The organism is Devosia sp. RR2S18, assembly GCF_030177755.1.
Lineage (GTDB): Bacteria > Pseudomonadota > Alphaproteobacteria > Rhizobiales > Devosiaceae > Devosia > Devosia rhizosphaerae.
In genome coordinates, this window is the sequence record NZ_CP126539.1 from 1,254,039 (window position 1) to 1,702,771 (window position 448,733).

General features: G+C 60.9%; 450 protein-coding genes, 3 tRNA genes, 2 other RNA genes and 6 pseudogenes (2 of these 461 cut by a window edge). 245 read left to right on the plus strand and 216 right to left on the minus strand.

Going from position 1 to position 448,733, the window contains the following annotated elements; translation table 11 throughout:
* Both ypfJ and QOV41_RS06085 read left to right on the plus strand, forming a co-directional pair.
* Positions 1 to 19 carry the 3' portion of a KPN_02809 family neutral zinc metallopeptidase gene (gene ypfJ, locus QOV41_RS06080; protein ID WP_284580210.1) on the plus strand. 917 nt of this gene lie to the left of the window's left edge, so 19 of the gene's 936 nt are visible here — the last part of the coding sequence; its start codon lies beyond the left edge, outside the window; the stop codon is at positions 17 to 19.
* A complete protein-coding gene (locus QOV41_RS06085) occupies positions 19 to 522 on the plus strand; it encodes a cupin domain-containing protein (protein ID WP_284580212.1) in 504 nt (167 codons plus the stop codon). Before ypfJ ends, QOV41_RS06085 begins: the two co-directional genes overlap by 1 nt.
* Here QOV41_RS06085 and QOV41_RS06090 read toward each other — a convergent pair whose 3' ends face one another.
* Genes QOV41_RS06090 through carA form a run of 3 tightly spaced genes read right to left on the minus strand, consistent with a single transcriptional unit; the run spans position 523 to position 2,755 of the window.
* Positions 523 to 828 carry an AzlD family protein gene (locus QOV41_RS06090; protein WP_284580214.1) on the minus strand — a complete coding sequence of 102 codons (306 nt, stop codon included), beginning with the start codon at positions 826 to 828 and terminating at the stop codon, positions 523 to 525. It abuts the gene before it with no gap.
* A complete protein-coding gene (locus tag QOV41_RS06095; RefSeq protein WP_284580215.1) occupies positions 825 to 1,544 on the minus strand; it encodes an AzlC family ABC transporter permease in 720 nt (239 codons plus the stop codon). The genes QOV41_RS06090 and QOV41_RS06095 overlap by 4 nt, the downstream gene beginning before the upstream one ends.
* Before the next feature lie 5 nt (positions 1,545 to 1,549).
* Positions 1,550 to 2,755: a glutamine-hydrolyzing carbamoyl-phosphate synthase small subunit gene (carA, locus tag QOV41_RS06100; protein WP_284580216.1), complete on the minus strand. Its 1,206-nt coding sequence runs from the start codon at positions 2,753 to 2,755 to the stop codon at positions 1,550 to 1,552.
* Between the two features lie 134 nt (positions 2,756 to 2,889).
* On the opposite strand from carA, the gene QOV41_RS06105 reads away from it, so the two are divergent.
* Complete coding sequence (locus QOV41_RS06105) at positions 2,890 to 3,339, plus strand: GatB/YqeY domain-containing protein (protein ID WP_284580218.1); 450 nt, start codon at positions 2,890 to 2,892, stop codon at positions 3,337 to 3,339.
* 21 nt (positions 3,340 to 3,360) lie between these two features.
* Here the strand turns inward: QOV41_RS06105 and QOV41_RS06110 are convergent, their stop codons facing one another.
* Positions 3,361 to 4,542, minus strand: coding sequence for an MFS transporter (locus tag QOV41_RS06110; RefSeq protein ID WP_284580220.1), 1,182 nt, complete (start codon positions 4,540 to 4,542; stop codon positions 3,361 to 3,363).
* A gap of 171 nt (positions 4,543 to 4,713) precedes the next feature.
* Here QOV41_RS06110 and QOV41_RS06115 point away from each other — a divergent pair, with 171 nt between their 5' ends.
* Positions 4,714 to 5,277, plus strand: coding sequence for an HdeD family acid-resistance protein (locus QOV41_RS06115; protein WP_284580221.1), 564 nt, complete (start codon positions 4,714 to 4,716; stop codon positions 5,275 to 5,277).
* Here QOV41_RS06115 and QOV41_RS06120 read toward each other — a convergent pair.
* Positions 5,274 to 5,405 carry a hypothetical protein gene (locus QOV41_RS06120; protein WP_284580223.1) on the minus strand — a complete coding sequence of 44 codons (132 nt, stop codon included), beginning with the start codon at positions 5,403 to 5,405 and terminating at the stop codon, positions 5,274 to 5,276. The two genes, QOV41_RS06115 and QOV41_RS06120, sit on opposite strands and share 4 nt — an antisense overlap.
* A gap of 78 nt (positions 5,406 to 5,483) precedes the next feature.
* On the opposite strand from QOV41_RS06120, the gene dnaG reads away from it, so the two are divergent.
* From dnaG to QOV41_RS06145, 5 genes are all read left to right on the plus strand, one after another.
* Complete coding sequence (gene dnaG / locus QOV41_RS06125; protein ID WP_284580224.1) at positions 5,484 to 7,418, plus strand: DNA primase; 1,935 nt, start codon at positions 5,484 to 5,486, stop codon at positions 7,416 to 7,418.
* 188 nt (positions 7,419 to 7,606) lie between these two features.
* Complete coding sequence (rpoD, locus tag QOV41_RS06130) at positions 7,607 to 9,664, plus strand: RNA polymerase sigma factor RpoD (RefSeq protein ID WP_284580225.1); 2,058 nt, start codon at positions 7,607 to 7,609, stop codon at positions 9,662 to 9,664.
* 10 nt (positions 9,665 to 9,674) lie between these two features.
* Positions 9,675 to 9,962: a DUF2442 domain-containing protein gene (locus QOV41_RS06135; protein WP_284580227.1), complete on the plus strand. Its 288-nt coding sequence runs from the start codon at positions 9,675 to 9,677 to the stop codon at positions 9,960 to 9,962.
* Between the two features lie 22 nt (positions 9,963 to 9,984).
* Positions 9,985 to 10,275, plus strand: coding sequence for an HlyU family transcriptional regulator (locus tag QOV41_RS06140; RefSeq protein WP_284580229.1), 291 nt, complete (start codon positions 9,985 to 9,987; stop codon positions 10,273 to 10,275).
* Positions 10,276 to 10,360: 85 nt separating this feature from the next.
* On the plus strand, positions 10,361 to 10,582 hold the full coding sequence (locus tag QOV41_RS06145; protein ID WP_284580231.1) for a hypothetical protein: 222 nt from the start codon (positions 10,361 to 10,363) through the stop codon (positions 10,580 to 10,582).
* On the opposite strand, the gene QOV41_RS06150 is transcribed toward QOV41_RS06145, so the two are convergent.
* The 4 genes from QOV41_RS06150 to QOV41_RS06165 form a co-directional block, all read right to left on the minus strand.
* Positions 10,563 to 11,618 (minus strand): LLM class flavin-dependent oxidoreductase, encoded by a 1,056-nt coding sequence (locus tag QOV41_RS06150; protein ID WP_284580234.1) that lies wholly within the window; start codon positions 11,616 to 11,618, stop codon positions 10,563 to 10,565. The two genes, QOV41_RS06145 and QOV41_RS06150, sit on opposite strands and share 20 nt — an antisense overlap.
* Before the next feature lie 87 nt (positions 11,619 to 11,705).
* Positions 11,706 to 12,389, minus strand: coding sequence for a tellurite resistance TerB family protein (locus QOV41_RS06155; protein WP_284580236.1), 684 nt, complete (start codon positions 12,387 to 12,389; stop codon positions 11,706 to 11,708).
* A gap of 144 nt (positions 12,390 to 12,533) precedes the next feature.
* Positions 12,534 to 12,881 carry a hypothetical protein gene (locus QOV41_RS06160; RefSeq protein ID WP_284580237.1) on the minus strand — a complete coding sequence of 116 codons (348 nt, stop codon included), beginning with the start codon at positions 12,879 to 12,881 and terminating at the stop codon, positions 12,534 to 12,536.
* Positions 12,882 to 13,101: 220 nt separating this feature from the next.
* On the minus strand, positions 13,102 to 15,567 hold the full coding sequence (locus tag QOV41_RS06165) for an OmpA family protein (RefSeq protein ID WP_284580238.1): 2,466 nt from the start codon (positions 15,565 to 15,567) through the stop codon (positions 13,102 to 13,104).
* A gap of 244 nt (positions 15,568 to 15,811) precedes the next feature.
* Here QOV41_RS06165 and QOV41_RS06170 point away from each other — a divergent pair, with 244 nt between their 5' ends.
* Positions 15,812 to 16,234: a secondary thiamine-phosphate synthase enzyme YjbQ gene (locus QOV41_RS06170; RefSeq protein ID WP_284580239.1), complete on the plus strand. Its 423-nt coding sequence runs from the start codon at positions 15,812 to 15,814 to the stop codon at positions 16,232 to 16,234.
* Positions 16,231 to 17,064 carry a sulfite exporter TauE/SafE family protein gene (locus QOV41_RS06175; protein ID WP_284580240.1) on the plus strand — a complete coding sequence of 278 codons (834 nt, stop codon included), beginning with the start codon at positions 16,231 to 16,233 and terminating at the stop codon, positions 17,062 to 17,064. The genes QOV41_RS06170 and QOV41_RS06175 overlap by 4 nt, the downstream gene beginning before the upstream one ends.
* A gap of 104 nt (positions 17,065 to 17,168) precedes the next feature.
* On the opposite strand, the gene QOV41_RS06180 is transcribed toward QOV41_RS06175, so the two are convergent.
* Positions 17,169 to 17,885, minus strand: a complete 717-nt coding sequence (locus tag QOV41_RS06180; RefSeq protein WP_284580241.1) for an SIMPL domain-containing protein — start codon at positions 17,883 to 17,885, stop codon at positions 17,169 to 17,171.
* A gap of 181 nt (positions 17,886 to 18,066) precedes the next feature.
* Between QOV41_RS06180 and QOV41_RS06185 the strand changes: the two genes are divergently transcribed.
* From QOV41_RS06185 to QOV41_RS06195, 3 genes are all read left to right on the plus strand, one after another.
* The gene (locus QOV41_RS06185; RefSeq protein WP_284580243.1) at positions 18,067 to 19,218 is read left to right on the plus strand and encodes a fumarylacetoacetate hydrolase family protein; all 1,152 of its coding nucleotides are present in this window, start codon (positions 18,067 to 18,069) and stop codon (positions 19,216 to 19,218) included.
* A gap of 20 nt (positions 19,219 to 19,238) precedes the next feature.
* The gene (locus tag QOV41_RS06190) at positions 19,239 to 20,678 is read left to right on the plus strand and encodes an aldehyde dehydrogenase family protein (RefSeq protein ID WP_284580245.1); all 1,440 of its coding nucleotides are present in this window, start codon (positions 19,239 to 19,241) and stop codon (positions 20,676 to 20,678) included.
* Positions 20,679 to 20,790: 112 nt separating this feature from the next.
* Positions 20,791 to 22,416 (plus strand): MFS transporter, encoded by a 1,626-nt coding sequence (locus QOV41_RS06195; RefSeq protein ID WP_284580247.1) that lies wholly within the window; start codon positions 20,791 to 20,793, stop codon positions 22,414 to 22,416.
* On the opposite strand, the gene phoB is transcribed toward QOV41_RS06195, so the two are convergent.
* From phoB to QOV41_RS06235, 8 genes are all read right to left on the minus strand, one after another.
* The gene (gene phoB / locus QOV41_RS06200; protein ID WP_284580248.1) at positions 22,413 to 23,114 is read right to left on the minus strand and encodes a phosphate regulon transcriptional regulator PhoB; all 702 of its coding nucleotides are present in this window, start codon (positions 23,112 to 23,114) and stop codon (positions 22,413 to 22,415) included. The two genes, QOV41_RS06195 and phoB, sit on opposite strands and share 4 nt — an antisense overlap.
* 3 nt (positions 23,115 to 23,117) lie before the next feature.
* Positions 23,118 to 23,828: a phosphate signaling complex protein PhoU gene (phoU, locus tag QOV41_RS06205; RefSeq protein WP_284580250.1), complete on the minus strand. Its 711-nt coding sequence runs from the start codon at positions 23,826 to 23,828 to the stop codon at positions 23,118 to 23,120.
* A gap of 25 nt (positions 23,829 to 23,853) precedes the next feature.
* The gene (pstB, locus tag QOV41_RS06210; RefSeq protein ID WP_284581197.1) at positions 23,854 to 24,660 is read right to left on the minus strand and encodes a phosphate ABC transporter ATP-binding protein PstB; all 807 of its coding nucleotides are present in this window, start codon (positions 24,658 to 24,660) and stop codon (positions 23,854 to 23,856) included.
* A gap of 48 nt (positions 24,661 to 24,708) precedes the next feature.
* Positions 24,709 to 26,070 carry a phosphate ABC transporter permease PstA gene (pstA, locus tag QOV41_RS06215; RefSeq protein WP_284580252.1) on the minus strand — a complete coding sequence of 454 codons (1,362 nt, stop codon included), beginning with the start codon at positions 26,068 to 26,070 and terminating at the stop codon, positions 24,709 to 24,711.
* 2 nt (positions 26,071 to 26,072) lie between these two features.
* The gene (pstC, locus tag QOV41_RS06220) at positions 26,073 to 27,449 is read right to left on the minus strand and encodes a phosphate ABC transporter permease subunit PstC (RefSeq protein WP_284580253.1); all 1,377 of its coding nucleotides are present in this window, start codon (positions 27,447 to 27,449) and stop codon (positions 26,073 to 26,075) included.
* Between the two features lie 108 nt (positions 27,450 to 27,557).
* Positions 27,558 to 28,589 carry a PstS family phosphate ABC transporter substrate-binding protein gene (locus QOV41_RS06225; RefSeq protein WP_284580254.1) on the minus strand — a complete coding sequence of 344 codons (1,032 nt, stop codon included), beginning with the start codon at positions 28,587 to 28,589 and terminating at the stop codon, positions 27,558 to 27,560.
* Between the two features lie 229 nt (positions 28,590 to 28,818).
* Entirely contained in the window at positions 28,819 to 29,574 is a 756-nt protein-coding gene (locus QOV41_RS06230; RefSeq protein WP_284580255.1) for an IclR family transcriptional regulator domain-containing protein, read from the minus strand.
* A 25-nt stretch (positions 29,575 to 29,599) separates the two neighbouring features.
* The gene (locus tag QOV41_RS06235) at positions 29,600 to 31,045 is read right to left on the minus strand and encodes an NAD-dependent succinate-semialdehyde dehydrogenase (RefSeq protein WP_284580256.1); all 1,446 of its coding nucleotides are present in this window, start codon (positions 31,043 to 31,045) and stop codon (positions 29,600 to 29,602) included.
* A 144-nt stretch (positions 31,046 to 31,189) separates the two neighbouring features.
* Between QOV41_RS06235 and QOV41_RS06240 the strand changes: the two genes are divergently transcribed.
* Positions 31,190 to 31,265, plus strand: a tRNA-Ile gene (locus tag QOV41_RS06240).
* Positions 31,266 to 31,764: 499 nt separating this feature from the next.
* Positions 31,765 to 31,935: a hypothetical protein gene (locus QOV41_RS06245; protein ID WP_284580257.1), complete on the plus strand. Its 171-nt coding sequence runs from the start codon at positions 31,765 to 31,767 to the stop codon at positions 31,933 to 31,935.
* A gap of 65 nt (positions 31,936 to 32,000) precedes the next feature.
* On the opposite strand, the gene QOV41_RS06250 is transcribed toward QOV41_RS06245, so the two are convergent.
* Positions 32,001 to 32,288, minus strand: coding sequence for a hypothetical protein (locus QOV41_RS06250; RefSeq protein ID WP_284580259.1), 288 nt, complete (start codon positions 32,286 to 32,288; stop codon positions 32,001 to 32,003).
* 57 nt (positions 32,289 to 32,345) lie between these two features.
* On the opposite strand from QOV41_RS06250, the gene QOV41_RS06255 reads away from it, so the two are divergent.
* Entirely contained in the window at positions 32,346 to 33,206 is an 861-nt protein-coding gene (locus QOV41_RS06255) for an ATP-dependent DNA ligase (protein WP_284581198.1), read from the plus strand.
* 99 nt (positions 33,207 to 33,305) lie between these two features.
* On the opposite strand, the gene QOV41_RS06260 is transcribed toward QOV41_RS06255, so the two are convergent.
* Both QOV41_RS06260 and QOV41_RS06265 read right to left on the minus strand, forming a co-directional pair.
* On the minus strand, positions 33,306 to 34,124 hold the full coding sequence (locus tag QOV41_RS06260; RefSeq protein ID WP_284580260.1) for a metallophosphoesterase: 819 nt from the start codon (positions 34,122 to 34,124) through the stop codon (positions 33,306 to 33,308).
* Between the two features lie 373 nt (positions 34,125 to 34,497).
* Positions 34,498 to 34,878 (minus strand): MarR family transcriptional regulator, encoded by a 381-nt coding sequence (locus QOV41_RS06265; RefSeq protein ID WP_284580262.1) that lies wholly within the window; start codon positions 34,876 to 34,878, stop codon positions 34,498 to 34,500.
* A 169-nt stretch (positions 34,879 to 35,047) separates the two neighbouring features.
* Here QOV41_RS06265 and QOV41_RS06270 point away from each other — a divergent pair, with 169 nt between their 5' ends.
* The gene (locus tag QOV41_RS06270; protein ID WP_284580264.1) at positions 35,048 to 35,578 is read left to right on the plus strand and encodes a hypothetical protein; all 531 of its coding nucleotides are present in this window, start codon (positions 35,048 to 35,050) and stop codon (positions 35,576 to 35,578) included.
* Between the two features lie 221 nt (positions 35,579 to 35,799).
* On the opposite strand, the gene QOV41_RS06275 is transcribed toward QOV41_RS06270, so the two are convergent.
* Entirely contained in the window at positions 35,800 to 36,879 is a 1,080-nt protein-coding gene (locus QOV41_RS06275) for an IS5 family transposase (RefSeq protein WP_284577058.1), read from the minus strand.
* On the opposite strand from QOV41_RS06275, the gene QOV41_RS06280 reads away from it, so the two are divergent.
* Both QOV41_RS06280 and QOV41_RS06285 read left to right on the plus strand, forming a co-directional pair.
* The gene (locus QOV41_RS06280; RefSeq protein WP_284580265.1) at positions 36,878 to 37,684 is read left to right on the plus strand and encodes a hypothetical protein; all 807 of its coding nucleotides are present in this window, start codon (positions 36,878 to 36,880) and stop codon (positions 37,682 to 37,684) included. The two genes, QOV41_RS06275 and QOV41_RS06280, sit on opposite strands and share 2 nt — an antisense overlap.
* Before the next feature lie 247 nt (positions 37,685 to 37,931).
* Entirely contained in the window at positions 37,932 to 38,303 is a 372-nt protein-coding gene (locus QOV41_RS06285; RefSeq protein WP_284580267.1) for a hypothetical protein, read from the plus strand.
* Between the two features lie 513 nt (positions 38,304 to 38,816).
* On the opposite strand, the gene QOV41_RS06290 is transcribed toward QOV41_RS06285, so the two are convergent.
* Positions 38,817 to 39,071, minus strand: coding sequence for a hypothetical protein (locus QOV41_RS06290; protein ID WP_284580268.1), 255 nt, complete (start codon positions 39,069 to 39,071; stop codon positions 38,817 to 38,819).
* 274 nt (positions 39,072 to 39,345) lie between these two features.
* Between QOV41_RS06290 and QOV41_RS06295 the strand changes: the two genes are divergently transcribed.
* Positions 39,346 to 40,332 (plus strand): 3'-5' exonuclease, encoded by a 987-nt coding sequence (locus tag QOV41_RS06295; RefSeq protein WP_284580269.1) that lies wholly within the window; start codon positions 39,346 to 39,348, stop codon positions 40,330 to 40,332.
* Between the two features lie 86 nt (positions 40,333 to 40,418).
* On the opposite strand, the gene QOV41_RS06300 is transcribed toward QOV41_RS06295, so the two are convergent.
* On the minus strand, positions 40,419 to 41,432 hold the full coding sequence (locus tag QOV41_RS06300) for a LacI family DNA-binding transcriptional regulator (RefSeq protein ID WP_284580270.1): 1,014 nt from the start codon (positions 41,430 to 41,432) through the stop codon (positions 40,419 to 40,421).
* Positions 41,433 to 41,628: 196 nt separating this feature from the next.
* Here QOV41_RS06300 and QOV41_RS06305 point away from each other — a divergent pair, with 196 nt between their 5' ends.
* From QOV41_RS06305 to QOV41_RS06325, 5 genes are all read left to right on the plus strand, one after another.
* Positions 41,629 to 43,938 (plus strand): alpha-L-rhamnosidase, encoded by a 2,310-nt coding sequence (locus tag QOV41_RS06305; protein ID WP_284580272.1) that lies wholly within the window; start codon positions 41,629 to 41,631, stop codon positions 43,936 to 43,938.
* Positions 43,939 to 43,997: 59 nt separating this feature from the next.
* Positions 43,998 to 45,287: an ABC transporter substrate-binding protein gene (locus QOV41_RS06310; protein WP_284580273.1), complete on the plus strand. Its 1,290-nt coding sequence runs from the start codon at positions 43,998 to 44,000 to the stop codon at positions 45,285 to 45,287.
* A gap of 82 nt (positions 45,288 to 45,369) precedes the next feature.
* Entirely contained in the window at positions 45,370 to 46,269 is a 900-nt protein-coding gene (locus QOV41_RS06315) for a carbohydrate ABC transporter permease (protein WP_415926770.1), read from the plus strand.
* Entirely contained in the window at positions 46,266 to 47,093 is an 828-nt protein-coding gene (locus QOV41_RS06320; protein ID WP_284580277.1) for a carbohydrate ABC transporter permease, read from the plus strand. The genes QOV41_RS06315 and QOV41_RS06320 overlap by 4 nt, the downstream gene beginning before the upstream one ends.
* A gap of 4 nt (positions 47,094 to 47,097) precedes the next feature.
* A complete protein-coding gene (locus QOV41_RS06325; protein WP_284580278.1) occupies positions 47,098 to 48,171 on the plus strand; it encodes an ABC transporter ATP-binding protein in 1,074 nt (357 codons plus the stop codon).
* Between the two features lie 394 nt (positions 48,172 to 48,565).
* Here QOV41_RS06325 and QOV41_RS06330 read toward each other — a convergent pair whose 3' ends face one another.
* The 5 genes from QOV41_RS06330 to QOV41_RS06350 are packed head-to-tail and all read right to left on the minus strand — an operon-like array spanning position 48,566 to position 53,745.
* Entirely contained in the window at positions 48,566 to 49,471 is a 906-nt protein-coding gene (locus tag QOV41_RS06330; RefSeq protein ID WP_284580280.1) for a nucleoside hydrolase, read from the minus strand.
* Positions 49,472 to 49,473: 2 nt separating this feature from the next.
* On the minus strand, positions 49,474 to 50,457 hold the full coding sequence (locus tag QOV41_RS06335) for a sugar phosphate isomerase/epimerase family protein (protein WP_284580281.1): 984 nt from the start codon (positions 50,455 to 50,457) through the stop codon (positions 49,474 to 49,476).
* Positions 50,457 to 51,956, minus strand: coding sequence for an FGGY family carbohydrate kinase (locus QOV41_RS06340; RefSeq protein ID WP_284580282.1), 1,500 nt, complete (start codon positions 51,954 to 51,956; stop codon positions 50,457 to 50,459). Before QOV41_RS06340 ends, QOV41_RS06335 begins: the two co-directional genes overlap by 1 nt.
* Positions 51,953 to 52,906 (minus strand): transketolase family protein, encoded by a 954-nt coding sequence (locus QOV41_RS06345; protein WP_284580283.1) that lies wholly within the window; start codon positions 52,904 to 52,906, stop codon positions 51,953 to 51,955. Before QOV41_RS06345 ends, QOV41_RS06340 begins: the two co-directional genes overlap by 4 nt.
* The gene (locus QOV41_RS06350) at positions 52,906 to 53,745 is read right to left on the minus strand and encodes a transketolase (protein WP_350150772.1); all 840 of its coding nucleotides are present in this window, start codon (positions 53,743 to 53,745) and stop codon (positions 52,906 to 52,908) included. Before QOV41_RS06350 ends, QOV41_RS06345 begins: the two co-directional genes overlap by 1 nt.
* Positions 53,746 to 53,989: 244 nt before the next feature.
* On the opposite strand from QOV41_RS06350, the gene QOV41_RS06355 reads away from it, so the two are divergent.
* From QOV41_RS06355 to QOV41_RS06375, 5 genes are all read left to right on the plus strand, one after another.
* A complete protein-coding gene (locus QOV41_RS06355) occupies positions 53,990 to 54,619 on the plus strand; it encodes a DUF2291 family protein (RefSeq protein ID WP_284580284.1) in 630 nt (209 codons plus the stop codon).
* Positions 54,616 to 56,148, plus strand: coding sequence for a sugar ABC transporter ATP-binding protein (locus QOV41_RS06360; protein ID WP_284580285.1), 1,533 nt, complete (start codon positions 54,616 to 54,618; stop codon positions 56,146 to 56,148). Before QOV41_RS06355 ends, QOV41_RS06360 begins: the two co-directional genes overlap by 4 nt.
* Positions 56,149 to 56,159: 11 nt before the next feature.
* Positions 56,160 to 57,212 carry an ABC transporter permease gene (locus QOV41_RS06365; protein ID WP_284580286.1) on the plus strand — a complete coding sequence of 351 codons (1,053 nt, stop codon included), beginning with the start codon at positions 56,160 to 56,162 and terminating at the stop codon, positions 57,210 to 57,212.
* 30 nt (positions 57,213 to 57,242) lie between these two features.
* A complete protein-coding gene (locus QOV41_RS06370) occupies positions 57,243 to 58,082 on the plus strand; it encodes a DeoR/GlpR family DNA-binding transcription regulator (RefSeq protein ID WP_284580287.1) in 840 nt (279 codons plus the stop codon).
* Positions 58,083 to 58,387: 305 nt separating this feature from the next.
* Positions 58,388 to 59,338, plus strand: coding sequence for a D-ribose ABC transporter substrate-binding protein (locus QOV41_RS06375; protein WP_284580288.1), 951 nt, complete (start codon positions 58,388 to 58,390; stop codon positions 59,336 to 59,338).
* Positions 59,339 to 59,455: 117 nt separating this feature from the next.
* Here QOV41_RS06375 and QOV41_RS06380 read toward each other — a convergent pair whose 3' ends face one another.
* On the minus strand, positions 59,456 to 60,652 hold the full coding sequence (locus QOV41_RS06380) for an ROK family transcriptional regulator (protein ID WP_284581201.1): 1,197 nt from the start codon (positions 60,650 to 60,652) through the stop codon (positions 59,456 to 59,458).
* 175 nt (positions 60,653 to 60,827) lie between these two features.
* Here QOV41_RS06380 and QOV41_RS06385 point away from each other — a divergent pair, with 175 nt between their 5' ends.
* The 5 genes from QOV41_RS06385 to QOV41_RS06405 all read left to right on the plus strand — a co-directional run bounded on the left by QOV41_RS06385 (position 60,828) and on the right by QOV41_RS06405 (position 66,566).
* Complete coding sequence (locus QOV41_RS06385) at positions 60,828 to 62,081, plus strand: ABC transporter substrate-binding protein (RefSeq protein ID WP_284580289.1); 1,254 nt, start codon at positions 60,828 to 60,830, stop codon at positions 62,079 to 62,081.
* 102 nt (positions 62,082 to 62,183) lie between these two features.
* Positions 62,184 to 63,080, plus strand: coding sequence for a carbohydrate ABC transporter permease (locus QOV41_RS06390; RefSeq protein ID WP_284580291.1), 897 nt, complete (start codon positions 62,184 to 62,186; stop codon positions 63,078 to 63,080).
* An 8-nt stretch (positions 63,081 to 63,088) separates the two neighbouring features.
* On the plus strand, positions 63,089 to 63,961 hold the full coding sequence (locus QOV41_RS06395) for a carbohydrate ABC transporter permease (RefSeq protein WP_284580292.1): 873 nt from the start codon (positions 63,089 to 63,091) through the stop codon (positions 63,959 to 63,961).
* A 25-nt stretch (positions 63,962 to 63,986) separates the two neighbouring features.
* Positions 63,987 to 65,501, plus strand: coding sequence for a DUF5060 domain-containing protein (locus tag QOV41_RS06400; protein WP_284580293.1), 1,515 nt, complete (start codon positions 63,987 to 63,989; stop codon positions 65,499 to 65,501).
* A gap of 12 nt (positions 65,502 to 65,513) precedes the next feature.
* Positions 65,514 to 66,566, plus strand: a complete 1,053-nt coding sequence (locus QOV41_RS06405) for an ABC transporter ATP-binding protein (protein ID WP_284580294.1) — start codon at positions 65,514 to 65,516, stop codon at positions 66,564 to 66,566.
* A 631-nt stretch (positions 66,567 to 67,197) separates the two neighbouring features.
* On the opposite strand, the gene QOV41_RS06410 is transcribed toward QOV41_RS06405, so the two are convergent.
* The 5 genes from QOV41_RS06410 to QOV41_RS06430 all read right to left on the minus strand — a co-directional run bounded on the left by QOV41_RS06410 (position 67,198) and on the right by QOV41_RS06430 (position 73,019).
* Positions 67,198 to 67,671, minus strand: coding sequence for a zinc-binding dehydrogenase (locus QOV41_RS06410; protein WP_284580295.1), 474 nt, complete (start codon positions 67,669 to 67,671; stop codon positions 67,198 to 67,200).
* A gap of 330 nt (positions 67,672 to 68,001) precedes the next feature.
* Positions 68,002 to 68,652 carry a fumarylacetoacetate hydrolase family protein gene (locus tag QOV41_RS06415; protein ID WP_284580296.1) on the minus strand — a complete coding sequence of 217 codons (651 nt, stop codon included), beginning with the start codon at positions 68,650 to 68,652 and terminating at the stop codon, positions 68,002 to 68,004.
* Between the two features lie 86 nt (positions 68,653 to 68,738).
* Positions 68,739 to 71,399, minus strand: coding sequence for an alpha-L-rhamnosidase (locus QOV41_RS06420; RefSeq protein WP_284580297.1), 2,661 nt, complete (start codon positions 71,397 to 71,399; stop codon positions 68,739 to 68,741).
* A 13-nt stretch (positions 71,400 to 71,412) separates the two neighbouring features.
* Complete coding sequence (locus QOV41_RS06425; RefSeq protein ID WP_284580298.1) at positions 71,413 to 72,093, minus strand: GntR family transcriptional regulator; 681 nt, start codon at positions 72,091 to 72,093, stop codon at positions 71,413 to 71,415.
* Positions 72,094 to 72,119: 26 nt separating this feature from the next.
* Positions 72,120 to 73,019 (minus strand): dihydrodipicolinate synthase family protein, encoded by a 900-nt coding sequence (locus tag QOV41_RS06430; protein ID WP_284580299.1) that lies wholly within the window; start codon positions 73,017 to 73,019, stop codon positions 72,120 to 72,122.
* A gap of 163 nt (positions 73,020 to 73,182) precedes the next feature.
* Between QOV41_RS06430 and QOV41_RS06435 the strand changes: the two genes are divergently transcribed.
* From QOV41_RS06435 to QOV41_RS06455, 5 genes are all read left to right on the plus strand, one after another.
* Positions 73,183 to 74,175 (plus strand): sialic acid TRAP transporter substrate-binding protein SiaP, encoded by a 993-nt coding sequence (locus QOV41_RS06435; protein ID WP_284580300.1) that lies wholly within the window; start codon positions 73,183 to 73,185, stop codon positions 74,173 to 74,175.
* A gap of 3 nt (positions 74,176 to 74,178) precedes the next feature.
* The gene (locus QOV41_RS06440) at positions 74,179 to 74,688 is read left to right on the plus strand and encodes a TRAP transporter small permease (protein WP_284580301.1); all 510 of its coding nucleotides are present in this window, start codon (positions 74,179 to 74,181) and stop codon (positions 74,686 to 74,688) included.
* A 17-nt stretch (positions 74,689 to 74,705) separates the two neighbouring features.
* Entirely contained in the window at positions 74,706 to 76,007 is a 1,302-nt protein-coding gene (locus tag QOV41_RS06445) for a TRAP transporter large permease (protein WP_284580302.1), read from the plus strand.
* Between the two features lie 254 nt (positions 76,008 to 76,261).
* Positions 76,262 to 76,531 carry a DUF2312 domain-containing protein gene (locus QOV41_RS06450; RefSeq protein WP_284580303.1) on the plus strand — a complete coding sequence of 90 codons (270 nt, stop codon included), beginning with the start codon at positions 76,262 to 76,264 and terminating at the stop codon, positions 76,529 to 76,531.
* A gap of 420 nt (positions 76,532 to 76,951) precedes the next feature.
* Positions 76,952 to 77,695, plus strand: a complete 744-nt coding sequence (locus QOV41_RS06455) for a DUF4336 domain-containing protein (RefSeq protein WP_284580304.1) — start codon at positions 76,952 to 76,954, stop codon at positions 77,693 to 77,695.
* A gap of 494 nt (positions 77,696 to 78,189) precedes the next feature.
* On the opposite strand, the gene QOV41_RS06460 is transcribed toward QOV41_RS06455, so the two are convergent.
* Positions 78,190 to 78,828, minus strand: coding sequence for a hypothetical protein (locus QOV41_RS06460; RefSeq protein ID WP_284580305.1), 639 nt, complete (start codon positions 78,826 to 78,828; stop codon positions 78,190 to 78,192).
* A 296-nt stretch (positions 78,829 to 79,124) separates the two neighbouring features.
* On the opposite strand from QOV41_RS06460, the pseudogene QOV41_RS06465 reads away from it, so the two are divergent.
* From QOV41_RS06465 to QOV41_RS06495, 7 genes and pseudogenes are all read left to right on the plus strand, one after another.
* A pseudogene (locus tag QOV41_RS06465) lies at positions 79,125 to 79,664 on the plus strand (MFS transporter); the annotation flags it as partial.
* A 250-nt stretch (positions 79,665 to 79,914) separates the two neighbouring features.
* A complete protein-coding gene (gene gdhA, locus QOV41_RS06470) occupies positions 79,915 to 81,270 on the plus strand; it encodes an NADP-specific glutamate dehydrogenase (RefSeq protein ID WP_284580306.1) in 1,356 nt (451 codons plus the stop codon).
* A 141-nt stretch (positions 81,271 to 81,411) separates the two neighbouring features.
* Positions 81,412 to 82,563 carry an HPP family protein gene (locus QOV41_RS06475; RefSeq protein WP_284580307.1) on the plus strand — a complete coding sequence of 384 codons (1,152 nt, stop codon included), beginning with the start codon at positions 81,412 to 81,414 and terminating at the stop codon, positions 82,561 to 82,563.
* Between the two features lie 332 nt (positions 82,564 to 82,895).
* Positions 82,896 to 83,243, plus strand: a complete 348-nt coding sequence (locus QOV41_RS06480; RefSeq protein WP_284580308.1) for a hypothetical protein — start codon at positions 82,896 to 82,898, stop codon at positions 83,241 to 83,243.
* Positions 83,244 to 83,336: 93 nt separating this feature from the next.
* Positions 83,337 to 85,082 carry a sensor histidine kinase gene (locus QOV41_RS06485; protein ID WP_284580309.1) on the plus strand — a complete coding sequence of 582 codons (1,746 nt, stop codon included), beginning with the start codon at positions 83,337 to 83,339 and terminating at the stop codon, positions 85,080 to 85,082.
* Positions 85,083 to 85,301: 219 nt separating this feature from the next.
* Positions 85,302 to 86,288, plus strand: coding sequence for a sensor histidine kinase (locus QOV41_RS06490; protein WP_284580310.1), 987 nt, complete (start codon positions 85,302 to 85,304; stop codon positions 86,286 to 86,288).
* Between the two features lie 7 nt (positions 86,289 to 86,295).
* On the plus strand, positions 86,296 to 86,673 hold the full coding sequence (locus QOV41_RS06495; protein WP_284580311.1) for a response regulator: 378 nt from the start codon (positions 86,296 to 86,298) through the stop codon (positions 86,671 to 86,673).
* A 241-nt stretch (positions 86,674 to 86,914) separates the two neighbouring features.
* Here QOV41_RS06495 and QOV41_RS06500 read toward each other — a convergent pair whose 3' ends face one another.
* Entirely contained in the window at positions 86,915 to 87,577 is a 663-nt protein-coding gene (locus tag QOV41_RS06500; protein ID WP_284580312.1) for an ArsR/SmtB family transcription factor, read from the minus strand.
* 47 nt (positions 87,578 to 87,624) lie between these two features.
* Here QOV41_RS06500 and QOV41_RS06505 point away from each other — a divergent pair, with 47 nt between their 5' ends.
* On the plus strand, positions 87,625 to 88,818 hold the full coding sequence (locus QOV41_RS06505; protein WP_284580313.1) for an MFS transporter: 1,194 nt from the start codon (positions 87,625 to 87,627) through the stop codon (positions 88,816 to 88,818).
* Between the two features lie 73 nt (positions 88,819 to 88,891).
* On the opposite strand, the gene QOV41_RS06510 is transcribed toward QOV41_RS06505, so the two are convergent.
* The 3 genes from QOV41_RS06510 to QOV41_RS06520 form a co-directional block, all read right to left on the minus strand.
* The gene (locus QOV41_RS06510; protein WP_284580314.1) at positions 88,892 to 89,422 is read right to left on the minus strand and encodes an AAA family ATPase; all 531 of its coding nucleotides are present in this window, start codon (positions 89,420 to 89,422) and stop codon (positions 88,892 to 88,894) included.
* A gap of 224 nt (positions 89,423 to 89,646) precedes the next feature.
* Positions 89,647 to 90,336 carry a class I SAM-dependent methyltransferase gene (locus QOV41_RS06515; RefSeq protein ID WP_284580315.1) on the minus strand — a complete coding sequence of 230 codons (690 nt, stop codon included), beginning with the start codon at positions 90,334 to 90,336 and terminating at the stop codon, positions 89,647 to 89,649.
* The gene (locus QOV41_RS06520; RefSeq protein ID WP_284580316.1) at positions 90,336 to 91,241 is read right to left on the minus strand and encodes an NAD(P)/FAD-dependent oxidoreductase; all 906 of its coding nucleotides are present in this window, start codon (positions 91,239 to 91,241) and stop codon (positions 90,336 to 90,338) included. The genes QOV41_RS06515 and QOV41_RS06520 overlap by 1 nt, the downstream gene beginning before the upstream one ends.
* 129 nt (positions 91,242 to 91,370) lie before the next feature.
* Between QOV41_RS06520 and QOV41_RS06525 the strand changes: the two genes are divergently transcribed.
* On the plus strand, positions 91,371 to 91,829 hold the full coding sequence (locus tag QOV41_RS06525) for an Rrf2 family transcriptional regulator (protein ID WP_284580317.1): 459 nt from the start codon (positions 91,371 to 91,373) through the stop codon (positions 91,827 to 91,829).
* Between the two features lie 191 nt (positions 91,830 to 92,020).
* Here the strand turns inward: QOV41_RS06525 and QOV41_RS06530 are convergent, their stop codons facing one another.
* Complete coding sequence (locus QOV41_RS06530; protein WP_284580318.1) at positions 92,021 to 92,446, minus strand: VOC family protein; 426 nt, start codon at positions 92,444 to 92,446, stop codon at positions 92,021 to 92,023.
* 299 nt (positions 92,447 to 92,745) lie between these two features.
* Between QOV41_RS06530 and QOV41_RS06535 the strand changes: the two genes are divergently transcribed.
* From QOV41_RS06535 to QOV41_RS06550, 4 genes are all read left to right on the plus strand, one after another.
* Positions 92,746 to 93,378, plus strand: a complete 633-nt coding sequence (locus QOV41_RS06535) for a tyrosine-type recombinase/integrase (protein WP_284580319.1) — start codon at positions 92,746 to 92,748, stop codon at positions 93,376 to 93,378.
* A gap of 208 nt (positions 93,379 to 93,586) precedes the next feature.
* On the plus strand, positions 93,587 to 94,087 hold the full coding sequence (locus QOV41_RS06540) for a cupin domain-containing protein (RefSeq protein ID WP_284580320.1): 501 nt from the start codon (positions 93,587 to 93,589) through the stop codon (positions 94,085 to 94,087).
* 85 nt (positions 94,088 to 94,172) lie between these two features.
* On the plus strand, positions 94,173 to 95,207 hold the full coding sequence (locus tag QOV41_RS06545; RefSeq protein WP_284580321.1) for a LuxR C-terminal-related transcriptional regulator: 1,035 nt from the start codon (positions 94,173 to 94,175) through the stop codon (positions 95,205 to 95,207).
* A gap of 59 nt (positions 95,208 to 95,266) precedes the next feature.
* Positions 95,267 to 95,467: a hypothetical protein gene (locus QOV41_RS06550; RefSeq protein ID WP_284580322.1), complete on the plus strand. Its 201-nt coding sequence runs from the start codon at positions 95,267 to 95,269 to the stop codon at positions 95,465 to 95,467.
* Positions 95,468 to 95,606: 139 nt separating this feature from the next.
* On the opposite strand, the gene QOV41_RS06555 is transcribed toward QOV41_RS06550, so the two are convergent.
* From QOV41_RS06555 to QOV41_RS06570, 4 genes are all read right to left on the minus strand, one after another.
* Positions 95,607 to 96,917 (minus strand): GH1 family beta-glucosidase, encoded by a 1,311-nt coding sequence (locus tag QOV41_RS06555; RefSeq protein WP_284580323.1) that lies wholly within the window; start codon positions 96,915 to 96,917, stop codon positions 95,607 to 95,609.
* Positions 96,918 to 97,000: 83 nt separating this feature from the next.
* Positions 97,001 to 97,906 carry a 5-dehydro-4-deoxyglucarate dehydratase gene (kdgD, locus tag QOV41_RS06560; protein ID WP_284580325.1) on the minus strand — a complete coding sequence of 302 codons (906 nt, stop codon included), beginning with the start codon at positions 97,904 to 97,906 and terminating at the stop codon, positions 97,001 to 97,003.
* A gap of 23 nt (positions 97,907 to 97,929) precedes the next feature.
* Entirely contained in the window at positions 97,930 to 98,904 is a 975-nt protein-coding gene (locus QOV41_RS06565; RefSeq protein ID WP_284580326.1) for a mannonate dehydratase, read from the minus strand.
* 60 nt (positions 98,905 to 98,964) lie between these two features.
* Positions 98,965 to 99,666, minus strand: coding sequence for a FadR/GntR family transcriptional regulator (locus QOV41_RS06570; protein WP_284580327.1), 702 nt, complete (start codon positions 99,664 to 99,666; stop codon positions 98,965 to 98,967).
* Positions 99,667 to 99,792: 126 nt separating this feature from the next.
* On the opposite strand from QOV41_RS06570, the gene QOV41_RS06575 reads away from it, so the two are divergent.
* From QOV41_RS06575 to QOV41_RS06595, 5 genes are read left to right on the plus strand one after another with little or no spacing between them, the layout of a single operon-like run.
* Positions 99,793 to 101,394, plus strand: coding sequence for an ABC transporter substrate-binding protein (locus tag QOV41_RS06575; protein WP_284580328.1), 1,602 nt, complete (start codon positions 99,793 to 99,795; stop codon positions 101,392 to 101,394).
* Between the two features lie 15 nt (positions 101,395 to 101,409).
* On the plus strand, positions 101,410 to 102,438 hold the full coding sequence (locus tag QOV41_RS06580) for an ABC transporter permease (RefSeq protein ID WP_284580329.1): 1,029 nt from the start codon (positions 101,410 to 101,412) through the stop codon (positions 102,436 to 102,438).
* Positions 102,435 to 103,337: an ABC transporter permease gene (locus tag QOV41_RS06585; protein ID WP_284580330.1), complete on the plus strand. Its 903-nt coding sequence runs from the start codon at positions 102,435 to 102,437 to the stop codon at positions 103,335 to 103,337. The genes QOV41_RS06580 and QOV41_RS06585 overlap by 4 nt, the downstream gene beginning before the upstream one ends.
* The gene (locus QOV41_RS06590) at positions 103,324 to 104,166 is read left to right on the plus strand and encodes an ABC transporter ATP-binding protein (RefSeq protein WP_284580331.1); all 843 of its coding nucleotides are present in this window, start codon (positions 103,324 to 103,326) and stop codon (positions 104,164 to 104,166) included. Before QOV41_RS06585 ends, QOV41_RS06590 begins: the two co-directional genes overlap by 14 nt.
* The gene (locus QOV41_RS06595) at positions 104,163 to 104,900 is read left to right on the plus strand and encodes an ABC transporter ATP-binding protein (RefSeq protein ID WP_284580332.1); all 738 of its coding nucleotides are present in this window, start codon (positions 104,163 to 104,165) and stop codon (positions 104,898 to 104,900) included. Before QOV41_RS06590 ends, QOV41_RS06595 begins: the two co-directional genes overlap by 4 nt.
* A gap of 348 nt (positions 104,901 to 105,248) precedes the next feature.
* Here the strand turns inward: QOV41_RS06595 and QOV41_RS06600 are convergent, their stop codons facing one another.
* Genes QOV41_RS06600 through dgoD form a run of 4 tightly spaced genes read right to left on the minus strand, consistent with a single transcriptional unit; the run spans position 105,249 to position 108,714 of the window.
* Positions 105,249 to 105,980 (minus strand): SDR family oxidoreductase, encoded by a 732-nt coding sequence (locus tag QOV41_RS06600; RefSeq protein ID WP_284580333.1) that lies wholly within the window; start codon positions 105,978 to 105,980, stop codon positions 105,249 to 105,251.
* Between the two features lie 11 nt (positions 105,981 to 105,991).
* Positions 105,992 to 106,729 carry a FadR/GntR family transcriptional regulator gene (locus QOV41_RS06605; protein ID WP_284580334.1) on the minus strand — a complete coding sequence of 246 codons (738 nt, stop codon included), beginning with the start codon at positions 106,727 to 106,729 and terminating at the stop codon, positions 105,992 to 105,994.
* Between the two features lie 49 nt (positions 106,730 to 106,778).
* The gene (locus QOV41_RS06610) at positions 106,779 to 107,540 is read right to left on the minus strand and encodes an SDR family oxidoreductase (protein ID WP_415926749.1); all 762 of its coding nucleotides are present in this window, start codon (positions 107,538 to 107,540) and stop codon (positions 106,779 to 106,781) included.
* Between the two features lies 1 nt (position 107,541).
* Positions 107,542 to 108,714 carry a galactonate dehydratase gene (gene dgoD / locus QOV41_RS06615; protein WP_284580335.1) on the minus strand — a complete coding sequence of 391 codons (1,173 nt, stop codon included), beginning with the start codon at positions 108,712 to 108,714 and terminating at the stop codon, positions 107,542 to 107,544.
* Positions 108,715 to 108,842: 128 nt separating this feature from the next.
* On the opposite strand from dgoD, the gene QOV41_RS06620 reads away from it, so the two are divergent.
* The 7 genes from QOV41_RS06620 to QOV41_RS06650 all read left to right on the plus strand — a co-directional run bounded on the left by QOV41_RS06620 (position 108,843) and on the right by QOV41_RS06650 (position 116,742).
* On the plus strand, positions 108,843 to 109,763 hold the full coding sequence (locus QOV41_RS06620; protein ID WP_284580336.1) for a carbohydrate ABC transporter permease: 921 nt from the start codon (positions 108,843 to 108,845) through the stop codon (positions 109,761 to 109,763).
* The gene (locus QOV41_RS06625; RefSeq protein ID WP_284580337.1) at positions 109,760 to 110,602 is read left to right on the plus strand and encodes a carbohydrate ABC transporter permease; all 843 of its coding nucleotides are present in this window, start codon (positions 109,760 to 109,762) and stop codon (positions 110,600 to 110,602) included. Before QOV41_RS06620 ends, QOV41_RS06625 begins: the two co-directional genes overlap by 4 nt.
* A gap of 45 nt (positions 110,603 to 110,647) precedes the next feature.
* The gene (locus tag QOV41_RS06630) at positions 110,648 to 111,934 is read left to right on the plus strand and encodes an ABC transporter substrate-binding protein (protein WP_284580338.1); all 1,287 of its coding nucleotides are present in this window, start codon (positions 110,648 to 110,650) and stop codon (positions 111,932 to 111,934) included.
* 60 nt (positions 111,935 to 111,994) lie between these two features.
* Positions 111,995 to 114,700 (plus strand): sugar-binding domain-containing protein, encoded by a 2,706-nt coding sequence (locus tag QOV41_RS06635; protein ID WP_284580339.1) that lies wholly within the window; start codon positions 111,995 to 111,997, stop codon positions 114,698 to 114,700.
* Positions 114,697 to 115,755: an ABC transporter ATP-binding protein gene (locus tag QOV41_RS06640; protein WP_284580340.1), complete on the plus strand. Its 1,059-nt coding sequence runs from the start codon at positions 114,697 to 114,699 to the stop codon at positions 115,753 to 115,755. Before QOV41_RS06635 ends, QOV41_RS06640 begins: the two co-directional genes overlap by 4 nt.
* Positions 115,752 to 115,964 carry a hypothetical protein gene (locus QOV41_RS06645; RefSeq protein WP_284580341.1) on the plus strand — a complete coding sequence of 71 codons (213 nt, stop codon included), beginning with the start codon at positions 115,752 to 115,754 and terminating at the stop codon, positions 115,962 to 115,964. The genes QOV41_RS06640 and QOV41_RS06645 overlap by 4 nt, the downstream gene beginning before the upstream one ends.
* Before the next feature lie 70 nt (positions 115,965 to 116,034).
* Positions 116,035 to 116,742: a L,D-transpeptidase gene (locus QOV41_RS06650; protein ID WP_284580344.1), complete on the plus strand. Its 708-nt coding sequence runs from the start codon at positions 116,035 to 116,037 to the stop codon at positions 116,740 to 116,742.
* A 285-nt stretch (positions 116,743 to 117,027) separates the two neighbouring features.
* On the opposite strand, the gene QOV41_RS06655 is transcribed toward QOV41_RS06650, so the two are convergent.
* Genes QOV41_RS06655 through araD form a run of 3 tightly spaced genes read right to left on the minus strand, consistent with a single transcriptional unit; the run spans position 117,028 to position 120,434 of the window.
* Complete coding sequence (locus QOV41_RS06655; RefSeq protein ID WP_284580345.1) at positions 117,028 to 117,738, minus strand: ribonuclease activity regulator RraA; 711 nt, start codon at positions 117,736 to 117,738, stop codon at positions 117,028 to 117,030.
* Between the two features lie 45 nt (positions 117,739 to 117,783).
* Positions 117,784 to 118,680 (minus strand): dihydrodipicolinate synthase family protein, encoded by an 897-nt coding sequence (locus tag QOV41_RS06660; RefSeq protein WP_284580346.1) that lies wholly within the window; start codon positions 118,678 to 118,680, stop codon positions 117,784 to 117,786.
* Positions 118,681 to 118,691: 11 nt separating this feature from the next.
* Positions 118,692 to 120,434 (minus strand): L-arabinonate dehydratase, encoded by a 1,743-nt coding sequence (araD, locus tag QOV41_RS06665; RefSeq protein WP_284580347.1) that lies wholly within the window; start codon positions 120,432 to 120,434, stop codon positions 118,692 to 118,694.
* A 255-nt stretch (positions 120,435 to 120,689) separates the two neighbouring features.
* Between araD and QOV41_RS06670 the strand changes: the two genes are divergently transcribed.
* The 4 genes from QOV41_RS06670 (at position 120,690) to QOV41_RS06685 (ending at position 124,833) form a co-directional block, all read left to right on the plus strand.
* Positions 120,690 to 121,736, plus strand: a complete 1,047-nt coding sequence (locus tag QOV41_RS06670) for a type 2 periplasmic-binding domain-containing protein (protein ID WP_284580348.1) — start codon at positions 120,690 to 120,692, stop codon at positions 121,734 to 121,736.
* Between the two features lie 83 nt (positions 121,737 to 121,819).
* Complete coding sequence (locus QOV41_RS06675; protein ID WP_284580350.1) at positions 121,820 to 122,239, plus strand: tripartite tricarboxylate transporter TctB family protein; 420 nt, start codon at positions 121,820 to 121,822, stop codon at positions 122,237 to 122,239.
* 18 nt (positions 122,240 to 122,257) lie between these two features.
* Positions 122,258 to 123,757: a tripartite tricarboxylate transporter permease gene (locus tag QOV41_RS06680; RefSeq protein WP_284580351.1), complete on the plus strand. Its 1,500-nt coding sequence runs from the start codon at positions 122,258 to 122,260 to the stop codon at positions 123,755 to 123,757.
* Between the two features lie 26 nt (positions 123,758 to 123,783).
* Positions 123,784 to 124,833: a LacI family DNA-binding transcriptional regulator gene (locus QOV41_RS06685; protein WP_284580353.1), complete on the plus strand. Its 1,050-nt coding sequence runs from the start codon at positions 123,784 to 123,786 to the stop codon at positions 124,831 to 124,833.
* 176 nt (positions 124,834 to 125,009) lie between these two features.
* On the opposite strand, the gene QOV41_RS06690 is transcribed toward QOV41_RS06685, so the two are convergent.
* From QOV41_RS06690 to QOV41_RS06705, 4 genes are all read right to left on the minus strand, one after another.
* Positions 125,010 to 125,207: a hypothetical protein gene (locus tag QOV41_RS06690; protein WP_284580355.1), complete on the minus strand. Its 198-nt coding sequence runs from the start codon at positions 125,205 to 125,207 to the stop codon at positions 125,010 to 125,012.
* Between the two features lie 329 nt (positions 125,208 to 125,536).
* Positions 125,537 to 126,046: a MerR family transcriptional regulator gene (locus QOV41_RS06695; protein WP_284580356.1), complete on the minus strand. Its 510-nt coding sequence runs from the start codon at positions 126,044 to 126,046 to the stop codon at positions 125,537 to 125,539.
* A gap of 60 nt (positions 126,047 to 126,106) precedes the next feature.
* Positions 126,107 to 127,054, minus strand: coding sequence for a hypothetical protein (locus QOV41_RS06700; RefSeq protein WP_284580358.1), 948 nt, complete (start codon positions 127,052 to 127,054; stop codon positions 126,107 to 126,109).
* Between the two features lie 84 nt (positions 127,055 to 127,138).
* Positions 127,139 to 127,387, minus strand: a complete 249-nt coding sequence (locus QOV41_RS06705) for a hypothetical protein (RefSeq protein ID WP_284580359.1) — start codon at positions 127,385 to 127,387, stop codon at positions 127,139 to 127,141.
* A 139-nt stretch (positions 127,388 to 127,526) separates the two neighbouring features.
* Between QOV41_RS06705 and QOV41_RS06710 the strand changes: the two genes are divergently transcribed.
* Together QOV41_RS06710 and QOV41_RS06715 are read left to right on the plus strand one after the other, a co-directional pair.
* The gene (locus QOV41_RS06710; protein WP_284580361.1) at positions 127,527 to 127,970 is read left to right on the plus strand and encodes a GNAT family N-acetyltransferase; all 444 of its coding nucleotides are present in this window, start codon (positions 127,527 to 127,529) and stop codon (positions 127,968 to 127,970) included.
* Positions 127,967 to 128,371 (plus strand): VOC family protein, encoded by a 405-nt coding sequence (locus QOV41_RS06715; RefSeq protein ID WP_284580362.1) that lies wholly within the window; start codon positions 127,967 to 127,969, stop codon positions 128,369 to 128,371. Before QOV41_RS06710 ends, QOV41_RS06715 begins: the two co-directional genes overlap by 4 nt.
* Positions 128,372 to 128,376: 5 nt before the next feature.
* Here QOV41_RS06715 and QOV41_RS06720 read toward each other — a convergent pair whose 3' ends face one another.
* On the minus strand, positions 128,377 to 129,120 hold the full coding sequence (locus tag QOV41_RS06720; RefSeq protein ID WP_284580363.1) for a class I SAM-dependent methyltransferase: 744 nt from the start codon (positions 129,118 to 129,120) through the stop codon (positions 128,377 to 128,379).
* Between the two features lie 556 nt (positions 129,121 to 129,676).
* The gene (locus tag QOV41_RS06725; RefSeq protein WP_284580364.1) at positions 129,677 to 130,081 is read right to left on the minus strand and encodes a MerR family transcriptional regulator; all 405 of its coding nucleotides are present in this window, start codon (positions 130,079 to 130,081) and stop codon (positions 129,677 to 129,679) included.
* Positions 130,082 to 130,128: 47 nt separating this feature from the next.
* On the opposite strand from QOV41_RS06725, the gene QOV41_RS06730 reads away from it, so the two are divergent.
* Positions 130,129 to 130,914, plus strand: a complete 786-nt coding sequence (locus tag QOV41_RS06730; RefSeq protein ID WP_284580365.1) for a glutaredoxin — start codon at positions 130,129 to 130,131, stop codon at positions 130,912 to 130,914.
* A 51-nt stretch (positions 130,915 to 130,965) separates the two neighbouring features.
* Here QOV41_RS06730 and QOV41_RS06735 read toward each other — a convergent pair whose 3' ends face one another.
* Positions 130,966 to 131,442 (minus strand): DUF411 domain-containing protein, encoded by a 477-nt coding sequence (locus QOV41_RS06735; RefSeq protein WP_284580366.1) that lies wholly within the window; start codon positions 131,440 to 131,442, stop codon positions 130,966 to 130,968.
* Between the two features lie 234 nt (positions 131,443 to 131,676).
* Here QOV41_RS06735 and QOV41_RS06740 point away from each other — a divergent pair, with 234 nt between their 5' ends.
* Genes QOV41_RS06740 through QOV41_RS06750 form a run of 3 tightly spaced genes read left to right on the plus strand, consistent with a single transcriptional unit; the run spans position 131,677 to position 132,852 of the window.
* Positions 131,677 to 132,126 carry a DUF305 domain-containing protein gene (locus QOV41_RS06740; protein WP_284581205.1) on the plus strand — a complete coding sequence of 150 codons (450 nt, stop codon included), beginning with the start codon at positions 131,677 to 131,679 and terminating at the stop codon, positions 132,124 to 132,126.
* Positions 132,126 to 132,623: a hypothetical protein gene (locus tag QOV41_RS06745; RefSeq protein ID WP_284580368.1), complete on the plus strand. Its 498-nt coding sequence runs from the start codon at positions 132,126 to 132,128 to the stop codon at positions 132,621 to 132,623. Before QOV41_RS06740 ends, QOV41_RS06745 begins: the two co-directional genes overlap by 1 nt.
* 19 nt (positions 132,624 to 132,642) lie before the next feature.
* Positions 132,643 to 132,852, plus strand: coding sequence for a heavy-metal-associated domain-containing protein (locus QOV41_RS06750; protein WP_284580369.1), 210 nt, complete (start codon positions 132,643 to 132,645; stop codon positions 132,850 to 132,852).
* Here the strand turns inward: QOV41_RS06750 and QOV41_RS06755 are convergent.
* Together QOV41_RS06755 and QOV41_RS06760 are read right to left on the minus strand one after the other, a co-directional pair.
* Positions 132,822 to 133,388 (minus strand): DUF305 domain-containing protein, encoded by a 567-nt coding sequence (locus QOV41_RS06755; protein ID WP_350150815.1) that lies wholly within the window; start codon positions 133,386 to 133,388, stop codon positions 132,822 to 132,824. The genes QOV41_RS06750 and QOV41_RS06755 overlap by 31 nt on opposite strands.
* Positions 133,298 to 135,430: a heavy metal translocating P-type ATPase gene (locus tag QOV41_RS06760; protein ID WP_284580371.1), complete on the minus strand. Its 2,133-nt coding sequence runs from the start codon at positions 135,428 to 135,430 to the stop codon at positions 133,298 to 133,300. Before QOV41_RS06760 ends, QOV41_RS06755 begins: the two co-directional genes overlap by 91 nt.
* Before the next feature lie 68 nt (positions 135,431 to 135,498).
* Between QOV41_RS06760 and QOV41_RS06765 the strand changes: the two genes are divergently transcribed.
* Positions 135,499 to 135,915: a MerR family transcriptional regulator gene (locus tag QOV41_RS06765; RefSeq protein WP_284580373.1), complete on the plus strand. Its 417-nt coding sequence runs from the start codon at positions 135,499 to 135,501 to the stop codon at positions 135,913 to 135,915.
* 504 nt (positions 135,916 to 136,419) lie between these two features.
* Here QOV41_RS06765 and QOV41_RS06770 read toward each other — a convergent pair.
* Positions 136,420 to 136,821 (minus strand): annotated as a pseudogene (locus tag QOV41_RS06770) (oxidoreductase); the annotation flags it as partial.
* Between the two features lie 105 nt (positions 136,822 to 136,926).
* Between QOV41_RS06770 and QOV41_RS06775 the strand changes: the two are divergent.
* A complete protein-coding gene (locus QOV41_RS06775; RefSeq protein WP_284580374.1) occupies positions 136,927 to 137,835 on the plus strand; it encodes a LysR family transcriptional regulator in 909 nt (302 codons plus the stop codon).
* Between the two features lie 52 nt (positions 137,836 to 137,887).
* On the opposite strand, the gene QOV41_RS06780 is transcribed toward QOV41_RS06775, so the two are convergent.
* From QOV41_RS06780 to QOV41_RS06815, 8 genes are all read right to left on the minus strand, one after another.
* Entirely contained in the window at positions 137,888 to 138,217 is a 330-nt protein-coding gene (locus QOV41_RS06780) for a hypothetical protein (RefSeq protein ID WP_284580375.1), read from the minus strand.
* Positions 138,214 to 138,390, minus strand: coding sequence for a hypothetical protein (locus QOV41_RS06785; RefSeq protein WP_284580377.1), 177 nt, complete (start codon positions 138,388 to 138,390; stop codon positions 138,214 to 138,216). The genes QOV41_RS06780 and QOV41_RS06785 overlap by 4 nt, the downstream gene beginning before the upstream one ends.
* 1,068 nt (positions 138,391 to 139,458) lie before the next feature.
* Positions 139,459 to 140,049: a DUF3618 domain-containing protein gene (locus tag QOV41_RS06790; protein WP_284580378.1), complete on the minus strand. Its 591-nt coding sequence runs from the start codon at positions 140,047 to 140,049 to the stop codon at positions 139,459 to 139,461.
* A complete protein-coding gene (locus tag QOV41_RS06795) occupies positions 140,046 to 140,513 on the minus strand; it encodes a phage holin family protein (RefSeq protein WP_284580379.1) in 468 nt (155 codons plus the stop codon). The genes QOV41_RS06790 and QOV41_RS06795 overlap by 4 nt, the downstream gene beginning before the upstream one ends.
* Positions 140,514 to 140,595: 82 nt before the next feature.
* Positions 140,596 to 141,273 carry a phosphatase PAP2 family protein gene (locus QOV41_RS06800; RefSeq protein WP_284580381.1) on the minus strand — a complete coding sequence of 226 codons (678 nt, stop codon included), beginning with the start codon at positions 141,271 to 141,273 and terminating at the stop codon, positions 140,596 to 140,598.
* 54 nt (positions 141,274 to 141,327) lie between these two features.
* Positions 141,328 to 141,600 (minus strand): hypothetical protein, encoded by a 273-nt coding sequence (locus QOV41_RS06805; RefSeq protein WP_284580382.1) that lies wholly within the window; start codon positions 141,598 to 141,600, stop codon positions 141,328 to 141,330.
* A 117-nt stretch (positions 141,601 to 141,717) separates the two neighbouring features.
* Positions 141,718 to 142,329 carry a LysE family translocator gene (locus QOV41_RS06810; RefSeq protein ID WP_284580383.1) on the minus strand — a complete coding sequence of 204 codons (612 nt, stop codon included), beginning with the start codon at positions 142,327 to 142,329 and terminating at the stop codon, positions 141,718 to 141,720.
* A gap of 75 nt (positions 142,330 to 142,404) precedes the next feature.
* Complete coding sequence (locus QOV41_RS06815) at positions 142,405 to 143,346, minus strand: nucleoside hydrolase (protein WP_284580384.1); 942 nt, start codon at positions 143,344 to 143,346, stop codon at positions 142,405 to 142,407.
* 194 nt (positions 143,347 to 143,540) lie between these two features.
* Here QOV41_RS06815 and QOV41_RS06820 point away from each other — a divergent pair, with 194 nt between their 5' ends.
* The 8 genes from QOV41_RS06820 (at position 143,541) to QOV41_RS06855 (ending at position 157,377) form a co-directional block, all read left to right on the plus strand.
* Positions 143,541 to 145,361 carry a monovalent cation:proton antiporter-2 (CPA2) family protein gene (locus tag QOV41_RS06820; protein ID WP_284581207.1) on the plus strand — a complete coding sequence of 607 codons (1,821 nt, stop codon included), beginning with the start codon at positions 143,541 to 143,543 and terminating at the stop codon, positions 145,359 to 145,361.
* A gap of 99 nt (positions 145,362 to 145,460) precedes the next feature.
* Entirely contained in the window at positions 145,461 to 147,932 is a 2,472-nt protein-coding gene (locus tag QOV41_RS06825) for a glycogen/starch/alpha-glucan phosphorylase (RefSeq protein WP_284580385.1), read from the plus strand.
* 96 nt (positions 147,933 to 148,028) lie between these two features.
* Complete coding sequence (glgB, locus tag QOV41_RS06830; RefSeq protein WP_284580387.1) at positions 148,029 to 150,224, plus strand: 1,4-alpha-glucan branching protein GlgB; 2,196 nt, start codon at positions 148,029 to 148,031, stop codon at positions 150,222 to 150,224.
* 52 nt (positions 150,225 to 150,276) lie between these two features.
* Complete coding sequence (gene glgC, locus QOV41_RS06835) at positions 150,277 to 151,548, plus strand: glucose-1-phosphate adenylyltransferase (RefSeq protein WP_284580389.1); 1,272 nt, start codon at positions 150,277 to 150,279, stop codon at positions 151,546 to 151,548.
* Positions 151,548 to 153,008: a glycogen synthase GlgA gene (glgA, locus tag QOV41_RS06840; protein ID WP_284581209.1), complete on the plus strand. Its 1,461-nt coding sequence runs from the start codon at positions 151,548 to 151,550 to the stop codon at positions 153,006 to 153,008. The genes glgC and glgA overlap by 1 nt, the downstream gene beginning before the upstream one ends.
* Complete coding sequence (locus tag QOV41_RS06845) at positions 152,989 to 154,623, plus strand: alpha-D-glucose phosphate-specific phosphoglucomutase (protein WP_284580390.1); 1,635 nt, start codon at positions 152,989 to 152,991, stop codon at positions 154,621 to 154,623. The genes glgA and QOV41_RS06845 overlap by 20 nt, the downstream gene beginning before the upstream one ends.
* Positions 154,610 to 156,649: a glycogen debranching protein GlgX gene (gene glgX, locus QOV41_RS06850; protein WP_284580391.1), complete on the plus strand. Its 2,040-nt coding sequence runs from the start codon at positions 154,610 to 154,612 to the stop codon at positions 156,647 to 156,649. Before QOV41_RS06845 ends, glgX begins: the two co-directional genes overlap by 14 nt.
* Positions 156,646 to 157,377 carry a metallophosphoesterase gene (locus tag QOV41_RS06855; RefSeq protein ID WP_284580393.1) on the plus strand — a complete coding sequence of 244 codons (732 nt, stop codon included), beginning with the start codon at positions 156,646 to 156,648 and terminating at the stop codon, positions 157,375 to 157,377. The genes glgX and QOV41_RS06855 overlap by 4 nt, the downstream gene beginning before the upstream one ends.
* Before the next feature lie 28 nt (positions 157,378 to 157,405).
* Here the strand turns inward: QOV41_RS06855 and ureG are convergent, their stop codons facing one another.
* From ureG to ald, 17 genes are all read right to left on the minus strand, one after another.
* On the minus strand, positions 157,406 to 158,038 hold the full coding sequence (gene ureG / locus QOV41_RS06860; protein WP_284580394.1) for an urease accessory protein UreG: 633 nt from the start codon (positions 158,036 to 158,038) through the stop codon (positions 157,406 to 157,408).
* Positions 158,035 to 158,466, minus strand: coding sequence for a DUF3995 domain-containing protein (locus tag QOV41_RS06865; RefSeq protein WP_284580395.1), 432 nt, complete (start codon positions 158,464 to 158,466; stop codon positions 158,035 to 158,037). Before QOV41_RS06865 ends, ureG begins: the two co-directional genes overlap by 4 nt.
* Positions 158,463 to 159,125, minus strand: a complete 663-nt coding sequence (locus QOV41_RS06870) for an urease accessory protein UreF (protein ID WP_284580396.1) — start codon at positions 159,123 to 159,125, stop codon at positions 158,463 to 158,465. The genes QOV41_RS06865 and QOV41_RS06870 overlap by 4 nt, the downstream gene beginning before the upstream one ends.
* Positions 159,122 to 159,586 (minus strand): urease accessory protein UreE, encoded by a 465-nt coding sequence (locus QOV41_RS06875; protein ID WP_284580397.1) that lies wholly within the window; start codon positions 159,584 to 159,586, stop codon positions 159,122 to 159,124. Before QOV41_RS06875 ends, QOV41_RS06870 begins: the two co-directional genes overlap by 4 nt.
* 80 nt (positions 159,587 to 159,666) lie before the next feature.
* The gene (locus QOV41_RS06880; RefSeq protein WP_284580398.1) at positions 159,667 to 160,053 is read right to left on the minus strand and encodes an MliC family protein; all 387 of its coding nucleotides are present in this window, start codon (positions 160,051 to 160,053) and stop codon (positions 159,667 to 159,669) included.
* Positions 160,054 to 160,123: 70 nt separating this feature from the next.
* Positions 160,124 to 161,215 (minus strand): tetratricopeptide repeat protein, encoded by a 1,092-nt coding sequence (locus QOV41_RS06885; RefSeq protein WP_284581210.1) that lies wholly within the window; start codon positions 161,213 to 161,215, stop codon positions 160,124 to 160,126.
* 70 nt (positions 161,216 to 161,285) lie between these two features.
* Positions 161,286 to 162,995 (minus strand): urease subunit alpha, encoded by a 1,710-nt coding sequence (gene ureC, locus QOV41_RS06890; RefSeq protein WP_284580399.1) that lies wholly within the window; start codon positions 162,993 to 162,995, stop codon positions 161,286 to 161,288.
* 12 nt (positions 162,996 to 163,007) lie between these two features.
* A complete protein-coding gene (locus QOV41_RS06895; protein ID WP_284580400.1) occupies positions 163,008 to 163,409 on the minus strand; it encodes a hypothetical protein in 402 nt (133 codons plus the stop codon).
* 45 nt (positions 163,410 to 163,454) lie between these two features.
* Positions 163,455 to 163,760: an urease subunit beta gene (locus tag QOV41_RS06900; protein WP_284580401.1), complete on the minus strand. Its 306-nt coding sequence runs from the start codon at positions 163,758 to 163,760 to the stop codon at positions 163,455 to 163,457.
* 12 nt (positions 163,761 to 163,772) lie between these two features.
* Positions 163,773 to 164,075, minus strand: a complete 303-nt coding sequence (locus QOV41_RS06905; protein WP_284580402.1) for an urease subunit gamma — start codon at positions 164,073 to 164,075, stop codon at positions 163,773 to 163,775.
* Positions 164,076 to 164,085: 10 nt separating this feature from the next.
* Positions 164,086 to 164,889 carry an urease accessory protein UreD gene (locus QOV41_RS06910; protein ID WP_284580403.1) on the minus strand — a complete coding sequence of 268 codons (804 nt, stop codon included), beginning with the start codon at positions 164,887 to 164,889 and terminating at the stop codon, positions 164,086 to 164,088.
* Between the two features lie 50 nt (positions 164,890 to 164,939).
* A complete protein-coding gene (gene urtE / locus QOV41_RS06915; RefSeq protein ID WP_284580404.1) occupies positions 164,940 to 165,641 on the minus strand; it encodes an urea ABC transporter ATP-binding subunit UrtE in 702 nt (233 codons plus the stop codon).
* 1 nt (position 165,642) lies between these two features.
* On the minus strand, positions 165,643 to 166,392 hold the full coding sequence (gene urtD / locus QOV41_RS06920; RefSeq protein ID WP_284580405.1) for an urea ABC transporter ATP-binding protein UrtD: 750 nt from the start codon (positions 166,390 to 166,392) through the stop codon (positions 165,643 to 165,645).
* A 3-nt stretch (positions 166,393 to 166,395) separates the two neighbouring features.
* Entirely contained in the window at positions 166,396 to 167,610 is a 1,215-nt protein-coding gene (gene urtC / locus QOV41_RS06925; protein ID WP_284580406.1) for an urea ABC transporter permease subunit UrtC, read from the minus strand.
* Positions 167,611 to 167,635: 25 nt separating this feature from the next.
* Positions 167,636 to 169,243 carry an urea ABC transporter permease subunit UrtB gene (gene urtB, locus QOV41_RS06930; protein WP_284580408.1) on the minus strand — a complete coding sequence of 536 codons (1,608 nt, stop codon included), beginning with the start codon at positions 169,241 to 169,243 and terminating at the stop codon, positions 167,636 to 167,638.
* 63 nt (positions 169,244 to 169,306) lie between these two features.
* Positions 169,307 to 170,614, minus strand: a complete 1,308-nt coding sequence (gene urtA, locus QOV41_RS06935) for an urea ABC transporter substrate-binding protein (protein ID WP_284580409.1) — start codon at positions 170,612 to 170,614, stop codon at positions 169,307 to 169,309.
* 490 nt (positions 170,615 to 171,104) lie between these two features.
* Positions 171,105 to 172,223, minus strand: coding sequence for an alanine dehydrogenase (gene ald / locus QOV41_RS06940; RefSeq protein ID WP_284580410.1), 1,119 nt, complete (start codon positions 172,221 to 172,223; stop codon positions 171,105 to 171,107).
* 121 nt (positions 172,224 to 172,344) lie between these two features.
* Here ald and QOV41_RS06945 point away from each other — a divergent pair, with 121 nt between their 5' ends.
* Complete coding sequence (locus QOV41_RS06945) at positions 172,345 to 172,809, plus strand: Lrp/AsnC family transcriptional regulator (RefSeq protein ID WP_284580412.1); 465 nt, start codon at positions 172,345 to 172,347, stop codon at positions 172,807 to 172,809.
* Positions 172,810 to 172,847: 38 nt separating this feature from the next.
* On the opposite strand, the gene QOV41_RS06950 is transcribed toward QOV41_RS06945, so the two are convergent.
* The 3 genes from QOV41_RS06950 to QOV41_RS06960 all read right to left on the minus strand — a co-directional run bounded on the left by QOV41_RS06950 (position 172,848) and on the right by QOV41_RS06960 (position 176,143).
* Complete coding sequence (locus QOV41_RS06950; RefSeq protein ID WP_284580413.1) at positions 172,848 to 173,423, minus strand: superoxide dismutase family protein; 576 nt, start codon at positions 173,421 to 173,423, stop codon at positions 172,848 to 172,850.
* Between the two features lie 129 nt (positions 173,424 to 173,552).
* Positions 173,553 to 175,184, minus strand: a complete 1,632-nt coding sequence (locus QOV41_RS06955; protein ID WP_284580414.1) for an alpha-amylase family protein — start codon at positions 175,182 to 175,184, stop codon at positions 173,553 to 173,555.
* 59 nt (positions 175,185 to 175,243) lie between these two features.
* Positions 175,244 to 176,143: a TolB family protein gene (locus QOV41_RS06960; protein WP_284580415.1), complete on the minus strand. Its 900-nt coding sequence runs from the start codon at positions 176,141 to 176,143 to the stop codon at positions 175,244 to 175,246.
* 135 nt (positions 176,144 to 176,278) lie between these two features.
* Here QOV41_RS06960 and ettA point away from each other — a divergent pair, with 135 nt between their 5' ends.
* The 3 genes from ettA (at position 176,279) to QOV41_RS06975 (ending at position 179,171) form a co-directional block, all read left to right on the plus strand.
* Positions 176,279 to 177,934, plus strand: a complete 1,656-nt coding sequence (gene ettA, locus QOV41_RS06965) for an energy-dependent translational throttle protein EttA (RefSeq protein ID WP_284580416.1) — start codon at positions 176,279 to 176,281, stop codon at positions 177,932 to 177,934.
* Positions 177,935 to 178,014: 80 nt separating this feature from the next.
* Positions 178,015 to 178,314 (plus strand): hypothetical protein, encoded by a 300-nt coding sequence (locus tag QOV41_RS06970; RefSeq protein WP_284580417.1) that lies wholly within the window; start codon positions 178,015 to 178,017, stop codon positions 178,312 to 178,314.
* Positions 178,311 to 179,171, plus strand: a complete 861-nt coding sequence (locus QOV41_RS06975) for an alpha/beta fold hydrolase (protein ID WP_284580418.1) — start codon at positions 178,311 to 178,313, stop codon at positions 179,169 to 179,171. The genes QOV41_RS06970 and QOV41_RS06975 overlap by 4 nt, the downstream gene beginning before the upstream one ends.
* Positions 179,172 to 179,258: 87 nt before the next feature.
* Here QOV41_RS06975 and QOV41_RS06980 read toward each other — a convergent pair whose 3' ends face one another.
* Complete coding sequence (locus QOV41_RS06980) at positions 179,259 to 179,702, minus strand: host attachment protein (RefSeq protein ID WP_284580419.1); 444 nt, start codon at positions 179,700 to 179,702, stop codon at positions 179,259 to 179,261.
* 193 nt (positions 179,703 to 179,895) lie between these two features.
* Between QOV41_RS06980 and rarD the strand changes: the two genes are divergently transcribed.
* A complete protein-coding gene (gene rarD / locus QOV41_RS06985) occupies positions 179,896 to 180,843 on the plus strand; it encodes an EamA family transporter RarD (protein ID WP_284580420.1) in 948 nt (315 codons plus the stop codon).
* Here rarD and QOV41_RS06990 read toward each other — a convergent pair.
* On the minus strand, positions 180,840 to 181,745 hold the full coding sequence (locus QOV41_RS06990; protein ID WP_284580421.1) for a hydrogen peroxide-inducible genes activator: 906 nt from the start codon (positions 181,743 to 181,745) through the stop codon (positions 180,840 to 180,842). The two genes, rarD and QOV41_RS06990, sit on opposite strands and share 4 nt — an antisense overlap.
* 133 nt (positions 181,746 to 181,878) lie before the next feature.
* Between QOV41_RS06990 and QOV41_RS06995 the strand changes: the two genes are divergently transcribed.
* The 7 genes from QOV41_RS06995 to rnpB all read left to right on the plus strand — a co-directional run bounded on the left by QOV41_RS06995 (position 181,879) and on the right by rnpB (position 188,938).
* Positions 181,879 to 183,396, plus strand: coding sequence for a catalase (locus QOV41_RS06995; protein WP_284580422.1), 1,518 nt, complete (start codon positions 181,879 to 181,881; stop codon positions 183,394 to 183,396).
* A gap of 165 nt (positions 183,397 to 183,561) precedes the next feature.
* Positions 183,562 to 184,692: a DUF2336 domain-containing protein gene (locus tag QOV41_RS07000; protein WP_284580423.1), complete on the plus strand. Its 1,131-nt coding sequence runs from the start codon at positions 183,562 to 183,564 to the stop codon at positions 184,690 to 184,692.
* Between the two features lie 70 nt (positions 184,693 to 184,762).
* Positions 184,763 to 185,710 (plus strand): metalloregulator ArsR/SmtB family transcription factor, encoded by a 948-nt coding sequence (locus QOV41_RS07005; protein ID WP_284580424.1) that lies wholly within the window; start codon positions 184,763 to 184,765, stop codon positions 185,708 to 185,710.
* An 11-nt stretch (positions 185,711 to 185,721) separates the two neighbouring features.
* Positions 185,722 to 186,630 carry a methylenetetrahydrofolate reductase [NAD(P)H] gene (gene metF / locus QOV41_RS07010; RefSeq protein ID WP_284580425.1) on the plus strand — a complete coding sequence of 303 codons (909 nt, stop codon included), beginning with the start codon at positions 185,722 to 185,724 and terminating at the stop codon, positions 186,628 to 186,630.
* Positions 186,631 to 186,815: 185 nt separating this feature from the next.
* Positions 186,816 to 187,655 carry a hypothetical protein gene (locus QOV41_RS07015; RefSeq protein WP_284580426.1) on the plus strand — a complete coding sequence of 280 codons (840 nt, stop codon included), beginning with the start codon at positions 186,816 to 186,818 and terminating at the stop codon, positions 187,653 to 187,655.
* A gap of 113 nt (positions 187,656 to 187,768) precedes the next feature.
* On the plus strand, positions 187,769 to 188,515 hold the full coding sequence (locus QOV41_RS07020) for a DnaJ family molecular chaperone (RefSeq protein WP_284580427.1): 747 nt from the start codon (positions 187,769 to 187,771) through the stop codon (positions 188,513 to 188,515).
* Positions 188,516 to 188,548: 33 nt separating this feature from the next.
* An RNA gene (gene rnpB / locus QOV41_RS07025) (RNase P RNA component class A) lies at positions 188,549 to 188,938 on the plus strand.
* A gap of 36 nt (positions 188,939 to 188,974) precedes the next feature.
* On the opposite strand, the gene QOV41_RS07030 is transcribed toward rnpB, so the two are convergent.
* The 3 genes from QOV41_RS07030 to QOV41_RS07040 are packed head-to-tail and all read right to left on the minus strand — an operon-like array spanning position 188,975 to position 191,955.
* On the minus strand, positions 188,975 to 190,015 hold the full coding sequence (locus QOV41_RS07030) for a histidine kinase dimerization/phosphoacceptor domain -containing protein (protein ID WP_284580429.1): 1,041 nt from the start codon (positions 190,013 to 190,015) through the stop codon (positions 188,975 to 188,977).
* 3 nt (positions 190,016 to 190,018) lie between these two features.
* Entirely contained in the window at positions 190,019 to 190,465 is a 447-nt protein-coding gene (locus QOV41_RS07035; protein WP_284580430.1) for a response regulator, read from the minus strand.
* A complete protein-coding gene (locus tag QOV41_RS07040; protein WP_284580432.1) occupies positions 190,462 to 191,955 on the minus strand; it encodes a sensor histidine kinase in 1,494 nt (497 codons plus the stop codon). The genes QOV41_RS07035 and QOV41_RS07040 overlap by 4 nt, the downstream gene beginning before the upstream one ends.
* A 209-nt stretch (positions 191,956 to 192,164) precedes the next feature.
* On the opposite strand from QOV41_RS07040, the gene rsmH reads away from it, so the two are divergent.
* The 12 genes from rsmH to ftsA all read left to right on the plus strand — a co-directional run bounded on the left by rsmH (position 192,165) and on the right by ftsA (position 206,157).
* Positions 192,165 to 193,166 (plus strand): 16S rRNA (cytosine(1402)-N(4))-methyltransferase RsmH, encoded by a 1,002-nt coding sequence (gene rsmH / locus QOV41_RS07045; RefSeq protein ID WP_284580434.1) that lies wholly within the window; start codon positions 192,165 to 192,167, stop codon positions 193,164 to 193,166.
* Positions 193,163 to 193,546, plus strand: a complete 384-nt coding sequence (gene ftsL, locus QOV41_RS07050; RefSeq protein WP_284580435.1) for a cell division protein FtsL — start codon at positions 193,163 to 193,165, stop codon at positions 193,544 to 193,546. The genes rsmH and ftsL overlap by 4 nt, the downstream gene beginning before the upstream one ends.
* The gene (locus QOV41_RS07055; protein WP_284580436.1) at positions 193,546 to 195,255 is read left to right on the plus strand and encodes a peptidoglycan D,D-transpeptidase FtsI family protein; all 1,710 of its coding nucleotides are present in this window, start codon (positions 193,546 to 193,548) and stop codon (positions 195,253 to 195,255) included. Before ftsL ends, QOV41_RS07055 begins: the two co-directional genes overlap by 1 nt.
* A 19-nt stretch (positions 195,256 to 195,274) precedes the next feature.
* Positions 195,275 to 196,720, plus strand: a complete 1,446-nt coding sequence (locus tag QOV41_RS07060; RefSeq protein WP_284580438.1) for a UDP-N-acetylmuramoyl-L-alanyl-D-glutamate--2,6-diaminopimelate ligase — start codon at positions 195,275 to 195,277, stop codon at positions 196,718 to 196,720.
* Positions 196,720 to 198,114: a UDP-N-acetylmuramoyl-tripeptide--D-alanyl-D-alanine ligase gene (locus QOV41_RS07065; RefSeq protein WP_284580439.1), complete on the plus strand. Its 1,395-nt coding sequence runs from the start codon at positions 196,720 to 196,722 to the stop codon at positions 198,112 to 198,114. Before QOV41_RS07060 ends, QOV41_RS07065 begins: the two co-directional genes overlap by 1 nt.
* 27 nt (positions 198,115 to 198,141) lie before the next feature.
* Positions 198,142 to 199,227 (plus strand): phospho-N-acetylmuramoyl-pentapeptide-transferase, encoded by a 1,086-nt coding sequence (gene mraY / locus QOV41_RS07070; protein ID WP_284580440.1) that lies wholly within the window; start codon positions 198,142 to 198,144, stop codon positions 199,225 to 199,227.
* 93 nt (positions 199,228 to 199,320) lie between these two features.
* Positions 199,321 to 200,484 carry an FtsW/RodA/SpoVE family cell cycle protein gene (locus QOV41_RS07075; RefSeq protein WP_284581211.1) on the plus strand — a complete coding sequence of 388 codons (1,164 nt, stop codon included), beginning with the start codon at positions 199,321 to 199,323 and terminating at the stop codon, positions 200,482 to 200,484.
* Positions 200,481 to 201,596 (plus strand): undecaprenyldiphospho-muramoylpentapeptide beta-N-acetylglucosaminyltransferase, encoded by a 1,116-nt coding sequence (gene murG / locus QOV41_RS07080; protein WP_284580442.1) that lies wholly within the window; start codon positions 200,481 to 200,483, stop codon positions 201,594 to 201,596. Before QOV41_RS07075 ends, murG begins: the two co-directional genes overlap by 4 nt.
* Positions 201,593 to 203,011 (plus strand): UDP-N-acetylmuramate--L-alanine ligase, encoded by a 1,419-nt coding sequence (gene murC / locus QOV41_RS07085; protein WP_284580444.1) that lies wholly within the window; start codon positions 201,593 to 201,595, stop codon positions 203,009 to 203,011. Before murG ends, murC begins: the two co-directional genes overlap by 4 nt.
* Positions 203,012 to 203,051: 40 nt before the next feature.
* Entirely contained in the window at positions 203,052 to 203,972 is a 921-nt protein-coding gene (locus QOV41_RS07090; RefSeq protein WP_284580445.1) for a D-alanine--D-alanine ligase, read from the plus strand.
* Positions 203,960 to 204,847: a cell division protein FtsQ/DivIB gene (locus QOV41_RS07095; protein ID WP_284580447.1), complete on the plus strand. Its 888-nt coding sequence runs from the start codon at positions 203,960 to 203,962 to the stop codon at positions 204,845 to 204,847. Before QOV41_RS07090 ends, QOV41_RS07095 begins: the two co-directional genes overlap by 13 nt.
* Positions 204,844 to 206,157: a cell division protein FtsA gene (gene ftsA, locus QOV41_RS07100; protein ID WP_284580449.1), complete on the plus strand. Its 1,314-nt coding sequence runs from the start codon at positions 204,844 to 204,846 to the stop codon at positions 206,155 to 206,157. The genes QOV41_RS07095 and ftsA overlap by 4 nt, the downstream gene beginning before the upstream one ends.
* Here the strand turns inward: ftsA and QOV41_RS07105 are convergent.
* Together QOV41_RS07105 and QOV41_RS07110 are read right to left on the minus strand one after the other, a co-directional pair.
* Entirely contained in the window at positions 206,154 to 206,969 is an 816-nt protein-coding gene (locus QOV41_RS07105) for a hypothetical protein (protein ID WP_284580450.1), read from the minus strand. The two genes, ftsA and QOV41_RS07105, sit on opposite strands and share 4 nt — an antisense overlap.
* A 50-nt stretch (positions 206,970 to 207,019) precedes the next feature.
* Complete coding sequence (locus QOV41_RS07110) at positions 207,020 to 207,487, minus strand: VOC family protein (protein WP_284580452.1); 468 nt, start codon at positions 207,485 to 207,487, stop codon at positions 207,020 to 207,022.
* A 208-nt stretch (positions 207,488 to 207,695) separates the two neighbouring features.
* Here QOV41_RS07110 and ftsZ point away from each other — a divergent pair, with 208 nt between their 5' ends.
* From ftsZ to QOV41_RS07145, 7 genes are all read left to right on the plus strand, one after another.
* Entirely contained in the window at positions 207,696 to 209,369 is a 1,674-nt protein-coding gene (gene ftsZ, locus QOV41_RS07115) for a cell division protein FtsZ (RefSeq protein WP_284580453.1), read from the plus strand.
* Positions 209,370 to 209,477: 108 nt separating this feature from the next.
* Positions 209,478 to 210,434 carry a UDP-3-O-acyl-N-acetylglucosamine deacetylase gene (gene lpxC, locus QOV41_RS07120; RefSeq protein ID WP_284580454.1) on the plus strand — a complete coding sequence of 319 codons (957 nt, stop codon included), beginning with the start codon at positions 209,478 to 209,480 and terminating at the stop codon, positions 210,432 to 210,434.
* Positions 210,435 to 210,518: 84 nt separating this feature from the next.
* Positions 210,519 to 211,364: an outer membrane protein assembly factor BamD gene (locus QOV41_RS07125; protein WP_284580455.1), complete on the plus strand. Its 846-nt coding sequence runs from the start codon at positions 210,519 to 210,521 to the stop codon at positions 211,362 to 211,364.
* A 99-nt stretch (positions 211,365 to 211,463) separates the two neighbouring features.
* Positions 211,464 to 213,134, plus strand: a complete 1,671-nt coding sequence (gene recN, locus QOV41_RS07130) for a DNA repair protein RecN (RefSeq protein ID WP_284580456.1) — start codon at positions 211,464 to 211,466, stop codon at positions 213,132 to 213,134.
* Between the two features lie 147 nt (positions 213,135 to 213,281).
* On the plus strand, positions 213,282 to 215,459 hold the full coding sequence (ligA, locus tag QOV41_RS07135) for an NAD-dependent DNA ligase LigA (protein ID WP_415926750.1): 2,178 nt from the start codon (positions 213,282 to 213,284) through the stop codon (positions 215,457 to 215,459).
* A 21-nt stretch (positions 215,460 to 215,480) separates the two neighbouring features.
* On the plus strand, positions 215,481 to 216,761 hold the full coding sequence (locus QOV41_RS07140) for a hypothetical protein (RefSeq protein WP_284580457.1): 1,281 nt from the start codon (positions 215,481 to 215,483) through the stop codon (positions 216,759 to 216,761).
* Entirely contained in the window at positions 216,761 to 217,261 is a 501-nt protein-coding gene (locus QOV41_RS07145; RefSeq protein ID WP_284580458.1) for a hypothetical protein, read from the plus strand. The genes QOV41_RS07140 and QOV41_RS07145 overlap by 1 nt, the downstream gene beginning before the upstream one ends.
* A 6-nt stretch (positions 217,262 to 217,267) precedes the next feature.
* On the opposite strand, the gene QOV41_RS07150 is transcribed toward QOV41_RS07145, so the two are convergent.
* Positions 217,268 to 219,085, minus strand: coding sequence for an aminopeptidase P family protein (locus QOV41_RS07150; RefSeq protein WP_284580460.1), 1,818 nt, complete (start codon positions 219,083 to 219,085; stop codon positions 217,268 to 217,270).
* Positions 219,086 to 219,196: 111 nt separating this feature from the next.
* On the opposite strand from QOV41_RS07150, the gene QOV41_RS07155 reads away from it, so the two are divergent.
* Together QOV41_RS07155 and QOV41_RS07160 are read left to right on the plus strand one after the other, a co-directional pair.
* Entirely contained in the window at positions 219,197 to 219,331 is a 135-nt protein-coding gene (locus tag QOV41_RS07155) for a hypothetical protein (RefSeq protein WP_284580461.1), read from the plus strand.
* A gap of 120 nt (positions 219,332 to 219,451) precedes the next feature.
* On the plus strand, positions 219,452 to 219,583 hold the full coding sequence (locus QOV41_RS07160; protein WP_284580462.1) for a hypothetical protein: 132 nt from the start codon (positions 219,452 to 219,454) through the stop codon (positions 219,581 to 219,583).
* A 120-nt stretch (positions 219,584 to 219,703) separates the two neighbouring features.
* Here the strand turns inward: QOV41_RS07160 and QOV41_RS07165 are convergent, their stop codons facing one another.
* Positions 219,704 to 220,573 carry a 50S ribosomal protein L11 methyltransferase gene (locus tag QOV41_RS07165; RefSeq protein ID WP_284580463.1) on the minus strand — a complete coding sequence of 290 codons (870 nt, stop codon included), beginning with the start codon at positions 220,571 to 220,573 and terminating at the stop codon, positions 219,704 to 219,706.
* A 117-nt stretch (positions 220,574 to 220,690) separates the two neighbouring features.
* Here QOV41_RS07165 and QOV41_RS07170 point away from each other — a divergent pair, with 117 nt between their 5' ends.
* Complete coding sequence (locus QOV41_RS07170) at positions 220,691 to 220,981, plus strand: putative quinol monooxygenase (RefSeq protein WP_284580464.1); 291 nt, start codon at positions 220,691 to 220,693, stop codon at positions 220,979 to 220,981.
* Here QOV41_RS07170 and QOV41_RS07175 read toward each other — a convergent pair.
* The gene (locus QOV41_RS07175; RefSeq protein ID WP_284580465.1) at positions 220,978 to 221,295 is read right to left on the minus strand and encodes a heavy metal-binding domain-containing protein; all 318 of its coding nucleotides are present in this window, start codon (positions 221,293 to 221,295) and stop codon (positions 220,978 to 220,980) included. The two genes, QOV41_RS07170 and QOV41_RS07175, sit on opposite strands and share 4 nt — an antisense overlap.
* 63 nt (positions 221,296 to 221,358) lie before the next feature.
* Complete coding sequence (locus QOV41_RS07180) at positions 221,359 to 223,698, minus strand: ATP-dependent helicase (protein ID WP_284580466.1); 2,340 nt, start codon at positions 223,696 to 223,698, stop codon at positions 221,359 to 221,361.
* Positions 223,699 to 223,917: 219 nt separating this feature from the next.
* Between QOV41_RS07180 and QOV41_RS07185 the strand changes: the two genes are divergently transcribed.
* The gene (locus QOV41_RS07185) at positions 223,918 to 227,619 is read left to right on the plus strand and encodes an AsmA family protein (RefSeq protein WP_284580467.1); all 3,702 of its coding nucleotides are present in this window, start codon (positions 223,918 to 223,920) and stop codon (positions 227,617 to 227,619) included.
* On the opposite strand, the gene QOV41_RS07190 is transcribed toward QOV41_RS07185, so the two are convergent.
* The 3 genes from QOV41_RS07190 to ssrA all read right to left on the minus strand — a co-directional run bounded on the left by QOV41_RS07190 (position 227,616) and on the right by ssrA (position 228,790).
* The gene (locus QOV41_RS07190) at positions 227,616 to 227,837 is read right to left on the minus strand and encodes a ribbon-helix-helix domain-containing protein (protein WP_284580468.1); all 222 of its coding nucleotides are present in this window, start codon (positions 227,835 to 227,837) and stop codon (positions 227,616 to 227,618) included. The genes QOV41_RS07185 and QOV41_RS07190 overlap by 4 nt on opposite strands.
* Positions 227,838 to 227,846: 9 nt before the next feature.
* Positions 227,847 to 228,332 carry an SspB family protein gene (locus tag QOV41_RS07195; RefSeq protein ID WP_284580469.1) on the minus strand — a complete coding sequence of 162 codons (486 nt, stop codon included), beginning with the start codon at positions 228,330 to 228,332 and terminating at the stop codon, positions 227,847 to 227,849.
* 104 nt (positions 228,333 to 228,436) lie between these two features.
* Positions 228,437 to 228,790, minus strand: a transfer-messenger RNA (tmRNA) gene (gene ssrA / locus QOV41_RS07200).
* A gap of 116 nt (positions 228,791 to 228,906) precedes the next feature.
* Here ssrA and QOV41_RS07205 point away from each other — a divergent pair.
* A complete protein-coding gene (locus tag QOV41_RS07205; protein WP_284580470.1) occupies positions 228,907 to 229,335 on the plus strand; it encodes a VOC family protein in 429 nt (142 codons plus the stop codon).
* Between the two features lie 7 nt (positions 229,336 to 229,342).
* Here QOV41_RS07205 and QOV41_RS07210 read toward each other — a convergent pair whose 3' ends face one another.
* Positions 229,343 to 229,594 (minus strand): YdeI/OmpD-associated family protein, encoded by a 252-nt coding sequence (locus QOV41_RS07210; RefSeq protein WP_284580471.1) that lies wholly within the window; start codon positions 229,592 to 229,594, stop codon positions 229,343 to 229,345.
* 154 nt (positions 229,595 to 229,748) lie between these two features.
* On the opposite strand from QOV41_RS07210, the gene QOV41_RS07215 reads away from it, so the two are divergent.
* From QOV41_RS07215 to hflC, 7 genes are all read left to right on the plus strand, one after another.
* A complete protein-coding gene (locus QOV41_RS07215; protein ID WP_284580472.1) occupies positions 229,749 to 230,543 on the plus strand; it encodes a thymidylate synthase in 795 nt (264 codons plus the stop codon).
* Between the two features lie 26 nt (positions 230,544 to 230,569).
* The gene (locus QOV41_RS07220) at positions 230,570 to 230,875 is read left to right on the plus strand and encodes a nucleoside triphosphate pyrophosphohydrolase family protein (protein WP_284580474.1); all 306 of its coding nucleotides are present in this window, start codon (positions 230,570 to 230,572) and stop codon (positions 230,873 to 230,875) included.
* A 70-nt stretch (positions 230,876 to 230,945) separates the two neighbouring features.
* Entirely contained in the window at positions 230,946 to 231,950 is a 1,005-nt protein-coding gene (locus QOV41_RS07225; RefSeq protein ID WP_284580475.1) for a DUF4424 domain-containing protein, read from the plus strand.
* Entirely contained in the window at positions 231,947 to 232,426 is a 480-nt protein-coding gene (locus tag QOV41_RS07230) for a GNAT family N-acetyltransferase (RefSeq protein WP_284580478.1), read from the plus strand. The genes QOV41_RS07225 and QOV41_RS07230 overlap by 4 nt, the downstream gene beginning before the upstream one ends.
* Positions 232,426 to 232,947 (plus strand): dihydrofolate reductase, encoded by a 522-nt coding sequence (locus tag QOV41_RS07235; protein ID WP_284580480.1) that lies wholly within the window; start codon positions 232,426 to 232,428, stop codon positions 232,945 to 232,947. Before QOV41_RS07230 ends, QOV41_RS07235 begins: the two co-directional genes overlap by 1 nt.
* Before the next feature lie 63 nt (positions 232,948 to 233,010).
* Positions 233,011 to 234,129: an FtsH protease activity modulator HflK gene (gene hflK, locus QOV41_RS07240; protein ID WP_284580481.1), complete on the plus strand. Its 1,119-nt coding sequence runs from the start codon at positions 233,011 to 233,013 to the stop codon at positions 234,127 to 234,129.
* 3 nt (positions 234,130 to 234,132) lie between these two features.
* Positions 234,133 to 235,269, plus strand: a complete 1,137-nt coding sequence (gene hflC, locus QOV41_RS07245; RefSeq protein ID WP_284580483.1) for a protease modulator HflC — start codon at positions 234,133 to 234,135, stop codon at positions 235,267 to 235,269.
* A gap of 40 nt (positions 235,270 to 235,309) precedes the next feature.
* Here hflC and serB read toward each other — a convergent pair whose 3' ends face one another.
* Positions 235,310 to 236,182, minus strand: coding sequence for a phosphoserine phosphatase SerB (gene serB / locus QOV41_RS07250; RefSeq protein WP_284580484.1), 873 nt, complete (start codon positions 236,180 to 236,182; stop codon positions 235,310 to 235,312).
* Between the two features lie 21 nt (positions 236,183 to 236,203).
* On the opposite strand from serB, the gene miaA reads away from it, so the two are divergent.
* Positions 236,204 to 237,079, plus strand: coding sequence for a tRNA (adenosine(37)-N6)-dimethylallyltransferase MiaA (miaA, locus tag QOV41_RS07255; protein ID WP_415926751.1), 876 nt, complete (start codon positions 236,204 to 236,206; stop codon positions 237,077 to 237,079).
* Here the strand turns inward: miaA and QOV41_RS07260 are convergent.
* Complete coding sequence (locus QOV41_RS07260; protein WP_284580487.1) at positions 237,076 to 238,491, minus strand: MATE family efflux transporter; 1,416 nt, start codon at positions 238,489 to 238,491, stop codon at positions 237,076 to 237,078. The two genes, miaA and QOV41_RS07260, sit on opposite strands and share 4 nt — an antisense overlap.
* 64 nt (positions 238,492 to 238,555) lie before the next feature.
* Here QOV41_RS07260 and QOV41_RS07265 point away from each other — a divergent pair, with 64 nt between their 5' ends.
* From QOV41_RS07265 to QOV41_RS07280, 4 genes are all read left to right on the plus strand, one after another.
* Positions 238,556 to 238,930 carry a DUF423 domain-containing protein gene (locus tag QOV41_RS07265; protein ID WP_284580488.1) on the plus strand — a complete coding sequence of 125 codons (375 nt, stop codon included), beginning with the start codon at positions 238,556 to 238,558 and terminating at the stop codon, positions 238,928 to 238,930.
* Between the two features lie 93 nt (positions 238,931 to 239,023).
* Positions 239,024 to 239,296, plus strand: a complete 273-nt coding sequence (locus QOV41_RS07270; RefSeq protein WP_284580489.1) for a YMGG-like glycine zipper-containing protein — start codon at positions 239,024 to 239,026, stop codon at positions 239,294 to 239,296.
* 294 nt (positions 239,297 to 239,590) lie between these two features.
* The gene (locus tag QOV41_RS07275) at positions 239,591 to 239,806 is read left to right on the plus strand and encodes a cold-shock protein (RefSeq protein WP_284580490.1); all 216 of its coding nucleotides are present in this window, start codon (positions 239,591 to 239,593) and stop codon (positions 239,804 to 239,806) included.
* Positions 239,807 to 239,902: 96 nt separating this feature from the next.
* Positions 239,903 to 240,358: an NUDIX hydrolase gene (locus QOV41_RS07280; RefSeq protein ID WP_284580492.1), complete on the plus strand. Its 456-nt coding sequence runs from the start codon at positions 239,903 to 239,905 to the stop codon at positions 240,356 to 240,358.
* On the opposite strand, the gene QOV41_RS07285 is transcribed toward QOV41_RS07280, so the two are convergent.
* Entirely contained in the window at positions 240,328 to 241,890 is a 1,563-nt protein-coding gene (locus tag QOV41_RS07285; RefSeq protein WP_350150865.1) for an inorganic phosphate transporter, read from the minus strand. The two genes, QOV41_RS07280 and QOV41_RS07285, sit on opposite strands and share 31 nt — an antisense overlap.
* A gap of 344 nt (positions 241,891 to 242,234) precedes the next feature.
* Here QOV41_RS07285 and QOV41_RS07290 point away from each other — a divergent pair, with 344 nt between their 5' ends.
* The 3 genes from QOV41_RS07290 to QOV41_RS07300 all read left to right on the plus strand — a co-directional run bounded on the left by QOV41_RS07290 (position 242,235) and on the right by QOV41_RS07300 (position 245,419).
* On the plus strand, positions 242,235 to 244,004 hold the full coding sequence (locus QOV41_RS07290; RefSeq protein WP_284580493.1) for an acetolactate synthase 3 large subunit: 1,770 nt from the start codon (positions 242,235 to 242,237) through the stop codon (positions 244,002 to 244,004).
* A 21-nt stretch (positions 244,005 to 244,025) separates the two neighbouring features.
* The gene (ilvN, locus tag QOV41_RS07295; RefSeq protein WP_284580494.1) at positions 244,026 to 244,580 is read left to right on the plus strand and encodes an acetolactate synthase small subunit; all 555 of its coding nucleotides are present in this window, start codon (positions 244,026 to 244,028) and stop codon (positions 244,578 to 244,580) included.
* A 95-nt stretch (positions 244,581 to 244,675) separates the two neighbouring features.
* The gene (locus QOV41_RS07300) at positions 244,676 to 245,419 is read left to right on the plus strand and encodes a pyridoxine 5'-phosphate synthase (protein WP_284580495.1); all 744 of its coding nucleotides are present in this window, start codon (positions 244,676 to 244,678) and stop codon (positions 245,417 to 245,419) included.
* Between the two features lie 28 nt (positions 245,420 to 245,447).
* On the opposite strand, the gene QOV41_RS07305 is transcribed toward QOV41_RS07300, so the two are convergent.
* On the minus strand, positions 245,448 to 245,774 hold the full coding sequence (locus QOV41_RS07305; RefSeq protein ID WP_284580496.1) for a hypothetical protein: 327 nt from the start codon (positions 245,772 to 245,774) through the stop codon (positions 245,448 to 245,450).
* Positions 245,775 to 246,099: 325 nt separating this feature from the next.
* On the opposite strand from QOV41_RS07305, the gene QOV41_RS07310 reads away from it, so the two are divergent.
* Both QOV41_RS07310 and QOV41_RS07315 read left to right on the plus strand, forming a co-directional pair.
* Entirely contained in the window at positions 246,100 to 246,714 is a 615-nt protein-coding gene (locus tag QOV41_RS07310) for an NADPH-dependent FMN reductase (protein WP_284580497.1), read from the plus strand.
* 144 nt (positions 246,715 to 246,858) lie between these two features.
* Positions 246,859 to 248,790 carry a potassium transporter Kup gene (locus QOV41_RS07315; protein ID WP_284580499.1) on the plus strand — a complete coding sequence of 644 codons (1,932 nt, stop codon included), beginning with the start codon at positions 246,859 to 246,861 and terminating at the stop codon, positions 248,788 to 248,790.
* Between the two features lie 15 nt (positions 248,791 to 248,805).
* On the opposite strand, the gene QOV41_RS07320 is transcribed toward QOV41_RS07315, so the two are convergent.
* A complete protein-coding gene (locus tag QOV41_RS07320) occupies positions 248,806 to 249,219 on the minus strand; it encodes a hypothetical protein (protein ID WP_284580500.1) in 414 nt (137 codons plus the stop codon).
* 94 nt (positions 249,220 to 249,313) lie between these two features.
* Positions 249,314 to 250,444 carry an NADH:flavin oxidoreductase/NADH oxidase gene (locus QOV41_RS07325; protein ID WP_284580501.1) on the minus strand — a complete coding sequence of 377 codons (1,131 nt, stop codon included), beginning with the start codon at positions 250,442 to 250,444 and terminating at the stop codon, positions 249,314 to 249,316.
* A gap of 201 nt (positions 250,445 to 250,645) precedes the next feature.
* Between QOV41_RS07325 and QOV41_RS07330 the strand changes: the two genes are divergently transcribed.
* The 7 genes from QOV41_RS07330 (at position 250,646) to QOV41_RS07360 (ending at position 256,767) form a co-directional block, all read left to right on the plus strand.
* On the plus strand, positions 250,646 to 251,293 hold the full coding sequence (locus QOV41_RS07330) for a TetR/AcrR family transcriptional regulator (protein ID WP_284580502.1): 648 nt from the start codon (positions 250,646 to 250,648) through the stop codon (positions 251,291 to 251,293).
* Between the two features lie 28 nt (positions 251,294 to 251,321).
* Complete coding sequence (gene ilvC / locus QOV41_RS07335) at positions 251,322 to 252,341, plus strand: ketol-acid reductoisomerase (RefSeq protein ID WP_284580503.1); 1,020 nt, start codon at positions 251,322 to 251,324, stop codon at positions 252,339 to 252,341.
* Between the two features lie 120 nt (positions 252,342 to 252,461).
* On the plus strand, positions 252,462 to 252,953 hold the full coding sequence (locus QOV41_RS07340; protein WP_284580504.1) for a heme-degrading domain-containing protein: 492 nt from the start codon (positions 252,462 to 252,464) through the stop codon (positions 252,951 to 252,953).
* 6 nt (positions 252,954 to 252,959) lie between these two features.
* Entirely contained in the window at positions 252,960 to 253,853 is an 894-nt protein-coding gene (locus QOV41_RS07345) for a PhzF family phenazine biosynthesis protein (RefSeq protein WP_284580505.1), read from the plus strand.
* Between the two features lie 79 nt (positions 253,854 to 253,932).
* Complete coding sequence (locus QOV41_RS07350) at positions 253,933 to 254,058, plus strand: hypothetical protein (protein ID WP_284580506.1); 126 nt, start codon at positions 253,933 to 253,935, stop codon at positions 254,056 to 254,058.
* 111 nt (positions 254,059 to 254,169) lie between these two features.
* The gene (locus QOV41_RS07355; RefSeq protein ID WP_284580507.1) at positions 254,170 to 255,729 is read left to right on the plus strand and encodes a 2-isopropylmalate synthase; all 1,560 of its coding nucleotides are present in this window, start codon (positions 254,170 to 254,172) and stop codon (positions 255,727 to 255,729) included.
* 87 nt (positions 255,730 to 255,816) lie between these two features.
* Positions 255,817 to 256,767, plus strand: a complete 951-nt coding sequence (locus QOV41_RS07360) for an endonuclease/exonuclease/phosphatase family protein (protein WP_284580508.1) — start codon at positions 255,817 to 255,819, stop codon at positions 256,765 to 256,767.
* On the opposite strand, the gene QOV41_RS07365 is transcribed toward QOV41_RS07360, so the two are convergent.
* Entirely contained in the window at positions 256,764 to 257,867 is a 1,104-nt protein-coding gene (locus tag QOV41_RS07365) for a pyridoxal phosphate-dependent aminotransferase (protein ID WP_284580509.1), read from the minus strand. The two genes, QOV41_RS07360 and QOV41_RS07365, sit on opposite strands and share 4 nt — an antisense overlap.
* A gap of 213 nt (positions 257,868 to 258,080) precedes the next feature.
* Between QOV41_RS07365 and QOV41_RS07370 the strand changes: the two genes are divergently transcribed.
* From QOV41_RS07370 to QOV41_RS07400, 7 genes and pseudogenes are all read left to right on the plus strand, one after another.
* Positions 258,081 to 258,156: transfer RNA gene (locus QOV41_RS07370), tRNA-Lys, on the plus strand.
* 451 nt (positions 258,157 to 258,607) lie between these two features.
* Positions 258,608 to 259,627 (plus strand): DUF4214 domain-containing protein, encoded by a 1,020-nt coding sequence (locus tag QOV41_RS07375; RefSeq protein ID WP_284580510.1) that lies wholly within the window; start codon positions 258,608 to 258,610, stop codon positions 259,625 to 259,627.
* 167 nt (positions 259,628 to 259,794) lie between these two features.
* Positions 259,795 to 259,935, plus strand: coding sequence for a hypothetical protein (locus QOV41_RS07380; protein ID WP_284581435.1), 141 nt, complete (start codon positions 259,795 to 259,797; stop codon positions 259,933 to 259,935).
* A gap of 34 nt (positions 259,936 to 259,969) precedes the next feature.
* Positions 259,970 to 260,155 (plus strand): annotated as a pseudogene (locus tag QOV41_RS07385) (transposase); the annotation flags it as partial.
* A gap of 56 nt (positions 260,156 to 260,211) precedes the next feature.
* Complete coding sequence (locus QOV41_RS07390; RefSeq protein WP_284580511.1) at positions 260,212 to 261,594, plus strand: DUF4214 domain-containing protein; 1,383 nt, start codon at positions 260,212 to 260,214, stop codon at positions 261,592 to 261,594.
* A 155-nt stretch (positions 261,595 to 261,749) separates the two neighbouring features.
* Positions 261,750 to 262,055, plus strand: a complete 306-nt coding sequence (locus tag QOV41_RS07395; protein WP_284580512.1) for a thermonuclease family protein — start codon at positions 261,750 to 261,752, stop codon at positions 262,053 to 262,055.
* A 213-nt stretch (positions 262,056 to 262,268) separates the two neighbouring features.
* Positions 262,269 to 263,027, plus strand: coding sequence for a hypothetical protein (locus tag QOV41_RS07400; protein WP_284580513.1), 759 nt, complete (start codon positions 262,269 to 262,271; stop codon positions 263,025 to 263,027).
* A gap of 384 nt (positions 263,028 to 263,411) precedes the next feature.
* Here the strand turns inward: QOV41_RS07400 and QOV41_RS07405 are convergent, their stop codons facing one another.
* On the minus strand, positions 263,412 to 263,777 hold the full coding sequence (locus tag QOV41_RS07405) for a hypothetical protein (RefSeq protein ID WP_284580514.1): 366 nt from the start codon (positions 263,775 to 263,777) through the stop codon (positions 263,412 to 263,414).
* A gap of 333 nt (positions 263,778 to 264,110) precedes the next feature.
* Here QOV41_RS07405 and istA point away from each other — a divergent pair, with 333 nt between their 5' ends.
* The 3 genes from istA (at position 264,111) to QOV41_RS07420 (ending at position 267,962) form a co-directional block, all read left to right on the plus strand.
* Positions 264,111 to 265,394, plus strand: coding sequence for an IS21 family transposase (gene istA / locus QOV41_RS07410; protein WP_415926752.1), 1,284 nt, complete (start codon positions 264,111 to 264,113; stop codon positions 265,392 to 265,394).
* Entirely contained in the window at positions 265,394 to 266,212 is an 819-nt protein-coding gene (istB, locus tag QOV41_RS07415) for an IS21-like element helper ATPase IstB (protein ID WP_284581215.1), read from the plus strand. The genes istA and istB overlap by 1 nt, the downstream gene beginning before the upstream one ends.
* Before the next feature lie 502 nt (positions 266,213 to 266,714).
* Positions 266,715 to 267,962 carry a DUF4214 domain-containing protein gene (locus tag QOV41_RS07420; RefSeq protein WP_284580515.1) on the plus strand — a complete coding sequence of 416 codons (1,248 nt, stop codon included), beginning with the start codon at positions 266,715 to 266,717 and terminating at the stop codon, positions 267,960 to 267,962.
* Between the two features lie 92 nt (positions 267,963 to 268,054).
* Here QOV41_RS07420 and QOV41_RS07425 read toward each other — a convergent pair.
* Positions 268,055 to 268,597, minus strand: a pseudogene (locus QOV41_RS07425) (IS66 family transposase); the annotation flags it as partial.
* 69 nt (positions 268,598 to 268,666) lie between these two features.
* Between QOV41_RS07425 and QOV41_RS07430 the strand changes: the two are divergent.
* Positions 268,667 to 269,689, plus strand: coding sequence for an IS110 family RNA-guided transposase (locus QOV41_RS07430; RefSeq protein WP_284577211.1), 1,023 nt, complete (start codon positions 268,667 to 268,669; stop codon positions 269,687 to 269,689).
* Positions 269,690 to 269,965: 276 nt separating this feature from the next.
* Here the strand turns inward: QOV41_RS07430 and tnpC are convergent.
* The 3 genes and pseudogenes from tnpC to QOV41_RS07445 form a co-directional block, all read right to left on the minus strand.
* Positions 269,966 to 271,006 (minus strand): annotated as a pseudogene (gene tnpC, locus QOV41_RS07435) (IS66 family transposase); the annotation flags it as partial.
* Positions 271,007 to 271,078: 72 nt separating this feature from the next.
* Positions 271,079 to 271,423: an IS66 family insertion sequence element accessory protein TnpB gene (gene tnpB, locus QOV41_RS07440; protein ID WP_284580516.1), complete on the minus strand. Its 345-nt coding sequence runs from the start codon at positions 271,421 to 271,423 to the stop codon at positions 271,079 to 271,081.
* Positions 271,420 to 271,800 (minus strand): transposase, encoded by a 381-nt coding sequence (locus QOV41_RS07445; RefSeq protein WP_415926753.1) that lies wholly within the window; start codon positions 271,798 to 271,800, stop codon positions 271,420 to 271,422. The genes tnpB and QOV41_RS07445 overlap by 4 nt, the downstream gene beginning before the upstream one ends.
* Before the next feature lie 155 nt (positions 271,801 to 271,955).
* On the opposite strand from QOV41_RS07445, the gene QOV41_RS07450 reads away from it, so the two are divergent.
* Positions 271,956 to 272,171 (plus strand): hypothetical protein, encoded by a 216-nt coding sequence (locus QOV41_RS07450; protein ID WP_284580517.1) that lies wholly within the window; start codon positions 271,956 to 271,958, stop codon positions 272,169 to 272,171.
* A 416-nt stretch (positions 272,172 to 272,587) separates the two neighbouring features.
* Here QOV41_RS07450 and QOV41_RS07455 read toward each other — a convergent pair whose 3' ends face one another.
* The 3 genes from QOV41_RS07455 to QOV41_RS07465 form a co-directional block, all read right to left on the minus strand.
* Positions 272,588 to 274,156: a calcium-binding protein gene (locus tag QOV41_RS07455; protein ID WP_350151127.1), complete on the minus strand. Its 1,569-nt coding sequence runs from the start codon at positions 274,154 to 274,156 to the stop codon at positions 272,588 to 272,590.
* Positions 274,153 to 275,291 (minus strand): IS3 family transposase gene (locus QOV41_RS07460; RefSeq protein ID WP_284580518.1). Its coding sequence is split into 2 segments (ribosomal slippage): positions 274,153 to 275,030 and positions 275,030 to 275,291, totalling 1,140 coding nucleotides; the frame shifts between segments, so codons are not numbered across the junction. The genes QOV41_RS07455 and QOV41_RS07460 overlap by 4 nt, the downstream gene beginning before the upstream one ends.
* Before the next feature lie 33 nt (positions 275,292 to 275,324).
* Complete coding sequence (locus QOV41_RS07465; RefSeq protein WP_284580519.1) at positions 275,325 to 276,002, minus strand: DUF4214 domain-containing protein; 678 nt, start codon at positions 276,000 to 276,002, stop codon at positions 275,325 to 275,327.
* Between the two features lie 623 nt (positions 276,003 to 276,625).
* Between QOV41_RS07465 and QOV41_RS07470 the strand changes: the two genes are divergently transcribed.
* A complete protein-coding gene (locus QOV41_RS07470; protein WP_284580521.1) occupies positions 276,626 to 276,802 on the plus strand; it encodes a hypothetical protein in 177 nt (58 codons plus the stop codon).
* A gap of 745 nt (positions 276,803 to 277,547) precedes the next feature.
* On the opposite strand, the gene QOV41_RS07475 is transcribed toward QOV41_RS07470, so the two are convergent.
* The 4 genes from QOV41_RS07475 to QOV41_RS07490 form a co-directional block, all read right to left on the minus strand.
* Positions 277,548 to 277,673, minus strand: coding sequence for a hypothetical protein (locus tag QOV41_RS07475; RefSeq protein ID WP_284580522.1), 126 nt, complete (start codon positions 277,671 to 277,673; stop codon positions 277,548 to 277,550).
* Positions 277,670 to 278,560 carry a hypothetical protein gene (locus tag QOV41_RS07480; RefSeq protein WP_284580524.1) on the minus strand — a complete coding sequence of 297 codons (891 nt, stop codon included), beginning with the start codon at positions 278,558 to 278,560 and terminating at the stop codon, positions 277,670 to 277,672. The genes QOV41_RS07475 and QOV41_RS07480 overlap by 4 nt, the downstream gene beginning before the upstream one ends.
* A 14-nt stretch (positions 278,561 to 278,574) precedes the next feature.
* On the minus strand, positions 278,575 to 279,198 hold the full coding sequence (locus tag QOV41_RS07485) for a hypothetical protein (protein WP_284580526.1): 624 nt from the start codon (positions 279,196 to 279,198) through the stop codon (positions 278,575 to 278,577).
* A 270-nt stretch (positions 279,199 to 279,468) separates the two neighbouring features.
* Positions 279,469 to 279,828 carry a hypothetical protein gene (locus QOV41_RS07490; RefSeq protein WP_284580527.1) on the minus strand — a complete coding sequence of 120 codons (360 nt, stop codon included), beginning with the start codon at positions 279,826 to 279,828 and terminating at the stop codon, positions 279,469 to 279,471.
* Between the two features lie 108 nt (positions 279,829 to 279,936).
* Here QOV41_RS07490 and QOV41_RS07495 point away from each other — a divergent pair, with 108 nt between their 5' ends.
* A complete protein-coding gene (locus QOV41_RS07495; RefSeq protein WP_284580528.1) occupies positions 279,937 to 280,179 on the plus strand; it encodes a helix-turn-helix domain-containing protein in 243 nt (80 codons plus the stop codon).
* A gap of 393 nt (positions 280,180 to 280,572) precedes the next feature.
* On the opposite strand, the gene QOV41_RS07500 is transcribed toward QOV41_RS07495, so the two are convergent.
* Complete coding sequence (locus tag QOV41_RS07500) at positions 280,573 to 281,754, minus strand: COG3904 family protein (RefSeq protein WP_284580529.1); 1,182 nt, start codon at positions 281,752 to 281,754, stop codon at positions 280,573 to 280,575.
* Positions 281,755 to 282,187: 433 nt separating this feature from the next.
* Here QOV41_RS07500 and QOV41_RS07505 point away from each other — a divergent pair, with 433 nt between their 5' ends.
* From QOV41_RS07505 to QOV41_RS07540, 8 genes are all read left to right on the plus strand, one after another.
* The gene (locus tag QOV41_RS07505) at positions 282,188 to 282,460 is read left to right on the plus strand and encodes a hypothetical protein (protein ID WP_284580530.1); all 273 of its coding nucleotides are present in this window, start codon (positions 282,188 to 282,190) and stop codon (positions 282,458 to 282,460) included.
* Between the two features lie 254 nt (positions 282,461 to 282,714).
* Positions 282,715 to 283,608, plus strand: a complete 894-nt coding sequence (locus QOV41_RS07510) for an Abi family protein (RefSeq protein WP_284580532.1) — start codon at positions 282,715 to 282,717, stop codon at positions 283,606 to 283,608.
* A gap of 301 nt (positions 283,609 to 283,909) precedes the next feature.
* Positions 283,910 to 284,071: a hypothetical protein gene (locus tag QOV41_RS07515; RefSeq protein WP_284580533.1), complete on the plus strand. Its 162-nt coding sequence runs from the start codon at positions 283,910 to 283,912 to the stop codon at positions 284,069 to 284,071.
* A gap of 12 nt (positions 284,072 to 284,083) precedes the next feature.
* Complete coding sequence (locus QOV41_RS07520; protein WP_284580535.1) at positions 284,084 to 284,575, plus strand: NUDIX domain-containing protein; 492 nt, start codon at positions 284,084 to 284,086, stop codon at positions 284,573 to 284,575.
* A 74-nt stretch (positions 284,576 to 284,649) separates the two neighbouring features.
* The gene (locus QOV41_RS07525; RefSeq protein ID WP_284580537.1) at positions 284,650 to 285,078 is read left to right on the plus strand and encodes a thermonuclease family protein; all 429 of its coding nucleotides are present in this window, start codon (positions 284,650 to 284,652) and stop codon (positions 285,076 to 285,078) included.
* Complete coding sequence (locus tag QOV41_RS07530; RefSeq protein WP_284580538.1) at positions 285,069 to 285,464, plus strand: MAPEG family protein; 396 nt, start codon at positions 285,069 to 285,071, stop codon at positions 285,462 to 285,464. Before QOV41_RS07525 ends, QOV41_RS07530 begins: the two co-directional genes overlap by 10 nt.
* Positions 285,465 to 285,867: 403 nt before the next feature.
* The gene (locus tag QOV41_RS07535) at positions 285,868 to 286,551 is read left to right on the plus strand and encodes an SOS response-associated peptidase (RefSeq protein ID WP_284580539.1); all 684 of its coding nucleotides are present in this window, start codon (positions 285,868 to 285,870) and stop codon (positions 286,549 to 286,551) included.
* A gap of 270 nt (positions 286,552 to 286,821) precedes the next feature.
* On the plus strand, positions 286,822 to 287,208 hold the full coding sequence (locus tag QOV41_RS07540; protein WP_284580540.1) for a response regulator: 387 nt from the start codon (positions 286,822 to 286,824) through the stop codon (positions 287,206 to 287,208).
* A 67-nt stretch (positions 287,209 to 287,275) separates the two neighbouring features.
* Here QOV41_RS07540 and QOV41_RS07545 read toward each other — a convergent pair whose 3' ends face one another.
* The 24 genes from QOV41_RS07545 to QOV41_RS07660 all read right to left on the minus strand — a co-directional run bounded on the left by QOV41_RS07545 (position 287,276) and on the right by QOV41_RS07660 (position 304,883).
* Positions 287,276 to 287,635 (minus strand): hypothetical protein, encoded by a 360-nt coding sequence (locus QOV41_RS07545; RefSeq protein ID WP_284580541.1) that lies wholly within the window; start codon positions 287,633 to 287,635, stop codon positions 287,276 to 287,278.
* Positions 287,636 to 287,695: 60 nt separating this feature from the next.
* On the minus strand, positions 287,696 to 288,895 hold the full coding sequence (locus QOV41_RS07550) for an MFS transporter (protein ID WP_284580542.1): 1,200 nt from the start codon (positions 288,893 to 288,895) through the stop codon (positions 287,696 to 287,698).
* 160 nt (positions 288,896 to 289,055) lie between these two features.
* Positions 289,056 to 289,532 carry a YccF domain-containing protein gene (locus tag QOV41_RS07555; RefSeq protein ID WP_284580543.1) on the minus strand — a complete coding sequence of 159 codons (477 nt, stop codon included), beginning with the start codon at positions 289,530 to 289,532 and terminating at the stop codon, positions 289,056 to 289,058.
* A 129-nt stretch (positions 289,533 to 289,661) separates the two neighbouring features.
* Positions 289,662 to 290,003, minus strand: coding sequence for a hypothetical protein (locus QOV41_RS07560; RefSeq protein WP_284580544.1), 342 nt, complete (start codon positions 290,001 to 290,003; stop codon positions 289,662 to 289,664).
* Positions 290,004 to 290,021: 18 nt separating this feature from the next.
* Positions 290,022 to 290,393: a hypothetical protein gene (locus QOV41_RS07565; RefSeq protein ID WP_284580546.1), complete on the minus strand. Its 372-nt coding sequence runs from the start codon at positions 290,391 to 290,393 to the stop codon at positions 290,022 to 290,024.
* Between the two features lie 63 nt (positions 290,394 to 290,456).
* On the minus strand, positions 290,457 to 290,843 hold the full coding sequence (locus tag QOV41_RS07570) for a hypothetical protein (protein ID WP_284580547.1): 387 nt from the start codon (positions 290,841 to 290,843) through the stop codon (positions 290,457 to 290,459).
* A 69-nt stretch (positions 290,844 to 290,912) separates the two neighbouring features.
* Positions 290,913 to 293,225, minus strand: a complete 2,313-nt coding sequence (locus tag QOV41_RS07575) for a transglycosylase SLT domain-containing protein (protein ID WP_284580548.1) — start codon at positions 293,223 to 293,225, stop codon at positions 290,913 to 290,915.
* A gap of 29 nt (positions 293,226 to 293,254) precedes the next feature.
* Positions 293,255 to 297,436 carry a hypothetical protein gene (locus QOV41_RS07580; RefSeq protein WP_284580549.1) on the minus strand — a complete coding sequence of 1,394 codons (4,182 nt, stop codon included), beginning with the start codon at positions 297,434 to 297,436 and terminating at the stop codon, positions 293,255 to 293,257.
* A 3-nt stretch (positions 297,437 to 297,439) separates the two neighbouring features.
* The gene (locus QOV41_RS07585; RefSeq protein WP_284580550.1) at positions 297,440 to 298,735 is read right to left on the minus strand and encodes a hypothetical protein; all 1,296 of its coding nucleotides are present in this window, start codon (positions 298,733 to 298,735) and stop codon (positions 297,440 to 297,442) included.
* Positions 298,736 to 298,784: 49 nt separating this feature from the next.
* Positions 298,785 to 299,030, minus strand: a complete 246-nt coding sequence (locus QOV41_RS07590) for a hypothetical protein (protein WP_284580551.1) — start codon at positions 299,028 to 299,030, stop codon at positions 298,785 to 298,787.
* A 178-nt stretch (positions 299,031 to 299,208) separates the two neighbouring features.
* Positions 299,209 to 299,490 (minus strand): hypothetical protein, encoded by a 282-nt coding sequence (locus QOV41_RS07595; protein WP_284580552.1) that lies wholly within the window; start codon positions 299,488 to 299,490, stop codon positions 299,209 to 299,211.
* Entirely contained in the window at positions 299,487 to 299,903 is a 417-nt protein-coding gene (locus QOV41_RS07600; RefSeq protein ID WP_284580553.1) for a hypothetical protein, read from the minus strand. The genes QOV41_RS07595 and QOV41_RS07600 overlap by 4 nt, the downstream gene beginning before the upstream one ends.
* Positions 299,904 to 300,042: 139 nt before the next feature.
* Positions 300,043 to 300,264, minus strand: a complete 222-nt coding sequence (locus QOV41_RS07605; RefSeq protein ID WP_284580554.1) for a hypothetical protein — start codon at positions 300,262 to 300,264, stop codon at positions 300,043 to 300,045.
* A complete protein-coding gene (locus QOV41_RS07610; RefSeq protein WP_284580556.1) occupies positions 300,251 to 300,550 on the minus strand; it encodes a hypothetical protein in 300 nt (99 codons plus the stop codon). The genes QOV41_RS07605 and QOV41_RS07610 overlap by 14 nt, the downstream gene beginning before the upstream one ends.
* Positions 300,547 to 300,984: a DUF5681 domain-containing protein gene (locus tag QOV41_RS07615; RefSeq protein ID WP_284580557.1), complete on the minus strand. Its 438-nt coding sequence runs from the start codon at positions 300,982 to 300,984 to the stop codon at positions 300,547 to 300,549. Before QOV41_RS07615 ends, QOV41_RS07610 begins: the two co-directional genes overlap by 4 nt.
* A 673-nt stretch (positions 300,985 to 301,657) precedes the next feature.
* Entirely contained in the window at positions 301,658 to 301,996 is a 339-nt protein-coding gene (locus tag QOV41_RS07620; protein ID WP_284580558.1) for a helix-turn-helix domain-containing protein, read from the minus strand.
* Positions 301,993 to 302,322, minus strand: a complete 330-nt coding sequence (locus QOV41_RS07625) for a type II toxin-antitoxin system RelE/ParE family toxin (RefSeq protein WP_415926754.1) — start codon at positions 302,320 to 302,322, stop codon at positions 301,993 to 301,995. Before QOV41_RS07625 ends, QOV41_RS07620 begins: the two co-directional genes overlap by 4 nt.
* Positions 302,323 to 302,599: 277 nt before the next feature.
* Positions 302,600 to 302,776: a hypothetical protein gene (locus tag QOV41_RS07630; protein ID WP_284580560.1), complete on the minus strand. Its 177-nt coding sequence runs from the start codon at positions 302,774 to 302,776 to the stop codon at positions 302,600 to 302,602.
* Complete coding sequence (locus QOV41_RS07635) at positions 302,773 to 303,189, minus strand: DUF6074 family protein (protein ID WP_284580561.1); 417 nt, start codon at positions 303,187 to 303,189, stop codon at positions 302,773 to 302,775. The genes QOV41_RS07630 and QOV41_RS07635 overlap by 4 nt, the downstream gene beginning before the upstream one ends.
* Positions 303,186 to 303,917 carry a hypothetical protein gene (locus QOV41_RS07640; protein ID WP_284580562.1) on the minus strand — a complete coding sequence of 244 codons (732 nt, stop codon included), beginning with the start codon at positions 303,915 to 303,917 and terminating at the stop codon, positions 303,186 to 303,188. The genes QOV41_RS07635 and QOV41_RS07640 overlap by 4 nt, the downstream gene beginning before the upstream one ends.
* Complete coding sequence (locus QOV41_RS07645) at positions 303,917 to 304,117, minus strand: hypothetical protein (RefSeq protein ID WP_284580564.1); 201 nt, start codon at positions 304,115 to 304,117, stop codon at positions 303,917 to 303,919. Before QOV41_RS07645 ends, QOV41_RS07640 begins: the two co-directional genes overlap by 1 nt.
* Positions 304,114 to 304,320, minus strand: a complete 207-nt coding sequence (locus QOV41_RS07650; RefSeq protein WP_284580565.1) for a helix-turn-helix transcriptional regulator — start codon at positions 304,318 to 304,320, stop codon at positions 304,114 to 304,116. Before QOV41_RS07650 ends, QOV41_RS07645 begins: the two co-directional genes overlap by 4 nt.
* Complete coding sequence (locus tag QOV41_RS07655; RefSeq protein WP_284580566.1) at positions 304,317 to 304,622, minus strand: hypothetical protein; 306 nt, start codon at positions 304,620 to 304,622, stop codon at positions 304,317 to 304,319. Before QOV41_RS07655 ends, QOV41_RS07650 begins: the two co-directional genes overlap by 4 nt.
* A 96-nt stretch (positions 304,623 to 304,718) precedes the next feature.
* Positions 304,719 to 304,883 (minus strand): ribbon-helix-helix domain-containing protein, encoded by a 165-nt coding sequence (locus tag QOV41_RS07660; RefSeq protein ID WP_284580567.1) that lies wholly within the window; start codon positions 304,881 to 304,883, stop codon positions 304,719 to 304,721.
* Between the two features lie 93 nt (positions 304,884 to 304,976).
* On the opposite strand from QOV41_RS07660, the gene QOV41_RS07665 reads away from it, so the two are divergent.
* Positions 304,977 to 305,471, plus strand: coding sequence for an Arc family DNA-binding protein (locus QOV41_RS07665; protein WP_284580568.1), 495 nt, complete (start codon positions 304,977 to 304,979; stop codon positions 305,469 to 305,471).
* 54 nt (positions 305,472 to 305,525) lie between these two features.
* On the opposite strand, the gene QOV41_RS07670 is transcribed toward QOV41_RS07665, so the two are convergent.
* Positions 305,526 to 306,788 (minus strand): tyrosine-type recombinase/integrase, encoded by a 1,263-nt coding sequence (locus QOV41_RS07670; protein ID WP_284580569.1) that lies wholly within the window; start codon positions 306,786 to 306,788, stop codon positions 305,526 to 305,528.
* Between the two features lie 281 nt (positions 306,789 to 307,069).
* Here QOV41_RS07670 and QOV41_RS07675 point away from each other — a divergent pair, with 281 nt between their 5' ends.
* Entirely contained in the window at positions 307,070 to 308,503 is a 1,434-nt protein-coding gene (locus QOV41_RS07675; RefSeq protein WP_284580570.1) for a mechanosensitive ion channel family protein, read from the plus strand.
* Between the two features lie 3 nt (positions 308,504 to 308,506).
* Here the strand turns inward: QOV41_RS07675 and QOV41_RS07680 are convergent, their stop codons facing one another.
* On the minus strand, positions 308,507 to 309,496 hold the full coding sequence (locus QOV41_RS07680; protein ID WP_284580571.1) for a L,D-transpeptidase family protein: 990 nt from the start codon (positions 309,494 to 309,496) through the stop codon (positions 308,507 to 308,509).
* A gap of 217 nt (positions 309,497 to 309,713) precedes the next feature.
* On the opposite strand from QOV41_RS07680, the gene QOV41_RS07685 reads away from it, so the two are divergent.
* From QOV41_RS07685 to QOV41_RS07695, 3 genes are all read left to right on the plus strand, one after another.
* Positions 309,714 to 310,412 carry a YjbE family putative metal transport protein gene (locus tag QOV41_RS07685; RefSeq protein ID WP_284580573.1) on the plus strand — a complete coding sequence of 233 codons (699 nt, stop codon included), beginning with the start codon at positions 309,714 to 309,716 and terminating at the stop codon, positions 310,410 to 310,412.
* Between the two features lie 112 nt (positions 310,413 to 310,524).
* The gene (locus QOV41_RS07690; RefSeq protein WP_284580575.1) at positions 310,525 to 311,706 is read left to right on the plus strand and encodes a lipid II:glycine glycyltransferase FemX; all 1,182 of its coding nucleotides are present in this window, start codon (positions 310,525 to 310,527) and stop codon (positions 311,704 to 311,706) included.
* The gene (locus tag QOV41_RS07695; protein ID WP_284580576.1) at positions 311,703 to 313,031 is read left to right on the plus strand and encodes a lipopolysaccharide biosynthesis protein; all 1,329 of its coding nucleotides are present in this window, start codon (positions 311,703 to 311,705) and stop codon (positions 313,029 to 313,031) included. Before QOV41_RS07690 ends, QOV41_RS07695 begins: the two co-directional genes overlap by 4 nt.
* 3 nt (positions 313,032 to 313,034) lie before the next feature.
* On the opposite strand, the gene QOV41_RS07700 is transcribed toward QOV41_RS07695, so the two are convergent.
* Complete coding sequence (locus QOV41_RS07700) at positions 313,035 to 313,649, minus strand: GNAT family N-acetyltransferase (protein ID WP_284580577.1); 615 nt, start codon at positions 313,647 to 313,649, stop codon at positions 313,035 to 313,037.
* Between the two features lie 175 nt (positions 313,650 to 313,824).
* Here QOV41_RS07700 and acs point away from each other — a divergent pair, with 175 nt between their 5' ends.
* From acs to QOV41_RS07720, 4 genes are all read left to right on the plus strand, one after another.
* Positions 313,825 to 315,774, plus strand: coding sequence for an acetate--CoA ligase (acs, locus tag QOV41_RS07705; protein WP_284580578.1), 1,950 nt, complete (start codon positions 313,825 to 313,827; stop codon positions 315,772 to 315,774).
* A 215-nt stretch (positions 315,775 to 315,989) separates the two neighbouring features.
* Entirely contained in the window at positions 315,990 to 317,081 is a 1,092-nt protein-coding gene (locus QOV41_RS07710; RefSeq protein ID WP_284580579.1) for a glycoside hydrolase family 3 N-terminal domain-containing protein, read from the plus strand.
* Positions 317,082 to 317,172: 91 nt separating this feature from the next.
* Complete coding sequence (locus QOV41_RS07715) at positions 317,173 to 317,967, plus strand: UDP-2,3-diacylglucosamine diphosphatase (RefSeq protein ID WP_284580581.1); 795 nt, start codon at positions 317,173 to 317,175, stop codon at positions 317,965 to 317,967.
* 109 nt (positions 317,968 to 318,076) lie between these two features.
* Entirely contained in the window at positions 318,077 to 319,255 is a 1,179-nt protein-coding gene (locus tag QOV41_RS07720; RefSeq protein ID WP_284580582.1) for an MFS transporter, read from the plus strand.
* A 197-nt stretch (positions 319,256 to 319,452) separates the two neighbouring features.
* Here the strand turns inward: QOV41_RS07720 and QOV41_RS07725 are convergent, their stop codons facing one another.
* The gene (locus QOV41_RS07725) at positions 319,453 to 325,968 is read right to left on the minus strand and encodes an apolipoprotein A-IV repeat region-like domain-containing protein (protein WP_284580584.1); all 6,516 of its coding nucleotides are present in this window, start codon (positions 325,966 to 325,968) and stop codon (positions 319,453 to 319,455) included.
* A 378-nt stretch (positions 325,969 to 326,346) separates the two neighbouring features.
* Between QOV41_RS07725 and QOV41_RS07730 the strand changes: the two genes are divergently transcribed.
* The 12 genes from QOV41_RS07730 to QOV41_RS07785 all read left to right on the plus strand — a co-directional run bounded on the left by QOV41_RS07730 (position 326,347) and on the right by QOV41_RS07785 (position 337,973).
* Positions 326,347 to 326,739: an Hpt domain-containing protein gene (locus QOV41_RS07730; protein WP_284580585.1), complete on the plus strand. Its 393-nt coding sequence runs from the start codon at positions 326,347 to 326,349 to the stop codon at positions 326,737 to 326,739.
* Between the two features lie 119 nt (positions 326,740 to 326,858).
* Positions 326,859 to 328,457 carry a peptide chain release factor 3 gene (locus tag QOV41_RS07735; RefSeq protein WP_284581220.1) on the plus strand — a complete coding sequence of 533 codons (1,599 nt, stop codon included), beginning with the start codon at positions 326,859 to 326,861 and terminating at the stop codon, positions 328,455 to 328,457.
* Positions 328,454 to 329,629 (plus strand): class I SAM-dependent methyltransferase, encoded by a 1,176-nt coding sequence (locus QOV41_RS07740; protein ID WP_284580586.1) that lies wholly within the window; start codon positions 328,454 to 328,456, stop codon positions 329,627 to 329,629. The genes QOV41_RS07735 and QOV41_RS07740 overlap by 4 nt, the downstream gene beginning before the upstream one ends.
* Before the next feature lie 140 nt (positions 329,630 to 329,769).
* Positions 329,770 to 330,090 carry a 2Fe-2S iron-sulfur cluster-binding protein gene (locus tag QOV41_RS07745; RefSeq protein WP_284580587.1) on the plus strand — a complete coding sequence of 107 codons (321 nt, stop codon included), beginning with the start codon at positions 329,770 to 329,772 and terminating at the stop codon, positions 330,088 to 330,090.
* 188 nt (positions 330,091 to 330,278) lie between these two features.
* The gene (gene cysG / locus QOV41_RS07750) at positions 330,279 to 331,673 is read left to right on the plus strand and encodes a siroheme synthase CysG (RefSeq protein WP_284580589.1); all 1,395 of its coding nucleotides are present in this window, start codon (positions 330,279 to 330,281) and stop codon (positions 331,671 to 331,673) included.
* A 2-nt stretch (positions 331,674 to 331,675) separates the two neighbouring features.
* Complete coding sequence (locus QOV41_RS07755) at positions 331,676 to 331,999, plus strand: DUF2849 domain-containing protein (RefSeq protein ID WP_284580590.1); 324 nt, start codon at positions 331,676 to 331,678, stop codon at positions 331,997 to 331,999.
* A complete protein-coding gene (locus QOV41_RS07760; RefSeq protein WP_284581221.1) occupies positions 331,986 to 333,641 on the plus strand; it encodes a nitrite/sulfite reductase in 1,656 nt (551 codons plus the stop codon). Before QOV41_RS07755 ends, QOV41_RS07760 begins: the two co-directional genes overlap by 14 nt.
* Complete coding sequence (locus tag QOV41_RS07765) at positions 333,628 to 334,902, plus strand: phosphoadenylyl-sulfate reductase (RefSeq protein WP_284580592.1); 1,275 nt, start codon at positions 333,628 to 333,630, stop codon at positions 334,900 to 334,902. Before QOV41_RS07760 ends, QOV41_RS07765 begins: the two co-directional genes overlap by 14 nt.
* A 150-nt stretch (positions 334,903 to 335,052) precedes the next feature.
* Positions 335,053 to 336,078, plus strand: a complete 1,026-nt coding sequence (locus QOV41_RS07770; protein WP_284580593.1) for an NAD(P)/FAD-dependent oxidoreductase — start codon at positions 335,053 to 335,055, stop codon at positions 336,076 to 336,078.
* 64 nt (positions 336,079 to 336,142) lie between these two features.
* Entirely contained in the window at positions 336,143 to 336,463 is a 321-nt protein-coding gene (locus QOV41_RS07775) for a 2Fe-2S iron-sulfur cluster-binding protein (protein ID WP_284580594.1), read from the plus strand.
* A gap of 87 nt (positions 336,464 to 336,550) precedes the next feature.
* The gene (locus QOV41_RS07780; protein WP_284580596.1) at positions 336,551 to 337,312 is read left to right on the plus strand and encodes an EAL domain-containing protein; all 762 of its coding nucleotides are present in this window, start codon (positions 336,551 to 336,553) and stop codon (positions 337,310 to 337,312) included.
* Between the two features lie 106 nt (positions 337,313 to 337,418).
* Positions 337,419 to 337,973 carry a DUF2269 family protein gene (locus QOV41_RS07785; RefSeq protein WP_284580597.1) on the plus strand — a complete coding sequence of 185 codons (555 nt, stop codon included), beginning with the start codon at positions 337,419 to 337,421 and terminating at the stop codon, positions 337,971 to 337,973.
* On the opposite strand, the gene QOV41_RS07790 is transcribed toward QOV41_RS07785, so the two are convergent.
* Positions 337,974 to 338,990: a YcjF family protein gene (locus QOV41_RS07790; protein WP_284580598.1), complete on the minus strand. Its 1,017-nt coding sequence runs from the start codon at positions 338,988 to 338,990 to the stop codon at positions 337,974 to 337,976. It lies immediately after the preceding gene.
* Positions 338,987 to 340,438, minus strand: a complete 1,452-nt coding sequence (locus QOV41_RS07795) for a YcjX family GTP-binding protein (protein ID WP_284580599.1) — start codon at positions 340,436 to 340,438, stop codon at positions 338,987 to 338,989. Before QOV41_RS07795 ends, QOV41_RS07790 begins: the two co-directional genes overlap by 4 nt.
* Positions 340,439 to 340,610: 172 nt before the next feature.
* On the opposite strand from QOV41_RS07795, the gene QOV41_RS07800 reads away from it, so the two are divergent.
* Both QOV41_RS07800 and QOV41_RS07805 read left to right on the plus strand, forming a co-directional pair.
* Complete coding sequence (locus tag QOV41_RS07800) at positions 340,611 to 342,593, plus strand: PhoX family protein (RefSeq protein WP_284580600.1); 1,983 nt, start codon at positions 340,611 to 340,613, stop codon at positions 342,591 to 342,593.
* A gap of 68 nt (positions 342,594 to 342,661) precedes the next feature.
* The gene (locus tag QOV41_RS07805; protein WP_284580602.1) at positions 342,662 to 343,066 is read left to right on the plus strand and encodes a hypothetical protein; all 405 of its coding nucleotides are present in this window, start codon (positions 342,662 to 342,664) and stop codon (positions 343,064 to 343,066) included.
* 55 nt (positions 343,067 to 343,121) lie between these two features.
* On the opposite strand, the gene QOV41_RS07810 is transcribed toward QOV41_RS07805, so the two are convergent.
* Together QOV41_RS07810 and QOV41_RS07815 are read right to left on the minus strand one after the other, a co-directional pair.
* Positions 343,122 to 344,039 carry a homoserine O-succinyltransferase gene (locus QOV41_RS07810; RefSeq protein ID WP_284580603.1) on the minus strand — a complete coding sequence of 306 codons (918 nt, stop codon included), beginning with the start codon at positions 344,037 to 344,039 and terminating at the stop codon, positions 343,122 to 343,124.
* A 67-nt stretch (positions 344,040 to 344,106) separates the two neighbouring features.
* Positions 344,107 to 344,973 (minus strand): ATPase, encoded by an 867-nt coding sequence (locus QOV41_RS07815; protein ID WP_284580605.1) that lies wholly within the window; start codon positions 344,971 to 344,973, stop codon positions 344,107 to 344,109.
* A gap of 252 nt (positions 344,974 to 345,225) precedes the next feature.
* Here QOV41_RS07815 and flgK point away from each other — a divergent pair, with 252 nt between their 5' ends.
* On the plus strand, positions 345,226 to 347,052 hold the full coding sequence (gene flgK, locus QOV41_RS07820) for a flagellar hook-associated protein FlgK (RefSeq protein WP_284580606.1): 1,827 nt from the start codon (positions 345,226 to 345,228) through the stop codon (positions 347,050 to 347,052).
* A 12-nt stretch (positions 347,053 to 347,064) separates the two neighbouring features.
* The gene (locus tag QOV41_RS07825) at positions 347,065 to 349,125 is read left to right on the plus strand and encodes a hypothetical protein (RefSeq protein ID WP_284580607.1); all 2,061 of its coding nucleotides are present in this window, start codon (positions 347,065 to 347,067) and stop codon (positions 349,123 to 349,125) included.
* 85 nt (positions 349,126 to 349,210) lie between these two features.
* Here QOV41_RS07825 and flaF read toward each other — a convergent pair whose 3' ends face one another.
* The 8 genes from flaF to QOV41_RS07865 all read right to left on the minus strand — a co-directional run bounded on the left by flaF (position 349,211) and on the right by QOV41_RS07865 (position 356,598).
* Positions 349,211 to 349,582 carry a flagellar biosynthesis regulator FlaF gene (gene flaF, locus QOV41_RS07830; protein ID WP_284580608.1) on the minus strand — a complete coding sequence of 124 codons (372 nt, stop codon included), beginning with the start codon at positions 349,580 to 349,582 and terminating at the stop codon, positions 349,211 to 349,213.
* Positions 349,533 to 349,958 carry a flagellar biosynthesis repressor FlbT gene (flbT, locus tag QOV41_RS07835; RefSeq protein WP_284580609.1) on the minus strand — a complete coding sequence of 142 codons (426 nt, stop codon included), beginning with the start codon at positions 349,956 to 349,958 and terminating at the stop codon, positions 349,533 to 349,535. Before flbT ends, flaF begins: the two co-directional genes overlap by 50 nt.
* Positions 349,959 to 350,066: 108 nt before the next feature.
* Positions 350,067 to 351,965, minus strand: coding sequence for a flagellin N-terminal helical domain-containing protein (locus QOV41_RS07840; RefSeq protein WP_284580610.1), 1,899 nt, complete (start codon positions 351,963 to 351,965; stop codon positions 350,067 to 350,069).
* A 177-nt stretch (positions 351,966 to 352,142) separates the two neighbouring features.
* Positions 352,143 to 354,041 (minus strand): flagellin N-terminal helical domain-containing protein, encoded by a 1,899-nt coding sequence (locus tag QOV41_RS07845; RefSeq protein ID WP_284580612.1) that lies wholly within the window; start codon positions 354,039 to 354,041, stop codon positions 352,143 to 352,145.
* Positions 354,042 to 354,243: 202 nt separating this feature from the next.
* A complete protein-coding gene (locus QOV41_RS07850) occupies positions 354,244 to 354,582 on the minus strand; it encodes a hypothetical protein (protein ID WP_284580613.1) in 339 nt (112 codons plus the stop codon).
* Positions 354,583 to 354,683: 101 nt separating this feature from the next.
* Positions 354,684 to 355,151, minus strand: coding sequence for a hypothetical protein (locus QOV41_RS07855; RefSeq protein WP_284580614.1), 468 nt, complete (start codon positions 355,149 to 355,151; stop codon positions 354,684 to 354,686).
* Positions 355,148 to 355,474, minus strand: a complete 327-nt coding sequence (locus tag QOV41_RS07860) for a rod-binding protein (RefSeq protein WP_284580616.1) — start codon at positions 355,472 to 355,474, stop codon at positions 355,148 to 355,150. The genes QOV41_RS07855 and QOV41_RS07860 overlap by 4 nt, the downstream gene beginning before the upstream one ends.
* The gene (locus QOV41_RS07865; RefSeq protein ID WP_284580617.1) at positions 355,474 to 356,598 is read right to left on the minus strand and encodes a flagellar basal body P-ring protein FlgI; all 1,125 of its coding nucleotides are present in this window, start codon (positions 356,596 to 356,598) and stop codon (positions 355,474 to 355,476) included. Before QOV41_RS07865 ends, QOV41_RS07860 begins: the two co-directional genes overlap by 1 nt.
* A 248-nt stretch (positions 356,599 to 356,846) precedes the next feature.
* Here QOV41_RS07865 and QOV41_RS07870 point away from each other — a divergent pair, with 248 nt between their 5' ends.
* Together QOV41_RS07870 and dksA are read left to right on the plus strand one after the other, a co-directional pair.
* Positions 356,847 to 357,260, plus strand: coding sequence for a flagellar assembly protein FliX (locus QOV41_RS07870; RefSeq protein WP_284580619.1), 414 nt, complete (start codon positions 356,847 to 356,849; stop codon positions 357,258 to 357,260).
* 151 nt (positions 357,261 to 357,411) lie between these two features.
* Positions 357,412 to 357,828: an RNA polymerase-binding protein DksA gene (dksA, locus tag QOV41_RS07875; protein WP_284580620.1), complete on the plus strand. Its 417-nt coding sequence runs from the start codon at positions 357,412 to 357,414 to the stop codon at positions 357,826 to 357,828.
* A gap of 39 nt (positions 357,829 to 357,867) precedes the next feature.
* Here the strand turns inward: dksA and QOV41_RS07880 are convergent, their stop codons facing one another.
* The 7 genes from QOV41_RS07880 to flgF form a co-directional block, all read right to left on the minus strand.
* Entirely contained in the window at positions 357,868 to 360,474 is a 2,607-nt protein-coding gene (locus tag QOV41_RS07880; protein ID WP_284580621.1) for a GAF domain-containing hybrid sensor histidine kinase/response regulator, read from the minus strand.
* A 67-nt stretch (positions 360,475 to 360,541) separates the two neighbouring features.
* On the minus strand, positions 360,542 to 362,038 hold the full coding sequence (locus tag QOV41_RS07885; protein ID WP_284580623.1) for a carboxypeptidase M32: 1,497 nt from the start codon (positions 362,036 to 362,038) through the stop codon (positions 360,542 to 360,544).
* Between the two features lie 62 nt (positions 362,039 to 362,100).
* A complete protein-coding gene (locus QOV41_RS07890; protein WP_284580624.1) occupies positions 362,101 to 362,271 on the minus strand; it encodes a hypothetical protein in 171 nt (56 codons plus the stop codon).
* 185 nt (positions 362,272 to 362,456) lie between these two features.
* Complete coding sequence (gene flgH / locus QOV41_RS07895; protein ID WP_284580626.1) at positions 362,457 to 363,194, minus strand: flagellar basal body L-ring protein FlgH; 738 nt, start codon at positions 363,192 to 363,194, stop codon at positions 362,457 to 362,459.
* 21 nt (positions 363,195 to 363,215) lie between these two features.
* A complete protein-coding gene (gene flgA, locus QOV41_RS07900) occupies positions 363,216 to 364,160 on the minus strand; it encodes a flagellar basal body P-ring formation chaperone FlgA (protein ID WP_284580627.1) in 945 nt (314 codons plus the stop codon).
* 13 nt (positions 364,161 to 364,173) lie between these two features.
* Positions 364,174 to 364,959 carry a flagellar basal-body rod protein FlgG gene (gene flgG / locus QOV41_RS07905; RefSeq protein ID WP_284580629.1) on the minus strand — a complete coding sequence of 262 codons (786 nt, stop codon included), beginning with the start codon at positions 364,957 to 364,959 and terminating at the stop codon, positions 364,174 to 364,176.
* Positions 364,960 to 364,973: 14 nt separating this feature from the next.
* A complete protein-coding gene (flgF, locus tag QOV41_RS07910; RefSeq protein ID WP_284581222.1) occupies positions 364,974 to 365,711 on the minus strand; it encodes a flagellar basal-body rod protein FlgF in 738 nt (245 codons plus the stop codon).
* A gap of 285 nt (positions 365,712 to 365,996) precedes the next feature.
* Between flgF and QOV41_RS07915 the strand changes: the two genes are divergently transcribed.
* The 5 genes from QOV41_RS07915 to QOV41_RS07935 all read left to right on the plus strand — a co-directional run bounded on the left by QOV41_RS07915 (position 365,997) and on the right by QOV41_RS07935 (position 372,663).
* The gene (locus tag QOV41_RS07915; RefSeq protein ID WP_284580631.1) at positions 365,997 to 366,497 is read left to right on the plus strand and encodes a flagellar basal body-associated FliL family protein; all 501 of its coding nucleotides are present in this window, start codon (positions 365,997 to 365,999) and stop codon (positions 366,495 to 366,497) included.
* Positions 366,497 to 367,684 (plus strand): flagellar motor switch protein FliM, encoded by a 1,188-nt coding sequence (fliM, locus tag QOV41_RS07920; protein ID WP_284580633.1) that lies wholly within the window; start codon positions 366,497 to 366,499, stop codon positions 367,682 to 367,684. The genes QOV41_RS07915 and fliM overlap by 1 nt, the downstream gene beginning before the upstream one ends.
* Positions 367,681 to 368,112: a DUF6468 domain-containing protein gene (locus QOV41_RS07925; RefSeq protein ID WP_284580635.1), complete on the plus strand. Its 432-nt coding sequence runs from the start codon at positions 367,681 to 367,683 to the stop codon at positions 368,110 to 368,112. Before fliM ends, QOV41_RS07925 begins: the two co-directional genes overlap by 4 nt.
* Positions 368,109 to 369,179 (plus strand): MotE family protein, encoded by a 1,071-nt coding sequence (locus tag QOV41_RS07930; RefSeq protein ID WP_284580637.1) that lies wholly within the window; start codon positions 368,109 to 368,111, stop codon positions 369,177 to 369,179. The genes QOV41_RS07925 and QOV41_RS07930 overlap by 4 nt, the downstream gene beginning before the upstream one ends.
* Positions 369,180 to 369,324: 145 nt before the next feature.
* Positions 369,325 to 372,663 (plus strand): tetratricopeptide repeat protein, encoded by a 3,339-nt coding sequence (locus tag QOV41_RS07935; RefSeq protein WP_284580638.1) that lies wholly within the window; start codon positions 369,325 to 369,327, stop codon positions 372,661 to 372,663.
* Here the strand turns inward: QOV41_RS07935 and fliP are convergent.
* Together fliP and QOV41_RS07945 are read right to left on the minus strand one after the other, a co-directional pair.
* Positions 372,660 to 373,364 carry a flagellar type III secretion system pore protein FliP gene (gene fliP / locus QOV41_RS07940; RefSeq protein WP_284580640.1) on the minus strand — a complete coding sequence of 235 codons (705 nt, stop codon included), beginning with the start codon at positions 373,362 to 373,364 and terminating at the stop codon, positions 372,660 to 372,662. The genes QOV41_RS07935 and fliP overlap by 4 nt on opposite strands.
* Before the next feature lie 64 nt (positions 373,365 to 373,428).
* Complete coding sequence (locus tag QOV41_RS07945) at positions 373,429 to 374,040, minus strand: flagellar biosynthetic protein FliO (protein ID WP_284580641.1); 612 nt, start codon at positions 374,038 to 374,040, stop codon at positions 373,429 to 373,431.
* 173 nt (positions 374,041 to 374,213) lie between these two features.
* Between QOV41_RS07945 and flgB the strand changes: the two genes are divergently transcribed.
* The 9 genes and pseudogenes from flgB to QOV41_RS19850 all read left to right on the plus strand — a co-directional run bounded on the left by flgB (position 374,214) and on the right by QOV41_RS19850 (position 381,050).
* Positions 374,214 to 374,621 (plus strand): flagellar basal body rod protein FlgB, encoded by a 408-nt coding sequence (gene flgB / locus QOV41_RS07950; RefSeq protein ID WP_284580643.1) that lies wholly within the window; start codon positions 374,214 to 374,216, stop codon positions 374,619 to 374,621.
* A 12-nt stretch (positions 374,622 to 374,633) separates the two neighbouring features.
* A complete protein-coding gene (gene flgC / locus QOV41_RS07955) occupies positions 374,634 to 375,044 on the plus strand; it encodes a flagellar basal body rod protein FlgC (protein ID WP_284580645.1) in 411 nt (136 codons plus the stop codon).
* A gap of 11 nt (positions 375,045 to 375,055) precedes the next feature.
* The gene (locus tag QOV41_RS07960; RefSeq protein ID WP_284580646.1) at positions 375,056 to 375,388 is read left to right on the plus strand and encodes a flagellar hook-basal body complex protein FliE; all 333 of its coding nucleotides are present in this window, start codon (positions 375,056 to 375,058) and stop codon (positions 375,386 to 375,388) included.
* Positions 375,389 to 375,453: 65 nt separating this feature from the next.
* Positions 375,454 to 375,720, plus strand: coding sequence for a flagellar biosynthesis protein FliQ (gene fliQ / locus QOV41_RS07965; protein ID WP_284580649.1), 267 nt, complete (start codon positions 375,454 to 375,456; stop codon positions 375,718 to 375,720).
* A 1-nt stretch (position 375,721) separates the two neighbouring features.
* Positions 375,722 to 376,489, plus strand: coding sequence for a flagellar biosynthetic protein FliR (gene fliR / locus QOV41_RS07970; RefSeq protein WP_284580650.1), 768 nt, complete (start codon positions 375,722 to 375,724; stop codon positions 376,487 to 376,489).
* A gap of 1 nt (position 376,490) precedes the next feature.
* Positions 376,491 to 377,573, plus strand: a complete 1,083-nt coding sequence (gene flhB, locus QOV41_RS07975; protein WP_284580652.1) for a flagellar biosynthesis protein FlhB — start codon at positions 376,491 to 376,493, stop codon at positions 377,571 to 377,573.
* A 522-nt stretch (positions 377,574 to 378,095) separates the two neighbouring features.
* On the plus strand, positions 378,096 to 380,663 hold the full coding sequence (cckA, locus tag QOV41_RS07980) for a cell cycle histidine kinase CckA (RefSeq protein WP_284580654.1): 2,568 nt from the start codon (positions 378,096 to 378,098) through the stop codon (positions 380,661 to 380,663).
* A 5-nt stretch (positions 380,664 to 380,668) separates the two neighbouring features.
* A pseudogene (locus QOV41_RS19845) lies at positions 380,669 to 380,842 on the plus strand (DUF2237 family protein); the annotation flags it as partial.
* Between the two features lie 76 nt (positions 380,843 to 380,918).
* Positions 380,919 to 381,050, plus strand: coding sequence for a DUF2237 family protein (locus QOV41_RS19850; protein ID WP_415926755.1), 132 nt, complete (start codon positions 380,919 to 380,921; stop codon positions 381,048 to 381,050).
* On the opposite strand, the gene QOV41_RS07990 is transcribed toward QOV41_RS19850, so the two are convergent.
* Together QOV41_RS07990 and araD1 are read right to left on the minus strand one after the other, a co-directional pair.
* Positions 381,047 to 382,066 (minus strand): aldo/keto reductase, encoded by a 1,020-nt coding sequence (locus QOV41_RS07990; RefSeq protein ID WP_284580657.1) that lies wholly within the window; start codon positions 382,064 to 382,066, stop codon positions 381,047 to 381,049. The genes QOV41_RS19850 and QOV41_RS07990 overlap by 4 nt on opposite strands.
* A gap of 56 nt (positions 382,067 to 382,122) precedes the next feature.
* Entirely contained in the window at positions 382,123 to 383,118 is a 996-nt protein-coding gene (gene araD1, locus QOV41_RS07995; protein WP_284580659.1) for an AraD1 family protein, read from the minus strand.
* A gap of 262 nt (positions 383,119 to 383,380) precedes the next feature.
* Between araD1 and recA the strand changes: the two genes are divergently transcribed.
* On the plus strand, positions 383,381 to 384,451 hold the full coding sequence (gene recA / locus QOV41_RS08000; RefSeq protein WP_284581223.1) for a recombinase RecA: 1,071 nt from the start codon (positions 383,381 to 383,383) through the stop codon (positions 384,449 to 384,451).
* A 177-nt stretch (positions 384,452 to 384,628) separates the two neighbouring features.
* Positions 384,629 to 387,268, plus strand: a complete 2,640-nt coding sequence (gene alaS / locus QOV41_RS08005) for an alanine--tRNA ligase (protein WP_284580661.1) — start codon at positions 384,629 to 384,631, stop codon at positions 387,266 to 387,268.
* A gap of 47 nt (positions 387,269 to 387,315) precedes the next feature.
* Here alaS and QOV41_RS08010 read toward each other — a convergent pair whose 3' ends face one another.
* From QOV41_RS08010 to QOV41_RS19725, 5 genes are all read right to left on the minus strand, one after another.
* Positions 387,316 to 388,200 (minus strand): DMT family transporter, encoded by an 885-nt coding sequence (locus QOV41_RS08010; protein ID WP_284580663.1) that lies wholly within the window; start codon positions 388,198 to 388,200, stop codon positions 387,316 to 387,318.
* Positions 388,201 to 388,378: 178 nt separating this feature from the next.
* The gene (locus QOV41_RS08015; protein ID WP_284580665.1) at positions 388,379 to 389,500 is read right to left on the minus strand and encodes an OmpP1/FadL family transporter; all 1,122 of its coding nucleotides are present in this window, start codon (positions 389,498 to 389,500) and stop codon (positions 388,379 to 388,381) included.
* Positions 389,501 to 389,754: 254 nt separating this feature from the next.
* Positions 389,755 to 390,966, minus strand: coding sequence for an NADP-dependent isocitrate dehydrogenase (locus QOV41_RS08020; RefSeq protein WP_284580667.1), 1,212 nt, complete (start codon positions 390,964 to 390,966; stop codon positions 389,755 to 389,757).
* Between the two features lie 130 nt (positions 390,967 to 391,096).
* Positions 391,097 to 391,432: a TfoX/Sxy family protein gene (locus QOV41_RS08025; protein WP_284580668.1), complete on the minus strand. Its 336-nt coding sequence runs from the start codon at positions 391,430 to 391,432 to the stop codon at positions 391,097 to 391,099.
* On the minus strand, positions 391,429 to 391,875 hold the full coding sequence (locus tag QOV41_RS19725) for a GFA family protein (protein ID WP_350150934.1): 447 nt from the start codon (positions 391,873 to 391,875) through the stop codon (positions 391,429 to 391,431). Before QOV41_RS19725 ends, QOV41_RS08025 begins: the two co-directional genes overlap by 4 nt.
* 94 nt (positions 391,876 to 391,969) lie before the next feature.
* Here QOV41_RS19725 and QOV41_RS08030 point away from each other — a divergent pair, with 94 nt between their 5' ends.
* The 5 genes from QOV41_RS08030 to rpsD all read left to right on the plus strand — a co-directional run bounded on the left by QOV41_RS08030 (position 391,970) and on the right by rpsD (position 396,246).
* Positions 391,970 to 392,554 carry a GNAT family N-acetyltransferase gene (locus QOV41_RS08030; protein ID WP_284580669.1) on the plus strand — a complete coding sequence of 195 codons (585 nt, stop codon included), beginning with the start codon at positions 391,970 to 391,972 and terminating at the stop codon, positions 392,552 to 392,554.
* Between the two features lie 117 nt (positions 392,555 to 392,671).
* Positions 392,672 to 393,268 carry a GNAT family N-acetyltransferase gene (locus tag QOV41_RS08035; RefSeq protein WP_284580670.1) on the plus strand — a complete coding sequence of 199 codons (597 nt, stop codon included), beginning with the start codon at positions 392,672 to 392,674 and terminating at the stop codon, positions 393,266 to 393,268.
* A 58-nt stretch (positions 393,269 to 393,326) separates the two neighbouring features.
* Positions 393,327 to 394,133 carry an RNA methyltransferase gene (locus tag QOV41_RS08040; RefSeq protein WP_284580672.1) on the plus strand — a complete coding sequence of 269 codons (807 nt, stop codon included), beginning with the start codon at positions 393,327 to 393,329 and terminating at the stop codon, positions 394,131 to 394,133.
* Between the two features lie 72 nt (positions 394,134 to 394,205).
* The gene (locus QOV41_RS08045; RefSeq protein ID WP_284580674.1) at positions 394,206 to 395,495 is read left to right on the plus strand and encodes an MFS transporter; all 1,290 of its coding nucleotides are present in this window, start codon (positions 394,206 to 394,208) and stop codon (positions 395,493 to 395,495) included.
* A gap of 133 nt (positions 395,496 to 395,628) precedes the next feature.
* Positions 395,629 to 396,246, plus strand: coding sequence for a 30S ribosomal protein S4 (gene rpsD / locus QOV41_RS08050; RefSeq protein ID WP_284580676.1), 618 nt, complete (start codon positions 395,629 to 395,631; stop codon positions 396,244 to 396,246).
* Positions 396,247 to 396,301: 55 nt separating this feature from the next.
* Here rpsD and sbmA read toward each other — a convergent pair whose 3' ends face one another.
* The gene (gene sbmA, locus QOV41_RS08055) at positions 396,302 to 397,594 is read right to left on the minus strand and encodes a peptide antibiotic transporter SbmA (RefSeq protein WP_284580678.1); all 1,293 of its coding nucleotides are present in this window, start codon (positions 397,592 to 397,594) and stop codon (positions 396,302 to 396,304) included.
* A gap of 160 nt (positions 397,595 to 397,754) precedes the next feature.
* Between sbmA and ttcA the strand changes: the two genes are divergently transcribed.
* Positions 397,755 to 398,615, plus strand: coding sequence for a tRNA 2-thiocytidine(32) synthetase TtcA (ttcA, locus tag QOV41_RS08060; RefSeq protein ID WP_284580679.1), 861 nt, complete (start codon positions 397,755 to 397,757; stop codon positions 398,613 to 398,615).
* A gap of 11 nt (positions 398,616 to 398,626) precedes the next feature.
* Positions 398,627 to 399,430, plus strand: a complete 804-nt coding sequence (locus tag QOV41_RS08065) for an inositol monophosphatase (protein WP_284581225.1) — start codon at positions 398,627 to 398,629, stop codon at positions 399,428 to 399,430.
* Here the strand turns inward: QOV41_RS08065 and QOV41_RS08070 are convergent.
* The 3 genes from QOV41_RS08070 to QOV41_RS08080 form a co-directional block, all read right to left on the minus strand.
* Entirely contained in the window at positions 399,427 to 400,623 is a 1,197-nt protein-coding gene (locus QOV41_RS08070; RefSeq protein ID WP_284580680.1) for a pyridoxal-phosphate-dependent aminotransferase family protein, read from the minus strand. The two genes, QOV41_RS08065 and QOV41_RS08070, sit on opposite strands and share 4 nt — an antisense overlap.
* Positions 400,624 to 401,123: 500 nt before the next feature.
* Entirely contained in the window at positions 401,124 to 402,377 is a 1,254-nt protein-coding gene (locus QOV41_RS08075) for a multidrug effflux MFS transporter (protein ID WP_284580681.1), read from the minus strand.
* A gap of 128 nt (positions 402,378 to 402,505) precedes the next feature.
* Positions 402,506 to 403,723 carry an MFS transporter gene (locus QOV41_RS08080; protein WP_284580682.1) on the minus strand — a complete coding sequence of 406 codons (1,218 nt, stop codon included), beginning with the start codon at positions 403,721 to 403,723 and terminating at the stop codon, positions 402,506 to 402,508.
* Between the two features lie 151 nt (positions 403,724 to 403,874).
* On the opposite strand from QOV41_RS08080, the gene QOV41_RS08085 reads away from it, so the two are divergent.
* Entirely contained in the window at positions 403,875 to 404,162 is a 288-nt protein-coding gene (locus QOV41_RS08085) for a Dabb family protein (protein WP_284580683.1), read from the plus strand.
* 44 nt (positions 404,163 to 404,206) lie between these two features.
* On the opposite strand, the gene grxD is transcribed toward QOV41_RS08085, so the two are convergent.
* From grxD to purC, 11 genes are all read right to left on the minus strand, one after another.
* Positions 404,207 to 404,542, minus strand: coding sequence for a Grx4 family monothiol glutaredoxin (gene grxD, locus QOV41_RS08090; RefSeq protein ID WP_284580684.1), 336 nt, complete (start codon positions 404,540 to 404,542; stop codon positions 404,207 to 404,209).
* 86 nt (positions 404,543 to 404,628) lie between these two features.
* The gene (locus QOV41_RS08095) at positions 404,629 to 405,267 is read right to left on the minus strand and encodes an HAD-IA family hydrolase (RefSeq protein WP_284580685.1); all 639 of its coding nucleotides are present in this window, start codon (positions 405,265 to 405,267) and stop codon (positions 404,629 to 404,631) included.
* The gene (locus QOV41_RS08100; protein ID WP_284580686.1) at positions 405,264 to 405,587 is read right to left on the minus strand and encodes a DUF6665 family protein; all 324 of its coding nucleotides are present in this window, start codon (positions 405,585 to 405,587) and stop codon (positions 405,264 to 405,266) included. The genes QOV41_RS08095 and QOV41_RS08100 overlap by 4 nt, the downstream gene beginning before the upstream one ends.
* A gap of 3 nt (positions 405,588 to 405,590) precedes the next feature.
* Positions 405,591 to 405,824: a BolA family protein gene (locus QOV41_RS08105; RefSeq protein WP_284580687.1), complete on the minus strand. Its 234-nt coding sequence runs from the start codon at positions 405,822 to 405,824 to the stop codon at positions 405,591 to 405,593.
* A gap of 76 nt (positions 405,825 to 405,900) precedes the next feature.
* Positions 405,901 to 406,497, minus strand: coding sequence for a hypothetical protein (locus QOV41_RS08110; protein WP_284580688.1), 597 nt, complete (start codon positions 406,495 to 406,497; stop codon positions 405,901 to 405,903).
* 77 nt (positions 406,498 to 406,574) lie between these two features.
* Positions 406,575 to 408,809, minus strand: a complete 2,235-nt coding sequence (purL, locus tag QOV41_RS08115; protein WP_284580689.1) for a phosphoribosylformylglycinamidine synthase subunit PurL — start codon at positions 408,807 to 408,809, stop codon at positions 406,575 to 406,577.
* Entirely contained in the window at positions 408,806 to 409,441 is a 636-nt protein-coding gene (locus QOV41_RS08120; RefSeq protein WP_284580690.1) for a Pr6Pr family membrane protein, read from the minus strand. Before QOV41_RS08120 ends, purL begins: the two co-directional genes overlap by 4 nt.
* Entirely contained in the window at positions 409,441 to 410,109 is a 669-nt protein-coding gene (gene purQ / locus QOV41_RS08125; RefSeq protein WP_284580691.1) for a phosphoribosylformylglycinamidine synthase subunit PurQ, read from the minus strand. Before purQ ends, QOV41_RS08120 begins: the two co-directional genes overlap by 1 nt.
* Before the next feature lie 118 nt (positions 410,110 to 410,227).
* Positions 410,228 to 411,304: an acyltransferase family protein gene (locus QOV41_RS08130; RefSeq protein ID WP_284580692.1), complete on the minus strand. Its 1,077-nt coding sequence runs from the start codon at positions 411,302 to 411,304 to the stop codon at positions 410,228 to 410,230.
* Positions 411,305 to 411,573: 269 nt separating this feature from the next.
* Complete coding sequence (gene purS / locus QOV41_RS08135) at positions 411,574 to 411,816, minus strand: phosphoribosylformylglycinamidine synthase subunit PurS (protein WP_284580694.1); 243 nt, start codon at positions 411,814 to 411,816, stop codon at positions 411,574 to 411,576.
* Between the two features lie 15 nt (positions 411,817 to 411,831).
* Positions 411,832 to 412,596: a phosphoribosylaminoimidazolesuccinocarboxamide synthase gene (gene purC, locus QOV41_RS08140; protein WP_284580696.1), complete on the minus strand. Its 765-nt coding sequence runs from the start codon at positions 412,594 to 412,596 to the stop codon at positions 411,832 to 411,834.
* 238 nt (positions 412,597 to 412,834) lie between these two features.
* Between purC and QOV41_RS08145 the strand changes: the two genes are divergently transcribed.
* Positions 412,835 to 413,158 carry a DUF1476 domain-containing protein gene (locus QOV41_RS08145; protein WP_284580698.1) on the plus strand — a complete coding sequence of 108 codons (324 nt, stop codon included), beginning with the start codon at positions 412,835 to 412,837 and terminating at the stop codon, positions 413,156 to 413,158.
* 60 nt (positions 413,159 to 413,218) lie between these two features.
* Here QOV41_RS08145 and QOV41_RS08150 read toward each other — a convergent pair whose 3' ends face one another.
* The 3 genes from QOV41_RS08150 to rpe form a co-directional block, all read right to left on the minus strand.
* Entirely contained in the window at positions 413,219 to 413,776 is a 558-nt protein-coding gene (locus QOV41_RS08150) for an RBBP9/YdeN family alpha/beta hydrolase (protein ID WP_284580699.1), read from the minus strand.
* Complete coding sequence (gene purB, locus QOV41_RS08155) at positions 413,773 to 415,110, minus strand: adenylosuccinate lyase (protein WP_284580701.1); 1,338 nt, start codon at positions 415,108 to 415,110, stop codon at positions 413,773 to 413,775. Before purB ends, QOV41_RS08150 begins: the two co-directional genes overlap by 4 nt.
* Positions 415,111 to 415,204: 94 nt before the next feature.
* Positions 415,205 to 415,885: a ribulose-phosphate 3-epimerase gene (gene rpe, locus QOV41_RS08160; protein ID WP_284580703.1), complete on the minus strand. Its 681-nt coding sequence runs from the start codon at positions 415,883 to 415,885 to the stop codon at positions 415,205 to 415,207.
* Positions 415,886 to 416,367: 482 nt separating this feature from the next.
* On the opposite strand from rpe, the gene QOV41_RS08165 reads away from it, so the two are divergent.
* Both QOV41_RS08165 and QOV41_RS08170 read left to right on the plus strand, forming a co-directional pair.
* The gene (locus QOV41_RS08165) at positions 416,368 to 417,102 is read left to right on the plus strand and encodes a cytochrome c biogenesis CcdA family protein (RefSeq protein ID WP_284580704.1); all 735 of its coding nucleotides are present in this window, start codon (positions 416,368 to 416,370) and stop codon (positions 417,100 to 417,102) included.
* A 125-nt stretch (positions 417,103 to 417,227) separates the two neighbouring features.
* Positions 417,228 to 418,460, plus strand: a complete 1,233-nt coding sequence (locus QOV41_RS08170) for a GNAT family N-acetyltransferase (RefSeq protein ID WP_284580705.1) — start codon at positions 417,228 to 417,230, stop codon at positions 418,458 to 418,460.
* On the opposite strand, the gene radC is transcribed toward QOV41_RS08170, so the two are convergent.
* Both radC and map read right to left on the minus strand, forming a co-directional pair.
* Entirely contained in the window at positions 418,452 to 419,189 is a 738-nt protein-coding gene (radC, locus tag QOV41_RS08175; RefSeq protein ID WP_284580707.1) for a RadC family protein, read from the minus strand. The two genes, QOV41_RS08170 and radC, sit on opposite strands and share 9 nt — an antisense overlap.
* Complete coding sequence (gene map / locus QOV41_RS08180; RefSeq protein WP_284580708.1) at positions 419,189 to 420,025, minus strand: type I methionyl aminopeptidase; 837 nt, start codon at positions 420,023 to 420,025, stop codon at positions 419,189 to 419,191. The genes radC and map overlap by 1 nt, the downstream gene beginning before the upstream one ends.
* A 125-nt stretch (positions 420,026 to 420,150) precedes the next feature.
* Between map and QOV41_RS08185 the strand changes: the two genes are divergently transcribed.
* From QOV41_RS08185 to QOV41_RS08205, 5 genes are all read left to right on the plus strand, one after another.
* Positions 420,151 to 420,918, plus strand: a complete 768-nt coding sequence (locus QOV41_RS08185; RefSeq protein ID WP_284580710.1) for a competence/damage-inducible protein A — start codon at positions 420,151 to 420,153, stop codon at positions 420,916 to 420,918.
* 86 nt (positions 420,919 to 421,004) lie between these two features.
* Complete coding sequence (gene gpt / locus QOV41_RS08190) at positions 421,005 to 421,502, plus strand: xanthine phosphoribosyltransferase (RefSeq protein WP_284580712.1); 498 nt, start codon at positions 421,005 to 421,007, stop codon at positions 421,500 to 421,502.
* Between the two features lie 24 nt (positions 421,503 to 421,526).
* Positions 421,527 to 421,612, plus strand: a tRNA-Leu gene (locus QOV41_RS08195).
* Between the two features lie 17 nt (positions 421,613 to 421,629).
* A complete protein-coding gene (locus QOV41_RS08200) occupies positions 421,630 to 422,004 on the plus strand; it encodes a RidA family protein (RefSeq protein ID WP_284580713.1) in 375 nt (124 codons plus the stop codon).
* Positions 422,004 to 422,288 carry an ASCH domain-containing protein gene (locus QOV41_RS08205; RefSeq protein WP_284580715.1) on the plus strand — a complete coding sequence of 95 codons (285 nt, stop codon included), beginning with the start codon at positions 422,004 to 422,006 and terminating at the stop codon, positions 422,286 to 422,288. The genes QOV41_RS08200 and QOV41_RS08205 overlap by 1 nt, the downstream gene beginning before the upstream one ends.
* Here QOV41_RS08205 and QOV41_RS08210 read toward each other — a convergent pair.
* Positions 422,285 to 422,956, minus strand: coding sequence for an RluA family pseudouridine synthase (locus QOV41_RS08210; protein WP_284580717.1), 672 nt, complete (start codon positions 422,954 to 422,956; stop codon positions 422,285 to 422,287). The two genes, QOV41_RS08205 and QOV41_RS08210, sit on opposite strands and share 4 nt — an antisense overlap.
* A 119-nt stretch (positions 422,957 to 423,075) precedes the next feature.
* Between QOV41_RS08210 and QOV41_RS08215 the strand changes: the two genes are divergently transcribed.
* The 5 genes from QOV41_RS08215 (at position 423,076) to QOV41_RS08235 (ending at position 426,266) form a co-directional block, all read left to right on the plus strand.
* Complete coding sequence (locus tag QOV41_RS08215) at positions 423,076 to 423,258, plus strand: CsbD family protein (protein ID WP_284580718.1); 183 nt, start codon at positions 423,076 to 423,078, stop codon at positions 423,256 to 423,258.
* A 99-nt stretch (positions 423,259 to 423,357) separates the two neighbouring features.
* Positions 423,358 to 423,894 carry a methylated-DNA--[protein]-cysteine S-methyltransferase gene (locus tag QOV41_RS08220; RefSeq protein WP_284580720.1) on the plus strand — a complete coding sequence of 179 codons (537 nt, stop codon included), beginning with the start codon at positions 423,358 to 423,360 and terminating at the stop codon, positions 423,892 to 423,894.
* Between the two features lie 9 nt (positions 423,895 to 423,903).
* The gene (locus QOV41_RS08225; RefSeq protein WP_284580722.1) at positions 423,904 to 424,809 is read left to right on the plus strand and encodes a CHAD domain-containing protein; all 906 of its coding nucleotides are present in this window, start codon (positions 423,904 to 423,906) and stop codon (positions 424,807 to 424,809) included.
* A 3-nt stretch (positions 424,810 to 424,812) separates the two neighbouring features.
* Positions 424,813 to 425,283, plus strand: a complete 471-nt coding sequence (locus QOV41_RS08230) for a CYTH domain-containing protein (RefSeq protein ID WP_284580723.1) — start codon at positions 424,813 to 424,815, stop codon at positions 425,281 to 425,283.
* A 74-nt stretch (positions 425,284 to 425,357) separates the two neighbouring features.
* Positions 425,358 to 426,266: a DMT family transporter gene (locus QOV41_RS08235; RefSeq protein WP_284580725.1), complete on the plus strand. Its 909-nt coding sequence runs from the start codon at positions 425,358 to 425,360 to the stop codon at positions 426,264 to 426,266.
* On the opposite strand, the gene QOV41_RS08240 is transcribed toward QOV41_RS08235, so the two are convergent.
* A complete protein-coding gene (locus QOV41_RS08240; RefSeq protein ID WP_284580726.1) occupies positions 426,250 to 426,810 on the minus strand; it encodes a gluconokinase in 561 nt (186 codons plus the stop codon). The two genes, QOV41_RS08235 and QOV41_RS08240, sit on opposite strands and share 17 nt — an antisense overlap.
* Positions 426,779 to 427,543 (minus strand): SDR family oxidoreductase, encoded by a 765-nt coding sequence (locus QOV41_RS08245; protein WP_284580727.1) that lies wholly within the window; start codon positions 427,541 to 427,543, stop codon positions 426,779 to 426,781. The genes QOV41_RS08240 and QOV41_RS08245 overlap by 32 nt, the downstream gene beginning before the upstream one ends.
* A 198-nt stretch (positions 427,544 to 427,741) precedes the next feature.
* On the opposite strand from QOV41_RS08245, the gene gndA reads away from it, so the two are divergent.
* Positions 427,742 to 429,187 (plus strand): NADP-dependent phosphogluconate dehydrogenase, encoded by a 1,446-nt coding sequence (gene gndA / locus QOV41_RS08250; protein ID WP_284580728.1) that lies wholly within the window; start codon positions 427,742 to 427,744, stop codon positions 429,185 to 429,187.
* Positions 429,188 to 429,238: 51 nt separating this feature from the next.
* On the opposite strand, the gene QOV41_RS08255 is transcribed toward gndA, so the two are convergent.
* The 4 genes from QOV41_RS08255 to QOV41_RS08270 all read right to left on the minus strand — a co-directional run bounded on the left by QOV41_RS08255 (position 429,239) and on the right by QOV41_RS08270 (position 432,633).
* A complete protein-coding gene (locus tag QOV41_RS08255) occupies positions 429,239 to 429,721 on the minus strand; it encodes a GNAT family N-acetyltransferase (protein ID WP_284580729.1) in 483 nt (160 codons plus the stop codon).
* Positions 429,699 to 431,042, minus strand: coding sequence for a TCR/Tet family MFS transporter (locus tag QOV41_RS08260; protein WP_284580731.1), 1,344 nt, complete (start codon positions 431,040 to 431,042; stop codon positions 429,699 to 429,701). The genes QOV41_RS08255 and QOV41_RS08260 overlap by 23 nt, the downstream gene beginning before the upstream one ends.
* A gap of 142 nt (positions 431,043 to 431,184) precedes the next feature.
* Positions 431,185 to 432,384 carry an FAD-dependent monooxygenase gene (locus QOV41_RS08265; RefSeq protein ID WP_284580732.1) on the minus strand — a complete coding sequence of 400 codons (1,200 nt, stop codon included), beginning with the start codon at positions 432,382 to 432,384 and terminating at the stop codon, positions 431,185 to 431,187.
* Between the two features lie 9 nt (positions 432,385 to 432,393).
* Positions 432,394 to 432,633 carry a zinc-finger domain-containing protein gene (locus tag QOV41_RS08270; RefSeq protein WP_284580733.1) on the minus strand — a complete coding sequence of 80 codons (240 nt, stop codon included), beginning with the start codon at positions 432,631 to 432,633 and terminating at the stop codon, positions 432,394 to 432,396.
* A 144-nt stretch (positions 432,634 to 432,777) separates the two neighbouring features.
* Here QOV41_RS08270 and QOV41_RS08275 point away from each other — a divergent pair, with 144 nt between their 5' ends.
* From QOV41_RS08275 to QOV41_RS08285, 3 genes are all read left to right on the plus strand, one after another.
* Positions 432,778 to 433,548: an alpha/beta fold hydrolase gene (locus tag QOV41_RS08275; protein ID WP_284580734.1), complete on the plus strand. Its 771-nt coding sequence runs from the start codon at positions 432,778 to 432,780 to the stop codon at positions 433,546 to 433,548.
* A 79-nt stretch (positions 433,549 to 433,627) separates the two neighbouring features.
* Entirely contained in the window at positions 433,628 to 434,455 is an 828-nt protein-coding gene (gene cysE / locus QOV41_RS08280) for a serine O-acetyltransferase (RefSeq protein ID WP_284580736.1), read from the plus strand.
* 125 nt (positions 434,456 to 434,580) lie between these two features.
* Positions 434,581 to 434,799, plus strand: coding sequence for a DUF3126 family protein (locus QOV41_RS08285; protein WP_284580737.1), 219 nt, complete (start codon positions 434,581 to 434,583; stop codon positions 434,797 to 434,799).
* A 9-nt stretch (positions 434,800 to 434,808) separates the two neighbouring features.
* On the opposite strand, the gene QOV41_RS08290 is transcribed toward QOV41_RS08285, so the two are convergent.
* On the minus strand, positions 434,809 to 435,492 hold the full coding sequence (locus tag QOV41_RS08290) for a hypothetical protein (RefSeq protein WP_284580738.1): 684 nt from the start codon (positions 435,490 to 435,492) through the stop codon (positions 434,809 to 434,811).
* A gap of 107 nt (positions 435,493 to 435,599) precedes the next feature.
* Between QOV41_RS08290 and QOV41_RS08295 the strand changes: the two genes are divergently transcribed.
* Entirely contained in the window at positions 435,600 to 435,920 is a 321-nt protein-coding gene (locus QOV41_RS08295) for a DUF6949 family protein (protein ID WP_284580739.1), read from the plus strand.
* Between the two features lie 111 nt (positions 435,921 to 436,031).
* Here QOV41_RS08295 and QOV41_RS08300 read toward each other — a convergent pair whose 3' ends face one another.
* The 3 genes from QOV41_RS08300 to QOV41_RS08310 all read right to left on the minus strand — a co-directional run bounded on the left by QOV41_RS08300 (position 436,032) and on the right by QOV41_RS08310 (position 438,227).
* Positions 436,032 to 436,655 carry a transglutaminase-like cysteine peptidase gene (locus QOV41_RS08300; RefSeq protein ID WP_284580740.1) on the minus strand — a complete coding sequence of 208 codons (624 nt, stop codon included), beginning with the start codon at positions 436,653 to 436,655 and terminating at the stop codon, positions 436,032 to 436,034.
* Positions 436,656 to 436,812: 157 nt separating this feature from the next.
* Entirely contained in the window at positions 436,813 to 437,445 is a 633-nt protein-coding gene (locus tag QOV41_RS08305; RefSeq protein ID WP_284581227.1) for a PilZ domain-containing protein, read from the minus strand.
* Between the two features lie 125 nt (positions 437,446 to 437,570).
* A complete protein-coding gene (locus QOV41_RS08310; RefSeq protein ID WP_284580741.1) occupies positions 437,571 to 438,227 on the minus strand; it encodes a PAS domain-containing protein in 657 nt (218 codons plus the stop codon).
* Positions 438,228 to 438,405: 178 nt separating this feature from the next.
* On the opposite strand from QOV41_RS08310, the gene QOV41_RS08315 reads away from it, so the two are divergent.
* Entirely contained in the window at positions 438,406 to 439,158 is a 753-nt protein-coding gene (locus QOV41_RS08315; protein ID WP_284580743.1) for a rhomboid family intramembrane serine protease, read from the plus strand.
* Here QOV41_RS08315 and hisI read toward each other — a convergent pair.
* A complete protein-coding gene (gene hisI / locus QOV41_RS08320; RefSeq protein ID WP_284580745.1) occupies positions 439,152 to 439,598 on the minus strand; it encodes a phosphoribosyl-AMP cyclohydrolase in 447 nt (148 codons plus the stop codon). The genes QOV41_RS08315 and hisI overlap by 7 nt on opposite strands.
* A gap of 171 nt (positions 439,599 to 439,769) precedes the next feature.
* Here hisI and QOV41_RS08325 point away from each other — a divergent pair, with 171 nt between their 5' ends.
* On the plus strand, positions 439,770 to 440,843 hold the full coding sequence (locus QOV41_RS08325) for a hypothetical protein (protein ID WP_284580746.1): 1,074 nt from the start codon (positions 439,770 to 439,772) through the stop codon (positions 440,841 to 440,843).
* On the opposite strand, the gene folE is transcribed toward QOV41_RS08325, so the two are convergent.
* Complete coding sequence (gene folE, locus QOV41_RS08330; RefSeq protein WP_284580748.1) at positions 440,840 to 441,463, minus strand: GTP cyclohydrolase I FolE; 624 nt, start codon at positions 441,461 to 441,463, stop codon at positions 440,840 to 440,842. The genes QOV41_RS08325 and folE overlap by 4 nt on opposite strands.
* Positions 441,464 to 441,604: 141 nt before the next feature.
* On the opposite strand from folE, the gene QOV41_RS08335 reads away from it, so the two are divergent.
* The 6 genes from QOV41_RS08335 to QOV41_RS08360 all read left to right on the plus strand — a co-directional run bounded on the left by QOV41_RS08335 (position 441,605) and on the right by QOV41_RS08360 (position 446,689).
* Positions 441,605 to 442,060: an iron-sulfur cluster assembly scaffold protein gene (locus QOV41_RS08335; RefSeq protein ID WP_284581228.1), complete on the plus strand. Its 456-nt coding sequence runs from the start codon at positions 441,605 to 441,607 to the stop codon at positions 442,058 to 442,060.
* Entirely contained in the window at positions 442,060 to 442,371 is a 312-nt protein-coding gene (yidD, locus tag QOV41_RS08340; RefSeq protein WP_284580749.1) for a membrane protein insertion efficiency factor YidD, read from the plus strand. Before QOV41_RS08335 ends, yidD begins: the two co-directional genes overlap by 1 nt.
* A gap of 71 nt (positions 442,372 to 442,442) precedes the next feature.
* Positions 442,443 to 444,425 (plus strand): threonine--tRNA ligase, encoded by a 1,983-nt coding sequence (gene thrS, locus QOV41_RS08345; RefSeq protein WP_284580750.1) that lies wholly within the window; start codon positions 442,443 to 442,445, stop codon positions 444,423 to 444,425.
* Entirely contained in the window at positions 444,425 to 444,655 is a 231-nt protein-coding gene (locus QOV41_RS08350; protein WP_284580751.1) for a hypothetical protein, read from the plus strand. The genes thrS and QOV41_RS08350 overlap by 1 nt, the downstream gene beginning before the upstream one ends.
* 171 nt (positions 444,656 to 444,826) lie before the next feature.
* A complete protein-coding gene (gene arfB / locus QOV41_RS08355; protein WP_284580753.1) occupies positions 444,827 to 445,258 on the plus strand; it encodes an alternative ribosome rescue aminoacyl-tRNA hydrolase ArfB in 432 nt (143 codons plus the stop codon).
* A gap of 27 nt (positions 445,259 to 445,285) precedes the next feature.
* A complete protein-coding gene (locus tag QOV41_RS08360) occupies positions 445,286 to 446,689 on the plus strand; it encodes a phosphohexomutase domain-containing protein (RefSeq protein ID WP_284580755.1) in 1,404 nt (467 codons plus the stop codon).
* Positions 446,690 to 446,753: 64 nt separating this feature from the next.
* Here QOV41_RS08360 and QOV41_RS08365 read toward each other — a convergent pair whose 3' ends face one another.
* Together QOV41_RS08365 and QOV41_RS08370 are read right to left on the minus strand one after the other, a co-directional pair.
* On the minus strand, positions 446,754 to 448,547 hold the full coding sequence (locus QOV41_RS08365) for a hypothetical protein (RefSeq protein ID WP_284580756.1): 1,794 nt from the start codon (positions 448,545 to 448,547) through the stop codon (positions 446,754 to 446,756).
* Between the two features lie 90 nt (positions 448,548 to 448,637).
* A protein-coding gene (locus tag QOV41_RS08370; protein ID WP_284580758.1) for a hypothetical protein crosses the window boundary here: on the minus strand, positions 448,638 to 448,733 show its 3' end. It continues 882 nt past the right edge of the window; only the last 96 of its 978 coding nucleotides appear in the window; its start codon lies beyond the right edge, outside the window; the stop codon is at positions 448,638 to 448,640.

Here is a 448,733-nt window from a genome sequence, read left to right on the forward strand (position 1 = left end):
CTTTTCGGGGAGTATCTAATGGCGGCCAAGCAGATCGAAACATTGGTGCTCAGCGATGATGGGGTCTTTCCCAACAGCCCATTGCCAGTCCTTGTCTATCGCGGAGCGACTGGTGGAGACGGGCCCAAGTCCTTCGAGGAGCTGTTCCGGAAGAACAGCTGGCCGCCGCAATGGCGGGGGTCGGTCTTCAACTATCATCACTATCATTCCAACAGCCATGAATGCCTGGGCGTAGCGGCAGGTCACGCCGTGCTGCGGCTGGGTGGCCCGAGCGGCGCGGATGTACGGTTGGAAGCTGGCGATGCAGTCGTCATTCCGGCGGGTGTCGCGCATCAGCGTGCCCTCGCCAGTTCCGACTTCATGGTGGTCGGCGCCTATCCACCAGGGGAAGAGGAGTGGAATACGCTGCGGGGCAATCCGGGGGAGCGTCCCAAGGCCGATGAGACCATCAGCAAGGTGCCTGTCCCCGAAACCGATCCGGTCGAAGGCTCCGAGGGAGCGCTGCTCCAGAAGTGGCGCTAACTAGAGCCCCAGGAGGTGGCGTGAGCCCATCGCGGCGGCCCAGCCGGCGGCCAACATGACGAGGCCGGGATAGCGCAGGCTGACGATCAGTGCCGTCAGCATCGCCAGCTTGATATCAAGCCCGCCATTGAAGAAGGCTGGCGCAAACAGCGTCGTCAGCACGGCAGCCGGAACGGCATTCAGCGCCGCCTCGAGCCGCGGCGGGATGGTGCGCATGCGGGTGATGAGCACATAGCCGCCCACCCGCGTCAGGTAAGTGGCCGCTGCCGCAGCAAGGATTAGCCAGACAGTGCCCATATCGTTCATTGGACCGGCGACCCTTCGGCGCGGATTTCGGCAGGCGGCGTGGGCAAGGGCAGCAGGGCGGCGAGCAGTACGCCGGCAGCGGCGCCAATGCTGACATGCCAGGGCGAGCCGACGAAGTGATAAGCGGCGACGGATGCCGCGATGGAGACGATAACCACCGGAAAGAAGTTGCGCCGCTTCCGGAAGCCGACCACTAGGCCCAGAAAATAGATGGGCAGGAGCACGTCAATCGCCCACACCCGCGGATCGCCGATCATGCTGCCGAACCAGGCACCGACGACGCTGAAAATCACCCAGGGGACGTAGATGATCGCCGCAAAAGACAGGTACCAGGTGAAGGTCACCGGCCGCCCGGCCTCGCCCCGCTTGATGACCTCGGCAAATTGCGGATCGATCAGCAGGTAGAAGGCGATGGCCTTTTGCACCGGCGAGAACTGAGTGATGAAGCGGGTGATGGCCGCACCATAGAGGATGTGCCGGAAGTTAACGGCAAAAATCGAGAGCACGACCAGCCAAGGGGCGACGTGCTGTCCGAAAAGCTCGATGCCCACGAGCTGACTGGCGCCGGCATAGACAAAAGCGCTCATCATTGCGGCATCGAGGACCGACAGGCCGTTGTCAACTGCGACCGTCCCAAACAACACGGCAAAAGGCGCAGAAGAAAGGGCGATGATTAAACCGCCCTTAAAGCCTTCTAGTACTTCGCTCCGGCGCATCGCCGCTAGGCGGCCGGCGCCTTGTGCTCGGGCTGCTGGGGCAGGCCCTTTTGTTCGCGCACATGGTTGAGGAAGCGGGTGAAGAGATAGTGGCTATCGCGCGGGCCGGGGCTCGCCTCGGGATGGTACTGCACCGAGAAGATCGGCTTGCCCTCAACGCTCAGTCCGGCATTGGAATTATCGAACAGCGAAACATGCGTCTGGGTGATGCCCGGCGGCAGGCTGTCGGTGTCCACGGCGAAGCCATGGTTCATCGAGGTGATCTCTACCTTGCCGGTGGTGAGGTCCTTCACCGGATGGTTGGCGCCGTGGTGGCCCTGATGCATCTTGGAGGTCTTGCCGCCAAGAGCGAGGCCAAGCAATTGGTGGCCCAGGCAGATGCCGAACACCGGCTTGCCGGTCTCCATCAGCTTCTGGATAGTCGGCACGGCATATTTGCCGGTCGCCGCCGGGTCGCCAGGACCGTTGGAGAGGAAGATGCCATCGGGATTGTGAGCGAGGACATCTTCGGCCGTGGCGGTTGCCGGCACCACCGTCACCTTGGCGCCCTGATCGGAAAGGCAGCGCAGGATGTTGCGCTTGGCACCGTAGTCGATGGCGACGATGTGGAAGTCGGGATTGGCGAGCTGACCATAGCCTTCGTCCCATTTCCAGCCGGTCTGGTCCCAATGGTAGGTCTGGGCGGTCGTCACTTCCTGAGCGAGATCGAGACCCACGAGCCCTGGGAACGCGTTCAGTTCGGCTGTAATCGAGCCTTCGTCGAACATGCCGGTGGGCTCATGGGCAATGACGCCATTGGGCATGCCGTGCTCGCGGATGCGGGCGGTCAGCGCACGGGTGTCGACGCCAGCGATGCCGATGATGTTGCGCTTTTTCAGCCAAGCATCGAGCTTCTCGGCTGCCCGGTAATTGGATGGGTTGGTGATGTCGGCCTTGAGCACCACGCCGCGCACGCCGGAAAGAGCGGCCATGTTGACCGTCTCGATGTCCTCATCGTTAGTGCCGACATTGCCGATATGGGGGAAAGTGAAGGTAATGATCTGGCCGGCATAGGAGGGATCGGTCAGCACCTCCTGGTAGCCCGTCATGGCGGTGTTGAAGCAGACTTCGCCCGCCGCATGTCCGACAGCGCCGATACCGCGGCCCTCGAGGCGCGTACCGTCAGCTAGGATCAGAAGGGCGGTCGCGGGGGATTGCTGCCAGCCGGTCACGGTGGGCCTCCAAGGGTTCGGTCGATGTGGTTGAGGGCTTTCCTTAGAAGCCCCGGCGCGGGCGCGCAAGTAGCGTTCACACCGCTTTGTGCCTATATGGGCTGCGAATAATGCAGAACAACAGGGGCAGTTCCATGCGCGAACAGATCAGCGAAGGACTAAAGCAGGCACTCAAGGCGCGCGATCAGCGCCGCACCGCGACGCTGCGCTCGATCAACTCGGCCATCAAAGATCGCGACATCGCCATTCGGCAGGAGAATCGCGGTCCGGCAACTAACGACGAGATCCTCGCCATCGTGCAGAAGATGGTCAAGCAGCGCGAGGAGAGCTTCGCGATCTACGCCCAGGCGGGCCGGGCGGACTTGGCGACGGTCGAAAAGGAAGAGATCGATATCCTCAATGAGTTCCTGCCCAAGGCGCTGAGCGAAGAGGAAGTCAACGCCGCTATCCAGGCAGCGATCACCTCCAGTGGCGCCGAAGGGCCCAAGGATATGGGCAAGGTGATTGCTCAACTCAAAGCCGATTATCCCGGGCGCATCGACTTCGGCAAAGCCAGCGGCAAGGTCCGCGCGGCACTAAGCTGACAGGCAGGCTAGGCGCTTTCCTCAGGCGGCGGCCGGCACCGGTGGTGCCGTGCCGCTGCGCTGCTCGAGCACATAAGACAGAACGGCGATCGCAAATGCGCCGACAAGTGCCACGGCCCCAAGTAGCGGCAGGTTGCGATAGCCGAAGCCGCTATCGAGCAGGGTCGCGCCCAATATCGCGCCGGCGGCGATGCCGATATTGAAACCGGTAGGGATGAGGGCCGAAGCCAAGTTCGGCGCATCGGCTGCCCACGCCAGCACTCGTGACTGAAGCGGTGAGCCAAAGGCGAAATTGACTCCGCCCCAGACAACGACCGCGACGGCCATGACCATCGGGTAGGGGCTGGCGAAATAGAGCGCGACAAAGGAAATCGCCTGCGCGCAGAGGATCACCATCAGCGACGGCATGAGTTTCCAATCGGCAAGCCGACCGCCAATGAACACGCCGATGGTGGAGCCCACGCCATAGAGCAGCAGCACCCAGGGCAGCGCTGCAGGATCAAGTTGGGTCACCTCCAGGAGGAGCGGGGCGATGTAGGTGAAAAGGCTGTATTGCCCGATCATCACCAGGATGGCGATGAACAGCGAGGTGACGATTTGTTGGCGTCCGAGCGCCTTGAACTCGCGCAGGAAGCTGCCGGCGGTCGCCGAAGCGCCGGCCTTGGCGGGCAGGAACAGTGCGATGGCAATCGTGGCGACCAGACCAAGGGCACCCACTGCCCAGAACGTGGCGCGCCAGCCAAAGGCATTGCCGATGGCAGTTCCCGCAGGCACCCCCAGAATGTTGGAGACAGTGAGGCCCGAGAGGATCAGTGCCACGGCAAAGCCGCGCTTGTCCTTGGGCACGAGGGTAACCGCCACAATGGCAGCAATGCCGAAATAGGTGCCGTGAACCACCGAGACGAGCACGCGTGCCGCCATCAGCAGCCCGAAATCAGGCGCGATGGCGCACAATACCTGGCCAAAGGTGAAGACGCCGCCCAGCAGCAGGATCAGCGCCTTGCGTGAGAGCTTCTTGGTGGCAACGGCAAGCAGCGGCCCGCCGATAGCGATGCCGATGGCATAGCCGGTGACGAGGTAACCGGCAACAGGGATAGAGACATCGAGGCCGGCTGCGACGTCGGGCAAGACGCCGGCGATGACGAATTCGGCTGTGCCGAATGCGAAAGCGGCCAGGAACAGCGACAGGAGGGGCAGGGGCATAGATTTACCGCAACAAGAAGCGGCCTCACGTGAGGGCGTGTCAAAGCACAGCCTCGCTAACGCTGCAATTCAGAAAAGTGCTGCGTCACTTTAGCTTAGCTATAGTGGCGTGCTTGGCTTTGCCGCCTTTTGGAGTACCCTTGGCGCAGAACTGCGAGTCTGGAGGGCAAGATGACGGTAAGTTCTGAAACGCGGCAGCGCTTTGCAGTGGCTACGGCGTTACGTGGCTTGTTGATGCTGTTGGCGGGGCTCTATGCGATCATCTGGCCGACCGACGCGCTGACGGTACTGGTGCTGGCTGGCGCCATCCTCTTGATCATCGACGGTGCGCTCGGGCTTTGGAGCCTGACCTTTGGCGGCGGCAAGAGCGGCAATTACTGGTTCGACGTGGTCAGCAATGCCTTGTCGCTTGTTCTGGGCATCGTGATCCTGATCAGCCCGCTCCTGGCGACGGTATTCACGGTCAGCTTTCTCGTCGCCATGGTCGGCATTGCCGCCTTGCTCGTCGGCGTCATGCAGATCGTGGTGATCACGCGTGAGCGTGAACTATATGCCCGTATTTGGCCCGTGGTGCTTTCGGGCCTCTCCTATGTGCTGCTGGGCCTCTTGCTGCTGTTCTTCCCCCTCTTGAGTGCGGCGGTGGCCATGATCATCGGGGGCGTCCTGCTGGTTATCTTCTCGTTTGGATTGTTTGGCTGGGCGTGGCGGCTCTACCAGCGCAGCAAGGTTGCCTAGCGCTCCGCTTCGATGGCCGGCGAGGCCCGATGGGAAGGCTGAGGAATGGCGTCTGCAAGCAGCCAGAGCACGATGCCGACCAGGATGGCGGGGACAATCGTCAGCGCCAGCAATGTTCGCAGACTCATCTTGTGGCGCAAATTGGGACCCCTGTGGATAAGTGCGTGGCGGGTGACACTGCCACCACGAGCGCTTAGTTAAGCCCTATGCGCTTTTCCGATCAATTCCTCGAGGAGATCCGTCAACGCCTGCCGATTACGCAGGTGGTGGGCGAGCACGTCCTGTGGGACAAGCGCAAGAGCCAACCGGGCAAGGGCGACATGTGGGCGTGCTGCCCCTTTCACAATGAGAAAAGCCCAAGCTTTCATGCCGACGACCGGCGCGGCATCTATCATTGTTTTGGGTGCGGAGTTTCGGGTGACCACTTCCGCTTCCTGACCGAGAAGGCGGGGATGAGCTTCCCCGAGGCAGTGGAAAAGCTCGCCGCCATGGCGGGCGTTCCCATGCCGGCGCGGGACGAGCGGGCCGAGCGGCGCGAGGCGGTTCATCGGTCCCTCACCGATGTCATGGAGCTTGCGACCAAGTATTTCGAGGCCGCGCTGGCGCACAACATTGGGGCGCGGGCGCGCGGCTATTTGTTCGAGCGAGGCGTCTCGGCGCAAAGCCAGACGCGCTTTCGTATTGGCTTTGCGCCGGACAGCCGGAACGGGCTGAAGGAGCACTTAGCGGCGAATGGCGTCTCCGCCCAGGAGATGATCGACACTGGGCTGGTGGCGACCCGCGAAGGCGATCCACTGCCCTATGATCGTTTTCGCAATCGCGTCATGTTTCCCATCACGGATTTCCGCGGCCGAGTGATAGCCTTTGGTGGCCGGGCCCTGTCGGCAGACGTGCCGGCGAAATACCTCAACTCGCCCGAGACCGAGCTCTTCAAGAAGCGACACACGCTCTACAATGGACAGTCGGCGCGGCAGGCCGCACGGGACGGCAAGACAATCATCGTGGTCGAGGGCTATCTCGACGTGATCGCTGCGGTTGCCGCCGGCTTCGAGGGCGCAGTGGCGCCACTTGGCACGGCGATGACCGAAGAGCACCTCCAACTGCTCTGGCGCATGAGCGATATGCCGGTGCTGTGTTTCGACGGCGATAAGGCGGGCCTGAAGGCAGCTGAGCGCTCCGCGGATCTAGTGCTGCCGCATCTCAAGCCGGGCCAGACCGTCAAGATTGCCACCTTGCCGGAGGGGCAGGATCCCGACGATCTGATCAAGGAGCAGGGGCGGGGGGCTTTTGCCGATGTGATCGACCGAGCTCGGAGCCTGTCTGATGTGATCTGGAGCATGGAGACCGGCGGCCTCGTGCCCGAAACTCCTGAAGCCCGAGCGGCCCTACAGGCGAGGTTGCGGGAGCGTGCTAACTCCATCCAGGATGCCAATGTGCGCTTTCACTACGCCCAGGCATTCGAGGAAAAACTCCGCGCGTTCCTTGCCCCGGTGCGGCAGAGCCGTTTCGAGCCGCGCGGCGGCCAGCCGCGCTATGGGCAGAGCGGCGCCTATGGCTACCCCAGCCGGGGGACGCCGCGGCTCGTGGTGTCGGACACCTTGCGCAATTCGCGCCTGCTCAAGCCCAGTGCGATCGCCGATGCCACTCCGCGTGAAGCTGCGATTATTCTCAGCCTCGTCAATCATCCACCATTGGTCGATGACAAGTTCGAGCTCTTGGCTGCCATCGACTTCGACACCGTAAGTGCGCAGAAGGTCCTCAGCGATATTCTCGCGATTGTCGTGCGGCACCATGATATCTCCGCCGATGATCTGAAGGCCGCGCTGGGTGCGCGTGGGCATGGCGCGGCGCTCGACCGCATGAGCCAGACTCTGGTGCGTCAGGGCGTCTGGCAGATCGGCACGGAGATCGCGCTGGTGGACGCCGAAACCGGATTGAGTCACGCGCTGGCCTTGCATAACAAGAAAGTTCAGCTAAATAGGGAGTTGAAGTCAGCCGAAGCCGCGCTGGGCGAAGACCCGAGCGAAGAAACCTTTGAAAGGCTGCGAGACATCAAGAACCAGATTACCACTGTCGATGGCACAGAGGCATTGATCGAAGGATTTGGTTCGTTATCGGGACGCGCGACCCGCAGTTTTTAGGGGGACCTAAAGACCGGCGAGTACGCGCGATTTTGCGTATGCTGACGGGCATTACGTAGTCCGAAGCGAACTGCCAGCGTGCTGGGGCGTTAACGCCTTGGTTACCGCGCCTTTACCTTGCTTTGAGGTGTCACCACTTAAAGCGCTTACCGGAGCCCCCGCGCCCACGGGATCCGACGGAGTACCATATGGCCACCAAGGCAGCACCCAAGACCACCAAGGACACCGAGAAGCCGGAATCCGGCGCCCCCGAGGCGGCGAATGACAGCCCGCTGCTCGACCTTTCCGATGCCGCGGTCAAAAAGCTCATCAAAGTCGCCAAGAAGCGCGGCTATGTGACCTATGAAGAGCTGAACGCGGTGATGCCCTCCGAGGAGGTTTCTTCCGAGCAGATCGAAGACTTCATGTCCATGTTCTCCGACATGGGCATCAATGTGGTCGACGAGGACGAGGTCGAAGAGACCGAGGTCGAAAAAGACGAAGAGGAAACCGGCAGCGAAGTTGCTCCGGCAACCGGCACGGCGGTCGCCAACACGTCCAACGCGAAGTCCGGCTCGGACCGCACCGACGACCCGGTGCGCATGTATCTGCGTGAAATGGGGTCGGTTGAGCTGTTGAGCCGCGAGGGCGAAATCGCCATCGCCAAGCGCATTGAGGCCGGTCGCGAGACCATGATCGAAGGCCTCTGCGAATCGCCGCTGACCTTCCAGGCCATCATCATCTGGCGCGACCAGCTCGCCGAGGGCGAGATCCTGCTGCGCGACATCATTGATCTCGAAGCGACCTATGCCGGGCCCGACGCCAAGCAGGCGGCGCCCGACATGTCGGCTGTGCACGTCAAGCCCGAGCCGAGCGCGGTCGAGAAGCCCAAGCCCGCCGCTGCGCCGAAGAAGGCGTCTTCGGGCGAGGACGACGACTATGTGCCCGAGGAGCCGCAGGCCCCGCAGGACCCCGTCGATGACGACGACGACGAGTTCGAGAACGCGTTGTCGCTTTCGGCCATGGAGGCCGAGCTCAAGCCACAGGTAGTGGAAACGTTCGATCGCATCGCTCATGCCTATGGGCAAATGCGCGAGATGCAGGACCGCCACGCCGAGGATCGCTCTGCTGCCATTCCTGATGGCGACAAGAAGAAGCTCGAAGCCCTGCGCGCCGAGGTGATCGCCGACGTCAAGTCGCTGTCGCTCAACAATGGCCGCATCGAGAACCTCGTCGAGCAGCTCTACGACATCAACAAGCGCCTGGTGAAGCTTGAGGGGCGCCTGCTGCGCCTCGCCGAGAGCTATGGGGTCAAGCGCGAGCAGTTCCTCCAGAGCTATTATGGCAAGGAAGTGGATCCTGCTTGGGAAGCCGCACTCGAGAGCATGGACGGCAAGGGCTGGGCTGAGTTCGCCCGCCGCGAAGTCGATACCATCCGCGAAATCCGTGGCGACGTGGCGACGCTCGCGACCGAAGCTGGCCTTAATATCTCCGAATACCGCCGCATCGTGCACAAGGTGCAAAAGGGCGAGCGCGAGGCTGCCATTGCCAAGAAGGAAATGGTGGAAGCCAACCTTCGCCTGGTGATCTCCATCGCCAAGAAATACACCAATCGCGGTCTGCAGTTCCTGGATCTGATCCAGGAAGGCAATATCGGCCTGATGAAGGCGGTGGATAAGTTCGAGTATCGTCGGGGCTATAAGTTCTCGACCTACGCGACGTGGTGGATCAGGCAGGCGATCACCCGCTCGATCGCCGACCAGGCCCGCACCATCCGAATTCCGGTGCATATGATCGAGACGATCAACAAGATCGTCCGCACCAGCCGGCAGATGCTGCACGAAATTGGTCGCGAGCCCACGCCCGAGGAACTCAGCGAAAAGCTGCAGATGCCTTTGGACAAGGTCCGCAAGGTGCTCAAGATTGCCAAAGAGCCCATCAGCCTTGAAACGCCGATTGGCGACGAGGAGGATAGTAATCTCGGCGATTTCATCCAGGACGTGAATGCGATCCAGCCGATCGATGCGGCTATCCAGTCGAATCTGCGTGAGACCACGACACGGGTTTTGGCGTCGCTCACCCCGCGTGAAGAACGCGTGCTGCGCATGCGCTTCGGCATCGGCATGAACACCGACCACACGCTTGAGGAAGTCGGCCAGCAGTTCTCGGTAACGCGCGAGCGTATCCGTCAGATTGAGGCCAAGGCGCTGCGGAAGCTGAAGCACCCGAGTCGGTCGCGGAAGCTACGGAGCTTTCTCGATAACTAGGAGCGGCCCCGTGGTCGCTCCGCGTCTCAAGGTCACAACCATCCGAGCAGTCGTGCCGTTCAAGCTGATCGTCACTTTCTCGGATGGAAGCTATGGCACTTTCGACGCCGCTCCTATGATCGGGGAGCGCGGTGAAGGCACCGAACCGTTGCGCGAGCGGCGCTTCTTTGGGCGGGTGGAATTGGCTAACGGTGTGCCGACCTGGCCTAATCATTTTGACGTCTCGCCGCTCTGGCTGCGCGAAGAGATGGAAAAGTGCGGCGAACTCACGGTTCCGCGGGCAACGCGGCCACGGTAAGGCAAAAAAAGGGGACTGAGCCATGTCGTTCTGGAAAAAGCTGTTTGGCGGTGGCGAGCAGGAAACGGCGCCCGCGGGCGACAAGGTTCTTGGCGAGGAAGGTTACAAGGGGTTCCAGATCAAGGCCATCGAGATGAAGGCTGGCAGCGAGCTGCAACTGGCCGGTATCATCGAAAAGGACATCGGCGGTGAACTCAAGACCTATCGCTTTGTCCGCGCCGATCGGATGAGTTCGCGCGATGACCTCGTCACGCTGGCGCTTGCCAAAGGCCGGCAGATCATCGACGAGCAGGGCGAGCAAATCTTCAGCTAGCGCCGTCTATCACATCAAAAATTGCGCCGGCTCCGGTGAAGGCTTCCTTCGCCGGATGCTGGCTGCTGCACAGGAGATATCTCACATGGCCAGAAAACCAACCCCCCGTTCCGAATTCGTCATGTTCGACGTCATCTATGAAGATGGCAGCCAGCGATCGAACCGCAAGGTGGATGCGAGCCTGCTTGGAGGACTGGACGGCGACGAGCCGGCTCGTGCCGCCATCGAGGAGCAGGACCGTGCTATCTCCGAGAAGTCGGGCGTGCCTCCGCTCCAGATCAAGACCATCAAACGCTCGGCGAAGTAGTCCCGAGCGCCTTATCGATGGCCGGCTTCACCACGGTGCCGTAAAGCTCGATAGCCTTCATGATCTTGTCGTGGGGCAGGGTGCCGACGCTGAGCTGCAGCCCGAACCGGTCATGTTTGAACCATTCGTGCTGCATCAGGATCTTGTCGATGATCTCCTGCGGCGAGCCCATGAAATAGGCGCCCTCTGGGGTCGCGCCGGCGTCGAACTGGGCCTGCGTGGTTGGGGGCCAGCCACGCTCCTTGCCAATGCGGCTCATGGCGTTGCTGTGGGCCGGGAAAGCGATGTCGCGTGCATCCTGGCTATCCGCAGCGATAAAGCCATGCGAACTGATGCCGACCGGCCGCGACCCAGCGCCGTGGCCGACCTTCTCCAACGTCTCCCGGTAAAAGTTCACCAAGGGTGCGAATTGCCTTGGCTGTCCGCCGATAATGGCAATCATCAGCGGCAGGCCATAATAGGCAGCGCGCGCCACCGAGTTGGGTGTACCGCCCACCGCGATCCACAGCGGGATGGGCTGCTGAACCGGTTGGGGATAGATGGCCAAACCCGGTATGGGCTTGGTGTGGGCACTGCCGGGCCAATTGATCTTGCCACCTTCACGGATGTTCAGCAGTAGCTCTAGCTTCTCCTCGAACAGCGCGTCGTAGTCGTTGAGATCGTAGCCAAATAGCGGAAAGCTCTCGATGAACGAGCCGCGCCCGGCCATGATCTCGGCGCGGCCATTGCTGATGAGATCGATGGTGGCAAACTGTTGCCAGACGCGGACCGGGTCTTCTGAGCTCAGGACTGTGACCGCGGTGGAGAGGCGGATGGACTTGGTGCGAGCCGCTGCCGCCGCCAGGATGGTGGTGGGTGCACTGGCAATGTAGTCTGGCCGGTGGTGCTCACCGAGCCCGTAGAAGGCGAGCCCCAGCTGGTCAGCGAGCTCGATCTCCTCGAGCAGGTCACGAACGCGTTCAGCCGGACTTTGCAGCCCGCCGCCGTTGAGCGGATCGGGCGTGTTCTCTGCAAAGGAATAGAGTCCCAGTTCCATCGGCGAGCCTTTCGATGTTGCGCCAGCCAAACTCGCAAGCGAGAAGGGCTGGCTCAAGAGCGCACACAGATGTAACCGGCTCCCTCGCTAGATGTTATTGGGCGAAGGGGTGTAGGCGAACGGCGCTGGATGTGCGGGCGTTTCGTCCGGCGCCCGTTCTCCGGCGGCTTTGTGGATTTCTTCCACCAGGCCGCGGTCCAGCCGGAGTTTGCTGGCAAGAGCGTCGAGATAGGCTCGTTCCGCCGCCGTGTCGGCGGTAATGGCGACTAGCGACGCGGCGTAGATTTCCGCTGCATGTTCGGAAGTGTCGGCGCGTCCGGCGACTGCATTGATATCCAGCGGGCTCGACAATTCGTCGAACACCCAGGCCTTCTCTTCAGCTGAAAGGCTCATCGTCTCGAGCTTGCCGAAAATCGCTTCCTTCTCATCGGCATCGATGCGGCCATCGGCCTTGGCAGCGGCGATCATTGCCCGCACCAGGGATTTGCCAAGCTCTTCCCGTTCGCGCTCGTTGGTGGCTGGTGGGATGAACGCGCCTTCAGAGGGCTTGGAGCCACTGCCCTGGTTCTGCTGATGGGCCTCCCACGCCTTGTAGGCGAGGCCGCCAAGCGTAGCTAGAGCGCCCATCTTGGCGGCACTGCCAGCCAGCTTGCCGAGGCCACCCTTGCTGAGCAGCATCCCTGCAGCCAACCCGGCGGCGCCGGACATCGCTGTACGCTGCGTATCTTTGTCGGTCTGAAGGGCTTTGACGATCTGGTCGATGTTGAACATGGGGCTCCCCGAATTTTTCTATTCCTCACATGGGAAGCCAAGAGGGCAGCGCCAAGTGCTGTTGGCAAACATGATGAGACCCCGGCGGGGGCAGCCGGGGTCTCGCTGATGCTTCAGAGGGAGTGCTGATGCATCGGGAGGATATTACTGAGCGACCGGAGCCACCACTGGTTCGGTGGGTTCGACGGCGACTACGGCTGCGTCGTCACTGGCTGGCTCGACGGGAACGACAACAGCGTCGACGTCAGTTGCTGGCGCGGCTTCGGTCATCGGAGCGGCGTCCATGGCGGGAGCCGTTTCTTCGATAACCGGGACGCCACCTGCGACGCCGGTTGCCGGGCCAGAGTTAGCGGAGAACACCAGATAGCCGATGGCGAGCAAAGCCAACACGACGATGATGCCGACGAACCATCCGGTTCCATTGCTTTCGCGCGTATAGACAGTGCGTTCTGTATCGGTGTTGTAAGCAGTATCGCGTTCAGGGGTAGCCATGATTTAAGTCCTCTGTTTCTACCGTGTTGGCTACAAAACGAGCCTTGTTTTGTTTCGTTCCCACTTTTGTGATCACGTTCGATTTGTGAACGGCTGCTGAATGTGGCGAATCCGTGGCGATATACTTGTGCAGTTACTTTACTGACCTATGTGCAGCTGCTCAGAAAGAAAGAGGCCGGGCTTTTGCCCGGCCTCTCCTCATCACGGGTTGTGGCGCTGATTAGTTGCTCGCCATCGTTACCAAGGGGGTGATCCGGCGGATGGTAACCCGGCGGTTTTCACGCTGCGCATCCTCGGTGCGGATCTTGAGGTAACGCTCACCATAACCCTGGGTGGCCAGGTTTTCCGGTGGGACGTCATAGAAGTCGGTGAGGATACGCGCAACGGTCGCCGCCCGCAGATCGGAAAGCCGCAGGTTGGAGATATCGGAGCCAACCGCGTCCGTGTGACCTTCGATAAGGAAGGTTTCGGCTGGGTTCTGCTCGAGCACCTCGAGCATGGCGCTCGCAACCTTGGAGAGGGCACCGACCTGATCCCGGCTGATTGTCGCACTACCGGTATCGAAAGTTAGACCACCAACTTCCAGGCGACGAACGGTATCGCGAATACGCGCGGAACGCTTCACTTCGTCGATGGAGTAGAGACGCTCTACCTGCTCAACAGGAGGCTGACGGAAGAAGGTCTCGACCTGCTCTTCATTGGCACTCTCGACGTCCAGCACGTACTCGCTGACCGGAATGGTCAGGCGGAGCGGAGGCAGATTAGCGCCCGGATCCCGCCATTCGAGCACTTCCTCGTAGTAGCTGTCGTCGAAGTAGGCGAGGACGTATTCCCGACCATCGGGCGTGATACGCGAGCGACGCAGGACGTCGCCATTGCGATTGGTCACGGTGACGATCTGCGTGCCATCAGGGCGAGTGATGGTTTCGCGGACGCGGCCATCGTTGAGGCGGTCATAGAAGATCTCGTCTTCTTCCTCATTGTAGAAGCGGGACGTGTCCTGACCGAGCGTGTTGACGTAGAGCTGGTCACCAAACTGCACCACCACCTGCGTCAGCGCATCACCGAACAACTGCCGGTTGTCCTCAAGGGTAACGTTGTTCTGGGTGACATTGTTCTGCTGGCCGATATTGTTGGTGGTGTTGTTCGTCACATTGTTGGTCGTGTTGTTGGTGACATTGTTCACCACGGTGCTTTCAACGATGGTGACGGTCGAAGGCACTTGTGTCTCGGACGCAATGAAGAGCTGTGCTTCCTCCGGCGCGAGGCGTTCGCCCTGCTCTTCGGTCACCGGGACCATCGCGTCCTGGGTGACGAACTGGGCCTGGGCGGCCGCATCGCTTTCGGGAGCTGCTGTTGCCTCAGCTGGAGCAGCTTCGGGTGCGGGCTCAGTCGCGGTCGCAGCTTCTGGTGCGCTGGTCTCCGTGGTTTCAGCAGGTGCTGTTTCCGCATCCTTGGCACTATCGAGCACTGGAGCCACTTGCTCCTGCTCTACGCCCTCAGGCAGCTGCTCGACGACTTCGGTCGGAGTGGCTTCAGTTTCGGTGGTTGCCGGTTCCGCAGTATCTTCAGCAGGCGCATCCTCGGCTGGCGCGGCCGCTTCAGGCGCTGCTTCGGTTGGCGTTGCGGCTGCCGGGTCGGTCAAGTCGACACCGGGCACGTTGGGAAGCTCTAGGCCATAGAAATCGAGACAGGCCTGAACGTCCGGATAGCCAGCCTCAGCACAAAGTCGGCCGAGTTCGCCATAGGCAGCATCAAGTCGAGCTTCGGCATCGGCGGTGTCGCCGCCCGCCATCATGTCGGCCAGAGCCGCATTATACGCCTCGACCTGAGCCTCAAGGCCCGCAAGGACCTCCGGATCACCGGCAGCGGTCATCTCGACCTCAGCATCGGGCGTGATTGTCGCCTCGGGCTGGTCTGCGGCAGGTACTTCCTCGGTAGATGCAGGTGCTTCCTCGGTGGTGGCAGGTGCCTCTTCCGCTGTGGCAGGTGTTTCCTCGGTGGTCGTGGGCGCTGCTTCGATGCTCGAAGCGTCCGTTGGCTCCGAAGCAGTCTCTTCAGGTGCAGCTTCCATCGACTGCGTCTGCTCAGGCTCTTCCATTACAGGATCGGCAACAGGAGCGTCCTGCTCACCAGCCTCGGGCGCCCCGGATGTTGTTTCCGGCTCCGCTTGCGGTGCCATCTCTGCTTCGGATGGGGTGACCTCGGTCTCAGCAGTCGGCTGTTCAGAAGCGGGCTCTTCCTCGATTTCGCTCTCGGCAGTGGGCGCTTCTGGTTCTTCAGCGGCCGGTTCCTCGGTTGCAGCGGGTTCTTCAGCAGAAGGTTCCTCAGCGGAAGCTGCGGCTTCCGGAGCCTGTTCGGCAGGCTCGGCTGCTTCGGCCGGAGCTGGCTCTTCCACTGCTGCTGGTTCTTCCGTAACTGGAGCGGCTTCTGCTGCCGGGGCAGGCTCGGTGCCCGCCTGCAGCGCTGCTATACACTCCTCGACGCTGGCGTAACCGGCAACGATGCACTCCTCGGCCAAGGCGGTCCGAGCGCTCTCAAGGGCCGCAGCATCGCCAGCAGCTTCGGCCTCGGTGTAGGCCAGGAAGGCTACGGTGAGGGTATCTTCCTGCGCGATTGCCGCTGCCGGAGCCAAGGCCAGAAGGCCGATGCTGGTGCCGGTCAGGAGCCAGGTTCTGAAACTCATAGTTTTTTCCTTCGTGTCGAATTGGCACTTGAGCCAAGCATCGGCACACCAGCCTGAACGCAAACTGAACGTTTGCAGCAGCCTTATGCGATGCTGTTTTCCCCGCAAGTGCCGCAACGTCTGGGTTTGCGCGAGGTTCCACCCGCGTCATGCTGGTGCCCAGCGTGGCGGAAATACGGCGAACCGAACGGTTCACCAAGGGCGCGGCTAGTGGGCCGGCGAGTTGACGTGCTAGTCCACACGCATGCAGCAAGCACTCGACACCCTCACCATCGAGACACACGGCCAAGGCCTTGTGGAGTTTACGCGAGCGGTCCGCCGCTTTGTGGATGACAGCGGCATTACGACCGGTCTCTTGACCGTCTATGTCCGGCACACCTCCTGTTCCCTGTTGATCCAGGAAAACGCTGACGACGACGTCAAAACCGATCTGCTCGGCTTTTTCAGCCGGCTGGTCCCCGAAGGGTTGGACTGGATCGTCCATACGACGGAGGGGCCGGACGACATGCCGGCTCACATCAAGTCCGCGCTGACGCAGACCTCGATCGGCATACCCATTGCCGAAGGACGGCCGGTGTTCGGGACCTGGCAGGGGATCTATCTCTTCGAGCACCGCCGGCGGCCTCACCGGCGGGAAGTGGTGCTCCATCTCATCGGAGAGGCATGATGGCTTGGGCAGAAATGGTCGGCTACTGGCCCTTCGTGCTCGGCCTGATGGTGACTGGTGTGGCCTCGGGCATCGCCGCGGGGCTCCTGGGCATTGGTGGGGGCGCCATCATCGTCCCGGCACTGTCCAATGCGCTGCTGCTGATGGGCTATGACGCCGACGTGGTGCAGCACGTGGCGGTCGGCACCTCGCTCGCCATCATCATCCCCACCGGCATCGTGAGTGCGCGCGCCCATCAGAAGCGCGGCGCACTGGACGGGCGGGCGTTGCGGCTCTGGGTGCCGTTCATCGTCCTCGGGACCTTCGTGGGGGGTCTCATGGCCGGGTTGTTCTCGGGCGACGTACTGCGCATCGTGTTTGCGGCCATGGCGTTCCTGATTGCAGCAAACATCGTCTTCGGCCTGCAGACCAAAGTCATGGGCCATTTGAATGGCTCGTCGCTAACGCACCGCCTCTCGGCGCTGGTCGTCGGCTATATCTCTTCACTGATGGGCATTGGTGGGGGATCGCTCACTGTGCCGACTCTGGTCGCCTTTGGCGCCACGATGCATGCCGCAGTCGGCACCTCGGCGGCGATCGGAGTGGCGATTGCCGTCTCCGGCACGCTCGGCTTCATCATTTCGGGTTGGGGCGCGAGCGAGCTGCCGCCGCTGAGCCTCGGCTACATCAATCTTGTGGCGCTGGTGCTGGTGGCAGTGCTTGCGGCGGTCTTCGCGCCGTTCGGCGCTGCGCTCGCCCACCGGCTCGATCAGAAGACGCTGAAATATGTCTTCGCGGCCTTCCTGGTCCTGGTCGGCCTCAACATGCTTTGGCGCGTGCTGGCGGGATAAAGGCGGTGAGGACAAGGTGACTACGGTGAAATGCCCCCACCGCCCGAGCCCCCTCGGGAGGAGGAGGTCGAGTGCTCGGCGGCCATCCGGGACCGCCGAGAAGGCTAGTTGGCTGTGTCAGCCAGATCCCATTCCACGGTCACATTGATCGTGAAGGTCAACTCGCCGGCTTCAACGGGGACCGGGGAGCTCGCGGCCATTTCGGCTCGGGCATACATAGGATAGGGCTGCGGCTGATCCTGTCCTTGGGTCTCGGAAATCGAGACGATCTCTTCAAGCGAACTGCCGGCCGCATCGGCGTAAATTTCGGCCTTGGCGCGGGCATTGTCGAAGGCCGACTTGCGGGCTTCATCAAGCAGTTCGGAAGGATCGGCCACCGAGAAGCTGATACCATTGATGGTGTTGGCGCCCACATCGACAGATTTGTCCAAGATAGTGCCGAGGGCCTCAAGGTCGCGGACCGTGACCGTCACGGTGTTGCTGACCTGATAGCCCTCGATCTTGGGGGGCTTGGTATAGCCGCTCTCGTCGCGCTCATCGGTATAGACATAGTTCGGGTTCACCGAAAAGCCCGAGGTCTGAATATCCCGAGCTTGGATCCCGTCGGCCTTGAGCGTCTCGAGCAGTTCAGTCATCGCCGCCGTATTGGCGTCGAGCGCCTCGCGGGCGGTAGCGCCCTGCGTCGTGACGCCGGAGGTGATGAAAGCCATATCCGGGGCGGCGGCAACTTCGCCGCGACCTTCGACGGATACGGTCCCCGCGTAAGCGGGTGCGGCGAGGGCGAGAACGGCGAGGGGGACAAGGGCAGGGAGGTGACGCATGAGAACTCTCCAAGTTGAGGGGGGAGCATTCCCCACCTAATGCGTCAGTATTGCGGCGCTGATGAACTGAATTTGAACGGGCTTGTGGGCAAACGGTCATGTCCAAAAGTATGACTTATGAGGGTTGCGCCGGGCCCTGCGGGTGCGGTACTCAGACAGGCATCACCCACAAGAGGCGCTCATGAGCCACAAGCATTTCCCGGACGGCGTCCTGCTCGGCCGTGCTCGTCTAGCGGGGCAGAACCACCCTGCCATTATTACCATTCGTGACGGTCAGGTACTCGATATCACCGCCAAGGGCATGGCGACCGTGCGGGACATCGCCGAGAGCGCTGACCCGATCGGCTATGTCCGCGCGGCGAGTGGCAAGGATTTGGGGAGCGCCCAGGCGCTGCTGGACAACAGCCTACCCACCGGCCGTGATGCAGCCAAACCCAGCCTCTTGTCGCCCATCGACTTGCAGGCGGTGAAAGCCTCGGGCGTCACCTTCGTCGTGTCGCTGCTTGAGCGCGTCATCGAAGAGCAGGCACGTGGCGACAAGGCGCGTGCCGAGGCATTGCGGGTCGAAATTCTCGCCCTGATCGGCACCGACCTTAGCCAATTGGTACCCGGCTCCGATACGGCCGCCCAGGTCAAGGCGGCGCTGGTGGAGCGAGGCGTGTGGAGCCAATATCTCGAAGTGGGGATCGGGCCTGACGCGGAGATTTTCACGAAGGGCCAGCCCATGAGTTCGGTGGGTTATGGCGCCGACGTGGGGCTGCACCCGATCTCGAGCTGGAACAATCCCGAGCCCGAAGTCGCCCTGGTGGTCACCAGCACGGGCAACATCATCGGCGCGACGCTGGGCAACGACGTCAATTTGCGCGATGTGGAGGGCCGCTCGGCGCTGCTCCTGGGCAAGGCCAAGGACAACAACGCGTCTGCCTCGCTGGGGCCGTTCATTCGCCTCTTCGACGACGAGTTCACGCTCGATACCGTCAAGCAGGCCGAGATCGCCTTACGGGTGGAAGGCGAGGACGGCTTCGTGCTCGACGGCCATTCGTCCATGAGCCAGATCTCCCGCACCCCGGAATCGCTGGTTGCCGCGACGATCGGCGAACATCACCAATATCCCGACGGGCTGGTGCTTTATCTCGGCACCATGTTCGCTCCAGTGAAGGATCGCGGCGGCGCCGGCATGGGTTTTACCCACAAGATCGGCGACACGGTCTCGATTTCGACCCCCTCGCTGGGGACACTGACCAATCGCGTCGACCTATCCACTCATTGCCCACCCTGGACCTACGGCGCCAGCCACTTGCTGCGCGACCTCGCCCGGGCGGACCTCCTCTAGCTTTCTGAAAGGCACAATAAATGGCTGAACTACACAAGAACCTGATCGACGGGGAATGGGTCGGCGCCGAGGGCGTGGAGAACATCAACCCCTCCAATACCTCCGAAGTTGTGGGCGTCTATGCCCGCGCATCGGCTGAGGAAACCAAACAGGCGATTGCGGCAGCCAAGGCGGCATTCCCCGCCTGGTCGCGCTCGGGCTTGCTGGAACGCCATGCGATCCTGCGCAAGGCGGCCGATGAAATCCTCGCCCGCAAGCAAGAGCTGGGTGAACTGCTGAGCCGTGAAGAGGGCAAGACACTGGTTGAAGGCATCGGCGAGGTCACTCGCGCCGGTCAGATCTTCGACTTCTTTGCCGGCGAAGTGCTGCGCCTCACGGGAGAAGTGGTGCCGTCGGTCCGCCCCGGCGTCGGTGTCGAGATCACGCGCGAGCCGATTGGTGTCATCGGCCTCATCACACCCTGGAACTTCCCGATCGCTATTCCAAGCTGGAAGATTGCCCCCGCCCTGGCCTATGGCAACACCGTCGTCATCAAACCGGCGGACCTCGTGCCCGGCTCGACCTGGGCCATCGTCGACATCCTGGTGCGGGCAGGCCTGCCCAAGGGCGTCCTGAACCTCGTCATGGGCAAGGGCTCGGTGGTCGGCCAGACCATGCTCGACAGCAAGAACGTCCATGCCGTCAGCTTCACCGGCTCGGTTGGTACCGGCAAGCGCGTTGCGGCTGCGTCGGTTGAAGTCGGCCGCCGGTTCCAGCTGGAAATGGGCGGCAAGAACCCCACCATCGTGCTCGACGATGCCGATCTCAAAGTTGCCGTCGAGACCGTGGCACAGTCCGCCTTCTTCTCGACCGGCCAGCGCTGCACCGCCTCTTCGCGTGTCATCGTCACCGAAGGTATCCACGACCGCTTCGTGGAAGCCCTCGCTGAGCGCACGCGTAATCTGCGGGTGGGCAATGCGCTGGACAAGGACACCGAGATCGGTCCGGTGGTCGATCCTGGCCAGCTCAAGCAGGACACCGACTACATCGAGATCGGCAAGAACGAGGGCGCCAAGATTGCCGCTGGCGGCGAACGCGTCCAGAAGGACACGGAGGGCTACTTCCTGCAGCCGACGCTGTTTGTCGAGGCGACCAACAATATGCGCATCAGCCGCGAAGAGATCTTCGGGCCGGTCGCTAGCGTCATTCGGGTCAAGGATTATGAAGAGGCACTCGCCACCGCAAACGACACCGAGTTCGGTCTATCCGCTGGCATCGTGACCACCTCGCTTAAATACGCCACGCACTTCAAGCGCAATGCCGAGGCAGGCATGGTGATGGTCAACGTGCCAACCGCTGGCGTGGACTTTCACGTGCCGTTCGGGGGCCGCAAAGGCTCGAGCTATGGTCCGCGCGAGCAGGGCAAGTACGCCGCCGAGTTCTACACTCAGGTCAAGACGGCCTACACCGCGGCTGGCTAAGACGAAAAAGACTGCGCCGGCCTCGTGCCGGCGCAGTTGCATTGGCGCCCTGCCGAGAGCAGATTGGTGCCATTCGCCCGCGCGATTGCGGGCAGACGACTGAGGTTCACGAATGCCCGAGCGAGTGTCTGTGCTGGCCCCTTTCCGGCACGAGACCTTTCGCCTGCTCTGGATCGCCACCTTAGCGTCCAATCTCGGCGGTCTTGTGCAGGCGGTCGGCGCCGGGTGGATGATGACCACCCTCACGGACTCCCACAATATGGTCGCCCTGGTGCAGGCCTCGACCACCCTGCCCATCATGGTGTTCTCCATCGCAGCGGGCGCGCTGGCCGACAATTTCGACCGGCGCATAGTGATGATCATTGCCCAATCGGCAATGGCGATCATTTCCGTGGTGCTGGCGGTGCTGGGTTTCCTTGGGCTGATGACCCCCTGGCTCTTGCTAGGGTTCACCTTTCTGATTGGCTGCGGCACAGCGTTGTTCAACCCGTCTTGGCAGGCTTCCATGGGCGATATCGTGCCGCGCGACGACCTGCCCGGCGCGGTGACGCTCAACGCCATGGGCTTCAACATGATGCGCAGCGTGGGGCCAGCAGTTGGCGGCATCATCGTTGCCTTTGCCGGCGCGGCTGCGGCCTTCGCGGTCAATGCGGTTTCCTACCTCCCGCTGATCGCCGCGCTGTTCCGGTGGCAGCCGCAAGCGATCGCCAACAAGTTGCCGCGGGAGAGGTTCGGCAGCGCCATGTGGGCCGGGGTGCGCTATGCCTCGCTCTCGCCCAATCTGATGACAGTTATGCTGCGTGGTTTCCTGTTCGGCCTTGCCGCTATCGCGGTGCTGGCGCTCCTGCCTTCGGTGGCAAGCGAATATCTCGGCGGCGGCGCCCTGGGCTATGGCGCGTTGTTGGGGTGCTTTGGCGTTGGTGCCATCGGAGGCGCCTTCCTCAACGGAAGGGTGCGCGAGCGCTACAGCAATGAGATCATCGTGCGCATTGCCTGCGTGGTGTTCGCGGTCTCCTGTGTCGGCCTGGGCTTCAGCCGCGAAATCGTGCTGAGCTGTCTCATTCTCTTGCCAGCGGGCGCGGGCTGGGTGCTGGCGCTGTCACTGTTCAACGTCTCCGTTCAGCTCTCAACGCCCCGTTGGGTTGTGGGGCGGGCGCTATCGCTCTACCAAACGGCTACTTTCGGCGGCATGGCACTGGGCAGCTGGCTCTGGGGCAGTGTCGCCGATCTGTCCGCACCGAGCTGGTCACTCGCCTTGGCGGGGGTGACGCTCCTTGCCTGTGCTCTGGTGGGTCTCAAGCTGCCGCTGCCGCAGTTCAGCTCACGCGACCTCAGCCCGCTCAATGCCTTCAACGAACCGGTGCTCAAGCTCGAGATGCGGCCGCGGAGTGGGCCGGTGATGGTGATGGTGGACTATCAGATCGTCCAGGAAGACATTCCCGCTTTCCTCCGGCTAATGAGTGAGCGCCGCCGTATCCGCATCCGCGATGGTGCGCGGCAATGGGCGCTGCTGCGGGACCTCGAACGCCCAGAGATCTGGGTGGAGAGCTATCACGTGCCCACCTGGGTGGACTATGTGCGCCACAATCTGCGGCGTACCAAGGCCGATGCCGAGAACCTGCAGAGCTTGCGGGCGCTGCACCGGGGCGAGGGACCGCCCCATGTCCACCGCATGATCGAGCGGCAGACCGTGCCGCAGGTCGACGACATGCCGCTCCGGGAGAGCCCCGAGCACTAGGCCACTTGGGCGAAGCGCTCGTCGAAAGCGTAGCCCGCGCCGCGAACGGTCCGGATCGGGTCGATCTCGCGGCCGCGATTGATGGCACGACGGAGACGACCGATATGGACATCCACTGTCCGCTCATCGACATAGACGTCATTGCCCCAGACACCATCGAGCAATTGCTCGCGCGAATAGACCCGGCCGGGATGGCGCATGAGATATTCGAGTAGTCGATACTCGGTGGGACCAAGATGGACGTCGCGATTGCCGCGGCGGACGCGGTGGGTGGTGCGATCGAGTTCGAGATCGCCGACCTTGAGCGAAGCGGTCACCAGATTGGGGTTCGCCCGTCGCAGAAGTGCATGGATTCGGGCCATCAGTTCGGGAACAGAAAACGGCTTTACGACGTAGTCGTCCGCACCTGTGGCAAGGCCCCGCACCCGTTCTTCTTCCTCGCCGCGTGCGGTCAGCATGATGATCGGCACCCGCGCGGTCTCGTCGCGCGCCCGCAAGCGCCGGCACAGTTCGATGCCGGAGATCTCGGGCAGCATCCAGTCAAGCAGGATCAGATCGGGCAGCTTTTGCTGGATCTGGACCTGGGCCTCGTCACCGGTTTCAGCAGTCAGGACCCGAAAGCCTTCGGCCTCAAGATTATAGCGCAAGAGAATGGCGATATCGCCTTCGTCTTCGACGACGAGAATTGTAGCCGACATGGCTTAAACCTTGATCTGCTTGCGCTCGAGCTCTTCGACATTGCTCCCGAGCTGCTTGCCGGTCTGCAGATAGTAGGCGCGCTCCGCAATGTTGGTGGCGTGGTCGCCGATGCGTTCCAGGCTCTTGGCGCAAAACAGCAAATGCGTGCAGGAGGTGATGTTGCGCGGATCTTCCATCATGTAGGTGAGCAGCTCACGGAACAACGAGGTGTGCATCGCATCGACCTCGTCATCGCGGTTGCAGACCTCGACGGCAGCGGCGGCGTCCCGATTGGAATAGGCGTCCAGCGCCTGCTTTAGCTGCCGCATTACCAATGCCGTCATGTTGCGGACGCCATTGTAGAAAGTTGGCTGCAGGTTGAGCCCATCGAGTTTCAGGGAGCGCCGGGCCAATTGCTTGGCCATGTCACCAATGCGCTCGAGGTCCCCCGCGACATGGATGGAGGTAATGATGGCGCGTAGATCGCTCGCCATCGGCTGACGACGAGCAATCATCGAAACCGCCATTTCGTCGATCCGGCGCTCCATGTCGTCGATGCGCTGATCGGCGATGATGGTCAAATCGGCGAGCTCGCGATCAAGCTTGAGCAGGGCCTTGGTGCCATTCTCGATGGAAACTTCCACTTCACCGCCCATTTCGGCGATGGCTTGAGCGAGCGCATTGAGTTCGTCGCTATAGGACTGAACGATATGGTCGGCGCCGGTATTTGGCATTGGTTTTCCTCCTCGATGCGCCCGGTCAGCCGATCCGGCCCATGATGTAGTCTTGTGTTTGCTTGTGCACCGGGTTGGTGAAGATCTCTTCGGTGACGCCTTCTTCGATCAGCTTGCCCAAGTGGAAGAAAGCGGTCTTCTGCGAGACGCGGGCGGCCTGCTGCATGGAGTGTGTCACGATCACGATCGTGAAGTTCTCGCGCAGTTCATCGATGAGTTCCTCGATGATTGCGGTTGCGATAGGGTCGAGAGCCGAGCAGGGTTCATCCATCAGGATTACTTCAGGGCCAACTGCGATCGCGCGCGCAATGCAGAGGCGCTGCTGCTGACCGCCGGACAGACCTGTACCCGGCTCGTATAGGCGGTCCTTCACCTCTTCGAAGAGACCCGCCTTGCGGAGTGAGGAGACAACGATCTCGTCCAAATCGGCTTTGGAACGCGCAATGCCGTGGATCTTAGGACCGTAGGCTACGTTCTCGTAAATCGACTTGGGGAATGGGTTCGGCTTCTGGAACACCATGCCGATACGGGCGCGCAGTTCCACCACATCGAGATCCGTGTCGTAGATGTCTTCGCCATCAAGCCTGATCTGGCCTCCAACCTTGGCGCCCTCGATGGTGTCGTTCATGCGGTTGATGCAGCGCAGAAAGGTTGACTTGCCGCAGCCCGACGGCCCGATGAAGGAGGTAACTGCCCGATCGGGAATGTCGATCGAAATGCCGTGCAGAGCCTGCTTGTCGCCGTAGTGCACCGTCACGTCGCGCGCTTCGATGCGCGTTGGCGCGTTTGCAAGGTCTACGATCGCGCGTCCTGCCTCGGTGTCGCTTGTCATCTTGAGCCTACCAGTAAGCATGTCCATTTGTCAGACCTCCTAGCCCGATCAGGCACGACGCTCCAGCCGTGTCCGGAGGAAAATAGCGATGGCATTGAGCAGCAGCATCAGCCCGAGAAGCACGATGATGGCGGCGGAAGTCCTCGCTTCGAAAAAGTTTCGGTTCTCGTTGCCCTGCCACAAATAGATCTGCACGGGCAGCGCGGTAGCCGAATCCAGGGGGGTGGCTGGAATGTTCGCGATAAAGGCGCTCATGCCGATCAGCAGCAGCGGTGCCGTTTCTCCCAGCGCCTGTGCAACGCCGATAATGGTCGCGGTCAGGATGCCCGGAAACGTTAGTGGCAGAACGTGATGGAAGACCGTCTGGTTCTTGGAGGCGCCCAGGCCAAGTGCCGCCTGGCGCAAGGAGGGCGGTACGGCGCGCAGGGAAGATCGCGTGGCGATGATGATGGTGGGCAGGGTCATCAAAGTCAGCACCAAGCCGCCAACCAGCGGTGCGGAGCGGGGCAAGCCAAGATAATTGATGAACACTGCTGCGCCGAGCAGGCCGAAGACGATGGAAGGCACTGCTGCAAGATTGTTGATGTTAATCTCGATGAGGTCGGTCCAGCGGTTCTTGGGCGCAAACTCCTCCAAGTAGATCGCGCTCGCCACGCCGATCGGCACGGCCAGCACAATCACCACGATCATCATGTAAAGCGAGCCCATGAAGGCACCGGCCAGACCTGCAGTGGCGGGGGCGGAACGGCTGTCAACATTGGTGAAGATATGCCAGGCGAAGTCGAAGGTGATGATGCCTTCGGCCACAAAGCGATCAGCGAGCTGCCTTGTCTCGGCAGAAAGCTGCTGACGTGCATCGGCTAATTCGCGGTTGATAGTCCCTTTGAGCCAGTTATCTGTATTGGCAGAAGCCAAGATCGAGACCGGCAGAGTCTGTCCCAACACGTCAGGATTGGCAAAATACATGTCGCGCAACTGGAAGCGAGCAGCCGTCGTCACGAGTTCAAGTAGATCGCGGGTCTCGATATCGGCATCGGGCGCGCTGGTTCGTACGGCTCGCTCGACGATGGCGTTCCAGTTCGACAGGGTAACGTTACGTTGCCACTGAGCCATCGCTTGCTGGTACTCAGCAGGGGACGCGCTGTCCTGCGGCTGCGGCTGAGGCCCACCTTCGATCAGTTCGGGGTCAAAATAGGCTTCGACATGAAGAGTGGACTGCCAGAACGAGGGAAGCCCTTTGGACAGGATCATCCCGAACAGGATCGCCACGAAGCCCAGTGCGGCGACAATGGAGAGAATGCCGGCCCAGCGAAAGATCGTCTCGCTGCGATGGCGCCTTCCCAGGCTCTTGCGCACACGCTCGCGCCGGGCCTTGCTGGTATCATTGGTGGAAAGCAATGCGTCAGTCATGGCTATTCGTATTGCTCCCTGAATTTACGGACGATGTAGAGGGCCATGATATTGAGCAGCAAAGTCATGACAAACAAAGTTAGCCCGAGTGCAAAAGCAACCAGCGTCTGGGGGCTGGTGAAGGCTGCGTCGCCCGTCAGCTGATTGACGATGCTCACGGTCACAGTTGAGGTCGGCTCAGCAGGATTGAAGCGCAGGACTGGGCTGTTGCCGGCCGCCAGCACCACAATCATGGTTTCTCCGATGGCGCGGCTCACCGCGAGCAGGATCGCGCCGACGACGCCGGGAAGGGCGGCGGGCAGCAGCACCTTGCGTATGGTTTCGGACTTGGTGGCGCCCAGGCCCAAGGAACCATCGCGCATCGCGCGGGGCACCTGGGCGATGATGTCATCGCTGAGCGAAGAAATGAACGGGATGATCATGATGCCCATGACAATGCCAGCAGTCAGGGCGCTCGTGGCGCGGATGTCGAGACCGATTACATCGCCAGCAGCGGCAAGAAAGGGGCCGACCGAAACCAGCGCGAAGAAGCCGTAGACGATGGTGGGAATACCTGCCAGCACCTCAATAACCGGCTTAACCACGCTGCGCACGCGCTTGTCCGCGTATTGCGAGAGATAGATCGCCGACATAAGGCCAATTGGAACAGCCACCAGCATGGCGATGATGCTGATCATCACCGTGCCCCAAAGGAGCGGCAGGAGGCCATATTCGCCGGCGGAGCCAGAGCCAGTGCTCTGAAAGCGCGGGTTCCAGACCGTTCCGAAGAAGAAATTTTGGGGGGCGATGAAGGTAAAGAACCGGAACGCATCAGCGAGCAGCGACAGAACGATACCTATTGTGGTCAGGATAGCGACGGTCGAGCAGAGGATCAGTGCAATGCGGATTGCCAGTTCCACCTCGGTGCGCGCACGCAGGCGGAGCCCGATGCGGCGCTGCGCCAGGAAAAGACCCGCTGCACCCAGGGCCGCCGCGGCAGCAACAACAACCAAAGAGGTGACCAGTTGGAATGACTCGTATGCCCTGGCCGCTCCCATTTCCTCGGGGGACGGAGTTCCGACCACGCCGAATCCGTTGGCGAGAGCGTGCACGCGATTGACCGCAGCTTGCACCTGGACCTCGGTTAATTGCGCGGTTTCGAGTGGCAGTTGCGCCAGAATAAATCCACTTGAGACGTAGTCGCTGAAAAGCGCCCACAAACTCAGGAGGAGAATAGCGGGAAGTAGCGCAAACAGAGCGGCTAGGACGCCGTGATAGATTGGGCGGGAGTGGAGGCGGTCGCCCTTGCCGCTGGCGAGCTTGCGGCTACGCGACCAGCCGACCTGATAGGAAACTGTCAGAAGGACCAGAAGAAGTGCGGCGACTACGAGAGCGTTCACGGCGTCCTGGTCTCCTGGAGAGCCGAGGTCATCTGACCGGCCCCTGACTAATTCGAAAGGAAAGGACCCCGGCAGTGCCGGGATCCTCTATGTTCGTAGGGCGCCGGATTACTCAGGCTGGTACTGCGTGCCGTTGTTGAAGGCGTCGAGCTGCTCAGTCAGGAACTCGCTGGAAGCAGGAACCAGGCCAGCGCTTTCCAGAGCACCGCCGGCACCAGCCATCTGCTCGGACAGGAAGAAGGCTACGTAGTCTTCAATGCCGGGGATCACGCCGATATGCGCGCCCTTGACGTAGAACTGCAGCGGACGGGAGATCGGGTAATCACCCGAAGCAATGGTCTCTAGGGTCGGCTCAACACCGTCAACCGTGGCAACCTTGAGAGTGTCGCGGTTCTGGTCGTAGAAGGACAGGCCGAACACACCAATGGCTTCTGGGTTCGACTGCAGGCGAGCGAGAGTCTCAGTGTAGTCGCCAGCGATCTCGACAACCACGTCCTGACGCGGGGTCAGGCAAGCGGCTTCCATGGCATCTTCGTCCATTTCGGGCAGGCCAGCGGCCTCGCAACCGAGTTCCAGAACGCGCTCGTCGAAGACTTCGCGGGTGCCGTGGTTGGTGCCGGGGATGGCAACAAAGATGTCCTGGTCAGGCAGGGAGGAGTCGATTTCGGACCAGTTGGTGTAGGGATTGTCGACCAGTTCGCCATCGACGGGAACCTGAGCGGCAATTGCCTTATAGAGGTGCACGGGCTCAAGTGCGAAGTCGCCCTGGTCGATGCCAGTTGCAAAGACGATGCCGTCGTAACCGAACACCACTTCACGGACGTCTTCAACGCCGGCAGCTTGGCAGCTTTCGAGTTCGCTCGCGCTCATCTTGCTCGAGGAGTTGGCGATGTCGAGGGTAGCCTCACCAACGCCTTCACACAGCTGACGCTTGCCGCCACCCGAGCCGCCGCCGGCTACGTTTGGAGTGTTGTAGTCGGGGAAAGCATTGCTGAATTCTTCGGCAACGATCGAAGCGAACGGGAGAACGGTAGACGAGCCAGCGATTTGGATGGTGTCGCGCGACTGGGCGGAAGCGCCCGTGGTGCCAACGGCGACGAGTGCGATGACGGCAGCACTGGTGTAAAGTGCAGACTTCATGAGGTTTCCCTTTCGGAATTCAGTTCAACGTGGCTGGTTCAACCGGCAGTTCATCCCCCGGCGCCGCCCTGTGACGCGGCCGACCATAGGGGGCTGTGGCGACACATTTATTGCACTTTGATGACTGCTATGTGACAGGCTAAGTCACGGTATTTGAACTGAATTTCTTTAATATTGCTGTGGAAAGGTGATTTCTTGGATCGGTGTCATGCGCTGCCTGGAATTTTCTCTATCTCAGTAGCGGTCTAAGTTCAGACTGGATTTTTCGCATCAAGGGCAGGAAAGTCGCGATCATATGCGATGTCGAGGCCCGTGCCGATTGGGCGCCGATGTTGATGGCCGCGACGACCTCTCCCTTCGCATTGTGTAGCGGCACCGCAATGGAGTTGAGACCGAGTTCGAGCTCCTCGTCGATCACGGCAAAGCCTTGCGCGGCAACTACGGCCAGTTCGGTTGAAATGGCTGGAAGGTCCGCCTTAGTCTTTGGTGTGTAGGCGATCAGCTGCGAGCGATCGAGAATGTCGCGTGCGGCAGACTGGGGGAGGCTGGCAAGAAGGATGCGGCCCATGGACGTGCAATAGGCCGGCATGCGTGCGCCAGCGCCCAGATTGATGGACATTACCCGGCGATGGGAAGCGCGGGCGACATACAGAATCTCGGTGCCGTCGAGGACTGCGGCCGACGAGCTTTCATTGGTTTGCGCTGACAGCTGATCCAGGAAAGGCTGGAGCAGACGTGGCAATGGGGTGGCGGCCAGATAGGAATGGCCCAGGTTCAGCACTCTGGGCGTCAGCCGGAAGAACTTACCGTCATAGCTGGCGTAGCCCAGGCTGGTGAGCGTGAGCAGGCACCGGCGAGCTGTCGCCCGTTCCAAGCCCGTCCGGTTGGCCACATCGGTGATCGAGAGGCTGGCATGGTCCTCATCGAAGCACTCGATGACTGCGAGCCCTTTCACGAGGCCATTGATGATGTCGCCTGGCCGCATGGATTAGCGCCTGAGCCTCGATGCGTCAGAGACCGCCAAGGCTGACATACTTGATCTCGAGATAGTCCTCGATGCCATATCTGGAGCCTTCACGGCCCACCCCCGATTCCTTAAAGCCGCCGAATGGCGCCACCTCGGTGGTGACCAGCCCATCGTTGACGCCGACAATGCCATAGTCGAGGGCTTCCGAGACACGGAAGGCACGCGCCAGGTCCTGCGTGTAGAAGTAGCAGGCAAGCCCATATTCGGTGTTGTTCGCGGCGGCGATCGCCTCGTCTTCGGTGTCGAACCGGAAAATCGGGGCGACTGGACCGAAGATCTCCTCGCGCGCCAGGCGCATACGTGTACTAGCCTCGGCGATAATGGTGGGGGCGTAGAAGTTCTCGCCGGCGGTGTGGCGTTCGCCCCCCCGTACAATCCTGCCGCCATGCTCCCGCGCATCGCCGACAAGGTCCTCCACCTTGGCCAAGGCGCTGCTGTCGATCAAAGGACCGATCTGAGTTCCCTCCTCGCTGCCATTGCCGACCCGCAGCGCCGCAACGGCGGCGTCGAACTCTTCGAGGAAACTATCGTAAATTCCCGCCTGGACGTAGAAACGGTTGGTGCAGACACAGGTCTGTCCGGCATTGCGGAACTTGGCGGCGACGGCGCCGCTAACGGCGCGCTCGAGGTCAGCATCATCGAAGATCAGGAAAGGCGCATTGCCGCCCAACTCCATTGACATCTTTTTGACCGTCTCCGCGCCTTGGCGCAGCAACAGCTTGCCAACAGCCGTCGAGCCCGTGAACGAGATTTTGGCCACTTTCGAGCTGCTGGTCAGTTCGCCGCCGATTTGCTTGGCGTCGCCAGTGACGATGTTGAGAACACCCTTGGGGATGCCTGCGGCCTCGGCCAGAACACCATAGGCAAGAGCGGAGTAGGGGGTCTGGGCGGCCGGCTTGGCCACGATGGTACAGCCCGCCGCCAGTGCCGGTCCAATCTTGCGGGCGAGCATGGAAGAGGGGAAGTTCCACGGCGTGATTGCACCCACCACACCCACGGGTTGCTTGGTGACGAGGAGTCGACGATCGGGCCAAGGAGAGGGAATGATGTCCCCGTAGACACGCCGGGCTTCTTCGGCGAACCAAAGGATGTAGGCGGCGCTCATGCCGACTTCGCCCTTGGCCTCGGCCAGCGGCTTGCCCTGCTCGCGCGTCAGCAGCAGTGCCAATTCGTCCTGATGGGCAAGGATCAGATCGTGCAAACGGCGCAAGAGGTTCGCCCGTTCAGCCGCCGTTTTGGCGCGCCAGGCTGGAAAAGCCGCCGAAGCTGCGTCTATGGCGCGACGAGCGTCGGCAGCGCCGCCGTTCGGAGCCGTTCCAATGATCTCTCCGGTGGCCGGGTTGGTCACCTCGAAGCTTGCACCCGAGGCGGCGGGGACCCACTCCCCATTGATGAAGTTAGCGGAGCGAAGCAGGTCGAGCTTGGTCATCTTGTCCTCAGCTGGTGATATCGCTGGCGAGGCACTTTACCCCAGCGCACGGGGTGAGAGTCAAACGAGCCGGATACGCATTCTGCTGGTTGTCGAGTTCTTCCCTCTTGCCTGCAGGCGCCACCCTGCTATGACGCGACGAGCGGGCCTATAGCTCAATGGTTAGAGCCGACCGCTCATAACGGTCTGGTTCCAGGTTCGAGTCCTGGTGGGCCCACCAGCTTTATCAAGGGGTTAGCCTTTATCGGCTGACCCCTTTTGATTTACGTCCCGGTTTATGTCCCGGAGATAGATGTGATCGGGACCATGGATTGACGCAGTGTTCCCGTTTCGTTCATGCTTGGGCATGGGCCAGAATCCCCGATCCGGACTGAACTACCGCACGCGGCTGCTATCTCGCCAGCGATCTACTCGAGTGCGGCTATCATCCTGACCTGTTCGTCGAGGAGCTCTTCGGCCCTCGGTGCCCGAATTGCGGTAGCCCGAACTTCTTCCGTGTCCGGGAACGATACGCCAACTCCGATGATGTTGGCACACGTTGATTAGACGACCTGCAGGGGAGCGTCGTATCCAGCTCTGGAAGGACGAGTTCTATGGGCCGCTGCCACCGCCGGATTGACCGCTGTCGCGACTCGCATTACCAGTCATAATTATCGGAGTTAGAATTCCGACCGGACAACCCGCCCTCGCCGGCGGGTTTTGTCGTTTCTGGAGACTGGATGACCGAACTCGCAGCCTGGCTGCAGGTGGTCATCGGCCTCGCCACCCTCTTCATTGCTATCCTTCAGCCGTCCCGCACCCGTCGCCGTATGCGCCGGGTCACGACGCGTTGGAAAGGATTTGGGATGGAGTGGAGCCGGCGGGTCGAAGACACCGACGACCAGGCCTAATCGCCCTTCCACTGCCCCCTATCTGAACATGGCATGGAGAGCGATGGATGACGCACGCCTATACATTATCGCTGCAGCTCACCCCATTCTCCCCGCCACAGCTGGCTGCTCTCGATGTCGATGGCGATGGCGCGGTAGCCGTATGCCTCGGCATAGCTGTCAGCCAGCTTGATAGCGGTATCGATCTCGTGTGGACCATCAAAGCCGGGCGGCAACTCCTCCCACTTGGGTAACTTGATTTCGCCCGTGGTGACGCCGGCATCATCAGTGCGCACGACAAGGACAATCGACCGCGGATCGGGTTCGTCGACGTTCAGCAGGTACAGCGGCCGTAAGTGATTCAAAGGACTCATCGATTTTCCGTGATCCGACTCGCAACGTAAGGATTGCGAGGCCATTTCGTGAGTCTCATGAATCACTTAGCGCACAAAGTTACGATGCAGCCGACGTTGACGGATCAGCCTCCGGTCGGCGACGGCTGGCTGCATGAAATCAAATACGACGGTTACCGGACCCAACTCAGCGTCTGGTCCGGACACGCGCTGGCATACAGCCGCAATGGCCACAACTGGAGCGATCGCTACAAGCCGATCTGTGAAACCGCCAAAGGATTGCCGGTTCTCTCCGCGCTGATCGATGGTGAAGTCTGCGTCCAAGACGACAAAGGTGTCACAGACTTCTCTGCCCTCCCGAGGGCCATCTCGGAGCGGCCTGGCGACCTGGTGTTCTTCGCATTCGATTTGCTCCACCTCGATGGCGTCAATTTAGACGACAGGCCGCTGGAGGAACGACGGGCCAAGTTGCGGTGGCTCCTCGATCAGCTGCCAGACAGCCGGTTGGTGATGTCGGATGAGTTCACCGGTGATGGCAAAAGCTTCTTCGAGCTCGCCGACCGGCATGGATTGGAAGGCATCGTCAGCAAACGGAAAGGCAGCCGGTATCGATCAGGCAGCTCTCGGGATTGGCTGAAGATCAAGTGTTGGAAAAGCGATACCTTCGACATCATTGGCATTGAGCGGGATAAGGAGGGCGTCCCACATGCGCTGGTGGCAGATGCCTCAGGCTATCGTGGCTCGGCATACCTGACATTGCCTGGCGGTGCGCGGGAGCTGTTCTGGCGATGGACCGAGCAGCATGCTGCCGAGCAAGGCCCGTTCAAGAAGCGTGGCGCACAGTGGCTGCAACAGGGCTTGCGAGCGCAGGTTCGGTTCCTCAAGGGATCGGACAAGCTGCGGCATGCGGTGGTTCAGAGCATCCAAGTCGAGGGCTGAACTAACCTATCGTCCGCACTATCGTTTGGGTGAATCGCCGGAATTTCCGGTAATTCAGTTGAACCTAACCCTCCTTAACTTCCAGTTTGATGTCGGTTTTCAGAACCTCGGTTTGGGGCTGTATTCACTGACCTCGATCACCATGTCCCTCTTCCAATGGGCGTAGTTTTCGGTCCGGTAGCCATGCGGATTGCAAATGACCTTCGTGTTGCCGACGCTGTAGTCGAAAGAGTCGTGAGTATGCCCATGGAGCCACAGCTTCGGCTGGTGCCGCTCGATCAACTCCGAAAGGTTCGAGACGAAAGCGGCCGTACACAAGTCGTACTGCCATTCCGTCGCAATGCTGTCGGGATGGGGTGCGTGGTGGCTGACAACAACAGTCGGCAGCTCGGACCTTTCGAGTTCCTCGTCGAGCCACTGCACGCTCTGAGCATGCTGCAGCATGGCGTCTTTCGGCGTCCAGGTCTTGCCGTTGGGCTTATGGATAAACCTGAAATCGCTGACGGAATTCTGGGCAGCCGCCATGGCACAGGCCATTCCAACATCGTCATCCCCGCAGAGCACACGGAAATCGCTCCAGAGCGTGGTGCCGAGGAAACGGATGCCATCGATGGTGATACCCATATCATCCAAAACATGGACCTTATTGCTGGTCCTTGCGGCAGCCTGTCCGGCAAGAGCCCGATTGCTCTGGATCGAGTGTGATCGGCTGTAGAACTCATGATTACCGGGCACATACAGGCACGGCATGTACTGGCCGATATGGAAATCGAGCCACTCGACGCCAAAGCCCGGGTCTTGCTCGATTAAATCGCCGGCGCACACGCAGACATCGGCGTCCGGAATGCCTCGAAAAAAGTGCGAGAACGTGCTCTTGTCGCGGGTCATGTGCAGGTCTGAGAAAAGCCAAATCTTCATAGTGTGTCCCCTTCGTCAGCAAGTGTCGCTGACGGGGATGCAAGGGACCAGCCGCGTAATGAATTCTCATCAAAATTGGAAATGATGAGAATGTGTTACGGGGCCTGTGATGGTTTCTCCACGTTTTCGATTTTGTGGAGTATCCGTTACAGCGGGTCGCCAACGACCTCATATCGGCGCGAGCCCGGGTTGATCCGGCGCAGGCCGAGCTTCTTGAGCACCGGTGGTGGGCAGGGCCGGCTGCCGTTGAGGAAGCTGTCAACGACGGGCACCCTGCTAGGAGTGAGCCGGCGCAGGTTCAGCATCGCTGGCAAGCAGAGAACCCCGCCATTAGCCGTGGGTGCACGCCCGGTGTACAGATCCTCCCACGGCTTTAGTCTGGAAGATCGCTACTTAAGGCCTCGGAAATGTCGGTCAATAGACTGAGTCCGTTGAGCGACAGCGACAGCTTTCGGCTTCGGCGATCCTGATCGTCCCCGACCTTTCTCACGAGACGCATGCCAGGTTGATTGGGTAAGCCGTCTGACAGTTGCGCACATTGCCGGAAAATGGTGGGTGAGGGTAAATTCAACTGCGTCCCCAGTTCGGTCGCCGTTATTCCACCCCCCCCCTTGTGCTGCGCGATAGCTAGAAAAGTCGCCAGACCTCCCAACGTCATGTTCGGGAAGCGGCTTCGCACCAGTTCCAACACGTAGACGAACCTCTGAAATTCGGTGTCGGGCGCTCCGGAGGCCAAGAAGATTTCGCGCTGCATACTCATAAGTTAACCTTTCGATAACCATGGCGGGAGGGACTCTCTTGCGTTTTCAGAACTATCACACAATAGTCATTTTCATGATAATAAACCTCGGGCTTGCATTCGATCGGATGCGCGGTGCGCTTGGCACCACTCACTGCCCGATGTCCACCGAAGGATAAGGAATATGAAGCAGTTCTTTGAAGGCAACGAGGGGACAATCTTCGGCTCTTACATTGGAGGAGAGTTCAAATTGGCAGAGGTAGTGATCTTCCCGGCCGATGAAGATAGCGGGGAACCGCCGACCATCTCTTTCCTACTAACCATTCCGGGAGGAAGCGAAACAGTATCTGAGACAATCGTAGACGGCGAACTGCCTAACTGCGATGGTTGCTGGGCGGATAACCTCCAGCAATTGAAGCTAGACGGAGAAGAAAACTCCGACCTTCTTTATAGTGTCAATGAGGCTTTGAGGCCTTTGGTAGCTGGTACTGCTCTAGATCGAGAGCTTCTCCTGTGGGAGGCGGAGCGGCTACGCTGTTCTGTTGAGTATCAGGGTAACTTGATTTTTGACCAACCTTGGTTGTTGAAAAGCGACTTATTTTCCACCAGTTGCGGATCACTGCACCAAGTCCAGTATGAACTGAAGTTGCTAGCCAAGGCGCAACTAAAGCGCCGGTCTAAGTTGAAGAAGAAGGCGAATAGTAAGGCTCTTTGATAAACTCGACACATCCCGCGCGCATTATTCAAGCGCTTTGCAAGTAATTGTCGTTGTTGTTTTTGCGTATTTTTATGTTGGAGTAAATAGGTGGAGACCCGCAAAAACTGCTTTGGTGAGCCCCAGCTTTTCCATGAGTGCTGGCTGAGTTCAGTGTCGGGCTAGGGCTTCGGCCCTGGGTGGCGACCCATGGAGGCGTTTTCGAGGTGCTTCGGGCGGACTCATGCCTTGGCAACGCACCTTTCGTGGAAGATCAGGCGGTCGAAGTTGTAGGCGAGATTGGCCAAGGTGAGTTTGGCTTCGGCTCTGGTGATGCCGATGGTGCGGATGAACAGGCCGAACCGGTTTTTCTGATGGGCAAAGACATGCTCGACCTTGGCACGGATCGCAGACTTGGCCGCGTTGGCTCTGGCGGTCGCGATCGGCATCGATTTGCCCTTGGGCTTGCGCCGATGGATGCGGCTGGTCAGCATGCGGTCGGCGAGCCAAGCCTCGTTGCTCTGTGAGCGGTAGGCGCTGTCGGCCCAGACTTCGCTGCCAGTGTTTTGTCGGTCGATGACCTGGCGCAGCATGCGTCCATCGGGATGATTGGCCGAGGTCACGGCAGCGGCCCGGATGAAGCCATAGCGCCGGTCGATGCTGATATGGCTTTTGTATCCGAACACCGGCAGCGCGATCATGGGCAACGGCGTGCCATCTGGCCGATACCGCACCCTGCCGCCAATCTTGAGCGTCCAGCGCGCATCGGTATCCTTCTGCGCCGCCTTGGCCGGCTCGTCAGGCCATATCTCCTGTGCCGTCTTGCCAGCCTTGATGGCGTCCCGCTCGCCATCGGTGTTGCGCTGCTTGGGCGCAGGCACCAGGGAGGCGTCGACGATCTGCCCCGACATAGGGATGTAGCCCTTCTTGTGCAGTTGCCAGTCGAACGCCTTCATCACCCGCTTGAGCGTGCCGGTCTCGGTCATCCGGTTGCGGAAATGGCGAATGGTGTTCTCATCGGGGGTGCGGTCACCGAGCGAGAACCCCAGGAACCGCATCCAGCTGAGCCGATCCCGGATCATGAACTCCATGCGGGCATCGGATAAGTTGTGCTGGGCTTGCAGGATCAGTATCTTGAACATGGCTACCGGATCGAACGGAGGGCGGCCACCCTTGCTGCCATCGCCATAACCCAGCCCTTCGACCAGCCAAGACCGGAAGTACTCAAAGTCTACCGTCTGCTCCAACACCTCGAGCGGATCGCCATGCTGACTCAGCGCCTCAAGATGATCGTTGAGACTGAACAGCGAGTGTGGGTCCATGATGCAGCTCCATGATCGGGCGACATCAGTGAATCACGATAGCATCGATGCTGCGAGAGTTTTTGCGGGTCTCCAGGTGCGTTTCATCCCTCCTGATCTTGTAATGCTAGACCTGACCCCCGCCTACAACGGTGTAGGCCGTCTCGCGGCTCTGGCCGAGTACCAGCGCTGCCTCGGCAATAGTGCTGATGTGTTTGATGCAAGTTGGTACGATCGCAGTCTAGATTGGATCTTCGACGGTGATCCCGTTGTCGGTGCTGAACTCGCGGTGCTACGCTTCCTCGCTAGAGTTGGGGCGCAAGATCCGAGCTTCCCTGGTGGCATCCTAGCTTGGGGGGTTGATGAAGGCCTGGTGTCAGCTGAGAGGTACGGCGGTGAACTCATCTGGCGGAGGTTGCGCAGTGAAGTAACCTACGTACGTGGCTGGCCGAAAGCACTCGACGTCCGCATAGATGCGCCCAGCGGAGGTGTACTCTCAAGAGCCGCACTCGCGTCGCGTGAAGCCAAGCTACGCATTACAGAAGCTAGGAAGATTAAGAAAACGGCTCTCACCGCAATCCAACAAGAGCTTGTCGGCATCGACGGCAGCAAGCCCCTGCCTGTTGCCTTAGCAGACGATTTGCCATCGCTGAAAACTATCGATGCACTCCGTAGCCAAGTTGTCTTCTTAGACGTCCTACCTGCCTGGCGGGTCGTGGAGATCTATTGGCACATTCATTCACTCTGGCGGGTGGAGGAGGAGGGCCGGCGAAGGACACGCATGGAAGCCCGTTTATCCGGCAGCTGCCCGCACTGCGGCCTGTGACTCTGTTCACTTGAGCCGGGTGCTGTCTCGTTCAGGTATTTGGCTAATGTACCGGCATCTAAGGTTAAATCTCTCACCTGCACGAGTTCTGTAGCTGTTGGCTTGTTTGCACTAACAGTTGAGGGGCTTCTTTCTCCCCTACTGCGGGAGGGTTCCTGAGCCCCCTGGCTCGGGCGCGACACATGCACCGCGTGTGGTGCAAAGCAAACCGGCTTGTGGTCCCTAAATCTCAATGGAAGGAGCCGAAATGGCTGACCTGAGTAAAGGTACCCTGTACCTACGACTGGTGCTCGATACGACGCATAGCCGAATCTATCATGAAACGCTAAGTGGCGACGAACTCTCAGCGGAGGAAGGTGCTCTAGACGAGGCACTTCGCCTTGCAATCGTGGAACACTTCAGAGCACTGCTGTCCACATTGACCGTGGACCTCATGTGCCTCGACTACGAGGTAGTTGACGAGTACTATACTGATTTGTTGGCGACCGATTACGAGCTGCGAATTTCGTCTGCGCAGGAGGACGATGCAGCGGCTATCGCTGATTTGCGCAAAGAATTCGTTGCGAAAGCAGAAGCTTTTCTTGCCGATCTTCCAGACCTATTAAGTAGGTTGCCGTAGAGCAAAGGGGCGCCGTATGGCGCCCCCTATTTGTATTTGCGAGAGGCCACTCCTTACGGTCATCGAAGCGCAAAGCCACTGCGGTCGATAGTCCCTCATCCCGTTCAGAACGGACCCACTCTGGGCGGATGCACTTCGCCCGCCCTGCCTGTGCCGACCGGCGCATGAAGGCAAGATCGAGACGACAGCCCTATCCCAAGGTGGCAATTGGTTAAGTGGGGGAGCGACAGCAAAAGGGCCATTCGTGGCTTGGGAGATGGATGCAGGCAACATCTGCGCTGATCTCCAGAAGGTCGGTGACCTTCTTGACGTCTAGGACGGTCATCGGCCAGGGGCTAACAGCAGCTATTCGCCCCGTAGCCGTAAACGGTCTCTCCGGAAACGGCGCCAAGCCAGTCATAACAAACAAAAGAGATGCCGCGGGTGGGGCTAGGAGTCACTACGGGATGGAAAGCTCATGGAAACGGACCCAATGCATGCGCCCGTGACCCTCAAGGAAACAGCCCTGCGAGCCTACCGAACTGCTTCCCACTTCCAAACCGGTCTACTCCTGCCGGTTTCGTCCGGAGCCCAGATGTCCGCCGGCCTATTCGGATCCCCGAACGCTTCGATCAGCTTGACCGTGGAGCTGATCGCTTCTTGCTTGGTCGCCATGGGACCAAAAGGTTTGCCTTCGCAGTCTACCCACCATGCGCCATCTATCGAGACCACGAGATAGTGGCAGATCGAGGTTCTTTCTGAGGTTGGGTTCGGGTCGATGAAGTTCATGCGAGCACCCGGTGGAGGTCCAGACCCGAACCATGACAGTTCGTGGCAGCGGATCAACTCACGAGTGCGGCGTGCCCGGTTTCGACGACTGTTCTGAGGTACTGGAGCAACAGTCCAGCGTGTCGGGTGGCAACGGCCACTCGCTCAACTACCTTTACAAGCCGCGAGATTTTCTCGATGGGGCTCCAGCCCAACTTCATGCCGACTTCTTGAAAGCGGTGCTCACGTGGTAAGAGCAGGCCGACATAAGAAGCCTGGGAAATGAAAGGGCAACATGAAGATGGCTCCTGCCCAATTCGACCTCTTTGATGAGGCTCCCGGCTACAGGCAGTCACCTCGTCCAAAGCCAAAGAATCGACCAGCACCCGCACTGCTCGACGACCCCTGGGATGCCGAGGCGGCAGCGAAACGGCTGGAAGATACCGGAGACTACCGGGTGCTGCGAAGACTGGTTCACCGCCCGATCATTCCGCGTGCCAGCAGCATGTTCCCGAACTTGGCTGTTCTGGTCGACACCGAAACGACAGGTCTTCAGCATGCAACGCATGAAGTGATCGAAATTGGCGCCGTCGCCTTCACCTATGACGACGACGGAAACTTGGGTGATGTTGTGGGTGTGTACGGCGGGTTGCGTGAGCCTTCACAACCGATCCCGTCAGAGATTACTCGATTGACGGGGATCACCGATGCGATGGTCGCCGGACAAGAAATCGATCTGCCGGCTCTCGAGGCGATTATCGAACCAGCTGATCTGGTCATTGCCCACAATGCCAGCTTCGACCGTCCGTTCTGCGGAAAACTCTCTCCATCCTTCATTCTGAAGGGCTGGGCCTGTTCGGTGTCTGAAATCCGCTGGGCAGACCGCGGCTTCGAAGGCAACAAGCTCGGCTACCTGGTCGGACAATCAGGACATTTTCACGAGGGGCACCGGGCGGTCGATGATTGCCATGCTCTTCTGGAGGTGCTTGCCCGTCCCACGGTGAACGGAACAACACCATTGGCGGAGCTCATTCGGTCCAGTGCCTGCTGTCGAGTGCGGATCTTCGCCGAGAACTCACCCTTCGACATGAAGGATCATCTCAAGGCAAAGGGGTATCGCTGGTCAGATGGAAGCGACGGCAGGCCGAAGGCGTGGTGGATCGAGACAGAAGAAGCGCTTCATGAGGAAGAGCTCGCCTATCTGCGCCGCGAAATCTACCAATGGGAAGATGCCGAGCCACTGTGCATCCGACTGACGGCGCAGGACCGATTTCGGGCATGAGCAAGCCGATCGCCGTCTATAAGCTCACCCCCGCCCGCAGGGCGCTGTCAAAGAGCGGTCAGTGGCATAGCCTATAATAGTCTGACCTAGGCGCGTCGCGAACTGGCGCGAGCGACGATCCGAGGGGTGACTACAAAATGTTCGGCGTGTGCGCGTCCCTCGATTCGCTCGATCAGAAGCCGCGCAGCCTGAAGGCCCAGCAGCTCACCGGATTGGTCGACGCTGGTCAGCCGGTTCTGCGCGAAGTCACAGTACATGGTGTTGTCATAACCGACGATGGCGATGTCTTCGGGAATGGAGAGGCCAAGTTCAGTGGCGACGCTGATCGCCTCGATGGCGATGAGGTCGGTCCAGCAGAAGAGCGCATCAGGACGGTCGGGGCATTCAAGGATTTTCCGAATGCAGGCCTGGACCTCGCGCAAAGTTTGCGAAGATCGAATAATTTGTATCGCCATACCGAGGCCTTGTTCCATCATCTCGATGCGGTAGCCCAGCTCTCGTTGCCGAATAATGGTGGACGGCTCCCGGTTGAGACTAACCATCGCTATGTTGCGGTAACCACTGCTCGCCAGGTGCCGCACGACAAGCTTCGCGCCGAGCTGGTCATCGTTGTTGACGGTGTCGAGCAGGCGGGCGGTTGGCTCAAAATGACCGACCAACACCAGTGGTATGCGCATGGCAAGCTCATCGAGTCGTGCCGACTCTTCGTTGGGGCCAATCAGGATGAAGCCGTCCATCTGCCGGTCGATCATGGCCTCGACGAGATCGTTGGCATGCACGGAGACGCCCTGCATGGCCTGGTACTGTGTGCGCGCAAGGGCGGAGGAGACACCGTCAAAAATGTCGGCGAAAAACGGGTTTCGCATATCCGGGAACAGAATGCCGAGCGTGTAGGTGCGGCCGCGCAGGCCGCGGGCGGACGCGAGGGGACGGTAGCTGAGCTTCTCCATTGAAGCGCGAACTTTCTGGCGCAACGTCTCGCTGACGCCATATGCGTCCCGCATCACCTTTGAGACAGCGGCGACGGAAACACCGGCGTCTTGCGCCACATGACGTATGGTCACGCGACCAGGCCTCTTTGGCAACTTCATCTCGGTCATTCGGTGACGTCTCCATGCGCTCCTTTCGCTTAACTGTGATCAAACCCTATTGCAATTCAGCTCAAGATGTAGAACGCTAGCCGTAGAACATTTTACAACTGCTCCAATGTGGGCGTTATAAGGGAAGGGTTCAGGCGTGTACGACGCAGCACTTGGGCATGTTTCGGCAGCGAATGCATTCGGCTGGGCAGCTCAAATGGTTCGTCCCTTGGCGGACAACGGCGTCGGCACGCCGGCTAGCTTCTTGCGCAAGACTTTTTCGGTAGCGTCGATCGGCGGTTCCGAAACGCTGCGGATCAGTGCGCTAGGCCTCTACATCTGCTTCATCAACGGCAAGCGCGTCGGCAATGACATCCTGACGCCAGGCTGGACCAGCTACGACAAGCGCCTGAGTTTCCAGACCTATTCGGTCTCCGAGTTCTTGGCAGCCGGTGAGAACACGATCGAGATCTGGCTGGCAGATGGCTGGTATCGCTCCCAATTGATGTGGGGCAAGTTCCCGATTTTCAACACCTATGGTGACCAGGTTGCCGCGCTTGCCGAAATGCGCAGCAGTGCAGACGGTGCCGTCCTCGTTGCCACTGACGACAGCTGGGAAAGCGGCGAATTGCCAGTGCGGAAGTCCGGCATCTACTTTGGTGAAATCTTCGACGCCCGCGTTGGTGTAGAGGCTAGCGGCGGCAGCGAAGCCATCGCCTTCGAATTCGGCAGGCTCGTTGCGTCGGAAACCAAGCCGGTGCGTGAACTCGCGGCCTTGCAGCCGGTTAAGCAATGGAACGATGCCGCAGGTCGCACCGTCTACGACTTCGCGCAGAATGTGGGCGGCTATGTCGCCTATTCGGTGCGCGGCGATGCCGGGGCCAAAGTCACCGTCGAGCATGCCGAGGTGCTCGACAAGGACGGCAATTTCTACAACGTCAACTTTCGCACCGCCGAAGCAAGGACCGAATACACTCTTGCGGGGCAGGGGGACGAGCAATTCCGCCCGCACTTCACCTTCCACGGTTTCCGCTATGCCCGCATCACCGTCGAGGGGAATGCAGAGGTCAGCCAAGTGGTGTCGGTGCCGATCAGCTCGGTGACCGAGCTCAAGGCGGGCTTCACCTCGGGCAACACGCTGGTCGACCGGCTGTTTCTCAACACGGTCTGGTCGCAGCGAGGCAACTTCATCGACGTGCCGACGGACTGTCCGCAACGTGACGAGCGCCTCGGCTGGACCGGCGACGCTCAGGTTTTTGCCAGCACCGCTATGTATTTGGCTGAGTCTCAGGGGTTCTTCCACAAGTGGATGCGCGACCTGATGGCCGACCAGCGCGATGACGGCGCAGTGCCGCACGTCGTGCCCGATCCCACAAGGCTGCAGCCCGAGCACTATCCCGGTTTTTACGGGTCGACCGGTTGGGGCGACGCGGTTTGGGTCGTGCCGTGGCAGCTTTATCTGCACTATGGCGACGTGGCATTCCTCAACGAAGCGCTGCCCAACATGATCAGGTGGGTCGACTTCGTCTGGTCGATCAGTGACGGTCCGGTGGTGCAGCCGCCGCGTGACTGGGGCGCCCGCGGGTTCTCCTTTGGCGACTGGCTGCAGCCGAGTGGGCCGAGCGCGAAGCCGCTGCCCACCATCAGCGATGAAGCTTCGGCGACGATCTACCTCTACATTGCGGCTAGCCATGTAGCGCGGATCGCACGCATTGCGGGCCAGGATGATGAAGCGCAGCGTTTGGAAGCCGCGGCCGCCGAAGTGCGTGAGGCCTTCCAGCGCGAATTCATCACTGCATCGGGGCGCGTTGGGGGCGACGACCAGACATCTTATGCACTGGCCTTCCTCCATGACCTGATCCCGGCTGAAAAACAGGACGCTGCGAAGGGTTATTTCAAGAACGCCATCGCTCGCTCTGCCGGCCGCATCGGCACCGGTTTCATCGGCACCCCGGCCCTCCTGCCGGCGCTGGTGAAGATCGGCGAATGGGGCCTGGTGGCTGATGTGTTCCTCCAGGAAGAGGTTCCCGGCTGGCTCTACCAGGTCAAGATGGGGGCAACCACCATCTGGGAACGCTGGGACGCGATCCAGTCCGATGGCAGCATCTATAATCCGCAGATGAATTCCTACAACCACTATGCCTATGGTGCGGTATGCCAGTGGCTGCTCGAGGGGGTCGCAGGCTTCCGGCCCGATCCCGAAGCGCCCGGCTTCGAGCACATCATCTTCGAGCCCACCATCATCGATGGACTTTCGCCAGTCCAGGCGCATCATGACAGCCCCAAGGGGCTGATCCGTGCCGGCTGGAGGGTCGAGGGTGACCAGGTGCACTACGAGATCGTGGTGCCGGAGGGTACGCGCGGCACGCTGCGTCTCGCCGACGTGTATCGCAACGCCACACTCGACGGCTCGGACGTGGCCGATGGCGCTGCGCTCGCCCCGGGCAAGCACGCCATCACGTTCTCCTACGCGCCGACCAAGCGGCAGGATCGTGCCAAATCACAGGTCAATGCCACAACGCCTTAGGCAGCGATCGAACAGTTTCAGCAATGGTCCGGAACTCGGACCGAAAGGGAGGTAGACGAATGACCAAGACAAAGACTTCTGCCCTGATGGGCGCCAGCGTGCTGGGCATGCTGCTGACGGCGAGCGCCGTTCAGGCCCAGCAATCGGGCAATCTGTCGATCCTGACCGACAACGGTCCACAATCCGTTGCGATCATGGAAGCCTGGGCCGAGGCCTACAAGGCCAAGAACCCGGACGTCACCATCGACATCGAAGTGCGTCCCGGCGGCGGCGATGGCGACAACATCGTCAAAACGCGCCTGGCCACTGGCGCCATGGCCGACGTTTTCTCCTATAATTCCGGCTCGCTGTTCCAGGCGATCAACCCGACGCAGAACCTGATGCCCCTGACCGATGAACCTTTCCAAGACAACGTCCAGGAGAGCTTCAAGACCGTGGTGTCTGCTGGCGGCGAAGTTTACGGTGCTCCGTTCGCACCGGCCATGGGCGGCGGCATCCTCTACAACAAGCCTATCTATGAGGAGCTTGGTCTCGAAATCCCGACCACCTGGGACGAGTTCATGGCCAACAACGAAGCCATCAAGGAAGCTGGTCATGTCGCGGTAATCCAGACCTACGGCGACACCTGGACCAGCCAGCTCTTCGTGCTTTCCGATTTCTTCAACGTGCTGGCAGAAGAGCCTGACTTCGCCGAGAAGTTCACGGCCAACGAAGCCAAGTTCGCCACCAGTCCGGCAGCGATGCGTGGCTTTGAGCGACTGCAGGCAGTTGCTGAAGCCGGTTACTTCAATGCCGATGCGGGGGCCGCTACCTATGCTGACGGTGTGCGTATGGTTGCCATGGGCGAAGGCGCCCACTATCCCATGCTGACCTTTGCAATCGGGGCCATTGCGGAAACCGCACCAGATTATCTCGACGACGTCGGTTTCTTTGCGCAGCCCGGTGACAACGCCGAGAGCAACGGCCTGACCACCTGGCTCCCGGACTCTGTCTACATTCCCCAGAACGCGGCAAACCCGGAATTGGCAAAGGACTTCGTTGCGTTCCTGGCCAGCCCTGAAGGCTGTGAAGTGCGCAACGAGGCGGTTGGTGCCACCGGCCCCTATATGGTGGCAGGTTGTGAACTTCCGGCCGATGTGCCGCCCGCCGTTTCCGACATGCTGCCCTACTTCGAGGAAGGCGGCCAGAACGCGCCGGCCCTTGAGTTCCTCTCGCCCATCAAGGGTCCTGCACTCGAGCAGATCCTGGTGGAAGTGGGCACCGGCAGCCGTGACGCGGCAAGCGCTGCTGCTCTCTACGACGAAGACGTGCGCAAGCAGGCACAGCAGCTCGGCATTGCTGCCTGGTAAGCGCTTGTAACCGGCGGCCCGGAGTGGAAATCCATCCGGGCCGCCAAGCATTCCGAGGGACGAGGCAATGACTGTTTCCAGCATGGCAAACGTCAGCGGCGCACAGGACCGGGCCGGAAGGGCGCGCAAGCGCTCGGCTTATCCGGGCTGGTTCTATCTGCCCGCCGCCATCATCTATGCTGCGCTGTTCCTCGCTCCCACCTTTGCCTCGCTGTACTTCAGTCTGACGCGCTGGACGCTGTTCGACAGTGTGTTCATCGGCTTTGACAATTTCGCGCAGTTCTTTCGCGAGCCGTTCCTGGTGCAGGGCCTTCTCAACACGCTGACTTATGCGCTGATCTCGTCCGGGCTCAAGGTCGTTCTCGGCATGGCACTGGCGATCATGCTGACTAGCCAGATCGTGGCGCGCGGCTATCTGCGCTCGGTGATCTTTTTCCCGGTGCTGGTCTCGACCGTCGGTGTCGGCATCACCTTCACCGTGCTGATGCACCCCACCCAGGGCATGATCAACGAAACGCTGGCGATGCTGGGGATTGCCGGGCCCGGATGGCTGGTCGATCCGAAACTGGCGCTGATCTCGGTCGCGCTGGTGGACGTCTGGAAGGGTGTCGGTCTTGCCACTGTGATCTATATCGCCGGTGTCGTGGCCATCCCAAAGGACTACTACGAGGCTGCGCGCATCGATGGCGCGACCAAGTGGCAGAACTTCCTCTACGTCACGCTGCCGCTGATGCGGCCGGCGACGGCGACGGTGATCACCCTCTCCTTTATCGGCGGACTGCGCACCTTCGACCTCATCTGGGCCATGACCAAGGGCGGCCCCGGCTTTGCCTCCGACACGATCGCATCGGTGATCTACAAGCAGTACCAGGCCGGCTTTTACGGGCTCTCGACGGCGGGCAATGTGGTGCTCTTCATCCTCATCGCCGTCCTGGTCGTGCCGCTGACCATGTTGCTCAACCGCAAGCAGGGACACGAATGAAGCAGCGGGCTCCCCTCATCGGCGGCATCGCCGCGATCGCCGCGACCTTCGTGGTTTTCGTGATCCCGTTCCTGTTCATCGTGCTGATGGCATTCAAGGACCGCCCACAATCGGCGCTGCGCGACTTTTCCTGGCCCACCGGCTTCCATCTCTGGGACAATGTCGTCGAGGTGATCCAGACGCGCAACTGGATGATGATTACCGCCTTCATCAATTCCACCATCATCACCGTAGTTAGCGTCACCCTCCTCGTGATCCTGGCCGCCATGGTTGGCTTCATCCTGGCGCGGCGCAAGACGCGCTGGAACCCGCTGATCGAGTTCCTGATCCTGGCTGGCCTCATGGTGCCTCCAGCGGTGGTACCGACCATCTGGGTGCTGCAGGGGCTCAAGCTGTTCGGCACGCTGCACGGCATGATCCTGATCGAAGTAGCCTACAATCTGCCCTTTTCGATCATCTTGTACCGCGCCTTTATCGCCACCATACCCAAGGACATGGACGAGGCGGCGGTCATTGACGGTGCTCGGCCTCTCGACGTGTTTTTCCGCATCATCCTGCCCATGCTCTGGCCGGTGACGGTGACCAATATCGTGGTGCAATCGGTGGGCATCTTCAACGATTTCACCAACCCCCTCTATTACCTGCCGGGCAATGCCAATGCGACGGTGCAGCTGACGCTGTTCAACTTCCAGAGCCAGTTCAGCACCGCTTACAACCTCCTGTTCACCAATATCCTGCTGATCACCATCCCGCCGCTCATCGTCTTCCTGTTCTTCAACCGGCAGATCGTGGCGGGCATGACCGCGGGCGCCGTCAAGGGATAACGCAATGGCCGGACTTGAACTGAAATCGCTGCGCAAGAACTATGGAAAGGTCGAGGTCATCAAGGGCGTCGACCTTCACATCGACCATGGCGAGTTCGTGGTGTTCGTCGGCCCCTCGGGCTGCGGAAAATCCACGCTGCTGCGCATGATTGCTGGACTCGAGGACATTTCCGCCGGCGAATTGGTGATCGGCGACCGCGTCGTCAATGATGTCGAGCCGCGCGACCGCGGCATCGCCATGGTGTTCCAGTCCTATGCGCTTTACCCGCATATGACGGTCTACGACAACGTCGGCTTCGGGTTGAAGCTGGCCAGGACGCCCAAGGATGTACGCGATCAAAAAATTCGCGACGCAGCCCGCGTGTTGCAGATGGAGCATCTGCTCGATCGCAAGCCGAGCCAGCTTTCCGGTGGCCAGCGCCAGCGCGTCGCCATCGGCCGCGCAATCGTGCGCCAGCCGGAGGTTTTTCTCTTCGACGAGCCTCTCTCCAACCTTGATGCTGCCCTGCGTGTCGACATGCGCATGGAACTGGCGCGGCTGCATCAGGACCTGGGCTCGACCATGATCTATGTCACGCACGATCAGGTGGAAGCCATGACGCTGGCCGACAAGATCGTCGTGCTCGACGCCGGGGTCGTGCAGCAGGTTGGCTCGCCGATCGAGCTTTACCAGCACCCGGCCAACCTCTTCGTTGCCGGCTTTATCGGCTCGCCCAAGATGAACCTCCTCCCCGCGACAGTTGATGCGGCGGAGGGCACCACGGTGCGTGTTTCCAGCAAAGACCTCGCGGCTTCGACGATTGCCGCACGCGGCGAGGGCCTCAAGCCGGGTGACAACGTCAAGCTCGGCGTCCGGCCGCACGCGCTCCGGCTAGCCGAAAGCGGCAGTGTGGTGGGGCAGGTGGCTCTCGTCGAGCGCTTGGGCAACGAAACTAATGTCAGCGTGACCCTGCCCAGTGGTACGACCATTATGGCCGTTTTGGATGGCGATCGGGTCTTGCGGCCGGGCCAAAGCATTGTATTGGGCTTCACTCCGACTGACGCCCTGCTATTTGACGAGGCAGGTTCAGCCCGCTGACGGAGTTTTTCGGCAATGAGGTCCTGAAGCCCGCCGGCGTAAAAACGGCGGTGTGTCGGTGATGACCCGCTCTCATCAACTCTCATTCAAGACCAGACGCAGAAGCGGACTGACTGCTTTCGGGAAGTTATCTGGCCACAGTGAATGGCTGAAATGGTGAAGGGTTTGCGACGCCAAACGGCATCCCAAAACCCTTCACCACAGGCAATCCCATCTAAGACGGCGGCTTCCTTAATGCAGCCTTTTGGTTCAACTGCGACGGTCGCCTCTGGCGGCTGCAAGGCTCGTGTGCCGCCTGAGACCTCGACGACGGTGGTGTCTGATTGTGTCGCTCCAAAAGGAACACCACCAGCCTCGGCTGGTGGTGTGACCTGATCGAGAAAATCTGTTTCGACTACCCGAATTTAGCGAGAGCCTGCACACCGCGGTGAAAGCGGGCCAGTTTGGCGTAAAAATCCTCAAGGATGTAGCGGACGTCGATGGACTCGTAGACCTTGATCGGCCTGTGTTGGCCAGTATGAACATAGTGCATGTGCGGGCTGAACTCAGGAGCAGGGCGCCAATCGCAGATCCCGCCCATCGGATTGAGAATAACCGACAGCGCTGGCGTATCGCCCAGCGAGCGGTGCTCGATGGGCCCGTTGTGAACGCGTAGGTTCCATTCGATGAGTTGGTCGACGAGGTATTTGCCGATCTGTCCCTTGTCCTCGCAGCGTTCCTGTAGCTCGGCATAGCTGACCGCCATCATACGATAGACTGTCGATGGAATTTGCCAGACTTGCACCTTGGAGCGCATGACGACATTGGCCGCCCCAATATCATTCATGAGATTGAACTCGCGGCCGCCTGAAGGCCAGGTGCCACCACCAATCCAGACGCAAATGACATTGCGCTGGTTCAACCTGGGCTCCATAAGGATGGCCGAGGCCATGTCGGTTAAAGGGCCAAGGAAGGCCACATAGAGCGGGCGATCGTCGTTCTTCATCGCTTCGTCGATGATCATCTGTGCGCCGGGCGAGGGAACCGGTGTTTGCTCGTCGGGCAGTGCGGTTGCGGCGCCGTTTGCCACCGGAATACGTCCAGACAGGTCCATCAAGTGGAGCAAGTGGTCGATCTCCTTTCGGCTGTCCTCCATCGAGGTTTTGGAACGGTGGTCACCGAAATGCGCGGCAATGATGCCGTGAAAGTCGAAGGTGGGTGTCAGAAGGGCATGAACGATAGTAAACTGATCGTCCGCCTCGTTCTTGGCGTCGGTGTTGAGAATGAGGCGCGCCCGCTTTTCACGAGGAAGCGTTGTCATGCTTATTCTCCCATCGCGCCGAACAGCGCTTTTTGAGCGATTTTGAGGGCGCTAATCGCGTCGTGCCGGCTTTGGGCTTCTTGGAGGGCGTCTACGTCCAGAGCGTCAAGGCCTTTGGCAGCAGCCTTGAGGAAATCGATGGCGTGCGTGGCCGTGGCGACGCTATCCTCGCGGAAGGGGAACTGATCGAGCTGCCATACACCTTCCCACTTGTTCTTCTTGAGCACATAGAAAAATTCAAAGAGCTCGATGGGATGCAAACTGCCGGCAACAAGGTCGTCGTCCCAGGAGCGATAGTTGTCGTTGACGTCCATGCCAAAAAGGCGGCCGTGATCAAGCGCGAGTTGGGCTGAATCGGCGGCGGACTCACCGCCCATGATGGCGTGACCGAAGTCGAGCAGTATGCCGACGTTCGGCAAGCCGATCTTTTCGATACCCAGGATGGTACGGGCGACCGACCCGAAGCTCATGCGGACGCGAGGTTCGCGCGGCTTGTACTCGATGACGAACTTGAGGTCCGGGTTCTCGGAGGCGAGCTGACCGACGCCGTCAAGCGAGCGCTGCCACTGGGTTGAATAATCGACTTGGAAGGGGTAGTCCCAACCGTCCTGGCCAGGCCACAGCTTTACATAATCGGCCTTATGGAAGCGGACGACGTCGCAAGCGGAAGTGATCAGCTCGTGGGCCTTGCGGCGAATGCCAGCATCTGGATTTGTGAAGGCACCCTTGACGAAGTCGCGGGTGTAGATTTCGGGCGTGATGCCGATGACGCCGAGCTTGTTGCGCTCGAGCGCCTCCTTGATCTGCGCGTCGCTGTACTCACCCCCGAAATATGGCCAGTTGAGGTCGACCACGGAAAGATCCTCGACGCGGCCGGCGAGATCGATGGCTTCGATAATGTTGCGCGGAACGCCGTAGCCGTCGGTGGCATAGCGGTCAAGGTAGGTGGCAAAGTGCCAGATGCCAGCGCCGAAACGTTGAGCCATTAGAATCCTCCTGTTGTCGGGTGCTTTGCTGACCCGGTGAGCGTTTGGGCGATGGCATGTTGCCAGCGCAAAAGGTTAGCCGCGCGGGCTGTATCCGACATCTGCGGCGCGAAACGGCTGGCGAACGGCACAGCTTCTAAAAACTGTCCAAAGCCTGAGAAAGCCAGCGCGGCGGCCCCTAGGGCGCTGACTTCTGCTGCAGCGGACGTCGCCACGGGGCGGCCGATCATGTCGGCTTGAAACTGCATGAGGACGCTGTTCCGGGAGGCTCCTCCGTCCGCCCGCAGATCGGACAGAGAAGCGCCGGAGTCGTGCTCCATGGCAGCAAACACATCAGTGACCTGAAAGGCGATCGCTTCAATGGCTGCGCGGGCGAGGTGGGCTGGCTTTGTGCCCAGAGAGAGACCGGTTAACGTCCCCCTGGCATCAGCTCGCCAGTGCGGTGCGCCCAATCCAACCAAGGCTGGCACGAAGACTACGCCATTGCTGTCCGGGACGCTCGAGGCGAGGTCCGAAAGCTGTGCAGCGTCCTTGAGGCCCAGTAGCTCAGCCATAAAAGCAGCGGACTGCCCAGAAACGGAGATATTACCTTCCAGTGCGTAGACTGGTCCGTCGGCAGTGCTCCACGCGATGGTGCTGGATATCCCTCGGCTGGAGAGCACTCGCGCTCCCGTGAGCGCCATCAAGGAGCTGCCAGTGCCATATGTCGCCTTCACTGCCCCTGTAGTCCGCACACCGTGGCCGTAGAGCGCTGCATGGGAGTCTCCAATCATGGCATGAATTGGTGTCCCGGCGGGCAGAGCGCTTACGCCGGCTGCCACACAACCGAAGAGTGAGTTGGATGGACGCACTTCGGGCATCATGCTCAGTGGCACTGAGAATAAGCGGCTGAGTTCTTCATCCCACCGCAGAGCAGCGGTGTCGAAGAGCTGTGTCCGTGATGCATTGGAATGATCCGTGCAGTGCACAGTACCCCCAGTGAGATTCCAAAGCAGCCAGGTGTCAACGGTTCCCGCCCGGAGTTTCCCGTTCTCTGCTCGTGCCCGTGCCCCTTCTACATTGTCGAGGAGCCACGCAATCTTAGCAGCCGGAAAAAGTGGATCGAGGGTGAGCCCCGTCTTCTGCTCGACCATGTGCGAAAAACCCGCAGCGTGCAGGGCTTCGCATTTGGGCGCCGAACGACGGCACTGCCAAGTGATACAAGGGCCCACCGGCACTCCGGTCTCCGCGTCCCACACAACAATCGACTCCCGCTGATTGGAAATGGCGACGGCGGCGACCTCTTGGCGGGAGCCAGACTTGCTCAGCACGTCCTCTATTGCCTTGAGCACGCCCTCCATAAGAGCTGTTGCGGACTGTTCGGCCCAACCGGATTGCGGATAACTGACCATATTCGGCACAGAGGCTTGATCGACGATCTCCCCGTTGGCGTTTACGAGGAGCGCCTTCGTGTTCGTTGTGCCCTGGTCCACTGCCAGAACGAATCCCGACGCTGTCATTTCTTGCGAGCGATCGTCTGACGAACGGCATCGGCAATCCCAGGTTCGGTGAGCCCAAAATGCTCCATCAACCACTCGGCCGAACCTGTGGGGAGAAACCCTGGAAAGCCCATGATCCGCATTGGAACTGGATCGTTGCTGGCCACCAATTCTGCAACTGCTCCTCCGAGGCCGCCCCGGACAGAGTGCTCTTCGACTGTTACTATGGCGCCCGTGCTAGCGGCGTCCAGGATAGCTTGCTGGTCGAGCGGGTTGACTGTTGCCATATTGACAACTCGCGCGGAGATACCTTCGCTGGCAAGTTGCTTGGCGGCAGCCACCGCCCGGTGCACCATGGTGCCATTAGCGATAATCGTCGCTTCAGTGCCCTCCACCAAAGTTTCTGCCTTGCCAAACTCGAAAACGGCGTGGGAACGGTCGAGTGCCGGGACAGGCATTCTGCTGACCCGAATGAAAACTGGTCCATCGATCTCCGCGGCCGCCCGGATGGCCTGTTCTGTTTGCCATGGGTCCGCAGGCACAACCAAGGTCAGATTGTTGAACAGGCGTAGCCAGGCAAGGTCTTCGATTGAGTGATGCGTTGGCCCAAGTTCTCCATAAGCCACGCCGCTGGATTGACCGACGAGTTTTACGTTCACGTTGGAGTATGCGATATCGGCTTTGATCTGTTCCATCGCACGGGCGGTTAGGAAGCATGAGGCGGCCGAGACAAACGGCACCTTGCCACCGTTGGCAAGGCCGGCGCCGACCGCGACCAAGGTCTGCTCGGCGATGCCAACGTTCACCATCCTCTCGGGAAACTTCTTGCGAAACCCGCCGAGCTTAGAAGAGCCCACGCTGTCGCTCACCACTGTCACAATGCGGGGGTCAGCTTCCGCCAAAGCTTCTATCGCCGAGGCGAAGCTGTCTCGGCAGTCGAAGTATCCGTCTTTCTTAGGGGCAGCACTCATTAGACCAGTTCCGCCATGGCTTGCTCGTATTGTTCCTTGTTGGGCACTCCATGGTGCCAGGCAACGTTGTCGTGCATGAAACTGACGCCCTTACCTTTGAAAGTGTTTGCGACTACGCAGAGAGGCTTTCCACGTCCCTTGGGAGAAGCAGACAGCACTTCGAGCAGTGCACCAGGGTCATGACCATCCACCACTTCCACACGCCAGCCGAACGCTTTCCACTTGTCGTCCAGAGGGTCCAGCGTGGCCGTCTCCTCGGTGCGGGCACCTTGCTGCAGTCGATTGCGATCAACAACGACGGTGAGATTTTCCAGCTTACGGTGTCCCGCAGTGAGCGCTGCTTCCCAGTTGCTGCCTTCCTGTAGTTCGCCGTCACCAGTAAGCACAAAGGTCCGAAAACTTGCGCCGTCCATCTGCCCCGCAGCTGCAATGCCGACCGCAACCGGGAGGCCGTGACCGAGGGGGCCAGTATTTGTTTCTACGCCGGGTAAGTAGTTGCGGTTGGGATGGCCGTTGAGCTTGGAGAGCGGCTCCATGTAGGTTTTGAGTTCTTCTTCGGGGAAGTAGCCCGCAGCCGCGAGAGCGGAATAGAAGGCTCCGGTGCAATGCCCCTTGCTCATGACGAACCGATCTCGAGCCGGATCCTGCGGCGCCTTTGGGTCGTAACGCATCACACCGAAGTACAGCGTCGCTAGGATGTCGCTGGCGCTGAAGTCGCCGCCGGGGTGTCCCAGTTGGGCATCATAGACCATCTGGAAGCTGCGACGGCGTATCCAAAGGGCGCGGTCTTTGATGGCTGCAATGATGTCATTGCGGAGGTCTGGGTTAGCGGGGGGCAATTGCTGTTCCTCTGGCGCGGTTGAGTAGGCCCATGGGAGCTTTTGTCATTTAGCTTAGCCTTGGGGGTTGCTGTATGCAACGCGAAAAATTCGTGATTTTTGCGGTTTCAGTTTCGTGCCGTAGGCCTAGGGTTTGCTGAGATATTGCCGTTGACATGAGGTAGAAATCTACGTCACATATACAACAAAACACAAAAAATCGCAATGAACCAGAATGGTCGGCGAAATGCTTGAGGAGAATCTGATGGCCAAGCGGCGCCTGAGGTGGACCGTGATCCTTTTCGCTGCTGCATTTTCCCTGTCAGGCTGCAAAGTTGTGCAGATTGCCGAGCAACAAGCTGCTGCGCCTGCCGGATTCAATGGAGAGACTTTCGCGCAGGAGCTCTGGGATCCCCGGGCTTTGCCTTACTTCGGGGAGACGGCAAAGCCCGTCGGCGAAGTTGTTCCAGTCATCACTGCTGATCTCGAGGTCGCGGGAACCAGATTTGGGTACCGGGCAGGCGAAGGTTCTCCGTGGAGCTTCGTGGTTTCGGGCAGCGGAAAGGTCGTAGCCAAGAACACCGAGTCACGGGCGGGCATACTCGAGGTGGCGGTCGAAGGAATGGCGGAGCCGGTTACAATCCAGATTGGTCCAGTTATCCGCGGCAATGCCATTCGAGACGCGTTGCCGTTTGTGTCCTTCAAAGACTTCACCAATCAGCTCGAATACGCCAATGCCGGCAAAGCACTCACTGCATTGGCTTTCGAAGGTATTGCCGAAGTCGCGAGCGCGATCTCTGTGGGAGAGATGGTCACATTCACAGGGGCGATCAGTGTGAGCCGCGCAGGCGATGATGTGCTGATAACACCGGTATCTCTGGAGGTCGCACCATGACCGGGGACGCTGGTGTAGTTCTGAGCGCCCGCGCGATCACCAAAGCGTTCCCGGGTACGGTGGCGCTGCAGGACGTCGATTTCGATGTGTACGCCGGGTCGGTCAACGTGCTGATAGGCGAGAACGGCGCCGGCAAGTCGACGCTGATGAAGATTTTAGCTGGCGTCGAGCGCCCGACGCTCGGCAAAATTTCTATGCAGGGGAAGCTGGTGAGTTTCTCCTCGATCCGCGACGCTGCGGAGCAGGGCATCGGCATCGTCTTTCAGGAACTAAACCTGTGCCCCAACTTGAGTGTCACCGAGAACGTTTTTCTGGGCCGCGACATCACTAAGGTTGGTTTCCACATCGATCGAGCGGAGCAAAGACGGCGCACAGCCGAGCTCATGAAGCTACTCGAGCATGACATCGACCCGGATGCTGAGGTCGCCGACTTGATGATCGGTGAGCAGCAGATTGTCGAAATCGCCAAGGCACTGGCCGAAGACGCCCAGATACTCATCATGGACGAGCCGACCTCTGCGCTCTCCGCATCCGAGGTGGAGGTGCTGTTTCGTGTCATCGGTGAGCTCAAACGCGCTGGCGTGGCGATCATCTACATCTCGCACCGACTGGAGGAGCTCACTCGCATCGGCGATTACTTCACCGTTCTGCGGGACGGCCGGCTGGCCGCTACGGCGCCACGGGCTGATGTCACCATTCCGTGGATCATCTCGAAGATGCTGGGGTCCGAGGAGGTTGCCGCCAAGAGGCCGCCTGCCGGACCTCCAGGCCCCGCTGTGCTGGAAGTGGACGCTCTGAGCTTGTCGCGCCGTGGTCATGGCATGGCCGTGGACAACGTCTCGGTCTCATTTCATAGCGGCGAGATCACTGCGATCTATGGTTTGCTGGGGGCAGGCCGGACCGAACTTTTCGAAAGCCTATACGGCCTCCGTTCGGAGGTGACTGGATCGGTGCGGCTCGAAGCTCGGGAACTCAGTGGACATTCGGTTGCGAAGAGGATGGCTGCAGGGCTCTTGCTCGTGCCCGAAGACCGGCAACGTGACGGCCTGGTGCAGAACCTCTCGGTCGGCGGTAATCTGGGGCTGGCCAGCCTGCGCCGATTCACGCGGTTCTTTTCCATTTCAAAGCAGGCCGAGGCGCCGCTCCTTCAAGACATCATGAAGCGGCTTCATATCAAGGCGGCGGGTCCTGACGCTCCCATCACGTCTCTTTCGGGAGGCAACCAGCAGAAGGTGGTGATAGGAAAATCTCTCTTGACCCAACCGCGCGTGCTGCTGCTGGACGAGCCTAGCCGTGGCATCGACATCGGCGCCAAGGCAGAAGTCTTCTCGACTATGCGCGAACTGGCAGACGGCGGCCTCGCCGTGGTCTACACCACTTCGGACCTCAAAGAGACTCACGCAGTAGCCGACCGTATTTTGGTCATGGCTTCCGGCCGCATCACTGCAGACCTCAGGGCTGAAGATGCCACCGACGAGGCTCTGGTCCGTGCCTCCACCCCCAAGTTTGAAGAGCCGGCTGTCGCCTAAGGAGTAGCCCCATGTCCTCCACTGTTTCTGCCACCGGGAATTCGCCACAGACTGGCAACGCGTCGGCGCTGCTCCTGCTTCTCAAGCTTCGGACTTTCATTGCGCTAATCGCTGTAACACTGTTCTTCGCCTTTATGGCCCCGAACTTTGTGTCGGTCGCCAACGCGGTAATCATCTCGAAGCACGTCGCCATTAATGCGATCCTCGCTATCGGGATGACCTATGTGATCCTCACCGGGGGCATCGATCTATCGGTGGGCTCGATAGTTGGCTTGACGGGGATGGTCGCTGGTGGCCTGCTCGTTCACGGTTTGCAGTTGCCGATGCTCGGCATAGTGATTTACCCCAATGTGATCGAAGTCGTGCTGATAGCACTTGTCGTGGGAACTGCCATCGGGGCGATAAACGGCTTATTGGTGACAAAGCTTGGGGTGGCGCCCTTTATCGCGACGCTAGGCACGCTCTATGTGGCTCGCGGTGCGGCGCTGCTGCTCTCGAACGGTGCCACCTTCTCCAACCTGGTGGGGCAGCCGGAACTGGACAATCAAGGCTATCCCATCATTGGATCAGGCCAGATCTTGGGCGTACCGGTTCCGATTATCATCCTGATCGTTCTTGCGCTGGTAGCCGCTTACGTCGCGCAGCGAACTCCATTTGGCAGGAAGGTCTACGCGGTGGGAGGCAACGAGAGAGCTGCGGCGCTCTCCGGTGTTCGGGTCGATCGGATCAAGATCGCTGTCTATATGATCTCTGGTTTTTGTGCTGCCGTGGTGGGACTGATCGTCTCGTCCCAATTGGTGGCAGCCCATCCAGCGAGCGGGGAAACCTTCGAACTCAATGCGATTGCCGCGGCTGTTCTAGGCGGCACTTCTTTATCGGGCGGGAGGGGGCTTATTGGCGGTACAATCATCGGCGCCTTCGTCATTGGTGTCTTGAGTGACGGGCTGGTGATGATGGGCGTTTCCGAATTTTGGCAGATGGTGATCAAAGGCTTGGTGATTATTGCGGCTGTTGTGCTCGATCAGCTGCAACGCAGACTTGCCGCCAACACGCGCCAAGGTTAGAGCCTAGGAAAACATCCGGAGAGCGACCCAGTGGCCGAAGTCAAGGCAATCAGCGATACGCCGGTACGCAGAAGGCGGAAGCCTACAAGCGACGCGTCGCGGCAGAACCTGCTCGCCGAGCCGCGCCGGATGAAGATTCTTGAGTGGCTGCAAGAAGAGGGAAGTGCCCGGGTCCGCGAACTCTCGCAGGCTTTTTCCGTTTCCGAAGCGACTATCCGTCAGGACCTGGAGAGGCTGGATGCTGACGGCTATGTGGTGCGTGAGCATGGTGGTGCCTACCTGAAGTCCGTACCACAACAGGTGCAGTCAATGTCGCTGCAGCACCTGGAGAACATGGACCGGAAAAAACGGATCGGTCGAGTGGCGGCATCACTTGTGGGCAATGGTGAGACCATCATCCTCGATGCTGGCTCCACGACGACTGAGATCGCCAACAATCTCACCGGGCACCAAAATCTGAACGTGATCACGAATGCGATCAATATCGCCCTGCTGCTGGGAGGGTTGCCGACCATGGCCGTCCACCTGTCGGGTGGGCAGTTCAAGGCGCCGACCCTTTCGGTTACCGGCGAAAAGTCGGGAGATTTTTTCAACGGGGTATTCGCCGAGAAGCTCTTTCTGGCGACTGCGGCCGTGTCTTTCGAAGCTGGCCTCACCTTCCCGGCAATGGCCGACCTGTACGTGAAGCGAGCTATGATCAAGGCTGCGTCGAAAGTATATCTAGTTGCTGACAGCACTAAAATCGGCCGAACTTCGTTTTCGTCCCTCGGCCCGCTTGATCTGATAGGCGGCTTTATCACGGACGACGGAATAGCTGACCGAGAGCGAGCCGAATTTGAGCGGCGCGGAATCGAAGTCATTATCGCCTGATAGCGGGCCAATCGACAGCTCTGATCCAAAATTCGTTGTTCACCCCATCGCGAGCGCCGTTGGCAGGGAACACCTCGCGATTTCGGTAAAGCTGCGCAGTGAACAAAATGGTGGGGCCGATCGCCGACTCCACTCAACAGTCCTGCCTATGTCCGGAGGCGGCGGTCTGCCGACGCATTCTACGCAAATTCCGCTTATTGACTCCTCGTGAACAGTGAGTAATCATCAGCAAACGAAAAAAAAGCTAATTGCCGATAAGGCAGCCGATTGCGTGCCCGACCCGAGAGGTCAATAGGAGGACTGACATGAAACTTGTAAAAGCGGCGGCTATTGCGTTCAGTGCATTGGCAGGCGCTGCCCTGACCATGCCCGTAGTTGGCCAAGATGGCGATTTAATCGTGATCATTACACCCAGCCACGACAACCCGTTCTTTGCAGCGGAAGCGGAAGGCGCAAAAGCGCGGGCGGAGGAGCTAGGCTACACGACGCAGGTGTATTCACACGATGACGACGCCAATAAGCAGAACCAGCTGATCGACTCAGCCATTGCCGCCGGTGCCGAGGCGATCATCCTTGACAACGCCGGTGCCGACGCTTCAGTCGCGGCAGTCCAGAAGGCGAAAGACGCAGGCATTCCGTCGTTTCTCATTGATCGTGAAATCAACGCCACGGGCGTTGCCGAAGCCCAGATCGTCTCCAACAACTACCAGGGAGCGACGCTCGGAGCGGAGGCTTTCGTTGAGGCGATGGGCGAGGAGGGCAACTACGTAGAGCTCACCGGCAAAGAGTCCGACACTAATGCGGGCGTCCGCTCGGCGGGATATCACGACGTGATCGACCAATACCCAGATATGGAAATGGTGGCACAGCAGTCGGCAAACTGGAGCCAAACCGAAGCTTTCACGAAGATGGAGTCTATCCTTCAGGCAAACCCGGACATCAAGGGTGTCATTGCCGGAAACGACACCATGGCGATGGGGGCCCTTGCAGCGCTAGAAGCTGCGGGACGGTACGACGTCGTGATCGTCGGATTCGACGGATCCAACGATGTGCGCGATGCAATCCTTGCCGGCAAGATCACTGCCACCGTTCTGCAACCTGCGTATAGGCAAGCTCAGTACGCCGTTGAGTTGGCCGACAAGTTCCTTAACGAAGGCTCGACCGGCGAGGACGAGAAGATCTCCATGGATGCCGTGCGTATTGATGAGAGCAATGCGGCCCAGTTGGACACCTTTCAGCTCAACGATGCACAATAGGATTTGACCTCCCTAGAGCACTGTATCCCGGGCCTGCCGCCCGGGATTTTTTGTGCCCAGTCCACGAGAGGGGCTCGTGCACCCCGCACTTGCCAGCGACAAGACAGAAGGGGATCGCTATGCGATTCGGCCACTATGCCGTAGAACCAGGCCGACTGCGCCCATGCAGTTGTCGTTGGTTAGGAAGCGGCCCCGCAAGAAGTTCGGATATTTCCCTTGGCCCACATCACTCATTTTGATGAGTGCGTGTTTCTCGTAAGCAGCGCGCAAAGGCGCCACAACGAGGTCGCCCGCAGTCGCTAGAACACCTCCGATTACAAACAGCGGCGGATTGAGGATGCTGCCCACGGCAGCGAGGCTGCGACCGGCGGCTTCCCCTGCGTCGCTGAGCAACCGCTGGAGCCCCACGTCTCCCGCTGCAGCGAGGCTGATGACTTCCTCGATCTTGGTCGTCCGGCCCATCCTCACCTGTGCTTCTCGTACAAGACTCAGGGTGCTCACGTACATTTCCAGGCACCCCCGATTGCCGCAGCGGCAGAGGGGGCCATGAGGGTCTAGCACCACGTGTCCAAACTCGCCGGCAGCTCCGGACGTGCCGCTAAGAACCCTTCCGTTGACGATCACTGCGCCGCCCACTCCAGCGTCTAGTTTAAAGAAAACGAAGTCCTCAGCGCCAGCGGCTGCTCCCCACATCATCTCAGCCAAAGCTGCGCAGTTGCTTTCATTGTCAGCAAAAATGGGTTTTTCGAGCACATGTGCAAAAACCGCACGGAGGTCGACGCCGGCCCAGGTCGGCAACATGGAAGCTCGCATTATCAAACCGTCTGGAGCAAGTGGGCCCGCTACTGCGAAACCCGCTCCGAGCAACCCTGCATAAGACAGGCCGTGCTCTTTGTAGAGAGTGTCGATAGCGTGACGGACGGCGCGGGCCGCGCGTTCGGGTCCATAGTCACTCTCCAGCGGAAGCAAACTCTCTGCCAGAACTGTGTGAGCTACGTCCGCCAGGATGATCCTGATCTCATTGAGGCCCAGCAAGATGCCCACGCAGGTTCCCGCCCCAGGGTTAAGCGAATGGGCTAGGGCGGGACGGCCAGCGGACGCGGCTTGTCGAGTGGTGGTCTCAACTTCCACCACGAGGCTTGAGCGCTTCAATTCGCCAAGAGTGGTGGAAACTGTGGAGCGGGCGAGTCCGGTTGTACGCGCGAGTTGGGAAGCGCTGACGGCTCCGTGTCCACTAAGTGCACGGACCACTTTGGCAGCCGGAGAATCTGCCCGACGGTCGTAGAAGAGGCCGTGAAGGTCTCCAGTGTTCATATTGGCCAAGGCCGTCTCCTCTTATTTGGCCCTGTATTGGAGTGCCGGCGCGGCTACTCAAGCTACACGACGTGAATTACGTCGCTCATGACATAATTGCGCCTTGACACACCATAGAGGGAAGGCTCTATAAATGTAAATATTCGCAAAAAAGCGAAACCCTCGGGAGGAAGATATGGAATCCAGAAGCACGAAATCCCTTTTGACACTCGGCGTCGCTGTGGCGACGCTCGGGCTTGCTATGAGCCCGAGTGCCTATGCTCAAACCATTGATGTTTGGACGATCAGTTATTCGTCTGATGCCCAGATCAACGCGCTCGAGGGCGCTGCTGAGCAGTTCGAGGAGACGCACCCGGGCGTTGAGGTAAACATCACCATGCGCGGGGTGGATGAGCATAAGACCGCTTTGCGCGTCGCCGCAGGCTCTGATAGCGGCCCGGACATCTTTATGAGTTGGGCTGGGCTTGGCCTAGGCGGCGAATATGTTAACGCCGGTCTTAGTCAGGATATCAGCGACTATTACGAGGAGTACGGGTGGGAAGACAACCTATCCTCTGCTTCAATGGGCTTTGCCGGTCAGTATGGTGGAATGCACGGCATTCCGTTCCGTTTCTCAGGCGAGGCAGTCTACTACAACAAAGAGCAGTTTGAGAGGGCGGGGATCACGGAAGAGCCGTCGACCTATGATGAGCTGGTCGCGGCGGCCGAAGCGCTCAAGTCTGAAGGTATTCCGGCATTCACGTTTGGCGGTTCGGTGAACTGGCACGTGATGCGCCTCATGGATGTTCTGCTAGAAACCACCTGCGGAGCTGAAACCCACGACCAGCTCATTGGAATGGAACTGAGTTGGGCTGATGAGCCCTGCGCGGCCGAAGCGTTTTCTGAGCTGCAGATGTGGACACAGAATTATGTTCTCTCGCCGTTCATGGGCATCGATCAGGCGCAATCCTTCAACCTGTTCGTGGGAGAGCGTGCTGCAATGATGTTGGAGGGTGATTGGCTGGTGCAGCAACTGGCTGAGAACACCGATGTGTCGCACTTCGGGGTCTTCCCGTTCCCCACCGGCACTGGTCGCCTCTATGGCTTCGCTGAGTACTTTTATATGTCTTCGAATACGGAGCATCCGGAACTCGTTGCAGAGTTCTTTGATCTCTTCGTGTCGGATGAATACCAGGACCAGATCAAAGGTGCCTTCGGCGCAATCTCCGTCAATACGAACGTGTCGCTCGGCGATGATGCCACTCCCTTGCAGGAAGAATGGCTGACGATCTTCGATGAGGCGACCGGTACCTTCGTTAATGGCGACCAGGGGTTCCCTCTCGCCGTCACGACTGAGTACTTCCGCGTCATCAATGAAGTGGCCTCGGGCAACATGGAGCCATTAACGGCCGCCCAGGAGATGCAGACGTTTATCGACAACCAGTCGTAAGCACAAAAACAGTGGCCATCCCTTCCAGGGATGGCCATTGAAGAAACACGTGAGGCTAGCGCTCTTAACTTACGTGGCGCCGAAGTCCCAAGGATCCGCTCCATGAACATGAAAAAAAGGCTTCAGGACGCTCGGTTCCAGGCTGTCGTGTTGCTCGGTCCGGCTTTGGGGGTCTATGCAATATTCGCCTTGTACCCGATGCTCGACGTGTTTGTGCTATCTTTCCAGCGGTGGAACGGACTTGCGCCAAACAAAGAATGGGTGGGGCTGGAAAACTATCGACACATATTCACCAGCGATCCTGTTTTTTGGACGGCATTCAGAAATACGGTCATTTGGACCGTGTTGTCGGTTATATTCCCACCCCTTATCGGTCTCCTCTTAGCTCTTGGACTTAATCAGCAGCTTTTTGGTCGAGGGGCTCTGCGCGCAGTCTATTACCTGCCAGTGATCATCGCGCCGATTGCGGTCGCCACGATGTGGCGGTGGATGTATGACCCCTTCTTTGGGCTCTTCAATCAGATTTTGGCGGGGGCGGGTCTGCAGGGTTGGATACAGGATTGGCTCGGCGACCGGAGGATTGCACTCTACTCTATGTTTGTTGCTCATCTCTGGCAGTCTGTCGGCTTCTCGATGGTTCTGTTTCTGGCGGGACTTCAAAGCGTAGACAAGTCGCTGGTTGAGGCTGCTCGCATCGACGGGGCGAAGCGAACGCAAGTGTTCAAACACGTCACGCTGCCTGCACTGCGAACAACCCTGACCATCGTGCTCGTTCTCTCAATCATCTCCTCCTTGAAGGCGTTCGATATTGTTTATGGGATGACTGGGGGTGGGCCGGCACAATCGACACAAATGCTCGCCCTTTGGGCCTTCACGCAGGCCATGCAGATCTTTGACTTCGGACGAGGAGCGGCCATCTCGGTGGTTCTTCTGTTGATCACCGTTGCAATCGTGGTTCCGTACCTTCGCTGGACCGAACGTGGGAAAGCAGCGTCATGAGCAGAGCAATGACACATCCTGAAACCCTGTCGGGCACCACCGAGGTGGCGCCGAAGCGATCTGATCCTGTTCTGATTGGCCTCTGGATCGCTCTGGTGGTCGTAGCTATCCTCTGGATCGCCCCCTTTATTTTCATAGTCTTTACGTCACTCAAGTCTGCGGCGGCAGTGACGAATACCGGTGCATTCACGCCTCCGACCGATCCGCAGTGGACCAATTATTCCCGCTCCTGGGAGCGTGGGAAGTTTTCGACCACCTTCTTCAATAGTGTCATTATCACCGTGATAAAGGTGCCGCTTGGGCTCTTAATTTCAGCGATGGCAGCCTACGCGCTCGCCCGCATGAACATTATCTGGCATAAGGCTCTACTGCTCGTGGTGATATTTGGCACCATGATCCCGTTCCAGGTAATGTTGGCGCCACTATTCACGTTGGTGAACTCCTTTGGACTGATCAACACCTATCCGGGAGTAATCCTACCGTACCTTGCTTTCGGAGTTCCCTATCAGGTCTTCGTATTGCACGGGTTCTTCAGCAATGTGCCGCGGGAACTGAGTGAGGCTGGCCGGATTGATGGCGCCTCCCACATCACAATATTCCGTCGCATCATTCTGCCGATCTCGGTACCTGTGCTGGCAGCTCTGCTGATCCTCGACTTTGTCAACACGTGGAACGAGTTTGCTATGGCCTTGGTCCTGCTGCAGGACCCAGACAAGTGGACGCTGCCGCTTGGCCTTATGTCCTTCCAGGGGCAGTTCTCCAGTGACTACGGACAGCTTAATGCGGCCATCGTCATGACGGTTCTGCCGGCCACCCTCGTTTATCTCATTTTCCAGCGCTATTTCGTATCGGGGCTGACCTCCGGTGCCGTTAAGGGCTGAGATTCTAAACAGAATAGAAAAGAACATGACTGAAACAACAATTGCCAAGTGGGATTCCTTTGAAGCTCAGTTCAGCGGACCTGCGGAAGGTAATCCGTTCCGGGAGGTTACCTTTGAGGCATACTTCCAGCAGAACAGTCGCGTTGTGCGGGTACCTGGTTTTTATGATGGAGACGGTACCTATAAGGTGCGTTTCATGCCCGACAATGAAGGACGTTGGAGCTATTCGACCAAGTCTTCGGCTAGCGAACTTGAAGGTCTGAGCGGCCAGCTTGATGTTGGCCCTGCGGGTGGAGGCAATCATGGTCCAGTCCACGTGCGAAACACGTTTCACTTCGGCTATGCTGACGGAACACCCTATCTCCCTTTCGGCACCACCAGCTACGCGTGGACTCATCAGCCGCTCGGGCTACAGCAGCAGACACTCGACACGCTGCGATCGACGCGTTTCAACAAGATGCGCATGGGCGTTTTTCCCAAAGACTATCCGTTCAATGTCAACGAACCACTCTACGACATTTATCAGCGTGACTCCGAGGGTGAGCTCGACTTCGATCGACCCAATCCAGAGGCCTTTCGGCACCTCGAGCGGCAAGTGGCAGCATTAAGAGATATTGGCATAGAAGCCGACCTCATTATCTTTCACCCCTATGACCGTTGGGGCTACAGCGCGATGAGCGAGCAGCAGGATTATGGGTACGTCGAGTACTTAACAGCCCGGCTCGCTGCTTACCGGAATGTCTGGTGGTCGCTCGCCAACGAATACGACTTTCTCCTCGACACCAAACCGATGACGCAGTGGGATCGATATTTTCAGATCATTGAGGAGAACGACCCTTATCGGCATCTGAAGTCCATCCACAATGGGGACGTGAATGCGAATTATGATCACCGCAAGCCTTGGGTGAGCCACGTTTGCATCCAGAACTGGGATGTCAAACGCACGCCGGAATGGCGTGATGCCTATGGCAAGCCAGTGATCAACGATGAGCCCGAGTACGAGGGCAACATCATGCTGTCCTGGGGCAACATATCTGCAGAAGAGCTTGTCCACCGCTATTGGATTACGCTGCTCCGCGGAGGCTATGCTGGTCACGGTGAAACCTTCATGCACCCTGACGATATACTCTGGTGGGCAAAAGGGGGCGTTCTCCACGGTGAAGCTTGGAAGCGTATCGGCTTTCTTCGCAATCTCCTTGAAGAAGATGCGAAGAACGGCCTTACTCCCATTGCCAACTCTGGAACTTGGCCTTGGAGCCGTGTTTCGGGAGCCACTGATGGCGAAGTTACCTACATATACCTTGGAGAGCATCAGCCAGTGATTTGGGCCCCAGGGCTGCCGCTCCATCCCGGTGACTATGAAGTGGATCTGATCGACACCTGGAACATGACGATGGAGCCGGCAAAGATAGTCGATGCGCCGGCCAATCACCCGACCCGACATGGGGCCGTGTACCGGCCGCGCCGCCCGGATGCCGCCATTGCCGTCGAATTGCCTGGCAAACCGCACCTCGCAATCCGCTGTCGCCCACGTCGATAGGGAGCAAGATTCATGTCCACCGTTCAAATTCGTGATCTTCGAAAAAACTACGGCGTTACTCCGGTAATTCACGGCGTCGACATCGACATCGCCGACGGCGAGTTCGTCATCCTCGTAGGACCGTCCGGTTGTGGAAAGTCGACGCTCCTTCGCATGATCGCCGGGCTGGAGGATGTCACCCGCGGCACCATCGCCATCGATGGCCGGACGGTGAACAATCTAGAGCCTAAGGACCGGGACATCGCTATGGTGTTCCAGAATTATGCGCTTTATCCTCAGATGACAGTGGCTCAGAATATGGGCTTCGCCTTGGAGATCCAAGGCATCAAGCGGGACGAGATCAAGCGTAAGGTCGACGAGGCAGCGGCAATCCTCAGCCTACAATCGCTTCTGGACCGCAAGCCTGCCCAGCTGTCAGGTGGGCAGCGGCAGCGGGTTGCGATGGGGCGTGCAATCGTACGGCAACCCAAAGTGTTCTTGTTCGATGAGCCGCTCTCCAACTTGGACGCTAAGCTCCGCGTTCAGATGCGAGCAGAGATCAAGAGTCTGCACCAGCGTCTGGGGACCACAATCGTTTATGTGACGCACGACCAGATCGAAGCCATGACCATGGCCGATAAGATCGTGGTCATGAACGGGGGGCGGGTGGAGCAGGTGGGCTCACCCCTAGAGTTGTATGATCACCCTCAGAACAAGTTTGTGGCAGGATTTCTTGGTTCGCCGGCCATGAACTTCATCAGCGGAACGCTCATTGCTGAAGGTATGAGGTTGTCAGATGCCACCGTTCTCCCACTCCAGCAGCAACTGCCGCAATCCTCGAAAGATGAGGTGGAGTTCGGCATTCGTCCGGAGCACATCGAGGTCGTGGCGGAGGGTGGTCTGAGCGCCCGAGTTCTGCTGATCGAGCCGACCGGGGCGGAAACGCACGTGGTGTTGGATGCCGCCGGGCAGGAGATTACGGCAGTGTTCAGAGACAGACTTGCTGTCGCTCCAGGAGATATAATCCAGGTGGCGTTTTCAGTTGGACGGGGCCATTTTTTTGGTTCTGACGGGAATCGGCTCTAGTCGCCGATGCTGACAGCGTGAGTCACATCGAGAGGCTTTCAAACTTGGCGCCATTGTGAGGCAGAACGTTATCTGACCTCGAAGACGACAACGAATACGGTGCAGATCGACGAACAAGACCTAGGCAAGGACTTGACGAATTAGAGACATTAGAACCCCGCCATTCAACAGAGGTCGGAGTGCTTTAGCTAGCCTCTGCGCTCAAGACCGTGGATTTGCTATCCAAGTTTCGAGGATGCCGCATATTGAGGACGCAAGAAAAAGTCCCGCCATCTCAGGGTCTGCATCGGTCCTGATCTGACCGGCCTCGATACCAGCCCTGATATGTTTGGCAAGTGTGGCCAACGTCTTGTCCCTAAGGGCGGCGATTTCCTCAGACAGAGCTTGCTCTCGCCTGTGGTCCGACAGCACGACTTGAGTCAGCAGCATTCGGGTGGGATCGGCGGTGAGGTGCATGAATACGGATCGCGTAAGTTCAAGAAGAGCCGGCAGCCCGAATAGACGATCGGCCAGGGGCACTGTCTTCTCGAATTCAATCGCTACATACGACGCCAAGGCCTTGAGGTATTGCTCCTTGGACCCGAAATGATGCGCGGGGAGGCCGCGGCTGTAGCCATGGGCGAACACCCTGCTAGGGCCTGAGGACAATCTTACCAAATCTTTTTCCGCTTTCGAGAGCCGAATGCGCTTTTGCCGCGTCGGCCAGGCTGAAAGCATCGCTTACCTGAGGTATCAAGACGCCCTGAAGCACATCGTTGAAGATGGACTGGCCAGCTACGACTAACTCGGACGCCTGAACCGAGTTCAAGCTGAACATGGAGAAGCTCGGCGAGCCGAAGAAAGTCTGCAGGAGAGCCATGCCAAAGTCGGCCGGAGGAAATCCCCCAGCTGCGCCGTTAAGCATGTAGCGCCCATTGGGTGAGAGCTTCCCGACAAATTCCGGAGTATCGAGACCGCCTACCGGGTCGATGATGACGTCGAACGAGCCAGCAAAGTCGGTTCCCAGATCGCGCCTCAGCACTTGATTCACGCCTAAAGCGGACAGACGATCGGCTGCTCCCGAATTGGCAATTGCAGTTACCGTAGCGCCGCGCCGCAATGCCATTTGCACGGTTGTCAGACCTATACCGCCACTCGCGCCGCGCACGAGGACGTGATCGGCCGACTGAAGCTGGGCCCGCTGCAGACTGAAATGAGCGACAAGCGCGTTTGACGCCTAGTGCAACGGCTGCATCGGCAGAGAGCATATCGGGCAGCGCCATGAGGTTTGATTCTGCGGCTAGCAATTCAGGGGGCGAGCGCATAAGATCTGCGTCGAAGCCCACATCTATGTCTGATAGCGAGCCAGAACCGGTCGATCTCCTCTCGGCCCATTCCGGCCGGTCGGAGACCTTTCAGGCAGTCAATATGCCGTGGTACCGATCTGTTGGCTAAGTTAGTCTTGGTGGAATGTTGCAGTCACTGCACCCAAGCCGGGTGCATTAGCGGTGGCTTTTCGGCCGCCGAAATCGACCGGCCCGAGGCGAGCTCCCGTGGTGACGACAGTGCCAGCCGTGAGTGGGCTGCCACGCCTAGATGCGTGGTCAGCAAGCCAAGCAAGGGCGGCAAGCACATTGTCGGTGCTAGAACCGGCTGCAGTTTCTGCAGCTCGCTCACCATCTAGTTCCAGGCTCAGCGCCTGCGTTCCGAATTCGGGCATTTCGCCGAAGTAGATGGCCGGACCGAGCACGATGGCGCCGTTGCTCTGCAGATCGGCAAAGGCGGCCAGCTGGGGTACTGCAGTGCGATCCGAGTATCGTGACGACAAAAGCTCGAGCGCCAGGTGCACCGAGCCGATTGCCTGTCTGGCGTCTTGGGGGCTCGAGCCTGCTGCGAGGTCGCGAGCGAGCGTGACTGCTACTTCCACTTCGACGCCAAGACCCTTGAAATCGGTAAGGGACAGCTGAGTGCCGTCTGTGTGAAGGCTCTCGGCCGGCAGCGGAGAACAAAAGGGTTCACCCTGCTGCGGGACCGGACTGATTTTCCAGGCACCGAGACAGCCTAGAGCGGCAATGGTTTCGTCCTGGATCGCGTAGGCCGCCGCCAAGTTGCTCGGAACCAACTCCGGGGGCAGGTGATCTATCGTGGTGCCAGTGCGCCGATGGTGAAGTAGCAGTGAAGTCAAACCGCAGGTCATGAGTGAGCCAAAGCTCCAGTTGGTGAAAGCAGGAACCGGTGGTGGCCCGAAGCCAAAGTGGTGAGGTGCCGCCCGCCGGCAAACTGCCAGCCACTCGGTAGCTCCAGCTGGACCCTGCAGTTTGGCGGTATCTCAACGATCCACTTGACGTTGCTGCCCTCGAAGTCCCACTGGCTAACGAAGCGACCAGGGTGAGCCGTGTACATCGCACGGCAGGAGCCGATAGCCTGATGGAAGAGGGGACGCAGCACAGCTCCCATGTACCCCGGTGAGTTGGGGTCCCAGTCGATGCCGGCCAGCCGCGACCATATCCATTCCCCCACAGAACCATACGCGTAGTGATTGAAGGAGTTCATGTTGGTACTCTGGAAGCCCTTTTGAGGGGTCCACCCGTCCCACCGCTCCCAGATTGTGGTAGCACCGTGCGCTATCGAAAAGCCCCAACTGGGGTATGTCTCCTTGAGCAGCATGGCCACTGCAAGATCGTCGCGACCAATGGCAGTCAGCACCGGCAGCAGGTGGCGAACTCCTAGGAAACCTGTCTGCAGATGGCCGTCCGCTGCTTTAATCAATTCCACCAGGCGCGTGGCGGCATGATTGCGTTGGTCGCGTGCAAGAAGCCCGAAATCGAGTGCTAAAAGGTATGCGGTTTGCGTGTCGCTGGTTAGCTGATGGTCAGCGGTGACAAAGGCCGAGGTGAAAGCCGCACGGATACTGTCTGCGGTCTGGCGGTGACGTGCAGCGTCGGTTGCCCGGCCGAGTACATCGGCGATACGGGACAAGAGATCAGCAACCCTGTACCAGTATGCAGTTGCGACCAGTGTCCGGTCCGTAACGGGCCCAACGCTCAGCCAGTCGCCGTAATTGTTGTAGACGGCGTTGCGGCGGATGAAATCAGGGTTGGCTCGACCGATGTGCTCGGCCCATGCCTCAAGTGCCGGCCAGTAGCGTTCGAGGAGGCCGCGGTCGGCATAGCGCAGCCAATGTTCCCAGGCCATGATCACCGGGGCATCACCCCAACCGGGAGCTCCGGGCTGCGGCGTTAGCCGATAAGGGTTGAGCGGCTTGGTGGGAGCGACGTCGGGGAAAGCGCCGTCACGCGACTGACCATCCACTATGTCTAGCATCCATTTGGTGAGAAAGGCCGAGACGTCCATGAAGTAGCCGGCGGTTTTCCAGAAGACCTGGGCGTCGGCGGTCCAGCCATAGCGCTCGTCGCGTTGCGGGCAATCGGTTGGGACGGAGAGAAAGTTGCCTCGCTGGCTCCAGAAGATGTTGGAGAGGAGCTGATTGACCAGTGGGTGACCTGTCTCGATAACGCCAGTGACCGATGTATCGGTTTGGACGGTAATTCCGGTCATGGAAACCTGGTCGGGCGAGATGCCGTCCGGCAAGGTCAGTTCGACATAACGGAAGCCGTGAAAGGTGAAGCGCGGCTTGAAGGTCTCAGTGCCGTTCCCCGAGGCGACGAAGATGTCGATCGCCACGGCGTGGCGGAGATTGGCCGTATAGAGTTCGCGGTCCGCGTCGAGCGTCTCGGCATGACGGATGGTGAAACGGTCTCCTGAGCGGCCGCTGACACGAAGCTCCACATAGCCGGCAATGTTCTGGCCCAGATCGAAGATCGCTGCGCCGCTGCGGGCATGATGGGAGAAGCTGGCGGGGAGGCGGGCTACTTCGCGCGCTGGCTGGACGCGTGCAGCATCGAGCTGGGGCGCACCGGGGTCAGGCACGAAGACTTCGACTCGCTGCCAGCCGGAAAGTTCGCAGTCGGGGGTGTTCCAATTCGCGATCTCCAGTCGGGCGTCATACATCTCGCCCATCAGGAAATCGGAATAGCAGATCGGGCCTTGCCGGGTTTGCCAATGCTCGTCGGTGCAGACGATCTGGCTGGTGCCATCTCCATAATGCAGATGCAGCTGGCACAAGAGGGCAGGGCGGCCGCCATAGTGATTGCCGGCGCGGCGTTGGTTGTGGCCAACGCGGCCGGAATACCAACCCTCGCCAAGAATTGCACCTAGGACATTGTTACCGGCACGAACCAGATCAGTCACATCGTGTACCTGGTACTCAACCCGGGTGTGATAGTCGGTCCAGCCGGGGGCCATGACATCTTCGCCCACTCGCTGACCGTTCATGTAGGCTTCATAAAGGCCAAGGGCGGTGATGTAGAGCGTGGCACGGATTGGTGCCTGGGAGGTAGCGAAGTCGCGGCGTACATAGTCCGCGGGACGCGCTTGCCAGAGGTTGTCGTAGATATTGTCGGCGGGAGCTTCGCGACCAGCGGGCAACACAAAATATCGTGCTATCCACTCTGCCTCCCAATCCGCCGCCGCGAGACCGGTAAAGATCATTGCGGGTTTAGATGGTGCGGATGGAGTGTTGTTTTCGTCCCAGCAGGTTACAATCCAGGTCAGCACAGCGTCGGACGAGAGGCGCGGTCCGCCATATGGAATCAGTTGCGTCTGGTTGGACGGCACCTTGCCACTGTCCCAAATAATGCCGTCTTCGTTGCGGAGCTCAACGCGGTAGGCGGTCTGCCATCGGTCCTTTCCTTCTGCTTCGAGGGCCCAGGAGAAGCGGGGGACGGACGTGTTGAGGCCACGCGCCGTGAACATGTGCTCGCAACGCAGGTTATAAGGGATGAGCAGGGTCATGAGACCTTTGGTTCTAGAGTTCGAGTGCCCGCTCGCGTGCGTTCATCATGTGACGGTCCATGGCGTCGATAGCTGCGTGGGGGTCACGGCCCCGAATGGCGGCAATTATCGCGAGGTGATCGCCAAAGGCAGAGGGCAGGACGCCTGCGGAAAGAGTAATGCGGTCCAGCTTGATTAGCCTGATGCGAATTGCATTGACGGCATAAGCCTGGACCAAAAGTTCATTCTGAGTGCCGGCAACAAGGAGGTTGTGAAAGCCGTCATCGATCTGCTGACCGCGCTCGAACACGTCAGAGGAAGGTTGCTGACGGACCTCTTCGAGAATATTGCGATGGAGGGATTCCTGCTGATCGAGCGCCGTATCATCCAACTTGCGGACCGCAGTGAGAACAGCTTCACGCTCGAAGGCCATACGCATCTGGAAAGCCTGCCGGATCATCGGCAGGTCAATCTGGGTAATTTGGATGCCGCGCTGCGGCATCACACTGAGTAGACCTTCAAACTGCAACCGGGGCAGGAGTTCGCGCAACGCGCCGATGGAAAGCCCCAGCAGGGCAACCAGATCGCGCTGGGAAACAAACTGGCCGGGCCGCAATCGGCCATCGAACAAGGCATGTCGGAAACGCTCATAGGCCGCCTGCTTCACCGAGCGCAACTCGGGTTCACCTGCTTTGGCGACAGCTTCGGCGGTCATGACATCCTCCCGTGGCCGCGTTCAATTCACGCGGCTGCATCAAACCCGGATTTCGCAAAGCTTTCCAGCAGCTTTCCACGGCCTACCTCATCCAGCGCCTTGAGCGGCGGGAGGACACGGGCGTAGTTTTCGTCACCCAGATAGGTGGCAAGAGCCGCCTTTAGCGCGACCAAGGAGCCGTGTCGATCAACAGCCAGGATGCGTTCAGTCTGCTTGGCAAGGATCTCTGCATTGGTGCGGTCGTCATAAAGACGCCGGAGATCTCGCGCGAAGACATTAGGCATGCCGCCGATCATGCCGGCGCCGCCACTGGCCAGCAGTGTGGGAAGGACACGATCATCGCCGGTGAACACGGCCAAGTCGGGGAAGCTCTTTGCCAGCATAACGCCGTTTTGCACATCGCCGGTGGAATCCTTGATGCCTACGATGCGCGACCCGTGGCGTTTGACGATAGTTTCGACCAGCTCCCTGGTGAAGCGGATCCGGCTCATCTGCGGGATATTGTAGAGCAGGAGATCGATCTGCGTTGCTGACTCGGTGCGCTCGATCAATGCGTCGTACCATCCTGCAACGCCGGCTTCGGAGGTGCCGTAGTAAAAAGGTGGAAGGACGAGAGCGGCGCGGCAGCCCGCGTTGGCGATACCCACCAACATGGTCGCTGCATCATCCAAGGTAGGGGTCATGACGCCAGGCACCTGCCGGCTCATGTCAGCGCCTGCTGCGCTCAAAGAGCGGAGAGCATCCAGTTTCTCAATTGTGGAGAGGGAGGCACCTTCTCCTGTAGTGCCGAAAGTCGAAACGAAGGAGCAGCCATTGTCCAGAAGCCGCTGCGTGTGGCGGGCCAGGCGGTTCACATCTATCGACAGGTCCTCGGCTAGCGGAGTGATCGAAGCGGCGATGACGCCTTCCAAAGGGGCAGCAGACACAGGATTCTCCTCATTTGCCAACTGATACAATCAGCACGACGATCAGACTTCGCATCACTGTTTACATGAGTGATAAGTTAATGCAAGGTGCAGGCCGTTGCTCAGGGGTACTGCCACCAAGGCTACCCCTGTGCCCGCTCTTAACCCTTGGAGGAGGGACATCATGAAATTGAAGACCGTCGCCCTTGCCGCCGTTTCGATCATGGCGCTTTCGATAGCCGCTCAGGCGCAGGATAAGCTGGAACTGAAATATACCGTTCCTAGCGTGCCGACCGATCTGCACACTCAGGCCATGCAGGTCTTCGCAGACAAGCTGGAAGAGCTGGCGCCTGCCCGTTTTGACATTCAGCTATACGACTCCGGTTCGCTGTTCGCCCAAGGCGCCGATCTCGATGCGTTGCAGCGTGGCAATGCGGAAATGACCTACGTGTCCTTCCAGTTGATCGCAGACAACATTCCTGAGTATGGGGTGCTCACGGCCGGTTACCTGTTCCAGAGCCCTGAACACTACCGGGCATTCATGGACAGCGACCTAGGCGCCGAATTCAAGCAGCGTGTGTCGGACGAGATGGGTATCCAACTCCTCGACACCTGCTACTTGGGCACTCGCCAGCTAAACCTGCGCGATGCCCGCGATGTGCAGACTCCGGAAGATCTCTCAGGCGTTAAGCTGCGCATGCCTTCGTCCGACGCTTGGCTGTTCCTCGGGCAGGCATTGGGCGCTAATCCCACGCCGCTGCCGTTTGGCGAAGTCTATCTCGGCCTTCAGTCAGGCACGATTGACGCGCAGGACAATCCGCTTCCCACAGTGGAAGCCGCCAAGTTCTACGAAGTCACTGAACAGGTAGTCCTCACCAGTCATCTGGTCGACGGCATCAATGTCGCTGTCAACAATCAGACCTGGGAGCAACTGACCGACGAGGAGAAGGCTGCCATGACGGAGGCTGCCGTGGCTTCCTGCGACTGGAACAACGAAAAGCGTGTTGCCGAGGAAGAGCGCCTCGTGGCCTTCTTGGAAGAGCAGGGTCTGCAGGTCACGACGCCCGATATTGAAGCATTCCGCAGCCATGTGCAGGACTTCTATCTCAATTCAGACCGCGCGGCGTCCTGGCCGGAAGGCTGGATCGACCAGATCAACGCTATGGCTTCCGAGTAAGCGATGACTGAAACTTCCGCATCCGTTCGGCAGATGCCCGCCTGGTTGCGGTTTCTCAAGGAGGGCGCCGATCTTGTCGGCGTCCTTCTTTTTACGACCGCGTTCCTCGGCTTTGTCGTCCAGGTGTTCTTCCGCTATGTGATGAACAGCCCGATCCTTTGGACCGAAGAAGTCACCATGATTGCCTTCGTCTGGACGGTCTTCTGGGCGGCTGCTTTCATGGTCAACATTCGCGACCATGTAACCTTCGACGTGGTCTATGAGCTGGTCTCGCCACAGGTAAAGCGCGTAATGGCGATCTTTGCCATGGTGGTCCTGATCATCGCTTTTGTGCTGCTCATTCCCGCCACTTGGGACTACCTGCAGTTTCTCCTGCGCAAGCGCAGTCCAGTTCTTCGGCTTCCCATGGCGTGGATCTACGGCTGCTACTTACTGTTTGTCGTCAATTTTACCATCCAAGCCGCGTGGCGGCTGTGGCGCCTGTTCACGCCCGAGTGGACCAAGCAGATCTAGGCCGACGAGGGTTCTCAATGCTGGCTGAATACGCCCTTCCCATAATGCTCGTGATACTGATCGCGACGACTGTCGCCGGTCTGCCCATGGGCATTGCCATGATTGCTTCCAGCGTCCTCTACCTCTTCATCTCCGGCCGCGATGTGGGCCTGGGCGCTGAAATGGTGCTCAATGGCGTGTTCGGCAATTTCGTCGCTCTTGCGGTGCCCTTGTTCATCTTCGCTGCGAACATCATGGATGCCGGCAAGATCTCGGATCGACTGCTGACCTTCTGCCTGGCGCTCGTGGGTAGGTCACCCGGCGGCATGGCGCAGGTCAACATCGTTACGAGCCTCATCTTTTCCGGCATGAGCGGCTCGGCAGTCTCGGACGCCGCTGGCGTCGGCAAGGTGGTGACCGACATGATGATCAAGGACAATCGATATCCGCCGGGATACGCAGGAGCGTTGACGGCAGCTACTGCGGTTGTGGGGCCGATTTTTCCGCCATCTATTCCGATGGTCTATTATGCGCTGGTGTCCTCGGCGTCGATCGGCGCACTCTTTCTGGCCGGCGTGGTTCCAGCCCTGATCATCGTGGTGCTGCAAATGGCCGCGGCATTCGTGGTTGCCAAGCGTCGTGGATTTCCAGTGGAAGAGGCCATACCTTTCCGCCAGTTTCCTCTGATCCTCCTGCGAGCCTTTCCTGCGCTATTGATGCCGGTCATCCTTCTCGGGGGCATCTACTCGGGCGCTTTTACGCCCACCGAAGCTGCCGCCGTTTCCGCCTTCTACGCACTTGTTCTCGCGGTTTTCGCCTATCGCGCTCTAAGCTTCAGAGGCTTTGCCGCAGTGGTGTACTCCACAGTCAAAACCACCGCTGTCGTCACGACGGTGCTCTGCGGCGCCTTCATCTTCAACTATGTCATCGCCGTCGAGCGTATTCCGCAGATGGTGTTCGAGTTCTTCAGCTATTACCAGTTCGAGCAGTGGATGTTCCTGCTGCTGCTCAACATCCTGTTTCTGCTGCTTGGATGCCTGCTGGACGTGTCGACCATCCAGTTGGTGATCGTGCCGCTGTTCATTCCGACCGCTCTGGGTCTGGATATCGACCTGGTGCACCTGGGGGTGGTGCTGGTGCTAAATATGATGATCGGGCTCATTACCCCGCCAATGGGCGTGTTGTTGTTCATCATCAAGGCCCTGAACGGTATCAAGCTGAGCGACATGATCCGTGAGCTCTGGCCGCACTTTTTGCTGCTGCTGACGGTGTTGTTCTTGATCACATATATGCCTGACCTAGTGCTCTGGCTACCACGGCAGGCCGGGGCTATGCAGTAATCCAATGGCGTGATGGAGAGATTCCAAGCGGCAACTCGGATCCTGTCCAGCAGCTGGACCAAAGGATGCGGTTCCTTGCTCCTTGCACCTGAGCAGCGCTGCCGCAGGTATGCAGCCAATGACGAGCAGATTGAAGGGCAATGCGTCTCACATGTCTTTAGCTCGTCACTGGCGTCGCCGCAGAGCTGGTGAGGTTTACCGTTCGTAAACTGCCGCACTTCGATAGTGCTGGCCTCATTATCCCAGGAGGCACCATGAGCGACGCTGGCATTGCAGGCGGACGTATCCGGTCGTTCGTTGAACGTATCGAACAGGTCGAAGCGGAAATCGCTGAACTGAACGAAGGCAAGAAAGAGATTTTCGCCGAAGCGAAGGGCGAAGGCTTTGATATCAAGGTGATCAAAGAGATCATCAAGTTGCGCAAGCAGGACCAGGATGAGCGCGACGAGCACGAAACTCTCTTGGACCTCTACATGCGGGCCATGGACAACGCTCAACCATCCGACGAAGCCAAGGCTGCGTAAATCTCAACGCCGGGCGGCTACCCGCTCGGCGGCTCACCGTATCGGGAATAGTCCGAGCTCGTTGCGGTGAGCGGCGAAGGACAGCGCACCAAACCGGTCTGCAAAGCGCCCCATTCTTGCCGTTCAGGCGTTCGGCTGCACCCGCCAAAAGATGCCGGTCCGCTGAGCCGCCAGCAATGACAAAAATGGGGTGGTTTGCCGACAGGCAGCTTTCGGCCTTATGGCCAGGTAAGCGGACGTTCCAATTTGCGAGTGTCACCGTTTCTGTCGTCTCCGAAGTGAGTCACTACGTTGGTACTTCGGCTATTTCCAACTCTCTGCATCCCGCTGGATAGAAGTAGGGCGCGACGACGTCGGCGGCGCTGGCGTATTCGACATCGGGGCTGGACTTGACCTAAGTGGCTTGTTTAGCCTGCCGCCATGGCGCATCCGAACCATACATATTCACCGCTGAGTACGCTTAAGCCGGTCTGCGAAGAGGTTTGGATTGTCGACGGCCCGGTGATCGAGTTTGGGCCCCCACTGGCCAAAATGCAGTTTCCAACACGAATGACCATCATCAGGCTGGAAGGCGGGGAACTGTTCATCCATTCTCCCACCACCTTGACCACTGAGCTTAAGGCGGAAGTGGAAGGAATTGGAACTCCGAAGTGGATCATTGGCCCGAACAAAATTCACTACTGGTGGATCCCGGATTGGAGAGATGCCTTTCCCCAAGCGCAGGTTTATCTGGCGCCAGGCATTCCTAAACGTGCTGGCGATCGTATCAAGTTCGGTCATCTGCTGCTGAGTGAGCGGGCAGGCTATCCCTGGGACTACTCGATTGAGACCCTACCAATCCGGAGCAGCTATATGACCGAGGTGGAGTTCTTCCACCGCCCGAGCCGGACCCTGGTGTTGACCGATCTCATCGAGAACTTCGAGCCGCGTAAGCTGGGCCTCTTAGGTCGCCTATTAGCGAGGCTCGGCGGGGTTTTAGACCCCGATGGGCAGATGCCCCGCGATATGCGGCTAACATTTCGACACGAGCGGCAGCAGTTGCAGCAGGCCGTCGAGCAGATGATCTCGTGGGCACCAGAAAGGATCATTCTGGCGCACGGCCGCTGGTATGAGGCCGACGGAGCTATGGAGTTGCGCCGAGCCTTTGGGTGGCTGTTTCGTTGAGCGCCTGCGGCTTTTCCATGAGGGCAGCCAGCCTTTACCAGGCGGAACTTCATGGGATGCTGCAAGTCCAGCTGAGATCACACGACGATGTCGGCCGCCACCAGCGCTAAGCCGAGCGTTGCGAAATTCCAGGAGAACGTTCGCGCCACGGTATCCCTGCTGCGTAAAGCGGCAGATAGATGATCAGAGCCCTAACAAAGAGGGGCGCACCTATGGAGCTGAGATTGCTGCTTGTTTGAAGCACAAGGATCAGCAGGACAGTCGCGGCGACGGCGGGAAAGGAGTTCTGTAGCCGCTTCCCGGTCCAGTTCGATGAACACGCTTCGTCTGTCTTCCGGATTGAGCAGTCGACGGGTGTATCCGGCCACCCTCGAGTCGATTCGGCAAGGCCGCGCCCGATCCCGAACTGAGATGCGGTCAGTTGGGGATTGACGCCGGCAAACGATCATGAATTCTCGTGCTGACCGACTATCTAGGCCGCACTGGCGCTGACATCAGCGAAGCAGCCCACTCCGTTCAAACTCGGCCCACCCTTTGAGCAGGTGACGTGCGGCGTCTCCGGCATTGTCATCGGCGACCGGCTTCGCCTTGGCCGCTGCCTTCACCTCGCGCACTAGTTTCCTGTTCCAGGCGGCCTGCCGCCTGTTCTCGGCCTTGGTGATCGCGTCGTCTTCCCGCCACGCCGATACCAAATCCTCGTTCAGCACCTCTTCGACGCGGCGGGGATCGAAGACGTGGAAGGTTATCTTCTTTGCCCGGCCCCGAAGTTTCACCGTGCGCGTGCCAGCGCTTTGAAGGCGGCCGTCCTTGAGCCAGCGATGTCGCTCGGTAGTAGATATCGACAGGATGTCCTGGATCTCGCGCGGGATCACCGGCAGACTGTCTATCCCTTCTAGTCCCTTCGATATAATGGCCGATGCGGACTCAAAGTCGTCCTCCATGCCCTCTGGCATGCGCAGGGCCAGGACTATGCCAGTGACATCGAGTGACTTCTTGATGTTCGAAGGCAGTCGGGCGCGCACTTCGAGCAGAATGCCCTTGACCCTTACCGAGGATCCCAGAGTTGCTGCTGCGGGCAAGGTCCACTCCTGGACCAGGGCGAGAGGCGCTGCGACTTTACGATTGGGTGCCATGACCGTCAGATAGGTCCTCAGAGCAAAGCTTCAACACGTAGCTGGCCGATGCACTACTCCTAAAGATCGAGAGCGAAGCCACGAAACGCGACCAGTATCGGTCCGCAGCCTTGTCCGGTCATGCGTTTGACAATCGAGAACGGGCCGTCGAAATTACCCGCTACCTGATTGATGCGGTCAAGCCGACACTAGCTAAATTCTCGCTCGAAATGGTCCCCTGGCTCGTGACCGATATACCTCAGAACTACCTCAAGCTCCCCACCGCTTTGCTTCTTGACAAGCGAACCACGATGATCGCGCTGACCGTTCTGACGGTGCTGACCTTGACCAAGAACGCTTACATGGCGAGCTTGTCGAGCTACTACACCTTCTTCCTGATCGACAAATTCCAGGTTGGGGTTCAGGACGCGCAGCTTCTTCTCTTTGTCTTCCTGGGCGCATCGGCCCTGGGCGTGTTCCTGGGTGGCCCCATTGGTGACCGGTTTGGTGCGAAGTTCGTCATCTGGTTCTCGATTTTAGGGGTGCTGCCCTTCACCCTTGCTTTGCCGTATGCGGATCTCACCTGGACCGTCATTCTGACTATCCTCACTGGGCTGATCTTCTCATCGGCGTTCTCGGCAATCGTGGTGTTCGCGCAGGAACTGATGCCGGGGCGAATAGGAATGATTGCTGGCATCTTCTTCGGCTTTGCCTTTGGTGCGGGCGGCATAGCGGCCGCCGCACTCGGTGCCTTGGCTGATACTACCAGCATCGAGCATGTGTTCTGGCTGTGCTCTTTCTTGCCATTGGCCGGGTTGCTGACCGTATTCCTGCCCGACATGGGAAAGGTGCGGTGAGGTCGAGGCAACTCCCGCTCATGATTTCCGCTGCTCAGTGACGTATCAACCTGCTTACCGCCCGCCTGCGCTGCAATCCATATACCCGAACAGGCTATCCGCCCCTGCGGCAGCAGCTCCGTCACAAAAGCCCCGAGGTCAGCTGTGCTGCGACAAAAATGGGCAGAATGCCTGTTTGTTGTTCGCGATCCTGATGTCAGTGGGGTAATGAGTTCACGACCCTGTGCTTACGGACTCAAAGAGCAAACCGATGATCGACGAGAAACTAGAGCCGCTCCTCGAGCAGGTGCTGCACCGCAACCCGGGCGAGCCCGAGTTCCATCAGGCGGTTCGCGAAGTGCTGGAAAGCCTCGGACGGGTGGTCGCGAAGCGGCCCGATTATCTCGAGCATGCCCTCATTGAGCGCATCTGCGAACCCGAGCGACAGATCATATTCCGGGTGCCCTGGGTGGACGACAAGGGGCAGGTGCAGATTAATCGTGGCTTCCGGGTTCAGTTCAACTCGGCTCTGGGACCCTATAAAGGTGGCCTTCGTTTCCACCCCTCGGTGAATGTCGGGATCATCAAGTTCCTGGGGTTTGAGCAGACCTTCAAGAACGCTCTCACCGGCATGCCCATCGGTGGCGGCAAGGGCGGGGCGGACTTTAACCCGCGGGGACGGTCCGATGGCGAGGTCATGCGGTTCTGCCAATCGTTTATGACTGAACTGTCCCGCCATATCGGGGAGCACACCGATGTTCCAGCTGGTGACATCGGTGTGGGAGGGCGCGAGATCGGCTATATGTTCGGCCAGTACAAGCGACTGACCAACCGCTACGAAGCGGGTGTGCTCACCGGCAAGGCGCTGTTCTATGGCGGCTCACGGGCCCGCACCGAAGCGACTGGCTACGGGAACACCTATTTCATCCAAGCCATGCTTGAGACCAAGGATCAGAGCTTCGAAGGCAAGAAGGTGGTGGTTTCCGGCTCGGGCAACGTTGCGGTCTATAGTGTCGAGAAGGTGCAGTCCTTCGGCGGCAAGGTCGTCGCGGTCTCCGACAGCTCCGGTTATGTAGTCGACGAAGCGGGGATAGACCTTAAGCTACTCAAGGAGGTCAAAGAGGTTCGCCGCGGGCGCATTGCCGACTATCTGGAGCTCAAGGGCCAAGGCGGTGGTGCCCACTTCGTCAAAGCCGGGGAAGGCTCCATTTGGGACGTACCCTGCGACGTCGCCATGCCCTCTGCGACCCAGAACGAGCTTACCGGCAAGGACGCCAAAACCCTGGTGTCCAACGGCGTCGTCGCTGTGGGGGAGGGGGCAAACATGCCCTCGACCCCTGAGGCTATCCGCATCTTCCAGGAGGCTGGGGTCATGTTTGCGCCCGGCAAGGCTGCCAACGCCGGCGGGGTCGCGACGTCAGCCCTCGAGATGCAGCAGAACGCCTCCCGTGATAGCTGGAGCTTCGACAAGACCGAGGCAAGACTGGCCGAGATCATGCGAACCATTCACGATACTTGCGCCAGCACCGCTGACGAATATGGCGCACCCGGTGACTACGTGCTGGGCGCCAACATCGCCGGCTTTGTGCGGGTGGCGGAGGCCATGCGCGCATTAGGTGTGATCTGACTCTCTGGAAGATCGGCCTAATTGACAATGCGGCACGCAAGGCCTCCTTACTCCGATTGACTGCACAACATTTGCGCGGAACGGACGAAATTTAGGCGCTAGGCCTTTGAGCTTTCCCAGTTCCGCTGCTACTCAGCTCCCATGTTGCGACTAGCGCTTCTCAACCAGCTCCTGCCCAACCTCGTTCCTGTCAGTGGGCAGGAACGACTGCGTGCTGCGTTGGGGGCGTTCGCCGGAATATTGGTGACGGGAATCGTGACTGCTGCTGCGGTTGGCTCCGACGCAGGAACCCCGCTGTTGATGGCACCAATTGGTGCCTCGGCTGTGCTGCTATTTGCAGTGCCAACCAGCCCACTCGCCCAGCCCTGGTCGATCCTGGCTGGCAATTGCCTGGCGGCGCTGGTGGGCGTCACGGCCGCTATTCTCATTCCTCAGCCACTGGTTGCTGCAGCTTTCGCCGTGGCAGTCAGTATAGGGCTGATGCTGACCTGTCGTTGCCTTCATCCGCCCAGCGGCGCCGTTGCGCTTACGGCCGTGATCGGCGGTCCGGCGATTACAGAGCTCGGCTATGGCTTCATACTATGGCCTGTCGGGCTTAATTCCGTGCTCCTGTTGCTCTTGGCCCTCTTGTTCAACAAGTTGACCGGGAAAGAATACCCGCACCGTCCGAGCCCGAGCGTGGGGAGTGGGGGCGGCGGTAGCCTCGGCGTCACGATCGAGGACCTGACAACCGCCATCAAGGAACGAGACGAGGTTGTGCCCATAGACCCGGCCGATCTGGACGAGGTTTTGCAACGTGCAGAGGCGATGGCCTTCTCACGACGATCCGGAGGTGTGACCGCGGGTTCAATCATGTCACGCGAGGTGATCACGGTCGCACCCGCTACCACTCTACGGGTGTGTCTGCGGTTGCTGCGGAGCCATGGCCTCAAGGCATTGCCCGTTGTTGAAGATGATCGAACCGTTGTCGGCATACTCACCGCAACTGACCTGCTGGAAAAGGCGGACTGGGGTCCAGCTCCCGTTGCCACGGGGCTCGGCTGGCGTTTGCGCGCGAAGACGAACTCAGACCGGCCTCTTCGTGGCAAGGCACGTGAGCTGATGAGTGCGCAAGTCCGTTGTGTCTCCCAGGCAATGCCGATCGCCCGCGTAGTACAGGTGATGGCCGAGACGGGCCACCACCACCTGCCGGTGCTCGATGATCAGGGCATCCTCATTGGCGTGGTGACGCAGTCGGACGTGCTTTCCGCACTCTTTCACGTCAATGCCGAGGAACTAGCGCTGACTGCTTAATCTTTTTGCAGCAGCACTTCACTACCAGTCCGTGATGGCTGGTCCCGCAACTGAACGCTGGCGCTAGCACCCACTGGTGCGCCGTGTCCGTGCCCAGCACCACGCAACACGCCGAAATAGTCGAGCTCGCGGATCATGGTGGAAAGCCATGGAGCAGGCGGAAGTGGGAAGGCGCATGTCGTGGATCGAGAGAGGCCAGGTATCCAGGTGATTGTGAACCAGGCCGAGCTGAAAGGTTGTGGGTAGAATGAGTTAAGCATGTGGTTTAACGAGGCGAAGCAAAGCAACGTGGCAAGATCCTCACCGATTGCGATAGACGACGGGGACGGTCGGTGATCAAGGAAACGATTGCGCAGCGGTACCATCGTTATTACGACTGGCTCCTGAAGCTGGGGTTGATACGCACGCTTACCATTTTCACGCTGATTGCCATCAGCACTTCGGTGCTGGTGACCGCCTTGGTCATGCTGGTCATGCCCGACTCGCGCGACTATTTCTGGTACAACATGTTTGTTGCAGTAGTGTCACCGCTGGTCAGCGCACCAGGCCTGGCCACAATTGTCCTCGCTATGGTCTACCAACTGAATGCGGCCCAGACGGCGCTGACGCTGGCTGCTGCCGCAATACCTACGGTCGACCAACTTCGCGATCTCCGCGCAACGCCCAAATGGAATGACTAGCCTCACCCAGCGCAGTTTTTGGTGCGCCGGTTATGTTCTGGCGCCGAAGGTAATTCGCCTGCTATGCGTGGCGAAGTGCCTTGAGGTCTCCCCATGAAAGCTCCTCGCCTGCTTCTGAGCCAACGGCTCTTTCTGCTCACGGCCGCCGCCTTGCTGCCGGCGGTCGCGATCCTGGGGTTCAACGAAGTTTCGCTTCGGCAGTCCCGGGCCGAAGAGCTGCATACATACGCTGCTCGACTGGCCGAGCAGGCCTCCTTGGAAATGGAGCGCATCGTTACCGGTGCAGCAGCCCTTATGGTGGCCATCGCTAGTGCTCCTCCAGTACAACAGCAAGAGGAGGAAGGCTGTGCGGCTTATCTCCGTCAACTGCAGCGGACTCTACCTCAGGTCAGCATCCTCACTGTTGCTGACCTTGAGGGCCAAGTGGTCTGTTCCTCAGGGTCGGGTGCCGCCGGTGAGGAGTTGGTCGCAGAGACGAGCGACGTCATCTCCGTCCTGCAGGGCGGCGCGTTCTTCTCAGTCGGTCACCATGTGGATTTGGGAAGGTCTGCAGGTTTGTCGCTGGGAACACAGGTCATGGACGACGCTGGTGCGCTCAGCGGGTATGTGCTGGCGACCGTTAGTCTCGACTACCTTGGAGAAATAGTTCGAGAGCGATCGTATAGCGCCGGTAGCGCGCTCACCATTGCGGATCGCAACGGCATAATACTGGCGCGTGAGCCACTCCCGGAACAATTCGTCGGCACTTCCATTCAGGAGCGGTTCGTCCACCTGGTAACCGCCAGCGAAAGCGGCACCATGGAGATGGTTAGCCAGGATGGTACCAGACGCATTCTGGGCTACGAACCCGCCTCAGGAGGTCTCGGACTCTACATCAGTGCTGGCGTTTCGGTGGAGGAGGCGTTCGCGCCGATCAACCAAGCCTTTTACCGGGGACTGGGCTTCTCACTGGCAGGAGCAATTCTGGCATTTGCTCTCGCTTGGGGCTTCGGGCGGAGCTTCATCCAGCTACCCTTTAACCGCCTCCTCAACACGATCGATCATTGGAGAGGAGGCGACAGAACGGCCAGAACCAACATGCAAACCGGCGCAACCGAGTTTCATCGCCTCGGCATGGCCATCGATGACATGCTCGACGAGATTGGTGAGCGCCAGATCGCGCAGGAGAAGGCGGAAGCGCACCGAGACCTGCTCGCACGGGAGCTCAACCATCGCGTCAAGAACTTGCTCGCGACGGTGCAAGCCCTCGCCAGGCAGACCTTCAAATCACCCATGCCAGAAGGGGAGAAGGTGGAAGTGTTCACTGGCAGGCTTCGGGTCTTGGCGGACGCGCACAATCTCTTGGTCGACCAGCAGGAGGAGAGTGCTGATCTGGAAGGCACCCTCCGTGTGGCCGTTACGCCGTTCGAAGAGTCTGAGAGCGCTCGGTTCCATCTCGCAGGCCCATCACTCATTTTGAAGCCAAAGGCTGCCCTATCCCTCGCGTTGGCGGTGCACGAACTCTGTACCAACGCGGCAAAGTACGGCGCCCTCTCGAACGATGTCGGGAGCGTCGACATCACCTGGATGCTACCTGGCGATGATCAACTTGTAATAGAGTGGTCGGAACGAGCCGGTCCTACGGTGACCGAGCCGTCCAGAACTGGTTTCGGTTCTCAGTTGATCAGCCGCTCCATGCATGCCGATCTGGCAGCAGAGGTGGAATACCTCTACGCCCCCGCTGGGCTTAAATGCACCATCCGAGCATCGGCGACGCAAGCCTTGGTCATGCCGGAAGCGTTCGATACGCCGACAGCGTCTGGCCCGAGGCAAGGGAACCCTCAAGAGGCTTCTCTATAGCCCTAAGGTTTTCGAGTGGCAGCTTTAGCCCGCGGGTCAGCCTTGTGCCGACCAGCGGCGGTCTGGTTCACTCAGCGAGATCGGCTACTATTCGGCATTGCAGCCCTTCTGGCGCAAAGTCTGGCTGGAACGAATGGAATGCCTGCCGCTTTTGTTCTAAACGTGCAGGGGCCTGAAGGCCCGGGTCGATCTACTGCGTCTCGGCACTATAGGAAGCATATGACGCTCGAAGAACTATATCGGCTGCTTCGAAGCAGCCATGTCCAAGCGCAGGGCATCGTGGACACTCTTCAAGAGCCATTGCTGGTGCTCGACAGGGCCCTCGCTGTCACGAATGCAAATCCAGCATTTTACCGGACCTTCAGAACCGAACGGGAAAGCACGCTGGGGCAAGCCATATTCGAGCTTGGAAATGGTCAGTGGGACATTCCTGAGCTGCGCCGGCTCCTGTCCGATGTGGTGCCGAACGCTACGGCCGTTCTAGGGTACCAGGTTCAGCATACCTTCCCCCATCTGGGCGAACGCACCATGAGGGTGACAGCCCGTCAGCTTGCCCATCCTGATGAGAACAGCACCAGCATGCTGGTTGTCTTCGAGGATGTAACCACACGGATGAAGGCGGATGCTGCCAAGGACGTGTTGATCGCGGAAACGCGGCATCGCATGAAAAACCTCTCTGGCATTCTACGCGCCGTCGCTCGGCAGACAGAGGCGAAAGGCCGGACCGGTGAAGAATACCGGGACGCGTTCATGGGCCGACTGGATGCAATCCTCAGTGCACAGGAGTTCATATCGTCCCGTGGCGCCGAGTTTGACCTGGCCTCGCTCATTGAAAAGACCTTGCGTCCAATTGCGGGGGCTGGTGCGGTAGTTGAGCCGTGTCGTGAGGTGGTTCTTTCTGAGTATCAGGTCCTGCCGGTCTCCATGATCTTCCATGAGCTGGCAACGAACGCCGTGAAGTACGGGGCTCTCTCAGCAGAGTGCGGAAGTGTTCACATTCGTTGGGATACGGAACAGCGTGACGGTCAGACCTTTCTTGTTCTGGACTGGCAAGAAGAAGGAGGACCGGCAGTGACCGCACCGAACCAGCGCGGCTTCGGCACAGAACTGATCGACTACAGCGCTCGCGCGGAAGGCGGTGAGGCCCTGTTTGAATTCGCCGATGGCGGCCTGCAGGTGCAGCTATCGCTTGTAGTCCAGCAGTAGACCGCTCTTGGAACAGACCTCGTCCGCTGAAGCGCTTGAGATTCTCGTGGTTGAAGACGAGTATCTCATTGCAATGGATTTGCGGGATTTCCTGGAAGCTGGCGGCTATTTGGTGGTCGGTCCTGTGTCGACCGTTGCGGCCGCGCTAGCGGAGCTTGATCGGCGAAAGCCTTGTGCCTGCGTACTCGACGTTAATCTTCGAGGTCAGCACAGCGTTCCGGTGGCGCATAAGCTCATTGAGCAGAAGGTGCCCTTTGTGCTGTCGAGCGCCTATGAGCAGGAAACGCTAGATCAACATGCGGTTTTTAGAGGTGTCACGAACATCGGAAAACCAGCAACGGAACATCGCCTGCTTTCGGCACTGGCAACCCTCGTGCACAGGTGACCCCCTTCTCTGCGCCCAGTCGGCAGCGAGCAGCGGTTCATCTTCGCTGCGGCAGCAGGGCGGCGACAGCCAACTTTCCGACGAGCGGTTCTTCCGACGAATAGTGCTCGATAGGCCCCGGAGATTTCTGAACTGATCGTTGCGGACGTCCGGTTTCAAGAGGCGCCCTTCATGGCGTGGACGACCAAAATGGGGTCGGCTGCAGCCGCTCATGCGCAGTCGTTTGCGACCTTCAGGAAGCTCACGCTGTACGCACTGGATAACCTGCAGCTTTCCATTCAGGAAAGCCTTCGGCCATGCGCCGGACCTGGTATCCTTTCGCTCGGAGGGCAGCAATCGCCTGGTGCGAGAGGACGCAGTATGGTCCTCGACAGTAGGCCACGACTTCGCGGGACGGCGGAAGCTCCGATAGCCTGCTTTCCAGGTCACCGGTTTCGATATTCATGGCGCCGGGTAGATGGCCGGCGGCGAACTCGTCGGCTGGACGGACGTCGAGCACCGTCACGCTATCGCTCTGCATGCGGTCCAGCAGTTCGGCCGTGCTGACCGGAACTAGTTCGTCCGGATCGGTGAAATAGGTGTCGACGATTTCCTGAACCGCGGCAACGTTGCGGGCAGCCAACTTGCGCAATGCAACTACCGTCTCGACGATCGGCCCGTCCTGCAGTCGGTAGATGATGTTCTTGCCGTCACGCCGTCCGATGACCAGACCGCCCTTACGGAGCTGCTGCAGATGCTGGGAGACGTTGGCGAAGGGAAGTCCCGTCAGTTGCACCAGCCTCTCCACCGGCTGTTCCCCTTGCGCCAGCAGTTCGATCAACTCGAGCCGATGTTCGCTGGCAAGAAGACGGGCCAGAGCTGCAAAGTGGCTGTAGAGAACACGCTTGGGGTTGTCGCTTGACATTCCAGTTCCGCTTCATTCAATTGATGCATTGAACATAGGAGAAATTGGTGAGATCCGCAATGCGTCCGATGCACCGCCAGGTTGCCCTGCTTGCCACAGCGCAGGCCCTGTTCCAGATCGTCTCGGTGCTGGTGATGACCATCGGCGGCCTTGCCGGCAGCATCCTCGCTCCATCTCCAGAATGGGCCACTGCACCTATCGCTGCCATGTTCCTGGGAACTGCGGTGTCGACCGTCCCTGCCTCCATTTGGATGACACGGGTAGGCCGCAAGATCGGGTTCGTCATGGGTGCCAGCCTTGGCACTTTGGGCGGCCTCTCGGCAGCGGCGGGCATGCTCACATCGTCGCTGACCCTCTTGTGCCTCGGCACCTTCCTCGCAGGCACTTATCAGGGTTTTGCGCAGTTCTATCGGTTCGCAGCCTCGGAAGTGGCCGAAGGGGACTTCAAGCCACAGGCCATCTCGCTCGTGCTCGCCGGTGGTGTTGTGGCAGCGTTGCTCGGCCCTCTACTGGCGCGCTTCGGCGGCGATCTCGTCGGGCCCGCATACACCGGATCGTTCCTCATCCTGTCGGTGGCATCCCTGTTTGCCATCGTCGTCCTGCTCGGCGTCAATGTGCCCCAGTCGGTGGATACGCCGGAAGATAAGGCAGCGGTCCGCCCACTGGCCGACATCATTCGCCAGCCCACATACCTGGTTGCCCTTTTCGGCGCCGTGACCGGTTACGGCATCATGATCCTGGCCATGACCGCCACGCCGCTGGCGATGGTGCACCACCATCATGGGCTGGATGCAGCAGCCACTGTCATCCAGTTGCACGTGCTGGGCATGTTCCTGCCCTCGTTCTTTACTGGCTCGCTGATCGCCCGCTTCGGCGTGCTGCAGATGATGTTTACCGGCATCTCGCTCCTGACCGGGCACGTGCTGATCACCCTCTCCGGCACAGGTGTCTACTCCTTCACGGCGGCCTTGATCCTGCTGGGGGTGGGCTGGAACTTCCTTTACATAGGCGGCACCAACCTGCTGACGCGCTCCTACAGCGTTGCCGAAAAGGGCAAGGCACAGGCCACTAACGACCTCACCATCTTCATCGTCGGCCTGCTGGCATCCCTCAGCGCTGGTGTCCTGCAGAATACCGTGGGTTGGCAGGCGTTGAACCTGATGCTGCTGCCGTGGCTGGCCTTCGCTGCTGCCGCTATTCTCTGGTTGGGGATCACGAGCAAAAAGGCCGTGGCTGCATAGGCTGCTGCGGCGATGTACGACACGGCTGCTTTCAGGATGGTCTTGTCGGAACCCGGATGACAAAGATGGGTCGTTAGCTGAGGTGGCGCAGGACGAAGTCCACTCGATTTGCTACCCCGACCTTCGGCAGGATGAAAGTGTCGTACCCAAGTTCGCGGTACGCCATCAGTAGCCGGTCGTACTCTGCGATCGCCTCAGCCAGACTGTGTTGCCGCTGCTGATCGGTAACGTAGATCTCTGGCCAAGGCGGCGTCAGAAAAACGCTCTGATGGTAGCGGTCATAGGTCGCCAGCAAATTCCTGGCGGATATGCCTGTCGCATGCTCAAGCGCCACCGCCGCGTCCACCAAGCCTCGGTCGAAGAAGACCCAGCCGGCTACGTCCACCATGCGTCTCCGGTCCTCGGATGCGAGATCGATAGCTCGCTTGGCGAAGGCGGAAAGGTCGACCCAAGGCAGCGCAAGCCCATCGCCGCGTTGCTCCTCCTCTACGATCCGGCGGCCAGGCTCAGGTACGACAGCGAACCCCCTTCGCTCCAGCTCTGACAGGAGGGTTGACTTACCACCACCCGAACAGCCGGAAAGTACGATGTGTCGCAGGTTCATTGGTATCTACGTTCGATGTCTGCTGTTGGGAATACCTATGGAGGCCGGCAAGGACCGGGCAGGGGTCGTCATCTGCCGGGAGATAACGACCCGTTTCAGAGGTTAAGTTAACGTCATCGATATATTGAACACGCTCGTTCAGGTGGAGAACAGGCATCGGCCCAACGCCAGGTTGAAGATAGCAGGTTCTGAACGCGCACGTCGGGAAGCTGCCGGTATGCCATCTACGTTGTTCCAGCGGTCGCGATCCAGCCGCGGAATGAAAAGGCTGCGTAGAACATGGCAACATTTCCAAAGCCAGCCTCGAGTAGCAAGTCTTGCTCGGCCTCTGACGATAACAGCGTCAAGTGTTCGGTCATCCTCTGGCCAGACGATCTGGCTTTGTCCCAGTCCGGGCCGTTGCGATCGCTGAAGGCCACGGAGCGAGCCATCCAAAGCGCGGCATCAGGCGAAGGCGCCGAATGTTCCACCGTTACCAACGGCGCTCCGAGTTTGAGACGTGCCCGCGTTTCGCGAAGGAGGTGGAGGCGCTGACTGCGGTCGAGATGGTGCATCGTCAAAAGGCAGGTGGCTCCATCAAAGGGTGGCTCCAGAACCTGATCGATCGTACCTTCGATAAGCGTGACCCTCTGTCCAAGGGAGCCCAGCGTTTGCCGCGCCAGGTCCAGCATTGCAGCGGATGGATCGACCCCGGTGAAGCACCATTCAGGTTGCGCCTCGGCCATAACCTTGGTTTCCATGCCGCCACCTGCGCCGACGACCAAGATATCAGCAGGTCCCTGGGTGTGCTCGGCCAGGAGCAGCATCACCATTCGATGCAGGTCAGTCAGCCCTGGCACATTCTTCTGCGCATTCTCGACATAGGACGCGATCGCTGCTGGGTTGGCAAAGTGGTTGTTGTGGTTACGCGCCATCAGAATGCTCCAAATGCCAATGAACGGTGGATTGCCAATCCGGCCATAACGCCGTCGGCAGAGGCAAAGGTGACAGTGTGACCACCACCCTTGGTAATGTCGCCAGCGGCATAGACACCGGGAACGCTCGTCATTTTCATATCGTCCACTGCGATGGAAGGTCCAAAGGGACCTTCATTGAGCTTGCAGCCGATCTGCTCGGCGATCGCGCTAGTAAGATATTGCTGCGGGCCGATAAATAGAGCGTCCAGCGCTAACGTGGCCCCGTCGCTTAATTGGACGTGGGACAAATCGGCGCCTGGCCCAACCAGCGCTTCAATCGACCGACTTTCGATTGTAATGCCACGCTTTTGGAACTGTTCAAGCACAGCATCATCAGGGCCGGCACCGCCATTGAGGAAAAAGGTGGTCGGCCCCCATTCCGAAATCAGTAAAGCTTGATGCTGCGATACGGGTGAAAGCTGCAGCACGCCAAGCTGGCGCTCGCTGAACTCATAGCCATGGCAATAAGGACAGTGGATCACCGACTGTCCCCACCGTTCTGCAAGTCCAGCAATCTCCGGCAGAACATCAGAAACACCGAACGCCAGCAGCAGCCGGTCGCTCGAATGCACTGCGCCATCTTCAAGCGCGACCATCAGGCGGTCATCCTCTTTCCAAGCATCACCTGCCACGCTGTCCATGATGGTCACGGTTGGATATGCCCCAACCTGCTTGCGGGCGGTAGTGATCATAGCTGCTGGGCTACTGCCATCCTGCGCGAAGAACCCGTGCGACTGCGCAGCGAAGCGATTGCGAGGTTTGCCGGCATCGATAACCAGAACCGATCTGCGTGCTCGAGCCAGATAGATCGCCGCAGAAAGACCAGCAAAGCTGCCTCCAATAATAATCGCGTCATAGTGCATGTCTGTACTCCACAGGTCGCCTGCCAAACACACGGCGTGGCACCAAGCCATTTCATGTATCTGTTGTTGATACGTGACAGTTTGTGGTAGGTCAACTGATGTGATCTAGCCCAGCGAGCGGAGTCGGAGATGAACAAGGATACCCGTCTGTCAGGCGTCTTGCATGTGTTGCTGCATTTGGGTCAGGTCACGGCTCCCCAAACATCAGAGTTGATGGCTAAAGCCATGGGAACGAACGCAGCCGTGTTCCGTCGCACCATGGCTGGTTTGCGAGAGGCCGGGTATGTGCGGTCTGAAAAAGGGCATGGTGGTGGGTGGTCCTTGGCCAAGCCATTAACCGAGATTACTCTGTTCGACGTCTACCGTGCCTTGGGACAACCAGGTTTATTCGCTATTGGCAGCCGAAATGAGCAGTCCGGTTGCAAGGTCGAGCAGGCTGTCAACGTAGCCCTCTCCGCTACCCTAACCAAAGCGGAGGCAATCATTGTCGAGCAGCTTGCAAGCATAAAGTTGGCGAGTCTGATCCCTGCCAACTCACGTGGCGCAATCGTGCATTCACACGGCATAACCGCTGCGTCTTCGACTTAAAGCCTAAGTGCCTCATAAGGCATGCCCAAGGAAATACGTAGGCGCAAACGGCAGCATTTTTTACAGACGGCGGCGCTAAGGTCCGAATCGGGGTGCGGACCGGCGCCTCCGAGTGGGAGCAGACTGGCGTTCCAAACGGCGTCGGGCCAAGGTGGCCATGGGCATTAAAAGCCCATGACCTAGTAGCGCGATCAGTCTTCTGCAGGGAGCATCTGTGGATTCCAGACTATCTCCCACAGATGACCGTTCGGATCGCGGAAGTACCCAGCGTAGCCGCCATAAAACGTGTCCTGAGGCGGCTTAATAATCTCAGCACCCGCTTGCTGCGCCGCCTCTAGCGTCCTGTCGACCTCTTCTCGGTGCAGAACATTCTGGCCGATAGTGACGGCGGTCGAAGATACCGGATACTGGGGCAGGCCAGTATCGTGGGCGATATCGTCCTGAGCCCAGATCGCAAGTTTAAGCCCACTAGACAGATCGAAAAAGGCGACGGCGCCATGGTCGAATTCGCGACCCACAATACCCTCGGTCGGTAGGCCGAGCCCATCCCGATAGAAGGCAAGCGATTGTTCGAGGTCGGCGACACCGAGCGTGAGAACGGAAATCCGAGGTTTCATATCCATACCCTTTCTATCGGCGCCTGCAGGATGCAAGCGCCTTGATAGTCTTGGGCCGTTACCAGAGTAACGGAAGGACCCGTTCGAACGGGGGCCGGGCCAACCTTCCCGAACCTAACCTGTTTCAGACGAGAAAAGGCTAGAGCTGTAAGCGCTTAGCGTCAACGAGGAAGGTCCGCTTTCAGGGAGGCCTGCTTCAACAATCAACGACTGGAATGGGGTCGGGAGCTGCCTCTGGTTTATCGCGATCTGACGACGCAGCCTCTCTTTTGGCCGATCCTCGGCCAAGGAGATCTACCATGGGTATTTCACAGTATGACCCGGCAGCGGTCGGGCGGACAGCCTGGAATGCAGGCAAGCAAGTCGGTGCGAAGCGGGCACTTAAGATCCGACAGATTTGGTCGATACGCTTCTTCCTCGACAGGGAGGGGCGAATGAGGGATCGCGCCCTCTTTGACCTGGCAATCGACAGCAAGCTGAGAGGCTGCGACCTTGTACAAATCAAAATTGGCACACTGGTCGCAGGTGGGGCGATACGAGCAAGGTCAATGGTCACTCAGCAGAAGACCGGCCGGCCTGTTCAGTTCGAGATCAGTGCTGACACCAGGGCCAGTCTCCTGTCATGGCTTGAGCGCCGTGGCGGAAGTGTCGATGACTACGTCTTCCCCAGTCGCGTCAATGTCGCCGGCCACCTCAGTACGCGTCAGTACGCACGGCTGGTGGATGAGTGGGTAATTGCAATTGGTCTGCGCCCTGAGGAATACGGAACGCACTCCCTCCGACGCACGAAGGCATCGATCATCTACAAAGCCACTGGAAACCTCCGCGCGATCCAAATTCTGCTTGGACACGCCAAGATTGAGAATACAGTTCGATACCTGGGCGTCGACGTGGAAGACGCACTGGCGCTGGCAGAGGCTACAGAAATCTAGACTGGTGGCTCCGCCGTTTTCTTGGCGGAGTTGCGCCTCATGCGTCCATGCCCGTTGTCCTCTCTAGGGGCAACGGGCATAGGCGCGCGGAACTACGTCTCGTCGCGGTGGCAATCATTTCAGCCAACCAGTTCGGTCGCCATGTGCTCCCTCAACCTCTTTAGCTACATTCGAACCTGTGCTTTGCTTGGCATATTGGGGAGGCCAGATGATGCAGACCGTAAGCCGCCGGCTAGTGCCGGTTGATGGGGGCGAAACTGTCGATTTGGGTAGCCTAGGTGCGCGATTTCTGCTGGATACCGCAGGCTCGCAAGGCCGGGTCTCTATTGTTGAGCACTGGGTGCCACCACGCACCCTGGCAGCACCGCTCCACCGTCACTCGCGAGAAGACGAATACAGCTTAGTTCTCAAGGGCCGCATGGGAGCCAGGGTCGGCGAACGAACACTCGAGGCAAATAGTGGGGACTTTGTCCTTAAGCCAAGGAACGAGTGGCACACATTCTGGAACCCAGGGGACGAAGAGTGCCGGCTGCTTGAGATTATCTCGCCCGGTGGCTTTGAAGAACTGTTCAAAGAGATCGCTCTAGATCCGAAAGCTATGGCGGGGGACGCTGCTGCCGCGCTTGACGCCAAGTACGGCTTGGACGTCGACTACGGCAGTATCGAGCGGCTTTGTCTGGAGCACAGGCTAGCGTTCCCCGATCATTGAAGCATGTGCTTGTTTGGCGGGGGTGAGGCACGGACTCCCAAGCCAAACTTACGGTATCCTTCCCGACAGGCGAGAGATCAGGCCAATGGTCGACAGCGCTGCTGACAAAGCCGCAATCCTAGAACTGCTGCATCGCAACCGCTTTGCGATCTGGACCAATGACTATGAACTCTGGGCCAGCTGCTTTGTGCAGGAGCCCTATCTGGTACGCTGGGGCTGGTGGAGCGGGGGCGGTGCCTTCATCCGGCGCGGGTGGGATGCCATTTCCGACCGAGTGCGCCGCGATGGTATGCCGGCCAGGAACGACGCGAATGCCAGCGACACTCAGATAGTCCACCTCGAAATCGAGATCCGTGGCGATGTCGCCTGGGCGACATTCCTCCAGCACTATCCAGAGTACAACTACAACGGGCATGTCGGCCCAGGCTTGACACACGAGATGCGCATTCTCGAACGGCACGACGGCGAATGGAAGATCGCGCTGCTCGGCTTCATCGACTCCAATGCTGAACATGCCGGAGCATTGGCGATGCGCCTCTCGGGGGAAGGCGAGGTGCTTTGGCAGAGCCCGGATCTTGGGGCGGAGCTGGCGGACAATGACGATATCGTCGTACGCAATGGTCGACTCCGCTTCAGGAATAGCCGGGCCAATCGTCAACTCCAGGAGGCACTCCGGTGGGCGGCAGAACAGGATGCCGGGTATATGCCGCGTCAGGGTTCCGTGCCCATCGTCATTGAAGCAGGCGAGGGGATTGCCAGTCGCGTCTATTGGCTGACCACGCATACTGGAATGATCTTCTTCTCTGTTGCCAGCAACCCAGAGCTTGACCGCAACCGACTTGCACAGGCCGCACTCACCTTCGGGCTCTCTCCAGCGCAGACGAGGCTGGCAGCCCTCATAGCGGAGGGCCTTTCGCTCGTTGAAATAGCTGAGCGAATGGGCATAACCCAGAACACCGCACGCACCCACCTCAATCGGGTGTTCGACAAGGTCGGTGTGCGGACCCAGCCAGCACTCGTTCGAGTGCTGCTCCTGGCGGCCACGCCGTTGCAGGGCTCTAGCGATCCCTCCTCGCTGTACTCCAATCGAATGACAGACCCGCGTCCTTCGGACAGCTGACAGTCGCACCGGCAGATTTGCGCCATGCTCTCCTCAGCAAACCGCAAAGGAGACGTGCCATGACAACTCATCCGCTGACTCTCGTCCATACCGAAACCGCCACCTCTTTTCGGCGGCCAGTCTGGTTCAGCACTGTTTCGCACTGGCTTCAGGTGCGTCATAGGCGCATGCGCCGCGACTGCTATCTGGCCCTCATTGGTCGGAAACAAAAGGGCTATCCCTGGCTTGAGATGCTGATGCAGGCGACGTGCGCGCGCTGATCTCCAAAAGTTCGGTGACCTTCTTGACGGCCAAGCCGGGCAGATAGCTGCCCGACCTAACGGCAGCTATTCGCCTCGTGCAGCCATAACCGGACAGTCCGCAGACGGCCCCATTCCGGCCGATAGCCCTCAGAGAGCGTCAGAGTTCTTCCTTAAGCATCGCTTGGAAGGCCCGATAGCTATCCTTAGGCTTTCGGTTCAGCGTCTGTGGGTCCATGCCGACGATGCCGAATTTTGGTGTCCAGCCTTCGGCCCATTCGAAATTGTCGATCAGGGTCCAAGCGACATAGCCACGAAGGTCAACGCCTTGCTTCTGAGCTTCTAGCATGGCGGCGAAGTGGCGGTCGAAGAAGCTAATGCGTCTTGTCTCGTCCGTCTCGGAGGCGCCGTTCTCAGTGACGAAAATCGGGTGCCCGGGATAGCGTCGTGATACCCGGACCAGGAACTCCGTTAGCGCTTCGGGAATGATCTCCCAGCCGACATTTGTCTTGTCCAGCGGTCCGCGTGCCTGCGTAAACGGAAAGACCGGGACCTTAGGATCAGCGGTATATAGGAAGCGGGTGTAGTAATTGATCCCAATCCAGTCGAGTGCCTGGTTGAGCGTCGTCATGTCGTCCCGCCAACCTACGGGCAGGTAGGGCCCAAGGATTTTCGTCACCTTCTCCGGATAGCTGCCCTTGAGCACGCCATCGAGGAAAAACTGGTTGAAAATGGCGTCTCCGAGGGCGGCAGCTTCAATGTCCTCGGGTTTGTCGCTTGCTGGGTCGCACTTCTCCATGTTGACGACGATTCCGAGCTTGTTGTTCGTTCCAACTTCGCGCATGGCTTTGATGCCGAGGCCGTGGGCGAGGAGCACATGGTGCATGGCGCGTGCGGTGGCGCGTACGTCGCGATAGCCCGGCGCGTGCGCGCCGAGGAAATGGCTGAGAACCGTGATGCACCAGGGCTCGTTGAAGGTGGCAATGCTATCAAGACGACTGCCAAACTTTTCGGCGGCGAACGCAGCATAATCAGCAAAGGCGGCGGTGGTGTCGCGGTTCATCCAACCGCCGCGATCCTGCAGGGCGCTCGGCAGGTCCCAGTGATAGAGCGTGGCGAGTGGTTTGATGTTGCGCTCTAGCATGCCATCGACAAGGCGGTCGTAGAAGTCAACGCCAGCTTGATTGATAGGGCCCGTGCCTTCAGGAATGAGGCGCGACCAAGAGAAGGAGAACCGATAGGCATCGAAGCCGCCGTCTCGGATCAGGTCGAGATCTTCAGCCCAGCGGTTGTAGTGATCGCAGGCTACGTTGCCATTGTCGAAGTTGCGAGTGTTGCCGGGTGTATTCGCAAAGGTGTCCCAGATGGAGGGGCCGCGACCATCGGTCTGACCGCCTTCAATCTGGTGGGCAGCCATTGCGACACCGAAGAGAAAGTCTGGACCGAAATCGGCTCGCTTGTACGAAAACACAAAACTGTCCTTATGATATTTTTGGGCCTGCCCAGACCAGAGTCTGAACAGGCCCGACACGGCAAGGGAGATGCCGAAGGGGTTTAGTCGGCGATCTTGGAGATCAGGGTCTTGAGCTGGGTCAGTTCATCCGCGGTCAGACCGGTCAGCGGCGGACGCACCGGGCCAGCCTGGCGGCCACGGGCTTCAAGGCCAGCCTTGATGATCGAGACGGCATAGCCCTTCTTGCGATTGCGTAGTTCGACAAGCGGGAAGAAAAAGTCCTTAAGGATCTGATCGGTTGTCGCCTTATCGCCGGCGCGCAGGGCTGAGTAGAACTTCTGCGCCAGCTCGGGCACAAAGTTGAAGACGGCGGACGAATAGGTCGTCACCCCAGCCGAGAAATAGGCTTGGGCGTACAGTTCGTGCGTTGGCATGCCGCCGATATAGACAAGGCGATCTTCGAGCTTGGTGGTGATCTCGATTATTCGATCGACTTCCCCGTGCCCATCCTTGAAGCCAATGAGGTTCGGACACTGGTCGGCAAGGCGCTGGATGCTGTTGGCAGTCAGGATGATGTTGTCACGATTGTAGACCACAACGCCGATGCCGACGGCATCGCAAACGGTCTTCACATGGGCGACGAGGCCATCCTGCTCGGCAAACATGAGGTAAGGCGGCAGAAGGAGAATGCCGTCAGCGCCGGCAGCTTCCGCTGCCCTAGCCATTTCCACCGCCATGGCCGTGCCATAGGCAGCGCCGCCTAGGATCGGCGTCTTGCCAGCATGCACCTTGGCAGTTTTGGTGACCTGAGCCACTTCGGCCGGCGTCAGCGAGAATAATTCGCCTGTGCCGCCCGGCGCAAACAGAGCGGCCGCACCGAAGCCGTCAAGCCAGTCGATATGCCTACAATACGCCTCTTCATCAAAGCTGAGATCGGTTTTGAAGGTGGTGATAGGGAAGGAAAGCAGTCCGCTGCCAAGCGTGACCTTGAGCTCGTTGGGAGTCATAAGACTTGTCCTGATGGGCGAAATTAATACGTGTCAAGCGCCTGAAGCAGCGCGGCGGTGTAGCCGTAGCAGAAGGCGAAGGCGACCCCCTGCGGGTCACGGCCAGAGATCGTCGGCACATGATCGGGCATGATCATGTATTTGTAGCCCACTTCTTTATAGACCTTGAGTGAGGCGGTCATGTCCATGTCGCCTTCATCAGGGAAGGTCTCCATGAACGAAAGCTTCTGTCCTCGGATATTGCGGAAGTGCAGGTTGAAAATTTTGTCGCGGCTTCCGAACCAGCGGATTACGTCCGCGATTTCTTCGCGCGGGTTGTCGAGCATCTCGCCGACGGTGCCCTGGCAGAAATTCAGCCCGTGATAGGGGCTTTCGCGCATCTGGACGAACTTCTTGAGGCCCTCGACAGTGCCAAGCACGCGGGTGACGCCCTTGTAACCAGGCGGGGTATAGGGGTCATGCGGGTGGCAGGCGAGGCGAATTCTGTTGCTCTCGGCAACCGGAATTACCCGCTCGAGAAAATAGTCGATGCGCTCCCAGTTCTCGTCTTCTGAAAGGACACCCGCTAGACCAGGCGCAGCGTTGTGGTCAGTCTTGTCCCACCGGAACGAGGCATTGAGTGAGCCGCCACGGCCCAGCTCGTCGGGCGTGCGAGGGATGCCGATCAAGTTGAGATTATACTTCGCGGCTGGGATGCCGGCGGCCGCCAGGTTTTCGATCAGCTTGCAGAGCTCGTCGATCTGGCGGTCGCGGTTCGGTCCAGCTAACAGAATGTCTGGGTAAGTCGCTGTTTCGATCGGGCTCGAGGGCAGGGGGAGCTGGATCATGTCCAGGATCAGCCCGAAGCTTTCGACCTTTTCACGCAGTCCTTTGAGGTCTTCGAGCGTCCAGGTTCCGAGCTTCGCGTACGGATCCTGACAGATGTGCTTGATGCCGAGCTGCGCCCACACACGGTAGTCGTCATCGTCACGAGCTTGAAGTTGAGTTCCTACATACATGCCAATCTCCTAGAGTGAGGTATGACATAATATGACTGTGTTTGGCTGTCGAGCCTTTGTTTAGCATGCGAGCTGCCGATAGCGCTTCTGACTGCCTGTCAAATGCGCTCGCATGGCTTGGCGGGCGGCCTCTGGATCCTGCTCTGAAATAGCGTCGAGGATGGAGTCATGCTCGCTCATGACCTTGGACAGATAGTCCCGACTTTCCGCGTGAGACAGTGTCGGAAACTGGCTGCGTGGAATGGATCGAGAGCCGAATCGATGCAAAGCATCCACGAAGTGCCGGTTGTTCGCGGCCTTGGCGATAGCTTCGTGGAAAGCAAAATCTGCCTCTATTGTGGATTCGCCACCCTCTACCCGCGTCGCCAGAAGTTGGTTGGCGGTTCGAATGTCTGCTTCCTGTTGAGCTGATCGACGATGGGCGGCAATGGCCGCCGCTTCGGTTTCGACAGCAATCCGAAACTCAATCATTTCAAGAGTTTGTGGTATGCTTTGAATCTCGGTGGGCGTGAGGATTGTGCCGCTGGGAGCCTCTGTCACAAACATGCCTTTGCCCTGAACGGGTGTAACAAGTCCCGCGGCCCGCAGTTCGGCAATGGCCTCTCGGATAACTGTCCGGCTGACTTCGAACTGCGCTTCCAGCTGGGGCTCGGTAGGAAGACGATCGCCCACCTCTAGGGCACCGGTTTCAATCTGCCTCTTGAGTTCATCGATAACAGTTTGCGCTAAGCGAGGGCGCCGTCGTGTGGTGGCTATATCCATGCTGCGCAGTCCTCCTCAACGGGTGATCTCACTCACCCTATTGCCTTCAATGCTGAAAGCCCATAATCATAATACGACATACCAACGACATCGTACGTTGGTAACGTACCCTGTGGAGGAAAATTTATGAAGCATGTTTCTAGGCCCCTTATGCTGGGCGCTGCATTTCTCGTCATGGCCGCAGTTGTACCCGCGGCCTTTGCTGCCACGCCAAACGACCAATTGGTGATCGGAACATCGCTGGCCCAGGTTCTGTCGCTCGACCCGCAGCAGGGCACCGAGGTTAAGACCCAAGAAATTCTTGCCAACACTTACGATCGCCTAGTCGCGTTCGATCCGGAAACTAGCGAGCTGTTCGGCCAGCTGGCTGAAAGCTGGGATGTGGACGACACCGGCATCACCTTCCACCTCCGGGATGCAAAGTTCGCCTCCGGAAATCCTGTTACCGCTGCCGACGCTGTGTTCTCGCTCGTCCGCCTCTTCAAGATGGATCAGTCGGCTGCCGCGGGACTCAAGACCTTCGGTTACAATAGCGATAATGCTGAAACACTCATCACCGCTGTTGACGAGAAGACCCTGCGAGTGGATTTCGCCGACAAGGTGATACCCGAGGCGCTGCTCTATCGCCTGGCTAATGGGGTCGGCAGTGTGGTTGACAGTGTCGAAGTGCAGAAGCACGTGGTCAACAATGACTACGGAAACGAGTGGCTCCGCACGAACACGGCCGGTTCGGGTCCATTTGTACTCAATCGCTGGTCGCCCAACGAGATCGTATTGCTCGAACGCAATCCCAATTTCTGGGGTGCCGAGCCGGCCATGACCCGCGTCATGTTCCGACACGTGCCGGAAAGCCAGGCGGCCCGCCTGATGATGGAGCGCGGCGACATTGATATTGCCAACGCGCTGACCGCTCCCGACGTGCGTTACTTCCAAGCTCAGGACGGCTTCGCTATCGACCAGGCGAAGACTGGCGGCTTCTATGCTCTCGCAATGAATGCTGGCCGGGAGCCACTCAACGACCCGAAGGTGCGCGAGATCATCGCCGCTTACGGTATCGACTATGCTGGGATTGCTGAGACCATCGTCGGGCCCTATGGCCGTGTACGCAATGTCCCCGCTCCGGAAGATTGGGAAAATGCTATCCCGAACCCTGATTGGTCCTTCCGTCCAGAAGAGGCCAAGGAGATGCTGGCCGAAGCGGGCTACCCCGATGGTTTCTCGCTGACCATTAAGACTATCGCGCAACCGCCCCGAGTCGACATGGCCACCGCTATTCAGGCCAACCTTGCAGAAATCGGCATCACTGCGAATGTGATCCAGGGCAACGGCTCTGATATTGTCTCGCAGCACCGTGCCCGGGACTTCGATCTGCTCATCCCCCAAACCTCGGCAGCCGACCCCACCGCGCTTGGCTCTCTGGATAACTTCACCAACAATCCGGACAACTCCGCCGAGGCTAACAACGCAGGCAACTTCGTCTGGCGTTCCGATTGGGATATTCCTGAACTGAACGCCCTTCGGGTCGAGGCAAATTCGGAACTCGATCCGGCCAAGCGGGGCGAGTTGGTGAAACAGCTCCAGGAAGACTTCATTGCTTCTAACCCCGCCGTTTTCCCGATGTTTGAGCGTTTCGAGCCGGTCGTAGTCAACGTTCGGGTCGACGGCTATGACGCCCATCCCTGGGGTCTGACACGCCTGGAAGACGTCTCCAAGGGCGACGCAAACTAAGCTGGACGGCCGATCATGAAGGAATTCACACTCTTAGAGCTGGGCAGGCGAGTCGGGCAGTTGCTCGTCAGTTTATTCCTCCTGCTCGTCGTCACCTTCGTGATCGGCCGCGTGCTTCCCACCGATCCAGTTGGCGCAATCGTTGGCGAGCTTGCTGATCCGGCGGCTTACGAGGCGATGCGTCAACGTCTAGGGCTCGACCTGCCAGTTTATCAGCAGTTCTGGGTCTATCTGACCTCTTTGTTGCAGGGTGACCTCGGCACTGCCATTCTCACCGGAAACCCGGTTTTGGAGGATCTCAGCAGGGCGTTCCCGGCAACGCTTGAACTCGCCACTCTTGCCATCATCCTCTCGACGATCATCGGCGTGCCCCTGGGTATGAGCGCGGCCTTTTTCCGCGATAGCTGGTTCGATCAGTTCGCCCGGGTCATCTCGCTGGTCGGCCACTCGATCCCTGTCTTTTGGTTCGGTATCGTCGGTCTCGTCATCTTCTACGCTACCCTCAACTGGGTCGGCGGACCTGGCCGCATCGATATCTATCTCGAAGGTCTCGTTGAGCCGAAGACGGGTTTGCTGCTGATCGACAGTTTGCTCGCTGGCGATACCGAAGTCTTCTGGAACGCAGTCAACCACATCATTCTGCCGGCTTGCATTCTCGCCTATTCGGCCATGGCCTATATCACGCGCATGACGCGAAGCTTCACTTTGGAGCAGTTGAACCAAGACTATGTGGTCGCCGCTCGTGCGAAGGGTGCTTCGAATTGGCGGATAGTTACCGGGCACCTGCTACCCAACATCGCAGTGCAGCTCGTCACCGTCCTCGCCATTTCCTATGGCGGCCTGCTCGAAGGCGCAGTGGTCACAGAGGTGGTCTTCTCTTGGCCCGGTATCGGTCAATATATGACCAACGCCCTGATGATTGGTGACATGAATGCTGTGGTGGCCGGTACCTTGATCATCGGCTTCATCTTCATGTTACTCAACTTCCTGTCGGATCTCGCCTACCTGGTCCTCGATCCGCGCACACGTGAGGTGACGGCATGAGCCTCAGCAATTCCTCCAACGCTGGCAGCAAGCCGGGCCTGATCCTTGCTCGCACCGGCCGAAGCCTAAAAATTGCGCTTGCCAAGCTCTCGCGTGAGCCTGTGGGCTTGTTCGGTTTCATCGTGCTGACGCTGCTGATCGTCGTCGCCATCTTCGCGCCGCTGATCGCCCCCTACAGCCCCACCGCCCAGAGCTTGCCCAATGCCCTGCAAGCCCCCAGCTGGCGCCACTGGGCGGGGACTGACGAGTATGGCCGCGATATCCTCTCGCGGCTCATCTACGGCACACGAATTACCATCCAGATTGTGCTGGCGGTTTCGCTGATCGTCGGTCCAATCGGCATGCTGGTCGGGATAATTGCCGGTTTTGTCGGCGGCCGAACTGACGCCATCCTGATGCGCTTTACCGACATCGTGCTGTCCTTTCCGTCCCTAATTCTCGCCCTATCTTTTGCGGCCGCTCTAGGGGCTGGGCTGGAAACCGCAATCATCGCGATTTCCTTGACAGGCTGGCCACCGATCGCACGCTTGGCCCGCGCCGAAACGCTGATTGTCCGTAACACAGACTACGTAGCCGCCGCTCGACTCTATGGCGCCTCGCCACTGCGCCTTCTTCTGCTCTACATTGCTCCAATGTGCGTCCCCTCCGTCGTTGTGCGTCTTACGCTCAACATGGCGGGCATTATCCTCACTGCCGCTGCCCTTGGCTTCCTCGGGCTCGGCGCCCAGCCTCCAGCTCCCGAATGGGGCGCCATGATCTCTAGCGGCCGCCAATACATGCTCGACAATTGGTGGGTGGCTGTCATGCCCGGCGTCGCAATCCTGCTCACAAGTCTGGCTTTCAATCTCGTGGGCGACGCCCTGCGCGATATTCTGGATCCTCGCCATGCCCGCTCCTGAAACCATACTCTCCGTCCGTGATCTTGCGGTTCGTTTTGGTCGCTCTGGAGTGAGCGCTGTTGATGGCGTCAGCTTCGATCTAGGCTCCGAGCGCCTTGGCATTGTGGGTGAGTCCGGCTCCGGTAAATCGACCTTGGGCCGCGCGATAATGCGACTCCTGCCTCCCGCGGCTCATGTTGAAGCTTCCACGCTTGAGTTCGACGGAAAACCGCTGCTTACACGCTCCGAAAAGGAGATGCGCAGCTTGCGCGGCAATCGCATGGCTCTGATCATGCAGGACCCACGATATTCGCTAAACCCAGTCCTTTCGGTAGGCAAGCAAGTGGCTGAGGCTGCATTGCTGCACCAGAAGATCGGGAAGAAGGAGGCTTATAGCAAGGCGGCCGAAATGCTGGCACGCGTCCGCATCGCGGATGTCGAGCGCGTCATGGGCCTATATCCGCATCAAATCTCCGGCGGTATGGGCCAGCGAGTTATGATTGCCATGATGTTGCTCGCCAAACCGCGCTTGGTAGTGGCCGACGAGCCCACGTCGGCGCTCGACGTCAGCGTCCGTGGCGATGTGCTGAAGCTACTCGATGAGTTGGTCCGCGAGAACAACTCCGGCCTTATGCTGATCAGCCACGACATTCGCATGGTGGCTGCATTCTGCGGGCGGATTCTGGTGATGTACAAGGGCAAGATGGTCGAAACACTGACCCGCCTCGAAGATGCGCAGCACCCCTACACGCGCGGCCTGATTGCGGCCATGCCCGACCCGCGCAAACCGGTACGGCGCCTGCAGACGCTTGATCGGCGTGTCATTGACGCTCTGGAGACGCACTCATGATTGAGGTTAGCAATCTCTCCGTCTCCTTCGGCTCCGGGGAGGGCCGCCGTCAGGTGGTCAAGGGGGTGTCGTTCACCGTGGCTAGAGGCGAAACGCTGGGCATTGTAGGTGAATCAGGCTGTGGCAAGTCGACCGTATTGCGCTCATTGGCCGGGCTTGATCGGCACTGGGACGGAGAGATCAGCCTCAACGGCCAGCGGGTAGATCGCGAACGCACTCGCGAGCAACTGATGCTGTCGCAAATGGTGTTCCAAGACCCATATGGCTCCATCCACCCGCGTCACCGCATCGAACGAGTGTTAGCCGAGCCAGCGCGTGCCATGAAGATCGGTGATGGTTGGAGCCGCGTGGCTCCAGCTCTGCAGCAGGTAGGCTTACCAGCGGCTTTCGCAGAGCGCTTTCCACATGAATTGTCGGGCGGTCAGCGCCAGCGCGTCGCCATCGCGCGCGCTCTGATGCTCGAACCGCAGGTGCTCTTGCTAGACGAGCCCACCTCCGCACTGGATGTCTCTGTGCAGGCCGAAGTCCTCAACCTGCTTGCGGACCTGCGTGAGGAGCGTGCGCTGACCTATGTTCTGGTCAGCCACGATCTCGCTGTCATTGCTCACATGTGTGATCGCGTCTTGGTGATGAAAGACGGCGTATTCGTGGACGAACTAGACAAGCAGGCACTAGCGAAGGGTGAGACCCATCACGCCTATTCCCGACAGCTCTTTGAAGCAAGCTTCATCTAGGCAATGTCTGTCTTGTGCTGAGGACGCCAGTACTGGCTCGTTCTATCCTTGCAGCTAGTCGCACTCCCGGCAGGAGAAAATCGTCGTGCACTGCTTCGGAAAGCGCTGCCATTAACTGCAGGTATTGGTAGCTGACGGTCCGCTTCGCGCCCCATTCTTGCCGTTCAGGCGTTCGGCTCCGTTTGCCAGAAGCAGCCGGTCCGTGAAGCCACCAGCAAAGACTGAGAAGGAGACAGGCTGGTTTGGGGAGCGTCGAATGGGCAAAGCGAACGTTTAGGCAACTGCCCATTGGCCTGTCGCGCAGACCACAACTGAACACAAATGCAATCTGCGCACCGGCATTGATAGTCAAACCCGGTCGAAATTGCTGGGCAGGATAATCATGTCCCGAATAGTGATCGTACGCTTGCGGGTCAGCATGAAGATGATCGCCTCGGCAACATCTTCCGGTTCGATGAGGCCGCCGGCTTCGCGGGCCGCTCGCAGGTTTTCTTCCGGCCAATCAGCAAGTAGGGCAGAAACGACTGGTCCCGGCGAGATCTGCGCAACCCGTATGCCGTGTGGAACCAGTTGCCTGCGCACCCCCTGCACAAAGCTGGTGATCGCCCACTTCGACCCCGAATAAACCGGTTCCCAATAGGTGGGAAAGTGTCCGGCTACAGAGCAGGTCACGATAATGTCGCCGGTGCCCCGTTGCGTCATGTGCGGAATGACGGCGTGAACATTTTTCATCACCGCATTGACGTTAAGGTTCAGCATGCGGTCGATTGCATCAGGCGTCGTGTCGGTCAGCTCACCGCCAATATAAGTACCCGCGTTGCAGTGGAGAACGTCGATCTGTCCGGCAGCTTCGAGAATGGTTGGCACCATGCTGGAGCAGCTCTCCGGATCAAGCAGGTCTGTGACATGCTGGAGGGTTTTGGGGCCAAGTTCGGCGGCGAGTTGCTGCAACGCACCTTCGTTCCGGTCGACCATGACGACGCGGGCTCCTTCAGCCAGCAGCGCCTTGGTGGTCGCCAGGCCAATGCCGGAGGCTGCGCCGGTAACCACGGCAGTCTTGTTCTCAAAGGTCTTGGACATGGAATACTCCTTCAACGGGAAGGTGACCCTGCCTTGCCGATGCCAAGGTCGATGATGGCGATGTTGAGCAGGTGAGCCATCGAAGCGTATGCGCCCTCGCTGTCGCGCATGCGGATACGGTCGATCACCTCACCATGGTTAGACAAGGAGGCGCCCGGCTCGCGGGCGCGGGAAATGGTGAGCCGGAAGGAGTAGGCTAGCGCCGCACCGATCGTATTGGAAAGCTGCTGAAAGACGATATTACCGCTCGCCCGCAAAAGTGCGGTGTGAAACTCGATGTCCGCCTTGTTGAAGGCTTCGAAGTCCTGGGAGACCTTGAACCGACTCATGCGTCCGAAGGCCTCCTCGAGCGGCGCGATGTCGATTGCGGTGGCTCGGAGGGCGGCAAAACGAGCTGCTGCCGGCTCAATCACCTGCCGAGCTTCGATTAGGCTAAGCACCAGTTCGGCGCTGGGCTGCAGTTCCATCGACCAGCCGAGCAGGTCAGGATCAAGCAAGTTCCAGTTTTCACGCGGCTGCACCACAGTGCCGATACGCGGACGCGTCGTCACCAATCCCTTGGAGCCCAGCACCTTGATCGCTTCCCGGACCGCACTGCGGCTGATGTTGAATTCCAGGCAAAGATCAGGCTCAGGCGGCATCACGCTGCCGGGTGCTAGCTGGTTCCCGAGGATGCGCATAGCTAGCGACTTGACCACCTGGCGGTGCACACGTGGCTTGAGCAACGGCTTGGCTGCTTCCTCGAGCATTTGAGGTTTCCTTCTCCGCCCGCAACTTCCTCCTAGTGAAGCTGCAGTGCTATTCGTGGTACAGGACCGAACGGCCACCGTCGATGGCGATCGAGGTTGCGTTGATGAACGGCGCTTCGTCGCTGGCGAGAAATACCGCTGTCATTGCGACCTCCTCGGGTTTGCCAATCCGTTTTGGCGGATGAAGATCATAGGTGCGCTGGCGCTCCGCGGCTGGATCCTGGAAGGTTTTCCAGTAGTCCACCGCAAGATCAGTCTCAATATAGCCGGGCGCGATCGCATTCACCCGGATGTTGGAGGCGGCGTATTGGATCCCGAGTGCACGCGTCAGGCCCAGCAGTCCGTGCTTGGCGACTGGATACGGGAATGTGCCGGGAATGATGGTGCTGCTGTGGGAAGAGGCGATGTTGACCACGCTTCCCGTCTGCTGTCTCAACATGGTCGGCAGAACGGCCCGGCACATGCGCCAGACGCCCTCCAGGTCCACGGCCATGCAGCGTTGCCACTCCGCGTCCGTCGTTTCCAGCGGATCGTGGAAGACATTTATGCCGGCATTGTTGACGAGAATGTCGATGCGGCCGAACCGCTTCAGCGCTTCCGCCGTGCAAGCTTCGACCGAGCCGTTGTCTGTTACGTCGGTGCAGACGAACAGAGTCGAACTGCCCAGCCGGGCCGCAGTTGCCGAGCCTGTGGCCGCGTCCACCTCGGCAATGACAACGGTGGCCCCTTCGCGTACGAAGGCTTCCGCGATTGCTGCACCGATCCCGCGGCCTGCGCCGGTTACGATGGCGACCTTGCCGTCCAGGCGCATTTTACCAATCCACGATGGTGCCATCTGCTAAGACGGCGTTCTGGGTGTGCAGCACTTCCTGCAAGTAAGGGTGCTTACCGCACTCGACCTCGTCAACGGCGATCCCCAGCCCGGGCTCTTCCGGCACCTGCCAGAAACCGTCAACGCGCCGGATAGGCCCTTGCACTACGTCGAAGTACCAGGGAACCGCCCCGACCATCTCCTCCTGGATGACGTGATTTGGGGTTGAAACCGCAAAATGCAGCGCCGCAACACCAGCTATCGGCCCAAGCGGGTTGTGCGGCGCGACGCCGATACCCAGCGCCTCCGCCCGTGCCGCGATTTTTTTGGCCTCCATCAGCCCGCCACAATGGCAGATGTCCGGCTGAACAATGTCGATCGCGTTCGTGGCGAACAGCGCCTCGAATTCGTTGCGGTCGATCAGCCGTTCCCCGGTTGCCAGCGGCACGCTGGTCCGGCGCGAAAGGCTTTCGAGTCCCTTGAAGTCGGCCGGCTGGATCGGTTCCTCTACAAACATCGGCCGGCCAGGAGCCAGCGCCTCGATATAGGCGAGAGCGGCGCCTGCAGAGGCGGGACGCCCATGAAAGTCGACCATGATCTCGATCTCGTCACCTACGGCGTCGCGCATGGCCTCCATCATTCGTGCAACCTTGTCCACCTGGGGCAGCGGTGCATGGTAGTGGGTATAGGGAACGAAGACCGCCTTGAAGGCGCGATAACCGTTTTCGACGACTTCGCGGGCCCGCTCCACGAGCGGATCGACCGTATCCGTTTCATAGACCGCTCGCATGTCGCCCATGCCAAGGTGGGTATAGACCCCCACTTTGTCACGCACCTTGCCGCCTAGGAGACGCCAAACGGGGACTCCCAGATGCTTGCCCAAGATGTCCCAGAGGGCCAGCTCGATGCCGGACACCGCGCTCATGCCGACGGCACCGAGGCGCCAAAAGCTCTGCTTGGTCATGGCACGGTAGGCCTGCTCGATGTCGCGCGGATCCCGTCCGAGTAGCAGTGGTGTCAGATCCTCGATGGCCCCGACAACCGCGCGAGTTTTCCATTCAAGCGTAGCCTCGCCCCAGCCGAACAGGCCAGGATCATCGGTCTCCACCTTCACGAAGACCCAGTTCCGCATCTCGGCATTGACCACTTGTGTCTTGATAGCAGTGATCTTCACGCTTCACCCATACATCAGATGATTTGGATGGTATCGGCTGAGACCACGCACGGTCAACGACAAAAATCCACTTGACGCGCGACGTAATCATCCGATTATTTATCGGCATTTATGGAGGCAAAGGTTACATGCCGACCGGCCGAACCAGCAAGACCCTGAGGCAGATGCACCGCAACAACGCCTTCTACCTGGCGATGGCGCCGTTCGTGGTCATCTTCATCATCTTCTCGGTTTTTCCGGTCCTGTTCTCCTTCTATCTGGGCTTCAACCAGTGGGATGGGTTCTCCGAGCCACGCTTTGTAGGGTTCGACAACTACCTGCGCGCGCTCAATGACCCGATTTTCCAGAAGGCCCTGTGGAACACCCTGTATCTCTGGTTCTGGTCGACCGTGGTAACAGTGACGCTGGCGCTCGGGCTTGCCGTTCTGGTCAACGAATATGTCGCCTTCGGCAAGAACTGGTTCCGGATGGTGTTCCTTCTGCCATTGCTCGTCGCGCCAGCCATTGCCGCGATCATCCTGCGCGTGTTCTTCACCTCGAGCGGCGGCCTTGTGAACCTCTTTGTGGGCTCGGTCACTGGAACGCCCAGCTACTTCGATTGGCTTGGCTCTCAGGAATGGATCAAGCCTTTGGTGGCGCTTCTCGTCGTCTGGCGTTGGACCGGCTGGTACATGATCATCTTCATGGCGGGCCTACAGTCCATTCCCCGCGACATCTACGAAGCTGCCCGTATGGAAGGCGTGGGTCGCTGGGCGATCTTCTCTCGCATAACCGTACCGCTTCTGATGCCCTCAATCGCCTTCGCCGTAATCACCGCGACACTCGGGGGGCTGCAGATGTTCGACGAGCCCTATGTCCTTACGCAGGGGCAGGGCGGTACAAACAACTCTACGACCACCATTGGCATGTATCTCTACGCCACCGCGTTTACCCAGTTCAATTTCGGGCTGGGCTCGGCGGTCTCCTGGTACATCTTCGCCGCTGTCGTCGTGCTGACGCTCAGCTACCGGCTCATCAACCAAAAGGTGCGCGAGGGAGCTGCCGCGTGAGAAAGCTCCTTGCCAATCGAGAGCGCCGTATCGATTTCGCAATCACGGTCGCCCTTTTCCTCCTTTCATTGCTGTTCGTGCTGCCGCTCTACTGGACCACAGTTTTCGCCACGCGCAGTCTGCAAGAGGTGTTCAGCTTCCCGCCGCCCCTCTGGTATGGCGACAACATCGTCCAGAACTACCAAAACATCGCCAACGTCTTTCCGCCTTTTCGTCCGATTATCAATTCGCTGATCGTGGCCGTTCCCAAGACGATCGGCCTCGTTTTGGTGAGTGCGCTGGCAGGGTACGGCCTCTCCCGCTACGGGCGGGCGCCTGGGCACAAGTTCCTCCTGGCGATGACTTTCGCTACGCTCTTTTTCCCGCCGACTCTCGCGCTCATCCCCTTCTTCTTGCAGATGAGCGCGTTCGGCTGGCTCAATACCTTCTGGCCGCTGATCATCCCAGCCATGGCATCAGGGTTCGGTGTGGTCTGGATGTACACCTACATCGGCTCGACCATTCCCAAGGAGCTCTACGAAGCTGCCGAAATGGACGGGGCCAAAGGGCTGTCGACCTTCTTCTTCGTGGTGCTACCGATCATTCGCCCGGGTCTCGCCGCACTCGCCGTCTGGACCTTGATCAGCACCTGGAACGACTTCCAGCTGCCGCTGGTGGTGCTGGCCGAAGGTTCCCGCTTCACGGTGCCGCTGGCGCTGACCATGCTTTCCACAACCCATTATTCGGACATGCCGGCCGTGATGCTCGCCACGCTCATGGGTCTGGTGCCGGTCTTTGTTCTCTTCGCCCTTTTGAGCCGCCAGTTCATTGCGGGGCTCACCTCGGGTGCGGTGAAGTAGTCGACGTAACGGGCCGCACAAGCGGCCTAACAAGGAGGAGAAGACATGAATATCTGGAACAAGGCATTCGCGACCACCGCGCTTGCCATCGTCATGGCAGGACCAGCCTTAGCTCAAGAAGCGACGGCTCCGTCCTCCGATATTTCCGGCACGATCAGTGTCTGGACTTGGCCAAACAACGACCGGACGCTCGCTGCGTTGATGCCAACATTTAACGAGGCGTATCCCAACATCACCGTCAACGTGCAGGGTTTCCCAACTGCCAACGACGCCTACCTCAACAACCTACAGCGTGCCATGCTCTCCAACAGTGGACCGGATGTGGCGATGATTGAGATCGGCATGATGGCGCTACTGCGCGATCGGCCGCATTGGGCCGACCTGCGTGAAGCCCCGTTCAATGCCTCCGAGATGATGGACGAGTTCGCGCCTTTTACCGTGCAGAACGTAACCCTTGACGATGGCAAGATTGTTGCCCTGCCCAAGCATACCGGACCGGGCGGAATGTTCTATCGCCGTGACATTTTTGAAGAGGTCGGGCTGCCAACCGATCCCACCGAGGTCAGCGCCCTATTTTCAGATTGGGATGCCTTCATCACTGAAGGCCAGAAACTGGTCATTCCTAATGAACGTTGGGTCATCGGAAACGGCGAAGAGATCGTTCGCGCGATGATGGCTCAGGAAGGGGTGAGTCTCTTTGATGCTGAGGGCAATCTGCAGTTCGATCATCCTGTCTTCCGCGCCAGCCTAGAAAAGGTGAAGGAAGCCGCCGATGCGGGCATGATCTCGCCGTTCGCTGCCTGGACGCCGGAATGGCAGGGCGCCTTTCAGCGCGGCCAACTGGCTACGGTGCTCTACGGCAATTGGTTTGGCGGTCTTTTGAAGCGTGCCTATGCCACTGACCAGAGCGGGCAGTGGGCCGTAGCGACAGCCCCCGGAGTGAGCGGCAACCGTTCATTCAACAGCGGCGGCGACTACATCGGAATTCTGGAGAGTTCAGAGAACAAGGAAGCGGCCTGGGCCTTCATCCAGTGGCTGGTGACCAACGACGAAAGCCTCAAGCAACAGTTCCAGAACGACGATCTCTATCCGGCCTATTCGCCGGCGGGAGAAGCGGAGTGGCTGAACTTCGAGGATCCTTACTATGGCGGTCAGAACGTCAACGAGATCTTCGCACCGGTTCAGGCCGAGCTCGTACCATTCACTCTCAATCCACTCGACAACGTTGCCATGACGGCGATGCGAACGGCGATCGACAATGTCGCCCGCGGTGTCTCGACCGTGGACGAAGCGATCGAAGCCGCCAAGGCAGAGGTCCAGGCTCGCATGTAACTCCCACACCGGCGAGCGGTCATCCGCTCGCCGGTTCACGCGAATTCTCAGAGATATTTCATGCTGTTTTCAATCCCGCTCGAAGGCCAATGGTCTTTTGCCCTCGACCCCGACAACAAGGGGGAGGCGGAGCAATGGTTCAAGTCACCATTCAACGACACGATTTCACTTCCGGGTAGCGTGGATGAAGCCGAAAAGACGCCGTTCTCGACTGCCAGAACGATGGCTCACCTCAGCCGTCGCCATCCCTATGTCGGCAAGGCTTGGTACGCCCGCACCTTCCAGGTGCCGGAGGGGCTAGACGATCATTTCTTCCACATCGCCCTTGAGCGCCCTCACGGTGAGGTCAACATCTGGCTCGATGGCTACAAGCTCGGCCGCGACGAGAGCCTTTCCACGGCCGTTCGCATGCTGGCCGGCAAGCTCGCCGCGGGAAGCCACTCGCTGGTGATGATGATCGATAACGGACGTTTCGAAGCCGTTGGAGACGCGATCATCCGCGATCATGCGCTCATGGGCGATGTTGCCCACTCTAAAACCGAGCACACCCAGACCAACTGGAACGGCGTTGTGGGCTATCTCCGCATTGAGGGATCCCGGGCGCAGATCGCCCGCATTGACGTCGATGCTCGTAGCTACAAGGCACACCTCGACATCGAACTCGACGTCTTCGATCAGGACAATCGCTGGCCCACCTGGTGGCATGGCGAGCACCATAATGAACTGGTGTTGACCTTCCGCTTCGAGGGCCAAGCCGAGCCAATGGAGGTCTACCACTCTCTAGTCGTAGACAGCGGCTTTACCCGCGCATCGCTTGATCTAGACCTCCCGGAGACGGCCAGGCTCTGGGACGAATTCGATCCTGTCGTCCATCGCCTCGCAGTCGAGTGGCGCCGCGACGGGGAAATTCAGGACAGATACGAGACTACCTTCGGCATCCGCGACTTCAGCCGGGACGGCCGCCACCTGACGCTAAACGGCCGCCGCGTGTTCCTGCGTGGCACCCTCGAGTGTGCCATCTTCCCACTTACCGGCTATCCGCCGACTAATCATGCCGGATGGGAAAAGGTATTTGGCACCGCCAAGGCCTATGGTCTCAATCATATTCGCTATCACTCCTGGTGCCCGCCCAAGGCTGCCTTCGAGGTGGCTGACCGGCTTGGTCTACTGCTGCATGTTGAGACGCCCGTGTGGCCGGTCCTCGGAGCCGATCCAGCACTTGATCGCTACATCCACACTGAGGCCGAACGCATTGTGCGCGACTACGGCAATCACCCCAGCTTTGTGATGCTTTGCGTCGGAAACGAGGTGAACGGAACGGGCACACACAGCTTCCTCGAACGCTTCCTCGATAAATGGCAGGCGAAGGACAGCCGCCGCCTCTATACCGGCGGCTCGGGCTGGCCCACGCTGAAGCGGGCCGACTACATTTCCAAGCCGGAGCCCCGCAATCAGCGGTGGATGGAAGGCCTCAACGGTCGGCTTAATGCCCGCCCGCTTGAGACGATCACCGATTGGAGCGAATGGATCCAGTCTGTGCCCATGCCTCTCGTCAGCCATGAGATTGGGCAATGGTGCGTGTACCCCAACCTCGAAGAACTCAAGAAGTACACTGGCGTTCTCGAAGCCCGCAATTTCGAGATGATCCAGGAAGACCTCGAAGCCAAGGGGCTCGGTCATCTCGCCCGTGAGCTGATGATGGCGAGTGGAGCGCTTCAGACCCAGCTCTACAAAGAAGAGGTGGAGGCTGCCCTGCGCACGCCTGACATGGCCGGGGTGCAACTGCTCGGCTTGCAGGACTTCTCCGGACAAGGCACGGCAATTGTTGGCGTCGTCGACGCCTTCTGGGATGAAAAGCCTTATGTGACGCCGGCGCAGTTCCGGGAGTTCTGTGCGCCCGTCGTACCGCTGCTGCGTGCCGAGAGCTTCATTCTGGTCGAGGGCGGCAGTTTCACGACCGCCGTCCAACTCGCTCAGTTCGACCCTAAGCCGCTTGCGGCTGGAGGCGTGCACTGGCAGCTGATCGACGACAACGGCGCTACCACCAAAGAGGGTACCATCTCCTTCAGCGAATTGCCTACCGGAGAGGTGCATGATCTCGGCACCCTCCGGATTGATGCAGATGGTCTCGAGGCACCCGCCCGTTACGAGCTCGTCCTCGAGGTGGAGGGCACCGATTATCGCAACCGATGGAGTCTGTGGACCATGCCTGCAGCCCGTCCGCCAGCGAAGCTTCCGGTCATTAGCATGCTTGATGCAAGTGCCCTCGCGCGCCTAGAGGCGGGAGAGACCCTTGTTCTGATGCCTGCACCGAACGACTTGAAGCCCAACGCCGTGCTCGGCCATACCGCTGCCTTCTGGAACACGCTGTGGACAGATGGACAGGCGCCGCACACTCTGGGTCTCATCAATGACACCAGCCACCCGCTGTTTCAGAACTTCCCCTCCGACACGCACACCGACTGGCACTGGTTCGAACTGAGCTTCCATCGTCGCGCCCTTGAGGTCGCGGGAACCGGCTTCCGCCCGATCGTGCGCGTCGTTGATGATTGGAACGAGAACCGGGACCTGCTTCTCTTAGGCGAGGCTCAAATCGGCAAAGGCCGTCTGATCATCTCGGCGATGGATCTTGAGGCGGATCTAGTGTCTCGCCCCGTGGCACGCGCGATGCGACAAGCTCTCGCCGCATATCTAGAGAACCCTGCGCCCGCACCCGAACTCGATCCGCAGAGCGTTCAATCTTGGTTTGAGAGGATTAGCGCATGACCGCCATAGAGCTGCGCAAGGTCAGGAAGAGCTTCGGCGCTGCGAACATCATTCACGGCATCGACCTTGCTATCGAGGATGGCGAGTTCGTGGTGTTTGTGGGGCCATCGGGCTGCGGTAAGTCCACGCTGCTCCGTATGATCGCGGGCCTCGAAGACGTTACGGACGGCCAGGTCTGCATCGACGATTCCGTGGTCAACGATTTGGAGCCAGCCGCCCGTAAGCTCGCCATGGTTTTCCAATCTTACGCGCTCTATCCGCACATGACCGTAGAGCAGAACATGAGCTTCGGCCTGCGCATGACGGGGACTTCGAAAGAAGAAACCGCGACGCGTGTCACGGAAGCAGCCCGCATTCTCCAACTCGACCAGCTGATGCGACGCAAGCCGGCACAGCTCTCGGGTGGGCAGCGCCAGCGCGTCGCGATTGGGCGTGCCATTGTACGCCAGCCGCGGGCCTTCCTGTTCGATGAGCCGCTCAGCAATCTTGATGCCGAGTTGCGCGTCCAGATGCGCGTCGAAATCGCCAAGCTCCACCAGGATCTGGGTGCTACCATGATCTACGTGACCCACGACCAGGTTGAGGCGATGACGCTGGCCGACAAGATCGTTGTTCTACGTGCCGGACGCATCGAACAGGTCGGCACGCCAACCGAGCTTTACGCCGATCCGGACAACGACTTCGTCGCCGGATTTATCGGGTCCCCCAAAATGAATCTGATCAAGGCAACCAGCGACGGCAACAAACTGCAGGTGGGTGGCATCGACTTAGTGACCCCAGGCCTTTCATTGTCGCCAGGTGAGGTGACGGTCGGCATCCGTCCGGAGCAGTTCGATGAGCCTTCCTCGGCTCCATACGGCTTTGATGTGAAAGCTCAGGTCGTGGAAAACCTGGGAGGCACCTCCGTTGTCCACGGCGCCCTCCCTGATGGCCAGATTATCCTGATCGAACAACGTGGTCAGACAAGAGCCAACGCCGGAGAGCAACTGCGCTGCACTTTTGATCCGTCCCGGGTTCTCGTTTTCGACGCGAGCGGTCAGCGGATTAGAGATTGATCGGTACGGGCATCGGGTTTTCACGATTGCAGATGGTTATGACGGACGCGATGGATGTTGCCCCCGGTGAAGTCGGCGGCTTTTGGAAAGCCGCCATAGAATCCCAGCTGCTGATTGCCACTCATCGCGTCTTCTCATGCTTGAAGCGGCCGTCGCTTAGCGCATTTTCGGAAGTGAGACTCACCGACCTTGCCAATCGCCGCCTGTAAGACCAATCTCCGAGAAGATCGGACTTGGCTAACGACTCGCAAGATCATGGCCCATAGGGCAGGGGGATGCATGACTGTCCAAAGTATTACCGGTGCCAACGAGGCGGAGAGCTCCGTTTCACCCGATGGGGCGCCGGTTTGTTTCGGCCGGCGATCTTTTCTACTCGGTTCGGCCGCCCTCGGTGCGCTTGCCCTAGCTGGCTGCACGACAACTGGCGGAATAATGAGTGTTGCCGAGGCCGAGCGAGTCTACGGGCCTCTCCCCGACGAGCGTTTCCCGATCCCCGCCGTAAACATCAACAAGATCAACCCCAAATACATGCGCCGTACGGTGCGCTACGACACCGAGGAAGTGCCGGGAACCATCATCGTTGATCCCAGCAACTACTATGTCTATCGAATCGAAGACGCCGGCATGGCCACCCGCTATGGCGCCAATGTTGGTCGCGCCGGGTTCCTGTGGAACGGCGATGCGTATATTGGCCGCAAGGCCGAGTGGCCCGTCTGGACTCCACCAAGGGAGATGATCCAGCGGCAGCCAGAGGTTGCCAAGTATGCCGGCGGCATGCCACCCGGTCTCGACAATCCCCTCGGCGCCCGCACGCTCTATCTTTATCAGAACGGCGCCTACACGCTTTACACGCTCTATAGCACGATCATGCCAGAGACGATCGGCAAAGGTGTGACCAGCGGCTGCGTGGGCCTGCTCACTCAAGACATGATGGACCTCTACGAAAGAACCCCCGTCGGCACGAAGGTGGTGGTGCTGAAAGCATAGGCCCCAAGGTCTTAGCCTCGTCAGCACAAGGGAAACTGGGTCGGCAGCTCGCGTCGCAATTGGTGGCTTAGGATCGATTTAAGCGAGGCGCTCCTTTGCTGCTGACCTCTTCTGAGGCAACGAACTGCAACGGCAGCTTAGCCTACAACTTCGCCAAAACCGGACAGTCCGCAGACGGCCCCTTTTTAAACATTAAGTGCACTGTTCAGAGACCGCGTCGAGGACAGCCGAGATGATCCGCAGCGAGGTCTCTTTCGGAGGAAGAACAGGTTCGTGTGAAAGTGTCTACCGGCCTTTGGCAGCGCGCCAGGAGGCGAATTCCTGGGCATATTCGTCCTTGGTGCATGGGTAGAGGCCAATAACGGGCGTGCCGGCTTTGACCCTTTCCACAACGAAGTCTTCGTACGCAGTCATTTCGGTCGCCTCATCGGCGATCTCGCCTGCGATGTCCTGAGGAATGACGATGACACAGTCCTCGTCGCCAACAAGGATGTCGCCCGGAAACACCGCCACATCGCCGCAGCCGATCGGTACATTGAGCTCCAGCGCTTCATGGAGCGTCAGGTTGGTCGGGCTGGAGGGACGGTTGTGGTATGCGGGTATGTCGAGTTCGCCGATGGTCGCGGCATCCCGGAAGCCGCCGTCGGTTACAACGCCAGCGACGCCGCGCACCATCATGCGGGTAACGAGGATGTCGCCGGCAGACGCTGCCCGTGGATCCTTGCGGCTGTCCATCACTAGGACGTGGCCGGCGGGGCAGGTTTCCACCGCCACCCGCTGCGGATGATCGGCGCGACGGAACTCGACCAGTTGATTGCGGTCCTCACGGGCGGGGATGTATCGCAGGGTGAAGGCAGGACCCACCATGTTGCGGCCCTTGCGCTTGACCGGATGAACTCCCTGGATGACCTGGTTGCGCAGGCCACGCTTGTAGAGCGCGGTGGCGAGGGTTGCGACCGAAATGGTCATGAGCTTGTCGCGCAGTGTTTCGTCCATGGTCTTCTCCTTGAGTAGACGTTGCCGGCGCACGCGGGCGGCGGTCTATCGCAGCTTGTTTTCAGCAATGAAGGCGGTGAGTTTTTCTTGCTGCGTCGTTGTCAGCGGCCAGGCAGAAGGCGGACGGGTGGGCCCGCAATCACGACCTAGGGCCTGCAGAGCCGCTTTCACGCCCGTGACATTGGTGCCGTTCATTTCCTCGGCCCGGATCTCCTCGAATGCCTTCATGCCGGCAATGAGCCGGTTGGCCTCCTTGAAGTCACCCGCCTCGAGTGCGGCATGGATTGCAAGGGAGCGCTCGGGCCAGACATTGATGAGGCCAGAGGTGAAGCCCCGCGCACCGACAGCATAGAAGGCGGGCGCCCAGATTTCTGCCAAGCCTCCGACCCAAACAATCTCCGGCGAACAGGCAGCTTTCGCCTCGGCGAGCTTCAGCGGGTTTGGAGTTGCCCACTTCACGCCTTTGACGCCCGGTACTGCGCAGAGTTCGGCGATTGCCATGGTTCCGATCGCATCGTTGCGCAAATAGAGCATCATCGGCAGCCCGCCCGACGCGTCGGCAACCGCCTTGAGGTAGTCGACGACACCGCGAGGAGCGACGAAAGGGTCAGGCGGCTGGTGCACCATGAGTGCGGCCGCACCGGCTTCGGCTGAGGCCTGAGCTAGGCGGCAAGCGTCTCGGACGCCGCGCCCCACACCCGCGAGCAGAGGTGCCTTGCCGGCAACCAATTCCGCCACCTCGTGCACCATGGTGATCGCCTCGCCGATGGTGAGGGCATAGAATTCGCCGGTATTGCCGTTGACGACTGGCATGTGCAGGCCCGCCGCCAGAGCCCGGTCGAGGATCGGGGCTAGCCGGGCAGGGGCAATGTCCCCATTGCCGTCATAGGGGGTCACCAGAATGCCGGAAATGCCGGTGAGTGCCTGATCCAGTGTAAGCATCGTTGTCCCCCTCAATAGATGTCGGGTTCGCCGGCAGCGGCACCGAAGTCCCGCTCCAGGAAGTCGAAGTCGCACCCCTTGTCGGCCTGGGTCACGTGGCGGGCATACATCCACCCCCAGCCGCGCTCGAACCTGGGGGTAGGTGGCTGCCAGGCGGCACGTCGGAGTGCCAGCTCCTCTTCGGACACCAGCATGTCGAGCCGGCGGTTGGGCAGGTCGAGCCGCACAATGTCACCGGTCTGGAGCAAGGCGAGCGGGCCGCCAATGAAGCTCTCCGGAGACACGTGGAGAACACAGGCGCCATATGAGGTGCCTGACATTCGGGCATCCGAGATGCGCAGCATGTCGCGGTGCCCCTGCTTGAGCAGCGCCTTGGGTATAGGCAGCATGCCCCATTCGGGAAAGCCGGGTCCACCTTGAGGGCCGGCATTGCGCAGCACCATGACGTGCTCCGGCGTGATGTCGAGGTTTTCGTCGTCCACGGCCTTTTTCATGTCGGGATAGTTGTCAAAGACCAGCGCGGGACCTTGATGCACATGGTAGGCGGGGTCGCATGCAGCCGGCTTGATCACCGCGCCGTCGGGGCAGAGATTGCCGCGCAGAACCGCCAGCGATCCTTCGTGATAGACCGGATTGGACAGCGGACGAATGACATCATCATTGTACACCTGGGCATCCTCGATGTTTTCGCCCAGCGTTCTGCCCGTCACCGTCACGCAGCTTGTATCCAGGCGATCCCCCAATTGCTTCATCAGAGCATTCAAGCCCCCCGCCTGATAGAAATCCTCCATCAGGTAATCCTTCCCGGATGGCCGGACATTGGCAATCAGCGGCGTGGTTCGGCCGAGCGCATCGAGATCGTCGAGGGACAGGGCGACGCCAGCCCGTCGGGCCATCGCGATGAGGTGGACAACCGCGTTTGTCGAGCAGCCCGTCGCCATTGCGACGACGGCAGCGTTCCGGATGGAAGCATCCGTCACGATCTTTTCAGGCGTAAGGTCCTCCCAGACCATGTCAACGATACGACGCCCGCAAGCCGAGGACATGCGTGAATGCCCCGAATCCACCGCAGGAATGGACGAGGCACCGGGCAGGGTAAGGCCCATGGCATCGGTGATCGCCGTCATGGTTGAGGCCGTGCCCATCGTCATGCACACCCCGGCAGAGCGAGCAATGCCGCCCTGGAGCCCCCGCCACTGCTCGTCCGAAACATTGCCCGCGCGACGCTCGTCCCAGTACTTCCACGCATCCGAACCCGAGCCCAGTGTGGTTCCGGCATAGTGCCCGCGCAACATTGGGCCGGCTGGCAGAAAAATCATTGGCAGGCCGGCGGTAAGGGCGCCCATCACCAGGCCCGGGGTGGTCTTGTCGCAACCGCCCATGAGTACTACGCCGTCCAGTGGATGCGACCTGATCATCTCCTCGGTCTCCATCGCGAGGAGGTTGCGGTAGAGCATTGAGGTGGGCTTGGTGAAGCTCTCGTCCACCGACAGGGTGGGCAGTTCCACCGCGAAACCGCCCGCCTGGGCGATGCCGCGCTTTACGTCCTGAACGCGCTGCGGGAAATGCCCATGGCAAGAGTTGAGCTCGGACCAAGTGTTGAGGATGCCGATTATCGGCTTGCCCATGAAGTCTTCCTCGGAAAAGCCGAGTTGCATCAGGCGGGACCGGTGACCAAAGCTGCGCAGATCGTCCGGGGCAAACCAACGTGCTGAGCGCAGGGCGTCCACCGATTTCTTATGGCCAAACTTCATCGGGTCACCTCCAAGTTCCCTTTCGTGTATGCGTATCCATCGGGTTCTGTCAACCAGCTCTGCGCGAACTCTCCGCTGCCCAATTAGTCCATAATACTGCCGTGAAGGTGCGTGGCCTTGGACGGGGTTGACAGTTTGGGAAGCCGTCGGCATGACTATGTATGCGCATTCAAAAGATGTGATCGAGGTGGTGGGCGCAGGTGCGGTCCGCCATTATCCGGAAACGCCGCGAGCAGCGCGGCACGGGAGGAATCAATGAAACTCACTCGCAGAATGATTGTCGTCGCCATCGGCGCCATGGCCATTGCGGCCCAGCCCTTGGCTGCTGCCGCGCAGAACCTGCCCAACAACATCCGTATGGTGATCGGCTCGACCTCGACTGGTGGGGATACCTACCAGAACGCATCCATTGTGGCGGAGGCGCTCTCAGAGCAGCTCGGCGTTAATATCAAGGTAGATCCGGTGGGTACCAGTGAGGGCCTCAAGGCGCTGGCACGAGACACTCGCGGCAACACCATCATGCTGCACCATGACCAGATCTATCTGTCCCACCTCTACGGTGTTCCCGGCAACGACGATCCGTTCGAGAACTTCATCATCGGTCCGACAGTCGCCATCAATCCCGGTGACTCGTTCCTCGTGCCGGCGGACTCGCCTTACCAGACCATGGAGGACATCCTGGATGCCGCCGAGGCTGGCACGCAGGTAAGGGTCGCCATCCAACCCGGTGGTGTTTCCGAAATTGGCTTCACCGCAATGAAAAATGCGGCTCGGGTCCGTTCTCCCGGCTCGGAAGCCAATATCGTTGCGGTGAACACCGGCTCACAGGCGGACAAGAACCAGGCCATGTGGGACGGATTGGCCGATGTGATCAACGGCTCGATCCAGGCCAACGAGCAGTTCACCCAGCTCGGCGCGGACGATCCCAAGGCGATGCGTTTCGTCTGGATCACGGCACGGCCGCAGACGCTGGAGCAGGCTCCTGAAGCGGGTATGGGTGACACCACCCGCGAGGAGTTCCTGCAGTATGCGAGCCCGGCCACCAGTGTGACGCTGGACGGGACGGACGACTTCGCCTTCGATAAGGAGTTCTTCCTCCTCTACAACGAGGAAATGGACCCGGCGATCATGGACGCCATCGATACCGCACTTGAGAAAATCTACGCTGAGGGCGAGATCCAGCAGCGGCAATCCGAAGCCTTCTTCATCCCCAACTTCCAGCCGCGGGATGAGGCGCTCGAACACCTGAGCGACAAGCGTGACACGGTTGCCGGTATCATCGAGCAGCTCAAGGTCGAATAGTCCACGAGGCAGTCTCCCAAGGATGGGGTCCGGGCAACAGCCTTGGATCCCATCTTGGCAGCGTGTCGAACAAGGAGGTGGCAATGGGTGAATTGACCCGTGTGCAGATCGATTTCGCAACATCGCATCTGGTTTTTCCGACACTCATCGGGGCCATTCTGCTGTTGCTGGGTCTGGCAATCCTGATCGTCGAGCGGGCCGCCATTCTGGGTTCCGCCACGATGTGGCGCAGGACCTTTGCCGAGATGGACAAGCTGCGCTTTCTCGGTGCTCTCGCGCTTACCGTAGTTTACTTTCTGCTGATGGTGCCTATCGGCGAAATCTGGCCCAACACCGGTCTGGGTTTTCTTTTGTGCTCCATTCCTTTCGTTGCCCTCGCTGCCATCCTGTTCATGCATGAGCGCACATGGCGGAAGATGGTGCCGGTCCTTGTTGTCGCTCTGGTTGGCCCTCTGCTCGTTTGGTGGCTCCTCAGTGACATCTTCTTTCTCACGCTACCGTAAGCTGGAGCTGACTAGGTGATGGATATCTTCAGCCTGATCTCGCCGCTCTTTGTCGCGCTGATCGTCAGCGGGACCTTTGTCGGCATAATTTTCGGCGCTATCCCCGGCATGACAGCCACCATGGCGGTCGCGGTTTGTTTGCCACTGACCTATTCGCTAGGACTTGAGAACGGGTTGGCACTGCTGCTTGGGCTTTATGTCGGTGGCATCTCGGGAGGGACAGTGCCAGCTGTGCTGCTGGGAATTCCCGGTACGCCATCTTCTATCGCCACCTGCTTTGACGCCTATCCGATGGCTCAGCGGGGCGAAGGTGAAAAGGCTTTGCGCATTAGCATCATCGCTTCGCTGGTCGGCGGACTTTTTTCCCTCATAGCGCTCTACTTTTTTGCGCCTGCCCTGGCGGATTTCGCCATTCGGTTTTCCTACGTGGAGAAGTTCCTGATTATCTTCTTTGCACTTACCGTCATGGCGGCCCTCTCCAGCAATATGCTCCTCGGCATCTTCTCTGGTTTCCTTGGGATCTTCATCAGCCTGATCGGAGTGTACGACGTGACGGACGGTGGCAATGGGCATTACCGTCTAATCCCTCCAGGTACCGAGTATTGGCTGGACAGCGGCTTCTCCCTTCTACCAGTGCTGATCGCTCTCTTCGGCCTCGCCGCGATCCTGGAGGAAGCTGAGAAGGGCATGCCGCGAGCGAAGACCGCCAGCGAGATCAAGGTTGGCGCACAATCACGCTTCTCGTTCTCGGTTCTCAAAGGGCAGGGGCGAAACCTGTTCCAGTCCTCGGCCATCGGCACGTTCATAGGCATCTTGCCAGGTGTGGGCGGCTCGGCGGCGTCGATCCTTTCCTATACGGCGGCAAAGACTACCTCGAAGCACCCCGAGGAATACGGCAAGGGATCAGCCGAGGGGATCATAGCGACAGAGGCCGGCAACAACGCGTTGACTGGCGGGGCGCTGGTACCACTCCTGTCGCTTGGCATCCCCGGAGACTCCACGACGGCTCTGTTGATCGGTGCTTTCGCTCTCCAAGGCGTGCAGGTTGGTCCATTGTTCATCGGGAACAACCCGGAAACCTGGAACGCCATGATTGTCGCGATGATCATTGCGAACGTCGCCATGTTCATCATGATGTACTTCGCGATCCGGTGGTTCGCCATGGTGGTGACGGTTCCCAAGTACATTCTCTATCCCGTCATCCTGATGATGTGCGTGATCGGCGCCTACACGATCAATTACGGCATCATGTTCGACGTTTGGACCCTTCTTATCTTTGGCATCTTCGGCTGGCTGGCGATCAAGATCAGGCTGGAGATAGCGCCCTTCATCATTGGTTTTATCCTCGGGCCATCGGCGGAAATCTACTTCGTGAAAAGCCTTGAGTCCTTCGGTGATCTGACCATCTTCTTCACCAAGAGCTGGATTGCCGTGGTTCTTTGGGTCCTCATCGTCGCTTCGGTGGTTGGGTCGATCTTGATGGCGCGCAGGTCGAAGGCTATGGCGGAGAAGATCTAGCCCGAAATGCCTGGAGACTTGCTCACATGACTTCCTCCGCCTCGGATCGCCTCCCTTCGGCCGATCGCCAGGCAAGCGGCAGCGGCCGTGTCACCATGGCCGATATCGGCAGGTTGGCGGGGGTGTCGCAGGTGACAGTATCCCGTGCGCTCTCTGACCCTTCGAAGGTGTCCGCCGAGACGCTCCAGCGTATCAAGGAGGCGATTAGGCTCACCGGCTTCGTGCCCAATGCACTGGCGGGTGCCCTTGCCTCCAGCAAGAGCAACCTGATTGCAGCTCTGGTCCCCTCAATCACCAACGTCGTGTATTCAAGCACGCTGCATGCCTTCTCCGAGATCATGCGCGGCCATGGCTACCAGATCATGCTCTCGGAGACCGGCCACTCTCAGGAGCGGGAGGAGGAAGTTGTTGCGGCTCTCCTCTCGCGCCGTCCCGACGGCATGCTGCTGACCGGAGTTCATCACAGTCCGAGCGTCCGCCGCATGCTGATGGGCGCGGGGATTCCGGTGGTCGAGGTCTGGGACGTAACGGAAACGCCGATTGATGTCTGCATCGGCTTTTCTCATGCTGCAGCGGGTGCGGCTGCAGCGGACTTCGCGTTCGAGAGTGGCTATCGACGTGCAGCCACGATCACCGCTGCCGATCAAAGAGCCGAGCGTCGGCGGGATGCCTTCATCTCCAGGTTCAATCAACGCGGTGGCGAGAGCGTCGTCAAAGTTGACGTCGCAGGATCAGCCACATTGAAAACTGGGCGTGAGGCCGCGTTGCAGTTGATCGAACGCGGAGACAGCAGGGGCTCGGTTGTCTTCTGTAGCTCGGATCAGTTCGCGCAAGGTATCTTGGTCGAGGCGAAAGCTCGAGGCGTGGGGGTCCCGAGCGAACTGGCTGTAATTGGTTTCGGCGACCAGGAGTTTGCCGCCTACACAGAGCCGGCACTGACCTCCGTGCGAGTGGACCGGGACCTTCTAGGCAGCGCGGCAGCCGACGCACTGATCAACCGCTTCAAACCGTCAGGGCAGGCGACGGCTCCAGTTCATGACATCGGCTTCGAGATCGTCAAGCGTGGCTCTGCCTGAGCTTCGGCAGTGGAGAAATCTGAGCCGTGCGATGCTCATCGGACTCGCCCTCTGCAAACAGATCTCCCCATTGAGGCCGCCTTGGTTTCCTCGGAACATATCCGCGTCTCTATGGCTGCGTTCTGCGTCGGGGCGGCGAACCCCAGTTCGTGCTGTTACTGCACCGGCACATCGGCTCAGAGGAAGATGCTACCAGGCCGATCTTGCGCGGAGGCAATATGGGCCTCCGGCACTCGGGAGAACACAAGAGCAGCTCGCTCCCGGCGCATGTCGTCTTCGAGAGCGGCGATCACCTTCTCGGTAAGTTCCGTGATGTTGGGAGGAGCTTCGGTTGAATTGTGCCGGTCCAGTTCGGATTTTCTGTAGCTGTCCATCTTCTTGCCCGCTGATGAGGTTGGGCCTAAATGGCTCACCGGAAAGGCAGTTCCTAATGTCACCTGATCTTTACCAGAACGTTGAACTTGTTATCGGGTGATGAAGTTCCCCCTCGAGGCTTCTCCAACTGGGAACGGCATCTTCGCGCCCCATTTCGGCCGCTATGAAGCGCGTCTTGACTTCCTAAAACCGGACGCGCAGGCTCTGGCCTGATCGACGAGTACGAGGGTCTGAAGCCGCCCCATTTTGGTCGTTCAGCTGAAACTTGCCGTCACCCTTAAGCTAGCATGTGACATTCAGCCATCTGCAGATTCGTGTTGGGATGACCTCACGCCCATTGAACTGTGGGGCCCGGCTCGGCTGACCGGCCGGCGTTGAATCGATTACCCAGTTCGATCAGATGCATTCCAAGCGGGATCATCAAAGCCCATCCGCCGGTCCACTGTGGCTCGATGTCAACGAGGCCGAATTGTGGGGGCTCGCCAGGCATGGTCGTAGGGTGAGCAACTGCGTAAGTCCGTGCAATGCGTTTGATCTGCTCGATGTCCTCATCGGCGAGGCGAGAGTACATCAAGTCCAAACTACCGCCGAAAGCGAACTGCGTTGTATGTGCAGCAGTGCTCACCGAAACGCCGAGGTCCATCAGCTGGCTAGTAAGAGAAACCCAGATAATCATGCGCGGCGAGTACCGCCTGTTGCGGCCCTCACGCGCGGCGATCGTAGGGAAGTGTCGCTTGACGAGCATCTGTAGTCGCGATGGCTCGATCGGGAGCATGCGCTGTACGTCGCCAGCGGTATAGATCAGGTGATCAAGCTTCTCAAAAAACGGGTTACTCATAGCAAACTCCATGAATGTAGCAAATGCTATAGCAAATGCCACATTCAGGGTCAAGCATGCCTAATCGCGACCTTTGTTGCGCGCTTGCACGTCGATGAGCACCTTCAATACGTGATCGGCGAGACTGTCAGGGCTCCAATCACGGTTGGGTTCGGACTTGAGGTAGTAAGCTTCAACGCCAGGCCGCACGAGGCCATAGCTGAACTTCTTCGTCTGAAGGGTGCGATGTCCGTCGGGGCTGCCCCAGAACCCCGGGATGCCTTGAGGAAACCCTAGGTTCCAGGTGATGTTGAGCGTCACGTCCTCCATGACGTTCGAGTAATAGGCCCACCAGTTACAGATCATATGTATGGGGTACAGCGACGCGATAAAGTAGGTGTCCGTTTGCTTGAACTCGACGCGTAGACCGAGCGGTTTGATCTCCTCAGCCTTCGACTGCAGCGCGGCCCCGAAATCAGCATACGCCTTGGCAGCAGCCCTCACGCCTGTATCGCTATTCTGGAACTGCTTCTGCTCCTGCTTGAACTTAGCTGCACGAGCCGCTCGGGCCGCGTGGTCAGCGAGCGTTTCCTCGTGGGGACGCCCACCCGCCTCCGTGACCAGATGCTCGATAGCTCCGGCCGCCCCCTCAAGTCCGAAGCGGGGGAGACCAAAGTACAAGCGGGTTTTTGGTACCCACGACGGCATCGTCGGTTTTTCTTCGGTGGGAATGAAGAGGGTGAAGTCGTATCCGCTGTCGAAAGCCCTAGTTCGGATCGAGTTCATCTCGACCGTGGTCCACTTGGTCTCGCCCCACTCCTTCCGGTAGAAGACGACAACAATTCGTGCCTTCCTGCCATAGACGTCCGAGAACGCCTCCACACCATCGCGGCCGGCGATCTCCTTTTGCCGCTCCGTGTAGATGAACGTCTTCATCCGGTCCGACAGCATATCGTTTAGCTGCAGGGCCAGCGCCTCATCTTGTTGATTGAAGCTGAATGCGACGTCGTATTCAAAATCAGTGTCCATACCCTAGATATAATCCCCCCGATTATCCTTGGCACCTTTGGTCCCTCGACATGTCACAGGAGAAAACGCATTCTCCAGCGCGAATTAAGCTGGGCGGGCTTTATGGGAAAAGAACTGAATAAGCTGCGGGCCCGTAAGGACGTGCGGCAGCGTTTCGATGCCATCAACAAGCGCCGCATAGAATACTGGATAGGCTGAACTTTCGGGCTGAAGTCCAAGAGCGGCAATCGTGCCACCCACTGCAAAAACCAGCCCCAAGGTAGTAAGCAGAAACCAACCCAGTTCGGTGGTCGGCGGCGAGGCGGGGGCTTCGAGTGCGGGTGTGGTCATCATGTGTATCCCAGAAGTTGCGGAAAAAACCTCGGGAATGATCGCAGGAGCATCCCGCATGGTTCTGTGATGTAAGTCACACAAGATCCGGGTGCGCGTTTTAAAGCTGACTGCCGCTCACAAAGGAAATAGGGAGAATTCATTGCTTACCATCCGCCCCTACACCACCAGCGACCGAGAGGGGTTGGTCGACATCTGGCTCGAAGCGTCGCGCGTCGGTCACCCCTTCCTCAGTGAACAAGATTTGCGCGAACAGAAGGTCCTTGTCCGTGACGTCTATCTCCCCAAGGCCGAGAACTGGGTGGCGGTCGAGGCTGGGGAGCCCTTGGGCTTCATCGGACTGCTCGACTGTTTCGTCGGCGGGCTCTTCGTCCGACCTTCAGCACACGGACAGGGTGTTGGCCGCGTTCTGATTGAGCATGCCGCAAGCTTGAAGGGGAGACTGGAGGTGGAGGTTTATGCCTTGAACCGGGGGGCTCTCGCGTTTTATCAGCGTCTCGGCTTCACTGAGACTGGCAGGCGCGAGAAAGACGACCAAGGACGTCCATTGGAGCTGGTTCGACTGGCAAGGCCTGAAAGAGCATGACGGCGGCGGGGACGCGAATACATCACCTGGCGCTCACCACCAGCGATCTCGAGAAGGCAATCACGTTCTACGTTCCCTTGCTGTCCATGCTGGGCTACCGCAACGTGCTGACCTCCGCCACGCTGGCAGCATGGGAACTCATTGGGCAGCCAGAGATCCTGCTCTATCAAGCCAAAGGGGAAGCGGCGTCCAGAAGCCACACCCTCTATCAGCCCGGTTTTCACCATCTGGCGTTCCGTGTGGCCGACCGCGCTATCGTTGATCAGATCCATACATGGTTGTGCGATAGTGGATTTGCTGTTCTCGAGGCGCCTCGACCATATCCGGACTATCCTGGTAACTACTACGCCGTCTTCTTCCTGGACCCCGATGGTCTCAAACTGGAGATCATGACCGACTGACCCGCTCAGATCCTTGTCACCATAGTGCTCTCGGCACCCGGGAAGGCGCTACTGTGGCTGACCAGGAATTCGCTCGGCAGCACATGCTCGAAGAACGGCAAGCTGGGGGCGTAAAGAAAGCGACCGCCCGGCCGCAGGGCATGAAGAATCCGCAGGTAGAGCCTGGCGTAGTCGCTCGCTCTGGAGGCAGACGCATGGTGCGCGCTCCGGAAATGCAGCGAAACCGACTGGTGCGCGATAATCGTGCCCCATTGTCCGGAACCGAGGGGGGCGTCAAACCACTCCCCGCTCAAAAGTCCATCTGGTGCGTTGCGGTCGATGCCAGTAGCGGTAAGGCCACGGTCGCAAAGATAACGTACCAAGCTGCCGTCCCCACATCCAAGATCGAGGACAGGCTCCTTTATCTCTTCAGATCGGATGCCCAGCACTTGGAGCTGCAGCTCCGGGGAGTAGTTCGAGCAGACAGGCCGAAATCCTGTTCCGCGCACCAGCTCGAGAGCCCCCACAACAGCAAGTTGTGTCCTGGTCCATTCAAGGAGCCGGCCGTGGTGGCGTTCAACCGCCTCTTCTGGCTCCTCGGCCAAATGCTCGAGGAAGTCCCGGTAGATCTGGCGTAAGGATGCGATTTGGCCCCTCAAGTCCACGAACTGAAACTGCTCGGTGATGTAGCGGACCATGCCAGATGTGAGCAGGCTTACCCAATGTTCCTTGCGGTGAAGCGCCTCTCGCGCGGCCCCCAAGGCAAGCATCTGATTGAGCTCTAAAGAAATCGAGCGGAGCCTTGGATCGGCGGCAAGGATGCGATGCAGCGGAAAGTCACCAACATCCCTCAGTCTTCGGCGGAGTGCGGATTCAGGGAGACCCAATCGAGCATCGTGCGGCAACTGCATTCCAATCATCCGTGTCGGTCAGGGCCATTGCACTAGCACCTGGGATCGACCGGAGATTGAAAGTAACGGCTGCGCTGGCACTAGGCGGTAAGTGCGTCAGTGACCGCTCTGTGCCCGTCCGTGATGTAACAGCCATGCATCTCGATTTCCTGCAGGCATTCCTTAGCGGAGTGAACCAGAGGCCTGGGTTCATCCTGCGGAGACATCAGAAGCCGTGTGAGGATAGACCATGGTCCTGCATGGATGGGCAGACCACTTCCATCGCTATCGGCAGTAAAGCCGAGATGCTGCCCTGGCCCGCGGAACACATAGACGTACAACGACGACCCGTCAGACACCAGAAACCTTCCATGAAGTTCAGGCCCAATCCCTGGAACAATCCATGCTCTTCACCTTAGTTCCGCTTGCGGCCTGATCAGAGCTTGAACGAAGACAGGATCGGGCAGGGGCCTTCAGTGCCTTCGGCGCACTCATGGGCCAGGCGCTCCAGCGAGTCTCGCGCTCGCTGGAGATCAGCAATCTTCCTGTTGAGCCCTTCGATCCGCTCTCTGGCGAGTTCTCGGGCTCGACCCCGGTCCTCGCCGGCGTCGAGCTCCAGCAACTCCCCAATCTCTTCGAGGGTGAAGCCGGCCGTCTGCGCCTCCCGGATGAACCGCAAGCGGCGAACATCCTCGCGGCCGTAGTGCCGAAAGCCTCCGTCACGCGTTGGGGTCTCAAGCAGGCCTTTGCGTTGGTAGAAGCGGATTGTCTCAACCCCGACATCAGCCGAGGCAGCAAGTTTTCCGATGGTGAGGGTATACCCCTCTTGACTCTGTACCATGGTACAGACGCTATATCAGGACCAGCGAAGTTTCAAGGAGACGAGAAATGCTGGACAAGAACGCATCGCTGGAGAAGACCGCCGTCCTTCATCGGATGGTCATGCCCAATCACACCTGTCCCTATGGTCTCAAAGCCAAGGACCTCCTCGAGCGCTCAGGCTACAAGGTCGAGGATCACCACCTTACGACCCGCGAAGAGACCGACGCGTTCAAGGCTGAGCATGGTGTTGCCACCACACCCCAGACCTTCATCGATGGCCAACGGGTCGGCGGCTACGACGATCTGCGCCGTTTTTTGGGCAAGCGGGTAGTTGATCCCAAGGCGACAACGTACCGCCCGGTGGTCGTACTCTTCGTGCTGACCGCCTTGATGGCGGGCGCGGTGAGCTATGCGGTTGCCGGGACGCCATTCACCTTACGTGCCCTTGAATGGTTCATCAGCTTTTCGATGGTGACACTGGCCCTGCTGAAACTGCAGAACGTGGAGAGCTTCGCCACCATGTTTCTGAACTACGATCTCCTGGCGAAACGCTGGGTGCCTTACAGCTACATCTATCCCTATGCCGAGGCGGCCGCGGGTGTGCTGATGATTGCTGGCGCTCTGACCTGGCTGTCAGTTCCGATTGCGCTCTTCATTGGCACCATTGGCGCAGTGTCGGTGTTCAAGGCCGTCTACATTGACAAGCGTGAACTCAAATGTGCCTGCGTCGGCGGCTCCAGCAACGTGCCGCTTGGCTTCGTCTCACTGACCGAAAACCTGATGATGATTGCCATGGCAGTCTGGATGGCACTTGCCGCCTTCGGGTTCGCGGCCGGCGGCCATGCGATGTAAGACAGCACCCGAACAGAAAAGGCCGCGGCGTCCACCGCGGCCTTGTTCACCTTAGATGACCTCCATGCCGCGGAAGCGCATGAATGTGGTCTGTCCCTCAAGCCCGAAGGCGATGACTTCATAGGTGTCGGGAGGCGTTCCCTCCGGTGCGCCCATGCCGGGTGAACCCAGAGGCATTCCAGGAACCGCTAGACCGACGATCTCCGGCCGTTCCCGCAGAAGCTTTTCGACTGCTTGGGCAGGCACATGGCCCTCAATCACGTAACCAGCGATCTTGGCGGTGTGACAGGAGCGCAGCTCGGCCGGGACACCCAACTCGGTCTTGAGGGTCTCCATGTCCTCGAGTTCGGTGACCTCGGCTGCGTGGCCTGCCGCCTGCATGTGGGCAACCCAGCCCCCGCAGCATCCGCACCAGGGATCCTTCCAGACCGCCAGATCGCGGCTCTCGCTTGCCAGAACAGGAAGACTCCAGACGCTGGCGGCAACAGTGGCGCCGGCGAGGACGATGAAGCTCCGTCGATTGTACATGTGAACCCCTAAGGCTGTTCTCTGCGTTTCACCGGTCATTCTTGACCACCATATCACGTCAGCCATGAGGCGAGCCCGTCCGGATGGTCGCAGCCAATGGTCGAGCAGCGGTGGAACAGCTGCTCGCTCCATGCGTCTACCCATTGGAGAAAGGAGAAGAACCGCATGGATCATCACCAGGATTCAAAGGGCCACGGCCAAGACATGCCCGAAAAGAAGATGGACAAGATGAAGATGTCCTATTGGCGGTTCGCTGCCATGATCGCCACGTCAACCGTGGTGATGTATGGCCTCATGTATCTCAATACCTACGCCCTCGAACACGTGTTCTGGAGCGAGACCCGGGCTTGGATGGCCTTGGTGATGGGCGCGACCATGGCCATCATCATGCTGGGCTACATGCTCAACATGTACAAGAAAATGGCCTGGAATCTGGCGATCTTCGGCGGTGCCGTTGTGGTGTTCGCTTTGGCGTTATGGGTAGTCCGCAGTCAGGTGACGGTGGACGACACCGATTATATGAAGGCCATGATCCCGCACCACTCGATCGCCATCTTGACCAGCAAACGTGCCCAGATCAGCGACCCGCGTGTCAGCAAGCTGGCCGACGAGATCATCGAGGCCCAGGAGCGGGAAATCGCTGAAATGAAGTTCCTTATCGAAGATCTGGAGGAGAGCGACTGATGCACAAGAGAATTGCCCCAGCTGCCGTGGTCTGGGCATTGGCTTCGCTGGTGCCCTTGTCCATTGCTCAAGGACAGCCACTTACCCCGGCCGGAAACCCGGAGCCGAACGATGCCACGTCAGCCGATCAAGTGCTTTCCGGTGCCAATATTCCGGCGCTCGATCCACACACCATGACCCGCAACGAGATCGCCGAGGTGCTCGGAACTGGTCCTCTTTGCACCTATCACTACACTACTGCTGGCAATCCAATCCTCGCCTTCAACGAGGCGCCGGCCGAGGGCGCCCCGGCCGGAGTTGTGAAGCTGGACGGGGAACTGATCGCGCTGTCGCCCATGCAGGTCGGGGAGGGCTTTGGGCTCGCCTCCGTTTCCGTGCGACTCCTGGTGGTGCCCGAGGAGCTTCCCGAAGCCGGTGAGCAGGAAGAGGCCGTGCTTAGGTTCGAGGTCGGCGACCAGCTGACCGTCGGCTATCTCGGATATTTCGGCTGCACCTGATCAGCAAAGGAGAAGTACGATGCGAGCCTACAAGGTGAGTGGAATGACGTGCAGCGGCTGCGAGCGGTCTGTAACGCAGGCTCTAAAGGAGCGGTTTGGCGACGAGATCGCGGTAGAGGCGAGCGCCCAGCGTGGCGAGGTGAGGGTCAGCGAGGCCGCTGACCCCCAGATCGTGGTCTTCACCATTGATACCGCCGGCTACACCGTGGACGAAGTTAAGGACGCATGACGGCAGGGCCCCCCGATAACCGCCTGCGCCAGCTCCTTGGCCCAGAGGTCATCGCCGTGCTTGAGCTGGGCCTTGGCCATGTTCACCGCGCTTTGGTGATGCGGGATCATTCCGCAGACGAAGGCGACGTCGATATCCTCGGCCATCATGCCGATCATCATCTGCCGGTTCATCTCGTCCATGCCGTTCATGAGGTCCGCATGGGCTTCATCCATGGCGTGGTTCCTCTGAACACCAACGGCATCTGGATCTCTTGTCCGAGGAGCAAACGAAACCGCGCCGATGGCAGCTATTAGGATCTGCCACCAAGCAGCCCACTGGCTGAAATGGGGTCGGTTACCGCCGTTCCTGCTGTAGCGGCTCGGTGCACCTCCATGGTTGTCCCATGGAAAGGCGACTGTCTGTTTTTTGGTGGTTACTTCGCACAAGCGGGCCAACTTGCTGGCTAGTAGCGTGTCGGCTTCCAGCCCAGCAGCCTCATGGCATTCGCGGTAACCAAGACTGTTGCCCCGGTGTCCGCCAGAATGGCGGGCCAAAGACCGGTGATCCCCAGGACGGTCGTCATCAGGAACACGGCCTTCAGCCCCAGGGCGATGAAGATATTCTGTGTGATGTTGCCCATGCTCGCCTGGGATAGGTCAATCAGCGCCCCGATGTCGGCAACCCGGCCGTGCAGCACCGCGGCGTCGGAGGTCTCCAGGGCCACATCCGTGCCGCCTCCCATGGCAATCCCGATATCGGCTGCAGCGAGCGCCGGTGCGTCATTGATGCCGTCGCCCACCTTGGCAACCACCTGACCGGCTGACTGCATCTCGCGGACGATCCGCTGCTTGTCTTCCGGCATGAGCTCGGCCTTGACCTCGATCCCCAGCTCTGCGCCGATTGCCCTTGCCGTGCGCCGGTTATCGCCGGTCAGCATGACGGTGGCGATCCCGGCGTCCCGCAGCGCCTTCAACCCGGCGACTGCATCCGGACGGGCCTCGTCCCGGATCGCGAACAGACCTGCGAGGTGACCGTTGGCCAGTAGTACAGATACAGTCTTGCCCTCGTCGTTGAACGCCTCGATGCGGGCGGTCAGGTCAGCGGGGATCGCGACCGTATCCGCGGCGGCCGATGCTGACGCCAACAGCACCTCGACGCCGCCGACGTTCCCCGACACGCCCTTGCCGGCCAGCGCCTTCGCTCCGAAGGCGGGCGGCACCGGCGCCTTGCTATCCTTGGCTTTGGTCAGGATAGCAAGGGCGAGGGGATGCGAAGACCCGCTCTCGAGCGCCGCCGCCATGGATAGCAGCTGGGTCTCGGTGCGCCCGATTGCGACGATGTCGGTGACGACCGGCTTGCCCGCCGTCAGCGTACCGGTCTTGTCAAAGGCGACGGCTGTGATCTTGCGCAAGCCTTCCAGCACGGCGCCGCCTTTGAGCAGCAAACCGCGGCGTGCGCCTGCCGACAGTCCTGCGGCAATGGCGGCCGGCGTGGAGATCACCAGGGCGCACGGGCACCCGATCAGGAGAACGGCCAGTCCCTTGTAGATCCACTCGTTCCAGTCCCACCCCAGCACTAGGGGCGGCACAACAGCAACCAGTGTGCCGGCGACCAGGACGCCGGGCGTGTAGACCTTCGAGAACCGGTCGATGAAGCGCTCGGTCGGCGCCTTGCTCTCCTGGGCCTCCTCGACCAGCTTGACCACACGCGCGATGGTGTTGTCGGCGGCAGCGGCGGTGACCTTCACGCGCAGCACGGCATCGGTATTGATGGTGCCGGCGAACACAGGATCCCCCGCGCCCTTGCGCTTGGGCACACTTTCGCCGGTGACAGGTGCCTCGTCGATCGAACTGTTGCCTTCCACGATGTCGCCATCGGCGGCGATCCGGTCGCCTGGCCGGATCATCAGGATATCGCCGATAGCTAAGGCGTCAGCCTGGATCTCTTCGGTCTGGCCGTTCCGCTCCACCAAGGCGTTCTTAGGCACCAAGTTCGTTAGGCCCCGGATGCTGGCCCGCGCCCGACCGGCGGCGACACCCTCGAGGAGTTCGCCAACCAGGAAGAGAAGCACCACGGTGGCCGCCTCCTCGGTGGCGCCGATGAACACGGCACCGATGGCAGCGATGCTCATAAGGGTCTCGATTGAGAACGGCGTCCCGTGCATGGCGCCGGAGATGGCACGACGCCCGATCGGCACCAACCCGAACAGCAGCGCCGCAAGGAATGCCCAATGTCCGACCTGGGGTAGCATCTGGCCAATCAGGTAAGCCGCCAACAACGCAAGCCCGCAGCCCCAAGTCAGGATGGCCTTCCGGGTTCTCCACCATGGCCCGTCGCCGAGTTCAAAGTGATCGTCAGTATGCCCCCCTTCGGGGGCAGCATCGGTGGCTATGGCGGTATAGCCAACTGCCTTCACGGCATTCCGGATGGCAGCGAGAGGGACGCCGGTGTGCGTAACCGTCATTGACTGGGCGGTGTAGGAGGCACCCACCTCAGTGACGCCGGGCACCCGGGAGACAGCTTTTTCGACCTTGCTCGCGCAGTTTGCACAGTCCATGCCGCCGATGCGGAACTTGGTGGCTATGGCTTCGGTCATGGCAGTCTTCCTAATGAGTCGGCCCGATGCTAATCCCTCTAGTCGCTAGAGCATCAAGAGGTGATCCGATGAATTTTCCGATTGGCGAATTGTCGAAGCGAACAGGCGTGAAAGTTCCGACTATCCGGTTCTACGAACAAATCGGCCTGCTGCCGGAGCCGCCTCGCACCGAGAGCAACCAGCGCCGTTATGGCAAGGCCGAGGCCGACCGGCTGAACTTCATCCGGCATTCCCGCGAACTCGGGTTCGAGGTTGAGGACATCCGGGCGCTGCTGGCGATGACGTCGGAGCCCCAAGCTTCCTGCCACCAAGCTGACAGCATAGCCCGTAGCCACCTGTCGGAGATCGACCGCCGTATATCCAGCCTGCAGGCCCTCAAGGGCGAACTTACACGGATGATCGAGGAGTGTGGTCATGGCAGGATCTGCGACTGCCGGATTATCGAGGCCTTGGCCGATCATGGCCACTGCAGTACGGAGCATTGATGATGCCGATCTATGCCACCATCGCCATCGTCTATGCTGGTGCTGCTCTCGCCGAGATTGTCGGCTGCCTCGCCTTCTGGGCATGGCTTCTGCAGAGATAGTCTCGTTGTGGGCAATAGCCGAGTAATGGTGAGTGAGCCGTCATGCGGCAGGAACCACCTGGACCGAGTGGGTCTGCGCACAGAGTTCGTCGATTAAAGAATATGGCGCCTCTGACACACATTCAAGGAGGGGGAAGCGTTGGAAACGGTCTACCCGAAGCGAGCGTCGCCGCTTAGTTCGGTATCCACGGTTGAGACAGCAGGCCCAGCCAGGATCCCGGGGCGGCCGGTTACCTGCCGGCCGCCTGCTCAGAGCTTGAACGCCGACAAGATCGGGCAGGGACCTTCAGTGCCTTCGGCGCACTCATGGGCCAAACGCTCGAGGGAATCTCTAGCCCGCTGGAGATCGGCAATCTTCCTGTTGAGGCCTTCAAGGCGCTCCCTGGCCAATGCTCGGACTCGGCTTCGGTCTGAGATCTGAAACATGCCCTGCAGCGGCGATGGCGCTGGGCGCTACCGGAAGTTGACCGCCAAGCAGTTCGGGATCGGAGATGCGCCCAACATGCCAGAGCTGGAGGAAGATGCGGCCGCCCGCTGCGTGCACCTCGTTCGTGACCAGCCGCCAGCCTTCCACCTGCTGATCGCTCCAAATGCCTGGTGTACCCCGATAGCCAACGCCCTGCGGCGAAACTGACGTTGCCTGGCTCAGGATCAGTCCAGCTCCGGCGCGTTGGCGATAGTACTCCGCCATCAGGGCATTCGGCACCCGATCAGCACCGGCACGCTTGCGGGTGAGTGGGGCCATGATAATGCGGTTCGGCAGCTCGAGGGCGCCGACCTTCAGTGGGTCAAACAAGCGGGACATCTACAACTCCTTGGACCCACTCCATATGGCTGCAGCAAGGTTCTTCGACAATTGCGCTTCAAGTTGTCACACCGTAGACTTGAGGTGGACAGTCGAGGAGCGTCGATGGCTATTGCCAACCCCTTCGCCGGAGTCGAGGTCTTTGTCGCGGCGATCAGAGCTGGTTCGTTCACCGCGGCTGCCGCTCACCTCGGTGTTACCAAGTCAGCTGTGGCAAAGGCGGTGACGCAGCTCGAAGGGCGGCTTGGGGTCAAACTGCTACATCGCACAACACGGAGACTGTCCCTCACACCGGAAGGCGCCGCATTCTTCGAGCAGGCTGAAGCTTCCCTTGATCAGCTTCGTGCAGCGGAAGACGCCGCTCGTTCCAGGGCAAGTACGGTGCGCGGTGTGCTGCGGGTCGATATGCCGGCGGCATTTGGCCGTCGTGTGGCAATGCCGGTCCTGCTGGACATCCTCAAGGCTCACCCCGGCCTGCGTCTAGCCGCGAGCTTTTCCGACCGCATCATTGACCCGGTGGAGGAAGGCATGGACCTGTGCCTTCGTTTCGGCGAGCTGCCGGATCGAATTGACATCGTGGCCCGGCGGCTCGGGTCGCAGCGCCTCGTCATATGTGCGTCGCCGGGCTATCTGGCCGCTGCTGGGATCCCATCAGACCTCGACGATCTGCAGCATCACTCCTGCATTCTTGGAAGCCGCCCGGAAAGGCCGGTGTCCTGGCGCATAGTTGACGACCAAGGTCGCGCCCGCTCCATCGATCCACCGGCAACTCATCTGGTGAGCGATGGGGAGGCCGTGATTGCCATGACCTTGGCGGGCTTTGGCCTGTGCCAGATGCCACAGTCCTTGGTTCGAGCCCACATCGACGGCGGCGAGTTGACCGTAGTGCTGCCGGATCGTTGCCTCGTGGAGTCTCCCATTAGTGCTCTGTGGCCGGCAACACGGATAATGCTCCCCAGGGTTCGGGTCGTTGTCGACGAGTTGGTCCGGCGGGCTGAAGCTGGGCGGCTGTAGCGAAGGTCGTTAGCTTCTTGGGGTGGTCGCGAGCTGCCAGACAGCTACTCCCCTACGACAAAGGCCCATAGTACTCGTCCTTCCAGAGCTGGATCCGCCGCTCTCCCGCCGGCCGCCTGATCACGGTGTGCCCGACATCATCGGAGTTGGCATATCGCTCCCGCACCCGGAAGAAATTTGGGCTGTCGCAATGCGGGCACCGGGGACCGAACAGCTCCTCGACGAACAGCTCCGGAGCGTAGCCGCACTCGAGGAGATCGCTGGCCAGGTAGTGGCGGGAGCGCATGCACAGCTTGCACCTCGCGACGATCAGCATCTGGGCGGCAGCGGCCTGGTGGAGACGTGTCCGGTATCGCAGGCTGGACCTGGGCGTCTTGCTCACGCGCGCTGCTTGCCATTGGCTTCGATACCACGGCTCCGCAGCGCTTCCTTTACCCGGCCGAGCTTCACGCCGAAACGGGCGGCCAGGTCGTGCTCGGTGGCCGACGGGTCGGCGGCCTTGGCGCGGCGGATGAGTTCGGCGGTGTTGGTCTTAGCGGCAATGGAAATGGACATGACAGTCTCCTCGGTGGTCTGAGGAGTCGGTATCTACCACCGAGAACAGAACGGGAACAAGATTGACCCACAAATTTACGGCACTTCACCACTGGTTTCACCCACATGTGGTGAAGTTCCGTGGGAGAAATGGTTTGCGACCTGCGGGCAGGTTCCGGGAACCTGCCCGCAGGTTGCCCGTAAGTTGGCTGCAACTCGACTTAAAGTATCAGGTTAACGGACATTAACGAACATCCCCACGAAATCTGGACATCTCCACGTCGCCGGATAGGCCTGCTGCGACGCTGGTGAGGCGAGATGAGAGCAAGCTTCCATTCGGGTATTCTGACCACGTATGGGCAAGCGCCCGAGATCGTGCGCGTGTTGTCGCATCGACTGGCCTCAAGGAGTGATGCCCTGCTGCCGCTGAAGCAAGCTGTGGCGCTGCCGGAGCTTGGGGTCCGAGACCGCACTCCGCGACCAGGACGGCGAACTCATTGTTGACCTCCTTCACGGGCTTGCCACGATACTCGACGACCCACTTCATGGCAGGATTAGCTCGCTTCCAGCGCCGGATGTGCATGAGCAGGCGCCGGGGGATCAGGATCGTCGGCTGACGCTTGTTGGTCTCGCCCCCCCTTCGGCAGCGCGATAGTAGCGACCGGTCCGGAGATCGATCCATCCGTGGCCAGGCGTCGGCTGCAGAGCCGCGCCACAAATCGCCGCCGAACGCGGAAGGCCGACGCCCGGCGCGGACATGAGAGCCGGCCAGCCGGTGGAATTGGTGCCCCTCTGCGTGGCCTTAGCCGACCCCGCCTTCAGCTATTCTACTGGCCAGGTGTTTGGCGCAATGGATGGCGTCCCTCAGCCCGCTTAAGCTTCAGAACAGGTGTGAACGTACCAGGAGGACGGCGGTCCTCCTGGTCTGCAGCGGCTTCCGTACCTTGGGGGAGGCAATCTAAACCGATCAATCGCGACATCGACAATCCGCAAGGGGCAACAAGTTCGCCCACCAAAGATCAGGGCGCCGTCGCGGATGCGAGGGCGCCCTTTGATTTTTGCTGCTGGAGGATCAGCAGGTTTCATGGATCAGGTGGGGTTCGGCCACCCGGCTGAACTGCCGGGTTTTGGGGTCGGGCCGGTCCCCGGAGTTGTGCTGCTGCGATCTCCGCCGAAAGCGTCCTTGACTTCGCCCTCGGTGATGCGGGCGCCCGGGTTACCGGTCTGGCCCAGGTTCTGCTCCTCGGTTCCGTCCCCCATCACGCCAGGACGCGATGCGCCCGTCGTGGCGGAAGTACCGGATCCGATGCCGGCTGATGCGGCTGCGGACAGCGGTGCTGCGGAACTGGTGGTTGTGGTCGTCCCGCGTGTCCGTACAGAAGGGGTGCGAGCTGGAACGGCAATTTTCCGCTCCACGACTTCAACCCGGCGGGGCGGCCGGCTTGCGGTCTGGAGTAGCCAGGCAAGGCCGGCACCGGTCACCAACAGAGCCAACGGGTTCTCACGCGCCGCGCGCATCAGTCTTTCCCCACCAGAGCCGCGCAGATACTCCACGCCCCGCTCGATCAGGGTGTCGGGCGAGAGCCGATCCTTCAGTTCATCGGCCGTATGGGCAATCTCGGACCGCTGCCGGTCAAGTTCATGTTCGAGCTCCTTGGAGCTTTCGTGACGGTCGCTCATCGTGTCATCTCCGCTTTGCCCAACTCAACGTCACGTTTGACGGAGTGGATGGTACGTTCAGGTTTAAGGTTGTTCGCCGAAAGATTGCTCTTGCCCTTCATCAGCACGACAGCGCCGACGATCAGCACCACGGCCCCAATGATCAATGCTGAGAGCCAGGGCTCAACGACGTTGGCGAGGGCGAAGACAGCCGCCAGCAGCAAAATAAGAAAGCCCGAAAACGCAATGATGCCGCCAGCTGCGAGCATTGCCGCGCCGCTGGTCGCCTGCGAGACTTTCTCATTCACCTCCGTTTTAGCGAGCTGAACTTCACCACGGATCAGCTTGGTTATATCGTTGGCCAGCCCGCCTACCAGCTCGGGCAGCGACTGGCTCTCGGGAGCAGTTGCCATGGGTTTCGGTCCGTCTTCTGTTGTGGTGAAATGCCAATGCTTCGACGGGCTGCTCGTTCCCTGGATGCGCAAGTTTGTTCGGCTTGGCTACAATGGCGCCTACAAATCTCACGCAATTCCGGCATTTCTTTCCCGGGGAGAAGACCTGAGCGGGTCAGGCAATCTGTCGCTTTTGCATGGAGCTTCTATCTTCAAGATAGTGGAGTACAATCAGCGAAAGAAGCGCCCAGGCGGCACCAAGCGACCAGCCGGCAACGATGTCGGTCGGGAAATGGACCCCGAGGTAAAGGCGACTGAAACCGACCAGGAAGGTCAGAAATCCTGCAAAGGAAAAGAAGAAGATCTTGGCCTTCCGGCTCGTTGATCTATCCGCGAGAATCGCGCCTAGCGTCAGGTAAACAACTGCTGAGACCATGGCGTGGCCGCTGGGGAAACTTGCGGTGAACACGCGCGCGACGCCTTCGATTTCCGGCCGCGGCCGGTCGAAGATCGCCTTAAACACCATGCTTGCCGAAGCACCTCCGATGATTGCCACCGTAACAAAACCGGCAAGACGCCGGTGGCTGGTAAGAACGAGGAAAATCACCACGGCGGCCACCAGAATTGCGAGCACACTGAAGCTACCCAGAGCGGTTATGTCGCGCATCGCCTCGGCGAGCCAGGCCGGGCCAATTGGTTCGGCTTGGTTGTCTTGCTGCCGCATCGCGGCTAGTACGGCTTCGTCGAAGGCGAGCGTGTCTCCTTCAAGGACCTCGTCGGCAAGAAGGCCAAAGCCCCCAAGCGATGCTGCCGATACGGCCAGCGCAATGAAACGGGTTCTCTTTCGATGCACGCTGTGACTACTCCAAGTGGCGAAATTGCTAGTGAACTGGGGCTTGGCTCGCCACTAGGGGCGGGCATCTAGCTCCTGAAAGAGACGCTCAGCATAGCGGTGAATTTCGTCTAGCCGGTCGGACGAGAGAAGTTCGTCGTGGCCATTGGAGCTTAGGGGCACGACCTTGGTTTCGGTCGCCGGTTCGATGCTGCCTTCCACGCTGAACTCGTAGTCGGGAAACTCTGCCTCCAACATGCGGCGGAGCGGCTGTGCCGCAGCGGAGAATTGCGCGCGGTGCCGCTCGTGCACATCAAAGGGCACAACAATGGAGATGGCAGGCTTCACGGAGTTCTCCTCGGTGGCGGATACATCGCGGCCTGCAGAGTCCGATGAACGGTTTCAGGAAGGCCACACTTGGTAACGCAGCAAATTGGCTGAGGTTCAGTTGCAGAGTTGGAGTCGTCAGTGCTGCCACACCACAAGTCCGGCTGCCGTTGCCATCATCACCCCAGCCGTCTTGTTGAGGCGCCCTAATGCCTTCGGACTCTTGAACACTTCCCGTGCGGCGGAAGCCAAGTAGGCGTAACCGCAGCCAATAAAAAGAAGAACAACCACCACGATTGCGGTGAGCTCTGCAAATGCCAGCAGCGTCATCTGATCGAGCGGAATGACAGTGGGAAGGATCGCCAGATAGAAAACAATGGTCTTGGGATTTCCCATGGTCAGCGAAAACCCGGCTAGGAAAGTCTTCCAGGCGTCTTCCGACTTGGGCTTCATCTGTTCGGAGCCAGGTCGCGCTGTCCAGAACTTGTAGGCGATGTAGAGCAGGTAGGCAGCACCTGCCCAGCGGATGATCGTGAAGACGGGTCCGAACCAAGTGGCGATCGCGGCTAGGCCGAATACAGCGAAAACAAAGTAGACCAGATCGCCCGCGAGGATGCCCAGAACCATCGGGAACGCTCCCCGAAACCCGCCTCCCAGTGCGCGTGCTACGACAGCTGCCACACCTGGTCCTGGCACCAGCACCGCTATGGCATAAGCAAGGGTGAACGCAAGTAGGGTGAAGAGGTCCATGATGTTGGCTCCGGCAGCTTTGCCGGACAATATGTCAGCCTCTGAGTATCGCCAATGGGAGAAAACGTGGTTACTCTAGGGCAGTCGCGCCAGCCGCTCCAACAGGAGGGCATAGAACCTCTCCGCGTCTCCGCTGCGCAGGTAGTTCACGTTTCTGACCTTGCCGGTGACATGCCAATAATCAACGACGGTCATGCCCGCCGTTAGCTCGCTGGCTGTCTCGATGGAGACATTGCAGTGCCGCCCCTCAAAGAGCTCCGGTTGCAGGAGATAGGCGATCACCGTCGGATCATGCAGCGGCGCCCCCTCCCAGCCATACTTGTTGAGATCAAACCCTTCCGAGAAGGTGAGCATCTCGTAGACGGCGGTTCCGGTGCGGTTGCCCAGGTCTCGAATTGCCTGCAATCGTGCTGGGGTGGACTGCATCTGGTGGGTGACGTCGAGGGGCAGCATGGTGATGGGAGCGCCGCAGCGCATCACGACATCGGCGGCTTCGGGGTCCACATAGATGTTGAATTCGGCAGCAGGAGTGATGTTGCCCACTTCGAAGTAGGCACCGCCCATCATTACGATTTCGGCGAGGCGTTCGGCGATTGCCGGCTCCTTGATCAGTGCCATTGCAATGTTGGTCAGGGGACCCAGCGTGCAGAGCGTAACGGTTCCCTTCTCCTCCGCCATGAGAGTGTCGATGATGTAATCCACGCCGTGCTTGATCTGCAGGGGGATCTTCGGGGCAGGAAGCTCTGGGCCATTGAGGCCGGTCTCGCCATGCACGTGTTCGGCGGTAACGAGGTGACGCCGCATGGGACGCGGACAGCCGGCATAGACCGGCACTTCGTTGCGTCCGGAAAGCTCAATCACCTTGCGCGCGTTGGTTGAGTTGTGGTGGAGCCCGACATTACCCGCGACGGCCACAACGCCCAGCACGTCCAGTTCCGCTGGAGAGGCAAGCGCCATTAGTATGGCGACGGCGTCGTCCTGGCCAGGATCGGTGTCGATGATGATTTTACGCGGCATGTGACGATCGACTCGGTGAGGGGAGTGCAGAGACTAGCTGTCTGCGCGTGGCCGGTCGACTAGTGCCAGCTCGCCACTTCCGTTGTGGCCGGCTCCTATGCGTGGGGTGCGCTTGACGAATGCGAGGCGAGGCGGAAAAGTCCCGCCCCTCACGGAGAGCGATTTTCATGGCGGGCGAGTTGGTCGAGCATGCGGTGGCGGCTGGGACACATGGCGTGGACTTGGTGCCAGTGGTGGCACTGCTCGGGGCAGCGGTAATCGGTGTTCCGCTGTTTAAACGCATCGGCTTGGGCTCGGTACTGGGCTATCTGGCAGCCGGTTTGTTGCTCGGGCCGTCAGGCATTGGCTTGATCAGCGATCCGGAGTCGGTGCTGACGATTGCTGAACTGGGCGTCGTGCTCTTTCTCTTCATTATTGGCCTGGAGATGGAGCCGGCCAAGCTCTGGGCACTGCGCAACCAGATATTCGGGCTTGGCGTGATCCAGGTTGCCGTCTGCGGTGCGCTTCTTACCGGCGTCGGCGTGCTCCTGGGCTTTCCTCTGGTGGTGGCCTTCGTTTTTGGGATGGGCTTTGTCCTCACGTCCACAGCCATCGTCATGCAGATCCTAGGCGAGCGTGGAGAGCTCTCAAGCCCCGGCGGCCAGCGCATGGTCTCGATCCTGCTGCTGGAGGACCTTGCTATCGTGCCTTTGTTGGCGATCGTTGCTCTGCTGGCACCATCCGGCGAGGACGGAGGTATGCTGGCGCGGGTGGCAGGGGTTGGCGTTGCACTGGGCGCGATTCTGTTGCTGATCTTCCTTGGGCAGCGGATTATGAACCCGTTCTTCTCGCTTCTGGCGTCTACCAAGTTACGCGAGGTGATGACGGCTGCGGCACTGCTGGTGGTCTTTGGGGCCGCCCTGTTGTTTCAGGCAAGCGGCCTTTCGATGGCCATGGGAGCATTTCTTGCCGGCGTGTTGCTGTCGACCTCGAGCTTCCGCCATCAGCTCGAAGCAGACGTCGAGCCATTCCGCGGCATCCTGCTGGGCCTGTTCTTCCTGGCCGTGGGCATGTCGCTCGACACGGCGGTGGTCGCAGCGAACTGGTCAATCATTGCGATCAGCGTCGCCGCCTTCATGGTCATCAAGGCTCTGGCGATATACGGAATTGCCCGCCTCCTGCGGTCAGGCCATGGTGAGGCGCTGGAGCGTGCCGTGCTCATGGGGCAGGGGGGCGAGTTCGCCTTCGTGCTCTATACGACCGCGCTTGGCGTAGGCCTCATCAGCGGCACTACCAACGCGATCTTCACCGCCACGGTCATCATCTCGATGGTGCTGACGCCGCTAGCGCTTATCGGCATGCGCTTCTTCATGCCCAAGCCAGTGCAATCGCTTGACGGCGTAGAACGGCCCGATGGGTTGTCGGGCAATATCCTGATCATCGGCTTCGGCCGCTTCGGCCAGATTGCCAGCCAGCCCTTGCTGGCGATGCGGCACTCGGTCTCCATCATCGACAATGACACCGAGATGATCCGTGCCGCAGCGCAGATCGGTTTCAAGGTTTATTATGGCGATGGCACCCGGCTCGACATACTGCATGCGGCGGGTGCCAGCACCGCAACGCTCATTCTCATCTGCACCGACAAGAAAGAGCAGACGACGCGGATTGCCGAGCTGGTTCGCGACGAGTTCCCGCTAGTACGGGTCATGGCCCGCGCCTTTGACCGGGGCCACGCAATCGAGCTGGTGAAAGCTGGTGTTGAGTACCAGATACGCGAGTTATTCGAATCCGCACTGGTGTTTGGTGGCGATGCCATTGAGATGCTCGGGGCGACGCGGGAGCAAGCGGTCGAGGTGGTGGAGGGCGTGAGAGACCGCGACCGCCAGCGTTTCGAACTGCAGATGGCAGGCGAGGACTGGCGGGTGGGGCGCAAACTGCTGCTTAGCAATGCTGAGGAGCAGGCGCGGGATGTGGGCGTCGAGGTGCCAGCTGAGGCCGTCGAGCAACGTATCAAGCAGAGTGCCGGACTGGGATAAAGGGCGATGCCTTGAGGGGCTTTCGTCTGCACCCTTTAAGTGCAAGACTAAAGTCGAATGCCCGGGGGGCAATCGCTGTTTAAAAAATTGGACTGCTACATGCCGCAAAAGCCCATTGTTTATGATGCTCCAAAGCTTGAGCGCCCCGCCCCGACTGCTGAAGCCATCCAGAGCGAAATCCTTGAAAGACTGGTCTATTCAGTGGGCAAGGACCCCATTGTCGCGCGCCCACATGACTGGCTTGCCGCCACGATCCTGGCAGTGCGCGATCGGGTTATGGATCGCTGGATGGAATCATCCCGCGAGACGTGGCGAACGTCCCACAAGCGCGTTTACTACCTGAGCCTCGAATTCCTGATCGGCCGGCTCATGCGCGATGCCATGAGTAATGTCGGCCTGATGGAGCCCGTGCGCGAAGCGCTCAAGAACCTCAATGTCGATCTCGGTGACCTCATTGATCTCGAGCCCGATGCAGCGCTTGGTAATGGTGGCCTCGGGCGCCTCGCCGCGTGCTTTCTGGAGTCGATGTCCTCGCTCAAGATCCCCGCTTACGGCTACGGCATTCGATATGTCCACGGCCTGTTCCGGCAGGAGATGAGCGAAGGCTGGCAGGTCGAACTGCCCGAGGATTGGCTCGCCCACGGCAACCCCTGGGAATTCGAGCGCCGCGAGAGCGCTTATGAAATTGGCTTTGGCGGACATGTCGAGCCGGTTACAGATCCTGATGGCACGCAGCGGCAGGAGTGGCGTCCCAATGACCATCTGCTGGCGGTCGCCTTCGACACGCCAATCGTGGGTTGGCGGGGTGCCCGGGTGAACACGTTGCGGCTCTGGAGCGCGCAGCCGATCGATCCTATCCTGCTCGACAAATTCAATTCCGGGGATCACATCGGCGCCCTGGAAGAAAGCGCTCGCGCCGAGGCGATCACCCGGGTGCTTTATCCCGCTGACTCGACCGCCGCGGGCCAGGAACTGCGGCTGCGCCAGGAGTTTTTCTTCTCCTCGGCGTCCCTTCAGGACATTGTGCGTCGACACATCCAGCAGTACGGCGATTTGGCTTCCCTGCCGGACAAGGTTGCCATCCAACTAAACGATACGCACCCGGCAATCTCCATCGCCGAGATGATGCGAATTCTGGTGGATCAGAACGGGTTGGAATGGGCTGAAGCCTGGAAGCTCACCCGGGCCACTTTCAGCTACACCAACCACACGCTGTTGCCCGAAGCCCTTGAGAGTTGGTCTGTTGCCTTGCTGGAGCGGTTGCTGCCGCGGCACATGCAGATCATCTATCAAATCAATGCGGATGTGCTGAGCGAAGCCCGCCAGCGGGCGAAGTTCAACGACGCGCAAATTGCCAATGTATCCCTGATCGATGAGAACGGCGGGCGCCGGGTTCGCATGGGGCAACTCGCCTTTGTAGGGTCGCACAACATCAATGGCGTCTCGGCCCTGCACACCGACCTCATGAAGCAGACTGTGTTCTCGGACCTGCACAAGCTCTATCCCGATCGCATCCAGAATAAGACCAATGGCATCACGCCGCGCCGCTGGATCCTCCAGAGCAATCCCGGTTTGACCAAGCTCATCACCGACCGGATCGGGCCTGCGTTCATGGACGACATCACGCTCCTGCGGGAGCTCGATGCACATGCCGAGGATCCGGGATTCCAGGAGCAGTTTGCGCAGGTCAAGCATGCCAACAAGCTGCGCCTGACCAAGCTGATCAAGGACCGCATGAACATTATCGTCTCACCCGACGCCATGTTCGACGTGCAGATCAAACGCATTCACGAGTACAAGCGGCAGTTACTAAATATTATCCAAGCCGTTGCGCTTTATGATGAAATCCGCGCGCACCCGGAACGGGATTGGGTTCCTCGCGTTAAAATCTTCGCAGGCAAGGCCGCGCCAGGATACTGGAACGCCAAGCTCATCATCAAGCTGATCAACGACGTGGCTCGGGTCATCAACAACGACCCGGCCGTACGTGGGCTGCTCAAGGTGGTGTTCGTACCGAACTACAATGTGAGCTTGGCCGAAGTGATCGTTCCCGCTGCTGACCTTTCCGAGCAGATTTCCACCGCTGGCATGGAAGCTTCAGGCACCGGCAACATGAAGTTCATGGCCAATGGCGCCGTCACCATCGGCACCATGGACGGCGCCAATGTCGAGATGCACAAGGAAGTCGGGCCGGACAACATCGTCATCTTTGGCCTCACCACTGAACAAGTCGATGAGAAGCGTGCCCGGAGCGAAGTGCCCCGTAGCGCCATCGATGCGTCGCCACGTCTCAAGGAAGCGCTGGATGCGATTTCGTCAGGCGTGTTCTCACCCGACGATCCCCATCGCTACCGAGATCTCGTTGGCGGGCTATATGATCATGACTGGTTCATGGTGGCGCGAGACTTTGACGCCTACACCGAGGCCCAGGCCAGGGTCGACGAGCTCTGGAATGACAAGCGGCGCTGGCGTGCGATGGCTATTCGCAATACCGCGCGGGTGGGCTTTTTCTCTTCTGACCGTACCATCCGCCAGTACGCCGAGGAAATCTGGGGCGTTCCGGTAGCATAGTGACAGCGCAATGGTAGGCTTAGGTGAAATGGTCAGCATAGCTGGGGTGCGGCAGGCTTCTGCTCGCCCCTCTAGTTGGCTTGGGGGAGTGCCCGGGTGAGCGCAGGTCAGTGGCAGGCCGATAGCGGTGAGGTCGAGGCAATCGTCCGCGGGCGACACTCAAATCCGTTTGCATTTCTCGGACTGCACGAAGTGGGCGGCCAGCAGGTTCTGCGGGCATTTATTCCGCACGCGGAAGTCGTAACCGCCTACACTCTCGACGGTGCTAAAATCGCTACGCTCCGCCGTAGCCACCCCGAGGGTTTTTTTGAGGGAGCGATCGCTTCTATCGAGCGGCAGCCCATCCGCTATCGGGCGCAAAACGAAGGCGGCGAATGGGACGTCTATGATCCCTATTCCTTTGGTCCGGTGCTCGGACCTATGGACGATTACTATATTGGGGAGGGCAGTCATCTTCGGCTGTTCGACAAGCTTGGCGCCCACGCAATGGCGTTCGAGGGCATTGCGGGCACGCATTTCGCAGTTTGGACACCCAACGCGCAGCGCGTGAGCGTTGTTGGCCCGTTCAATGATTGGGACGGTCGCCGCCACCCCATGCGCAATCGGTTGGAAACGGGCATCTGGGAAGTGTTTATTCCCGTAGTGGGTCCAGGCACGCTCTACAAATATGAGATTGTCGGACCGAGCGGCGAGCTCCTGCCGCTCAAGGCCGATCCGTTCGCGCGCCAATCCGAGTTGCGGCCGCGAACAGCTTCGGTTGTGCCCGATCCGGAGCCCTTCGTCTGGACCGACCAGAAATATATGGACGAGCGGAGCCATAAGGATTGGCGTCGGACGCCGATGTCCATCTACGAGGTGCATCTGGGGTCCTGGCGCCGCCGGCCGGATGGCGAGTTCCTGAGCTACGATCAACTGGCTGAACAACTCGTGCCCTATGCCGCCGACATGGGCTACACCCATATCGAGTTGATGCCGATCAGTGAGCATCCGTTCGACCCCAGCTGGGGCTATCAGCCCACGGGCCTTTATGCTCCCACGGCTCGGTTCGGCGATCCGGCGGGTTTCGCGCGGCTGGTGAACGCAGCGCACGAAGCGGGCCTAGGCATCATCCTTGATTGGGTGCCGGCGCATTTTCCAACCGATGCGCACGGGCTGAGCAATTTCGATGGCACGGCGCTCTATGAACATGCCGACCCGCGCCAGGGCTTTCATCCGGACTGGAACACGGCGATCTACAATTTCGGCCGGCGTGAGGTGGTCAGCTACCTCGTCAACAACGCCCTTTACTGGCTGGAGACGTTCCACATCGATGGCCTGCGCGTCGACGCGGTCGCGTCGATGCTTTACCTCGACTACTCCCGCCAGTCGGGCCAGTGGGTGCCGAACCGGCATGGTGGCAACGAGAACCTCGAAGCGGTGGAGTTCCTGCGCCGGGTCAATGCGGAAGCCTACCGGCTGCATCCGGGCACTTTTATGATTGCCGAGGAATCCACCTCCTGGCCCGGCGTCAGCCATCCGGTAGACACGGGCGGGCTGGGCTTCGGCTTCAAGTGGAACATGGGCTTCATGAACGACACTTTGCGTTACATGAACCGCGAAACCATCCATCGGAAGTACCACCACAACGACATGACCTTCGGCATGGTCTATGCGTTCTCCGAGAACTTCATCTTGCCGCTCAGCCATGACGAGGTGGTGCACGGCAAGGGATCCTTGCTGGCCAAGATGCCCGGCGACGACTGGCAGCAATTTGCCAATCTGCGGGCCTATTATGCGTTCATGTGGGGTCATCCGGGCAAGAAGCTCTTGTTCATGGGACAAGAATTCGCGCAGCGGCATGAATGGCGGGAAGCTCAGGCGTTGGAGTGGGGCCTACTTGAAGCGGGCATGCATGAAGGCGTGCGGCGGCTGATCGCCGACCTCAACGCGGCCTACCGCCAACTTCCAGCGCTGCATGAGCGCGATTGCGAGCCCGAGGGGTTCGAGTGGGTGATTGGCAATGATCACCAGAACTCTGTCTTTGCCTGGCTGCGCAAGGCGCCGGGCGCCGATCCGGTCTTGGTGGTATCGAATCTAACACCGGTGCCGCGCAGCGGGTATAAGATCCCCATGCCCTTGGCAGGGCGCTGGGTGGAGCGCATCAATACGGATGCCGGCTGGTATTCAGGGTCGAATACCGGCAATCAGGGTGGCATCCGGGCTTATCCCGTCGAGGGGCAGCACTGGCCAGCCGAAGCGGAACTTTATCTGCCGCCGCTGGCAACTCTGTATCTGAAATATGAGCCGGCGTGAGCCGGAAGGTTTGAATACGTCCCGGTGAACGGGAGTCGTGGAGGGCATTGAAGTGGCAGACTACAGAGTACCATCACCGCTGGCCCGTGAGGCCATGGCTTACGTGCTGGCAGGAGGGCGCGGCACACGCCTCATGGAATTGACGGACCGGCGCGCCAAGCCAGCCGTCTATTTCGGCGGCAAGTCACGCATCATCGACTTTGCGCTCTCGAATGCCATCAACTCGGGCATCCGGCGTATTTCCGTCGCGACGCAATACCAGGCGCATAGCCTCATCCGACACCTGTCGCGGGGCTGGAACTTCCTGCGCCCCGAGCGCAACGAGAGCTTCGACGTGCTGCCCGCCAGCCAACGGGTCCGCGAGGACATGTGGTATGCCGGCACCGCCGACGCCGTTTACCAAAACATGGACATCATTGAGGATTCGGGCGCTCGCTACATCGTCATTCTAGCCGGCGACCACATCTACAAGATGGACTACGAAATCATGCTCCGCCAGCATGTGGACACCGGCGCCGATGTGACCATCGGCTGCCTTGAAGTGCCGCGCATGGAAGCGACGGGCTTTGGCGTCATGCATGTTGATGGGCGTGATCGGGTCATCGACTTCATCGAAAAGCCCAAGGACCCGCCGGGCATTCCGGACAAGCCGGAAGTGGCGTTGGCTTCAATGGGCATCTACGTCTTCGAGACGCGGTTCCTGATGGAGCAGTTGCGCCGTGACGCGGCGACGGAAGGTTCCAACCGTGACTTCGGCAAGGATGTCATTCCCTATATCGTCAAGAACGGCACGGCCTGGGCTCACCGCTTCACCCGCTCCTGCGTCCGCTCGAGCAAGGAAGAAGTCTCCTACTGGCGCGACGTCGGTACCATCGACGCCTATTGGAAGGCTTCGATCGATCTCACCGACATCGAGCCGCAGCTTGATCTTTATGACCGTGATTGGCCGATCTGGACCTATGCGGAGATCACCCCACCTGCCAAGTTCGTCCATGACTTCGATGGCCGGCGTGGATCTGCCGTGAACTCGCTGGTCTCGGGCGATTGCATCATCTCGGGTGGCCATCTGTCCCGCACACTGCTTTCCACCGGTTCGCGCGTGCACTCCTATTCGGAACTCGAGCATGCTGTGGTTCTGCCCTATTGCGACATTGGCCGGAATGCGCGCCTCAAGAATGTGGTGATCGACCGCGGCGTCACCATCCCCGAAGGGCTTGTCGTGGGCGAGGATCCTGAATTTGACGCCAAGTGGTTCCGGCGGACCGACGACGGGGTGACATTGGTCACTCAGGCGATGATCAACCGATATCTGGCCGATAGATGATCGAAGTTCTCTCGGTTGCCTCCGAGGTCTACCCGCTGATCAAGACAGGGGGCCTGGCCGACGTGGCGGGTGCTTTGCCCGGTGCGCTGTCGGGTTATGGCATCACCATGCGCACGCTGATCCCCGGCTATCCGGCCGTGCTGGAAAAGCTCGATGGTGGTCGTGTCGCCGCCGAGATCGACAATCTGTTCGGTTTTCCCGCTAAACTGATCGCCGGCCGCGCCGACAGTCTGGACGTGATCGTCATAGACTGTCCGCCTCTCTATGGCCGGCCTGGAAACCCCTATGTTGGTCCCGAAGGCGGCGATTGGCCCGACAACTGGCAACGCTTTGCCGGTCTAAGCTGGGTTGCCGCGCAACTCGGCTTTGGCATGATCGAGGGCTACCGGCCCAATGTCATTCATGCGCATGACTGGCAGGCTGGCCTTGCACCCGCCTATATTCGCTTCGGACCAGAAAGCGCCGTAAAGACGGTGATGACCGTCCACAACATGGCCTTTCTAGGTTTCTTCGGATCGGACATCTTCAGCCAGTTGCGCCTGCCGCCCCATGCCTTCGGCATCGAGGGTGTGGAGTTCTATGGCGGCATATCATTCCTCAAGTCGGGCATGCAATGCGCCGATTACGTGACGACGGTCAGCCCCACCTATGCCGACGAAATCCGAACGCCCGCCTTTGGCATGGGGCTAGAAGGCCTCCTCAATGCTCGTGCGGACACTGTGTCGGGCGTGCTCAACGGCATCGACACCAAGGCGTGGAACCCCGCAACCGACCCGGCCCTGGTGCAGACTTATTCGGCCAACACCATTCACAAGCGCCATGCCAACAAGGCAGCTCTGGTCGAGACGTTCGGCCTCGATGGAGAAGAGGGGCCACTGTTCTGCGTCGTCAGCCGTCTGACGCAACAAAAGGGCATGGACCTCCTGCTGCAGGTGCTGGACGGCGCAGTGGAACTTGGCGCCAAGTTCGTTGTGCTGGGCTCGGGCGAGAAAGCGATTGAGGATGGCTTCCACCATGCAGCCGAGCGCCACAAGGGCAAGGTGGGCTTTACCAGTGGCTACAACGAGCCACTTTCGCATCAGATGCAAGGCGGCTCCGACGCCATTGTTATTCCATCACGGTTCGAACCCTGCGGGCTGACGCAGATTTATGGGTTGCGCTATGGCTGCGTGCCGGTCGTTAGTCGCGTGGGCGGGCTCGCTGACACTGTCATAGATGCTAATCAGGCAGCGCTCGCTGCAGGGGTGGCCACCGGCATCCAGTTCAAGCCCAATGATGGCCACGCGCTCTATGAAGCCATTCGCAGGGCCGTGCGGCTCTACGCGGACGAAGACGTGTGGCGGAAGATCCAACGACGCGGCATGAAGTCGGACGTCTCGTGGGAAACGAGCGCCGAACGCTATGCCGATCTCTATGCAAATTTGACCGGGCTCAGCCGATATGACCATCCAGACAATTAAGACCACACCCTATCAGGATCAGAAGCCAGGCACGTCCGGGCTGCGCAAGCGCGTCACGGTGTACCAACAGCCGAACTATGTCGAGAATTACATTCAGGCGATCTTTGACTGCCTGGAGGGCTACCAGGGGCAGACCCTGGTGATCGGTGGTGATGGCCGCTACTACAACGACGTTGCCATTCAGAAGGCCATCCGGCTTGCCGCGGCGAACGGCTTCGGCAGGGTTCTGGTGGGTCAAAACGGCCTTCTTTCCACCCCTGCTGCCAGCCACATCATCCGGCACTACAAGGCGTTCGGCGGGCTTGTACTTTCGGCCAGCCACAATCCCGGCGGCCCGGAAGGCGATTTCGGCATCAAGTACAATGTGGGCAATGGCGGTCCGGCGCCCGAGAAGATCACGGACGCGGTCTACGCCCGCACCAAAGTGATCGACAGCTACAAGATGGTCGATGCGCCCGATGTAGCGCTTGGGGAAATCGGTGTTCAGCACTCGGGCGACATGATCGTCGAAGTGCTTGATCCGGTGACCGACTACGCGGCCCTGATGGAGACCCTCTTCGACTTTGACCTAATTCGGGCTCTTTTCGCCTCGGGCTTCCGCATGACGTTCGACGCAATGCATGCGGTCACGGGCCCTTATGCGCACCGGATCCTCGAGGACATGTTGGGCGCACCCAAGGGAACGGTGATCAACGGGACGCCGTCTCCCGATTTCGGCAACGGGCATCCGGATCCGAACCTCGTCTATTGCAAGCCTATGCATGACCTGCTGATGACCCCCGAGGGACCGGACTTCGGCGCTGCCTCCGATGGGGATGGCGACCGCAACCTCATCATTGGCAAGAACCGCTTCGTCACCCCGTCGGACTCACTGGCCATACTCGCGGCCAATGCCGCTCTTGCGCCGGGCTATGCCACCGGCATCGCCGGTATCGCCCGCTCCATGCCGACCAGCGCTGCGGCGGATCGCGTTGCCGAAAAACTCGGCATCGAAATGCATGAGACGCCGACGGGATGGAAGTTCTTCGGCAATCTGCTGGACGCGGGGCGCGTTACCATCTGCGGCGAGGAGAGCGCGGGAACTGGATCTAATCATGTGCGCGAGAAGGATGGTCTCTGGGCGGTCCTGCTGTGGCTCAATATCATTGCCAGCCGCCGGCAGTCGGTCGACGAGATCGTACGCGAACACTGGGCGACCTACGGCCGAAACTACTACACAAGGCACGACTACGAAGAGGTCGATGCGACAATTGCTAGCCAGTTGGTCGAGGACCTGCGCGCGCAACTGCCGGCACTCCCCGGCAAGAATTTCGAAGATGACCTGCAGGTCGCCTATGCCGACGATTTCACCTACCATGATCCGGTGGATGGCTCGACGAGTGCCCGGCAGGGCATCCGGATCGGGTTCACTGATGGCTCCCGGGTGGTCCTGCGCTTAAGTGGAACCGGCACTGTCGGGGCCACGTTGCGCCTTTACCTCGAGCGCTACGAAGCTGCCGACGGAAGGCACGATCTTGATACCCAGACCGCCCTTGAACCCCTCATCGCCTTCGCCGACCAGATCGCGGGAATCAAATCGCGGACCGGCCGTGACGAGCCCAGTGTCATCACCTAACGTCGCTCGACCGTTGGGTCCCGTTCTCGTACCGGGCGGTGGCAACACCGATAACCTTGGCGCAACGCTGACCGAGGACGGCATCAATTTTGCCGTCTACTCGGAAACGGCCTCAGCTATTTGGGTGTCGATCTTCAACGAGCAGGACGAGGAAGTCGAACGCTTCCTCACCGATGTTCACGAGGACAACATCCATGCGGTTCGAATAGCGGGACTGGGTGCCGGCACCAGATATGGGCTGCGAGCAGACGGGGAGTACAATCCCGATCAAGGCCTGTTCTTTGACCCACAGAAGCTGTTGGTCGATCCCTATGCCAAGCGACTGGACCGGGTTTTCGTGCGTTCGCCGCGGCTCCGACTGGACCGATCAGAGGCCGTGGACACTGCCCCCCTCGTTCCTAAGGCGGTCGTCGTCAGCGACACCTGGAAGCCGGTAATGCCGCGCCGCAAGGGGCCGGGATTGTTCTACGAGATGAATGTCCGCGGCTACACCATGCGGCATCCCAGCGTGCAGGGGCCGCTGCGCGGCACCATCGCGGCACTGACGACCCAGCGGGTCATCGATCATCTCAAATATATCGGGGTGGACACGCTCCAGCTCATGCCCACGGCAGCGTGGATCGACGAAGGCCATCTGCCGGCACTGGGGCTGACCAATGCTTGGGGTTACAACCCCGTAACCTATTCGGCTGTTGACCCGCGCCTTGCACCGCGCGGCCCGCACGAGCTGCGGCACATGACTGACCTCTACCGCAAGAACGGCATCTCGGTGATCCTCGACGTGGTCTACAACCATACCGGCGAAGGAGATGCGCAGGGGCCAATGCTGAGCCTGATGGGGCTGGATGCAAAGACCTATTATCGCTTCGTGGAAGTGGACGGCAAGCAGCAGCTCGTCAACGACACTGGTACGGGCAACACGCTACGCTGCGACCATCCAGCCACGCAGCGGCTGGTGATCGATAGTCTCCGTTACTGGGTTCAGGAGATGGGTGTCTCCGGCTTCCGCTTCGATCTGGCCACCGTGCTTGGACGCGAACCGGGTTTCAATCCGAACGCGGTGATGCTGCAGAAGATCAAGGCTGATCCGATCCTCAGCAAGTGCATCCTGGTTGCCGAGCCGTGGGACATCGGCCCTGGTGGCTATGGGCTCGGCCAGTTCGGCAAGGAGTTCAAGGAACACAACGATACCTACCGCGATCAGGTGCGATCCTTCTGGCGTGGTGACCCGGGAAAGATCGGCGCGCTAGCGGGCAAGGTTGCCGGCTCGGCCGACATATTCAACCATGGCGGGCGGAAGCCAAACCATGGCGTCAACATGCTGGCCGTGCACGATGGTTTTACGCTTCGGGACCTCGTGACCTATAGCGAGAAGCACAACGAGGCCAATGGCGAAGACAACCGGGATGGACACAACCACAATTCGTCTTGGAACTGCGGTGTTGAAGGCGAGACTGACGACGAGGCGATCAACGCCGCTCGCCGAAACGACGTGCGCGCCCTGCTGGCGACGCTCTTCGTTTCCCGCGGATTGCCGCTCGTGCAACAAGGCGATGAATTCTACCGCACCCAGCAGGGCAACAATAATGCCTACGCACAGGATAACGAGATCACCTGGGTCGACTGGGAGAATGCTGACGGCGATCTGGTTGATTTCGTGTGCCAGCTGCACGAGTTCCGCAAATCTCATCCTGCCATTACCCATGACCAGTTCCTAACAGGCCGCGCCAAACAAGGTGTGAGAGACGTCGTCTGGCTCCATCCCGATGGACGCGAGATGACGGAAGGCGACTGGCACGATCCGTCCGGATCAGTGCTGGGGATGCAATTGCGCTATCGCAAGGACGAGGTCCTGGTGTGGTTTAATCGCAAGGCTGAGCCGGTGAGCGCTCAGTTGCCGAAAGGCGAATGGACCGTGGGTATCGCCTCGGACGGCATTGAGGACCTAATCGGAGAGAGCGGCGCTGCAACCTTGCCGCCGAGGTCCGTGACTGCCCTAATACGTCCAGAGGTAGCCAGCTCATGATCGTTGCGCAGTTGAGCGACATTCATGCCGATGGAAGCCGCGAGGCCCTCGACCGGCTCGATCGCGTGCTTAAGTGGCTGCGGCCGGTCCGTCCGGATTGGCTGATCGTCAGTGGTGATCTAGCCGAAGCTGAGCAACGAGAAAGCTATGCGGAGATCCGGGAGCGCTTCGAGGATTTGGGCAGCGGCTTCTCGATCGTGCCGGGTAATGTTGATGACCGCGAAAAACTGCGCAACGCATTCGGCGACCTGCATGACTGGGCCGAGGCGGGACCGCTCAATTCAAGCGCCAACGCTGGCGATCTTCGTCTAGTGGGGCTTGATGTCACCGTTCCCGGCGCGCATCACGGCGAGGCGGGGCAGGTGCTCGACTGGCTCAAGGCGACACTTCCCGGGGGTGACGCGCCTACGATCATCTTCCAACACCAGCATCCATTCCTGTGCGGCATCGATGGAAAAGACAAGAACATCTGTCGGAGTGGTGACGAATTGGCGGATGTCATCAATCGGTCGGAGGCCGAGATCGTTCTTCTGACCTGTGGCCATGTGCATAGGCCGCTGTTCACGCAATTTGCCGGCCGGCCCGCGACCATGGCTCCTTCAGTGGCGAGAGCCAATAAGCTTCGGCTCAATGGCCGGGAGCCCACTATCGTTGAACCGCCGGGTCTTCTGCTGCATCACTGGTCGGAAAAGCGGCTGGTCAGCCATGTGGTGATGGTGACCGACTAACGGCCATCACAGGCAGTGGGGGCAGCAGCTATTCGGCAGCCTGTATGCTGGTGAATCCGCCCATCTTTTCGATGAAGCCGATGATCTCCTCGAGGCTCTCGCGGCGCAGCAAATCCGTGAACACATATGGCCGACCTTCGCGCACCTTCTGCGTATCGCTCTCCATCACCTCGACGCTCGCGCCGACATATTGCGCCAGGTCCGTGTGGGTGATGACCAACAGGTCCGACCGGGAGATCGCCGGCCCACCTTTACGGGGGATCTTCTCGCCTTGCGCGACCGAGATCACATAGATGGTGATGTCGGCCAGATCGGGCGAGAAGGTGGCGGCGAGATTGTCCCCACCGCTTTCGATGAGAATGATGTCGAGATCGGGAAACTTGCGGTTCAGCTCATCGATCGCTGCCAGGTTGAGCGAAGCGTCCTCACGAATGGCAGTGTGCGGGCAGCCACCCGTCTCGACACCCACGATGCGGTCTTCCGAGATCGCCTGCACGCGAGCGAGGATCAGCGCGTCTTCCCGCGTGTAGATGTCATTGGTCACCACCGCCATCGAGTAGCGATCCCGCATGGCCTTGAGGAGCATCTCGCACAGTGTCGTCTTGCCAGACCCCACAGGGCCGCCGATGCCGATGCGCAGAGGGCCGTTAAGCGATTTCATAGCAGCCTCATAAGGACGAGCACCAGAAAGCCGGCGCCAAGGAAAAGACAAAGCGGCGAATAGACCCGCCGGTCATTAAGCCGGAAGATTGGCTCGGGCGTCTTGCTCACCCACCAATCGGTGTATCCGGCCACGCCGCGCGCCAGAAATATGACTGCGAGAGCGAAACCCAGCAGCGTTAGCGACGCCCCGCCGCCATCATGATCGGCCAGGGCCAAAGCGATGATGCCTGCCGCAAGGGTTCCCACTGCAACCATCAAGGATGCAAGGCGCGGCGGCATGCGCTCGACGCCCTCGAAGCCAACAACAGTTTGCGCCAGCAGCTTCTCGTCCCGGATGGGCCAGGTCTGCCCGAACGACCACAACAAATGGGCGAAGCTGACCGCAAGCAGCGGGATGAACATGAACGAGGAGATCAGCATGCTCATGAACGGAATATTCTCGTGGTGAGTGTTTCGTGCGTCATTTGGGCGATGTCGGCGGCATAGGCCACCGATCCGATGTCGTCCAGTGTGGCACGCTCGCACTGCGCCGCCAATGCGGCGATCTGCGCTTCGAGCGCTGCCATGATCGCCAGACCATCCGACTGGCCGATCGGCACCAGCCGCACCGCTACCGAAACCTGGCTGTGAACCGAAGCGGTGAGCCAGGCGAGCAGCACCGCATCGAGCGCAATCTTGTGGGCACCAGCCATGGCGCCTACTGCGATCGGGTAAGGGCAGGGGCTGGGTAGCTCCACCGGCAGCGGCATGGGCCAGGCCGTTACCGCAGCGGCGAAGGACCCTCCCGTGATGGTGGTTTCGTCCAGTCGCTCCCGAGCCGGAACCAGGGCCAGGCAGAGATCGGAGAGCTCTTGTAGCGCTTCTTGAGATGCCGTTTGCCGGTGCGCTGCAGCCAACAAGATGGCGTCGGTCCGCATGCTGCCATGCTGCAGCGCGCCCACTATCCAGTCCTGCGTGGTGGCCCCATCGATGACTGTGCTCCGTGCAATGGCGCTTTCCAGCCCGGCCGACCAGGCGAATGCCCCCACGGGGAACGCCGGGGAGAGCCAGGTGAGGAGTTTCTGTAGGTCCGAAGCGGCACTCATCGGGCGAGCAAAGCATGCCCATGCTCACCATGGCTGTGATAAGCGCCATGCTCGGCAAAAAACGGCTCGGTCGCGTTCTCTACCTTGGCGCCCAGCCCTTCGAGCATTGCCTTGAGCACATGATCGCGCTTGATGAGCAACCGATCCATCTCCAATTGGGCCGGTGTATGCCTGTTGCCTATGTGCCAGGCGAGCCGCACCAGATGCGCGGTGTCGCGGCCCCGCACCGCGTACAACAATTCCTCGGCTGCCCGGACTTCGACATGGCTGCCATCTTCCAGCTCGAGGGCCCCGCCGTGCTCCAGCGTAACCACCTGCGGAAAGTCGAGCAGAACCTCCGTACCGCCCTTCGTCGTTAGGACTTTGCGACGCAAGCGGCGCTCGTCAAAGGCAAGGGTAATCGTATCGAGCGGGGCGGGGCGGCTGGTGTCAGCAGGCAGGTGGGTAATAGCGCGGAGCATCAGAGTCTTTCTGGTTCAATGACGGCAAGGCAATCAGCCCTTGCCGTCACGAAGGCCTCGTGGATGAGGGACGCGGAGAGCTACGGGGTGTTGATCACTTCCGAACAACTCAGGACCGGGTCGGCGTCCTCGCCTTGAGTTTGGTCATAGAGTTCGGCCTCGGGGCCGCTCTGCCACCAGACCCACTGGCCAGACGCATAGCGTGCAGCCGATGCAGAGAGCACGGCAGCAAACAGACGCGCCTCGGTTTCGTCCGGGGGCGTGACCATGGCCAGGAAGTTGGGTGCAGAGTTCACATAAGTGACGGTGAGCGGCGCCTCGGTGCCGCAGTCATAAGTGACGGTACGCCGTTCGAAATCACTGACATTGCCGCTTAGTTCGATTTGCAGGTTCGCCTCGAGCGCCGAAGCCGCACCAGCGGAAAGAAGAAGGGCTGCAAGCGCAACCGATAGTCTGGAGATCATCATGTTCCTCCGAAATGCCCCAGGGTAGAACAGCAGGTGTGCGCGGCAGAATTTTGTCTTTGTTCCACTGTGATCACTCCGCCTGCAGGAGATAAAGCGCGCCGGGAATGGGTTCATTCCGCTCATGGCGGATCGGCATGTCATGCCGCTCCAAAAGCCGAAATCCGTGCTGGTCGGCAAGAGTGCCGATATAATCCACTGAATGTGCGAAGCGTCCGCTGGATCGTACCGCGACTGGTTCTTCCATGGAGTGTTCCACCGAGAAAGCGAACAGTCCTGCTGGCGTCAGCACCTGGCAAATGGCCGGGAATACCTCTTCGAGTTGCCCCACATAAATGAAGACATCGGCAGCCGTGACAAGGTCATAAGGCCCCCTAAAGGCTTGGTCGCGGCTCAGAACCTCCATTAGATCGCCCGCTCGGAGCTCACGATAGAGTCCGCGCTCCCGCGCCTTGGCGACCATCTGCCGGGAAATGTCGATTCCGTCGATCGCCTCAACGATGCCTTGCAGTTCGAGGGCAACAAGTCCGGTGCCGCAGCCCAGGTCGAGCGCTGTCAACCCGCCCGCCGAGTGGTGCCGGCCGAGCGTATCCCGGATCGCCGCCGGAACGCGGTAGCCAAGAGTTTCCGTCAGATGTTGGTCGAAGTGCTCGGAGTAATGGTCGAACAAATCCTGCACATAGCTGGAGGTGAGCTTGCTAGGCTCGCCGCTCAGCGCCGCCGCCATGTGCGCGGCGTACTGATCATACGGAAGAACTGTAAGCACCTTGCGAAAGCTCTTGAGAGCATCGTCGCGGTTGCCGGCGTCCAGCTGGGCCTGGGCTAATCCTCGGAATGCGGCTCCGTCTTTGGGGCGTAGCGTCAGCGCCTTGCGAAACACGGTCACGGCGTCTTGGGCACGCTTTCCCGCGGTCAGCGCCTCGCCGAGGCGGATGTAAGCATCGGCCGATTTTGGCGCAGCCGCGACCGCCCGCTCCAGGCTGCCAATTGCAAGTTCAGTGGCTCCTGTCTGCATGGCCAGCGAGCCCAGCAGCAACAGGCCATCGGCGTTCTCGGGGTCTCGCTTGATCAGTTCCACACAAACTGCCGCCGCTTCGGCAACTTTGCCCGCAGCGCGCAGCTTGCCCGCTTGCGCGAGCATGGCTGCGGACTGGGGCGCGAGCACCGGGTCCAACTTGGCGTTGCGGTTCTTAGCCAGGTGGCGACTCCTTCAAATCTCTGCCCCGAGAAAGGTCTCAGAACAGAAAGTAGCGTTGCGCCATAGGAAGAACTGTCGCTGGCTCGCAGGTCAAGAGTTCGCCATCCGCCCGCACTTCATAAGTCTCCGGGTCAACCTCGATTTGCGGCGTGGCGGCATTGTGCACCATCGCGGCCTTGCCGATGCCGCTCCGCGTGTTCTTGACCGGCAGGAGTTGCTTTTCCACCCCGAGCTTGTTCCGCAGCCCGTCGTCGTGGGCAGCTTGAGACACGAAAACCACCGAAGAGCGCGTGAGGAGCTTGCCGAAGGAAGCAAACATGGGCCGATAGTGCATGGGCTGCGGCGTCGGAATGGAGGCGTTCGGATCGCCCATAGGTGCCGCAGCGATAGAGCCTCCAAGGAGGATCATTTCGGGCTTCACCCCAAAGAAAGCGGGGTGCCACAGCACCAGGTCGGCGCGCTTGCCAACTTTGATCGAGCCGATGTGCTGGCTCATGCCATGGGCGATGGCTGGGTTGATCGTGTACTTCGCAATATACCGCTTCACGCGGAAGTTGTCGTTCTCACCGGTTTCCTCCGGCAGGCGACCGCGCTGCCGCTTCATCTTGTCTGCTGTCTGCCAGGTGCGGATGATTACCTCACCAACTCGACCCATGGCCTGGCTGTCCGACGCGATAACCGAAAAGGCGCCCATGTCGTGGAGGATGTCTTCGGCCGCAATGGTCTCCTTGCGGATACGGCTCTCGGCGAAAGCCACGTCCTCGGGAATCGATGGATCGAGGTGGTGGCAGACCATCAGCATGTCGAGATGTTCGGCGATGGTGTTGACCGTATAGGGCCGGGTCGGGTTGGTGGAGGAGGGAATCACATTGGGGAACCCCACGGCCTTGATGATGTCGGGTGCGTGCCCGCCGCCAGCCCCTTCGGTGTGATAGGCATGGATGGTGCGGCCCTTGAGCGCTGCGATAGTGTCTTCCACAAAGCCGCTCTCATTGAGCGTGTCGGTGTGGATCATCACCTGGACGTCGTAGTCGTCGGCCACCGCAAGGCAGTTGTCGATTGCGGCCGGGGTGGTGCCCCAATCCTCGTGCAGCTTCATGCAGGCGGCGCCGGCTAGGATCATTTCCGCCAGCGGTGCCGGCAGCGAGGCATTGCCTTTTCCAGCTAAAGCCAGGTTCATGGGAAAGGCATCAAAGCTCTCGATCATGCGCTGGATATGCCAGGCCCCGGTGCAGGTGGTCGCAAGTGTCCCATGCGCCGGTCCTGACCCACCGCCCAACATCGTCGTAATGCCGCTCATCAGCGCTTCCTCGATCTGCTGGGGAGCGATGAAGTGGATATGGGCGTCCATACCGCCCGCGGTCAGAATGCGGCCTTCGCCGGCAATGGCCTCGGTCGAGGGGCCGATGATGATGTCGACGCCCGGTTGCGTATCGGGATTGCCCGCCTTGCCGATGGCTGCGATCACCCCGTCCTTCAAGCCGATATCGGCTTTGTAAATGCCGGTGACGTCGACAACGAGGGCGTTGGTGATAACGGTATCCACGGCACCTTCCGCACGGGTACGTTGGGATTGACCCATGCCGTCCCGGATCACCTTGCCGCCGCCGAACTTCACCTCCTCGCCATAGGTGGTGAAATCCTTTTCAACTTCGATGAAGAGCTCGGTATCCGCCAGACGGACCTTGTCGCCCGTGGTGGGGCCATACATGTCGGCATAGGTGGCGCGGGGAATGCGAGCGGGCATTGGTGGCTCCGGCTAGTTGGCCCGGTTGGGCGATTGCGCGTGTTGGCGATAGTTGGCGACGGTCTTGTCGATCACCGCATCGAGCAGTCGCTCTCCCTCCCGGATATCCGGGTCGGTCTGCGTGCGAGCGACGAGTGACATGGCCAGTGCCTGGATGGCGTAGGCAGCTTTCTGCTTGCCTTCGGCGGCATAGCTGTTGCCCTCGGTGCGGCATTGCTCGATCAGCCGGTCATAGTCTGCTTGGGAGAGAGCCTGCTTGAGTTCGGTCCAGCTGGCTTTCTGGCCCATGTCACAGATGCGGGCTGCACCGGCGCCCAGCAGGAACATGGCCTCACCATCCTCAACACCGTCCTGGTGGAGATCGGCTAGCACGCTCGCGAAGCGGGTTTTGAACTGTTCTTCTTTGGTGGTCATGGCTTGATCCGGGGATAATGGGGTGCCGCCCGTTTATCCCACACCCTAGAGCTTGCCCATGATCTTCTGGCGAAAGCCGAAGACGGTTCTGTCTCCACCCATCGGGATCAGCCGCACTTCGCGGGTTTGCCCCGGCTCAAACCGAACGGCGGTGCCCGAAGCAATGTCGAGGCGCATGCCACGGGCCTGCTCGCGGTCGAAGCGCAAGCCCTCATTGGTCTCAAAGAAGTGGTAATGCGAACCCACCTGAATGGGGCGGTCGCCGGAATTGGCCACTTCAATGGTGACTTGCGGCAGATCGCGATTGAGCTCGATCTCTCCCGACTGGGTGATGACTTCACCTGGGATCATCCCCGTTCTCCTTCAGCGGATCGGTTGGTGGACGGTCACCAGCTTGGTGCCGTCGGGAAAAGTGGCTTCCACCTGCACATCGTGGATCATCTCGGCGATGCCCTCCATCACCTGAGTTCTGTTCACCACATGAGCGCCCGCTTCCATCAGTTCTGCTACCGGCCGGCCGTCACGGGCCCCCTCGACCACGAAGTCAGTAATGAGAGCTATGGCTTCAGGGTGGTTGAGTTTGACGCCTCGCTCGAGGCGTTTGCGCGCCACCATCGCGGCCATGGCAATGAGCAGTTTGTCTTTTTCTCGCGGGGTGAGGTTCATCGCAATCGTCCTATAGATGCCAAAGGCGCGGCAATGTGCCGGCGCCAGAGAGTTCGTACAGAATTGGGACGATGCGGCGGCGGAGCGCAAGCCCACTCTGCGCCAAAACCCTAACCACAAGCCGCTCGCCCATGGCGCTCGCACCGATCGATCCATCATCGGCCATCAAGTTGCGGACCCGCTCCAGTCGTCCGACTACGCGCTCGGCGTCCGCCGCAACGTGCACAATCGTGGCCAGGGCGCGGTTCCCCGCGAGCAGCGATATCCCGTTGCGCTCGGCCGGTGCGCCGCTCAACTGTGTCGCTTCCGCATGGAGCAAGCGGCCGTTGCGGCGAATGCGCCAATTGTCCCGCAAGCGGGCATCGCGTGCTTCTTCCCCCATGGCGTCCCGTCCCAGCAAGATCGCCTCCACCGCTGTGACACTTGCTTCCGGCGCCAGATCTATCTCGATGCTACGCTGCAAGGCACTCGACTGGAACAGGATTGTCTCCTGCGGCAGCCAATCGAGATGGGCGCCTTCCCCCACGTGCAGTTTGGTCCGCACCTGTGCCGCCCCGCCAATGGAACGGTAAATGCGCTCACAGGCCTGGGTGGTGATCACGGCCCGTCCCGCTGGCGCGATCTCTGCCGACCATTGGAGGTCGTCGCCCCCCGTTAGGCCGCCTGCGGTGTTGATCAGCACGGCTTCGAGCGCATCGGAATGCGTGTTGGGCAGCCTGATCTTGGCGCAGCCGTCCTGATAAAGCTGTTTCAGATGTGTTTGACCATTCCGCTGCTTCGTGGCTAAGCGTGCCACACCGCGGGCGCGCTGCATCGCACTTGCCTGCGGCTGCACAATCGCTTCCAATAGCTTCGCCCCTGCGTTCAGACCATCAGGTGACGACGCACATCCGGCCGGTCGAGATCGCTCGCCGGCCCGGTGTGCTGGATCTCACCGCGGTCCATCACATAGATGTCGTCGGCGATCTCGCGACAAAAGTCGAGGAATTGCTCGACCAGGAGAATGGTCATGCCCTTCTCGTCGCGAAGGAACTGCAATGCGCGGCCAATATCCTTGATGATGGAGGGCTGGATGCCCTCGGTCGGCTCGTCCAGCACCAACACCTTGGGCCGCGTGACCAGCGCCCGACCAATGGCCAATTGCTGCTGTTGCCCCCCAGAAAGGTCGCCACCGCGCCGTCCCAGCATGGATTTGAGCACCGGAAAGAGCTCGAAGATATAGCTTGGTACGTTCCGGTCCGAGCGCTTGAGCCCGGCATAACCGGTTTCGAGGTTTTCCTTGACCGTGAGCAGGGGGAAGATCTCGCGGCCTTGCGGCACATAGCCGATGCCCATGCGCGCCCGCTTATAGGGCGGCGTGCGGCGCAGCATCGTCTCGCCCAGGGTGATGTCGCCTGCAGTAACGGCGTTGATGCCGGTTATAGCGCGCAGCGTGGAGGACTTGCCCACCCCGTTCCGCCCCAGCACGGCGGTGATGCGGTTGGGTTGGCACTCGATGGATACGCGGCGCAGGGCCTGAGCGGCACCATAGTGCAGATCGATCGCGTCGATGGAGAGGGCGGTCATGCTAGCGTCCCAGATAGCGTTCGATGACGATAGGGTTAGCGCTGACCTGCTCAAGGGAGCCCTCCGCCAATACTGCCCCTTCCGCCAGGCAGGTGACGCGGGAGCCAAGGTCGCGAACAAAGCTCATGTCGTGTTCAACAACGACGACAGAGCGCGTCTTGGCGATTTCCTTGAGCAGTTTGGCCGTTTCTATGGTCTCGCTATCGGTCATGCCGGCCACTGGTTCGTCGACCAAGAGGAGCTTTGGATCCTGCGCCAGCAGCATGCCAATTTCGAGCCACTGCTTCTGGCCATGACTGAGATCGGCGGCGAGATCATCCTTGCGGCCAAGGAGGCGCACGGTCTCGAGTATCTCGGTGATGCGGTCTATATCGCCCTGGCTGGCGGTGTAGAACAGTGTCTGAAAGATGCTGCGCGGCTTCTTGAGCGCCATCTCCAGATTGTCCCAAACCGTGTGGCTCTCGAACACTGTCGGCTTCTGGAATTTTCGGCCGATGCCCAAATTGGCGATGGTGGCCTCGTCGAGCTTGGTGAGGTCCGTCCGGCCGTCGAACAGAACGTCTCCACTGTCGGGCCGGGTCTTGCCGGTGATGATGTCCATCATGGTTGTTTTGCCGGCCCCATTCGGGCCGATAATGGCGAGCATTTCCGCCGGCCGGACGATCACCGAGAGATTGTTGATCGCCTTGAAGCCGTCGAAGGCCACCGACACGCCATCGAGATAGAGCATGGTATCGTTTGCCGAGCTCATCTTTTACTCCGCTGGCTTGGGTTGAGCATGGTCGGGACCGAACGTGGTCGGTTCCACCCCGCGCTCGGCAGCACGGGACTGCGCCGGCGAAAGTTCCGGCGGCTGGTGATCGGTGGTCTCGCGTTTCGTCGTCAACTTGCGGTATTGCCCCAGCAGACCAACGATGCCCTTGGGCATGAAGAGGGTCACGAACACGAAGAGGGCACCCAGCGCGAAGAGCCACAGATCGGGTAGGGCGCTGGTGAAATAGGACTTGCCCAGGTTGACGAGGATGGCGCCGATGATCGGCCCCACAATCGTGCCGCGCCCGCCGACAGCGGTCCAGATGACCACCTCGATGGAGTTGCTTGGCTCAAACTCGCTGGGATTGATGATGCCCACCTGCGGCACATAGAGCGCCCCCGCAATACCCGCCATCACGGCCGAGACCACAAAAGCGAACAGCTTCACATATTCCACGCGATAGCCGATGAACCGGGTGCGGCTCTCGGCGTCGCGCACGGCAATCATCACCTTGCCCAGCTTGGAATTGACGATCATCGAACACACCAGAACCGAGAGCGCCAGGGCGATTGCCGTGGCGGCAAAAAGCGCCGAGCGGGTAGTTTGCGCCTGGAGGGGCTGGCCGAGGATTTCCTTGAAGTCGGTCAGGCCATTATTGCCGCCGAACCCCATGTCGTTGCGGAAGAACGCCAGGAGGAGCGCGAAGGTCATCGCCTGGGTGATGATGGAGAGGTAAACCCCGGTGACGCGGCTGCGGAAGGCGAGGAAGCCGAAGATGAAAGCCAAGAGCCCGGGCACCAGCACCACCATGGCGCAGGCGAACCAGAACTGGTCGAATCCCAGCCAGTACCAGGGCAGTTCCTGATAGTTCAGGAACACCATGAAGTCAGGCAGCACGGGATTGCCATAGACGCCGCGGTTGCCGATCTGGCGCATCAGATACATGCCCATGGCATAGCCCCCAAGGGCGAAAAAGGCGCCGTGCCCGAGCGAAAGGATGCCGCAATATCCCCAGACCAGGTCCAGGGCCAGCGCCAGAATGGCGTAGCTCAGATACTTGCCCATTAGCGACACCAGATAGGTCGGCACGTGCCCGAACTGCCCCGGTGGAATGAGCAGGTTGGCAAGCGGCACCAACAGCGCCACGGCGAGAAAAATGCCGACGAGCCAGCTTGCCTTCTTGTCGAGGGCGCGGAAGAGGGCCTGCGTGATCATGGGCGTGCTCCCGGGTTCTCTCGACTCATGCTTCCACCGCCCGGCCCCTGAGCGCGAACAGACCGCGCGGCCGGCGCTGGATGAAGAGGATGATGAGGACGAGGATCAGGATCTTGCCGAGTACCGCGCCTGCATAGGGCTCGAGGAATTTGTTGGCGATACCCAGCGTCATGGCACCGATCAGCGTGCCCCAAAGATTGCCGACACCGCCGAACACCACCACCATGAAGCTGTCGATGATGTAAGCCTGGCCGAGATTGGGCGAGACATTGTCGATCTGGGTCAACGCCACACCGGCAAGGCCAGCAACGCCCGAGCCCAGTCCGAAGGTCATGGCATCGACAAAGGGGGTCCTGATCCCCATGGCCGAGGCCATGCGGCGGTTCTGCGTAACGGCGCGCATCTGCAGGCCAAGCGGGGTGCGGTTGAGCACGACCAGAAGCAGCGCAAAGACCGTGAGGGCAAACACAACGATCCAGAGGCGATTATTAGTAATGGCAAGACCGTAGAAATCGAAGGTACCGGACATCCAGCTTGGGGCAATGACCATCTGGTTGGTGGGCCCGAAGATCGTCCGCACCGTCTGCTGTAAGATCAGTGACAGGCCCCAGGTGGCCAGCAGCGTTTCGAGCGGCCGTCCATAAAGCCAACGGATGATGCCGCGTTCGATGGCAATCCCGACAAGGCCTGTGAACAGGAATGCTGCAGGCAGGGCGATCGCGAGAGAATAGTCGAGGAGCCCGGGGAACGAGGTGCGGATCACGCTTTGGACCATAAAGGTTGTGTAGGCGCCCAGCATCACCATCTCGCCATGCGCCATGTTGATGACGCCCATCACGCCAAAGGTAATCGCCAGCCCAATGGCGGCGAGCAGCAGGACCGATCCCAGGGACAGGCCGAACCAGACGTTCTGCAGCGCGGCCCAAATAGCGCGCTCCTGTTCGAGCCCGGCTATGGCCGACTGCAGGGCTGGCTGGAGTTCTTCCGGCACAGTGCTACGGGCAGCGCTTAGAATGGTGATGGCGTTGCGCCCGCCATTTTGCACCACCACGGGAATGGCTGTCTGCTTGTCCTCCAAGCTCGCTTCTGCGCTGGCAAGGATCGTGACCGCGTGCGCTGTCCGCATGGTTCTGAGCACATCGGCGTTGGTCTCGGCCGTGATAGCCTCATCGAGCAGCGGCAGGTTCGCGGGATCTGGATTGGCCTGCAGGGACTGCGCCGCACTCAGGCGGGTCCGGGGATTGTCGCTCATCAACGTCATGAAGCTGAGCGCCGAACCGATATCGCGGCGGAGGCTGTTGTTGACCCGAATGCGGGAGAGGTCGGCGCCAGCAGGCGCTTCCACTTCCTCTCCGCTCAGCGGCTCGAGCAGGGCACTGCCACGCTGAATGTAAACGCCGCCACCCACTTCGTCATAATAGAGATCGCCCGCGGCGAGGGCCTGCAAGGTCGGAACGATCGCCGGATCGCCCGTGGCGGCAAGATCGGCGACGATTTCCTCGAGTTCGCGCAGCTTGGCCTCGCCCATGGCGGCGATCCGCGAGGGTATGTCGGCGCTGGTCTGTTGTGCCGTAGCGGCGGTCGTCAGCGCAAGGATCAGCAGCAGAAAGCGAGCGGCGCGGAGCAGGAGCATGGGGGATAGCCTCGTCGTCGAAGAGCAGGGGCGGCAAACCGCCCCTGCGAGGATGGTCTACGCCTACTCGGCCGCAGCCGTGCCGCCGCAGGTTTCCGTCTCGGTGTTGTAGTTGCCGCAGTTGATCGGGGCGGTCCAATCAGCCTCCAGCATGGCGCTCTCGGGCAGGAAGTCCGACCAGGCGTCACCGGGCACCAGATCCTCGGTTTCCCACACGACGAAGAACTGCCCGTCGTCCTGGATTTCGCCGATCAGCACGGGCTTGGTGATGTGGTGGTTGGGGAGCATCTCGGCGGTACCGCCGGTCAGGTTCGGCGTTTCAAGGCCGACGATGGCATCGATGACGGCGTCCGTCTCAGTGGTGCCGGCTTCTTCCACCGCCTTCACCCACAGGTTGAAGCCGATATAGTGGGCTTCCATTGGGTCGTTAATGACGCGATCGGTGGAGCCGATATAGTCCTGCCAAGCGGCGATGAACTCTTCGTTTTCTGGCGTTTCGACGCTCATGAAGTAGTTCCAGGCAGCCAAATGGCCCACCAGCGGCGTGGTGTCAAAACCGGAGAGCTCTTCTTCACCCACCGAGAAAGCGACGACAGGAATGTCCTCGGCGGCAATGCCCTGGTTGGCCAGTTCACGGTAGAAGGGCACGTTGGCGTCACCGTTGATGGTGGAGACCACGGCAGTCTTCTTGCCTTCTGAGCCAAAGGCGCTGATGTCAGAAACGATCGTCTGCCAGTCGGAATGACCGAACGGCGTATAGTTGATCATGATGTCTTCGGAGGCCACGCCCTTATCCATGAGGTACTGCTCAAGGATTTTGTTGGTGGTCTGCGGATAGACATAGTCGGTGCCGGCCAACACCCAGCGCTCTACGCCTTCCTCGTTCATAAGGTAGTCGACGGCGGGGATCGCCTGCTGGTTGGGAGAGGCGCCCGTATAGAAGACATTGCGCTGCGATTCTTCGCCTTCGTACTGCACAGGATAAAAGAGCAGGCTGTTGAGTTCTTCGAAGACCGGCAGGACCGACTTGCGGCATACAGACGTCCAGCAGCCGAAGACGACATCGACGTCGTCCACTTCGATCAGCTGGCGAGCAAGTTCGGCGGCCAACGGCCAGTCCGAGGCGATGTCCACCACCACCGGTTCGAGTTGCCGGCCGAGCACGCCGCCGGCTTCGTTCTGCTGTTCGATCAGGAACAGCATGGTGTCCTTAAGGGTAGTTTCCGAGATCGCCATCGTACCCGACAGCGAGTGGAGGATGCCGACCTTGATCGGACCTTCATCCTGCGCGATCGCCGGTACGGCTACCGCTGTGGTCGCCAGTGTTACGCCAAGCCCCAGTCCCGCAATCATGCGGTTTAACACTGTCATGTTTTCCTCCGACAGTTGTGTGGTTGCACCGTCGAGGAATTTGCAAGGGTCGTGCCAGCCCACGGGGGCGGAGGCTAAGGTATTGAATCCGAGGAAAAGAAGCCGGCGATCGGCCGTGAACTTTCATGCTAGGCGAGGCCGCATGGAGGCAGTGCGCCTATTTTCCGCCCAGATGAAACATGACCTGATTATTTGTTGAGCAATTTAGCCGTTGCGCCGTGCCTGTGAGCTGCGCAGTTACCTCCTTCGCTGGCGCATCCGGCGCCCGAGGCCGTTCTGATCACAGATGAAATTGCGCGGAACTCAAGTGTGGTCGTGCCGTTAATCGACGGACCGGGCAACACGAAAACCTCCCCTGCACCGGACAAGTTTTGGCGTTCGTCTCCTCCCCGGACGCCAATCGATCGGTGGACTGCCGCAGAGGCTGACGCTCCTTTGTGGTGTCTCCGGTGGGGGCGCGAAACTTCGGTTTCGCGCCCTTTTTCTTTTGCTAGCTGGCGAGTGCCAGTTCGGGCGCGACATAGTCGTAGCCCTGCACCTTGGCGACGGGCTCGCAGGTGACCTTGCCATCCCAAACGTTGAGGCCAGCGCGCAAATGCGGGTCGGCCTTGAGCGCCTCCTTCCAACCCTTGCTCGCCAGTCGCGTGACATGGGGCAGGGTGGCATTGTTGAGGGCGTAGGTAGAGGTGCGCGCGACACCACCGGGCATGTTGGCAACGCAATAGTGCACGATGCCATCTATCACGAAGGTGGGTTCGGCATGCGTGGTAGGGTGGGAGGTCTCGAAACATCCGCCCTGGTCGATGGCGACATCGACGAGCACCGCACCCGTCTTCATGGTCGACAGCATTTCGCGCGTTACCAGCTTGGGCGCCGATGCACCCGGTATCAACACTGCCCCGATGACGAGATCGGCGTTGGCGATTTGCTCGGCGATGGCCGCCTTGTTGGAGTAAAGCACGCGCGCCCGGGCGCCGAAGTGGCTGGAAAGGCGCTCCAGGGCCATTGGGCTTTTGTCGAAAATGGTGACGTCGGCCTGGAGACCGACGGCATTCTCCGCCGCATGAAAACCGACCACACCGCCCCCCAGGATGACAACTTTGGCCGGTTGCACGCCGGGAACGCCGCCGAGCAACACGCCGCGGCCGCCATGCGCCTTCTCCAATGCGGTGGCGCCGGCCTGGATCGACATGCGGCCGGCAACCTGGCTCATGGGCTTGAGCAGCGGGAGGGCGCCGCTGCTATCCGTCACGGTTTCATAGGCAATGGCCGTGGCGCCGGAACTAACCAACTCACGGGTCTGATCAGGATCGGGCGCCAAGTGTAGATAGGTAAACAGTAATTGCCCCCGTTGCAGCATTGCACGTTCAATTGCCTGGGGCTCCTTGACCTTGACGATCATTTCGGCGCTCTCAAAAACCGCCTGCGCATCGGGGGCGATCTCGGCGCCGGCGGCGCGATAGTCCTCGTCGCTGTCGCCAATCCCGGCGCCAGCCTGGGTTTCGATCAGAACCTGATGTCCCAGATGGGTCAGCTCTGCCACGCTCTCGGGTGTCAGGCCGACCCGATATTCATGGTTTTTGATTTCTTTGGGCACCCCAATTCGCATTCTCGTCTCCCGTGCTGCTTAAGCAGACAGCAGAGCAAGGCTGTGGCGAAATGTCCTTGCAAACTGCGCGCAAAACTGTCCCACTTCTGGAAATAGTTCGAAGGTTGGGCTAGCACGCGCAATGGAATTGCAGATCGATGCCATAGACCGGAAGCTCTTGCGTGCGCTCCAGGAGGATAGCCGCCGCAGCGTGCAGGATTTGGGCGAGCTCGTCGGTCTATCGGCATCCGCCTGCCATCGCCGTCTTAAGGGGCTGGAAGACCGAGGGTTGGTGGAAGGCTATAGGGCCGTGCTCAACGCCAAGCGGCTGGGCTATGCCATGCAGTTTTTTATCGAAGTGGGGCTCAACAGCCAGAGCGAAACCGCGCTGGAGGCGTTCGAGTCAGCGGTGCGCGATATTCCGGAGGTGCTCGAGTGCCATTTGATGGCCGGGCAATCGGACTATATCCTGCGCATCGTCTGTCGGGACCATGAAGATTTCGAGCGCGTGCACCGGCGGCTAAGTGCCCGCCTACCGGGCGTGGCGCGCATCCATTCCAACATGAGCATCCGCACCGTAAAGGCGCGGATGGGTCTGCCGATCTAGCAGGAAAGCCCCGGCATAAGGCCGGGGCTGAAAAGAAGTTATTCGACGGCAGCGCCGGCTTCCACGACGGCGCAGGCGATCCGGTCGCCCGAATTGCCGGAAGGATCGGTCATCTGGTCGTCCTCGCCGGCATGCAGAACAATAGCCGTGCCGTCCTCGTCAAAGAGATAGCCTTCCTCACCCTCGGTTAGGGATACCAACTCGCTGGTGAGATCGATCTCCACCGTGCCATCCTCGGCAGCCGTCACGTTGGGCAAGTCACCCACATGCGGGCCATCTTCGCTCTCCAGCCCGTGGTCCATGTCCGTTGGGTTGAAGTGTGAGCCGGCGGATTCAAAATTGCCCGAGGCATCACAGTCGCCTGTCTGGTGAAAGTGGATGCCATGCGGGCCGGCCGGGGTGACATCACGCAGACCACCTGCAATGGTGACGCCGCTCTCGCCGGGCGTCAGTGTCACGGAACCGATTTCATTGCCGTCCGTGTCGGTGAAAACCGCGAGCGCGGAATTGCCGCCCTTGGCGTCCGGGCTGCTGGCAGTGGTGGTGTCCTGCGCAGCTGCAGGCAGGCTAAGTGCCAGGGCGAATGCGGAGGTCAATAGAAGTGTCTTATGCATGGGAATGGTCCTTTCGTTGTTGCGAAGCGACGCTCCCTTGCCAACGAATGCCGGCCGCACCTGTTCCCGCATATTGTTCCCCCATTTCGCGCCATTGGGTGCCAAACGGCGCCACAGTCCGTTGCTATTTCAGTGCCGCTCGTTCTCACAGCGCAGCCAGCAATAGCCGAGAGGCGGCAGCTTAATCGGCTCATCGGCCGGAATAATCGCCATGGGCTTGTTGCCGATCAGCATGGGCAAGAAGCGACTGATGCCCTCAAGCTCCAACCGCACCTGCTTGTCCTTTTCGGAGAAATTATGCAGCGTCACGACGGTATCCCCTCGCCAGTCACAGCGGAGCACCAGCAATTCGTCATCGCCCACGTCGATAATACTGGCTTCGCCCCAGCCAATCTCAGGCGCACTCCGGCGCGTTGCGATCATCTCACTGATGACCTTGAGCAGGGATTCTGGATGGCGGACCTGCTCGGAAACATTGACCTCCTTGTAGCCGAACGGCCCCTTCTCCCTGACCGGCCGAACCAGTTGCTTGGCGTCAGCCGTGGAGAAGCCGCCGTTCTGGTCATCGCTCCACTGCATGGGCGTCCGCACCGCCGCCCGTTCCTTGAGGGACAGGTCTTCCGACATGCCGATCTCCTCGCCATACCAAAGCATGCAGGTCCCCGGCAGCGCGAATAGGAGGGAATAGGCGAGCCGCAGCCGGTCTTGGTCGCCCTCGAACATGCCTGCCAGGCGCCGGCGCAGACCGCGGTCGTAGATCTGCATATTGGGCTTGGGACCGAACGCTTCGAAGCACTCCTGCCGCTCCTCGATGGTCAGGCGTTCGAGGCTCAACTCATCGTGGCTGCGTAGGAAATTGGTCCATTGGGCTGTTCCGCCGGGCTTTGGTCGGTGCTCCAGGGCACGGCGAACTGGCGCTGCAGTGCGGCGCGCAAAGCCGAGCATGACGTGCTGGTTGAGCGGGAAGTCGAAGATCATGCTCATCCGGTCGCCGCCATCGAAGAACTCGTCGGACTGGTCATAGGGAATGTTCGCCTCGGCGAGCAGCACCGCTCCGGCGCGTCTCCAGGCTAGGAAGTCGTGCATCTCGCTCAGGAAATCGTGGGGGTTAGAGTGGCTTTCCTTCTTGATGCCCTTCTGCTCGATGAGGAACGGTACCGCATCGACGCGGAACCCATAGACCCCCAGCGCGAGCCAGAACCCCATGATCCTGAGGATCTCCTCGCGCACTTGCGGATTGGCGATATTGAGGTCCGCCTGATGGTCGTAGAAGCGGTGGAGGTACCAGGCCTTGGCAGCCTTGTCATAGGACCAGATGGCTTCCTGAACCCCCGGAAAAATGATCCCTTCGTGGATGTTCTCCGGCTTGTCCTCGCTCCAGACGTACCAGTCGCGGTAGTGCGATTTAGGGTCTGAACGAGCCGCCTGGAACCAGGGGTGATCGATAGAGGTGTGATTGACCACGAGATCGACGATCACGCGCATCCCCCGGTCTTCGGCCGCCTGCATGAACTCCACGAAATCGCCCAGCGAGCCGTAGCGCGGGTCGACATTGTAGTAATCGGTGATGTCGTAGCCGTTGTCGCGGTTGGGCGATGGATAGAACGGATTCAGCCAGATGCAGGTGACGCCAAGCCGCTCAAGATGATCCAGCCGATGCGCGAGACCGGCAAAATCGCCGACCCCATCGTCATTGCCGTCCATGAAGGTCTCGACGTCCACGCAATAGATGACGGCATTCTTGTACCAGAGGTTGGGCATTCCCGCTCCTTTCCCGTTCCGCGATCTACGCAACGGGAGCAGGCCAAACCCGTTCCGGATTAGGTGCTTAGCGGGTAGGCAACATAGGCAAGCCGCGCACTGTCGGGAGCCCAGCTATTGACGTTGATGGTGCCCTGGCCACCAAAGAAGCTGACCAGCTCGCGCTGATCGTCGCCGTCTGGAGTCATCAGCCGCAACTTGACCTCCTTGTCCGCTGGATGCCCGATCGTCCCAGCCGGATAGCTAAGGAACACCACGTGCTGCCCGTCGGGGGAGACATGCGGAAACCAGTTCACGCAGGCGTCGAAGGTCAACTGCTCTAGCCCACTGCCGTCGCCCGAATGCATGCGGAAGATCTGCGCATGGCCCGGCTGGCTCGCGGCCAGCTCGGAGTTGAAATAGATCCACCGGCCGTCGGGCGAATATTCCGGACCGTCATTGGGAACTGACATATGGGTCAGTTGCAGGTCGGGCCCGCCGGCAGAGGGGATGGTGAAGACGTTGACGCGCCGCTCCGGCCCCTTCTTTTCGACCGCCACATAGGAAAGGGTGCGCCCGTCAGGCGAGATCCCATGCAGGTAGTAGTGAAAGGGGGTGCTGTGTTCGTTCGAAACGCGTCGGGGGGCACCCCCGCTGAAAGGCACCGCATAGATGTGACCATCATCGGAGCTGACATAGATAGTGCTGCCGTCGGGCGAGATCACGTGGTCATTGTTGAGGTCGATCAGTCGGCCGGCATCGATCTGCTCGGGCCCGGCACTCGCGTCGGTTGGCATGCGATAGATGCAGCCGCCGGCATTGAACACCAGCCATTTGCCATCGGGTGACCAATTGGGTGCCTCGATAGCGGCATTCACGGTCAGCAGCACCTCTTTATTGCCTTGGAGGTCGATCACGGTCAGTTCGGATCGCTGCCCGGCGGCCAGCGTGCGGCCGCGGCGTGGGAACGCAAAGGTCATGGTATGCCCCTAAGTCGGTTCTTGAGCGGGGAAGGTAACCTACTCAGCCACTGCTCGCCACCCCCGTTGCTCCTCGCGGGCGCTTGCCCTACATACGGGACCAATTTCCAGGATCGCTAAGAGGTCAGCAAGCCTATGGCTCGCCAGTTCATCTATCACATGCACGGAATGTCCAAATCCTATGCCGGCGGCAAGAAGGTGTTGGACAACATCCATCTCAGTTTCTACCCCGATGCCAAGATCGGCGTGCTAGGCCCCAATGGCTCGGGCAAGTCGACCCTGCTCAAGATCATGGCCGGTATCGAGACCGAGTTCCAGGGGGAAGCCTGGGCGGACAAGGGTGCCAAGGTGGGCTACCTGGCGCAGGAGCCTGAACTGGACCCGGCGCTGAACGTGCTGGGCAACGTGATGATGGGCGTGAAGGAAAAGAAGGCCATCGTCGATCGCTACAACGAACTGATGATGGACTATTCGGACGAGACCGCAGACGAGGCCACCGCGCTGCAGGACAAGATCGACGCCGAAAACCTGTGGGATCTCGAAAGCCAGGTGGAAGTAGCCATGGAGGCGCTAGGCTGCCCGCCCGGCGATGCCGATGTGACCAAGCTGTCGGGTGGTGAACGCCGCCGCGTGGCGCTGTGCGCTCTGCTGCTCTCCAAGCCGGACCTGCTGCTGCTGGACGAGCCCACCAACCATCTCGATGCCGAGACCACCGCGTGGCTCGAGCGCCACTTGCGTGAATTTGCTGGGGCCGTGCTGATCATCACCCATGATCGCTATTTCCTCGACAACGTAACAGGTTGGATCCTCGAACTCGATCGCGGCCGTGGCGTCGCCTATGAAGGTAATTACTCGGCCTATCTGGGTGCCAAGGCCAAGCGGTTTGCCCAGGAAAAAAGCGAAGATGCCGCGCGTGCCAAGGTGCTGGAACGCGAACGCGAATGGATGGGCCAGAGCCCGCAGGCGCGTCAATCCAAGTCCAAGGCCCGCATCAAGGCTTATGACGACCTGGTCAAGCTCAACGATGCCCGCACGCAGTCGAGCACGGCCCAAATCATCATCCCGGCTGGCGAGCGGCTGGGCGACAAAGTCATCGACGTGGAGGGGCTGAGCAAGTCATTTGGCGATCGGCTGCTGATCGACAATCTCACCTTCAGGCTGCCGCCCGGCGGCATTGTTGGCATCATCGGCCCCAACGGCGCAGGCAAGACCACCCTGTTCAAGATGTTGACTGGCCAGGAAAAGCCCGATGCCGGTACGGTGACCGTGGCCGACAACGTGCACCTGGGATATGTCGACCAGAGCCGCGACAGCCTCAACCCCAACAAGACGGTGTGGGAGGAAATCTCGGAAGGCGACGAGGTGCTGATGCTGGGCAAGCGCGAGGTTAATTCGCGTGCCTATACGTCCTCGTTCAACTTCAAGGGCGGCGACCAGCAGCAGAAAGTTGGCAATCTCTCGGGTGGGCAGCGCAATCGCGTGCACCTGGCCAAAATGCTCAAAAGTGGTGCCAATGTGCTGCTGCTCGACGAGCCGACCAATGATCTCGACACTGAAACCCTCGCAGCGCTGGAAGAAGCACTCGAGGAGTTCGCCGGTTGCGCCGTCATCATCAGCCACGATCGCATGTTCCTCGACCGTCTAGCCACCCACATGCTCGCATTCGAGGGCAACAGCCACGTGGAATGGTTCGAAGGCAATTTCGCCGATTACGAGGCCGATAAGGTCCGGCGCTTGGGTGCCGATGCTGTCAATCCAAAACGCGCGACATACAAGCCACTGACGCGCTAGACTGATGGGGCGGGCCAAGCGCCCGCCCTTTTGCTGTGGGGGCAGAATTGAGAGTTCTAGGAGCGGTCCTGTGTTGGGCCGTGATGACGACAATCGCGCTTGCCCAGCCCGGCCGATGTTATGTCGAGGGCTATGACTGGTTCGATTGTGACATTGCCGCCGACGGTGGCGGCATCACTTTCGACTTGCCCGATGGCAAGACCTTCGCCCTGGCCATCTACGAACCAGAGTTGGGGCAAGGCTTCCTGACTGATCCCGAGAGTGATCGTATCCTGCCCAATGATTTGGGTGAATTCCGGCAGGTCGAGGCTGGCCCGGCATGCTGGAGGGGCGAGCGCGAGATCGAGTTGTTCTGCGCTCTGGTGAAAAGAACACTATGAGCAGTGCAGAAATGGTCGGGGAAACATTCGAACTCGAAATCGGCGGTGCCGTTCTGGCGGGTACCGAGCTTGGCGAGGGCCTCCCCGTAATCTTCCTGCATGCTGGCGTTTGCGACACGCGGATGTGGCAGCGCCAGATGGAGGTCGTGGCAGAGGCGGGTTGGCATGCCATCGCCTATGATCGGCGCGGCTACGGTGAGACCGACAGCGCCGACGAACCTTTCAGCCATCTTGAAGACCTCGAAGGGCTACTCGAGGCCCTCGAAATCCATGCCGCAGTATTTGTTGGCTGCTCGTTGGGGGGCGGTCTCGCCATCGATTTCGCGCTGCGCAATCCAGGGCAGGTGATCGGCCTTGTTCTCATCGGGACGTCGGTCACCGGCTCCCCTTGGAGTGCCACGGAAGCCGAATCTCAGATCGAAGCTGCCGAGGAGGACGCTTATGAACGCGGCGACCTCGACATGCTCAACAGGGTTCAGGCGCATGAGTGGCTCGATGGCCCCCGCGCTCAGAGCGGGCGCGTGAGCGGCGCCGCGCGCGAACTTTTCCTCGACATGAACGCCAAAGCCCTGAGCAAGCCGGCACTAAATCATCAGGAAAATCCGCCCCCCGCTTGGGATCGCGTGGGCGAGATCGGCGCGCCAACACTGCTCATGGTTGGGGACCAGGATTTTACCGCCCTTGTGGATCGGCACGAACACCTCTCCGAGGAGATGCCGAACGCCTTCGCGGCGGTGCTGGAGGGCGTCGCCCACATCCCCAGCATCGAACGCCCGGAATTGGTCAATTCGCTGCTGCTGCAGTTCCTCGATGCGATCGAAGGTGGGGAGAGCGAGGAGGAGCCACTCTCCTCATGAGGAAGGTGAACGCGCTTACGGCCCGATTCAAACCTTAGCCGCGCCAGATTTGCCAGAGCGGCTAAGGCATTGATTTGTAAGCTCAGACTACACGGCAATGATGCCGTCGATGTGCTGGTTGAGCTGCGGCGTCGGGATATTGGTGAGATCCTTGTTGATCTCGGCGATCACCAGCTTCTTCACCTGCGGCGATATGGACTTGCGGATGTCGCCCAGAGCAATCGGGGCGGCGGCGATTACCAGGCGATCGAAAGCACCGCCATGTGCCTTTTTCTCTAGCATCTGCACGATGGATTTCACGAACTCGGCCTCGCGGTGATCCACCGGCTGCGTCCGTGGCGCTGAGGACGTGTCGACCTCCGTTGTCGAGGTGCGGGGCGTCTGGTCGCTGTCGAGCTCGAGGGCACCCAGGTCGCGGTTGGAAAACTCGAGCCCTTCCACCTGATGCAGCCCCTTGCCGGGTCCGGTGTTCTCGAGAATGCGCGCCCGTGCGCCGTCGGCGACCAAAACCCAGGTAACCGTCTTTTTCATGGATCTGCTCCTCAGCATAAGATGTCTTCAGTGGCGGTCCGCAGCCGCCATCGGAGACCAACGCAATCCGACCCAAAAGGTTGGATCACCTCATCACCCAACCCACGATCATCGATCACAAAGCTTGATTGGCAGGCACTTGCTTCCCCTGCTAGGGGAAGCAACGGCGTCCCCGTGGACGCGGAGCATCCCCATGGCCATCTCCCACCCCTCCGACGCACCTGAAGCACCCGTCTTGCCGGTCGGCCCTCCCGCCGCCGATATGCGCAACGGGGTCATCGCCGCGCTCTTGGCCTATTTCTCCTGGGGCTTTCTGCCCCTGTTGTTCCGCGAACTCGAAAGCGCCGGTTCGGTGCTGATCGTGGCGGAGCGCACCGCCTGGTCGCTGGTGCTACTGGCGGGGATACTCCTCGTCACGCGAAAGTTCGGTGAACTCAAGGTCTTGTTCACCGACAAACGCCGAGCCGGAGGCGTCCTGCTTTCGGCGGTGCTACTGGCGGGCAACTGGCTGCTCTATGTGTGGGCCGTTGAGTCGGGCCAGGTGCTCGAGGCGAGCTTTGGCTACTTCATCAATCCCCTGGTCAACGTTGCCATGGGCATGATCCTTCTGGGCGAACGGCAGAACCGCTGGCAAACTGTCGCGATTGCTCTGGCAAGTGTCGCCATCGTCATCCAGGGCGTGGGCCTGGGCAGTTTCCCCTTCATCGCGGTCGGTCTGGCTCTGTCCTTTGGGTTCTACGGCTATTTCCGCAAGACAGCCTCGCTCGGCCCGGTGTCCGGCCTCTTTGCCGAGGCCTTGATGCTGGCCCCGGCGGCGCTGTCCTACATCGCCTTCAACATCGCCACCGTCGGGCCCGGCGTTCATACCGACCCGTACCTCATGACCATGCTGGTGCTGACCGGCCCGGCCACGGCGCTGCCGCTCCTGCTGTTCGTCTATGCGGTGCGGCGGTTGCGCCTCACCACCATGGGCATGTTCCAGTATATCGCCCCGTCCATCCAGTTCTTGGTGGCTATCATCCTCTTTGGCGAACACCTCAACGGCTTGCGACTCTTGAGCTTTGCGCTGATCTGGCTGTCGCTGGCGATATTTAGCTATGACAGCTTCGCGCGGCGCCGGCGCACTCTCGCTGCCGCTTAGCGGGCGTTCTCCGGCTGGCGGGCTTCCCGGATCACCTGGGCAATCTGGCTGAAAGTGGCTCTAAAGGGCGTGGCCTCGCGCCAGACTAACGACAACATGCGCCCCGCACCGGGCGAGGCGAGGGGGTGAATGGCGATCCGCGGATCGGTCGCTTCCTTGCGCAGTGCAATCTGCGGCAACAGGGTCACGCCCTGCCCATTGGCGACAAACTCCACGATGGTGGAGAGCGAGGTTGCGGCAAAGGTCCTTGAGCCTGGATCGTTGTCCAACCTGCAGGCGGCGATGGTCTGGTCGCGAAAGCAGTGCCCTTCATCCAGAAGAAGAATACGCTCGGGTGCCACCGCGGCCAGGGAGATCGGTCCCTCCGAGGGTTCATGCTGGCTGGTCGCGAGCACGAATGCATCTTTAAACAATGGCTCGCAGGTGAGCCGGGGTCCGGCATCGGGCGGTTCGGTGCCGATCAAGGCCAGGTCGAGACTGCCATCCACCAGCCCGCCAACCAGTGCTTCGGTGCGGTTCTCACTGACGGTGAACTCAAGCTCGGGCAGGCCGCGGGTGAGCGCCGGAAAAATCTCGGGCAGGAGATAGGGCGCGACCGTCGGAATAAGCCCAAACCGGATCGGCCGGTCGGGTCGGCTCGCACGCGATCGGGCGAGGGCCGTCAGCGCATCGGCACTGTCGAGCACCTGCCTCGCCCGCAAGACAAACTCGGCGCCGAAGGGAGTTGGCCGCACGCCCGTCTTGAGGCGATCGAACAAGGGCGTGCCACAGAATTCCTCGATGAGCTGGATCTGTTGGCTGAGGGCCGGCTGGCTCACATTGCACAATCGGGCAGCGCGGCCGAAATGCCCCGCTTCTGCCACGGCAATGGCATATCGCATCTGCTTCAGCGAAAGGCTCACGATAGGATCCGCTTATCGAGGGTAGAAGATCAATCGATTTGCCGTATCGCGCGGATTGCTAGAGAACAAGCGTCTCAGTTTAGAACTGATCAAATTCTGGCTGCTCGCAGCGGCCACAGCGAGGGAGACGGAAATGGCAGATAGGCCAAGACTCACAACCACGGCGGGCGCGCCGGTCGCCGACAACAACAATGCCAAGACGGTTGGGCGGCACGGTCCCGTGCTGCTCGAGGATTACCAGCTCATCGAAAAGCTGGCCCACCAGAATCGCGAGCGCATTCCCGAGCGCGTCGTGCATGCCAAAGGCTGGGGCGCCTATGGCACGTTCACCGTGACCGAAGACATCACCCGCTACACCCGAGCAGCCATCTTCTCTCAAGTCGGCAAGCAGACCGAAATGCTGGCGCGTTTCTCCACTGTTGCCGGTGAGCAGGGCGCGGCCGATGCCGAGCGTGACGTCCGCGGCTTTTCTCTCAAATTCTATACTGAAGAGGGCAATTGGGACATCGTGGGCAATAACACCCCGGTATTCTTTGTCGCCGATCCCTACAAGTTTCCCGACTTCATTCACACGCAGAAGCGCCATCCGCGCACCAATATGCGGTCGGCCACGGCCATGTGGGATTTCTGGTCGCTTTGCCCTGAATCCCTCCACCAGGTCACCATCCTGATGTCGGATCGCGGTATCCCCACCGCACCGATGTTCATGAACGGCTATGGCAGCCATACCTTCTCGTTCTGGAACAGCAATGACGAGCGGTTCTGGGTCAAGTTCCACTTCAAGACCAAGCAGGGCCACCGTCACTTCACCAACCGGGAAGCCGAGCAGGTCATCGCCAAGTCGCGCGAAAGCTACCAGGAAGAGCTCTATTCGACGATCGAGCGTGGCGAGTACCCCAAGTGGGATCTGTTCGTTCAGATCATGCCCGAAGGCGAAGAGGGAGATTTCGAGCAGAAAACCGGCTGGAGCGCGTTCGACCTCACCAAGGTCTGGCCGCACGGTATGTATCCGCTGATCAAGGTCGGCGAGATGGAGCTGAACAAGAATCCGGACAACTACTTCGTCCATATCGAGCAGTCCGCGTTCAACCCGTCCAATGTGGTGCCGGGTATCGGCTTCTCACCCGACCGGATGCTGCAGGGGCGCCTGTTCTCCTATCCGGACGCGCACCGCTACCGCATCGGCACGCACTACGACGCGCTTGAGCCTAACAAGCCGCGTTGCCCAGTCTTCCATTACCATCAGGGCGGCGAGATGCCGTTCGGTCTGCGCACCAATCCGGACGCCTACTACGAGCCCAACAGCTTCAACGGTCCGGTGGAAGATCCAAGCGTCAAGGAGCCGCCGCACCGCTATGCGGGCGAGGTCAATCGCTACGACTACCGCGCCGAGGCCGACCACTTCAGCCAGCCAAAGGCGCTGTTCAACCTCTTCGACGATGCCCAGAAGGAGCGGCTGTTCCACAACATCGCCGAGGCCATGAACGGCATTCCCCAGTTCATCGAGGATCGGCAGCTGGCGCTGTTTGACCAGGTGGAACCTGCCTATGGCGCCGGCGTGCGCCAGGCACTGGCAAAGGTGAAAAGCGAAAGCGACTCCGAAAAGCAGACCAGCATCAGTACCAGCCACAGCGCCAGCGCTGCGGAGTAATCGACTATTTGATCGGCATGCAGGCGCGACCCTCCGCGCCTGCATTTTTGTTCCTATGTCGGGATGTGGACAATTTGAAATAAAATACTGGGCACGAGTAAAGCGCCCGCAAGTGATCCTACCCCCATGCTGATGGTCCGTAACCGCAGAAGCGAGGACAGGACGATGAGCGAACTAGAACAGGGTCAGCGGGCGTTCTCCAGCTTCCGCGTGCTCAACGGCGACGACGATCACGCCGAACGTGAGCAACTTTTCCGCAACATGGCGCAGCTGTTCAGCTTCGTCTCGGACCGCTGCGACGATGAGCAGGTCGCGCAGTATGACGAGGTCCTCTGCCAATTGGCCGAGATGGTGGAGGTCCAGGCCCGCGTCCATGTCGCCAAGCTTCTGGCCCCGCTGGAACGCGCTCCGGGCACCGTGGTGGTCAAGCTGGCCAATGACGACATCGAAGTCGCGCGGCCCCTGCTTGAGTTCTCTACCGTGCTCTCGGACGACGACCTGATCGATATCATTGGCCGGCAGGGCGAAGAGCATCGGATCGCCATTGCAGGACGCGACAGCGTTCCCGAGCGAGTCGGCAGTGCCATCGTCGAGCATGGTGAGGGCGCTTCCGTCGTCCGCCTCGTCCGCAACAACAATGCCGAATTCGACAAAGCCACGCTCGAAAAGCTAGTCAAGCGCGCCACTCAGGACGCCGAGATCGCAGCCGATCTCCGCAACCGTCCGGACATTGATTGGAGCTCCCTGCGGGGCGAGATCGACAGCGCTGCCAACAAGGTGCTCGAATCCCTCAGTGGTGTCAGCAAGAGCCTCGATCCAGTCGCCGCTGGCAAGGTCAACGCTGTGGTCTACAACCGCATGCGCAACCGGGCAGGTTTCTCGGCCAATGAATGGAAGGTCGCCTACAACCAGGTCAAGGCGCTGTACGATCGTAAGCAGCTCAACGACCGGGCACTGGCTCGCTTTGCGCGCTTCGGCTATGGCCACCATGCCGGCGCTGCTCTGAGTGTTATGCTGCGTGTCGCCCCCGAAGTGTTCGTCAAATGGTTGGCTGCTCAGGACTATGTGGCGATCACCGTCGCACTGCGCGCCGCAGGCATTTCCGCGGACCTCTACGAGGCGATATTCGCGACGCTTCCCTGGCGCGATCTGCCGTCCGAAGCCGATAAAACAATGGTCCGCTCGCGTTTCGAGGCCATCGAGAGCGAAGAGGCGATTGGTATTTTCGAGCTGTGGCGGGCACACTCCTTTCGCAAGCGCGCCGGTGCAGAGGAACGTGCGCAGTTCGTGGCTTGAGGCCCGAACAAGGCACTAGACCAAAGCTAGATCGGGATATAAAGACATCTTTATATCTCGTGAGGGGGCGATGGTCGAGCTGGCGGATTTAGTGAACAAGCTCAAGGCGGCAGGCGAGGGGACTCGCCTCCGCCTTTTGGCATTGCTCGCCGATGGGGACCATTCGGTCAAGGATCTCACCGAAATTCTCGAGCAGAGCCAGCCGCGCGTCTCACGTCACTTGAAGCTCCTGGCTGACGCCGGCCTCATCCAGCGCTATGCCGAAGGTGCCTGGGCCTATTATGGGCTTGCGCAACATGGGGAAGGCGCTGCCGTCGCGCGCTGGCTGATTGGCCGGCTTGATGCACAGGGGGTGGAGCGGCAGCGCGACATCGCGCGCCAGTCCGCCGTCCGCAGCACCCAACAGGCGAAAGCCAGCGAGTACTTCGCCCAGGTAGCCGACAGCTGGGATCTGCTGAGGACCCTCCATGTTCCCGAACAGGCTGTTGAAGCCGCGGTTATGGAGGCCCTGGAGGGGCGGGTGGTCGACCTTCTGGTTGATCTCGGTACCGGCACCGGCCGCATGCTCGAGGTCCTCTCCCCATGCTATCGGCGGGGGGTTGGCATTGATTCCAGCCGAGAGATGCTGGCTGTTGCACGGTCGCATCTCGCCAGTGCCGGCATTATCCATGCGCAGGCGCGCTTAGGAGACATTGCCGAACTAGACCCCGCAATCGGCCCTGCCGATATCGTGATGCTGCACCAGGTGCTCCACTATTTTGACGACCCGGGCCGCATGCTGGCGGAGGCGCGGCGCCTGCTGAAGCCGGGCGGGGAGATGCTGATCGTTGATTTCGCGCCGCACGATCTTGAATTCCTGCGGACCGAGCACGCCCATCGGCGGCTTGGGCTCTCGCAGCAGCAGATGAGCGGTTGGGCGGAAGGTGCAGGCCTGCGGGTCGCTGCCATTCGGGAATTTCCAGCCACAGACGACAACGGGCTGACGGTTTGCCTCTGGCGCCTCAGCGACAGGACCTGATTGGACGAGACATGCTAGACGACAACGCCCGCGCGAGCCGCCAGGTGGCCGAAAAGCGCCCACAATTGCAGATCTCGTTCGAGTTTTTCCCCCCCAAGACCGACGCCATGGAAGAACGGTTCTGGGACAGCGTGCATAAGCTGGCGCCCCTCAACCCGCATTTTGTTTCGGTGACCTACGGTGCCGGCGGCTCGACCCGTGAGCGTACCCTGCGCATGGTCAGTCGCATCAAGTCGGAAACTGGCGTGGACGCTGCAGCCCATCTCACTTGCGTGGGTGCTACCCGCGATGAGGTCGATGCAGTCGTTCGTGGATACCAGGAGGCCGGCATCAATCGCATTGTTGCGTTGCGCGGGGATCCACCGGAGGGTGTGGGCCAGCCCTTCACGCCCCATCCTGAAGGCTACCGGAATGCTGCCGAACTGGTGGGTGGCATCCGCCGCATTGGAGACTTCGACATCTCGGTTGCCGCCTATCCCGAGCGGCACCCGCAAAGCCCGGACTGGCAGAGCGACATCGACAACCTGAAGCGCAAGCTTGATGCCGGCGCCACTCGCGCCATCACGCAAATGTTCTTCTCCAATACCGACTACCTCCGATACCTCGAACGGGCGCGCGCTGCGGGCATCACGGCACCCATCGTGCCGGGCATCCAACCCATTCATAGCTTTAAGCAGATCGCCGGCTTTGCTGGGCGATGCGGTGCCTCCATCCCGGCCTGGCTGTCGGACCGGTTTGAAGGGCTTGATGAGGATCCCGAAACCCATGCCCTTGTTGCCTCGGCCGTGGCGGCTGAACAGGTCACCGAGCTGTTGGATGAGGGCGTTACCGAGTTTCACATCTACACGATGAACCGCTCGCCGCTTGCTTTGTCCCTCGCACGTATTCTCGGAAGGCGGCCAGCCACTGGCGAGCATTAACCGTCCGTTCACCATGATCTGGCGTCATCGGGTTCAGTCCGGTGTTCTAAGCGTCCGCTTTTGCGTTCAGCAACCGTTCATGTGCGGGGCTGCATCAAGGCATGGATCGCGCCGTTCCATAATACGGCCATGAAAACCGGCTCTTTCCCCGCCGAAGGGGAAAAGCAATTCGGGACGTTTTGAATATGCAGATCAATCGCCGCATCACCAATGGCCTAGCCTGGGCCGGCGCCTTTCTGGTCGTCGGCGTGCCGACCGCTGACCTCCTTTCAGCCCAGTTTCTGGGCGACGCGACCAGCCAAACCGCTTCCGTTGCGGTGATCGAGCCTGCTGGCCCGATTGCGCCCTCGCCGCTGCCTGCCTCGTCCCGTCCAGCCGCACCTAAGCCGGTGCAACTCGCTGCAGTCGAGGAGAAACCGGCAACTCCGCCAGTGGCCGAACCTGCTGCGCCGGCTCTGGAGCCCGCCCAACCACTTGAGAACACCACTGCAGCAGTAGCTGATCCGGTGGATTCCTACATCCAGTCCGGCAAGCCGCTACCCGCCTATATATCTGGCGGCGACACCCAGCCGACCAAGGTTGCAGCGGTCCCGCCGGCTTTCACCAAGACCGCCGTTACGGCTCCCGAGACTGTAGCCGCAGCCCCCGCCAGCACCGCAGCGCCCGAAAAGACTGATCCACTCGAAGTGGCATCGCTGCCAGCCAAGGCGGCCCCCATTCCCATGCCGCTGTCCATGCGCCCCAAGGCCCCAGTGCAAACCAAGGTCGCTGTGGCACCGAGCCGCGATCCGATTGTTATCCCGCCCTCAGTGGCGGCGCCGACCGTCACGGCAGCCGATCTTGAGGATTGGGAATCGGGTCCCCTGTCGGAGTTCCTGGCGCGCCGTGGGCAGCAGGGCGACCGCGTCGACGCTGGCTATGAGCCGGATGGCTTCTTCCTCGACGAAGCCCCGCAGCCGCGCCGCGTGCAGCGGGATCGTGTCATCGGGCCGGTCGACGAGTTTTTCTTCCCCTTCATGGATTAACGCCTATCGCCTATGCGCCTCGCGCGGTGGACCTGGGCCCGCCTGGGCGATAGAGTGGCGCCATCGCGCTGGCGTCGGGCACGTCTCGTGGTATCGGTTCAGGTGGGAAGCCCATGCCAAAAGACACTCATGACATGTGGCGCCGGCTCGGCGATTTTGTTGGCTCGTTCACTCGGCGTACGGGTTTGGCCGGTTCGCTCGCCGACGCCCTTGACCCCGACACCTGGCTTCCCGGCGGTCGTGATGCGGCATTCACGCTAGCGCTGATCGCCCTGGCTGCCAAGATGGCCGTTGCGGACGGCGCAGTTACCGCCTCGGAAGAGCGGGCGTTCAATGCCACTGTGGAGATCGCGCATGGCCATGAGGAGCAGGTCGAGCGGCTCTTCAACCTCGCCAAGCAGGACGTTGCAGGGTACGACGCCTATGCCCGTAAGATCGCCCGCTTCTTCGCCGACAGCCCGGCCACACTTGAGCATGTGCTGGATAGCCTTTTCTATATCGCGACAGCCGACGGGCTCGTGCATGAAGCCGAGCTGGATTATGTCCGATCCGTCAGTGACATCTTCGGCTTCGATGAGGCGCGCTTCGAGCAGTTGGCCAGCCAGCATGTGCAACTGGAAGCCGGTGTCGACCCCTATGCGGTGCTTGGGCTCTCCCATGACGCCGATGCTGCCGAGATCAAGCGCGTCTATCGCGTGCTCGTCGCCGAGCATCATCCTGATCGTCTCATAGCAAAGGGTGTGCCCGAGGATCTGATCGACGTCGCCACGGATCGGATGAAGGCCATCAATCTGGCCTATCAAGCGCTGACCAAACCGAACTCCCCACCATTATTGACGGCTGACACGTCCAGCGCTTGACGGGGCAGGGGTGGGCTCTCTACATCAGCCGAGCCAGTTGACCGGGTGGCCGCTGGCGGTATGGGTAACCTGCCGCTGGAGGAAAGTCCGGGCTCCTTCGAAACACGGTGCCGGGTAACGCCCGGCGGGGGCGACCCCAGGGAAAGTGCCACAGAAAGCAAACCGCCTCGCTTCGGCGCGGCAAGGGTGAAAGGGTGCGGTAAGAGCGCACCGGGCGACCAGCAATGGAAGCCGCACGGTAAACCCCACCGGGAGCAAGACCAAATAGGGATGACGCGGAGCTTTATGCTCCAGCCTGTTTTGAGGCCAGGTCATCCGGGTTGGTTGCACCAGGCGTCTGGCAACAGGCGTCGCAGATGAATGGCCGCCACGCGTCGCGCAAGCGGTGCCTTACAGAACCCGGCTTATAGGTCAACTGGCTCACCTGCTCGGACCGCCACCTTTTGGCGGCCCTCCACGCTAGCCGATAGGGAATTGCAACTGCACCCGCGTGCCCCCGCCCGGGCTCGTGTAGTTCACCGTTGCGCCCAGGCTGTGGGCCATCGCCTTGACGATACGGCTGCCCAGTCCGGTCCCTTTGGGTGTACCGGTGCCGTTCCAGCCGATCCCGTCGTCTTCGACGCTGAGATCAACCACATCATCGGCGAGCCGCGCGAACAGGATGCGAACCTCGCCCTGCGCCTGGTCTGGATAGGCGTATTTGATAGCATTGGTGACCAGCTCGGTCACGATCACCCCCACAGACGCGGCCTTCTCGGTGGGAATGGAGACATTGTCTACTGTGAGACGAATGCGAGCGGCGTTGCCGGAAGCCTGCATTGTCGTTTCCAACTCGGCGGCCAGGCTCGATAGATAGTCGCTGATCTGCACAGAGCGGACATCGTCGGTGCTATAGAGGTGCCGGTGCACACCCGCGATGGCCTGAATACGGGCTTGGGTTTCAGCCAAGGCGTTCTTGGCTTCACCCTCGTTCATGGCATTGGCCTGAAGACCAACCAGCGAAGCCACCATCGCCAGACTGTTGGCGACGCGGTGGTTCACTTCCCCCAGCAGCATTTCGGCACGTTCCCGCGCCTCGCGCATGTCCTGCTCGGCCGCGGCCTTGGCGCGGTTAAGTTCGAGCAGGTCGACCGCTTGCGCGATCGCGGTCCCGAGCAACTCGAGGAAATCCGCGTCCACGGTCTTGAGCACATAGTCTGCCGCACCGGCCTTGAGCGCTGAGACTGCGACCGCCGTCTCCACTGTTCCGGTGACATAGACGACCGCCGGACGATCAGAGAGATGGTTCATCTGCTCGAGGACGTCCAGGCCCGTGCCTGTGGGCAGATAGTGGTCGAGCGCCACCACGTCGATGCCGCCGGCTCGTACTCGCTCCAATCCCTCTTCACCCGTGCCGGCATGCTCGAATGCATAGCCGCGCCGCTCCATCGCCTTCTGCACCAGACGGGCAAGGCCGAGATCGTCATCGATATAGAGCACACACGGTGCGGGATTCGGCATCGCTTACTCGGTTTCTGGAACCTGAATGACCGAGAAGAACAGGCCCAGCTGCCGGATGGCATTGGCGAAGCCTTCGTAGTCCACGGGCTTGGTGATATAGACGTTGGCGCCAAGATCATAGCAGCGCTGGATTTCCCGCTGATCGTCGGTCGTGGTCAGCACGACGACCGGCGAGCGCTTGGTATGTTCGTTGCCCTTGACCTTCTCGAGAATATCCACGCCGGTCATATCGGGCAGGTTGAGGTCCAGCAGCACCAGCAGCTGGCGACCCTGGTTGACCTCACCGGTGCCATCGGGCCCCATCAGATAGGCGAGGGCGGAGGTGCCGTCCGTGAAGGAGACGATCTCATTGCTCACGCCGGCGCGGCGGATGTTCTTTTCAATCAGTCGGGCATGGCCTTCGTCATCCTCGACCATGATGATGGTGACGGGCTTGATCGGGTTGCTCATTGCGTCCTGGTCCCCAGATAGCTGCGCAGGTCGCGCGGTAAGGTGATGATGAATGTCGTGCCCACGCTCAGTTCCGAGCGCAAGGTTATGTCGCCGCCAAGGCTACGCACAACGGTGCGCACATGGGCAAGACCAATGCCTTCTCCCTGCTGGGTCTGTGTTCCAGACCGGCGGAACAGCTCGAATACCCGCTCATGATCGGTCGGCGCAATGCCCCGGCCGTTATCTTCAATCTCAATTTCAATGCGGTTTCCAGCTGCTTGGCGAGCTCGAACTGAAATCTCGAGTGGGCGGCCGGGTTCCCGGTACTTCACAGCGTTGTCCAGGAGATTGCCCAGCGCCTGCTCGAGCGATAGCCGATCCGATACGAGTCGGGGAACTGTTATGTCGGTGGTGACGCTACCACCATCCTCGGTAACCTGGTGCTGGATTGCCGAGACGGAATTCTCGACCAGCTCCTGCAGGTTGATCTGCTGAGGTCGCAACTGCCGACGACCCTCGCGCGAGATCTTGAGAATCGCATTGATCAGGCCGTCCATCTTGCGCGTTGCCGCGCGGATAAAGGTGATTGCTTCGGGCAGGTCCTCGGTGGCAGCGAGCTTGGCTTCTTTGAAAGCTGGATCGTCCTCGCCTTGTTGCTCCGCCATATAAGTGGAGAGAGTGGCGACGCTGGTCTCGAGTTCGCTGGTGAACCCCATGATGTTGACCAGCGGAGCGCGAAGGTCATGGGTGACAATATAGGCGAAGCGCTGGATTTCCTCGTTGGCCCGGCCCAGGTCTGAGGTTCGCTCGCGCACGCGCTCTTCCAGGCTTTGATTGGCTTCCTCGATCTCTCGGCGAGCGATACCCAACTCGCGCATATAGGACAAGACGATCCAGACCGAACCCGCGACGACGGCAAAAATGACGACTGCGCCAATGACCGTGATCCACCGCAGCGCATTTGTTGCGCCACGCTGGTTCTGAATGCCGTCGGCAGTACGTTGGTCGGCCGCAGCGATGATCCCGTCGAAGAAGGTGGTCGCCTCGGCCATCAACTCTTGTCCGGTGTCGGTACGGATCATAGCAAGCGCGGCCGCGGTGTCGCCTGTCTGAGCGAGATCAATGGTCCTTGCCATTTCAGCAAGCTTACCCTCGACCGCGGTCGTGATCGTGGCGACAGCATCAGCGGCCTGAGGATAAGGGCGGAGCACCAGCACCACCGTGTCCAGATATTGCGGAATGCTCGGCAACGCTTCCCAGTAAGGGTCGAGATAATGTTCTTCCCCCGTCAGTAGGTATCCGCGTTGGCTCGACTCTGCTGTTTGTAGTGCGTTGCGTAGCCCAACCACCGCAACACGGGCGGTCCGAGCTTCGGTCGTTTCATCGAACCAACGACTATTCTGCTCCACTAGCCAAATAGTCGTGCCAACAATTCCGGCAAGCGCCAGGAATCCCACGAAGAGCAGGAGCACGGTCGTGCGGATAAACGCGTGATTGGAAATCGGCAAGAAAGGCCTCCGGAGCGACGCAACTTCATGGCTCAAAGGGGCAGGTGCAGCAATAGCTAAATCGCAGCAGCTGCTTCTGCTTATCTCTCCGCCCGGCCACGAATGCGCTTCATCGGGCGCATGGGAAACAGAATCTTAAACGTCCTTGGTCAAAGTGCCCGAATGTTTACGCACCGGTCCATTGTACCGGCAGTGAGGTAGTGGCCTAGATGGGCAAGCGTTCCATGCCCGATAGCAGCTCAGGTGCTGGTCCCCATGTTCCCGTCCTGTTGGACGAGGTTCTGGCCGCGTTGTCGCCCCTGGAGGGAAGCCGCATCGTTGATGGTACGTTTGGCGCCGGCGGCTATTCGCGGGCGCTGCTGGCCGCTGGCGCTGTGGTCATTGGCATTGATCGCGATCCAAATGTCGCGCCTTTCGTCAGGGCGCTGACGGCTGACTACGCCGATCAGTTCGCATTTGTGGCTGGCACATTTTCTGAACTCGACAGCCTCACCGCCGAGCACGGTCCAATCGACGGGGTCGTGTTGGATATCGGCGTTTCCTCCATGCAGTTGGATGAAGCGGAACGCGGCTTCTCGTTCATGCGGGAGGGGCCGCTCGATATGCGCATGAGTGGCGAGGGAGAGAGTGCCGCCGACCTCGTCAACGAGCTTGAGTCCGAGGCGCTTGCCAACTTGCTTTATGCATTTGGCGAGGAGCGAAAATCCCGCCGGATCGCGCAGTTCATCGTTGCAGCGCGCGAGAACGGCCGCATCGAAACCACGACAGAACTGGCCCGGATCGTCGAGAAAGCCATTGGCCGCAAACCGGGCGACGCGCATCCCGCGACCCGAACCTTCCAGGCGCTGCGCATCGCGGTAAATGGTGAGTTCGACCAGCTGGTCGAAGGCCTCTTCGCGGCCGAACGCCTGCTACCGGAGGGCGGCCGTTTGGCCGTCGTCACCTTCCATTCGCTCGAGGATCGCATTGCCAAGCGCTTCTTCGAACCGGAGAAGGGCGGTCCGGCGCAGTCTCGCCACCTCCCCGCAGTGACGGTCGAGGAGCGCCGCTGGGATGGTCTGGTGAAAGGGGTCAAGCCTGGACCAGCGGAACTGGAGCGCAATCCGCGTGCACGTTCCGCAATCCTGCGTTCGGCTCAACGCTCTGCCGCTCCCGCACGGCCGGTGCGCTACGAGGGTCTTGGGGTGCCGCGCGTGAGGAGTGCCTCATGATCCGCCGCATCAATATCTTTCTTGTGTTGACCAGCATAGCGATGCTGGCCGGCGTGTATGCGGTGAAGTTCTCCATCGAGGATACCGCTCGTCACCGGACCGAGCTGATCGCCCTCATCGACAGCCAGGAAGGCGAGCTGTCGATCCTTAAAGCCGACGAGGCGGTGCTGAGCCAACCGGGGCACATCGAGCCCATCATCAAACGTCATGAGGTCGCTCTTGCTATGACGCCGGTTCGGCAAGAGCAGTTCGGCGCATTCGAGGCACTGCCCATGCGACCGGCAAAACCGAACACCGAAGCTATGGATTCGCTCTTCCTCTCGCTTGAGGCAGGCGTAGATCCGATAGCTGCAATTCTGGAACTCGAGGGGATCGAATAATGGCCCTTCTCACCGAACCACTCGGCGGCACTATCGCGCTTGAAGGGGCACGCAAAGTCCGCGGCAATCTAACCCAGGCGCGGATCCGCTGGATGATCCTGGCCATGGTCCTCGGCTTTGGCTTGGTCGGAGGGCGGCTGGTGCAACTGGGCATGGTCGTGCCCGATCACAGCATTGAGGGTCAGACTCGCGATGTGATCACCGCGACGCGCCCGCCGATCCTCGATCGGAATGGTCTTGAAATGGCCGTCGATATCCGCGTGCCCTCCCTCTTTGCCGAGCCGCGCCGCATTATCGATGTGGAGGAGGCCGTCCGGGACCTCAGAACCGTACTGCCTGATCTCAAGGAAGATTGGCTTCGTGACCGGCTAACCGGCGACAAAGGGTTCGTCTGGGTTCAACGCGAACTCACCCCGGCGATCCAGGAGCGCGTGATGCGGCTGGGCATCCCCGGCGTTGACTTCATCACGGAGTCCAAGCGCTTCTACCCGGCGATGAGCGAAGCGAGCCACATCCTGGGGTCAACCAATATCGACAACCAAGGTATCGCCGGTATTGAGCGTCACATGGACAGCGAAAACGTTGCGCTGCTCCAGGATCTCGGCCTCGCCCGCGGCAATGCGCTGGCGCCGGTGGAATTGTCCGTGGACATGCGCGTCCAACACGTCATGCACGAGCAGCTCAGCGATGCCATGACCCGCTATCAGGCGATTGCCGCTGCCGGTGTGATGATGGATGTCCATACCGGCGAGATCGTCGCGATGGCCTCATTGCCCGACTTCAACCCCAACGAGCCTGCGACGGCGCTGGTCAAGGACACCTTCAATCGTGTTACCTCGGGCATTTTCGAGCCCGGCTCTACCTTCAAGACAGTGACAGTTGCCGGGGCTCTGGACAGCGGCGCCGTATCGTTGACCGACCAGTTCGATGCCCGTTTCGGTATTCGCTTTGGGCGCTTCACCATTGGCGACTTCCACGGCAAGCACCGCATTCTCAGCCTGCCGGAGGTCTTCAAATATTCCTCCAACATCGGCACCATCCGCATCATGCAGGCGATGGGCAAGGATAATTTCCGCGAGTTTTTAACGCGCATGGGCTTTGATGAGCGGGTGCCGTTCGAACTTCCTGAGATGCGCCTTCCCGCCGTCCCCGAGACGCTTTCGGAGGTTGGCGCAGCGACCGTTTCCTTTGGACACGGCCTTTCGGTTTCGCCACTCCATCTGGTTACCGCTTATGCAGCGTTCTCCAACGGCGGCAATTACGTGCCGCCCACCCTCTACAAGCGGGATGCGACCGAAGCGCAGCAACTCTATCGCCGTGTCGTCAGTCCGCAGACGAGCGAAGCCATTCGGTACCTCATGCGGCTCAATGCGCTCGAGGGCTCGGGCTCGCAGATGAACAAGGCAGCCGCCGGCTATCGCGCCGGTGGTAAGACCGGCACTGCCGAAAAGGTCGTGGATGGCCGGTACTCCTCCAATAAAGTAACCAACTTCTTTGCTTCCGCCTTTCCGCTCGACAATCCGCGCTATGCCATGGTCATCATGGTCGATGAGCCCAAGGCCGAAAACCCGCAGTCCGGCACGACAGCCGGCTGGAATGCCGGCGCCATTACCGGGCGCATCGTGCAGCGGGTTGCGCCCATGCTTGGCATTGCGCCAGACTTCTCTGAGGCTATAGACCTCAACCTCGTTCCACCCGCACTCAGATAGATCCAGAAGGTTTCGTCGCGTGTCACTCAGCGTAACCCAATTGCTCGAAGGTTCCGGCGCCCGCCCCAAGAAGGGGCTCGGCGCGGTCTTTGGCCTGAACTCCGATAGCCGCCGGATCGAGCCGGGTGACATCTTCTTCGCCTTGCCGGGCGCCAATTCGCACGGCAATTCCTTTGTCGCCGAGGCGGTACGCCGTGGCGCCCTGGCGATCATCAGCGATCAAGCGCCGGTGGGGGATCCTGGTGTTCCGGTCATCATCGTCAAGGATGTGCGGGCTGCCTATGCCCGTGCCGCCTCGCGCATCTTTGAGCCGCAACCCGAGATCACCGTTGGTGTGACCGGGACTAACGGCAAGACCTCCGTTGCCTCGTTCGTGCGGCAGATCTGGACCTATTCGGGCATTCCCGGCGCCAGCATCGGCACCTTGGGCGTGGATACCGCTACTCGCCACATCGATGGAGCGCTCACCACCCCAGACTCCCGTACACTGCATCAGTCCCTGCGCGCGCTTAAAGCCCAGGGGATCGATCACGTCGCGCTGGAAGCATCCAGCCACGGCCTCGACCAGCGGCGCCTCGACGGCATCCATTTCGAAGCTGTTGCTTTCACCAATCTCAGCCGCGACCACCTCGACTATCACAAGGACATGGACGAGTACCGCAATGCCAAATTGCGTCTCTTCACGGACCTCCTGGTCGACAGCGGGCCGGCGGTCGTCAATGTCGACGACCCCGAGCACGAGCCTTTCATGTTCGCCGCGCTCAGTGCCAGCGCAACCCTGCTCACGGTCGGGCGGGAAGGCGCCTATATCGAAATCCTCTCCATTAAGCCCGAGGGCTACGGCCAGCGCGTCGAGGTGCGGCACGTCGGCGAAAAGACGAGCTTCCACCTGCCGCTCACCGGCGAATTCCAGGTGTCCAACGCGCTGATCGCTGCTGCGCTCGCCATGTCCAGCGGCGTAGACAAGACGCAAGCCTTTGCAGCCTTGTCCGAACTGCAGGGCGCCAAGGGCCGGCTTGAACTGGTTGGCGCGCCGAACGGGGCTGCCGTGTTTATCGACTATTCGCACAAGCCGGTGGCGCTCGAGTCCGCGCTCGCATCCTTGCGCCCCTATGCCAAGGGTAAATTGCGCCTTGTCTTTGGCGCAGGTGGTGATCGCGACAAAGGCAAGCGCCCCATGATGGGCGAGGTCGCCCAGCTTATGGCGGACGATGTGATCGTCACCGACGACAACCCCCGCACCGAAGATCCCCAGACCATTCGCTCCGAGATTCTGGCCGCCGCCAAAAGCGCGCGCGAGATCGGCGACCGCAAGCAGGCAATCACCGAAGCAGTGAAATCGCTGCAACCGGGCGACGTCTTGTTGATTGCAGGCAAGGGGCACGAAGATTATCAGATCATCGGAACCACGAAACACCACTTCTCCGACCATGAGGTCGTGGCGGAGGCAATGAAGGGGCTCTGATGCCGAAACTGTTCACGGTCGACGAACTCCTGGCCGCAACCGGTGGCCGCGTAGAGGGTGAGGTCGGAACAGCCATAGGCTCGATATCCATCGACTCGCGCGAGTTAGGGCCCGATGCCTTGTTCGTCGCCATCAAGGGCGACCGGTTCGATGGACATGATTTCGTCGACACGGCACTCGCCAACGGCGCCGCCGCGGCGCTGGTCACCGAAGGCAGGAGCCAAGGACCTGGCCGCGTCGTCGTTCCCGATGCCTTGGAAGGCCTGTGTGATCTAGCGCGTGCAGCGCGGACCCGCAGCCGTGCCATGATCGTCGGTGTGACCGGCAGCGTGGGTAAGACGACCACCAAGGAAGCCTTGCGCACGGTCTTTGAAGCCGTCGGGTCGACGCACGCCTCCATCAAGAGCTTCAATAATCACTGGGGCGTGCCCTTGATGGTGGCCCGCATGCCCGAACAGACGCAGTTCGGCGTCTTTGAAATGGGCATGAGCGGGCCCGACGAAATCCGTCCGCTGTCCCAGTTGGTGCGGCCGCACATCGCCGTGATCACCACGATCGCTCCGGCACATATCGAGGCTTTCGGATCGCTGGATGGTATCGCGCGCGCCAAGGCGGAAATCTTTGCGGGCCTAGAACCCGGCGGGACGGCGGTGCTCAACTGTGACCATGAGCAGATCGACCTCTTGCTCGCGGAGGCGAAAGCCGCCGGCGTACAATGCGTGGTGACCTATGGCTTTGCGGAGGGGGCGGACTGGCGGATCACCAAGATACAAACCGCAGCCGACCGAACCTTCGCTACCGTTGAACATGAAGGCGCTCAGCACGAACTGGTACTCAGCGTGCTCGGTCGCCACATGGTCGCCAACGCCACGGCTGCTCTTGCCGTCGCCACCCTTGCCGGACTCAAACCCGAAGTAGCGCTCGGCGCGCTTTCCCGGTTTGGTGCGCAGCCGGGCAGGGGGCAACGCCTCGTTCTTGGCCCCGCCGACAGACCGCTTCTGCTGACGGACGAGAGCTACAACGCCAACAGCGCGTCCATGGCAGCCGCCCTAGAGGTCTTTGCGGGGCAGCAGGCACCTGGCGGCAAGAAGGTGCTGATCCTGGGCGACATGCTGGAGTTGGGCGAACAGAGCCCAGCCTTTCACGCCGATCTTGCTCCGGCAGTGGCTTCTTCCGGCGCGGATCAGGTGTATCTCGTCGGCCCGGCAATGACTGCACTGGCCGATGCGCTGGGGCCAGGCCGTGTTGCGGCGCACACACAGACGTCCAAGGAGATGGGGGAGATTGTTCTGAACGCGCTTGCCTATGGCGACGGAGTTATGATCAAAGGCTCCAACGGGGTGGGGCTAGCGGGTATCGTTGAGGCGATCCGCTCTCGTTTTGGCAACGACTGACTCACCCAGCGAGGACATCTCCCCACAATGTTGTACTTTCTCGGCCAGCTGGGTGACTCGTTCGCGGCTTTCAACGTCTTCCGCTACATCACCTTCCGCACCGCGGGAGCGGTGATTACGGCCCTCTTTTTCGTTTTCCTGTTCGGCCCGGGCATGATCGCGCTGCTGCGCCTCAAGCAGGGCAAGGGCCAGCCCATCCGCGAAGATGGTCCGGCCGGTCACTTGCTGACCAAAAAGGGCACCCCCACCATGGGTGGGCTGATGATCCTCTCCGGAACTGTGGTCAGTACGCTCTTTTGGGCCAACCTCACCAATGGCTATGTGTGGGTGGTCCTCTTTGTCACCGTCGGCTTTGGCGCCATCGGCTTTTACGACGACTTTCTCAAGGTCAAGCGCATGAGCCATGCCGGGTTCGGCAGCAAGCAACGTCTTGCGCTTGAAGCCCTCATTGGCGCCATCGCCGCCTACGTCATTTCCCAGCTTGCCGCAGAGCCGCACCAGACGTCTTTGCTCTTCCCCTTCGTCAAGGATTTAGCGGTCAATCTGGGCTACTTCTTCATCCTTTTTGGCGGTTTCGTAATTGTCGCGGCCGGCAACTCGGTCAATCTTACCGATGGCCTTGATGGACTGGCGATCGTGCCCGTGATGGTGGCGGCGGCCTGTTTCGCGCTGATTGCCTATCTGGTGGGAAGTGTGAACTTCTCGGACTACCTCCTGCTCAACTATGTGCCCGGCACTGGCGAACTTTCGGTCGTCTGCGGCGCGCTTATCGGCGCCGGTCTGGGCTTCCTCTGGTTCAACGCACCTCCCGCACAAATCTTCATGGGCGACACCGGCTCGCTGGCGCTGGGCGGCGCATTGGGATCCATTGCCGTCGCCACCAAGCACGAGATCGTTCTTGCCATCATCGGCGGCTTGTTCGTGCTGGAGACGGTATCGGTGATTGTGCAGGTCACCTCGTTCCGGCTCACGGGTAAACGTGTCTTCCGGATGGCGCCGATCCACCACCACTTCGAGCATCTGGGCTGGACCGAGAGCCAGGTGGTGATCCGCTTCTGGATCATCAGCTTCGTGCTGGCGCTGATTGGGCTGAGCTCACTCAAGCTGCGTTAGAGTCGCAGAACGCAACTGCGCTTGGCAAATCGGTAACCATCGGGCTGCTACAACTCGCTCTAGTTTGTATCGAGTTGTTCGGGCTTGCCCATGATGTTCTCCCGTGCCGAAAAAACGCCCTTGGCCGAATGGTGGTGGTCGGTTGACCGGGAGCTGCTAGGCGCGCTCATCCTCCTCCTCACCTGTGGCATGGTGCTGAGCTTCGCTGCCAGCCCTCCGGTGGCCGAGCGTATCGGCCTCTCGCAATGGCACTTCGTTATCCGGCATGCCATTTTTTGCCTCCTGGCCGTGCCAGTGCTGCTTGCCACCTCGCTGCTCAACCATCGACAGGCGCGCATCGCAGCCCTAGTGACGCTGGTCATCAGCGTCCTTCTTCTTTGGGCGACGCTGCGCTTCGGCTCCGAGGTGAAGGGCGCCCGGCGCTGGATTTCACTGGCCGGCCAGTCCATCCAGCCCTCCGAATTTGTGAAGCCCGCCTTCGCCGTCATCGGGGCATGGCTGGTTTCGGAATATATGGTCCACCGTAATGTGCCCGGTCGGATTATGGCAACGGGCATCATGTTTGCCATTGTTGCGGCACTCCTGCTCCAACCCGATATTGGCCAGACGGCGCTGGTGCTGGCCACCTGGGCGATCCTCCTCTTTATCTCGGGCATTTCCTGGTGGATCATTTTTGGTTTGGCAGGTGCCGCTGCCGGGCTGTTGGTCGGCGCCTACTTCTTTTTCCCCCACTTTTCCCGCCGTATCGATACCTTCATTAACCCGGAGGGCGGCGGCAACACCTACCAGATCGACCGCGCGTTGCAGTCGCTGCTCGAGGGCGGCTGGTTTGGTCGTGGTCCTGGTGAGTCGATTGCCAAAAAGCTCATCCCCGACGCCCATGCCGACTATGTTTTTTCGGCCGCGGCGGGTGAGTTCGGCATCCTGTTCTGCATGGTGCTGGTGGGGCTCATCGCCTTTATCGTGATCCGCGCAATGCTCGGCGCACAACGGCAGGCGAGCCTCTTTGCTCGGCTCGCAGCTTCGACACTGGCGGTTCAGTTTGCCATGCAGTCGGGCATTAATCTGGCGGTGAACCTAAATTTGATCCCGCCCAAGGGCATGACCTTGCCCTTCGTTTCCTACGGCGGAACTTCAATGATTGCAGTCGCGTTCGGCATGGGACTGATGCTGGCGCTGACGCGCACCAAACCCGAAGAGCGCATGGCTACTGGACTTCCCGGCTACCGTAGTGCCGTCGTGGCACCCGCAGAATGAAGAAGTTCGTTCTGATCGCTGGCGGTACGGGAGGTCATCTCTTCCCGGCAATGGCTTTGGCCCAGGAGTTGGTGCGGCGTGGCCACACCGTCGAGTTGATGACCGACCACCGGGTCGAAAGCTACGGCTCGGACTTTCCTGCCAGCACGATCCACATCGTGCCGTCAGCCACCCCATCGCTGCGCAATCCGCTGAAGTTCGTCAGCGCGGGAACCAAGATCACCGGTGGTATCGCCGTTGCCTTTCGCAAGCTGCGCGCCAGCAAGCCTGATTGCGTGGTCGGCTTTGGAGGTTACCCCACTTTCCCGCCATTTGTTGCCGCGAGCCTCTTGGGAATCCCCGGCATACTGCACGAACAGAACGCGGTGATGGGGCGTGCCAATCGTGCGCTCGGCCGATTCGCAGACATGCTGGCGATGAGCTTTGCCAGAACCAAATTCGCTGATGCGCTGAGCCTCGACACCGTTCTCACCGGCAACCCGGTCAGAGACCGTGTCCGCGCGGTCGCCAACACGCCTTACCCATCATTGGGAGGCGATGGGCCTATCCGCCTCGTCGTTTTCGGCGGCAGTCAGGGTGCCAAGGCTCTGTCGGACATTGTACCGGCGGGCATTGCGCTCCTGCCAGAGCCTTTGCGCCAGCGCCTTCGTATCGTGCAGCAGTGCCGTGCAGAGGATCTTGATCGAGTGGCCGAGGTCTACCGGCAGGCCAAGATCAATGTCGAACTTGCCTCGTTCTTTGGCGATTTGCCCGAACGCATGGCGCAGAGCCACCTGGTTATTGGGCGTTCCGGTGCTTCGACCATTGCAGAAGTCACAGTCCTTGGCCGGCCCACTGTCCTTGTGCCGCTCCCCGGTGCCCTGGACGCGGACCAAAAGAACAACGCCCTTGTGGTCGAGGCCGCGGGAGCCGGTTGGATAGAAGAGCAGGCCACGCTCACGCCGCAATCTCTGTGCACTCGCCTCACGAACCTGTTAACCACCCCTGATGCGCTGACCAAGGCCGCCGCTGCGGCCCGCAGCTTGGGGCAACCCCGCGCCGTAGAGAAACTCGCTGACATTGCCGAGATGCTCGCAGGCAAGGGAACGAGCGAAATGGAAGCCAAACTATGAAGATGCCGCGCAACATTGGACCGGTCCATTTTATCGGGATCGGCGGCATCGGCATGAGCGGCATCGCCGAGATCCTGCATAACCAGGGCTACACCGTGCAAGGCTCCGATGCTGCCGCCAACCCGAACGTGCAGCGTTTGCGCGACATGGGCATCAAGGTTGCGATCGGGCAAAGCGGCGACAATCTTGGCGCCGCCGAAGTCGTCGTGGTCTCCACGGCCATCAAGAAGGACAATCCCGAACTGGTGGCGGCGCGGGCGAGGGCGTTGCCGATCGTGCGACGCGCCGAGATGCTGGCCGAGATCATGCGGTTCAAGACTGCCATTGCCATTGGCGGCACTCACGGCAAGACCACGACCACGACCCTGGTGGCCACGCTACTCGACGCCGGCAATCTTGATCCTACCGTCATTAATGGCGGCATCATCAATGCCTATGGCACCAATGCCCGGCTGGGTGGTGGCGAGTGGATGGTGGTGGAGGCCGACGAGAGCGACGGGACCTTTGTCAAACTGCCCGCCGACGTAGCGGTCGTCACCAATATCGACCCCGAACATCTCGATCATTATCGCGACTTCGACGGCGTGAAGCGCGCTTTCCGCCAATTCGTCGAAAATGTGCCGTTCTATGGCTTCGCCGTCATGTGTCTCGACCATCCCGAAGTGCAGGCGCTGGTCGGGGACATCCGCGACCGCCGCGTCATCACCTATGGCCGCAATCCGCAAGCCGACGTTCGCCTTGTGGACCTCGAGAACATCGACGGCGTGCAGCGCTTTTCAGTCGAGATCCGCGACCGCATCCGGCAGACGCAATTGCGCATCGATGGGCTGGAATTGCCCATGCCCGGCGAGCACAATGCCCTCAATGCGGTTGCAGCCATTGCGGTGGCCGACCAGTTGCATGTCCCCGCCGAGGCCATCCGCAAGGGGCTCAAGGGCTTCTCCGGCGTCAAGCGGCGCTTCACCAAGACGGGCGTTGTTGGTGGTGTCACCATCATCGACGACTACGGTCACCACCCTGTAGAGATTTCCTCGGTGTTGCGCGCGGCGCGCCAGTCGGCCAAGCGCGACGTTATTGCCGTGGTGCAACCGCACCGCTACTCGCGCCTGCACGATCTCTTCGATGACTTCGCCGCCTGCTTCAATGACGCCGACACAGTTGTTGTGGCGCCCGTTTATGCAGCCGGCGAGCAGCCGATCCCCGGTGTGACCCATGAGGAACTCGCCGCTCGCATTCGTGCCCGCGGACACCGTGATGCTCGGGTGCTCGACAAGCCGGAGGATCTGGCGGCGCTGATCGCCAGCCGGGCAGAGAAGGGCGACTATGTGGTCTGCCTGGGCGCCGGCAACATTACGCAATGGGCCATTAGCCTTCCCACCGAACTGGGTGCGCTGACCGGACAGCAGCCGGAATGATCGACCTCCACAGGAATGCTTGCAGAGGAGCTGGCTGAGCATGGCTAAACACGTCGCTGTCCTGATGGGTGGGTGGTCCAACGAACGCCCCGTTTCTCTCGCTTCAGGTGCCCAGTGCTCCGCCGCCTTGCGCCGGGCGGGTTACACCGTCACCGAAGTTGATGTCGGCCGCGATCTCGCGCAGGTACTTACCCAGCTCAAGCCTGATGTGGCTTTCAACGCGCTCCACGGCCCCTTCGGTGAAAGCGGCATGGTGCAAGGTCTGCTCGAACTTCTGCAGATCCCCTATACCCATTCCGGGGTGCTCGCTTCGGCCCTGGCCATGGACAAACACCAGGCCAAGATCGTGCTCAAGGCTGCCGGTGTGCCCGTCACCGACCATGTGGTCGTTAGCCGCGAGGATGCTGCGCGCGACCATGTCATGGCGCCGCCCTATGTGCTCAAGCCCATTTCCGAGGGCTCGAGCTTCGGGGTCTTCATCGTCAAGGCTGGTACATCGCACCCGCCACAGGAGATCCTAAGGGAAGACTGGAATTGCGGCGAGGTGGTGATGGCCGAGCGGTACATTCCCGGTCGCGAACTGACCTGCGCCGTGATGGGCGACGTGGCGCTTGGCGTCACCGACATCGTGACCGACCTCAGCTTCTACAATTACGAGGCAAAGTACGCTAACGGCGGGTCAAACCACATAATTCCCGCGCAACTGAAACCAAAAATTTACGACAAAGTACAGAAGATGGCACTGGCCGCTCATGCGGCTCTCGGCTGCCGTGGCGTGACGCGAACGGACTTTCGCTACAACGAGGCAGCAGGCGAGGACGGTGAACTTGTCTGCCTGGAAATCAACACCCAGCCGGGGATGACGCCGACTTCGCTGGTGCCCGAACAGGCTCTCTATGCCGGGCACTCCTATGAAGAACTGGTCTCCTGGATGGTGGAGGACGCGAGTTGCAACAGGTAAAGAGCGAGGCCTTTCTCGCTGGCGCGCGGTTGGTCGATCCGCGGGCGCTGCCTGTTCCTGTCCGCTCACCGCGCCGCAAACTCGCCGGCAATATCGGGCGGGCCTGGATTCTCCACCGAACCGGTATTTTGCGTGCGGCAACCGCACTGGCGGTCGTTGCGGGCCTGGGTCTGGTTTACCAGGTGCGTGAACCAATTCTGGACGGTGGTGCCATCGTCGGAGAGGCTATTCAGGGTCGCTTCGCTGCAGTTGGCCTTGCTATCGGGGAAATCTCGATTTCGGGCCAGGCGCTCACCAGCGAGCAGGCGATCTTTGATGCGCTGGGTGTTGAGCCGCACACTTCCACCCTCGAGTTTGACGTTGAAGCGGCCCGCCAACGTATTGCCGAACTGCCGGCAGTGGATGCGGTGACCGTTCGCAAGACCTATCCGGGCGATCTTGTCGTCACCATCACCGAAAAGGTTCCGGTGGCGCGCTGGCGTGTGGATGGCATCACCTTTGTGGTCGACGGCAGCGGTGAACAGATCGGGGAAGATCGGGGCGCCTATGGCGACCTACCGCTGGTGGTCGGCGATGGTGCCAATGACGACGCCATGGTGATGATCCGCGCGCTTGACCAGTTTCCCGTGCTCAAGGAGGATCTGGTGGCGCTCTCGCGCATTGCCGACCGCCGCTGGGATCTCATCTATGACACCGGATTGCGCGTGCAATTGCCTGAACTGGGCGTCGCTCAGGCATTGCGCCGCCTCCACAGCTACCAGGCTGACTATCAATTGCTTGATCGCGACGTGACGATCATCGACCTCCGGGTCGACCGGATCGTGGCGGTCAGGCCGACCCCCACCGAAGAAGACCAAGAAACCACCTCCCCATGATGACCGATGCCATGACGTCCAGGCTTCGCCCCGTACAGCCGGGCAAAACCACTCTGGTGGCCGTGCTCGACATCGGCTCCACCAAAATATGCTGCGTGATCGCCCGCCTGACCCCACGCCCGGAAGGCAAGTCGCTCAAGGGACGGACGCACCAGGCCGACGTCATCGGCTTCGGCTACGGTCCTTCCGCCGGGGTCAAGAGCGGGGTCGTCACCGATATTGAAAAGGCCGAGCACGCCATTCGCACCGTGGTGGGCATGGCCGAGCGCGCGGCCGGGCTGACACTGGAGTCAGTCATCGTCAACGTGACGGCCGGCCGGCTTGGCTCCGAGACATTCTCGGCAGCTGTCTCGCTGGGCGGCCAGGAAGTGGAGAAGAGCGATATCCATCGCGTCCTGCGCGCGGTCAACGAACGGTCGGTGCGGCCCGAACGCTCGATCATCCACGCCTTGCCGATCGGCTACTCGATCGATGGCCAGAGGGGCATCCGCGATCCCAAGGGCATGGTGGGCGAAAAGCTCGGCGTCGATGTTGCCGTGGTCAGCTCGGAAACGCTTGCCATGCGCAATCTCGAACTGGTGCTCCACCGCTGCCATCTGCAGATTGAAGCGCTGATCGCCACGCCCTATGCCGCGGGTCTTGCCACCCTCGTCGACGACGAAGCGCAACTGGGCGTCGCCTGCATCGATTTTGGCGGTGCGACCACCACCGTTTCAGTCTTCAATGACGGTCATCTGGTCTATGCCGACGCGATTGCCATCGGTGGACATCACCTGACACTGGATCTGGCGCGCCAGCTCTCGGTCAGCGTTGCCGACGCCGAGCGGCTCAAGACCTTCTATGGCTCCGTGCTGCCGGGACAAGCCGACGAGCGGGACATGATCCCCATTCAGCCGGTCGGTGCCTCCCACGACGAGGCGCCGGGGCAGGTGGCCCGTTCGGTGCTGACCCGCATCATGCGGCCGCGCATCGAGGAAATTCTCACCGCCGTGCGGGACCGTATGCAGGCCACCGGCATGATGGACGTGTGTGGCCGCCGGTTCGTCCTGACCGGCGGCGCGAGCGAAATGACCGGCCTGCCCGAAGTGGCGCGCCGGACGCTCGCCCGCAACGTTCGCAACGGCCGCCCCATGGGTATCGCCGGTCTGCCGGAGATGGCCAAGGGCGCAGCTTTTGCGACCGTTGCCGGCATGCTCATCTACCCGCAGATCTGCGCGCAGGAATATGTGGAGCCGCGGGGCACGCGCAAGTTGACCGGAACAGACGGCTACTTCGCCCGCGTGGGTAATTGGCTCAAGACCAGCTTCTAGCTGGCCATCCACCAACTCAGGTCCACCTCATCGCCCAGTGTGTCGATGAGGTGCCGGCGCGTTGCCGCCTCGAAAGCACTCGGCCAGACAACACCCAGCCGGCCGGCCATGCCTCTCGCTAATGGCAGGAACACCTTGGTGACCCCAATACTGGCGTGAAGCACTTCATTCCGGCTCGGCGCAGGGTAGGGGAGCGAGCAAAGTATTGACATCTGTTCGGGTGTGAGCAGCGTGGAGAGGTGGAGGATGCCACCGGCGTCGGGCAGCGATACTTCCTCCATGAAAAGTCCCTGGACCATGTCCCGAAGGAGCCCCGTGCCCATCACCCCGGTCACATACTCCCCGCGGGCAAGCACCACTGGGGTCAGCCCCAGCACGCGGATGAACTCGTTGATCAGATAGTACACCCTGCCGGCATTCGGCGTCTTTTCTGGTAAGCTTGCCGGAAGCGCGCCATAGAGCCCGTCCCGATCGATCAAAGGCTGTAGCAGGTTTTGGGCTCGCCCCCTGAAGCGCGTGGGGTCCGTAAGGACCAGATCACACCGCAGCCATTCATGAGTGACCGCATTGAGAATGAGGCCATCGCGGTGGAGTTCGTTCCAGAAGACCACCGGCGTGATCTGCTCAAAGAGCGAACGCCATTGATCGGCAAGCCATCTCTGCTGGTCTGGTTGAGCAACGGCGACAAGATCGACATCGCTCCACTCATCGCCCGCACTACGCCCCAGACTGCCGCCGACAAAAAGGCCTCGCACTGCCTCAAGGGGCTCGAGAGCTGCCTTGGCAGCGTCGATCAGCTCGCTGTGGTTCATCGCTTCCTCCCTGCGCAGCCTAGCTGCGCAGGGGACGGGTGCAAGGGCAATCATGTTCCCGCATAGGCTCTTTCTATGGCGGCCACATCGATCTTGCGCATGGTCATCATGGCTTGCATGGCCCGCTGCGCGCCTTCTCTGTCTGGCCCGGTCAACGCCTGGGGAAGTTGCTTGGGTGTCACCTGCCAGGACAGCCCAAACCGGTCCTTGCACCAGCCGCACATGCTTTCCTCGCCGCCGCCGCTGGTCAGCCGCTCCCAAAAATAGTCGGTCTCTTCTTGTCCATCGGTTTCGATGGCGAAGCTGATTGCTTCGGTGAACGGTCGATTGGCTTTATCACCGCCATTGAGCAGCAAGAATTTCTGCCCCTCGAGCTCCAGGATGGCGGTGAAGGCGGGTTGGTCGGGACCGTGGCGCACCGTGTCGTGCACTTGGGCGTTCTTGAAGGTAGCAGTATAGAAATCAATGGCTTCGTCGATGCGATCGTCGAACCAGAGGCAGGGCATGATCTTGGTCATTTCGCTTCTCCGTGTGACTTGATGCATGCACGACGATTTCGCAGCGCCAGTTTCGACACTCCAAGTTGGCATAGTTAAAGAAGCATCAAACTCGTAACCGGTTGGTGTCGCATTTTGCGTTCACGTTAACACCGCTGAGACAATTGTTAGGCTCCGGTTAACGAATGGCGGCGTAAATATTTACCAACACGCCACCATGGGTTCAGTCATGACCATCAATCTTACAATCCCGGACATCCAGGAACTGAAGCCCCGCATTACCGTTTTCGGTTGCGGCGGCGCAGGCGGCAACGCCGTTAACAACATGATCGAGTCCGGCCTCGATGGCGTGGATTTCGTCGTCGCGAATACGGATGCTCAAGCTCTTGCGCTTTCCAAGGCGCAGCGCATCATCCAGCTGGGCGTCGGTGTTACCGAGGGCCTCGGCGCCGGATCGCACCCCGAAGTGGGTCGCGCTGCCGCTGAAGAAAGCTGGGACGAGATCAATGACCACCTCTCCGGCTCCCATATGGTGTTCATCACCGCCGGCATGGGTGGCGGCACCGGCACTGGCGCAGCGCCTGTGGTGGCCCGCGCTGCCCGCGAGCAGGGCATCCTCACCGTTGGCGTGGTGACCAAGCCATTTAACTTCGAAGGCAATCGTCGTGCCCGTCTGGCCGAAGACGGCATCGACGAGCTGCACCGGCACGTCGATACGCTGATCGTCATTCCCAACCAGAACCTCTTCCGCGTCGCCAACGAGAAGACCACCTTTGCCGACGCCTTCTCCATGGCCGACCAGGTGCTGTTCTCCGGCGTCGCCTGCATCACCGATCTGATGGTCAAGGAAGGCCTGATCAACCTTGACTTCGCCGACGTGCGCGCCGTGATGCGCGGCATGGGCAAGGCGATGATGGGTACTGGCGAAGCCTCCGGTGAAGACCGCGCCCGCCACGCTGCGGAAGCGGCCATTGCCAACCCGCTGCTTGACGATGTGTCGATGCATGGTGCCCGTGGCCTGCTGATCTCCATCACCGGTGGTCCCGACCTCACCCTCTATGAAGTGGACGAGGCCGCCAGCCGCATCCGCGAGGAAGTCGACGTCGACGCCAATATCATTCTGGGCGCTACCTACGACCCGAACTTGACCGGTACGATCCGCGTTTCCGTTGTCGCGACCGGTACCGACGCCACCATGGTGCAGGCACTCGAGCCCGCCAAGCCGCACGCCTCACGCACGCCGCTGGAAGTCCGCCGCCATGTGCCGGTCGAGCCGACCCGCGTCGCCACCGAGCGCCAGACTGCCGAGCGTTCAGCTCCCGTCGTTATGCAGGAAGAGATCGAGCACCAGGTCGAGGCAGCCGTTGCCGAGGCCATCCACTTCGACGCGCCGGCTCCTCAGCAGCACGCTCATGAAGACGACGGTGTTTTCGTCGAGCCCTTCATCCCTGCTGCCGAAAGCATGCATGAAGAAGAGCCGACTCACGTCGAGGACACACCTGTTCCGAGCGCTTATGTGCCCTCTCAGGTCGCGCGTCCCGATGGTCAGCGTCGTATGCCCCGCACGGAGGAGCTTCCCGTTGTTGCTCGCCGGACACAACAGGCTGAGGAAACACAGAACGGCGAACCCCGCAATGCGCGTGCCCTCTTCAAGCGCCTCGCTTCCAATGTGGGTCTGAGCCTGGGTCAGCAGCAGCCTGTTGAACGCGCTGAGCCGGTCTATGCTGCCGGCGATGATGCCGCTGCTCGCAACGCCATTGAGGCAGGTGGCGCAAGGACTTCGCGGGTTTCCGCTCCTGTGGACGGCGCCCGTGGTCAGCTCGACGCACAGGGTCGTCAACCGGCTGCGGCGCCACAAAAAGAGCACCTCGAAATTCCGGCCTTCCTGCGCAAGCACGGGTAGGACGGCTCAAGTGAGCTCCTGAAACGACACTCGGCGCGGCTTTCGCGCCGAGTTTTTTTTGGCTAACACACCATCAGTGCTGCCGAGCATGGGTCGGAGTAAACCAGTATGAATAAACTAGCCACGCGCCAGCGTACACTTGCGGCGTCTTTGACTTTCTCCGGCTACGGCGTGCACAGTGCCCAACCGGTGACCCTGAGCCTCAGTGCCGCAGCGCCGGATAGTGGTTTCATCATCTGCCGTGAACTCGGTAACGGCACCACCACCAAGCCCGTTCAGGTACACTTTTCGCGTGTCAGCCGCACGACGCTGTGCACCACTCTCGATTTGGGCGACAGTGTCAGCGTCGCCACCATCGAGCATGTGATCTCGGCGCTGTCAGGGATGGGTGTCGACAACGCTCTGATTACACTGGACGGTCCTGAGTGCCCGATTCTCGACGGCAGCGCGCGCCCCTTCGCGGAGGCCATTCTCAAGGTGGGCCTGGCGATTCAGCCTGCCCAACGCAAGTTCCTCAAGGTCATCCGCGCCGTTACCGTGCGCAACAACGATGCCTTCGCTGCGCTCGAGCCTTATAACGGCCGTTCGCTCGACCTCGAAATCGACTTCGATTCGACGGTCATTGGGCGTCAGCGTATGATCTTCGATTGGACGCCGCGCCGCTTCTACGACGATGTGTCGCTCGCTCGTACCTTTGGCTTTGCTGCTGACGCTAAAGTGCTCCGCCAGGCTGGATACGCGCTGGGTTCCAGCCTTGATAACTCCATCACCGTCCATGAGGACCGCGTTCTTAATCCGGGCGGGCTGCGCTACGAAGACGAGTTCGTGCGCCACAAGCTGTTGGACGCCATCGGCGATCTTGCCCTGGGCGGTCTGCCGATCTGGGGGCGTTTCCGCTCCTACAAGGGTGGCCACGCGCTGAACGCGCATGTGCTGGCCGGCCTCTTCTCCAGCGAGGCCAACTATGAGATAGTTGGTGCCGAGGATCTGCCGTTGGAGTTCGAGGCGTTCGACGATCAGCCCGAGGGGTTGCCGGTCAACGCCTATCTGCGCGCGGTGCGCTGAGCGCCGCAGTGCTGCGCCACAGTTTCGATCCAATTGCTAACTACGCCGCACGCAAGTGTGGATTTTGGAAGGACGGGGCACCTCGTGACACTTGACGCTTTTAGTGGGCTCGCCAGCCGGGCTTCGCGCTTCTTCGCCATGGGCATGGTCGCTTTGGTGCTGGCCGGCTGCTCGGGCATGAATCTGTTTGGACCGCCCAAGGTCAAGGCAGAGCCGATCGTTCCCGCCGCTGCGCTCTATCAGAAGGCGCTGGACGACATGGATCGCCAGTACTTCCAGACCGCGATCACCACTCTCGAAAAGCTCGACCGGCAGCATCCGCGCGATCCGCTGACCGAAAAGAGCAAGCTGATGCAGGTCTTTGCGAACTATCGCATGGGCAAGTTCGACGAATCCATCCTGGCGGCCGACCGCTACGTGGCGCTCTATCCCGGCGGCAAGGACGTGCCTTACGTCCTCTACCTCAAGGGCAATTCCTATTACGCCCAGATCAAGGACATTACGCGGGACCAGCAGCTCTCGCGCGATGCGATCGACACCTACACCCTGATCATCAATAACTATCCCAGCTCGGAATATGCCGCCGACGCCAAGGAGAAGTTGCTGGTCGCCTATGACAACCTGGCTGGCAAGGAGATGTCGGTTGGGCGCTACTATCTTGGTAACGGCCAGCATACGGCAGCCATCAACCGCTTCCGCACCGTTGTCGAGCAGTGGCAGACCTCGACCCACATCGAGGAGGCACTCTACCGTCTCACCGAGGCCTATCTGCTCCTGGGCCTCACCAATGAGGCCAAGACTGCGGCTGCCGTCCTGGGCCATAACTATCCTTCGAGCAGCTGGTACCAGCAGGCCTTCGCGCTGCTGGGCAAGCAGGGGCTGGCTCCCGAGATGAACTCGGGCAGTTGGATGGCGGCACACCGGACCTAAAAAACAGTCCTGAGTGTTGCTGATTTGTTCTGAGGCGCGCTAGCTTGCTGGCGCGCCTTTGCTTATGATGTCGCCGCCACTTCTGGGAATGATCCGGGAATGCTGAACGCCCTTTCAGTTCGCAACATCGTCCTTATCGATCAACTCGACCTCGCGCTCGACGAGGGCATGACGGTGCTGACCGGTGAAACGGGCGCCGGCAAGTCCATCCTGCTCGACGCGCTGACCCTGGCCCTTGGCGGCCGCGGGGATGCTTCGCTGGTTCGGAGCGGACAGGAGAGCGGGCAGGTGGTGGCGGTGCTTCAATTGGGCGCCGATCATCCAGCCCGTGCTGCCCTGCGCGACAATGCCATCCCCGACGACGAAGACGTGATTCTGCGCCGCGTGCAGTTCGCCGATGGCCGCACCCGCGCGTTCATTAATGACCAGCCGGTTTCAGCCGCCCTCCTGCAGAAGGTGGGCAGCCAGATCGTCGAAATCCACGGCCAGCACGACGACCGGGCCTTGGTCGACGTCGCCACCCATCGGGCGGCGCTCGACGCCTTTGGCGAGCTCGAGGTCAAGGCCAGCGCGGTGCGCGATTGCTGGCAGGATCTTGTTGACGCGCAGGAGGCCGTTGCCGCCCAGAAGGCGCTGGTCGCCGAAGCGCTCGCCGCCGAGGACTACGCCCGCCACACCGTCGAGGAGCTCTCCAAACTCAACCCGCAGGCAGGGGAGGAGGAGGAACTGGCCGAGCGACGGCAGCACTTGCAGCAGGTCGAACGCTCCGCCTCCGACGTCGGCGAGATCGATGACGTCATCAACGGCACGGCGGCGCCGGCTCCCGCTCTCGCCAGCCTCATGCGCCGCCTGATGCGCAAGATCGATGGCGGCCATGAACTTTTCCAGCCGGTGGTCGACACCATTGATGCTTCGCTGGTGGCGCTCGACCGCGTCTCGGATGCGCTGGAGGACCTCAAGCGCGAAATGGCCTATGATCCGGCCGAGCTCGAAGCCGTCGAGGAGCGCCTGTTCGCCCTCCGCGCCGCGGCCCGCAAGCATCAGACCAGTTGCGACGAACTTCCCGCCGTTCTTGTCAAATACACTGCCGACCTCGATACCCTCCAAAGCGGCGAGACCCGCCTGATCGCCCTGGAGGCCGCCCGAGCCAAGGCGCTTGCAGCCTATCGCAAGGCAGCCGAGACGCTGAGTGCCGGTCGCGCTAAGGCCGCCAAGGCGCTTGGCAAAGCCGTCGGCGCCGAGCTGCCTGATCTCAAGCTCGGCTCGGCCCGCTTCATCGTCGATCACCAGGTCGATGCAAATCGGATTGCAGCTTCGGGCATCGACCAGATCGCCTTTCATGTGCAGACCAATCCTGGCACCGCCGCCGGCCCCTTGCTCAAGGTGGCCTCGGGCGGCGAACTCAGCCGTTTCCTCCTGGCGCTCAAGGTGGTGCTCGCCGATCGCGGTTCGGCGCCGGTGCTGATTTTCGATGAGATCGACACCGGGGTGGGAGGCGCAGTTGCCGATGCCATCGGCCGGCGGCTCGCGCGGCTGGCCGATAAGGTCCAAGTGCTCGCCGTCACCCATGCGCCCCAGGTCGCGGCCCGGGCCCAGCGGCACCTCCTTATCGAAAAGCAGGCGGTCAAAGAGGGTGCCTTCATGCGCACGCATGTGAAGCCCCTCGATACCGGTGCGCGGCAGGAGGAAGTGGCCCGCATGCTGGCCGGCGCCACCGTCACCGATGAGGCGCGCGCGGCAGCCAGCAAGCTCCTTAGCGAGGTGCATTAGCGGCTGACAGAGTGGTGGCGCGGACCCTGCTGTTTCGGTAGACCTCATGGTGAGCCTGTCGAACCACGAGGTCGTCAGCTCAGCGGCCGCAACCTCTTCCTTCGACAAGCTCAGGATGAGGTCTACGATAACGAGGCGTGAGCCAAGATGACCAATCTGCCTGACATCCCCGTGGAGCAACTCACCGAAGACGAGGCCCGGGCCGAGTTGGCTCGGCTGGCCGACGCCATCGCCAGGGCTGATGTCGCCTATCACCAGAAGGACGCGCCCGAGCTCACCGATGCGGAGTACGACGCGCTGCGTCGCCGCAATGTGGCGATCGAGGAACGTTTTCCCGCCTTGGTCCGCATGGACAGCCCCTCGACCGCTGTGGGCGCGGCCCCTTCGGAGGGCTTCGCCAAGGTCCGTCACGGCGTGCCCATGCTCAGCCTCGGCAATGCCTTTGCCGATGAGGACGTCGCCGATTTCGTCAATCGCGGTCGCAAGTTCTTCGCCCAGGACCTCGCGCGCGATCCCGAGATGCGCCTGTGCTTCACCGCCGAGCCCAAGATCGACGGGCTCTCGGCCTCGCTCCGCTACGAAAACGGCGTTTTCGTGCGGGGTGCCACGCGTGGCGACGGCACGGTGGGCGAGGACATCACCGAAAACCTCAAGACCATCGCTGACATACCTGAGAAGCTCGCTGGCTCAGACTGGCCCGCAGTGATCGAAGTGCGCGGCGAAGTCTACATGACTCATGCCGAGTTCCAGCGGCTTAAGGCGCATTCAGCCAAATATGGCGGACAGGATTACGTCAATCCGCGCAACACGGCCGCCGGTTCGTTGCGCCAGAAAGACCCCAAGATCACTGCCAGCCGCAATCTCAAATTCTATGCCTATGGCTGGGGCATCGCCGAGGATGGCAGCGGCAATCCCCAGCCGCCGGCGCCGACGCAATTCGAGGCCGTCCAGAAGTTCAAGGACTGGGGCTTTGTCACCAATTCCCTGATGATCCGGACTGAGAAAGTCGAGGACTTGCTCGCGCATTACCGCCGGATCGAGGAACAGCGCGCCACGCTCGGCTACGATATCGATGGGGTGGTCTATAAGCTCGACCGGCTCGACCTGCAGCAGCGCTGGGGCTTTGTCGCCCGCGCGCCGCGATGGGCAATCGCGCACAAGTTTCCCGCCGAGCAGGCGACCACCGTGCTTACCGCCATCGACATTCAGGTCGGTCGCACCGGTGCGCTGACGCCCGTCGCGCGCCTGCAGCCGGTAACGGTCGGCGGTGTTGTGGTGGAGAATGCCACGCTCCACAACGAGGACTACATCAAGCGCATCGGCAATTCGGGCGAGCCGATCCGGAACGGGGTCGACCTGCGGGTCGGTGACACGGTGATCGTGCAGCGGGCAGGGGACGTCATCCCCCAGATTGTCGACGTGGTGCTCGACAAGCGTCCGGCAGACGCGGTGCCGTTCGAGTTTCCCCACCAGTGCCCCGCCTGCGGTTCGGAAGCGGTGCGCGAGCTCAACGAAAAAACCGGCAAGCTCGATTCGGTCCGCCGCTGCACTGGCGAGCTGATCTGCCCCGCTCAGGCGGTCGAAAACCTCAAGCATTTCGTTGCGCGCGACGCCTTGGATATTGACGGGCTGGGCGACAAGCAGGTCACCCAGTTCTACGCCGAGGGCCGCATCGCCCGGCCCGCCGACATCTTTACCCTCCGGGCCCGTGACGAGCGTTCGGTCAAGAAGCTCAAGGATGTGGAGGGGTTTGGCGCCGTATCTGTCCGAAAACTGTTCGATGCGATCGATGCCCGCCGTGAGCCGGAGCTCGACCGCTTTATCTATGCCTTGGGAATCCGCCATGTGGGGGAAACCACAGCGGCGCTGCTGGCCAAGGAGTTCGGCACCATCGAGGAATTCCGCCGCGTCGCGGTCGGCGCCACCCATTCGGGTGGGGACGCAGCAACGATCTTCCCCCAGATCAGCGGCATCGGCGACACGGTTCGTTCCTCCATCATGGCGTTCTTCAGCAATGATCGGAATATCCAGGCCCTCGATGACCTGCTCCGGGAAGTCCAGCCCCGTCCCTATGTGGTGAATGTCTCTGCTGATAGCGTCGTGGCCGGCAAGACGGTGGTCTTTACCGGCTCGCTGGAGAAGATGACCCGCTCCGAAGCCAAGGCTATGGCCGAACGGCTGGGCGCCAAGGTGGCCGGTTCGGTCTCCTCTGCCACCGATATCTTGGTGGCGGGTCCCGGTGCTGGTTCCAAGCTCAAGAAGGCCGAGGAACTGGATATTGAGGTCATCAGCGAAGACGAGTGGTTCGAGCGCGTCGCCAAGTAGACTGCTTATTCCGGAGCGTGCATGAAAAAGACCCTGATCTCAACGCTGGCCGCTCTACTCTTTCTCCCCGGCGGGACCCAAGCGGGGGAGGCGGGTGATCTCCTCCAGCACCACCTTTATGAGGGCACCGCCGCCAAGGGGCTCTCGGCTGTGCAGTCCCTCTGCAATGCCGGCGATGCGGAAGGGTGCTTTGCTGCGGGTCTTATGACCCTGGTGGAGGGCGTGGAAGGGCTCACCGCCGATCTCTACCGCTATGGCGCCAGCAATCCCGATTTAGGTTCGGCTGGCCTGCTGATGGGCATGGGGACCGAAGCGCCGGCCGGTCCGACGAACCCGCGTCCGGAGCCGATCACCTACCAAGCGCTTCGCGCAGTCCTGGAGGACGCCTTGGCCGACCTGGATAGGGCGCATGATCTGTTCCTGCAGGGCGGGGAACGCGGCGACTATGTCGTTATGCTCGATCCGCTGCGCGTGCGCCTGGATCTCGATGGCGACGGCACTGCCGCCCAGGGGGAGACCCTGGCGGCCTTGCTCGGCCCGATGGAGGACTTTGCCAATATCCCCAGCCCCGACGCGCCGCCCAGCGGCAAGGTCAAGCGCCCGGTGCCGCCAGCGGACACCACACTGGGGTTGGACCGCGCCGATGCCCTCTGGTTCGCCGGCTATACGCAGGTCTTTGCCGCCCAGTTCGACATGGCGCTCGCCCATGATTTCGAGTCGCTGTTCGAGGCCTATTTCCACCGGGTCTTCCCCGACTCCGACTTGCCTCTGGCCGACCACACGAGCGGCGGAATCCTGTTTTCAGGTCCTGAGAGCGACGCCGCCCTGGCCGACCTCCTGGCGGCCGTTCATACTCTCAACTTTCCCGTGGAGGACAATCCGCGCCTCGCCAACGTGCTAGGCCGCCTGCAATCCATCTCGGCCCTCTCCCGCCGGAACTGGGACGCGATCCTCGCCGAGACCGACGACAACCGCGAGATGGTGCCGTCTCCTCGGCAGACCTCACTGGTCAAAAGCCTCCCAGTCACCGAGGAAACCGTCGCCGCCTGGATGGCGACTTTGGACACGGTCGACCGGGTGCTCGCGGGTGAATTACTGGTGCCGCATTGGCGATTCGATCAGGGAGTCGATCTCCGCGCCTATTTCGAAACGGCTGAAACTACTGATGTGGTGATGATTCTCACCGGCCTCGGCGCTCTGCCATTCCTGCGAGACGGCCCCATCGCTGACGCCGAAAGCTTCGCCGAAGCCAACCGCGTCTTCGGCACTCAATGGCTCACCTATGCTCTGTGGTTCAACTGATGCGCTTCCTTGCAAGTCTCGCGCTCGCCCTGGCCTTGTGCTTGCCGGCCGCCGCTGCCCCGATCCCGACCTTTGGTAGCCCCAAGGCGCTGCTCGACGCCATCTACGCGCAAATCGAAGCGTCGGAGGACTGGGAGACCTACGACGCTGACGCCGCATTCGACGAGATAGAGAGCTTTTCCGCTCGCCTCATGTCGCTTCATACAGCGGCCAATGCGGACGTACTTCCAGGGGATATCGGCGTGCTCGATTTCTCGCCCTTCATCTACGGCCAGGATTCAGGCGGAATGGACTTCGACGTTGGCGCGCCCAAGATCAAGGGTGATCGCGCGGCCAGTACAGTGCAGGCCACCGGGCATGAGAACTTTTCCATCCGCTTTGAACTTGTGGATGAGGGAGCCGCCGGCTGGAAGGTCGACGACATTATCCTGCCCGGCTTTGATGGCGGCTCTGAGTGGCGGCTATCGGACTATTTGCGCGATCCGGAAGCGCCGCTCTAGGCGGCGTCAGATCGCTTCAGTCGCGCCTTCGAGCCACAGCTTCACATCGCCGGTCACGAGCGGTCCGATCTCACGCCAAACCATCTGGTGATAGGCATTGAGCCAATCCCGCTCTGCCTGCGTGAGCAGGGCCACGTCGACCAGCCTTGTGTCGATGGGCACCAGCGTCAAGGTCTCGAAGTCGAGGTAGCCCGGAGCCGCCTCGCTCTCTTGAACGACGATCAGGTTCTCGACGCGGATGCCATATTCGCCGGCCTTGTAATAGCCCGGCTCGTTGGAGAGGACATTGCCGGTTTCGAACGGGGTCGCGTAACGCGGCGCAATGCCCACCGGGCCCTCATGCACGCCGAGATAAGCGCCCACGCCATGGCCGGTGCCATGATTATAGGTTTGGCCGACTTGCCAGAGGAACTGCCGCGCCAGCACATCGATCTGTGCTCCTGTGGTGCCTTTGGGGAAGTGGGCCATCGAAATGGCGATCATACCCTTGAGCACGCGCGTGAAGCGGTCGCGCTGTTCCACTGTCGGTGTTCCCGTGGCCATGGTGCGGGTGATGTCGGTCGTGCCGGACAGATATTGCGCGCCGCTATCGACCAGCATCAATTCGCCGGGCCTGAGCGTCCTGTTGGTTTTGCTGGTCACCCGGTAGTGCACGATGGCGCCATTCGGTCCCGCGCCCGAAATGGTGTCGAAACTCGCATCGACGCAGCTCTCTTCCTCCCGCCGGAAGGCTTCGAGCGCCGTAACGATGTCGATCTCTGTGAGCTTGCCCGCTGGCGCCTCCGCGTCGAACCAGGCGAGGAACTTGGCCAGCGCCACTGCGTCCAGCTTGTGCGCCTCGCGCATGCCGGCCAGCTCGGCCTCGTTCTTGCGCGACTTGGGCAGAAGCACCGGGTCGCGCTGCTCGATCAGCTTGGCGCCAGCCTGGGCAAGCGTTTCAGCCACAGCAGCAGGGGCACTAGCCGGATCGATCTGGACGCCTTTGCCATCACGCCCAAGCTGAGAAAGCGCCGCCGCGAAGTCTTGGCTGGGAGAAATGTCAGCAAGACCTTCCAACGCCTGCCGCAGGTCTGGGGTGATCTTGCCGCTGTCGAGATAGAGCGTTGGCCTGCTGTCCTTTTGGACGATGGCAAAGCCGAGAACGAAAGGCGTATTTGGCACGTCCCGACCACGCATGTTGAAAAGCCAGCAGATCGACTCGGGCAGCGTCAGCACGGCGGCGTCGGCTTTGCCCAGGCCTTCGCTGATCTCGGCGATCTTGTCTGCGGTGGTCTTGCCCGCCCGATTGTGTCCCAAAAACTCGATGGTGCTGACCGGCGCCCCAGGCCGATCGCTCCAGATCCGGTCCACCAGATTGGCGACTGGGACCAGCTTTGCATGTCCATCAAGCAGTTTTTCCATGTCACGCACCTCACCGGGCGTGTGCAGCCAGGGATCATAGCCCAGCGAGCCACCCTCGGGCACGTAACGGAGCGCTTCGGCGGTGATGCCGCCCCGATCCGATGAGAGCACATCTACCAGCTCCGTGTTGGTCTGCGCCGGGGCCTGCAGGGTATAGCGGCTGTCGACAAACAGTGCGGCCCTGTCCTTGCCCACCAGCGCGACGCCCGCCGATCCGGTGAAACCGGTGACATAGGCCAGCCGTGCTTCCCCGGGGGGCACCGATTCGCCGCGATGCGCGTCGGCTCGCGGGATGAGGAAGCCGTCGACACCTGCCGCCGCGAACTCGGCGCGCAGGGCCTCCACGCGGGGCGCCACCTGGCTGGGGTCAGCCTTCTCCTCGAAACTCTGGAACAGGGCAGGGGGGAAGGTCGGGCTGGTCATGGAAATCCTGGCGCCGGAGTACGCGCTCCGGTCATGGCTGGCTTGTGGGTTTGGGCATGGCGTTTTGGTCGATCGCGCCTACCTTAAGGGCATCGGCAAGGAGAGCAAGAGATGAGCCAGGACAAGAATTTCCTCAAGCGTGCCTTCGATGCAATCGTGGAAGGCCGCACCCGTCAGGCAGAGCGTTACGTGGAGCGTTTTGAGCGCGAGCACCCGAACCTGAACGGGAAATTAACGAAGCGCTAACGGGCTTTGCGCCGATCGCAGGGCTGGTTTGAGCACTAGGCTCTAACTGCCAGCCGGCAAGTGACGTAGAACCCTACTCGACGGTGGCAAGGAGTCGCCGTCAACCGCATGGAGACTAGAATGACCGAGAGCAAGAACGATTTCCGCAAGGCGCTGGGAGCCGTCATCGACGCCCGCGGCCGGGAATCGACCCGCCAGGTCAGCTACCGCATGCAGCACCAGCTGATCGGTGCGTTTACCAAGCGCCCGTAAGGCAGCTGCAGGGTTACTGCTGACGATATGAGCAACCCCGGACGCAAGTTCGGGGTTTTTGCTTGCCTGCAGTTTGCTGTTGTCACGGTGGACAGTCTGCTAGCGCTACGGGGCGAAATGCTACCGCTTTTCCAGCACCAGCGTGGTCCAGTCCTTGCGCTGCAGCCGCTGCACCAGCTCCATACCAGCGGCGACATAGGCAGCCAGCACGGCATCGGCTTGCTGCTCGAGAATGCCCGATAAAATGACATTTCCGCCCTTTTCCGCAGCCGCGCCGACATCGGGCGCCAGCGCCTGCAACGGTCCAGCCAGGATATTGGCGACGATCAGGTCATAAGGGCCATTGCGGCTGATGGTGGGGTGGTCCATCCCCGTCGCCTCAAAAGCTACGATGAGATCCCGGACTTCATTTTCCGCAGCATTTTCAATCGTCGTCCGCACCGCGACCGGGTCGATGTCGCTGGCCAGCACCACGTTGCGGGTGCGCTTGGCCAGGGCGATGGCGAGGACGCCGGTGCCGGTGCCGACGTCAAGCATGCGGCGGGGGCGGCGGCGCTTCAGCACCGCGTCGATCGCCTCTAGGCAGCCAGTCGTCGTCTCGTGATGGCCCGTGCCAAAGGCCTGCGCCGCATCGATTTTCATGGGCGTGAGGCCGTCGGGAACGGCACCTGACTCGTGGCTGCCATAGACGTAGAACCCCCCGGCAATCACCGGAGCCAGGCCTTCCAGCGACTTGGCCACCCAGTTGACCTCCGGGTCGATCGGCTCAACCGACAGTTCCACGGTACCGCCAAGGGTTTGCCGGACAAGTTCATTGAACGATTCAAGGTCGGGCGGGCTATCGCAAGTGGCTTCGAAAACCCATTCGCCCGTCTCCTCGTTCTCGTGCGCGGAGGCGGTCAGCGCCAGGTCGTCCCGCTCCATCACCGCATCAACCAGCGCATAGGCCTGGTCCTTGGTGAGCGGCACGGAAACTTGGTCGATGGGCATGGCGGCATCCTCGGGATTTCATCGCCTTGTCGCGCAAAGGCTTCGCCGCCGTCAATGCACCTTATCCCCGCTCCGCCGCGGTGGTATATGCTTGGTGAGTGCGGCGGGGAGGCAGATATGTATGGCTTGATCGGCAAGATGCTGGCGAGAGCAGGCAAGCGGGAAGAGTTGCTGGCCATTCTCCTCGACAATAAACAGCCAATGCCCGGCTGCTTCAGCTACATCGTTGCGCGTGACCCGGCGAGCGAAGACGGCATCTGGATCACCGAGGTCTGGGATAGCCGGGAGAGCCACGCGGCCTCGCTGCAGCTCCCCCATGTGCAGGCGATGATCGCCCAGGCGCGGCCGATCATCGCCGGGTTTGGCGAGCGGTTCGAAACCGAGCCGCTCGGCGGTGTCGGGTTCTAGAGCTTGACGGCGGTGCCGGACACCGAGACCATCAGCATCGAGCCCTCGCGTCCGACCACCTCGTAGTCGAGATCTACCCCCACGACCGCGTCGGCGCCCATGCGCTGCGCTTCATATTCGAGCTCTTCATAGGCCTGCCGCCGCGCGTCGCGCAGCGCGCCCTCATAGGCGCCCGCCCGACCGCCGACGATGTCGCGGATATTGGCGAAGAGATCGCGGAAAATATTGGCGCCGACGATGACTTCGCCGGTGACCAGCCCCAGATATTCGCGGACGGGGCGGCCTTCGAGAGTAGGCGTGGTCGAGATGATCATGTGGTCCTCCTTGGAATAGACCACATATAGGGTGCGCGACAGCGTCTGCGAGGGCGCGTGCCGCTAACCCTTCTTGATGAAGCTCTCCAGCACCTTCTTGCGGCCCGCCTTTTCGAAATCGATGGTCAGCTTGTTGCCTTCGATGGCGCTGATTTCACCATAGCCGAACTTGAGGTGGAATACCCGTTCACCCAGCGCAAAGGCGGAGTGGTCGCCACCCAGATCCACCGAGCGGGCGACCAGCTCGCCTTCGATGGTCATGGGACCGGCGCCCTTGCGGCTGGCCTGCTGGGCCCGGGCACGCTGCCAGCCCGGCGTCTCATAGACGCTTTCGAATGGATCGGCCTTGTTGAAGCGGCTGGTCGCGCCGCCACCATAGCCATAACCGCCATAGGCCGAGCCGCGGTCGGTGACTTCAACGGCATCGGGTGGCAGTTCATCGATGAAGCGGGACGGGATGGCTGACTGCCAGAGGCCGTGTATGCGCCGGTTCTGCGCGGCGGAAATCCGCACGCGCTTGCGTCCGCGGGTGATGCCCACATAGCCGAGCCGGCGCTCTTCCTCGAGCCCCGCGCGGCCGCTTTCATCCATGGATCGCTGACTGGGAAAGGTGCCATCCTCCCAGCCGGGCAGGAACACCGTGTCGAACTCGAGCCCCTTGGCGGAATGCAGCGTCATGATGGTGACGGCATCGCTTGCGTCGGCGCTATCGCGGTCCATGACCAGCGAGATGTGTTCGAGAAAGCCTCCCAGGGTCTCGAACTCTTCCATGGAGCGGCTGAGTTCCTTGAGGTTTTCCTTGCGGCCCTCGGACTCGGCGGATTTGTCCGCCGTCAGCATGTCCATATAGCCGCTTTCCTCCAGGATAAGCTCAACAAGCTGGTAGGGCGGCAGGGTCTCGGCGCGGTAGGACCAATCGTCGAACTGGGCCACGAGGGCGCGCAACGTCGTGCGCTGCTTGGGCTTGAGGTCTTCGGTTTCCGCCATCATGCGCACGGCTTGCAGCAGTGGCACATGCTGGTGTCGTGCTGTCGCGGTCAGCATGTTGACGGTCGTGTCGCCCAAGCCCCGCTTGGGAACATTGATGATGCGCTCGAAGGCTAGGTCGTCCGCCGGCTGCGCCACCAGCCGGAGATAGGCCAGCGCGTCGCGAATTTCCTTGCGCTCATAAAAGCGCGGGCCGCCGACAACGCGATAGTTGAGCCCGAGCGTGATGAAGCGCTCTTCGAACTCACGCATCTGGAAGGAGGCGCGGACGAGGATCGCCATTGAGTTCAGAGGTTCGCCCTGGCGCTGAAACTGCTCGATCTCCTCGCCGACAGTTCGGGCCTCCTCTTCGGAGTCATAGACCTGGGTGAACGATACAAGCTCGCCCGCCTCGGCAATGTCGGTATGCAGCGTCTTTCCCAACCGCCCTTCGTTGAAGGCGATCAGGGTGGAGGCGGCCTTGAGGATATTGGCGGTGGAGCGATAATTACGCTCGAGCTTGATGACCTTGGCGCCTGGAAAATCCTTTTCGAAGCGCAGGATGTTGTCCACCTCGGCGCCGCGCCAGCCATAGATGGACTGGTCATCGTCCCCCACGACGCAGATGTTGGCTTCGCTGGCCGGTTTGCCCTGCGCCAAGAGCCGCAGCCAGAGATATTGAGCGGTGTTGCTGTCCTGATATTCGTCGACCAGCATGTATTTGAACTTGCGGTGGTACTCGGCCAGCACTTCCGGATTTTCGCGGAAGAGGCGTATGCACTCCAGTAGCAGATCACCGAAATCTGCAGCGTTCAGAGTTTTGAGCCGCGCCTGGTAATCGGCATAGAGCCGATGGCCCTTGCCGCTGGCGAAATAGCTGCTTTCGGCGACCGGCACGTCCTTGGGCAGCCAGCCGCGGTTCTTCCATGCATCGAGCATGCCGGCGAACTGGCGGGCTGGCCAGCGCTTCTCGTCGATGTTCTCGGCGGCCAGCAATTGCTTGATCAGCCGGATCTGGTCGTCGGTATCCAGGATGGTGAAGGCTGGTTTCAGATCCACCAGTTCGGCGTGTTGCCTGAGGATGCGCGCTGAGATGGAGTGGAACGTGCCCATCCAGGGTAGGCCATCGAGACTCGGCACGAGCGCATGGATGCGCTTCTTCATCTCGCTGGCAGCCTTGTTGGTGAAGGTCACCGCCAGAATCTGGCTGCCCCAGGCCATGCGCTGGGACAACATGTGCGCGATGCGCGTTGTCAGCACCCGCGTCTTGCCCGTTCCAGCGCCAGCCAGCACCAGCAGCGGACCCTCAGTCTGCAACACCGCCTCGCGCTGCTCCGGATTGAGTCCTGCCAGATAATCCGGCGCCTGCTGCCGGTTCAACTGACTGGTGATCGGCCCGGCAGACGGGCGTTCAAGAGGGTTGGCTTGTCCGGCCATTACCTGCCTTTGTCGGTGCCGCGCAGGCGACCAGGGCGGCGCAGCACATGCACGAATCTTATTTTGTTCTCGTTGCAATATAGGTGCCGCGATCGGTGGTGTATAGGACAGGCGGCTCTCACCTCTGCGTCAGGCAGCTTGTTCAAGCTGGGACCGCTGCCGCCGCGTCGCTTTACCGCCTTGATTAGACGCCATGGCGGGGTTGCGCGGGACTGGCGCATGCCTACACTGCGGCGCAAAATTGGGGCAAAAGCGCACGTGCTGAATCGCATCTACATCATTGTCGGCCTGCTTGCGATCGTCGTCCTCGCTGGAGCTTTTCTTGCCCCCCGTTTTATTCAGTGGGGGGACTACCGCACCCGCATGGAAGAACTGGCGACCGGCGTTCTGGGCACGCCCGTCACGATCCGTGGCGAGATCGAATTCAGCCTCCTGCCGCAGCCGCAGCTGCGCTTCACAAATGTGCTGGTGGGCTCCCCCGAGGAACCGGCCGCCATTGTCGACGCAGTGGAGGCCGAGTTCGCGCTGATGGATTTCCTGCGCGACAACTATACCGTCACCGATCTCGTGCTGACGGCACCCGTGGTGGATTTCAGCATCGACGAAAGCGGCCTATTCTCGAGTGGCGTCAGCATCGAGAGCTCGGGCAATGGCATCGGCCTGGGGCAGGCGAGTATCACTCGAGGTGTAGTGCGGGTCTATGATCGACGCACTGGCGAAACGTTCTCGGCTGACAATGTCGATGGTGAGCTTGCGCTGGGCGGCTTTTCAGGGCCGCTGCAGTTTCAGGGTGCAGCCGACTACCGCGGCACTCGCTATGGGGTTCGCTTCAACTCCGCTCAAGCCGACGCGGCGGGCTTGGCTCGGGTCTCGGCCTTTGTGTCCCCGCAGGATCAGTCATCTTCGGTCAGCATCGATGGCGCATTCACCACCGGCATCGCCCCCAAATTCGATGGCACGCTGGTCTATCGCCAGTCGCCACCAGCAGCAGAGGCGGCAGACGAAATCCGCGGTGACCTCGTTCTTGAAAGTACCCTCAGCGCGTCGACAGACCGGGTTGTGCTTTCGGGTTACACACTGCAACCGGACGAGAACCGCGCCAGTGCGCGGTTGACCGGCGCTGCCAGCATCCAGCTGGGCGCGCGACGGAGCTTTGACGCGGTTATCTCGGGTGGTGTTTTCTCGTTGCCGCCGCGCGATGCGAACGAAGATGCGAGCACTTTGCCATATGAACTGGTGCGGCTGCTCGAGGAACTACCCGCGCCATTGATCCCCGAACTGCCGGGACAGGTGGGGATCGACCTGGCTGAAGTGGGCCTGCGCGGATTTGCCATTCGCAACTTGCGGCTGGACGCCAGCACGGACGGCGAAGTCTGGGCCATCGAGCGAGCCACGGCCCAACTGCCCGGCGAAACCGTCGTGCAGGTTAGCGGTGATCTCGGCCGTGACAACGAAAGGCCGAATTTTTCCGGCAGTTTTTCTCTTGCGACCGAGCGGCTCGATGCGCTGGCTCAACTCTGGCGCAAGCCGAGCGAGGACAACCCACTGTTCAATCAGCCCGGACGGCTAGAGGGACGGCTACGGCTGGGCAGCGATGCGCTCGGAGTGTCGGATGCCATGCTCACTCTTGGCGAGAACATGCATGGCGTAGAGCTGCGCGTCGGTTTCGGCGAGGAACAGCGGCTCGACGTGGTGGGCCAGTTCGAAGAACTCAGCCCCCTGGATAGCGCCATCCTGGCGGCGCTGTTGCCGGAGCCTTTGATCGAGCCGCGCTTTGCGGCGAGCTTTCCCAGTGGCAGTGTCAGCCTTGCTGCTGAAGGCGCTCATGTGCTGGGCTTAAGCGGCACCGGCTTGCTAGCCGAAGCCAGCTGGACCGATGGCGGGCTCGCCGTTTCCCGCCTCACCGCCGCAGAATGGGGCGGGTTGGGGCTGGACGGCAATCTGGCGCTCGCCGGCACCCTCGCAGAACCGCAGATTTCGGGTGAACTTGCCCTGGCCGTGCCGCAAGTCGACGCCCCGGCGCTGCTCGCGCTATATGATGTGCTTGGCACCCCTGTCAGCTGGCGCGAGGCACTGGCCCGTTCCGCTCCAGCCGACCTTGTGGTGGGCATTTCACCGACCAATCCAGAGGGGGGGCAGATACTGACAATAGACGGCGTCGCCGGTGTTGCCGAACTCGACCTCCGGGCCGAACTCGGTGGTGGAGCGACGGCCCTGACGAGCGGCCCCCTGCGGCTGACCGCCTCGCTGGAAGCCGAGGATGCAGATCAGCTGGCGTTGCAACTAGGTCTGGACGAGCCCCTGTTCTCAGGTGACGGGTCCATGCTGGTCTTTGTCGGGCTCGAAGGCTCCCCGGCCAACAGTCTCGAGGGCACGATCACCGCCAGCATGGGTGCGGAAAGCGTCAGCTTCTCCGGCGATCTGCTGGCGGGCATCGATGGCCAGATCCAGGGCGTTGGCCAGCTTGACGTGACAGTGGAAGATGCCTCTGGCCTAGCTGCGGCAGCGGGTGCTTCAGGCATCAGCCTGCCCCAGCTCCAGGCGAGCGCCGGGCTGCGGTTCGAAGGGGATCGGCTGGCTCGGCTTTCCGGCATTGCCGGCACATCGGACGGCACCGCTGTGGCCGGTGACCTTGACATGACGCGCACTGGCCCCATGGCGGTTGTCGAGGGTGGTCTCACGCTTGAAACGGTGAGCGTTGAGGGCTTGGCAGCCGCGCTCTTCGGCGAGGCGGCGCTGGTTCCGGGAGCGGCCGTATGGCCGGAGGGCCCGATCGACATGGGCGGGCAGCAAAGGTCCAGCCGCGGCGATGTAGCTATTTCTGCACCAAGCGTCGCGGCGGCGGGAGAAGAACGCATGACCGATGCCAGCTTCGAATTCGCCTGGGATGAGACCCGGACCCGCCTGTCGCAGTTTGCTGCCGACACGGGGGAGGGGGCAGCCAGTTTCGATCTGACGGTGTGCTGTGCAGGTCCACTTCTCGACAAGACCGTGAGCGGGCGTCTGACGCTTGCTGGCGCGGCCCTTGCAGAGGTGTTGCCGTCCTCTGTATCCGATGGGATCTCGGGTGTTCTCGAAGGCGGGGTGCAGTTCGAAGCGACCGGCAGCAGTATCGCCGAGCTGATGGGTGCCATGTCAGGCGAGGGCAACCTCACTGTCGCCAATCTCGGGGTAGACCAATTGGCTCCCGAAGTCTTCCCCACCATTGCCCGTCTTGAGGACGTCCTCACGATGGATGGGGCCGCTCTCGAGGCCGTCATGGGGATGGCCCTGGAGCGGGGCGCCTTCACCGCGCCTGCGGTGACGGGTGCCTTCACGATTGCTGGCGGTGTCGTGCGCCTCACCAATTTTATCATGGAAGGCGAGGCGGCGCGGCTTGCCGGCACGTTGAACCTTGCCCTGCCCACCCTGGCGCTTGATGGCAGTTTCGCCCTGACACCGCTTGGCATCGACGATGCGAACGGGCTCGTCACCGCCGATACCGCCCGCATCATCGCCAATGTTGGCGGTACGCTGCTGCAGCCCGGGACGAGCATCGATCTGGAGGAGATGGTGGCGGCCGTTCAGGTGCGCGCCAATGAGCTCGAGGTGGAACGGCTCGAAGTGCTTCGCCAGGAAGATGCCGAGCGCCAGCGCGCCGCCGCCGAAGAGCGCAATCGCCTGATCGAAGCCCAGCGGCAACGCGCCGCCGAGGAAGCGGCGCGGCTTGCAGCTGAAGAGGAAGCCCGCCTTGCCGCTGAAGAGGAAGCTCGGGCCGAGGCGGAAGACATACCCGCGCCGATGAAGGAGCCGCTTGAACAAATCCCCGAGCCAACACCTGATCTGCTGCCGAACCAGCCGGGGGAGCGCCTGCAATTGACGCTGCCGCCACCCGTGGTGAACCAGCCAATCGGTCCAGGCGTCAATCAACCAGTCTTCTAAGCCGTGTCAGCGTCGAGGCGCTGCTGATACCAGCGCAGCACCGCCAGCCGCGCTGCCGACGAAAGATTGGGCGTTTGTCGGGCTTCATCGATGGAGCGGATCAGCGCGGCGAGGGAGCATTGCTCGGCCGCCGCCATCGCTTCGAGCGCAGCCCAGAATTCGGGTTCAAGTGCAATGGACGTCCGGTGACCGGCGATGGACAGCGAGCGCTTGTCCATGCGTCGGCGTCAGGGCTTCTTGCGGAAGGCGTCGAGGCTGACGACCTTTTCGCCGGTTTCCTCGTCCTTGGCTGCACCAGATGCTGCGCTCTCGACAGCCGCATCGGACTCGAGCTCCTGGCCGGGGGCACTGGGTGCGTTGGCCGGATCAAATTGCAGTCCGAATTGCACGGAGGGGTCGAAGAATCCTTTGATTGCAGCGAAGGGGATCACCAGCATCTCGGGCTGGCCATCAAAGCTTAGGCCCACTTCAAACGCGGTCTCGGTGACCTTGAGATCCCAATACTGGTTCTGCACCACAATCGTCATTTCCTTGTCGTACTGGGAGAGCAATTTCTCGCTCAGCCGCACACCAGGCGCGCGGGTGACAAACGAAATGAAGAAGTGATGGTCGCCCGGCAGGCCCGTTTTGGCGACCTCCGACAGCACCTTGCGCACGACGCCGCGCAGGGCTTCCTGAGCGAGAATGTCGTAGCGCATGTGATCTTCGGCCATGGTCACCCTTCCGGTCTTGAGACGTCGAATCCGAACGGCTCATATCAGCCCCACGTTCCAACGGAATTCAAGGGCCAAAGGCTGCATCATCAATGTTAAAGCTGAGTGCAGGCTTCTGTTGCCAGGTGCCTGCGAACCCCGCCTGTCGCCCGGCTAGGGGCGGAGGACTTAAATTCCCAGTGCTAGCACCGCTTACGCGGCGAGAGCGACCGGAGCCTTATGGTTGTCATTTGCAACTATAAGTTTTGGACCGATAACGGTGGTACCTCACCGAGCAAAAGCACACCTTTTACGCCCTCGTCGAGCCTATTTCGCCCCCATGATTGCCTCCGAAGAGGTGTTGGTGGAGGCGCCGGGTACCGCCCCCGGGTCCGAAAGGTTTATTATGATGACCGTTTATTGCCATAGCCCTTGCGGGCAAGGTCAATGTAGGAGCCAAGCCGGCCAGTGGAAAGACCCCTGACGAATTTTTTTACATGACAGGCTGGCTGTCGGCACCGCGACACTCCTGACGCGGCCTGACAGCAGAGCCTGGGCATAGTCTTCCGAGACGCCAATTGAGAGGGACTACCCGATGGAAGCTCAAGAGATACTGCGCGGCCGGTTGATCGACCATATTCAACTGGTCGTTCGCGACCTGGCGGCAAGCCGGCGCTTCTACGAGACGACCCTTGCGGCCCTCGGCATAGAGTTGGGTGGCGAAGGGGAAGATTATTTCTGGGTAGACGAGCTTTTCGTCTCCAGCGGGACCAGTGCGGCGGCGCAGGGCCAACTGACGGGCCGACACCATCTCGCCTTCCAGGCCAACAGCACCGCAGCGGTCGAGGCGTTCCACGCTGCCGGCCTAGCCAATGGCGGCACCGACAATGGCGCTCCGGGCAAGCGGCCCTACCATCCCGGCTATTTTGCCGCTTTCGTGCTGGATCCGGACGGCAACAATATCGAGGCGGTCTATCATGGCGAAGCCAACCGCAGCGCGGACGCCGTCCGGATCACCTTCTGACCGATCCTCATTCCTGCGCCGGTCCGTTCCAGCGCATCTTCATGTAGACGCCGCCGGAGGCGAGCTCATCCAGCATCTGCACTAGCCGCTGCTGCTTGGTCTCGTCCCGCTTCGCCTTGTTGATCCACATCAGATAGTCATTGCGCTGGTAAGGCGGCCGCGCCCGGTATTTGTCCCACAGGCCCCTCTCCTCCAGAGCAGCGGCAACGAAGTCGGGCATGTTCTCGCGGGCGCGAAGGGGACGCAGAACTGGGCTCATAGCCGATCTCCTCAGGCGAATGACCCCTGCAGCATACCGCATCAAGGGGCAGGGGATGGCAGGAGTACATGCGGTGTTCTGTTACCGCTCCAATCCGGTGCAGAAGTGATCAGAGTGGCGGCAGCAAAGACCGAATCGGCCTATCCTTGATGCCATGCAGCCCTACCTTCAGCTACTTTCCGATATCCTTGAGCACGGAACCGACAAAGCGGACCGCACCGGCACCGGAACGCGCTCCTTGTTCGGCTACCAGATGCGGTTCGACCTCTCCAAGGGTTTCCCGCTGGTCACCACCAAAAAGCTGCACCTTAAGTCCATCGTTTATGAACTCCTCTGGTTCATCCGCGGCGAGACCAATGTGCGCTGGCTGCAGGAGCGCGGCGTTAAGATTTGGGATGAATGGGCTGACGAGAATGGCGATCTTGGCCCGGTCTATGGCTCGCAATGGCGGAGTTGGCCGGCACCGGACGGGCGCAAGATTGATCAGCTCGGCCAGGTGGTCGACTCCATTCGCACCAAGCCCGACTCGCGGCGCCACATCGTCTCGGCCTGGAACCCGGCGGAAGTGGACGAGATGGCCCTGCCGCCCTGTCACTGCCTTTTCCAGTTCTATGTTGCCAATGGCAAGCTCAGTTGCCAGCTGTACCAGCGCTCGGCCGACACCTTCCTGGGCGTCCCGTTCAACATCGCGTCCTACGCTCTCCTCACCCATATGGTGGCGCAGGTGACGGGCCTGGGCGTCGGCGACTTTGTCCATACCTTCGGTGACGTGCACCTTTATTCCAACCATTTCGAGCAGGCCCGCCTGCAATTGACGCGCGAGCCGCGCCCCTTGCCGCGCATCGTCATGAACTCAGAGGTGCAGCGGCTGGAAGATTTCACCTTCGAGGATTTCACCTTCCAAGGCTATGATCCGCACCCCCACATCAAGGCGGCCGTGTCGGTATGACCCGCAGCCTTGCGGACCTGAGGGACATGGTCCGCGCAGTCTCGGACGTTTACGCGGAGCGGTTCAGCATTGACCGCAGTGAAGATTGGTACCTTCTTAAGCTGCAGGAGGAAGTGGGCGAGCTTACTGCTGAATACTTGCGTCTGGCGGGCAGGGCACGACCCAATGGTGAGGCGCCAGGCGAGGTGGCCATCGCCATGGCCGACGAGGCGGCAGACGTCCTGGCCATGCTGCTGCTATTTGCCGGGCAAAACCAGATCGATCTTGAGGCGGCACTAGAACGCAAATGGTTCCGCTATCTTCCTCAGGGCACATCTGAAGAATTAGGTTAGTTTCATCTACATGGCCGTGCGAGATGTCCGCTAAGTAGTTGAACCGGCAAACGCAAAAGGAACCTTGGTGATGCGTATCGCAGCCGCGCTCGTATTCTGCTCCCTGGCTGGGGCTTGCCTCGCCAATGACACCACTGCCGTTCTGACCACGGGCGGGCTGGAATTCGTCACCAATGAGCACGTGGTTATGGAGAGCGAAGACCTCTTCATCTCCAAGCAAGAAATCCGGGTCGCCTACACTTTCCGAAACCAAGGTGAGGTGGATCAGGATGTGCTGATTGCCTTCCCCATGCCTGACCTCGTGCCCAATCAGCATTCCATCGTGGGCTATCCCGAGGGACCGAACGATAACCTCTTTTCCTTCGAGACCACCGTGGACGGCGAACCCGTCAACGCCGAATTGCACGAATATGCCTTTGCCCTGGGCGTGGATCGCACCGAAACGCTGAGCGAACTCGGCATCCCGCTTGTGCCCTTCAGCGATGCGGCACGCGAGGCGACCGACACGCTCGACGTGGAGACACGGGAGCGCCTTCTCCGCCTTGGGCTTCTCGCGCCAGACGAATTCGACGCAGGGGAGGGCTGGGAAAAACACTACTGGCCGGCATGGACCTACAAGGCCACCTACACCTGGGAGGCTCACTTTCCGGCGGGAGAGACCGTCACCGTCGAGCACCGCTACAAGCCCAGCATCGGCGGCACGGTTGGCGTCTCCTTTCTCTATGAGCCCAGCGAGGGCTACGACCCGGCCTCCGACTACGCCAAAAAGTACTGCACCGACGAAGCGTTCATCGGTGCTGTGCGCAAGACGCTGGCCAATCCCGATGAGCCATGGAGCGCTCCTTTCTACGAAACCTGGATTTCCTACATCCTCTCCACAGGGGGCAATTGGTCCGGCGGCGCCATCGAGAATTTTCGGCTGGTAGTCGACAAAGGCTCGCCGGAGAACCTCGTCTCATTCTGCGGCGACGATGTCCGCAAGATCGGTCCCACCACCTTCGAGATGGTCAAGCAGAACTTCTGGCCGGAACGCGAGCTTGAGATCCTCATCCTTGAGCGCCAGGACGACCTATGACTTTGACGATCAGGCCGGCCGCACCGGCTGACGCAGGGCACATCCTGCGTTTCATCAGCGAGTTGGCCGAATACGAAAAGCTTGGCCATGAGGCAACGGCGAGCGCTGCCGATATTGAGCGCGACTTCTTCGGTGCCGAACCCAAGGTGTTCTGCGAAATCGCCGAGTGGAATGGCGAGCCGGCCGGCTTTGCTGTCTGGTTCTACACCTTCTCGACGTTCCAGGGCCGACATGGCATTTGGCTAGAGGATCTTTTCGTGCGCCCTCAGATGCGGGACAAGGGCATCGGCAAGTCGCTACTGGCCGAGCTAGCCCGGCGCTGTGTCGAGGAAGGGCTGGGACGCCTAGAATGGTGGGTGCTCGATTGGAATGAGCCCTCCATTGAGTTCTACAAGGCGCAAGGAGGCACCATGATGGATGAGTGGACTAAGGTTCGGGTGGACGGCGTAGCGCTCACTGCATTGGCAGCGCGCTGATGGCCAAAATCGCCATGATCGCTGCAGTCGCCGAGAATGGCGTCATCGGGTCGGACCAGTCGATCCCCTGGCGCATTCCTTCCGACTCCGGCTTTTTCAAGCGGACCACCATGGGCAAGCCGATGGTAATGGGGCGCAAACAGTTTGAAACCGTCGGCAAGCCGCTGCCGGGCCGCACCAACATTATTGTGACCCGGCAGGCTGGCTATCAGCCCGAGGGCGTCTTGGTCTTCGACTCCGTCGAAGCAGCACTGACTGCGGCCCAGCAGATTGCCCAGCGTGACGGCGTCGACGAGGTCATGGTGATCGGGGGCGGCGAGATCTACGAGCAGGTTTTGAGCCAGGCTGAGCGGCTCTACATCACGCATGTGGACCTCAGTCCCGAGGGCGATGTCCGCTTCCCCGAGATCGCGCCTGAGGAGTGGAGCGTCGTCGATCTGCCCGAGGTAGCGCCTGATCCCCGCGACGAGGCAAGCTACCGCGTCAAAGTGTACGCGCGGCGGCGGGACAGCCTACATTGATCGCTGTGAACGCTTGCCTATATAAGACGGCGAACGAACTAGGTTTTATCCGAAAGGAACGCGATGCCCTGGGAGAGTAATGGAGGCGGGGGTGGCCGCAACAATGGCGGCCCATGGGGTCAAGCCCCAGGGGGCGGCGGTGGTGGCGGACCACGTCGGCCGGGAGGCGGCAATACGCCGAACCTCGAAGACATTCTCGCCCGCGGACGCGCACAATTTGGCGGCGGCCTTCCGGGGGGCCGTTGGGCCATCATCGGCGGCGTCGTCTTGCTGCTGGGCTTTTGGGCACTGAATTCGGTTTACACCGTGGACCCGCAGGAAGTTGGCGTGGAGTTGCGCTTTGGTGAGCCCAAGCCCGACCTGTCCTCGCCCGGACTGCATTTCCACCTCTGGCCAGTTGAAACCGTCGAGCGCGTTTCTGTGACTGAGAACCAGACCGTTATTGGTACGGCATCTGGCACCGGGGCGGGAGCTGGCATTAACGACAGCGATGGACTGATGCTGTCGGGTGACCAGAACATCGTCGATGTTCGCTTCTCCGTCCTTTGGGCGGTTTCGGACCCGATCAACTACCTCTTCAACGTGCGCAATCCCGAAGAAATGGTCCGCAACGCTGGCGAAAGCGCTATGCGTGAAGTGGTTGGCCGCCGGCCGGCCCAGGACATCTTCCGCGATGACCGCGCTGGCATTGCCATCGAGGTGCAGCAGATTACCCAGGCTATTCTCGACAGCTATGGCTTGGGCGTGCGGATCAGCCAGATCTCCATTGAAAACGCGGCACCGCCGGCCGAAGTCGCCGATGCGTTCAACGAAGTGCAGCGTGCCGAGCAGGACGAGGACCGTCTGCAGGAAGAGGCTCGTTCCTACGCTAACACCCTCTTGGGTGATGCGCGTGGTCGCGCCGCCGCCCTGCGCGAAGATGCTGCTGCCTACACCAACCGCGTGGTGCAGGAAGCAACCGGTGAAGCCCAGCGCTTCATTGCCATCTTCAATGAATATGCCAGTGCACCTGCGGTCACCCGGAAGCGTCTCTTCCTGGAGACCATGGAAGAAGTTTTCGGCGGCACTGAGAAGGTGCTGATCGAGAGCAGTGCCAATGGACAGGGTGTCGTACCATATCTGCCGCTGCCTGAACTCCGCAGCCCGACGGGTACCCCGACGACAAATGCGGTGGGGAACTAAGCCATGAATAATCGTCTCATTATCCTTGGCGTAGTTGTTCTGGCTGCGCTCTACGTCCTCTTCTCCTCGGTCTACGTGGTAAACGAGCGGGAACAGGCCATCGTGCTTCGGTTCGGTGAAATCACCGAAATCCGCGACGAGCCCGGGCTCTACTTCAAGATCCCGACCGACATCGTGGAAAGCGTGCAAATCATCGAGGATCGCCTGCTGCGCCAGGAGATCGCCGACATGACCGTGCAGGTTTCGGGTGGCGCCTTCTTTGTCGTGGATGCCTTCCTCACCTACCGCATCGTCGATCCGCGCCTCTTCCGTGAACGGGCCCTGGGGCAGTTGGCGGTTGCTGAATCGCGTATCGCCACCCGCTTCGACGCAGCCCTGCGTCAGGTCTATGGTCTGCGCGAATTCAACGCCGCTCTTTCCGAGCAGCGCTCGCAGATGATGGTGGAAGCCCGCGACCTGATCCGGCCCGACATGGCCGAATTGGGTATCGAGGTGGTCGACGTCCGTATCCTGCGGACCGATCTGCCCGAGGAAGTGTCTGAGCGCACCTATGAGCGTATGCGGGCGGAGCGTCTGGCCGAAGCCGCACTGCTCCGCGCTCGCGGTCAGGAGCAGGCGCAGAGCCTACGTGCCATCGCGGATCGTCAGGCCGTGGAAATCGTGGCTGCTGCCACCCGCGACGCCGAGATCATCCGTGGTCAGGGCGATGCCGATCGTAGCCGCATCTTCGCGGCTGCCTATGGTCAGGATCCCGAGTTCTTCGAGTTCTATCGCTCGATGGAATCCTATCGGAACGCACTCAACGACGCCAACACCACCATGGTGTTGTCGCCCGACAGCGAGTTCTTCCGCTACTTCGGCTCGAACGGCGAAATTCCCGAAGGGACGCCGAACCCGGCGGCAGTACTGGCACCGATCGAAGTTCCGGTAGCGCCGACCAGCGACGAGCCGGCCCTCGACGGTTTGGGTATCGAAGAAACGCCCGCGCCGACAATGACCCTGGAGGACGGTTCCGAGTTGGCTCCAACGATCGGCACCGACATTCCGGATCCAGCCGATCCGGAGCCAGTGGCGCCCCCCGTCGAGGGTGCAGTTGAGACCCCAGATGCTGTTGAACCGGAGGTAATCGTTCAACAGTAAGGGACACAAAAGGGCTGCTTCGGCAGCCCTTTTTCTTGGCCTAGCGGACGATCTCTTCGTCGGCGTAGCCCTGCAGATAGAGCAGTGCGGTGAGGTCACCATGATCGATGCGAATGCCTGCCTCCGCCGCTACTTTGGGCTTGGCATGCATCGCGACACCAAAACCGGCGATGCGGATCATGTCCAGATCGTTGGCGCCGTCGCCCACCGCGATGGTCTGGCTGAGCGGCAGGCTGCGTTCCCCTGCAAGAGCTAAGAGCCTCTCGCGCTTGGTAGTTTTATCGATAATTGGGTCGGCCACGGTGCCGGTAAGACGCTCGCCGTCGAACTCCAGCACGTTGGCGACGAACTCATCGAACCCAATGCGCTTGGCGAAGAACTCGGCAAAGAATGTAAAGCCGCCCGACACGAGTGACGTATAGGCGCCATATTCGCGCATCGTATGCACCAGCGCCCGGCCGCCCGGAGCCAGGCTGATCTGCTCGCGCCGCACCGCCTCGATCGTCTTACGCTGAAGCCCCTTCAGCAAAGCAACCCGGGTGCGGAGCGCCTGGGCAAAGTCCAACTCGCCGCGCATCGCCCGGTCAGTGATCTCGGCCACCTGATCCTTGAGGCCAAGGGCTGCCGCGAGTTCGTCGATGCACTCCTCGTTGATCATGGTGGAATCCATGTCGGCGATCAGGAGCTGCTTGCGGCGGTTCTCGGTTGGGACCACTGCCGCATCAACCTTGCGAGTACCGATCACCGCGCGGGCCAGTTCGAGCGCCTCGGTTGACTTCGGCTCGATGATCTCGCAGGCAATGGCGTGGTTCAGCCAGTTGAGCTCGCCCCCGGTTTCCTTCACCACCGCAGCGGCAAGCGCGGGATCGAGCTCGGAATCGGCAGGGTTGGCGATCAGGCAAAGAACCGGCATGAGTTTTCTCGGGAGGAAATGGTGGCAAGCCGCAGACGCGCCGTCCTGATAGCGGGTCCCACTGCGAGCGGCAAGTCGGCGCTGGCGCTGGCTCTCGCGCAGGAGCATGGTGGCATCATCGTCAACACCGATGCCATGCAAGTCTACGACACCCTCCAGGTGGTGACGGCGCGACCTTCCGCCGAGGAGATGACGCTGGCCGATCACCGTCTCTATGGGACTGTGCCGACCGCAACGCGCTTTTCCACCGGGCAGTGGCTTACCGCGGCCGCTGACATCATCAGCGCAACGTCGCCAGATCAATTGCTGATTTTCGTTGGTGGAACGGGGCTCTACTTCGACGCGCTCGTCAACGGCTTTGCTGATGTGCCGGCGGTCCCGCCTGAGTTCACTGCGGCGATACAGCAGGAGGTCGAACGCCTTGACGGCGCGCAGCGTCTGGCGCTGCTGGAGCGGGAAGACCCGGACGCCGCCCGTATGCTTAAAGTCGCCGACCCACAGCGGCTGATCAGGGCGCTTGCGGTCAAACGCGCTACAGGACGCACCCTGTCGAGCTATCAAAATGCCACTCAGACCGGCCTGTTAAGGGACTTTGAAATCCAGCGCATCGTGCTCGATCCCAACCGGCAACTGCTGCGTGAGCGCATTGCGCGCCGGTTCGAGGCTATGTTTGCCGAAGGCGCGGTGGAGGAGGTGAAGGCGCTGCTCGCCCTCGACTTGGACCCCGGCCTTCCGGCCATGAAGGCAATCGGCGTGCCTGAGATCGCCGATTGGCTGGCCGGACGGTCCTCGCGGGAGGATGCCGTTCGCCTGGCGACTACCGCGACCCATCAATATGCTAAACGGCAAGGCACCTGGTTCCGCAATCGGTTCGGCGATTGGCCGCGACGAAACTAGGAGGCCAGGCGCCGGAGCAGGCCGAGGCGCTCGCGCAGGGCGAAGCGGGCGACCAGGATGATCGCGACGAAGGTCAGACCCGCGGCGAGGCCAAGCCAGATCCCTACGCCGCGCCAGCCAACAACGAAGCCGAGGATATAGGAGGTTGGCAGCCCCACCGCCCAATAACCAAAGATGGCGAACATCATCGGCACCTTGGTGTCGCTAAGCCCTCGCAGCGCGTGCGCCGCAACCACCTGTGCGCCATCGGCGATCTGGAACAGTCCAGCGATCACAAGAAAAGTCGCCGCGAGCGCAACGGCATTGGCATTCGCCGGCACGCTTGGGTCGAGGAAGAGGGCGACAATGATCGGCCCGGCGGTGAGAAACAGAATGCAGGACAACCCCATGAAACCCGTGCCCAGCGCGAATGCCGTCCAGCCCGCCTTGTGGATGCCGTCACGATCCCCGCGACCATAAGCCATGCCGACGCGAACCGTGGCGGCAATTCCCATTCCCAACGGCACCATGAAGGCTAGGGAGGACAATTGCAGCGCAATCGCGTGCGCCGCCACTTCATCGGTGCCGATGCGGCCCATCAGTAAGGCAGCGGCGGTAAAGAGACCGACCTCCGCTAGCACGGTCAGGCCGATGGGCGTGCCAATGCGAAAAATCTCACGGTACCGCGGCCAGTCGGGTTTCCAAAAGCGGATGAAGACGTGAAAGCGACGGAAGCGCGGATTGGTCACGACATATCCGGCGAAAAGCGCCAGCATGGCGATATTGGTGAGCACGGTGGCAATGGCTGCGCCGCGCAGTTCCAGACGGGGGAAGCCGAAATGCCCAAACATCAGGATGTAGTTGGCAATCCCGTTCACAATCACCCCGCCGATGGTGATGACGAGGATCACCCGAGTGGCATCAAAGGCGGAGAGCAAGGATCGCAGGCTGATGATCGCCAGTCCCGGAAAAAGCATCCAGGCCGCAATCTGAATGTACTGTTCTGCTAAGATAGTGGCTTGGGGATCCTGCCCGAGCCAGCCGAAGATCGGCCGGATCTGCAGCACCAGCGGCACGAGCAAGGCCGCCAGCGTCAGCGCGGCCCAGAAGCCTTGCCGGACAACCCTTCGAATAGCCTTGATGTTGCGGCCGCCACGCGCTTGCGCAGCGAGCGGTGCGACGGCGCCTACTACTCCAATTCCCCCCACAAGGAAGGGCATGAGGAATGTAGTGGCCAAAGTGCCGGACGCCAGCTGGTAGGGGCCAAGCCACCCCATCATGATAACATCGGTGACCGTGAGGGCATTCTGGGCAAGTTGAGCAATCACCAGCGGCCAGGCCAAGGCGAAGGTAGCGCGCAGTTCATCGCCCCAGCTCCGGAACTCAGCCGGTGCCGCGCCGGCACGAAGGGGCGCCGTCAATGGCTTGGTCATCTTATCTTTCCTACTCGCATGCGCTGCTCTAGAGCAAAGCGGGACAAGGCGGAAGAGTAGCAGCATGCAGCGCAAGAACATGGAATGGCTCTGGAGGGCGGCCCTCATTTCAGCAGGGTTGATCGGAGCCGCTGGTGTGGCCGCTGCCGCTGCGGCGTCCCATGCGGGTCAATCGCGCAATCTTGCCGCTATTGCAGCGATTTGCCTTGCCCACGGCCCGGCACTCGCGGCGATTGGGCTTTCGCGAGTTCGTACCATCCCACTCGGGCTCGCCGCTGCTTGCCTTATATTGGGAACGGTCGTTTTCACGAGCGACCTTGGAATGCGGGAGTGGACCGGCCACGGCCTGTTTCCTGGCGCGGCTCCCCTGGGGGGCTTGGGGATGATTAGCGGCTGGCTATGCCTCGGCGCTGCCGGTTTCCGGCTGAGAGAGAGCTGATCCAATTTTGCTCAAATCCGCTCAAATCAATAGCGGAACCAATCGTTAACACCTGCATTGTTGCCCTCGAACAGCTACTTTGGAGGGTTACCCATGCATAAGTTCGTCATCGCCGCCGCCGCCACTCTTTCGCTCACCGCTTGCACCGCCACTCAGCAGGGTGCCGCAGTCGGCGCTGGTGCTGGCGCCATCGTGGGCGCGGCCGCAACCGGCAACGTGGTTGGCACCGCAGTTGGCGCCGGTATCGGCGGCGTTGTCGGCGCTGCAACCGGTGATCTTCTCGGCCGGGCTTCGGGCACTGATGACCGCTGCGTCTACCAGCGTGCCGATGGTACTCGCTACGTTGACGTCTGCCCGCGCGGCTAACACAGAGTTGCAGCATCGCCCCATGCTGCCACGCGCCTTCAGGCGCATTGCACCCGGTCCGGAGTCCCTCCTGGATCGGGTGCTTCTCATTGACCAGCGAAGCGCCTTGAACTCCTGACAGCGCGCATTCACATGGTGTTCATACGACACTATCTTGTGCTTTCTAATCGACCAGCCCGGCCGGAACTTGGCTATCTCCTGATCTTTGAATCGTTAAGGCGGGCCCTCCTTTTGGGTCCGTTTCCAACTCTTGGCCGCCACGCTGGCGGCGACCACTGCGAGGACCTGAGTTCCATGGCTGCCATCAATGGTACCGTAAAATTCTTCAACACCACTAAAGGCATTGGCTTCATTTCTCCCGACAATGGCGAGAAGGACGCATTCGTGCACATCTCGGCAGTGCAACGTTCGGGCCTTCAGGGCCTTTATGAAGGTGACAAGGTGAGCTACGAGCTCGAAACCGGCCACGACGGAAAGATTTCGGCCACCAACCTGACGCTACTAAGCTAAGCTTGGCCGGCAAAGAAAGTGAAGGGCCCTGCGGGGCCCTTTTTATTGGAGGTTGAAGCAATGCTGAGGGACGTCTTAAAGCTCTGGAGCCCGCGAGTGGAATCCGCAGCGGGTCAGCGGCAGGCCGGTGCGCTGCCATATGCAGTGGTCGACGGCAGAGTGACGTTCCTGCTCATCACCGCACGCCGCAGCGGGCGTTGGATATTTCCAAAAGGGGCAATAGAACCTCATCTGACCCCGTGGGAGAGCGCGGCGGAAGAGGCCAGGGAAGAGGCTGGGGTGATTGGAACAATCGAGCAGCAACCTGTCGGCAGTTATCGGGCAAGCGCCGGCTCGGATAATTCAATCCTTGTTGACGTGGATCTCTATCCGATGCTGGTGCAGCAGCAACTCGACGACTGGAAAGAGCATGGCCAGCGTCTGCGACACTGGGCCGTCCTGCATGAAACCAAACGACTGTTGCTGGATCCGCAGATCGCTCGTCTCGCGGTACGGCTGCACCGGCGCCTGACCAAGGACGCTCAGCCGACCGTCAGTTCCAGCAGCAAGTAGACCAGGCCGGAAATAGCCGCTGCCGCTGGTACGGTGATGACCCAGGCGGCGGCAATGCCAAACACGTGTTGCCGACGCACGAGGCGACGCCGATCACGCTTCCGGTCGCTGGAAAGAGCCTCTTCAGGCGTGGCGTTGAGCATCGTGGGATCCACATACTTGGCGTAGACCGGCACGGAGGAGCGCTTCATGTGGCGCTCCGAATAGTACTCCCTAAGGAAGCCCACTCCAAATACTCCGCCTACTGCGATATGGGTTGAGGAAACAGGTAGGCCGAGTGCCGAGGCGATCAGGACAGTGATCGCCGCCGAGAGAGCTGCACAAAAGGCACGCACCTCATTGAGCTTGGTGATCTGCTCGCCCACGATGCGGATGAGCTTGGGCCCAAACAGGACAAGCCCGAGAGATAGGCCGACCGCGCCGATCATCAGCACCCAGAAGGGCAGGGTGATCCCTGCTGCTTCCATGGTGCCCGACTGCGCCGTGCTGACGATGGCGGCGAAAGGGCCGATCGCGTTGGCAACATCATTGGCGCCATGGGCGAAAGAGAGCAGTGCGGCTGCCCCGATTAGTGGCAGGCGAAAGAGGCTGGCGATATGCTTGTTGCGGTTTTCGAGTTTCAGCGATTGGCGCTTGATCAGCGGCATGGATATGATCCAGCCGACCCCTGCGAAGAAAATGCCAAGCGCAATGGCAGTTGGCCAGCCCGGTTTCCAGACACGAGTGAGCCCTTTGGTGGCCATGTACATGGCGAACACGCCGGTCATCACGGCTATGAAGATAGGCACCCAAAGCCGTGCTGCATTTAACTTATCGATCCGCCAACTGATGGTGCGGGTGACAATGGCAAGAAAGATCGCCGCAATGACGCCACCTAGAACCGGCGAGATAACCCAGCTGGCAACAATTGCTCCGATCATGGGCCAGGCAATCGCGTCCAGTCCGCCAGAGGTAAGGCCCGCACCAACAACCCCACCGACGACCGCGTGCGTGGTCGAGACGGGAGCGCCGATGATCGTTGCCAAATTGACCCAAAGGGCGGACGCCAGTAGCGCTGCCATCATCACGAAGATGAAGGTATCGCCGTCGAAGTCAGACCGGGTGAGCAGGTCACGGGCGACTGTGTTGACGACGTCCCCGCCTGCGAGAAGCGCGCCAGCCGCCTCGAAGATGGCTGCGATCATCAATGCGCCGACCATTGTGATGGCCCTGGACCCGACGGCCGGGCCCATGTTGTTAGCAACGTCGTTCGCCCCGACGTTTATGGCCATATAGCCGGAGATGGCGGCGGCGATGATTACCAGATAGCTCAGGGGGCTATCCACCACGACATAGCTCGCCCAAACTGCAGCACCGAGCAGAAAGACCAGTGCAATGCCAGGTGCGGCTACGGAGCGCGCCAACTGGTTTGTGGCGTTTTCCTGTCCCGCAACACGTTGCAGATCCTTGTCGAGGTCGCTTTTAGCCATAGTCATCAATCCGTCATAATCGGGCGTGCTGCGCCAATAGCCAGTGTGGTTGGAAATAGCCACCGTCTCGGACCACTTGCCCGCAGATCTCCGGGGCAACCTGAGCGGCAGGCTGAAGTTCCCTCCGCTAAGCTGCGAGTTAGGTCCTGCGGCCGCTGACGTACAGCGAGGGTGTACTCGGCCTTGACACTTTCAAGTCGATGCTCGTATCAATATGGCGATTTCAATCTGGAGCGGTCCCGTGCGGGCACTCATTCTCGTAGTAGGCAGGCGCATCGGCAACGTGGGGTAAGTCCCCGCGCGGAAGCTGGTGCGCCGAAAACAGGTCCCGAAGGGGGCCTTTTTTATTGCCCGGTTTTCGCCGCTACGAGACTGGGCCAAAATGGACTAAAGGAAGGAACAAAGCGATGGCCGAACAGATGACGGGCGCGGAAATGGTGATCCAGGCGCTGACCGATCAGGGGGTGGAACATATCTTCGGCTATCCCGGCGGCGCAGCCTTGCCGATCTACGACGCCATGTTCCAGCAGGAGTTCGTCAAGCACATCCTCGTGCGGCACGAGCAGGGCGCCACGCATATGGCTGAAGGCTATGCCCGTTCCACCGGCAAGCCCGGCGTCGTGCTGGTGACGTCCGGCCCGGGGGCCACCAATGCTGTGACAGGACTTACCGATGCGCTGATGGACTCCATCCCGCTGGTTTGTATCACGGCCCAGGTGCCCACGACGCTCATCGGCACGGACGCCTTCCAGGAATGCGATACGGTTGGTATCACCCGTTCCTGCACCAAGCACAACTACCTGGTGAAGCGGATCGAGGATCTGCCACGCATTCTGCACGAAGCCTTCTTGATTGCCACAACCGGGCGGCCTGGCCCCGTCGTCATCGACATCCCAAAGGATGTCCAGTTTGCTGTCGGCGCTTACTACAAGCCGGATGCCGACACGCTCCGGCACCAGAGCTATCGGCCGCAGGTCGACGGCGATCTCGACGCCATCACCATGGCGGTTGAGATGATGCATAAGGCCGAGCGTCCGATTTTCTATACGGGTGGTGGGGTTATCAATGCTGGCCTCGAGGCCTCCGACAATCTACGTGAGCTTGCTGAACTCACCGGCTTTCCCGTCACATCGACGCTGATGGGCCTGGGCGCCTTTCCAGCATCCAATTCGCAGTGGATGGGCATGTTGGGCATGCACGGCACCTACGAAGCGAACATGGCGATGCATGACTGTGACCTGATGATCAACATCGGGGCGCGCTTCGATGACCGCATCACCGGCCGCATCGATGCCTTCTCGCCCAACAGCCGCAAGATCCATGTCGACATCGATCCGGGCTCAATTAACAAGATCATCCATGTCGACCTTCCGATCGTGGGTGACTGTGGCCGTGTGCTGGAAGAGATGATCCGCATCTGGCGGTCGCGCACCAACCAGCCGCGCACCGAGGCGCTCGCGCCTTGGTGGGAGCAGATCAAGACGTGGCGCGCTGTCAACTCGCTCGGATTCAAGAACTCCGACACCACCATTAAGCCGCAGCACGCCATCCAGCGGCTTTACGAGGCCACCCGCAACCAGGGCAAGGATGTCTTCATCACCACTGAGGTTGGCCAGCACCAGATGTGGGCCGCACAGCACTTCCACTTCGACAAGCCCAATCGCTGGATGACCTCGGGTGGCTTGGGCACCATGGGGTATGGACTTCCTGCTGCGGTCGGCGTGCAGGTCGCCCATCCCGATGCATTGGTCATCGACATTGCAGGTGAAGCGTCCGTGCAGATGACGATGCAGGAGCTTTCGACCGCAGTGCAGTACCGCCTGCCGATAAAGATCTTCATCCTTAACAATGAGCGTATGGGCATGGTGCGCCAATGGCAGGATCTGCTGCATGGCTCCCGCTATGCGCACTCCTACTCGGAGTCGCTGCCGGATTTCGTCAAACTCGCCGAAGCGTATGGCGCCAAGGGCATCAAGTGCGACAACCCCGCCGAACTCGATGCCGCAATTGCTGAGATGCTCAACTATGATGGTCCGGTGCTCTTCGACGTACTGGTCGAGAAGGACGAGAACTGCCTGCCCATGATCCCGTCAGGCAAGCCGCACAACGAGATCATTCTGCCCGACACCGCCAATATCGGGTCCATCATCGATGAAAAGGGTAGGGCGCTGGTCTAGCGCTTGCGAGGGAGCACGAACATGAACGCACATCTGCAGCCCACCGGCTCGGCCTATTTCCTGACCCAGGAGACCGACCAGACCGAGCGCCACACTCTCTCTGTTCTGGTCGACAACGAGCCGGGCATCCTCGCCCGGGTCGTCGGTCTCTTTTCGGCCCGAGGCTATAACATCGAAAGCCTGACAGTCAGCGAGACCGAACACGGCCGGCGACTTAGTCGCATCACCGTCGTGGTGATCGCCACACCCAAAGTTCTTGTGCAGATCAAGTTGCAACTCGAACGGCTGGTGCCCGTGCACAAGGTGCATGATCTCACCGCCGAAGGACAGTCGCTGGAGCGCGAGCTGGCGCTGATCAAGGTTGCCGGGTCAGGTGATCACCGGGCCGAAACGCTTCGTCTTGCGGATGCTTTCCGGGCCCAGATCGTGGATGCCACCGTTGAGAGCTTTGTCTTCGAGGTTACCGGCAAGCCAGCCAAGATCGACAGCTTTATAGCGCTGATGCAACCGCTCGGCCTGGTCGAGGTCGTGCGGACCGGCTTGGCTGCCATCTCTCGTGGTCCGCAGAGTATGTAACCAGAAAATGTGGTGATCGGCCCCATTCCAATGTTCCATTGGGCGGGCCGATCTGTCTGGTGTATGGCTCTGCCGAGCTTCTTCGGGAATTTGCCATGACACTCCTATCGGTCAATCTCAACGCCGTGGCGCAATTGCGGAACCGCCGTGACGTACCTTGGCCGAGCGTCACGGGGATTGCGCGCCTGGTGCTTGACGCGGGTGCGAGTGGCATAACGGTTCACCCGCGGCCGGACGAGCGGCACATACGCCGCACCGATGTATTTGAGATCTCCGAACTCATGGCTGCTGAATACCCCCGAGCCGAGTTCAACATCGAGGGATATCCCAGTGAAGACTTCTTCACCTTGGTCGATGCAGTCCACGCCCACCAGATAACGCTGGTTCCTGATACGCCCGAGCAGGCGACCTCCGATCATGGCTGGGATTTCAGAGGACAAGGCAATTTTCTTGCTGACGCCGTCCGTCGGCTGAAGCAAACGGACCGGCGCGTTTCCCTGTTTTGCGACCCCGATGCCGGCGCTGCTGGCGCTGCAGCGGCGAAAGCGACGGGAGCCGATCGGGTCGAACTCTATACCGGCCCCTATGGCGGCTGCTTCGATGATCCCGAACGGGCCCAACGTGAACTGGCCTTGTTGGCGGAAACGGCGCAAGCTGCCGCGGCTATCGGACTGGGTGTGAACGCCGGGCACGATCTTACCCTTGCCAATCTACCAGCGTTCCAAACGGCGGTTCCGGGCGTAGCGGAAGCGTCCATTGGACACGGCATCACCGCGGATGCGCTCCGCATGGGATTCCCCGAAGCCGTTCGGCAGTACCGGGCGATCTTGGAGGAGTAGGGCGCCGAAAGTATCGGCGCCCGTTGTGTCAGTCGGTGAAGTCAAATTCGTCCAGTTCGCACACGTTGTTGTCTGGCGATATCACTTCTTCGCCGTCTTCAAAGACAGCTAGGAAGTCGTATTTGCAATAGCCGCTACCGTCATCGATGTTGATCATGACGCTGTCGCCGGAGAGCAGGACATCTTCGCCTAAGATGTCCTCTTCCCACGAGTTTGTGCCCGTATTGGACGCATAGAACTCGTAGATGTCGTAAGACGATGTGTTGTTGATCTGGACGCGGCGCTCCAGGGCAGATGCAGCGGTGGTGCCCAGCATCAGCAGGGCAACCGCAAAGGTGGCTGGCAGGTGTTTCATTGAAGTCCCCAAACGAGCTGAAGCGCCCGTCCTTGTTCGGATATGCCGCGCTGGAATAGCTGGCAATTAATTCCCGCTGCTAAGGATAATGCGGCTCTGGTGATTGTACGTTGCTGTTGAACACTCTGTAGCCGGCGGAACCTACAGCGCTACTAGAGATTGCCTCTCACTGGCGGATCCGCGCCAAGACGCAAGCCTTTCAGGCACTTACATCGGTGTGCCCTAGGCCCAATAGTGTCGCCGGGAGACAGGAACGTGCCTCCTTGTGGACCTTATGCAGGCACATATATCGCCTCAGTTACGAATTGTTACCAGGAGGGCTTCGATGTCCAAACTCAAGATTGCCGTCATTATTTCGTCCACGCGCGACACTCGCTTCGGCGAAAAGCCAGCGCAGTGGATCGTCGACGTCGCTAAGCAGCGCGAGGAACTCGAAGTCGAGTTGGTTGATCTGCGCGACTTCGACCTGCCGTTTTTTAACGAACCAGCCTCCAACCTCTGGATGCCATCGAGCGACCCGCGCGCTGTCGCCTGGCAGAAGAAGATTGGTGAGTTCGACGGCTATATCTTCGTGGTCGCCGAGTACAATCGCTCCATCACCGGCGCCCTCAAGAACGCTCTCGATCAGGCATATCTCGAGTGGAACAAGAAGCCCGCAGGGTTCGTCGGTTATGGCACCGTCGGCGCGGCACGTGCGATTGAGCACCTGCGTGGTATGATGATTGAGCTGCAGATGGTATCCACCCGTTCTGCCGTTCACATCGGCGGCGGCGATTTCTTCGCTGTCCACCCCCTGGGCCAGCAGAACAAGCCGATGTCCGAGATCGAAGGGTCAATCGGCTCGTCGGCCAAGGACATGCTCGACCAGCTGATCTGGTGGGGCAATGCGACGAAGGCCCCACGAGAGGCAGAGGCTCAAAGCCAGCAGGCAGCCGAGTAAGTTACGAAGACCTCCAAAGCTTCGTCAGACAGGGGCCGCTCCCCGGAGCGGTCCCTGTCGCATTGGAGCGCCGGAAACGGTTGTGTATGGAGGAAGGCGGGTGTATAGCGGCGCCCGCCTTCGACCAAAGAGAGCGCAGGGTTTATGACGCAGACGAACACGACCGGCGCTTCAGCCGGTGTCGATGCGAGCGACCTCACCAGCCACTCCCATAATCCAAAAGACTTCCCACTACTGATCCTGGGGGCGCTCGGGGTGGTATATGGGGACATCGGGACCAGCCCGATCTATGCTTTCCGTGAGGCCATGCATGTTCGCCCGGGCGCAGCTTCCACCAACAGTGAAATTTTGGGCCTGCTGTCGCTGATCGTGTGGGCGCTGACGCTGACAGTCGCTGTCAAATACGTCTTCTTCGTTACCCGAGCCGACAATAATGGCGAGGGCGGTACCCTCTCCTTAATGGCGCTGGCGCGCAAAACCTTCACCAATCCCCCAGTCTGGATTACCGCATTGGGCGTCGTTGGCGCAGCAATGTTCTTTGGTGACGCCATCATCACGCCGGCAATTTCAGTCCTATCGGCGGTAGAGGGGGTGCAATTGGTCGCCCCCGGCATGACGCGCTGGGTCGTGCCGATTACCCTGATCATTATCCTTGGTGTGTTCTTTGTGCAGCGCTTCGGCACGGCCAAGGTGTCTATAGTCTTTGGCCCGGTTACCGCGGTGTGGTTTCTGACGCTCGGCTTTTCCGGCCTTGTGCACATTATCGACTATCCCGCTGTGCTTTGGGCCCTCAACCCCTATCTCGCCATCGAGTTTCTCGTAACGCACTTCAACATCGCTTTCGTGGTGATGGGGGCGATTTTCCTGGCTGTCACCGGCGCAGAGGCGCTCTACGTCGATCTGGGCCACTTTGGCCGCAAGCCCATTGTAGTGGCTTGGTTCGCCATGGTCTTTCCATGCCTACTGCTGAACTATTTCGGCCAGGGTGCCTATGTTCTCGAGGTGGGCGTGGAAAATGTGGGTAGCCCGTTCTTCGAGATGCAGCCCGAATGGGCATTGCTGCCGTTTGTTGGCCTAGCCACGCTCGCGACGATCATTGCTAGCCAGGCAGTCATCTCGGGTACCTATAGCCTGGCGCAGCAGGCGATAGCGCTCAACATGCTACCTCGCCTTGTCGTCACCCACACATCGGAAACCCAAAGTGGGCAGATCTACATGCCCCAGATCAACTCGATGCTGCTCATCGGTGTCTTGGTGCTGGTGGTCTCGTTCGGTAGCTCCAGTGCTCTGTCCAGTGCATACGGGATTGCCGTGTCTGGCGTGATGATCGTGACGCTCGCACTGCTGGTCGTTGTTATGTGGCGCAACTGGAAATGGCATCCGCTGGTGGTTCTAGCTTTCGGCATTGTATTCGCCGTTATCGACGGGGGCTTCTTTGCAGCCAATGCGGCAAAGCTTTTCCAGGGCGGCTGGGTGCCCGCTGTCGTAGCGCTTGGCGTCGCAACGATCATGTGGAGCTGGATGGCCGGACGTCGCCGGCTAGCTGAAAAGACCCGCCGCGACGAAGTGCCGTTGCAGTTCTTGGTGGACAACCTCTCCAAGAAGAAGCCAACCCTGGTGCCTGGTACGGCCATTTTCCTGACCAGTGATGTGGAGGGCGCACCCACGGCGCTACTGCATAGCCTCAAGCACTACAAGGTGCTGCATGAGCAGAACGTCATTCTGACGGTCCGCACGTCTGCCTCGCCACGCGTGCCTGACGACGAGAAGGTCACCATTGAGGCTTACAACGAATTGTTCAGCCGAGTGGTCGTGACCTTTGGCTTCATGGAGAGCCCAAACATCCCCAAAGCGCTGGCACTGGGCCGCAAGCTCGGGTGGAAGTTCGACATCATGTCCACCTCGTTCTTCCTGTCGCGCCGGTCCCTGAAGACGGGGCCAAAGTCGCCCAACTTATTGCGCTATTGGCAGGATCGGCTGTTCGCGCGCTTGGCACGAAATGCTAGTGACGCGACTGAGTATTTCCACATCCCCACAGGGCGCGTGGTGGAAATTGGAACGCAAGTGATCCTCTAGGCGGATCGGCCAGCACTATTCGGGAATGTCGGGGCACACATAAGGGGCAGTTGCCGTGACGAACCGCTGCTCCTGAATTTCGCTGCCCAGCTGAAGATTAAGCACCATCTCAGTGTCAGAAATGCTGGCGATCTCAGCATTGATGGTCATGCCATCCTCTTCCCAACTGATCGCGCCCTCGGAGACTTGTTGCCACTTCGATAGCCGATAGGTCTCCCAGCAGCTGTCGCTAACCAGAGTGCCGTCTTCGAGAAAGATCTGCATGGTGCCCGGAAGCGAGTCGCTGGCTTCGGCGCGCACCCAAACTTTGTTGAGGAGCGGATTGGCCGAGGCGTCGCCGCTCTCCTCCTGGGCGAGGGACGGAGCAACAGCGCATGTTCCCACGCCCCAGACGCTCATCAGGGCGATCACTGCAGCTTTGGTATCCATGCTCTTCTCCTGCGCCGATCTGATCTGGTGCGCCCAGATCAGTTCGGCAAGACTGATCGGCCAATCACGGCGAATTTAGGTTGTCGGCGGCACCTTACTTGCTGGCGAAGCTGCGCTGCCTCAGAGCCCGGTCTCGCTCGCGCACCCGTTTGGTGGGATTGGGCCAGAGTTCGTAATCGTCCGCGCCAAGCTCGTGCCGGGCGTGCACGGCCCAATTAGGATCATCCAAGGCGCCGCGGGCCAGTTCGATGAAATCCGCCTCGCCATTGGCGATGATCTCCTCGGCACGACCGGCATCCCCGAGCAGACCGACAGCCATGGTGGGAATGTCGGCACCGTCGCGCACCGCCTTGGCAAAAGGGACCTGGTAGCCGGCAACAGTGTTGAACGTCGCCCCTTCGAAACCGCCGCTCGAGCAGTCGATGGCGTCGGCGCCCAGCTTCTTCAACTCCTGGGCAAGGACGACGCTGTCCTCCACCTGCCAACCTTCGGGATGATTGTCGCTCACCGAAATCCGGACCAGAAGCGGCTTCTCAGCGGGCCACACGGCGCGAACAGCTTCGGTAACTTCAAGGACCAGGCGCATCCGGTTCTCGCGGCTGCCGCCATACTCATCGGTGCGCTTGTTAGCCAAGGGCGAGAGGAACTGATTAAGGAGATAGCCGTGGGCCGCATGGACTTCGACGGTGTCGAAGCCCGCCTGCTCGGCGCGCTTGGCGGCGGCAACAAAGGAATCGATGATGTTGCGGATGCCCGCGGCGTCCAGCGCCGTCGGCTTGGTGAAGTCCTTGCCTTCCGCATGGATTTCCGCACTGGGTGCCACCGGCGTCCAGTGTTCGAAGCCGACGCGCGGCTTTTCCTCTTCTGTTTCCGTGAAGCCGTTGCGCCACGGCACGGGGGTGGAGGCCTTGCGTCCGGCATGCGCCAGCTGGATTCCGGCGGCGGCGCCTTGGCTGTGGATGAAGTCGACTATGCGGGCGAGAGGAGCGATCTGCTCATCCTTCCAGAGGCCTAGATCAGCGTAGGAGATGCGACCTTCTGGCGTCACGCCCGTAGCTTCGAGAATGATCAGACCGAAACCGCCGATGGCGAAGCGGCCCAGATGCACGAAGTGCCAGTCGTTGGCGAAGCCATCCACGGCTGAGTATTGGCACATGGGGGCGATGACGGTGCGGTTGCGCAGCGCAAGGCCACGCAGACTGGTCGACGAGAAAAGCTGTGACATGAAGAACTCGGATGGTGTTTGCCGGGGAGGGCTCTCCCGATACTTGCACCGGCATAGCTCCATCGGCAAGTACCGATGGAGGAACAATCTGTTGCAGAATGGTGGTGCCGCGCAACAAAGCTCTTGCGCAGAACCGTACCGTACGGTACGCAATCTGACGAATTCACAGTATTCGGTTCGCTTCAGCAAGAGGACTGCGCCTTGGCCCTGCCCATCAAGGTCAACGAGGAAACCTTTACGCCGCGCCAGCAGGCGGTGCTGACGGCTGCTCTCGACCTCTTGGTGGAGAATGGCGACGGCCTGACCATGACAGCGGTGGCGCGCCGCGCCTCATGCTCCAAGGAAACGCTCTACAAATGGTTCGGCGACCGGGACGGCTTGTTGACCGCAACGGTCCAGTGGCAGGCGGCGAAGGTGCGCATGCCCCATGTCGACCGCACCGGCCTTAGCGCCAAGACCTTGCGCGCCAGCATCGAGCAGTTCGCCCGCGACCTGCTGACCGTCATCGTGGGTGATGTGTCCATCACTCTCAATCGCACCGCGATCAATCACGCAGCACAGGAGAAGGACCGGCTCGGGCTTATCGTTCTGGAGAACGGCCCACTCGCCATCCGCCGGCGCCTGAAGCCTATTCTTGAGGCTGGCCGCGACGCACGACTGCTGCGCTTCGCCTCCAGCGAAGATGCCTATCGGACCTTTTTCGGTCTGGTGGTGCGTGACGTCCAAATCCGTCTCCTGCTGGGGGACAGTGCACTTACCCAGTCCAACGTCGAAGCCAATATCGAGTCGGACGTCAAAACCGCCGCTGACCAGTTCTTCGCCCTTTATGGGGCCAAGGCCAATTTATAACACCGCTTCATCGAGAGGGGATAAACTTATGCGCGTCTATTATGATCGGGATGCCGATCTCAACATCATCAAGTCCCGGAAAGTCGCCATTGTAGGCTATGGCAGCCAAGGCCATGCCCATGTGCTGAACTTGCGCGATTCGGGCATCACCGACGTCGTCGTCGCGCTGCGTCCGGGTTCGCCATCGGCCAAGAAGGCCGAGGGTGAAGGCCTCAAGGTCATGAGCGTGGCCGAAGCCGCCGGATGGGCCGACGTCATCATGATGCTGACGCCCGATGAGCTGCAGGCGGACATCTACAAGGAGCATATTGAGCCCAACATCCGTGATGGCGCGGCGCTGGCTTTTGCCCACGGTCTCAATGTGCACTTCAACCTCATCGAGCCCAAGTCCACCGTCGACGTCATCATGATCGCGCCTAAGGGTCCAGGTCACACGGTGCGCGGCGAATACCAGAAGGGGGGCGGCGTGCCGTGCCTGATCGCGGTGCATCAGGATGCTTCGGGCAATGCTCATGACATTGCGCTGGCCTATGCCTCGGGTGTGGGCGGTGGCCGTTCGGGCGTCATCGAGACCAATTTCCGCGAGGAATGCGAGACCGACCTCTTCGGTGAGCAGGCTGTGCTGTGCGGTGGTCTCGTCGAACTGATCCGGGCTGGTTTCGAGACGCTGGTTGAAGCTGGTTATGCACCCGAAATGGCCTATTTCGAGTGCCTCCACGAAGTAAAACTGATCGTCGACCTGATCTATCAGGGCGGTATCGCCAACATGAACTACTCGATCTCCAATACTGCAGAGTGGGGCGAGTATGTCACGGGTCCGCGCATTATTACGGCCGAGACCAAGGCGGAAATGAAGCGCGTGCTGCACGACATTCAGTCGGGCAAGTTTACTTCCGAGTGGATGCAGGAATACAAGGGCGGCGCTTCTCGCTTCAAGGCGACGCGCCGTCTGGCCGACGAGCACCCCATCGAGCAGGTGGGCGAACAATTGCGCGGCATGATGCCGTGGATCAAGGCGGGAGCCCTGGTCGACAAGGAAAAGAACTAGGTTTGGCAACGGGGGCTTCGGCCCCCGTTTTCGTATTCTGCGGTGGCACATCGGTGCCCCTTAGTGCTAGCGGAGTGTGAGCATTTGGAACCGCACTAAGCGTTTTAGGGGGACACTATTGTGAGCGTCGAGAGCGATATCGAACTGGTCAAGCGGCAGGAACTCGAACTGGCTCTGGGTGCATTCGACGAGGATGTCGCTTTTGCGCTCGGCGCCTCGGTCCGGGAGCGCGCGCTGGCCGAGGGGCTGGGCCTGGTGGTCGACGTCCGCAGTTGGGATCGTCAGATGTTCTTTGCCGCCACGGCCGGCACCAGTGCCGACAATGCCGAGTGGGTGCGCCGCAAGATCAACACAGTTCGCCGCTTCCAGAGAGCAAGTTACCGCATGGTGCTGGAGCGGGGAGAAGTTCCTTTTCCGCCGCAATCGGGGGCCGATCCCGCCGAGTTCGTGATCGCTGGCGGTGGCTTTCCGATCCGGGTGAAGGGCGCCGGGATCATCGGCTGCCTGACCATTTCGGGTTTGCCGGGGCGCAAGGATCATGCCGTCGCCGTTGACGCCTTCTGCGACCATCTGCAAGTTGATCGGGCCGATTACACGCTGCCGACGGGGTGAGCCTGAATGAAGCTCGATTATCTGCTGCTCGATGTTTTCACGCGTGAGCCGCTCAAGGGTAACCCGCTCGCTGTAGTCTGCAAGGCGGACGGGCTGCTCGACGACGAGATGCAGGCTATCGCCAAGGAGTTCAATCTCAGCGAGACGGTGTTCCTGCAAAAGGCGCAGGGTGCCCGCAACACTGCCGCCGCGCGCATCTTCACGCCCGCTGTCGAGTTGCCCTTTGCCGGCCATCCCACGATTGGCGCCGCGGTTGTCCTGGGCTTGCAGAGCAAGGCGACCGCGGTCCGCCTTGAGGAGAAGATCGGCCTCGTCACCGCCCTTTTCGAGAAGGCGGATAAACGAAGCGGGGAGGCGCGTTTCACCCTGCCGCAGATGCCGGGCAAGCTTGCTGCGCTTGAGGATCACAAAGCCATCGCTTTGGCCCTCGGCATCGAGATGGACGAAATCGGCTGCGGCGCTTACCGCCCGGCGGTCTATTCGGCTGGCGTGGAGTTTCATCTTGTGCCGGTCCGCGATGCCGGTGTCCTGGCGCGGCTGGCACCAAACATGGGTATCTGGCGCAACGCTTTCCCCCATGGGCGAGGCGGGGTCTACATCTTCACCGAGACGCCACGCGAACCGAACAACGATTTCGCCGCCCGCATGTTCTCCTCAGACATGGGACTAGGGGAGGATCCCGGCACGGGCGCTGCCGCAGCGGCGTTGATCGGCCTTCTGGCTGAGCACGTGCCCTATGCCAGCGGGCAATCTGACCTCGCCATCCGGCAAGGACACGAGATGGGCCGGCCGTGCCGCATCACCGTGCAGTTGCGCAAGGAAGACGAGGTGCTCACCCATGCCGCTATCGGTGGGCACGCCATCATCGTTGGAGAAGGGGTGCTGGATCTTTCGCGATAGGAGCCGAACGGCTTTGTCGAAATCCGCCTTGCAACGGTCAGGTGATTGGCGCATTGTTTGCTCAAACAGGACGTGTCCAATGCAGCGCAACCGCGCCAAAGCCATTGCGATCTCCCAGCGCCAGGCCGCCGAACGCCGCCTGGTGATTTCGGCTGGCCTGCTTTTGCCGCTTGCCGGGCTCCTTCTCCTTCTTATCAGCCCCTGATCACCGGCAGCTCGGAAAGCGAGCGGGTCGTCAGGGGATTTTGCCACAAGCCGAACAGTAAATGTCCGGCCTATAGAGCTGCGACTCTGGGCCGCCCGATAGGATAGAGCGATGACTGCCACCACCGACACCAACAAAGACCGCGTCTTCATTTTCGACACGACACTGCGAGACGGCGAACAATCGCCCGGCGCGACCATGACGCTGGAAGAGAAACTCCAGGTCGCCGAGGCCCTAGACGATATGGGCGTCGACATTATCGAGGCGGGTTTCCCTATCGCGTCCACCGGCGACTTCGAGGCCGTTGTCGCCGTGGCCAAGCAGGTCAAGCGCGCCACCGTGGCTGGCCTAGCCCGCGCCATCACGGCCGATATCGACCGGGCGGGTGAAGCCGTGCGCCATGCGCGCCGCGGCCGGATACACACCTTTGTATCCACCTCGCCCATCCATCTGGCCCACCAGATGAAGAAGACCGAGGACGAGGTCATCGAGATCATCGCCCGCACCGTGGCGCAGGCACGCAATCTGATCGACGATGTCGAATGGTCGGCAATGGACGCGACCCGTACCCCACTCGAGTTCCTCAAGCGCTGCGTCGAGACGGCGATCAAGTCCGGCGCGACGACGATCAACCTGCCCGATACGGTCGGCTATGCCGTCCCCGATGAACATGAGGCCATGTTCCGCGACATCATCACCGCAGTTCCCGGCGCAGAAAAGGCGATTTTCTCGGCCCATTGCCACGACGATCTGGGTCTGGCAGTCGCCAACTCACTCGCGGCCGTGCGTGGCGGCGCCCGGCAGGTGGAATGCACCATCAACGGCTTGGGCGAACGGGCTGGCAATGCCGCGCTGGAGGAAATCGTCATGGCGCTGCGCACACGCGGCGATGCCATGCCGTACCACACGCAGATCGAGACCACTCATTTGGCCCGTGCCAGCCGGATCGTGTCGGCGGCTTCCAATTTCCCGGTGCAGTACAACAAGGCTATTGTGGGCAAGAACGCCTTTGCGCATGAGAGCGGCATCCACCAAGACGGCATGCTCAAAAATGCCGAAACCTATGAGATCATGACCCCGGCCAGCGTCGGCATCAAGGAAACGACCTTGGTGATGGGCAAGCATTCTGGTCGCGCGGCTTTCAAGGACAAGCTCAAGGAACTGGGTTACGAGCTGGGCGACAACGCTTTCCAGGAGGCCTTCCAGCGCTTCAAGGATCTCGCCGATCGCAAGAAGCACGTCTATGACGCCGATATCGTCGCGCTGGTGGATGACGAGGTCGGTTCGGTAGGCGACCGCATCAAGTTGGTGGACATGGAAGTGGTCACCAAGACCGGCGGTATTCACCGCTGCAACCTCACGCTCTCCATCGATGGGGAAGAAAACGCCGTCACCTATGAGGGCACCGGGTCGGTTGACGCGATCTTCAATGCCATCAAGGAGGCGGTGGGCCAGCAGCCGCATCTGGTGCTCTATGCGGTGGACGGTATCACCGGCGGCACCGATGCCCAGGCTGGTGCCCATGTGCGTCTCGAGATGAATGGCCGTATCGTCTCGGGCAATGCCGCTGAGCCGGATACGCTCGTAGCCTCCGCCCGCGCCTATCTCAACGCCTATAACCGTCTCCTGATCGAACGGGGCGCGGCGGCACAGGGCGCCATGGCGGGCTAGCGGCAGCGCAGCCTTGCACATCTAGCGGTTGCCTTCGGGGCGCCAAAAAGCGATCAGTTCCCTGCCTGGGTAGGCAGGGAGCCAGTCTTGAAGATTCGCTGGGAATTGCGGGGAGTTCTGACCGGACTGGCACTGGTGGCGGTGCTCGGGATTATCCTGGTCAGCATCTCCTTTGACGTTCCCGGCCAGCGCTTGCTGCAAACGCTCCGCTTTCATATCGCCGCGACCACGCTGCTGATCGCTGTTGGCCTGGCGCTGGTGGGGGGCTGGAAACGCGCGGGGGTGGTCATGATCTTTGCCCTGGCCAGTGCCGGCGAGGGCGCCCTGATCATCCGCGACCAGCAAGCACAGCGCGCGCCGCTGCAGCAATTGCCGGTCACGGCCACCGTGGATATTCTCAGCTTCAACGTCCTCAACAGCAATCCCGACGGCGTGGCGATCGTCGAACGGGTGCTCGATCTCGCTCCCGACATCGCTATCATCATGGAATCAGCGCCGGTACGATCCGTGGCAGCGATGGATCAAGCCTATCCCCATCGCGCCGGTTGCTCGGAAGAAGGCACGGCGTGCGACCTTCTCATTTATTCCAAGACGCCGTTTACCTCCAATCGCGTCCTCCCACTGGGAGAGTTCCGCCGGTTGCGCCTGGTCATTGCCGAGACGGTGATTGAGGGCGTGGGCGTGACCATTGTCGGGCTGCACCTCACCAAACCCTATTTCGACGATCTGATGCTCGCCGAGCTTTGGCAGGCGTTCCGTGTCCTGCGGGAACTCGAGGGGCCGGTCATCCTGGCCGGCGACTTCAACGCCGCTGCGTGGTCGGACGATATTGCCGAACTGGCGGAGCGGGCGGCGCTGGTGCCGCCGCCTTCCTATCCGGCAACCTGGCCGGTAGAACTGGCCGATATCGGCGTGCCCATCGACAATCTTTTCACCCGGGGCAACGCGCTCATCACTGCCATCAACGCCATGCCGGACGCCATGGGCTCCAACCATCGCGGGCTGGTCGCCAGTGTGGCGATCCTCGGAGCGCCTTAGGCCAGCTTCGAGATAGCAACGGGAAGGGCGTCTTCCAGCGCATCGAGCGCATCGTCCTTGCCGACGCTGATGCGGATGCAGTGATCGAGCCCGGGTGCGCCGGGCTTACGGATGAAGACGCCTTGCGAGGCGAGTTCCTGCAGCACGCCCTGCGCGAAAGCGGCATCGCGGCCGGTGTCGACAGCCACGAAGTTGGTTGCCGAGGGCAGGGGCTCCATGCCGTTGGCACGCACGATGGCGCCAATGCGCGCCTTGGCGGCATTGGTGCGCTCGATGACCGACTGAAGGAATGGCTGATCCGCCAGGGCGGCGATGGCTGCGGCCTGGGCGACATTGCTGATGCCGAAATGGTCGCGGATGCGGTTGAAGGGCTCGATCAGATGCTCGGGTCCCAGGATGTAGCCGCAGCGGAGGCCGGCCATGCCATAGGCCTTAGAGAAGGTGCGCATGCGCAGGAGGTTGGCTTGGCTGAAGTCGAGCGCTGGCCGCGCGTCCTCCGGCGCAAATTCGCCATAGGCTTCGTCGAGAATGATTAGCGTAGTTTCGGGCACTGCCGCGATGAAGTCGCGCACAACGGCCGCGTCATGCCAGCTGCCCATGGGATTGTCCGGGTTGGCGAGATAGACGATGGCGGCCCCATGCTCGCGTGCCGCATGGGCAAGTGCCATCGGATTGGATCGGTAGCCGGCATAGGGGACCGTCACCAGCTGGGCGCCATAGCCGGTCACATGGTAGTTGAAGGTGGGGTAGCCCCCCAGGGAGTTGACCACCACTTGGCCGGGCTCGGCATAGAGCCGGACGGTGAGACCGAGCAGGGCGTCGACGCCAGGACCGGCGACAACCTGACCCTGCGTGCAGCCGTGGTGCCGCGCAATTGCCGCAAGCAGATCGTTGTTTTCGGGGTCGCCATAGTGCCAGCTCTCGGGTCCCGCCGCTGCCATGGCTGCGAGCGCCTTGGGCGAGGGGCCGAACGCGCTTTCATTGGCGCCGAGCCGCGCGCGAAACTTCTGCCCGAGCTGCCGCTCAATGGCTTCGGGGCCCACAAAGGGCACGGTGCTGGGGAGGCTGGCGGCGATGGCGGTGAGTCGGGGGCGGGACACGGGTGCGGCTCTCGAAAGGGGTGCTGCACTCTAGAGCGTCGAAAGCCTCTGGGGCCAGCCCCAAGCCACTGGTTTTCGCAGCTTGCTGCTGCTGGCGGACGGCGCATGGGAGTGCGGCAATGAAGTCCAGGTGGAAAGTGCAGGGAAGCGCTAGACAGGGGGGAATCCCTTTGCTAGAGAGGCGCCACTTTGGTGCCGGCGCACAATAAAGCCGGGTGCATAGCTCAGATGGTAGAGCAGCTGACTCTTAATCAGCGGGTCCAAGGTTCGAGTCCTTGTGCACCCACCAAAGTATTTCAAGCACTTAGTGGGTAGACGATACGGCGGGGTAACTGCCGATTTGAGCGCTGGGTAACGCCCGGGGTAACTGGTGCACGATCTCAGCCGATCAGCTTGGCCCCGCAGGTGACGTTACCGCCCGCTGCCGGTTGCGCTCTCCGGCGCAGCAGCAATTCCCTCACGTGACCATGCCCTCCAAACGGGCAGAGTAAGCGGGGGGCGGTAATCCCTGCATAGCACCAGCTACCGAGTTCGTTTGCTCAAGTGGGCGCGCCCCATTCGCTCCTGCAGACCCAAGTGCGTCGGACGTTGGAGTGTCCGTCCGAGATAGCCGCTCCAAGGCTCAGGAACGATATTCAGCTGTCTTGTTTGAAGAGCATTCCGCCTGCTGCACTAAGTTGTTGGCGCGCCGCAATCCTGGAACTACTCTGCAGCGCGGAACGGGAGCAAAGGAGGTCGCCATGCCCGAACTCAGCGCCACACAGCAAATCCAGTCACTCTACATCTCGCTACTCAACCGGCCCGCCGATCCAGAGGGGCTGGCATACTGGGCGAACGAACTAATGGTTAAACAGGCCCCCTCGAGTGTCATAGAGGCGATCTTGAACTCACAGGAATACGCTCAGAAAGAGCTACAGCCGAGCCCGCCCCAGCTGATTGATTCGGTGTACTTGAACTTATTCGGGCGACCCCCCGACGAAGGCGGCCGCAAATATTACCTCGAAAAGATGCAGAACCAGAAAAAGGAAGAGGTGATCAAAGAGATCATCGAAAATGCAACGGGTGTCGACGCTGCGAACAAGCAGCAGAAGGTTGAAACTGCCGAGAAGATGAGTCAGCAGCTGCAAGAGCAGCAGCAGCAGCTACAGTTCGAGCAGATCCAAAACCAGATTAAGGCGTTGCAGGAAGCGATGCAGCGCATGCAGGAGCTGCTGCAGCAAACAAACGAGAAGAACCAACCTACTCTCGACAACATCAAGGACGTCGTCAAAGAGGCAAATGAGACGATCAAGCCTGAACCGATCATCATCACCGTGCCAGGGCCGACTGAGTACGTCGAAGTGCCTGGATCGGTCGCCATCAGCCTGGGTGATACTGTCGATACGCTCGCTGTGGGTGAAGGGAAGGTCGATCTAATCGTTGCAGTTAACTCTTCCTGGCCGACCCTCTCTTCTGACTTGACGGAGGCCAATCTCGATCAAGTTGAGGGCTTCGGCGCAGATGATCACATTTCCTTAGGCGCAGCTGCGGCAGATACGCTGATCATTTTTCCGGACGAGGCCAGCAACTTCGCTGAAGCTCTCAGTTGGGCATCTGGTGCGACTGGACCAGATGAGATCACGGCTTATGTGTTCGTCGAGGAGCAAGGCAGTGCAGACTCTTGGTTGTTTCTAAGTTCTGCTGGCGTGATCGAGAACGGCGTGCAGCTGGTGGGCGGTCCCGCAGATTTCACCGAAAGCAATATTCTGACTTTTGCCTAACGGCACCTACGGCGCGATCTGGTTTCAGCTTGGTCGCGCCTCATAGGCCATCGTCTCTTTGAAACCTCGCCCTCGCTCACTCTACATCACCGCCCCTGGCAATATCGGCTCTATGGCCCATGCTGAAGCTCGTGCTTTGCTGATCAGACCTATCAAGGATGAACGCTATGGCTCGCGCACCGAACACTGAGAGCATTCCGCACCTGATCGGCGGGCGCGAGATGGAATCTATCAACTGCCCCCTCGATTTCCGCTCAGGTGGCGGCGAGCAAGGGCGCCACCAGCAGCGCATGGCCGCACCACCCTGACCGCTGGAACGGCACGCGGCAAGCCGGCTCCTTCAAGCACTTCGAACTCCTGCCGCGCCGCTGGGTCGTGGAACGTACCTTTGCCCGGCTTGGGCTGTCGGCGCCTCACTATGGACTGGGAAAGTCAATCGCAAGCGCCAGACAAGGATCTTCATCAAACCACATCCGCGTGCTCACCAGACGAATCGCGACGCATTGCTATCTCCCCATAGACTTTTAAGTCGAGCTCTTAGAGGATGATCAGCGTTTTCGTGTGAGTGTTTGGGGGAAGTGGACATGCCTGTTTTTAGAGGCACAGATGCAGTTGATAATCTGGTCGGAACGGAAGACGCAGACGGTTTCCATCGGCTGGGCAGAGGTGCTGATTGGGTCGATGGCGGGACCGGATTTGATCACGTAAATTACAAGGATGATGGTGGTGCAGTCGGGATTATTGCTGACTTCTTTTCACGCGGGAATGGCACGGTTGTAGATACTTTCGGAACCACCGACACCTTCGTCTCTGTAGAGCAGATTGAGGGCTCCGATTTCGATGATCAGTTCACATTTTCGGATGGCGCCGAGTTCAATCTTATGGCCAGCAGAGGGGCCGACCGGATCGTTATTCGAGATCATGGCTTTGGCTCAATTGATTACACCAAGTTCATAAGCGAAGAGGCTGCTGAGGTAATTCGCGATCTGAAGACGACTGTGATTGGCGTCGATGTGGATTTTGGATCCGGGCGCATCACGGAATACGACGGTTCCGTCGACATGTTCACCCCGGTAGAGAGGCTCGTGTTTCGTGGAACGAGCCTCAGTGATGTACTGAGAGGATCGGACGACGGCATCGCCACAGGCTTCTCAGGAAACCCCGGCAACGACACGATAGTTGCTGGAGACGATCTCGACTACGCAGACTTCTGGCATGAGGGTGGAGAGATTGGCTCCGGCTTCACAGTCGATCTGCGATCCGGTCGCGCCACGAATTCCGCAAACAGCGACGTTGACACCCTGGTCGATATCCGTCGTGTGGAGGGTACCGCATTCAACGACACCTTCATCGGCACGGATGCTCGAGAGCAACTTCGCGGAGCCGGTGGCAACGACATCATCAATGGGGGCGGAGGCATAGATACCACGACTTACTGGGGCTCCCGCTTCAGCGAGTTTGATTTAAGCGGCGTTGGAACCGGTATCATAACCGTGACACACCTCAACGGCGGCAGTGAGGGCGTCGACACCCTCACGAACATCGAGCGCATGTTGTTCGACGACGGAGTGCTGAGAGTCGATGTGGACGGCAATGCCGGCCAAGCTTACCGGCTCTACCAGGCAGCATTCGAGCGTACGCCCGACAATGAGGGTCTGAAATATTGGATCGGCCGCATGGACGAGGGAAACACTACTCTTGTCGACATCGCGGACAGCTTTCTGCACTCGCCCGAGTTCGTGAGTACCTACGGCACCGAGCAAACCGTCTCAAACTCCGAGTTTGTAGAGCTGCTGTACCTTCATACGCTTGGCCGGAGCTCGGATGGAGAGGGCTTCTCATATTGGGTCGATAAACTCGACGGCGGTGAGACCAACCGCCGAGATTTGGTGGCGTTCTTCTCTGAGAGCAACGAAAACAAAGCGCAGGTCGCTGGCGAGATCAGCGACGGAATATGGCTGTATTAGGATTTTGGTCGGGGCAGGGCTTCCTGCCCCGTATTGTCACGTGTGCCTTGCTCTGTGCGGGCATAGCTGTTCTCTGCTCGCAACCGTCTAGCGCTCAGCAGCCGCAACTCGATATGTGCAACGGCCGGCCAAACACTGCCGACAAGACGTGCCTCGTGGATGGCGACACCCTCTGGCTTAATGGCGAGAACATCCGGCTCAAGGACTTCGATACACCGGAGCCGCAGAGCAGCATCTGCGGAGGCGGCCACGAGAAGGCGCTTGCCTCGATGGCGAGCGCTCGAATGCTGGAGCTTCTCAACAGCAATGACTGGACGATAGAGTATTTCGGCTACGACAGCACCAGCCGCCGTCGTCGCCTGGCAACAATCCGTATAGCCGGCGAGGATGTCGGGGACATCCTGATCAGAGAGCACCTGGCTCGTAGCTGGCCTGACGGCGAGGAATGGTGGTGCCACTAAGGAAGCATTCGTCGGCAATCCTGCACCAACTTGCCCCCCTCGATTGATGGTCGGCAACGACGCTTGTCGCTGGTTCTAAGGCGTCAGCTCCCCTTCGCTGAACCTCATTTGCTTACAGCCCGCTTACGCGGGCGGAGCCTCAATGCTCAGGAAGCAACCATTTAAGTTCCTCCGAGGTTTGTAGCGCCAGCCGGGGGGCGAGAAGGAGACAACATGCACAAGATCTATCTCGCAGGTATTGCAAGCACCTGCCTGCTTGCCGCCTCAATGCCTTCTACAACCTTTGGCCAGGAACAGCGTGCGATTTCGAGTACTAACGTGGCACCAACCTGCCGAAGTGCCCTCGACATCGGTGGCACCATCACTGAGGTGGATGGGGTGGCCGCGCCTCCCTGCTGCTACGTCATTCAAGAGCAGGATTGGTATGACGCCAACAACATCCGCCTCTCCGCAACGTATCAGCGCGAAGACGGCGAAACCTACTTAACCGAACCATGCGAACTGCTTTCAGACAACCAGCTGGGGGCTGGTGCTGAAACTGGCGGTGGTGTTGCAGAAGGCACTGCGGGTGCTGGGGCACAGCCAGCCGAAATGGTTGGCGGCAGCCTTGGAGCAAATGCTGGTCAACCCCCTGAGAACCAGAATGGCGCCGGCGGCGGTGTCGCTCAGCCGAACTCCGGAGCCGCTGTAGGCAGTAGTGGTACCGGCTCGTCGGGTGGCTCGGCTAACATCGGCGGAACGGCGAATAACGGGAACGGCAATGCCTTTGCTGGCAATGGGAATGCTGGACAGGGCAATGCGTTCGCTGGCAGCGGCAATGCTGGACAAGGCAATGCTGGCCAAGGGGGCGGGCAGCCAGGCGAGATCGGCAATCCGGGCAATCGAAAAGACGTGGGCCGGGCCGGTGAAGCTCCGAATGGCGATACAGCAGGCTTCAAGCCTCAGCCCGGCGAGAAGGGTAAGTCCGACTGAGCTGAACAATTACGGCGCCCCTTTACAGAAGGGGCGTCGTCTTCGAGTTCTTCCTCAATCTGCCGGTTTTTTGATCTGCATCAGCTATTTGTCAGCATCGCTGCGGTATAGCCGTCGCCATGCACAACTCACCAGTTCTACCCAGAGACCTCCCGCCCAGCATAACTGACTGGGCTAGCGCCCTTCGTGCACTCCAAGTCACCGAGAGAGATGACGTGCTTTGCGGATCACAGGCCAGGCCAAACCTTGCCGGGCCGCTGACGACGCGCCCGCAGCGTAAGCGGCGCAAGCCGGTCGGAAAGCAGGTCCTTAGGATTGGTGACGCTATCTGCAGCACTTCGGAGCGAACGATAATCTGCGCTGCTCCTCCGCCGCCCTCCCCAATTAGAACCCCACACAGCCCTCTTGAGTGTTCAGGTCCGGGTGATAGATGACGAAGCTCTTGCCTTCGTCGGCCTTGGCCTCTGCCTCGTCTCGAGGTAGCCACTCGGTGAACGATACGCGCGAATATGGGTCGCCCGGAATGTCGGTGGTGACCAGACAAACAAATTCTACCTCCATGGGTATGACCAATTTCGGGTCATAGACCTTCTCCATCTGTCCTGGGGCATGGATCTTTGGCGCCTGCCCCGGTGCTCCCATCTTCTTCGCCTGTCCCGGAGGCGTCTGATGTCCCTGCTTGTGGTGGGCGGAGGCGGAGGCGGTCAACGTCAGTGTCAGCGAGATGGCCAAGGCGAAGGATCGACGCATCGTAAAGTCCTCTAAACTGAAACGGCCCCGAACGGGAGGATCGGGGCCGAAGGAGACTGTGTGGAGGTCAGTCGCGCCGCTAATCCTTGAACTCAGGTTTCGGTTCCGCCTTCGGCACCGGCCCGTAGGACTCGTCCTTTCACAACTGGATACGCCGCTCCCCTGCAGGCCGTCTGATCACCGTGTGGCCAACGTCATCGGAGTTGGCGTACCTCTCCCGCACCCGGAAGAAGTTCGGGCTGCCGCAATGCGGGCACCGGGTGTCAGGCGACATGGAAAACTGACCCCCTGACGACATGAAGAACTGACCCCTTTCGTTAGAAAGGAGGTCACATGAACCAGACAACATCGCAGGATCATTCGCGGGGAGAAGTCTCGCGGAGGGTGGAGATGCGAACGCCTGAAGAAGTGTCGGCGATGCTGGCGCTGAAGGCACGAGGATGGGGATCGAAGCGGATTGCACACGAGCTTGGATGTTCACGTAACACTGTAAAACGCTGGCTCAGCGAAGGAGGCTGGCGGGCGATGGAGCCGGTCACTCGATCCAAATCGCTCGATGGTTTGGAAGACTGGCTGGCTGAGCGCTTTCGACGGCACGCTGGCAATGCCGATGTGGTGCGGCAGGAGCTCGCGGCCGAGAAAGGCATCTCGGCCAGCCTGCGGACTGTGGAGCGAGCAGTCGCTCCATTGCGCCAAGCCATGCGAGCCGAGGCAAGGGCCACGGTCCGGTTCGAGACCAGACCTGGTCAACAACTGCAGATCGACTTTGGCGAACGACGAGTCGAGATTGGGGGCGCGACGCACAAGGTATTCTTCTTCGTTGCCACCTTGGGATATTCGCGGCGCGTGCATGTACGTGCCTTCACAGGCGAGAGGCAGGAGCATTGGTTCGAAGGGATGGAGGGGGCATTCCGCACCTTCGGCGGCGTGCCCGAAGAAGTCCTGCTCGATAATGCCCGAGCCCTGATCACCCATCATGATCCCGCTTCCCGTGAGGTGGTGATCAACTCGCGCCTGCATGCATTCGCGCGGCATTGGGGCTTCCGAGTGCGAGCTTGTGCACCCTACCGAGCCCGCACCAAGGGCAAGGATGAACGTGGCGTCGGTTACGTGAAGCACAATGCCATTGCGGGGCGCAGCTTCCCCACCTTCGCCGCGCTCGAGGGGCACCTGGACCGATGGGTGCGGGAGATTGCAGATGTGCGTATCCATGGCACGACCGGTGAGCCACCGCGGCTGCGCTTTGAACGCGATGAAGCCCATCGCCTGAAGCCCCTTGCTGGCATTACTCCCTTCCTGGCAAGCCGCGATCTGGTGCGGCGGGTCTCGTCAGACTGTGCGGTCGAAGTTGATGGAAACGCCTACTCGGTACCATGGCGGCTGATAGGTGAGCGGGTCAGCATCGCCGTTACAGGCACGGATCTGCGCGTCAGCCATGCCGGGCTGGAGGTGGCTCGGCATCAGCTGCGGACCGGCCGGCATGGTCGCTTCGTTGATGCAGAGCACTTTGCCGGCATTGCAGGAGGTCCCCGTCAGTCCCCCGTCGTTACAACGCCACCGCCCACTCTGCTGCGCCCGCTCAGCGAGTATGAAGCTGTTGCGGGAGGGAGTTGGTGATGGTGCCCGACATGCATGAGCATCTGGAGCAGATGCTGACCCGCCTCAAGCTGACAGCAATACGCGACCAGTTGGACAACCTTATCGATGAAGCTGGTCGCCGGGAGCTGACCATCCGAGAGGCCTTGGCCATGTTGTGCGAGAGGGAGATTGCTCGCAAGGACCAACGCCGAATCGAGATGAGCTTCGGTCTGGCTCGCTTCCCCTTCGTGCGCGACATCGCCAGCTTCGACTTCGACGCCCAGCCTTCTCTCGACAAGGCTCAGGTGCGCGAACTCTCCACTGGCCGCTTCGTCGCAAACGGAGAGGCCGTCCTGCTGCTCGGTCCACCAGGGGTCGGGAAGACCCACCTGGCCGTTGCCATCGGCAGGGAAGTCATCGTTGCGGGGTACACCGTGCTGTTCGTCCCTGCCACCACCATGGTAGCCGCACTCGCCAAAGCGCATGCCGAAGGCAGACTGGAAGAGAAGCTGGCCCAGTTGGCCAAGCCGAAGCTGCTGATCGTTGACGAGCTTGGCTATCTACCCTTCGAACCCGACGCCGCGCATCTGTTCTTCCAACTGGTGAGCCGTCGCTACGAACGGGGTGCCATGTTGATCACATCCAACCGATCGGTCGGCGAGTGGGGAACTGTGTTCGGCGATGCGGTCGCTGCCACGGCCATCCTCGATCGACTGCTGCACCACTCGCACATCATCACCATCCGTGGTGAAAGCTATCGACTTCGAGAAAAGCGCCGAAGCGGCATCTTGAAGACGCCGCTATCCACCGCTGGAATAACACCAACTCACAGCCAGCAGGGGGTCAGTTCGGCGTGACGCAAAGGGGTCAGTTCCTGATGTCGCTGGACACCGGGGGCCGAATAGCTCCTCAACGAACAGGTTCGGGTGGTAACCGCACTCGATGAGGTCGCTGGCGAGGTAGTGGCGCAACCGCCGACACAACTTGCACCGGGCGATTATTAGCATCTGGGCGGCAGCGGCTTGGCCCAGCCGTGTCCTGTAGTTCAGGCCAGACCGTCGCGTCTTACTTTTCAGCGCCGGACCATAGCGGGGAGGCTTTGCTCTTGAGAGCCTTGCGGACCCGGTTCGCCTTGGCCCCGGCGCTGCAACAGGTCCGTCTTGAGGGACGGATCCGCAGCCTTTTGGTGGCGGATCTCTCTGTGAGGCCCGCCGTAACGTCAACGTGATGGAACTCCGTGGCAAGTGATTTGAAAAGGAGCACGAATGCCCGCATTTGCGGCGCCGTCCTTGCCGGCTCTTAACGAATTGGTGGGGCAATAGAGACCTCCGCTAAAACTTCGAGGCCCCGGAACTGAACATGTCTGATTACGAATTTACAGGCGCCAAATGGGGTGCTCCATCGCTAGGGGCGAGCGGCGGCCAAGTCACCTGGAGTTTCGCCAAGCTGGCAGGCGCCTTCTACAGCTTTGACGCTGCGATTACGCAGGTGACATACCAGAACCTGATTAGGGACGCCTTCCAAGCCTGGGAAGATGTTGCCAACATCGATTTTGTGGAGGTCGCCGATAGCTCAACTTCGCAGATCCGTCTCGGTTGGGATGCGATAGACGGGCGATACAACACCATTGGTGAAGCAACCTACAGCTACTGGTATGGGAGCGAATTCAATCAGCTCGCCAAATCAGAAATCCGCTTTGACACGGCGGAAGTTTGGTCAACAGCCAAGCACTACGTCGCCGGAACTATCAACTTCTACGCCGTTGCGGTACATGAGATTGGTCATGCTTTGGGCTTGGGGCACACCGATGAGCGGGACGCAATTATGTTCCCAACCGTTGGGACACGGGTCGCTCTGTCATCCGGTGACATGGCCGGCGCACAGGCTCTTTACGGATCAAGTCTGGCAGCAACAGCGCCGACAGCAGTTGCGTTCAACGGGTCGGCTGATGCTGATGTTTATGTTGGCACAAGTGCTAACGAAATCATCCTCGGCAACGGCGGCAATGATCGGCTAACCGGCGGCGGCGGCAACGACCACATCGACGGCGGGGCGGGTGTAGACACAGCCGTTTACGGCGGCATATTGAACCAGTTTCGATTATCGCCGGACAGCGTCGGCGGCGTAACCATAGTGGATTTGCGGACCGGCTCCCCTGAGGGAACTGACACCTTAACGAGTATTGAGCGCGTTGAATTCCGCGATGGAACGCTGGCTTTAGATATCAGCGGCACCGCTGGCGAAGCGTACCGGTTGTATCAAGCCGCATTCGACCGCGTCCCAGATAATGAAGGCCTAAGATACTGGATCGGCCGCATGGACGAAGGGGACACTACCCTAGTGGATATCGCCGATAGCTTTCTGCACTCCCCAGAATTTGTGAGAACGTTCGGCAGCGAGCAGACAGTCTCGGATGCTGATTTCGTTGGGCTGCTATACACTCACGCCCTCGGCCGCGAGCACGACCAAAGTGGCTACAACTACTGGGTGGGCAAGCTCGGCGATGGCGAGACCAATCGTCGGGACCTCCTAGCCTTCTTCTCGGAAAGTGATGAGAACAAGGCCCAGGTCTTCGACACAATCAGTGACGGCATTTGGCTCTATTAAGGACGGCTTCGTCACGGCGCACTTTCCAGCATAGTCTATTGAGTTCTCTGATGGTTGAATTGTAAGCGCATAGCCGAGAATAGCCGAGGCCGTTATTGGCTGAAGCTCCAGGGCATCAGGTCGGCGATTTGGCTGTTTGGCCAACCAGCGGCGATGCGCTCGAGCGTTTGGGTCAGCCAGGCTTGTGGATCGACGCCGTTCATCTTGGCCGTAGTCAGCAGCGTAGCGATTGTGGCCCATGCCCGTCCGCCGCCATCAGAGCCAGCGAAGAGCGCATTCTTGCGGGTAATGGTCTGCGGACGGATTGCCCGTTCGACGATGTTGGAGTCGATCTCGATACGACCATCGGTGAGGAAGCGCTCGAGAGCGGCACGTCGGCTTAAGACGTAGCGGATGATCTCGGCCAGCTTGGATTTACCCGATAGACGCGGCAGCTCCCGATCCAGCATGGCGAACAGCTCGGTGACGATGGGGCGGGAGCGTTCTGCCCGGATGCTGGCGCGCAGGTCGGCACTATGGCCCCGGATATCGTCTTCGATGGCCCAGAGCGGCGCCATGGCCTTGACCACGGCACTGGTAAAGGGCGAGCCATCGCTGGCATGCAGATCAAAGAACTTGCGCCGCGCATGATGGTATGGACGCCCCCTTCCGCGGCATCGCGCAGAGGGGCACCATAGGGCTTCATCAGAGTGAAGGAGGGTACCATGCCAAACGCAGTTCACGTAGTTGGCCTCGATATTGCCAAGTCCGTCTTTCAAGTTCATTGCGCCGATGAGCGCGGTAGAGTGGTAGTCAGGCGCCAGCTCAAGCGCGAGCAGGTCGAGCCTTTCTTCCAGGCTCTACCAGCCTGCCTCGTTGCTCTTGAGGCCTGCCCGGGTGCACATTATTGGGGCCGGCTGTTGCGCAGCATTGGACACGATGTGCGGTTGATCCCTGCGCAATATGTACGGCCCTATGTCAAGACCAACAAGAATGATGCCGCCGATGCGGAGGCCATCTGCGAAGCGGTAACGCGACCCACGATGCGTTTTGTTCCGATCAAGGAGGAGATGCAGCAGGAGGTCCTGGTCATTCACCGCGTCCGGGAGATGCTCATCCGCCAACGCACCCAGCTCATCAATGCGATCCGAGGCCATCTGGCCGAATTTGGCGTCATCGGGCCGAACCGAGCTCACAACATCGGCTTGTTGACCGTGATGATCGAAGATGAAAGCGAGACCCGCATCCCGTCGGTGGCGCGACATGCGTTACGATATCTTGTCAGCCAGCTTCGTGAGATCAAAACCAAGCTAGTCCAAATCGATGACGATCTTGCTCTGGTGGCGAAGTCCTCTGAGGCTTGCCGCCGCTTGATGACAATCCCTGGCGTCGGCGTCATCACGGCCAGTGCCCTTGTTGCTTCCATGCGTGATCCAAGCGACTTCGCATCAGGGCGCCACTTTGCCGCTTGGCTTGGGCTCGTGCCCAGACAGCATTCAACGGGGGGCAAAGAACAGCTCGGTGGGATCAGCAAGCGCGGCGACGGATATCTGCGAAAACTGCTAATTCATGGCAGTCGCTCAATCATGCGATGGAAGGGTCGCTCCTGGACATGGCTAGCTCAGCTACGTGATCGCCGACCCGCGAATGTCGCAGCAGTTGCCATCGCCAATAAAACAGCCCGAGTAGTTTGGGCGTTGCTGCGGTTCGGCGGAATTTATGGTCAGCCCGTACAAAGGGCCGCGTGACACCGAGGTAGTGCAGTTCTGCCTGGAAACGGGCTGAAGCGGTTGCGAGGACAGAAAAGCGTGTGATGGCAAGCCGGGCGTTCCGGGACCAGGTGAACCCGTTGGGCGCATCGAACTTCGAGTTCGCGCAGTGTGATTGGGGTCTGGTTCGCGGATATTCCATCAAGGCCGGTGACGCAGGGTGCGTCACAACACGAGAGGCCGAATAGATGACTGCAGCCGCAGGCTCCGCCAGAAACGCGTGAAAAGTTCTTGCAAAACCGGGGGCGTCCATAGATGGGCCCAGCACCCGGCCAGGGTCATGGCGTCGTTGGCGCCACGATCCTTGCCCAGCCGGTTATAGGCCGCATATCCGTCCACCTGCAGGATCCCGCGATAGCCATCGAGGTGCCGGGCGACGCAGTCACCCGATCGACTGTCCTCAAAGCGATAGGCCACCATAGGTGGTCCTGATCCGCCGAACGGCCGATCGTCACGGGCATAGGCCCAGAGCCAAGCCGTTTTCACCTTCCCGGCTCCCGGTGCCAACGTCGGCAACCGAGTCTCGTCGGCAAAGACGCGCTCGCCCTGTTTGATGGTGTGCAGCACATATTGGGCCAGCGGCTCGAGCTCGAAGCCGAGCCGCCCCATCCACTGGGCCATCAGTGAGCGGTCCAGTTCCACGCCATCACGGGCGTAGATCTCTTCCTGCCGGTAGAGCGGCAACCCGTCGGCATACTTGCTGACCGCAATTTGGGCCAGCAGCGTCTCGGTGGGGATGCCGCCAGCAATCAGGTGATCGGGTGCCAGCGCCTGCACGATGCGGTCTTCGCCGTCAGCCAGTCGGTAGGCGTATTTTGGACGGCGAGTGACGATGACGCGGAACTTGGCCGGGGTCACGTCAAGGCGTTCGGAGACGTCTTCGCCGATCCGGATGGCTTCGAGGCCGACGCAATCGGCCGGCACCTCGGGTTCGATGACCTGCTCGATGCGTTCCAGGTGCGGGGCAAAGCCCTTGCGTGGCCGCGAGGGACGCGGAGTGGCGCCACCCTTGTCACGTGCCTCCAGCCCAGCCTTGATCTCCTCTATGCCGGTTTCGATCTCGTCGAAGACGAAGGCCATCTGCTCGTCATCGAGCGGATCGTGCCGCAACCGCTCCGAGCGCGTGCCATATTGGGCACGCTGCAGCATAGCGACGATCGAGGTCAGTCGCGCGATGCGCTCGTCAGCCGTGGCGTTGATGACCTTGAGTTCGGCGATCTCGGCATGGGCAGCAGCGATCATCGCCTTGAGGGCGTCAACGTCATCGGGAAGCTGCTGCGGATCGGCCGGAACCATGGGTAAATAATGGCACAAAACGGCCCGGATTGCCTCCGTTTTTGCGCCTGTGAGTCAGTCTGCCGCAGGCTTTTACCCAGCAGATTGGGGGCGGCTCACCGGCACCGAGCGCACCCGCTTCCAGTCCATTCCATCCACCAGAGCCAGTAGCTGAGCCTGGCTCAGTTGCACCCGGCTGTTGCCGATCCGCGGCCAGCAGAACGCCGCCTTTTCCAACCGCTTGGCGTAAAGGCACAAGCCGGTCCCATCCCACCAGACGATCTTGATCCGATCTGCTCGCCTGGCGCGAAACACATAGAGCGAACCGTTGAACGGATCGGCTCCGGCATCGCGAACCAGACCGACAAGCCCATCTGGTCCTTTTCTGAAGTCCACCGGTTGACTGGCCAGGAACACCTTCACGCCCGAGGGGATCATGTCGACCGGACGGCGCGAAGCACACGGCGCAAATGATCCTCATCAACATCAGCGCCGACCCGGACCAGCATGCCATCTACGAAAAGCTCGATGGCCGTGCCGTCCGCCATTCCGGTTCCCGTCGCGCTCCTGCTCACCCGTTTTACCTCGCCCTTGTCCGCCGCCTCGGATCGCCAGCCGAACAGCTGCGATGGCAATATCCCGATCTCACGCGCGAGCGCCGACACGTTCGCACCCGGTTCCAGACTCCGAGCGACCATCGCGGCCTTGAACTCGTCCGACCACCGGCGCCGGCGTGCTACAGGAGCGCCTTCCAGACGATCCGGAACAGCCTCGATCAGATGGAAACTTCTATCCGCACGCATAGTCGCAGACATAGAACATGACACCCGCCACCAATAAGAGAGTGCCGAATACCGCCGCCTCGATCGGTTGAACACACGGGGTCAGCTTGGCGCTTACGTTGAATTGCGCCGCCTGCCCGGTTGTGGCTCTATGCGTACGGGCTAGGAGACCAAGACCAGAGATGCAGGTGAACGTGTTCATTGCGCACCACTCTGGCGAGGAACCAGAGCTGCTGGTGCTGCCGTATGGGCCCATGGCTGCCATCCCACGTCACCTGCAGAAAATCGACTGGCGGCACATGGCAGTGACCGGAGCGGGCGATAGGCTGCTCGGAGCGACCGAGGACAAGATCAAAGCCGAGATAGCGATCAGTGGGTATGCCATAGTGAGGCCGACCGGCTAGTTCTCATTGCGATGGTATGGCGATAAACGGCACCTTCGCCAGCGCAGCCGTTCGCTCCTGCTCACGGTTCAGGTCTACAGCTGCGCTGAAGGTCATCCCGGACACCAATAAGGCGATTGCGCCCAAGCTAAGTTGCGCCCAGCGCCGCCTAAAGCCCTCCGGCCAGGCTATGGCGACCTGAAGGGTGCCAACCACAAACAGCAAAAAGGAGACGAGCAGTAGAAGAACCATGTATCTTAGCCAGAACTCCCTGGAGCACTAGAGACGGCATCCACTCAATGCCGCAAGGCACCTGGTGGAAAGGAGGTTCCGCCGATGCGGGCAGTTGGCCGCCCCGTTGAAGAGGCAGAGTTGTAAAAAAAGCCCCGCTGCAAGCGGGACCTTGGCTTAGGAGCCGTCGATGCGGCAGCTAAGGATCAAAGCACAAAGTCGGATGCTTCTAAATTGTGTAAACCGATGATCTCAATCTTAGTGTGGTTTACCACACTGTTGCTGGAGGTGTTTTGCCCTATCACGTAGGTATTTCCGTTCTCGTGATAGTACCTGACTTCCATCTCAGCTACGGCATTACCCTGTCCCCTGAAAGCAAAGGTTTTCACGGCATCTATTGCGCTCAAATCGATGAGATCGTCAGAATCCCAGTCGCGAATTGTGTCCATGCTAGTGGGGGTACTTTCATCGAATTGGCCCCCAAAGGTAAATCGGTCGGCGCCGAACTGTCCCAGCAGCTGGTCAGCACCCAAGCCCCCATGAAGGAGGTCATTTCCGGATCCGCCATACAGGTGGTCGTCCCCGTCGCCGCCGTAAAGCTCGTCAGAACCTGAGCCGCCGGATAGATAGTCTGCTCCGCCATACCCGAAGATGTCGTCGTTACCAGCCCCGCCATATAAGGTGTCGACGAAGGTCGGGGAGCCAGACTGAACCCCGTTTAAGGTCTCTCCGGCTGGATTTCCTAAATGGTCCCAATCGTTTGAGCCGAGTACTGAGATTGATGTCTCAGAGATCTGGATGTTTGTATCTTTCGCAAACGCCTGCAGTTTGACCTGATAGTTGGCTCCTGCATTTAGGGCAGAGGTGCCGTTGTACCAATGCAACGCCTGGATGTTCTGCGTCACGTAACCATTGCCGCCATCGTCGCGGATGATCGTTGAGGGGTCACTATCGAGGACCCATTCGTCGGGTGAGTTCTCCTGGTTGGCTGTTGGATTGCCAGTCTCCTGGCGGAGTAAGGTGAAGGACTTGAAGTTGGTGCCAAGCCCCGCGTCGGTGTCGATCAGCAGTTTGAAGTCAAAGGTGCTCAAGTCGAAAACGTTGGTGTCGTCGTCGTTGAGATCATTAACGCCAGCCGAGTAGGCAAAGCGGACGTTCGCGCCTGGATTGACCCAATATGTCGCAAGCCCCGGGTCATAAGTGAGATAGGTGACATCAGCAGGGTCGCCCGCTAACCGCACGTCGAGCGCCAGCTCGATGTCAGCGGGGCCCAGAAAGGCAACACTGCGAGACATGCCGTCAGCCGGGTTCCCAATTCCAGCATAGAGTTCCCCGCGGCCGTCTATTGGCCCTGCTCCGGGTCCAAAGGTTCCAAACAGTGGCCCATAGTTCAGCTTGTTCACAGCGAACGTCAGCGCTTGACTGGCAGAGCTAACGTTCCCAGCACTGTCAGTTGCCGTCGCAGAAAGGCTGTACGGTCCCTTCGGATCGAGCTTGCCAATGGCCCAAGTCCAATTGCCGGCGCTGTCGGCTGTTGTTGTATGGATCAGGTCGTGACCATTATAGATTTTGACTGTGGATAGTGCCTCTGCCTGTCCTGACATTACCAGGTCGGCTTGGTCGGATTTTACGCCAGTCGGACCATCGCTTATAGTCGGCGCGGTTGGTGGGGCTGTATCCGGGGTAGGGCCGGTTGGCCCACCTGGGTTTAGAGGTGGCTCGGTTTGTCTGAACAGGGTTTGCGTGTTCGCTAAGTGGACTAGGGCCCTGGTTATGCCGCTGCCTGGATTGGCAACAGCGCGTTGAAGTAAGCCTCGTCCGGAGTCATGCCGTCAAGGCTCGAGTGGGGCCGGTGGCCGTTGTAAAAGGCCAGGTATCGACCAATCGAGGCCCGCGCTTCCGCGACGGTATCGTAGGCGCGCAGATAGACCTCCTCGTACTTAATCGAGCGCCAGAGCCGCTCGACAAAGACGTTGTCGCGCCACGAGCCCCGGCCGTCCATGCTGATGGCGATACCATTGTCGCGCAGCAGGCTAGTGAAGGCCTGGCTGGTGAACTGGCTGCCCTGATCGCTGTTAAAGATCTCGGGCGCGCCATGGTGGCGCATCGCCTCTTCAACCGCCTCGATGCAGAAGCCCACATCCATGCTGATCGAAAGCCGCCAGGATAGCACCCGCCGGCTGAACCAGTCCACGACGGCGGTCAGGTAGACAAAGCCGCGCGCCATGGGAATGTAGGTAATATCTATGGCCCAGACCTGGTTGGGTTGCGTCACCGCCAACTTGCGCAGGAGGTAGGGATAGACCTTGTGGCCTGGTGACGGTTTTGAGGTATTGGGCCGGCGGTAGATCGCCTGGATTCCCATGCGCTTCATCAGCGTGGATACGCGCAGCCGGCCGACAGCAAGCCCTTCCCTCGCCAGCATATCCCGCAACATACGGGCACCAGCGAACGGGTAATCCAGATGTAGCTCATCGATCCGGCGCATCAGCGCCAGGTCACTGGGCGATACCGGACGGGGCCGGTAATAGACGCTGCTCCGGCTGATGTTGAGCACCTGCGCCTGCCGGCTCACCGGCAGATCATGGTCGTGGTCGATCATCGCTTTACGCTCAGCAGGCCCGCCTTGCTGAGCGCACCTTCCAAAAGATCGTTCTCCAGCGTCAGCTGGCCAATCTTGGCATGCAGCGTTTTCACATCCACAGCCGGGACGGATGGTTCGGTGCGAGCGTCGCCGCCGAACACATCAGCCGCCCCCTCAAGCAGTTGGCTGCGCCACTGCGTGATCTGGTTGGCATGCACATCGAACTGCTGTGCCAACTCGGCAAGGGTCTTCTCGCCCTTGAGCGCCGCCAGGGCCACCTTCGCCTTAAATGCCGGTGTGTGGTTGCGGCGGGGTCGTCTCGTCATGGTCTCTCCTGTTCGCAGCCATATTGGCCGCCATCAGGCACAAAATCCACTTATCCCGCTGTCCAACTTTCCCGAGCCACCTCTGTTTGTCGGCTCCACCGGCCCCGAACCACCAGTCTGCTCCTCAATGTACTGATCGATTTGATCATTCGCCTGTTGCACGGAGTCGTCTGTGTGATCGACGTCGTCGACGATGGTCTGGGCCTTCTCGAAGTCTTCAGTGGTCCAAGTAACGCCGGAACTGATGAAGTCAGTAGTGAACTTGGCCGCCACTTCTGCCTTGTTGTTCAGTGCGTCGATATCATTCTGGTTGGTGCTGCCTCGTGCGGCATTCTCGATTTCGAACAAGACACGGACGCCTGGTTGGCCTTCAGCCATTTCGGTTTCCCAGCGGTCAGCCCAATATTTCAGACCTTCGGCGTCCGGCGTGCGGCCGAACATGTTCTGATAGGCTTCGGTGATATAGGCCTCGATTTCAGCGCGACCGGGATCGGCTTGCTGCTCATAGATCGCCTTTGCCTCTGGGCTCTGGGCGAAGCTGTCAGCGATCTCTTCGAGGAATAGGTCGGCCCCAAACCCGTTTGCTACTGCCTCAGCATATCGGTTCATCCAGTACTGGACACCTTCCGGGTCAGGTGCCCGATTGAAGAAAGATACGTAGAGACGTGCAATCTCGATGCTGACTTCATTGCCCACTTCTGGTTCCCCCATGACCACTCAGTTACCAAGAAGTTAACGCCTGCCACTTACCTGTCAACGAATTCGAATCACTTAAACAGCATCTGAACGGTTCCCGGCCCAGTATTCAGAGCAGATGCAATGGTTTAAACTACAATCACTTTTCAACCGTCAGCGCCGCGCCAACCGCAACTTGGCCTTCTGAAACTGTACCGCGACAGCCCTGCCGCGAACGCCTGATCATGAACTCGCAGCAACTGGCAAGGCTCTGGCCGCGCTAGTGGCTAAACCAGAGCGTGCAGCCGTCGCTCTCGAACATGATCGCAATCTCTAGCGACCAAGCACCGGTCGCATTTGCATAAAACTATCTGAACGTCGCTCTTTGTTACGCAAGTGCGAAGGTGGAGTGTCGCCTGACGGCCGAGGTGACCCGGGCGAGCGAAAAGGTAGGAAATGCAGACCACAAGAACGTTCGGTAAGCGCGGCGCGGCTCCCAGGCGCAACACTGTGCAGCCGAGAACCTCGCCGTTCCCTAGGGCTCCCGCTCACATCGAAGACCCGATATGGAAGAGCCCTGTCTATCAGGCGCTCACTGCAGGAGTTTTGTTCGTCGCTGCTGTCAGTCTCATTACTTAGCCGTTTCGGGAGACGGGGCAGTGGACCACAACCTCAGGAAAAAGTTCAACCAGCGCAAGTGGACCCCTCCGCCGGAGACGGTGGGGACACTCCCGTCCGCTCAGGAGAACTCGGAGCATTTATTCATCGACATCGGCAGCGCGACACTCCTCGCTGGTGTGCCGATAGCTGCTTTCTATCTGATGCTGGTGGTATGAAGGGCGACCCCGCCTTATCTGGAGCCGCCACTGTTTCGACTCACAAACTCGCCGATATTCAGGTAGGTTAGATGATCAGGAGGTGAATAAAGATTGTTGAAAATAGTCATGCCAGAACTGCATGGCAGTCTTCAGCACCTGGTCTAGATCAAACCGACGGCCATCGTCTAGGAGGACGGTGTAGGACGCCGGGTGCTCACTAACGGGACCCTCCGATCCAAAGTGGAACGTGGCACCGACCAGATGTGCTTCCGTCCCCACTAGCTTGCCTCGAGGCCGAGAGAGTCGGTAGTGCTTCGAGAGAGTCGCAATGTCGTGTAGAATTCCGAGCTCTGGACAGTCTGCCTCAAGCTCCTGACGCAATTCAGAGAGCCCTTTTCCCTCGGGGTTCGCGCGAGGATCCTCCGTGATCCAATCAAGCTGGTGCCAAAGCGCTGTGCAGACGTTGAACGCCTCCAGAGCCGCAGGGTGATTGGTGTAGCGGATGTAGTTCGGCCGAACGATCTCCATCCAGTACTGGGCCGCTGACCCTATTCCTAGAATTTCCACCCAAAGCTCCCGTCCAGAAATGCCCAGAACGGTAATACTACACAAAAAGCAGCCCACGTCCCTTGAAGGCTATTCGCCTGCTTAAACACCCTACCCTCGGCAACGCCGGCGGCGAGTGCAGAATGCTCCCAGTTCCACCCGCTGCTGCTTTCTTCGGCAGTGCTCACGTTGCGTGACGTGTTCGGTGGCTCCTCACTCAAATCCCACTCCCAAAGAGAGTCAGCGCCATGGCTACGATGATGCCAAGGCACCCTGCTGCTCCCCATGCCAGTTCGGTGAGGATGTACCGCATGCGCTCCGGAGAGATTGGCGGGGTTCTCATGCCACTCGCTCCCGCTCTGCCCGCTGCCGTGCAGCAATCGCCTTCAGCTGGTCCTTCGATACCGGCGAGCGAGGCCCATCGTGCGTGGCCACACACTTGTGGACAGCCATTAACTCATCGGCGGCGACGGCATAGGTCCGAGGAGGGTTGTGCATCTCCACCAGCACGACCGGCGGCATCGGATCGTCTGCAGTCCAATGCTCGGTCTCTGCCCATCCCTCGGGCAGCGGTGATGCGAGCCGCTTGATAAGGGCCTGCCGATGTGTTTGCCGCGTCAGCTCTGGTTTGCGCCATAGGACCACGTAATCGCCTGGTGCGACCGGCTCGCGAGACGTGAACTGGAAACGGGTACCGTCGGCATAGACCGGCTCCAGACATCGCCCCTCGCCATTGCAGCAGTAGTCCTCCGGAAGATGCTCGAGGCCGAAGGTGTCTCGGTTCGGACCTTCCATGCTGTGCTCGTGCCACAAGGCCTCGATCGGCTCGCCATCCTCATGGCCCAGATAGCCCAACACGCGGCCCAAGAGCTTCGCCTGCAGGTGTTCGGTACGGTAGGGACCATCCACCATGACGATCGGGAATGATCCCTGCGACACATCGTTATGGTGGGCCACGCTGTGCCCACCGCCGGCGGGACCAACGAACCACTCGTCGCGGATGATGCGGACACCAATCATGGTCGGCCGGCTGAACTCGTTCCACTGGACCAGAAAGTCAGCATCGGCAGCCGGCGTCGTGTCGTCTGGATCCACGATGACGAACATGCCCATGCGGTATGCGCTGCCTTGGTGGTGACGGCGGACCTGCACTGCACGGCATCCATCCGGAATTACGGTGAAGCGGCGCAGCGCTGTTGAGGCCTGTTGCTGAGGGATGACGGGGTTCATGACTCGCTCCCTCCTCACCAATGCTTTTCGAGATAAGCCAGCGCGGCGGCGAGCATGGCGTCGAGCGAGTCCGAGCCGGCGAACTTCGCCGCCTCCTCCACTGCCAGCCGGAGCGCGGCCATCGCACCGAACCGGGTCACGGCGGGCTTGTCCCAGGTCTCCAGAACTCGCAAGGCAGGACCGTAGCTCTTTTCTACGTAGGCAGCGGCTCCCTCTTCATCGTCAGGAGCATTGTCGCGATAGTCGCGCATGCCTGCTTCATAGGCCCTGATGGCATCAATGATGGGGTCACGATATCGGCCGACCTGCTCGAAGCTGACGGGACAACCACTGTCCTTGGACGGGTAAATGTGGGCCTTCCACAGACCGGGCTCTCCGTCGAAACCGATGTCGACCATCCACTCGTCCATGGCCTCGGACAGCTCTTGAGCGAGGCGGTTTACCCGCTGGACGGCGTATTCCTCCTTGGGTGACGCTTCCTCATTGTCGAGACGGTCAGCAACTGCAGGAGTGGCAGCGATAGCCACGATGGCGGGGGATGCCGCGAGAAGGGCGCGGCGTGTAATTCCGGGCTCGACCGTGCGACCACCGTCGCGCTTGCCTAATAAGCCGGGGCGAATGTCGTCATTTGTCGTCATTTTGCTGTTCTCCTGTGAGGCGGGTTGAGCGTCCATTTGGGCGCGAAGGGTCGATGCGAGGCCGGACGGTGCCCGGGCTGCTTTGATTTCATGATTGATTAAATTCAGACGGTGGCGAGCGCAGCGCCGTGGGTGGGGGCCGGTTTTGGCCTCCGGGGCAGTACGGGCAGGCTTTGCCCGTCGTCACGTTCTCCCCGCGCTAGGAACGCTGCACTGCGGGGTCGCGGGCGATGGTGGAGAGGCGGATATCTCGTTCCATGGTCCTGCCCCTCACGCTGCGATCTGGGCCAGCTCGACCGACAGCTGCCGGTGGCGGTTCCAGTCGGTAAAGTCGCCCATGTCCATCCACTGCAGCTCGGCGGCGATCTCGGCGACACGAGTGGCCTTTACGGGGTCGGTGATGGCAGGCTTGGCGCGAGCCGGGGCAGCTGGAGCAGCTGGCTTCGGCATATCAGCGCGGGCATTGGCCCAGGCCATGCGCAGTTCGTAGGCGAAGCGCTCTCGGTTGAATCTGGCCTCGCGCATAGTGCGGGCCATCTTGCGGTAGCCAGCCCAGGCATTGATCATCACGTCGCGGGCGCTGATTTTCGGCATGCCTTCGACGGCGGCCGGAGTCGTGGTGCTCGGCATCGGTCTGTTTCCGGTTGCTGTGTTATGCTTACAAGTGTAGTTATAGATACACGTGTAGTGATCGTCAAGCGTTTTCGCTACACTTATATTCAAAATGGAGCGTTTTTAGTGACCGATCTCACGCCAGAGGCCAACCGGGCGGCTCGTGCCATCCTCAAATGGTCAGTTCGCGACCTCGCTGACAATGCCGGCATAGCCTTCTCGACGGTCCACCGCTTTGAGACGACAGGCATCGCTACCGACACAACCAGAGCCAAAATCATCGCGGCCTACGCTGCTCGGCAGGTCGAGATCATCGACCAGGGCGGGACTGGTGCAATGTTGGTGGTCGCGAAGGGGCAGGAAGGCTAGGAGCCGTTGGGCTCGGGAATCCCTGAAGCGAATAGCGAGACATGAAGCCGAAGCATCTTCGCATCTCCCAGGCGCGGCGCTATGGGAGATGATCTTGCCGATGGTATGAGCACCTCACCCTCTTTATCCGGTGAGGTCGTACCTACCGAATACCGACCATGTAGTTTCGGAAAGCGGCGCCGAGGGCGAACAGTAGAGACCCAAGAACCACTCCGCCTCCTATCGAACCGATCCAAAATCCAAGAGGCGCATTCCGGCCATCCAAGATCGAGGTGCCCACCACATAAAGAGGAGCGAGGAAGGCCCCATATAATGCTGCTCTTTTAAGGCTCCAGGCAGTAGTGGCCTTCACAGTATCCTCCAGTGCCGGGCGGCAGACGCCTGCTGGCATAGCTAATCGACCCAGCTTTCAACTACTTCCAAGAACATTCGGTCCCCGGCTTCGCCCTTCTGGAGCGTCAACAGCGCGTTGCGCCCGCTCTCCATAACGAGAGCCAGGTCATAGAACGACTCGGTCAGCAGAATGGAATTGTCTGTTATGTGAGCCTCGTCGCCTGAAAGAGCGAACAGGAAAGCGTTGTCTCTAGTTTTCGCCGACGCTCCAACGAGTGGCTCTCCCACTGCGAACGCAGTGTTCTTGGCGAGCATTCCCGGTAGGGCACTGATGTTGTCTCGCGGGCCAGCGCCACCCAAGTGAAACTTAACATCGACAACAACAGCCGCAGGAAGCGAGGTGTCGGTGTTCTTGCGCCAAGTGAGCTTTGCATCAATGGTGGTATCACCATCGGCTACCGTGGCCTCAGCGACAACAATCCAATTGCCTTGCTCGTCTGTGGTCTTAGTCCACCAAACAGTTCCGATGTACGGCTCAGGCGCGTTCGAGGTCAGGAGGTACGCGGTAGCAAGAATGGGAAAGTTGCCCTCTTCCATTTGGTCGCTGTCGTCGGCAGCATCCGGCACTGGCGCATCAAACCAAGGTCCTGAACCGCCAGCATCGGGAGGACTGGCTGCTGATGGCATCGTAACCTCAGCGGCGGTGTCTATCTCTCTTCCACGAGAGAGCCCAACCTGTGCTGCCTCCTTGCTGGTGTAAATGCGCATGCTCTCCGGTGGAGTACGCAACATCTCTGAGATGACGCTGGCCGGCACTTCGAATTGCGAAAGTGTGTCGAGCATGTCGCCAATGGAAACCTGCACGGAATACAGGTCGCGACTCTCGTTGGATATCTGGTGCACCCCGAGCTCTCCCTCAGTCAGACGGTTTTTCCCCGCTAAGAAGATGAAGGCACAAGCCGAATAGCAGCCGCTCTCGGGAGCGATGTAGGTATCCATATTGCGGTCGAACACCTCTTGCGCGAGCAAGAGACCGGCCGTGACATCGCCGCCATTGCTGTGCAGACCAAGTGTCTGGAGGTCAGGGAACCGGCGGGTCGCCCGGCGAAAGTCGATAGGTGCGTTGTGTTGAATATCACCAGCAAGAACGATTATTTCAGGCTGTTGATCGTCCACCACGAAGGCGCCAAACTGATGCATTTCGGCAAGAGCAGGCGCTGAGCACAGCGTGTAGAGCAGCAACACCGTTCGCAGTGACTTCGACAACATACTCGCCCCCCGGTCTCGGAAGTTACATTTGCTAGCGGCCTCTGCCAAGGCTCAGCAGCTCACCCGTCGGACCGACCAACGCGCCATGTGTCAGCCAAGAATGCTTCGCCCGCTGCAACTGCATGGATCATCCTCCCCTCCGATAAGGCTGGTAGGGGAGGGCAACGCTGGCCGACAGGTCAACCCAGCACCTCGATGCCAATGTCGGCCCACCCACGGCGCTGCGCTCGCAAATGCCCCGCGATGTAAGCAGGTTACGCAGGCCATTCTCGAAGCTCCCGGCGAATTCATGCAACATGAAATGCAACATGGATGCACTCTGGAGCTCTTGGTTCCGGAGTTGTGCGCACTAGCCTTGCAGTGCACCCCGCCGGAAAGTACCCTCCGGCTGGTGCTAGGGGACCCGATGAAGCTAATCACTTTGACTTTCGCGCTGCTTACGGTGAGCTGCACACCAGCTTTTGCCTGGATTTGCTCAGAGCCATCCAGCCCATATTGTGCGGATAGCTACGGACCATTCTCTGACGGATATGACTTCGAGAACTGCAAGCGAGAGATGGAGGACTATGGCGAAGAGGTCGAGCAATACCTCGACTGCCTTAGCACCAATTCGCAAGCCGCTATCGACGAGTACAATGATGCCGTGGAGGCTTTCAATCGTAGAGCCGGTGGGTACTAGCTACGGTGAGCCACTGGTTCTGTTCCAGGACGGCGATGTGCCGGAGGGGGATGACGGGGCGTGAACCATTGTGATCGAGGAATCGTTGACTTGGTGACATACGACGCGCATATGTTGCTCAACACGGCCGGCCCCTCTGCTTACGCAAGGGTCGGCCTTCTGCTTTCTACTCACCGGCGGACGCGCCGATGACGCAATACACGAAGCCCTACCTACCTGTGCCGGATCAGATCGCGCTCTTACAGAGTCGCGGTATGATTGTTGACGACTTGGATAAGGCATCAGAGTACCTCTCCAGGATTGGGTATTACCGTCTCAGCGGCTATTTCCACCCATTTCGTCAGCGAGGTGTTGATGCAGATGGCAGGCAGATACTGCTAGACACATACCTTCCGGACACCCGGTTTCAGTGGGCCACGGATCTTTATGCCTTCGATAAGGGCCTGAGACTGCAGCTCCTCGACGTGCTGGAGCGGGTAGAGATTTTCGTCAGGACCGCCATAGCCCTTCAAATAGGACGATATGATCCTTGGGCGCACCGGTTACCCAATATTCTCGATCCGAGCTTCACGAGCATAAATCCACGCTCAGGCAAGGTCCCGCATACCGACTGGTTGGCGCGTCTAGACAACAAGGCCGTTGGTTCAAAGGAAGAGTTTGCAGTTCATTTCAGAAGTAAGTACTCGACTTCACATATGCCGGTGTGGGTAGCCGTGGAGCTCCTCGACTTTGGACCACTGTCGATTTTTTTGAGCGGGATGAAGGGGAGAGACATCAAGGCAGTGGCCAGTAGCTGCGACGTTCCGCGGTGGGACGTCTTCGCGACCTGGGTGCGATCGCTTCCGGTAGTGCGAAACGCTTGTGCGCACCATGCCCGGGTCTGGAACAAGCCCTTAGTGGATCAGCCGCGCCTCCCACCCAAAGGGCTCATGCCGATGTTGGATCATGTTGCTACGTCTCCATACTCCAACAAGCGATTATACGCGGCCTGCGCAGTCGCGCGGTATCTTCTGCTCAAGATCAATCCACGCACCCAATGGTCTGACCGTCTCAAGGCTCATCTAACTACCTTTCCCACAAACACGTACATCTCACCAAAGACCATGGGCTTCCCAGATCGGTGGGAGGATCTAGATCTGTGGAAGTAGGTCACGTCTCGCGCGTACTGCCCTGAATAGAGATCTGGAGCCCAGCTGTCGGAGGGCCTTGATCACTTAGGTGTAACGGGTTGGTTCCCGGCGCCGTTCACCCTGTTCCACGAGCTGGTGGGACGCCAATCCCACTCTGCCGGTATGTTGCTGTGCAGGAGGTGAGAGCAATGGCGTTCGTGCACGGCATTCGGCAGCGAAGGGCAAGGCGATGGAGGCTGCTCCTTGTGTTGCTCGCTGCAGTAGCGGTGGTGGTGTTTGTGCTCGCTCCGCGCCTATAATGGCACTGAGGAGGGTCCCCATGGCTCGCGTGCCGAACACCGAGAGCATTTCGCACCTGATAGGCGGTGACGAGGTGGTGTTGCCGCCGGCGACAGGACCAGAGGCCAAGCGCGTACTGGCCGACATTGATCGGCAGGTAGCGGAGATAGAGCGTAAGCTGATGGCGAAGGCACAACAATGAGCGCTTTGCCATATGGGTGAGTTCGCCGACAGCTATTTGGGGAGGCTGCGCGCTGCCGTCGGAACCCAGCTTCTGCTTGTACCTGGAGTGCGTATTGTTCTGGAGAATGCAGCGGGCGAGGTGCTGTTAGACCTGCGGGCTGACAACAATCTGTGGGCACTCCCCGGTGGCGCTTGCGAGCCTGGCGAAGCTGCAATGTCGTCAATCGCCCGTGAGGTTCTGGAAGAAGCGGGGGTAACTCTTGAAGATGCCACGCCGTTCGGCTTCGCGAGTGATCCTCATTGGGAGCTAAACAACTATCCTAACGGAGACACGAGCCAGAACTTCTGCCTCATGTTCACCAGCACGAGCTTTTCAGGCAGCCCGCGCCCGGTTGATGGGGAGGCGAAGGAGTATCTCTGGTGCGCCCCGGAGAAGCTGCCTGCGCAGATGGTGCCACATCACCGCCGATCAGTGGAGGCGTGGTTGCGGTGGAAGGAAGGTGGCGGATTTCAGCTTATTTGAGCGGTAGAATGCAAAGTCGAAGTGTCCTGCAAAGCGCGACTTGTTCTCGCCAGATGAACAGGAGCGCAAGCACTATGTTGATACAACTGCGCGTAGGCGCCTGTGCGCTGCTCATGTCTGTCCTACCGGCTGCCGCCCAGCAGCCGCAGCTCGACATGTGCAACGGTCGACCAAACACCTCTGACAAGACCTGCCTAGTGGACGGAGACACGCTCTGGCTCCATGGCGAGAACATTCGGCTCAAGGACTTCGATACGCCAGAGCCGCAAAGCAGCATCTGTGGCGGTGATCAGGAGAAGGCACTGGCCTCGATGGCAAGCATGCGGATGCTGGAGTTGCTCAACGGTAACGACTGGACGATTGAGTACTTCGGCTACGACAGCACCAGCAGCAGGCGCCGCCTGGCCACGATCCGCATAGGTGGAGAGGACGTCGGGGACATCCTGATCAATGAGCGCTTAGCGCGCCGCTGGCCGGATGGTGAAGAGTGGTGGTGCAACTGAGTATAGAGGCGTGGTGCCTCTTCGGGGGGATCATCCTAGCGCTTGTGCACCTCAGTGCCGCGTCGTTTGCCTTCAAAGCCCAAGTGGGAAACCGCTATACGGTTGGCGCACGTGACGAGGGGCTGAAGCCCGAGGGCTTGGCTGGGCGCCTTGACCGAGCGCAACGAAACTTTAACGAGACTTTCCCAGCGTTTGCAGCTGCGGTGCTATTGCTGCTTCACCTGCAGAGCGAGGGCACGTTTAGCGCTGTTGGCGCCGCGCTCTACCTTGGAGGAAGAATCCTGTACCTACCGCTCTACGCCGCGGGCGTGCCGTGGCTGCGGACTTTCAGCTGGAACTTTGCCACGCTTGGCTTGGTAATGGTTGCTGTTGATACTCTGATGTAGGGAGCGTCAATGAATGAGCCGCGTCAGCACCGCTCTCTGTGGCGGGAAGAATGAGCGCGCTGTTGGAACTGGAGGGGCTGGATTGAGAAAGTCGCGCGCCCGTCCGCCATTGCCGCCTGTACCGCCGCCTCCCGGCACCACGACTTGGGTCGAAGCCCTGCGGGCGCTCCACACTGCGAAAGCCAGTGAGGAGGTGGGCGGGCCGCACCACAGGCTGAACCTTTCCGGACCGTTGACGACGCGCCCGCCACGTAAGCGGCGAAGGCCGGTCGAGAGCATTTCCTGAGGATTGGTGACGCTACCGGGCCGGAATTCTTTGGGAGGGCATTCGGAGCGGTAGCGCCGGGTGACAATCTGCACCTGCACGGTTAACCATCGATTAAAGGGAACGGAGACGTGATCGATGTGCGGACGCTTCACCAATGAGATGACCTGGGAGCAGATCCACGCGCTCTACAAGCTCTCCGACAGCATGTTCCCGGTGAAGTCGAACCTGCAGCCTCGGTACACCATCGCCCCGACCCAGTCCGTCCACTTCGTCCACATGAACAAACAGGGCAACCTTGAGCTCGATGAGGGCCGTTGGTGGCTGGTGCCGTGGTTCGCCAAGGAGTTGCCCACGGCGGCCATGTTCAACGCTCGCATCGAGACCGTCGACACCTCGGGTGCTTTCCGGGAGGGCTTCAAGTCACGGCGCTGCCTGATCCCTGCCGACGGCTACTTCGAGTGGACCAAAGGCCAGGACGGCGGCAAGGATCCGTGGCTGCTACAGCTGCCGGAAGCGCAGCCGTTCAGTTTCGCCGGCATATGGGCCCGCAACGACAATCTGGGGATCACCAGCTGCACCATCATCACGGCGCCGGCCGTGCCGGAGATTGCCGAGATCCACACGCGCATGCCGGTGATCGTTGAGCCGCATGCTCACAAGGACTGGCTCGACACCTCTATTCAGGGGAATGACGCCAAAGCCGTGCTGCTGGACAACCAGGTCGACAGCTACCTGCAGTTCCACCGGGTCGGCCGATCGGTCAACAACAGCCGGTACGAAGGCACTGACACCAAGAAGCCGCTGGTGAACTCGCTTTAATTGATCGGGGTCAAAGCGCCGCGGCAGGCAGCGGCGTAGAAAAAGGTCACGGGCCGGCGTGAGCCGGGCTGGGGGACCTGCGTCCACAAGCACTCCAGCGAGGTGGTTCGCGCCGTCTCCCCGCCTCCCCAAGTGCCTAGCTACGCCTCACTGGTGAAGTCGGATCATAGGATTACTCGATCATTCCTCTGTTCCTCGGCGGAAGAAAGCTGGACAACTAACATTTGTTAATAGACTAAGGGGCGGTCCGCCCAAAGGCGCCAGGTGCCAATGAACCCCGTAGTCGTGCTAATCGCCGAAGACGAAGAATTGCTGTCCTACACCTTGAGCGAGGCGTTCATCGATGCCGGCTACGACGTGGAGGTCGCACACAACGGGGCCGACGCCATTGCTCTGCTAGAGAGGGAGCATCAACGCGTGAAGGCGGTCCTTGCCGACATCCGAATGGCCGGTAAACTCACTGGATGGGACGTCGGGCACCGCGCCCGTGAGCTCTCGCCGACCGTGGCCGTAGTTTACATGAGCGGCGACAGTGCCAACGAGTGGCCAGCCAAGGGCGTGCCGAACAGCATCATGCTGGCGAAGCCGTTCGCCTTGGATCAACCGGTCACTGCTGTTTCGACCCTCTTGAACCATGTGCCGCCGACCGCCCAATAATCTGAAGGCCCCGACCTTGGAGTGAGTCGAGGCCTTCGTTTTCGCAGTCTGGCGGCCTGCAGCCGCTCTAATCCATGGCACCAGATTTCGGTTCCACCTTCGACAGCGGCCCGTAGTACTCATCCCTCCAGAGTTGTATGCGCCGCTCGCCCGCAGGTCGCCTGATCAGTGTGTGGCCGACGTCATCGGAGTTGGCGTAGCGCTCTCGCACCCGGAAGAAATTCGGGCTGCCACAGTTCGGGCACCGGGGCCCGAAGAGTTCCTCGACGAACAGGTCCGGTGCGTAGCCGCACTCGAGGAGGTCGCTGGCTAGGTAGTGACGAGATCGCCGGCACAGCTTGCATCGGGCGACGATCAGCATCTGGGCAGCAGCGGCCTGGTGCAGCTTGGTCCGGTAGTTGAGGCCCGACCTGGGCGTCTTGCTCACGCGCGCTGCTTGCCGTTGGCGGCAACAAGCTCGTTTTCGGTCATCTGGGGCGTTTGCGCGTCATGCCGGCTGAGCAATCGCCGCGGTTCGCCGGTCTAGCACCGCCAACGCAAGCGTGCCAACCAGTGCAAGCACAAGGAACGCGACTCCCATCAGCGGCAGCGCGCCATAGCCCCAACCGGTAGCGATGGCGGCGCCACCAATGGCGGCCCCCGCTGCGATGCCGATGTTGAATGCGGACGAGATCAGCGTCGAGGCGAAGTTGGGAGCCTCTTGCGCTTCTTTGAGGATGCGGGCCTGGACCGGGGCGGGGAAGCCGAATCCGACCAGCCACGCGAGGCAGAGCATGGCAATCAGTGGCCAAGTCTGGGTGACAACCATCGCCATCGCGAGCACGAGGACGATGAAAAGCGCGAGGATACCGATCATCGTCGGCGTCGATTTCCAATCGCCCAGCCGGCCGCCAATGAGGTTGCCGAAGAAGCCGGCAAGGCCCATTCCGAACAGCACCCACGGGACCTGCCCGATGGGCATCCCGCCTGCGGTGGTCAAGATCGGAACGAGGTAGGCGAAGAAGGAAAAGACGCCGGTCGTGAAAAGCCCGATGATGCCATAGCAGAGGAGCACGGCCGGCCGCGACGCGGCCCGCAATTCGGCAGCGAAGCTGTCGGCTCGGCGTTCCGCTTCACGCAACCTGGGGATCAGGACGAACAGGGCGACGCCGGCGACCACGCCCGCGACGGCGATGAGCCAGAAGGTCGTGCGCCAGCCATAGGCGTTCCCAATCGCCGTCCCCAGCGGGATGCCCAGGACCGCGGATAGCGTCACACCGGCGACAATGAGCGAGACAGCAGAATTCTGGCGATTCGAGGGAGCTAGGCGCGTCGCAATGACCATGGCGACCCCGAAGAAAAGGCCGTGACAGGAGGCAACGAGCAGTCTTGCCGCGAGCATCATCCAGAAGCTGTCCGAGACGGCGCAAAGTGCGGTCGCCGCGACGAAGACCGCCATGACCCCCATCAACAGGAATCGCCGTGACAGGCCAGTGGTGATCAGCGAAAGAATTGGCGCGGCGACGGCGACGCCTAAAGCGTAGCCGGTGATGAGTAGGCCGGCGGTCGGGATATCAACGGAGAAATCAGCCGCGAGCGCGGGCAGCACGCCGGCAACGATCAGCTCGGACGTGCCGACGGCAAAGGTTGCCAGGAAAAGCGCGATTATCGGAACCATCCAGTTCCGCGCAGTCGTGACGTCCGCCATGAGGCGCCCCCCGTGCCTACATCTGTCGCGCGGGAAACATATCCGAAGTCCTCGTCACTTGCTAGGATGGCGACAGACGGGTTCACGCCCCGCCGCTCCGAGAACTCCGTGGCGTGTTCAATGGGTGAGAAGTTCTCCCACCCATTGAAAGTCCTGTCGCTTAGGCCACAGCGCCTCGGTAGCGGGCCAACTTCGACCGGGCATTTTCCTGGCGAGCGACGTGGGCCAGTTCAGAATCGACCACTCGGCGGCCAACAGGCCAGAAGGAGATACCCGCCAGTTTGAACGCCTGCAATCCGAGTGGAATCCCGATGATCGTGAGGCAACAAAGCACTCCCGCTACCAGATAGCTTACGAACAGCAAGGCGCCGAACGTGCAAGCCCAAACGACGTTCGCGATGAAGCCGACTGTCCCTGTCACGGCCGTCAAAGGCGTTACACCTTGAGCATCCAGCTCACGGATGTGAACCACGTCCTTGCCGAACGGCCATGCAGACAGCCGGGCCATCTGAAGCGCGGCGATTGTGAGAGGAATCCCCACAATCGATATCGCGAAGACCGCAGCCCCAACCAGCCAGAACAAGGCGATGTACCAACCACCCAAGACAAACCAAATCACGTTGCCAGCAAATCTCATTATCATTCCCCCAAACGCCAAGCTCAGCGCACCTTCTACTTAGCAGATCGCAACAGGATGGCCAATTTGGCAATCGCTGACAGTTACTGATTTCAGTTGCGTGATCACATCTGGCAGCGACCGTCCATCTCACCCGTCCAGTAGGGCGACGATTAGGTCGTCATCGGTCGCCTTTCCCAAGAGCGCAGCGCAAAGGGCTGGCAGCTCCATGCCTCGGCTGGTGCCTTCTCTCGCCAGCTTCGTGCGATGCTTTGCACTCATTGCTACGTCGACCAAAGCAAGGCCCGGATGCAATAGCACTGGCGAGATGCCAAGCTGTTGCCAAGCGAGCTCGATCTGCGGCGGTGTGACTTCGTTGGCCACCTCGATCGCGATCTGCTCTGCGGTCATTCCCCGTGCGGTAAGCATCCCGATCTGAGCGACTAGTCTATTGCGTTGCTTGTTCGCTTGAGCGGCTTTGGATGCGGGCATGCTGATGGCGCCTAAACTTCAGGTGTCGAGCACGGCTCCGAACAGCCCATCCCGGCAGATCGTCTCTGCCATCCTTGCCACCAGTTCGGGCAGATCGATGCCGCGGCGCGAAGCCTCGGCGGCCAGCGTGGTGCGGAATTTGGCCGCCAGGGGCACCGGCACATCGGCATACGTATGCCGGCGATCGGTGCCCTTGGCCGATATGCCCCAGTGCAGCGCCATGCTAGCCACTTGGTTCTGTTTGGTTCCGTCACTGAGCTCGGTTGCGATGGCGGTGCAGGAGTAACCCTTGGCGAGGAGGAAAGCGACCTTGGCGACCTTACGGTTCGGCCACACGTCGGAGTAGAGCGGGGCACCAACACGAGGTGCCAGTTCAACTGCTGAGTCCATACGAACGCTCCTTCTGTTCAACCTGGTGATGGCGGCCATTCCACCGGACGGGCCTGGTCCCCGTTACTGCAGGGACATTCCGGCATAGTGGGCTGCTGGATCGTCCGAGAGCCAGCGGTCGAAGGCGGCAGCCACCCTTAGCACTTGGGCCCACTCCTGGAGCCACATGACGCAATCGGCTGACGCGAGCGGTCCCGGCCGTGGATCGGGTGTCTTGAACCCATAGCTCCGGACCAGGTTGCCGGCCTGTCCCAGTTCAGCGCCCAGGCCGATGAGGGCGCCAGGGGCGATGAGTGGACCGACGTCCTCTTTCGCCATCAGGTAGGCGAACTCTTCCAGGCGATGAGCAAGGTTGTGCATCAGGACCGCACGATGCGACGGAGTTGGTGCCGACGGCACGACTTCTGTGTCCTGTTCCAGATCGTGGTGGAGGTCGGTTTCTGGTGCCATCGTACTGTCCGCCCGCTCAGAGTTTTAGTTCAGCCCACCCAGGCTGCCTGGGCTCGCATAGCGCCTCCGCTACCGGTAGTTGCGCTCGTAATAGGCTCCGCCGTCCGACCCGTAGATGGTGTCATCACTGCCCCAACTAGTGTCTTCAGACGAGCGGGTGTCTTGGCTTGTTGCTTCTTTCCACGCTTGCGAGTTCTGCGTGATGGAGTTCAGCAATCCGTTGTGGCCCTGGGTGACGCGACCGCCATTGGCAGCAGTGCCGAGATTGGCGCCGACGGGTGCGACACGCCGCCCGATGTTCTCTCCGCCCAAGGCGTTGAGAATCCCGATCCCCGGAACCTGGCTGAGAAGCGCGGCAAGCGCCTGCTCCATCAGGTTCTGTTCCTCCTGGGCTACTCGATTGCCCATAGGCAGGGGAGCGACAGGGATCACAGGAAGCATGTCTGGGCCTCCCATGCCGAAGTTCGGCCGGGCAAACGGTACTGGTGCGACCCGAGGGGGTTTCACGTCCAACTGAGTTGCCACGTCAGTCGGTCGCATTCCGGCCGGCATCGGTACGGGGGCAACCCTCGGCACACTTGCGACCCGCGTTCTTGTCGGCGGCTGATAGGGGACTGGAGCGGCATTGCCGTTGATGTCAGTGCCGATATTGGCAACGCGCTGCGGCGTCACCGTTCCCTCGAGGCCAGGCATACCGCCGACTGCAGACGGCATGTTCGGCGTCAGCCGAGTGCTGGTGCGGAGCTGGTAGGCATAGTCGTCCAGAACCGAGCCGCCGCCAGTGCGTCTGCGTGGAGCAGTGAGGTCGGGCACCTGAGGCTTGGTACCGCGACTCCCACCCTGGTCAGAAAGCGCCGTCTGCAACACTGTGTCCTGCTGCGGTAGAGCGGCCCTAGTTCTAGCAATGACGGAATCCGCAATCGGCTTGGGGTTGGGTGCCTGTGCTGTTCGTGCTGGCGGGATATCAGGCAGACGTTGCGGATGCCGATCGAGCAATGCCTCGCGAAGCTCGAAGTCTGTCGAGCGCCACGTTGACAGGTGCGGAGACTGCTGGGCTGGAACTGGAGCCGAATTGCCAGCACTCCCGCTGCGCCGCCCCGTCCCATCCTGACCAGCATAGCTCTGCTGCCCGCCTGTGGGCATGGGTGGAACGCGGGGAAGCTCGCGGGAGCCCTCCTGTGCCGCATAGGACTGAGACCGCCCTGTGCCCATTGCAGGAGCCTCAGGAACGACTACGCGCCGATCACCACCGTCTTGTCCGGCATAGCTGTGTGCGCGTCCGGTAGGAGGTGTAAGAGCTCGGCGCCGCGCCAGCGAAGCGGATTGCGTTGCCGGCGCTGGAGGAGCGCTGCGGAAACCGTCTTGAGCGGCGTAGGACTGCCGACCGCCCGTTGTCATTGGTGGCACCTCGACCTTGCGGCCGACAGGCCAGATGTCCTTAGCCATTTCCCCGCCGAAGACGATCTCGACGGGGTCGACAATGCCGCTACCGTCTGTGCGGAGATGCGGCGTGGCCCTGATGCGTTCGGTCAGCGAGAGATCGGCAGCGCGCGGCTGAGATGCCGCCCGGCGAGGATTGGCAGCATCAACGGCAGCCATGCTGTCTGCGACAAGGGTGCGTGATGCTATGTCAGGGCGCCTGCGAGGTAAGTCCGGCGCCTCGTCGTCCAGCAGGCTGCGCGGCGTTGCAGTGACCTGCACGCGCTTGACTGCTTGGGTCAGTGCTGGTGGCATGTCGGCGTAGGCCATTTCGGGCTGAGCCTGTGACCGCGTCCCCGTGGCACTTTCAATCGCTGCGACAGCCTCGCTCGAGAGACGAGAGCGGAGAGCCGCGGGCATCATCACAGGGATGGGCGCGGCGTCGGCAACGGCCGTGGACGTGGAAGGGAAGCGCTTGGCAACAGTATTGCCCTTGTGCACCCACTGGTTGGCGAACTGGCCTGCTGTCTGTTTCGTGTTGCCGCCGTTCTGCGTGATGACCGCATTGGCGCGGTCGCCGTGCAGGCTTCGCAGAACTTCGATCGCCGGCCTGTCGGGGTTCCGCAACAGCGCTGTAGCACCGGCCAGGCCTTGTTGATGCGACAAATAAATCTCGCCGGCTGTCGGAGCGCGACCCAGCACCCCGGCCAGCACTCGACCGTTTCGGGCCGCCATGCGAGCCGCAGCATCTGCCTGTGCAACAGGGTCGTTGCGCCTGGAGCCATTGAGACCATAATCCCCCGCTGTGGCATCGGTGAACTGAAAGAGGCCCGATGCACTTGACCATGGGTTCTCAGCACCCGGGCGCATGTTGCTCTCGATCTGGGCGATGGCGAGCAGCGTTTCGGCCGGAACGCCGTAGCGGGCAGCCGCTGTCTCGATGATGTCGACTACATCAGCCATTCAAAGGCTCCCTCGTGTGGACCAGTCCATTATTGAGCCTCTGGCTCATGGAGCGAGCTGGCTGTTGCCAGTGCCGCCCGCCGATACATCTGGGCAAGGTTGAGCCCGACCTTGGGCATCTGCTCCGGCTTAGCCTTGAGCATCAGCACGCGAGCTCGTTCTGGGTTTAGCAAGGCATCGGCGACCAGGTCATCCACACTGTCGAGCCCTGCTTGCCGGGCCGCATTGAGGAGGATTGCCCCGACTGCGGCGCCTGTCCCGATGAAGTTGCCCAAGAAGAAGGAGACCATGCCAGCCCCGGCCGTGCCGCTCACAACCGCCCTGCCCAGGAGCGACGGTATCTTGTCGGCGAACTTGGCCTTGAGCAGATCCTGCGCAGTTCCTGGAGAACCGGGCACCTTGATGGAGGCGATCGAGCGATTGGCCTGGTGAATGCTCTCTGCCACCCCTTCCAGCATCGAGAGGTCATTATCAGCGAAGCCTGCCGCCTTCAGCGCTGGCTTGTTGGTCTTCACGAAGGTCTGGAATTGATCAGCCCGTATGAGGTTCTGCTGACTGGTCCCAGCTTCCGTGTTCGAGATGAACTTGGTCATCACATGGTCGACCACGGCCTGCTTGAGCCCCGCCTTGGCGTCGGCGTCGTCACCGACTGCCTGTCGCAGCGTCTGCACCTGGCGAACACTGTCAGGCTTGCCGAACATGCCGCCCACGGTTCGGACGATGTCCTCCGGATCATCAAGATTGAGCAGCTTGCCCAAGGAGGACCGCTGCCGCTCTGCCGTGGCCTGACGTTGAGTTTTGGCGACCTCCTGTGCGAACTTGGAAGCCTTCTCTGCCGATGAAAGGGCTTCATTCAGCTTGGGCAATTCACTAAGCGCGTCGGCATGGCTCCGGCGGAAGGCCGCGAGCTTCAGCGGATCGAAGGTGGCGTCTTCCCGCATTGCCGCTGCTCGGACGCGATTGACGGCATAGTCGTTGAGGAGGGGGATGGCGCGCTCGTCGCCTACCGCCTGCCGGAAGGTCCGGATGTCGTCCTTGGCCTTGGCCCCGGGCTTGAAGATGCGGGCGGGGACCGAAGAGGCTGAGACATTGTAGGGCGCGACCTCCGAGGGGCGCTTGGTCAGTGGACCCAGGGTCTTGTTGTCGAAGGTGCTTGCCCGCTCAGTAGTTGCCTGGCGAGCAGTGCCGAGCCGGTCTAGCGCGGCTTGGTCGAAGTTGGGCTCAAGCTGGGGCTGTTCGAGGACTCGTTCGCTTCCATCTCGTCCGCGCGCTTCTGAGAGGCCCGACCTTGTCGAACCAGATCCAGGTCCCCGAACTGCTTGCCGACCTTCTCCGCCGCCCTGCCAAGTGCTCGGGCTATAAGCGGACTGCTGGGAGGCTTGGTCGGTTGTGCCATAGCGGGCAGTGACTCCGTGAAGAACATCTCCCACGCTAGAAGCTTCGCCGAACAAGCGGGCTTCTGTGGACTGTTGTTCGAGTTCTGAAATAGCAGTTCTCATGAAACTGTTGAAGCGTTCTTGCGACAGCCGTCCCTTTAAGCTCTGGCCGTAAGCCGAACTGAGAACGCCTCTGGCATCGTCCGAGAGCCTTGAGAACGCATCCTGCTGGGCCACGGCGTCCGCGATGGTTATGCCTCGCCGCCGTGCGTCCTGCACCAGCTTGGCGGCTTCCACCAAGGGCTTGGACAGATCGGCACCGGGGTCAATCTGCCCGGCTTTGATGCCAGACTTCAGCTTGGCAACATCGCCGGCGAGGTCGGTGAGTGCTCTTCCAAATGCCTTGATGTTCTCGTCGCCGTTCTCGGTGAGAGCTTCAACGAGCGGGGCATCCTCGTAGGCCGCATGGAGCAGGGCGCCCCGCATGCGCTGTGTGCCTTCCAGGGATAGCCGTCCGTCGGCTGTCGTAAACGCTCCCTCTTCCCCTTGATCGGCCACCGACTTGAGGAAGCCGCGGACAAAGTCCCGATTCTGGGATCCGTCAAGGTCACCACCGCGGTAGAGCGAAAGCTGATCAGGTGTGAGCCGAGAGGCGTCTGTTCTGGCACGTTCGCCAGCCGACATGGTGAGCGTGGTCGGCGCGTTGGCCTCTTGGACGAACCGGCTGCGGGCTTCGGGTGACATCTCCACCGTCCGACGCCGCACCAGCACCGGCTTTGCCAAGCCGGAAGTGTCGAAGCCCTGAGAAGCAAGATACTCGCGATAGGCAGCGGCTTGAGGGCCGTTCTGCTGATAGGCCCGCCTGATGGCCAGCACCCGGGCATTGCCGCTCTCAACCATGCCGTCAGAGCCAATGATTGGTGCCCCTTCCGCAGCCGATGCAGACGGTCCCAGCCGCTCTGGCTGGAGCTCACCGGCTATGCGGGCAATCTGCACATCACTGGCAGCCCGGCTTCTGTCACGTGGCTGAAGACTTGCATCGAAGCGGGGATTTGGTCGGAGGTCGTCCAGTTGGGATGGCACCAGGGCATCGGCATCAACGACCTGGTACTCGACCGGTACCTTCCGTCCCGATGGGGTGTAGACCATCTTGCCTGCCGAGGGCACGGTAACGTCGTTCAGCCTGGCGGTGATCGAATTGGCGGGATCCAAATCTCCTCTGGCGATGGCTTGGTTGTCCTGCACCACCTGGCGGCGGACTGCCTTCTCCATGTCATCGAAGATCGCGCTGCTCATCATCGACATCCGTCGATATGCCGGCGTGCGGCCATTGGTGTTTCGTTCGACGGCCATCGCCGTCTTGAGCCGGGAGTGCAGGGCACTTAGTTCGGAGAAAGGCACTACGTCCTGGTAGCCGCGAGCCAGGTCCAGCACCGCAGCTTCTTCGCCTTCTGGAGCCTTCGCGGATGCCGGTAGCTTAGTGATGATCTCGTCGGCTCGATCTTTGGTGCTGCTGGCCGGTAACGCCAGCGAGCCGTCCGGATCAACGGCCCTCCAGAGGGCGCTCTCGCGCTCCTTGGCGACGGCGCGACCCTCCTCTAGAGCTCCCCGCATCTCGTCGCCTACGATATCGGGCGGGCGCCCCTCGCCAACCGCTGCGGCTCTCGACCGAGCGCCTGCCAGTGCGCCCTCGGTTGCCGTCTCGGCCGCGGCATCTGCCTGGTCGATGTGGGCTCGCACCGCCTTGGCGACTTCAACAGGGTTGCCGCCCGTTTCGAGACCCTTCAGGGCCGTGATGCGGGCTGAGTTCTGCTGTGCGCGGCGCTCAGTGAACTTCTCGGTTTGGCCGGGCTGGTTCATCGCCTTGCGCTCAAGCGCGAGCAGCCCCAGGTCTCCGGTCAACTGGCCCGTTGTTGGCTCGGCCCCTGGCACAGCAGGCGGAGGTGCTGTTTCGATGTCCTCGATCACCTGTCCGCCACTGGTGGCGTTTTCGCGGAGTTGACGGCCAGCGAGCTCTTCCCTGCCTGCGGGCGATAGTGGAGCGGCAAAATCTTGAGCAGCTGATGCGGCCCTACGCGCCGCTGATGGAGCGGCCGTAACTGCCACTGCACCACCACCACCAGCCAAACCACCGACGATCCCAGCCACCGGCTTCAGCGGCTCAGGCGCGGCATCCATGCCGCCTTGAGCACCAGCACCCGCTGCGGCGTTGATGACCTGGTTTCGGACCATGCCCGTCGCTGCTGCATCGGTGCCCAAGGCGGTGCTTGCGGTGTCCACCACCTTTCGAAGTACCGGGCTAGCGGCCTGAGCAGCAGTCTGCACCACCTGAGCGCCTTTGACCGCTAACGCCTCGGGCACAAGGGCCGACCCTATGGCTTCTGCACCGGCACGGGCCAGGCGCTGACCGGTGTCAGCGGGCTCTACAGCGCTCGGAGGCGTGAATCCCAGGTTCTCTTGTGTGCGTTCCCAGCCAATGCGGCTTCCCGGTAGGTCGACGGGAATGTTCGGTATCGGGCGGCCGGCACCGGCGATCTCCAGGCCGGAGTTCGTCGCATTGACGACGCTGTTGCCGAGCCAGACCGGAAGATCAACGGGCGCCCCCAAGGCCATGTTGACGCCGCTATCGAAGCCAGCGCCGATGTTCTCGGCAAGGCCTGTGACTTTGGGGATGGAGGCGGGAATATCAGTCTGGGCAGGAGATGTGGACGGCGCTGGGCTATTTCCCGCGCCAATCAGGCCCCGACGCTTTGCCTCGGCCAACGCCGGCTGGAGATTCGCCGGCAGCTTTCCGCGGCGATCCAGCTCCAGAAGAATTTCAGCTCGAGATGCCATGCTTCATATCCCCAACTGGTTCAGTAGCTCATCGTCGCTTAGGCTTGTGAGGTCTGAGGGGGCCGGAGTGCTCGCTGCACCTGCAGGTGGGTTCGCAGTCGGCACCTGATCGGCTGGGGCATCCACGATGCCCTGCTGCACCGCATTCTCATATGCACGGCCGGCGTTGAGGCGGATCGTGCCGATGTAAGTCTCGAGCCGTCGTTTTTTATCTGCGATTGCTGCGGCGCTTTCCCCGATCCGGGGCATGATGCTTTCCGCAACACGCTGCACTTCACCCTCGGGCGCTGCCTGCCCAGAGAGGCTATAGAGGTAATGCTGCGCGACCACATAGACCGAGTTGTTGGCCTGCTGATAATCCTCTTGCGTCAGCATGTTTGCGCCAGTCCGGCTCATGCCTTGGTCATAGATGGACGCAAGAGCTTCCCAGTTCTGCTCAATGACCTTTAGCTCTGGCAGAACCGTATTGTAGATGGCCATGTTGCGGCGCTCTGCCTCGGTCGTATCGGCTGGACCTGAACCCTTTGTAGTCTTTGACCCGCCAACCTTCTCCCATTCACCGGTCTGCGGGTTCCACTGCGCTTTGTACTCAGCGCCAGTTTCCTCGTCATAGAAGGTTTCAGTCTCTGGGGCATCTTTGGTCGCCGCAGGCGTGATTTCAGCAGCGAAACCATCGATATCGATGATGCCCTTTTCGAGCTTCTCTGCCGCAAGTTCGTGGCCGTTAGCGTAGCCCCATTCAACGATACTGGCCTTCTCAGCCTCCGTCTCAGCTTTGGTCTGCGCCTCGAGACCGGTTTGCTTGGCCGCGGCATCGCGCTCCTCGGCACGATCGAAGGCCTGAGATACGTCCAGACCTTTGATCTGAACTAGGCGCGCCAGATCGGGGTATCTTGCGAGTTCTGCCGCGGCGGTCTCGCGTGCGGCTTTCTCTTCGGCCTCAGCCGACAACTTCTCGGTTGCTGCAGCTTCGAGTTGCTCGCGCTCCGCCGTCGACTTGATCCAGCCCTGAGCAAAGGCAGAGAACGGGCTACCCGGGTCCTCCCCACCCTCAATGGCTCTCGCAGCCGCTATATTGCTGAAGTTCGGGACTGCTGCAGGTGCAGCGCGAAGAGCGGGTGCGACTGGCATCACCTCGCTCGGCGATGTCGGCTTCACACCATTGGCCGCGGGCGGCACATAGACGGGAGTGGATCCGGCCTGAGGTCTGGCGGCGAGCGGCGCCACTGGAATGGAAACCGGACGCACATTGACCCGATTGCGTGTGGTGAGGTGCTGTAGTTCTGGAAGGTCCGCCATCTGGCCTCCTAAATGCCGTAGGTGTTGAAGGCCAGGTGAGCGGCCCCGATCATGCTGCTTGCTCGCTAACTCGACCGGGATGCTTGTCGACAGCATGCAGGTCGCCAGGATCGAACACGCCGTCGAGGTCAAAGCCGTTTTCGACCAGCTGACGGCCCGCGCTGCGCAGGACATATTCGTTCACGCTGGTGCCGGCACGTGCCGCCGCGGCGAACAGGGCCTCGCGGAAGCCCAGCGTAACCCTGCCGCCATTCAGCATGACTGGCACGATGACCTGTTTGCGATTGGCGCTCATGAACACCTCCCGTTTGAGTTGCGGCGAATGCCGCTTCATTGGAAGGAGAATGGCCTATCCGGGATGGGCGGGGCACTGAGCATAGTAGGTCAAACTAGGTCATTCTGATCACGCCGACCCGATGGTCGAACGGACTAGCGACAGTGGGGCCTGTCAAACCTGTCATGACCGGGGGGCATCAGCCGGGTAGACCCAGGTGCTCGATATGCCGTCGCACCAGTGGGCTCGATCTATCCCCAGCCTTGAGGGCCTCAAGAGCGGGCCAGTCCTCGTGCAACACCATCGAGAGCCCAAGTATCGATACTTCGATGCGTCCATGGGAGCCGGCCTGCCGTCCGATCCCATGTTTCTTCACCCATCGCTTCATCGTGCTGTCATTCCGCTGGGCATAATCGGCAGCCCGCTTGAGGGGCATTACCTCGTCGGGCATCATCAGAATGGTGCTAGGGCCGTTGCTCAAGCGCTGGCCTCTCGAAGCTCCCGAAGTACCGCCGCAAGGTCGCCAAGCTCTGAGGCAATCTGCTCTTCGCTCATGCCGGATCTTGCCAAGTGCTCACGGGCCTTCTCGGCATACCGGTCCCGTATGGAATCCATGGCCGGATCGTCGTCGGCAAAAGCCTTCATTTCCTCGAGTGCGTTCACCTTCCAGTCGCGCAACCAGAGTTCAAGTTCCATCTGGGCCGTGACAGCGGCAAGCATGCCCTTGACCGACTGAGGGATGTCGGCGGCATGGACATGCAGCACAGAGAGGTACATTTCGGGAGGAAACCGATCGAACATCGCCGCCGCCAGCTGCAGGTGATGCACCGCCATGTGCATCGTCGAGTGGCCGTCCGGCTGCCCGATATCTAGGTCTTTCTGGTACATGGGCATGCATGCCTCCCGAGGTGCATGAGAGGGGTGAGCGGAGATGGAGGGCAGACTTGGCTCATGTCGCACCATCCGGGGTCGCTGCCTCTTGTGGTCGGCTGCTGGTTTTCGCCCATAGCAGCAATCTCGATTGATACCTGCATCAGGTGCCTGCCCTTTCCTTGAGTTGCGAGAGGACCTCGCTGGAGGTGATGCCCAGCACGCGGGCCGTGGCCTCTGCGAGAGATTCTCCGTCCAGCCTGCCGCCATGCTCCAGCACAAGGGCAGAGAGTTTTGCGCGGGCTGTGTTGGCGGGTGAATTGCGGGTGCTTGCCACCGGCGCCACGCGCTCCAGCATGGCCAGACGCTGATCAATGCCCTGCATGGTCCCACTCCTCGCCAAGTCCCATCGCCAAGAACATGGTTCGCAGCTCGGCTACCTGATCGGGGCCGAAATGTTGGGCAGCGAGTTCCCGAACGTCCTCGTCATCGTTGATCGGATCATCTGCTCCCACCTTGATCATCAACTCCTCGAACCGCTCAAGCTGGGTGTCGTTGAGCTTTGCGAGGTGAGCGCTCCAGAACTGCTCCGCTTCCTCTTTCGTCATCTGCCGTCCGAGGCTCGGCTTGCCGATCTGCTCTAGCCGAGTGAGGCGCCTATCGATTGTCATCGCTGGCCGAACCTTTGCTCGAGAGCTTTCAGTCGCTCCTCGTACTCGATGGTTTTGCAGGCTTCGGCGTAACGGCCGAGTAGGGCAGTGATATCGGCGGCTTCATCTGCGGTGATTTCGCCGCCCGCCACCTGCTCTAGTACGTAGGCGATGGCCTTTGGCACGTCCGACACACTCTCGACCTTGGGCATGTCGGGGAGGTGCACCGTGCGTCCGCGGCGAGGGGGCGCCAGTCGTTCGAGGCAGAGCCTGATCGCCGTCATGTCCCCGTCCTTGGCTAAAGCAATGGCTTTGCGGGTGATGGCATTAGCATCCTTGTCCAGCAGGGATTCTATTGCCAGGGTCGTCTTGTGGCGGGCACCCTTCGGCTTTCCGGGATTGCCTGCAGCGAACCGCCCCCCGATTGTTCGGCCAGTGGGTGCCGGTGCTGTCATTCTGCTACCCTTGTGTTACCCCTTAGCGGGATCACCTTACTTCGGGACACTATAACCCGTTGGTGCACATAAGGTAAAACAGAAATGCACCGCTGATGATGTATCAGTTGCTATCAATGCAGAACGCGGCTCACTTGGTTTTCCGCCGATGCACCGTTTCCGGTCCGTATTTTCGGAAGGGCCGCGAAACGCTCTGCGCTCTTGCGGCCGTCGTGTAGCCGGACTAGAGCAGTCGCCTATGTACCCGCTGCGGCGGAGCGAGAAAATCACCAGCTTTGTAATCACCTTTAAACTTGCGCACAGCGATGAGGATACGGAGCCATACCGGAAGCTACGCAGTGAGCTTAAGCGGCTCTGCGGGTACCAGGTGCGAGCATCCAACTGGTTGGTGGACTTGAGGCTGGGGCAGGATGCCGCCCGCCTCGAATCGCACCTTGCGCCATACCTTCAGCCTGGGGACACCCTAAGCGTTGTTGAGCTGACACGTAGTCACAGGTTTGCCTTGCCCACAAATGCCCCCATGGCTGAGTGGCTCATGAGGAACCCGCCGTTGCGATAGGCGACAGTGGCTGAGCCGAGCGATATGGCTGTCGCCCACGGGGCACGAGCCATACAAAGAAAAAGCCCCGCTGGATGGCGGGGCTTCGGGAACATGACAGGGCTCGAATAGGGCTTAGCCTTGAGCGACCTTCTTGAGCTCAGGGGCTGCAGCGGCTTGGGCGCGAACTTCTCGTAGTGCTTGCATGATCTGCGCCGGTTGGGCCTGGATCAGCATTAGATATGCTCGATTAGCGTCGAGCGGACGCTTGCGGTTCTGCTCCCAATCGCGGATCTGGTTGATGCTAAAGCAGAACTCCGCTGCAAACTCGTCCTGGGAGAGACCCAGGCCTTTTCGTATTGCCTTCACGTCAACATCCGGAGGGATGAGCATGTGCGCGGGCTTCGCCTCGCCACGCGCGATTGCCCGCATTTCCTTGGCCGCACCTAGCAGCCGCTTTCCGGCAGTACTCATGAGGCTTTCTCCGACCTTCGCATTTCTGATACCTTCTCTCGGACCATTGCCCGGTATTCCTCGGCGAAAGAGTCCAGCTCCTTTTTCAGCTCGACGCGTTCTTTTGGCGTCAGGTTGATCTTCTCCCCCTTCGCATACACATCCATTAAAAAGACCGGGATGTCGTCGGCCGTATAGTACGTTATCACCCGATACCCACCGCTCTTGCCTTTTCCGGCTTTCGCGTAGCGGACCTTTCGAGCGCCGCCAGTGCCTACGATTAGATCGCCCGCGTCGGGGTTCTCTGATAGTAGGTTTTTGAGCCGCATGACCTCGTCTTCGGTCATACCTGCCTGCTCGGCAGCACGCCGAAAGGATTGGGTTTCTGTGACACAGTGCATACCTAATGACTACGTCTTAAACGTAGTTCCGTCAACAACTGATTAAAGGTTTCATTGTCGGCATCTGCGACCGGCATAAAGCCTTGGCGCGACACCATGCGCCTGGGCCAACATGCTGTCATTTGCTTTCATCGGCGCTGCCGATAGGTCATCCATAACGAGAAAGCCCCGCCAGAAAATGGCAGGACTCCGCTTTGGAATGCTTTACTTTTGCTTTACTCACTCACCCCAGCGATCTGCGCCATGCCCAGTCCGCGATGTCCTCACGCCTGTTGATCGGCTCATTGGCGAGGCGGTCTAGCGCCCGCCACGCCTCGCTGTTCGTTCGGTGTACGCTGACAGTCTCGCCAGCATCGTTCACCACTGCCCATCGGCCATCTTGTTGACGGGTGATGGTCATGCGGCACCGCCAGGCTGCTGCCGATCGTCGTCACGACGGGCGAGGGCCACAGCATTGGCGAACCGTCTCACCTCAGCGGCAATGACGTCGGCGGTGAAACCTTGAACCTGCAGCCTGCCGATCAGCCGGTTGCACTCGGTTCGCCAGTACTTCGCCGCCAGACGCTCGTCGCGAGCGTCGAGGGCTCGGGCGATCATGCGCACATAGGCCACCTGGCGATCGACGGGGAACGGCACCGCGGAGTTTTTTGGGATCCGCCAATTAACCGTCGTCGCCTTCCTCTTGCGCGGTGCTGGCTTCACCTTTGATAATTCTGTCAACGGTGCCTCGGGCCGGGAAGGGCGACTGCCCTGCTCGGCGGCAACTGCGTTCCGTCCTGTTCCCGGAAAGAGCTCGAGTTGTTCTGGTGTCATGCCACATTCCTCACCTGTTCCTCGACCGCCTCGACCGATGTCGCAAGTCCGTCGCCATTAGTAATAGAGACACTGAGGGGCGACACACTTGCGTCACGCTGCCGTCGGCGTTCGTAAGTTCGCCGGCTGATACCCAACGCCTCCCACGGCTTCCGTGCCGAAAGGGAACTTTCGAGATACGCTTGCCGGTCGACGCGCCCTTCGGCGCGACGCCTCGCCGACTGCCTTTCTCGATCCCTCTCCTGCTTCGCGATCTTGGCAGCAGCTAACCGAACTTCCTTCGGCACGTCATAGGCCCCGATCGTTCGCAGCTCGAGCGCTTGGCGCTCGACTGCTGACACCATCAGCATGTCGGCAATTGCGTCGGCACCGATCATATACCGGCGCCACCCCTCCTGCCCGATGATCTGGTCTAACTCCGATGTCATTGCCCAGGGCATCCACCGCCGTGCCCACTGGTGAAGATCTTGCGGGGTGACGGAGCACTGGACGGCGCGGCCGTAGTCCAAGCACCAGGGGCGGTCGTCGGTGTCTTCTGGATCGGGGACGATGAAGCCGTGCCGGGATTTGATAGTGGTCTCGATCTCCCGCAGCCGGAGCAGCCCGAGATCAAATGGTCGGTCGGTTTCGACGGCGACAGTGTGGAAGATCGCGCTGCCGAAGTGGGTGAGGCCGGTGTTGAGGCCTTCGCACCTGACATCGAACCTTTGCTGAAGGATGGACCTCACTATGCTGCCACCTCCTCACGGTCACGGTGCCGTTCGTAATGACGCCTGCTGTTGCCCTGCAGCGTTACTTCGGTGAAGAGGTAGTTGCGCTGGGCGTCGAAGCACTCAAAGCCCCGGTCGGTGAGATAGATGGCCCCGATGCAATCATGCCCGATGGTCACCGTCTCGGACCGGAACTGCTGTTGCTGGCGCCGGCTCATGATGCCTTCGCCTTCTGCTGCGCCTCCTCCCAGGCGATGATGTCGCTTTCCTTGTAGAGATTGCGGCCCATGATCTTCATGGGCTGAGGGAAGGCGAGGCTGGCGTTGTTCGACCAGCGCCACAAGGACATTGGGCTGATGTCGCCGAAGCGGTGTCGGACCTGCGCTGACGTCAGGTAGCGAGTTTCGGTGTCGACGCTCATGTTCGGCTCCCGCAGATCGAGGGAAGGGCGGCGATGACCGCCCGCTGCTCATCGCTCAGGACGGCTCCCGATCGTTGGCAGGCTGCCTCTAAGGTCGAACTGGTGCGGTGGTACCAAGCACTGCGCCACCGGGGTTCACCCGCTCTCTGGCCGGCGCGATGCTGGCCGATCCATTGGATGCCGTCCTTGCACTCGATGATCCGAAGGGCGTCGTTCACCTGGAGGATTATTCGATCGTAGTTGTCCGCCTCTTCGCGATGGACTGTCGCGGTAGGGGTCTCGATGGTATCAGGGCCGGTCATTTCCGTTCCTATGCTGGGATTCGGGGAAGACATGTGCCGCCTGCCAGGGCGGTGCTCAGGAGGGTCACGGTGCCAGCCGTGGCCCTTTTTGCGCGATCATGCGGCATTGCCTTGCTTGGTACTTTCCGGTGGTAGCGCGGTTTCCAGCATGTGGATGACTTGACCGGTGAGGGTGCGACGCTCGTCCTGCGCCTGCTGCCTCAGTCGCTCCTTGAGATCAGCTGGGAGCCGAACAACCAGGGAGGGATCGATACGCGCCATGAGATAGCTCCTTGTTAAGCACGGTGATTAAGCACCGTGCTTAGAGCATGATGTGCTATTGCATGTCAATAAGCACCGTGCTTAAGAATGCGCATGGCTAGAAACGACCCACAGATCAACATTCGCCTGCCGATAGAGCTTAAGGAGCGTCTGGAGGAAGAGGCGCAGAGCAACAATCGGGCTTTCAAAGCCGAGGTCGTTGCGCGGCTCCAGGCGTCCTTCGAAGATAATTTTGGTGACGCCGTTTTGCTTGAGCGCATCCGCGAGCTCGTGCTTGCCAAGCGAATGAACGACCTGTTCGGCGCCGAAATATCAGACGCGATTGGCGTGTATGCCTCAAGCTATTCGGAAGCAGAAACATGGCACGAAGCGGCCGCGGAACTAATCCGGTTAGGCTTAGTCGCAGCAGAAATATTACCACCAGACGAGAGCAAGCCTGCCGGCGGTCGCGACCTCAGGTACTGGTCGACACCGGAAGGCAGAGCTTTCATGGAGAAGCATTGGGAGGACCGCGATCGCGATCTAGAGGAGGGATCCCGCGTGCTTGACGAACTCACCAGACCCAACCTGAAGACCGATATCAAATGAGCGTCCGCAAGCGGCACCAAGGGTACGGGATTTCCCCGTACCTCACGAGCCGCCTTAGCCAGCGGCCTTGATGGGCACCACGTTGGACGGCTTGCCCGATACGAGCGTCTCCAGATAGCTCGACCAAGCATCTGCCGCTCGGCGCTTCTCATCGGCATAGGAGTAGCGGTTGTAAACGGCAGCAACGCCGCTGACGGTGCCGCTCTTATGGTTCAGCATGGCCTCGACCACATGCACCGGCTGGCCCAGGCGGGCCATGCCGCTCGCTGCGGTACGGCGGAGGTCGTGAATGCGCCATTCGGGGATGGAGACAGCCTCAGGGTCGTTACCCCGCTCCACCGCCTCCGCACGAGCAGCCTTGAGCATTGCAGCATCAATGGCTCGCTTTGCCTTCGACCATCCACTGACAGGCGTATCGCCTGATGTGGTGAAAACCAGCTTTGACTTCGCCAGCGCCGGGACTGCGCGGATGGTCTCCAGCGCTAGCCCAGACAGCGGCACGTCATGCGGCAGCCCGTTCTTGGTGCGCTCCGGCGGTATGTGCCACAAGTCGCCGGCCGCGATCTCGGCGCGGGTCATTCCCGCCACTTCGCCGCGGCGCTGGCCAGTGATCAGCAGGAGACGGGTGGCAGCGGATAGAACGCCGCTCGAAGTCGCTGCCCATAACCAGCGGATTTCGTCGTCAGTGAGAACGCGATCGCGGGAAACTTCCTCGCTCGGCGCCTTGGCCGTGGCAGCGAATGACGTCTCAAGGACACCGCGCTCTACGCACCAGTTGCCGAAGCGACGGAGCAGGGCAAAGACGCGGTTGGCGGTCGTCTCGGCGCCACGCTCAACAATGCCGTCCAGGAGCTCCACCACGTCGCGCTTGTGCAGCGCGTGGATCTTCTTGTTACCCCATGCCGGCCGAACCTCGCGATCAATGAGCCGTCGCATCTCGTTGGCCGTGGAATCCTTCTTCTTGTCGACGTGACGGCTGACAAAGGTGTTGAGCAGCTCGTTCACGAGGTCGGAGCGATCCTGTGCCGACTTCCTCGCTGCCAGCTTCTCGGCGCCGGGGTCGCGCTGCTCCGCCACAGAGCGAGCGGCAGCGCCTGCAGACTTGCGAGCATCAGCCAGCCCAAAGGCAGGGTAGCGACCAATGGTGAGCTTGCGTGGCTTGCCGTCAACGGGGCTGCGATAGCGGTAGGCCCAGCTCATTGCGCCAGTGGGTTGCACCACCATGTAGAGGCCCGGCATTGCACCGTCCGCGACCTCCTGGCGGGAGGTCGTTGGCTTCAGCGCCTTGATGGCTCTATCGGTCAGAACTTTCGCCATGGGTATCACCGGGGTAAACAGGGTTTTGCGTTATGGTACGTTACCCCGCGATAATATCAAGCGCTATCGTATGCCATCAACGCCTTGATTTCTGCGGCTCTCAGGGGGTGGGGACGTTCTGATCCGTTACCCCCTGATAGATGCGATCCGCAGTCTCTTAATCAGCGGGTCCAAGGTTCGAGTCCTTGTGCACCCACCAAAGTCTTCTAACGACATTGGCTGGACCTAAACGCTGCTGACGAGCAGGCGGAACATTGCTTGTGCTTGGCGCATTTGGCGGTATGTCCCTGCGCAGCAAGCCCTTCCGCTCCATTATGTTCGGCAGTGTTCTCGGCGTTTTGCTGAGTGCCTGCATTTCCTTTGTTCCTCTGGCAGCGCAGGACGATCTTACAACTCTGCTGACGGGTACCGAGGAGAGTGAAGCTGTCACCGAACCCGTGCCGCTCGAGCAGGACGTGCCCGACCAAGCGATTGCCGACCGGCTCGCGAGCATTCTTGAATCCACCGGCTGGTTCCAGGACGTACGGGTGGGCGTGCGGCAGGGCGTGGTCACGCTCGATGGCGTCAGCGACACCGCCGAACACCGAAGCTGGGCGGTCTCTCTGGCGGAGAACACCGAAGGCACGGTTGCTGTGGTCAACCGGATGGAGCTGGGGGCCGATTTCGCTACCACCTTTGATCGGGCCGGCGCGGAACTGGACCGGCTATCCCGCCGCGTCGGGCAGAGCCTGCCGCTTGTGGTTCTTGCGGTCGCCATAGCCGCGTTTGCCTGGCTCCTTGCCGCGCTGGTCGCGGCCGTCGCGCAACGCCTGCTCGCCGAACGCATTCCCTCGCCGCTGCTACGGAGCGTGGTGGTCCGGGTGATCTCGATCCCCGTGCTGTTGCTCGGCATCTATTTTGTGCTGCAGGTGGCGGGGCTCACCCGGCTGGCAGTGACGGTCTTGGGTGGTACAGGGCTTATCGGCATTATTGTGGGTTTCGCCTTCCGCGACATCGCCGAGAACTTCCTTGCCAGTCTCCTGCTCAGCGTGCGCAATCCGTTCAGCACGGGCGACTTGATCGAGGTGGCGGGGGAAACCGGGATCGTGCAGAACCTGAACACCAGGAGCACGGTGCTGCTGACGCTCGATGGCAACCATGTGCAGATCCCCAATGCCACGGTGTTCAAGAGCACGATCAAGAACTATTCGAGCACGCCGACCCGGCGGGCGGAGTTTACCGTCGGCATCGGGTACGATTCATCGGTCGCCAAGGCGCAATTGCTGATTTCGGAAATCCTGGCTGATCATCCCGCGGTGCTGGACCGCCCCGAGCCGCTGGTGCTTGTCGATCAGCTGGGAGACGCCACGGTGAACCTCAAGGTCAGCTATTGGTTCGACAGCCGCACCTACTCCCCGGCCAAAGCAAATTCGGCTCTGCTCCGCCTGACCAAGCGGGCCCTCCTCAAGGCGGGCATCGAACTGCCCGATCCCGCGCGTGAGGTGGTTTTCCCCAAGGGCGTTCCCCTGGTGCAGATGGGAGAGGTACAGGGGAGGCCGGCAGGAGAGCCGATGGCGCCGTTCCAGCCAGAGGAGCCGATCGATGCCGCGGCCGATGCTGCCGAGAGGCGAGACGCCACGGCAGGCGAGGGAGAGCTGACCAACGAGACCGAGGAAGTGCGGGACCAGTCCCGCGGGGAGGTTCCCGAAGCGTCCGAGAACCTCCTCAAGCGCTAGGCTTTACTGCACGAATTCTACTTCGACCCCTTGCTCCACCATGCCTGCGAGTTCCTGTGCATCCCAATTGGTCAGGCGCACGCAGCCATGCGACGCAGTCTTGTCGATCTCGGCGGGTTCGGGCGTGCCGTGGATGCCGTAGGTGGGTTCGGAAAGATCGATCCACATGATCCCGACGGGATTGTTAGGGCCAGGTGGAAGCACGAGGGTCTCGGTGTTGTCGCCCTGCTGGAAGTTCACCTCGGGGTCGTAGGTGTAGGTGGGCTCTGGGGCGATTGCGCGGACCGTATGAACGCCGCTCGGTGAAGGATTGCTCTCGCTGCCGACGGTTGCGGGATAGGCGGCAATCAGATTGTCCTCATCGTCATAGGCGCGGACCTGCCCGTTCTGCTTGTCGGCTTCGATGCGCGCGACATCCCCTTCCATCTGATCGCCGGGCTGGGTGACCACAATCTCCTCGCCCTCTTCGAAGCTGGCGTCCGGGTTCAGGGTCTTGAGGAAGTCGATGTCCATGTGGAACTTCTCGGCGATACCTTCGGCAACGCTGGTGAAACCGAGATAGTCGCGCGCTGCGAGTTCGGAGTAATCTTCCGGCAGGGGCTCGACGACCTTTTCCACGTCTTCCTGGCTGATCGTGTAGGAGGTTGCGATGTCCGCATCTGTTTGCAGAATTTTGATGACGTCATCGTCCAGTTCGCCATCATCGGGAAGATCATTGATGAGCTCCAGGGCGGTGATGGCCTTGCGCACATTCTCGCCCATGTAGCCGTCGACAACGCCTGGGGAGTAACCCGCACGGTCCAGCAGGATCTGCAAGCGCGCAATCAGCGGGTTCGGGCCGCTTCCACCATCTGTCTGGTCCTCCAGCAGGGTATCGATGGAGGCAGTGTTAATCGCTTCCAGGTTCAGATCGGAGGATTGCTCGGATTGGGCCAAGGCCGGGGTGGCCAGCGCAGTGCCGGCAAGAAGAACAAGACAGGTCGAACGCAACATTGTGTGTCTCCGCAAAACAAGAAGGGGCGGCTGCCCCCCAGCCGCGGATAGCATCCCAACGGCGGCGCGACGCTTGTCGTTGCGCCAGTCACTTTTCGCGTTTGCGCGATCTTTGTCCGGAGCGGGGTCATTTCTCAGCTTTTCAGCGTCGGTTCAGAGGTTTATAGCGCTGCAGCTTCTGCTCTCCCGCCTTCTGCTTTCCCTCAAAGGACTTTTCATGTTCGGTATCGACCCGAGCTTTTTCAGCTCGTTGCTGCAAGTCATCCTGATTGACCTCGTGCTCGCCGGTGACAATGCGGTGGTGATCGGATTGGCCGCTGCCGGGCTCGCGCAAGACCTGAGGCGGAAGGCGATTCTGATCGGGATTCTGGCGGCAACAGTGCTGCGCATCTGTTTCGCGCTTGTCACCACGCAATTGCTTTCTCTTGGCGGTGGCCTGTTGATCGCCGGCGGCATCCTGCTGCTCTATGTCTGCTGGAAGATGTATCGCGAGCTTTCGGTCTCACACGAGGCGGAAGGAGAGGCGACCGAAGCCCTGGCCGGTGCCGATCTCAATGCGGATGGCACGGTCGCGGGCAAGGCGCCGCGCAAGACCCTGCGCCAAGCGGTTATCCAGATCATCATTGCCGATGTTTCGATGTCGCTGGATAATGTGCTGGCTGTCGCTGGCGCCGCCCAGCATCACTTCGAAGCGCTAGTCTTCGGTCTGGCGCTCTCGGTGGTGCTCATGGGCGTTGCTGCGACCTTCATTGCCCGCCTGTTGCATCGCTTCCGGTGGATCGCCTGGGTCGGTCTCGTGATCATTCTCTTTGTCGCCCTGCGCATGGTTCTTGAGGGCGCGGGCGAGTTCATCACCATTCCGGAAATCCCATTCGTCTATACGCCACACGCTGCAGCCGAGGCCGCTGCTCATTAGCCTTTGGTAACCACGGGCGAAGCTTTGCCGGCTTCGCCTCTGGTCACTAGGAGTTTGCTCACCTTGCCACGTTAGCGTTCGCTCCATTGAGACGTGCAAGAGAGTTGGCTGGATGAGTGCGATCGCCGAGAGATTGGTGGATGCCGGGGACGCTGCGCATTCTGGAGCGCAATCGAAAGGCCTGCTCGTACCTAAGCTGGAGACGCGGATCGTCAGCGGTGCCGAATGGGACCGCACCATCGCTGGCTTTGACGAGGTCTGCCAGGAGCAGCTCTATGTCTTCTCGGTAAATCGTTGGCCATCCGTCAGCCCCGAGCCGATGCTGTTCCTGCTCCATGGCGAAGTCGTGGGCGGATCAATGATGATGATCCAGCGCCTGCCGCTCGGTCTCGGGCGCATTGCGGTCTCCAAATGGGGGCCCATGCTGAAGGACCGCATAAGGGCTGATGCGCAGGCCCTGCATGCCGGTATGGTCGAGGCCCTGATAGCCGACTACGCCGACCGGCGGGGCCAAATGCTCTCGGTGCTGCCGCGAGCCTCGACCGAGCCGGTGAACCACGAATATGCGCATCTCGTCGAGCGGGGTTTTCGCCGCGGATCGCAATTGCTGTTCCCCAACCGCTACATCGTCAATCTGCGCCTGACGGATGCGGAACAGCGCAAGAGCTTCGCGCAGAAGTGGCGCTATCACCTAAACAAATCGGAAAAGGCCGGTCTCACCTTTGAACATGCCAGTGCGGAGGCTTTGCCGGAGTTCGAAGCACTGTACGCTGCAATGACCGACCGCAAGCAGTTCTCCGATCACTCTGCCTACGACACCATGCCGGCGCTGATGGCTATGGATGCCGATCTGCGGCCCGAGTTGTTCTTTGTGCGGCACGGGGGAGAGCTTGTTGCCGGCGCTATTATCTTCAAGGGCGGGGACCGCGCCGTTTATCTCTATGGCGCAACCAACGACAAGGCGCTACCACTGCGCGCCGGCTACTTCCTCCATTGGCATGTCATTCGCTGGCTGCGCGATAACACGAGTGCCGAATGGTACGATCTGGGCGGCACCGACGGCTTTCAGGGCCTGCATCAGTTCAAGAAGGGAATGGTCGGCGATGCCGGCGTCATCGTGCCGGTCCCGCCCGTCGCCAATTATGCCAGCCGGAAACTGGCGTTCCTCCTGGGTGCTGGCGCCTTTGCGGCGCGTGACGTCTTTCATGCATTGCAGCGAAAACTAGACGGCTGGCGCAATCCGAAGACGAGGCCAACTCAGGCGCGCAGCGCCAGCGAGGAGGCGGGGCAATGAGCCTCCACCGCAAGCTGGCGTCGCAATCCACTCTGATCTTTGGTGCCCGTCTGTGCGGGGCCGGGCTCATCTTTGTTGCCCAGGCACTGATCGCCCGGCTCTGGGGGCCAGAACTCCTAGGCGAATACCTGATCGTTATCGCGACGGTGAACCTCGTGGCGATTGTCATGCCGTTGGGCTTCCATACCGTGGGCACCTACTTTGCCGCCGAATATCGGGCCCGTGGTGATCGGCGGCAACTGCTTGCCTTCATGCTGCGCAGCTATGGGCACGTCGCCATCTCGTTGGCGCTGCTGCTCCTCGCCGGCCCAGTGGTGCTGAACCTGCTGGGGCAGGGCGATAGCGTGGTGGCCCACCATTTCGTGCCGGTGGTGCTGCTCGCCTTCTGTTCGGCTATGGTCTATGTCAGCGGTGCGCTGTTGGTCGGCCTAAAGCGCCCCTTCGCCAGCTACTTCGCCGACAGCCTTTTCCGGCCGATGATCGTTTTGGTTGGCTTCATCGCCGGTCTGATGTTGTTCGCCGAACCCGTAGAGGGTTTCTCGTTCATGTTGTGGGCGGTCGCAGCGGGCTATGTCGTTGTTTGCATGATCCATTTCGGGCTCGTCATTGCTAGTCTGCCGCGCGTCCATGATGCGGTGGGGGCGCGTCCGACCGAACAGAGCCGCTGGTGGCGGTTCGCCTTGCCCTGGTTGCTGATCTCGCTGGCCACCGACTTCTTCTTCGACATCGATCTCCTGCTGCTCAGCCATAGCCTCAGCCGAGAAGAGTTGGCGATATTCGGCGTCTGCACGCGCATATTCTCGCTGGTCTCCTTCGGGGTGGCGGCGGTTTATGCGGTGACCTTGCCGGACATGTTCGAGAGCGAAGCCAATGCCGATCGAGCCGAGTTCAACCGTAAGGTGGGCGAGGCCAATCTGGTGGCGAGCCTTATCTCCATTGCTCTTTTTGTCGGGATGCTCGTGGCTGGGCCGTTCGCCTTGCTGCTCTTTGGTCCCGCCTTCACGCAGGGCGCCATGCCCCTGGCAGTCTTGTGCCTGGCGCTGGTGGTGCGATCGGTGATGGGACCAGCTTCACTGGTCCTCTCCATCCATGATCGACCCTATGCCAGCCTGCCCTGGGTGGGCGTCGGCCTTGGATCGCTGGTGGTCGGCAATTGGCTACTGGTTCCCATTTGGGGGCTCATGGGAGCGGCGCTGGCCGCGATCATCGCCATTACTGTCTGGTCGGTCGGCCTGTGGTGGGTTGCTTTGAAGACTGCTCAGCTCGACGTCTCGATATTCCAGTGGTTCCGGAGTCGCCGCCCAGTTGCTGTTGCCGCCGAATAGAGTTTAGCGCCGCAGCGCTAAACGTGCCGCGCGGCGCAGTCGATTGCCCAGCCCGCCGGTGGTGCCGTGGTCATAACCCGGCGTTGCCTTGTTCAACATGCGTTCATAAAGCAGGTAGTCTTCCCCGAAGATGTGCTGCTCAAGAGTGGCTGTGTGCCGGAAACCCATGCGATTCATGATTGCCGCCGCGGCATCATTGCCGGTCTTGGTGTAAGTGGCGATCTTGTGAAAACGCCCATTATCCCAGTGTTCGATGAAAGCTCGCATCGCAGAAATCGCGATGTTGGAGCGCCGATTTTCTGGAAACAAATAGGACCAGTAGAGCCAGAGCGTACCGAGTTCAGGACCTGAAATCATGAACCCCGCCGGCTTACCATCCTTTTGCATCACCATCACGTGGTGCGGATCGGCATCAACGAGGCTTGCCAGATATTGCGGGGTTAGGCGGGCTGTTTCGTAGGCTTTGAACTCGGCGCTGTAGAATGGGGAGGTCTCAATCGCCTCCATTAGCCGAGCATGGATCATTTTGAGGTCAGCATAGCGAGCAGGCAGCAAAGCGGGACCTTTCGGTCGAGCCGCTGTTTGATTTTCGGTGGCGGGCACGGCGATGTCGGTCACGGCAGCCTCCTTGATTGCTCCAGAGTAGCAGAGCGTCGTCCATAGCCGAAGCAGCGTTGCCACTGGCGGTTAACGCTCTGTCCCGGCTCGCGGCAAATGAGAAGGTGCGTCAAGGCCTTGCGGCGCACCGGGGCACTCATTAGAACGGTGGTGGGAGAGTAGAGGGAGGATGAGTATGAGCGAACAGCTCCTATTCGAGCCAAGCGCCGAGGCGGTCGCGCGCACCCATGTCACCGGCCGGCAGTATGATGAGATGTACGCCCGCTCGATCAGCGACCCTGATGGATTCTGGGCGGAGCAGGCCAAACGCCTCGACTGGGTGACGTTTCCCAGCAAGATCAAGAACACCAGCTTCGAGTACCCGAACGTCTCGATCAAATGGTTCGAGGACGGGGTGCTCAATGTCGCTGCCAACTGCATCGACCGGCACCTGAGCGAGCGAGGCGACGACATCGCCATCATCTGGGAGCCCGATGATCCAAAGGCGCCGGCGGAGCACATCTCCTACCGCACGCTGCACGAAAAGGTCTGCCGCTGCGCCAATGTCCTGCAGTCGCTGGGGGTTCGCAAGGGCGATCGCGTCACCATCTACCTGCCCATGATCCCGCAGGCGGCCTATGCGATGCTGGCCTGCGCGCGGATCGGTGCGGTGCACTCGGTGGTGTTCGGCGGGTTCTCCCCTGATGCTTTGGCGGGTCGCATCAACGACGCCGACTCTGCCGTGGTGATTACCGCCGATGAAGGCCGCCGCGGTGGCAAGACAATTCCGCTCAAGGCCAATGTCGACAAGGCGCTAGAAGACTGCCCGGGCGTGCAGAAGGTGCTGGTGGTGCACAATACCGGCGCCGACGTGCCGATGAAGGGCAGCCGGGACGTTTGGTGGCACGAGGCGGCGGCGGGTGTGGAGCCGTTCCATGATCCGGAGCCGATGAATGCCGAAGACCCGCTGTTCATCCTTTATACCTCCGGATCGACCGGCAAGCCCAAGGGCGTGCTGCATACCACGGGCGGTTATCTCACCTATGCCTCGCTGACGCATGAGTTGAGCTTCGACTACAAGCGCGGCGAGGTGTTCTGGTGCACCGCCGATGTGGGCTGGGTCACCGGGCATACCTATATCGTCTATGGCCCGCTGGCCAATGGTGCGACCACGGTGATGTTCGAGGGCATTCCGTCCTGGCCCGATTGCAGCCGGTTCTGGCAGGTTGTGGAGCGACACAAAGTCAACATCTTTCACACCGCGCCGACAGCGATCCGTTCGCTGATGGGTGCGGGTGCCGAGTGGGTGGATAAGCACGACATGCCCTCGCTGCGGCTGCTGGGCACGGTCGGCGAGCCGATCAATCCAGAAGCCTGGATGTGGTACCACAAGCATGTGGGCAAGGAGCGGTGCGAGATCGTCGATGCTTGGTGGCAGACCGAAACGGGGGGCCATATGATTGCGCCATTCCCCGGTGCTATCGCGACCAAGCCCGGCTCGGCTACCAAGCCGTTCTTTGGCGTGCAGCCGGTGATGCTCTCGCCCGAAGGCAAGGTGCAGGAGCCGACCAAGGCCGAGGGCGTGCTGGCGATTAAAGACAGCTGGCCCGGGCAGGCGCGTACCATCTGGGGAGACCACGGCCGGTTTGTCTCGACCTATTTCGAGACCTACAAGGGCTACTATTTCACCGGCGATGGCGCGCGGCGTGACGAGGACGGCTATTATTGGATCACCGGCCGCGTCGATGACGTGCTCAACGTCTCCGGTCACCGGCTGGGCACGGCCGAGGTGGAGAGCGCGCTGGTAGCTCATCCCAAGGTCAGCGAAGCCGCAGTGGTGGGCTATCCCCACGCCGTTAAGGGGCAGGGCATCTACTGCTATGTGACGCTGATGGGCGGCGAAACGAGCACGGATGATCTCAAGGCGGAGCTCAAGAGCTGGGTACGCAAGGAGATTGGGCCGATTGCCACGCCGGACCTCATCCAGTGGGCGCCGGGCCTGCCCAAGACGCGCTCGGGCAAGATCATGCGTCGCATTCTGCGCAAGGTAGCCGAGAACGACTTCGGCTCATTGGGTGACACGTCCACCCTGGCCGATCCTGCCGTTGTTGATGATCTCATTGCCAATCGGCAGAATCAGGCCTGAGAAAAAGGGGTGGGTGGCGACCACGACGTCCTTCCCGCCCAGTTACGAGCCAGCGAGTGAGTGTCAGGAGTCAGAATCACTCGCGGCTCTGATGCTTTCACGCGCAACGGGGCGGCACATCGCGCAAATAGCCTAGGTGCTGCCCCCTAAGTGTCATTGTTCGGCTGTAATGGGCCGTCACCTTCCCGCCCATCCCACCCAATGGAATATGCCTAGTGACCCAGCTCTTTCGCCGCCTGCTCCTTTCAGTTGCCTTGCTTACTCCTTCGGCGGCGATGGCGGCTCCCTCCCTAGAGCAAATGGCCGGGCAGATGATTGCCGTTGGTTTCCAGGGCGATGACGCGGATGACGCCGCGGTCGAGAATCTCCGGGGCGAGATCGCAGCGGGTCGACTTGGCGGCGTGATGTTCCTCAAGGTGAACGTCAAGAGCCTCGACGCTGTCGCCGAGATGAACGATGCCTTTCGCGCCGCGGCGCCTGACCTGCCACCATTCATCACGCTCGATCAGGAGGGTGGAGCGGTCGAGCGGCTGACGGAGGCCGTGGGCTTCACCGAAATCCCCAACGCGGAGACGGTGGCGGCACAGAACACCCCGGCCGAGGCCCAGGCCATCTATGCCCGCATGGCCGCCGCTGTGGCCGATCTCGGCTTCACCGTCAATTTCGGACCCGTGGCCGATATCAACCTCAACCTCAACAATCAGATCATCGCCCGTTATGGCCGGGCGTTCAGCCAGGATCCTGCAACGGTGGCGGAGTATGACGCCGCCTTTATTGAAGCGCATCATCAGGCGGGACTGTTGACGGCGCTCAAGCACTTTCCCGGCCACGGCTCGTCGACTGCCGATAGCCATGAAGGCTTCGTTGATATCACCGAGAGCTGGCAGGAAGCGGAACTCGACCCCTACCGGCAGTTGATCGGGCGCGACGTGGTCGACATGGTGATGGTTGGGCATCTCTATCACGCCGATTATGCCGAGCCGGGCACGCAATTGCCGTCCTCCCTTTCAGCCCGCTGGATCGACGGCGTGCTGCGCGAAGACCTCGGTTTTGACGGCGTGGTCATCAGCGACGATCTCGAGATGGGGGCCATTCGCGACCATTTCAGCCTGAACGAGACAGTGACGACCGCCGTGCGCGCTGGCATGGACGTGCTGCTCTTTTCCAACACAGCCGATTATCGCCCCGGCCTTAATCAGGAGATTCTCGATATCCTGCTTGCCGAGGCGGCGGAGGACCCCGCGTTCGCCGATCGCATCGAAGAGAGCTACGGTCGTATTGTTCAGCTGAAGCAGACGATCCGCTAGGACGAGCTTTCCCCGGCTTTTGACGTAGAGAGGTTTCTTCTCGTGCGCCGCATGGCTAAAGTGCGGCCACGAAGCAGGAGACCCACCCGCAATGGCGGATGATCGTGAGGTTCGGCAAGTCCGGGCCATCTTCATCTCTGATGTGCATCTGGGCATGCGGCCGATCAGGGTCGGCCAACTCATCGAATTCCTCCGCTCGCACGACGCCGAGACCATCTATCTCGTCGGCGACATTGTCGACGGCTGGCGCCTCGCCAAGACGTGGCGCTGGCCGAGCGAATACAACACGTTGATCGAGTTGCTGCTAGAAAAGGCCAACGCCGGCGCCCGCATCGTCTATTTGCCTGGCAATCACGACGAGTTCCTGCGGGAGTATCTCGGCACCTATTTTGGCGAGATAGAGTTCGTCGACCGCACCATCCACACCAGTGCGACGGGCAAGACCTACCTTGTCATCCATGGTGACCAATTCGACGTGGTGGTGATGAACGCCAAGTGGCTCGCCCATGTGGGTGATTGGGCCTACAACGCTGCCCTGCGAATCAACACTGTCATCAACTGGGTTCGACGCCGCCTCGGGTTGCAATACTGGTCGCTCTCTGCTTGGGCCAAGCAGAAGGTGAAGAACGCTGTTTCCGTTATCGGACAGTTCGAGGAAGCCTTGGTGCATGAGGCCAAGCAGAGTGGCGTCGATGGCGTCATCTGCGGGCACATCCATTTCGCCGACATTCACGACCGATTGGGCATCCAATACATCAACACCGGTGATTGGGTGGAAAGCTGCACGGCCATCGTCGAAAACCAGGATGGCGTTTTCGAGCTGATCAAGTGGACCGAGATGGTCTCGGGCGTACCGCGGCGCTTCCGCCTCAGACGGGCAGGGTAGTTCCGCCACAACCGCAGGCAAGTTGACGCGAAGCGGCAAATCGGACTTGCGTTGCAGATTTGCTGGGGGCACCAAGGCGCAGGGCGGCGCTTCGCCCGGAGTTCACACCATGCCACCGGCACTCTCGCGCTTCGCCACCCCCGAAGCGCGCGCCTCGCTTTACCAATTCACGGTCTACCTACCCGGCGCCGTTAGCTCAGTTTTTCTCGGCATCTGGCTGAGCCAAAACGGCATTCCCGCCGATCAGATCGGCATCATCAATGCCGTGCCGATGCTGTGCCTATTGGCCGTGAACATGTTGGTGGGCCGGTTGGCAGACCGCGCCAATGACTGGCGGACTGTCATCATCATCCTCAGCCTGCTCGGCTTTGTGGCGCCCATCGGCCTCTTCTTTGTCAACGAATTCTGGGGCGTTATCCTGGTCTGGTCGGCCTGTACGATGACCAATGGCGCCGTTCCGCCGATCATCGATGCGGCAAGTGTGCGGATGACGCGGCGCAATGGTACCGATTTCGGCGCGGTGCGCGCCTGGGCCACCGTTGGCTACATTTTTGGCGCGGGCGGGATCGGTGCCCTGATCAGCGTTTTCGGAGCTGATGCCTTTGCACCTCTGTTCCTGGCCATGTGCGCCTTGCGCGCCGTGCTCGGCCTTCTGCTGCCGCGCTTCCGGGCACCGGGGCATCAGGCGACGCTCGCGGAAGCGGTGCCGCAGGCGCGCCTCAAGGATTCGCTCAAGCTCTGGTTCGTGCTGCCGCTGGTGGCCTTCGCCCTTATCAACTCCAGCCACGCGCTGATCGGGGGCTTCGGCGCCCTGCTGTGGATAAGCTCGGGCGTGCCCGATTACTACCTTGGACCCCTGCTCGCGATTGCTGCAGTGGGCGAGGCAATCCTGATGTTTGCCTGGCGCCGCTTCGGTGGCCGCATCACGGCTCGCAACATGATCCTGGCTGCCTGCGTCGCGTCGTTTGTCCGTTTCACGGCCATGGCTTTCGATCCGCCGGTGGCGGTGCTCTTTGCCGTCCAGACCTTGCACGCCATCAGCTTCGGCCTTGGCTATTTCGGCGTCGTGCACTTCATCGCCAATTGGACCAGCGAATCTAATGCTGCCGAGGCGCAGGGCTTTGCCACCATGTTGCAGCAGGGCGCCTCGGTGCTGGCGCTGACGCTGTTTGGTTGGCTCGTGGTCCATTTCGGCATGGCGTCGTTTTTTGCATCCAGCGTTGTCGCCGTGCTGGGGCTCGTCTGTGTGCTGGTATCCCTGCGGATCCGTCCGCCAAAAGACGCTTAGAGGCCCGGCAGAAGAGGGGACGCGAAGCGGAGCCATCCCTGACGCTGTCCTGCCAAGCGGGGAAGCAGAAGTCTGCGGTTAATTCCTTGCTGTTCGGGTAGTCTAAGTCACCTCCGTCGAGGGCCCTGCGAGCGGTAGTGGAAACGAAACGGCCCCGGATCGCTCCGGGGCCGTGTCTCTTTTTAGCTGTCGACGTATTAGGTGAGGCGGCCGCTGGCGTGAGCCAAGGTGGTGTAAACCTTGCCGCGGTCCGAGAGCAGGTATTCGCGGGTCTCTGCAGCGGCGCGGGGGCCAGCAGCTGCGCGCTTCAGCAATTGTTCGAACTCACCCATATAGGCCTGCGCCGTACGGGCGAAATCGGCGTCCCGCTGCAGACGGCGGCGGACCTCGTCATAGGTACCCTGACCCGAAAGGGTGTAGATGCGGCGCGAGAAGACGTTGCTTTCGCCCGCCTGATAACGGGACCAGGCATCGGCGAGCGCCGCATCGTCAATCGAGCGGGCGATCTCTTCGGTTAGGCCCGAGAGGCCCGGCTGGGCGGGCGCCGGCTGGCTGCCCTGCTGCTTGGCGGTTGCATTGCGCAGAACGTCGCGCAGCCAACCACCAGCCTCCTGAGCAACTGGCTCCGCCTGAGCGACTGTCTGGCGCGGCGGTTCTGCGGCCGGCGCGGGTTCGGGCTGCCGCGGCGCTTCCGCCCGGCGTACGGGCTGAGGCTGTGGCGCTGGCTGGGGCATGGGTGGACCCATCTGCGGCGCTGGCTCGGGTTGACGCTCCGGCGTACGGATTGGATCGGTCAAGGTGGCGCGAGCGGGCTCGGCGGGGCGCGGCGCTGGGCGGATTGGATCCACCAAAGCCTGCCTTGCGGGCTCGGGCCGATAAGCCTCGCGCACGGGCTCGGGTTGGCGCGGCGGCTGGTAGGCCGGCGGCTCGGACCGGTATTCCTGACGCGGCGCCTCGGCGCGTGGGGCAGGGCGTGCGGGACGGCGGTCGGAAAGATCGTGCGTTGCCGGCTGCGCGCGGACAATGGCGTTGAGTTCGCTCAGAGCCTCGATCTGCTCGGCCACGACACGGCGCATGGCAGCGGCGCTGGCACGAGTCTCTTCAGGCAGTTCGCTGACGCCGCGAGCCAGTTCGGCACGGGTGGCCTCGAGTTCGCTGCCCACTTCGCGGGCCGTCTCCCGCATGGCGCGGGCCGTGTCGTTGAAGCGCTTGGTGGCCTCCTCCATGGCGCGCTGCATTTCGTCTACCATGCGCTCCTGCGCTTCCTGCAGGGCGGTATTGGCGCGGCGGCTCTCGGAGTCCGCCGCGTGGCGGAACTCGCCCAACCGCTCGGTGACTTCACCCGAGGTCTCGTCCAGGGCCTGGCGGAAGGTGCCAGTGGACTGGTCGATGGCGTGGCGCAACTGGCTGGTGTTGGAGGAAATGGCGTTCCGCACCGACACCGAGCTGTCGTTGATCGTGTCGGCCAGGGTGCTGGTGGTGGAGGTCAAAACGTCGGTGACGCTACCGGCCGTCGAGCTCAGCACGTCGCTCACTTTGTTGGCGTTTTCTTCCAATGCTGCATTGACCTGCGCGGCCTGTTCGCTGAGGGCCAGGCGCACCGAAGAGGAGGTCTGGTTGAGCGCATTGGCGGCGGCCTCGGCGGCACGCTGTACGGCGTTGTCCACCTGGGCGGCACTGTTGTCGAGCGCCGAAGTGAATCGGTCGTTAGTGCTGTAGAGCGCCTCGCTGACAATGCTGGTGGTGGAACGCAGCGTGTCGTTGATCTCGCCCGTCGCGGCGGCCAGCGTCTCGGTGATGGTGTGCGTCGTCTCGGCGAGCGCATCGGCAACATTGCCGCTGGTCGCCTGGAGCGCTTCGTCCATCGCGCGGCGAGCACCGATCAGGCGACGCTCGGTATCGTTGACCGTATCGGCGATGGACTGGGCAAACATCCGCATGCGGCCATCAATGTCGTCGGCGCGCGAGGCGAAGGTCGCGGCCAGCGCATCCATGGCGCCGCGGCGCTCTTCGAGCGTATCGAGCGCCGTCTCGCTGGTGGTGGCCAGGGAGTTGGAGGCCCGCGTCATGCTGGCAGCCTCCTGGTCCAGTCGGCCAAGGACGGACGAGAACTCGTCCACCATGGAGCGGATGGTCGATTGCAAGGCGTTGACGTGCTGGCTGACCATTTCGCCGGCCTGTTCGGTCTGGCCGATGGCGTCGCGAATGGTGTTGGAATAGTTCGACGTCTGTTGGGCGACGCTGGTCTCGAGATTGGCTAGGTTGGCAGTCGAGGCATCCAGCACCCGCTGCAGCAGCAGGTTGGAATCGTTGAGCTTGCCCAGCGCAGCCGTGACGTCGGTGAGGATGCGCGAGGTCGATACCGACATGATGGCTTCGGCTTCGCGGGCGTTCTCGGTGAGGGCGTTGCGAAGGATGTTGCCGTGATTGGAAAGGGCGCCTTCGAGCTGGTCGGACTTCTCGCTGACCAGAGCGGCGAAGGCATTGGTCTGCTGCTCGACTGTCTGGTTGAGCCCAGTCAGGCGCGACTCGATGTTCTCCACAGCATCGACGGCACGCACGCTCACCAGCTGGTCGATGTCGGTTGCGGCCATGCGGATCTGCTGCAGGGCGGTGCGAACCGCGGCGTCCATGCGATCGGCCGTTTCGATCACATCGGTGGAGATGTTTTGCGTGGCGGCGCTGATGCGGGTCGAGATGGTTTCCTCGATGCGGTCGGCACCAGCTTCGAGATCGGCCATGGACTGGGTGATCGAGGTGTTGATCGAAGCGTTGAGTGCTGCCAGCCGGTCCGCCGTGATGTCGGCGCGGGCAGTGATGGCCTCGGGCAGGGTGCCCAGGCGCTGGTCCACCATGTCGGTGATTGCCTTGCGCGCCGAGTTGACGCCAGACTCTATCAGGTCGGCGGCCTTGCGGGCGCTCTCGCCCACCGTGGCACTGGCCGAGTCGAGGCGGGCGGTGACGCCGTGTTCCGCATCGGAAATGCGCAGGATGGCGCTGTCGAGCCCTTGGCCAAGGTTGGCGTTCACCTCGGCAACGCTGTCGGAGATGATTGCCGACATGGCGGTGACGCGCTCCTGCATGGTGTCGGAAACACCGTGCAGAGATGTTTCGATCTTGGTCCGTGCCTCTTCGCCCGACTGCGCGATGGTGTCGGCCAGATCGGCGGTGCGCAGGCTTATGGTCTCGCCGATAGAGGTGGTGTGCGTGGCAAGGGTGTCGCTCAGCGCCTGAGTGCGAATGTTGAGCGCCTCGGTGAGCTGCTGGGTGCGGGTGCCCACCGTCTGCGCCAGCTGCTGCGTACCACCATCGAGCGCGGTCCGGAGTTCCTGCGCCCGGTCGCCGAGCTCGTTGGTGAGCGCTGACGTGCGGCCACCGATTTCATCGGTCAGGTTGGCCGTGCGCTCATCGATCTGGCCAATAAGTGTGCTGCTCTGCACGTCGATGCGCGACACCAGCGTACCGGCGCGGTCGTCGAGCTGGGAGACCAAGCTGCTGGTCTGCTCATCCAGCCGGTTCACCAGGGTGCTGCTGCGCTCCTCGATCTGCGCGCCAACTGTGTTCGCCCGCTCGTCCAGCTGCGACACGAAGTTCCGGGTCTGATAGTCCAGCCGGTTAACGAGCCCGCTAGTGCGTTCCTCGATCTGTGAGCCGAAGAGGTTTGCCCGGTCATCAAGCTGGGAGACCAGGTTGGTCGCCTGATGGTCAAGACGGTCCACCAGCCCGCTGGTGCGTTCCTCCACCTGCGAACCAAAAAGACCCGCGCGCTCGTCGAGTTGAGCAACAAGATTGCTGGTCTGGTGGTCGAGGCGTTCCATCAGGCCGCTGGTGCGTTCCTCAACCTGCGAGCCGAAGAGGTTCGCCCGTTCGTCGAGTTGCGAAACCAGATTGTCGGTCTGGTAGTCCAGACGGTTCACCAAGCCGGCGCTGCGGTGGTCGAATTCGGCTGCGAAATTGCCGGTCCGCTCGTCCATTCCGCCCAGGAGACCGGTGGTTCGCTCATCAAGCTGGCTGGTGAGAGTTCCGGTGCGATCGTCCAGTTGCTGCACCAATGCCTCGGTGCGCTCCTCCAGTTGACCCGTCAGGGAGACCGCCCGGGTCTCGATCTCGATGGAGAGAGCGGTGGTCTGTTCGGATAGGGTATCGGCAAGTCGCTGCGTCCTGCCGGCAATCGCCTGGTCGAAGGCGCTGGTGCTCGTCTGGAGCGTGTCGCCCAGTTCCTGCGAACGCTGCCGAATGGCTTCGCTCATTTCACTGCTGCGCGAGCCGAGCAATTCGTCCATTTCCAGGGCGCGTGTTTCGAGCGAGCTGCTGAGTTCGCCCGCGCGGTTCGCCAGCACCTCGTCGAGGGCACGGGTGCGCTCGTCCAGAACATCGGAGATGACGGTGGCATGAGTGTCCAGCGACGCAGAAAGTTCATGGCTGCGATTGGCCAGGGTCTCGGTGACCGCTGCGGTGCGGGCGCCGAGCACCTCACCCATCTCGCGGGTGCGCTCGGTAATCACATCATTGAAGCGTCCCGACTGCTCGTCGAGCGCCATTTCGAGCACGTTGGCGCGGGTGGCGAAGTTGCTACCCTGTTGCTCCAGGCGCTCGATCAGGCTGTCGCCCTTGTCGCCGATGACGCCATCCAGGGTGTGGAGACGCGTGTCGAGGATCGAGGCGATCTCGTTGAGGCGGGCGTCGAACTGGCTGAGGGAATCTTGCCCTGCGGTCGCAAGCGTCACCCGCGCGCGCTCGGAAGTGTCGTCCAGCGCACCATTGATCTCGATGACTGCCGACTGGAGGCGGCTATCCATGGCGTTGAGTTGGATCGAGACGGATTCGTCGAGCTGGCGCGAGAGAGCCGACAGCATGGTGTGAGCCTCGCGCGAGCGGCCCGCGATATCTTCGGCAATCCGCTGGCCAATGGCGTCGAAGGCGCTGGCAACTTCATCGCCACGATACCGCATCTGGTCGACCAGCAGCGAGCCGCCGTCAGCTAAGAGGGTGGAAATGGCCTCGGTGCGTTCGTCCAGTGCCGAGGTCAGCTGGCCCGTAGAGGTGTCCAGGAGGGTGGAGAAGGCATTGCTGCGTTCCTCGAAGCTCTCGGTGAGCCGCGAGGTGTGCTCTTCGATGTGGCGAGCGCGTGCATCAATGGCGTCGGTGATGGTGGCGGCCTGTGCGTCCAGCACGCCGGACAAGTCCGCGGTTTGAGCCTCAATACGGCGAGCGCGTGCATCGATGGCGTCGGTAATGGTGATGGCCTGCGCGTCCAGTACGCCGGACAGGTTCTCGGTTTGAGCCTCGATGCGGCGGGTGCGTTCGTCGATTGCCGCGGCGATCGTCACGGCCTGTGCATCCAGCGCGCTGGAGAGGCCTGCCGTGTTGGCGTCGATGCGCTGCGCCCGCTCGTCGATTACCTCAGCAATGGTATCGGCCTGTCGGTCAAGAACGCTGGCAAGATTGGCAGTGTTCGCCTCGATGCGGCGGGCGCGATCGTCGATCGACGCGGAGATTGTCAGCGCTTGCGCTTCGAGCACATCCGAGAGGTTAGCTGTCTTGTCCTCGATGCGCTGCGCCCGCGAGTCGATGGCCCCGGTGATGTTCTCGGCCTGCGAGTCGAGTGCATTGGTGAGGGCGCGCATGCGGGCCTCCACGTCAGCCGTCATCTGCTCGGCGCGTTCTGCCAAGGACTGGGAGAGGGTCGAAGTCTGATCGCCGAAAGCCAGCGTCAGGCGGCTGGTGCTGTCATCGAGAGTGGAGAGGAAATCGGTGGTGCGGTTTTCGACCAGAGAGACGAACTTGTCGGTGCGGTCGCCAAACTCGTTGTTGAGCGTATTACCGGCAGTTTCGAGCGCCTGGGTAAGGGTGCCGCCGCTTTCAACGATGCTGCCAGCAATGCGCTGGCTGATCATGTCGAGGTCGAAGACGAGACCGGTGTGGCTTTCGGTGATCGCTTCGCGCACGCGCTCGGTATTGGTGAGCACACTGTCGCGTTGGCTGGCCAATTCGGCGATCAGCGCGCGCATGCGGGATTCATTGTCTGAGTAGGTGCGTTCGAGCGCGGTAACCTCGTTGTGGATCATTACCTCGAGCTCGCCGGCGCGGGAGAGGGCGCGCTCAAGGCCATCGCCAAGGGCGTTCACCTCACGACGCACGGCCTGGCCGACCGATGCGACCTTGTCGGCAGCGGTAACTTCAGGTTCAGCCAGACGCATGGCGGCCTGGGTGATCGAGGAGGCGGCGTTGCGCAGGTCCTGGGCGCGGCGGACCAGGGTTGCAACGGCAAAGAAGCCCAATACGGGCAGGAACATGATCGCGACCAGCGCGATGAAATCGAGGGTGCCGACGAACTGTCCGAAATTGCCGAACTGGCCACCGAAGCGGAAGTAGCCGCCGATGCCCGAGATAACTAGCCAAACGATCGACAGGATTGCCGCGGTCCAGGTGGGCGCCGCCGACGAGCGGTTCTGCAGACCATAGAGAATGCGCGAGGTGGAGATGCGGTCGTCATTGGCGACGGTGCCAGCCTGCTGGGCAATCTTGTCGGCAGCCCGGAGGCGCTCGGACCGGGACCCGTTTGTCTTACGCTCGGTGGTGTTGGCCTGCTGACGCTCAGGCTCCTTGGCGGGGGTACTATCGAGGCTGAAAACCGAGTCCTTCAGCGCATCCTCAACGGCGGAAAAAGCAAGCGCGGCGGGATCATTATTGGGGGTCGGGTTTTTCGCCATACTCTTTACAACTCTCGCGTCGGCTTGGCAGCGACAAGGCGGGCTCGTGGAGTAGACATGCCACCCCACCCGTTTCCGGGCCGATGGCCAAACCGGAACAATTCGATGCAAATGCCCCGGATTGTTCCACCACCCCCGCCGCCGCGCGCTGGTTCAAAGCCCATTCATACATTCAATTTTATTCAAACCGAGCGCTTTCTTACCTAAAGGTTAATTTTTTGGGGACAAGCGCTGTGGGCATGTGGATGTCCAAACAAAGGCGAAGATGTGACTTAAGGCCCTGTTTATCGGGGAGTGCGTAAGCTGATTTTGCGGTATTACCCCCGTCTTCAGCCGAGCGAACCGCAGAGCTATAAAGAACCTGCGGAAGGAACCAGAATGGCGAACCAATCAACTGCTGCTCGATCATCGTCTTTCGCCTTGGACGCGCGACCAGCCCGCCCGATAGACCTCGTGCACTTAGCTAAGCAGTGCCTCGGCGACGAGCACCTCGAATACGAGATCCTGCGCCTGTTCGATTCCACGCTCGTGACCTATCTCGGGCGCCTCGCGACGGCGCAAAACCGGGAGGCGGTGCTACTCCACCTGCACTCCATCAAGGGAGCTGCCAATGGGGTTGGCGCCTTTGCGGTGGCCGATCTCGCCCGCGCCATCGAGGCGAAGGTGCAGGCAGGAGGGGACCTCCTGGCGGAACAACTCGACGATCTGGCTATCGCTGCCGAAGAAGTGCGGGTCTTTATCGCCGACATGCTGAGCCGAGCTCCGGCATAAAGCTCATGTAAGTTGGGCCCGGTTTGACCCAAACCTTGCCTTCGCCTATAGAGCGCCCATATTGAAAAGCGCTACGTTGCCCCGGTTGGGGCACCCACAGGCCAACAGCTTCCATGACCATGACCAATATGGCGCCGGGCGAGAGCCGCGCCGTTTCCGCAGAACCATTCCGCACGCGCCGAACCTTCGCGATCATCTCGCACCCCGACGCCGGCAAGACCACGCTGACCGAACGCCTGCTGGCAGCCGCCGGCGCGATCCAGTCGGCTGGCGCGGTGCGCGGCAAGGCAGGCGCCCGTTCCACCCGGTCGGACTGGATGGAGATGGAGCAGCAGCGCGGCATTTCCATCACCTCGTCCGTGATGACTTTTGAGTATGATGGGCTGACCCTCAACCTGTTGGATACGCCAGGTCACTCGGACTTCTCGGAAGATACCTATCGCACGCTGACGGCCGTGGACGCGGCGATCATGGTCATCGACGCGGCCAAGGGCATCGAGTCGCAGACGCTTAAGCTGTTTGAAGTCTGCCGGCTGCGCGACATTCCCATCATTACCTTCATCAACAAGATCGATCGTGAAGGCCTGTCGCCGCTTGACCTAATCGACGAGATCCAAGGCAAGCTGGCGCTCGACCTCACCCCCGTGCTGTGGCCGGTAGGGCAGGGCGTCGATTTCCATGGGTATCTCGACCTGCTCGAAAAGCGCGTCGTCAACCCGCAGGGCAAGCCGATTGCCGAGTTCGAAGAAATCGAGGATCTCTTGGAGAACGAGGCACTGGTGGATGACCCGGTGCTCATGACGTCGCTCGAGACACTCGAACTGGCGCGGGCCATGCTGCCGCCGTTTGATCTCAAGACCTTCCATGAGGGCCATCTTAGTCCCGTGCTGTTCGGTTCGGCGCTCAAGGGCATCGGCGTTGCCGAACTGCTGCGTACGCTAGGCGAGTGGGGGCCTGAGCCACGGGCACAGCCCGCCGTACCGTCGCCGATCCATCCAAGCGAAAAGAAGGTCTCGGGCTTCGTGTTCAAGGTGCAGGCGAACATGGACGCCAATCACCGCGACCGCATCGCCTTTGTGCGCCTGTGCTCGGGTACCTTTACGCGCGGCATGCGATTGAAGAACGTGCGGTCCGGCAAGGACATGGCGGTCTCCAATCCGATGTTCTTTTTCGGCAACGACCGCGAACTGGCCGAACAGGCTGTCGCGGGCGACATCGTCGGCATTCCCAATCACGGTACGCTCTCCGTGGGTGACACGCTGACCGAAGGCGCCTCGGTCAATGTCACTGGCATCCCGAACTTTGCGCCCGAAATCATCCGTCGCGTGCGGCTTGCCGATGCGATGAAGACCAAGCAGATGGCCAAGGCGCTCAGCGACCTATCCGAAGAGGGCGTGACGCAGGTTTTCCGCCGCCTGGTTGGCGCCGACTGGATCGTGGGCGTGGTGGGGCAATTGCAGCTCGAAGTGCTGTCCGCACGCGTTGCCAAGGAATATGGCGTTCCGATCACCTTCGAGAGCATGGGCTATGAGGTGGCGCGCTGGGTCGAGAGCGACGATCCCGAGGAACTCAAACGCTTCATCACCGCTCAGAAGATGAACATGGCCGAGGACCGCTCGGGCGCGCCGGTATTCCTGGCGCAGAACGCCTGGTGGGCCGACCGCGCCAAGCAGGATTATCCGGCGATCCGCTTCCTCACCACCAAGGAACGGCATTGAACCCGCCCGACCGTATCGAGGAACTGCTGAGTGTGCTGAAGTCGGCCTTCTCCGATGGCTCGCTGGTGCGCCTCAAGCTGGGCGGCTACCACGGCACTGAAGCCGATCTGAAGTCGATGGAGGCCAAGAAGATCGTGGCCAAGGGAGCCGAGAAGCTCTCCTTCACCTATCACTACAAGACGCGCGACATCATCAAGAACAACATCCTGCCCGAAGCTATGGGGCTGCTGCGCGGGTGGCTCCGGACAGAGTTCCGCAGCGCCCAGCTCAGCACCACCAGCGAGGATATCATGCTGGAGCGCAACGGGGATAAGGTTCGGCTCAAGCGCTCGGAAGTGGCTGGACGAGAAGCGGTTTCTGCCGAGCATGACCGGGCCAAGAACCGGCCGCTCAAGGCCGATGCTAAGCCCTGGCTGATTGACCTCAAGATCACCGACGAGGCGGGCAATGTGCGCAAGGACGGGCAGGACAAGTTTCGACAAATCAACAAGATGGTCGAGATTTTTGCGCCCCTGATTCAATCGATCAAGAGCGAGATGCCGCGCATTGTCGACATGGGTGCAGGCAAGGGCTATCTCGACTTTGCGCTCTACGACTACTTCAGCGCCCAGGGCAGAAACGTCGACATAACTGGTGTCGAACTGCGCAACGAACTCGTGCGGAACAGCAACGAAACAGCACAAAAGAGTGGTTTTTCCAAACTGCGCTTTGTTGCCGGGACGATCGGCGGCTTTGATGCCAGTGGCATAGATGCGGTGATCGCGCTCCATGCCTGTGATACCGCGACCGACGATGCGATCTTCAAGGGCATCGAAGCAGGGGCGTCGCTGATCGCGGTGGCGCCGTGCTGCCACAAGCAGATCCGCCGCGAGATGGAAGCGGGCGCCGCCGAAGCCCGGCTGGAGCCGCTGCTGCGGCACGGCATTTTTCTCGAGCGGCAGGCCGAAATGGCGACCGACACGCTCCGGGCGCTCCTGCTAGAGCTCCATGGCTATCGCACCAAGGTGTTCGAGTTCATCTCCGATGCCCATACCCCGAAGAACAATCTGATTGTTGCCGAAAAGGATGGCCGCGCCGGTCGCGACCGGGAGGCGGTGCTCAGGCAGATCGCCGAGACCAAGGCCATGTTCGGGATTGGCAAGCACTACCTTGAAGGGCTGCTGGGGGTGTAGCGCTCTTCACCTCCTCCTCGAAGGGAGGTGAGGACCCCGGCTCAAGGCCGGGGTGACACCCTGTGTGTTGCGGGCGTGGGTTACAAAGCAGCCGTCCATCGCTTATATCCCTCGAGACCAGCAAGCTCCTACCGAGACCTATGACCAAGATAACTTTTGTCCAGCAGGACGGCGAACGCATTGACACCGAGGGCCAGAACGGGGCGACCGTGATGGAAACAGCGATCATGAACGGGGTGCCCGGGATCGTTGCCGAATGTGGCGGCGCCTGCACCTGCGCCACCTGCCATGTCTATGTCGACGCCGATTGGACCGAGACGGTCGGCGGGCCTTCGAACATGGAAGAAGACATGCTGGACTTCGCCTTCGACGTGAAGCCGAACAGCCGGCTGTCCTGTCAGATCAAGGTGCGCGACGAGCTCGAAGGCCTTGTCGTGCATGTGCCAAGCCGTCAGGGCTGACGAGAAGGCGCGAGGCGATTTGCTCGTTGGGCGCCGCTGCGAGATTCATTTAGCGGCGCTGCGGCATCTTCGTTGCGGGCTTTCCACTGGCCCATGCGCAGATGAAATATAAAAGCTATTGAATCCCAGTTGCTTGTTTGACCCTGTCCGGCTGCGATATTCTAGGCGTCAGTCACGATAGGGTTCCCATGGGTCAACTCAACACATTCCCGTTGAGCTATAAAGTGAGCGGCCAGCGCATCGTCATTGTCGGCGGTGGCGACGAAGCCCTCAACAAGGCCCGGCTGGTCACAAAGACGACTGCAGAGGTCGTCATTATTTCGCGTCATATCGAGGCTGATTTCGCAGCGCTTGGCGCCATGCCGATCCAGCGCGGTTTCTCCCCCTGCGACCTCAAGGGGGCGGCGCTGGTCTTCGTGGCTGAAGAAAGCCCCGATGCCGAGCTCGCCAAGCGCGAGGCGCGGCGGCAAGGCGTGCCGCTCAATGTCGTCGATGTGCCGCATGAGTGCGACTTCTATACACCCTCCATTGTCGAGCGGGCGCCGCTGACGATTGCCATTTCGAGTGAAGGCGAGGCGCCGGTGTTGGCGCGGCTCGTCCGCGCCCGGATCGAGGCGATGCTGTCGCCGCGGATCGGGAAAATCGCGGGTCTAGCCGGGAGCTTGCGCAAAAAGGCTGAGGCACTGATTCACGACAACGCGGCGCGCCGGCGGTTCTATGAGACCCTCGTGACCTCGCCCGAGATCGAGTTGGCAGAAGCTGCGGGCCGGGGTGCGGCTGCTGCGGAAGCGCTTTTGGCTCAGCACGGCGAAATGGGTGGGCAGGGCGTGGTCTGGCTGATCGGCGCCGGTCCCGGTTCGGAAGACCTCTTGACCCTTCGCGCGCAGCGCCTGCTGCAAGAAGCGGATGCGATCGTGCATGACCAACTCGTGCCGGACGCCGTGGTCGAGATGGGAAGGCGCGACGCCGAACGCATCAGCGTGGGCAAGGCCAAGGGGCATCACAGCTTCAGCCAGGCGCAGATCAACACGCTCCTCGTGCGGCTCGCCGGGGAAGGCAAGCGGGTGGCGCGGCTCAAATCGGGTGATCCCATGGTGTTCGGTCGCGCCGGCGAGGAAATCGCCGCGCTACGCAAGGCCGGGATCGGCTACCAGATTGTGCCGGGCGTCAGTGCCGCACTGGCGGCTGCTGCCGATACGGCGACGCCGGTAACCCTGCGCAAGGTTTCAAGCGGCTTTATCATGGCGACCGCACATGGCGCCGATGACAGCGATCTCGACCATTGGGCCTCGCTGGCCCAATCAGGACTGACGCTGGCGCTCTATATGGGCAAGTCGGTGGTGAGCGAGGTGGCTGGCCGTCTCGTCGCCCATGGCGCCAGCCCGGCTTTGCCGGTGGGCATCGTGGTCAACGCGGGGCGCAGCAACAGGTCGACATATTCGGGCAATTTGCGGTCGCTGATCGAGGGCGATGTGACGCTCGCCGAGGGTCCGGCAATCATCTTCGTAGGCGAGGCCGTCGCGGCCGGAGACTGGGCGGATGCCGCCACGCTCCAGGCGCAGAGCTTCAAGGTAGTAGCATAGACATGGAAATTTTGACCGGGAACGAGCTGATCTCTGGCGGCACCGTCTATCTCGACCGCGAGGGCAACTGGGTCGAGGATCTGCAGGCGGCGCGGCTCTTCAGCAAGGAAGAGGCAACCGAACGCGATGCCGCGCTGGCCGCGAGCAAGGCGACGGGGCGCATCGTCAGCCTCGAGGCAGAGGAAGTTGAGCAGGTTGAGGGGCGCATCGTGCCCAAGCGCCTGCGCGAGCGCATCAGGGCCGCGGGTCCCACCGCGCCACTGAGTTTGAATGGGCAGGCTTACGACCGCCAACATCTGGGTGAGGACGGTCATGTATCGATATGACGAATTCGACGCGGCTTTCGTAGCGGGCCGCACCGCGCAATTTGCCGATCAGGTGAAGCGGCGCCTCTCGGGCGAGCTCAGCGAAGAGCAGTTCCGGCCGCTGCGGTTGATGAATGGGCTCTATCTGCAGCTGCACGCCTATATGCTGCGCGTTGCGGTGCCCTATGGCACGCTGTCGTCACGGCAGATGCGCAAGCTCGCCCATATCGCGCGCACCTATGACCGCGGCTATGGGCATTTCACCACGCGGCAGAACATTCAGTATAACTGGCCCCGTCTCAAGGACATTCCGGTGATCCTCGAGGAGCTGGCGAGCGTCGAGATGCACGCCATCCAGACCTCAGGCAATTGCATCCGCAATGTCACCACCGACCAGTTCGCCGGTGCTGCTGCCGACGAGATCATCGATCCGCGCCCGGTCGCGGAGATCATCCGGCAGTGGTCGAGCCTTCATCCCGAATTCAGCTACCTGCCACGCAAGTTCAAGATTGCCATGACGGGCGCCCGGCATGATCGGGCGGCCATTCGCTTCCACGACATCGGCCTGCAGGCGGCGACCAATGCGGCGGGCGAGATCGGCTGGGAAGTCTGGGTGGGGGGCGGCCTGGGCCGTACGCCGATGATCGGCAAGCTGATCAACAGCTTTGTGCCCAATGAACATCTGCTCGCTTATCTCGAGAGCATCATGCGGGTCTACAACCGCTATGGTCGGCGCGACAACAAGTTCAAGGCGCGCATCAAGATCCTGGTGCACGAGGAAGGCCTCGAAACCATCAAGGGCCAGGTCGAGGCCGAGTTCGCCGAGGTGCGGGGTGGCGTGCTGACGCTGCCGCAGCAGGAACTCGACCGGATCTCAACCTATTTTGCGCCGCCGCCGTTCGCCGCCCAGTCGGTGACCAAGATCGACGTGGCCTATGAGTCGATTATCGATCCGGCCTATGGCCGCTGGCTGGACAACAACATCAATGCCCATGCCCAGCCGGGCTATGCCTCGGTGACGATTTCGCTCAAGCCCGTGGGTGGCGCGCCCGGCGATGCCACCGACCCGCAGATGGACGTGGTGGCAGATCTCGCCGAACGCTATTCGTTCGACGAGTTGCGGGTGACGCACGAGCAGAACCTGGTGCTGCCGCATGTGGCGATCGCCGATCTGCGTGCGGTTCATGACGCGCTGGTCGCTGCCGAGTTGGCCGAGGCCAACAACAACCTTATCACCGACATGATCTGCTGCCCGGGACTAGACTTCTGTGCCTTGGCCAATGCCCGCTCGATCCCAATTGCCCAGGAGATCTCTCGCACGTTCGCCGAGCCGCAGCGGCAGGCCGAAATCGGTGAGCTCAAGATCAAGATTTCGGGCTGCATCAATGCCTGCGGGCATCACCATGTCGGCCATATCGGCATTCTGGGTGTCGAAAAAAAGGGCGGCGAACTCTACCAGATCACACTGGGCGGGGACGCCACGGAAGCGGCTTCAGTGGGCAAGATCATCGGGCCCGGCTTCGAGGCCGACCACGTGCCCGGTGCCATTGAGAAGCTGGTGGACACCTATATCGCCAAGCGCGAAGCGGGCGAGACCTTCATCCAGGCCTATCGGCGGCTCGGGGAAGCGCCGTTCAAGGAGGCTCTCTATGGCACTGCCTAAGCTTGCGCCGACACCCGTAGCCCATGATCGGCTGCGAGCTCTCGGTATCCTAGCCCTCAATGGCATGTTCGACGAGATGGATGCCCTGGGAGTGCTGCGCTACGCGACGGCTGAAGTGCTGCCTGGTGACCTGGCGATCGTTTCGTCCTTTGGTGCAGATTCTGCCGTGCTGCTCCACATGGTGGCGCAGGTGGACCCCAGCCTGCCGGTCTATTTCCTCGAGACCGGCAAGCACTTCGCTGAGACGCTGGACTATGTCGAGGCACTGAAGAAGCGCCTGGGATTGATCAATGTCCGCGCGATCCATCCCGACGCCAAGGACATCGCGCGGTTCGATCCGCATGGCGATCTCTGGGAAACCGATCCGGACTCCTGCTGCCATATCCGCAAGACCGAGCCGCTGGAGCCCATTACCGAACAATTCGGCGGCTGGGTGACCGGTCGCAAGCGCTTCCAGACAGCCGAGCGGGGCGTGCTGCCCCATTTCGAGCTGACCAGCGATGATCGCATCAAGGTCAACCCTTTGGCCTACTTCTCCGATGCCGACGTCAATCGCTATAAGACCGAGCACGACTTGCCCGAGCACCCCCTGTTCGCTAAGGGCTATAGGTCGATCGGCTGCGCGCCCTGCACCTCGGTTGTGGCCGAAGGCGAGGATCCGCGTGCCGGACGCTGGCGTGGTCGCGACAAGCGCGAATGCGGCATTCATTTCGACTTCAACGGAGCAATTGCCAAGCCCATGACTGCCGCCGCAAAGCACCCGCTGTGGAAGGACGGCACCTTCGTTGCCGACCCGTTCCGCGCCTGGGTCGATGGAGACGATCCAGCGGCCGTGCGCTATGTGCATGTGCCGCTGCCGGTATTCCTGGCCAATCGTGAGGCCGTGCTGGCCAACCCGCATCCGCTGGGGCTGCTGGTCTCGCCCGGCGATAAGATCGAGGATGCCGAGGCCGATCTGGGGCGCTTCGCCTCGATCGCCATCAGCTTCCCCGCCTTTACCGACGGACGCGGCTATTCCACGGCGCGCCTCTTGGCGGAGCGCTTTGGCTATCGCGGGGAAATCCGGGCCGTGGGCGATGTGTTGCAGGACCAGATCCCGCATATGCGCCGCTGCGGCATCACTGCGCTGTTGGTCAGCCACGAGCCGACGCGCCAGGCGCTGATTGAAAACCGGCTGCCGGAAGTCGCGCTGTTCTACCAGCCTGTTGGCACGTCCGAGGTGCCGGTGGGTACCCGCCCCTTTCTTCGCCGCGTATCGTGAGATAAGTGGACTTCTGAAGTCCTGATTGGGCTTCACTTCACCGGGCCATTCCCGCGCAAGCGGGAACCCCAGTTCCTGCCAACAGAGGTTCCCGCCTATGTGGGAATGACCCGGGGATGAGCTGATCCCTGGCGAGTATGGACTTGAGAAATGAGCACTGAAATCACCACCGATGTTGTTGTGATCGGCGCGGGCCCCTGCGGGCTGTTCGCGGCCTTTGAACTCGGGCTGCTCGACATCAAAAGCCATTTCATCGACATTCTCGACCGGCCGGGCGGGCAGTGCGCCGAGCTTTATCCGGAAAAACCGATCTACGACATTCCTGCTTTTCCGGTGGTGACCGGGCAGCAGCTGACCGATAACCTGATGGCGCAGATCGCGCCGTTCTCGCCCGAATTCCACTTCAGCCGCATGGTCAATAGCCTTGAGAAGCTGCCGGACGGCTCGTTCCGTCTGACCACCGATGCCGATGAGATCTTTCATGCCAAGGTGGTGGTGATCGCCGCCGGTGGCGGCTCGTTTCAGCCCAAGCGCCCGCCGGTGGCCGAGATCGAGCAGTACGAGAACAAGTCGGTCTTTTACGCCGTGCGCAAGATGGACGATTTCCGCGACCAGGACGTGGTCATCGTGGGTGGCGGGGACTCCGCGCTGGACTGGACGCTGAACCTGCAGCCGATCGTTCGTTCGCTGACCCTAGTGCACCGCCGCGATGCCTTCAAGGCGGCGCCGGCCTCGGTCAACAAGATGAAAGAGCTGGTGATGGAGGGCAAGATCCAGTTCATGCTCGGCCAGATCGCCAAGCTCGACGGCAAGGACGGGCAGATCGACCATGTGCATTTGACCACCGATGCAGGCGACCTTTCAGTGCCGGCAACGCGCCTCTTGCCGTTCTTCGGGCTGACCATGAAGCTGGGTCCGGTAGCCGATTGGGGGCTGGAGCTCAACGACAACACCATCGTGGTCGATACCGAGAATTTCGAGACCTCGGTGCCCGGCATCTTCGCCATTGGCGACATCAACCATTATCCGGGCAAGCTCAAGCTGATCCTCTCGGGCTTCCACGAGGCGGCGCTGATGGCGCAGGCGGCCAAGAAGATCATCTCGCCCGATGAGCGGGTGGTGTTCCAGTATACGACCAGCTCGACCAAGCTGCAGAAGAAGCTGGGCGTCGCCTAAGCGGTCGCCCTTGCGCTGCATATCCATTGAACGTTAAGCACGCCCCGCTGTTGAGGAGCGCCAGATGAAGATCCACGTCACCGACCAAGCGGGAGAAAACCACGAGCTCGAAGGGCTCGAGGGCTGGCGCGTGATGGAGGTGATCCGTGATTGGGGCCTCAACATCAAGGCCGAATGCGGTGGCGCCCTTAGCTGCGCGACCTGTCACGTCTATGTGGACGGCGAGTGGATGGATCGCGTGGGCGCACCAAGCGACGAGGAAGAGGACATGCTGGACAGCGTAGGGGACGTGAAGTCCAACTCGCGTCTCAGCTGTCAGATCCTGATGAACGAAGAGCTCGATGGCCTGCGGGTGACGCTGGCGCCGAGCGCCGCCAAGGACTGACTATAACCTGCTGCCCTTTGCCGATATTTAAGGCCTGTGCGGGATAGTGGAAGAAGTTCTTCTGCTGCTTTTAACATAGGTTATTTCATGGCGAATGTCGGTTGTCAGGGATGCCGCGACGCTGCCCCGTTTCCTCTTGCCTTTACCATGGCGTTCCAGCCCATCATCGATATCGAGGCCAAGGAGATCTGGGGCTATGAAGCCCTGGTGCGCGGCACCGAGGGGCAGGGCGCCGGGACAATCCTTGCCGCTGTCACCGAGGCTAACCGCTATGTCTTCGACCAGGCGTGCCGGGTGAAGGCCGTTGAGCTCGCCGGCGCCAAGCTGCCGGTCGCATCCAAGGCGCGGCTCTCGATCAACTTCATGCCCAATGCCGTCTACGAGCCCAAGGCCTGCATTCGCGCCACCCTTGCAGCGGCAGCAAGTGCTCGGTTCGATCCAAAGCGGCTCATGTTCGAGTTCACCGAGAACGAGCGGATGACCGATGTCGCCCACGTGGCCAATATCGTCGCCGAATACAAGCGCATGGGCTTCATGACGGCGCTCGACGATTTCGGTGCCGGCTATGCGGGCTTGGGGCTGCTGGCCAAGTTCCAGACCGACCTCATCAAGATCGACATGGAGTTGATCCGTGGGGTCGAGACTTCGGCGGCCCGGCAGGCGGTGATTGCCGGCATCGTGGGCATCGGGGGCGAGCTGGGCATCACCATTCTCGCCGAAGGTATCGAGAGTGAAGCGGAACTAACGACGCTCAAGGCAGCCGGCATCCGCCTGTTCCAAGGCTACTACTTCGCCAAGCCCATGCTGGAGACTTTCCAGCCCATGGATGGACTGCTGCAGGCGGCTTAGGAAGACTGCGCAATATTCCTGATGTGCCAGGGACAAAAGCGGCGTAAGCTTGGTCTTCTACTTCATAGTCTAGTCTTCCTGTTGCTTGCTCCGGACGGAGGGTCTCATGGGCTGGTACGAAGTCTTCAATTTCTTGCATATCGTCACGGCGACCGCCTGGGTGGGCGGTGGCATACTCCTGGCTGTGGCCGCGGGGTTCGCACAGCGCTCCCCGGGACCGGTCTTTAGCGGCTTCTCGGCAGTGGCGGCGCGGCTGGGTGCCGCCTTCTTCATGCCCATGTCTCTGCTGACGTTGGTGTCCGGCGTTCTCGTCACAGCCCTGGCCTGGAGCTTCGCCGAGCTGTGGATCATCCTGGCGCTGGTGGGCATCGCCGCCACCATCGGCATCGGCATGACCATCATCAAGCCGACGACGGACCGGATCGCTGAACTGGCGCAGAAGGAGGGGCCCGACAGCCCCGCCGTGCGGGCGCTCAATGCCGATCTGCTGCGCAAGGGCCGCTTCGATCAGGTGGTGCTGGTGGTGATCATCGCTGATATGGTGTTCAAACCCGGCTATGGCGATCTAGCCGTGCTGGTGGTCATGGCGGCAGCCATTATTGCAGCCGCCTTTGCCTTCCTGATCGTCAAACCGGGCGGGACGCTCGCCCCGGCGGCGTAGTTACCGCGCCGCCGCCTCGCGTGTGAGGTTGGCGAGATCCGGTAGGAAGTCGCGGACGGTGGGCTGGGGCTGGGTGTCGAAGGGCAGGGGCCGGACGACGCGCATGGCCGCGATGCCGACCCGCACGGTCATGAGGCCATTGACCACGCCCTCACCCAGCCGTGCCGAGAGCTTGGCGGCGAGCCCCTGGCCGACGAGTTGCTCGACCAGTCCATCGGTCAGCACCAGGCCGCCAGTGACAGCCAGATGGGTCAGGATGGCGCCTGCCAGCCGCCACGAACCGGCCAGCCCGGGCCGGGCGCCGTACAGGCGGGCAATGGCACCGGCCAGCCGGACGCTCTCCCAGATTACGAAGGCTATATCCACCAGGGCGCGTGGCGACACGGCGGTAACGAGTGCTACCCGGCGCGCCGAGGCGGCAGTGAGCGCCCGTGCGCGGCGATCAAGTGGCGCCATGAGGTTGCGTTCGGCAAGAGCGACGATCTCAGTGCCATCGAAGAGATGCGGGAGGTGGTCCTTCACCTGTTCGCGGTCGCGGGCGAGGTCGGGACGACCGCCATAGATGCCCAGCAGATGATCGACGACGCGCCCTGCCTGATCGCGATCATTGGTGGCGACCGCTTGGCTTGCGTCGCGGCTCAGCTCATCGAGAACCTCGAGGCGGCGCAGGGACAGCCATTCGCGTATGACCAGCGCGGCGAGCGCCAGGATGAACGCGACCGTTACGGCGATGCCGACATAGCCCAGCCAAAGATGGGCTGCGAAGAGGTCGCGCAGCAGACGGTCGATGGCAAGACCGATGCCGGCCGACACCAGAACGCCGCCGCAAGCCCAGGCGAGTTTGGCCAGCCACCCCATTCGCCGAGGGGGCGGGGCGACCGAATCCTCGTCTGTTGGGGTGGTGTCGAAAGCGGCTTCGGTCAGTTCCGCATCACCAGCCGAAAAGGCGCGCGGAAGGCGATGGGATTGGCTGCTTTCCGCTGACGGTGGAGTGGGTTGGGCGACGGGGCGCTTCACTTGAGCTTGTCTCCCAAAAGGTAGTCCAGCGCTCGGTCGAAGCGGATGTGCGGCAGGAGCACGTCGCCAGCGTCATTGCGATCCAGGCGGCCGGGTGGACGGAAGCGGAGGAAGTTAAGCGCCACGGGGGCGCCGTCTTCAAAGAGGGAATCGGGTCGCTCGGGCAGGTCGCCGGGGAAGAGCGCGATTTCGGTCTTGCCGTCATAGGTGGTGCCATCCAGCGCCTCGCCCGCCATGGGTGTGCCAATGATGGTGGGCAGGGTCTCGCCACTTTGGTTTATCGTGCCCTCGCGGGTGGCGCGGATACCGGCCAGCGCCAGTGAGCGCGTGTCGGTGCCAGCAAAGCGGGCGCGCTTGGATGCGCTGGCGACGAGCCGGTTGAGCAGGCTCTCCAGACGGTCATGGCTGGTGTGGTGCACATGATCGGCTTTGGTTGCGGCAAAGAGGATGCGATCGATACGCCGTACGAAGGGGCGCAGCAGCGGGTTGGTTTCACCCTGGCGGAAACAGGCGAGCACCGCCGTAAGCGCGGTTTCGAGATCAGCGACAGCTGCGGGGCCAGCGTTCAGCGCCCGCAGCGCGTCGACTAGGACGATCTGCCGGTCCAGCCGGGCGAAGTGATCGCGGAAGAAAGGGCGCACCACCTGATCCTTGTAGGCCTCGTAGCGGTGCTCCAGCATGGCATAGAGGCTGCCCTTGCGACTGGTGCTGGCTGGCTTGTCCATGGGCGCAAAGGTGAGGGCGGGGGAGCCTTCAAGGTCGCCGGGCAAGAGGAAGCGTCCGGGCGGGAGAGTGGAGAGTGCGCCGTGCTCGCGGCTGCGCCGGAGATAGTCGGTGAAGCTCGCCGCCAACCGCTCCGCATCGGGGTCGTTGGCGCCCTTGAGCGGGTCGATGCCGGCGAGCAGTTCGAGAAAGGGGCTGGCCTCCTTGCCGGAGCCAGGGCGGCGGGCGCGCTCCAGCGCCTCCGCGCTCCATTCGGCAAAGGTCAGACCCAGGAGCGGCAAGTCGAGCAACCACTCGCCGGGATAGTCAACGATGTCGAGATTGAGGGTGGAAGGACCGCGCATGCCGGAGAACCAGCGCGAGGATTGATATTTAAGGACAATCCGCAGCTGCGATATCCGGCGGGTGCTCTCGGGCCAAGTGGGCTCCCTGCCGGTCAACGCTTCGATATGCTGCTCATAGGCAAAGCGAGGGATGGTGGCCTCGGGATATTCCGCCAGTCGCGCGCCGATGAAGCGGCCCTCCGCTAGTGGCGTGAAGCCGGGCAGGCGACCGCCGGTCAGCAGGTTGTGGATCAAGGCGGTGATAAAGATAGTCTTGCCGGCGCGGCTGAGGCCAGTAACGCCCAGGCGCAACGTGGGGGTAAAGGCGCCTGACGTGCTGTCGGCCAGGTTGGCAAGGGCGATGCCCACTTCGTCGACAATGGTCGTGGGAGCTTGGGGCACGCGGAACTCACTCTGGTCTCCTCAGCAAGATAGGCGAGAGACGCGGATGTTCAAGCTGTTCCTGCCGTCATGGGACTGTCTTGCTTTGTCGCGGAGCTGTCAAAGCACAGCCCTAAACACTGGAACCGTTCAAAACTGAACGCCTGCCCAGCTGTTGAGGAGCTCCGCGCCCATGACCGACAAACCGACTTTCCCTACCCAGGGACTCGAAACCGCCGAGTTCGACCCGACCAATACTTCCCAGAATCGCACCATGGGCGAGATCATTGCTGCGCGCTTCTCGCGCCGCGGCTTTCTCCAGGGATCGCTCGCCGTTTCCGCTATCGCCGCCACCGTTGGCCCGGCTGCCCTGCTGAGCGCGCCGCGCGCTGAAGCCCAGGAAGGCAGCTCGGCCTTCTCGTTCCCCGAAGTCACTGCCGGTGTTGACGCCAACCACCACGTCGCCGAAGGCTATGACGCCAAGATCCTGATGCGCTGGGGCGACCCGGTAGTCTCGGGCGCTCCCGAATTCGATCCTGAGAACCAGACTGCCGAAGCCCAGGCCGGCCAGTTCGGCTATAACAACGATTACGTCGGCTACATCCCGCTAGACGGCTCGGACGAGCATGGCCTGCTGGTCGTGAACCACGAATATACCAACCCGCACCTGATGTTCCCGGGCCTGGTCGAGATTGTCGACGGCGAAGCCGTGCAGGGCGACCTTTCCGAAGAGCAGGTCGATATAGAGCTGGCCGCTCATGGTGGCTCAATCATCGAAATCGAGAAGGTCGACGGCCAGTGGCGCCGCGTTGCCGATAGCAAGTACAACCGCCGCATCACCGGCACGACGCCGACCTTGGTTACCGGCCCTGCCGCCGGTCACGACCGCCTCAAGACCAGCGCCGACGCAACCGGCACCGAAGTGCTCGGCACGCTCAATAACTGTGCTGGTGGCGTTACGCCCTGGGGCACCTACCTTATGGCCGAAGAGAACTTCCACGGCTACTTCGCCGGCGAACTGCCGGAAGGTCACGCCGAGGCGGCCAACTACGAGCGCCTGGGTGGTCCCGGCGGCTGGTACCAGTGGCACAACTACCACGACCGGTTCGACGTCTCCAAGGAACCCAACGAGATGAACCGCTTCGGCTATGTCGTCGAAGTGGATCCGATGGATCCGAACTCGGTCCCCAAGAAGCGCACCGCACTGGGCCGCTTCAAGCATGAAGGCGCCGCGAGCATCGTTGCTCCCAACGGCCAGGTCGTCCTGTATTCGGGTGACGACGAGCGCTTCGACTATGTCTACAAGTTCGTGACCGCCGGCACCTATAACGCCGATGATCGCGCCGCCAACATGGACCTGCTCGACGAAGGCACGCTCTACGTTGCCAAGTTCGAAGAAGACGGCACCATGGAATGGATGCCGATGATCCATGGCGAAGGCCCGCTGACCGCCGAGAACGGCTTCAACAGCCAGGCCGACGTGGTCATTGAGACCCGCCGCGCTGCCGACCTGCTGGGCGCCACCAAGATGGATCGGCCCGAGGACATCCAGCCCAATAGCGGCAGTGGCAAGGTCTATGTCATGCTGACCAACAACACCCGCCGCACGGAAGAAGAGGTCAACGCCGCCAATCCGCGCGCCGAGAACGCCTTCGGCCACATCATCGAGATTGCCGAAGACGATGGTGACTTCGCCGCCACCTCGGGCACCTGGGAAATCCTGCTCAAGTGCGGCGATCCCTCGATTGCCGAAGTTGGCGCCACCTTTACCACCGACACTTCGGAAAACGGCTGGTTCGGCATGCCCGACAACGCCGCCGTGGACGCCGATGGCCGCCTGTGGGTTTCGACCGACGGCAACAACCCAACCGACACCGGCCGTACCGATGGCTTGTGGGCCGTGGACACGGAAGGCAATGCCCGCGGCACCTCGCGCCTGTTCTTCCGCGTACCGGTCGGCGCCGAAATGTGTGGTCCGGTCTTCACGGGCAATGGTGAGACCCTGTTCCTAGCCGTGCAGCATCCGGCCGATGGTGGCGAAGACTGGGAAGGCCATGGCCGCCCATCCTACTACGAGGACCTTTCGACCCGCTGGCCCGACTTCAACGACAACATGCCGGTGCGCCCATCGGTGGTGGTCGTGACCAAGCAGGGTGGCGGCAAGATCGCTGTCTAGAAGTGATGGGGGGAGGGCAACAGTCTTCCCCCTTCTGCTTTCTACCTGACCACTCAAGGAGCTCAGACATGATTTTCAAAGCAAGTCTCGCTGCCATTCTCCTCGCTGGCACGTTCGCCGTGCCCGCTTTCGCTCAGGAGACCATTGCCGGCATGACCATCCCGCAAGAGGAGATGGGCATCGTCGAGAACCACTGTGCAGCGCTTGCCGCTGCTGCTCGCGTGGAGATGGGGGAGCCGACGGACAATAAGGCCGCGGGCCAGGACGACGACGAAGAGAACCCCGGTGCCGAGGGCGATGGCGCCTTGACCGCTGGCCAGGACAATGCCGTTGGCCGGACCTCCGTCACCGAGCTGGATGACGAAACTGAATATGAAGAGCAGGACGACAGCGATCTCGATATCGATGCGATCACGCTTGAGGATTGCCAGGAAGCCGGCCTCGCTGACGAGGGCGACGACGCTGCCGAATAACAAGACGCGCTAGCAACAAGGAATGGCCGTCCCAAGGGGCGGCCATTTGCTTGCGTTACCCAGCAGCGCCGACCTCGCTCAGATCATAGGGCGTGGTCTGATAGATCTCGTTGATCCAGTTCTGGAACAGCAGGTGGGCATGGCTGCGCCAGCGGTTCTCCGGCTCCTGGGCGGGATCGTTGTTGGGGAAGAGATTGGCTGGCGGCGGTGTATCGAGGCCGGAAGTGCGGTCGCGCTCATATTCGTCCGCCAGCGAGCGGTTGTCGTATTCCAGATGGTTCAGGAAATACACCGCCCGCTGCACCTTGTCGCCCAGCATGCAGACGCCAATCTCGGGATTGTCGATCAGGATCTCGAGGTTCTCGCCTAGGCTCGCTCGATCGATGTCGTTGTAGCGAGACACCGGGATCATGGGACTGTCGGACATGCCCCGCAGGAACGGCGAGCGGGAATTGACCACCTGGTGCCGGAAGACGCCAAAGGCCTTGTGATCCATGCGGTAGCGCCGGACGCCATGAAAATGGTGCAGCGCCGCCTGCGCCCCCCAGCAAATGAACATGGTATGGTGCACGTTGGTCTTGGTCCACTCCATGATCTCGATCATTTCGGGCCAGTAGCGCACCTCCTCGAAAGGGATGTGGGCGATGGGTGCGCCGGTGACGATGAAGCCGTCGAACTTCTTTTCGCGCACCTCCTCCCAGGTCTCGTAGAAGGTCTTGAGGTAGTCCTCGGAGGTGTTCTTGGACTGGTGCTCGGTGACGCGCACCAGCGTCAGATCGACCTGCAGCGGCGTTGCGCCGATCAGCCGAGTGAACTGGGTCTCGGTCCGCTCCTTGTTGGGCATGAGGTTGAGCAGGCCGATTTCGAGCGGGCGGATATCCTGCCGGGCGGCGCGGGTCGAGCCCATCACCATTACGCCCTCGTCTTCGAGCGTCTTGCGGGCAGGGAGATTGTCGGGAATTCGGATAGGCATGGCAGCCTCTTAGCTGAGTGCGATGAGAAAGCGATTCAAGCTTGGCGCGTCTCCCGGAGGAGGCGCGCTAGCGCATTCGCTTCTCGATCGCTGCCGCCATGAGGTCGACAAACTCGGCGCCATTGCGCACCGTCGCGAGGTCAGAGGCTTCCACCACATAGCCGAAATTGTCGGCCAGCGCCTGGTAACGCGGCAGCCGGTCATGCAACAGCGCTTCGAAACCCCAGGCGCCAAAGCCCGCCGGATCGACATCGCAGTCCTCGGCGATGTTGTTGAGTGCTTTGTACTCCGCCCATTTCTCCACGAGGAACGGGGGCTGGTAATACATGGGCTTGGGGCTCGCCGTGAAGCGGCGCACCAGCTCAGCCGCGTCCTTGTCGGTGCCGCGAATATAGAGCAGGGCCGTGGAACCGGTGAGCGTCTTTACCACCGGGTCTTGGGCATCATTGGGATCAATGACCTCGATCAGCGAGCCGCCGGTATCGGCGATGAAATCATCGTAGCCGTAGAGCTCCTTGGCCCGCTCGACAAAGTGGGGCACGTCCTGCAGCGCCGCGATTTCGGCGACGCGATGCTGTTCCTGCCGGCGCTGGTATTCGGGCAGGGGCAGGCCACCACGATCCGGATCGCCCGGTGTGCCGAGATAGCTCGAGAGCGGGTCGAGATTGTCGAAGGTGATGTTGGACGAGATGTAGATCGAGTCCGAGCGCAGGAGTTCGGCGAGAAAGGGCACCTTCATCGCCTCGCGCTTGAAATTGTCGACGATGAACTCGCCCATATAGCGAGTGCCGATGCGATAATCGACCGAGTAGTGAAACCACTTGTTGGCGCGCAAGAGGTTGCTCAGCCGCGTCTTGCCGACGCCGGCCATGCCAAAGACGGTCAGTGCCCGGCGTGGTGCCTTGACGAACTCATCGGCGGATTTGAACAGCATTGGGTGCCCCGATATTGTCGGCTCTGCCTTACCGGACGGACGGCGTCGCGACAAGCAGGCGGCAAATTCTGCCGCCTTAACCGGACGCAATTGCCGATTTGGCTCTCGGCTAAGGGCCTTTGACCCTAAATTGCCTAGTTAAAACAATGATCACGGCGGCTGGCACTGCCCTTGCATCGGTCCATTCGAAACCGCGTCCAACGGGTTGCGGTCGGGCATGCCGAATTTCTGTGTCGCCGAAGGTTGTCCTAAATGGGTCTGACGACATCACTGAACAATGCCGTTTCCGGTCTGCGCACCAACCAGGATGCGCTGAGCATCATCAGCCGGAACATCGCCAATTCAGGTACCCCTGGCTATCACCGCCAGTCGCTCAATGTTGTTGACCACAATTCCCAGAACAGCACGTATGCGCGAACTGCCGGTGCAACACGAGCCTTCAACCAGAGCCTGCAGAGCTACTATACCCGCCAGGTCGCAGACACGGCCTATTCCGGCATCCAGGCCAACTATCTTGACCGCTTGCAGGGCGTCCTGGGCAAACCAGGTAGCGCCGGCTCGCTCGACACCCTGTTTTCAGGCATCCAGAACGCGATGCAAGCCGTGGCCACCAGTCCCGACGACTACGTGGCTCGATCACAGGCGGTCGCCCAGGCGCAGACCATGGCCGAGACTCTCAATCGGCTCTCCTCAAACATTCAGGGGATGCGGCAGGAGGCCGAGGGCCAGATTGCCAGCAACGTGCACAATCTCAATGGCATGCTGAACTCCATTGTCGAGGTCAACAAGCGCATGCTCGACCTGGGGGTGGGGGACAGTTCCCGGGCGGCTCTGATGGACCAGCGCGACCGGCTAGTGTCCTCGGTCGCCGAAATGATCGACGTGCGCGCTGACTATCGTGCCGATGGTACCGTGGCGTTGATGACGCGGTCCGGGGTCGGATTGATCGATGGTGGCCTGTCCACGTTCTCGTTTGAGAGTGCAGGCGCGCTGTCCCCCAATTCGACCTTTGATCCCGATCCTACCAAGACCAAGGTCGGCAAGCTCATGCTGACCACCCCCTCGGGGCTGACGTTTGACCTGGTGGCGCAAGGGGTGCTCCAGGGCGGCGAACTGGGTGGGTTGGTCAACTTGCGCGACAAGACCCTTGTGGAAGCGCAAGACCAGCTTGATGAGATCGCTGCCGGACTCGCCCAGGCTTTCTCCACGATACAGAACCCCGGAACGCCAGTGACAGTCGGCGGGGCTCCGGGCTTCGACATCGACATCAGCCAGGTGCAGCCCGGCAACGACGTCTTGTTCACCTATTCAGAGGGCGGGGTGGACCGTCGGGTGCGCCTGGTGAACTCCAGCGAACCGACGGACTATTTCGATGCCAGCGGTCAGCGGGTCATCGGAGTCGACTTCTCGGCAGATCCCGCCACGCTTGCCGCTGAGATCGACGCCAAGTTCCCGCAGCTGGCTTTCAGCAGCACCGGGGCAGGCAATCTGCGCGTTCTGAATAACGGCGCGGAGGTCAAATCTGCCGTGGCGCGATCCACATCGACGGGGTCGCAGGGCGCTGGACTTGGGTTCAACCTGTTTGTGGACCAGGGCAACGCCGCCTTCACCAACAATCTCAACGGCGACCCGCCACAGCGCGAAGGTTTCGCCGCGCGCATTTCCGTCAACCGGGAAGTCTTGGCCGACAATCGGCTCATGGTGCAGTTCGAGGCCGGTGGCACGCTGGGCGATGCGGATCGCGCCAACTACATCATCGACCAGCTCAACAGCATGTCCTTTACGTCAGGCGGTGATCCGGCGGCGAACGCGGGCAAGTTTCAGCTCAACGGCAATCTGGGCGAGGTGATCAGCCAGGTCGTTGGTTTTCAGGGTTCGAGCATCAACGCGGCGTTGACCAAGCGCGACGACCGCCAGCTGACACTTGATACCATCGTCGACCAGATGGAGACCGAATACGGCGTGAATGTCGACGAGGAAATGTCGCGCCTGATGGAAATCCAAAACGCCTATGCGGCCAATGCGCGGGTGGTGTCAGTCGTCAAGGAACTGCTTGACTCCCTGTTTGCCGCCACCTGAGGAGCATCCTAGATGATCGTCAATAAATCCATGTTCCCGCTGCAAACCGGCTTCAGCGTGATCTCGGAGATGCAGGGGCGCTTTGCCAAGCTACAGATGCAGCTTGGCACCGGCATGAAGGCATCCACCCTGGCTGAGATGGGGCGGGATCTGCCACTCTCGCTGTCCGTCCGCTCGCGCCTGGAAAAGATCGAGGGCTTCTCGGCCAATATCGACACCGTCAATCTGCGGCTGAGCTTTCTCGACAAGACCATGACCCGCTTCGACGCCATCGAGGGCGAGGCACGGACCTCGGCCGTGCAGGGTCAATATGGTACCAACAACATCAACATGGCCACCCTGCCGAGCCTATCCAAGGCGCGGCTCGACGAACTCGTCACCTTGCTCAATTCCGATGTGGCGGGGCGTTATCTCTTCGGTGGATCGAACACCGATAGGGCGCCGGTCCCGGACACCACGGCCCTGCTGGAGGGCTTGGGCGGCAAGGCTGGCTTCAAGGCGGTCGTGGGCGAGCGCAAGGCGGCCGATACGGGCGACGGCCGAGGTCGACTGATGACGGGGATCGTGATGGAGCCGGACCCGGCTCTGGACACAGAGGTGACGCTCACCGAGGACGGCATCCATCCGTTCGGGCTTAAATTGTCGGTTCTGTCGACCACGGCTCCCTCGACTGCCGTGGCCGTCGGCGACGTGGACCCTTCGCCAGCGGGTGTGCCGCAGCGCGGGAACACTACGAGCATCACCTTCTCGACCGACCCGGATCAGCAAATCGTGCCGGGACAGAGCATCACGCTTGGCTTCACCCTGCCGGATGGCGGCGAGACGCAGGTGACGATGACGGCAATCTCGGAAGGAACGCCGCTGCCCGGACAGTTCCTCGTGGGCACGGACCCGGAGCTGAATGCCCTGAACTTCAAGACGGCCCTGGATGAGCGGCTGCGTGGCCTGGTGAACGCCGAGCTTGCTGCAGCTTCGACCTATGAAGCCGCCGAAAATTTCTTCAACGGCCCTGGTGAACCGGTACTGCGCGTCGACGGGGACCCAGCGACTGCAACGGCGCTCAAGGTGGGCACGGCGGCCGATACGGTGCTCTGGTATCAGGGGCAGAGCCCCGCGGTATCGGCCAGCGGCATGGGGCGGCTGGGTGTCGGAGTAGATAACGCAACGGTCACGTTATCTGAGGCGGCTCCCAAATCGGAGGCACACGGCTTCCAGATCAGTGGCTTTGCTTCGGCGTCCACCGCCTTCACCATTCCACCGGCGGGTGCCGACCCTAGCAGCACCTCGCTGAGTGTTACTGGAAGTCCCGTTGCGGGAGACACTGTCTCCTTAACCTTGACGGAGCCAAGCGGAAAGACGCGGCAGGTCACGCTGACGGCTGTGACCGGAAAAGCGGGCGCGGGCCAGTTCACCATCGGCCCAACGGGTTCTCCTCTGAGTGCAAACGAGATCGCCAGCAATTTCTCCAAGGCCTTGACCTTGTCGGTCACCGAGGCCGCTGCCGCTGCCGAAGGCAATCCACGGCAGTCGGTTACCGCGCAGGTGGATGACTCCACCCGCGTCAGCTACGGCATCGAAGCCAATGAATCGGGGCTGCTGCGCCTCATGCGCACCATGGCCTCGATGTCGGTCGAAACCTATCCTACCGAGGAGAACATCCGCGCCTATCACGAGCCCGACCGGCTCGCTGCCATGACGCAGCCCGAGGGCGCAGCCCGGACAGCAGCGCTGGAAGCCTACCAGGTCGAGCTCGCCAAGGACATGAACGTCGCCAAGGCGCGGTTCGATGCCATGGCCATCCGCCAGCAGGGCGAGCTCTCCGAAGCCCACAATTCCGAACACGGCTCGATCGAAATCCTCACCATGGAATTGGGCGTGGCGCGCGGCACGCTGAACAACTCAGCCAAGCGCCACACCGACTATAAGGCACAGCTGGACAACCTCCTGAGCGATGTGGAGACGGTGTCCAAGGAGGAGGTCGCCATGGAGATCCTGGCGCTGCAGACCCGCCTCCAGGCGAGCTATCAGGTTACCTCCATGGTCAGCCAGCTCAGCCTCGTCAACTTCCTCTAGCCATCGCGCTGCACCAACAGAAAACCCCGCCGAAAGGCGGGGTTTTGTCGTTCAGGAAGCATTCAGTCTCGTGGCAGCTGTCGCGTCACATGCCGCGCAGGCCGGCGGCAATCTGGCGGTTGAGACGCACCAGCACTTCGATCTGCTCAGGCTGCGGATCGGGCGTCAGATTGATTTCGCGGGTCTGGTTCATGATGAACATGCCCAGGTTGGCAATGTTCTGGCGCACTTCGGTGGGCAGGTGGCTGTCTTCCTTGGTCACCGAAGCCATGAAGATGGTCCAGAGCTTGCGATTGAAAGTCAGCGCGGGCTTCAGATCTTCGTAGCTGTCGGGCCAATTATCCCTAACCTTCTGCAGGCCGGCGGCCGCCTTCATCAGGAGTGCGGATTCACGTTCGCGAGGAGACTCAACGACTTTCGCCGTCTGCTGATAGGCCTGGGCGCCTTGCTGATGCATTGGAGAGAAGGTCCTGTTCGTATTCGATGAGCCGATTGGCGGCCTTGAGAGCTTTGTAAAGCTGGCCGGTTAATATCTCGTTGTTGATTTGATTAACTATCTCGGCGGAAGACGGAACCGCGGCGAGGAAGTCGTTGACCAGCGAGAAATAGGCGTCCCGCGTCTTCTCCACATCATCGTCGATATACATGAGCTGCACGGCCAGATAGATGCGCTTGGCCGGCGTGTTGGCACTGGCGGCGGTCAGAATGTCCTTCTCGCGCAGGATCGGCGCGCGCCCCTCGATAAACAGCCGCGTCCGCTGGTCGGAATTAGTGATGATGCAATTGCCAACGAGGAGCTTCTCGCCTGGTTTGAGTTCCACCTTGAGGGCCATTGCCGGGTCTCCGCGATTGGCTGTGCGCCTGCCTCAATAGCGCGCCAATTCTCCTAAAACAATGAAGGCGGGCCGGGGCCCGCCTTTTGAATCTTGCTGTGTCGGAGCCTACTGGAGAAGCTGCAGGATCGACTGGTCGGCCTGCGACGCGAGCGACAGCGAGTTCTGCGACAGCTGCTGGCGGGTTTGGAGCGCGAGCAGGTTGGCAGCTTCGGTGTTCATGTCGGCGAGCGTGAGGTTTCCGGCGCCGCTCTCGAGCGTGTCGATCATGGCCGTGGTGAAGGACTTCCGGTTTTCAACGATGGAGAGATTAGAGCCGAAAGTAGAGGCCTGTGAACGAACCTCGTCCAGTGCGGCTTTGAGGTTCGTAAGAAGACCATCGATTGTACCGTCACTATCGAGTTGCTCTTCCTCCAGCTGCGTCGGGACACCAAGGTTAAGTGCGTTGACGGTTTCGCCGCTCGTGGTTTGGATATCGAGGGCGGACGTTCCAGTTTCGTTGAAGGTGATGGTGAGCTTGTCGCCGCGGAGCAGGTTGATACCGTTGAAGGAGGCATCGTCGGCGAGCTTGTCGAGCTGGTCGCGCAGTTCGTTGAACTGATCGGCCAGGCCTGCACGAACCGAGTTACCCTCGATCGACTTGCGCATGGTGGCATCAGCAACGCTGACGCCGTCGGCGACGCCCAGGGAGTTCACGCCGTTGACGCTGAGTTCCTGGGTAGACTGGTTCTCGATGCGCAGTTTGCCGTTGTCATTGGACGCACGCAGCTTTCCGTAGAGCTCGTTGGCGGTGCCGTCGGTCTTGGTTTTGGAGTTGATCTCGGTGACCAGTTCGTCAACAGTCTTGGTTGCCCCGCCGTTCTCCGCCGGAGCAAGCGTTTGACGCTGGGCCGGCGCACCGAACACGGAATTGGCATGGCCGCTGCTTGCAACAGTGTCAGTGACGGTGATCGCCGTTCCAGTGCCGTCAGCGGGGCCGGTGAGAACAAGACGACCATCTTTAGCTGATGCTGTCAGCGTAAACCGATCGGCCTCGGCAAGTCCCGCATTCTTGGCCGTGATTGCGTCGTTGATGGCCTTGGCCGCCTTGTCGGCGGTATCGTGAACGTTGCCATTCAGAGCAACGTCAATGGTTTCACCTTCATAGCCGATGGTGAAGTTGGCGTTCTGAACAAGGGTGCTGGAGGAAGAGAATGTTCCTACGCCGGCGGTAGAAGCCATTGTGTCCGTGCCGCCGCCATCATCCGGTGTAGCGGTGACTGCCATTGTAGAGGTGGCGCCCTCGGAAGTGGAGCGGAACTCGATTGCGTTAGCTGTCCCACCAATGGTCACACTGTCCGAAAGATCGGCTGCCTCAACCGCCAGCCGTAGGGCAGAGCGCATCTGTTCCGCGGTGGTGATTTCCCCGTCGGTGGCAACCTGGTCGGCGATCGCTTTGGTAACGGTGACGGTGGCAGGCGAGCCGCCATCAACAGTGACAGCGAAATCGATCTTGTCATCGGCGTGATCAAAGTTGGCGGCCGCGAAGGTTGCACTTACGGCACCCTGCGCTTTGACCAGGGCATAATCGGCACCGGATGTGATGGACGCTGGCACGGCCTTGGTGAGAGAAACGTCACTTGTTCCAGTCAGCGCGCCACCCGAAAAGCTGACGTTGCCAGTCGCGTTCTCGCCAATCGTGTATGAAGCGGTCTGGAAGGACTTGTCCTGGCGGGCCTGACGCAAGGTCGACTGCATCGATTCAAGCGTCTTGGTCATGGCCGAAAGGCCGTTGTCAGCAGCTTCAAGCGTTTGGATGCCGTTCGCCATCGAGTCGATCAGCGAGTTGAGGTCGCTGGCGCGGTTAGTGAGACCCTTGGCAGTGAACCAACTGGAGGGATTGTCCAGAGCCGAGTTCACCTTATTACCGGTCGCCAGACGATTTTGTGTCGTCGACATCATGTCGGCCGTGCTCTTGAGCGAGAGGAGGTTCGACCGAACGGCCTTTGAGAGGGAGATATCCGCCATTTGTGCAATCCTTGCGATGGGCCCGTCTCGGCCCCTTGAGCAAGGGTTAACAGCGTTTCCTTAAAGGGGCGTTAACCATGCGAATTGACGCTTCGTGAACGCTACCTCTGGTGGTGCAAAGAAGAAAGGGGCGGGTCTTGCGACCCGCTCCTTCCCCTGGATGGTGCTGCCTTCCGCTTAGCGGATGAGCTGCAGGATCGACTGATCGGCCTGCGATGCCAGCGACAGTGAGTTCTGCGACAAGGACTGACGGGTCTGCAGAGCCAACAGGTTCGCAGCTTCCGTGTTCATGTCGGCTAGCGTCAGGTTACCGGCGCCGTCCTCCAGCGTATTGATCATCGACTTGGTGAAGGTCTGGCGGTTCTCGACAATCGATAGGTTCGAACCAAAGCTCGACGCCTGCGAGCGGACATCGTTCAGTGCGGTTTTCAGCTTGGCAAGTTCGGCGTCGATCGTGGTGTCGCTGTCCAGATCCTGCTCTTCTAGGGTGGTCGAAACGCCGAGGTTAGACGAGTTGATGGTCTTGCCTTCTTCGGTCTGAATGTCGATGGACGACGTTCCAGTTTCGTTGAAGGTGATAGCCAGCTTGTCGCCGCGGAGCAGGTTGATACCGTTGAAGGAGGCATCGTCGGCGAGCTTGTCGAGCTGGTCGCGCAGTTCGTTGAACTGATCGGCCAGGCCTGCACGAACCGAGTTACCCTCGATCGACTTGCGCATGGTGGCATCAGCAACGCTGACGCCGTCGGCGACGCCCAGGGAGTTCACGCCGTTGACGCTGAGTTCCTGGGTAGACTGGTTCTCGATGCGCAGTTTGCCGTTGTCATTGGACGCACGCAGCTTTCCGTAGAGCTCGTTGGCGGTGCCGTCGGTCTTGGTTTTGGAGTTGATCTCGGTGACCAGTTCGTCAACAGTCTTGGTTGCCCCGCCGTTCTCCGCCGGAGCAAGCGTTTGACGCTGGGCCGGCGCACCGAACACGGAATTGGCATGGCCGCTGCTTGCAACAGTGTCAGTGACGGTGATCGCCGTTCCAGTGCCGTCAGCGGGGCCGGTGAGAACAAGACGACCATCTTTAGCTGATGCTGTCAGCGTAAACCGATCGGCCTCGGCAAGTCCCGCATTCTTGGCCGTGATTGCGTCGTTGATGGCCTTGGCCGCCTTGTCGGCGGTATCGTGAACGTTGCCATTCAGAGCAACGTCAATGGTTTCACCTTCATAGCCGATGGTGAAGTTGGCGTTCTGAACAAGGGTGCTGGAGGAAGAGAATGTTCCTACGCCGGCGGTAGAAGCCATTGTGTCCGTGCCGCCGCCATCATCCGGTGTAGCGGTGACTGCCATTGTAGAGGTGGCGCCCTCGGAAGTGGAGCGGAACTCGATTGCGTTAGCTGTCCCACCAATGGTCACACTGTCCGAAAGATCGGCTGCCTCAACCGCCAGCCGTAGGGCAGAGCGCATCTGTTCCGCGGTGGTGATTTCCCCGTCGGTGGCAACCTGGTCGGCGATCGCTTTGGTAACGGTGACGGTGGCAGGCGAGCCGCCATCAACAGTGACAGCGAAATCGATCTTGTCATCGGCGTGATCAAAGTTGGCGGCCGCGAAGGTTGCACTTACGGCACCCTGCGCTTTGACCAGGGCATAATCGGCACCGGATGTGATGGACGCTGGCACGGCCTTGGTGAGAGAAACGTCACTTGTTCCAGTCAGCGCGCCACCCGAAAAGCTGACGTTGCCAGTCGCGTTCTCGCCAATCGTGTATGAAGCGGTCTGGAAGGACTTGTCCTGGCGGGCCTGACGCAAGGTCGACTGCATCGATTCAAGCGTCTTGGTCATGGCCGAAAGGCCGTTGTCAGCAGCTTCAAGCGTCTTGACGCCGTTAGCCATCGAATCCATCAGCGAGTTGAGGTCGCTGGCGCGGTTAGTGAGACCCTTGGCAGTGAACCAACTGGAGGGATTGTCCAGAGCCGAGTTCACCTTATTACCGGTCGCCAGACGGTTCTGGGTAGAGGCCATCATGTCGGCCGTGCCCTTGAGGGACAGCAGGTTGGAGCGGACGGACTTGGAGAGGGAGATATCAGCCATTTGTGGCAGATCCTTTTCTAGGATTACGCAAACTACGATGCCTCTTCCTGAGGCAGGGCGATCCTTGTCCGGCAGGCTCTAAAGAAGGGTTAAGTGGGTGATGAAGATTTGGGCAAAGTTGGTTGCCCGGTCGCCGCGCGGCCAGCAAAAGGCCCATGCAGCGGGGGCTACATGGGCTTTGCTGAGGTTCAGGGATGCTTAACTAGACCGAGAGGTCCTTGAGGCGCGCCTGGTATTCGGGCGGGATCGGGGCGGAGCCGATGCGGCGGACGAGTTCGGCCATACTCTGGGGCCGCGGGGGCAGGGCGCCGGAGATGACGGCGGCGGCGAAGCTGGCGCTGGCGTCGGGCTTGGCGGGTTTGTCCTGGCGTGATTGCTGCTCTTCGCGCTGCGGGAACTGGCGGGTGCTGTCGGGCGGCTTGCGGGCAGGCGGGGTGCTCTGGGGCAGGACGGTGCGCTCGCCGGCCGCGGGGCGGTGGCGATGATCGCCCAGTTGGGTCTGGGTGGGCACGACCGGCTCGGGCGCGATGGGCGTAACCATGACACTGTCCTCGCATATGGAAATGCAGAAGCAGGTTAGGCGAGCCGAATTGCCGGCGTCCTACGACGGGCGCCGGCATTTGAAGCGAAGTTTAGCGGTATCTAAAGCGCGCGATTGAGCGCCAAGCCACGCGCGGACGCCGACGGGTCGCTGGCGATGGTGCCGGCGGCGCCATAGGTTTTGGCGCGGTTCTGCTGGCCCATTATGCGGGCCACGTCGCTCAGGACATCCTCGGTGACGGTGCGGGCGGTGGCGAGGACGCGCAGGTTTTCGGCCATTTGCGTCGCCAGCCGTTCATGGCCCAGGCGCAGGCGCTCGACTGCGTCCGGAGCGTCAGCCTTAAGGCGGGGGCTCTGGCGCTGAACGGACCGGGCAAAGCCGACATAATCCTGCGCGAGGCGCGTTTTTTCGGGTGTGAGCGCCGAGGCCTCGCGCATATGACCGGCACGGAGCAGGGTGGTTTCCTGGTTCATCACATCGACCAGGGCCGCAAGGGTGGTCTCGGCGTGCTGGCAGAGTTCGGTGGCGGGGAGGCTGTCGAGAGCGGCGAGGCGGGCGGCGGCGGTCATGGATGAGCTCCCTTGGTGGGCATGATCTTGTTCTGGTTGTTGGCGGCTTCCTGCATCGCCAGGAGGTCGGGCAGGAGTTGTTCGGCAATGCCCAGGCCGCCATTCTGGGCCATGGAGGCGGCGAGCTGTTCGGACTGCATGGAGCGCCAGGTTTCCTCGCCGAAGCCACCGCCAAAGGCGCTCTGGTCGGTCTTGAGGCTGGAGAAGAGTTCCTTGGTCAGCGTGTTGAGGAACACGCCCTCGAACTCTTCGGCCTGGTGGCGCACGCGGGCGATCTGTTGGGGTGTGAGGGAACTGCCGGGCTGGCGGATGTCGCTGATCATCAGATCACCTCGATTTCGGCCTGGAGGGCACCGGTGGCCTTGATGGCCTGGAGAATGGCGATGAGGTCGCGCGGGCCGATGCCCAGGGCATTGAGTCCGTCGACCAGTTCCTGCAGCGTCACCGAACCCTGCACCACTTGAAGGGCGGTGTCGGACATTGTGGCGTCGAGCTGCGTATTGGGCTCGACCGCCGTAACGCCGTTGGCGAGCGGATTGGGCTGCACCACTTCGGGGTTTTCGGCGATGCTGACGGTGAGATTGGACTGGGCCACAGCAACGCTCGACACCCGCACATCCTTGCCCATGACGATGATGCCGGAATTCTCGTCGATGACGATCTTGGCGGGTTGATCGGTTTCCACCATCAGCTGTTCGACGTCAGTGAGGAGGTCGACGATATTGCCGTTGAAGCCATGGGGCAGGGTCAGCCGCACGGTGGCAGGATCTTCGGGCACGGCCGTCGGCGCACCGATGAAATCGTTGATCGAGAGCGCAATGCGACGGGCGGTGGTGAGGTCGGGATTGCGTAGGGCCAGCCGGAGCGAGGTCTGCGCGCCAAGCTGGAAATCGATTTCCCGCTCAATCAGCCCACCCGAGGAAATGCGGCCGGTGGTCGGCACGCCCGAGATGATGGTGGCAGCATCGCCCTCGGCCTTGAAGCCATTGATGCTCACCGGTCCTTGCGCAATGGCGTAGACCTCCCCGTCCGCCCCGAGCAGCGGGGTGACAAGGAGGGTGCCGCCCTGAAGGCTGTCGGAATCGCCGAGCGCGGCTACGGACACATCGATGCGCGTACCTTGCGTGCCGAAGGGCGGTAGATTGGCCGTGACCATCACCGCGGCGACGTTGGCCGTCCGGACGTTCTCGCCGGCGGTGTTGACGCCGAGCCGCTCGAGCATGGACTGGAGCGATTGCTTGGTGAAGGGCGCGTTGTTGAGGCTGTCGCCCGTGCCATTGAGGCCAACCACGAGACCATAGCCCACCAGCTGGTTCTCGCGGATGCCCTCCATATCCACGATGTCCTTGATGCGGGCAGCGGCACCCAGAGCTGGCGCCAGCGGGGCAAACGAGAGCGTGACGCTGAGAAGGGCGGCGATGGCGGCGCGCAGGTGTTTGTGCATCATCGGTACTTCCAAATTCCGCGGGCGTGGGCCGCGGCTAGGCATTCGGGAGCGATGTTGCGAAAAGCGTGCCAATGCCGGGGCCGACCGGGTCGAGCCCTGACTTTGCTAGCGTTCTGGGCTGCGGATAGTGGTGGTGGCGCTTGGCTTCATGCCTGCTAAGCACAAATTGCCGAGTGCTTTAAGGCTCTGTTAACCAGGCTGGGCAGATTTTGCCGGGGAAGGCACCACGGCGAAACGAGTCTCCACCAGTGCGCATCGAAACCAAGCGGACCAACAGCGTTGGCAAGAGCAGTAGCGGCAGCCGCCCAGGCTCCGGTCCGGCTTTCGTGCCTGCCGGCGAAAACGCACCGGCGCGCATTGCGGCCGCGGCACCCGTCGCGTCTGCCGCCGGCATCGACGCGATCCTGGCGCTCCAGGGGGTAGAAGATGCCACAACAGGTCGAAAGCGAGCAGTTCGGCGCGGAGGCGCGCTGCTCGACATGCTCGATGACATCAAAGCGGATCTCCTGATTGGCCGCATCAGCCTCGACCGGCTCGATCACCTATCGGGTCTCCTCAACGATGCGCGGGAGCGCTCCGTACCCGAATTGGATGGGGTACTCGACGAGATCGAATTACGCGTTCGGGTGGAGTTGGCCAAGTTTGGTCGCTTCCCCGCCTGACATCGGTCATCAAATTGTTGTCAAAGCTGAGTTATGCGCCTCACCGTTGCTGGCGAGGGCGTGTTAAGCAGCCCCGCTTTGTGCGCTTGCCGCAGATCGAGCTGGCGCATATACAGGCCGCCCTAGGGGCGCATTGGAGTTGAGTCTGCTGATGTCTTCTGTTGAGCTTGTTGACTACCGGCCGAGTGACGACGAGCCGTTCATGAATCCACGGCAGCGGGAGTACTTCCGGGCCAAGCTCCTGGCGTGGAAAGACGAGATCCTGCGGGAGAGCCGCGAGACGCTGGATAATCTCCAGGAAGAATCGCAGAACCATCCCGACATGGCCGACCGCGCCAGCTCGGAAAGCGATCGTTCGCTGGAACTGCGCACAAGGGATCGGCAGCGCAAGCTGATCGCCAAGATCGACTCCGCGCTCAAGCGGATTGACGATGGCACTTATGGGTATTGCGAGGAAACCGGCGATCCAATCGGCCTGGCCCGGCTCGATGCTCGACCCATCGCTACCCTGAGCCTTGAGGCGCAGGAGATGCATGAGCGTCGCGAAAAGGTTTATCGCGACGAATAGCCGGAAGTGATGTCAGGCCCGCAATCATGCGGGCCTTTTTTACCGGCTGGCGGCCCGGCGTTGCGTCTGGTCTGCCGACATGGCGCGGCTGACCGCATCTTCCAGGTTGGCTTGCGTGAAGGGCTTGGAGAGCCGGGGCAGGGTGGCGTCGGCACCGGGTGGAATATCGGCATAGCCGGTTGCCAGGAGAATAGGCTGGGCTGGGCGAATGGCCCGGATTGTCGCAGCCATTTGCGCGCCCGTCATGCGTGGCATGGCGTGGTCGGTGACAACCAGATCGAAATTTTCCTGCTCGTAGAGTTTCAGCGCTTCGGCTCCCGAATAGGCTTCGCTGACGCGGTGGCCCAGATCTTCGAGCATGGCGACAGTGTTCATCAGCACCAAGGCATCGTCGTCAACCACGAGAATGTTGAGCTTAGCGTTGCTCGGACTGGCGGGCACCGGTTCGTCGGGGGCTGAGACGGTCAGCAGGGGAGCAGCCTTGGCGCCGTGGAGGGCCGGCAGCCAGATTTCCGCTGTGGTGCCTTGCCCGGGATAACTTTTGAGCTGCAGCTTGCCGCCCGATTGCTCGACAAAGCCATGGACCATGGAGAGCCCCAGACCAGTTCCGCGGCCCACGCCCTTGGTGGTGAAGAACGGGTCGGTGGCTCGCTTGAGCGTCGCGGCGTCCATGCCTTCGCCGGTGTCGGTGACCGAGAGGCAGACATAGGTCCCAGGCGCCAGTTCTCCATCGCTTGGGCCGATCTGTTCCTCGCGCGCAGCAATGAGGATCTCGCCCGTGCCGTTCATGGCATCGCGAGCGTTTACCGCCAGGTTAAGCACTGCCGACTCCAGCTGGTTGGCATCGGTATCAACGCTGGGCAGGCCTGATGGGAGCTCGGTCTTGATCTCGACCGTGGGTCCGAGCGAACGTTCCATCAGTTCGGTTAGGCCCGAGATCAGCTCCGAGAGGTCCACCTGCTGGGTCTGCAGCTCCTGCTGGCGCGCAAAGGCCAGCATGCGCGTGGTCAGCGAACTGCCGCGCCGCGCACCCTGGATGGCGTTGTCGATCAGCCGATAAAGGTTTTCGTCCTCGGGCACGCGCTTGCGCAGGAGCTCGAGGCTGCCTGAAACCGCCATCAGGAGATTGTTGAAATCGTGCGCGACGCCGCCGGTCAGATTGCCGATGGCTTCCATCTTCTGGGCTTGCTGCAAGGCCTGTTCGGTCTTGACCCGGGCCGTCGTATCCACCGCTTCGGGCACAAGGGAAATCACCTCGCCCTTTTCGTTGAAGGCGGGGCGCAGCGTGAAATCGAAATTGCGGGTGCCCGCAGCCAATTTGAGCGTAAGGGGCAGCGAGGCAGTCTGGCCGCGGGACGCCTCTTCCACCGCGAGCCGAATGGTATCGGACATGCCGGGGGTGTCGCTGAACCATGGCGTGTCCCAAAGGGGACGGCCAAGCACGTCCTGCCGGGCCGCGCCCATGCCGTTAAGTGCCGTATCGTTGAAATAGAGGACGGTGCCGTCGAGTGCCAACAGCCCCTGGTAGAGGTGGGAGGTGTCGAAGATGGTGCGGATATTCTTTTCGCTCTGGGCCAGCGCGGCAGTCCGCTCCTGAACCATGGCTTCAAGTTGTTCGCGGAACTGCCGCTCGCTGCGCCGTTGCGCCGCCTGCGAACGCACGCGCTCGATATGCGCCCAACTCCGCTCCGTAACTTCGCCCAACAGAGCCAGTTCACGGTCACCCCATTGACGCGGCACCTTGTCGTGGATGGCCATGAGGGCGGTGAGCCGGTCTTGCTTGACGAGCGGCATGCAGATGGTGGCAGCAATACCGATGCTCTGGAAGGTCGCAGCTTCGCTGGGGGCAATCTCCCGCAGATTGTCGTTGATGACGAGGGGCTTGCCTTGGCTGAGATTGGCAACGGCCAGTTCGCCGAAATCGGCCAGGCTGTAGTGGCCGACTATGGAGGGGGAGCCGGGGGCGCTCCAATCCCCACGGATGGTGAAGTGATCCTGGTCGGCTTCCATATCGGCATAGGCGCAATTGCTGACGCCCAGATGCTCGCCCACTGCTTTGGTTGTGATGCGCATCACTTCGTCTGGGTCGACGGCGCTGGCTGTCGCACGGCCGAGTTCATCGAGGAAGCGCAGCCGCTCTTCGTTTTCCTGCAATTGCTTGCTGGCTTGAACGCTCCTGGTGGTCTCCACGACTACGGCGATGACGCCGATGGGGCTTCCGGCCTCGCCGATCACGGGCGAATAATAGAGGTTCATGAACACCTGTTCGGGACGGCCCGAGCGGTGAAGCGTCAGCTCCTGGTCTTCGTAGGAAAGCGTGCCGCCGGCAAGCCCCACCCGCATGACGTTGTCATTGAAGTCGGCAATCTCAGCCCAGCCCTCGCGTACGGCCGATCCCAAGAGCTCGGGATGCCGGCCGCCAGCAAATTCGGAATAGGCATCGTTGTAGATCATCGTGCCGCGCTCGCCCCAGAGGGTGACGATGGGCACGGGGGACCGGAGCAGGACGCCGATGGTTGTCTTGATCGACACGGGCCAGTCCGCGATGGGGCCCATGCCTGTGGTCGTCCAATCAAAGGCGCGAATGCGCTCGGCCATTTCGCGGCCACCGCTCAAGAAGTCGGCGCCGCCACTGCTGGTCTGCATCGAGTGTGTCGTCCTTGTGCCCCGTCACGCAACGCGGTCGCCCAACGCCGGTTCCATGACCTTGCTGCTAGCCGAGGTAGCGCTGACGCAGGTGAGCCTTAAAGAAATCGGCGTTAAGCGGCTCGCCTGTTGCGCGGGTAATGAGGTCGGGGGTTGACCAGCGCGAGCCTTGGCTCCAGATCTGCTCGGCACGCCATTGGTTGACGCGGGCGAAGTCACCCCTCCGCACGTCCTCACGAATGTCGGGCAGGCTTTGTTCGAGGGCGCGCCATTGTTGTGCGGCGATCATGGCGCCGAGCGTGTAGCTGGGGAAGTAGCCAAACGCGCCTGAGGGCCAGTGAACGTCCTGCATCGGGCCGTCCTTTGGGTCGTTGATAGTCGAGATGCCGAGATACTCGGTCATCTTGGCGTCCCACGCCTCGGGAATTTGGCTGGCCTCGAGCTTGCCGCTCACCAGATCCTGCTCCAGCTCGTAGCGCAGGATCACATGCAGCGGGTAGGTGACCTCGTCGGCATCGACGCGGATATAGCCACGCTCGACATGGTTCACCTCGTTGAGAATGTCCGGGATATCCCAGCCGGGTATCGCATCCTCACCCAGGTGGAGATGGACCAGGGGCAGAGCCCATTCCCAGAACTCGGAGCTGCGCGCCAGTTGCATTTCCACGAACAGGGATTGGGACTCGTGAATACCCATGCCGCGTGCCTTGCCAAGCGGCCAATGTGACCACTCCTTGGGGAGCCCCTGCTCGTATAGGGCGTGGCCAGTCTCATGCAGCACGCCCATGAGCGAAGACAAGAACTCATCGGTCCGATAGCGGGTGGTCATGCGCACATCGGTGGGTACGCCGCCGCAGAACGGATGATGGGAGACCGCCAGAGAGCCGTGTGTGAAATCAAAACCCACGCCTCGCATTGCCGCAAGCCCGAGTTCGCGCTGCTTCTCAATCGGGTATGGCGCGTTGAGCGGCTTGCGCGGCCGCACCGACAGGCGTCGCTCCTGGGCGGCCACTGCCTCGGGCACGAAGTCCTTTAGGAAGGTCTTGAGATCATCGAACACCAGATCGAGCTCGGCCGTGCGGTTGCCCGGATCATATTGCTCCATAAGCGCGTCGTAGGGCGCGAGGTCCAGGGCGTCGGCCCGCAATTGCGCTTCTTCGCGCACCAGGGCGACCACGCCTTCAAGCGCAGGGAGGAAACTGTCCCAGTCACCTTTGGCGCGCAGCTCACGCCAGAGCTGTTCGGACCGCATGGTGGCCGCTGTGCGACGCTGCACGAACTCGGTCGGCAGGCAGGTGGCGCTGATGTAATTTTGCTCGAATTCTCCAAGGGCTAGCCGCTGATCCTCAGAAAGAGATTCTTCCCTGGTATCGGCAATCCAGTCCCCAATTTCGGGCGCGGTGGCCTGGGTGTGATAGAGGCCCGCCAAGTGCGACATGGCCTCGGCCCGCTTGTCGCCCCCACCCACGGCCATATGCGTCGCTTCGTCGGCGCCGAGAATGGAGATGGCATGCTCAAGGGCTTCGAGCGTGCGGCCGAGTTCGTCGAGTTTCTGAAAGGACATGGATCACTCCGAAATAGCCGAAATGGTGTTCCATAGCTGAGGACAACGGGCAAGAGGCCCTTTCAGGAGCGACCCTTCTTGTGGTTCCCCACTCGCGTCCAGGCAGCACCCAGAGCCGCGCCGACCGCCAAGCCGACGCCGATCCAAAGCCCGAGATTTTCAAAGGCGATACCCAGAGCTGCCCCCAAAGCAATTCCAAGTGCTACGCCGACCCCCACTTTTGATCCCGACATCTGGCTGACTCCCAAAATGGTGCGTACACTGGCAGCCTTGGTCGCGCCTGAAAAGGGGTAGAGGCGCAGCCGGGGGACTGCGCCTCTTGGGGAAGGTGGCCTCGTTCTGAGGCCGGGTGACGTTGGTCCTTCTGGACCTTCAGGGAGCCTGCCGCAGGCTTGGGGAAGTGCGGCGGGGAAACTGGTTAGAAGGGCAGGATCGCGTCCATGACCTGCTGGCCATAGCGGGGCTGCTGGACGTCGGTGATCTGGCCGCGGCCGCCATAGGCGATGCGTGCCTCGGCAATCTTGGTGGAGGGGATGGTGTTGTTGGCCTGAATGTCCGACGGACGCACAATGCCAGCGACGATGAGGTCGCGGACTTCGAAGTTGACGCGCACTTCCTGGCGCCCTTCGATCACCAGGTTGCCGTTGGGCAGCACCTGCGTCACCACTGCGGCGACGGAAGTCTCAAGGCTCTCTCGGCGGTTAACCGAGCCATTGCCCGAATTCTCCATGCCCGAATTGATGTCGATAATGCCGCTAGGATCGATAGTGCCCGCACTGACATTGTTCACGGCAACGCCGAAGATGCCACCTAGGCCCGCCGAGTTGGTCGAGGACCGGCCGGTCTGGGTCGAGTTGTCGATCTGGGCGCTATCGTCGACCGTGACGATCACGGTCAGGATATCGCCGATACGGTGCGCCCGCTCGTCCTTGAAGAAGCCCTTGGCCGAAGTGCGGTAGAGCGAATTGGGCTGGTAGGTATCGGCGATGGCGGCGGGCATTGGCATGCGCACCGGCTGATAGCCAGCTACAGTGGTTGGATCCTCGATGGCGGTAAGCACTGGTGCATTGCCGACATTGGCGAGGCGATCGGTGGTGTTGCAGCCGGCAAGGGTGGCCGTCAGCGTCAGGAGAGCGGCGAGTTTGAAGAGGTTCATTGGATATTCTCCTGCAGCAGTTCAGAGGCCGGCAATGGCGAGCGGGTCATGGCTGACCTCGACTGCACCTGCGGCGAGGGCGGTGGCGCTGATGACGCGCTTGGACATGAGATTGAGGACCTGGACCGGTTTGCCAGGGGTGGCGCTGGTCAGTGCCTGGCCTTTGACGCTGAGGGTCATTGGTCCTTTGCGGAAGTAAATGGTGACCAGATCGCTCTTGCTGATCAGCATCGGGGTTTGGACGTCCGAGGCTTTGAGCATCATGCCTTCGCGGCTCTGGCGGCTGAGCGACTGACCCACGATGTCCTCGACGCCGACAATGCCAGTCGGCTCGGCGAAGCGCAGGGGTACGGCGCGCATCTCGAGGTGCTCGGGCGCCAGCACGGTGCCGGCCGCTAGGGACGAGACCAGGTGGGGGACTTCGATCATCACCTCGATGGTGCCGGTCAGATCAAGCGGCTGCTCGTATCCCGCCACCACAAAGCGGGCGGTGAAAGCGCCAGTGCCGGGAAGATACCGCAGGCTGACGATCTTGGCGGGTTCGGCAACTGCCTCAGCATTGATAGCGGCGATCGGCTGGGAAAAGAGCGTATCGGCGGACATGCCTTGCCGCAGGATGCCGCGAGCAGTGAGATCGGCAGTGATAAGTTCGTTCAGCAATGCTTCATCAACGAGGGTTGCACTGCGGGTAACCCGCACGGCCTCGAGCCCTGCGGGGTTGAAACCAGTCAGTCCGGCGCGATTGGCTGCCGCCCGTACATCGGCCAGCGGTACGATGCCAGTCGTGCCGGGCTGAGGGGCGCGGAACAGGCCCACCTCGGCTAGGGCACCGGCATCGGCGAACATATCGCCGACCGTTACGACGGGAGCGGCGACTACTACGTCGGACTGCAACATCGGTTCCGCCAGGCAGGTGCCAGCGAGAAGCAGGGTCGAGAGGGTGAGGGCGGTCAGGCGGCGGATCATTATGGCGGCCCTCCTAACGTAGCTGGGTCGTTGACTGCATCATCTCGTCGGCTCCGGAGATGACACGGGAATTCATTTCATAGGCGCGCTGCGCAGCGATCAGATCGGCAATCTCGGTCACCGAATTGACGTTGGCCATTTCCAGGTAGTTCTGCAGCAGATTGCCGGTGCCGTCCGCGTTGGGCACGCCGATCTGCGGTGCCCCGCTCGCCGGCGTCTCTATGAACAAGTTGTCGCCCAGAGACTCAAGACCTGACTTGTTAGCGAATCGGGCCAATAGTATTTGACCCTGCTGCATCGGCTCTGGCGCATTTCCCACGAAGGCCTCGACAGTGCCGTCCGCTGATATTGATACAGAGCGAGCGTCAGCTGGTATGTTAATACCACCTTCTAAAGCGTACCCGCTCGAGGTAACTAGCATGCCATCCGCCGAGCGTTCGAAGGAGCCGTCCCGCGTATATCCGGTGCGGCCGTCGGGCAGTTGCACCATGAAAAAGCCCTCGCCGCGCACGGCAACGTCGAGTTCACGCTCGGTCATGTTGACCGTGCCCTGGCTCATGACGCGGGGTGCCGAGACGGTGCGAACGCCCGAACCGATCTCGAGCCCGGCGGGCAGCATGGTGCCCTGGTCCGAGGTCGTGGAACCGGCGCGGGAGATCTGTTGGTACAGCAGGTCCTCGAACTCGGCCCGCTGGCGCTTGTAGCCAGTGGTCCGCATGTTGGCGATGTTGTTGGAGATGACTTCGACGTTGCGTTCCTGGGCGCTCATGCCGGTCGATGCGATATAGAGTGCTTTCATGGCAGTGCTCCCGATCAGGCGTTGGGTTCGCCCAGGCGCTGGATGGCTGTGCGGCGCATCTCGTCCTGGCGTTGGGTCATGGAGGCTGCCGATTCATAGGCACGCGTCACGCGGATCATCTCTGCCATCTCGCTGACGCCGGACACATTCGACCGCTCGACGAAGCCCTGCATGGTGCGGGTTCCGGTCGCAGCCACAGGTGTGCCGCCAGCGAAAAGGTTGCTACCTTCGCGGGTAAGCTCCTGCGGGTCGGCGAACTCAACGAGGCGGAGACGCCCCTTCGGTCCTTGGCTGGTGCTGATCGAACCGTCGGCGGCGATCAGGATGCCGGTTTCCTCGGGGCCGAACTGGATCGGACCGCCTTCGCCCAGAACGGCGTTGCCGTTGAGGTCCACGAGCGTGCCGTTCGCGTTGATCTGGAAGGAGCCGGACTTGCTCCAGCGCTCGCCGGCCGGGGTTTCGATGGCAAAGAAACCATTGCCGCTGAGGGCGACGTCTAGCTCATTGCCGGTCTGAACCATTGCGCCGGCCGAGAGGTCGTGCACCGTGGTCCAGTCCTGAACGTAGGAGAGGGGTTGGTCGAGGCGCTGGAAGTCGCGGTTGCGGGCGACCGGCATCACATATTCCTCGAAGAGGATGTTTTCTGCCTTGAAGCCAGAGGTGTTGATGTTGGCCATGTTGTTGGCCACCACGTCCATCTGCCGCTGCAGCGCCATCTGCCGCGAGAGGCTGATCAGTTGCGCATTTTCGATCATCGCTGATCCCCGTTAACGTCCCCGGAACTGCCCACTTCCCCAAGCCGGTGGTTCCGCCGTTTACCTTGCGAAAACCATGCCAAGGCTCGAGAGCAAGCAATTTCAGACACTTAGCCGAAGTCCTGGGTCGACAGCTTTTGAGCGGATCAGGCGCCATGCGGCAAAAGCTGCCCGGCAATTTCTGCCCACCAGAGGCACCTTGTAACCAATCGTTAACCATCAAGCGCTTAGCTGGAGTGGACACCGGAATCGTCCGGAAATCCGAGGCACAGCAGGGTTGGCATGGCCGCTGAAGCAGACATCGAAGGCGCCGGCTCGGCCAAGAAGGGCATTCCCAAGCTCTTCATCATCATTGGTGCGGCGGCCGTCGTCGTGTTGCTCGCTGGTGCGGGCCTCTACTTCTTTCTCTCCTCAGGCACAGCGGAAGCCGAGCACGGCGCGGTAGACGCGCACGGCGTGCCCGCCGTCGAAGCACCGCAGACGTTTATTTTCAATCTCCCGCCCATGATCGTGAACCTCAACAACGAGGCGGACGGCAAGGCTTTCATGCGCCTCACGGTGGCTCTGGAGGTCGAGAATGAAGCGATGATGATCGAAATTCAGCCGCGGGTCGCCAAGGTCATCGATGCCTTCCAGGTCTATCTGCGCGAACTGCGGCGCTCCGACCTCGAAGGCTCGGCGGGCGTCTATCGCCTCAAAGAAGAGCTGCTGCGCCGCGTCAACGTCGCCATTTACCCGAGCCGGGTGGAGTCCATCCTCTTCAAGGAATTGCTGGTGCAATAATGGCGGGTCCTTCCGAGCAGGATAAACTCAGTGACGATTGGGGTCTTGATGATCTCGATATGTCCGCAACCGGTGCGGCCGAAGTGGCGGAAGAGGATATGACCGAGGAGGAGAAGGCTGCCGCCGCTGCTGCGGAATGGGCCGCCATGCTCGAAGGCACCGATGCGGACGGGGAGGGCGCCGATCGCGTCCTCAACCAGGACGAAATCGACAGTCTCCTCGGTTTCGATGCGGCCGTGGGCAGCACGGTGGAACTGACGGGCGTCCAGGCCCTGATCAATTCCGCTCTGGTCTCCTACGAGCGTCTGCCGATGCTCGAAATCGTCTTCGACCGGCTGGTCCGGCTGGCGACGACCTCGTTGCGCAACTTCACGTCCGACAACGTTGAAGTCACCATGGACTCGATCTCCTCGGTGCGGTTTGGCGACTACCTTAACTCCATACCACTGCCAGCCATCCTCTCGGTCATCCGGGCCGAGGAATGGGAGAACTATGGTCTGCTGACCGTCGACTCCTCCTTGATCTATTCGATGATAGACGTGCTGCTGGGCGGCCGGCGCATTGGCGGTAACATTCGCGTCGAGGGGCGTCCCTATACCACCATCGAAATGGCGCTGGCGCGCCGCATGATCGAATTGATCCTGGAGGATACGCACCGCGCCTTCGAGCCGGTGACCCAGGTCAACTTCAAGCTCGAGCGCATGGAAACCAATCCGCGCTTTGCGGCCATTTCGCGCCCCGGCAATGCAGCAATCCTGATTGAGTTGCGCATCGAAATGGACGATCGCGGCGGAAAGATCGAGATCCTGCTGCCCTATGCCACCATCGAGCCCATCCGCGAGCAATTGCTGCAGATGTTCATGGGCGAGAAGTTCGGCCGGGACCCTATCTGGGAAGGCCATCTTGCCACCGAAATCTACTCGGCCGACGTTGAGATCGAAGCCGTGCTGCATGAGCAGGACCTGCCACTCGCCCGCATGCTGACGATCCAGCCAGGCGATACCATCATGTTCGATCGTGAGCCGTCCGACCCCGTGCGCCTGCGGTGTGGCGATGTCGAACTTACCGAGGCCATCATGGGCCACATCGGCAACAATGTATCGGTGCGGGTAACGCGCCCCCTCAATCCGCCCAAGGTCACCATGGCCGATTTCGAGGCGATCGACGCGAATATGGAAGGACGATGATGATGAGTCTGCCCCTGGGGCTCTTGGTCGAAAGCGCGGTGGCCGTTCTCCTGGCCCTGACCATCGGCTATTGCATCGTGCTCAACCAGCGCCTCAAGCGCCTGCATGCCGACAAGGACATGATGCGGCAGATGGTGGCGGATCTGGTCAGTGCCACCAACCTCGCCAACCAGGCGATCAAGGAGTTGAAGCAGACGGCGGTGGAGGCCGATCTGACGCTCAACACCCGGCTGGAGGAAGCCGAGCGCTTCGGCGTCGAACTGGCCCATCACGTCAATGCCGGTACAGTGCTGATGGAACGCATTGCCAAGATCACCAGTGCTGCGCGACCGGCACAGCCTGCCGAGCCCATCGAGGCGCCCAACAAGGTGCAGTCCGCGCTTGAACAATTGACCGCGCGCGTGCGCACCCGCGGAGCCGCCGCGTGACCAATATCCGGCTGCTGCCCGTCGTCGTCCTGGCCATCTCGGCCCTCCTGGTGCTCAAGACCCTGGGTCTGGTGACCGAGGGAGGCTATGTCTTGGCCGGTGTGGGGGTGGCGCAGGCCGCTGGTGGTGGAGGCCATAGCCCTGCAGCCCCTGCCGCAGATGCAGGCGGGGAACAGAGCATCGGCGAGCCGACGGTCGAGGACACCAGCCCAACCATAGCCGATCCCGCTCCGATGCTGCCTACGGCCAAACCTGCTGCGGAACATGGTGGAACTGACGAGGAGCACGGCGCCAGTGACACCCATGATGGGGCTGTTGTCCCCGAGGGTGCCGCTCAAGCGAGCGGCCCGGCGATTTCCAGCGCCTACTGCATCGACGGTGACGCAACGCTGATCGAGGATGCGACGGGTGCTCTGGTGCAGGCCGAGACCGAGGGCGATGCCGAGGGTAGCCATGGCGACGCCGAATCCTCTGACCACGAAGAGGCCCCCGACGCCGACGCCCAGGCTTTCGCGGAGATGATGAAGGTCGAGTGCTTGCCCAATGGGGACGCGGTGCCGCTGGCACTCAATGGGGGAGCCGTCACCCAGTTGATCGATACCGAGGGTTCTTCGGCGACGGAACAGCAATTGCTGGCTCGCCTTGCCGCCCGGCGCGAAGAGCTGCTGCAGTATGAGCAGGATCTCGCCATGCGTGCATCGCTGGTCGACGCTGCCGAGCAGCGGATCGAGGAGCGCTCGCTAACCCTCGAAGCTCTTGAGGCGCAGATCGCCTCTTTGGTCGACCAGCGCCAGGAAATGGAGCAGGGGCAGTTCGCCAGCATTGTCGCCATGTATGAAGCGATGAAACCCAAGGACGCGGCCAACATCTTCAACAATCTCGAGATGGAAGTGCTGTTGCGGGTTGCCAAGACCATGAGCCCACGCAAAATGGCGCCGATCCTTGCCGAAATGAGCCCCGCCCGCGCGCAGGAGCTGACCGTCAAGATGGCTGCCATCGCCGATCTACCGCCCGCGCAGATCACACCGGACGACTTGGCGGAACTGCCCCAGATTGTTGGCCAATAGGCAATTCTTGCAATGGCTTTGTAAGGGGACGTTAAGTCACCCCCGCTAGGTTGCACACCTAGAGTGTTGTAACCCGCGCGTCCAAATGAGCGAGCCGAAGGCTTGGTCCCGACGTGCATGAGTACGTCGGGACAGGCAGAAGCCGGTGAAGACGACCATCAGACGAGCTTGGCATGGGGTCCGCATGGGCCTGGCGATCGGCGCTGCGCTGGTGGCGCTTGGTGCCGCCCCGCTCATGGCGCAGGAGGAGGGGCAGCTTTTTGCTACCCAGGAAGAGGGCTATGGCCGTCTGATCCTGAGCTTTCCCGGCCGCGACACCCTGCCCAAATACAGCATGCGCCTCGAAAACGGGGTGCTGTCTCTGGAATTCGAAGAGTCCATCTCGATCATCCTGCCCGATGTCGGCACGACCATGCCCAACTATTTGTCGGTGGCCCGGGTGGACCCCGATGGTCGCGGGTTGCGGCTGGGCCTGCGCTCGGCTTTCACCTTCAACCGCATCGAGGCTGGCGAAAAGCTCTTCATCGATCTCCTGCCGAACTCCTGGCAGGGCATGCCGCCGGCCCTGCCGCAAGACGTGGTGGAGGAATTGGCAGAGCGGGCACGCTTGGCTGCAATCCGCGCCGAGCAGGACCGCAAGCGGGCAGGGGTCGAGGAGTTCAATCCGCAAGCCACCATCCGCGTCGGACGCAATCCCACCTTCATGCGGGTGCAGTTCGATTGGTCCGTACCGACGACGGCCGAATATGTGCAAGAGGAAGATCTGGGTCTGATCGCCTTTGAATGGCCGGTCGACATTGACTTGCGGGAACTGGCCAGCAATTTGCCGGCCGAAATTCTGAGCGTCGAAGGTGAGGTGACGCCGGACGGATCTCGGGTGCTGCTGCAGGTGGCCGAAGGCATAAAGCCGCGCTTCTACGAAAACTCGCCCCAGCAATATGTCCTGGATATCGATATCGCTGGCCAAGGCTTGCCGCAGTTCGAATTGCCCGATCCGCAGGCAAACGTGGCGCACGCCAGCACGGCGCCGAACAGCGATCATCCCCGTCCCGATGTCGATGCGCTTTATCCGGCCAGCGCCACCGCGCCGATCAAGCCATTCGTCAGCGTTTTGGGCTCTACCGTGCGGATGGTCTTCCCATTCGAGCAGGATACTCCCGCAGCGGTGTTCCGGCGGGGCGATACCGTATGGCTGATGTTCGACAGCACCGTCGGGATCCTGCCGCCCGACGCTTCGCAAGATTTCGAAGCGGTCGCACAGACGTTCGATGTTATGGCGTCGGCCGATGCCCAGGTGGTACGGCTGGACTTGGCGCAGGACCGTTTGGCAACCCTCGGCTCGGAGGGGCGTGCGTGGGTGTTGTCCTTGGGCGACATCATGCTCACCCCCACAGAACCCATCGAACTCAGTCGTCGCCGCGGCTTCGAGGGCGAGTTCGAAATGGTCGCAAAGTTGACCCGGCCGGCGCGTATCCATGAGTTCCGCGATCCGGTGGTGGGGGACCTGCTCAGGGTGGTCACCGCCTATCCTCCGGCTCGGGGCATCACCCGCACGCTCGACTATGTGGAGTTTTCGGCTTTGCGCAGCGTGCACGGCCTGGTGGTCAAGCCTGAGGTATCCAACCTTGCTGTGAGTATCGAGAGCGATCTGGCGGTCATCGGTACGCCGGGGGGCCTTACCGTTTCCGCACTGGATGCACCGCGCAGTACGGCTGATGCGGCAAGCACTGAGGTGCGCAGCGGATTTGTGGATCTGGTGCGATTGGAGCAGACCGATTTCGGTGCCTATGACCGGCAGCTGCATGACCTACAGGTGGAGGCTGCTCGGGCTGAGGGTGAGCAACGGGATCGGGCGCGACTAGATCTTGCCAGGTACTACATCGCCAATCAGTTTGCCCATGAAGCCTTGGGCGTGCTGCGGGTCCTCGAGAACGATATCGAGAACAAGGACAACACCCGCGAACTGCGTCTGCTGCAGGCTGTTGCCACCACGATGGCGGGTCGCACGCCCGAGGCGCTCGCCATCCTCAATTCCGCGACGCTGGGCAAAGAGCTCGATGGGCTGATCTGGCGGACCATCGCCCGTGCCGACGCCTACGACTATCGCGGTGCGCGGCTCGACGCCATGGAGGCGCAAGCCATCGTCGAGTCCTACCCGGCCTGGGTGCGGCATGCCTTCTCCTTTGCTGCCATTCGAGCCGCGATCGAAGCCGATGATCTGCCCATGGCAGAGTCCTTCCTGCAGGACATAAAATTTGCCGAGCTCGATCCAGAGCAGGCAAGCGAATACCACTTGCTGGCCGGGCGGATCGACGAGGCGCGGGGCCGTATCGAGGAAGCCCTCGACACCTATGGTCAGGTGATCGCAGCCGATTTCCGGCCGACACGCGCTGAAGCAGTGTACCGAACGCTGGGCCTCTTGCAGCAACAGGGTACACTCGATCTCGGCAAGGCCGCTCAAACGCTCGCTGCCGAGGCCATGCTGTGGCGGGGCAACCCGTTGGAAGCCAACATGCAGAACATGCTGGCCAAGCTCTACTTCGAGAACGGCGATTATCGTCTCGGTTTTGAGACGGTGCGACAGGCGGTTTCGACCTATCCAGAAAGCCCGCCGGTCAACGCCTTGCAGGAGGAAGCCGCGCGCTGGTTCAACAAGCTCTTCCTTGAGGGTGCGGCGGATGCGCTGGGTCCGGTGGAGGCGCTCAGCGTCTACTACGATTTCCGGGAATTGACCCCCGCTGGCACGCGCGGCGATGAAATGATCCGCAATCTCGCACGACGGCTCGTGCGGGTGGACCTCCTCTCGCAGGCGGCGGAACTCCTCGAATACCAGCTCGACAACCGCTTGCGTGGCGTTGCGCGCACGCAAGTGGCCGCCGATCTCGCCGTCATCTATCTCGCCGATCGACGCCCCCAGGAGGCGCTCCGCGTCCTAAACGCAACGCGACTTCCCGGCCTGCCGGACTCGCTGGCGCGCCAGCGCCGAATCCTGGAAGCGCGCGCCATGATCGATGGCGGACGGGATCAGCTCGCGCTCGACATGCTCCGTGACATGGCCGGCCGTGACGTCGATCTATTGCGCATCGAGGCACATTGGAAGGCGCGACGCTACAGTCAGGCTAGCGAAATGCTCGAGGCGCTATATGCCGGTGCTCCCGCCAGCGGCGCCCTTGCCCAGCCCGCCCGCATGAACCTCGTCAAGGCGGGGGTCGGCTACGTGCTGGGCAATGACAGCATCGGTCTATCGCGCCTGCGCTCCAAGTTCGGCGATGCCATGGTGACGACACCGGAATGGCCGATGTTTGATCTGGTCACCGGGCAGGTTGAGGTCACCAGCCTCGAGTTCAAAACCGTGGCGAGCCAGATTTCTAATGTCGAGGGCATCAACGCTTTCCTTGCCTCCTATCGGGAGACCTACGGTGCCGATGGTGCGCTGGCGCCGATGGGTGCCAGCGAGCCCGGCGCTGGTCTCGCGGCTCGCTAGCCGCCGCCTCCGTCCACAAAGCTGCGGACCAGCGATCCGGCGACCAGATACCAGCCGTCCACCAGGACAAAGAAGATCAGCTTGAACGGCAGGGAGATCACCACCGGCGGCAGCATCATCATGCCCATGCCCATCAGCACCGAGGCGACCACCATGTCGATGACGACGAAAGGCAAAAAGAGCAAAAAGCCGATCTCGAAAGCGCGCCGGAGTTCGGAGATCATGAAGGCGGGCACCAGCAATTGGAGCGGCACCGCCTCGGGCTCGGCGGGTATTTCCGCTTCGGTCAGGTCATAAAAGAGCGCCAGATCCTGCTCACGAACATTGGCCCGCATGAACGCGTGAATGGGACCGGCCGCCTCTTCGAAAGCCTCAGCGAACTCGATCTCGCCCGCGATCAGTGGGGCGATGCCTTGGTCGTAGCTGGCCTGCAATGTCGGCTGCATTACGAAGAGCGTGAGAAACAGCGCCAGCGAAACCATGACGGAGTTGGGCGGCGCGGTTTGCAGCCCGATGGCCGTGCGCAACAGCGACAGCACGACCACGATTCTCGTGAAGCTGGTTACCATCACCAGGATGGAGGGGGCCAGCGACAGGAGCGTGATGAGGCCGATGATCTGCACGGCCCGCTCGGTCAGGGTCGAGTCATCACCGAAATCGATCGAAAGTTCCTGTGCCGAGGCAATCGCGGGCGACAGCATCAGCAGCGCAATTGCGGCCAGTCCGGCAAGAGGGAGGCGGCGGCAAAGGCGCGCGAACGTGCCCTTAGCTTCGGTTCGCCTCGTTGTTACCTGCCACAAAATCGGTGCCTTCCGCCCGCCGCTGCGCTTCGTTCTCTTTAGCTGAGTCGGTGTCGAACCGATCGGCTATGTCCGGGTTATCAGCAGTTTCCGTGCCCGGGCGCAGCAACCCCGTATGGCGCAGGGAACGCGGCCCATTGGCAGCGGGTCCGAACTCGCGCAGCTTCTCGATCGCGGCGGCAGGGGAGGCAGCCGGTTCGGTCCGAGCCGCCACCGGTTTGCCTGGAGCGGGTTTGCGCGCGGCAACTGTGGGGATGGGGCGGCGGGAGGGTTGCGCAGGAGCCTCGCTTACGGGAATGCCGGTTTCGACCACAAGGTCGTGTTGGCCGCCGGTGAGGATCAGATGCTCCACATTGTCGCGCCGCACGATCAGCAATTGGCGCTTCTGGTCAATCGGCAGGCTGTCGATCACCGCCAGCCGCCGGTTCCGCCCACGCGCTACATTGCCCGATGCGTTGAACACAAATTTAAGCAGCCACACACCCAGCACGATCAGCACCAGCACCACGCCCAAGGCGAAGAGTGCCGTCAGTACGGAATTGCCCGAACCGCCAAAGAGGCTGGTGATGAACTGCATAGTCGCTCCCGAGTGCCCACCGCCGACTCTGGTCGGCAGCTTCTGCCTAGTTAGCGGCGGAATGTGCAGAATGCGAGACCAAAACGGCGCCAAGCGGTCGCGGTTAACTTCCGGTTAACCATGCAGTGGGCAAGTATTGCCTATCGCATTCCAGCCAGTTGGGGATTCGGCCGATGGGCCTCATGGACATGCCAGTCTTCTCGGCGCTGACGGACAAGATGCGTTGGCATCAGGCACGCCAGGGCTTGCTAGCCGAGAACGTAGCCAATGCCGAGACGCCCGGCTATCACGGCCGCGATCTCCGGCAATACGCATTCGATCCCGCGGGTGCGGCATTTTCCAGTGCCTCGGTGAAAACCGTAGCGACCCAGCCCATGCACTTCTCGGTGGGTGGCAGCGGCGAGACCGCTTTTGGCGCTCAGCGCATGGCCAGTTTCGAGATCACGCCCGAAGGTAACGGGGTGACCCTCGAAGACGAGATGATGAAGGTCACGACCAACCTCATGGACTATCAGGCCGCCACTTCCCTCTACCAGAAGTCGGTCAAGATGCTCCGCACCGCGCTCGGTCGGCAGGCTTAGGAGTAGGAACACATGGACTTCAACGCTTCACTCAAGATCGCCGCAACTGGGCTCCACGCCCAGACTGCGCGCATGCGCGTCATCGCCGAGAACCTCGCCAATGCCGACTCGGCCGGCAAAGCGCCGGGCGAGGAGCCTTATCGCCGCCGTATCCCTACTTTCGAATCCAGCTTCGATGCGGAAGTCGGCGGCCGGATCGTCGAGGTGGGCAAGCTCGCCTATGACATGGGCGACTTCTCCAGCCGCTACGAGCCAGGCCACCCGGCCGCGGACGAGAAGGGCTATGTGCAGTATCCCAACGTCAACTCGCTGGTTGAATCAATGGATATGCGTCAGGCCCAACGCACCTACGAAGCCAACCTCAACGTCGTCACCGTTACGCGGCAGATGCTCGGGCGCACGCTCGACATCCTGCGCGGCTAAGGAGCATCGCCATGGCGATCAACGCCCCGTTCAACGCTGCCACCGCCGCCTATGGGCAGGTTGGCAAGCTCATCAGCCAGTCGGCGCGCCCGCAGACCGATCTCACCGCGGCGGCGCCCGCCAGCGGCTCGAGCTTTGCCGACATGCTGGCCAGCCAGGTGCAAGGTATTGTCGATGCAGGCAAGACCAGCGAGGCCATGGCCATGGACATGGTCAACGGCAAAGCCAATGTCGTGGACATGGTGACCGCCCTCAGCGAAACCGAGATCGCCATCGAGTCCATGGTGACGGTCCGCGACCGGGTGATCTCGGCTTACGAAGAGATCATGCGGATGCCGATCTAGTCATTACGCTGCCCGCTCGGCGCGTTTGGCTTATGATGGGTTAACGATTCGACGGAAACTCTGCCATGACCGGCGCCGACGCCCTCGATATTGCCACCGATGGCATCTGGACGCTGATCATCATCTCCTCGCCGATGATGATCGTGGGTCTGCTGGTTGGCGTGGTGATCGCGCTGTTCCAGGCGCTGACGCAAATCCAGGAACAAACCCTGGTCTTCGTCCCCAAAATTCTGGCGATCTTCATTACGATGCTGCTGACGCTGCCCTTCCTGGGTGCTACGATGGGTGGCTACATGACGCGCGTAGTAGACATGATCATCGTAGGCGGCTGAGGTGACCATCGGGCTCGACTGGCTGCCCAATACGGCCTTTCTCTACCTGCTGCTGTTCGCGCGCATTGGCGCCATCCTCATGCTCATGCCGGCGTTGGGCGAGGATTTGATCCCGGTCCGCATGCGGCTCTCCTTTGCACTCGCCTTCACGCTGGTGGTCTTCCCATTGCTCGCGCCCAGCCTGCCCTCCATGCCGAGCGAGATCATGGCGATCGTGGGCCTGCTGTTTCATGAGCTGGCCATCGGCTTGATGCTGGGTGCCATCGTCCGCATTCTATTGATGGCGACACAGGTGGCCGGGGCCATCATCGCGTTCCAGACGGGGCTTTCCATCGCGATGACCGCCGATCCGACACAAGCGGGCGTGCAGGGCGCAATCTTCGGCAGCTTTCTCAGCCTGCTCGCCGTGACGCTGATATTTGCGACCGATCTACATCATTTGGCCCTCGCCGCCACCTATGACAGCTACGCGGTCTTTCCGCTCGACATGCCGCTGATGTTCGATGATGCGGCGCAGCTGGCCATCCGCACCGTTACGCAAGCCTTCAACCTGGGCATCCAAATGTCGGCGCCCTTTATTGTTTTCGGGCTCGTGTTCAATCTCGGTGCCGGTATCCTCGCGCGGCTCATGCCGGCCATGCAGGTGTTTTTTGTGCTGATGCCGGCCAACGTCATGGTCGGGCTCGTGCTGTTCGCATTGCTGCTCTCGATGATGATGGGGTGGTATCTCATGGCCTTCGAAGAGCATTTGACGATGTGGAGGGGCTGAGATGTCGGACGAAGCCCCCGATCAAGAAAGCAAAACAGAAGACCCCTCCCAAAAGAAACTCGAGGACGCGCACAAGAAAGGTGACGTTGCCAAGAGCCAGGAAGTGGTCACCTGGTTCATGCTCGCCGGCTCGGCTCTCGTCTTTGTCATGATGGCCCCCGCCACCAGCGCTTCGCTGATGGGCTCGCTTCGCCTCGTCATGGTCAATGCCGACCAGTTCGAGGTAGGTGGCGCCGGATTTCAGTCCTTCTTCAACAATCTGGCGCTGGCGCTGGTCGGCACCATCCTGGTGCCGCTGCTGATCCTCTCGTTCTGCGCGATCGCTGCCAATCTGCTGCAGCATCGCTTCGTCATGTCGGCCGAGCCGATCACCCCCAAATTCTCCAAGGTCTCGCCGCTCGCCGGCTTCAAGCGCCTGTTCTCGAGTGAGTCCCTGGTCAATTTCGGTAAGGGCATTCTCAAGATCGCCATTGTCGGCACAATCTTGGTGCTCGTCGTCTGGCCCGAGCGTGACCGGCTCGACACCATGATGACCGCCGATCCGCTGATCATCCTCGCCGAATTTCAGGAAATCGGCCTCAAGATCTTCGGCGCTACGCTCGCCGTGGTGACGCTGATCGCCTTTGCCGATTTCCTTTATGTGCGCCACAAATGGTGGAAGAAGCACATGATGACGCTCAAGGAGACTAAGGACGAATACAAGCAGATGGAAGGCGACCCGCATGTGAAGGGCCGCATCCGCCAGCTGCGCCAGGAGCGCTCCCGCAAGCGCATGATGGCAGCGGTCCCCGACGCCACGGTGGTCATCACCAACCCCACCCACTTTGCCGTGGCGTTGAAATACGAGCGCGGCATGCCGGCGCCGAAATGTGTCGCCAAGGGCGCCGACGCCATCGCCTTCCGCATCCGCGAAGTGGCCAAGGAGCACGACGTACCTATCGTCGAGAACCCGCCGCTGGCCCGGGCCCTCTTTGCCAGCGTCGATGTCGATGAGAGCATCCCGACCGAGCACTTCAAGGCCGTCGCCGAGGTAGTCGGGTTTGTCATGCGGTTGAAGAAGGGCGCCGGCTGGAAGGCGCGGTAATGTGCTAATCAGGGCTCCAGCACCCCCACCCTGCCTCCCCCTCCCAGGGGGAGGCGAGGTGGGGGTCTCTACCCCATCTATCCACTTATCCCCCTCCCCAAAACCTCAGCTACACTCCCCTCCATTCCCCCGCAGGAGCGGCGCTGCAGCGACCAGACAGGCGGGTGGAACCACGGGACTTCGGGGAGATCGCCCCCGGAGTGGGTCCGAGCGGTGTTGGTCGGATATACGCCTTTCCCTGCCTGCTTTGGGGAGACGCAACACCAGCTGGTCCGGCAAATCCCGGCTAACCCCGAGGCGAAGTCGTCTCACCTACTACCAATCCCAAGAGGCGGTTTCGCCTCGGGGTCCGCTCCACTTCGCGCAACCGACGGGACCAAATTTCGGCGGCGCATCGGCACATCGGCAACAAACCTGGTCCCCCAAGCGTGGAAAAGCCGCTACTGTCTCCCGCCAACGATATTCCTTTGTTAGACCTTTTGCTGCACCCGATTCGCTCGCACCCACCGGAGCCCACCAGCCATGGCATCGACGCCGCTCGGCGATGACAACTATCCCGATCCGCTCGTCTCCTCCCCACAAGGTGGCGGCAGCGTGTGGCGCGTGGTGCTGTTAGGTCTCTTCCTGATTGGCCTGTCGGTGGCCTTCTCGCTCTACAGCGATCGAATCCCCCCCGATGCCACCATCGCCTTTGTCGGCGTCCTGGCGGTGGTGGGCGTCTTTTGCCTGTTCGGCCTGGCAGCTGGCCTGTTTCGCTTTGCCGGGCGCGACGAGCGTCGGACCGTTCCGCAGGCGGTTGCGGATAGCCTGCCGTTCGGTGCCGTCGTGTCGGACCGGGACGGCAAGATTTCCTATGTGAATGCCCAGTATGGCAGCTTCACCGGCGCCATGAACAACGGCGTGCCCGTGGGTGTGCCGCGGCTTTTCGCCGGACAGTCGGACGCGAGCGAAGCCATCTACCGCCTCTCGCGGGCCGCCAAGGACGGTCGTGGCGCCATCGAGGACATCCGCATCATGGGTGGACTGGGTGGCTCGCAAACCGAAAGCCAAAGGGCTTTCTGGTATCGCGTTGCGGTGCGGCCGCTGCCTGAGACCGACGACGCCCGCAAGCCGCTGGTGATCTGGAGCGTCGAGGACATTACCCGCGACAAGGAAAACAACGAGAGCGCCTTTCGCGACCTGCAGCGCGCCATCGACTATCTCGATCATTCGCCCGCCGGCTTCTTTTCAGCCGATGCGCATGGTCACATCCAATATCTCAACTCCACCCTGTCCGATTGGCTGGGCTATGACCTGGCCGAGTTCAATGCCGGCCAGCTCCGGCTCTCCGATCTGGTGCGCGGCGATGGCGCGACGCTGCTCATGCGGGGCCGGGGGGATGGCGAGATCCGGACCGAGATCATCGATATCGACCTCGTGCGCCGCAACGGCACCAGCCTGCCGGTGCGCATGCTGCACCGGGCCGCACGCCTCGCGGATGGTGAACTGGGTGAAACGCGGACCCTGGTCCTCGATATGTCGAGCGCGCCCGACACAGAAGAAGAATTGCGCGCGGCGGAAGTGCGCTTCTCCCGCTTCTTCAACGATACGCCTTTCGCCATCGCGACGCTGGACGGGGAAGGGCGGATCATTCGCACCAACGCCCCCTTTGGTCGCATTTTCCGCTGGGTCGACGAGGAGAAGAGCCTCGAACTGCAGCCCCTAAGCGATCTGATTGGGGAGGGCAGCCGCGAGCGCTTTGGCCGGGCCATCGCCGATGCCCTCGCCAACCGCTCGGAAGTCGAGCCGGTCGATGCATTGCTGAGCGGGGAAGGCGACCACGCCGTGCGCCTCTATGTGTCGGCATCCGAGCCGGGCGCCGGCTCGCCTGAGCGCGTTAACGTCTATGCCCTGGACATGACCGACCAGCGCAAGCTCGAAGCCCAGTTCGCGCAGAGCCAGAAGATGCAGGCCGTGGGCCAGCTCGCCGGCGGTGTGGCGCATGACTTCAACAATTTGCTGACCGCCATCATCGGATTTTCGGACCTCCTGTTGCTCAAGCACAAGCCGGGCGACCCCTCGTTCAGCGAACTCATGCAGATCAAGCAGAACGCCAATCGCGCTGCCGGTCTGACCCGCCAGCTCCTGGCCTTCTCGCGTCGGCAGACCTTGCGCCCGCAAGTGCTGGAGCTGCCGCTGATCGTGGATGACCTCACCGTCCTCCTCAAGCGCATGATCGGCGAGAAAAACACGCTGACGGTCGAGCATGGTCGCAACATCTGGCCGGTTCGCGCCGACGTTGTACAACTGGAGCAGGTGATCATTAATCTGGTGGTCAATGCCCGCGACGCCATGCCCGAGGGCGGATCGATCACCATCCGCACGTCCAATATTGCGCAAGGCGAAGCCGAGCGCCTGAGCTATGAAGGTATGATCGCGGCCGATTTCGTCCTCATCGAAGTGCAGGACACGGGCACGGGCATGAGCCCCGATGTGCTGCAGAAGATCTTCGAGCCGTTCTTCACCACCAAGGAATTGGGCAAGGGCACCGGGCTGGGGCTTTCGACCGTCTACGGCATCGTCAAGCAGACCGAGGGCTATATCTACCCAGAGTCGATGCTTGGCGTTGGCACCACATTCAAGATCTACCTGCCGCGGCATGTTCCTGCTGCCAACGAGATTGCCGCCAAGACTCTGGCAGCGGCGCCGGTGCGTGATCTCACCGGCCACGAGCGCATACTTTTGGTGGAAGACGAGGAAAGCGTCCGCGCCTTCTCGGCTCGTGCCCTGCGGGCCACCGGATACGAGGTTTTCGAGGCTGATGGCGGCGATGAGGCGCTGGAAGTTCTCGAGGACATCGAGTTCAAGATCGACCTCATGATTTCGGACGTCGTGATGCCCGAAATGGATGGCCCCACTCTGCTCAAACATGTCCGCAAGACGATGCCTGACCTTAAGGTCATCTTTGTCTCGGGCTACGCTGAGGAGAGCGTCCGTCGCGACATCGAGGACGACCAAAGCGTCGAATTCCTGCCGAAGCCCTATTCGCTCGACCAGATCAATTCCAAGGTCAAGGAAGTGCTGCAAAAGCTCGAGAAGCGCGGCAATTGAACATGATGGGGCAGCCCGGCCCGGGGGAACGCAACGTGCTCGGCGAATCGCTCCAGCCCTGTTCGAGCGATCCGCTGACGGGCTTTTTCCGCACGGGCTATTGCGCTGCCGGTCCTGACGAGGCCGCGGTGCATCTGGTTTGCATAGAGGCGACGGCCGAGTTCTTGGCGTTTTCCGCCACGGTCGGGAATGATCTATCGACACCGCGCCCGGAGATGTCCTTTCCCGGCCTCGTGCCAGAATCGCTGGTGCCTCGTGGCGCAGCGCTGGGCGCAGGCCCACGCAGCCGGTTTGGCACCGCGCGTTTATCTACGCGCCACCAACCAAGCCGTGCTGGGACTAATTCCGCTCGAGGTGCTCAAGAGCTATGCGCTCGATCTGAACTAAGCCGTGCCGCCCGGAATAGGTGTGCCGGGCGCCAGCAGGCCCTGTTCCGCAAGGCGCATCCAGAGCACATCGGGAATCGGGGCATCCCACCAGGCCAGGATGCCATCCAACTCCTCTGGCGAGCGTGGCCCGGGCAGGACATTGCAGACCGCTGGATGCAGCAGTGGAAACTGCAGCGCCGCCGCCGGGAGGGGGACATCGAACTCCCGGCAGACAGCCTCGATTTGCCGGACCTTGCTAACGACGTCGTCAGGCGCCTTGGCATAGTTGAACGTCGATCCGCCGACCAGGACGCCTGAGTTGAACGGCCCGCCAATCACCACCGAGGATCCGCGCTCCAGGCACGTGCGCATGAACGGCTCGAGCGAGGTCTGCTCAAGGAGCGTATAGCGCCCGGCCAGGAGGAACACGTCCCAGTCGCCCAGCGCCATGGCATCCATCAGCACCTGCCACTCATTGACCCCCAGCCCGATCGCCTTAACAACGCCTCCGTCCCGCAGCTCGCGCAGGGCGCGGTAACCACCACTTTCCAATTGCTGCCAGAGCGGGCGATTGCCCTCTACGCCGTGCGTCATCGTGCCGATGTCATGCACATAGAGAACGTCAATTTTATCCACGCCCAGTCGCTGGATGCTATCCTCGTGCGAGCGCATGATGCCGTCATAGGAGTAGTCGTAGACTTGGTCGAAGGGCAGGGGATCGACCCAGTTGTGAGGGCTGGAGCGGTCCGTGCCGAAGGGGCGTAGCAGGCGTCCCACCTTGCTCGAGAGTACTGCGTCCTGCCGCCGTTCCCGCAGCACATCCCCCATCAGATGCTCGGACCGGCCATAGCCATATTGTGGGGCGGTATCGAGATAGTTGATGCCCATCTCGAGCGCGTGGGCGATGGTGGCGCGGGCCTGTTCTGCCGGCACGCGAGAGAAGATCCCGGCAAGAGAAGCGCCGCCCAGACCCAGTGTGGTGATCTCGAGTTCGGTTTGGCCGATGCGGCGTTTCTCGAACTGGCGTGCGCTCATCGTTATCCCCTCCAGATGAAGGGGATAACTGACATGTTAGTGGATGAGCTTCAAGCTCAATACAGCTGGCCGACGATGACGGGATGCTCGTCTTGCACGCGCACCGGGTTCCGCAAGGGTGCGCCGAACTGCGCCTCCTCAATCTCGAAGACGTCGTTGGGCTGCGTCGAGATACCGTCCGCAAAGCTCAGGGTGGCGGTGCCGAACATATGAATGTGCACGTCACCCGGTTGCCGGAACAACTCATACTTGAAGTGATGATACTCGAGATTGGCGATGGTGTGGCTCATATTGGCCTCGCCCGACAGGAAGGGCTTTTCCCAAAGCACCTTGCCGTCGCGATAGATGCGGGACATGCCTTCGACGTTCTCGGGCAGGTCCCCCAGCCGCAATTCCGGTCCAAAGGCGCAGGCGCGCAGCTTGGAATGGGCGAGATAGAGATAGTTGATGCGCTCGGTCACATGGTCCGAGAACTCGTTAGCGAGCGCGAAGCCCAGCCGCCGCGGCTGTCCATGCTGGTCGATGACATAGATGCCCGCCATCTCGGGTTCTTCGCCGGCGTCGAGCGCAAAGGATGGCGATGGGATCGGGTGACCCGGATTGACGACGATGTGGCCGTTGCCCTTGTAGAACCACTCCGGCTGCACACCCTTGCTGCCATCTGCCGGTTTACCGTTCTCCAAACCCATGCGAAACATCTTCATGGAGTCGGTCAGGGTCTCCTCGGCCTGCGGTGCGGCCGACTTGTGCATGGCGTCGCGAGTAGCGGCCGAGCCCAGATGCGTAAGGCCGGTGCCGGTCACATGCATATGGGCCGGATCAGGATGGTCGATGGGGGCGAGCATGCGCCCCTCAGCCAGGATCTTGCCGGGATCGACAGCGTCGCCGAGCCCATGTTCAGCCACCAACGCTGCAAGGCCCACCTGCCGCTCCATCGCCGCCAGCGCGAGCGCGTAGACACTCTTGGCGCCGGTCACCACGCGGGCCGTGCCGCCGTCAACTGCCCCAACGAGCCGGTTGCCGTCGTGATCGAGAAACTGGATGAGGTTCATGGCGGCTCCTCCGCTGGACGCCCCCGCGGGCGAAACTGGCGCGCATAAAACGCAGACATCGATGGAAGCGCAAGCAGAAAAATCATACTTTTCGCCCGCCACGCCAAAGGCGGACTCGATTCTCTTGCGCACCTATATCTGTTCTCATTTTGTCCCTTGACTTGGCTGAAACAAAATGAGAACAAACAAAGCACATTCACTGAAAACCCACTGCGGAACCGGTGCGTTGCACGGCTATCCAGAGCGTGGAATAAGGAGACACATCATGGCTAGCTCACTGCGCGTTGTTGAAGGTGGATCGATGGATAAGGACAAGGCACTTGCTGCGGCGCTCAGCCAGATCGAGCGCAATTTCGGCAAGGGCTCGATTATGCGTCTGGGCGAAGCCTCCTCCATTGAGGTGGAGTCCATCTCGACGGGCTCGCTCGGTCTCGATATCGCCCTGGGCATTGGTGGTTTGCCCAAAGGTCGCATCGTCGAAATCTTCGGGCCGGAATCTTCAGGTAAGACGACGCTGGCGTTACATGTCATTGCCGAGGCGCAGCGTAAGGGTGGTATTTGCGCCTTTGTTGATGCCGAGCATGCGCTCGATCCGATCTATGCTCGCAAGCTGGGGGTCAATGTCGATGATCTGCTGATCTCACAGCCTGATGCTGGTGAACAGGCCCTCGAAATTACCGACACACTGGTGCGCTCTGGGGCAATCGACGTGCTGGTGGTGGATTCGGTGGCGGCGCTCACCCCGCGTGCCGAACTGGAAGGCGAGATGGGCGATAGCCTTCCTGGCCAGCAGGCTCGTCTGATGAGCCAGGCCATGCGCAAGCTCACCTCCTCGATCAGCAAGTCCAAGTGTCTCGTCATCTTTATCAACCAGATCCGCATGAAGATCGGCGTGATGTACGGTTCGCCTGAGACCACGACGGGCGGCAATGCGCTGAAGTTCTACGCGTCGGTTCGTCTCGACATCCGGCGCATCGGTGCACTCAAGGATCGCGAGGAGATCGTCGGCAACCAGACCCGCGTCAAGGTGGTGAAGAACAAGCTGGCGCCACCGTTCCGCCAGGTCGAGTTCGACATCATGTATGGTGAGGGTATCTCCAAGACGGGCGAGCTGCTTGATCTCGGCGTTAAGTCGGGGATCGTCGAAAAGGCTGGTGCCTGGTTCTCCTGGGACAGCCAGCGGTTGGGGCAGGGGCGCGAAAATGCCCGTCAGTTCCTCAAGGACAATCCCCAGATCGCAGCCACCATCGAGCAAGGCGTGCGCGAGAGTTCGGGGCTGCTGGGCGAGGTGCTGCTGGTGGCCGGTGGCGAAGAAGACACCTCCGACGAATAAGTCAGTTCCCATGCAAGGAAACGTTAGGAGGGCGCCGCAGATGCGGCGCCCTCCTTTTCTGTTTTGTCGCGGCCTCGCTGCCGCCGCAATGCTGGACAGGGCGGCAGGCGGCACGATAGAAAGCCTGCCAAATATCCGGGGCGCCTTCGCGCCAGTCTCCGCCACGAAAGCCTATTGATGACCAGCGTAAACGATCTTCGCTCGAGCTTTGTCGACTACTTCGCCCGCAATGGGCACGAAGCTGTGTCATCAGGCCCGCTCGTTCCGCGCAACGATCCCACCTTGATGTTCACCAATGCCGGGATGGTGCCGTTCAAGAACGTCTTCACCGGAGTTGAAAAGCGGCCCTATTCCACGGCTACCTCGGCGCAGAAGTGTGTTCGTGCCGGCGGCAAGCACAACGATCTGGACAATGTGGGCTTCACTGCGCGGCATCACACCTTTTTTGAGATGCTCGGCAATTTCTCTTTTGGCGATTACTTCAAGGATCATGCGATCGAGCTCGCCTGGAACCTCCTGACGAAAGATTGGCAGCTTCCAAAGGAGAAGCTCATGGTCACCGTCTATCAGGATGATGACGAGGCACTTGAGCTGTGGAAGAAGATTGCCGGCCTCTCGGAAGATCGCATCGTTCGGCTTGGAGCCAAGTCGAACTTCTGGCAGATGGGCGATACCGGCCCCTGCGGCCCGTGTTCGGAGATCTTCTACGACCATGGCGAGCATGTCTGGGGCGGTCCCCCGGGATCGCCCGAGGAAGATGGCGACCGCTGGATCGAGGTTTGGAACCTCGTTTTCATGCAGTTCGAGCAGCATGGAGACGGTTCGCGGACCGCGCTGCCGCGCCCCTCCATTGACACCGGCATGGGCCTGGAGCGTGTCGCGGCCGTCATGCAAGGTGTGCACGATAACTACGACATCGACCTCTTCAAGGCGCTGATCAACGCTGCCGCCAATTCCACGGGTGTGGATGTCGACGGGGGAGGCAATCGGAGCCTCCGCGTGATCGCCGATCATTTGCGATCGATGAGTTTCCTGATTGCCGAAGGGGTGCTCCCTTCCAATGAGGGGCGTGGCTATGTCCTCCGCCGCATCATGCGCCGGGCTATGCGGCATGCCACCCTGTTAGGCGCCAGCGAACCGCTTATCTACAAACTCGTGCCCGCTTTGGTGCGCGAGATGGGCCAGGCTTATCCCGAGCTCAGCCGCGGCGAGGCGATGATTGCCGAGACGGTGCGCCTTGAAGAGGGGCGCTTCCTCAAGACGCTGGGTCGTGGGCTGCAGATTCTTGAGGATGAGACGCGCGGGCTTGGTGAGGGTGCCGTGCTGGATGGAGCAACCGCGTTCAAGCTCTATGACACCTATGGGTTCCCGCTGGACCTGACCGAGGATGCCCTGCGCAACCGCAACATCAAGGTGGACCAGGCCGGGTTCGATGCCGCCATGGCGGCCCAGAAGGCCGAGGCGCGCAAGAGCTGGTCGGGCTCAGGTGAAGCCGCCACCGACATGGTGTGGTACGGCTTGGCGGACAAAGTCGGTCCCACCGAATTCCTTGGCTATGAGACTGAAACCGCCGAGGGCGAGATCAAGGCATTGCTGAAGGACGGAGCGGAAGTCGCAGCTCTTGCCGCTGGCGAGGAGGGTTATGTTGTCCTCAATCAAACCCCCTTCTACGCCGAGAGTGGCGGTCAGGTGGGGGACACGGGGCAACTCATGGGCGAGGGGGTTGAAGCGACCGTTTCGGACACGCAGAAATTTCACGGCGTCTTCGCACACAAGGTGATGGTCACCGCCGGCACGCTGAAGCCCGGCCAAGCGGTGGAACTGCTTGTCGACCACGGACGGCGCTCCGCCATTCGGGCCAATCACTCGGCGACGCACCTGCTGCACGAGGCTTTGCGCCTCGTCTTGGGAGATCACGTGGCGCAAAAGGGATCGCAGGTCTCGGCAGACCGGCTGCGGTTTGACTTTGTCCACACCAAGCCGATGAGCCCCGAGGAAATTTCCGAGGTGGAGGATTTGGCCAATGCGATTATCCTGCAGAATGCGCCCGTCGAAACCCGCCTGATGGGGGTGGAAGAAGCCAAGGAATCGGGCGCTCGTGCCCTCTTCGGCGAAAAGTATGGCGACGAAGTCCGTGTTGTTTCTATGGGGCAGCCGACCGGCAACGGGCTTGGCTGGTCAGTTGAATTGTGCGGCGGCACCCATGTTCGCCGTACTGGCGACATTGGTCTTGTCTCGGTGGTAGCCGAGAGTGCCGTGGGCGCTGGTGTGCGCCGTGTCGAAGCGCTCACCGGCAATGCAGCGCGGCGCCGTGGCAATGAAAATGTAGCGATCGTCGGTGCCGCTGCGGGTCTCCTCCGTTCCGGCACTCAGGATGTCTTGGAGCGGATTGCCGCTCTGCAAGAGCAACTCAAGCGCACCGAGCGTTCCTTGTCCGATGCCAAGCAGAAGCTCGCCATGGGTGGCGGCTCGGCCAAGGCGGAGGGGCCCGAAACCATCAATGGCGTTGCCTTTGTCGGCCGCGTGGTCGAGGGCCTGCAGCCCAAGGATTTGCGTGGGCTCGTAGATCAAACAAAGAAGCAGGTCGGGTCCGGGGTCGTCGCCATCGTCGGCGTCACCGAAGATGGAAAGGCTGGTCTCGCCGTGGGCGTCACCGAAGATCTGGTGGGCAAGAAGTCGGCCGTCGAGCTCGTCAAGGCCGGTGCCGCAGCCCTGGGCGGGCAAGGTGGTGGCGGACGTCCGGACATGGCCCAGGCCGGGGGCCCGGACGGTGGCAAGGCCGAGGACGCTTTAACGGCCATCCGCGCCTTGATCTGAGGATCAGTGCAAATTCAGAGGGCCCCGCATGATGGTGCGGGGCCCTTTTATTGGCCAATGCGGAAGAAGAAGACGCGGGGCTTCCAGCGGATCGGACGGTTCTCTGTCAAGACGTTTAGCATGCCGGCGCTGACCACGATCAGCATGCCGATAATGGCAATCCAGTCCGGGTACTCTCCGAAGAAAAGCGCGCCGAAGAGAATGGCCCAGATCAGTTGGCTGTACTGCACCGGCGCAATCAAATTGGCCACAGTGCGCCGAGTGGCGCCAATCAGCAGCAACCCGCCCACGCCGCCCAAGAGGCCGATGCCGAGGAAGATCGCCATCTGCTCCAGCGTCGGCACGACGAAATAGGGGATCATCAGCACGCCGTTGACGATGCCCGAATAAAGCACCTGCAGGCCTACAAGGCTCACCCGCCGCTCTTTGGGCGCCACATAGCGCAGTACGGTCGTGGTTATGCCGCCGAAAAATACGCTGAGCAGAATGACGAAGTGCCCAAGCTGCAGATCGCGGGCGCCAGGACGGATAACCAGTACTACGCCTAGAAAGCTGATGATCAGTAGTATCCAGCGGTGCAGCGCCACATGCTCCTTGAGCACCAGCACTGAAAGCACTGTCACCATGATTGGCGTCAAAAAGCCGATGGCATAGACGTCGGCAAAGGGGATGTGTGTGAACGCGTACATGACGCAGGCGGTGCCGGATATTGCGGTTGCGCAGCGCAGATGGACGAGCCAGGGATGCTGGAGCTTGTAGATGTCGCGCCAGCGCTCTCCGCGGGTGGTGAGGGCCGCCGGAATGATCGAGAAGGTCGTGGTGAAAAACGCGATCTCAAAGACCGACAGGGAAGGTCCGGCCGTCTTGATCAGGGCATCAGCAACCGAGAAGCTGGCATAGGCCAGGAAGGCGAGAATGACGCCGACTGGCATCGCTGTGATCCGGACTGAACGAAGATTGGAGATTCGGGGCGGGGTGATGACAGCATACAGCGCACATCAAGCCTGGTCATCAGCAAGTAAGAGCCCCTGATCGGTTCAGGTGATAGGGGTGGTTGGTCGAACAGTAGAATGGCCCCTGGAGGGGCCATTCTAGTCGTCTCAGCTGGAGTTAGAACGAAGCCTTGAGGCTGCCGCTGACGGCGAACACGCTGCCGCGATCCCAGCTTTCACCCCGGGCGTTCCGGCCGCCATCAATCAATGAATAGGAGACGCCGCCGGATAGCTCGACATTATCCGCTATGCTGTAAGCACCGCCCAGAGTGACGCCCCAGCGATCGATTTGGGTGCCGGCTTCTAGCACGCCTGAGCTGTCCTCGCGCGAGGTGCCCTTGTCCCAAGTCAGTGAGCCCAGCACCGTCAGGTCCTCGGTCACTGCATGGCCGAGACCCGCGGTGACGGTCCAGCCATCCTCGTAGCCGAGCGTGGTAGCGATAGGGCTAGTTGCGTTTTGGACGGTCAGAACGTCTAGCACAGACCAGTCGACCCATTTGATGCCGCCAAGCGCAAGCCAGCGGGGTGCTATGCCCATTTGAGCCTTGATCTCGACGCTTTGCGGCGTCGTCACATCTGCGGTGGCGCTCGCTGCGGGAAGCACAGCGCCAAAGGCATTGCCGGACAGTTCGTAGTCGATTGCGGCGTTATAAATGGCGCTTACCCGGAGGGCAATCTCGGGCATCTCGTAAGCCAAGCCGGCCCGCCAGCCAAAACCCATACCGTCGAGCGAAACGTCTTCGGTGCGTACCGGGCCGGGGAAGGGTAGTGCGACCGTTGCTTCGTAGTCGAGGTGCTGCGCGGAAATGCCTCCAATAATGCTAGCCACACCGGGGCCGACGCCAAATCCATAGGCGCAGGTCAAGCCAAGGTCAGTGGAGGTGATGCGCTCCCGGACGGATTGGCGGGTGCCGCGAGCATAGGCTGCGTCGCGGTCCGTGCCTGATCCAAAGGGATTTTGGACAGAAACCGCGCAGGATGCATTGTCGAGTAGATCGGCTTTGAAGCCATAGTTGTAATAGATGCGATTTGCGGACGTGGCGATGGTGCTTCCACCGAACTCGACGTCCTGATCGATGACGACATAGGTTACGGTGCCCTTGCCGGCGTAAGTCGCCGGATCAAAGAGCAGATCCCAATTGTAGCCATTGGCTTCGAGACCGCCGGCCTGCGCCGAGCCGGTTGCCATCGCCGCGGCAAGTGCTGCGGCTGCGAAAATACGAGTGTGGCTGGGTGCCATCGGCTTCCTCCCAAATGATGCAACAGACGGCGCTCCTCCGCCGCCCATCAACAGCTCTCATGTGAGAGGCGATGTTGACGTATGCGTCAATGAAGGCAGTGTTCGCTCGGGCGGTCAATCTGTGGCGCGTCAAAACGTGACGAAAATATGTCGGTGACGCGGAACTGCCACAGTCAGCAATTGCATAGGCCTGATGCCGAACAAAAAAGCGGCGCCGAAGCGCCGCCTGGGAAGTACGTTAGCAGAGGCGAGACTTATGCCATGGCCTTTTGCAGGTTCTGGTCGATAGCATCTAGGAAGCCGATGGTGGAGAGCCAGGGCTGATCGGGGCCGACGAGGAGCGACAGGTCTTTGGTCATCTTGCCTTCCTCGATGGTATCGACGGTGACCTTTTCGAGGGTGGCGGCGAACGCTGCCAGTTCGGTGTTGTCGTCCAGCTTAGCGCGGTGTGCGAGACCGCGCGTCCAGGCGAAGATCGAAGCGGTCGAGTTGGTCGAAGTTTCCTTGCCCTGCTGATGTTGGCGGTAGTGACGGGTGACGGTGCCGTGTGCGGCTTCGGCTTCCACGATCTTGCCATCGGGCGTCATCAGCACGGAGGTCATGAGACCGAGCGAACCGAAACCCTGCGCAACGGTGTCGGACTGCACGTCGCCATCGTAGTTCTTGCATGCCCAGACATACCCGCCGGACCACTTCAGCGCCGCTGCGACCATGTCGTCGATCAGGCGGTGTTCGTACCAGATCTTCTTGGCCTCGAACTGCTCCTTGAACTCGGCTTCGTAGATCTCCTGGAAGATGTCTTTGAAGCGGCCGTCATAGACCTTGAGGATAGTGTTCTTTGTCGAGAGATAGCAGGGCACACCGCGGTTCAGCGCATAGTTCATCGAAGCGCGGGCGAAATCGGTGATGGAGTCATCGAGATTGTACATGCCCATGGCGATGCCGGCGCCGGGTGCATCGAACACCTCGTGCTCGATTTCGGTGCCGTCCTCGCCGACGAACTTCATGGTCAGCTTGCCCTTGCCGGGGAACCTGAAGTCGGTGGCGCGGTACTGGTCACCGAAGGCGTGACGGCCCACGATGATTGGCTGTGTCCAGCCGGGCACCAGGCGCGGTACATTCTTGCAGATAATGGGCTCGCGGAAGATCACGCCGCCCAGGATGTTGCGGATAGTGCCGTTGGGCGACCGCCACATCTTCTTGAGGCCGAATTCCTCGACGCGAGCCTCGTCCGGCGTGATGGTCGCGCACTTGATCCCGACGCCGTGCTTCTTGATGGCGTTAGCGGAGTCGACTGTCACCTGATCGTTGGTGGCGTCGCGATTTTCGACCGATAGATCGTAGTACTCGATCGGCAGGTCGAGATAGGGATGGATGAGCTTGTCCTTGATCGCCTGCCAGATGATGCGGGTCATCTCATCGCCGTCGAGATCGACGATTGGATTGGCGACTTTGATCTTGCTCATTGGAAAATCTCCCTGAATTCCACGGATAGGCACTCGGCCAAGGTTCGGCTGCCCCTATAGCACCGGCGGGAGGAAGCGCAAAGTATGCCTCGGCATGGGGCCTTGCCCAATAGAGGACGCTAGACGGCGGTCATTTGGCAGGCAGGGTTTCGACGAAGGCGAGCGCAAGGTCCAGCCAGTCTCGGAGAGCCTCTTCCTCCTCGATGACATCCCCTGGGACCTGCACGAAGCCGGTCATGATACGGTCGCCCATTTCGATCCGTTCGGCCCCCGGGCGGTTCAGCGCCACCGCATATGCCTCCTTGCCCACGCGCACGAGCATGCCGCCATCGGACATTGCAGCAACCACCATGTTGCCGTTCAGCATGAAAGCGCGGCCGCCGAACATTCTCCTTTCGGTAAGCACCCTTTGCGCCGGTAGCATGTCGCGGATGCGATCCGACAAGTCCTCGGAAGCCAGACTCATGTTTGCGCCGGCGGTCGATAAGTCTCGTGCCGCGGCAGATGGTCGGCTATCACATCCCAAGTTTGATGAGAGCGCGCGAAGATCATCTGGTTGGGATCAAACCACTCGTTCTGCCCTACGAAGAACCCGACCGGCAGCATCCGAAGTTCCGGCACTCTAGAGGACTGTCCATAAAGAGGAGTACCGCAGTCTGGGCAGAAGTGGCGGGTGAAAGTCGCACCCGACTCGCTTGACCGTGCAAAGGATTTAGGTCGGGCACCCTCCACCGCAAGGGCTTCGCTGCGCACCAGTGCCACGCAGGCGTGTCCGCCTCCCGTGTAGCGCTGGCAATCGGTGCAGGCACAGAAGAACATGGACGCTATCTCGCCCACGAGTGACATCTCGATTGCTCCGCAGGCGCAGCGTGCAACAAGATCGACTGTGGGTCTGGAGTGCTTGCTCATGGAGCGCAAGCTGCCACGGACAGGGAACCTCGGCAAGAACTAGGCCTTGTCTTCACTGATCAGTTCGGCACAGTGCAGTGGATATGGAAACAGCATGCCGCTCTATCCCGACTATCCGCTGACGACCGGCCGGCTCCGGCTCCGCCCCTTCAACCGGGGCGATGTCGATGCGGTTTATTCCTACCGACGGCGCGAAGATGTCGCGCGCTACCTGTTCGACGTGGCCCTCAGCCGGGATCAATGTGCGCAGGCGGTCCAGGCCCGCATTGGCCAAGTTGCCTTGGAGATCGATGGCGACAAGGTAATCCTTGCTGTCGAACTGCTTGAGAGCTGTGCGCTGATTGGCGAGGTGTCCCTGATCTGTCGCAGCATGGAAGCTCGGCAGGGGGAGGTCGGCTGGATCTTCAGTCCGGAGTATCAGGGGCAGGGGTTTGCTACCGAAGCGGCAAACGCGATGCTCGATCTCGGGTTTGGCCCAGGCGACATGCACCGCATCTCGGCACGTTGCGCCGTGCGCAATACTCCATCGTGGCGGTTGATGGAGCGCCTGGGCATGCGACGGGAGGCCCATCTCCGAGAGCATTCGCTCTTCAAAGGCGAGTGGGACGAGGAGTATATCTATGCCATTCTATGGCGAGAGTGGCGCGCCATCCGCAAGGCCCAAGGCGTTGAACCATAACGCTTTCACTGGTTCAGCTTAGTAGGTTATTCCACGTTAGTAGAGGAACCTCGGGAAGGGATCAGCGTTCAGGCAGCAGGCTACAACTATGTAGCTAGCAGGGAGCGCGCGATCGTCATGTCATCACTATCCTCACCCATCGAAACAGACAGGTTGATCCTGCGCACCTTCGAACGGAGTGATGTCGAGGCGCTTTGCGCCTACCACGCTCTTCCTTCCGTGCAGCGCTATGTCTTCAACCGCACCCGCGACGAGGTTGAGGTGGCGACCGCACTTAGTGTTATGCGCGAACATGTGAGCCTACAACGTCCTGGCGACATCATCACCCTCGCGATCGTTCGCAAGGGCGATCGTAAGCTAATCGGCCATGTGTCGCTGCAATGGTCCGATGCCACGGCCGGGCAGGGCGAAGTCCGCTTCGTGATCAATCCCAGCTTCGCGGGCCAAGGCTATTGCCGTGAGGCGCTGAGCGCCATGTTTGATCTCGCTTTCGATCGTTTCCGAATGCATCGGGTTTTCGTCCGTTGCGATGGGCGCAATCACCACTCCATCAAACTCATGCAGCAGATGGGCATGCGGCTCGAAGCGCACTACCGCGAACATGCACTGTTCCAGGGTGAGTGGGACGAGGAATTGCATTTCGCAATTCTCGATCGGGAGTGGCAGCGCTCGACGAAGGTGAAAGATTTTCCGCATCGCCAACGCGTCGCCTGATTTGCGTCGCTTCGGCTAAATCGGCTATGTGCGCCTGATCTTTATGGATTAGGGCGCCATGGCCGGTACGGATTCTTCTATCAAGTTCGAGTTGCGGGCGACGCCTGCAATTATCCTATGTGAACCGCAGCTGGGCGAAAACATCGGTACGGCGGCGCGCGCCATGGCCAATTTTGGCCTGTGGGATCTTCGTCTCGTCCGCCCCCGTGACGGCTGGCCTAACGAGAAGGCTGTCGCTGCGGCATCGCGCGCCGACCATGTGATCGAGCGCGTGCGCGTGTTCGAGACGCTTGAAGAAGCTATTGCCGACCTCACGCTGGTTTACGCCACAACCGCGCGTTCTCGCGACATGCAGAAAGAGGTCATCGGACCGGATATAGCTGCCGGGCGACTGACCGCCCATATCGGCGGCGGCAACAAGGCAGGGCTGCTCTTTGGCCGCGAGAAATGGGGCCTGCTCAACGAGGAGATCGCCCTGGCCGACAGCATTGTGACGCTTCCGGTCGAGCCGGCCTTCGCCTCGCTCAATATTGCACAGGCCGTGCTGATCCTGGCCTATGAGTGGCGCCGCCAGTCTGGCTTGGCCGAGACACTGCCTTTCGGCAGCGGGCTGGCTGATGTCGCCCCCAAGAGCGAACTGGTCGGACTTTTCGAGCATCTCGAGGGCGTGCTCGACCGGACTGGGTTCTTCACCACGCCCGACAAACGGCCCAGCATGGTGAACAATCTGCGGACTGCCCTCACCCGTGGGGATTTCTCCAGTCAGGAGATCCGCACGCTGCGGGGCGTCATTTCATCCATTGACCGGCGACACGAGCGGCCCAATCCCAACAGGCAGAAGCCTGAGAGCAACAACCACGAATAATTGCCGGACGCGTACGCATTGCTGGATTTCGGTCTTTGACTGCGACCATTGGTCGTGCCATGCCCGACTATCATGAGCACAGCTGCACCCACAAAAAAAGACCGACTGGCTTTCAGCTATGTCGGTTTCCGCTTCTTCTGGCTGACCACCCTCTTGGTCAGCTTCGCGGTGCAGATCATGTCGGTGTCGATCGCCTGGCAGATCTACGACGTCACAGGCAATGTGTTCCTGCTAGGCCTAGTCGGGCTGTCGCTGTTTCTGCCCGCTCTCTTGCTCATTCTCCTCACGGGGCTGACTGCTGACAGGTTCAACCGGCGCTTGATCATGGCGATGTGCCTGGGCGTTGAACTGCTCTGTGCTCTGGGCTTTCTTTTGTTCGTCAACGCCGAGGCGCACGAGGTCTGGCCCATATTCGGCATTCTGGTGGTGCTGGGCACAGCACGGGCGTTCTGGAATCCGGCAGCGCAGTCGCTGGCGCCCAATCTCGTGCCGCCCCAGGCCCTCTCGAACGCCATCACCGTTAATGCCTCGGCCTGGCAGTTCGCCGCCATCATGGGGCCGGCGGCCGGCGGGTTGCTGTACGGTATTGCGCCTTCCGTTGCATTTGGCACGGGCGCGGCGTTGTTGCTGGCCGCGATGGTCTGCGTGCTTTTCATTCCCAGGCCAGCACAACGCGACTCGGCGCAGGCAACGAGCCTTGAAACCATCCTGGCGGGCTTTCGCTATATCTTCTCCAACAAGGTCGTACTGGGCGCAATATCACTCGACATGTTCGCCGTGCTGATGGGCGGTGCCGTGGCGCTGCTGCCGGTCTATACCAAAGACATCCTGCATGCGGGTCCGCAGGAGCTCGGTCTCCTCCGAGCAGCGCCGGGTATAGGCGCCATCGCCATGGCGCTGTTTCTCACGCGCTTTCCGGTGCGCGATCACGCCGGCAAGATACTCTTTCTCTTTGTGGGGCTCTTTGGCGCCTTCACTGTCGTTTTCGGATTGTCGACCAGCGTGTGGATTTCCATTCCGGCTTTGGCACTGGTTGGCGCATCGGACATGGTGAGTGTCACCATCCGCGAGACCATAATGCAGCTCTGGACGCCCGAGGAGGTGCGCGGTCGGGTCAACGCGGTGAACTCGGTCTTCATTGGCGCCTCTAACGAATTGGGCGAGTTCCGTGCAGGCACTGTAGCCCATTTCATTGGCCCTGTAGCTGCGGTGGCAATGGGTGGTTTTGGCGCCATTGCCGTTGCGGTCATCTGGAGCCGCATCTTCCCCGGCCTGCGGGAGCAGCGCTCCTTGGACAAGAAGATGGTGCCCGATGAAGCCGCTACGACCGCCCAGCTTGACGTTCCGGGAAGAATTGCTTAAGAGGCGCGCACCTAAGCGGGCATTTGTCCCATAGGCGCACCCGGGATCTCCTACATTGATGAGGTCTGTCGGTCATCCGCAAGGATGGCAGAGGAGGGCGCGATCCCATTTCGACGTTTGAAAAGGATACGCGATGTCGAAGCGCATTTCTGCTAAGCACAAAATTGATCGCCGTCTTGGCGAGAACATCTGGGGTCGTCCCAGCAGCCCGCTCAATGTCCGCGCCTATGGCCCCGGCCAGCATGGCCAGCGCCGCAAGGGCAAGCTCTCGGACTACGGTCTGCAGCTGCGCGCCAAGCAGAAGCTAAAGGGCTACTACACCTCGATCACCGAGAAGAGCTTCCGCAAGCTCTACGCCGAAGCTTCCCGCCGCAAGGGCGACACCGGTGAAAATCTGATCGGCCTGCTCGAGAGCCGCTTGGACGCGATCGTTTACCGTGCCAAGTTCGTGGCCACTCCGTTCGCTGCCCGCCAGTTCGTCAACCACGGCCACATCCTGGTCAATGGCAAGCGCGTCAATATTCCATCCTACCAGGTCAAGGTCGGCGACAAGATCGAAGTGCGCGAGCGCTCCAAGCAGCTCACCGTGCTGCTCGAGGCCACCCAGCTGGCAGAGCGTGACGTGCCGGACTATGTTGAAGTCGACCACAACAAGATGACCGCGACCTATGTACGCGTGCCAGCTCTGTCGGACGTGCCGTATCCGGTTCAGATGGAACCGAACCTGGTCGTCGAATTCTATTCGCGCTAAGCGAACCGCAGTTCATCCAAAATGGGAAGGGCCGCTCCTTGGAGCGGCCCTTTTCTTATTGAGCGGGTTGCGGCTGCGGCTCCAACTCATCCGGGCTGGCGGCAGGAACGAAGCGCTCGTCGTCATAGTCATTGATCAATGGAGCGTCTCGCGGAATGAAGGTCTCGAACAGGCGCAGACGCTTGTAGACCGAGATCAGCGAGATGATGGTCGTCCAGGAACTGGCGAGGAACTTGAAGGAGTCCTCAACCTGACCGAAGGCATTGCTCACCTGCGTGAAGATGCCGAAGGTAATGGCTCCAGTAGCAATCGATGGTGACATGGCCAAGATCGGAATAAACACCGATCCTTGCAGATAAGCATACCGCGCCACATTGAAGTACATATAGTGCTTGTAGAGGCGGAAGTAGTTCTTCTGAACATTGCCGAACAGCTCGCGGATGCCGACCGGCTCAGCGCGGTGTTCGTTGTCTTCGCCATAGACGAGCTCTTTGCGGTAAGCGGCCTCGACCTTCTGATTGTCGAACTCGAGCCCGGGCAGTTTAAAGCCCACCGCTGCGAGGAGGACGGTCCCAAAAGCGGATGATACCAGCGCTACCCAGACGAGGCTCCCATCGACCTCGCCGATGAAAGGCAACTCGGTGATGTTCTGCGAAAGCTCCCACAAGATTGGCAAAAACACGATGAGTGTCATGACCGAGGCGACAAATGAAACCGTCAGGCCCTCAACGATGCTCGCGAAGCGCTGAGTATCTTCCTGAATACGCTGGGATGCGCCTTCTACGTGCCGCAAATGCTGCCAGTTGCTGAAGTAGTAGGCCGACATCGCCCGACGCCATCGAAAGAGATAGTGAGCGATGAAAAAGGCATTCAACACTAAGACAGTGATGTTGGGGAGGAGCACATAAGCGACAGTTGCCAACTCCGTCAGCAATCGATCGAGTGTCACCGAACCAGGTTCAGTCAGTGCAGCCTGAATAAGGTTGTAAAATTCGCCGTACCAGTCGTTCAGCCAAGCGCTGATCTGAACGTTGAAGTAGACGATTTCGATAATGGTTACGCTACCAACGACCGACCACCAAAACCATCTGCGATTGCCGCCGATCCAGTACCAGGGAATGCAGAAGAGGTACCCCGCCATGATAACGTATTGATAGAGCCATATCTTTTCTGGAGAGAAGAATGGCTCTGGGTTTGTTTCGCTGGGCTGCAGCCCGATCCACGGTCCAAGACTGAAATATGCACTCAGCCGTTCACCGAGGGTGTACCAAACCAACATTGCGACCGCCGTCCACAACAGGGCTGCGGGAAAGAATAGTCGAGGATTAGGAAAGAAGGAGCGAAACACCGCTAACTCCAGGGTGCCGAGAACGCGTCATCTAACTGTCGCATTTGGCTTAAATCAAGGAGTAGAACTTAATCTTTGGTAATGTAGAGCAGCAGCCGGTTTCTCTTCCCTCCAGGCTTCCGGACCGTTATCAGCACGTAGACGCACAGAAAGGTTCGACATGAGTGAAGTCATGGACGCACCGGCCGAGGATATCGACGCCGGTGCTCACCCCATTTTCGCCGGTGCCTCGAGCAGTGTCGAATTCAACAAGTTGCGCAAGCGGCTGATCCGCCAAGTGCGCGAGGCGATCGAGAAGTTCGCGATGGTCCAACCGGGCGAGCGGTGGCTAGTGGCGCTGTCCGGGGGCAAGGACAGCTATGGCCTCTTGGCGCTGCTGCTCGATCTCAAATGGCGAGGTCTGTTGCCGGTAGACCTGCTCGCCTGCAATCTGGACCAGGGGCAGCCGAACTTCCCCAAGCACATCCTGCCCGAGTATCTCTCTGCGCTCGGCGTGCCGCATCGCATCGAGTATAGGGACACCTATTCCATAGTCACCGACAAGCTGCCGCAAGGAGCGACCTATTGTTCCCTGTGCTCGCGCCTGCGCCGCGGTAATCTCTACCGCATCGCGCGAGAGGAGGGGTGCTCGGCTCTGGTGCTGGGCCATCACCGTGACGACAGCCTCGAAACCTTCTTCATGAATCTCTTCCATGGCGGCAAGCTCGCGGCCATGCCGCCGCGCCTGCTCAATGACGAGGGAGACATCGAGGTGCTGCGGCCGCTGATCTACTGCGCCGAAGAGGACCTTGCGCGGTTCTCGGAGGCCATGGCATTTCCGATCATCCCTTGCGATCTTTGCGGCTCACAGGATGGGCTGGAGCGCAATGCCATGAAGGCCATGCTCACCGATATCGAGAAGCGTATGCCCGGCCGCAAGGACGTGATGATCCGTGCGCTAGGCAGCATAAACCCATCCCACATGCTTGATCCCCGGCTGTTCGATTTTGCAGGCTTGTTCGATAAGAGGACGCGATCGTGACCATCGATATCATGGCCTTGGCCGATCTGCTGCGTGACGCCGCACGTGCGGAGGCAGTATCTCGTTTCCGTCGGCTTGATGCTTCCATGGTCAGCATCAAAAGCGAGGCCATCGATCTGGTGACCGAAGCGGATGTCGCGACCGAGCAGGCGATCAAGGCGGGAATCCCCGGCTTGCTGCCCGGCGCACTTTTTGTAGGCGAGGAATCGGTCGCTGCTGATCCCGACCTCCTGCCGCAACTGGCCCAAGCCGATTTGGCGGTGGTCGTCGATCCCATCGACGGCACTGCCAACTACGCCGCCGGCCTGCCGCTTTTTGCGACCATGGCAGCCATCGTCTCCAAGGGCGAAACCGTAGCGGGCATTATCTATGACCCCATGGGCGACGATTGGGTCATGGGCGAAAAGGGGAGCGGCGCCTGGCTCCGCCGGCCTGATGGCAGCTCAGTGCGGCTCACGGTTGCCGCGCCACTGCCGCTCGAACAGATGGTCGGTACCGCCTCCGTCGCCTATATGCCACCCGAGAGCCGTTCGCAGATTCTGCAAAATACTGACAAGGTGCGCCTCGTCTCCAATTATCGTTGCGCTGGCCACGAGTACCGCACCTTCGTCTCGGGCCATGGACAATTCCTCAGCTACAACAAGCTGATGCCTTGGGATCACCTTGCCGGCACGCTGCTGGCCCAAGAGGCGGGCGCCTATGTTGCGCGCATGGATGGCTCGGCCTATCTTCCCACCCACGTTGCAGGGGGGCTTTTGGCTGCGGTCGATCGACCCAGCTGGGATGTGCTGCGGCGAGAGGTCTTTACCTTCTAGCCGCGCAACGCTCCTGCCGCCGCATCGACGGCGCCGCTGCCGTGGGGAATGCCCAGAGTCTGCATGCCAGCCTCCATTGCCCCAAGTACACCCAGGGTCATGTGCATGTTGACGTGCCCCATATGAGCTACGCGTAAGAAGTCCCCATAGGCGGGTTCCGTCGGCAATGCCATGCCCAAGCCTATGCCCAGCGTGACCCCAGCTTCCTGTTCGAGCCAGCGCCGGAGCGCACCCGCCCCGCCACTGGGGATGGTCGCCGCCGTTACCGAGTGCCCGCGCGCCGACAGGTCAGCCATATTGAGTTTGATGTCCGTGCCCTTGCCCCAGGCGTCGAACGCGGCCCAGACGGCACGGGCCAGACGTTCATGCCGGAGCCAAACAGCAGGCAGCCCCTCCTCTTCTAGCAGCATGGTCAATGCCTCGCGCAAGCCATAGAGGTGATGCGTCGGCGCAGTACCGCCGAAATACTGGTAAAACAGCTCCCCAGCAGCGCGCGGCTTCCAGTCCCAATAGGGCGTCACCATCTCAGCGCTGCGGGAGAGTTCCATCGCCTTGTCGGAGAACCACAGAAAGCCCAGGCCCGGGGGTACCATCAGGCCTTTCTGACTGGCGCCGACGATCACATCGATGCCCCATTCGTCCATCCGCAACTCGTCACAGCCCAGCGACGCGATTGCATCCACCGCCAGCAGGGCAGGGTGGCACACCGCATCCATGGCAGCTCGAACGGCCGCTACATCGGTCTTGGCGGTTGATGCAGTATCCACATGGGTCAGCATCACCGCCCGGATCTCGTGGGCTTTGTCGGCCTTCAGCGCATCGGCGATGCGGTGCGGATCGGCGGGGCTGGACTTGCCGAAATCGAGCACGTCAACGGCGACGCCCATGCGCTGCATCGCCTCTGCCCAGCCCCAGCCGAAACGTCCGGTTGCTGCCAGGAGGGCCTTGTCGCCGCGGGAAAAGAGATTGCAGATCGCTGCCTCCCATACCCCATGGCCGTTGGCAATGTAGATGGCGACGTGCTGCTTGGTTAGGGCCATGCGCTGGAGGTCAGCCACGATGCCCGGTGTCATGTCCACCAGTTCGCCCTCGTAAATATTGGGCGCAGTGCGATGCATGGCATTGAGCACCCGATCGGGCGATACGGAAGGGCCGGGAATGGCGAGATAGTGGCGGCCCGATTGATACGACATGATGGTGTTCCGAGACGTGGAGCCAGGCAGCTCCATTGTAGGTCTCTATCACTAGCGCGCCGCCAATCGTTCGCAACCCCTCGAGCGGCAGGTTGTCGGCGCAAACCTCTTAGGTCGCTGTTAGACGGAGCACCGGCGGCCGAATTGAGAGCGAAGTTACTCCGCTTATCCTTGCCGCCCAATTAGAGGTAAACTGCCGCTGTCTTCTATCACACTGCGCCGTAGCAACGAACAGCCGGTTCATGGGCACCAGATGGAGCAGGGGGTCGCCCTGTTTCATTTGGAAGAAAGTGATTTGGACCCCGAGGCGTTACCGGGTCGGGCAGACAAGCACACGCGCTGCCGGCTTAGTCGGAAACGGACTGGATCTGCAGACGGTCTTCACCAAAGAGGCTCTGGTTCAGCAGGGGGCGGGATGTGTCCCACGGTTCGCCGGACTACCGGCTCTACGTCCACAACCTCCCCGATGTCAGCCGGGCAACGAAAACTGCTGCCAGCAACTAGTGAGCAACCTCTTGGGTCATGTCAGCTTTCGCAAATTCCTGTCCAACGCCGAACAGCTTGCCCTGTTCGGCAACGAGAATGCAGATGAGCGTCAACACGCCCATGAAGAAATAGCCCATGGCGGTGGGTATCGTCGTGCCGTCGAACATCTGCCCGATATAGCTCCCGATAACCGCGCCGCCCACAGTCTGGATGAAGCCGAAGACGGATGCGGCCGTTCCCGCCACAGCACCGAGCGGCTCCATGGACAGCGAGTTCATGTTCGAGGCCGCCCAGCCGAAGCTGAACATGATGATGCAAAGCAGGCCGAAGAAGAGGGGAAACGGTAAGTAGCCGGCGCTGGCGAAGGCGAGCCAGACGGCCGATCCGATGGAGAAGACCAGCACTGCCCCGTGGGAAATCCGGCGCATTCCGAGGCGACGCACTATGCGTGAATTGGTGAAGGACGACACGGCCATCAGAGCCGCTACACCGGCAAAGGCGGCTGGAAACCAGACGCCCAAACCGTAGATGTCGACATAGATCTGCTGGGAAGAACTGATGAACCCGAACAGCGCGCCAAACAGGAACATGCCAGCAAGACCGTAGGAAATCGCCACCCGATGGGTAAAGACGATTCGGAATCCGTCGATCACGCCAGCGATCGTGAGGGGCCGCCTGGCGTCGAGGGGCAGCGTCTCGGGCAGTCGGAAGAAGGTCCACAGCCAAAAGACTGTGGCAAGGCCGCCCATGAACAGAAAGATCATTTCCCATGGGCCGGTCAGTAGCAGAATCTGCCCGATGCCGGGCGCGATGATCGGGATAGCCATGAAGACCATAAAGGTCAGAGACATGACCTCTGCCATCTCCCGACCGGAATAGCGGTCGCGCACCACAGAGGTTGCAATCACGCGCACGCTGGCAGCACCCATTCCCTGAATGAAGCGCATCACCAGGAGCGTCGTGAATGTGGGAGCAAACACGGCGGCTACCGCGGCTACGACATAGATGCCCATGCCCGCCAGCAACGGCGCTCGCCGGCCGAAGCGATCTGTGAGCGGCCCAAAAGCAAGCTGCGCCACGCCCATGCCGATCATGTAGGCCGAAACAACGAACTGCCGCTCATTCTCGTCGGAGACGCCAAGTGCTTCGCCCATGTAAGGCAGAGCCGGCAACATGACATCGATCGCCAGCGCATTGAGCGCCATCAGGGCAGCAATAAGTGCAATGAATTCTGGGCGGGAGAGAACCCGCGTAAAGTGGTCGGCCATGAAAAGATCTCAGAAAAAGCGCGCCGCAGGAGGGGCGGCTGGGAGAGCAAGGACAAACCTTGGACCCGGAGCCGGACCTTGGCAAGGGTAACATCGGCAGAAAACGATGGGTTCCTGCCGATGGACTATTAAGCAGGCTTCAGTACGAAATTTGGCGCCGAACGCTCGTTGATGGGTAGATGCACCGCCGCAGACCCTAGGCCCAGGAGTATCCCGAGATACCACACCAGATCGTAGGCCCCGGTCGCATCATAGACATAACCGCCCAGCCAAACCCCGAAGAAGGAGCCAACTTGGTGGCTGAAGAAGGCGATGCCGTAAAGCATGCCCATGTAGCGCGGTCCGAAAAAGAGTGTCACAAGCCCGGCAGTCAAAGGAACAGTGGAGAGCCAGAGCAAGCCCATCGCGGCAGCAAAGACATAGGCGGTGACTTCGCTGACAGGCAGCAGAAGGAAGCCGCCGATCGCGCAAGCACGCAGGAAGTAGATGGTCGCAAGCAGCATCTGCTTTGGAAGGCGACTGCCGAGATAGCCCGAGAGGAGCGAGCCGGCGATGTTGAACAGGCCGATCACAGCTATGGTCCAGCTACCGACCTCGGGGCTGAGCCCACATTGCACGAGATAGGCCGGCATGTGGACGTTGATAAACGCCAGATGGAAGCCGCAAACGAAAAAGCCAACGACCAGCAGCCGATAGGAGCCGTGCCCCCAGGCCATAGACAGAGCGCGCATAAACGGTAGGTCGGCTTGGCCTGGCGTGCTCTCGGCGCGGCCGCGCAACGCGGCAGCGAGCGGCACGATCAGCAGCAGGATGCAGGCGATGCAGACCAGCGCCATGTGCCAGCCGAATGCGGCGATGAAACCCTGGCCGATCGGGGCGAAGACGAACTGTCCGGCAGAGGAGGCAGCCGTGGCGACGCCGAAGACGAAGCTACGCTTTTCGGGAGGAACCACCCGCCCGAACGCCGCCATGACGACGCCGAACGACGCAACGGCGATGCCGACACCGGTGACCACACCGGCTGAAAGGGTCATCAGCCCCGGGGTAGGCGAGAACGCCATCCAGAGCACCCCAACGGCGTAGATCAGCCCGCCGAACGCCAGGACTCGCGCGCTGCCATAGCGGTCGGCCAAGCCGCCAGCGAAGGGTTGGGTGATGCCCCAGACTAGGTTTTGGATAGCCATGGCCATGCCCCACTGCTCGCGGGAGAGACCCAGATCTGCAGTGACTGGCAGGGTGAACAAGCCAAATGCGCCGCGCGTCCCAAAGCCGATCGCCGCAATGATGCAGCCGGCGATGATGACCAGTGGCAACGGAACCGGGGGGCGACGCAGGGCAGTTGTCATGATGCGCATCCAGCAAGCTTGGACGATTTATTTACGCCCGTGCTCCCAATCCTCAAAGCAATATTGCGGAATGGAGCCGATCAATGCTGATGATGGGTTGACGCAAGCGTCAGTTGCACCCAAACAGCGCGGCGCAACAGGAGCCTGATCGTTGATCCGCCACATCGTCTTTTTCACCGCCAAGGAGCCGCAGAATCTTGATGCCATATGCAATGGCCTCTCGCTTCTGGGTACCATTCCGCATTCAGAACATTTCGAAGTGCGGCGGAACAGCAAGGTGGACCAGATCTCCAATGAGGTGGACGTTGTGGTATATGCCGAGTTCGCCGATGCGGAGGCTCTTGCGGCCTACAAGGCGCATCCCATCTACGCTGAAGCGACCCGCCAGGTCAGGCCCCTGCGGGAGTTGCGGCTTTCCGCAGACTTCGAGGCAAAATAAAACGCCGGACCTTGGGTCCGGCGTTGCTAAGCTCTTGAAAGTGCCTAGGCGCTCTGCTTGACCGGAATGCCGGCCTGTTCAAAGTGCGTCTGCAGCTCGCCGGCTTGGAACATCTCGCGCACGATATCGGCGCCACCGACGAACTCGCCTTTAACGTAGAGCTGCGGAATCGTTGGCCAGTTGGTGTAGGCCTTGACACCATCACGCAGTTCCTGGCTTTCCAGCACATTAGCGCTGCCATAGTCGACGCCAAGATAGTTCAGGATTTGGACGACCTGGCCGGAGAAACCACACTGAGGGAAGTCAGGCGAGCCCTTCATGAAGAGGAACACGTCGTTGGTCTTCACCTTGTCGTCGATGAAAGCATTGATGTCGGTCATGGGCGGAGCCTTTCGCTAGCCGGGGTCAAGTGCCGGGGTGTTCTGCCTTAGATAGGATAGGGTCGCGGCGCTGTCGAGAGCGACACCTAAACGTTGATCGCAAGCCGTTCGGCGATCCACGGGTGCCTCGTCAAATCAACATGGGTGTCGAACAGCACTGCTTCCCAGCCCCGTGCCTTGGCTGCATCTACGACCTTGGGCGTGTCATCGAAAAACAATGGGGAAGCTTCCTGGCGCCCAATTTTGTGCTCTATAAACTCGAAGAACTTGGGCTCCGGCTTTCGCGCGCCAATTCGGGCGGAATAGAACATGTCGTGGAACAGGTCACCGAGCTTCAGGACAGACCAGAGCCAGTGGGCTCGCAGGTGCTCCTGGTTCGTCGCGATGTAGAGCCGGATGTCGTCCTGCTTGCGCAGCTTACGGACAATATCAAGTACTGGCTGATTCAGGTTGGAGTCCTTCTCAATCCAGTAACGAGCAAAGTCCATTGGACTGCCCTTATAGCCGAGCGCCGGCAATCGCTTCTCGATCGCCTCGATGAAAGACATTTTCCCGATGATTACTTGCTTGACGAAGATGTCAAACGTGAATGCCTGGCGCAGTTCGTCAGGATGGACGCCCAGATCAGTGAACAAGTCCTTGTCCCAGGCGACCACACGAGCGGGATTGGAGTGATAGCCGTTGATCAGCACCCCATCGATATCGAAGATAACCGCGCGGCTCACCGCTGGGGCGCTGCCATTGTGCCGAGACCAGCCAACACTTGTGCCGGTATCTTCAGTTCCTGGATGACGTCGCCGTGTCGCTTAAAGCCCAGCAGTTCTCGCTGGACGAAGTAAGCCCACACCACTTGCTGCGCGTGATGAAGGCGGCTCACGTGATCGGATCCGTCGGAATTGAGGTCTGCAATAGCTTTCACCACCCGCTGCTCGGCAGCGCCAAGGGAGCTGGCGCGCTCGGCAGCAATCTCGTGCTCCAGCGCCGTCGTGCCCGCCTGCGGGCGAACCATGCGGATAAGATCAAGCGAGTCGCGGAGACTGTTCACTGCCTACTCCGGAACACCGGTTTGTAGCGCCAGCGCATGCAGGGCTCCCCCCATGTCACCCTGCAGGGCAGCGTAGACGATTTGGTGCTGCTGCACGCGAGATTTGCCGCGGAACTGCTCCGAAACGACGTTGGCGGCGTAGTGATCACCATCGCCGGCGAGATCGCGGATTTCGATCTGTGCATCGGGCAGCGCCGCCTTGATCCGGCGTTCGATCTCGTTGGCATCCATCGGCATGGTTAGACTCCTCTTATACCCATCGTCGACTTGGCCGACTCTACGAAGATAGGACGGGCTAAGCCTGCCTTCAACGTCATTGCGCCGGAGCACTCTCTTCGGTCGTCTCTTCCAGGCCGACGCAGCAGTCTGCGTCCGCACGCGTCGAGAAGTTGGCGATGATGAAATCAACCACAGGGCGTGCTTGCTCGGCAACTTCCGTGGCAAAGAGACAGTCGAGGCTGTAGCCGCGACCGTTGTCCACCGTCTCGGTATGAAACACGGTCAGCGGAACACCCATCGGGGAGTCAGAGCTCGTACCCTCATATAGGAGGGCGGTGGCACTCTGGTACGGCACAGTTGCACTGTTGGCCAAGGTGAAGCCGGGCAAGCTCTCGGCCCAGCCAGCTGCAATATCCTCTTCTTTCAAGGACGCGAGGGCCGTCTCTGCGGACCAGGCTGCATCGTCCACTGGAACGATCGTCAACTCGCATTGCAGGGGGGCATCGGGATGATTGATGATCAGCGGTTCTCCAGCGCCACCGCTTGCCACCATGGTCTCGGGATAGATCATGGTGAACGGCTGATCCTCGAGAATGGATCGTGTGACGTTGATACCCTGCGCCAGAGAGGCGGCCGGCAGAAGAGCCAGGGTGAGAGCCACGAGGCCGCCGATCACCGGTCGAAAGTTCATTGTAGTCTCCGCTATGCTTAGGCGCCCCGGATTGCAGAACGCGCTAAACAGCGGCGAACATATGGCAAAGTCGCCAATCAGGCGACCGCACCGTCCATGAAGTTGGGGAACCATGCTTCGTGCACTTTACGCAGTTCGGCAACTGAAAGCGGACGCGCTTTGCCCAAGACGAGGTCAGTGCCACCGGTCGTGCCGATCCAGGGCGCATGAATGCCAAGTCCCTTGGCTTCCTCCCAGAGAGTGGCAATCTCCTCACCCTGCGGGTCGAGGTGGACGGTCACGACATAGCGTCCCTGATCCTCCGAGAAATACTGGAGAGTGAGGTCGGTGTCCTCAAGATCGACTATTTCCGCGCCTATGCCAGAGGCAACCGCCATTTCGGCAAGGCCAACTGCCAGACCTCCGTCCGAAAGGTCATGGACCGCTGTGGCAACGCCAGAGCGGATCAGCTTTCTCACCCAGTCTCCGGTCCGCTTCTCGTGCTGCAAGTCGACGGGGGGCGGCAGGCCTTCTTTGCGGCCAAAGAGATCACGCAGATAGATGGATTGGCCGAGATGGTGTCCCCGATCTGCCGGCGCACCGACCAGCAGGATCATCTGGTCTGCGCCTGCGAAGCCGATGCGTGCCATCTTGCTCCAGTCGGGAAGCAAGCCAACACCACCAATAGTGGGCGTGGGGAGAATGCCTCGGCCGTTGGTCTCGTTGTAGAGCGAAACATTGCCCGACACGATTGGGAACTCCAACACGCGACAGGCCTCGCCGATACCTTTGATGGCATGGACCAGTTGACCCATGATTTCCGGGCGCTCAGGGTTACCAAAGTTGAGGTTGTCGGTGGCTGCGAGAGGCTCTGCACCAGTCGCGGTGAGATTGCGCCAGCATTCGACGACGGCCTGCTTGCCACCCTCGAACGGGTCGGCTTCGCAGTAGCGCGGCGTCACGTCCGAGGAGAAGGCGAGCGCCTTGGTTGGATGGCCTTCGACGCGGACAACACCGGCATCCCCGCCGGGACGCTGCAGGGAGTTGCCCTGGATCATGGTGTCGTACTGCTCGTACACCCAGCGCCGGGATGCAATTTGGTGGCTGCCCATGAGCTTTAGCAGAGCGTCGGCAACTTCCATTCGGGGGATGTCGTCCTTGGCAAGCGGCGCAGGCTTTATAGGTTCAACCCAGGGGCGGTCATATTCGGGGGCTTCGTCGCCGAGTTCCTTTATGGGCAAGTTGGCCACTTCCTTACCCTGCCACATGACGCGGAACCGCAAATCGTCGGTCGTCTTGCCTACTGTCGCGAAATCGAGCTCCCACTTTTCGAAGACAGCCCGGGCCTCAGCCTCCTTTTCGGGATGGAGGACCATAAGCATGCGCTCCTGGCTCTCGGACAGCATCATCTCGTAGGGGGTCATCTGCTCTTCGCGGACGGGTACTTTGTCGAGATCGAGTTCGACACCCAGGTCCCCCTTGGCGCCCATTTCGACGGCCGAGCAGGTGAGGCCTGCTGCGCCCATATCCTGAATGGCGATGACGGCGCCTGTGGCCATCAGCTCAAGGCAGGCCTCGAGGAGACGCTTTTCGGTGAACGGATCGCCGACCTGCACGGTGGGGCGCTTCTCCTCAATGTCGTCGCCGAACTCGGCCGAAGCCATGGTCGCCCCGCCGACTCCATCCCGTCCGGTCTTGGCGCCGAGATAGACCACCGGCAGGCCGACACCCTCGGCCTTGGAGTAGAAGATCTTATCGGTGTCGGCGAGGCCCGCCGCAAAGGCGTTGACCAGGATGTTGCCGTTGTAGCGTTCATCGAACTCGACTTCACCACCTACAGTGGGGACGCCAAAGGAATTGCCGTAACCGCCGACACCGGCAACCACGCCTGAGACCAAGTGCTTAGTTTTTTCGTGTTCGGGGGCGCCAAACCGCAGCGCGTTCATTGCTGCGACAGGACGAGCGCCCATGGTGAAGACGTCGCGGAGAATGCCGCCGACTCCGGTTGCTGCGCCCTGATAAGGTTCGATGAAGCTCGGGTGATTGTGGGATTCCATTTTGAAGACGACAGCCTGGCCGTCTCCAATGTCAACGACGCCAGCGTTTTCACCCGGACCCTGAATGACGCGCGGCCCAGTCGTCGGCAAGGTCTTGAGCCACTTCTTGGAGCTCTTATAGGAACAGTGCTCGTTCCACATGGCAGAGAAGATGCCGAGCTCGGTATAGTTGGGCTCGCGTCCGATCAGGCTGACGATCTTTTCGTATTCGTCCGGCTTCAACCCGTGATCGGCAACCAGTTGCGGCGTAATGGCGATGTTATTGTCGAAGGTCATGAGACTGTCCGGGGCTTGCGGGCGAGTAGCTTGTCGAAGGCGATGGTGACGGCGCAGAGGACGGCTAGGCCAAGTGCAACGATGAGGCCGTTGAGGAGAACGGTGGCGTAGCCCAGGCGGCCGACTTCCAGAATGGGGTAGGGGTACTCGTTGAGAAAGGCGCCGCGCAGGAGTATGTAACCGAAATAAACTAGTGTCGGCAGCAGCATTGTGGGCAGATCACGCCAGTCGACGCGACCATGCGGAACGAAACGCCACCACCACAGCCAATAGATCAGCGTCGTGGCGTAGTGCAGGAGTCGATCGGCGATGAGGTAGAGGCCTTCTGGCTGCCAGAGCCCCGACAGCAGGAGATGATAGAAGATCGTCACCAGACCCATGACCGCCACCATCATGGCTCGGGTGACCGGGTGCCGGAACCATTCCAACCAGCGATGGGAAGTCAGCTCGGATAGGTAGATCAGCACCAACGTTAGATTGCTGAGGATGGTGAAAAACGAGAAGAAGCTCAGCAGTGCGAAGGGGAGGCCGCGGCTATCTGCCGTGGCCGGCACGGAGAGCATGAACTGAAGGACCAGCGCGGCAGCGCCGATCACGAGGCCGATGCCTGCGTTCAGCCGGCGTGGCTCCATCAGGCGGCGTGATCCAGGAGACTTGCGAACAGGGCTCTGCCGTCCTCGCCACCATGGGCGGCTTCGATCAGGTTCTCGGGGTGTGGCATGAGTCCAAGGACGTTCTTCTGCTCGTTGAAAATGCCAGCGATGTCGTTGATCGAACCGTTGGGATTAGTGCCTTCGGCGTAGCGGAAGGCGATCTGGCCTTCACCTGACATACGATCCAGCGTCGCAGCGTCGGCAAAGTAGTTGCCGTCATGATGCGCAACAGGGCAGCGGAAGGTCTCGCCCGGCTTGTACCCACGGGTGAAGGGCGTCTCGGCGTTCACCACCTCGAGCTTGACCTCACGGCAGACAAAACGGAGGCTCTGATTGCGCATCAGCGCACCGGGGAGCAGTCCGGCTTCGATCAGGATCTGAAAGCCATTGCAGACACCAAGGACCTTGACGCCCTGTGCGGCGCGTTCACGCACTCTGTCCATGATGGGCGAGCGAGCGGCGATGGCGCCGCAGCGCAGGTAATCGCCGTAGGAGAAGCCGCCCGGGATCACGATGAGGTCGGTCTGGGGGAGGTCAGTTTCCTGGTGCCAGACTGTCGCGGGTGCTTCTCCAGAAATCTTGGTCAGCGCCCCGACCATGTCGCGGTCACGGTTGAGGCCGGGAAAGACGATGACGGCTGCCTTCATCGGCTGGTCCTCGCTAATGTCAGGGGTTGCGCGAGGCCCTTGTGGTGGGTCTTGGGCGAAAAGGCAAGGGCTGGGAACGGCTATTCCCAACCCTGTGAGAAGGCGGTCTCGGGCGCGGCTATTCCGCCGGCGTGGTCAGCGGCTGCTTGGCCGGGAGGCGCCGGGTCCCCGGCAGGTGTGCCCAGTCAGGGCGCTCGAATATGAAGAGGCCAAAGCCGGTCTTTTGCACGGCCCAATACAGGACCAGCGGGCAGATGATGGCGATGGTCATTGTGGTAAGGCTCAGGACAGTTGGTTCGACAATGCCCACGCGGATCAGAATGGTGCGTGCCACGCCCATGGGCAGCACAAAGGCGACGTAGATGATCAGCGATCTGGAGCCGAGCCAGCGTAGCCAGGCCATAGCGGGGATACGGGCGAGGAGGGCGGCAGCGACGCAAAGCGCTGCGGCACCGGCGAAGGCAAGGACCAGATGCAGGCCAGGTAGGCCCGCCAGCCCCATGACAGGGTGGATGGGGTGCATGGCGAAGCCGGGGGAGAAAACGAGGACGCCATTAACCAGCGCCCAAGCCAGGAGCCCGGCAAATGCTACAGCAGCGTGGGTCCTAGCCCAGCCAGCCAAGCGAAAAAGCTGCGGCGCCAAAACATAGCCACCGTAGAAGTAGACGAAATATTCCGCAAACTGGTCGATGGCATAGATGCCGGTGTGGATCGGGAGGATCTGGAGCAGGGCGCCCGCGCCGAACACGAGCCAGACGGGCAACTTCATCTGCCGTAGCAGTTTGGTAGCGGCGCTTACCACGGCGAGCATGTAGATGAACCAGAGCACGCCATAAGGCTGGACTATTGCCCAGGCGATCTGCTCGACAGCGCCTACGGGGTTGGTCGCTAGGAGCCCCACCTTGAAGACGATGTGGATGACCGCCCAGAGCGCATAGAAATAGAGGTAGTGGACAATTCGGCGATCGGTATAGGCGCGCCAGGGGCGGTCGACCACGCTTGCCAGAAAGAGGCCAGAGATCAGAAAGAACTCGGGCATGCGGAAAGGTGTGGCGAATGCGACGGCCCAGTGCAGGGCACCGACACCGCCGGTGTCCTCACCCACGCTCGAGGCAGCGTACATCATTACAACGAGAAAAATGGAAAGGCCTTTGGCCACATCCACCCATTCGAGCCTATCTGTGGTTCCCGACATCTGACGCGCTCCAGGACTGTTTGGAGGCGCATGATAAGGCGAAGCCGCTACCCAGGGGATAACGGCTTGCCAGCAGTCTCAGCAAATGTGCGGAAGCGGTAACGGAACCGCTAATGCATGGCGTCTGGGTCAGACCGGAACTGACGCATAGGCTGCGAACAGCAGGCCCATGGTGGCGAAGAACATTACAGAGAGCGAGAGCGTTTTGAGCATGGCAAATACAGTCCTGCGCCTCACAGCGGCGCGCCTGAAGTTATGGCCCGAAGGCGTTAATTTGTGATTTCGATCGAATAGTTTTCGATCACAGTATTGGCCAGCAGCTTTTCGCACATGCTGGTGATCTGGGAACGCGCGTCTGACTCGTCGGTTCCCTCGAATACGATGTCGAACACCTTGCCTTGTCGCACGGAGTTAACGCCGGGAAAGCCAAGGCTCTTGAGTGAGCCCTCGATAGCCTGCCCCTGAGGGTCAAGCACACCAGATTTCAGCGTGACGGTGACGCGTGCCTTCATCTCTGCTCTCGAATTCTACTGAACCAGCCGTGGGCCGGTGGTCAGCGCGTTCTCGGTTTCCACCAGGATGCCAAGGCGCTGAGCGACTTCACGATAGCTCTCGACCAGACCGCCGAGATCCTCGCGGAAGCGGTCCTTGTCCATCTTGTTGCGGGTCTTGATATCCCACAGGCGACAATTGTCGGGGCTGATCTCGTCGGCCAGAACGATACGCATCATGTCGCCTTCGTAAAGGCGGCCACACTCTATCTTAAAGTCGACCAGCTGGATGCCGACGCCCATGAAGAGGCCCGTCATGAAATCGTTGATGCGGACCGCCAGGCTCATGATGTCGTCGAGTTCAGCGGGCGTGGCCCAACCGAACGCGGTGATGTGTTCCTCGGAAACCATCGGGTCACCCAAGGCATCGTCCTTGTAGTAAAACTCGATGATCGAGCGGGGCAGGGGTGTGCCTGGCTCGAGCCCAAGGCGCTTGACCAGCGAGCCCGCGGCGACATTGCGCACGACGATCTCAAGCGGAATGATCTCGACTTCCTTGATCAACTGCTCACGCATGTTGATGCGGCGCAGGAAATGCGTCGGGATGCCCAGGCCATTGAGCTTGGTGAAGATGAACTCGGAGATGCGATTGTTGAGGACGCCCTTGCCATCGATGACTTCGTGCTTGGCGCCGTTCCCAGCGGTGGCATCGTCCTTGAAATACTGAACCAGCGTGCCGGGCTCGGGACCCTCAAAGAGGATCTTGGCCTTGCCTTCATAGATTCTGCGGCGACGGTTCATGGAGATTCCGGCGATGAAGGAGAGGGGAGTGATTGGGCCGCTTCATGCGCCAGAACAGGCCAAAAAAGCAAGCTCTTTCGCGTGCAGGCTGGGGATAGTAGCCATGCCGCTTAATTGCGGAAAGGCAGCCAGAGCATAAGGTCGCAGCAGAGGGGCGGACGTTGATTTGCCAGGGGGAACAGCCTATGTGCGTGAATGCGCAGAGGTAATGGCGCAGTGAGCCAAGCGGGAGAATGAGATGAGCGGGTTCGACGATCGGCAGCGCGGCGAAGAAGCCAAATACGCCTTCGATGCGGAAAAGCAGTTCAAGGCAGAGGCCCGTCGCAACAAGCTCCTGGGTATCTGGGCGGCTGAGCTGATGAGCCTTCCCGAAGACGAAGCTCGCCAATACGCCGCCGAGGTCGTCGCTGCAGACTTCCAGGAAGCCGGTGACGAAGATGTGTTCCGCAAGGTGCAGGCCGATCTCAAGGCCAAGGGCCTGACGGTGGAGGACAGCGTGATTCGCCAGAAGATGGTGCAGCTTAAGCAGACCGCCAACGAGCAGGTCGCCGCTGAGGGCTGATTGTCTGTTAGCCAGCCAGATTCAGAAAGCCCCGCGCAGCGTTGAGCTCGCGGGGCTTTTTCATGGCCTGAGACGCTGCATCAGGCGTGTGAACATCAAGAGTCCCTCGGGCCAGGGTCCATGCCCCGATTCCACGTTGATGTGGCCAGCATCACCGGCCTGATGGAAGTCCGAGCCCCAGCAGGTGGAGAACTCTACCGCCCGATCAACCGAGCAATAGGGGTCGTTGGTGGAAGCCACGAGCATAGAGGGAAACGGGAGCGGGTTGCGCGGGATAGGCCGGAAGGCGGTCGTCGCCTCTGGCACGTCTGGGTGCAGCTCGATATCCGGAGCGGCGACCAGAAATGCGCCGCGGGCATTGGTGTCCGCTAGGCGCGGGGCCGCATGCGCTAGCGCAATAACTGCAAGGGAATGAGCGACCAACACGACTGGACGAGTGGCGAGGCGCACTGCCTGCTCGATCGTGTCGGCCCAATCATCCAGTTCTGGCTCATCCCAGTCAGCCTGTTCAACAATACCGGCATTGGCCATGCGCTCGGCCCAGCGCAGTTGCCAATGGCCCGGACTGGAGCCGCCCAGGCCAGGCAAAATTAGAATATCGGCCTCAGAAATCTTCATGCAGCATCCCCGAACACCCGGCGGAAGATCGTGTCGACATGCTTGAGGTGGTACCCATCGTCAAACATCGCGTCGATCTCAGCATCGCTGAGGGTTACGTCCGGATCGTCCTTGAGGTTCCGGGCAAACTGCCCGGTTCGGTCGCCCCGCATTTCCCAGACCTTCATGGCGTTACGCTGGACTGCGGCATAGCTGTCCTCGCGGCTATAGCCTGCCTGGGTGAGGGCGAGTAGGACGCGCTGGGAATTGTGCAATCCGCCCAGCAGGTCAAGATTTTTACGCATGTTCTCGGGATAGACGACGAGCTTGTCGATGACACCGGTGAGTCGCGCCAGGGCGAAATCAAGCGTGACCGTTGCGTCTGGGCCGATCATGCGCTCGACGGACGAGTGGGAAATATCGCGCTCATGCCAAAGAGCGACATTCTCCAGAGCCGGGGTGACCATGCCGCGGACGAGGCGTGCCAGCCCGGTAAGGTTTTCCGTGAGCACGGGGTTGCGCTTGTGCGGCATGGCCGACGAGCCCTTCTGGCCCGGCGAGAAAAACTCCTCGGCCTCGAGCACTTCGGTGCGCTGGAGGTGACGGATCTCGACAGCGACCCGCTCGATGGAGGAGGCGACGACGCCGAGAGTGGCAAAGAACATGGCGTGGCGATCGCGCGGGATCACCTGCGTTGAGACCGGCTCGATCGAAAGGCCAAGCTTCTCGGCGACATATTCCTCAACCCGGGGATCGATATTGGCGAAGGTGCCGATGGCGCCGGAGATGGCAGCGGTGGCGATCTCGGCGCGCGCGTTGACGAGGCGCTGCCGGTTGCGGCTGAACTCGGCATAGGCTTCCGCCAACTTGACGCCGAAAGTGGTGGGCTCGGCATGGATGCCGTGCGAGCGGCCGATGGTGATGGTGTCCTTGTGCTCGAAGGCCCGACGCTTGAGCGCCGCGAGCAGGGCATCGATATCGGCGATCAGCAGGTCGGCAGCGCGCGCCAGTTGCACCGACAGCGTGGTGTCGAGAATGTCCGAGCTGGTCATGCCCTGGTGCACAAAACGCGCGTCCGGACCAACGATTTCACTGAGGTGAGTGAGGAAGGCGATGACGTCGTGCTTGGTGGTGCGCTCGATCTCGTCGATGCGCTCAACGTCGAAACCGTAGTCGCCACCCTCAGCCTTGCGGGCATTCATCACGTCCCAGATCTTCTGCGCGGAATCCTTGGGCACAACGCCGAGTTCGGCGAGCTTGCTGGTGGCATGCGCCTCGATCTCGAACCAGATGGCGAAGCGGTTCTCCGCTGACCAGATGGACACCATTTCGGGGCGGGAATAGCGCGGAATCATGGACTTGTGCTCTCGGTTTGAGAATTCGATTCAGGTGCGGTGCTGGCGGTCGACCCCCACCCGGCCTCCCCCTCAGAGGGGAGGAGAAGAGGGTTTAGGCTTGTATCGTCGAAGCGGCGGTCCGGACGGCTTGGATGCGTGGGGCATAGGTGGTTGGATCGTTCCCGCCCAAAATCGAGGAGCCTGCGACAAAGACGTTTGCACCGGCATCGGCGACGGCGCGGGCGTTCTCTGCGGAGATGCCGCCGTCGACCTCGAGGTCGATGGGGCGGGCTCCGATCAGGGCATTAGCCTGACGCAGCTTGATGAGCGTTTCGGGAATAAAGCTCTGGCCGCCAAAGCCGGGATTGACCGACATGATGAGGATGAGGTCGACATCGTCCAGAACGTGTTGGAGCACGGAGACCGGAGTAGCGGGATTGAGCGCCACGCCAGCCTTCTTGCCCTCGGCGCGAATGGCCTGGAGCGTGCGGTGCAGGTGTGGTCCGGCTTCGGCATGGACGGTGATGATGTCGGCACCAGATTTGGCGAAGGCGGAAATGTAAAGATCGACCGGAGCGATCATCAGATGCACGTCGAACGGCTTCTGCGTGCGCTGGCGTACCGAAGCCATAACGGCGGGACCGAAGCTGATATTGGGGACGAAATGGCCGTCCATGATGTCGACATGGATATAGTCGGCGCCCGCCGCATCGATTGCCGCCACTTCCTCGCCGAGCCGCGCAAAGTCGGCTGAGAGGATGGAGGGGGCGATGCGAATGGGTCGAGCGCTCATGAGCCAGCCTTGCCGCAATGAAGGTGTGGTCTTGCCATAGCCCCCGTGTGCAGGAAGGGCAAGGGCAGGGCGTGCCGATGCGCCCGCTGGGTGCGGGTCGTGGCGAGCGGCAATGGCGAGACCACGGTCTCGGTGCTAATTAGTAGTGATGAAACCGGGGTCTCGCCACTGCGCCGGGGCTTTTCGCAGGTCCGCCACGCCGTGTCCCAAACACAGCCGCTGACAAGACCCACGTGATGAAGGCGACCCTTCATCCCCGGCTGGCCCCACGCTCATCACTCGTCATGATCGCGCTTTGACGCGGGGATGGGTGGAGTATGGCAGAGCTTTATACTGCGGGGAGAAGATGGAGGAACGCGCTGACTTGCAGGGGGATAGCCGCCGTGCGCCCTTGCTTCACGAGCGTGCGATGCGACATCGGGGGCGTTTGCATTGGCAGGCTGAGACGCTAGAACTGCGCGCACAAAAGGAGCGTCAGCCTCTTGGAATTCTCCCTGCCCCTCGTCTTCGGCGCCGGTATACTGAGTTTTCTCAGCCCCTGCGTGCTGCCGCTGGTCCCGCCTTACCTCACCTATATGAGCGGGGCGAGCTTCGACCAGTTGCGGGCAACCGGCACGGGGGCGGCAGTCCTGCAGCGCCGCGTGGCGGTGACCTCGCTGTTCTTCATTCTCGGCTTCGGTGTGGTGTTCACCACGCTTGGTGCCACGGCGACAGCCTTCGGGCAGGTGTTCCGGCAGGCGCTACCGGTGTTGACGCCGATTGCTGGGCTCGTGATCATCGCCATGGGGCTACATTTCCTGGGGGTCTACCGGATTGGCCTTCTGGATCGGCAGGTCCGTCATCAGGGGCCGGGGATGGCTAGCGGGCCGCTGGGCGGGTTCCTGCTCGGATTGGCCTTTGCCATCGGCTGGACGCCTTGCATCGGGCCGGTGCTGGCGGCGGTGCTTTCGGTAGCGGCAAGCCGACAGACGGCTTTGGACGGCGCGGGGTTGTTGGCGCTCTATTCGCTCGGGCTGGGCGTGCCGTTCTTTCTGGCTGGCATCGCGGTTGGGCCATTCCTGACGTTCTTCAACGGATTCAAGCGGCATCTGCATCGGGTCGAACAGGTGATGGGCGGATTGTTGGTGGTGACCGGTGTCCTGTTTCTCACCGGCAACTTCACCCGGATTTCCTTCTGGTTCCTCGAGACCTTTCCGGTACTTGCCAATTTCGGTTGAAAGCCGCGCTTAACCCTTGCCGCCCAAGCAATAAGCTCGTCAGCCAAATTTCAGGTCTGTTTACCCGCCTGGTGCAGAGTAGCACCGAGCGGGGGACGAAGATGCTGAGAAGCGGAACTACGGAAATGGTTCTGGCCGACGCGCGGGACGGATTGAGCGACGCGCCAGCTCGGACTGTTGTGGCAGCCAAACGGGACACCATCGACGTACTCGTCACCAGCAGCATCGCCGATGTGGAGACGGAGTGGCGGGAGCTCACAGGCGGACCAGTCGAATCTCCAGGTCAGAGCTATGACTTCGTGCGGCTGTGGGTGGAGGATCGGGGTGTGGAGCCTGCCGACCAGCGTTATGTTCTGGGACGGGTCGATGGTCGACCCGTCGCCCTGTGGCCATTGCACCGGCGGCGGGTGCGCGGCGGGTTGACCCTGTTCTCCTGGTTCCCTGGCACTCATGTGGGGTGCTACGCGCCAATTGCTGATTACAACCGCCTTGCCGCCCTTGGGTCCGGAGGGCGCAATGCACTTTGGACTGAGATGAGCGGACAACTAACAGGGGCCGACCTCGTCTATCTCCGCTCTATTCCCACCGAGATTTCCGGCTTTGGCGGCTTGTTCGACGAACTGGGGGCGACCCTGCCGATCGAGACGCTTTATCGGTCGGAATATGCGAGTTGGGACGAGTGCGACAAGCTGCAGCGCACCAAATCGCGGCGCAAGCACGACCGCCAGCAGGGGGACCGCCTCAGTGCCCTGGGGGAAGTCAGTTTCGAGGAAATCCGCAACGGCGGCGTCACGCGATGCGCCATCGAGACCATGTTCCAGCAAAGGTCGGCTCGGTTCAAGGCCATGGGCATCCGCGACACATTTGTGCGCGAAGGGCTGATCGCGTTTTACCACGATAGTGCGAAGGCGGATTCGGGGATCGATGTGCGCCTTCACGTGCTGCGGCTCGATGGCGCCATCGTAGCCGTCCGCTACAATGTGGTGCATGGCGACCGCATGTTCTGCCTGATCTCCTCGATGAGCGACGATCCGGTGATCCAAACCGGGTCCCCGGGCAAGCAGTGCCTCTTGCGGGTAATGCAGAGAGTTTTTGACGACGGCATTCGCGTGTTCGACATGGGCGCGGGGTTTACCGACGAAAAGCGGCATTGGTGTAATGTGCAGACGCCATTGCGCCACCACTATGTGGGACTGTCGCGGCGGGGTGGCATGGTGATTGCGGGACACCAGGCGTTCCAGCGGGCGCGCGCGGCGATCAAAGCTAACAAGCAGCTCAAAAGCGCGGTGCGGCAGGTGCAGCAGGTCTTTGACCGAATGACCGGCTTTCGGGCAGCGGCGCAGCAGAAATCAGATTAGCTTCAGCGCCCGCAAGGATGCATGCCCGGACTTGCCGATGACGATGTGGTCGTGGAGCGTGATGCCCATGGGCTTGGCAATGTCGGCAATCTCTTGCGTCATGCGCACATCGGCCGAGGAGGGCGCCGGATCGCCCGAGGGGTGATTGTGCACGAGGATCAACGCGGTGGCGTTGAGTTCAAGCGAGCGGCGGATGACTTCGCGCGGATAGACGGGCGTATGGTCCACGGTGCCGGTCTGCTGCACCTCGTCGGCAATCAGCCGGTTCTTCTTGTCCAGGAACAGAATGCGGAACTGCTCGATGGATTGGTAGGCCATCTGCGCGCGGCAATAATCGATGAGCTGGGTCCAAGAGGAGAGGATGGGCTGCTCGACATCGATGCGGTCACGGCCAAAGCGGGCAGCGACCGCCTGGATGACCTTGAGGTGGGCAGTTGTAGTAGAGCCAAGCCCTTTTACCTTCTCGAGCCGGGCCGAGCTGGCATTGAACACGCCGGAGAAGGAGCCAAACTCCCGCAACAGAGTTTTGGCGAGGGCCTTGGTGTCGCGCCGCGGGATGACCAATTGCAAGGCGAGTTCGAGGAGTTCGTAATCCTCCAGCGCATCGCCTCCAACCCGCAGGAACCGATCGCGCACGCGCTGGCGGTGACCGGCACGGTCATCATGGGTATCGGGTGCTTCGGGGAGCGGAAACGGGGCCTCGGCGAGTTGGTCTGGCCCCGCGCTCATCAGGCTGCCTGACGCGCGGCAAGCGGATTGAAGAGCCCGCCGGGCGAGAGCGTGAAGACCTCGCAGCCCGTCTCGGTGATCCCGATTGAGTGCTCACATTGCGACGAGAGGGTGCGGTCGCGGGTAACGGCCGTCCAGCCATCGGAGAGAATCTTCACATGTGGCCGACCCAAATTGATCATCGGCTCGATGGTGAAGATCATGCCCGGCTTGAGCGGAACGCCACCTCCGGCTGTGCCGAAATGCATGATGTTGGGCTCGTCGTGGAAGAGCTTGCCCAAGCCATGGCCGACGAAATCGCGCACGATGCTCATGCGTTCGGCTTCCGCCAGCGCCTGGATGGCAGCGCCGATGTCACCAGTGGTGTTGCCAGGCTTGGCCTGCGCAATGCCCGCTTCGAGCGAAGCATAGGTGACCTCGATCAGCCGCTCGGCTTTGCGGGAGATCTCCCCGATGGGGTACATGCGACTGGAATCGCCGTGCCAGCCGTCCACCACCAGGGTGAGGTCGATATTGACGATGTCGCCTTCGCGCAATGGCCGCTCGTCGGGGATGCCGTGGCAGACCACGTGGTTGATCGAGGTGCAGACCGAATGGCGGTAGCCCTTGTAGAAAATGGTCGCCGGCACGGCGCCATGGTCGCGCGCGAACTCATAGGCGACGCGGTCAAGCGTGCTGGTAGGGACGCCCGGCTCGGCATATTCGGTGAGCACGTCGAGCGCGCGTGCGGTCAGGACTCCGGCCTTGCGCATGCCTTCGAAGCCTTCCGCGCCATGCAGCGGAATGATGCCGGCGGTGCGGCGGGCTTTGGCAGGGGCATCGACATAAGTAATCATCAAGGTCTCCAGGCGTCAGGCGAAATCTAGTCGCTGACGCGGCCGAATGGAAGGGTCACACGCTCGCTTGACGGAGCAGCCGGGCAGGGGCATTGCTGGGGCACCAGTCCCCCAGGAAGTTCAGCATGTCTTCTACCGACCGTGTTACCGCCGGCCTTCTCGTGATCGGTGACGAGATCCTTTCGGGGCGTACCAAGGACGTCAATATCGGCGCCACCGCCGACTTCTGCACCGATCTTGGGATCGACCTCATGGAAGTGCGGATCGTTGCCGATATCGAAGACGATATCATCGCCGCGGTGAATGCTCTGCGCCAGCGCTATACCTATGTGTTCACCACGGGCGGCATTGGGCCGACGCATGACGACATCACCGCCGACGCAATTGCCAAAGCGTTCGGGGTGGCGCTGCCGATCAATCCCCAAGCCCGCGAGATGCTGGAATCGCGGTGGAAGCAGGCCGGGACGGAAGTAAACGAAGCGCGGCTGCGCATGGCGCGGATTCCGGACGGCGCCGACCTTATCGTCAATTCGGTCAGTGCCGCGCCCGGCTTTCGCATCGGCAATGTGCATGTGATGGCCGGTGTGCCGGTGATCATGCGGGCCATGCTGGAAGCGTTGGCGCCAACGCTCACGGGCGGCAAGAAGGTGCTGTCAGTCGCCATCAAGGCGTGGGTGGGCGAGGGGTCTGTCGGCAGCCAGCTGGGCGAAATTCAAGCGCAGTACCCCGACGTGAAGATGGGCAGCTACCCGCAGATGGGCACCGGTCGGCCGACGACGGAACTGGTGTTGCGGTCGTCAGATCCGATGCGGCTGGAGGAGGCGGCGGAGAAGGTGCGCGAGATGGTCAATGCCGCGCACGAAAAAGCTGGTGTGGTTCCGCCGCAAGAATGATTGGCGTGCCGGCCTGCTTTTGCTAAGCAGGCGACCTTCAAGCACTCGGACGCCGGAAACGGCGCTGGCCCAGGAGACAGTGACAGTTGAGCAACCCCAACCAGAAGTCCTTCCCGGTGACCTGGGACCAGTTTCATCGGGACAGCCGCGCCCTCGCCTGGCGGCTGGCCGGCAATGGCGGGTTCGATGCAGTGGTGGCGATTGCCCGCGGTGGGCTCGTGCCGGCAGCGATCGTGGCGCGCGAGCTTAATATCCGGACCGTGGAAACGGTGGCGGTCAAGAGCTATGACCATCAGAACCAGCAGGGCATCAAGGTGCTCAAAGAGATCAGCCAGCCGGTGCTGGACCTCGCCAAGAATGGCGGCAAGGTGCTGATCGTGGACGACCTAGTGGACACTGGCGCAACCGCGCGGGTCGTGCGCGAAATGCTGCCTGGTGCTCATTTTGCCACCGTCTATGCCAAGCCCAAAGGCCGCGAGATGGTCGACACGTTTATCACCGAGGTCAGCCAGGACACGTGGATTTTCTTCCCCTGGGATCTCGACGTGGCCTATGTGGCGCCGATCTCCGGCGGCACCGATTAGGCGCTAAGGCGCGTCCAAGACTTCGCGGGCGTGGTGGAATGGTAGACACACCGGACTTAAAATCCGGAGGGGGTATCCCCGTGCGGGTTCAAGTCCCGCCGCCCGCACCACCAACAAGGACGAACTGATGATCGAGCGGATCGACGTAGGAATGGCTCCCTCCAGCGCACCGGTGAGCGATGCCGTGCGCGCCGGCAAGCAGGTGTGGCTTGTGGCCATTTCGGAAGATCCTGCCACGGGCGAGATCGTGGGCGGCGATATTGGCGTGCAGGCGCGGCAGACGTTGGAAAACCTCAAGCGGGGAATCACCGCTGCGGGCGGCACCATGGCCAATATTGTGCAGGTGCAGATCTATCTGACGGACAAGGCCGATGCTGCCGGCATGAACGCGGTGTATCGCGAGTATTTTTCGCCGCCCTATCCGGTGCGGGCGACTGTGCTGGCCGGAATGCTGGCTGAAGGTCTCAGAATCGAGATGCTGGCGCAGGCGGTGCTGGACTAATGCTGCTCAAGCGCGATCTGCTCGAGGACATCAAAGCCGGCAGGGTCGATGTGATCTTCCGGCGTTGGAGCCGGCCGACGGTCAAAGCTGGCGGGACGCTCAAGACCAAGGTCGGGTTGCTGGCCATCAAGGCCATGGACGAGATGGACCCGGCGGATGTAACCGAATCCGACGCCAAGCGGGCGGGCTTTGCGGACCTTGCGGCGTTCCGGCGTTGGCTCGACACCATGAAGCCGGGGCATTTGTTTCACCGGATCGAAGTCGGCTACGTCGGCGAAGCCTAGAATGGTGTCGGCGCGACGAAGGTGGTGAACTCGCCCGTGGTAGGGTGGGTAAAGCCCAGTTCGGCGGCGTGTAATTGGAGGCGGTCGGCCGCGGCAAAGCTCCCCGGGTCGCCATAAAACGCATCGCCCAGAATCACATGGCCAATTTCTCTCATGTGAACTCTGAGTTGATGTGTGCGCCCCGTCAGCGGCAAAAGGCTGACGCGGGTGGCGTTGTCCTCGCGCTCCATCACCGTCCATTCAGTTTGCGAGGGCCGCCCGCGCTCGTAGTCGACGCGCTGGCGCGGCTTGTTCTCCCAGTCGGTTGCGAGCGGCAGGTCGACAAGGCCGGAATCCGCTTCCATGCGGCCAGCGACGCGCGCGACATAGGATTTAGTGGTCTGGCGATGCTCGAATTGGCTGCCGATGCGGCCATGAGCGCGCTTGTTGAGCGCCAGCACCAATACGCCGGAAGTATCCTTATCGAGGCGATGCACGATGCCGGCGGTGGGCCAGGTCTGACGGGCGCGATGTTCAACGCAATCCCAGAGTGAAGGGTCCTTGCCGGGCACGGTCAGAAGTCCGCTTTGCTTGTCGAGGACAAGGATGTCGTCATCGACATGGAGCACGTTGAGATAGGGCTCCATGGGCGGGAAATAGTTCAGCAGGGTGGGCATTGGGCCAGTCATGGCGCGGCTTTAGCAGAGCCGACATGGTTTGACCAACCGGATCACGACGCTGTTTCGTGATGCAACGTTCAAAGGTCGGCACCGTTGAGCAGGCAGACCGAAAAGCGAAGGAGATTCCGATGCATAAGGACGAAGCCAAAGGTGCCGGCAAGCAGGCCATGGGCAACATCAAGGATGCTGTCGGCGACGCAACCGGCAATGACCGGATGAAGGCTGAAGGCAAGGCCGACAAGGCCGAAGGCAAGGTGCAGCAGAAGGCCGGTGAGCTCAAAGACGATGCCCGCGATGCGCTGAAGCACTAAACCGACTCAGTTGATCAATAGAAGGGCTGCCCTGCGGGGCGGCCCTTTTTTTGTGTCTTGGCCGTTGTCCTCCGCGAGGGGGCAGCTACCATCGGGGCGATGCAAACCCAGATCTTCGAAACGGCACTCGGACTTTTTGGCATCGGCTGGACCGACAGCGGTATTGCGCGCGTGCACTTGCCGGGCTTGGAGCACTGGGAGCTGGCGCAGCGCTTGGCGGCGGGTGGGGCGGTGCCGAGCCTGCCTACGCGCGAGGTCGAAGCGATAATGGAGAGGATTGAAGCGTATGCTGAAGGCCAAAAGGTCGACTTCAGCGATGTGGCGCTTGATCTGACCGGTGCGCCGGACTTTCACCGCCGAGCCTACGCATGTCTGACGCAAATCGGCTGGGGCGAGGCGACGACTTACGGTGTGGTAGCGCGGCAGTTGGGAAACGTGAACCTTTCGCGTGCCGTAGGGCAGGCGATGGGCACTAACCCGATCCCGCTCTTAATCCCCTGTCATCGCGTGCTGGCGAGCAATGGACAGGCCGGCGGTTTTTCTGCGCCCGGTGGTGCTGAAACGAAGCAGCGTATGCTGGCGTTGAAAGGGTCTGGTCCAGGGGCGCCGAATGGCCAACTGACCTTCGGTTTTTGAGGAGCGGGAATGGCTTACGCGTTCAGGCAGCAGAGCGACATCGAGAAACAGGTACGGGGGATTGCGCTCGAGCAGATCAACAAGGCGCTGGATGAAAGTCGAGGCCGGGGCGATCCGGATGAGGTAATCCATGGCCTGCGCAAGCGGTGCAAGCGGCTGCGGGGGCTGGTGCGGCTGATCAAGCCGGCGTTCAAGGGCTATAAGGATGAGAACCGCGCCTTTCGCGAGGCCGCCAATGGGCTCTCGGGTGCGCGCGATGCAGCGGTTATGCTGGAGACCTTTGAGGCGCTGGTGGAGTTCGATACTAACTCTGGCGAGGAGCGCAAGATCGCAACGGCGCTGGAGGATGCGGTGCGGCTCCTTTTGAGCGAGCGTAGCAAGGACGCTCAGGAGGATCGCGACCAGGGTGAGATGCTGGAGCAGTTCCAAGGGCTAATGGAAGCCGCCGAGAAGCGCGCGAAGGACTGGTCATTGCGTGGCCGCGGGTTCGACCTCATCGGCGAGGGACTGGAGGAGACCTATCGCAGCTTCCGCAAGCAGATGCAGCTTGCAGCCGAGGAACAGACCTCTGACGCTTTCCACGAATGGCGGAAGGACGCCAAATATCACTGGCACCATGTCAGCTTGTTCGAGAAATGTGCGCCTGACGTGCTGGGCGCCCGCAAGGAGCAGCTCAACCAATTGGGTGGGTATCTCGGCGACCACCATGATCTAGCGGTACTAGAGGATAGTCTGGTGAGCGATCCGGGACCGATTGCCGCTGAAGAGATCAAGACCTTGCGCAAGATTGTCGAGGACCGCCAGGATGTACTGGCTCAGCGCGCGTTGGCCTTAGGGGCACAACTAGCGATCGACAAGCCGGCGGCGCTTGCCGAGCGCTTTGAACAATTCTGGCTGCTGCTGGACAAGGATTGACCCATGGGTCGTGAAATCGAACGCAAATTCCTCGTTTCCGATGACAGCTGGAGGGAAGGGGTGACCGAGAGCGCAATGCTGCGGCAGGGCTATCTCTCGTCCAACGCTAAAGCGACGGTTCGCGTGCGCACTTTTGACGATGGCCGGGCGGTGGTTACGTTCAAGGGCGCCAGCTCGGGTATGTCGCGAGCCGAGTTCGAGTATGAAATTCCCGTCGAGGATGCACGCGAACTGATGGAGATCGCACAGCCGCACGTCATCGAGAAGCGCCGCCATCATGTGCATCATGGTGGGCTCCTTTGGGAAGTCGACGTTTTCGAAGGCAAGCTGGCGGGGCTGATTATGGCCGAAGTGGAACTCGACAGCGAGGAACAGGCGGTTGCGCTGCCAGATTGGGCAGGCAAGGAAGTGACCGAAGACGATCGATATTTCAACGCCAGCCTCTCCCGCGCCGAGGGGCCGCCGCAGGACTGATCAATCAAAGCGATGGGGTGACAGGCAGGCGGCGCGGGTCTATTGAAAAGTCATACTTTTGAGTAGACATTTTCATGACCAAACCCAATCCCGTGCTTGCCCTTTGGCTGGCGACGTTCGCGCTGATCGTCATGGCGGCCATGTCAGCTTCCATTCACGAGGTGGCCAAGGTCGCTCCGGTGGGACAATTGGTGTTCTGGCGGAGCGCCGTGGCATTGGTGCCGATCGTGCTCTACATGGCGGTGCGGCGCCAATTGGGGCCGTCGCTACGCACGCGCTATCCGCATAAGCACCTGGTTCGCGGCCTTCTAGGCTGCGCGGTGATGTTCTTTTCGTTCATCTCGCTGGCCTATCTTTCGGTCGGCGTGGCTACCGCCCTAAGCTATTTGACGCCGATCTTCTCGATCGTCGCGGCGATGGTGTTTCTGCGGGAGCGACCGCGCAACGTCATCTTCCTTGGTGTGGTGCTGGGCTTTGGCGGGATTTTGCTGATGCTCTACCCCTCCCTTGTCGGGGCGGAAATGCGCGAGGGCGCGCTGATCGGCGTCGGTGCCGGGATTGCCATGGCGGCGACCAACGCCTTGTCTCGGGTGCAGGTGAAAGACCTGACGCGCACCGATCCGCCTTCCAGCATCGCGCTTTCCTTTGCGGCAATCTGTTCAGTGGTGGGGTTGGCGACGGTCTATCTCGGCTGGGCGGAACTGGACGGTTTTGCCTTCGCGCTGCTTGTTGGTGCAGGGCTGCTTGGTGGCGTCGGTCACATCCTGATGATGGAAGCGGTGGCGCGGGCGCCGGTCTCCCTGCTTGCCGCCTATGAGTATTCGGGCATTCTCTGGGCGTTCATGTTCGACGTGGCACTGCTCGGCGTCGTGCTCAATGGCTGGGCCGTGACCGGAGCGCTCGTGGTGGTCGGCGCCGCAGCGCTGGTTGCTTACGGCCAGGGGAAGCTGCCCATAAAGCCGGAAGCTACTGCCAGCGCTTGAACGTCTTGAGGTGATCGAGCTCCTTGACCACGGTGGTGGTGATCTTGTCGACGCTGTCCGTTACCGGCACGACCAGAACGTTCTCGGTGGCGGGATCGGGCTCCTCAAGTGTGCCAAACTGTGAATCGAGCAGGCTCGCGGGCATATATTGATGCTGCCGGCGGGCAATGCGCTCGCCGATGACCTCGCGGCTGCCCTGGAGGTAGACGAAGAGGATGGGTTCACCGGCTTTCTCTATTAGATAATCGCGATAGGCCCGACGCAGCGCCGAACACGCACCGACCACAGCATCCTTCTTGTCAGCGGCTTCGTGAAGAGCAATCGCGAGCGTTTCGAGCCACGGCCAACGATCCTCATCGACCAGCGGAATGCCGGCGCGCATTTTCTCGACATTAGCTTCGGGGTGATAGCCGTCGCCATCGAGGAAGGGCACATGGAGGCGCCGCGCAATGGCTTGTCCGGCGGTGGACTTGCCCGATGAGCTGACGCCCATGGCGATGATGATGCGAGCCTTAGACAGTGGCTGTGAAGGCGCCGTCGACATAGAGGATGTGTCCATTCACGAAACTGGCGGCGGGGGAGGCGAGGAAGACGGCAGCGCCGCCCAGCTCCTCGAGTTCGCCCCAGCGGCCCATGGGAGTACGCTGCTCGACCCAGCTATTGAACTGCGGGTCGGCCATAAGGGTCTTGTTGAGATCGGTCTTGAAATAGCCAGGCGCGATGGCGTTGATGTTGAGCCCGTGGCGAGCCCAATCGGCAGCCATGCCACGAGTGAGATTGGCAACCGCGGCCTTGGCGGCGCCATAGGGTGCGGCAGTGGGACGGGCCACTTGAGTAAGGACCGAGCAAATATTGATGATACGGCCGTTGCCGCGTGCAATCATGCTTTTCGCGACCGCCTTGCTGACGGCAAAGGTGGCGGTGACGTGGGTGGCCAGCATCAGCTCGAACTTGTCGACAGCGTAATCCTGGAGCGGACCCCGGATCTGCATGCCGGCATTATTGACGAGGATGTCGATAGGGCCGATCTTGGCCTCGCAATGATCCACTGCCTCATTGACGCTGTCCTCGCTGGTGACGTCGAAGGCCAAGGCCTTCACCGACATGCCAGCGCGGGACAGGTCATCGGCTGCAGCCCCGAGGGCCACGTTGTCGCGCCCATTGAGTACGAGGCTGGCACCGGCCTCGCCGAGCGCCTTCGCCAGGGCAAAGCCAAGGCCCCGGCTAGAGCCGGTCACCAGGGCGCGCTTGCCGGTGAGATCAAAGGGCGAAGGCATCGGTTAGGTCTCCAAATTGGCGCGGACCGTAGGTGCCTGCCGCTAGCCTGGCAAGACATTCTACCATACAAGACGCCAGAAACGCGGAATTATTCCCCAGTTGCGGCTTCCGTCGGAAGCCGGTTTATGATCAGGATCGCCGCCGTGCGGTATGCACCGCGCGCATGGCAAAGACGAAGACTTCGGAAGGACGTTTGCATGTCGACAGCGGATATCGGCCTGATTGGCCTGGCGGTGATGGGTTCGAACCTGGCCCTCAATATCGCCGAAAAAGGCTACACCATCGCTGTTCACAACCGGTCCTCCGGGCGTATCGACGAATTCGTGGCTGAGGCGACCGCACAGGGGCTCAACAGCCGTACGGTTCCCAAATACGACCTAGCCGAATTCGTGCAGGCGGTGAAGCGGCCGCGCTCGATCATCATCATGGTCAAGGCCGGCGCGCCGGTGGACGCGATGATCGAGCAATTGCTGCCGCTTCTGGAAGAAGGCGATGCCATCATCGAGTGCGGCAATTCGCTGTTCACCGATACGCAGCGCCGCTTCGACTATCTCAAGCCCAAGGGCATCGGTTACCTCGGCGTGGGTGTGTCGGGTGGCGAAGAAGGCGCGCGGCATGGCCCCTCCATCATGGTGGGCGGCTCCAAGGAGCAGTGGCACAATGCCGAGGCGGTGCTGACCGCCATCGCTGCCAAGTTCAACGGCGAGAGCTGCTGCGCCTATCTCGGCGAAGGTGGCGCAGGCCATTTCGTCAAGACCATCCACAATGGCATCGAATATGGCGACATGCAGATGATCGCCGAGGTCTATGGCGTGATGCGCGACGGGTTGGGCATGACCCCGGCAGAATGCGCCACGGTGTTCAAGCAGTGGAACAAGGGGCCGCTCAACTCCTATCTCATCGAGATCACCGGCCATGTGCTGGCCGCGGTGGATGCCGAGACTGGCAAGCCGCTGGTCGAGCTGATCCTCGACAAGGCGGGCCAGAAAGGCACCGGTGTGTGGTCGGCTATTGCTGCCCAGCAGATGGGCGTGCCGGCGACGGCCATCGAGGGTGCTGTTGCAGCCCGCTCAATCTCGTCGCGCAAGGATGAGCGCGTTGCCGCCGAAGGCATCTACGGCAAGCCGAACCGCAGCAAAACCGATGTGACGCTGGAAGATCTCGAGCAGGCGCTGCTGGCTGGCAAGATCGTGAGCTATGCCCAGGGCTTCGCGGTGATTGCCAAAGCTTCGGAAGAGAACGGTTGGGCGCTGCCGCTGGCGACGATCGCCAAGATTTGGCGCGCCGGCTGCATCATCCGCTCGCGCTTCCTCGACCAGATGTCGGCAGCCTATGAGAGGGGTGGCAACACCAATCTGCTGGTGGTGCCCGATTTCGTGGAGATCATGAAGGACAGCCATCCCAAGCTGCGCAAGGTCGTAGCGGCCGCAGCCGTGGGCGAGTTCCCGATGATCTGCCTCTCGGCAGCTCTTTCCTACTTCGACAGCTACCGGCAGGCGCAGGGTACGGCGAACCTGATCCAGGGGCAGCGCGACTTCTTCGGCGCGCATGGCTTCGAGATCGTCGGCCGCGGCACCGATCTGCACGGCACCTGGCCCTCTACGCTGCAGCTGGATGCCGCCGAGCCAGTGGTCAACAGCTAAGCTCTTGCACCGGCTACTCTTTGGGGCTCCGCTACGGCGGGGCCTTTTTTGTTAGAGCGCGCGGAACATCACATAGCTGTCCACATAGCCATGGACGGGGTGGTTGAAAGCCTTGGGCAGCGTGCCGACGATCTCAAAGCCCAGGCTCTGCCAGAGCTTGACGGCACGGGTGTTGGTGGACACCACATGGTTGAACTGCATGGCGCGGTAGCCGCGCTGCCGCGCACGGTCGAGAGAATCGAGGCACATGGCGCGGGCGACGCCCTTTCCCAGCGCAGAAGATGAGGTCATGTAGCCGCAATTGGCAACGTGAGCCCCGCCGCCACGCTGATTGGCCATGAGGTAGTAGGTGCCCAAAATAGCGCCATCCGACACCGCGACGAAGACTTCGTGCGTGGGACCGAACCAGTATTCGTGTACCGCCGTCTCATCGAGATCGCGGTCGATGGCGTAGGTCTCTCCGGCGGCCAAGATCGGCGCTACAATGGCAAGGATGGAAGCGTGATCGGCCTCAGCGGCGGGGCGGACGTCCACGGAGATCACCTTCCTCATCTTCATGGGGTGGCGGCCGTACCCGCCCCGGCGGCGCCAATTCTGGCGGGTTGGGGTGGTCGGCGAGACTGGGGCGATGACCCAGTTCGAACCGCCAGGCGGCAACGGCAAAGAGGATCAGCGCCACGCCAACGCAGCCGGCAGCGGCGATAAAGGGCGCACCAGGGAAGTAGTCCGGTGCGCCTGGCGTGTGGGTGAAAAAGGAGAAGATCTGCGTGGCCGCGATGGGACCGAGCGTGGTTGCCAAGGAGTTGGCGGCATTGACGGCGCCCTGGAGTTCGCCCTGGGAATTGTCGGGCACCTGACGGGAGAGCACGCCGTTGATGGCGGGCGGGGCAAGCCCACTCAGCGCGCCCACCATGATGAACAAATATAGGTAGAAGACCTCATCGGTGAAGGCGACGCCAACAAAGGCGCAAATCGCGGCCAGCAGTCCAACCACCACAACCGCTGTTTCGCCAAAGTGCTTTACGGCAGGCGCCACCAACAGGCCCTGGCAGATGGCGAAGCCCAGGCCGAACGCGCCCAGGGCGCGACCGATGTTGGATGAGGTGAAGTTGAACACTTCGACGGTGAAATAGCTGAAGACCGACGGCAGGGCCTGCGCCGCCATTGAGAAGCAGAGCAGGATCGCCAGCAGCCAAAGCACGATCGGGTACTGGCGGAGCGCAATAACGGCGCCGAACGGGTTGGCGCGACGAATGTCGAAACGGCGGCGTGAGTGCTTGGGGAGACTCTCGGGTAAGACGAAGAGCCCAAAGAGGAAATTGGCAAAGGCGAGACCGGCAGCGGCAAGGAAGGGGACGCGCGGTCCCAATTCTCCTAATTCCCCGCCGATCACTGGGCCGATAATGAAACCCAGGCCGAAGGCAGCACCAATAAGCCCGAAACGCTGGGTTCTTTTATGAGGTGGGGTGATGTCGGCCATGTAAGCGGTGGCCGTAGCCACAGCTGCCCCGGCAATTCCGGCGATGATACGGCCGATGAAGAGATACCAGACGACCGGCGCGACCGACATCATCAGGTAGTCAAAGGTGAGCCCGAGCAGAGAGGCAAGCAGAACCGGGCGGCGCCCGAAGCGATCCGACAAATTGCCGAGGACCGGCGAGAAGACGAACTGCATCAGCGCATAGGCGAAGACGAGATAGCCGCCGATCACCGCAGCGCTGGCGACGCTGCCACCCGTCAGCTCTTCAAGAAGATCAGGAAGAACGGGCACGATGATCCCGACGCCGATCATATCGAGCAGGATGGTCACCAGAATGCAGGCCAAGGTCAGGCGTGAGCGGGTGGCTGCTTGCATGCTGGGAAGCTGACCTTTTCTCTCGGAAAGCGGCTAGTGGACGTGGCGCAGTTGACACAGGGAGCCCCGCCTAGGCAAGCCACAGCAGGACAGTTGGTTCCGGACGAGCCTTATTCCTGAATCGAGTCAAAGGCTTGGTAGATCAGGTTCTCGTGCTGATTCCGGCGCTTAAAGCATCGTAGCCGTAGAGCCAGTCGAGTCGCCGCAAATGGCCACGGCTTCCTTGCGTCCTGATCACGAGGTCGCGGGCGGCGCTCATCGGCCACTTCATGTGGAAAATGGAACCGTTCTTGGCCGACACGCGGGCAACGCGCGTCACGCGGTCGCGGCGCAACACTTCGTATCGAACGAAAGCGGTCTCGGCCTGAGGCGCATCAATGAGGAGCGGCGCGAGGACTGCGGCGTCCTCGATGCCCATCGCGGCCCCCTGCGCCTGAAACGGCACCATTGCATGGGCTGCGTCGCCTAGGAGGCCGATATTTCCGCGGTGCCAAGTGGACGTTTCGACCGCATAGAGCGGCCAAGGCGTCCAGTTCTCACCAGCCGCTTGGAGAAAGCCGGACAGTCGCGGGCTTAGACTGGCGCGTCCGATTTCCGGGGCAGTGCCATGTTCGGCTCGCGGATGTTCGGCCGGTGCGAAGAGCGCGACATTGACCTGTTGGCGGTGCGGCAAGGGATAGCACACCACGTGGCAGCCGGGCGCGATCAAAACGGTGACGCGGTCGAGCGCGACATGCGGCGCGGCGGCGCCAAAGGGCAGAAGGGTGCGCCAGGCAACCCGCCCATGATAGTGTGCTGCAGGGCCTTCCAATAGAGCCGTTCGCGTTTGAGAGTGGACGCCATCGGCGCCGATCAGGGCACGTCCACGCACGGTGCGGGTGCGGTCCCCTTGCTCGTCGATCATGAGGGTGACGCCCTTGGCGTAAGAGACGGCGTCCCATCCATTGATGCCGAACTGAATGTCGATATTAGCGAAGCGACGGGTGGCGTTGTAGAGCAACTCGGCCAAGTCGGCACGATGCATCACCACATAAGGGGCGCCGAAGCGCTCCCGCATGATCGCGCCAAGTTCAAGGGTGACCAGTGGATTGGAGCGGCCGCGCGGGATAACGTCGATGCCCGCAGGCTCAAGGCTGTTGGCAGCGACGGCTGAGTCCAATCCAAGGCTATCGAGGACCCGGCGCGCATTGGGGCTGATCTGCAGGCCAGCGCCGAACTCGGCGACGCCAGGACTTTTCTCGAGCACCACGACATGGGCACCGAACTTGGCGAGCGCCAAGGCAAGCGTCAGCCCAGAAATGCCGGCGCCAGCAACGTAGTAGGTCTGGCCGGTGCCCGGCATGGAGCAGGCTTAAGCCGCGGTGAAGATCGCGGAGGGTGGATTGGCCGCGCCAGAATCGAGCTTGGAATTGAACACGTAGTGGGTCGAGCAGTAGGAGCAAACGACCTCGTCTTCCTTGCCCATGTCGAGGAAGATGTGCGGATGATCGAAGGGTGGCAGGGCGCCCACACACATGAACTCCTTGGAGCCGACCTCAATCTGGCGGAGGCCATCCGTGTTGTGGAAGTGGGGCGTGCTGCCGTGTGCCATGATGTAATCCGAAGCGGTATCTCGATTGGGGCGGACCATATGCCAAGGCTTCCGCCAATGGAAGGCGCGCCCCTCGAATTGGGGGATTGATTTCACGCCTCTATGTCGCGAAACGGTGGGCGTGATTAAAGCCAAGGGGGCGTGATGCCGACCTTTCAATCCAGCGGCCTAACACTGGCCTACCACATCTTCGGTGAGGGCCAGCCCGTCTTGTGCATTCATGGCTTTGCTTCAAGCGGCAAGGTGAACTGGATCGACACCGGTTGGGTGGAAACCCTAACAGCGGCGGGCTACCAGGCTATCGTGCTCGACAATCGGGGGCATGGAGACTCGGACAAGCCGCATGATCCCGAACCTTACCACCCGGCCTTGATGGCTGAGGATGCCGTTGCCCTACTTGACCATCTCGGCATCAAGAAAGCCGCGGTGCTGGGCTATTCGATGGGCGCGCGTATCGCCGCCTTCATGGCGTTCGCTCACGAGAATAGGGTAACGTGTGCCATCTTCGGCGGCATGGGCCTGAACCTCATCAATGGCCTGAGCGACGGCAACGACATCATCTCTGGCCTCTTGGCGCCTAGTCTCGAAGATCTCACGCATCCTACGGCGCGGCAGTTCCGCATCTTCGCCGACCACACAAAATCCGACAGGTTCGCCCTGGCGGCCTGCATGGAGACTTCGCGGGAGCCTATGGCGCGGGCGGATGTCCGTCGCATCGAAGTGCCGGTGCTGGTCGCAGTAGGGGAGGCGGACGAGATGGCGGGCGCTCCTAACCTCCTGGCCGAGATTTTGCCCAAGGGTGAGGCCTTCGTCATTCCCAAGCGAGATCACATGCGCGCGACGGGCGACAAGCAATTCAAGGCTGCAACGCTGGAGTTTCTTGGAAGGATGTTCACGGTTGGGGGCGAAACGTGAACCAAAGTCTCGCGAGGGCTTTGTCTTGGAGCACGAGATGCCCTATATCGGTGTCTCACGATGAAGCGGAGTGCGGCCGATGAGCAGCAGGGCCAACAAGACGGCTGAAATCAAATCAGTCGACCCGGTTTGGGATGCGGTTCGCGCAGGGGCGCAGCAGATGCTCACGGCGGAGCCATCGCTGGGCAACATGGCTATCTCTGCTGTTCTCAACCACGATACGTTCGAGCAAGCGCTGGCGCATCGCCTCGCGGCGCGCCTTGATCACGAGGACGTCTCGGCCGACTTGATCCGGCAAGCCTTCGGTGAGTTGATCGCCGATCACCCGGAAATATCCGAATGCGCGCGGGTAGACCTCGCCGCAACGCTGGAGCGGGATCCGGCCTGCCACCGTGCCATCGAACCGCTCCTTTTCTTTAAGGGCTATCAAGCCATCCAGACGCATCGCTTCGCCCATGCGATGCACAAGTGGGGGCGGCGAGACTTTGCGCTTTATCTCCAGAGCCGGTCGAGCCAAGTGTTCCAGGTGGACATCAATCCCGCTGTGCCGATCGGCAAGGGGATCATGCTCGACCATGGTACGGGTCTCGTTATCGGCGAGACAGCAGTTATCGGCGACAACGTGTCCATGTTGCAGAATGTGACGCTTGGTGGGACAGGGAAGTCCGACCAGGATCGGCATCCTAAGATCGGCAATGGCGTGCTGATTGGTGCGGGTGCCAAAGTGCTGGGCAACATCAAGATCGGGGATTGCTCGCGCATCGGCGCTGGTTCGGTGGTGCTCAAGGAAGTGCCCCCACGCGTGACGGTGGCAGGTGTGCCGGCCAAGGTCATTGGCGAGGCCGGCTGTGCGCAGCCGGCGCTGGTGATGGACCAGATGGTGCTGGTGCACGACAAGAACGGGTGAGACTGTCACCCGCCTGTCCAGACTCGCGGGATGCTTGTTACCGGTAAAATGCCACTGATCAGGGGTTGTGTGCGTTGGTCCGGTGACTAGATTGCGCGCTTAATCGAAACGTCAGGACACCGACCGTGAACCATCCGGAAATCATCAAGCTGCAAAAATTCCTGCAGATGAAGTTCAACAACAAGAATATCGATGTCCGTCCTCGCCCGAAACTCAACGATTCCGTTGAAGTGTTCATTGGCGATGAATCTGTCGGGCTGATCCATCTCGACGATGAAGACGGTGACAAGTCGTACATCTTCAACATGTCGATTCTTGACATCGATCTGGACGAAGTCAGTTAAGTCGAAGACCTACCAGGCGCCGATGGGGCTGAGCCACCGCTCCATCTCGGCGTCGAACTGCCGCCAAGACTGTAGCAGGGCGGCATCGAACACGTAGACAGCGGCAACGCCGCTGGCCAGATAGACGGTGCGAACGCATTGCGGTGACGCATCGTCTTCCACAGGCTCCATGCATTTGGCGACGAACGGATTGGGAGAAAGAGCGTCGTACCAGACGCTTTCTCCCGCATATCCGGTGCTGTCTCGCATCGCCTTGCCCACAAGTCCGGGCACTCCACCCAGCATGTCACCGGCGAATTGATGAAGATAAACCGCGTCCAGCAGGCTGGCGCTGGTGCGGGCGCGACTGCGCGGCAGCAGCGTGATGTCGACAGGGCGTGCCTCCTTGGTGTCACTGAACGCCAGAACACGAAGGTCAATCTGATTGGTAAAGCCATCCCGCACCTGCTCGCCATAGCGAAACCACTTGGTGGGAATGGTGAGGGTGCGCCCCGAAAGGGTCTGCGTGACCGGTTCACCATCATTCAGCGAGGGCAAAGGCGAACGGGCAGAGCGGCTGAGATCGTCGACCAGGTAGGCCACGCCAACGGCGCAGAGCAGCACCAGCGCAGCGATTCCACACAGATTGTAGATCAGCGAGGAGGTGGTTCCGCGTGAGGCGCTCTCGGCGGCGTGCGAACTCATTTCGGCCATTAACCAGAATCGCCAAGGGAACGTGACAGCGCAGTGGGGCCCTAATATGCTTAATGAAGCGTAAACAATCGGTCCGGCGGCGGGCACGACGAGCGAGGACGATCATCATGACCAAGGAATTGGTGCTGGCAGCGTTTCTCATCGGGGTTGGCCTCTGCATTGCGGGAGCGGGCACGCATCTCTATCAAGCGCTCACCAAGCAGCAGGCCATGCTGCGCTATGACGGAAGGACTTACTGGTCTTCCATGGGCCATGTTGCGATGAGCTTTATCTGCGGTCCCTACATCATGCTGCAGCTCGGTTGGCAGCACGAAGACAACGGCACGGTCTCGATGACGTCGGCCTTGGTCGCCGCCTTTGTCGCCTTCGGATGGGCGTTTCTAACCGGGCTGCTGTTCATGGGGGCCTATGTAGCCCTGCGGTTCTGAGTTTCATTTTCCCGAAAACAGCAAGGCCAGTCTCGATCGCTCGAGGCTGGCCTTACTCTTCAGACCCCTATCAGGGATAGGCTTTGTGCGGGGTCCAGAACTCGCAGGTGGCTAGCGCGATGCCACTAGGATCTCGCGATCGTCGAGCATGTCGACCCACTGGCCAGAATGGGCCTGGGACTGACGCTTGACGAAGTGGTAGGGGGTGTCGCGCCACAGGTCGACCGAGCCCAGCTGGTTGTCGAGCACGAGGTCGCCGCGGTCGGTGCGCACCATGAGAACGGCATGACCATTGCCATTGGCTTCCTTCACCACGGCGATCAGCAGGGCGCTGGCGGGCCAGCCCGCACTAATTAGTTCGCGACGCTTGGCGAGAGCGAAATCCTCACAGTCGCCGTAGCCGTTCGGGTAGGTCCAAAATTCGGCGGTGCGGTAGAGCACTTCGTCGGTAACCGGCACAACAGCTTGATTCACCGCGTTGTTCACCGTGGTGAGCTGCTGCCAGAGGGGCTCGGAGAGCGTCACCGCGTCGACATAGTCGCGATTTGGACCGCACTCGGCGGGACGGGACTTGCAGAACTCGGCATGGCCGACAGGGATGGAGGTGGTGCCAGCGGCAGTCTGCACGAAAGCGATGTGGGTCGTGTCCATGGCCTGGGCCGGAAAAGCCAAAGCTGCCAAGCACATGGCGGCTCCGATGAACTTGGCGGCAAAGCCGGTTTTGATGGACGACATAATGTGATCTCCCTGATGGAGACCAAGCTAGAGGTCGCAAATTAGGCCGGTCCGAAAAGTGCAACGCAGTTTTTAAGCGAATTGTATGCGTTGCATTTGCTGGTGATTAACCACGCCGGACTGTGCAGCCAAAAGGCATCTGAACGGCAAAGAAAGCTCAGTTCATGCGCAAGTTCTGCTGCACCACAGTGAGCATTTCCTGCGAGGAGGCGAACTCGACCGCGACGCCATTTTGGAAGTGGCGGATGACGCGGGCGCGCATGCGGCCGAGCGTGACGGGGGTGCCCATGGCCGGGCGGACGTCGAGCTCGATGGCAGCGCCCGAGAGCGAGATGTCGATGATCTTGCAATTGTAGCGACGGCCATCGTCGAGCACGACGGTGGAGTGACGGATGTCGGGCACAACGCGCTCGTGACGGCGATCCTCAGGCAGGTTGAGGATGTCCTTGTTGGCGAGCCAGGTGAGTTGCGCCGCCATCTTATCGCGCTTGCGGGAGGAGGCGGCAATATCCATGATGAAGCCGCCATCCATCTGGGAGAGGATGCTGCCCTCGATCCGGCCCACGTGATCGATATAGGCGATGACCTTTTCGCCCACGATGCCGGGAACGGGCGCCACGACAACGGCGTCGCCGGGGGACATTTCGATAATCTGGCAGGGGAATTCGCTGCGATCGGCCAGCATATAGCGGCCGAGTACCGACACTCTGACCCGATTATAGCGGATCAGTTCCGGCTCACTGCGGGCAGGTGCGACTACGCGCAGGGAACCAAGATCATCGCTGAGCATGCGCTGGACCGCCGAACCCGTTGTGTGTGACAACAAGTTAAGCGCTCTTGGTTAACGCAAAGTTTTGCCCAGGCAGGGATAAATCGTCACGCTGCACTCATCCGGGCAATACTTCGCTAAGCCTGCTACTGGCGGCCGCCGTCGATCACCGCTAGGTGGGCGTAGCGCCGAGCGGACCGCCCATAGACCATGGTGGGCAGAGCGTTGCTGGAACCAACATGATTAGAATAATTGGTGTCGTTGACCACTTGAGAGGCAACCTCGCGGACCTCGTCTTGGAGATCCATGTCGTCTGGCCAGATCAGCCGCAACCCGGTGATGCGCTGTTCGAGAATCGGCTGCACGCCAAGCCAATAGGGTTCATCCAAGGCCGTCATGCCGCCGAGCAGACGGGTGTGGGTAGAGCCATTGTGCCGCAAGGGCATGAGAATGGTCTCGAAGCTCACCTTGGTGTGTAGGGCAGTGGTGCCCTGGAACGTGACCAGCGCAACGGCATGGTCTTCGGTGACCGCACGGACAAGCGTCTCCATGGCATCGGAATCGCGCTCATGCCAAAGGCCGGTGAAGGAACGGCCCTTGAGTTCGCGGCAGTAGCTGGTGCAGAGGTGCGACCCAGCCAGGCGGAAGGAAAACTGCTCGTTTTCCCCAAGTTCAAGGATGAAGGTATTGGCCAGGGCTTCCCGGATGCGGGTGGGGTCAATATCCTTGCGGTCAGGCGCGCTTCGCGAACCCCGGATAGAGTTCCAATAGGCGTAGAGCTGTCTGGTGCTAGTTGTTTGCATTTTGTTGAACCCGCTTGTACCCGGCCGACGTTCCCCCCATGGAACGCCGCCCCGCAGCCAAGAGTGGCAAAGGTCGGGCCGGAACGCCCGCTTAAAGGTTAATTAAGGTTAACGCGGGTGTCCCAATGTGGAAAAGAATGCGGCAAGGCCGGTGGCGCCGGGGTCTCGGAGTGAAGCGATGACGGAACAAGAGCGGGTACCGGCTGGTCCCGGTGAAGCGGGGCGTGAGCCGGTCTTCCTGCTGCCCGGAGCGGTGGCCGTGCTTTCGGCGGTGCTTATCGTCATTCATCTTGCGTCAACCCTGGTTCTTAACGCCGAGGGTTTGGTGGAAGTACTCTTCCTGTTTGCCTTTCAGCCCTTGCGGATCGTGGCGGCGCCCGCTGACCCCACGCTCGCGATTCCGCTCATCTGGACGCCGTTCACCCACGCCCTGCTGCATGGCAGCTGGGAACACCTGCTGGTCAATATCGCCTGGCTGGCGATTTTCGCGACGCCAATCGCTCGTCGCTATGGCGCCTGGCCAATGCTGGCGATCTTCTTCATATCGGCGGCGGCCGGCGCGGCCTTCTTTGCCGCCGTCACTCTCTATGACGGTGCCTATCTGATCGGTGCGTCAGGAGGCGTTGCGGGGCTGACCGGTGCTGCGGTGCGGTTTATCTTCCAGCCGGTGGTAATTGCCGATCATCCAGAGACAGGCGAACGCGTCGTACTGGGTCGGCGGCTCGCCACCCTAAGCGATGTGATGCGGGACGGACGGGCGCGAACATTCGTCTTGATCTGGGTGTTGCTTAACGCGGCAGTGCCGCTGCTGCCACTCATTACCGGTACGCCAGTTGCAGTGGCGTGGCAGGCACATCTGGGCGGGTTCTTCGCCGGATTGCTGGTTGTGGGCCTTTTCGAGCGTCGGCCTCACTCGACCAGTTCTCAATAGACCCCGGCCGGATCGAAAAGGCGGGGAAGGCCGGTGTCTTCTAGGCCAGCCGTGCCATCCACAACGGCAACGCGGCGATAGAAACAGGATTTGCGGCCGGTGTGGCAGGCGGCTCCCCGGCCGGTCTGGCGAACGACCATCACCAGGGCGTCCTGATCGCAATCGGTGCGCAGTTCGACCACCTCCTGCAGCTCCCCCGAGGTCTCGCCCTTTTTCCAGATCTTGCCCCGCGAGCGGGACCAGTAGTGGGCAATGCCGCTGTCGAGGGTGAGGCGGAGGGCCTCCTGGTTCATGTGTGCCAGCATCAGCACGTCATTACTGCCGCTTTCGACGGTCACCACCGTGACCAGCCCGTGAGCATCGAAGCGAGGTGCGAATGTCGTGCCCTCCTCGAGAGCTGCGTGGGAAAGCGAAGCGGGATCGGTGAACGTCTGGGTCATGTTGCCGGTTCTATACCGGGCCGTTGAGACGCGCCAGTACGCGGCAGTGCCGGCAATTCGCCATCACGCTTGAGTGGGTGCCAGCATCCTTTGCGAGGCGGCGGGATTGAGCCTTGAACGAGAGAGGCCCAGTGTGTTTTGGAAAACCGGACAAGCATAAACACCAGGCGCATGGCCGGCATCGACATGGCCCGCGGACTGGCGCTCATCGGCATGTTGGCGGTGCATTTCGGCCCCAAGGACGACGACAGCCTACTCGAGACAATTTATGGGCTACCGCATGGCCGGGCCTCGATCCTCTTTGCGGTGGTTGCAGGTCTTGGCATTACCCTGCTGACGCAGCGGGACCGGTGGCGGGGCCAGGTGCGCCTGGCGAGTTTCGCGCTGGTGCTATTGCCGTTAGGCCTAGCCCTGCAGGTGCTCGACCATGGCGTGGCCGTGATCCTGCACCATTACGCGGCCTTCTTCGCTGTGGGCGCCATTGCTGCAAGCTTGTCGACGCCAAGCTTGCTTGGGATCGCTACCGTGATGTCCGTGCTGGGGCCGAGCATCTATTTTGCCGGTAGAGCTGAATGGCCGGACCTGTTTGGCCGTTCCACGGTGGACCTGCTCGACAACCCGCTTGAGATCGGGGAGGCGCTCCTGTTCAGCGGACCCTATCCGCTGCTGACGTGGATCGCGCCCATCCTATGGGGCATGTGGCTCGGGCGGCAGGATCTGGCCCGGCGAAGCGTAGCGTTGCGCTTGTTTCTGATCGGTACGGCGGTGGCGGTGGCGAGCTTGCTGGCTTCCCACTGGCTGGTAGAAATGTTTGGGGCAACACGGCGCATCGATGACTGGCGGCTGCTGCTCAGTTCCTATGCGCACAGCCAGATGCCACTCTGGATCATCCAGTCAGCTGCGATTGCAACGGGGCTGCTCGGTCTATGCCTTGTGCTGTCCGGGTTCGCCGAGCGCCTGTGGTTCCCGCTCGCCGCGCTGGGCCGAATGGTGCTCAGCCTCTATGTGCTGCACCTGGTGATCCTCCACGCCTTCCCCGGCTTCCTCAACCACCGCGCCGTCGAACCGGCCATCGCCTCCGTCCTCGGCTATGTGGCCTTTGGAATGCTGGTGGCGATGGTCTGGGTACCCAGGGGCAGGGGGCCGGTAGAAAGCCTGCTTCACGCCACGGCAGGCCTCATCGAGCGCAGTGTGGCACAGCGCCAGAAGGCCCGTCGGGACGAGAAAGAGGCCTCAGCGCGCTAGCGCTTGCCGATCATGGCAAAGAAACGATCCCGTTCGACGCGGTCCTCGGCGAACACGCCAGTGAAGCGATGGGTGATGGTGGACGCGCCATGGGCGTGAACGCCGCGCATAGTCATGCACATATGTTCAGCTTCCAGCATCACGGCGGCGCCGCGCGGGTTGAGGTTCTCATTGACCGCATCGATGATCTGCGCGGTGAGATTCTCCTGCGTCTGCAAGCGGCGGGCGAAGACTTCGACCAGCCGGGCAAGCTTGGAGAGGCCAACTACCCCATCGTGGGGCAGGTAGGCGATGTGCGCCTTGCCCACGAAGGGTACCATGTGGTGCTCGCAATGGGAATGAAAGGGAATGTCGCGGACCAGCACGATGTCGTCGTAACCGCCGACCTCGCGGAAGGTCTTGGAGAGAATGGCGACTGGATCCTGATCGTAGCCAGCAAACAGTTCGCCATAGGCGCGCGCTACGCGGGCGGGCGTTTCAAGGAGGCCCTCGCGTGTCGGATCGTCACCGGCCCAGGCGATCAGCGTGCGCACGGCAGCCTCAGCCTCTTCCTGAGTGGGCCGCTTGATAGGGGCGGCGGGGAACGGCGTAACGCCGAGCGGCTCGGGGCGAGCGTCCATGATCTTGGTCCTCAAAGCGGCTAGATTACGCGTCCAGCATGGTTCTGGATCAAAGCGGCGGCACATGCCCTGACAGCCGGCTTCTGACGACCTATATAAGCCTCGCCTACCTTCATCACAAGAAACAGTATTTTGCGTGCAATGGAACTGAGCGATCTCTATTCCGAAAAGATCCTAGATCTCGCCGCCAACGCGCCGCAGCCGGGACGCTTGGCGCAGCCGGACGCCAGTGCGCGCAAGACGTCCAAGGTGTGTGGTTCAGTGGTCGAAGTCGATCTAGTGGTGCGCGAAGGAGTCATTGTTGCCTATGGCCACCAGGTCAGCGCCTGTGCGCTGGGGCAGACCAGCGCAGCGGTGGTGGCGCGCGAGATTGTGGGGACGTCGGCGGCTGAGTTTGTGGCGCTGCGCAACACCGTCCGCACCATGCTGAACGAGGAGGGCGCGCCATTGCCCGATGGCAAGTGGAGCGATCTGCGCTACCTTGAGCCGGTGCGGGGCTATCGGGCGCGGCACGCCTCCACGATGCTGGTGTTCGACGCGGTGGTGGCGGCACTCGAGAAAATCGAATCTGCAGAATCGGTTGTGGCCAAAAGCTGATGCGGCGGGTGAGTGATGTCTTCTGGCGGGCGGTGGACCTGCCGTTTAAGTTCACGGCGGTGCTGCTGATCACTATCTACCGCTATACGCTCTCGGCAGTGGTGGGGCGGACGTGCCGGCATTTGCCGACCTGCTCGGAATTCACGCGCGACGCCATCTGGCAGCATGGCTTTTGGCCTGGGGGCTGGATGGGACTGGCCCGTATCACTAGGTGCCGGCCGGGCGGGAGCCATGGCTATGATCCGGTGCCCGAGATGGCACCGGCTGCGGCGCGGTGGTATCTGCCATGGCGCTATGGGCGCTGGAAATAACGGCCAGTCGTGCTAGACAGGCCGCCGCGTAGCGGTTTTGGCTACACTCATTCCTATTCTGGAGATCTCAAATGTCGATCAAGGTGACGTTCCCCGATGGTGCACAACGCGATTTCACGCGCGGCACCACCGGCACCGAAATCGTTGAAGGGATCTCCAAGAGCCTGGCAAAAAAGACGGTAGCGATGCGCTGGAACGGCGTGGTGAGCGACCTCGCCGAGCCGCTCAACGAGGACGGCCGCATCGAGTTCGTGACGCGCGACAGCGGCTCCAAGGACGTGCTGGAACTGATCCGGCACGACACGGCGCACGTGCTGGCCGAGGCGGTGCAGGAGCTCTGGCCCGGTACGCAGGTGACGATCGGCCCGGTGATCGACAACGGCTTTTACTACGACTTCAAACGGGAGACGCCGTTTTCGGAGGAGGACTTCCCTGCCATCGAAAAGAAGATGGCCGAGATCGTCGAGCGCGGCGCCGCCTTCACTAAGGAAGTGTGGGACCGCGAGGAAGCCAAGCGCGTGTTTGGCGCCAAGGGCGAGACGTTCAAGGTCGAGCTGATCGATGCCATTCCGGCCGACCAGGACGTCAAGATCTACAAGCAGGGTCAGTGGTTCGACCTCTGCCGCGGGCCGCATATGCGCTCGACGCGCGATATCGGGCAGGCGTTCAAGCTCACCAAGGTGGCGGGCGCCTATTGGCGTGGCGACAGCAAGAACCCGGTCCTGAGCCGCATCTATGGCACCGCCTTTGCCACCAAGGAAGAGTTGGCGGCCCATCTCCACATGCTGGAGGAGGCCGAAAAGCGCGACCATCGCAAGATCGGTCAGGAGATGGATCTGTACCATTTCCAGTCCGAAGCGCAGGGGAGCGTGTTCTGGCACCCAAAGGGGTATGTGCTTTACAACCAGATGGAGGCCTATATCCGCCGCCGTCTGAATGCGTCCGGATACCAGGAAGTGAAAACGCCGCAGCTGATGAGCTCCAAGTTCTGGGAGCAGTCCGGCCACTGGGGCAAGTATCGCGAGAACATGTTCGTGGTGCCCGACGAGGTGCCCGGAACCGAGGACGAGGGCCCGGTCCTGTCGGGCGAGGGTGACCTCATGGCGCTCAAGCCGATGAACTGCCCGGCGCATGTGCAGATCTTCAACCAGGGCATCAAGAGCTATCGCGACCTGCCGCTGCGCATGGCCGAATTCGGCTGCTGTCACCGCAACGAGGCGCATGGTGCACTCCATGGGCTGATGCGCGTCCGGCAGATGACCCAGGACGATGCACATATCTTCTGCCGCGAGGACCAGATCCAAAGCGAGACCGAGCACTTCGTGCATCTGCTCTATTCGGTCTATGGGCACATGGGCTTCGAAAATGTCGTGATCAAGCTGGCGACCCGGCCCGAGAAGTTCGGTGGTACCATCGAGCGCTGGGATGCGGCCGAGAAGGCGCTGGGCGATGCTCTGCGCGCGACGGGCTATGATTTCGAGATCGCCGAAGGCGAGGGCGCGTTCTATGCGCCCAAGCTCGAATTCCACCTCAAGGACGCTATCGGCCGGAGCTGGCAGGTGGGCACGCTGCAACTCGACTATGTGCTGCCCGAGCGGCTCGACGCCACCTATGTGGCCGAAGACGGCAGCCGCAAATGTGCGGTGATGCTGCATCGGGCGATCCTGGGGTCGCTGGAGCGCTTCATCGGCATGATGATCGAGAACTATGCCGGCAAGATGCCGATGTGGCTCGCGCCCACCCAGGTGGTGGTGGCGACCATCGTCTCGGAGGCGGACGAGTATGCCCAAAGACTGGTGCGCCAGTTGCGCGACGCCGGTATTCGGGCCGAGCTTGATACCCGCAACGAGAAGATCAACTACAAGGTGCGCGAGCACTCGGTGGGCAAGGTGCCGCTGATGTTCGTGGTCGGCCGCCGCGAGGCTGAGGAGGGGACCGTGTCGGTACGCCGGCTCGGCACCGAGGGGCAGAAAGTGGAGCCATTTATGGACGCCATGGTGGCGCTCATGGCCGAAGCTACTGCACCCGACCTCAAGGCGAAGGCTGCTGCCTGATGCCGCAACGGCCATCCAATCGTGAGATGAAGGCCCTCTACCATCTGGGCGAGGACAATGTCCTTGGCCCGGATGACTTTAAGGACGTCGGCGAGAAGGTCTTTGCCGGCATGCTGAAGAAGCAGTGGATCGAAGCGGTGGAGGGCCAAGAGAGCAAGTACCGGACCACCGAGAAGGGCCGCGTCATCCACGACGAGGAAGTTTACTTCACCGGCCGCTGGAAGCGTTAGAGGCCATCTGGGAGCCGTTGCGCCGGCCGCCTGACACGCTTTTCTGCGCTTCCGGTGCTCACGTACAACAAGTACGCTCCGCTCCGGTTCTCAAACAGCGCGCCAGTCGCCTCGGCGCAGCGGCTCCCAGATGGCCTCTAAGTGGCTTGTACGTAGAAGTGACAGGATCCCATGGCCGAGCCGATCAAGATCACGCGCTCTGTTTCGATCGATCCGGGCGAGATCGAGGAGAACTTTGTGCGCGCGTCGGGGCCGGGCGGGCAGAACGTCAACAAGGTCTCGAGTGCCGTGCAGTTGCGCTTCGACCTGGCCAATTCCCCGAGCATTCCCGAGCCGATGAAGCGACGGGTGGCGAGCCTTGCAGGCAAGCGGCTGACCAAGGATGGCGTGCTGGTTATCACGGCTAACACCCATCGCGACCAGCCCATGAACCGGGCAGACGCGCTGGAGCGACTCGTCGGACTGCTGGTTGCGGGTGCGTATGTGCCCAAGGCGCGGATTGCGACGCGACCGACGCTTGCCTCCAAGCAGCGGCGCTTACAGGGAAAATCCATTCGCTCGGGCGTCAAGCAGTTGCGCAAGATCAAGCCGGACATCGATTAGAATTCCACCAGCGATCAGAGGGACCAAGTGATCGGCAGTAGTCTCAAATTCGGAACCAGTGGGCTCAGAGGTTTGGCGAGCGAGCTGGAGGGGCAGGCTGCCCGCCAGTACACCGCCGCCTTCCTGCGGCACATGGCAGAGAGCGGGCAAAAGGCGCAGGGAAAAATCTTTCTGGGCCGCGATTTCCGCTACTCCAGTCCCACCATTGCCGAGGATTGCGCCGCGGCGATTACTGCGGCGAGGCTGGAGCCGGTAGATTGCGGCGCCATGCCGACTCCCGCACTGGCGCTGCATGCGATGGCGGCAGGGTGCGGCGCCATCATGATCACCGGCAGCCATATTCCGGTGGACCGCAACGGGCTCAAATTCTATGTGCCCGGCGGGGAGATCAGCAAGGCTGACGAGGCTGGCATCGTGGCGGCGCTGAGCAATGAGGCGGTGCCGGACAGTCCGAAGCCCATGAGCGACGAATTCGAGGTTGCACAGCAACGCTATCTGGAGCGGTTCACCGGTTTGTTGTCGGAAGGCGCGCTCAAAGGGCTGCGCATCGGGGTGTTCGAGCATTCGACAGTGGCACGCGATCTGCTCAAGACAGTTCTGGCAGACGCTGGTGCCGAGGTTGTCGGCCTGGGCCGGCAGGACGACTTTGTCGCCGTCGATACCGAGGCTTTCGGAGACGCGGTGTTCTCGCCATTGCGCGGCTGGCTCGAACACGAGAAGCTCGATGCAATCGTCTCTGCTGATGGCGACGGGGATCGGCCGCTGCTGATGGATGGCAAGGGACAGTTCGTGCGCGGTGACGTGCTGGGTTTGTTAGCGGCGCAGTTCCTAAACGCCAAGACGGTCGTCACTCCGGTGACGTCCAACTCGGCAATCGAGCGAACGGGCTTCTTCCCGCAGGTGCTGCGCACCAAAGTCGGCTCTCCCTATGTGGTGGCGGCTATGGAGAATGAGAGTGATGCTGTCGTCGGCTTCGAGGCGAATGGCGGCACATTCGTGGGCAGGGGCGTGACGATCAACGGACGCCCGCTTGAGCCGCTCGCCACCCGCGACGCCATCCTGCCGCTGCTTTGCGCATTGGGTTTGGCGGCGAAGGAAGGCAAAAGCATCGACGAGATTGTCGCGGCGCTACCCTTGCAGCATGCCTTGGCCGATCGGTTGCAGAACGTGCCCGGTGAGAAGAGTGGAGCCTTTCTCACGCGCCTCGAGAGCGACAACGGGTTCGCACAAGAGTTCTTTGGTGAGCACGGGATCAGCGGGCTCTCGGCCATCGACGGGCTGCAGTTCCGCACCGGTTCTGGCGACATGGTGCATTTCCGCGCTTCGGGGAACGCGCCGGAGCTGCGCTGCTATGTCGAGGGCGGCACGCCAGAGAAAGCCCAGGCGCTGCTGGATTGGGCCATGGGCGCAGCGCGGCACGAGGTAGCCTAGGCTCGGCATGTGAGCCCAGGGCTTCAACTTACGAAAAAGGGCCGCACGTAGCGGCCCTTCTGCGTTATTCGGCTGTGGCCTGGATGTTGACCTTGCCGATGAGGACGCTGGGGTCTTCCTCGGCTGCCACGAAGTCGGCGAGCCCCAGCCCCGGGTTTTTCTTCGCCGTCATGTTGATGGTCAGGTTCGTGGCGTCGCCGCTGACGAAGTCGCTGATGGCGCTGCCGACGTTCTGTGCTTCGGCTGCCCCAGCCAGAAGGCCGATAACGGTGCCCTGGGCAAGCCCGGCAAAGACCGGGCGCAGGGTCGCTGCGTCGGCGCCCTGTTCGGCCGCGACCTGCTCCATGATGATGTCGGAGAGACCAAAGTCGGTGACATCGAGATTGAGCTCATTGATCGCCACCTGCATGCTGGCGGCGAGAGCCTCGTTCTCGTCCACGGCGAAGAGGGCTTCGGTGGCGTTGGCGATCACACCTGAAAGGACAACACTGGCGAGGTCAGCGGCGCTGACCGAAACCTCGTCGATAGCGATGGTCTGTTCATCCTCGTTCCAGGAGGCCGCCAGCCGGAAGCCGGTATCGACTGAGGTAATCCCTAACGCCAACAGCTGTTGTACCGGCTCATCCTCGCTGTTTTGTGGCAGGTCGAAGACGAGGTTCTCAACCGTCGTCGAGACGTCGGTCGGGATGCCATTGAAATATTCGCCAAGGCTCAGGTCAAAGGCGCCGAGGCTCGCAACGATCCGAGCTCCCTCGACGTCGGGATCGGGAACATCGACTGCGACATCGCTGAAGGAAAAGCCTTCAAACGCTGGAATAAGGGCGCGTGCGTTTTCGGTGAACCACGCCTCGTCGACCATGTCGGGGATAGAAGCCAATGCGGCGAGCGGGGCCGACAGATCCATCTCCTTAAAGGTGAAGTTCCCCAGTGAGATGTAGCCATCATCTTCAACGGCGATCTCAATGCCGTCAACCGAGATAGCAGGGTAGGTGCCGGGCTGCATCTCGCCTATGGACATGCTGCCGATCGCGACATTTATCGGGCGATCCTCTTCGTCCACTCCGTCACAGCTGAAGCCGTCAAATTGGTACGCGTCCGATTCAAAGGCGGTGAAAAGTTCGGCGTACATGCGCAGGAACTGCCCCATCAGCTCGGGCGGTACCTCTTCGCCGGCTTCTTCCATGGTCTCCGCCAGGGCGACCAGTTCGAGCATGTTGAACGAGAGGGGCCGCGCGCGGAATTCCCCAGCTGAAACCGCGCCGATCTCGCAGGTGACGTCTTCGGCTGCGAAGGTTGCCCCATCAAATGACAGTTCGGAATAGATGGTCTGCATCTCAGAACTGCCGCTTTCAACGGCGCCATAGAAGGCCAGAAGCGCCGCGATATTGAAGTCGCTGCCGGTCAGGCTACCCATTCCGAAGCTGCCCATATCGCCTGAATCGGCACTCGCACCTGCCACGGCGACCGAGCCGGCAACGCCGTCCACCACATCGGTCAGCACGATGTCGGTGTAGGTGGTCGTGAAGCTGACGGGCTCGTCGTCAACAACCGTGTCGACGGTGACGGTAATCTCAGGAATGGTGATGCTGGTGGCATCGAGCGCTGCCAGATCGACCGCGTTGCTCAGGATCTCGCCGCTGAAGATTTCCCGCAGGGTGCCTTCATCAAGGCTGGAGTCAACGGTCTCAATCGTAGGGATGTCGACGCTGATCTCGTTGGCGCTTGGCGCTGTGGTTTCAGTGGTGGTCTTGTTTTTGACCTTCTGAGCAAAGGCCGTGCCCGCAGGCAGCGCAACACTCAGAAGGACAGCCGCAGCGAGTGCGGCGAGTCCCGGCCGAGACTGAATACGCGTCAGCATCGTCTATTCTCCCGTTTGGACGAGGCGGCAATCTGCTGCATCGGCACTCGCGCTTCAATAGACAAAGCGCAAGGAGACTTGTGCCCGATACTAATAGACGGCGGTAAGCACTTCGATTTCGCGGGGGGAGCCGGGCTGCACCTGGAATTCGCGGTTGAATACCTGCTCTCCGCGTTTGGCGAGCAC

Coding starts and splice junctions, on each gene's coding strand:
- QOV41_RS08325 (WP_284580746.1), top strand. CDS start 439,770: ATGGCCGGCATCGACATGGCCCGCGGACTGGCGCTCATCGGCATGTTG.
- QOV41_RS07140 (WP_284580457.1), top strand. CDS start 215,481: ATGAAAAAGACCCTGATCTCAACGCTGGCCGCTCTACTCTTTCTCCCC.
- lpxC (WP_284580454.1), top strand. CDS start 209,478: ATGAATAAACTAGCCACGCGCCAGCGTACACTTGCGGCGTCTTTGACT.
- QOV41_RS06155 (WP_284580236.1), bottom strand. CDS start 12,389: ATGTTCAACATCGACCAGATCGTCAAAGCCCTTCAGACCGACAAAGAT.
- QOV41_RS07215 (WP_284580472.1), top strand. CDS start 229,749: ATGCAGCCCTACCTTCAGCTACTTTCCGATATCCTTGAGCACGGAACC.
- QOV41_RS07805 (WP_284580602.1), top strand. CDS start 342,662: ATGATTTTCAAAGCAAGTCTCGCTGCCATTCTCCTCGCTGGCACGTTC.
- QOV41_RS06255 (WP_284581198.1), top strand. CDS start 32,346: ATGAATCACTTAGCGCACAAAGTTACGATGCAGCCGACGTTGACGGAT.
- cckA (WP_284580654.1), top strand. CDS start 378,096: ATGGCATCGACGCCGCTCGGCGATGACAACTATCCCGATCCGCTCGTC.
- QOV41_RS06380 (WP_284581201.1), bottom strand. CDS start 60,652: ATGAACACTGGAGACCTTCACGGCCTCTTCTACGACCGTCGGGCAGAT.
- cysG (WP_284580589.1), top strand. CDS start 330,279: ATGGGTCAACTCAACACATTCCCGTTGAGCTATAAAGTGAGCGGCCAG.
- QOV41_RS08210 (WP_284580717.1), bottom strand. CDS start 422,956: ATGACTGGCCCAATGCCCACCCTGCTGAACTATTTCCCGCCCATGGAG.
- QOV41_RS08170 (WP_284580705.1), top strand. CDS start 417,228: ATGGTTCTGGCCGACGCGCGGGACGGATTGAGCGACGCGCCAGCTCGG.
- flaF (WP_284580608.1), bottom strand. CDS start 349,582: ATGCATCAGCAAGGCGCCCAGGCCTATCAGCAGACGGCGAAAGTCGTT.
- QOV41_RS06310 (WP_284580273.1), top strand. CDS start 43,998: ATGACCAAGACAAAGACTTCTGCCCTGATGGGCGCCAGCGTGCTGGGC.
- flbT (WP_284580609.1), bottom strand. CDS start 349,958: ATGGCCCTCAAGGTGGAACTCAAACCAGGCGAGAAGCTCCTCGTTGGC.
- QOV41_RS07110 (WP_284580452.1), bottom strand. CDS start 207,487: ATGACCAAGATCATGCCCTGCCTCTGGTTCGACGATCGCATCGACGAA.
- QOV41_RS07015 (WP_284580426.1), top strand. CDS start 186,816: ATGCAGATCAATCGCCGCATCACCAATGGCCTAGCCTGGGCCGGCGCC.
- QOV41_RS06140 (WP_284580229.1), top strand. CDS start 9,985: ATGTCGTTCTGGAAAAAGCTGTTTGGCGGTGGCGAGCAGGAAACGGCG.
- QOV41_RS07515 (WP_284580533.1), top strand. CDS start 283,910: ATGGCTCGCGTGCCGAACACCGAGAGCATTTCGCACCTGATAGGCGGT.
- QOV41_RS06775 (WP_284580374.1), top strand. CDS start 136,927: ATGGCTATTGCCAACCCCTTCGCCGGAGTCGAGGTCTTTGTCGCGGCG.
- QOV41_RS06455 (WP_284580304.1), top strand. CDS start 76,952: ATGGCGCATCCGAACCATACATATTCACCGCTGAGTACGCTTAAGCCG.
- QOV41_RS07620 (WP_284580558.1), bottom strand. CDS start 301,996: ATGAGTACTGCCGGAAAGCGGCTGCTAGGTGCGGCCAAGGAAATGCGG.
- QOV41_RS08040 (WP_284580672.1), top strand. CDS start 393,327: ATGGCCGGTACGGATTCTTCTATCAAGTTCGAGTTGCGGGCGACGCCT.
- QOV41_RS06700 (WP_284580358.1), bottom strand. CDS start 127,054: ATGGACACTGATTTTGAATACGACGTCGCATTCAGCTTCAATCAACAA.
- QOV41_RS06675 (WP_284580350.1), top strand. CDS start 121,820: ATGGGTGAATTGACCCGTGTGCAGATCGATTTCGCAACATCGCATCTG.
- QOV41_RS06900 (WP_284580401.1), bottom strand. CDS start 163,760: ATGATCCCAGGTGAAGTCATCACCCAGTCGGGAGAGATCGAGCTCAAT.
- urtE (WP_284580404.1), bottom strand. CDS start 165,641: ATGACCGCCCTCTCCATCGACGCGATCGATCTGCACTATGGTGCCGCT.
- ttcA (WP_284580679.1), top strand. CDS start 397,755: ATGAGTGAAGTCATGGACGCACCGGCCGAGGATATCGACGCCGGTGCT.
- QOV41_RS07850 (WP_284580613.1), bottom strand. CDS start 354,582: ATGGTTACGCCCATCGCGCCCGAGCCGGTCGTGCCCACCCAGACCCAA.
- QOV41_RS07570 (WP_284580547.1), bottom strand. CDS start 290,843: ATGGCACCAGAAACCGACCTCCACCACGATCTGGAACAGGACACAGAA.
- QOV41_RS07390 (WP_284580511.1), top strand. CDS start 260,212: ATGCCTGTTTTTAGAGGCACAGATGCAGTTGATAATCTGGTCGGAACG.
- QOV41_RS07580 (WP_284580549.1), bottom strand. CDS start 297,436: ATGGCATCTCGAGCTGAAATTCTTCTGGAGCTGGATCGCCGCGGAAAG.
- QOV41_RS07810 (WP_284580603.1), bottom strand. CDS start 344,039: ATGCCTATCCGAATTCCCGACAATCTCCCTGCCCGCAAGACGCTCGAA.
- cysE (WP_284580736.1), top strand. CDS start 433,628: ATGAGCAGCAGGGCCAACAAGACGGCTGAAATCAAATCAGTCGACCCG.
- QOV41_RS07800 (WP_284580600.1), top strand. CDS start 340,611: ATGACCGACAAACCGACTTTCCCTACCCAGGGACTCGAAACCGCCGAG.
- QOV41_RS07180 (WP_284580466.1), bottom strand. CDS start 223,698: ATGGCCGGACAAGCCAACCCTCTTGAACGCCCGTCTGCCGGGCCGATC.
- QOV41_RS07225 (WP_284580475.1), top strand. CDS start 230,946: ATGCGTATCGCAGCCGCGCTCGTATTCTGCTCCCTGGCTGGGGCTTGC.
- QOV41_RS08025 (WP_284580668.1), bottom strand. CDS start 391,432: ATGAGTCTGGCTTCCGAGGACTTGTCGGATCGCATCCGCGACATGCTA.
- urtC (WP_284580406.1), bottom strand. CDS start 167,610: ATGATCACGCAGGCCCTCTTCCGCGCCCTCGACAAGAAGGCAAGCTGG.
- QOV41_RS07680 (WP_284580571.1), bottom strand. CDS start 309,496: ATGTTGCGTTCGACCTGTCTTGTTCTTCTTGCCGGCACTGCGCTGGCC.
- QOV41_RS08295 (WP_284580739.1), top strand. CDS start 435,600: ATGACCAAGGAATTGGTGCTGGCAGCGTTTCTCATCGGGGTTGGCCTC.
- QOV41_RS07430 (WP_284577211.1), top strand. CDS start 268,667: ATGCCAAACGCAGTTCACGTAGTTGGCCTCGATATTGCCAAGTCCGTC.
- QOV41_RS07065 (WP_284580439.1), top strand. CDS start 196,720: ATGCCGAAACTGTTCACGGTCGACGAACTCCTGGCCGCAACCGGTGGC.
- QOV41_RS06730 (WP_284580365.1), top strand. CDS start 130,129: ATGCTGGACAAGAACGCATCGCTGGAGAAGACCGCCGTCCTTCATCGG.
- purL (WP_284580689.1), bottom strand. CDS start 408,809: ATGACCTTCGACAATAACATCGCCATTACGCCGCAACTGGTTGCCGAT.
- QOV41_RS08275 (WP_284580734.1), top strand. CDS start 432,778: ATGCCGACCTTTCAATCCAGCGGCCTAACACTGGCCTACCACATCTTC.
- QOV41_RS08110 (WP_284580688.1), bottom strand. CDS start 406,497: ATGAACTTTCGACCGGTGATCGGCGGCCTCGTGGCTCTCACCCTGGCT.
- QOV41_RS08200 (WP_284580713.1), top strand. CDS start 421,630: ATGATCGAGCGGATCGACGTAGGAATGGCTCCCTCCAGCGCACCGGTG.
- QOV41_RS06095 (WP_284580215.1), bottom strand. CDS start 1,544: ATGCGCCGGAGCGAAGTACTAGAAGGCTTTAAGGGCGGTTTAATCATC.
- gndA (WP_284580728.1), top strand. CDS start 427,742: ATGTCGACAGCGGATATCGGCCTGATTGGCCTGGCGGTGATGGGTTCG.
- QOV41_RS06600 (WP_284580333.1), bottom strand. CDS start 105,980: ATGTCCAAGACCTTTGAGAACAAGACTGCCGTGGTTACCGGCGCAGCC.
- QOV41_RS06440 (WP_284580301.1), top strand. CDS start 74,179: ATGACTGAAACTTCCGCATCCGTTCGGCAGATGCCCGCCTGGTTGCGG.
- urtA (WP_284580409.1), bottom strand. CDS start 170,614: ATGACAGTGTTAAACCGCATGATTGCGGGACTGGGGCTTGGCGTAACA.
- QOV41_RS06500 (WP_284580312.1), bottom strand. CDS start 87,577: ATGTCAAGCGACAACCCCAAGCGTGTTCTCTACAGCCACTTTGCAGCT.
- QOV41_RS08065 (WP_284581225.1), top strand. CDS start 398,627: ATGGCCTTGGCCGATCTGCTGCGTGACGCCGCACGTGCGGAGGCAGTA.
- QOV41_RS07860 (WP_284580616.1), bottom strand. CDS start 355,474: ATGATCAGCGACATCCGCCAGCCCGGCAGTTCCCTCACACCCCAACAG.
- QOV41_RS06160 (WP_284580237.1), bottom strand. CDS start 12,881: ATGGCTACCCCTGAACGCGATACTGCTTACAACACCGATACAGAACGC.
- QOV41_RS06975 (WP_284580418.1), top strand. CDS start 178,311: ATGAGCAGTGCAGAAATGGTCGGGGAAACATTCGAACTCGAAATCGGC.
- QOV41_RS07505 (WP_284580530.1), top strand. CDS start 282,188: ATGAAGCTAATCACTTTGACTTTCGCGCTGCTTACGGTGAGCTGCACA.
- QOV41_RS07610 (WP_284580556.1), bottom strand. CDS start 300,550: ATGACAATCGATAGGCGCCTCACTCGGCTAGAGCAGATCGGCAAGCCG.
- serB (WP_284580484.1), bottom strand. CDS start 236,182: ATGCCGGTTCTTTGCCTGATCGCCAACCCTGCCGATTCCGAGCTCGAT.
- QOV41_RS06535 (WP_284580319.1), top strand. CDS start 92,746: ATGGGTATTTCACAGTATGACCCGGCAGCGGTCGGGCGGACAGCCTGG.
- QOV41_RS07445 (WP_415926753.1), bottom strand. CDS start 271,800: ATGTCTGCGACTATGCGTGCGGATAGAAGTTTCCATCTGATCGAGGCT.
- flgG (WP_284580629.1), bottom strand. CDS start 364,959: ATGAAAGCACTCTATATCGCATCGACCGGCATGAGCGCCCAGGAACGC.
- QOV41_RS06445 (WP_284580302.1), top strand. CDS start 74,706: ATGCTGGCTGAATACGCCCTTCCCATAATGCTCGTGATACTGATCGCG.
- QOV41_RS06150 (WP_284580234.1), bottom strand. CDS start 11,618: ATGGAACTGGGACTCTATTCCTTTGCAGAGAACACGCCCGATCCGCTC.
- QOV41_RS06640 (WP_284580340.1), top strand. CDS start 114,697: ATGACCGCCATAGAGCTGCGCAAGGTCAGGAAGAGCTTCGGCGCTGCG.
- QOV41_RS07535 (WP_284580539.1), top strand. CDS start 285,868: ATGTGCGGACGCTTCACCAATGAGATGACCTGGGAGCAGATCCACGCG.
- urtD (WP_284580405.1), bottom strand. CDS start 166,392: ATGAGCTCGGCAAACGATACCATGCTCTATCTCGATGGCGTGTCGGTG.
- QOV41_RS07785 (WP_284580597.1), top strand. CDS start 337,419: ATGGGCTGGTACGAAGTCTTCAATTTCTTGCATATCGTCACGGCGACC.
- QOV41_RS07625 (WP_415926754.1), bottom strand. CDS start 302,322: ATGACCGAAGACGAGGTCATGCGGCTCAAAAACCTACTATCAGAGAAC.
- ligA (WP_415926750.1), top strand. CDS start 213,282: ATGACCAATCTGCCTGACATCCCCGTGGAGCAACTCACCGAAGACGAG.
- QOV41_RS06750 (WP_284580369.1), top strand. CDS start 132,643: ATGCGAGCCTACAAGGTGAGTGGAATGACGTGCAGCGGCTGCGAGCGG.
- QOV41_RS07205 (WP_284580470.1), top strand. CDS start 228,907: ATGGAAGCTCAAGAGATACTGCGCGGCCGGTTGATCGACCATATTCAA.
- QOV41_RS06365 (WP_284580286.1), top strand. CDS start 56,160: ATGTCCTCCACTGTTTCTGCCACCGGGAATTCGCCACAGACTGGCAAC.
- QOV41_RS06270 (WP_284580264.1), top strand. CDS start 35,048: ATGAAGCAGTTCTTTGAAGGCAACGAGGGGACAATCTTCGGCTCTTAC.
- QOV41_RS07315 (WP_284580499.1), top strand. CDS start 246,859: ATGACGCAGACGAACACGACCGGCGCTTCAGCCGGTGTCGATGCGAGC.
- QOV41_RS06685 (WP_284580353.1), top strand. CDS start 123,784: ATGACTTCCTCCGCCTCGGATCGCCTCCCTTCGGCCGATCGCCAGGCA.
- QOV41_RS07320 (WP_284580500.1), bottom strand. CDS start 249,219: ATGGATACCAAAGCTGCAGTGATCGCCCTGATGAGCGTCTGGGGCGTG.
- QOV41_RS07585 (WP_284580550.1), bottom strand. CDS start 298,735: ATGGCGGACCTTCCAGAACTACAGCACCTCACCACACGCAATCGGGTC.
- QOV41_RS06090 (WP_284580214.1), bottom strand. CDS start 828: ATGAACGATATGGGCACTGTCTGGCTAATCCTTGCTGCGGCAGCGGCC.
- QOV41_RS07400 (WP_284580513.1), top strand. CDS start 262,269: ATGCACAAGATCTATCTCGCAGGTATTGCAAGCACCTGCCTGCTTGCC.
- QOV41_RS07715 (WP_284580581.1), top strand. CDS start 317,173: ATGGCGGATGATCGTGAGGTTCGGCAAGTCCGGGCCATCTTCATCTCT.
- QOV41_RS07675 (WP_284580570.1), top strand. CDS start 307,070: ATGTCCCTGCGCAGCAAGCCCTTCCGCTCCATTATGTTCGGCAGTGTT.
- QOV41_RS07890 (WP_284580624.1), bottom strand. CDS start 362,271: ATGTCGGGATCAAAAGTGGGGGTCGGCGTAGCACTTGGAATTGCTTTG.
- flgC (WP_284580645.1), top strand. CDS start 374,634: ATGGACTTCAACGCTTCACTCAAGATCGCCGCAACTGGGCTCCACGCC.
- QOV41_RS06870 (WP_284580396.1), bottom strand. CDS start 159,125: ATGAGTGCCGCTTCGGACCTACAGAAACTCCTCACCTGGCTCTCCCCG.
- gdhA (WP_284580306.1), top strand. CDS start 79,915: ATGATCGACGAGAAACTAGAGCCGCTCCTCGAGCAGGTGCTGCACCGC.
- recN (WP_284580456.1), top strand. CDS start 211,464: ATGCTGAACGCCCTTTCAGTTCGCAACATCGTCCTTATCGATCAACTC.
- QOV41_RS07195 (WP_284580469.1), bottom strand. CDS start 228,332: ATGGCCGAAGATCACATGCGCTACGACATTCTCGCTCAGGAAGCCCTG.
- QOV41_RS06875 (WP_284580397.1), bottom strand. CDS start 159,586: ATGCTCCGCGCTATTACCCACCTGCCTGCTGACACCAGCCGCCCCGCC.
- QOV41_RS06105 (WP_284580218.1), top strand. CDS start 2,890: ATGCGCGAACAGATCAGCGAAGGACTAAAGCAGGCACTCAAGGCGCGC.
- QOV41_RS06525 (WP_284580317.1), top strand. CDS start 91,371: ATGAACAAGGATACCCGTCTGTCAGGCGTCTTGCATGTGTTGCTGCAT.
- QOV41_RS07375 (WP_284580510.1), top strand. CDS start 258,608: ATGCCCGAACTCAGCGCCACACAGCAAATCCAGTCACTCTACATCTCG.
- rpe (WP_284580703.1), bottom strand. CDS start 415,885: ATGAGCGCTCGACCCATTCGCATCGCCCCCTCCATCCTCTCAGCCGAC.
- QOV41_RS06485 (WP_284580309.1), top strand. CDS start 83,337: ATGAAAGCTCCTCGCCTGCTTCTGAGCCAACGGCTCTTTCTGCTCACG.
- ilvN (WP_284580494.1), top strand. CDS start 244,026: ATGAACGCACATCTGCAGCCCACCGGCTCGGCCTATTTCCTGACCCAG.
- QOV41_RS08020 (WP_284580667.1), bottom strand. CDS start 390,966: ATGAGCAAGATCAAAGTCGCCAATCCAATCGTCGATCTCGACGGCGAT.
- QOV41_RS07230 (WP_284580478.1), top strand. CDS start 231,947: ATGACTTTGACGATCAGGCCGGCCGCACCGGCTGACGCAGGGCACATC.
- QOV41_RS19725 (WP_350150934.1), bottom strand. CDS start 391,875: ATGAGCAAGCACTCCAGACCCACAGTCGATCTTGTTGCACGCTGCGCC.
- QOV41_RS07600 (WP_284580553.1), bottom strand. CDS start 299,903: ATGCCCATGTACCAGAAAGACCTAGATATCGGGCAGCCGGACGGCCAC.
- QOV41_RS06460 (WP_284580305.1), bottom strand. CDS start 78,828: ATGGCACCCAATCGTAAAGTCGCAGCGCCTCTCGCCCTGGTCCAGGAG.
- QOV41_RS06765 (WP_284580373.1), top strand. CDS start 135,499: ATGAATTTTCCGATTGGCGAATTGTCGAAGCGAACAGGCGTGAAAGTT.
- QOV41_RS06790 (WP_284580378.1), bottom strand. CDS start 140,049: ATGAGCGACCGTCACGAAAGCTCCAAGGAGCTCGAACATGAACTTGAC.
- QOV41_RS07475 (WP_284580522.1), bottom strand. CDS start 277,673: ATGAGAACCCCGCCAATCTCTCCGGAGCGCATGCGGTACATCCTCACC.
- QOV41_RS07305 (WP_284580496.1), bottom strand. CDS start 245,774: ATGAAACACCTGCCAGCCACCTTTGCGGTTGCCCTGCTGATGCTGGGC.
- QOV41_RS06950 (WP_284580413.1), bottom strand. CDS start 173,423: ATGCATAAGACACTTCTATTGACCTCCGCATTCGCCCTGGCACTTAGC.
- QOV41_RS06565 (WP_284580326.1), bottom strand. CDS start 98,904: ATGTATGTAGGAACTCAACTTCAAGCTCGTGACGATGACGACTACCGT.
- QOV41_RS07770 (WP_284580593.1), top strand. CDS start 335,053: ATGAGCACTGAAATCACCACCGATGTTGTTGTGATCGGCGCGGGCCCC.
- phoU (WP_284580250.1), bottom strand. CDS start 23,828: ATGCCAAATACCGGCGCCGACCATATCGTTCAGTCCTATAGCGACGAA.
- tnpB (WP_284580516.1), bottom strand. CDS start 271,423: ATGATCCCCTCGGGCGTGAAGGTGTTCCTGGCCAGTCAACCGGTGGAC.
- QOV41_RS06745 (WP_284580368.1), top strand. CDS start 132,126: ATGCACAAGAGAATTGCCCCAGCTGCCGTGGTCTGGGCATTGGCTTCG.
- ettA (WP_284580416.1), top strand. CDS start 176,279: ATGGCTCGCCAGTTCATCTATCACATGCACGGAATGTCCAAATCCTAT.
- murC (WP_284580444.1), top strand. CDS start 201,593: ATGAAGATGCCGCGCAACATTGGACCGGTCCATTTTATCGGGATCGGC.
- QOV41_RS07560 (WP_284580544.1), bottom strand. CDS start 290,003: ATGCCCGCATCCAAAGCCGCTCAAGCGAACAAGCAACGCAATAGACTA.
- rpsD (WP_284580676.1), top strand. CDS start 395,629: ATGTCGAAGCGCATTTCTGCTAAGCACAAAATTGATCGCCGTCTTGGC.
- QOV41_RS06595 (WP_284580332.1), top strand. CDS start 104,163: ATGATTGAGGTTAGCAATCTCTCCGTCTCCTTCGGCTCCGGGGAGGGC.
- QOV41_RS06575 (WP_284580328.1), top strand. CDS start 99,793: ATGAAGCATGTTTCTAGGCCCCTTATGCTGGGCGCTGCATTTCTCGTC.
- QOV41_RS08335 (WP_284581228.1), top strand. CDS start 441,605: ATGGAACTGAGCGATCTCTATTCCGAAAAGATCCTAGATCTCGCCGCC.
- QOV41_RS07520 (WP_284580535.1), top strand. CDS start 284,084: ATGGGTGAGTTCGCCGACAGCTATTTGGGGAGGCTGCGCGCTGCCGTC.
- QOV41_RS06235 (WP_284580256.1), bottom strand. CDS start 31,045: ATGACCAAGCTCGACCTGCTTCGCTCCGCTAACTTCATCAATGGGGAG.
- QOV41_RS07220 (WP_284580474.1), top strand. CDS start 230,570: ATGGTCCGCGCAGTCTCGGACGTTTACGCGGAGCGGTTCAGCATTGAC.
- QOV41_RS07745 (WP_284580587.1), top strand. CDS start 329,770: ATGACCAAGATAACTTTTGTCCAGCAGGACGGCGAACGCATTGACACC.
- arfB (WP_284580753.1), top strand. CDS start 444,827: ATGGCCGAGCCGATCAAGATCACGCGCTCTGTTTCGATCGATCCGGGC.
- QOV41_RS06530 (WP_284580318.1), bottom strand. CDS start 92,446: ATGAAACCTCGGATTTCCGTTCTCACGCTCGGTGTCGCCGACCTCGAA.
- QOV41_RS08015 (WP_284580665.1), bottom strand. CDS start 389,500: ATGGCACCCAGCCACACTCGTATTTTCGCAGCCGCAGCACTTGCCGCG.
- QOV41_RS08265 (WP_284580732.1), bottom strand. CDS start 432,384: ATGCCGGGCACCGGCCAGACCTACTACGTTGCTGGCGCCGGCATTTCT.
- dksA (WP_284580620.1), top strand. CDS start 357,412: ATGTCTTCTGTTGAGCTTGTTGACTACCGGCCGAGTGACGACGAGCCG.
- QOV41_RS06330 (WP_284580280.1), bottom strand. CDS start 49,471: ATGACAACGCTTCCTCGTGAAAAGCGGGCGCGCCTCATTCTCAACACC.
- QOV41_RS06670 (WP_284580348.1), top strand. CDS start 120,690: ATGAAACTCACTCGCAGAATGATTGTCGTCGCCATCGGCGCCATGGCC.
- QOV41_RS08235 (WP_284580725.1), top strand. CDS start 425,358: ATGACCAAACCCAATCCCGTGCTTGCCCTTTGGCTGGCGACGTTCGCG.
- QOV41_RS08305 (WP_284581227.1), bottom strand. CDS start 437,445: ATGCTCAGCGATGATCTTGGTTCCCTGCGCGTAGTCGCACCTGCCCGC.
- QOV41_RS06195 (WP_284580247.1), top strand. CDS start 20,791: ATGCCCGAGCGAGTGTCTGTGCTGGCCCCTTTCCGGCACGAGACCTTT.
- araD (WP_284580347.1), bottom strand. CDS start 120,434: ATGAAGTTTGGCCATAAGAAATCGGTGGACGCCCTGCGCTCAGCACGT.
- QOV41_RS07005 (WP_284580424.1), top strand. CDS start 184,763: ATGGTCGAGCTGGCGGATTTAGTGAACAAGCTCAAGGCGGCAGGCGAG.
- QOV41_RS07270 (WP_284580489.1), top strand. CDS start 239,024: ATGCATAAGTTCGTCATCGCCGCCGCCGCCACTCTTTCGCTCACCGCT.
- QOV41_RS08035 (WP_284580670.1), top strand. CDS start 392,672: ATGTCATCACTATCCTCACCCATCGAAACAGACAGGTTGATCCTGCGC.
- QOV41_RS06295 (WP_284580269.1), top strand. CDS start 39,346: ATGAAGATGGCTCCTGCCCAATTCGACCTCTTTGATGAGGCTCCCGGC.
- QOV41_RS06580 (WP_284580329.1), top strand. CDS start 101,410: ATGAAGGAATTCACACTCTTAGAGCTGGGCAGGCGAGTCGGGCAGTTG.
- QOV41_RS06325 (WP_284580278.1), top strand. CDS start 47,098: ATGGCCGGACTTGAACTGAAATCGCTGCGCAAGAACTATGGAAAGGTC.
- acs (WP_284580578.1), top strand. CDS start 313,825: ATGAGCGAACAGCTCCTATTCGAGCCAAGCGCCGAGGCGGTCGCGCGC.
- istB (WP_284581215.1), top strand. CDS start 265,394: ATGGTGCCCGACATGCATGAGCATCTGGAGCAGATGCTGACCCGCCTC.
- QOV41_RS07815 (WP_284580605.1), bottom strand. CDS start 344,973: ATGCTGTTCAAATCCGCCGATGAGTTCGTCAAGGCACCACGCCGGGCA.
- flgA (WP_284580627.1), bottom strand. CDS start 364,160: ATGATCCGCCGCCTGACCGCCCTCACCCTCTCGACCCTGCTTCTCGCT.
- fliM (WP_284580633.1), top strand. CDS start 366,497: ATGGCGGGTCCTTCCGAGCAGGATAAACTCAGTGACGATTGGGGTCTT.
- QOV41_RS06405 (WP_284580294.1), top strand. CDS start 65,514: ATGTCCACCGTTCAAATTCGTGATCTTCGAAAAAACTACGGCGTTACT.
- QOV41_RS07350 (WP_284580506.1), top strand. CDS start 253,933: ATGCAGCGCAACCGCGCCAAAGCCATTGCGATCTCCCAGCGCCAGGCC.
- QOV41_RS07635 (WP_284580561.1), bottom strand. CDS start 303,189: ATGACACCAGAACAACTCGAGCTCTTTCCGGGAACAGGACGGAACGCA.
- QOV41_RS08230 (WP_284580723.1), top strand. CDS start 424,813: ATGGGTCGTGAAATCGAACGCAAATTCCTCGTTTCCGATGACAGCTGG.
- radC (WP_284580707.1), bottom strand. CDS start 419,189: ATGAGCGCGGGGCCAGACCAACTCGCCGAGGCCCCGTTTCCGCTCCCC.
- QOV41_RS06865 (WP_284580395.1), bottom strand. CDS start 158,466: ATGAGCATGCTGATCTCCTCGTTCATGTTCATCCCGCTGCTTGCGGTC.
- QOV41_RS06285 (WP_284580267.1), top strand. CDS start 37,932: ATGGCTGACCTGAGTAAAGGTACCCTGTACCTACGACTGGTGCTCGAT.
- QOV41_RS06245 (WP_284580257.1), top strand. CDS start 31,765: ATGACCGAACTCGCAGCCTGGCTGCAGGTGGTCATCGGCCTCGCCACC.
- QOV41_RS06725 (WP_284580364.1), bottom strand. CDS start 130,081: ATGGTACAGAGTCAAGAGGGGTATACCCTCACCATCGGAAAACTTGCT.
- QOV41_RS08240 (WP_284580726.1), bottom strand. CDS start 426,810: ATGTCGACGGCGCCTTCACAGCCACTGTCTAAGGCTCGCATCATCATC.
- QOV41_RS07735 (WP_284581220.1), top strand. CDS start 326,859: ATGACCAATATGGCGCCGGGCGAGAGCCGCGCCGTTTCCGCAGAACCA.
- QOV41_RS08245 (WP_284580727.1), bottom strand. CDS start 427,543: ATGCCTTCGCCCTTTGATCTCACCGGCAAGCGCGCCCTGGTGACCGGC.
- QOV41_RS06410 (WP_284580295.1), bottom strand. CDS start 67,671: ATGGCATTGCGGCGCGGCGCTACGGTAACTGCAATTGCCAATTCGGGA.
- QOV41_RS07845 (WP_284580612.1), bottom strand. CDS start 354,041: ATGGCTGATATCTCCCTCTCCAAGTCCGTCCGCTCCAACCTGCTGTCC.
- QOV41_RS07420 (WP_284580515.1), top strand. CDS start 266,715: ATGTCTGATTACGAATTTACAGGCGCCAAATGGGGTGCTCCATCGCTA.
- QOV41_RS06695 (WP_284580356.1), bottom strand. CDS start 126,046: ATGAGTAACCCGTTTTTTGAGAAGCTTGATCACCTGATCTATACCGCT.
- phoB (WP_284580248.1), bottom strand. CDS start 23,114: ATGTCGGCTACAATTCTCGTCGTCGAAGACGAAGGCGATATCGCCATT.
- QOV41_RS06375 (WP_284580288.1), top strand. CDS start 58,388: ATGAAACTTGTAAAAGCGGCGGCTATTGCGTTCAGTGCATTGGCAGGC.
- QOV41_RS08290 (WP_284580738.1), bottom strand. CDS start 435,492: ATGGCCGAAATGAGTTCGCACGCCGCCGAGAGCGCCTCACGCGGAACC.
- QOV41_RS06635 (WP_284580339.1), top strand. CDS start 111,995: ATGCTGTTTTCAATCCCGCTCGAAGGCCAATGGTCTTTTGCCCTCGAC.
- QOV41_RS07035 (WP_284580430.1), bottom strand. CDS start 190,465: ATGAGCAACCCGATCAAGCCCGTCACCATCATCATGGTCGAGGATGAC.
- QOV41_RS07990 (WP_284580657.1), bottom strand. CDS start 382,066: ATGAGCGCACGCCAGTTCGAGAAACGCCGCATCGGCCAAACCGAACTC.
- QOV41_RS07345 (WP_284580505.1), top strand. CDS start 252,960: ATGAAGCTCGATTATCTGCTGCTCGATGTTTTCACGCGTGAGCCGCTC.
- QOV41_RS08075 (WP_284580681.1), bottom strand. CDS start 402,377: ATGGCCGACCACTTTACGCGGGTTCTCTCCCGCCCAGAATTCATTGCA.
- QOV41_RS07590 (WP_284580551.1), bottom strand. CDS start 299,030: ATGAGCGCCAATCGCAAACAGGTCATCGTGCCAGTCATGCTGAATGGC.
- QOV41_RS07525 (WP_284580537.1), top strand. CDS start 284,650: ATGTTGATACAACTGCGCGTAGGCGCCTGTGCGCTGCTCATGTCTGTC.
- murG (WP_284580442.1), top strand. CDS start 200,481: ATGAAGAAGTTCGTTCTGATCGCTGGCGGTACGGGAGGTCATCTCTTC.
- QOV41_RS07630 (WP_284580560.1), bottom strand. CDS start 302,776: ATGACCATCACCCGTCAACAAGATGGCCGATGGGCAGTGGTGAACGAT.
- QOV41_RS06170 (WP_284580239.1), top strand. CDS start 15,812: ATGCAGCAAGCACTCGACACCCTCACCATCGAGACACACGGCCAAGGC.
- QOV41_RS06335 (WP_284580281.1), bottom strand. CDS start 50,457: ATGGCTCAACGTTTCGGCGCTGGCATCTGGCACTTTGCCACCTACCTT.
- QOV41_RS06520 (WP_284580316.1), bottom strand. CDS start 91,241: ATGCACTATGACGCGATTATTATTGGAGGCAGCTTTGCTGGTCTTTCT.
- QOV41_RS06895 (WP_284580400.1), bottom strand. CDS start 163,409: ATGACCACCAAAGAAGAACAGTTCAAAACCCGCTTCGCGAGCGTGCTA.
- QOV41_RS07915 (WP_284580631.1), top strand. CDS start 365,997: ATGGCCGCTGAAGCAGACATCGAAGGCGCCGGCTCGGCCAAGAAGGGC.
- QOV41_RS06605 (WP_284580334.1), bottom strand. CDS start 106,729: ATGCTCGAGGAAGCAGCCAAGCCGTTGCTCAAGCCACGTGTGCACCGC.
- rpoD (WP_284580225.1), top strand. CDS start 7,607: ATGGCCACCAAGGCAGCACCCAAGACCACCAAGGACACCGAGAAGCCG.
- araD1 (WP_284580659.1), bottom strand. CDS start 383,118: ATGAACCTCATCCAGTTTCTCGATCACGACGGCAACCGGCTCGTTGGG.
- QOV41_RS07655 (WP_284580566.1), bottom strand. CDS start 304,622: ATGACCGGCCCTGATACCATCGAGACCCCTACCGCGACAGTCCATCGC.
- QOV41_RS06540 (WP_284580320.1), top strand. CDS start 93,587: ATGATGCAGACCGTAAGCCGCCGGCTAGTGCCGGTTGATGGGGGCGAA.
- QOV41_RS06690 (WP_284580355.1), bottom strand. CDS start 125,207: ATGGACAGCTACAGAAAATCCGAACTGGACCGGCACAATTCAACCGAA.
- purC (WP_284580696.1), bottom strand. CDS start 412,596: ATGAACCGTCGCCGCAGAATCTATGAAGGCAAGGCCAAGATCCTCTTT.
- ureG (WP_284580394.1), bottom strand. CDS start 158,038: ATGAAATCGCTTAACGGCCCTCTGCGCATCGGCATCGGCGGCCCTGTG.
- QOV41_RS07030 (WP_284580429.1), bottom strand. CDS start 190,015: ATGCCGAATCCCGCACCGTGTGTGCTCTATATCGATGACGATCTCGGC.
- ilvC (WP_284580503.1), top strand. CDS start 251,322: ATGCGCGTCTATTATGATCGGGATGCCGATCTCAACATCATCAAGTCC.
- QOV41_RS07165 (WP_284580463.1), bottom strand. CDS start 220,573: ATGCCCATCGACCAAGTTTCCGTGCCGCTCACCAAGGACCAGGCCTAT.
- QOV41_RS06115 (WP_284580221.1), top strand. CDS start 4,714: ATGACGGTAAGTTCTGAAACGCGGCAGCGCTTTGCAGTGGCTACGGCG.
- QOV41_RS07825 (WP_284580607.1), top strand. CDS start 347,065: ATGATCGTCAATAAATCCATGTTCCCGCTGCAAACCGGCTTCAGCGTG.
- QOV41_RS06550 (WP_284580322.1), top strand. CDS start 95,267: ATGACAACTCATCCGCTGACTCTCGTCCATACCGAAACCGCCACCTCT.
- QOV41_RS06175 (WP_284580240.1), top strand. CDS start 16,231: ATGATGGCTTGGGCAGAAATGGTCGGCTACTGGCCCTTCGTGCTCGGC.
- QOV41_RS07695 (WP_284580576.1), top strand. CDS start 311,703: ATGAGCCTCCACCGCAAGCTGGCGTCGCAATCCACTCTGATCTTTGGT.
- QOV41_RS07645 (WP_284580564.1), bottom strand. CDS start 304,117: ATGAGCCGGCGCCAGCAACAGCAGTTCCGGTCCGAGACGGTGACCATC.
- QOV41_RS07260 (WP_284580487.1), bottom strand. CDS start 238,491: ATGACCAAGCCATTGACGGCGCCCCTTCGTGCCGGCGCGGCACCGGCT.
- hflK (WP_284580481.1), top strand. CDS start 233,011: ATGCCCTGGGAGAGTAATGGAGGCGGGGGTGGCCGCAACAATGGCGGC.
- QOV41_RS07765 (WP_284580592.1), top strand. CDS start 333,628: ATGGCACTGCCTAAGCTTGCGCCGACACCCGTAGCCCATGATCGGCTG.
- pstA (WP_284580252.1), bottom strand. CDS start 26,070: ATGACTGACGCATTGCTTTCCACCAATGATACCAGCAAGGCCCGGCGC.
- QOV41_RS06300 (WP_284580270.1), bottom strand. CDS start 41,432: ATGACCGAGATGAAGTTGCCAAAGAGGCCTGGTCGCGTGACCATACGT.
- istA (WP_415926752.1), top strand. CDS start 264,111: ATGAACCAGACAACATCGCAGGATCATTCGCGGGGAGAAGTCTCGCGG.
- QOV41_RS07325 (WP_284580501.1), bottom strand. CDS start 250,444: ATGTCACAGCTTTTCTCGTCGACCAGTCTGCGTGGCCTTGCGCTGCGC.
- QOV41_RS06420 (WP_284580297.1), bottom strand. CDS start 71,399: ATGACCCTGCTCATCCCTTATAACCTGCGTTGCGAGCACATGTTCACG.
- QOV41_RS06275 (WP_284577058.1), bottom strand. CDS start 36,879: ATGGACCCACACTCGCTGTTCAGTCTCAACGATCATCTTGAGGCGCTG.
- QOV41_RS06280 (WP_284580265.1), top strand. CDS start 36,878: ATGATGCAGCTCCATGATCGGGCGACATCAGTGAATCACGATAGCATC.
- QOV41_RS07300 (WP_284580495.1), top strand. CDS start 244,676: ATGACACTCCTATCGGTCAATCTCAACGCCGTGGCGCAATTGCGGAAC.
- ftsZ (WP_284580453.1), top strand. CDS start 207,696: ATGACCATCAATCTTACAATCCCGGACATCCAGGAACTGAAGCCCCGC.
- QOV41_RS07175 (WP_284580465.1), bottom strand. CDS start 221,295: ATGATCATCTCGACCACGCCTACTCTCGAAGGCCGCCCCGTCCGCGAA.
- purB (WP_284580701.1), bottom strand. CDS start 415,110: ATGATTCCGCGCTATTCCCGCCCCGAAATGGTGTCCATCTGGTCAGCG.
- QOV41_RS08225 (WP_284580722.1), top strand. CDS start 423,904: ATGGCTTACGCGTTCAGGCAGCAGAGCGACATCGAGAAACAGGTACGG.
- QOV41_RS06450 (WP_284580303.1), top strand. CDS start 76,262: ATGAGCGACGCTGGCATTGCAGGCGGACGTATCCGGTCGTTCGTTGAA.
- QOV41_RS07755 (WP_284580590.1), top strand. CDS start 331,676: ATGGAAATTTTGACCGGGAACGAGCTGATCTCTGGCGGCACCGTCTAT.
- QOV41_RS08120 (WP_284580690.1), bottom strand. CDS start 409,441: ATGGAGCCACGCCGGCTGAACGCAGGCATCGGCCTCGTGATCGGCGCT.
- hflC (WP_284580483.1), top strand. CDS start 234,133: ATGAATAATCGTCTCATTATCCTTGGCGTAGTTGTTCTGGCTGCGCTC.
- QOV41_RS06995 (WP_284580422.1), top strand. CDS start 181,879: ATGGCAGATAGGCCAAGACTCACAACCACGGCGGGCGCGCCGGTCGCC.
- QOV41_RS06980 (WP_284580419.1), bottom strand. CDS start 179,702: ATGAAAAAGACGGTTACCTGGGTTTTGGTCGCCGACGGCGCACGGGCG.
- QOV41_RS06570 (WP_284580327.1), bottom strand. CDS start 99,666: ATGGATATAGCCACCACACGACGGCGCCCTCGCTTAGCGCAAACTGTT.
- QOV41_RS07155 (WP_284580461.1), top strand. CDS start 219,197: ATGAGCCAGGACAAGAATTTCCTCAAGCGTGCCTTCGATGCAATCGTG.
- QOV41_RS07760 (WP_284581221.1), top strand. CDS start 331,986: ATGTATCGATATGACGAATTCGACGCGGCTTTCGTAGCGGGCCGCACC.
- QOV41_RS07510 (WP_284580532.1), top strand. CDS start 282,715: ATGATTGTTGACGACTTGGATAAGGCATCAGAGTACCTCTCCAGGATT.
- QOV41_RS07160 (WP_284580462.1), top strand. CDS start 219,452: ATGACCGAGAGCAAGAACGATTTCCGCAAGGCGCTGGGAGCCGTCATC.
- QOV41_RS08350 (WP_284580751.1), top strand. CDS start 444,425: ATGCCGCAACGGCCATCCAATCGTGAGATGAAGGCCCTCTACCATCTG.
- QOV41_RS07670 (WP_284580569.1), bottom strand. CDS start 306,788: ATGGCGAAAGTTCTGACCGATAGAGCCATCAAGGCGCTGAAGCCAACG.
- QOV41_RS06360 (WP_284580285.1), top strand. CDS start 54,616: ATGACCGGGGACGCTGGTGTAGTTCTGAGCGCCCGCGCGATCACCAAA.
- QOV41_RS06845 (WP_284580390.1), top strand. CDS start 152,989: ATGACCATCCAGACAATTAAGACCACACCCTATCAGGATCAGAAGCCA.
- QOV41_RS07405 (WP_284580514.1), bottom strand. CDS start 263,777: ATGCGTCGATCCTTCGCCTTGGCCATCTCGCTGACACTGACGTTGACC.
- QOV41_RS06345 (WP_284580283.1), bottom strand. CDS start 52,906: ATGAGTGCTGCCCCTAAGAAAGACGGATACTTCGACTGCCGAGACAGC.
- QOV41_RS06290 (WP_284580268.1), bottom strand. CDS start 39,071: ATGAACTTCATCGACCCGAACCCAACCTCAGAAAGAACCTCGATCTGC.
- QOV41_RS06735 (WP_284580366.1), bottom strand. CDS start 131,442: ATGTACAATCGACGGAGCTTCATCGTCCTCGCCGGCGCCACTGTTGCC.
- QOV41_RS06610 (WP_415926749.1), bottom strand. CDS start 107,540: ATGCGCCTGGACGGCAAGGTCGCCATCGTAACCGGCGCAGGCCGCGGG.
- QOV41_RS07720 (WP_284580582.1), top strand. CDS start 318,077: ATGCCACCGGCACTCTCGCGCTTCGCCACCCCCGAAGCGCGCGCCTCG.
- QOV41_RS07840 (WP_284580610.1), bottom strand. CDS start 351,965: ATGGCGGATATCTCCCTCTCAAAGGCCGTTCGGTCGAACCTCCTCTCG.
- QOV41_RS07490 (WP_284580527.1), bottom strand. CDS start 279,828: ATGCCGAGCACCACGACTCCGGCCGCCGTCGAAGGCATGCCGAAAATC.
- QOV41_RS08080 (WP_284580682.1), bottom strand. CDS start 403,723: ATGACAACTGCCCTGCGTCGCCCCCCGGTTCCGTTGCCACTGGTCATC.
- QOV41_RS06760 (WP_284580371.1), bottom strand. CDS start 135,430: ATGACCGAAGCCATAGCCACCAAGTTCCGCATCGGCGGCATGGACTGT.
- QOV41_RS07485 (WP_284580526.1), bottom strand. CDS start 279,198: ATGACGACAAATGACGACATTCGCCCCGGCTTATTAGGCAAGCGCGAC.
- QOV41_RS07185 (WP_284580467.1), top strand. CDS start 223,918: ATGCCTACACTGCGGCGCAAAATTGGGGCAAAAGCGCACGTGCTGAAT.
- QOV41_RS08150 (WP_284580699.1), bottom strand. CDS start 413,776: ATGAAGATTTCTGAGGCCGATATTCTAATTTTGCCTGGCCTGGGCGGC.
- QOV41_RS07855 (WP_284580614.1), bottom strand. CDS start 355,151: ATGACCGCCGCCGCCCGCCTCGCCGCTCTCGACAGCCTCCCCGCCACC.
- QOV41_RS07690 (WP_284580575.1), top strand. CDS start 310,525: ATGAGTGCGATCGCCGAGAGATTGGTGGATGCCGGGGACGCTGCGCAT.
- QOV41_RS07555 (WP_284580543.1), bottom strand. CDS start 289,532: ATGAGATTTGCTGGCAACGTGATTTGGTTTGTCTTGGGTGGTTGGTAC.
- QOV41_RS08310 (WP_284580741.1), bottom strand. CDS start 438,227: ATGCAAACAACTAGCACCAGACAGCTCTACGCCTATTGGAACTCTATC.
- folE (WP_284580748.1), bottom strand. CDS start 441,463: ATGGACGCTCGCCCCGAGCCGCTCGGCGTTACGCCGTTCCCCGCCGCC.
- ftsL (WP_284580435.1), top strand. CDS start 193,163: ATGATCCGCCGCATCAATATCTTTCTTGTGTTGACCAGCATAGCGATG.
- pstB (WP_284581197.1), bottom strand. CDS start 24,660: ATGACAAGCGACACCGAGGCAGGACGCGCGATCGTAGACCTTGCAAAC.
- QOV41_RS06225 (WP_284580254.1), bottom strand. CDS start 28,589: ATGAAGTCTGCACTTTACACCAGTGCTGCCGTCATCGCACTCGTCGCC.
- QOV41_RS08215 (WP_284580718.1), top strand. CDS start 423,076: ATGCATAAGGACGAAGCCAAAGGTGCCGGCAAGCAGGCCATGGGCAAC.
- QOV41_RS07355 (WP_284580507.1), top strand. CDS start 254,170: ATGACTGCCACCACCGACACCAACAAAGACCGCGTCTTCATTTTCGAC.
- QOV41_RS07550 (WP_284580542.1), bottom strand. CDS start 288,895: ATGGCGGACGTCACGACTGCGCGGAACTGGATGGTTCCGATAATCGCG.
- QOV41_RS06660 (WP_284580346.1), bottom strand. CDS start 118,680: ATGCTTACACTGGATCAGGCACTCACCGGCATTTCCGGCATTCTGGTG.
- QOV41_RS07615 (WP_284580557.1), bottom strand. CDS start 300,984: ATGACAGCACCGGCACCCACTGGCCGAACAATCGGGGGGCGGTTCGCT.
- QOV41_RS07000 (WP_284580423.1), top strand. CDS start 183,562: ATGAGCGAACTAGAACAGGGTCAGCGGGCGTTCTCCAGCTTCCGCGTG.
- yidD (WP_284580749.1), top strand. CDS start 442,060: ATGCGGCGGGTGAGTGATGTCTTCTGGCGGGCGGTGGACCTGCCGTTT.
- QOV41_RS07565 (WP_284580546.1), bottom strand. CDS start 290,393: ATGGACTCAGCAGTTGAACTGGCACCTCGTGTTGGTGCCCCGCTCTAC.
- QOV41_RS06960 (WP_284580415.1), bottom strand. CDS start 176,143: ATGACCTTTGCGTTCCCACGCCGCGGCCGCACGCTGGCCGCCGGGCAG.
- QOV41_RS06740 (WP_284581205.1), top strand. CDS start 131,677: ATGTCCTATTGGCGGTTCGCTGCCATGATCGCCACGTCAACCGTGGTG.
- QOV41_RS07725 (WP_284580584.1), bottom strand. CDS start 325,968: ATGGCGAAAAACCCGACCCCCAATAATGATCCCGCCGCGCTTGCTTTT.
- QOV41_RS07145 (WP_284580458.1), top strand. CDS start 216,761: ATGCGCTTCCTTGCAAGTCTCGCGCTCGCCCTGGCCTTGTGCTTGCCG.
- QOV41_RS08070 (WP_284580680.1), bottom strand. CDS start 400,623: ATGTCGTATCAATCGGGCCGCCACTATCTCGCCATTCCCGGCCCTTCC.
- QOV41_RS08105 (WP_284580687.1), bottom strand. CDS start 405,824: ATGCCGATGGATGCCAACGAGATCGAACGCCGGATCAAGGCGGCGCTG.
- QOV41_RS07780 (WP_284580596.1), top strand. CDS start 336,551: ATGGCGAATGTCGGTTGTCAGGGATGCCGCGACGCTGCCCCGTTTCCT.
- QOV41_RS06905 (WP_284580402.1), bottom strand. CDS start 164,075: ATGAACCTCACCCCGCGAGAAAAAGACAAACTGCTCATTGCCATGGCC.
- QOV41_RS06680 (WP_284580351.1), top strand. CDS start 122,258: ATGGATATCTTCAGCCTGATCTCGCCGCTCTTTGTCGCGCTGATCGTC.
- QOV41_RS07150 (WP_284580460.1), bottom strand. CDS start 219,085: ATGACCAGCCCGACCTTCCCCCCTGCCCTGTTCCAGAGTTTCGAGGAG.
- QOV41_RS07885 (WP_284580623.1), bottom strand. CDS start 362,038: ATGTCCTTTCAGAAACTCGACGAACTCGGCCGCACGCTCGAAGCCCTT.
- kdgD (WP_284580325.1), bottom strand. CDS start 97,906: ATGACTCCCAACGAGCTCAAGGTCACGCTTGGCAGCGGACTGCTTTCC.
- thrS (WP_284580750.1), top strand. CDS start 442,443: ATGTCGATCAAGGTGACGTTCCCCGATGGTGCACAACGCGATTTCACG.
- QOV41_RS07235 (WP_284580480.1), top strand. CDS start 232,426: ATGGCCAAAATCGCCATGATCGCTGCAGTCGCCGAGAATGGCGTCATC.
- QOV41_RS06590 (WP_284580331.1), top strand. CDS start 103,324: ATGCCCGCTCCTGAAACCATACTCTCCGTCCGTGATCTTGCGGTTCGT.
- QOV41_RS06390 (WP_284580291.1), top strand. CDS start 62,184: ATGAACATGAAAAAAAGGCTTCAGGACGCTCGGTTCCAGGCTGTCGTG.
- QOV41_RS06400 (WP_284580293.1), top strand. CDS start 63,987: ATGACTGAAACAACAATTGCCAAGTGGGATTCCTTTGAAGCTCAGTTC.
- mraY (WP_284580440.1), top strand. CDS start 198,142: ATGTTGTACTTTCTCGGCCAGCTGGGTGACTCGTTCGCGGCTTTCAAC.
- metF (WP_284580425.1), top strand. CDS start 185,722: ATGCTAGACGACAACGCCCGCGCGAGCCGCCAGGTGGCCGAAAAGCGC.
- QOV41_RS07480 (WP_284580524.1), bottom strand. CDS start 278,560: ATGAACCCCGTCATCCCTCAGCAACAGGCCTCAACAGCGCTGCGCCGC.
- QOV41_RS06110 (WP_284580220.1), bottom strand. CDS start 4,542: ATGCCCCTGCCCCTCCTGTCGCTGTTCCTGGCCGCTTTCGCATTCGGC.
- QOV41_RS06510 (WP_284580314.1), bottom strand. CDS start 89,422: ATGAACCTGCGACACATCGTACTTTCCGGCTGTTCGGGTGGTGGTAAG.
- QOV41_RS06120 (WP_284580223.1), bottom strand. CDS start 5,405: ATGAGTCTGCGAACATTGCTGGCGCTGACGATTGTCCCCGCCATCCTG.
- QOV41_RS07960 (WP_284580646.1), top strand. CDS start 375,056: ATGGCGATCAACGCCCCGTTCAACGCTGCCACCGCCGCCTATGGGCAG.
- ald (WP_284580410.1), bottom strand. CDS start 172,223: ATGCGAATTGGGGTGCCCAAAGAAATCAAAAACCATGAATATCGGGTC.
- map (WP_284580708.1), bottom strand. CDS start 420,025: ATGATTACTTATGTCGATGCCCCTGCCAAAGCCCGCCGCACCGCCGGC.
- flgB (WP_284580643.1), top strand. CDS start 374,214: ATGGGCCTCATGGACATGCCAGTCTTCTCGGCGCTGACGGACAAGATG.
- QOV41_RS06260 (WP_284580260.1), bottom strand. CDS start 34,124: ATGAAGATTTGGCTTTTCTCAGACCTGCACATGACCCGCGACAAGAGC.
- QOV41_RS06490 (WP_284580310.1), top strand. CDS start 85,302: ATGACGCTCGAAGAACTATATCGGCTGCTTCGAAGCAGCCATGTCCAA.
- QOV41_RS06585 (WP_284580330.1), top strand. CDS start 102,435: ATGAGCCTCAGCAATTCCTCCAACGCTGGCAGCAAGCCGGGCCTGATC.
- QOV41_RS08270 (WP_284580733.1), bottom strand. CDS start 432,633: ATGGCACACGGCAGCACGCCCCACTTCCACAACACGGATGGCCTCCGC.
- QOV41_RS06185 (WP_284580243.1), top strand. CDS start 18,067: ATGAGCCACAAGCATTTCCCGGACGGCGTCCTGCTCGGCCGTGCTCGT.
- QOV41_RS06825 (WP_284580385.1), top strand. CDS start 145,461: ATGCCGCAAAAGCCCATTGTTTATGATGCTCCAAAGCTTGAGCGCCCC.
- QOV41_RS07190 (WP_284580468.1), bottom strand. CDS start 227,837: ATGGACAAGCGCTCGCTGTCCATCGCCGGTCACCGGACGTCCATTGCA.
- QOV41_RS06655 (WP_284580345.1), bottom strand. CDS start 117,738: ATGGACGAAACACTGCGCGACAAGCTCATGACCATTTCGGTCGCAACC.
- QOV41_RS06955 (WP_284580414.1), bottom strand. CDS start 175,184: ATGCCCAACCTCTGGTACAAGAATGCCGTCATCTATTGCGTGGACGTC.
- QOV41_RS07665 (WP_284580568.1), top strand. CDS start 304,977: ATGGCTAGAAACGACCCACAGATCAACATTCGCCTGCCGATAGAGCTT.
- QOV41_RS06085 (WP_284580212.1), top strand. CDS start 19: ATGGCGGCCAAGCAGATCGAAACATTGGTGCTCAGCGATGATGGGGTC.
- QOV41_RS07880 (WP_284580621.1), bottom strand. CDS start 360,474: ATGCAGACCAGCAGTGGCGGCGCCGACTTCTTGAGCGGTGGCCGCGAA.
- QOV41_RS08365 (WP_284580756.1), bottom strand. CDS start 448,547: ATGCTGACGCGTATTCAGTCTCGGCCGGGACTCGCCGCACTCGCTGCG.
- QOV41_RS06855 (WP_284580393.1), top strand. CDS start 156,646: ATGATCGTTGCGCAGTTGAGCGACATTCATGCCGATGGAAGCCGCGAG.
- QOV41_RS06230 (WP_284580255.1), bottom strand. CDS start 29,574: ATGCGGCCAGGCGACATCATCAATGGCCTCGTGAAAGGGCTCGCAGTC.
- flgH (WP_284580626.1), bottom strand. CDS start 363,194: ATGAACCTCTTCAAACTCGCCGCTCTCCTGACGCTGACGGCCACCCTT.
- QOV41_RS07090 (WP_284580445.1), top strand. CDS start 203,052: ATGGCTAAACACGTCGCTGTCCTGATGGGTGGGTGGTCCAACGAACGC.
- QOV41_RS07775 (WP_284580594.1), top strand. CDS start 336,143: ATGAAGATCCACGTCACCGACCAAGCGGGAGAAAACCACGAGCTCGAA.
- QOV41_RS08220 (WP_284580720.1), top strand. CDS start 423,358: ATGCAAACCCAGATCTTCGAAACGGCACTCGGACTTTTTGGCATCGGC.
- rsmH (WP_284580434.1), top strand. CDS start 192,165: ATGGGCAAGCGTTCCATGCCCGATAGCAGCTCAGGTGCTGGTCCCCAT.
- QOV41_RS07540 (WP_284580540.1), top strand. CDS start 286,822: ATGAACCCCGTAGTCGTGCTAATCGCCGAAGACGAAGAATTGCTGTCC.
- QOV41_RS06190 (WP_284580245.1), top strand. CDS start 19,239: ATGGCTGAACTACACAAGAACCTGATCGACGGGGAATGGGTCGGCGCC.
- QOV41_RS07265 (WP_284580488.1), top strand. CDS start 238,556: ATGCAGCGCAAGAACATGGAATGGCTCTGGAGGGCGGCCCTCATTTCA.
- QOV41_RS07210 (WP_284580471.1), bottom strand. CDS start 229,594: ATGAGCCCAGTTCTGCGTCCCCTTCGCGCCCGCGAGAACATGCCCGAC.
- QOV41_RS07310 (WP_284580497.1), top strand. CDS start 246,100: ATGTCCAAACTCAAGATTGCCGTCATTATTTCGTCCACGCGCGACACT.
- urtB (WP_284580408.1), bottom strand. CDS start 169,243: ATGCTCCTGCTCCGCGCCGCTCGCTTTCTGCTGCTGATCCTTGCGCTG.
- ureC (WP_284580399.1), bottom strand. CDS start 162,995: ATGCCCGCTCGCATTCCCCGCGCCACCTATGCCGACATGTATGGCCCC.
- QOV41_RS07020 (WP_284580427.1), top strand. CDS start 187,769: ATGCCAAAAGACACTCATGACATGTGGCGCCGGCTCGGCGATTTTGTT.
- fliQ (WP_284580649.1), top strand. CDS start 375,454: ATGACCGGCGCCGACGCCCTCGATATTGCCACCGATGGCATCTGGACG.
- QOV41_RS06340 (WP_284580282.1), bottom strand. CDS start 51,956: ATGACAGCGTCGGGATTCGTTCTGGCAGTGGACCAGGGCACAACGAAC.
- QOV41_RS06265 (WP_284580262.1), bottom strand. CDS start 34,878: ATGCAGCGCGAAATCTTCTTGGCCTCCGGAGCGCCCGACACCGAATTT.
- QOV41_RS07685 (WP_284580573.1), top strand. CDS start 309,714: ATGTTCGGTATCGACCCGAGCTTTTTCAGCTCGTTGCTGCAAGTCATC.
- QOV41_RS07170 (WP_284580464.1), top strand. CDS start 220,691: ATGTATGGCTTGATCGGCAAGATGCTGGCGAGAGCAGGCAAGCGGGAA.
- QOV41_RS06515 (WP_284580315.1), bottom strand. CDS start 90,336: ATGGCGCGTAACCACAACAACCACTTTGCCAACCCAGCAGCGATCGCG.
- QOV41_RS06945 (WP_284580412.1), top strand. CDS start 172,345: ATGGAATTGCAGATCGATGCCATAGACCGGAAGCTCTTGCGTGCGCTC.
- QOV41_RS07465 (WP_284580519.1), bottom strand. CDS start 276,002: ATGGGGGAACCAGAAGTGGGCAATGAAGTCAGCATCGAGATTGCACGT.
- QOV41_RS06425 (WP_284580298.1), bottom strand. CDS start 72,093: ATGACCGCCGAAGCTGTCGCCAAAGCAGGTGAACCCGAGTTGCGCTCG.
- dnaG (WP_284580224.1), top strand. CDS start 5,484: ATGCGCTTTTCCGATCAATTCCTCGAGGAGATCCGTCAACGCCTGCCG.
- QOV41_RS06250 (WP_284580259.1), bottom strand. CDS start 32,288: ATGAGTCCTTTGAATCACTTACGGCCGCTGTACCTGCTGAACGTCGAC.
- QOV41_RS06355 (WP_284580284.1), top strand. CDS start 53,990: ATGGCCAAGCGGCGCCTGAGGTGGACCGTGATCCTTTTCGCTGCTGCA.
- fliP (WP_284580640.1), bottom strand. CDS start 373,364: ATGCTGTCGCCCGCGATTGCCTCGGCACAGGAACTTTCGATCGATTTC.
- QOV41_RS07275 (WP_284580490.1), top strand. CDS start 239,591: ATGGCTGCCATCAATGGTACCGTAAAATTCTTCAACACCACTAAAGGC.
- rarD (WP_284580420.1), top strand. CDS start 179,896: ATGGCCATCTCCCACCCCTCCGACGCACCTGAAGCACCCGTCTTGCCG.
- QOV41_RS08030 (WP_284580669.1), top strand. CDS start 391,970: ATGCCGCTCTATCCCGACTATCCGCTGACGACCGGCCGGCTCCGGCTC.
- QOV41_RS07730 (WP_284580585.1), top strand. CDS start 326,347: ATGGCGAACCAATCAACTGCTGCTCGATCATCGTCTTTCGCCTTGGAC.
- QOV41_RS06145 (WP_284580231.1), top strand. CDS start 10,361: ATGGCCAGAAAACCAACCCCCCGTTCCGAATTCGTCATGTTCGACGTC.
- QOV41_RS06165 (WP_284580238.1), bottom strand. CDS start 15,567: ATGAGTTTCAGAACCTGGCTCCTGACCGGCACCAGCATCGGCCTTCTG.
- QOV41_RS06715 (WP_284580362.1), top strand. CDS start 127,967: ATGACGGCGGCGGGGACGCGAATACATCACCTGGCGCTCACCACCAGC.
- QOV41_RS06815 (WP_284580384.1), bottom strand. CDS start 143,346: ATGCCGCGTAAAATCATCATCGACACCGATCCTGGCCAGGACGACGCC.
- QOV41_RS06305 (WP_284580272.1), top strand. CDS start 41,629: ATGGTTCGTCCCTTGGCGGACAACGGCGTCGGCACGCCGGCTAGCTTC.
- hisI (WP_284580745.1), bottom strand. CDS start 439,598: ATGACCCAGACGTTCACCGATCCCGCTTCGCTTTCCCACGCAGCTCTC.
- QOV41_RS06785 (WP_284580377.1), bottom strand. CDS start 138,390: ATGTCCATTTCCATTGCCGCTAAGACCAACACCGCCGAACTCATCCGC.
- QOV41_RS07925 (WP_284580635.1), top strand. CDS start 367,681: ATGATGATGAGTCTGCCCCTGGGGCTCTTGGTCGAAAGCGCGGTGGCC.
- purQ (WP_284580691.1), bottom strand. CDS start 410,109: ATGAAGGCAGCCGTCATCGTCTTTCCCGGCCTCAACCGTGACCGCGAC.
- QOV41_RS07290 (WP_284580493.1), top strand. CDS start 242,235: ATGGCCGAACAGATGACGGGCGCGGAAATGGTGATCCAGGCGCTGACC.
- QOV41_RS07660 (WP_284580567.1), bottom strand. CDS start 304,883: ATGGCGCGTATCGATCCCTCCCTGGTTGTTCGGCTCCCAGCTGATCTC.
- QOV41_RS06315 (WP_415926770.1), top strand. CDS start 45,370: ATGGCAAACGTCAGCGGCGCACAGGACCGGGCCGGAAGGGCGCGCAAG.
- QOV41_RS07105 (WP_284580450.1), bottom strand. CDS start 206,969: ATGAACCACAGCGAGCTGATCGACGCTGCCAAGGCAGCTCTCGAGCCC.
- QOV41_RS06880 (WP_284580398.1), bottom strand. CDS start 160,053: ATGATGATCTCCAGACTATCGGTTGCGCTTGCAGCCCTTCTTCTTTCC.
- alaS (WP_284580661.1), top strand. CDS start 384,629: ATGACCAGCGTAAACGATCTTCGCTCGAGCTTTGTCGACTACTTCGCC.
- QOV41_RS08145 (WP_284580698.1), top strand. CDS start 412,835: ATGAGCGGGTTCGACGATCGGCAGCGCGGCGAAGAAGCCAAATACGCC.
- QOV41_RS07650 (WP_284580565.1), bottom strand. CDS start 304,320: ATGAGCGTCGACACCGAAACTCGCTACCTGACGTCAGCGCAGGTCCGA.
- QOV41_RS06705 (WP_284580359.1), bottom strand. CDS start 127,387: ATGATGACCACACCCGCACTCGAAGCCCCCGCCTCGCCGCCGACCACC.
- QOV41_RS07380 (WP_284581435.1), top strand. CDS start 259,795: ATGGCTCGCGCACCGAACACTGAGAGCATTCCGCACCTGATCGGCGGG.
- QOV41_RS06475 (WP_284580307.1), top strand. CDS start 81,412: ATGTTGCGACTAGCGCTTCTCAACCAGCTCCTGCCCAACCTCGTTCCT.
- flhB (WP_284580652.1), top strand. CDS start 376,491: ATGTCGGACGAAGCCCCCGATCAAGAAAGCAAAACAGAAGACCCCTCC.
- QOV41_RS08010 (WP_284580663.1), bottom strand. CDS start 388,200: ATGCCAGTCGGCGTCATTCTCGCCTTCCTGGCCTATGCCAGCTTCTCG.
- purS (WP_284580694.1), bottom strand. CDS start 411,816: ATGAAGGCACGCGTCACCGTCACGCTGAAATCTGGTGTGCTTGACCCT.
- QOV41_RS06395 (WP_284580292.1), top strand. CDS start 63,089: ATGACACATCCTGAAACCCTGTCGGGCACCACCGAGGTGGCGCCGAAG.
- QOV41_RS08260 (WP_284580731.1), bottom strand. CDS start 431,042: ATGCAAGCAGCCACCCGCTCACGCCTGACCTTGGCCTGCATTCTGGTG.
- QOV41_RS06720 (WP_284580363.1), bottom strand. CDS start 129,120: ATGCTTGCCTTGGGGGCCGCGCGAGAGGCGCTTCACCGCAAGGAACAT.
- QOV41_RS08130 (WP_284580692.1), bottom strand. CDS start 411,304: ATGTCGGGAACCACAGATAGGCTCGAATGGGTGGATGTGGCCAAAGGC.
- QOV41_RS08300 (WP_284580740.1), bottom strand. CDS start 436,655: ATGTCGTCCATCAAAACCGGCTTTGCCGCCAAGTTCATCGGAGCCGCC.
- QOV41_RS06180 (WP_284580241.1), bottom strand. CDS start 17,885: ATGCGTCACCTCCCTGCCCTTGTCCCCCTCGCCGTTCTCGCCCTCGCC.
- QOV41_RS07945 (WP_284580641.1), bottom strand. CDS start 374,040: ATGCAGTTCATCACCAGCCTCTTTGGCGGTTCGGGCAATTCCGTACTG.
- QOV41_RS06385 (WP_284580289.1), top strand. CDS start 60,828: ATGGAATCCAGAAGCACGAAATCCCTTTTGACACTCGGCGTCGCTGTG.
- QOV41_RS06650 (WP_284580344.1), top strand. CDS start 116,035: ATGACTGTCCAAAGTATTACCGGTGCCAACGAGGCGGAGAGCTCCGTT.
- QOV41_RS08205 (WP_284580715.1), top strand. CDS start 422,004: ATGCTGCTCAAGCGCGATCTGCTCGAGGACATCAAAGCCGGCAGGGTC.
- flgK (WP_284580606.1), top strand. CDS start 345,226: ATGGGTCTGACGACATCACTGAACAATGCCGTTTCCGGTCTGCGCACC.
- QOV41_RS06320 (WP_284580277.1), top strand. CDS start 46,266: ATGAAGCAGCGGGCTCCCCTCATCGGCGGCATCGCCGCGATCGCCGCG.
- QOV41_RS06620 (WP_284580336.1), top strand. CDS start 108,843: ATGCCGACCGGCCGAACCAGCAAGACCCTGAGGCAGATGCACCGCAAC.
- QOV41_RS07605 (WP_284580554.1), bottom strand. CDS start 300,264: ATGCAGGGCATTGATCAGCGTCTGGCCATGCTGGAGCGCGTGGCGCCG.
- grxD (WP_284580684.1), bottom strand. CDS start 404,542: ATGACCGACATCAATGCTTTCATCGACGACAAGGTGAAGACCAACGAC.
- QOV41_RS08045 (WP_284580674.1), top strand. CDS start 394,206: ATGAGCACAGCTGCACCCACAAAAAAAGACCGACTGGCTTTCAGCTAT.
- QOV41_RS06630 (WP_284580338.1), top strand. CDS start 110,648: ATGAATATCTGGAACAAGGCATTCGCGACCACCGCGCTTGCCATCGTC.
- QOV41_RS06435 (WP_284580300.1), top strand. CDS start 73,183: ATGAAATTGAAGACCGTCGCCCTTGCCGCCGTTTCGATCATGGCGCTT.
- QOV41_RS08315 (WP_284580743.1), top strand. CDS start 438,406: ATGACGGAACAAGAGCGGGTACCGGCTGGTCCCGGTGAAGCGGGGCGT.
- QOV41_RS07865 (WP_284580617.1), bottom strand. CDS start 356,598: ATGATGCACAAACACCTGCGCGCCGCCATCGCCGCCCTTCTCAGCGTC.
- QOV41_RS06545 (WP_284580321.1), top strand. CDS start 94,173: ATGGTCGACAGCGCTGCTGACAAAGCCGCAATCCTAGAACTGCTGCAT.
- QOV41_RS07055 (WP_284580436.1), top strand. CDS start 193,546: ATGGCCCTTCTCACCGAACCACTCGGCGGCACTATCGCGCTTGAAGGG.
- QOV41_RS06910 (WP_284580403.1), bottom strand. CDS start 164,889: ATGCAGCGCGCCCGCGGTGTGGCACGCTTAGCCACGAAGCAGCGGAAT.
- QOV41_RS07075 (WP_284581211.1), top strand. CDS start 199,321: ATGTTCTCCCGTGCCGAAAAAACGCCCTTGGCCGAATGGTGGTGGTCG.
- QOV41_RS06810 (WP_284580383.1), bottom strand. CDS start 142,329: ATGGACCTCTTCACCCTACTTGCGTTCACCCTTGCTTATGCCATAGCG.
- ftsA (WP_284580449.1), top strand. CDS start 204,844: ATGATGACCGATGCCATGACGTCCAGGCTTCGCCCCGTACAGCCGGGC.
- QOV41_RS08185 (WP_284580710.1), top strand. CDS start 420,151: ATGTCTTCTACCGACCGTGTTACCGCCGGCCTTCTCGTGATCGGTGAC.
- QOV41_RS07575 (WP_284580548.1), bottom strand. CDS start 293,225: ATGGCTGATGTAGTCGACATCATCGAGACAGCGGCTGCCCGCTACGGC.